The organism is Algiphilus aromaticivorans DG1253, from assembly GCF_000733765.1.
Lineage (GTDB): Bacteria > Pseudomonadota > Gammaproteobacteria > Nevskiales > Nevskiaceae > Algiphilus > Algiphilus aromaticivorans.
In genome coordinates, this window is the sequence record NZ_JPOG01000001.1 from 111231 (window position 1) to 563451 (window position 452221).

Genomic DNA, 452221 nt, shown 5'->3' on the forward strand with positions numbered 1-452221 from the left:
GAGCCGGAGGCGGCCCCAAATCTGCTGCGCGTCGGTTGGCGCGAGTGGGTGACGTTGCCCGATCTGCTGCGCAAGCCGGTGCGCGCGAAGATGGATACGGGGGCGCGCAGCTCGGCGCTGGCAGCCACACACATCCGCCTGCGCAACGATGAGGTGCGCTTTCGTGCGGTGGGTGCGACCCAGGAGCATCGGGTGCCGCTGCTCGACGAGCGCTGGATCACGGACGCCGGCGGTCACCGTGAGCTGCGCCCGATCATTCTGACGACGCTGCAGCTCGGCGACTATTGCACCGAGATCCAGATCAGCCTCACCGCGCGTCGCGGTTTACGCTATCGCATGCTCGTCGGGCGCGCGGCCCTGGCCGGGCACTGTCTCGTCGACCCCCAATCCAGTTATCTGCTCAAGCGCCCATGAAAATCGGCATTCTCTCCCGCAACCGTCGCCTCTATTCGACCAGCCGCCTCGTCGAGGCCGCCGAAGCGCGTGGTCATCAGGTCGAGGTCATCGACGCGTTGCGCTGCTACATGAACATCGTTCCGCACAAGCCGGAGATCCACTACAAGGGCAAGCGCCTGGAGGGCTTCGAGGCGATCATCCCGCGCATCGGTTCCTCCATTACCTTCTACGGCACGGCTGTGGTGCGCCAGTTCGAGATGATGGGGGTCTACTGCCAGAACGAGTCGGTGGCCATTTCGCGGTCGCGCGACAAGCTGCGCAGCCTGCAGTTGCTGGCGCGCAAGGGCATCGGCCTGCCCATCACCGGCTTCGCGCACTCGCCGGACGACACTCAGGACCTGATGAATCTGGTCGGCGGCGCGCCCATGGTCATCAAGCTGATCGAGGGCACCCAGGGCAAGGGCGTGGTGCTGGCCGAGACCAAGCAGGCGGCGGAGAGTGTCATCGACGCCTTCCGCGGGCTGGACGCGCACTTCCTGACGCAGGAATACATCGCCGAGGCCAAGGGCGCGGATATCCGCTGCTTCGTGATCGGCGGCAAGGTGGTGGCCACCATGCAGCGCCAGGCCAAGGAGGGCGAATTCCGTTCGAATATCCACCGCGGCGGTCAGGCGCGCTCGGTGCGCATCACGCCCGAGGAGCGCTCGACGGCCGTGCGCGCGGCGGCTTCGATGGGACTGAATGTGTGCGGTGTTGACCTCATCCGTTCCAATCACGGGCCGGTGGTGCTGGAAGTGAACTCTTCACCGGGGCTGGAAGGCATCGAGCGCACGACCGGTCGCGATATCGCCGGCCAGGTCATCGGGCACCTGGAGACGCACGCGCGTCCCGGCCGCACCCGCACGCGCGGTCGCGGCTGAGACAGACGACGGTGGCTGGCAAGCGCGCCGACGACTTCCTGATCGAGGACCAGCGCGTTCCGGCGGGAACCCGTCGGCAGGTGGCGCTGCAACTCGGCACCCTCTACACCAGCGCGCCGGTCACGCTGCCGGTGCACGTCGTGCACGGGCGCCGTCCGGGGCCGGTGCTCTTCGTTTCGGCCGCGCTGCACGGCGACGAGATCAATGGCATCGAAATCATCCGCCGCGTGCTGGAGCTGCCGGCGCTGAAGCAGATGGCCGGTACGCTGCTGGCGGTGCCGGTGGTCAACGTGCTCGGTTTCCTGCAGCGCACGCGCTATCTGCCGGACCGGCGCGACCTCAACCGCAGCTTCCCGGGTTCGGCCTCCGGCTCGCTGGCCGCGCGCATGGCGAACCGCTTCATCACCGAGGTCGTCGACCGCGCCGATGCCGGCATCGATCTGCATACCGGCGCGCTGCAGCGCCCGAACCTGCCGCAGATCCGCGCCGATCTATCCAACGAGCGCACCGCGACCCTGGCCAAGGCCTTCGGTGCGCCGCTGCTGCTGGATTCGGCACCGGCGGCGGGCACGCTGCGCGAGTACACCACCGCCCAGCACAAGCCGGTGTTGCTCTACGAGGCCGGCGAGGCGCTGCGCTTCGACGAGGTGGCCATCCGCCTCGGCGTGCGCGGCGTCATGAACGTGCTGCGCGAGATGCGCATGCTGCGCGCGCACGCCCGGCGGGCTTTGCCCGTGCAGCCCGTGGTGGCGCACAGCAGCAGCTGGGTGCGCGCGCCGGTATCGGGGGTGCTGCGCGCGCAGACCGATCTGGGCCGGGCCGTGGCCGAGGGCGAGCGCATCGGCTGGATCGGCGACCCGGTCGGTGGCGTCGATACGCCTGTGCTGGCGCACTCGGACGGCATCGTCATCGGTCGCGTCAGTCTGCCGCTCTGCTACGAGGGGGACGCGCTCTTCCACATTGCACGGCTGGAGTACCCCAAGGCAGCCGAATCGGCGGTGACGCTGGCACGCCGGCTGGCCGCTGCCATGCCGGGCGCTCGGGCGCGTTTCGACTGATCCGGCTGATCACGCTCGCGACGCGCTGGAAGCCGAAGGCGCGCAACCGTTAAACTACTGCGGTTTCGCTAACCCGAATTGAGCAGGCGGGGAACCCCCAGCGTGGAAAAGCATCGCGTCAAACTGAAGAAGGGTCTGGACTTGCAGCTGGCCGGCAAGCCCGAGCAGCGCATCGACAAGGCGCCGCGGGTGTCGTCGGTGGCCGTGATCGGGCCCGATTACGTCGGTCTGAAGCCGAGCATGTCGGTCGAGGAGGGCGATCGGGTCAAGCTCGGCCAGCCACTCTTCGAGGACAAGAAGAATCCCGGCGTGGTCGTCACGGCCCCGGCCAGCGGCACGGTGCGCGCGGTCAATCGCGGCGCCCGGCGCGTGCTGCAGTCGGTGGTCATCGATATCGATGGCGACGACGCCGTTACCTTCGACGCCATCGATGCGGGGCGTCTGGACAGCGCCGACCCGCAGGCGCTGCGCGACACGTTGGTGGCTTCCGGCCAGTGGACGGCGCTGCGCACGCGACCCTTCGGCAAGATCCCGGCCGTCGACGCCGAGGCCTCTGCGATTTTCGTCAACGCCATCGACACGAATCCGCTGTCGGCGGATCCGCAGGTGGTCATCGGCGACCAGCCGGAGCTGTTCAAGGCCGGCCTGAAGGCGCTGCTGCGCCTGACCGAGGGGCCGGTCTACGTCTGCGTAGCGCCCGGCGCCGATATCCCGGTGCCGGAATCGGATCGCATCCGCGTGGCGGAGTTCGCCGGCCCGCATCCGGCAGGCCTGCCCAGCACGCACATGCACTTCCTGCACCCGGTGACCGTCGAGAAGCCGAACTGGCATATCGGTCCGCAGGACGTGATCGCCGTTGGCGCGCTGCTCACGACGGGCCGCATCCGCACCGAGCGCGTCGTGGCGCTGGGCGGTTCGGTGGTGTCGAAGCCGCGCCTGCTGCGCACGCGCCTGGGTGCGTCCATCGATGACCTCATGCGCGGCGAGTTGCGCGATATGGATGCGCGCGCCATCTCGGGCTCGGTCTGGAACGGCCGGCGCGCGGCCGGTTGGGCAGCCTTTCTCGGTCGCTACAATACGCAGGTGAGCGTGTTGCCGGAAGGGCACCAGCGCCGGCTCTTCGGCTGGCTGAACCCCTTCGGCGAGCGCTATTCGGTGACGCGCGCCTATGTCTCGGCGATCACCGCGCGCAATCGCGATTTCGACCTGAATACCTCCACCAACGGCTCGCCGCGCGCCATGGTGCCCATCGGCAACTACGAAAAGGTTATGCCGCTGGACATCGTGGCAACGCCGCTGTTGCGCTCACTGATCGTGCGGGACACTGATACGGCCCAGGGCCTCGGTGCCCTGGAACTGATCGAGGAGGACGTCTCGCTGATGTCCTTCGTCTGCGTCGGCAAGTACGACTTCGGCCCGCATCTGCGCGCCAGTCTCGACCTCATCGAAAGGGACGGCTAGGACCATGGCACAGAAGGGACTCCGCGGCTTTCTGGATCGCATGCACCCGCTTTTCGCCAAGGGCGGAAAGTTCGAGAAGTATTACGCCCTCTACGAGATGGTGGATACCTTCTTCTATTCGCCCGGGGATGTGACCCGCGGCGCGCCGCACGTGCGCGACGGCATCGACCTCAAGCGCACGATGATCTACGTGTGGCTGGCGACCTTCCCGGTCATTCTCATGGGCTCGTGGAATGTCGGCTTCCAGGCCAATCAGGCGCTGGCGGCGATGGGCGTCGATCAGGTCGACAGCTGGCGTCACCTCTTCATCGCGCCCTTCGGCTACGACGCTTCGAGCCACCTGGCCAATGTCATCCACGGCCTGACGTATTGGTTACCGATCTACATGGTGACCTTCATCGTCGGCGGCATGTGGGAGGTGATTTTCGCCGGGGTGCGCAATCACGAGGTCAACGAGGGCTTCTTCGTTACCTCGATCCTGTTCTCGCTGATCCTGGCGCCGACCACGCCGCTCTGGCAGGTGGCATTGGGTATCAGCTTCGGCGTCGTTATTGGCAAGGAAATCTTCGGCGGCACCGGCAAGAACTTCCTGAATCCGGCGCTGGTTGGCCGTGCCTTTCTCTATTTCGCCTATCCGGCGCAGCAGTCCGGTGACGCGGTATGGGTGGCTGCGGACGGCTATACCCAGGCCACTGCGCTGTCCATGGCTTCAGAGAACGGCGTCGCTGGCATCACCGATGGCGGCATCAGCTGGATGCAGACCTTCGTCGGCAGCATTCCGGGCTCGGTGGGTGAGGTTTCCACCATCGCCATCCTTATCGGCGGTGCCTTCCTGGTGTACACGGGAATCGCCAACTACCGGATCATCTTCGGCATGTTCGCTGGCATGATCGCTACGACGTTGCTCTTCAATGTGATCGGTGGCGGTGCCTATATGGAGGTGCCCTGGTACTGGCACTTCACGATGGGCGGCTTCGCCTTCGGCGCGGTCTTCATGGCGACCGACCCGGTATCCTCGTCCCATACCAATGTAGGTCGCTGGATCTTCGGCGCGCTCTGCGGCTTCATGACCGTGCTGATCCGAGTGGTCAACCCGGCCTTCCCCGAAGGTGTGATGCTGGCCATCCTCTTCGGCAATATCTTTGCCCCGCTCATCGATCACTTCGTCATCAAGGCGAACATGAAGCGGCGTGAACGGCGCACCCTGGCGGCTGCCTGAACGATGGCTATGAATAAGGATTCCACGAGCTACATCTTCATTATGGCCATCGTGCTGTGCATGACCTGCGCGATCGTCGTTGCAGGGGCAGCGGTGTCGCTGCGCCCGGCACAGGAAAAGAACCGGCTGCTCGATCAGCGCGCGAATGTGTTGCAGGTGGTCGATCTCTACGAACGGGGCATGGACGTTAATGCGGTCTTCGAGGAGCGCATTGAGACGCTAGTGATCGATCTGCAGACCGGTGAGGAAGTCGGTGGCGTCGATCCGGCGAAGTACGACATGTTTGCTGCCGCCAAGGAGTCCGGCTCGAATGTCGCGCTATCCGGCGCCGAGGACATCGCAGGCATCGGCGCAATCCCGAAGAAGGCCATCGTCTATGTCGTGCGCGACGAGAACGGTGATGTGCGCAACTACGTCTTCCCGGCGAACGGCTACGGGCTGTGGTCCACCATGTACGCCTACGTGGCGCTGGAGCCCGATGCCAACACCATCGCCGGCGTCACCTTCTACGACCACGGCGAGACGCCGGGGCTCGGCGGCGAGGTGGACAACGCCAAGTGGCGCGAACAATGGGAAGGCAAGAAGGTCTATGACGACGGCGAGCCGGCATTCCGTCTCGTCAAGGGCGGAATCGACCCGCAGCGTCCGGGCTCGGAGCACAAGGTGGATGCGCTATCGGGCGCTACGTTGACCTCCAATGGGGTCAGCAACCTCATGCGCTTCTGGTTCTCCGAGCGCGGCTACAAACCCTTCATCGAGCGCGAAGCGCGGAGCTGATTCATGGCAGGGAATCTCAAGGAACTGGTCAAGGAACCGGTCTTCGACAACAACCCGATCATCCTGCAGGTGCTGGGCATCTGCTCGGCACTGGCGGTGACCTCGAAGCTGGAGACCTCGTTGACGATGGCGGCTGCCTTCACGGCCGTCTGCTGCCTGTCGAGCTTCTTCATCAGCTTCGTCCGCAACATCACACCGAACAACATCCGCATCATCGTGCAGATGACCATCATTTCCTCGCTGGTGGTCGTCGCCGACCAGGTGCTCAAGGCCTATCTCTACGACATCGCACGACAGTTGTCGGTCTTCGTCGGCCTGATCATCACGAACTGCATCATCCTCGGCCGTGCCGAGGGTTTCGCGATGAAGAACCCGCCGATTCCCAGCTTCCTCGACGCGTTGGGCAACTCGCTCGGCTACAGCTTCATCCTGGTGGCGGTTGGCGTCGTTCGCGAGCTCTTCGGCTCGGGCTCTCTGATGGGCGTGCAGATCTTCACGCTGGCCAGTGAAGGGGGCTGGTATGTCAGCAATGGCCTGCTGCTTCTGCCGCCCTCGGCCTTCTTCCTGATCGGTTTCCTGATCTGGGGTGTACGCACCTGGAAGCCCGAGCAGGTCGAGAAGCCGGATTACCAGATCCATCAGGTGCACCGCACCGAAGTGCTTTAGGGCCCGCTCGCTATGGAACTCGTCAATCTCGCCATTCGCTCGATCTTCGTCGAGAATCTCGCCCTTGCCTTCTTCCTGGGCATGTGCACCTTCCTCGCCATCTCGAAGAAGATCGAGACGGCGCTGGGCCTCGGCATCGCGGTGATCGCCGTGCAGGCCATCACCGTGCCGGCGAACAACCTCGTCTATCAGTACCTGCTCAAGGACGGCGCTTTGGCCTGGGCCGGCCTGCCGGAAGTCGATCTGTCATTCCTCGGGCTGATCTCCTACATCGGGATCATCGCCGCGATGGTGCAGCTGCTCGAGATGTTCCTCGACAAGTATGTGCCTGCCCTCTACAACGCCCTCGGCGTCTTCCTGCCATTGATTACAGTGAATTGCGCGATCCTTGGCGGCACGCTGTTCATGGTGGAGCGGGACTACAACCTCGCCGAAGCGACGGTCTACGGAGCCGCGTCGGGTGCCGGCTGGGCACTCGCTATCGTCGCGCTCGCCGGCGTGCGCGAGAAGCTGAAGTATTCGGATGTCCCCGATGGCCTGCAGGGCCTGGGCATCACATTCATGACGGTAGGCCTGTTGTCGCTCGGCTTCATGGCCTTCTCCGGCATCCAGATCTAGGAGGCATTGCGCCATGTTGGAAGTCGTTCTCGGCGTGGGATTCTTCACCGGTATCGTGCTGGTGCTGGTGAGCGTGATCCTGCTCGCCCGCTCCAAGCTGGTGCCACAGGGCAACGTCACCATCGATATCAACGGCGAGAAGCAACTGTCGGTGCCCACCGGCGGCAAGCTGCTCGGCACGCTGGCCGAGAATGGCCTCTTCGTGCCCTCGGCCTGCGGCGGTGGCGGCACCTGCGCGCAGTGCCGCGTCAAGATCTTCGAGGGCGGCGGCGCCATCCTTCCCACCGAGGAAGGGCACATCAACAAGCGCGAGGCCCGCGATGGGGATCGTCTCTCCTGTCAGGTGACCGTCAAGCAGGACATGAAGATTCAGGTGCCGGAAGAAGTCTTCGGCGTCCGCAAGTGGGAGTGCACGGTCAAGTCGAACCACAACGTCGCCACCTTCATCAAGGAGCTCGTGCTGGAGCTGCCCGAGGGCGAGAACGTCGATTTCCGCGCCGGCGGCTACATCCAGATCGAGGCGCCGCCGCACGAGGTGCATTTCAAGAACTTCGAGATCGAGGAGCGCTTCCAGCCTGACTGGGACAAGTTCAACGTCTGGCAGCACATTTCCAAGGTCCACGAGCCAGTGATGCGCGCCTATTCGATGGCGAATTATCCGGAAGAGCGCGGACTCATCATGCTCAACGTCCGCATCGCGCTGCCGCCGCCGCGCCAGCCCGATTTGCCGCCTGGCGCGATGTCGAGCTATATCTTCGGCCTGAAGCCGGGCGACAACGTCACCATTTCGGGCCCCTTCGGCGAATTCTTCGCGCGAGAGACGGACAAGGAGATGATCTTCGTCGGTGGTGGCGCCGGCATGGCGCCCATGCGCAGTCACATCTTCGACCAGCTCCGCCGCATCAAGACCGACCGCAAGATGAGTTTCTGGTACGGCGCGCGCTCGAAGAACGAGATGTTCTACGTCGAGGATTTCAACATGCTCGCCGAAGAGAACGACAACTTCGATTGGCATGTCGCGCTCTCGGAGCCGCTGCCCGAGGACAACTGGGACGGACCCACCGGCTTCATCCATGAGGTGCTCTACGAGAACTACCTCAAGGACCACAAGGCGCCGGAGGACTGCGAGTTCTATCTGTGCGGCCCGCCCATGATGAATGCGGCGATGATCAAGATGCTGCTGGATCTCGGTGTCGAGCGCGAGGACATCATGCTCGACGACTTCGGCGGCTGAGAACCTCTCGGCCGTGGCGCTGTCTTTAAGGGCAGGAGCACAATCATGAGCGATATCGTCCTCTTCCTCGTCACTTTTGCGGTTCTGGCTGTCACCTTCGGCGGACTGGCACTGGGGCTGGTGCAGAACAAGCCCCTCAAGGGCAGCTGCGGCGGCCTGTCGAATGTCACGGGTGAGCGCTGCGGCTTCTGCGGCGCCGATAGCGCCGACCGTTGCGAGGCTCCGGCCGACGCCGAGCGCTGAAGCGCGGCGCAAGGCCTGCGCGCTGCGGCATACTGCGCTTACGACATCCACAAAATCGGGGCGTACCGTGCGGACATCGCTCGACAAGATCCGCGTTCAGGACTACATGAGCGCGAGCCTGCTGACCTTCACACCGGAAACCGACGTGTTGGCCGCCATCAACTCGTTGATTGAGAAAGGCGTATCCGGCGCGCCAGTGCTCGACAAGCTCGGCAATCTCGTCGGCATGCTCTCCGAGAAGGATTGCATGCGGCTGGCGTTGAATGCCGGCTACCACGGCGATCTTGGCGGCCGCGTTGGCGACTTCATGTCCCCAAAGGTGATTACGGTCGACGCCGATACCAGCATTCTCGAAGTTGCGCGCATGTTTCAGGAGGCGCCCTTCAAGCGCTACCCGGTGGTTTCCGATAACCGCCTGGTCGGCAGCATCAGCCGCTCGGACGTGCTGCGCGCCATCGACGCGCTGCGTGGCAACTTCCCCGTCTGATTTCGTCACCGCGGTCTTCGCCCGCGTTAGCCGCAAAGGTTTCTGCCCTTGAGCGACAGTGCTTTGGAGCGCCCAACGGTACTCGTGACCGGCGCCGCGGGCTCGCTGGCACGGCGCGTTATCGCGCGCCTCCACGGCAGCTGCCGGTTGATCGCCGCCGACTTCCGCCACCGCGTCGATACTGACTCCGGCATTGCCAGCTACAAGGTGGACGTGCAATCGGGCGGCTTCGAGGGCATTTTTCGCCGCCACAGCATCGACGCAGTGCTGCACCTGGGCCGCATCTTCCCGCATCAGTCGACGCGCCTGCATCGCTACAACGCCAACGTTCTGGGTACTCGGCGGTTGCTGGAGCTATGCCTGAAGTACGACCTGTCGCAGGTGCTGATCCATTCGACCTACTACGTCTATGGTGCCAGCCCCTACAACCCGGCGCTGCTGACGGAGGACTCGCCACTGAAGGCGAGCGAGATCACCCAGGACCTCATAGATGCGGTCGAGCTGGAAAACCTCGCTCAGATCTGGCTGTGGAAGCACCCGGAGATTCGCCTGGGCATCCTGCGCCCATGCAATATTCTCGGCCCCGGTGTACGCAACAGCATGTCCCTGCTCATGGCACGGCGCATTGCTCCGACCGTTGCCGGGCATTCTCCGATGATGCAGTTCCTGCATGTCGACGACATGGCGAAAGCCGTTGTCCGTGCTTACGAAGGCGGTGCCCACGGTGTCTTCAATGTGGCGCCGGATCGCTACCTGCCCTATCAGCGGGCCTTGCAGCTGGCCGGCTGCCGTCGGCTCCTGGTACCTCCCGTGCCGCCGCAGGCCGCGGGCCTGCTAAGCCGGGCCTTGAACTGGGGGGCTTTCTTTCCGCCCTATCTCGTCAACTATTTCAAGTATCCAGTCCTGCTCGACGGCAGCCTCTTCGCCCAACGCTTCGGTTGGCGGCCGGAGCAGCCCGCCAAGGATGTCCTCGCCTACTATCGCTTGCGCAAGCAGCGCGGTAGCTGAGCCCCCTGGCGGCGATTGAAGGGCGCTATTAGCGCGTGGCTGCACGACAATTGGCGAAAGCGCCGCGAGCGGGCTAGGCTCAAGGCATCTCATCCAAGGAGGCAACAAGAATATGGATATCGATATCGGCATCAGCGAGGAAAAGCGGAAGACCATCGCCGGTGGTCTGTGCCGCCTGCTCGCCGACGAGTACACCCTTTATCTGAAGACACACAACTTCCACTGGAACGTGACGGGGCCGATGTTCACGACCCTTCACCAGATGTTCGAGCAGCACTACACCGAGGCCGCGACTGCGGTCGACGAGGTCGCGGAGCGCATTCGCACCCTCGGCGAGCGCGCGCCCGGCAGCTACAAGGAGTTCGACGAGCTGGCCACGGTCCGCGAGGAAACCAAGCAGGTTGACGCCATGGAGATGGTGCGCCAGCTCGTCAAGGACCACGAAACCGTCGCCAAGACCGCGCGCTCCGTCTTCAAGGAGGCCGAGGAAGTGAGTGACGAGCCCTCCGCCGATCTGCTGACGCAGCGCATGCAGCTGCACGAAAAGACCGCGTGGATGCTGCGCAGCCTGCTCGACTAGACGGCGCGCCCGTCATGGCGGTGCGCAAGCTGCGCGCCGTCTACGGCCGTGATCTGGTCGCCGTCGACGACGTCAGCCTGGACATCCGTCCGGGCGAGATCGTCGGCCTCGTCGGCGAATCCGGTTGCGGCAAGTCGAGCCTCGCGCGCTGCCTGGCGGGTCTGCGTGCGCCGGACCGCGGTGCGGTCATTCTCAATGGCGAGCAGCTCGGCCGCCGCGGCATGCGCCGGAACCAGCGCCGCGCCGTGCAGATGGTCTTCCAGGATCCGACGGCCAGCCTGGATCCGCGCATGCGGGTTAACAAGTTGCTGGCCGAGCCGCTGCGCGCGCTCTGCCCGGAACTGGACCGTCACCAGCGTCGTGAGCGCATTGCGGCAACGCTGGAGGCCGTCGGGCTCGATCCGGCGCACGGCCAGCGCTTCGCGCACAGCTTTTCCGGCGGTCAGGCGCAGCGCATCGCGATCGCGCGGGCACTGGTTGTAGAGCCCGACCTGCTGATCTGCGATGAGCCATTGTCGGCGCTGGACGTCTCCGTACAGGCGCAGATTCTGAACCTGCTGCGCGACCTCCGCGCCCGGCGGGGCATGGCCATGCTTTTTATCAGCCATGATCTCGCCGTCGTCCGGCAGCTATGCGACCGCCTGCTCGTGATGTATCTGGGCCGCCTCGTCGAGCAGGGCGCCACGGCCGATCTGATCGACCGACCGGCACATCCCTATACGCGCGCCCTGCTGTCCTGCGTGCCGCGTGTCGTCGCCGCCGCCGAGCCGCAGATCCTGCTCGAAGGGGAGCTGCCCGATCCCCGGGCGCGGCCTTCGGGCTGCGTCTTTCGCACGCGCTGCCCCATGGCCGACGGCATCTGTGCTGAGCGAGAACCCGATTGGCACCGACAGGAGCACGGTGGTTATTCGGCCTGCCATTTCGCCGCCCGTCACGCCAGTCCGATGACCGCGCGGGCGATGCGCTGAAGCGCTAGACCCCGGACGGGCGCTGGCAGTTCGGTCGCCGCCCTTCGCGCCGCGCCTGCTCATAGAGTGGCTGTGCGTCCCCGAGCTGGGCGCGGAGGTCGCGGATGCGCGTGTCGTGGGAGGGATGCGTCGACATGAATTCCGGAGGCGCCTGGCCGCCGGAAGCCTCTGCCATATTCACCCAGAGCGCCGGGGCGGCGCTCGGGTCGAATCCGGCGCGCGCCATGTAGCGCAGCCCCAGCTCGTCGGCTTCGCTCTCATCGGCGCGGCCGTAGGGCATCAGCAGGAGCACCTGCGCACCCATGCCGATGAGTTCCGGATTCATGCCGGTGGCGCCGGCGAGCACCGAAGCACCCAGCTGCGCGGCCAGCTGGTTCGAAACCCGGGCGGCGGAATGGTTGGCGAGCACGTGGGCGATCTCGTGGCCGATGACCGCCGCGAGTTGGTCCTGGTTCTCCGCAACCTTGATCAGGCCGGTGTAGACGCCGATCTTGCCGCCCGGCAGCGCGAAGGCGTTCACCGAGTCCTGCTCAAAGGTTTGGACTTCCCACTCCTGCTCGGGTGCGATCACCCTTACCAGCGCATCGCTGATGCACTGGACATAGCGCGCTGCCGGAGTGTTGCGAGCCACAGGGGTTTCTTCCTGCATCTGCGCGAAGGCCTCGGCGCCCATGGCGCGCATCTGCTCGCCGGATACCAGCATGAGCTGGCTGCGGCCCGTGGGCGTTGTCGCACAAGCGGCCAGAGCCGTCGCAATGGCGACGCCCGAGATGAATGCCAGAGATCGTTGCGCCATGAGCCAAGCCGTTATCAAGAGTATTCGTGCCAATATAAACCGCAACCGGCTGTCGGCCGGATGAATGTCCGTATCGGATCCAGTGTGTCGTCCAGAAAATTCAGCCTGAACCCGAGCTACCGGGGCACTGCAGCGGCTATGGCCGCTGAGGGAAATGTCTCCGCGCCGCGCGACCGGAGCTCCTTGCGCCGCGACGTGTTGCGCGTGCTCGCTGCCAATGTATTGCTGCTGCTCGCTTTTGCGCTCTGGCAGTCTTATGCCCTGCAGCAGCTGGAGACGCTGAATACGCAGAAGCAGACGCTGCAGCAGCTGCGCGCCGGGCTCGCCAGCGGCGAAGGTTCCGGCACTCCGGCCGAGGTCGGAGCCGTCCCCGCTCCGGAGAAACTGATCGCACGCATGAATGCTGCTCAGGCGGAAGGACTTGAGGATCCCCGGCAACAGGGCGCGCTGCGGGCGGAGGCCGACCGGGCAGTCACCGCTCTCGATATGCGTATCGAGAGCCTGTCGCGGCACATGCGGGTCGCTGTCGGTCTACTCATCCTCGCCATGCTGCTTCTGCAGGCAGGGGCGCTGTGGGGTTTCCGGCGACAGGTCGTGCAGCCGCTGGTCGCACTGGCCGGCCGCGCCGAGCGCGTTGCGGCCGGCTTGACCGACGACATGACGCCGCTGCAGTCGACGCGGCGGGAGTTCCGCCTTATCGCCCAGGCCCTTGATGGCGTCGGAGAACGCGAAGCGCGCCTTGCGGAATTGGTGCATCGCGACGAGACCACCGGTTTGGCCAATCGTCGCGCCGCGCGCCAGAGCCTCGGCCGCTGGGTGGAGGAGGGCGCCAGTGGCGCCGTCATCATGTTGCGTGTGGTCAACCTGGGCAGTGTGCGTGCCGTCTACGGCGAGACCGAGGCCAACGCCCTGCTGAACCGCTACGCGCGCAGCGCGGAGGGCGTTGTCGGACAGTGGTGCGACACCATCGCCGCCTACGCCGAGGATGTCCTGATACTGCTGGTGCGCAGCGGTGCCGAGGTCGCGCTGGCCGATATCGTGACGGCCTTGATGGCGGCGGGCAGCGACGCCGAGGTGCAGCGCGGTACGCGCGCCGAACTGGTGGCTTCCATCGCGCTCTTCCCCGTGCACGGCGATACCGTCGACGCCGTTATCGGCCAGGCCAGCGCGGCGCTCGATAACGCCACTGCGCGTGGTGCCGGCGCCGTCGAGCGCGCCCGGGAGACGGGGGCAGGCAGCCTGCGCAAGCATCTGGTGCATCACGAGGCCATGCGGCGTGCCGTCGAAAGCGACCGTCTGGAGCTGTGGTACATGCCTATCGTCGACGTGCATCAGCTGCCGGGGCGCATCTGTCACGCCGAGGCGCTGATGCGCATGCGCGACGCCGACGGCCAGGTGCATCCGGTGCCGATGGAGATGATGGAGCGCCTGCTGGCGACCCCGGACCTGCTGCTGCCAGCCTCGGAGCGCTGCTTTCGCCAGGCCTGCGAGACCTTGAAGCGGCTGCACGCCGACGGCCACGACATCGCCGTAGCCTTCAATCTCGCCGCACCGGAGCTGCGCGATGAGCACCTGGAACGGCTGATTGAGATCTTCGTCGCCAGCGGGCTGCCGCCAGCCTCGCTGATGCTGGAGATCACCGAGCGCGTGGCGCTGCGGGGCATGGAGAAGGTCGTGCCCAGGCTGCAGGCGGCGCGCGAGCAGGGTGTGCGCGTAGTGCTCGACGATTTCGGCACCGGCTTCTCCTCGCTGTCGCATCTGGTCGAGCTGCCCATCGACGGCATCAAGATCGATCGCGTCTTCATCAAGGACCTGGAAACCGACTCGCGCTCGCGCGCGATCGTCTCGGCGACCAATGCGCTGGCGCAGGTACTGAAGCTCGAGGTGGTCGGCGAGGGGATCGAGACCGAAGCCCAGCGCGACCTGCTGCGCGAGCTGGGCTGCTGTGTGCACCAGGGGTATCTCTACGCCAAGGCCATGCCGGCTGATCAGCTGCGTCTGCGGCTGACGGCCGGGGTCTAGCGCGAGCGAAGCTTCAGGGCTCCAGCCGCAGGATGCGCCAGCCGCTGTTGGCCTGCTCGTAGAGCAGCCGGTCGTGAGCACGGCCGTGCCGGCCCTGCCAGAACTCCACGCGCGCCGGCAGCAGCCGATAGCCGCCCCATTGCTCGGGGCATGGAATCGCGCCGTCGCCGATCCGCTCGGCCGCCTCGTCCATGCGCGCGTCCAGCTCCGTCCGCGAAGCCACCGGGCGCGACTGGCGCGACACGGCGGCCGACAGCTGCGACTCGCGCGGTCGGCTCGCGAAATAGGCCTCGCTGATCTCCCGCGGCAGCTTCTCGACACGCCCCTCGATCCGCACCTGACGCTCCATCTGGTCCCACCAGAAGACCAGCGCGGCGTGCGGGTTCTCGCTCAGCATGCGGCCCTTGCGTGAGGCGTAGTTGGTATAGAAGGTCGGACAGTTCTCGTGCAGCCCCTTGAAGAGCACGATGCGCGCTGCCGGTATGCCGTCGGCGCCGGCGGTGGCCAGCGTCATGGCCGTGGGCTCGAGCATGCCGGCTTCGCGGGCGGCGTCGATCCAGCGCTCCAGCTCGCGCATGGGGTCGGGATCGAGGGACTCGGCGTCCAGTGGTGGATTGCGCGTGTACTGATTCATGACCTGCATTCTAGCGGCTGGTACTGCCGCTACACTGGCACGCACCCCCGCGTCGAGATCGCTGCATGCAAAAGCACGCCCGCCCCGAGGATTGCGTCGAGGCGATCATCGCCCGGCTCGGCAAGCGCATTGTCCTGGGCACGCCGCTGGGCATCGGCAAGCCCAACGCGCTGCTCGACGCGCTCTACGCGCGCGCCGTCGAGGATCCGGGCATCGAGCTGGACATCATCACGGCGCTTTCGCTGAACCCGCCAGCGCCGGGGAGTGATCTGGAGGCGCGCGTGCTGGCGCCCATCGCGCAACGTGTCTGGGGCGATTATCCAGCCATGCGTTGGCTGGCCGATTTCCAGTCCGGTCGTACGCCGAGCAATGTCCGCGTCATCGAGTTCTATGTGCAATCCGGCGCGCGCCTCGGTCATGCCCGCGCCCAGCAGGACTACATCAGCAGCAACTACACGCATGTGGCGCGCGACATGCTCTCACGCGGGGTGAATCTGCTGGCGCAGGCCGTGGCCGTGCGCGATACCGACGATGGGCTCGTCTACAGTCTGGCCTCGAATCCCGACGTGACGCTGGAGCTGCTACCGATGATGCGTGCTGTCGAGCGCCCGTGGATGGCGGTGGGCCAGGTCCAGCGCGGCCTGCCCTGGATGGGCAATGACGCCGTCGTCGACGCCACGGAATTCGACGCCCTCCTCGACGACGGCAGCCCGGGCCACGCGCCCTTTGCCGTGCCGCACGAGCCGGTGGACGACGCGGCCTGGGCCATCGGCCTGCGCGCGGCCAGCCTCGTGCGCGACGGCGGCACGCTGCAGGTCGGCATCGGCAGCCTCGGCGACGCCTGCTGCCATGCGCTGCGCCTGCGCGATACCGACAACGCCGGCTTCAATGCCGCCCTCGACGCCATCGCCGGCCGCGACGCCGCCGAGGCCATCGGCGGTACGAAGAGCTTCGAAGCCGGGCTGTACGTGGCCAGCGAGCTGATCTCGAATCCGCTGTTCAGCCTCTTCGAGGCCGGCATCGTGCGGCGCGAAGTTTTCGACGACATCGATATCCAGCAGTGGGCCGCCGACGGTCTGCTCGACGGTCACGGCCCGCTCTTCGAGCGTCTGCATCGGCAGACCGGCTTGCCGCGCATCAGCCGCGGCCTCCTCGCGGCCATGCAGCGCTACGGGCTGGTGCACGAGGAGCTGGCGCGCGATGGCCAGTCGCTGCGGCTGCCCGATGGCGAGAGCCTGGCCAACGACCTTGCCGATCCGCAGGTGCGCGCCGCCCTGGATGCGGGCGCGGCCGGTCCGGGGCTGCGTGGCGGCATCAGCATGCACGGCGCTTTCTTCATTGGCCCCGGCGACCTCTACGAGCGGCTGCAAGCCCTCGACGAGGTGCGGCGGGCGCGCATCGGAATGACCTCGGTGGCCGAGGTCAACCGCATCTACACCGACTACCGCCTGGAGCGGCTGCAGCGCCGGCATCCGCGTTTTATCAACATCACGATGAAGGCCACACTGCTGGGCGCGGCGGTTTCCGACCAGCTCGACAATGGCCGCGTGGTATCGGGCGTGGGCGGTCAGTTCGACTTCGTAGCGATGGCGCATCAGCTGCCCGAGGGCCGATCCGTGCTCTGTCTGCGCGCCGCGCGCGGCGGTGGTGAGGCGCCGGAGTCGAACATCGTCTGGGAATACGCCCACAACACCGTGCCGCGCCACATGCGCGACATCGTCGTCACCGAGTACGGCGTCGCCGACCTACGCGGCAAGACCGACCGCGAGTGCATCGAGGCCATGCTGGCCATCGCCGACAGCCGCTGCCAGCCGGCGCTCATCGAAGCCGCCCAGGCTGCGGGCAAGCTGCCGGCCGACTACACGCTGCCGGAAAGCGCTCGCAACAACACGCCCGCCGGGGTGCGCGAGGCGCTGGCGCCCTTCCGCAAGGACGGCCGGTTGCCGGATCTGCCTTTCGGCTCCGATCTCAGGCCCGAGGAGATCGCGCTGATCGGGCGACTCAAGGGGCTGCAGAAGGCCAGAAAGAGCTGGAGCGGTCGCCTGCGTCTGGTGCGTGCTCTGCTGCGTCCCGCGCCCAGCGACGACGAGAGGGTCGCTTTCGCGCTGCGCCACATGGAGCTCGACGGTCCCGATGCGCCGCGTCTGCAGCGGCGACTGGTGCGGGCGGCGCACGCGCTGTGACCGCGGCCTGATCCACAGATGGCACAGATGGACGGAATCGAACCGCAGATTGGCACAGATTGGCGCAGATTGTCCCCTGTAAGCCGGCGATGTCGCGAAGCGACGAGCCGTATTAAATGTGCCCTTTGAGGGTGGCCGGCTCGGATGGCGCGCGCAGGGGGCGCGAGACAGGACGTCGAGCGAGGGCGATCAGGCCATGGATGGCCTGTTCGCCCGTGCCCCGAGCACGGTATCCGAGACGGGGACCTGTCGCGGCGTAGCCGCGGCAGGCCACCCGGCGGGCACCATGGTTTTGGTGACTTTTGCCGAAACAAAAGTCACCTGCGCCTGGGAAGGCGGCTACTACGAAAGCGGATTGGTTGTCAGGCGCGGAATCCAGAGCAAGACGTTGCTATGAATGCTCCTATTCTCAGTTCCGCTCAGGGTTCCGCGCCCGGAAACCCCGCCGCTTCCGAACTTGTCTCCGAGAGTGGCGCGGCTTACTTTTCTATTACGCGATAGAAAAGTAAGCAAAAGACCGCGCCCCGACACCTGCGCCGGCCCTGACGGGCCGGTTCCCTCCGCGCCGGGTGTGCTCGGGGTCGCATTGAGCGGCATCCCTGCCGCGCAATGCTCGGCCGGCCATCCATGGCCGGCCGCCCCCTGCGCTCACCCGGCGCTCCGGCGCTGGTGTAGGGGTAACTTAGACGGCTCGTCGCTTCGCGACATCGCCGGCTTACCAACGACAATCTGCGCGAATCTGCGATATCTGCGGTTCAAGCCTTCGCTCAAGGCAGGCGCTATCGCTAGAAGATGTCGGCATCCAGCCCTGCGGCCATGTAGGTCCCCAGCTCCTCGCACTGCTGCAGGAATTCCTCGCGGAACTCGCCGCGGCAGACCAGCGGATCCTGCACGGCTTTCCAGCGCAGGCCGGTGACGATGGTGTCCACGGCGCGGCAGGTGCCGGTGCCGTCGTTGCCGGCGCGCACCCAGAGCGCGTAGGGCCGGCCCTGCGTGTGCTCCAGGCAGGGGTAGTAGCAGCGGTCGAAGAAGTCCTTGAGCGCGCCGCTCATGTAGCCGAGATTCTCGGTGGTGCCCAGCAGGATGCCGTCGGCGGCGAGCACGTCGTCGGGCACGGCCTCCAGCGGCGGCACGTGGCGGGCGCGCACGTTCTCGATGTCCTCGTGCGCCGCGCCGCGCAGCACGGCCTCCAGCAGGCGCTGGGTATTCGGGGAGGGGGCGTGCGCCACCACCAGCAGGGTCTTGGCTTCGCTCATGCCGTCAGCGTTGGGGCTGGTCGCGCGACTGTCAATCCGCCGGCAAGGGGAAGAGCGTCGGCAGCGCCTCGGCTGCGGGCTGGCGCAGCTGCGTGCTGAAGGCCACGGAGGCCTCGCTGGGCTCGGGGTTGATCTCGATCATGCGCGCGCCGCTGCGCGCGGCCAGCTCGATGAAGCCCGCCGCTGGCCAGACCACGCCGGAAGTGCCGACGGCGACGAAGAGGTCGGCCGCTTCCACGCGCCGGCCGGCCTCCTCGAAGGCTGTGGTGTCGACCATGTCCCCGAACCAGGTGATATCCGGCCGCAGCCGCGCGCCGCACTCCGGGCAATCCCGGCGCTGATAAGGGCCGTCGCTGCGGTCTTTGAGGACGCCGTGCCTTGCGCAGCGCGTGCGCCAGAGGCTGCCGTGCAGCTCGACGACGTCGCTCGAGCCGGCCGTCTCATGCAGCCCGTCGGTGTTCTGGGTGATGACCGAGACACCGGAATGATCCGCTTGCCAGGCCGCGATGTGGCGATGCGCCGCATTGGGCGCGCAGGCCGCCACCAGCGCGCGGCGCTGCTCGTGGAAGGCCAGCACGGTTTCCGGGTCGCGCTCGAAGGCGGCCTGACTGGCGACTTTCTCGGGGTCGTACTCGGCCCAGATGCCGGCGCGGCCGCGATAGGTCGGCACCCCGGATTCGGCCGAGATGCCGGCGCCGGTGAAGAAGACCGCGCGCTCGAAGTCGGAGAGATCCAAGGGCTGCGTCATGGCTGCTCCGTCTGCTGCTGGACGCCGATGCCGTGGTGGTAGACATTCTCGCCACCCAGCCAGCCGGTGACGACCGCGCTGGCGGCGGCTAGGGCGAGGGTCAGCAGCAGCAGCGCGCCGACGCGGCGCAGACTGGTGATCAGGGCAAGCGACAGCGAATACAGCACGGCCGTAGCCCAGCCCCAGTACTGATGCAGCGCGATGGCCTGCCGGGCCGCGCCCTCGGCATCGGCCAGCAGGGTGGCCCACATGCCGCTGCCCACCGCCAGCCAGAGGAAGACCACGCCCAGCCCAAGGCACCAGTGCGCCGCCGGACGCGCCGTCGGCAGCGCGAAGGAGAGCGGATAGAGCACGCTGGCCACCAGCGGCAGGGCGAGCGCGAAGTGCACGAAGATCGGGTGCCAGTCACTGGGCATGGTCGGTACGATTCAGCAGCTGGCGACGCGGTTACCGCGCGCGCGGTCCAAATCTTCGCCAGGCAGCGCCGCCATCGTCAGGCGTCTGCCAGCGCATCCAGCAGCGCTTCGCCGTACCGCGCGATCTTGGCGGGGCCGAGTCCCGGAACCGCCTCCATGGCCGCCAGGCTGTCCGGCCGCAGCCGGGCGATCTCGCGCAGCGTGCGGTCGTGCGCCACGACGTAGGCTGGCACGCCCTCGCGCTGGGCGATGTCCAGGCGCGCCGCGCGCAGCGCGTCGAAGGCTGATTGCGCGGCTGCGTCCAGCGCCGGATCGTCGGCCGAAGGCGTGGCGCGGCGCCGGCTGCCACTGGCCGATCGGCTTGGCGCACCGGCTTCGCCCGGCGGCAGCCAGCGCGCGGACTGGCGGCCGCGCATCACCGCGTCGCCGTCGGGGCTGAGGCGCAGCACCGGATGCTGATCACCGGAGAAGACGATCCAGCCGGCGGTGACGCAGCGGCCGAGGGCGCGCGTGATCCAGGCCTCGCTGCGCTCGGCGAGCAAGCCGAAGGTGGAGACGCGCGTCAGACCCTGCCGTTCCAGGCGCTCCTCCTGCTCGCCACGCAGCAGCTTGACCGCCATCTTCATCCCGAAGCGGCCGTGGATGCGCGCCACACCGGAGAGCAGCTTGCGCGCCAGCAGCGTGGCGTCCTCGTCGGAGCCGCCGGCGTCGATGGTGGTGCAGACATCGCAGCGGCCGCAGCCGGCCAGCGTCTCAGCCTCGTCGCCGAAGTAGCGCAGGATGGCGTCGTGCCGGCAGGCGCCGCCTTCCGCCCAGCGGATGAGCTCCAGGAAGAGGTTCCACTTGTGCGCGACGATCTCCGAGTCCGCCTCGCCGTCGCGCTCGAGCAGGCGCCGGCGCTGCGGCAGGTCGGACTGCGCCCAGCACAGTAGGCCGATGGCCGGGTCGCCGTCGCGGCCGGCGCGGCCGACCTCTTGGTAGTAGGCCTCGATGGAGCCGGGCGGACCGAAGTGCACCACGGCGCGCACATCGCTGCGGTCGATGCCCATGCCGAAGGCGTTGGTGGCGCAGACGGCGTCCAGCCGGCCGGCCATGAAGTCCTCCTGCGCGATCTGCCGGTCTTCGGCGGGCAGGCCGGCGTGATAGGCGCGCGTGCGCCAGCCCTGGCCGGCGAGTCGCCCCGCCTCGGTCTCGGCCAGCTTGCGCGTCGGCGTGTAGACGATGGCCACGCCGCGGCCGTCGCCCGGCCGACCCAGCGCCTCGGCCAGCGCGGCGTCCACCTGCTGCTGGCGGTCGCGCTGGCCGCCGACCTCGGCGGCGCGCAGCGCCAGATTCGGCCGCGCGAAGCCGTGTACCAGCTGTGCGGTCTCCGGGCCCATGTCCAGGCGGTGCACGATCTCGTCGCGCACCACGGGGGTGGCGGTGGCCGTGCAGGCCAGCACGTGCGGCGGCGCCAGCTCGCGCACGATCTCGCCGATCTGCATGTATTCGGGCCGGAAGTCGTGGCCCCATTCGCTGATGCAGTGCGCCTCGTCGACCGCTATCAGCGGGCAGTCCAGCTGCTTGATGCGTTCGCGGAAGCCGGCTGCTGCCAGCCGCTCCGGGGCGACGTAGACGATGCGGTACTCGCCGCGCCAGAGGGCGGCCAGGCGCTGCTGCATGGTCTCGGCCGGCAGCGTGGCGGCCAGATAGGTCGCCGCCACGCCGCGCTGCTGCAGGGCGGCGACCTGGTCGGCCATCAGCGCCACCAGCGGCGAGATGACGATGGTGGTGCCCGGCAGCATCAGCGCCGGCACTTGGTAGCACAGCGACTTGCCGCCGCCGGTAGGGGCGACCAGCAGCGCGCGACCGCTCTCGAGCAGGGTTTCGATGGCCTCGCGCTGGCCAGCGCGGAAGGCGTCGAAACCGAGGGCGTGAAGGGCGTCGTCCGCGGCGCTGGGGCTCATGCGCGCATTGTAGGGCCGTGGCCGCTGACGCGACGGCGGCGGCCGTTATAGGCTGGCGCCATGCTGCAGGAGATGCCCGAACTGACACGGGACGCGAGCCGTGGGGAATCCCCTCCCGAGCGGCTGTGCGCCGATCCGCGCATCGCCCGCCATGCGGCGATGTTCTCGCGCGCGGAAGCCGATCATCTGATCGACTGCGCGCGCGACCGATTGAGCGAGGCGGCGGTGAGCCTCAATGGTGGGGTCGGCAAGAGCAGCGGACGCGTCGCGCAGAACGCCTGGATTCCGCACGACCACGACGCCACCGTGCGTGGCCTCTGCGAACGCCTTGCCGAGGCCGCTGGTCACCCGCTGGCGCACGCCGAATCGCTGCAGGTCGTCCACTACGCGCCGGGTGGCGAGTACCGCCCGCATTTCGACGCCTACGACATGAACACGCCGCGCGGCCGCGAATACACCCGTCGCGGCGGCCAGCGCCTGTGCACGGCCATCCTCTATCTCAACGACGTCGACGCCGGCGGGCAGACCCGTTTCCCGCGTCTGGATCTCACCATCCAGCCGCGTTGCGGCGATGCGCTGATCTTCGACAGTTGCCGTGTCGGAACGGTGGAAGTTCACCCCAAGGCCTTGCACGCCTCGGCGCCACTGGACGCCGGCGAGAAGTGGATCGCCAACCTCTGGTTCCGGCAGCGCCCCTACCGCTGAGACCGCCCGCGGCGGCGTTTTTCCCTAGACTGGGGCGCATGAGCCAGCAGCCCGTCGCAACCGAATCCGTCATAGACCCCGAAACCGAGCGCGCCAGCGACACCGCCACTGCGGAGGCCATCGTCGGGCGCATGCTCGACGCTGCCACGCACGCCGGCGCCGACGCCGCCGAGGCCGGCGCCAGCCTTTCGCGCGCGCTCACTGTGGCGGTGCGCAACGCCGAGGTGGAGTCGCTGGAGTTCCAGCGCGACCGCGACCTCGCGCTGACCGTCTATTGCGGCCAACGCGTCGGCGGCGCCAGCACCTCCGACTGGTCCGATGCCGGTTTGCGCGCGGCGGCCGAAGCGGCCGTGGCCATTGCCCGCGCCAGCGGCGAGGACGCCTGCAACGGTCTGCCGGAGCGCAAGGATCTGGCCACGGACTTCCCGGAGCTCGATCTCTTCCATCCCTGGATGAGTGACGCCGACGCCGCCATCGACCATGCCCGCGCCTGCGAGGCGGCGGCGCTGGCGGTGGATGCGCGCATTCAGCAGAGCGAGGGCGCCACGCTGGAGACCGGCCGCGGCGTTTCGGTGCTGGGCAATACGCACGGCTTTCGGGGCGTGCGCTCCGGCACGCGCCATGGCCTGTCCTGCGCGGTGATCGCGCGCGTCGAGGACGATATGCAGCGCGACTACTGGTACACCGCCGGCCGCGTGCCGGCGGCGCTGCTGGACGCCGACGCCGTCGGCCGCCGCGCCGGTGAGCGCGCCGTCGCCCGCCTCGGCGCGCAGCGCCTGAGCACGCGCCGCTGCCCGGTGCTGTTCCCGCCCGAGCTGGCGCGCAGCCTGTGGTCGGCGCTGGCCGGGGCGGCCACCGGGGCGTCGCTTTATCGCCGCGCCAGCTTCCTGCTCGACCGTGCCGGCTCGCGCATCGCCGCCGAGGGCCTGCGCCTGGAGCAGCAGCCGCATCTGCCGCAGGCCCTGGGCAGCGCCGCCTTCGACGAGGAGGGCGTGGCTACCGTGCAGCGCGACCTCGTCGCCGACGGCGTGTTGCAGCACTATCTGCTGTCGAGCTACAGCGCGCGGCGGCTGGGGTTGGCCACCACCGGCAACGCCGGCGGTGTCTACAACCTGGTGGCGCATCCGACCACCGATGCCGGGCTGGAGCAGCTCGCCGCCGACATGGGCGAAGGCCTGCTCGTCACCGAGCTGATGGGCCAGGGTGTCAACACCGTGACGGGCGACTATTCGCGCGGCGCGGCCGGTTACGTCGTGCGCAACGGCACCATCGCCGAGCCGGTGGACGAGATCACCATCGCCGGCAACATGCTGGAGATGCTGCAGGCCGTCGAGGCCGTGGGCAGTGATATCGACACCCGCAGCGGCATCCACACCGGCAGCGTGCTGATCGGCGCGATGACCGTCGCCGGCAGCTGACCCGCGTCAGGCGCCGTTTATCGATCAGCGTCCAGCGCGCTGGACGCAATGCGCGCGAACTCGCGGAAGTCGTCGAGATGTTCGTGACAGATGCTGTGCACGATCGCCCAGTCGATCTGCTGATACTGATGCACTGCGATGTTCCGGAAGCCGACCGCCGCGCGCAGTCGATCGGCGAGCGCCATGGGGATCACGTCTTGCTCGGCAAGGCGGAGAAAGCTTTCCGCCATCGTGCCCGGGGCAGCGCCCTCGGTCTCGCTGAGAAGCTGAAGAGCGATGTCGACGCAGAGCTGCACGGCACGCGTCAGATTGACGCTGAGGATGTCCTGTAGGTCGGCGTCCTGCTCCAGCGCTTCCAGGGAGTCCGGACGGCGCTCGACGATGCGTTGCACACAGCGCCGTAGGGATTCGAGGCGCGAAGCCAGTACTAGGCGATCCATTGCCGCCGCCGCTGTTCCAGAAGTGCCTCGTACTGAGGCAGAAAGTCCGCTGCGTCGATCAAGGTGCGCGCGAGCCAGGAGGCATGGATACCCGCTTCGCTCTCGTGCACGGGCTGGCCATGAGTCAGCGCCTGCAGCGCTATTGCCACTGAGGCAGCGCGCAGGTCGACGACATCCACTGGCCGACCGGTTGTGGCAGCCAGGGCGCGCGTCAAGGCCATGCGTGCGCTGGTATCCAGTGCCTCGTTGGCGGCCACCGCAACATCGATATCACTAGCGGCGCCAGCCTGGCCAGTGCCCACCGAGCCGAAGACAACACCCAGTTGCAGCCTTGGCCGGAAGTCCTCCAGCACCGCGCGTACTCTTTTCAGCTCATCCTGCATGGAGCGATCATCGCATGTCCGCCCTGTCGTCGAAGCGCCCTTCCAGCCCGAAGCCGGTGCGGGAGAACGCGATGGCGACAAGGGGATAGCAGGCCGCCATCAGCAGCGCATAGACCCACTCGAGGGCGTTGAGCCAGGCGTCGCGGTCGTCGACGACGAACTGCAGCGGTAGCGAGGCCAGCCCCAGCCCGAGCAGCAGCGCCAGCACGGTCACGAAGGCGCGCTTCAGCCACGGCGCCAGCACACCGGCCGAGGTGGCGATGGAGATCAGCAGCATCTGCGCCAGCACGGTCATCGAGAAGTAGAGATTGATGCCGTAGCGGCGCAGCAGACGCGGAAGGTCGCCCTCCTCGCCGAGATAGGTGGCATAAAGCGTGTAAAACAGCGCCCCCACCAGGCCACAGCCGAGCAGCACCCAGCGCCGAATGCCCGCGGCCTCGTGCACGCGCGCCGCCCACACGAAGCAGCAGCTCCAGAAAGCGGCCAACAGCCAGCCGTAGGGCTGCATCGTGAAGCGGAACCAGTAGATCACCGGCTCCTGCCGTGCGGCGCGGCTGATCGAGGTGCAGCCGTCCCAGTAGGGATTGCAGGCCTCAATCAGTCCGAGCCAGGTCGAAGCCAGCCAGGCGACATGCAGCGCCACCAGCGGCAGCAGGCAGCTCACCCAGGCGATAAGGACCGGTATCCGCTGCGCGGTCATGACCGACGCTCCCAGCTACGCCCCAGACGTGCCCGGTAAGCCTGACGAGCTAGACGAGCTCGACGCCCATCGCCACAGCTTCGCCGCCGCCGATGCATAGACTGGCGATGCCGCGGTTCTCGCCACGCCGACGCATGGCGTTGAGCAGGGTGACGAGGATGCGCGCACCGGAGGCGCCGATGGGGTGGCCCAGCGCGCAGGCGCCGCCGTTGACGTTGACGCGCGCGGGATCGAGCTTGTGCTCCTCCATCGCCGCCATGGTCACGCAGGCGAAGGCCTCGTTGATCTCCCAGAGGCCGACGTCGGAGGCCTTCCAGCCGGTGGCATCCAGCAGCTTGGCAATGGCGTGCACCGGCGCCACCGTGAACTCGGCCGGCAGCCGCGCGTGGCTGGCGTGACCGGTGATGCGTGCCACCGGCTGCAGGCCGCGCTTCTCGGCTTCCGAGGCGCGCATCAGCACCAGCGCGGCGGCGCCGTCGGAGATGGAGCTCGCGTTGGCGGCGGTGACGGTGCCGTCCTTCTTGAAGGCGGGCTTGAGCTGCGGAATCTTGTCCGGGCGACCCTTGAAGGGCTGCTCATCCTTGTCGAAGGTCTGCGCGCCGCCGCGAGCCGGTACTTCCACCGGCACGATCTCGTCGTCGAAGCTGCCATCCTCGTTGGCTCGCTTGGCGCGCGCCAGCGACTCGATGGCGAAGGCGTCCTGCGCCTCGCGGGTGAAGCGGTACTTGTCGACGCAGCGCTCGGCGAATACGCCCATGGGCAGGTCGGCCTCATAGGCGTCGTTGAGCCCGTCCATGGCCATGTGGTCGTAGATGCGGTCGTGGCCATAGCGGTAACCGCTGCGCGCCTTGGACAGCATGTAGGGGGCGTTGGACATGCTCTCGAAGCCACCGGCGAGCATGACGCGGGCGCTGCCGGCGGTGAGCAGGTCGTTGGCCAGCATGACGGCCTTCAGGCCGGAACCGCACATCTTGCTGATCTGCGTGGCGCCGACGGCGTCGGGCAGGCCAGCGCCGCGCACCGCCTGGCGTGCCGGCGCCTGCCCCTGGGCGGCGATCAGGCAGCAGCCGAGGATGGCCTCGTCGATGTCGTCGCCGCTGATACCGGCGCGCTCCACGGCGGCCTTGACGGCCGCGCTGCCCAGTTGGTGGCCGGCCAGCGGCGTGAGATCGCCGAGCATGCCGCCGATGGGGGTGCGCGCGGTGGAGACGATGACGATGGGATCCTGACTGTTCATTGGGGCCTCGCGTTGGGAATGCTTGAAAGGACGGAAGTTGACTGGCGCCATTATCGCGCAGCCGCCAGCCCGGGCGCTGACCCCTACAATGCTGCAGGGTTTCACCCACCCGGATTGACCCGGAGAAAGGCTTGAGCTTCGCGATCTACGCGCACCCCGAATTCGACGCCCACGAAACCGTGCTCTTCGGCTATGACGCGGCCACCGGCCTACGCGCGATTGTCGCCGTACACAGCACGCATCTAGGTCCCTCGCTGGGCGGTTGCCGTATGTACCCCTACGCCGACGAAGCCGAGGCGCTGACCGACGTGCTGCGCCTGTCGCGCGGCATGAGCTACAAGGCGGCTCTGGCCGAGCTGCCGCAGGGCGGTGGCAAGAGTGTGATCATCGGTGATCCGCGCGCGGACAAGACGCCGGCGCTGATGCACGCCATGGGCCGGCTGGTGGGGCGCGCGGCGGGCAGCTACATCGTCGCCGAGGATTCGGGCATCGGCGTGGCCGATATCCGGGCCATGGCCGAAGAGACCGCGCACGTCAGCGGCCTGGCGGCCGAAGGCGCGCCTGGCGACGGGGATCCCTCGCCGGCGACGGCGCTGGGCACCTTTCTCGCCATGCAGGTCGCCGCCGAGCGCGCGCTGGGTAGTCGCGATCTCGCCGGCGTCGGCGTGGCCATTCAGGGCGCAGGTCGGGTCGGCACGGCGCTGGCGCAGCATCTGCGTGACGCCGGCGCGCGCCTCTGGGTGAGCGATACGCATGCCCTCAGCGCCAAAGCCTGCGCGCAGGCCACCGGCGCCGAAGTGGTGGCCCCCGAGGCGATCTATGACGTGCCGGTCGATATCTTCGCGCCCTGCGCGCTGGGCGCGGTGCTCAGCGCGGCGACCATTCCGCGGCTGCGCGCCCGTGCCGTGGTGGGTGCAGCCAACAACCAGCTGGCAACGGTGGCCGACGACGCGCGTCTGCTTGAGGCCGGCGTGCTCTACGCACCGGACTACGTCGTCAACGCCGGCGGCATCATCGACATTCACTATCACCGGCAAGGTCCCTACGACGCAGCTTCGGCACGGCGGCATCTCGACGCGATTCCGCGCACGCTGGGGCAGGTGCTGGACGCGGCGCAGGCCGAGGGGCGTCCGGCGGGAGCGGTGGCGGACGCTCTGGCGCGGGCGCGCATCGGGCGCGGCTGAAGCCGCCACAGGACAGGGAGACGTGCATGAGTGAGGCCGGGGCGGGGAAGGCGGAGCAGGCGCCACGCTGCGTCGCAGACGCGGTGCTTCTCTACCAGTCGGAAGGCGCCGAAGAGGCCGTTGAAGCCGCTCGCGAGCAGGCCCGCGCCTTCGCCGCCGAACATGGCATTCAGCTGTACGAATGCTCGGCCAAGCGCTTCCTGGACGGGGAACGGCCTGATGAATGCGAAGGCGCGCGGCACTGGGTCGTGGTGGGTGAAGACCGCATGATCCGACGCGCCATGGACGCTGCCGAAAGCGAAGGTGTCGGCCTCGGGCTGCTGCCGGTGGGCAAGCTGACGCAGACGCGGGATTTCTACGACCTACCGGCCGACGCCGCGGAGCGGCTGGCACTGGCCCTGCGCGAGCCGGAGGTCGCCCTCGATGTGCTGCGCTGCAACGGCGACATCGTGCTCGGTCAGGCGACCATCGGTGACGTGCCCTTCCTGGACCGCCGCGGGCAGGCGCTGGTGCGGTTGCAGAAGCAGTTCTGGCGGCGCTGGGCGATGGCGTTGAGCCTGTTCTGGACAGCGCTGAAACGCCTCTTTGTCATCCACCCGGCGCTGATCCGCCTGCAGCTCGGCAAAGAGGAGAAGGCGCGACAGACGGCAGTGACCGGCATCGTGCTGCTGGAGAACGACGTCGGCTTCGTCGCCGGGCGCATGCTGGGCGAGACCTTGTCCGCACGCGACGGGCGTGTGGCGGCGCTGTTGCTGGCGCCGACCTCGATCGTGCGCTACCTGGGCTTTCTGCTGCGCGCCGCCTTCGGCGGCACCGCCACCGGCGCCCGCATGCCGCGCGCGCTGAGTTATGTCCGCACCGAACGCCTCGTCATCGAATCCGATACCGAGCTGGATTACCGCATCGACGGCCTGCGCCACAGCGACAAGCGCATCGAGGTGACAGTGCACGCGCAGTCGCTGTCGATGAATGTCGGTGCACGCTTCGCCGACATGGCGGGCATCGACGACAAGGGCAAGGACACGCTGCGCCTGGCGAATCTGCCGGAGAACGAGTCGCGGCTGGCCATGATCCGCAAGCGGCTGCCGCTGTTCACGCACGCGCTGGAGGAGGACTTCAAGGATCTCTTCCTGCTGCTGAAGGAGAGCGCCCGCATCGGACCGGACTACATCACCCTCAGCCTGCTCGCCGCGCTCATCGGCACGCTTGGCCTGCTGCTGGACTCGGCGGCGGTGATCATCGGTGCCATGGTGCTGGCGCCGCTGATGGCCCCCATCATCTGTCTGTCGATGGCGGCGTTGCGCCGCGATCTCGCGCTGCTGAAGCAGTCGAGCGTGGCGATCGCGGCCGGTATCGGTCTGTCCCTGCTGGTATCGGCGGCGCTGGCCTTCCTGCTGCCCGTGCGCATGATGACGCCGGAGATCGCCGCAAGGCTGGCGCCCAGCCTGCTCGATCTCGGTGTGGCGGTCTTCTCCGGTGTCGCCGGCGCCTACGCCTACGCGCGCGAGAGCGTCATGAAGAGCCTGCCGGGCGTGGCTATCGCCGTTGCGCTGGTGCCGCCGCTGGCCGTACTCGGCATCGGCCTGGGCTGGGGGGATCTGGCCATCATCGGCGGTGCCGGTCTGCTCTTCGCCACCAACCTTGCCGGTATCGCCCTGGCCGGCGCGGCCACCTTCATGGTGCTGGGCTACGGGCCCGTCAAGCGCACCAGCCGCGGCCTGCTCTGGCCGGCGGTCGTCGTGCTGCTGATCGCGATCCCGCTGGGCGCCTCCTTCCTGCGCATGCAGTTCGCCTGGAAGGCCGAGCGCCACATTGCCGAGCGCGTCTTCCAGATCGGCGATCAGGCCATTCGGATGGCGCGCCCCGAGATCAGCGTCACGCCCGACGGCGTGCGCATCAAGGCCGATATCTACGCCGCCGAAGACGTGTCGACCGCCCAGCTGCGCGCACTGCGAGATCGGCTGGCCGAGGAGCTGGAGCGCGAAGTGGTACTGGATGTCTCCCGGCGTAGTCTCTTTCGCTGAGCGTCTACTGCCTAAGCCCTCGCCTTATCCCGAGGAAAGGCGGTAACCGCAGATTTCGCAGATTGCCGCAGATTCGGGGAAGAGAACAACCACAGATTCCACAGATTTACATAGAAGATGTGGTGTCCGGTCCGTGATTCTAGTGCGATGCCGCGCAGCGGCGAGCCAGTATGATCCGCACCCGTCGCGGGTCGTGTCCCACGACGTGGTGTAAGTGATTGGGTGTCACCGGTGGCAACTGGTTTAGGTTTGGATTGCGACGACCAACCTTCACCGAGGAACCACCGATGACCGATGAGATGATGAACCTGCGAGCGCTGCTGGAGAAGAGCCCGGACGCTGATTTGCTGCGTGAGATGATTGGTTTTGCCAGTCAGCGCCTGATGGAGCTGGAGATTGGCGCCCGCACGGGTGCGGGTTACGGCGAGAAGAGCGCCGAGCGTCTGGTGCAGCGCAATGGCTACCGCGAGCGTGACTGGCAGACGCGGGCCGGGACCGTGGAGCTGCGCATTCCCAAGCTGCGCAAGGGCAGCTACTTCCCGGGCTTTCTGGAGCCCCGACGGATGTCGGAGAAGGCACTGACGGCGGTGATTCAGGAGGCCTACATCCAGGGGATCTCGACCCGCTCGGTCGATGATCTGGTGCAGGCCATGGGCGGCACCGGCGTCTCGAAGAGCCAGGTCTCGCGGCTGTGCGAGGAGATCGACGAGCGCGTCCACGCGTTTCTGGAGCGACCGATCGAGGGGGACTGGCCCTACCTGTGGATCGATGCCACCTACGTCAAAGTCCGACAAGCCGGCCGGATCATCTCGGTGGCGGTGATTGTCGCGGTCGGCGTCAACGACGATGGCCGCCGCGAGGTGCTTGGCATGGATATCGGCCCGTCGGAGGCCGAGACCTTCTGGAAGGACTTTCTGCGCAAGCTCGCGCGGCGAGGACTGCGGGGCGTCAAGCTGGTGATCTCCGATAGCCACGAAGGCATCAAGGCGGCTGTCTCCAAGGTCTTCACCGCCACCTGGCAGCGCTGCCGTGTCCATTTCATGCGCAACGCTCTGGCACATGCCGGCAAGAGTGGCCGGCGCGTGGTCTCCGCCTTCATCGCCACCGCCTTCGCCCAGAATGACGCCGAGGCAGCGCGCCAGCAGTGGCGCCACGTCGCCGACCAACTCCGCAGCAGCGTGCCCAAGCTCGCCACGCTCATGGACGACGCCGAAACCGACGTACTGGCCTACATGGACTTCCCCGCCGCCCACCGCGTGAAGCTGCACAGCACCAACCCGCTGGAACGTCTCAACGGCGAGATCAAGCGACGCACCGAGGTTGTCGGCATCTTCCCCAACGAAGCGGCAATCCGGCGCCTCGTCGGCGCCATCCTCCTGGAACAGAACGACGAGTGGGCCGTGCAACGTGCCCGCTACATGACCCGGGAAACCATCACCGAGGTCATCCATCCACCCGCCATGCAACTGCCGGCTGTGGCAGCCTAAGCAACGCAGCCAGCCGAACCGGTAGCCACCGTCATACCCAAGGAGCTACACCACGGCTAGGGACACGACCCCCGTCGCGTGGCGGCCTCCGATAGCGCTATGGCTACAGGGCGCGGAACCCGCAGAGCAACAACGGCTCCTATTCCCTTCCGACATTCTCACTTCGAGCTATCTTCTAGCTCGAATCTCGCCATAAATGACTCTAGAGCATCGAAAGCGCTGCCATAAATGCGGCAAGCTGGTGGAGCCTTCGAAAACGCCCGCCGCTCAGGCCCGCAGGCAGTCGCGCAGGATTGCCGGCAGATGCGGTGCCAGTACCGCACCGTGGTCCCGCCAGTTACGGCAGCCAGCGCGTACGGCTTCGGGGCGCCGGGCGCGTTGGGCGATACGGTCGATTGCCGTCTCGACGCCCTCCGGGGCGCGCGCTCCCATCAGTGTCGCCTTCAGGCGCGCGGGCTCGGGTGGCGCCAGCGACAATGCGGCGAAGGCGTCTCGGCGCGCGGCGACGGCAGTCGCCATGCGGGCGCAGAAGTCGGGCAGGGGCTCGTCGTGCCATTCATGCCAGCGCTTCGCCAGCCAGTGGTCGGCGTAGAGGTCAAGGGTCAGCCGGCCCCAGCGGCGCTCGCCTGCGGGGAGATCGCTCAGTGTCGTCCGTGTGCCGGCGTGGGCGTCGAAGACGGCGTCTACCCGGCGGTGCAGCCGAATGGAGGCGGCGACATCATGGGGCAGATGGGTCAGCGCGTTGCCGCGCACGGCATCACCGAGCAGGGCACCGGCCGGTTCAGCTTCCTGCCGCTCGGCAATCAGCAGGTGCGCCAGGAAGTTCACTGCCCGGAAGGCGGGTCGCCGTCGTGCGGCGGTGCCTCTTGGGGGCGCGACATGCCGGCCGTCACAACGAAACGCATGCCTTCTTCGAGCTTCATGTCGACCGGTTTCAGATACTGCCTTGGAATCAGCGCCATGTAGCCACCGATCTGATAGCTCAGTGGCAGATAGACGGCGACCTCGTCGCCTTCTGCCTCGATGCCCAGCGCGGAGAAGTCCTCCAGCGTGATGAAGCCGAAAAGACGCATCGGAACCCCGGGCCAGGTGACCAGAACCATCTTCGAGAAGCGCGATGACTTGTCCTGGTTGGAAAGTAGCCCCATCAGATCGCGCACGGCGCCGTAGAGCGTCTTGACCAGTGGGATGCGATTGAGCTGGCGTTCCGCCGTATCGACCATCGATTGGAAAAGGATGAGGCGTGTCGCCATCCCGACGGCGAAGATGAGCCCGATCCCCACGATCAGCCCCATGCCCGCGATATAGGCCCCTTCGGGCAGCAGGAAAGCCAGAGCGCCGCCCATGACCGACTCCGCGACCACGACCAGCCAGACCAGAACGGCGAGGGTGACGATGATGGGAAGCGATACGACGAGGCCGCTCAGGAAGGTTGTCAGCAGCTTGCGCAGGCTCAATGCTCGGCGTTCCTGCAAGGGTGGAATTTTTACCTTACTACGGTGACCTGTGCCTCACCTGAATTCACTGGCGCTTGCCGGTGATCTCAGCGTGAACAGTGACGGTCCTAACGAAAAGGGCCAGGCAGATGCCGGGCCCTTTTCGTCATGCGTGCCGCGAGGGTCCTGACTCAGATGCGCGCTTCGATGCCGAATTCTGCGAATCCCTTCTTCTGGAAGTTGTCGCGGAACATGTCGCGCAGCTTGATGGCTGCGGCATCGTAGGCTTCCTTGTCGGCCCAAGTCTGGCGCGGATTGAGCATCTCGCTGGGCACGCCGTGGCACTCGGTGGGCATGCGCAGTTTGAGGATCTCGTGTGTCTCGGTGGGTACATTGTCCAGCTTGCCTTCCAGCGCGGCATTGAGCAGCGCGCGCGTCAGCTTGATGGAGATGCGCTCACCGGTGCCGTAGGGACCGCCGGTCCAGCCGGTGTTGAGCAGGATGCAGCGCGCCTTGTGCTTCTTCATCTTGTCGGCCAGCAGTCCGGCGTAGACGTTCGGCTTCTGCGCCATGAAGGGGCCGCCGAAGCAGGCCGAGAAGGTCGGCTGCGGCTCGGTGACACCGACCTCGGTACCGGCCACGCGCGAGGTGAAGCCGGAAACGAAGTGGTACATCACATCCTCGGGCTCGAGGATCGAGATGGGCGGCAGCACGCCGAAGGCATCCGCCGTCAGCAGCACGATGGTCTGCGGATGCGGGCCCTGGCCGTTGGGCATGACGTTCGGGTTCGCCGACAGCGGGTAGGAGAAGCGCGTGTTCTCGGCGATCGTGCGGTCGGTGAGATCCAGCTCGTCCGGATGGCACTCTTCCATCGTCTTGCCGGGCAGTGGCGGCACGTTCTCGATGAGCGTGCCGGGCTTGGACAGCGCCGCGGCGATGACCGGCTCGGCTTCCTTGTCGAGGTCGATCAGCTTGGCGTAGCAGCCGTCCTCGAGATTGCACAGACCGTTGTCGGACCAGATCGTCTCGTCGTCGCCGATCAGGCGCCGCTCCGGATCAGCTGACAGCGTCGTCTTGCCGGTGCCAGACAGGCCGAAGAGGATGGCGGCGTCGTCCTTGGGGCCGACGTTGGCCGAGCAGTGCATCGACAGGCGGCCCTGCTTGGGCAGCAGGTAGTTGCCGACCGTGAAGATGGTCTTCTTGTTGACGCCGCAGTAGTCGGCGCGCCCGGCGACCAGGCAGATGCGGTTGCGCGTGTCGATGATGACGGCGGCCTCCGAGCGGCTGCCGTCGCGCTCCGGTACGCACTCGAAGCTGGGCACATTGATCATGGTCCAGCGGCGGCCCTCGACGTCGGCGACGTCGAGATCCTTCGGGAACATGTTATGCACGAACATGGCGTGCGTGGCGTACTCGCCAACGAAGCGGTAGGGCACCGCGAAGTCGGAATCCGAGCCCATGAATACGTTCTTGACGTAGAGCGTGGCCTGTTTGTCGTTCAGGTGCTGCACGACACGCTTGAGCAGGCCCTCGTAGTCCTCGGGCTTGTAGCGATTCAAGTCCGCCTTGAACCAGATCTCGTCGTCGACCTCGGGCCAGGCCACCGCGTAGGTGTCCTTGGTACGCCGGCCCGTGCAGTCAGGATCTGTGTAGTAGACCAGCGGCCCGTTGACGCCGAGGCTGGTGGGGTAGGCCTTCTGTGCATCCGAGGGGCCACCGTGGGCCACGCGGCCGCGATCGTTGGCAATTGCCTCGTGAAACAGCTCTTCCTTGGAAAGATCAACCTTGTAGCTGACGCTGTCCAGGCCGAGAAGGGTATTGAGATCAGCCACAAGACTCATCAAGACAATACTCCGGTCCGGTTGCAAATGAGCCGTGCATTATACCCGCTTGACCCCGCGGACCCCCGGCGGGGCCCGCGCTCAGTCCTGCCGCGGATCGGCGTCGCTTTCCTCGGCGTTGCTCGTCTCGGGAATCGTGAAGCCTGCGACCGATTCGCGCAGCGTCGAACTGAGCTGGGTCAGCTTGCCGACATCCTGCGCCGTCTGGCGCGAAGAGGCGGCCGTCTGCACGGCGATCTCGCGGATGCGCTGCATGGTGCCGGCCACTTCCGTGCCCTCGCCGGCGCGGGCGCGTACCGAGGCGGCGATCTCGTCGATGAGCGCCGCCAGTTCGGTGGAGGCGCGCTCGATCTGCGTCAGCGTCTGGCCGGCTTCCTCTGCCGTGCTGGCACCGGTGACCACGTTCGAGGTCGAGCGCTCCATCGAGACGATGGCCTCGTTGGTGTCGGCCTGAATGGTCTTGACCAGATTCTCGATCTGGCGCGTGGCATTGGTGGCGCGCTCGGCCAGACGCTGGACCTCATCGGCGACCACAGCGAAGCCGCGACCCGCTTCGCCGGCCATGGCGGCCTGGATGGAGGCGTTGAGCGCCAGCGTGTTGGTCTGCTCGGCGATGTCGTTGATGAGCTCGGTGATGTTGCCGATCTCCTGCGAGGATTCGCCCAGGCGCTTCATGCGTTTTGAGGTGTCCTGAATCTGCTCGCGCAGTGTGTTCATGCCCTCGATGGTGCGGTCCACCGTCTCGGCGCCGGTATGCGCAACGCGCACGGACTCCTGCGCCTGATTGGACGCCTCGGTGGCGCGACCGGCGGTTTCCTCCAGGGACTGCGATACACGCGTGATGGTCTGCGTGGCCTCGTCGGTCTCGCGCGCCTGGTCCTCGGAGCGGCGGCTCATCTGCTCGACCGAGGTCTGCGTCTGCTCGGCGGCTTCGGCGATCTGCTGCGAGGCGGCGTTGATCTGGCCGACCAGCCCCCGCATGTTCTCCACCGTGAAGTTGATGGAGTCGGCGATGGCACCGGTGAAGTCCTCGGTCACCGTCACGCCGACGGTAAGGTCGCCGTCGGCGAGATTCGTGATCTCGTCGAGCAGTGTCAGAATCGCGTCCTGCTGGCGGCGGTCGCGTTCGGTAGCGACGCTTGCCTCGCGCCGCAGCTGGTAGACGAAGAGACCGATGAAAAGGATAATGGCGATTACTGCAGCGGCGCCCATTGCGTAGCTGGGCTGTGCCGAGGGCTGCTCGCCTTGCAGGTCACGCAGCAGGACGTTCTCGATCTCGCCGGCGGCGGTCTCGATACTGGTGGCCCGGCTGTAGAAATCGATGTTGGCGTCGTTGAAGCGATCCAGCGTCGGTGCTGACTCGACCAGCGCGTTCGCGTTCGAGCGCAGGTTGTCGAGCGCCTCGCCAATGGCGGCGTGCTCCTCCTGCAGCCCGCCCGGCACGTTATTGGCTAGGTCGGCGTGCAGCGCCGCGATGTCCGCCATCGTGGCATCGATCCGCGGAGCCAGGTTCCCGGCGACGGTGTTGATCTGGATGATGCTGGTGGCGAGGCTGCGCAGCTCCTCGAGCCGTGCGCGCAACAGTGCTGCATTGCGACCGGTGTTGCCGCTGGTGGCCTCCAGCAGCGCATCCGCAGGGTCGCGCAGATCGTCGACCGTCGCGGCGATGGTCGCAGCATTGATCTTGGTGCGCTGCGCGGTGGGCAGGCCGGTGATGATCGCCTCAACGATCGGGGAAACACGCTCCCAAGCATTCTGCAGATTCGGGACCAGATCCTGGTAGCGCGCGGGCAGCGGCGGTACGCCGCGGGCCTGGTCGCCTTCCTCGAGCAGATAGATCAGATCTTCGTAGTTGTCCTGCATGGCGAAGAGCGCCGAGCGGTCCGGCTCGAGGCCTTGCGAGGAGTCGCGCGCCGACTGCGAAACGTTTTCGTAGAAGTTGCGCACGTCGAAGGCCAGCGTGTCCAGGCCGGCGTTGCGCTCCAGCTGCTGCTGGACGTAGAGGAAATTGACGACGGCGCCGGAAATGAGCAGCGCCGCGGCGACGAGCAGTATAACTTGCAGGCGCGGCAGCAGGCGCGCGGGGGCGTTATCGGTTCTGGCCATGATCGATCCTCAGCCGGCGATGACGCCGCGCACCTTGGCGAGCAGGTCCTGCTGCTTGATCGGCTTGACGATGTATTCCTTCGCGCCCTGGCGCATGGCCCAGAGACGGTCCGTGTCCTGGCTCTTGCTGCTGATGACGATGACCGGGATGGCCGCGGTCTCGGGTGCGCGCGACAGCGCGCGGGTTGCCTGGAAGCCGTTCATGCCCGGCATGACGACGTCCATCAATACGCAATCCGGCTTATCGGCTTTCACGCGTTCGACGGCTTCGGCGCCTTCGGTGCACTCGCTGACCTCGTGCCCGTCGGATTCCAGCATCTTGCGCAGCGCCGCCAGATCGGTTGGTGAGTCGTCCACCACCAGAATGCGAGCCATCGTGCTCCCCTGCTCCCTTTTTGATCCAGCGAGACTAACGGCGCCGGCTGGGATCGTCCAGCGCCTCGTGAATGATGTGCCCGCTCGCCATGCTGAGCACGACGCCGCCGCCCGTCGGATGCGCGGCCAGCGGCGTGTTGCGTCCGCGGCTGGTGAAGTGCGCCGGATCGACGGGTGCCTTCCGGGACGGGTCGATCAGAACGAGGTCGGCGGAGGCGCCTTCGACCAGGCCGCCGGCCGGTTGGCCGAGTATCGCCAGCGGCACGTCGTGTACCGCGGCCACCAGACGCGGAAGATCGAGCACGCCCTGCTCGACCAGCCACAGCGCGAGGCACCAGGCACTGTCCAGCCCGGAGGCGCCCGCCGCCGCGCCATCGAAGGCTTCGTTCTTGGCGTCGGCCTCGTGCGGTTGATGATCGCAGCAGAGCGCGCCGATGTCGCCCGCTGCCAGCGCCGCGCGCAGAGCGTCCCGGTCGGTGGTCTCGCGTAGCGGTGGCTGCAGGTGTGCGCGCGTGTCGAAGCCGGCCAGCGCGCTGTCGTCGAGCAACAGGTGTGTCAGCGCCACGTCAGCGCTCACCGGCAGGCCGTCGGCACGGGCGCGGGCGATCATGCGCGCGCCGCGCGCACTCGAGATGCGGCCGAAGTGCAGACGTGCGCCGGTGTCCTCGATCAGCGCCAGCCACTGGCCGATGGCGCAGGTCTCGGCGGCCACCGGAATGGGGGGCAGGCCCAGGCGCGTGGCCATGGCACCTTCGTGCGCGCAACCGTCGTCGGCCAGTGCTGCGTCCTGCGGCTGCACGTGCAGGGTCAGCCCGAAGCCGGCGGCGTACTCCAGCACGCGCCGCATCATCGCCGTGTCGCGCAGCGGTGCGCCGTATTGCGCGACGCCGGAGCAGCCGGCGGCAGCCAGGGCGTGCATCTCGGCCAGCTCGGTACCGGCCAGTTCGACGGTGGCCGCACCCAGCAGATACACGGCGACGGCCGAGCCCGAGGCGCTCACGCGACCGCGGATCCAGTCGACCACGGCCGGCCGATCGATCACCGGCTGCGTGTCGGGTGGCATGCACAGCGCCGTGATTCCGCCGGCGGCCGCGGCGGCCAGTTCCGAGGCGATGTCGGCCTTGCGTGTGGCGCCCGGCTCGCGCAGGCGCGCCGCCAGCTCGACCCAGCCGGGCAGAAGCAGCAGGCCCTCGGCGTTGATGTCGCGATCCCATTCGCCTTCGGGGGGCTCGGGCGCCGCGTGCACGATGCGGCCATCGCGGATGCCCACGCAGAGCCGCTCGTGCTCCCCGCGGCTATCGGCGGCGCGGGCATTGAGAATGCGGATGGCCTCGCTCACGCGCCCTCCGTGCGGCCGATGATCATGGCCATCACCGCCATGCGGATGGCGATGCCGTGCTCGACCTGCTGCAGGATCAGCGACTGCGGCGAATAGGCCAGCTCGCCGGCGAGCTCGACGCCGCGATTGATGGGCCCGGGATGCATGACCAGCGCATCGGGCCCGAGGGCGGCCAGGCGCTTCTCGGTCAGCCCGAAGGCGCGGTGGAACTCGCCGGGTGAGGCCAGCAGGCTGCCGCGCATGCGCTCGCGCTGCAGGCGCAGCAGCATGACGACGTCGACGCCGGCCAGGCCCGCATCCATGTCGGTGTAGGGCGTCACGCCCAGCGTCTCGATGCCCGAGGGCATCAGCGTGCTGGGTGCGATGACGCGGATCTCGCCGGCGCCCAGCGTACGCAGGGCGTGGATGTCGGAGCGCGCCACCCGCGAGTGCAGGATGTCGCCGACGATGGCTACGCGGAGCTGGCGGAAGTCCGGCCGGTGCGCGCGCAGCGTGTACATATCGAGCAGCGCCTGCGTGGGGTGCGCGTGGCGGCCGTCGCCGGCGTTGAGCACGGCCACGCCGGGGGCGGCGTGGCCGGCGATGAAGTGCGCCGCGCCGCTGGAGCCGTGACGCACGACGAACATGTCGACCTGCATGGCCTCCAGCGTGCGCTGCATGTCGAAGAGCGTCTCGCCCTTGGAGGTGCTGGAGGTCTGGGCGTCGATATTGAGCACGTCCGCCGACAGCCGCTTGGCGGCCAGCTCGAAGGTCGTGCGCGTGCGCGTCGAGGCCTCGAAGAAGAGGTTGAGCACGGTGCGTCCGCGCAGCAGCGGTACTTTCTTGACCGGCGCGCCGGCGACCGGTGCGAATTGCGCGGCGGTATCGAGGATCTCGACGAGCAGCTCGCGCGGCAGCCCCTCGGTGGTGAGCAAATGCCGCAGGCGGCCGCGCTCGTCGAGCTGAAGCTCGGCCGGCGTCAAGCCGCGGTCTCCCGGCATTCGATGCGCAGCGGCTCTTCGAGCACGGTGACGTGTGCCGCGGGGTCGACTTCCAGCGCCACGCCCAGCACATCGGCCTGGATGGGCAGCTGGCGGCCAGGGCGGGCGGCCAGCGCGGCGAGGATGATGCGCGCCGGGCGGCCACGCTCGAAGAGCACTTCCATCGCCGCGCGTGCGGTACGGCCGGTGTGCAGCACGTCGTCGACCAGCACGACGGTGGCGTCCTCCAGAGACAGTGGAAGCTGCGACGGGCGGGCGGTGCGCAGGCCGCGGCGGGCGTAATCGTCGCGGTGGAAGCTGACATCCACCGAGCCCGCCTCGAGATGCGTCGGTAGATGCGGCGCCAGCGCCTGCGCGACGGCGACGCCGCCGCGCTCGATGCCGACCAGAGCGCAGGGCGCGCCCTTGTCCGGCAGCAGCGCAGTGAGGCGCTGCGCCATGTCGGCGATCAGCGCGTCGGTGGCGTCTGCGTCGCGGTCGTGTCTGCCTGACTCAGCCATTGTTCGAGGATGATGCGCGCGGCCTCGGCGTCGTTGCCTGCGGGGCGCGGGCCGTCGCGCGCTGCAAGAGCGCTGTTGGCGGCCAGCGAGGAATACCGTTCGTCGCAAGTGTATACGGGCAGGCGGCTGCGCTGCGCGATGGCGCGTGCGTAGCGCCGAGCACGGGCGGTGATCGCTTGCTCGCTGCCGTCTTCGTCGAGTGGCAGGCCGACCACCAGCGCTGTCGGCGACCACTCCGCGATCAGCGCATCCAGGCGTTCCCACTCGCGCGGGCCGATGGTAGCCAGCGCACGCGCGCCGCCGGTGATGCTCTCGCCCACCGCCACGCCGACGTGAAGGGTGCCGAAATCGAAGCCGAGATAGGTGGCCAAGCGCGCTCAGGCGTGGCCGTGGCCGGTGCCGATCTGCGTGAAGTCCACACCCAGCAGTCGGGTCGCGGCCTGCCAGCGCTCCGTGCTCGGCGTATCGAAGAGGATTTGCTGGTCTACCGGGGTGTTCAACCAGGCGTTGCCGAGGATCTCGTCCTCCAGCTGGCCGGCATCCCAGCCGGCATAGCCGAGTAGCACGATGTAGTTCCGGGGGCCCTTGCCGGCGGCCAGCGCGTCGAGGATGTCGCGTGAGGTCGTGACGTGCAGACGCTCGCCGATGGCCAGTGTGGCGTCCCAGTCGCCCGGCTCGGCGTGGAGGACGAAGCCGCGTTCGGGCTGCACCGGGCCGCCCCAGAAGACGGGCGGGCTGGTGTCGCCGTAGTGCGAGGCGTCCAGGCCGAGATGGTCGAGCATCTCGGCGAGCTTGAGGTCGGTCGGGCGGTTGACGACGAGGCCCAGCGCGCCCTCGTTGTTGTGCTCGCAGAGCAGGGTCACGGTCTGCCCGAACTGCTCATCATCAAGGCTGGGCATGGCCACCAGGAACTGGTTGCGCAGATAGCCCGCTCCGCCGGCACTCGTCTCCGCTGCATCCATGGCTCGCTCCGGTCGCGATTCCTCCTGCATCAGTATCCGCCCGAGCCACCCTGTGGCTCAAGCCGCTGCATGGCCGCCAGCACGCGCAGCGCGATGAATCCGGAAGCCAGTCCGAAGACCAGGGCCGCCCCCAGCAGCAGCGGCAGCAACATCAGCAGACCGTCGTGCGGCAGGAAGAGTTTCCAGGCGGCGACGAACTGGCCGCTCATGTGCGCTACCGACGCCACTACTGACAGCCCCAGCGCGGAAAGCCGCAGCGGCGGCAGCGCACGGCCCAGCAGCCAGGCCGCGGCCAGCGTGGCGAAGGCGCAGACCGCGCCGGTGGCCGACAGCCAGAAGCTGGGCGTCAGGAAACTGCCCACCAGCAGTGATCCCACCAGTACGCGCAACCCTGCCACCCAGGCCGCGCAGGCGACGCCGTGGCGCAGCAACGCGATCAGCGTCACGACATTGGCCAGCCCCGGCTTGATGCCGGGCACCGGGCTGGGGAAGCCGGCCTCCAGCACGTGGATGGCGATGGCGACGGCGGCCAGCCCGGCAATGCGCCGGTCCAGCGCGTCCGTTCCGACTGTGGGCTCAGCCGGCGATGCCATCGAAGCCCCTGTCGCCGCCGATGAGCTGGATCGACAGTCCGTTGGGCACGCAGGCGGCGACCGCACCGCCGTGCGATTGCCAGCCCATGTGCACGCAGACCTGGCGCTGGCACGGGCTGCGATGGAAGCGCGCGCGGCCGTCGCGGATGTGGATGTGGGCCGTGCCGATGCGGCCCTCGACGCGCAGCTCGCGGTCGGTGTCGAGCGGGTGCACGGCGATGCGCTCGCCGCCGCGATGGATGGCCACCGCTGTGGCTGGCGTGCGCGCCACCCACTGCTGCATGCCGATCCAGCCGATCAGCGCGGCGAGCAGCAAAATGACCAGCGCGTCCGCGCGCGTCACGGCGCTTCGCGGACGGGGGCGTCGGCCAGCATGCGAAAGCGTGCGCGCGCGGTCTCGGTCATGCCCAGGCTGCCGTCGTCGTGCATGACCAGAACGGTATCCATGCCCAGTCGCTCGGCCATGGCGCGCCAGTCCTCGCCGGCGACGAAGATGGCCGTGCTCACCGCGTCGGCAGCGGTAGCGTCCTCGGTCACCACGGTTACCGAGCGCAGCCCGCGTGCGGGCTGACCGTCCCGGGGGTCGACAATGTGGTGGTAGCGCCGGCCCTCGTGCTCGAAGAAGCGTTCGTAGTCGCCGCTGGTGAACACGGCCTCGTCGCCGACCTCGATGGCTGCGAGCAGCGTCTGCGCCATGCCGGGCCGCGGGTGGCGCACGGCCACGCGCCAGGAACGCTCGCCGCGCTCGCCGCGCACGACGAGATCGCCGCCGGCGTTGACGATGTGATGCGCAAAGCCGACCTCGTGGAGCGCGGCGCTGGCCTGTGCCACGGCCTCGCCCTTGGCGATGGCGCCGAAGTTCCAGCGCACGTTCTCTTCGGGTCCGTACTCCGGCCCCTCGTAGCCTGGCGCTTCGGCGAGTTGCGCCACCAGTGCCTCGCGCTGGGTGTCGTCCGGTGGCGCCTCGGCGAAGTCCTCCTCGTTGTCGAAGCCCCAGAGCGAGACCAGCGCGCCGGTACGTGCATCGAAGGCACCATTGCTGCGCTGCCGCCAGTCCTCGGCGGCGCGGAACAGCGGCCGCATGGGCTGAGGCACGGTCATGCGCTCGCCGGCGGCGAGTTCTTCGTTCAAGCGGGCGAGTGCGCCGTCGCCATCCGGGCTCCAGCGCTCGGAATAGGCGTGCAGCCCCGCCTCGACGTCGTCGATGGCGGCCTTGGCGGCGTCGCGCTGCTCGGGATCCTCCAGCCAGACGGAAACGCTGAACCAGGTGCCCATGGCCGCGAACTGCTGCTCGACGAGTCGGGACTCCTCGCCGCCCGGTGTCGGTGGGCGTAGCAGCAGGTAAAGCAGAAGCGCGAGCGCGATGCCGCCGAAGAGGAAACGGCGCAGCAGCATCTAGCGGCCTCCCGCCATCGCCGCGAAGGCCGCTCCGGCGATGTCGGCGCCGGTTTCGCGCTGGATCTCGCGCAGGCAGGTCGGGCTGGTGATGTTGATTTCGGTGAGCCGGTCACCGATGACATCGAGGCCGGCGAAGACGATGCCGCGTTCGCGCAGGCTCGGTCCGACGGCCTCGGCGATGGCGCGGTCGCTCGCGGTCAGCGGCTGTACGACGCCGCGACCGCCGGCGGCGAGGTTGCCGCGCGTCTCGCCCTCGGCGGGGATGCGGGCCAGCACGTGATCGACCGGCACGCCGTCGATCATGAGGATGCGCTTGTCGCCGTCGCGGATGCCGGGCAGATAGCGCTGCGCCATGATCGTGCGCCGGCCGTTGTCGGTGAGCGCGTCGATGACGGCGTTGAGGTTGCGGCCGTCGGCGGCGATCACGAAGACGCCGTTGCCGCCCATGCCGTCCAGCGGCTTCAGCACGGTCTCACCCTGCTCGGCCTGGAAGGCGCGCAGGGCCTTCTTGTCGCGCGAGATCAGCGTGGGTGCGATCAGCGCCGGGAAGCGCATGATGAAGCCCTTCTCGTTGCAGTCGCGCAGGGCCTGCGGGCGGTTGACGACGCGGCTGCCTGCGGCTTCGGCCAGTTCCAGCCAGTAGGTGGCGTAGACGTATTCCTGGTCGAAGGGCGGGTCCTTGCGCATCAGGATCAGCGCATAATCGGCCAGCGTCTGGTCGTCCGCCTCGCCCAGCGTGTACCAGTTGCGCTCGTCATCGCGCACGGTCAGCGGCCGGGCGCGCACGCGCGGCACGCCGTCGCGCACCGACAGCGCCTCGGTGTCGGCACAGTGGATGTGCCATTCCGCCTGCTGGGCGGCCAGCAGCAGGGCCAGCGTGGTGTCCTTGACGGGCTTGATGCCGGCGATGGGGTCCATGATCACCAGCAGCGTGCGGCTGCCGGGAGGCTGGCTCATGCCGCGGCCTCGTGGACGCTGCTGCGGATCTCGCGCGCGGCGGCGAGCATGGCCAGACGCGCGACCACGCCGTAGGCGTAGAAGCGGTTGGGGGTGTCGTCGGGGCTGCAGCTTGCGTCCGGCGCGATGCCGGGATCGGCGAAGGCGAGCTGGTGGAAGCGAGCGCCCGGCGCGTTGAGGTTCTCATCGGTGCCGCGGCCTTCATGCACCCGATAGAAGCCGCCGACGACGTGGTGGTCGATCATGTAGACCACGGGCTCGGCCACCGCCGGTGGCTCGCCGATGGTCTCGAAGGTATAGACGCCTTCCTGGATGATGGCGCCGGTGACTTCGCCGCCGCCCTTGGCCGATGCCATCTTCTTGCGCATGTTGCGATTGAGCGTGCGCAGCTCGTCCGGATGCTTGGCGGTCATAACGCCCATGCCGTAGGTGCCGGCGTCGGCCTTGATGACGACGAAGGGATCCTTGTCGATGCCGTACTCGTCGTACTTGGCCTGGATCTCCGCGAGCAGTGTCTCGACGTTGTCCGCCAGGCACTCCTCGCCCTCGCGCTTGAGAAAGTTGATGTTGCCGCAGTTGCGGAAAGCCGGCGTCATCAGCCAGGGATCGATGTCGATGATCTCGGCGAATTCGCGCGTGACCTCGCGGTAGTGCGCGAAGTGCTGCGACTTCAGGCGCTGTGCCCAGCTCACCTCCGCCGGCGGCAGCAGCGGCTGGGCGACGCCGCGCAGTATCTCGGGCACGCCGCCGGAAAGATCGTTGTTCAGCACCACCGCGCAGGGGAAGTAGCCGTCGATGTGCAGGTGGTCGGCGTTGCGCTGCAGTGGCTCCAGCGTCAGCTGCGCGCCGGAGTCGAGATCCAGGGTGGTGGGCTCGGTGATCTCCGGTGAGATGGAGCCGACGCGGACCTCGAAGCCGGCGCGCTGCAGCAGTCCCTTGAGGCGTGCCACCGACTCCATGTAGAAGCGGTTGCGCGTGTGATTCTCGGGTACCAGAACCAGCTTCGCGGCGGTTGGGCAGGTGCGTTCCACGGCAACCTGCAGCGCCTGCAGGCAGAGGCTGTCGAAGTTGGGGCTGAGATTGTTGAAGCCCGCCGGGAAGAGATTGGTGTCCACGGGGGCCAGCTTGAAGCCGGCGTTGCGCAGATCGACGGAGCAGTAGAAGGGCGCGGTGGTGACCGCCCACTGCCGACGAAGCCAGGCTTCGATGGCGGGCTGGGCTTCCAGGAGCCGGGACTCGAGTTCGAGTACCGGGCCCGCCGCCACGGTGAGGTTGGGGACAGCCTGCGACATGAACGACCCACGCTGGAGGGAGGGGGCCGCATGGTAGCGCAGCGCGGTATGCGGCCGCGGCTGATTGTGCTAAAACCGGGGTTCATAGCGACGTCGAAGAACGATCTCGGGGGAGAGCCGGTGGCAGGAAAAATCATGGTGATCGACGACAGCCAGACGATTCGGCGCACTGCCGAAACCTTGCTGTCGCGGGCCGGCTATACGGTTGTCACCGCCAAGGACGGTTTCGAGGCGCTGGCGAAGATCGCGGATCATTCCCCCGACCTGATCTTCATCGACATCATGATGCCGCGCCTCGATGGCTACCAGGCCTGCGCGCTGATCAAGGGCAATCCGGGCTTCGCGCACACTCCGGTGGTCATGCTGTCCTCCAAGGACGGGCTCTTCGACCGGGCGCGGGGCCGCATCGTCGGCTCCGATCAGTACCTGACCAAACCCTTTACCAAGGATGAGCTGATGGCCGCGGTCAACGCCCATCTCGCCAGTGAGGCGGCGTCGTGAGCGAGGCGCCCTTGCGCGAGCTGCGTGAGCAGCCCTTCGCGCTGCTGGCCGAGCTGGACCAGCGACTGCGTGCTGCGCGTTTCGAGGCCGGCGAAGAGCAGTTCTGGACAGGTCTGGCCTTTCGGCTCGGCGAAGAGGGCTACGTGGTGCCGGGCGACGAGGTGCGCGAGGTGCTCACACCGCCTCCGCTGACGCGCGTGCCGGGTGCCGCCGACTGGTTGCTGGGTGTGGCGAATGTGCGCGGCGAGTTGATGCCGATCTGCGACCTGCGGCGTCTGGCGGGCTATCCCGCACCGGCTCCGGGCCGCGATTCGCGCGTCGTGGTCTTTCAGCATCCGCAAGCGCCGATGGGCTTTCTTGTGGACGGCATCTACGGTCACCGCCAATTCGTGCCCGGCGACCAGAAGCATGCGCTGGTCGACGCGGTTGCGGCACCGCTGGGCGACTGGCTGCTCGGCGCCTTCGTGCGCGACGGTGCCTCCTGGCGCGTATTGAGCCTGCACCGCCTCAGCGCGGCCGGGCTCCTCAACCAGGCGGCTGCCTGACCATGGTGTACGCGCGTCCGAATCTTGCGGCGGGCATGCACTGGCTCCGGCCGGAGTTCACGCGCGGCTTGACGCGTGCGCGGGCGCTGGTCGAGCAGTACGTCGAGGAGCAGATCAGCGCCGTGGCGCTGCGCGAGGCCGTCACGACGGTGGAGGAGATCAGCAGCTCGGCGCGCGTTGTGCAGTGCGCCGGTGTCTCGATCGCCGCGGGCGAGATCAGCGAGGCGCTGGATGCGTTGGCGCGCGAGGAAGTCGAGGACGTGCCGGCGCTGGCGACTGCCGTCATGAGTGCGCTGATGCAGCTCGACGATTACGCCGACGCCGTTGTCGGTGGGCTGCCCGATCACGTGCTGGTGCTGCATCCGGCGCTCAACGATTTGCGCATCGCGCAGGGCTTGCCGCTGCTCAGCGAGTCCGAGCTTTTCGCCCGACAGCTGAGCCAGTCCGGATTTGAGACGGAGTACCGGGGCCCGGAAGCGGGTGCCCCCTCGGCGCAACAGATTGCGCGCAAGTACGAATCGGTCTACCAGCAGGCGTTGGCGCAGTGGCTGCGCGGCGAGACGCGCGAGAGCATCGCTCGTGTCGGCAAGCTTTCGGAGGCCTTCGCACGCGGCGCCGATAACGGTGCCATGCATCTGCTCTGGCGCTGCATGGCTGCCACCGCCGAGTGCGCACTGGCCGGCGGCATCGATGCTTCGCTGGATCTGCGTCGCTTGCTCGGCCGTAGCCTGCCCGCCGTGCGCGCGCTGGCCGCCGGCGAGCCTTTCACCGAGGCCGAGGCGCTGGCCGGCGCGCTGCTCTGGCATCTGGGGCGCGCGCAGGCCGTTGGTTCGCGCACGCGGCGCTTGCGCGACGAGCTGGCGCTGGAGCGCCATCTGCCCGACGAGAACGTTCTCGCCCGCATGCGTGCCCGCCTGCGCGGCACCAACAGCGCGCTGATTGCGCAGTTGTCGCAGGAGTTGCGCAGCGACCTCGGCAAGGTGAAGGACCACATCGACCTGCGTGTGCGGGCCGGCGCCGGCGACATGGATGAGGCGCACCAGCTGCTCGACCAGATGGCGCACACGCTGTCCATGCTCGGCCTGCCTGCGCTGGCGCGGGTGGCGCGCAACCAGATGTCGCTGCTGTCGACGCTGCTCTCCGAGGCGGCCGACGCCACCCACGAGGGCTGGATCGACATCGCCAGCGCGCTGCTGCGTATCGACATCAGCCTGGACGAGGCGCTCTACCGCCAGCTCAGCTCGACGGTGGCCGGCGACGACAGCCAGCCGCTGGGGGAGGAGATTCCCAACGCTGCCGACTTGCAGGGCGGTGAGCAGGCGCTGGTGCGCGAATCGCAGGTCAATATCTCGCGCGTCAAGACCGCCGTCGACGGCTGGCTGCGCTCGGGAAGCACGGAAGGCCTTTTCGAGGGGCCCGCGCAGTTGCAGGAGGTCAGCTCGGCGCTGGATGTCATCTCGCACCGGCGTTTCGCGGGCCTTGTCGCTTCGCTGGCGGAGACGTCTGCCGAGCACGGCCTGCAAGCCATCTGCGACGAACCCGCGCGCGCCGAGCGCTTCGCCGACGCCATCGCGGTGGTGGATTTCTATCTGGAGAGCCTGCTCCAGCGCAACACGCCGGGGGCGCATCTCGTCGAGACGCTTTCCGGGCTGCTCGACGGGTTGGTACCGCCGGCGGTCGCCGAAGAAGAGGAGAAGGAGCGCGCGTCCGCGCGGGCGGCCGAGCCGCCCGTTGCCGAGGTTGAAGCGCCCGCTGATGATGAAGTCGACCCGGATATCCGTGCGGTCTTTCTTGAGGAAGCCGCCGAGGTTCAGGAAGCCATCGAAGCGGCCTACGCGCGCTGGCAGCGCAACCCCGACGATACCGAGGCCATGCTGGAGGTCCGACGCGGCTTCCACACGCTAAAGGGCAGCGGCCGCATGGTGGGTGCCAGCGCCCTCGGCGAGTTCGCCTGGGCCTGCGAGTCCCTGCTCAATGCCTGCCGCGATGGCGGGATGGCCGTGACGCCGGCCATCGTCAGCTTCACTGGCGACGCCGTCGCCTTCGTTCCGGACATGGTGCGTGCCTTCGCCGAAAGCGGCGATATCGCCGATGCGCAGCGATTGGCGGAGCTCAGCGAGCGCGCTGAGCGCCTGCGTCAGGGCGGCGCCACCGACGCCGAGCGCGACGAGTTGCTCGCCACTTTCTACGAAGACGCGGCCTCCCAGCTCGGTCTGGCGGCGCGCTGGCTGCAGCAAGCCTCCGGCAAGAAGGTCGAGGACGATGTCCTGCGCGCCTTCCACACCCTGCGCGGCTCCTCGGCCGCGGTCGGCTTCGAGGGCTTCAGCGCCATTACCGGCGACATCGAGCACTATTTCAACACGCTGCGGCGCGGCGATCGACGCCTGGAAGGCGAGGCGGGCGAGGGGCTGGCCGCCATCGTAAGCACATTGCGCGAGCGGGTGAACGCCCGCACCGCCGAGCCGGAAGCCGAGCAGCTCGATCGGTGGCGCGAGATGCTGCGCGAGCTGCACGCAGCGCTGCCCGAGGCCGAGCGCGACGACGCCGAGAGCCACGCCATCAGTGACGCCTTCGCCATGGAGGCGCTGGACTGGCTCAAGGCCGTCGAGGAGCAGTTGCTGGCCTGGCGGGATGATCCCCCGGGGCAGCATTACGCGCCGGTGATGCGCGACCAGTTGCGCAATCTGGCCGGCACCGCAGCGAGTTCCGGCTGCGCGGCACTGGCCGAGCCGTCCGGTGCCTATGTCGAGCGCCTGGAGGCTGCCATCGCTGCGGGCGAGGCGCCTTCACCGGCAGCATTCGAAGCCGCTCAGGCGCATCTGGAGTCGCTGTTTCAGCAACTCGACGCCTTCCGAGAAGCCAGCGCCACCGACGATCCCGCGGCCCTGGCCGCCCGCATCGCGACGCTCGACTGGCAGGCGGCGAGGGCCGACGCTACCGGGACTTTGGAGGCCACCGAAGCCACCGTCCCGCCCGATATAACGCGACCCGCCGAAACAGCCGCCTCGCAGGTGTCGGCGCCCGAAGCCGCGCCGGTGCCGGTCGACGAGGCGACTTACGACAGTGATGCCGACGCCGCCGAGCTGCGCGAGCTCTTTGTCGGCGAGGCCGGCGAGTTGCTTGAGGCCATCGACAGCGATCTTGACCGCCTCGAGCGTGGCGCGCAGCGCGGCGAAGCATTGCGCGAGCTGGCGCGCTCGCTGCACACCTTCAAGGGCAGCGCCCGCATGGCGGGCTTCGACGATATGGGCGAGGTCGCGCACCGCTGCGAGACGTTGGCTTCGCGTATTGAGGAAGGCTCAGCCAGCGCCGATACCGTCACGCTGTCGCGCCTGCACAACGCCGCCGACGGCCTGTATCGCGCCGTCGAGCAGTTGCGGGCCGGCGGCACGCCGGATGTCAGCGCCCTGCTCGCTGACAGCGAGGAACTCGTCGGCCAGACGGCCGCGGTCGAGCCGCCCGCATTTTCCGATGCTGGCGGCGCGGATCTTTCGGCGCCGGAGCCGGCGGAACCCGCCTGGGCACCGCATGTCATCGACGCCGAAGGCGGCCTGGACGAGCTCGCCGGCGAGCTGCCGCAGCATCCGGTGATGGACGGGCAGGATTTGCCTGCCGAGGACGACCCGGAAGAGGACACCACCGGCGACGGTGCGACGGATGTGCCCGTCTGGCATCCGTCGGCCGAAGAGGCTGAGGGCAGCCTGCCCTGGGGTGAGCCGGAGGAGGAAGCGGCCGCCGGCCCGACGGTTGCTGCCGAGGTGCCGCCGGAAATGCCGGCACCGGAGACCGTCGCCTCGGAGCCGCTTTCGAAGGACACCGAACTCCTCGCGGGTTTCCGCGAAGAGGCCGGTGAGCTGCTGGAAACCGTCCAGTCGACGCTGGAACGCTGGCAGCAGGATTCCGAGCAGGGCGTGCCCGTCGACGAGGCCGGCTCGGTCATCGATCTGCGCCGGGCGCTGCATACGCTGAAGGGCAGCGCCCGCATGGTGGATGCCGTCAGCATGGCGGCAGTGGCCCACGAGATGGAGTCGCTGGTCGAGGATCTGGTCACCGGGCAGATGGAGCCGGACAGCGCCACCTTCATGCAGCTGCAGACGCGTCTCGAGCAGCTGCAGTATCTGCACGTCGGCAGCTCCGCACCGGGCGGCGGCGAGTCCACGGGGCAGCAGGCGGAAAGCGACGACAGCGCCTATTTCGACAACAGCTATATCGACGAGCTGACGGCCGCCGCGCCGGAGCCGGCGGCGGCGCAATCTGCCGCCGAAGCCAGCGCCGAAGCGGCTGTGGAACCGGCCGCGGAGCGGGCGCCGCCGCGCCCGGCGGGCACCGAGACGCAGTGGGACCCGCGCGTGCTCTGGAAGCCGCCGGCCGAGGACGACAGCGTGCTCGGCCTTCGGCGCGAGTTCGCGCGCGTGCCGGTGCCCGATCTCGAATCGCTGCTCAATCAGGCCGGCGAGATCTCGGTGCTGCGCGCGCGCCTCGACGAGCAGAATGCCGGCATGGGCGGTCAGCTTGAGGAGCTCGGCGAGACCGTCAATCGTCTGCGCGATCAGCTGCGCCAGCTCAACGCCGAGACCGAGGCGCAGATCGAGGCGCGCGGGCTCGCCCCCGACGGTGGTGAGGCGCAGCCGGATCGCTACGCCGGCGATTTCGACCCGCTGGAGATGGACCGCTACTCGCGCATGCAGGAGCTGTCGCGCGCGCTGGCGGAGACCGTCGGCGACATCAATGTGCTGCAGGACGCCATGCGCGCCGGCTCCAGCGAGTCCGAGGCGCTGCTGCTGCAGCAGCAGCGCATCAACAGCGATCTGCAGCAGGGTCTGATGGGCACGCTGATGGTGCCCTTCGCGCGCCAGACGCAGCGCCTGCAGCGCGTCGTTCGTCAGACTGCGCAGGAGACCGGCAAGCGGGTCGAAGCACGCTTTGTCGGCGAGGTCATCGAGGTCGACCGCAACGTGCTGGAGCGCATGACTGCGCCCCTGGAGCACGCCCTGCGCAACGCCGTCATCCACGGCATCGAGGATGTCGATACGCGCAGCGCCCGCGGCAAGGCAGAAGCCGGCGCCCTCGCCGTTAGCCTGGAGCGCGACGGTCAGCAGCTGCGGCTGACGGTGGCCGACGATGGTGGTGGTCTGGACTTCGAGGCCATCCGCCGCGGCGCCGTCGAGCGCGGGTTGATGCACGAGCAGGCCGAGCTGTCGCAGGCGCAGCTGGCGCTGTTCATCCTTGAGCCTGGCTTTTCGACCGCGCGCGAGCTGACGCAGAGCGCCGGCCGTGGCGTCGGCATGGATGTGCTGGCCGCCGAGGTGCGTCAGCTTGGCGGCTCGCTGGAGATCGACTCGAAGCCCGGGGAAGGCACGCGCTTCGTTATCCATCTGCCCATCACGCTGGGCCTGACCCAGGCGCTGATGTTCGTCGCCGGCGAGGAACGTTTCGCCGTGCCGCTGACCGCCATCGAGGGCATTGCCCGCGTGCCACGCGCGCAGGCGACACCGGCCGACGGCAGCGAGGGTCGCTTGCAGTATGGCGACCGCGACTATCGCATCGCCTTCGCGGCGGACTACCTCGGCCTGCCGCGGGCACCGGCCACCGACGCGCGTGCGCTGCCGGCCATCCTGCTGCGACTGCCCGAGGGCGTCGACGAGGGCAGCCGTGAGCTGGCACTGGTCGTCGACCAGGTCGTCGGCAACCGCGAGGTGGTGTCCAAGACCATCGGGCCGGTACTTGCTGCTGTGCCGGGCATGACCGGCGCCACGATTCTTCCCGACGGTCGCATCGTGCTGCTGCTCGACCTGCCTTCGCTCATCCAGGACCGCATTCGGCGCCAGCGCATCCGCGAGGCGCCCGAGCGCACGGTGAGCACGCGAGCGCAGAAGCCGAGTGTCATGGTGGTCGACGACTCCATCACCATGCGGCGCGTCGCCGAGCGCCTGCTGGAGCGCAATGGCTACGAGGTGCAGCTCGCCCGCGACGGTGTCGACGCCATGGGCCAGCTCGCCACCGCGCAGCCGGACGTGGTGCTGCTCGATATCGAGATGCCACGCGCCGACGGCTTCGAGGTGGCGAGCTACATGCGCAACACCACGCACCTGGAGGCCACGCCCATCATCATGATCACCTCCCGCTCGGGCGACAAGCACCGCGAGCGCGCCGCCGAGCTGGGCGTGCAGCGCTATCTCATCAAGCCTTATCAGGAGAACGAGCTGCTCGCCGAGATCAATAGCGTGCGCGCGGAGGCTGCCGCATGAGTCGCCAGCAGAGTGTCTTCGGCGTGCTGCTGGCACAGGAAGGCGGCGATCACCTGCTGCTGCCCAACGTCGCGGTGCTGGAGGTGGGTAACGTCTTTCAGCCGCCGCCGGGCAGCGACTCGGCGCCCTGGTGGCGCGGGCAGCGCAGCTTCGAGAGCGGCGAGGTGCCGGTGGTGGACTTCGAGCGGCTCAACGGTGGCGGCGGCGCGGAAGCCGGCGCCAGCCGCACTCGCGCCATCTTCGTGCAGACCTTCGGCCACATGCTGCAGAACCCGGTGGTGGCGCTGCTCTGCCGTGGGCATCCGCACCTCGTCGACGTCGAGCCGGAATCACTGCAGCCGGCGCCGCTGGCAGAGGGCGATCGCGACGATCTGGTGCTCTGCCGGGCGCGCTTGGGTAACACGCTCGTTGCGGTGCCCGATCTCGATACACTGGAAGCCGAGCTGGCCCAGGCCGGCGTTGCCTCCCGCTAGAACCGGTTGAAACCATGAGCCATGCCCGTATCCGGGAGCTGATGCAGCAGCTCCGAGAAGCCCTCGAGCAGCAGGACGAGGAAGAGGTCGATGAAGCCACGCTCGCCGAGCTGCGCGCGCTGGACGCCGATATCGAGGCGCTGCTCGAAGAGCAGGAGGATGCGCCCGATAGCGACTCCATCATCGAGCGCGCCGCCGAGGCGGAGGCCGGTTTCGCCGCACGCCACCCGGTGGCCGGCGGCTTCCTGCGCCAGCTGATCGACACGCTGTCGCGTATGGGTATCTGAGGCGGTGCAGCTTTCGGTCGGATTTCAGTCCGGCCTCAGGAAGATGCAGGCATCATCGCTTCGTGAAATCCCCGGTTTCTGCGAGCTATCAATGAAATTCATCTTCGAAGTCCAGGTTCGTCCCGGCACGACAATCGAGGACTACGCGGAGGTATGGCAGGAAGCCAGCCGGATCATCCAGCAGGCACCCGGTGCGCGCGGCACCTATCTGCACCGCAAGATCGGCCATCCCGATAAGGCGCTCGCCATCGCGCACTGGGATTCCAAGGTCGCACGGGATGCCATGGAGCAGCATGTCGACGCCGACCGTATGCAGCAGCTCATCGACAGTTTCAGCGACCGCTGCGACATCCGCCTCATCGGCGAGTTCGAGGAGCCCGGATGGGAGGTGGAGCCCTCCAACTAGCGTCATCGCTCTGTAAGCCGACGTCGCTACAAAGCAACTTTGACCGCTACGCGTGACTATCCGCGATGTCTCAGTTGCCTCATTACCCTGCGCCCCCGCGCGGTCTGGACGCGGCGCGAACCCGTGCCGCGGTGCAGATCTTTCGCCTGGGAGCAGGCGGCATGCTGCCCGCGCGCTGCTATGGGCCGGCGCCGCCGGCGCTGGCACCGGCGGCGGCGCCCGAGCACATCGAGATCGTCAGCCATTGCTGGGGCTACAGCCGTCTGCTGGCCTGCCAGCTCGCGGCGCTGATAGCGCACCCGCCTGCCTCGGTGACGGTGACGATGACGGTCTTCCACGCCCAGGAGGACACGGCCACCGTGGATTTGCTTGCGCGCATCGGCGCGATCAGGGTGCCCCGCGTGCGCTGGCAGTGGCGCAGCTTGCCGCCACCGCAGCTCTTTCGGCGCAGCATCGGGCGTAATCTCGCGGCGCGAGCGACCACCGCGGACTGGATCTGGTTCACCGACTGCGATGTCGTGTTCGGTCAAGGTGCCCTCGATGGGCTTGCCGTTGCCGTCAGTGGCAGCCGGAGCCCGCTGGTGTACCCCGAGATCGAGCTGGCGACGGCAGTGCTGGACGCCGCGAGCGTCGCGCAGGCCGAGCCCGAGACTCTGCTGAGCCACGCCGACCCGGCACGCTGCACGGCGCGCCGATTGACGCGCGCCACCGGGCCCATGCAGATCACCCGCGGTGATACGGCGCGGGCGCTCGGATACTGCGCCGCGGTCGAGGCCTTCCAGCAGCCGGCACGCCGGTGGTGCAAGGCGCACGAGGATCGTGTCTTCCGGCGTCAGCTGCGCACGGCAGGGACGCCGCTGCCGGTGCCCGCCGTCTACCGCCTGCGCCATGCTGAAAAGGGTCGCGACGCGGGGCGCGAGCGCCCCCTGCGCCGGCATCTTCGTCGCCTGCGCAGCGCCTGGCAGGACCGGCGTCGGCGCTGAGGCGCGCGTAACGCACCGGTCACTGCTGTGTTATCAGCACGCAATGCCGGCAAGCCACGCTATGCGGCATGCGGATCCAGCTTTTCTACAATTCGCCGAAGGCGCGCCGTTACTTTCGCGCGATCCAGTCTGGCCTGGCAGAAGAGACCGTCGGTCTGGCGCCCATCGGCTTGGCTGGTGGCAGCGCGCTCGACAATCACGATGTGAGCTGGATTGCTGCGTACAGCATCGAGCGCAAGCGGGCACGGCCGCATCTTTCGGACGACCGGCTGGCGCGAGATACACGTGTTCTGCATCGCGTCGCGCGTTGGCACTACGCGGCCGCATGGCAGCGTATGGCGCGCTGGCGTCCCGACGTCGTCGGCGTCTGGGGCGGCCAGAGCGTCGACGCCCGGGCGGTGCGCGCCGCAGCGGCGGCGCTCGATATTCCCTGTGTGCTGTTCGAGACCGGCTTGCTGCCCGACAGCACCACGGCCGATGCACGCGGCGTCAATGCCGAAGCTTCCGTGCCGGCCGATCCGCGCTTCTACGAGGCCTACCGTTGCAATGCGGAGTTACCGGAGCGTTGTACGCCGCGAAAGCTCCCCGAGGGGACGCCGGAGCCGTTGCCGAGTCGCTACGTTTTCGTCCCCTTTCAAGTGGCGCTGGACAGCCAGGTGCTGCTGTACTCGCCGTGGATCCGGGGCATGAGCCAGCTCTACTGGCTGCTCGAAGGCTTGATGCGTGACGTGCCGGAGCCGCTGCACCTGGTGTGCAAGCCACATCCGAGCTGCTCCGAGCCTTATCGGCAGCTGCGCCGGCACGCGGCCGGGCATCCGCGCCTGCACATCGTCGAGCAACACACATCAGAAGCTCTGATAAGGGGAGCCGAGGGCGTGCTTACCCTCAACTCCAGCGTTGGTATCGAGGGCCTTCTGCTGGGCCGCCCGGTGCTGTGTCTGGGTGAAGCCTGCTACGCCATCCCCGGGGTTGCCGAGCGTGCGCGCTCGCCGGAGGCGGTGCGGGCTTGGCTATCCGCGCGTGCCAATGGCATTGCCGTCGAGGCGCCGCTGCGCCGGCCCTTCCTCAACTGGCTGGCCAACGAGTACGTCATTCCAGGTAGCTTCCGCGCACCGAGTGTGATGCACTTCGAAAGTCTGCGCGCCCGTCTTGGTGAAGCCGCCCGCATCCGAGGCGCGCAGTCGGTCGAAGCAGTGGCTGCGGCATAGAGGAGTGCGCTGCGCGTCTCCCGCCCCGGGCTCTACTCGGCGGCCGCGAGTTTGAGCCGGCCGTCGGTTTCGCGCGGAGCGTGCGGTCAGGAACTTCGGTAGTCGAACTCCGTTCAGCGCGCTGATGGCCGGCGATTTCTTGGCCCACTCCTCCAATGGCGCCGCTCGGGAAGCGGCAACGTGCGTGATGGAAGGGGCACTGGCTTCGTGTGGCGTAGATGTCATCAGAGTGGCGGAAGGTCGGCCATTCGGCACCGCGACCGCCACTGCACGGCTGCAGCCCTCGCAATCTCGTCGCTACGGGAAATCGCATCGGCCACTTACGCTTCTGCGCGCATCTCAACGGCGCCCTGCGCCGCCGGGTAACGTTCACTAGGCGATCCGCTGCACCGATTGCCGCTGCGTTTAAGCTGTTGTATCGGAATCGCAGGGGGGAAGATGATGTGAGAGGTGTTTCTGGCGGCGCGCGCCAGTCTGCGGCGCCTGCTTTTCGATCACGACAGTATCGCCGGCCGACGCTTCGATATCGCGCTGCAGGTCGTTATTTTTGTCTCGCTGGCGGGTTTGACGATCGAATCGCTCGACGGGCTCCCGACGCTGGCCTACCGCCTGCTGCTGATTATCGAGGTGGCCTCGATCGCGTTGTTCACGCTGGAGTACCTCCTGCGCGTTTTCGCCGCGCCCAGCGCGCTGCGCTACATCTTCAGTTTCTGGGGCATGCTGGTCTCAAGAATCAAGTGCAACGCTTTCGTGAAATTTCGCCATTTCGTGGGCCATGACTTCTTCAGGCGTTTGCCAGTCCAGGGTTTTGCGTGGTCGCCCGTTGAGCAGGCGGGCGATGTCGTTGAGCTGGGTCTGGCTGACCGAGGAAAGGTCGGCGCCCTTGGGCAGGAATTGGCGCAGCAGGCCGTTGATGTTTTCGTTGCTGCCACGCTGCCAAGGCGCGTACGGGTCGGCGAACCAGATGTCGAGCTTCAGGCGTCGGGCGAGCTCGTCATGACGCGCCATCTCGCTGCCCCGGTCGTAGGTGAAGCTCTCGCGCATGAAGGCGGGGACCTTCTTCATCTGACGGGTAAAGCTCTCCAGCGCCGCATCGGCGCTGCAGTCGGCCATCTTGCAGAGCACGACGAAGCGCGTCTTGCGTTCGACCACGGTGCCGACAGCCGAGCGGTTGTAGGCGCCCTTGATGAAATCGCCTTCCCAATGGCCCGGCAGTTTGCGCTGCGTCACATCCTCGGGGCGATGAACGATGCGCAGATCGTCCGGCACCACCATGCCGCCTTTGCCGGCGGCGGTACGCCGTTTCTGGCCGCGCTGCGGCTTGTGCTGGCGCAGCGCCTCGACCATGGCCTTCTTCAGCGCCCCCTTGGGGTGCGCGTAGATGGCCGCGTAAATGGTCTCGTGGCTGATCTGCCAGTCAGATTCGTCGGGAAACATGCGTTCCAGTCTGCAGGCGATCTGCTCCGGCGACCAGGCGAAATAGATCAGGCGGTCGTGGACGTACTGCCACAGCGGCATGCCGGGTTGCAGCTTCCGATGCCGCCCGCAACGATGTCGTCGCTGCCGGTAGGCCGCACTCGCTGCCGTGGCGTCGTACGCCTTGCCGGCCAACGCATTGCGCCGACACTCGCGCGATATCGTCGACGGCGAGCGCCCCAACCGCCGGCTGATCTCTCGCGTCGTAACCTTCTGCTCAGCCAAGAGCATGATCGCCGCCCGTTCCTCCGCCGAGAGATGGCGGTAGCTTCTTCTTGTCATCGCAACACCGTATCTGCATCAGAGGTGGGTGTTGCACTTGGTTATTGAGTCTAAGCATCGTCGATTTCCTGGCGGTATTCCCTTACTACTTCTTCAACGACTCGCAGTGGGTGCGCGCGCTGCGCTTTCTGCGCATCTTTCGGCTGCTGCGGCGCAGCCGCGCACTGGCCCGCTTCACCGAGGCTTTCATGGAGGCCCGGAGCGAGCTGATGGTCTTCGGTACGACGGCCTTCATCATGCTCTTCGTCGCCGCCGCCGGTATCTATCAGTTCGAGCACAAGGCGCAGCCCGAAGTGTTCTCCTCCATTCCGGAGTCGCTGTGGTGGGCCGTCGTCACGCTGACGACCGTTGGCTACGGCGACGTCTACCCGATCACACCGCTCGGGCGGCTGTTCACCGGGCTGGTGATGATCATCGGCCTCGGCGTGGTCGCCGGCCTGACCGGCGTCATCGCCAGCGCGCTGACCCATGTTCGCGAGGAAGAGGACGACAGCGAGGAAGAGGGCAAGGACAAGGATTGAGCGCGGCTTCATCCACGGTTCACGCTGTGCTCCGCACGCTTGAAACCCTATCCGTCGAAGGAGTTCACCGCCATGCACAAGACCCTGACATCCGCCTTGCTTACCACTGCCATGCTGGTGGGTGTGGCGCCGGTCTACGCCGAGGAATCCGCCGACAACGAGAAGCAAGATTCGATGTTCGAGCGCGTCGCTGAAAGTACCGGGGAGTACGTTGCCGGTGCGGCGCTGACCGCGCGCGTCAAGACGCAGCTGGCCACCGAATCGGCGTTGAGTCCCTTCAAGGTCGGCGTCGAGTCGACTCGCGGTGTCGTGACGCTCAGCGGCGATGTCACTAGCGAGGCCGAGCGCCGGCTTGCCGAGCGTATCGCCGAAGACGTCGAAGGCGTCGTGGCCGTGCACAACGCGCTGCGCGTGAGCGCGGAAGCCAGCAAGCAATAGTGGCCGGGGCGCTTGCATCGCGTCGATAGCTAGAAACAGGAATCTTTCAAGGCTTCGGCCAACTAGGCTTGCAATGCCGCGGCGTTGCTTCGTCGCGTCCATTCCGTTCTGAGCTGAGCCATGACTGACGCCCCGACACTGCTCACGCGCAGTCCCTGCACCGGGGTCTGCAGCTACAACAAGCGCGACGTCTGCAAGGGCTGCCGGCGCAGCCGTACCGAGGTCAAGCAGTGGAAGCGCCTTGGTGCGATGGTGCGCCACGAGATCAATCTGCGCGCGCTCGCCAATGGCGGCAAGAAGGTGCGCCGCAAGCTGCTCAAGCCCTTCCGCGACTGAAGCCGCGTAAGCGGCTTGTCAATGGCATCCTTTGGGATCCTGTCCCGGACGTCCTTTGATGCCCGCCCCCGTGCAGTTCCTGACCCCCACTTGGTCCGGAGACCTGCCGCATTTCCGGCTGCTGCGGGCATCAATAGCGCGCTCTCCCCTGGCCGGGTTGTCGCATCGGGTCGTGGTGCAGGAGAGGGTATGGGCCTCTTCGAGGCGGAAGCAGCGGGCGCTGAACTCTGTTCCAGCGCCGTCGTGTTGCCGCCGGCCGTGGAGGCAGGCCGGCGCCGTGCGCGACGCATGCAGCAGCGCCTGGGACGGCACGGTACCCGCCTGGCGGGCACAGCCTATGCGCACGTTGGGGCTGGCCGGCGTGGGTGCGCTACACGGGCTGGCACACGCAGCAGATCAGCAAGCTGGCCGCCGCCGCCGAAAGTGTCGTCGACACGGTGGTGGTGATGGATTCGGACCTCGTGGTGCTGCAGGAGGCATCGCCTTCGGATTTCCTCGACGCCGACGGCCGCGTCGTCTGCTTCCAGCGCTCGGCGCCGGCGGCGGAGGTTGGCGGTAAGGCCGTCAAGTGGAATCACTAGGCCCACGCCCTCTACGGGCAGACGCTGGACGAGGCCGCGCCGCGCGATGTCTGCTTCGATACGCCCTTCGTGCTGCACGCGCCGACGCTGCGCGCCATGCTGGCCGAGCTTGAACGGCGCTACGACAAGCCCTGGTGGCAGGTGCTGCTCGAGCAGCCACCGCGGCACTGGTCGGAGTTCGCCAGCTACCGACTCTATCTGCGCGACTTCCTGCCGCCGGAGACCGTGGCCTGGCGCGACGACAGCCTGCTAGATTGCGGTTCCAGTCATTCCGATAGGAGACCCGACCATGGATCCCATGCAGTACGGCCTGAAGGCCGTGGACTTCGGCAGGCCGTGCACGGCCACGACCGGTCTCGACCGGCGCGGCTTTCTCGGTGCCTCGCTGGCCGGCGGCTTTGCGCTGGCGGCTGGCCCGGCTGCGGCCAGCACCATCATCACGGACACCGAGGGACTGACCGCGGGCGAGATCACCATCCGTACCGACGACGGCGAGATCCCGGCCTACCGCGCCATGCCGGAGACGGGCAAGGATCTGCCGCTGCTGCTGGTGATCCAGGAGATCTTCGGCGTGCATGAGCATATCCGCGACGTCTGCCGCCGCTACGCCAAGCAGGGCTACTACGCGGTGGCGCCGGCGATGTTCCACCGTCAGGGCGATGTCTCCGGCATGAGCGACGTCAACACGATCCTGACCGAGGTCGTCGCCAAGGTGCCGGATGCCCAGGTCATGGCCGACCTCGACGCCACTGTGGCGCAGGCCGCCGCCACCGGCCGGGTGGATGCCGAGCGCCTGGGCGTCATTGGCTTCTGCTGGGGTGGCCGCACCGTCTGGCTCTACGCACATCACAATCCGGAAGTGGCCGCCGGCGTCGCCTATTACGGGCTCGTCGATGGCATGCAGGGCGAGATCAAGCCGCATGATCCGGTCGATATCGCGGCCGAGTTGAAGGTGCCGGTGCTGGGTCTCTACGCCGGCGCCGATGAATACATCCAGCGCGACGCCCTGCGCCGGATGCGCACCGAGCTGCTTAAGTCCGACTCCGGCTCCGAAATCGTGGTCTTCCCGGGAGTCGACCACGGCTTCAACGCGGACTACCGGCCGACCTACGATGCGGCCGCCGCCGACTACGCGCGTCGGCTGGCGCGCGACTGGCTGACGCGGCACGGGGTCTGATCCGTCGGGGCGCGCTTGAAGAGCACGCCCGGCGCCCGCAGTATCGAGGGACACGCCAGCACGAGGAGCGCGGCCATGGCATGGCGCATTGGCAATGCGGCGATCGAGAGTCTGCAGGGCGACATCACGCGACAGTCCGATATCGACGCGGTGGTCAATGCCGCCAATGCCGAGTTGCGCGCCGGCGGCGGCGTCGCCGGTGCCATTCACCGCGCCGCCGGGCCGGGGCTGGACGACGAATGCCGGGCTTATGCCCCGATCTCGCCGGGCGAAGCCGTGATCACTGGCGCCCACGAGCTGCCCAATCGGCACGTCATTCATTGCCTGGGCCCCGTCTATGGCCATGATCGCCCGGAGGCGCAGCTGTTGGCCGATTGCTACCGCAACGCGCTCGATCGTGCCGCGGAAACCGGGCTGAGCTCGGTCGCATTTCCGGCGATCTCCACCGGCGCCTTCGGCTACCCCTTCGCTGATGCCGCCGAGGTCGCCCTCGATGCGGTCGGTGAATGGCTGCGCGCGCATCCCGGCCGCAGCCTGCGGCTGCTGCGCTTCGTGCTCTACTCGGCGGACGACCAGGAGCGCTTCGCCGAGCAACTCGCCCGCCGCGCCGCAGCGCCGTAACGCTTCCAAGCAGAGGAGTCCCGTGGCACAGAGTCCCCACAGCGATGCAGCGCGCGCGCCGCACGGCGACGCGCTCTTCACCGACCTCTACGAGCTGAGCATGCTGCAGGCCTACTGGGTCGAGGGCATGAAGGACGAGGCGGTCTTCAGCCTGTCGGTACGCGAGTTGCCGACCACGCGCAATCTGCTCGTGGCCTGCGGGCTGGAAGCCGTACTCGAGCAGCTGGAGACGCTGCGCTTCGAGGAAGCCGATATCGCCTGGCTGGACAGCCTGGGCCGCTTCCGCACGGATTTCCTCGACTGGCTGCGCGACTTCCGCTTTACCGGCAGCGTGCGCGCGGTGGCCGAGGGCACCCCGGTCTTCGCCGAGGCGCCCATCCTCGAGATCACCGCGCCCTTGCCGGAGGCGCAGCTGGTGGAGACGCTGGTCATGAACCAGATCCATCTGCCGACAGTGCTCGCCAGCAAGGCGCAGCGCGTGGTCGCCGCCGCCGACGGTCGTCGGGTGCTGGACTTTGGTGCGCGGCGCATGCACGGCATAGACGCTGCCGTGACCGGCGCGCGCGCCTTCTACATCGGCGGGGTCGATGGCACTTCGAACTGCCGCGCCGGCGCGCGCTACGGCATCCCGGTGGCCGGCACCATGGCGCACAGCTACATCCAGGCGCACGATGATGAGCGGGAGGCCTTTCGTGCCTTTGTCGATCTCTATCCCGAGACGGTGCTGCTGGTCGACACTTACGACACGCTGGCGGCGGTGCGCAGCATTGTCGCCATGGCCGAGGAGATGGGCGAGGCTTTCCGCGTGCGCGCGGTGCGGCTGGATTCCGGCGATCTCGTGGCGCTGTCGCGCGAGGTGCGCGCCATGCTCGATAGCGCAGGCCTGGAGTCCGTGCAGATCCTTGCCAGCGGCGGCCTCGATGAGCACGAGATCGCACGCCTGCTGGATGCCGGTGCGGCGCTGGACGGCTTCGGTGTCGGCACGGACATGGCCGTGGCGCGCGACGCGCCCAGCGTCGATCTCGTCTACAAGCTTGCGGACTACGGCGGCGAAGGCCGCATGAAACTCTCCAGCGGCAAGGCCTCGCTGCCGGGTGCCAAGCAGGTCTTCCGCCGCTTCGACGGCGATACGGCCTGCGGCGATGTCATCGCGCGCGCCGCGGAGACGCTGGAGGGTGAGCCGCTACTGGCGCCGGTCATGCGCGAAGGTCGGCGCTTGGCGCCGGCCCCGGAGCTGGAGGCCGTGCGCGCGCATGCCGCTGCCGAGTTGGTGCGGCTGCCGGCAACTTTGCGCGGGCTGGCCCCTGCGAGCTATTCCGTGACGGTCAGCGATGCGTTGGCAAGCTATCGCGACGCGGTAGCCGGAAACATCCGGGCCGCCTGAGCGTTCGAATATCCAAAAGCCCATGGCGCCAGGAGGGTAGTTATGACGGCTATTGCAGACAGGCTCCGTGACGGCGATGCCCTCGTCGTCGTCGACGTCCAGAACGATTTCTGCCCCGGTGGCGCCCTGCCCATCGAGGGCGGCGACGCCGTCGTGCCGGTGCTCAACGAATGGATGGCTGCCGCGAAAGCCGGCGGCGTGCCGGTCTTCGCCTCGCGCTGCTGGCATCCCGCCGGCCACATCAGCTTCGCCGAGCGCGGCGGGCCCTGGCCGCCGCACTGCCTGCAGGACAGCGACGGCGCAGCCTTTCATCCCGACCTGAAGCTGCCGGAAGACGCCGTGCTCGTCACCAAGGGCAATCGCTTCGACCAGGATCAGAACTCGGCATTCGACCAGACCGGTCTCGCCGAAGAGCTGCGCGCCCGCCGCGTGCAACGCATCTGGGTGGGCGGCCTGGCCGAGGATGTCTGCGTGCGCGCCACCGTGCTCGACGGCCGCCGGGAAGGCTTCGCGGTGTTCTGCATCGGCGATGCGACCCGGCCGGTGACCGCGGAGGGTGGCGAGAAAGCGCGCGCCGAGATGGCCGAAGCCGGCGCCGAGCGTCTGGACTGATGGGTCGGGCAGGGCACGCCTGCTGAATTCTCGCCCGGGGCGGACGAGTAGCGAGGCGCTAGCATGGCGGCACTACAACAAGGACGAGGAGACACCCATGCTGCGCGCTGCCCTTTTGCTGGCCGCGCTGTCGCCGACATTCGTGGGCGCACAGAGCGATGAAGAACCCGAGTTCCCGTCGACTGCCTGGACCGAGCGCGAGGCCCGCAACTACGCGCGCACGCTGGAAGCGCCTGCCGAGTTGGTGGTGCAGCCGGCCTTTGTCACGCGCTTGTCGCAGCAGAGCCTGGCCAATGTCGCGGACTTCACGGCGCGGGCTGTGGCCGACCCGAGTTGGCTGCTGGCTTCCAGCCAGCCGGTGCGCGATCTGATCGACAATCTCAATGCGCCGGCTTTGGTGCTGGCCGAGTTGGAAGCGCTGGTGACGACGCTGATGGAAGACCCGGCTGCGGCCGCGCAGTTCTCGCTGAACACACCGTTGACGCCGCTGTGCGCCAGCCACGCGCTGCAGTGCGCGGGCGACCCCTTCCGCTATCCAGCCGTCGATAACTTCTACGGCAGCGAGGGGGTGCGCGAGTCGGTCACCTACTATGACCGCGACTGCGCGCGCATCACCGGCCACGTCTGGAAGCCGGCGAATGTGCAGGGCGCGCTGCCCACCGTGGTCATCGAAAACGGTTCCATTCAGGCGCCGGAGTCACTCTATTGGTGGTTCGCCCAGGACCTGGTGCGCGCCGGCTACACGGTGATGACCTTCGATCCGCGCGGCCAGGGCCGCTCGGACCAGCAGACCCCGGATTTCGAGCAGGGCAGCAACGCCAACAGCGCGGTCTTCTGGGAAGGACTGGTCGACGCCATCGACTTCTTTCGCTCCACGTCCGAGCAGCCCTATCCGCACAACACGAGCTGCGCCGGCACCTATCCGACGCAGGTCAGCCCGCACAATCCCTTCTTCGCCGTGCAGGATCGCGAACGGCTGGGCCTGGCCGGCCATTCTCTCGGCGCGACGGGCGTGGCCGTTGTGCAGTCCTACGGCGCGCCGGGAGCTGAGCCCTGGCCCGGGTTGATCGATGACGTCAATCCGGTGGATGTCGTCGTGGCCTGGGACAGTCTGCGCGCACCCGGTGCCGCCGGCGAGACGACGCCGGCGGTGGTGCCGCGCGTGCCGGCGATGGGGCAGACCAGCGAGTACGGCATCCTCGGTGCGCCGCATACCGAGCCGCCCGACCCGGAGGCTCACAAGAACGGCTTCCGCGGCTGGGTAGAGGCTGATCAACCGGTCTTCCAGTTCACCATCCGCGGCAGCACGCACTTCGAGTGGTCGAATATCCCGACCTTCCCGGCCACATCCTGGTGCCCGGACGCGGCATCGGGTCGCTGTGCGGAGGGTTGGGGGCTGCCCATGGCGCAGCACTACTCGCTGGCCTGGATGGATCGCTGGCTGAAGCGGCCTGGCGAGTCCGGCTACGACGATGCCGATGCACGCCTGCTGGCCGAGGCCGATTGGCACGAGCGCCTCAGCTTCTACTACGCCTCGGCGCGCGACTTCCCCACGCGCGGCGGCGGGATGCAGCGCTGTGAGGATTTGCGAGCGGGCTGCGCGCAAAGCGGTGATGGCTCGGGCTCCGGCGCTGGCGCAGCCTGGCTTTTCCTGCTGCTCGCCGGCGTCTTCGCCCGGCGGCTGCGCCATAATGGTGCGCTACGGGCGCGCTGACGCACGTCCGACCTCCATCCTGCCCGTCGCGCGCTGCGCGGCCTTTCTGGAGCTGTGCGCATGCGCGTGCTGATGTACACCCTGGCCTGGCTGCCCTTGCCGCTGTTGCAGGGCTTCGGAGCGCTCGCCGCGTGGCTGATGCGCGTGACGAATGCCTCGCGCTGGCGGGTGGCGCTCTTCAACCTGCAGCACTGCATGCCGGAGCGCGATACGGCCGAGCGCAAGCGTATCGCCAAGGCCTCGCTGCGCCACGAGCTGACCACCTACATCGAGACCGCGCGCTACTGGTTGGGGCCGGGCTTTGCGGTGAAGCGGGCGGTGCGCGAGTGGCGCAACATCGAGGTGCTGGATGAGGCCTTCGCGCAGGGCCGCGGTGTCATCCTGCTTACGCTGCACATGGGCGCCTTCGAGGCGGTGGCCATCCCGATGTCGGCGCGCTATCCCTTCTACGGGCTCTACAAGCCGCAGAAGGGCGTCTTCAACGCGCTGTCGCTGAAGGGGCGCTGCCGTTTCGGCGGGCGCATGCAGAAGGCCGAGGCCGGTGTGCGGCGTGCGGCGCTGCCGCTGCTGGAAGAAGGCTTCGGCGTCTACTACATGCCCGACCATGACCCGCCCGAGGGGCGAGGCGTCTTCGTGCCCTTCATGGGGCAGCTGGCGCACACGCCGACGCTGATCGCGCGCATGGTGGCCGAGAGCGGTGCGCCGGTGGTCTTCATGTGGGGTGAGCGTCTGAGCCGGGCGCGCGGCTATATCGCGCACTATCTGCCGGCGCCGGAGGGCGTCTACAGCAGCGACATCACGGAGTCGACCGCCGCGATGAACGCCGGCCTGGAAGCCTGCGTGCGCCAGCGCCCCGAGCAGTACTGGTGGAGCTACAAGCGCTTTCGTCGCCAGCCCGAAGGCAGTCCCACTTTTTACGAGGCGCTGCGGCGTCGCTAAGCTGGTGCCCCAAGCGGCAGGGAGCAGAGATGGCCAAGAACAAGGGCGCTTCACAGCGCAAGCAGGCCCCGGTGCAGCGCGCGCGTGAGCGCGCCGCCAAGCACAACCGCTTGCACAAGCCGCAGCCGGACTGGCCGCTCACCGCGCTGGCGCTTGCCGGCATGGTGCTCACGGCCTATCTCAGTGCGCTTGCCGGTAGCGGGAGCCAGGCGGCTTTCTGCGGGCCGGAGTCCGGATGTGCGCTGGTGCAAGAAAGCCGCTGGTCGACGCTCTTCGGCCTGCCGCTGGCCCTCTGGGGTTTCGGGCTCTACTCGCTGATCGCCTTCGTGGCTGCCCTCGGCGCGCCCGGCGCGGTGCGCTGGAAACGGGTGTGGGTGCTTTCCGGGCTGGGGCTGGCCATCAGTCTGTACCTGACGGTGCTCGGCGCCATTGCGCTGCAGGCCTTCTGCGGCTGGTGCCTGCTGTCGCTGCTGATCATCGCCACCATCTTCGGCGTCAATGCTTGGCGTCGTCCAGGCACCGCACCGGGCATGCCCTGGCCGCGCTGGGCGCTCAACAGCGGTGCGGTGGCGGTCTTCGCGATCGCGGTCATGCAGCTCTACTACAGCGGCATCTTCCAGCCTCCCGAGGATCCGCGGCTGCGCGCGCTGGCGGAGCATCTGGAGGCCGAGGAAGCGATTTTCTATGGTGCCTTCTGGTGCTCGAGCTGTCAGCGCCAGCGCCAGCTCTTCGGGGCCTCCGCCGAGCGGCTGCCCTATGTCGAATGCACCCCCGATGGCCGCAATGGACCGACGGCCTGGGCCTGCATGGAGGCCGGTGTCGACAACTATCCGACCTGGATCATCGACGGGCAGCGCCAGACCGGCGTCATGCAGCCGCGCGAGCTCGCCCGCGAGAGCGGCTTCGACTGGTCCGGCTTCGGGGCCACCGGGAACGACCCCGGGTGAGCCTCGACCGCCGCCGCTTCCTGCGGAACGCGGGTGCGATGGCGGCTGCCGCCGCGCTGCCCGTGCGGGAAGCCTCCGCGGGCGCGAAGGCGCCTCCCCGGCGCTTCGAGACACCCGCCGATCTCGCACGGTACACGCGCCTGTCGCGCCTCGCGCAGCCGCTCGTGATGGCGCACCGCGGCGGCTACAAGCCGCATGTCCCGGGTTATCCGGAGAACAGTCTCGTCTCGGCCCGCCGGGTTTTGGCGACGGGGCCCGCGATGATAGAGGTCGACATCCGTCGGACCCGCGACGGCGTCATGGTTCCGCTGCACGATGCCACCCTGGACCGCGAGACCACCGGTAGCGGACCGGTCGATGCCATCCGCTTCGCCAATTTCCGCAAGCTGCAACGGCGCGATGCCACCGGCGCGGCGACCGAGGTTCCCACCGAGAGCCTTGCCGATTTCCTCGACTGGTCGGCCGATGGCGCGCTGCTCTGGCTGGACACCAAGGATGTCGATCCGGTCGAACTGGTCGCGCTCATCCGTGATCGTCGCGCCGAGGCGCGGGTCATCGTGTCGGCCTACGGTCGCGCCGCGCTGGAGGCCTATCAGGCCGAAACCGAGGCGCTGGTGCATTTCGTGCCGCTGATCCCGGCGCAGGGCCTCGCCACCCTCGCCGACGTCAACGCGGCGGGCCTCGACGACGCGCGCATGATCGGCTTCGCCGGCTATTACGTGCCTGATGTCGCTGCGACCCAAGCCATGCGCGAGCGCGACATTCCGGCGCTGCTCGGGCTCGATCGCGGCGATGGTCGCCTGCGCGCCGATCAGCTCGATCCCTTACTGTATCGGCGCGCGGTCGAGACGGGCTTTCCCATGCTCAATACCGACCACTACGCCGAGGTGCTCGCCATCCTCGGAATCAGCGGCTGGGCGTAGCCGTGCGCGCCGGCAGAAACCATACGCTGTTCGGGTCGCCGTGGCGCGCGCGCCGCCGGGTGGCGCGCGCCAGCAGCGCGAAGGCGACCGCGCCGGCCAGAGCCGTCAGGTCGATGGCGGCCACCGACCAGTTGCCCTGCAAAGCGGCTGTCCAGGGGAGGTCTCCGGTGATGAGCCAGTTGCTGGGGGCGATCACTGCGGTCAGCACTGCCGTGACAGTCAGCAGCTCGACGGCGGCGCGCGGCGGCGGGCGCAGCAGCGCCCAGACCACGCTGCCGACGAAGAGCAGGTAGTAGACGCGTAGTTCCCATTCCGCACGCGCCGGCAGGCCCTCCGGCAGCAGCTTGTTGGCCAGGAAGAGGCCGGAGATTCCCAGGCAGCTGCCTATGCAGACGCCCACCGTCAGTCCGGCCATCAAGCGGTGCGTCGTCGGCTGCTCCGACTGGCGTCGCCGGCGGCGCGACTCGATCCAGAGCAGATTGCCCGAGTAGAAAAGGAATGCGCCGGCGATGCCGAGCAGGAAGTAGAGCCAGGCCAGCAACGGCCCACCGAAATTGCCGAAGTGCAGCGAGGTGACAACGCTGGAGGCGGCCGTCGCCGTCGGCCGCTCGCCGGGGGCGTGCATTGCCGCGACGGCGAGATCTTCGTGGCGCAGCGCCACCGCCACGCGATTGGCGAGCCGGCCATCGACGACACCATGAACTTCGGTGATGCCTTCGGCATCAGTGGTGGCGTGATGCTGCAGCATGAAAGGGGTCATGCCGGGTAGCGCCTTCTCGGCGTGCGCCAATAGCGTGGCGCTGTCAGGGGCGGCCAGGGGCGCGCCGGCCGGCTCGGGTGTTTCTATCAGCTCGAAGGCATCTTGGAAGGCGCCGGCGACGCGCTCGTCCATGGCGATGAAGCTCAGGCCGGCAACGAAGAGCGCGAGGATGCACAGCAGCGCGCCGGTGAAGGCGAAGACGATATGGAAGGGCAGCGACAGCACGCCGATGACGTTATGCGCGTCCTGCCAGAAGCGCTTCAGATTGCGCCCGGTACGCAGCGCGAAAAGGCTGCTGACCAGCGTCGGCAGATGGATGATCAGCCCCGACACCAGCGCCAGCCCGTAGGCGAGGCAGACGAAACCCATCAGCCACACGCCCGCTGCCTGGGGCAGGCCGAGGGTGAAATGGATGTGGTTGATGTGCTCGGCCAGCGCCGAATCGAGCGGCGCACCGGCAGCGAGACGGCCCTCGCTGTCGAGGCTGGCGCTCTGCCGCTCACTGGCTTCGTCCTGCCAGAAGGCGACCGCGCGCGGGCCGTCGAAGCCGGGCAGCAGCACCGTCAACGCCTCGCGCGCCGCCGGATGCGCTTCCGTCACGGCGGCGCGCAGCGCGTCCATATGCGCCGGAGTCTGCCTGGCCTCACCGCGCAGCGCCGGCTGCTCCCAGTCGTGCAGTGCGCCGTGGAAGACCGTGATGGCGCCGGCATAGAAGGCGATGAAGAGCGCGAAGCCGGCGACCAGGCCGGTCCAGGTGTGCAGGGTCGTGAAGGCGCGCAGCGTGGCGCTGGTCATGCGCCGCTCCCCGTCGCCAGACCGATCAGCCGCAGGCCCCATAGCAGCGCGAAGGCCGCCGCATTGGCGATGGCGAGTCCCAGCCAGGCGTGTCGGCCGCTGGCGCTGCCGACGGCCGCAGACGCCGTGCCCACCCACAGCAACGGCATGAGCAGCACGGCCCAGGTGGCGCTGTCGGCGACGCTGCCCGGGGTGAGTGCGATGATCAGGCCGCCGACGGCGCAGGCCAGCGGGAAGCCGAGCAGCACGCCGGCGCTGAGACGGCCGGCGATCATGTGCCGGTGCGCAGCCAGGTGGCTGCGTAGGGCAGCAGCACGGCGGTGAGCATGGCGGCGACCAGCCAGGCCGCAATGCCCGGACCGGCGCCACCCATGGCGCTGATCCATCGCCAGGCGCCGATCAGCAGCAGCAGGCCGCCCGCGAGTTGCCACACACCGGCGGCGCCCGGCCGTGCCGGCCACAGGTGCTGATGCGGCGACGCCAGATAGCAGGCCACCACGCCGAGCAGGGTCGGCAGCAGCGCCAGCAGTTGCGCACGCAGCGGCACATCCATCATTGCCACTGCCACTCCAGACGCGCGCCTACCAGTCGCGACTCGCCGTATCGGCGGGCGGGACGGCCGTCCGAGACGAACTGCGCCTGCAGATTCGTGTCATCGGTGAGATTGCGGCCGTAAAGCGTCAGAAGCAGGCCGCGCGGAAGATCGAAGTCCACGCTGGCGTTGAGCAGCGTGCGCGCGTCGATGGCGGTATCGGCGTCGTTGCTCGGGTCGCTGAAATAGCCGTCGACGTAGCGCAGCCCGATGCGCGCGCGCAGCCAGGACAGCGGTGCCGCGCGCAGGCCGAGGCTGGCGCTGACATCGGGCGAGAAGGGGAACTCGTTGCCGGCGAAGTCCTCGCCCTCGTTGACGAAGTCCTCGAACTCGCTGTGTAGCAGGCCCAGCGAGGCACTCGCCTCGAGTGTCCAGGGCAGCCGCGCCAGCGTCTCGACCTCGGCGCCGTAGAGCTCGGAGCGGCCGGCATTGGCCGTGGTGGTGTAGAAGCTGGTGGGGTCGCCGACGGTGACCTGCTGGTCGCGCCAGCGCGTGTAGAAGACGTTGGCGTTGACCGACAGGCGCCGCTGCAGCCAGCGCGAGCGCGCGGCCAGCTCCAGCGTGCGCGTGGTCTCCGGGTCGAACTCGCTGACCTCGCCGCCGAAGAAGGAGATGCTGGTGCCGCCCGAGCGGTAGCCCTCGCTGTAGGTGAGCGAAAGGTTGCGATCCGGGTGCGGGCGCCAGCTCAGTCCCAGCTTCGGCAGCAGATCCGTGAAGCGACGCTCGCCGGATTCTTCGTAGTCGGGCGGGACGAGGTCGGGGAAGGCCTCGGCCAGCAGATCGGAGGCGGCATCGGGCAGTGGTACGCCAATGGGAAGATCCAGCCCCGGCACCGGTGCGGTGAGGGTGAGATCGAGTTCGCTGGCGGCGCGGTGACGGTTTTTCTCGTGGTTCAGGCGCAGGCCGGCGGTCAGCCGCCAGTGCGCGGCGAAGTCCCAGTCCGCCTCGGCGAAGAGCGCCGCCGTGCGCGTTTCGCGCAGCGAGTCGACGGTGCCGGAGATCATGGCGACGCCGCCGCCGGCGGGGATGTTCTCGCCGCTGTTGCGATCGAAGCGCTCGTCGTCGGCAACGTAGGCGCCGACCACGGCGCGCACGCTTTCGCCGTCGAAATGCAGGCGCAGCTCCTGGCTGAGCAGCTGTTCCTCGATGTCGAAGCGCGAGATGCCGCCCTCCTCCTCGCTGCGGTCGAAATCCGAGAAGCGATCGTTGTCGCCGGAGAAGGCGCCGGTGACCGCTTCCAGCCGCCAGGCGCCGGCCAGCGGCAGGCGCTGGCGCAGGCTGTAGATGCGGCTGAGGTAGCGCTCGTCGTAGCGCTCGTTGGCGGTGGCGGTGCGTTCGCCCTGACTGGCGTCGTGCAGGTTGTCGCCGAATTCGTTGTCCGCCAGCGTTACGCCCAGGCTGGCCTCGTAGCCGGGCAGGGACGCGGGCAGGAAGCTCAGCTTGAAGCGGGCGTTGCGACTGCCGCGGCGGCCGGCATCATCCTCGTTGCGGGTGACGTTGTAGATATCGCCGCGATCGTAGCGATCCTGAGCGGCGATCCGGAAGCGCAGCGCGTCGCCCAAAGGCCCGCCACCGGCGACGGCGTAGTCGTGACCGTCAAGGTTGTCGCGCGCAGCGCGGGCGCGCAGGTCCCAGTAGGGCGTGGGTTCGCGCGTGCGCAGCAACACCGAGCCGGCGAGGCTGTTGCGCCCGCGGTTGGTGGACTGCGCGCCACGCAGCACCTCGACCTGATCCAGATCCCAGGTGGAATAGGGGCCGGCGAAGCTGGCCGCGCGCGGCGGCAGCGCCACGCCATCGAGATAGACGCTGATGGTATCGCCTTCGCCACCGATGCCGTCCTGCGGCACGCCGCGGATGGCGATGGGCCGGTTGTCGCCGCCGCCGACGACATTGCCGAAGCCGGTCAGCAGATCGCGCGCGTCATAGGCCGACGAACGCGCGATGGCCTCGCGGTCGACCACCCCGACGCTGGCCGTGGTGTCGGCCAGGCTGCGCTGCAGGCGCTGGCCGGTGACGACGATCTCGTCGAGCGGCGCGGCTTCGGCCGGCGGCGCCGGGAAATCGGGAGCCTCCGCCTCGTTCCGGACGGGGATCATCTCGACGTCGTCGGAATCCCGGGAAGCCTCCTCGGCCGCCGCGGGCAGCGCGAGCAGGAACAAAGCGCCCACGACGACAGCGCCGCGATGCAATCTGCGAATCACCCAAACCCCCTGTGCCGTTCACCGCGAGGCGCCGGCTAGCTAATCAGTCGAGCAACGATAATGATTCGCATTATAGGGCACAAAGGGGCGCCGGGGGCGGCACGCCCCCGGGGCTACTGGCTGATTCGATAATCGCGGATGGCCTTGGCCTCGATCTCGCTGCGCCGGAAGGCGAAGCGGTGCCATGCGCGCTCGGAATAGGCTTCCGTGAAGTCGCTGTAATGCGGGCTGGCCGGATCCGTGGATTGCGAGTAGGTGACGAAGCCCTCGGCGCGCACCTGGCCGTCCTCCCAGGTCACGGCGTGGATGTAGCTGTTGCCGAAGGTCACCGGGTAGCCGGCCTCGGAAAGCGTTTCGCTGCCGGCGATGGTGAAGGCGCCCTCGAACTGCTCGCCGCCCGGAACCGGGATCGGGCTGCCGTCGGCATCGTTGACGCCCGAGATCTGCAGTTCGCGCAGCGGTGCGTCCAGCGCGATCCCGAGACCCTCGATGCGATCGACCGCATTGCCCAGCGCCTGTCTCACGGCCAGGGCATTGGTGTTGAGATCGCGCGGCGTATTGACCGGGTCCTCGGTGCTGAAGGGAGTCTGCCAGAGGGTGTTGGCGCTGCTGGCCTCGCGCCAGAACTCGCGCCAGAGATGCGCACCTTCGGAATCCGGGCTGCCGGTGCCGTCCCATGCGGTGAGCGCGTTGCAGGCGGCATCCTGGCCGTCGCACAGCTCGCCGAGCACGGTGTCGCGCGCCAGCCGCTCGCTGTAGATCTGCGCAGAGACGGTGACGTCCTTGAGCTGCTCGAAGCTGAAGCGATTGCCCTCGCGCCCGTCGGTGCCGGCAAGCCGGTCCTGGATCTGCAGGATGCAGAGGCGCGTGCGCAGCGTGCGCTCCGCTTCCTCGTCGCCGATGATGCGGTCGAAGCCGGTCAGCGGCTCGTCGGGGTGCGTCAACCAGTAGCTGTCGTTGCAGTTGTGCACCCAGTCGGCGCGCTCCAGCTTCGGCAGATTGGCCGGCCCGAAAATACCCGGCGCCGGGGCGTCGTCGTCGGACTGCCATTCGCAGTCGGCGCTGTTGCCGCGCAGCACGGGCAGACCGGGCATGAGCATGTCCACCAGTCCTCCGATGATGGGCGCCTGACAGTCGGCCTTCTGCTCGTCGGTGACGTTGGGCACTACGGTGATGTCACCGTAATAGGCCTCGCCGCCCGGGCCGGTGGCGATGGTGTTGACCCAGGGCACACCCAGGATCCCGCCGTGAAGGCGCTTGAACTCGTCCAGCGAGTCGGCCCGGTTCCAGGCGAAGAACTGGTCGAGCAGGCGGTCATTCTCGGCGTTGGCGTCGCGCAGCGTGTAGGCGCGCGTGTTGTCCCAGCCCAGCACCGGCAGGCCGGCGGCCTCGATCTCCAGCATCGGGCCGTAGTGCGAGCGATGCAGTGTGCGCGTCTCAGTAGTGATGCTGCCGTCGTCCTCCAGCACTTCGATCTCCAGCGGCACTTCCTCAATGTCGCGCAGTTCGCCATCGTAGAGGTACTGCTTGGCGTCCAGCAGATTGATGGCGAGCTGGTAGAAGGTGAAGCGGTGCGCGGTGGAGACGGTGTGGCTCCAGGCGAAATTGTCGTTGAAGCCGATGAGGATGGCCGGAATGCCGTAGAGCGTCGACCCCATGATGTCGGCCTCGCCGGGAATGGTCAGATGCGCGGCGTAGAGGCGCTCGGTGCCCGACCAGGGGAAATGCGGATTGCCGAAGAGCATGGACTCGCCGGTCGTCGTGGCTTCGCCCGACAGCCCGTACATGTTGCTGCCGATGGGTAGGGGCTCGCCGAAGGGCACATCTTCTGATGTGATCTCGCCGGTTTCGATGGCGCGTCGCAACTGCTGCGGGTCGGTACCGGATCTCGCGGCCACTTCCTGTTCGCTACCGGTGGGCAGGCTGAGCAGGGGCGGTGTTGCCGTGGCGATCTCGGTGGCAATGGCGCTGGCGCCGGCGAGGATTCCGAGCCGGTAGTAGCGCCGATACATGTCGTCGGTGCTGATCTCGGCCAGCCACTCGGCGTCGCGGCAGGCTTCGTGCCGGCCGGGATGCTCGTCGGCCTGCAGCTCGCGGATGTAGCGGTTGAGCCCGGCGGCGTAGCCAGCGGTGGCGTCGCGCACCTGCGCGGAGGCGCTGTCGTGAAGCCTCTGGACTGCTTCGTCGGTGGCGACCAGCTTCCAGAAGAAATCGCTGTCGATGTTGCCGGTGGTCGCGCCGTTGGCGCGGATGGTGTAGCTGCCGTCGCGGCCGAAGTAGCGCGCGCGCTCGCCGCGGATGGTCACCAGATCCTCAAGCAGCACGCAGATGTTGTCCTCGGCGAAGGCGTAGCCGAAGCCGTAGCCGAGGCTGCCGTAGTCGTCGGCGACGATGTGCGGAATGCCGAAGTCGGTGCGTGTAATGCGCGCGTCGAACTCGCCGTCGGTGCCGGTACCACTGCCGGGCGCATTGGCTGGCGGCTCACTGCCACTGCAGGCGGCAAGGCTGGCCATCGCCACGGCGACGGCAACTGGGGATAGAAAGCGCATTGTGTCTCCTCCGCTAGGGACGGTATTCGGCTTGATCGCACCGTCCTGTGTAATGACTGGAGTGTGCCATCATTGATGAAAATTGCGCGCGAGCCCCCGACGTCATGAGTGCCCAGGAAGCAAGTAATGCCGGCAAGCCCAACCCACTGGCGCAGCTGCACGGCTGTGGCCAGAGCTTCTGGCTGGATTACATCCGGCGGCGCATGCTGCAGGACGGGGAGCTGGAGCGGCTGATCCGCGACGACGGGCTGCGCGGCATGACCTCGAACCCGGCGATCTTCGAGAAGGCCATTGCCGGCTCGGATGACTACAACGAGCAGATCAAGGGGCTCGCCGCGCAGGGTGCGGACCGCGACGCGGCCTATGAAGCGCTGGTGCTGGCCGACATTGCTGACGCCGCCGACCACTTGCGGCCGGTCTGGGACAATAGTGACGAAGGCGACGGCTGCGTGAGCATCGAGGTGTCGCCGCATCTGGCGCGCGACACCGAGGGCACGCTGGCCGAGGCACGCCGGCTGTGGTCGGCGCTGGCGCGGCCCAACATCATGATCAAGGTGCCGGCGACGCTCGAGGGTTTGCCGGCCATCGAACAGCTCATCGCCGAGGGCGTCAACGTCAACGTCACGCTGCTCTTCTCTGTCTCTCGCTACGAGCAGGTGCTGGACGCTTTCCTGAAGGGGATGGAGCGTCGCCAGAGCGCCGGCGAACCGCTGGCGGGGCTGCATTCGGTAGCCAGTTTCTTCCTGTCGCGCATCGACAGCCACGTCGACGCGCGGCTGGACCGCTACGGTACCGAGCCCGCGCAGGCGCTGCGCGGCACCGCGGCCGTCGCCAGCGCGCAGCTTGCCTATGCGCATTTCCGCGCGCAGACACAGAGCGCGCGCTGGCAGCAGCTGGCCGCCGCCGGTGCGTCCCCGCAGCGTCTGCTCTGGGCATCAACCAGCGCCAAGGATCCGGCTTATGACGATCTGAAGTACGTCACGCCGCTGATCGGCCCGCAGACCGTGACGACACTGCCCCCCGAGACGGTGACGGCCTTCGGCGATCATGGCGTCTGCGCCGTGGCGATGGAGGGCGCACCGCGCGGCGCGCGGCGCGCCGTGGAGGGGCTGGCGGAGCTCGACATCGATCTCGATGCGGTGGCCGACCAGCTGGAGGCCGAGGGCATCGACAAGTTCGTGCAGCCTTTCGACGCCCTGCTGGCCACCATCGACGAGCGGCTGCGCGCCGCGCGCTAGACGACACGCGCTGCGCGACAGCGCTCAAGGAAGCGAGACGACGTGGACCTGCTCCAGCTCATTCTCCTGGCCCTGGTGCAGGGCATCACCGAATTCCTGCCGATCAGCTCCTCGGCGCACCTGATCCTCTTTCCGCTGGTTTTTGGCAGTGCCGATCAAGGGCTGGGTATCGACGTCGCCCTGCATGCCGGCACGCTGATCGCGGTGATGGCCTATTTCCGCGAGGACACGGGCCAGCTCCTGCGCGGTGGGGTCCAGCTTTTGCGACCGGGTGCGCGCAGCGAAGCGCGCACGCTGGCGTTGCAGGTGGCGGTTGCGACGCTGCCGGTGGTCATCGTCGGCCTGCTGGCGCGCGATCTGGTGGCGAACGAACTGCGCTCGGTGGCGGTGATCGCGACCACGACGGTGCTCTTCGGCCTGCTGCTGGGCGTGGCCGACTGGCGGCAGCGCCATGTCACCGACAGCGCTGCCATGACGCTGGGCATTGCCTTTGCCATCGGCCTGGCGCAGGTGCTGGCGCTGGTGCCGGGCACCTCGCGCTCGGGCATCACCATCACGGCTGCGCTGCTTTTCGGCCTGGCGCGCCCGGAGGCCGCGCGCTTTGCGCTGCTGCTGGCGATTCCCACCACCGCGGCGGCGACGCTGCTGGGAGGCTGGGAAATCGCACAGGGCAGCGAAGGCTTCGCTGCCGACCCCCTGGATGCGCTCATCGCCGCGGCGCTGGCCATGATCTCCGCCTACGCCGCCATCGCCTGGCTGATGCGCTTCGTGCGTCGCGCCAGCTTCATGCCCTTCGTCTACTACCGTCTGGTACTGGGCGCCGCCCTCTTCGCCTGGATGGCCAGCGGCACGCTCTAGCGAAGTCGGGCGGCGCTGCGTCCCCGCCCGCCGTCAGCTCTGTTCTCCTGGCCGATGGTGCTAGCCTTTTGCGCCGGACACCCGACGATTCGAGGACGCATGCGCGCTGCCCGCTACCAGAAGCTATCCGATCATCTGTGGTGCATCGACACCGAGCAGGTGCGCGACGCGCTCGCCTGCTGCTATCTCCTCGGTGATGGCGAGCATTACGCCTTCATCGAATGCGGCACCAACGAGGGCGTGCCACGTCTGCTGGCACTGCTCGACGAGCTCGGCATTGCGCGCAGCCAGGTCAGTCACGTCGTTCCCACGCATATCCACCTCGACCATGCCGGCGGCGCCGGCTTGCTGATGCGTGAGCTGCCCGAGGCGCAGCTGGTGGTGCACCCGCGCGGCGCGCGCCACATGATCGACCCCACTGCGCTGGCCAAGGGGGTGGCGGCGGTCTACGGCGAGGAACGCGCCGCCGAGATGTACGGCGAGCTGCTTCCAATTCCCGAGGCGCGCGTGCGCGCCGCCGAGAGCGGCGAGAGCATCGCCGTGGGCGAGCGGGTGCTGGAGGTCATGGATTCGCCGGGCCACGCCAAGCATCACTTCAGCCTCTGGGACGAAGCCACGCGCAGCTGGTTCACGGGGGATACCTTCGGCCTGTCCTATCGCGAGCTGGATCGCGACGGCGCGGCGATGGTGATGCCGACGACGACGCCGGTGCATTTCGATCCGGATGCCTGGAAGGCGACGATCGACGCCTATATGGCGCGCGAGCCGGCCTGCATGCATCTGACGCACTACTGCCGCGTCGACGAGATCGCGCGCCTGGCTGATGACCTGCGCCAGGGTCTGGATGACTACGTTGCCATCGCGCGCTCGCTCAAGGACAGTCCTAGTCGTCACGAAGCCCTCGTCGACGCCCTGGCAGCGCACGCGGTAGGAGCCGCACAGCGCCACGGTGCACCGCTCGCAGAGCAGGCCGTGCGCGATCTGCTCGCCCACGATATCGAGCTCAACGCACAGGGCCTTGGCGTGTGGCTGGACCGCGAGGCGGCCTGAAGCGCCTGCTTCTGACGGCGCTTCTGGCGCTGCCGCTGGGCGGCTGCCAGCTCGGCTACTTCGGTCATCTCGCAGCCGGCCAGATTGAGGTGCTGCGCGCGCGTCAGCCCATCGATGCCTTGGTCGCCGCTTCCGATACCGATCCGGCGCTGCGTGCGCGGCTGGAAGCCGTGCGCGACGCGCGCGCCTTCGCCGTAGAGGCGCTGGCGCTGCCCGATGGCGGCAGTTTCGGTAGCTTCGTGCAGCTCGACCGCGCCTATGTGTTGTGGAACGTCTTCGCCGCACCCGAGCTGTCGCTGCGGCCGAAGCAGTGGTGCTATCTCTTCCAGGGCTGCCTCGCATACCGCGGCTACTACGACCAGACACGTGCCCACACCGAGGCTGATCGGCTGGCCGACGAGGGCTTCGATACCTACATCTCCGGCGTGCCGGCCTACTCGACGCTGGGCTGGTTCGACGATCCGCTGCTCTGGTCGATGCTCTATTGGGATGACGCCACGCTGATCGAGACGGTCTTCCACGAACTGGCGCACGAGCGGTTCTATGTCGCTGACGCCACTGCCTTCAATGAGTCCTACGCCACCTTCGTCGGCCGCGAGGGCCTGCGTCAGTGGCGCGCCGCGCGCACCGATGCGCCGCCGGCCAACATCGCTCAGCGCTGCCGGCGCGCTGATTTCGTCGCGCTGGTCAGCGAGACGCGCGAGACGCTTCAGGCCGTCTATGCAATGGACGCGCCCGATGCGGTAAAGCGCGCGGCCAAGGAGGCGGCCATCGATGATCTGCGCGCGCGCTACCGCGACATGCGCGACACGCGCTGGGATGGCTTTGACGGCTACGACGCTTGGTTCGAGGCGCCCATCAACAACGCCAAGCTGCTGCCGGTAGGTCTCTATCACCGCTGGGTGCCGGTCTTCGCCGCCCTATTCGCTGAGGTTGGGCGCGACTGGACCGGCTTTCACGAGCGCGTCGAGGCGCTCGCCGGGCAGGAGCCGGAAGCGCGCCGGCGGCGGCTCGAAGCGTTGGAGCAGGGGTACGGCAGTGCGCGGGAGGAGCCCTCCCGCGCGCCGTCCACGGACTGCTAGAGCGGCAGCGAGAAGCCGATGCGCACGCCGGCGTTGCGCGGTGCCGAGGAGCCGTCGACCTTGGTCGAATCCAGCGCGTAGAGTGCGTCAATGTTCAGCACGCGGAAGAGCGTGATGCCGGCGGTCAGCGAGGTGATCTTGCTGCCAGCGAGATTCTGCTTGAGCCCGGCACGCATATTCGGCGCCCACCACGGTCCCTCGTAGCTCAGCCCCGCGCTGAGGAACTGATAGTCGTCGCCGGCGATGTTCTCGACGCTGTTCGTCTCCAGGCTGCCGAAGACGCGCAGGCCGGTCTCGCCGACGGCATACATCGCCTCGATCATGCCCTGGGTTTCCTGCCGGAAGCTGCGGTTCAGATCCAGCAGTCCCTGCGCGCCGAGCTCGGCTTCCAGTTCGCAGTCGGCCCGGTCACCGCCGGAGAGCGAGCCGCAGTCCACGCCCAATGGACCGAAGTCGAACTCCGGCGGCAGCAGGTTGCGCAGTGTCAGGCCCAGGTGGAACTGATCCGCGACGAAGGCCACGCCAGCGTCCAGCGCCACGCCGGTGCTGGACTCCTCGTTGCGATCGTAGTTGTCCTCGATGCGGTCGAAGGCATCCTCCTCGTCGTCGCTGTCGATGGCGCCCACGACCTGACTCAGATCGCCGCGGATCAGCGATATGCGGCCACCGGCCTGCAGCTCGCCGATGAAGGAACCGAGCCGCCAGCCCATCAGCGAGCGCCCGTAGCCGACGCCGACACGCTGGAAGATGCCACTCCGCAGCAGCGCGGCGCTATCGGTCTCCACGTCGAAACTGCCGTTGTCCTCGACGATCTGGAAACCGGCATCGATCACCGAGGCGTTGACGGAGGCAGCGACGTCGGCGTGCAGGGAGATGACACCGCCGAAGGCGCGAAAGACTACCGGAAGCGCCGGTACCGGCATGAAGAGATCAATGGTGGCGTAGCCGTCGCGCGCGATGTCCGCGAATACCGCTTCGGCGTCGTCGCGTAGCTGCTCTGCCTCTTGCTGATTGCTCACGCCGGCGTCGATGCGATCCTCGATGTCCTCGAAGCGCTCGGCGAAGTTGTCGGATTCGCCGATCTCCACGGCAAGGCTGGGCAGGTCCAGGATGTTGGTGCGGATGTTCTGATCGCTGCGCAGGCTCTGCGGTAGCAGGCCCGGATTGCCCTGGGCGAGCGGCAGCATGAAGCCGGCAGTGACGTGGCCGCTGCTGAACTGGCCGCCGTCGGCAAGATTGCCGGGTGCGGCGAGCGCACTGCTGCTGGCGCAGGCGGCGAGCGCTGCGAAGAGATGCTTTCTCATTGATTCCCCGATGATGCGTCCGCGGGTGCGGACTTTACCGGCTGATATGCCGGCCCCCGAGAGCATGCTGCCGGCTGCGGCGCAGTCCGCGCAAGCGCGTCGTGGTCAACGGGTGCGCGACAGGCGCTGAGTCGCCCCCAGCGGCACGGTTCGGAACTCCTCCTGCGGGATGCTGGCAGCAGCGACCGCAGCGCGCAGGCGTTCAGGGGGCTCGTCCATGGGCTCTGGAGTCAGCCGGAAGGTGCCCCAATGCATGCCGATGGAGGCGCGCGCGCCGACGTCCTGATGGATGCGCACCGCTTCCTCCGGGGTGACGTGCACCGGCTTCATGAAGTCGCGTGGCTCGTAGGCGCCGATGGGGATCAGGGCGAGATCCACGGGCGCGAAGCGCGCGCCGATGTCGGCGAAATCGCGCGAGTAGCCGGTGTCGCCGGCGAAGAAGACGCGAAGATTGTCGGCTTCCAGCACATAGCCCGCCCAGAGCCGTTGGTTGCGGTCGAAGAGACCGCGCCCTGAGAAGTGCTGCACCGGCACGGCGTGGATGCGCAGCGCACCGGCGTCGTGCTGCCGCCACCAGTCCAGCTCGGCGACATTCTCGAAGCCCTGATCGCGCAGCCAGGCGCCGAGGCCGAGCGGGGCGACCAGCAGCGGATTGTCGCGACTGCGCAGATTCTCCAACGTGGGCAGGTCGAGATGGTCGTAATGGTCGTGCGAGATCACGACGACGTCGATGCCGGGAAGCTCGGCGATGGCAATGCCGGGCGGCTGCAACCGCGCCGGCCCGGCGAAGGAGAATGGTGAGGCGCGCTCGCTCAGCGCGGGGTCGGTCAGGATGTTCTTGCCGCCAAGCTGCAGCAGGAAGCTGGCGTGCCCCAGCCAGGTGGCGGTGGGCTGATCGCGGTTGGCTTGCAGGAAGGCCAGTTCCGGCTCGGCGCGTGCCAGCTCGGGCGGTTCCCAGTCGCCGGTCTGCAGCTCCCAAAGAAAAGCCAGGAAGTCCAGCCCCAAGCCTTTGGCTTCATGCCCGTAGTTGTTGCGGAAGCCGTCGTCGGCGTGGTGGGACGGTCGATCGCTCTTGCTCATGTTGTCACCGGCGCAGGCTGTGGCCGCGGCCGCGAGGACGGTCGCGCCTAGCAGCCGGCGGGGGATGGATGTCGCATTCACGCATAGAGCTTATCGTCGCCCGGCCTTTCGTGGTCGTCGTGCAATGACAAGGTAGACTTTTGCGCCCGCGCGCAGCCCGTAACCGACACATGCAACTGCACAACACCTTCAGTGGCCGCAAGGAAGACTTCGTTCCCGGTGACCCAGAACGGGTGACGATGTATGTCTGTGGACCGACGGTGTATTCCTATGCGCACATCGGCAACGCGCGTCCCGCCGTGGTCTTCGATGTGTTGGCCCGTGTGCTGCGCCGGCGCTTTGCCCGCGTCGAGTACGTGCGCAACATCACGGACATCGACGACAAGATCAACAAGGCCGCCGCCGAGCAGGGCGTGGGTATCGAGGTCATCACGCAGCGCTTCGCGGCCGCCTATCACGAGGACCTGGAAGCACTCGGCGTGGCGCCGCCGGATGTCGAGCCGCGCGTGACCGAGCACCTGCCCGACATCATCGCGATGATCGAGCGTCTGGTCGCCAAGGGGCACGCCTACGAAGCCGAAGGCCACGTGCTCTTCAACGTCACCAGCTTCGAGGACTACGGCAAGCTCTCCAAGCGCGATCGCCGCGAGATGGTGGCCGGCGCGCGCGTCGAAGTGGCGCCCTACAAGAAGGACCCGGCCGACTTCGTGCTCTGGAAACCCTCCAGCGAAGAGCAGCCCGGCTGGGACTCGCCCTGGGGGCGTGGCCGCCCGGGCTGGCACATCGAGTGCTCGGCGATGAGTGCGGCGCTGCTCGGCGAGACCATCGACATCCACGGTGGCGGCCACGACCTGGTCTTCCCGCATCACGAGAACGAGCGCGCGCAGAGCTGCTGCGCGCACGGCGCGCAGTACGTGCGCTACTGGGTGCACAACGGCTTTCTCAACGTCAACAGCGAGAAGATGAGCAAGTCGCTGGGCAATGTGCTGCTCGTGCGCGACCTGCTGGCGCAGGCGCCGGGTGAGGTCGTGCGTCTGGCACTGCTCACCGGTCACTACCGACACCCGCTGGACTGGAACGACGACACTCTGCCGCGTACACGCAAGCAGCTGGACAGACTCTACGGCGCGCTGCGCGACGTCGCGGACGTCGAGGCCGAGGACATCGAGCCGCCGGAGGCCTTCGTCGCGGCGCTGGAGGACGACCTCAACACCCCGGCCGCGCTGGCCGAACTCTTCGAGCTGGCGCGGGCGCTGAACAAGGCCGGCGACGACGCCGAACGCGCCCGACTGAAGGGGCAGCTGCTGGCTGCCAGCAAGCTGCTCGGTTTCCTCGGCCAGTCGCCGGAAAGCTGGTTCGCCGGCGACACCAGTGATCTCGGCGCCGAGCAGATCGAGAACCTGATCGCCGCGCGTGACGCCGCGCGCAAGGCCAAGGACTTCGCCGAAGCTGACCGTCTGCGCGACGAGATCACGGCGCTGGGTGTCACCATCGAGGATTCCCCCCAAGGCACCCGCTGGCGGATGGAGTGAGCCGCGACCGAAGCGCCGGTGGCGCTTCGCAGCGCGGCGAACGCCGGGGGCAGGAAGCCCCCGGCCAGGTCACTTGGTGAGACAGGAAGTCGAGCTTAGTGACCGCGGCGGTCCTCGCAAAAAAGGTGGCTTGCCTGGGGGCGTGGAAGACTCAGGCCATGGTGCAAGCCGCGACCGAAGCGCTGGTGGCGCTTCGCGGCCGTGGTATCCGCCCGCGACGGCGGCGATACTGCGCCCGCTTCGGTTGAGCGCAGGGAGACAGAAAGAAATGACGAGCGAATTTCATGATGTACAGGGCGCCAAGGTGCATGTCTGGCGGCAGGGCGAGGGACGGCCATTGCTGCTGCTGCATGGCAACCCGGACAGCCATCGCAGCTGGCTGCCGCTGATCGAGCGCCTGCCTGCGGGCATCGAGGCCATCGCGCCGGATCTGCCGGGCTTCGGCGAATCGGCGATTCCGCGCGATCAGGACATCAGCCTGGACGGCCAGGCGCGCTGGCTGGACGCGCTGCTCGACGCGCTTGCGCTGGAGCAGCCGATCGATCTGATGGTGCACGACATTGGCGGTGTTCTCGGCCTCGCCTGGCTGCTGCGCCATCCCGAGCGCGTGCGGCGTGTCATCGTCAGCAACACCATCTTTCACAGCGACTATCGCTGGCACTTCTGGGCGCGCGTCTGGCGCCGCCCGCTGCTCGGCGAATTGAGCATGGCCATGCTGGGCTTGCCTCTGGTCGGGCGACGCCTTTTGGACCCGACCTTGCGCCTCGGCGGTCCGGGGCTGTCCAAGGCCCAGCGCGACGTCATCTACAGCGACTATCACGCTCGGGCGCGGGCGCAGGTGCTGCGACTCTATCGCGGTACCAACCCCGAGAAGTTCGCGGCGGAGGAGGCTGTGCTGCAGGCGCAACTGGCACGGATGCCAGTGCGTGTCATATGGGGGCGGCGCGATGTCTTCATTCCGGCCGAGTTCGCGCAGCGCTTCGCGACAGTCGATGTCCACATGATCGATGATGTCGGCCACTGGGTGGCTGCCGAGGCCCCGGAGCGTGTCGCCGCGCTGGTAGCCGAGCATCTGCAGGCCGGCGGCTGAGTTCGCGCGCTCAGCGCGCCTGAAGTGCGCCGTCGAGCTGTAGCGGTGGCAAGCCCTGGCGGGCGCGCAGCCAGTTCAGCGTGCGTAGCACGCTGGGTCGGCTGACCAGCCAGCGCTCGGCGCGGTACTTGCCCGGGAAGTTGAGCAGACTGACGCCCAGCAGAATGGTCAGCACGCCCTGACCGGGTGTCACCAGCATGATCAGCCCCATGCACAGCAATACCAGTCCCGCGATATTCTTCAGTGCCAGCAGCAGCAGACGCGTGGCCGGGTGCATCGTCGACGGGATCACGGGCTGGCGATGCGCGTGCGCGAAGTAGTCGACCGGAATGCGCGCGGCCAGCCAGGGCACGACGGCAAGGCTGGCGACGAACATCAGCGCCGAGGCGGCGCCCAGCCACCACAGCAGCGCCTCCCGAGCCTCAAGCCATTCAAGCATGATCGGAAAGGCGAAGGCTGTACGTCAGGCAACCATCCTTCATGCCCATAGTCGGCGTCCCGACGCGGGCGCGGCTTCTCGCGACCAAGTGAATGCCACGGCGGGTGGGCGCCTTAGCGTTCCGGCCGCGTGGAGATGATGGAGTGGCCGGGCTCGGGCGGCGGCGAGGGCCTCTGGCGGTGGCGGCATGGTCTCAGTATGCCGCGAGGGTGGGGTTCAACGCCACGCCCGTACGCAGCAGAAACCGGCCAGCAGAGGGCATGATGAGACGCCTAGGGCGCCGCGCGCCCGCGCCGAGGAGAAGTCATGACGCGGGATGTCACCGCCTGGGATCGCAGCTTTCGCCATGCGCTACTGCTGGCGACGGCCGTTTTCGCCGCGCTCGACTACTGGCTGGGTGCGCAATACGGGTGGCCGCGCTCCGGCTTCGTGATCTGCGTGGCTGGTTGCGTCGGCTACTTCACCAATTATCTGGCCATCAAGATGCTGTTTCAGCCCAAGCGCGGGCGGGTGTTCGGTTGGCGCGGACTGGTACCCAAGAACCAGCCACAGATCGCGCGCAGCCTCGGTGAGAGTGTGCAGGAGCAGCTGCTGTCGCCGGACATACTGCTTGCCTATATCTCCGAGAAGCGGCTCATCGATGTGGGCACGCAGGGATTGGCTGATTGGGTGGACATCAATCTGCAGAAGCCGGAGGTCCGGCGCGAGATCGCGGCCCTGCTCGTGCGCCTGCTCAACGAGCGTGGCCCGGAGTTGCTGACCGCGACCTTCGATCTGGGTGAGGAAGCGGCCAAGGGTCTGGCGCGCAACCCGCAGGCCATCGAGACCTATTGGCAGCGCGTGCGCGCCGCCCTGAGCGCCTTCTCGGAGGACCCGGACAATCGCGAGATGGTCGCGCGCACGATCCGCCAGCTGCTGCGCCAGCGGGTGCCAGAGGTCGCCGCCTGGGTGGACGACGCCATCGAGCGATACCTGCAGAGTCACCGCGGCGTGGGGCGGATCGGTATGGGGCTGAAAAGCCTGCTATCCCTTGATGAAGCCGCCATCGAAAATATGCTGGTGCGCTTCAGCGAGGATAGCGGCCTGGCTGAGGAGGGCCTGCGCTTGCTCGATGCCATCATGGCCTCGGTGCAAGCCGATCTTGCTTCGGAGAAGAAGCAGGCGCAGCTGCAGCAAGAGCTCGAGAGCTGGATCGAGACCGTCAGCGGCCTATCGCGCGAGCATCTGCTGCCGGCGATGGTCGATCAGATCGGCGATTACCTGAACAGTGGCGAGAACTGGGCGCAGATCGAGAGCGCCTTGATTCGGCTGCTGCAATGGCTGAAGGCGCGCACCCTGACGCTGCTGGAGGCGCCCACCGGGCAGGATTACGTGCGCGCGGCCATCGAGCGGGCGGTGCAGCAGCTCAATGTCACCGAGTTGGTCGAGCAACAGGTGATGCAGCTGGATACCGACGAGCTGGAAAAGATGGTGCTGGACAATACTGGTGGCAATCTCACGATCATCCAGGTGCTCGGTGGTTGCCTGGGGCTAGTGGCCGGCACGGTGCAGGTCCACTTGCTGTTCGCGGTGCCCATCGCCGTGGGCGTGGGCGCCGTGTGGGTGGCCTATCGCTTCAACGAGTACCGCCTGCGTCGGCAGGATGCTCGCGGCGCCTAGATGTGATCTCTCAGTAGGTTGTTCATCCGGGGTTGTCTCCCCGAAGCTTCAGGTGCGACCCAATCCACTTGAGGGAGGCCCCGGATGAACAGCCATAAACATGCCCGTTTAACGGCCCATGGTCGAGCCCTTCTGGTTCGCCGGATGCTGGAAGAAGGGCTTCGGGCGGAGGAAGCGGCCCAGGCGATGGGCGTCAGCGTGCGCACCGCCTACAAGTGGCGCCGCCGCTACATCGAAGAAGGTGAAGCCGGGTTGCGGGATCGCGGTTCGCGCCCAGCACACTGCCCGCATCAGACGGCACCGTCCCAGTGCGAGCGGATCATCACGCTGCGCCGCAAGCGGCGCACCTACCGCGAGATCCATGAGTGCACCGGGGTCTCGATGGCGACGATTGGCCGCGTCCTGCAGCGTGCGGGGCTCAATCGGCTGTCCGTGCTGGATCCACCTCGGCCGATCCGGCGCTATACCTGCGATCGGCCTGGCCAGCTGCTGCACCTGGATGTGAAGAAGCTCGGGCGCTTCCATCGGCCGGGCCATCGTGTGACAGACAGCCGCCGCATGACCTCGCGCGGGGCGGGCTGGGATTACGTCCACGTCGCCGTCGATGACGCTTCCCGCCTGGCGTTGAGCACGGTGCATGCTGATGAGACCGGGCGCAGCGCGTGCCGGGCGCTGATCCAGGCCATCCGCTACTACCGGGGCTTCGGCATCACCATCGAGCGGGTCATGACGGACAACGGCGCCTGCTACAAGTCCCAATGCTTCGCCCGGCTGCTCCGCCGGCTGGGTATCCGCCACATCCGCACCAAGCCCTACACGCCGCGCACCAACGGCAAGGCCGAGCGCTTCATCCAAACAGCCCTGCGCGAATGGGCCTACGCCCGCAGCTACGACAACGCCGACCAGCGCACCGAGCATCTCCCCGCTTGGCTCCACCAGTACAACTGGCACCGACCACACGCCAGCCTGAACTACCAACCACCCGTCAGCGCACTCGGCTTATCCGTGAACAACCTGGTGGGTTTACACACCTAGACGCCGGCTCGGTCAGCAGAAGCTGACGATGACGGAGGTTCAGGCCCCCGGCGCCCGGGTGATCTCGGCGTGCCGGAAGCAGCCCGTGAGATGGTCGTTCACCAGTCCCGTGGCCTGCAGATAGGCGTATACGATGGTGCTGCCCACGAAGCGGAAACCGCGCTGCTTGAGCGCTTTGCTGATCTGGTCGGACAGCGCCGTGCTGGCGGGCACATCCTGCATGCGGCGCCAGTGGTTGACGATGGGCTCGCCGTCGACGAAATCCCAGAGGAAGGGGGCGAGGCCGCCGCACGCTTCGCGCAATGCCAGATAGGCGCGAGCATTGCCGATGGCGGCGTCGATCTTGAGCCGGTTGCGCACGATGCCGGCGTCGTGGAGCAGCCGCGTGCGATCGGTCTCGTCGAAGCGCGCCATCGCTTCCGGGGCGAAGTTCGCGAAGGCGGCGCGGAAGTTGTCGCGCTTGGCGAGGATCGTGCGCCAGGACAGCCCGGCCTGCGCGCCTTCCAGGATCAGGAATTCGAAGAGCGTGGCTTCGTCATGCTTGGGCACGCCCCATTCGGCGTCGTGGTAGGCGCGTTCGATGTCGCTGTTCTCTGCCCAGTCGCAGCGCAGCGGCTCGCTCATGGCCGCGCGAACTGCAGACGCTGGCCGACCGGGCGATCGGATACCGTCCGGCCATCCCAGACCGGCACGCCGTTGACGTAGGTGGTGTCGACATGGTGCCGAAAGCTGGTGCCCTCGAAGGGTGACCAGGCGCACTTGTAGAGCAGGCTCTCCGGCGTGACGTCGGTGTGATGCTCGGGGTTGATCAGCACCAGGTCGGCGAACTGGCCCTCGGCGATGCGGCCGCGATCGACGACGCCGAAGCGTTCGGCCGGGGCGTGGCTCATGCGCTCGACGGCGGTGGGTAGGTCGAAGACGCCGTCGCGCACCAGCTCCAGCACGACGAGCATGGCGTGCTGCACCAGCGGCAGGCCGGCCGCCGCGCGCTTGTAGGCGTGGTTCTTCTCTTCCAGCGTGTGCGGGGCGTGGTCGGTGGCGATGATATTGAGCCGGCCGTCGGCCACCGCCGCGCGCAGTGCGGCGCGATCCTCGGCTTTTTTTATAGCCGGATTGCACTTGATGCGCGCGCCCAACGCCTCGTAGTCGGCGTCGGAGAACCAGAGGTGATGCACGCAGGCCTCGGCGGTGATCTGCTTGCCGGTGACCGGACCGGGTTCGAAGAAATCCAGCTCGCGCGCGGTCGTCATGTGCAGCACGTGCAGGCGACTGCCGTGCTTGCGCGCCAGGCCCACGGCCAGTTCGGTGGACTTGTAGCAGGCCTCGGCCGATCGGATCAGCGGGTGCGCGGACATCGGGATGTCCTCACCAAAGCGCTTGGTGAAGTGTTCCTCGTGGGCGACGATGGTGGGCGTGTCTTCGCAGTGCGTGGCGATGATGCCCTCGAAGCTGCCGAAGATGGCGTCCAGGGTGTCCGGATCGTCAACCAGCATGTTGCCGGTGGAGGCCCCCATGAAGATCTTCAGCCCGCAGGCCTCGCCGGGCGGCAGCGCGCGGATTTCCTCCAGGTTGTCGTTGGCGGCGCCGAAGTAGAAGGCGTAGTTGCCGTGGGCACGGCCCTCGGCCAGGCCGTACTTCTCGCGCAGGCGCTCGCGGGTCACGGTGTTGGGCAGGGTGTTGGGCATCTCCATGAAGCTGGTGATGCCGCCGGCTACGGCCGCGGCGGATTCGGTGGCGAGATTGCCCTTGTGCGTCAGCCCCGGATCGCGGAAGTGCACCTGGTCGTCGATCATTCCGGGCAGCAGCCAGCGACCCTTCGCATCGACGACCCGGTTCACGTCATCGGCAGAAATCTGGCTGTCGACGCGCGCGATGCGCTCGCCGTCGATGAGCACGTCGCCCTCCCGAATCCGGCCGTCCGTGACGACGCGGGCGTTGCTGATCAGCGTTTTCATCCAGGCGCTCGTCGCTGGGCTGGGGCAGCCATCATAGCGAGAGCAGGCGGCCTCAGGGCGCGAGCCACATCCCGCGCCAGCCTTCGCTTTGCTGCCAGCGTGCGCGCCGATGGCCCTCGGCAGCCAGGTGCAGCCATTCCAGGCGTTCGGCCTGCAGCAGCAACGCGCGGAACTGTGTGCGGCCGGGGTCCGGCGCGTCCGTCTCAGGCTCGGGATGCCGGTAGCCGTCCGGCGTCGCGATCACGCTACCCGGCCCCGGTTCGATGCGGTAGCAGGTGCGGCTCATCGGCTGCGCGGCCTGCCAGGCGGCTTCGGCCGTGGCGTCGTCGCCGTGCAGGCTGATGCGGCCGCGGACACGCAGCTGCAGCTTGCTGCGGGTGTCGTAGACCAGCAGTGCGGCGCGATTATCGGCGGCGAGCTGTGCGCACTTGGCGGAGCGCGTATCCGTGTGCATGCGCAAAGTCGTCGCATCGGCGTCGGCTGCGCGCAGAATCACCGCGCGCAGATCGGGCGCGCCCTCGGTATCCACGCTGGCGAGCTGGGCGAGATGGAAGCCGTGGTGCCGGTCCGCGCAGCCGCGCGCGAGTTCCTGCCAGGCGTGCTGCCAGGCGGCGTCGAGATCGTTGTAGTAAGCGCTTGGCACGAAGGGCTAGAGGCGGGTGGTCGTTGACTGCTTACACATTCTGCCCCGCCCCGAGAAGCGCCCGGGCTGTGTGCGGCCCCGGCTCAGTCCGTCCCTGCGGGCAGGAAGCGGATGGCGCCGTACCAGGCTTCGGCGGTCTGCCCGGCGTTGTCGCAGTCGGTCATGATGGCCACCACGTTGATGCTGTCCAGCTCGCGGTCGTGGAAGCGCTGGAAGTCCTCGCGCAGATTGCGGCGCTGGCTGTGCCAGCCCTTGTCTTCCGGCACGCCCGAGGCCACGGCCAGCATGTGCGCGCGGTCGGTGAAGGGGTTGGCCCAGTCGCTGCCCTCGGGCTGGGTATTGGCCCAGACGTAGTTGATGGCGCGCGTGCGCCAGCGCAGTACGCTGTGGCGGTCGACGACGTAGATCCGCGCCGGATAGTCGTCGCCTTCCTTGCTGTGCGGGTCGAGTCCTTCGTAGACGGCGTCGACGCGCCAGCGCCATTCCATGATCGGCGTTTCGTCCAGGTCGATTTTCTTTTGCAGCACGTGGCCGGAACCGGTGCTGTCATTGCAGCGTGCGTGCACGGCGTGTTCACCGTCGCGCTCGGCACGGGTGTATTCGGTTTCGCCGTTGAAGCTGTGCGTCTGCCAGTCAAGGATGTCCGCTGGAGCGAAGTGCAGGCTCTGGGCGGCAGCCGCAGCGCCGGGCAGCATCAGAACGAGCAGCAGCTGCGGGGCGATTCCTTTGAGCATGCGCGGTAGCACCTCGATAAAGCGGAGTGGTACCGCTCCCAGCCTACGCCTAGTCGCGCAGATTCTCGAACTGCAGAGGCAGATCGGCATCGGTCTTGCGCAGCAATGCCATGGCGGCCTGCAGGTCGTCGCGCTTCTTGCCCGTGACGCGTAGCTTTTCGCCGTTGATCTGGGCGTCGACCTTGAGCTTGGCGTCCTTCAACGCCTTGATCAGCTGCTTGGCCTCGGTCTTCTCGATGCCCTGCTTCATCGCCACCGCCTGCCGCGCGCGGCCCAGGCTGATTTCCGGCTCCTTCTCGTCGATGGCCTTCAGGTCGATCTTCCGGGCGGCGAGCTTGCCGCGCAGGATGTCCATCATCTGCTTGAGCTGGAAATCGCTGGGGGCTTCCAGGTTGATGATCGAGTCTTCCAGCGAGAAGCTGGCCTCGACGCCTCGGAAATCGAAGCGGTTCTCCAGCTCACGGCTGGCCTGGTCGACGGCATTCGTGAGCTCGTGCTTGTCGACTTCGGAGACGACATCGAAGGAGGGCATGGCGGTTGCGGATTCAGGGTGGGCGCACAGCGTACTGCGCGCGCCGTGCCGGCGGTAGTCACCGCCGGAGCGGCTTCTGCCGTGACACACATGTCCGCGCGAACGGTGGCCAGCGCGCGGCGAGGACGCGCGGTCGTCTTGATCGCGGGGGATAGCCTTCGTCTAGGGCAGTGGCGTGCGTGTGGCGCACCAGACGCTGACTCTCGTCGCCCCGGCCTTGCGCAGTGTTGCCACCAGTGCGCGGGCGCTGGCGCCGGTCGTCATGACATCGTCGATCACTGCCACGTGCCTGCCGGCCAGCCGCGCGCCGTCGGCGCGGAAGGCGTCGCGCAGATTGCGCCGGCGTTCGCCGGCATTCAGGTGCGTCTGGTCGGCGGTTTCCCGCCAGCGCCACGCCAGCGTCGAGGCCATTGGCACCGCCAGCGCCCGCCCCATCCAGCGCGCGATCTCCTGCGCCTGGTTGTAGCCGCGCTCACGCAGCCGCTTCGGATGCAGCGGCATGGGCAGGATCAGCTCGGGCAGCGGAACGCCTTCGTTGCGGATGGCCTGGGCGAGCAGTCGCCCCATGCGCCGCCCGGCAGCCAGCTCGGCTTCGTACTTCAGCGCGTGCACCCATCGGTCCGCTGGCGGTGCATAACGCAGCGGACAGAGCACGGAATCCGCCACCGGTCCCAGCGCCCGGCACTGCTGGCAACTCGACGTCGGACTGGCCAGCGGCAGCGCGCAGCGCGGGCAGGCCGGCGCATTCCAGGGCAGGGCGTCGATGCAGGGCGCGCACAGGCCGGCCTCGAAGGCCGGCGCGTGGCACAGCGCGCAGCGCTCGCCGCCCAGCGCCCAGTCGAGCACGCTGTCAACCATACCCGCACCTGGAGGTTGACAGGCCCACGTGGTCGCCCGACACTCCGCGCCAGCAGCGGCGCCTTCGGCGCGCGCCCCGGACACAGCGCTTCGCGCGATCAGCAGGAGACAGAATCATGCAGCCAGGCCCTATCCGTCATGACTGGAGCCGAGACGAGATCGTCGCGCTCTTCGAGCGTCCTTTCAACGACCTGCTCTTCATGGCGCAGACCGCCCATCGTGCCCACTTCGATGCCAACAGCGTGCAGCTGTCGACGCTGTTGTCGATCAAGACCGGTGCCTGCCCCGAGGACTGCAAGTACTGCCCGCAGTCCATCCGCTACGACACCGGCCTGGAGCGCGAGGCGCTGATGGAGGTCGAGGATGTTCTCGCCGCAGCCAGGGCCGCCAAGGATGACGGCGCCACCCGCTTCTGCATGGGCGCGGCCTGGCGCTCGCCCAAGGACCGCGACATCCCCAAGCTGCAGGCCATGATTCAGGGTGTGCGCGAGCTGGGCCTGGAAAGCTGCCTGACCGCGGGCATGCTCAGCGACAAGCAGGCCAGTGCCCTGGCCGACAGCGGCCTCGACTACTACAACCACAACCTCGATTCCTCGCCCGAGTTCTACGGCGAAGTCATCACGACCCGCACCTACGAGGACCGGCTGGAGACGCTGGCGGCCGTGCGCGAGGCCGGCATGAAGGTCTGCTGCGGCGGCATCGTCGGCATGGGCGAGACGCGCTCGGATCGCGCCGGCCTGCTCGAGGAGCTGGCCAAGCTGCAGCCGCACCCGGAGTCGGTGCCGATCAACAACCTGGTGCAGGTGCCGGGCACGCCGGTGGACGGCCTGCCGCCCATCGACCCGCTGGAATTCGTGCGCACTATCGCCGTCGCGCGCATCGTCATGCCGGCCTCGATGGTGCGGCTGTCGGCCGGTCGCGAGGAGATGAGCGACGAGCTGCAGGCGCTGTGCTTTGCCGCCGGCGCCAACTCGGTCTTCTACGGCGAGCGGCTGCTGACCACCGAGAATCCGCAGAACGCTCACGACCGCGAGCTCTTCGCACGGCTCGGCATCACGCCGGAGGCGGGCGAGCCGGGTGCCGTGCACGCCGGTCACGCGGCGCAGCAGCCCAGCGCTGCCGAGACAGCTGCGGCCTGAGGCAGTGAGCGCCGCGGCCGCGCTGGACGCGCGACTGCGCGGGCAACTCGAGGCGCTGGCGGCGCGCGATCTGCACCGCCAGCGCCGCATCGTCGACGGCGCCCACGGCGTGTCGATTCGCGTCGATGGGCGCGACTGCCTGTGCTTCTGCGCGAACGACTATCTCGGCCTCGCGGCTGACCCACGTCTGGCCGAGGCCGCGGCGCGCGCCTTGCGCGCCAGCGGCACCGGCAGCGGCGCCGCCGCGCTGGTCTCCGGCCACAATCGCGAGCACCGCGCGCTGGAAGAGGAGATCGCCGGTTTCCTCGGCTGCGAAGCGGCGCTGCTCTTCGCCAACGGCTGGGCGGCCAATCTCGGCGCGCTGCCGGCGCTGGCCGGCCGCGGCGACACGATCTGCTCGGATGCTCTCAACCACGCCTCGCTGATCGACGGCGCGCGGCTGTCGCGCGCGGCCATCACGCGCGTGCCGCACGCCGACGCGGCGGCTTTCGATGCCGCGCTGGCCGAGGCCGGCGACGGCGCGCTGGCGGTCAGCGACGGCGTCTTCTCGATGGATGGTGATGCCGCGCCGTTGCCGGCGCTGGCGGCGAGCTGCGCGCAGCGCGGCGCCACCCTCTATGTCGACGACGCGCACGGCTTCGGCGCACGCGGGCCGGGCGGCCGCGGCAGCCTGGCAGCGGCGGGGCTGACGCACAGTGAGGTGCCGGTCTATGTCGCCACGCTGGGCAAGGCCGTGGGCGCCGCCGGTGCCTTCGTCGCGGGCTCGCACACCCTCATCGACTGGCTGGTGCAGCGCGCGCGCACCTGGGTGTTCTCGACGGCGCCACCGCCTTCGGTGGCCGCGGCGGCGCGCGCCGGGCTCGCCATCATCCGCGCCGAACCCGAGCGCCAGGAGCGGCTTGCCGCCAACATCCGGCATTTCCGCACCGGGGCGGCCGAGCGTGGCCTCGCGGTGGGCGCCTCCGAGACCGCCATCCAGCCGCTGGTGCTGGGCGATGCCGCGCGCACCATGCGCGTCTCGCGCGCGCTCTGGGAGCGCGGTTTCTGGGTGGCCGGCATCCGGCCGCCGACCGTGCCGGAGGGCACCAGCCGCCTGCGCATCGCGCTGTCGGCGGCGCACGGCACTGCGCAGATCGAGGCGCTGCTCGACGCGCTGGCAGCGGTGCTCGCCGCCGAGACCGAGGGCGCACACGCGTGAGCGCCAGCGTCATCGGCGTCACCGGCACCGATACCGGCGTCGGCAAGACGCGCGTGGCCTGCGCGCTGCTGGCAGCGGCGCAGCGCGCCGGGCTGCACGCGGCCGGCTACAAGCCGGTGGCCAGCGGCTGTCGCGAAACGGCCGACGGCCTGCGCAACGGGGACGCCGAGGCCCTGCTCGCGTATGGCATGCCCGGGCTGACCTATGAGGCGGTCAACCCCGTCGCCTTTGCGCCCGCCATCGCGCCGCATCTCGCCGCCGAGCGCGCCGGCGCGCCTATCGACACGGGCGTGCTAGACGCCGGCCTGGCCGCGCTGCGCGCGCGCGCCGAACTGGTCGTGGTGGAGGGGGCCGGCGGCTGGCGCGTGCCGCTGGGCGCGGACACGGACTTCTCGGACTGGATGGCCGGGCACGGTATGCCGGTGCTGCTGGTGGTGGGCTTGAAGCTGGGCGCGATCAATCACGCCCTGCTGACCGTCGACGCCCTGCGGCGTGCCGGCTGCTGGTGCGGCTGGGTGGCGAACCATCTTCCCGAGGACGACACCGGCACGGCCGAGGGCATGCGCGCGACGCTGGCCGCGCGCCTCGGTACGCCGCTGCTGGAGGTGGCGCGCGACGAGCCGCCCGAGCAGGCTGCGCTGCGCCTGGACGAGGGCTGGCTGCGTCAGCCGCGCGGCTGAGGTGCCGCCGCCAGCAGCGTCTGTACCCACTCCGCGCCGTGATGCGCGAGATTGCCGCCGAGGGCTGTGGAAGCCAGCAGTAGCACGCCGAAGAGCAGAAGGATTAGGGGGCTCAGTCCCGGCGCCGGCTGCGGTGGGTGCAGTAAATCGCCTACGCGCGCGCTCAGCGCGCCGCCGCCGGACGGCGTCTCAGCTGAGCTCGGGCGTGGCCGCGCACGTAGCAGCGTGGCAGCGATCAGCAGTGGGTCGCGCAGGCGGCGGGCGGCTTCGGCGTCGCAGCGCGCCTCCAGCGCGCACCGCAGCGCGCGCATCAGCCCGGATGCCGGTCCGGCGAGCGCTGCCGGTGCCATCCCCGCCAGAAAGGCGAGCCGCAGATTGTCGCGGTGCGCCACGTGGCTGGCCTCGTGCGCCAGCAGCGAGCGCATCTGCAGCGCATCCAGGCGCGTGCGCATGCCCTCGGAGACATAGACCTCCGGTCGCAGCAGCCCTGCAGTCACGGCGAAGACCTCCTCGCTGTCGATCAGTCCGAAGCCATCCGGCTGGCGGCGTGCCAGTTGGCGGAGTTGGCGCTGGCGGCGGCGGTGCGCCGTGAAGAGGCGGGCGGCGCGCCAGCCGGCAGCCAGCAGCAGGCTTCCCGCGACCGCTGTCAGAAGCGGACCGCTGCCCTCGGCGATGGCGGCGGGGTGGTGCGGTGCGCAGCCGATGCCGGGATGGCAATGCCTCGTGATCCATAGACCACCCAGCGCTGGGAGTTGTAGCAGCAAGGCGCTGGCGGTTCCGGCCAGCAGAGGCAGTAGCGCCAGTGCGCTTAGCAGCCGCAGCCGCACCGGCGCGGCGAGGCGGCCCAGGGGCCCTTCGAGCAGGCTCGGCACCGGGCGCAGTAGCTGACCGGAGAGCCACCAGACCACAGCGCCCCCGAGAATGGCGACCGCCAGCGCCGTCATGGCTCGCCTCCGCCTTCGCGCGCTCGGCGGGTGGCCGCTACCCAGACTTCGAGCTGCGTCAGGGTGGCCTCGTCGACATCCTCGGAGAGCTCGACCAGCCCCAGCGCCGCGCTCTCCGACGGGTTGCCGAGATCGCTGACCAGCTCCGCGACCATGCGCGCGAGCAGCATCTGCCGCGACAGCGCCGGCGTATAGGAATAGGCGCGACCCCGTTTCTCGCGTGTCAGCAGTTCCTTGCGCACCAACCGTTCCAGCGTGCTCTGCACGGTGCTGAGGCGAATCGGATGCTCGTCGACGAGTTGCGCATGCAGCTGCTGGGCGCTGCTGGCGCCGTGCGTCCAGAGCAGCTCAAGCATCTGTCGTTCGAGGTCGCCCAGAGGCGGTGTGCGCTTGCGGTAGAGGCCGAAGACCATGGCGGCAATGTAGCGCAACGCGGCTTGAGCGGGAAAACCGATCGCTTCTCGGTTTTAGCTGGCGCCCATACCATCGTTATTGCATACATCATTGAGAACAATCGGATGGCGCATCAGGGGCGCGGGTTTCGGGAAGCGGGCTGCTTGGCGAGTCTGTTGGCCGGATGGGCGATGACAGCAGTCGGTTTCGCGCAGCAGACCGACGGGCAGTCGGTCACCGAGTTGGACGAAGTGGTGGTCACGGTCGGTCGCCAGACGCAGATGCAGAGCGAGGCCAGCGCTCCGGTCAGCGTCGTCGATCGTGAGGAAATCACGCGCCGGCAGGCGCGCAGCATCGATGATCTGCTGCGCGATGCCCCCGGCGTCACCATTTCCGGCGGGCCGCGCCGCGATGCGCTGATGCCGACGATTCGCGGCCTGAGCGATGGTCGCGTCGTGGTGCGACTGGACGGCGCGCGCCAGAATCTGCAGATCCGTCATCGCGGCCAGACTTTCCTCGACCCGACGCTGCTGCAGCGCGTCGAGGTGCTGCGCGGCCCGGCCTCCACGCTCTTCGGCAGCGGTGCCATCGGCGGTGTCGTCGACTTCCGTACGCTGGACGCCCAGCAGTTCCTGGCGCCCGGCGAGGTTCTCGGTGGCCGGCTGCTGGCGGGCTATCAGAGCAATGCCGACGAGGGGGTGGGCGGGCTGACGTTGGCCGGGCAGCGCGGCGATCTGGGCCTGCTTGGCGCGCTGACGCGCAGCCAGTCCGACAATTTCGTCGACGGTGATGGCGTCGAGGAGCCCTTCTCGGCCAGCGACACGCTTTCGGGTTTGCTGAAGGCGAGCTGGCGTCCTGCGGGCCCGCACCGCCTGTCCGCGAGTTATCTCGACTACGCCGACGACAGCCCCAGCCGCACTACGGCCGACCGGCCGCGTGGCGATGCCGTGCGCCGGCTGACGCGGCAGCGCACGGCCGCGCTCAACTACGGCTTCCAGCCCGTCGAGGGCAACCTCTGGGATCTGGAGGCCACGCTCTATCGCACGGAGCTTTCACTCGATGAGCGGCAGCTGGAGGTCCCTGGCCGCAGCCAGGCCGAGCTGGCGACCAGCGGTCTGGATGTCTTCAACATCAGCCGCCTGTCGCTGCTGGGTATCGAGCATCAGCTCACCTATGGCATTGAGCTCTATCGCGACGACCAGACGGGCCTGGAGGACGGGCAGCCCGATCCGGGCTTCGCCAGCTCCCGACAGGAAACGCTGGGTGCCTTCCTCCAGGACCGCATCGTGCTGGGCACACGCACGGCACTCACGCTGGGCCTGCGGCACGACCGCATCAGCCAGCGCGCCGAGCGGGCCGGGGAAGCGGAGAGTCGCTTCCGCGAGTGGTCGCCGCAGGCGACACTGTCCTATCGATTGTTCGATGGGCTGCGCGCCTTCGCCAGCTATGCGGAGGCCTTCCGGGCACCGAATCTGCGCGAGCTCTTCGTCGCCGGCGAGCATTTTCCCGGCAATACCTATCTGCCCAATCCTGACCTGCAGCCCGAGCGGGCGCACAACAAGGAGCTGGGCCTGAGCTATCTGCGCTCCGGCCTATGGGGCGACGGTGACCGGCTGCGTGGCCAGCTCAGCCTCTTCCGGAACGATATCGAGGACTTCATCGAGCAGATCGTGCGCGGCGACAGCGGTGATCCGCCCAACACGACGCGCTTCGAGAATGTTGAGGACGCGCGCCTGCGCGGCGTCGAGCTGTCGCTGGACTATGAGCACCCCGCATATCGCCTGGGGCTTTCGGGCAGTCTGCTGCGCGGCGACGATGAGGGTGACGACACGCCGCTGGAAGGCATTCCAGCCGACCGCGTCACGCTCAGCGGTGCTTGGAAGCTGCCCGGGCGGGCCATGGAAGCCGGTGCCCGGATCAGCTTTGTCGCTCGGCAGGACCGCTTGCCGCCCACCACCGATCCCGACGCGGCCGGGCCGGCGCCCGGCCACGTCGTCACCGATGTCTTCATCAATGCGGCGCTAAGTTCGGCGCTGGATATGCAGTTGCGCATGGACAACGTTCTGGATCGGAGCTATCGCCGAGCCACCAATCTGGTCAACAGTCCTGGACGCAACCTGCGCGTCCAGCTCGCCTACCGTTTCTGAGCCGATTCGAGCTCCTGGAGTCACCCCATGCCAAGTATTTCCCGCCTTTGTCTCGTTGTCTTGCTGTTGCCGCTGAGTGCGTCCGCTCACTTTCCGTGGATCGCAGCCGAGACGCTGGCGCCCGCGCCGGGCGAGGCGCTGGCGCTGCAGATCGCATTCGGCGACCGCCCGGACGACTTCCGCGCGCTCGTCACCGACCGGCTGCAGCCGCTGCAGTTGCACACCGCGGGCGGGGATGTGGTCGACGCCCGCCCCGAGGGTAACGACGCGCTGCGCCTGCACGATGTTGGCAGCGCCGGCGTCGCGCTTGTCGGTGGTCGGCAGCAACGCAGCTTCTGGACGCGCACGCCGGAGGGCGGCAAGCGTGCCTCTCGTGCCGAGTTGTCGGATGCGACGCACTGCAGCCACGCGAACAACGCCTTCAAGGCGCTGCTCGCGGTGGGCGAGGGCGCGGCAGGCGAAGCTAGCAAGGTGCTCGGGCACCCGCTGGAGCTGGTGCTTCAGGCCGACCCGCATGGCCTAGCGCCGGGGGAGCCGCTGCCGCTGCGCGTGCTCTTCGAGGGCGAAGCCTTGCATGGCGCCACTGTGGAAGCCTGGCCACTCACGGGCGAGGCGAAGGCGACCGAGGCGGTCAGCACATCCGGCGGCGAGCTGGAGCTGACGCTCGGCGCTGGAACCTGGCTGCTGCATACCGCGCATGCCACGCCCTACGCTGATCCGGCCGTTTGCGACGAGAACAGCCACCATGCCACCCTGGTGCTGCGCCGCGATTGAGACGCGGGTCGGGCTGTCGCAGCGACATCTCGGCGCTGTCGCAATCCGCGTTGAGTGGCCTAGCGAGGCTGCCTACACTCAACGGTATGGATGAAGTCCAAACAAGCCATCCGCCCGCGCGCACGACCATCGTCGTGCAGCCTAATGCCAGTCTGAGCGTGCGGCAGGCGCTGTGGTTCATGGCCAGCATCAGCACGGTATCGCTCGGCTTGGCGATCTATCTGGCACTGCTGGGTTTCTGGCCGGTTCTGCCCTTCGCCGGCATCGAGCTGGCGGCGCTGGCGCTGGCGCTGTGGGTCAGCATGCGCGACAACGCCTATCGCGAGGTCATCCGCGTCGAGAGCGATCGCGTGCATCTGGAGTTCGGTATGGTGGGCGAGGGCGCGCGCTCGCGGGTGGATCTGCCGCGCGCCATGGTTCGGGTGCGCAGCGAGCACGGTCTGGCCGGCGACATTCGTCTGCTGCTGCTCTGCGGCGAGCAGCGCTTCGAGCTTGGCCGCTGTCTCGGACCGCAGGATCGCGCCTCGCTTGTCGAGCGGCTCCGAGAAGTTTTCCGCCCGGGATGGCAGAATACGTCGGCTTTGCCGGCGGCTGGTGCCGCCTCCCTGGAATCTGGAGATTAGAGGCGTGAAGGCAATGAGGAACTGGCTCGCAGCACCGCTGCTGTGGTTGATGGCGTTTTCCGCGGGCGCGGAATCCGAGCGTTCGATCTGGAACATGCCGGTGGGCGTGACCGAGATCAGCCGCGAGGTCTATGGCCTCCATATGCTGATTTTCTGGGCCGTCGTCATCATCGGCGTACTGGTCTTCGCGGCTTTCTTCTATTCGATCTGGGCGCATCGCCGTAGCCGCAATCCGAAGCCGGCGACCTTCCACGAATCGACCACGGTCGAGATCGTCTGGACCATTATTCCCTTCATCATCCTCATCGGCATGGCGATTCCGGCCACCGGTACGCTGATCAAGATCGAGGACACTGGCGATGCCGAGATGAGCATCAAGGTGACCGGCTACCAGTGGATGTGGGGCTATGAATACGTCGGCGAGGACGTCAGCTTCATCAGCCGCCTCGACCGCGAGTCCGATCTGGCCCGGCAGGTCGGTTCGGGCATCGACCCGAGCACGGTGGATAACTATCTGCTGGAGGTGGACAACCGCCTCATCGTTCCCGTCGACACCAAGATTCGCTTCCTGCTGACTGCCAACGACGTCATTCACAGCTGGTGGGTGCCGGATCTCGGCATGAAGCGCGACGCCATCCCGGGATTCATCAACGAGATGTGGGCGAAGATCGACGAGCCCGGCATCTACCGCGGCCAGTGCGCCGAGCTCTGCGGCCGCGACCACGGCTTCATGCCGGTGGTCGTGGAGGCGCTACCCAAGGACGAGTACGAGTCCTGGCTGGCCGAGCAGAAGGGCGACGACGGCACCCAGTCGGCCGAGGCAGAAGGTCAGCAGATGGCCAGCGCCGATGACGCCGGCACAGTCAGTGATGCCGCTGACGCTGGTGACGCCGAGGCTGCTGCCGAGGACGAACCCGCCGAGGAAATGGAGCTGTCCGCGCTCATGGAAACCGGCGAGAAGGTTTACCGGGGCCAGTGCGTTGCCTGCCACCAGGCTTCCGGCGAGGGTATGCCGCCGGCCTTCCCGTCGCTGCACGGCTCTGCGGTCGTCACCGGTGATTCGGCCGAGCAGATCTCGCAGATCCTCAAGGGCAAGAACGCGATGCCGCCCTTCGGGCATCTCTCCGACGAGGAGGTCGCGGCGGTCGTCACCTTTACCCGCAATTCCTGGGACAACGACTCGGGCGTGGTCCAGCCGGCCGATGTGGCCGAACTGCGCCAGTAAGATACGGAGCAAGCAGAAATGGCTGAAGCACACGCACACGATCACGCGCACGACGATCATCACCACGGCCCGGTCAAGCTCTCCGACGGCTTCGGCAAGTGGGTGATGCGCTGGGTGGGTACGACCAATCACAAGGATTTGGGCACCCTCTACCTAGTCTTCGCATTCTCGATGCTCTTCGTCGGCGGCCTCATGTCGCTGGTGATCCGTGCCGAGCTGTTCTCTCCGGGTCTGCAGTTCGTCGATCCCGAGTTCTTCAACCAGATGACGACGATGCACGCGCTGGTGATGATCTTCGGCGGCGTCATGCCGGCCTTCACCGGCCTGGCCAACTGGATGGTGCCGCTGCAGATCGGCTGCTCCGACCTGGCGCTGCCGCGCGTCAACAACTGGGGCTTCTGGATCCTGCCCTTCGCCTTCGGCCTGCTGTTGTCGACGCTCTTCATGGGGGGCGGTGCCCCGGCCTCCGGCTGGACGATGTATCCGCCGCTGGTGCTGCAGACGGGCGAGGCCTTCCCCTTCCTGATCTTCGCCATCCATCTGATGGGCATCAGCTCCATCACCGGCGCGATCAACGTCGTGGTGACCATCCTCAACATGCGCGCCCCGGGCATGACGCTGCTGAAGATGCCGCTCTTCGTCTGGACCTGGCTGATCACGGCCTATCTGCTGATCGCCGTCATGCCGGTGCTGGCCGGTGCCGTCACCATGCTGCTGACCGACCGCTACTTCGGTACCAGCTTCTTCTCGGCGGCCGGTGGTGGTGACCCGGTCATGTTCCAGCACATCTTCTGGTTCTTCGGGCACCCCGAGGTCTACATCCTCATCCTGCCGGCCTTCGGCATCGTCAGCACCATCATCCCGGCCTTCGCGCGCAAGCCGCTCTTCGGCTACGCCTCGATGGTCTACGCCACGGCCTCCATCGCCTTCCTGAGCTTCATTGTCTGGGCGCACCACATGTTCACGGTGGGCATGCCGCTGGCCGGTGAGCTGTTCTTCATGTTCAGCACGATGCTGATCGCGGTGCCGACGGGCGTGAAGGTCTTCAACTGGATCGCGACCATGTGGCGCGGGTCCATGACCTTCGAGACGCCCATGCTCTTCGCACTGGGCTTCGTCTTCCTGTTCACCATCGGCGGCTTCTCCGGCCTGATGCTGGCCATCGCCCCGGCCGACTTCCAGTACCACGACACCTATTTCGTGGTGGCGCATTTCCACTACGTGCTGGTGCCGGGAGCGGTCTTCGCCATCCTGGGCGCGATCTATTACTGGATCCCGAAGTGGACCGGGCGCATGTACAACGAGAAGCTGGGCCAGTTCCACTTCTGGTGGTCGGCGATCTGGATCAATGTGCTCTTCTTCCCGCAGCACTTCCTGGGCCTGGCCGGCATGCCGCGTCGAATCCCGGACTACGCCGTGCAGTTCGCGGACTTCAACGTCATCTCCTCGATCGGCGCCTTCGCCTTCTTCATCGGCCAGTTCGTCTTCATCTACAACATGATGCGCTGCATGAGCGGTCGTGGTGAGCCGGCGCCGGCGCGTGCCTGGGAAGGGGCACACGGCCTTGAATGGACGGTGCCGAGCCCGGCGCCCTACCACACCTTCGAGGAGCCGCCGGTGGTCGACGACAAGGAAGTCCCGGCCCACGGCTGATGCGCGCCAGTAGCTCACAGCGTCGACGCAATATCCGCACAGCCTTGCTGCTGCTGGTGCTCGTGCTCGGCATCTATGGCGCCTTCTTCGTATCCATGTCGCTGCGCTGACCATGACCGAAGCGAGAAAAAAGCCGCGTAATCGCTTCCACGTGCTGCGTCTGGTCGGCACGGTGGCGGCGATGTTCGTCTTCGGCTTTGCGCTGGTGCCGCTCTACGATGTGCTGTGCGACATCACCGGCCTCAACGGGCGCAGCTCGAACGGCTTTGCCGCCGCCGAGTCGTCCGAACCGAGGCAGGTCGATACCTCGCGCACGATAACCGTGGAGATCGTCACGACGGTCAACTCGGGCGCGCCCTGGGACTTCGAGGCCGTCACCGAGCGGCTGGAGCTGCACCCCGGCGAGTTCGTGACGGCGCGCGTCACGGCGTCGAATCGCGAGCAGCGCGCCAAGACCGTGCAGGCCGTGCCCTCGGTACTGCCCTATAAGGCGGCGCGTTACGTGCACAAGACGGCCTGCTTCTGCTTCGATCAGCAGCCCTTCGAGGCGGGGCAGACCCGCGAGATGCCGGTGGTATTCACCGTCGATCCCGAGCTGCCCGCCGAGGTCGACACCGTCACGATGTCCTACACCCTTTTCGAATTGACCGATACGGCCGCCAAGGGCCGGTAACACTCCGGGGGAATCCTTCGATGTCCAGTCACGCCGCCACCCATCACGATCACTACTTCGTGCCGTCTCCCAGCCCGCTGCCTTTCGCGCTGACGGCCTCGCTGACGCTCTTCGTTATCGGGCTCATCCAGATGATCGAGTACGGCCAGTCCATGCCGGTGCTCTTCTTCGTCGGTGTCGGGCTGTCGCTGATCTGCATCTACGCTTGGTTCTGGAAGATCGTCACCGAAGCCGAAGGCGGTAAGTACAACGCCCAGGTCGACATGACCTATCGCTGGGGCATGGGCTGGTTCATCTTCTCGGAGGTGATGTTCTTCGGCGCTTTCTTCGGCGCGCTCTATTACGCGCGCGCGCTGTCGCTGCCCTGGCTGTCGGGCGAGGGCAACAATCTGTCGACGCATCTGGTGCTCTGGCCCGGCTTCGAGAACACTTGGCCGAGCAACGGGCCGGGCGATATCGGCGGCAGCTTCCAGACCATCCCGGCCTGGGACATTCCCTTCATCAACACCCTGATCCTGCTGACCTCCGGCGTCACGCTCACCATCGCGCACCACGCGCTGAAGGAGAGCCAGCGCCTGAAGTGCATCCTCGCCATGTGGGCGACGGTCGCCCTGGGTGCGATCTTCCTCTTCTATCAGGTCGAGGAGTACATCCACGCCTATCAGGATCTGAACCTGACGCTGGGCTCGGGCATCTACGGTTCCACCTTCTTCATGCTGACGGGCTTTCACGGCGCGCACGTCACGCTCGGCACGCTGATGCTGATCGTCATCACGCTGCGGCTGATGAAGGGGCACTTCACGCCCGACAGCCACTTCGGCTTCGAGGGTGTGGCCTGGTACTGGCACTTCGTCGACGTCGTCTGGCTCGGGCTCTTCGTCTTCGTCTACGTCGTCTGACTCGGCGCAGCCTCGAAGCGGACAGGGGGCGGAGCGCCGCAGGCGTTCCGCCCCTTTTCATGTGCGGCTAAAGCGCGTTGGGCTGCAGCCACCCCATGCTCACGGACACGATGAAGACGACGATAAGCGCAATCGACAGCGCGACGCGCAGCTTCAGCGCCCCCAATGTGCGGCGGCGCGAGCTGTTGTCGCGCACGAGGAAGACCATGCTCGCGCCCAGCGTGAGCACGATGGCAGCCATGAGAACGATGATGACGATGCGCGAGTCCATAGTCGGCCCTGTCCGATGAAAGCGTGCAGTCTATGATCGATAGCCCGAAGCTGCGCGCTCGAGCCCGCTTCCGTCCACCCTTGTGGGCGACACTACTGACGGCCGCGTTGCTTGCCGCCATGGTCGCGCTTGGCTTCTGGCAGCTCGGCCGCGCCGAGCAGAAGCAGCAGATGCTGGCCGACTTCGAGGCGGCGGTTGAGCGCGCGCCCGAGGGTCTCGACGAACCGGCGCCACCGGCAGATTCCGCCCCGGCGCATGTGCGGGTGGAGGGCCGCTATCTCGGGGGCGGGCAGCTGCTGCTCGACAACCAGATCCGCGACGGTCTGCCGGGGGTGCGGGTCTGGACACCTCTGCGCCGCGACAGCGGAGAGATTATCCTTGTCGACCGTGGATGGGTTGCGGCCCCGAGCCGCGAACGCCTTCCCGACAATCTCGCCGTCGGCTCCGAGCAGCGCCGTGTCAGCGGGCTCTGGCGCCCGCTTCCGGAGGCCGGGCTCTCGCTGGGGAACAGCCTCTGCCAGCAGCCGGAGGCACCGCAGCGGGTCCAGTATCCGACGGTCGAGGAGATCGCCTGTCGCTTCGACGGTCCGCTGGCCGATGGCCTGCTGCTGCTCGACCCGGAGGCATCCGACGGATTCCAGCGCCAGTGGCGCCCGGATCATCTCGATCCCAAGGTGCACTGGGGCTACGCCCTGCAGTGGTTCGGCTTTGCCGTGGCGCTGCTCGTCATTTTTTTTGTGGTCAACCGAAAAGCCGAATGAACGCTCCCCCTGATCCCGTTGCTGCGCAGCGCCGCGGCCGCCGCATCTTCCTGCTCATCGCGCTGGTCTTCGCGCTGCCGGTGGCGTCGGCCTGGCTGATCTACTTCGCCGCCCCCGAGCTCATTCCGCAGGATCGCACCAACCGTGGTCAGCTCGTCCAGCCGGCGCAGCCGGTCGAGGACCTCGCGCTGCTCGACGACGCGGGGAAGCCGGTGCCCCTGGACGAGCGCTGGAGCCTGATCGTCTTCGACGACGGTGACTGCGGTGCCGAGTGCGCCAACGCGCTGCTGATGACGCGCCAGATGCGGCTGTCGCTGAACAATCGCATGAAGCGGCTCAGTCGCGTGCTGGTGGTGCCTGCCGACAGCGATCTGGCGGCGCTGCACGAGTTGCTCGACGCGGCGCACCCGGACCTCACCATCGTCCGCGACATCGACGGCAGCGCCCGCGAACTCTTCGGGGCGGGGTCCGCGGCTGCCGGTGAGTCAGCGCCCGGTCTGCATTTGGTCGACCCGCACGCCAACTACATGATGCGCTATCCGGCCGGCATCGAGCCCAAGCCGCTGCGCAAGGACATCGTGCGCCTGCTGCGCGCCTCCCAGATCGGGTGAGCTCATGAACCATCCCCTCCTCTTCCGGCGCCTGGCCGGGCTGGGCGCGGTGCTGGCCCTCTGCGTGATCGTCTTCGGCGCTTTCGTGCGCCTGTCGGATGCCGGTCTGGGCTGCCCGGACTGGCCGGGTTGCTACGGCCAGCTGGGCGCGCCCAGTTCGCCCGATCGCATTGCCGCCGCCGAAGCGGCCTTCCCGGAAATGCCGGTGGACACGGCCAAGGCCTGGATCGAGATGGGCCATCGCTACGCCGCGAGCCTGCTCGGGTTGCTGGTCATCGCCCTGGCCCTGATCGCTTGGCGCGGTCGCCGCGATGGCCTGCCCTGGAAGACCAGCCTGACACTGCTCGGACTCGTCGTCTTCCAGGGAATGCTCGGCATGTGGACCGTCACGCTGCTGCTGAAGCCGGCCGTGGTGACCGCGCATCTGCTCGGCGGCATGACGACGCTGGCCCTGCTGTTCGGACTGTGGTTGTCGCAGCGGTCGCCACCCGCGGTCGCCACGAATGGCGCGCTGCGTGCGCTGGCAGTGGCAGCCATCGCGGCGGTGGGCACCCAGATCGCGCTCGGCGGGTGGGTATCCACCAACTACGCAGCCCTGGCCTGTACCGAGTTCCCGACCTGCCACGACGGCCAGTGGCTTCCGGCAATGGATCTGACCGAAGGCTTCGTGCTCTGGCGCGGGATCGGGCAAAATTACGAATATGGCGTTCTCGAGCATCCGGCCCGCACGGCCATCCACATCGTTCACCGTATCGGAGCCGTCGGCGTGACCGCGATTGTCGGCGTCTTCGCGCTGCTGCTGATGGCGGCCGGTGTCGCGCGGCGCGGGCTGGGGCTCGCCCTGCTCGGCGCGCTGGCGCTGCAGATCGCGATCGGCATCGGCATCGTCGTTCAGCACCTGCCGCTCGGCCTGGCGACGGCGCACAATGCCGGCGCCGCGCTGCTGCTGCTGACCTGCCTGACTGCTGCCATGAGCGTGTTGCGCGCGCCGGAGATGTCATGAGAGGCGCTGCCGTGACCCAGAACCTGCCGGCGCAGGCGCGCGCGCGTCTCGCGGACTACTACGCGCTGTGCAAGCCGCGCGTGGTGATGCTCATCACCTTCACGGCCATCGTCGGCATGCTGCTGGCCGTGCCCGGCATGGTGCCGCCCGGCGTACTGATCTGGGGCTCCGTCGGGATCACCCTGATGGCCGCCTCGGCCGCTGCCCTGAACCAGATCCTCGACCGCCAGGTCGATGCCCGCATGGCCCGCACCAAGCAGCGGCCGCTGGTGACCGGGCAGCTCGGCATGCTCGAATCCGGTCTCTTCGCCGCGCTGATCGGCGCCCTCGGCTTCGCGCTGCTCTACGCGCTGATCAATCCGCTGACGGCCTGGCTGACACTCTTCACGCTGGTCGGCTACGCCGGTGTCTACACGCTCTATCTCAAGCGCGCGACGCCGCAGAACATCGTCATCGGCGGCGCGGCCGGCGCTGCACCGCCCGTGCTCGGCTGGGTGGCAGTCACCGGCGAGGTGCATGCGCATGCGCTGCTGTTGTTCCTGATCATCTTCGTCTGGACGCCGCCGCACTTCTGGGCGCTGGCCATCGAGCGCCGCGACGAATACGCCCAGGTCGACATCCCGATGCTGCCCGTCACCCACGGCATCGCCTACACGCGCACGCAGGTGCTGCTCTACACGCTGCTGCTGGTGGCCGTGACCCTGCTGCCCTTTGCGACGGGAATGTCCGGGCTGCCCTATCTCTTCGCCGCACTGGCCCTCGGCGGCGGCTTCCTCTGGTACGCCCTGCGGCTGCGCTTCGCACCCGTGCCGGGGCTGGCCATGCGTACCTTCGGCTACTCCATCGTCTATCTGATGGCGCTGTTCACGGCCCTGCTGGCCGACCACTATTTCGCTGTCTGGCATGGCGGCGGCTGAGCTCCGGGTCGAAACGCTACTGGGCTCGGCCGCGCGCCCGCGCCTGGAGGCCATCGCCGCGCTGCGCATGCAGATTTTCGCCGAGTGGCCCTATCTCTACGCCGGCAGTCTCGACTACGAGAAGGACTACCTCGAACAGTATCTCGCCTGCCCGGACAGCCTGATAGGGCTGGCATGGGACGGCGACAGGGCCGTGGGCGCGACCACCGCGATTCCCATGGAAGCCGCGGAAGCAGAGATGCAGGCGCCCTGGCGGGCGCGTGGCGAGCGCTTGGCGGACTGGCTCTACTTCGGCGAATCGGTGGTGCAGCCCGAATACCGCGGCTTCGGGCTGGGTCGGCGCTTTTTCGAGATCCGCGAGGCCCACGCCCGCATGCTCGGGCGCAAGCGCTGTTGCTTCTGCAGCGTGCAGCGCCCCACGGACCATCCCATGAAGCCGGAAGGCTATGTCCCCAATGACGCCTTCTGGCAGCGCCTGGGCTATGAGCGGCTCGACGACATGGTCTGCCATTTTCCCTGGACCGACATCGGTGCGGCTCGGGAAAGCGAGAAGCCGCTGGTGTTCTGGCGCAAGAAGCTGGATTGACGCACGCCGGCGCCCCGGTGGCGCCAGGCTTGAAGGCCCGCTGTCGGGCCCTGACAATCAGGCCGTGGAAAGCTTCCTGACCATCGGCCAGCTCGCCAAGCGCAGTGGCGTCGCCGCCTCGGCGCTGCGCTTCTACGAGGCGCGCGGCCTCATCCGGGCGGATCGGGCCAGCTCGGGTCACCGCCGCTATCCGCGCTCGATGCTGCGCCGTGTCGCCTTCATCGTCTTCGCAAGGCGCATCGGTATGAGCCTCGACGAGATCCGCGCCGAGCTCGACAAGCTGCCGAGCGATCAGGTGCCCAGCGGCGAGGACTGGGCGAAGCTTTCCGGTCCCTGGACGGCGCGCATCGACGCGCGCATCGCCGAGCTGCAGCGGATCAAGGCCGGGCTCAGCGAGTGCATCGGCTGCGGCTGCCTGTCGCTGCGCAGCTGTGAGCTGCTCAATCCCTCCGACGAGGCCGCAGATGGCGGTGCCGGGCCACGCTACTGGGTAGGCGAGGGGGATGCCGCGGCGGAGCCATCCGAAGTGTCTTGACTTCAACTGGACTTGAAGTTTTATAAGAAGCACTCCTTCCATCCGATAGACGACAGGAGTGCGCCATGCGACAGATCTTTCCTGATCTCTGGCAGACCCGGCTGGAGCAGCCGATTCCGGATGTTCCCGAGCTGAAGACCCACGCCTACCTGCTGCGACTCGCCGACGGCGAGCAGATCCTCTTCTACAGCAGCGGCCACGCCGACGAGCATCGCCATATCGCCGAGCTAGGCGGCATCCGCCAGCAATATCTTTCGCACGCCGACGAGGCCGGCCCGGCCCTGAGGGCCATTGGCGATCGCTTCGGTGCCGAGCTCTGGTGCCACCATCTGGAGGCTGAGGCGGTGCGCGAGCGCAGTGGCCGGGCGCCCGACGGCACCTTCGGCGAGCGCGAGACCCGCTTCGGCGCACTGGAGATCATCCCGACGCCCGGCCACACGCCGGGCAGCACCTGCTTTGTCTATACCTCGCCGCACGGCGGGCGCTATCTCTTCACCGGCGACACCATCGGCATGGATGAAGCCGATGTCTGGCGCAATGGCTACATACAGGGCATGAGCGACAAGGCGGCGCTGGCGACGAGCCTGCAGATGCTGGCCACGCTGCGTCCGGATGTCGTGATTTCCAGCGCCTTCGGCGGCCCGCAGGCCTGCCGGGCGGTCAGCCCGGAGGAATGGCGCGCGGCCGTCGATGAGGCGCTGGCGCCGCTGTGGCAGTCGGCGCCCGGCGTCCCGGCCGACGACCCCGCGGCGGCGTGACCCGGGCGTCCAGCCTGTCGCGCAAAGAAAGGGCCGCGCCCTGGCAGGGCGCGGCCCGGTCATCTCACCATCGTCGCCGAGTGGTGCCTACTCGGCGATGGCCCCGCGCAGCTTCTTCATGGCCGCGACCTCGATCTGGCGGATGCGCTCGGCCGAGACGCCGTACTTGTCGGCCAGCTTCTGCAGCCCCTGCTTGGCGTCATCGCCGTGCAGCCAGCGGCTCTGGATAATGTCGCGCGAGCGCTCGTCCAGCTTGGCGATGGCGCCCTGCAGACGGTTCTCCTGCCGCGACTGCCATTCCTCGTCAGCCAGCTCCGAAACCGGGTCGGCGGTGTGGTCGGTCAGCCACTGCTCGGGGGCGTAGGCGCCGTCCTCGTCGCTGCCCTGGATATCGAAGGCGACGTCGTGACCGGACAGTCGCGACTCCATCGACATGACATCGGCCGGCTTCACGCCCAGGTCCTCGGCCACGTTGCGCACTTCCTCGGCATTCATCCAGCCCAGCCGCTTCTTGGCGCGGCGGAGATTGAAGAAGAGCTTGCGCTGCGCCTTGGTGGTCGCGATCTTGACGATGCGCCAGTTGCGCAGGATGAATTCGTGAATCTCGGCCTTGATCCAGTGCACGGCGAAGGAGATCAGCCGCACGCCGACGGCCGGATCGAAGCGCTTGACGGCCTTCATGAGGCCGACGTTGCCTTCCTGGATCAGGTCGGCCATGGGCAGGCCGTAGCCGAGATAGCCGCGCGCGATGTGCACGACGTGGCGCAGATTGGACAGCACCAGCGCCTGCGCGGCCTGCAGGTCGCTGCGGTCCTGCAACTGGCGCGCGAGCTCTTTCTCTTCCTCGGCCTCGAGGACCGGGATGTCGCGCACGGCGGCGATGTAGGCGTCCAGGCTGCCGGTCTGCAGCGCCGGTAACCGGTTGCCGTAGAGTGTCAGCGCATTAGCAGTGGACATGGTCTTCGAACCCCTTGTAATCCTGTACATCGTAGCAGTCGCGCTATGAGACTGCTAATTTCACCTCAAGTTCCACATTATCAACGGTGTGTGGAAGCCTTGTTGCACAGGTTCAGACCGCCTCGATGCCGCGCAGCTGGCGCGTCACTGCGGCCAGGGCACCCAGCCAGCCGAGCAGGCAGCCACCACCCAGCACGCCGAGGACGGCGCCGCCGTCCGGCCCCTGCAGGCGGAAGTCGCTGGCGTAGGTGCCGGCCAGCTGCGCCACCGCGCCGTCCAGGCTCATCAGTGCAATGCCCACCATCAGCAGCGCGACCAGGCCGCCGATGAGCCCGTACCAGAGTCCGCTGTAGAGAAAGGGCCGGCGGATGAAGCCCTCCGGCGCGCCGATCAGCTTCATGACCTCGATCTCCTCGCGGCGCGCGGCCACCTCCAGCCCGATGGTGTTGCCGACGATGACCAGCACCGCCGCGGCCAGCGCGCCGGCGAAGAGCAGCACGCCCTGCTCGATGAGCTGCAGCAGCGCCGCCAGCCGTTGCAGCCACTGCGCGTCGAGCACGACCTCATCGACGCCCTCCAGCGCGCCGAGCTCGACGTGCAGCGCCTCCAGCGCCGCCACCTCGGCCGGCTCCGGGACGACGATCAGCGTAGCGGGCAGCGGATTCTCCGGCAGCAGCGCCGCCGCCTCGCCCAGGCCCGAGTGCGCCTCGAACTCGGCCAGGGCTTCTTCGGCGGTCAGCGCGCGCACCGAGGCGATATCGCCTCGGTCGCGCAGCTCGCCGGCCAACTCGTCCAGCCGACGCTCCCCGGCGTCGGCTTCCAGCAGCAGGCTCATGCGCGCGCCCTGCTCCCAGCCGGCGCCCAGCGCCTGCAGGTTGGCGACCAGCGTGTGCAGCGCTGCGGGCAGCGCCAGCGTGATGCCGAGCACAGCGATGGACAGCAGGCTGGCCAGCGGGCGGCGCCACAGCCGTCCGAGGCTGTCGAAGGCCGCCTGCGCGTGCGCCGCGGCCCAGCGGCGCACGGCGGGCGGACGCGGCGCGCTGCCCCGGCTCACGCCGCCTCCCGCAGGCGACCGTCTTCCAGCGCCAGCTCGCGGCAGGGCAGGCTGCGCACTAGATCGAGGGCGTGCGAGGCGATGAGCACGCTCACGCCCACCTCGTTGAAGCGCCGAAACAGCGTCATGATTTCTGCCGACAGCGCCGGATCCAGGTTGCCGGTGGGCTCGTCGGCCAGCAGCAGCTCGGGCTTGGCGACAATGGCGCGGGCGATGGCGACGCGCTGCTGCTCGCCGCCCGACAGCGTCAGCGGCCAGGCGCGCTCGCGATTGAGCAGGTCGACGGCGTCCAGTGCCGCACGCACGCGGCGGCCGATCTCGCGCGGCGCCATGCCGCGGATGATCAGCGGCAGCGCGACGTTGTCGTAGACGCGCCGGTCGCTGAGCAGCCGGTACTGCTGGAAGACGATGCCGACGCGCTGGCGGAAGCCCGCCACGCGCCGCCGCGGCAGCCGCGGCAGGTTGATGCCGCCCACCATCAGCTGGCCGCCGGCCGGCCGCTCCAGGCCGGCGATGAGCTTGAGCAGCGTCGACTTGCCGGCGCCCGAGGCGCCGGTGAGGAAGGCCATCTCGCCGCGCGCCAGTTCGAAGTCGAGGCCGCCCAGGATCTCGCCGCTGCCCGGGTAGCTGTGGCGCAGGCCGGTGGCCTGGATCATGGCGTCGGAGGCGTTCGGCATGGGCTCAGCGCTGGGGCTCCAGGGCCTCGGCGCCGTCGACCAGCGCACGCGCGAAGGCCGCCGCGTCGAAGGGAATGAGATCGTCGATGCCCTCGCCGATGCCGATGTAGCGCACCGGCAGTGCCAGCCGCTTGGCCAGCGCCAGCAGGATGCCGCCGCGCGCGGTGCCGTCGAGCTTGGTTACCGCCACGCCGGTCAGGCCCAGTGCCTCGTGGAATTGCACGGCCTGCGCCAGGCCGTTTCCGCCCTGCGTGCCGTCCAGCACCAGCAGGCTCTCGTGCGGGGCGTAGGGGTCGTGCTTCTGGATGACGCGCTTGACCTTGCGCAGCTCCTCCATCAGATGCGATTGCGTGTGCAGGCGGCCGGCGGTGTCGGCGATGATCAGATCGACGCCGCGGCTGTCGGCGGAGGTGATGGCGTCGAAGATGACGCTGGCCGGATCGGCGCCTTCGCGCTGCGCGACGATGGGCACGTCGACGCGCTGCGCCCACTCCTTGAGTTGTTCGGTGGCCGCGGCGCGGAAGGTGTCGCCGGCGGCGATCATGACCTTGCGACCCTGTGCCTTGTAGCGCGCGGCCAGCTTGCCGATGGTGGTGGTCTTGCCGGCGCCGTTGATGCCGACGACGAAGAGGATGTAGGGCCGAATGAAGTCCGGAATCTCCAGCGGCTCCTCCACCGGTTGCAGCCATTCGGTGATCAGTGCGCACAGCCGCTCGCGCAGTTCCTCGGCGTTGCGCACCCGGCTGGCCTGCACATCCGCGCGCAGCTTGTCGATCAGCCATTCGGTGGCCTCGACGCCGGCATCGGCGCCGAGCAGACGCATCTCGATCTCTTCGAGCGCGTCTTCGCCCAGTTTCTCGCTGGTAAAGAGGCGGTTGATGTCGTAAGTCAGCCAGGAGTCGCCCCGGTTGAGCTTGGCGCGCATGCGCCGGATCAGGCTTTCGTCGCTCATGGCCTCGATGCGTCGGGTGTCTGCAGCAGCAGCAGGCCGGGGTCCGGCCCCCTGCTGTCTCGGGGAATGCGCTCTGCCGCGATCCAGCGCCTGCGCGTGTCCGGGATTCCGGCCAGCCAGTCGTCGGGCGGCAGCGCCACCGCCTCAGTGTAGGGCAGTCGCAGCAGCCCCAGCACGCGCCGCTCGCCGAGGCGACTCAGGCTGCCCAACCACAGTGGAGTGCCGTCCACCGTGGCCGGCGCCCGCCACAGCCGCAGAATGATGCGCGTACCGGGGGTGCGCGCCGGATGCTGGAACATTGCCTGCGGCGCCTGCAGACCGAGCGGCTGCGGCGGCACGGGCAGGACTCCGGTGGGCGTGCTGGCGGCGAGTGTACGCAGCGCGCTATCGGGCGCGAACGCCGGTGCGGTCGACCAGCCCGCGGCGCGCAGCGCGGCGTCGCGCACCTCGGCCTCGGCGCGCCATTGCAGCACCAGCGGCTCGCCGCTGCCGCGACCTTCCTGTCGCGCCAGCGGCAGCCGTTGCCACGCCTCGGCCCACCATTGCTCGGTAGTCAGCGGCTCGGATACTTTCCTGTCGGGGAGCGGCAGCGGTGCCGGTTCCAGAACCACCACGGCGACGACAAAGCTCATCGCTATCGGTGGCAGGAAGCGGCGCGCCGGAACCGGCTGGATGCGATGTCGTCGGTAACCGATGCCAAGCGTCAGCATCCAGAGCACGCCGAGGCCCAGCGCGCCGGCGGCGATGGAGAGCCACTGCTGTCCCAGATAGAGCTGTGCGGCTACGATCAGGCCGGGAACGGTAACGGCCATCCGGTAGTAGATGAGGTTGCGGTCGGCACCGTGCGGGCGTGCCAGCAGCAGCGGAAGCAGCCCGTAGACCACGCAGGTCAGCACCAGATCCGCGCCGCCGTAACTGCGTGCGGTCACGCCGGTGTAGTAGTCGACCGGTGTGCCGACGCGCAAGCCCTGCGCCAGCCCCAGCGCGATGACCCCGCCGAAGGCCAGCGCTGCCAGGGCATGGGCCGCAGCGCGGCCGCGGCGGAGGGCGAGCAGTGTGATGATGGCGGCCGTGGCGCTGGCGAGCATCACCGGCGTGTCCCCCAGGTGCGCGATCCAGCGCGCGATCTCCAGGCCCCAGGGTGTATGCAGCGCTGTCATCTGTCGGTGCGCCAGCATGTCCATGGCCAGCGGCATGTCGCGTGCTACGCCCCAGCTCGCCAGCAGGCCGAGCCACCCCAGTGCCAGCAGCAGCAGCGCGATCAGCAGCAGCGCCGGGGTTTCCGGATAACGCGGATCGGCCAGCCAGCGCGGCAGCCAGCCCAGCCGCCGGTGACGCGCCGACCAGGCCAGCAGGCCGTGCAGCCAGCGCTCGGCGTGGAAGCCGCAGAGGCGGACCACGACGTTGGCCAGCCAGAACAGCCCGGTGGCCAGCACGATCGTGCCCAGCAGCAGCAGCACCAGCCGGGTGCCGACCTCGGCAGCCAGCTGCAGGGAGGCACCGATGGCCACGCCGGGCAGGATGTAGAGCGCCGCCCACAGCGGGCAGGAGACGGCCAGCACCAGGCCGAAGCGCAGCAGCGGCATGTTGGCGGCGCCGGCGATCATCGGCCCGATGGGGCGCGTCGGCCCGACGATACGGGCGACGAGAAGCGCCAACACGCCGCGGCGCCGAAAGAAGGCGCGCGTGCGCGCCACGCTGTCGGCGAAGCGCGTCATGCGCGGATGCGCCACCCAGCGGTCCAGATAGCGCCGGCCCAGCCAGAAGTTCAGAGCGTCGCCGGCCGCTGCTCCGAGCGTGGCCGCGATCAGCGTTGGCCACAACGGCAGCGCATCGATGGAGATCAGCGCCCCGATACCCAGAAGCAGCAGATAGCTTGGTACCAGAAAGCCGAGCAGCAGTAGTGCGTCGAAGAAGCTCGCGAAGGCGATGAAGGCGATCGCCCATCCCGGATAGCGGGCGATCGCCTCCAGCAGCGGCTCCAGCGTTTCCACGCGCGCGGGCCGCCTGTCGCCTCAGCCTAGCTGCGCGAAGACCCGGTCGGCAGCTTCCAGGGTCTGATCGAGCTCGGCCTGGCCGTGGGCGGCCGAGGCGAATCCGGCTTCGAAGGCCGAGGGCGCGAAGTAGACGCCGCGCTCCAGCATGCCGTGGAAGAAGCGCGCAAAGCGTTGTCCGTCGCAGGCCACCATGTCCTGGTAGCCCGAGATGGACGCGGCATTGGTGAAATAGAGGCCGAACATCGCACCCAGATTCTGCGCCAGGAAGGGCACCTTGTGACGCCTGGCGGCAGCCTGCAGCCCCTCGCAGAGCCGACGCGCGTGCTCGGATGCGCAGGCGTGCACGCCGTCGTCGATGGCGCGCAGCGTTGCCAGGCCGGCGGCAGTCGCCAGCGGGCTGCCCGACAGCGTGCCGGCCTGATAGACCGGACCTTCCGGGCTGAGCATGTCCATCACGGCGGCGCGCCCGCCGAAGGCGCCCACCGGCATGCCGCCGCCGACGATCTTGCCCAGCGCGGTGAGATCCGGGGTGACGCCGTAGAGCGCCTGGGCGCCGCCGGGATGCACGCGGAATCCGGTCATGACCTCGTCGAAGATCAGCAGCGCGCCCTGCTCGTCGCAGATGCTGCGCAGCCCCTCCAGGAAGCCCGGCGCCGGCGGCACCATGTTCATGTTGCCGGCCACCGGCTCGACGATGACGCAGCCGATGGCGCCGGGGTTCTGGGCGAAGGCCTCGCGCACGCTGTCCAGATCGTTGTAGGTCGCCGTGCGCGTGTGCTTGGCAATGTCGGCCGGGATGCCGGGCGAGGAAGGCTCGCCGAAGGTCAGCGCGCCGGAGCCAGCCTTGACCAGCAGGCTGTCGGAATGCCCGTGATAGCAGCCCTCGAACTTCAGCACGCCGTCGCGCCCGCTGGCCGCGCGCGCCAGGCGTACCGCCGACATCGTTGCCTCGGTGCCCGAGCTGTTCAGGCGCAGCTTCTCCATGCTCGGCACCCGTTCGCGGATCAGCTCGGCCATCTCCACCTCGGCCTCGGTGGGGGCGCCGAAGCTGATGCCGCGGCCGGCCTGCGCCTGCACGGCCTGTACCACGTCGGGGTGGCCGTGGCCGAGCAGCATCGGCCCCCAGGAGCCGATGTAGTCGATGTAGCGGTTGCCGTCGACATCGGTCATCCAGGCGCCTTCGGCGGTCTCGATGAAGCGTGGCGTGCCGCCAACGGCACGGAAGGCGCGTACCGGCGAGTTGACGCCGCCGGGGATGGTGGCGCGGGCGCGCTCGAAAAGGCTCTCGGAACGACTCATGCGGGAGATCCTTTCTGATTCGGGAAATGGAATGCGGCAGTGTATGCGGCTGCCGCGGCGCCGACATCCTCGGCGTCGAAGACGCCGGCCACCGCCGCGATCAGATCGGCGCCGGCGGCCACCACCGCGGGCGCGTTCCCGGGCGTGATGCCGCCGATGGCGCAGAGCGGCAGGCGCGTGGCCGCGCGCGCCGCGCGCAGATCGGCCAGCGTTGCGCCCGGGGCGTCGGGCTTGGTGGTGGAGGCGAAGAGCCGGCCCACCGCCACGTAATCGGCACCGGCCGCCGCGCCGGCGCGCACGCGCGCCACATCCGGACCGCAGGACACCCCGATGATCGCGCCCGCGCCCAGCAGCTCGCGCGCGGCATCGACGCCGGCGTCGGAGCGACCCAGATGCACGCCGTCGGCGCCCACCGCCGCCGCAAGCTCCGGCGCGTCGTTGACGATGAAGCGCGCGCCGGCGGCGCGACACAGCCGAGCCAGCATTTCGGCACGCGTCTGGCGCTGCGGCGCGCTCGCCTGCTTGTCGCGGTACTGGATCATGACCGCGCCGCCCTGCAGCGCCGCTGTCACGGCCGCACGCAGGCGCGCCTCGTCGGCGCAGACGGCGGCCGAGGTGATGGCATAGAGGCCGCGCGGCACGCTCATGGCGTCAAGCGTGTGCGCGCCGGACTCGGCCGGCCACCGCCGATGACCTTGGGCGCGGCCAGCCATTCGTGCACCTGGGCGGTGGCCGTGTCGATGGCCGTGGCCGGCTCGCGGCCCTGGGCCAGCAGCGCGGCGATGCTGGAAGCCAGCGTGCAGCCGGCGCCGTGGTAATCCTGCGCCAGCCGTGGCCGGTGCAGGCTGCGCAGCGCGCCGGCGTGCCAGTGCCAGTCCACGGCCTCGGCGGCATCGCGCTCGTCGCCGCCGGTCACGAGTACATGCGCGCAGCCGGTCTCGCCAAGGCGGGTGGCTGCAGCTTCCAGGCTTTGCTCGCCGGAGAGCAGGCGCGCCTCGGCGGCGTTGGGCGTCATCACCGTCGCCAGCGGCGCCAGCCGGGCCAGCAACGCCTGCGCCACCGGCTGGGCGGCCAGCTCGGCGCCGCCGCCGGCGCGCAGCACCGTATCCAGTACCACAGGCACCGCCAGCCGCTCGATCCAGTCCGCGATGACGGTCACCTGCTCGACGCTGCCGATGACGCCCAGCTTGATGGCATCGATGCGGCAGTCCGCGGCCAGATGCTGGATCTGGGCGTTCAGCCAGTCGGCCTCCAGGGCCTGTGCGCCGTGGACATTGTCGGTGTCCTGCAGGGTCAGCACGGTGAGCGCCCCCAGAGCGTGTGCGCCGAAGGCGCTGCAGGCCTCGATGTCGGCGTGAATACCCGCGCCGCCGCTGGGATCATGGCCCGCGATGCAGAGCACCGTGGCGGGATGTTGCGGTGCAATATTCATGGCCGCCTTATGCACAAGCTCGGGGCAGGCGGTACGCGTCTTTTCCCGAAGGCCACGATTGCCGTCGGAATGTCAATAGCTGCAGCATAAGTTGCTGATTCATAATGATTGTGTCGCTTTGGTTATGTTTTAGCCGCTGAGGGAGCAGAGCCCGCATTGCGGCGCTTTCGACCATTTGAACAGACCTTTTTCACAGTTTTATCCACAGATGCTGTGAGAAAATCGGCTTTTCGCTTTAGTGGCGGTGGCTTAGCGCGCTTTTGCAGACTCAGCTTGCAAGCTGCCCGCTATCTTGCAGGATGTCGTGCTTCCCGCCGCGAAGCCGTTTCGGGGGCATTGTGCAGCAGGCGGGCGCCCCGCTACGGGGCGTGCAATGGTGATTCTGGTAGTGTATTCTCATTCGCAACAAGGGCCGGGCAGCGGTCCCGTCATCTACCGGCCGGCACCCGGCCGCATCCCGTGCAGGTGGTCATGCCAACAGCACTACTCCGGCGCGCCGGCGTTCTCACGGCGGCCGTGCTCTTTTTTCACGGCACGCTCTTCGCCCAGCAGCAGGATGTCGAGCGCAGCCTTGAGACGCAGTCCGCCGCCGAGGCGGCCGCGGCCGCCTCGCAGCAACGCATCGATGCCCTCGACGACGAAACGCGTCAGCTGTTGCAGCGTTACCGCGACACCTTGCGCGAGGCCGAGACGCTGGAGCGCTATAACGAGCGCGTCGCCAGGCTGGTCGACTCACAGGCATCCGAGATCACCGACAAGCGCGAGCAGCTCGCCGGTCTGGAGGAGACGCGCCGCAGCATCTACCCGCACATCGAGGATCTGCTCGCCACGCTGGAGCGCTTCGTGCGCCTGGACATGCCCTTCCTCCCTGACGAGCGCCGCAAGCGCCTCGACGAGTTGTCCGCGCTGATGGACCGCGCCAACGTCAGTGTCGCCGAGAAGTACCGCCGTCTGCTGGAGGCCTACCAGATTGAGTTGGAATACGGCCGCACCATCGAGGCCTACGAAGGCAGCCTCGCCAGCGACAATGGCGAGCGCAGCGTCACCTTCCTGCGCGTCGGCCGCGTGGCGCTGCTCTACCAGACCCGCGACGGCGCCGAGACCGGCTACTGGGACGCCGAGGCCGAGACCTTCGTGCGCGACGACGCCTACGCCGACGCCGTGCGCCGCGGCCTGCGCGTGGCGCGCAATCAGGCTGCACCGGAGCTGTTGCACGCCCCCGTGCGCCTTCCGGAGGCCAGCCAATGAAGCGCCTGCCTCTTCTGCCGCTGATCCTGGCCGGCCTCGTCGCGCTGCCCGCCGCCGCCCAGGAGCCGCCACCCGCCGATACCCTCGAAGCGCTGCTGGAGGACACCCGCGACGCCCGCGAGCGCGAGCGCGCGTTGCATCGTGAACGCGAGGCCGAGTTCCTCGACGAGAAGCAGCAGCAGCAGCAGCGCGTGCAGGAAGCCGAGGCACGTCTGGCCGAAGCCGAGGCCCGTTCGGAGGAATTGTCGGAGACCTTCGACGCCAACGAGCAAACGCTGAGCGAGCTGGAGACCCAGCTGCAGGCCGAATCCGGCGAGGTCGGCGAGCTCTTCGGTGTCTTCCGCCAGGTCGCCGGCGACGTCGGCGGCGTGCTCAACGACTCGATGATCGGCGGCCAGCACCGCGAGCGCGGCGCCTTCCTGGACAAAGCCGCCGAGAGCGAGGCGCTACCCTCCATCGAAACCCTGGAGAAGCTGCACTACGAAATCCTGCGCGAGATGACCGCCAGCGGCCGGGTCGCGCGCTTCGATGCACCGGTGGTTGCCGCCGACGGCGAGGTCGCCAGCAGCGAGGTGCTGCGCGTCGGCCCCTTCACGGCCCTCGGCGAGCAGGGCTTCCTCGGCTATCTGCCCGAATCGAATCGCTACTTCGTGCTCTCGCGCCAGCCCGGCGGCGATGCGCGCGGCATCGGCCGCAAGCTCTACGCGGCCGAAGGCGGCGGCATGCAGGAGGCGATCATCGACCCGACGCGCGGCTCGCTGCTGGCCACACTGGTGCAGCGTCCGACGCTGGGCGAGTACGTCGACTCCGGCGGCCTGGTCGGCCGCATCATCATAGGCTTGGCGCTGATCGGCCTGGGCATCGCCGCCTGGCGCGCCGTGGCGCTGCTGCGGCTGTCCGGCGCCGTGCGCCGTCAGCGCGGCGCCCTCGACCAGCCGCGCGACGACAACCCGCTGGGCCGCGTGCTGGCCGCCTACCGCGGCGATACCGACACCGAGACCATCGAGCTGCAGCTCGACGACGCCGTGCTGCGCGAGGTACCGGCCATCGAGCGCGGGCTGGGCTCCATCAAGGTGCTGGCCGCCGTCGGTCCGCTGCTGGGCCTGCTGGGCACCGTCACCGGCATGATCCTGACCTTCCAGCAGATCACCCTCTTCGGTACCGGCGATCCCAAGCTGATGGCCGACGGCATCTCGCAGGCGCTGGTCACCACCGTGCTCGGCCTGATCATGGCCATCCCGCTGGTGCTGCTGCACAGCGCCCTGCGCGCGCGCGCCGACGCGCTCATCCAGGTGCTGGAGGAGCAGAGCGCCGGCATGGTCGCCGAGCTGGCCGAGCAGCGGCGCACGTCATGACGCTGCTGGCCGACGCGCTGTCGCTGGAGGGCATCCGCCGCTTCATCGAAGCCGGCGGCCCCGTCGTGGCGGCACTTGTGCTGGTTGGTCTGCTGCTCTGGGCGCTGATCTTCGAGCGCGCCTTCTTCCATCTGCGCGCGCGGCGGCAGCTGCTCGCGGCCGTGCAGCAGCAGTGGGACGCGCGCAGCGATCAGGCGTCCTGGTACGCCCAGCGCACGCGCGAGCGCCTGATCTCCGAAGCGCGCCTGCGCATCCGCGGCAGCCTGCCGGTGATCAAGGCGCTGGTGGCGGCCTGCCCGATGATCGGATTGCTGGGTACCGTCACGGGCATGATCCAGGTCTTCGAGGTCATGGCCGCCCAGGGCACCGGCGACGCGCGCGCCATGGCCGGGGGTGTCTCGGCGGCGACGCTACCGACGCTTTCCGGCATGGTGCTGGCGCTGTCCGGCATCTATCCCGTCTCGCGCTTCGAGTATCTGCTCGAGCGCAGCACCCGCGCGCTGCGCGACCATATGCATCCGAACCCCGCATGAGCCGAAAGCGCCACCGCAGCCGCGAAGAGGATGCCGGCATCGACCTGACGCCGATGCTGGACATCGTCTTCATCATGCTCATCTTCTTCATCGTCACGACCTCCTTCGTCAAGGAGTCCGGCGTTGATGTCACGCGTCCGCAGGCCGAGACCAGCGAGCGCCAGGAACGCGGCAATATCCTGGTCGCCATCCGCGAGAATGGCGATATCTGGATCGACCGCCGGCAGGTGGATCTGCGCGCGGTGCGCGCCAACATCGAGCGCATGCACGCCGAGAATCCGGAAGGCGCGGTCGTCATCCAGGCCGACACCGACTCGCGCACCGGTCTGCTGGTGCGCGTCATGGATCAGGTGCGGCTGGCCGGCGTGTCGAATATCTCCATCGCCGCCGACGAGGCCGGTAGCGGCGGTTCCTGATGCGCGCGCTGGCTTCGCTGCTCGCTGCCGCCTTCGCCGTGTTGGGACTCTTCTGGGTCATGCAGTACCTGGTGCTGTCGGGCGATGACGCGGACGTCGACACCGAGCGCTACCAGGCCGTGGACTTCGTGCGCGTCGAGCGCGAGGAGCGCACGCAGCGCCGCGACCGCAGCAAGCCCGAGCCGCCGGAGCCCCCCGAGCGCCCGCCCGAGCCACCGCAGCCGCAGATGGACCGCCAGCCCGCCCCGGAGGCCGACGTCAGCCGCGTGCAGGCGCCGCGCCTGGCGCTGGGTGCCGATGTCGCCGGCGGGCCCTTCATCGGCAGCTATTCGCCCGGCGAAGGGGCGGGGCGGGGCGACTCGCAGCTGGTGCCGCTGGTGCGGCTGTCGCCGCGCTACCCGCGCAACGCTGCCCGCGACGGTGTCGAGGGCAAGGTGCGGTTGGAGGTCACCGTGCGTCCGGACGGCACCGTCAAGGAGGCGCGCGTGCTGGAGGCCGAGCCGCGCGGCTACTTCGAGGCCGCCGCCGTGGCCGCCGCGCGCCGCGGCCGTTTCAAGCCGCGCACGGTGGACGGCGAGCCGGTAGAGTCCACCGGTCAGTACACGATGATCTTCCGTCTCGAATGATCGTGCGTTGCCTTCCCCTCATCGCGCTGCTCGGTGGCCTGGCCTTCGGCATGCCGGTCGCCGCGCAGGACTGCGCCGGCGGTGATGACCCGCCGGGCCTGAGCGAGTCGGTATATCGCCAGCTCGAAAGCGCTTCCGAGGCCATCGAGGCCGGCGCGTCGGGCAAGGCCGTGGCGACGCTGGACAAGCTCGTCGACCGCGTCGACGGTTATGCGCGCGCCATTGCTTTGCAGACACGCGGCTACGCCCACGCTGAAGCGGGCAGCGACGCCAGGGCGCTGTCCGATTTCCGAGAAGCGCTGGCGATGGAAGCGCTGCCGCGCGAGCCGCAGCAGCAGCTGCGCTACAACACCGGCCAGCTGCAGATCGCCAGCGGCGAACTGGAAGGCGGCATCAGGACCATGCAGGAATACTTCGCCGCCGCCTGCGAGCCGCCGCCACCGCGTGCGCACATGCTGCTGGCCTCGGCCTATGCCGAGCAGGAGCGCTACCGGGATGCGCTCGATCAGGTCGAGCAGGCCGTCGCGCGCAGCGAGGGCGAGGTCGCCGAGAACTGGCTGCGCTTCAAGCTCGGCCTGCATTTCGAGCTCGCCGAGTACGGTGCCGCCGCCGAGGTGCTGAAGATTCTCATCGCCCGCGCACCGCGCGAGTCGCGCTACTGGCGCCAGCTCGTCGGGGCCTACTTCGAGGACGGCCAGCGGCGCCGCGCGCTGGCCGCGCAGGCGCTGAGCGAGCGTCTCGGCCTGCTCACCGAGCCGCGCGAGCTGCGCAATCTGGCTTCGCTGTATGAGGCGCTGGAGATCCCCTGGAAGGCGGCGCGCCTGCTGCGCGAGGCCCTCGACGACGGGCGGCTGCCGGGAAACGCCGAGGATCTGGAGCGGCTGGCCAACGCCTGGGTGGCGGCGCGCGAGTGGGCCGAAGCCGATTCCGCGCTGCTGGCCGCCGCCGAGGCTGCGCCGGACGCCAAGCTCTATCTGCGCCTGGGCCAGGTGCGCATGGAGCGCGGCCGCTGGGCGGAAGCCGTCAGCGCCTTCGAGCAGGCCGTCGCGCGCGGGCCGGAAGACGCCGGGCGCGTGCACTACCAGCTGGGCATCGCCGCCTGGCGCGCCGGCGACATCGCGCGTGCACGCAGCGCGCTCGAACGCGCCGCCGAGGACACCGCCCAGCGCGAGGCCGCGCGCCAGTGGCTGGACTACATCGCCCGCAGCGAGTCCGCCTGATGCGGCGCCGCCTGGCGGGGGTCGCGCTGCTGCTGGCAGGGCTGATCGCTACGCCGCTGGCGGCGCAGCAAGGCAACACCCTGCATCGCGGCAACGGCGCCGAACCCGAGACGCTGGACCCGCACCGTGCCACCAGCGTGGCCAGCAGCCATATCCTGCGCGATCTCTACGAGGGCCTGGTCACCCACGCCGCCGACGGTAGCCTGATCCCGGGTGCGGCCGAATCCTGGACGGTCAGCGATGGCGGCCTGCGCTGGGTCTTCGAGCTGCGCGCCGACGGCCGCTGGTCCAATGGCGAGCCGGTCACCGCGCAGGACTTCGTCGCCGGCCTGCGCCGCAGCATCGCGCCCGCCACCGGCTCCTACTACGCGCAGATGCTGGAGATCATCGAGAACGGCCCGGCGATTCTCGAAGGCAAAGCGGAGCCGCAGACGCTGGGCGTGCGCGCGCTGGACACGCATCGGCTGGAGATCCGGCTGGAAACGCCCGCGCCCTATCTGCCCGGCATGCTGACGCATCCGGCCACCTTCGCCGTCTACCAGCCGGCCATCGACGAATACGGCAAGGCCTTCGACCGGCCGGGCAGGCTGGTCAGCAACGGCGCCTACCAATTGGCGGAGCGCCGCCTGCAGTCGCACGTCACGCTGGCGCGCAATCCGCACTTCCACGACGCCGACAACGTGGCGCTGGAACGCGTCGTCTATCACAGCACCGAGGACGTCGATTCCGAGCTGTCGCGCTACCGCGCCGGCGAGCTGGACTGGACGGCCGACGTGCCGGTGACGCGCATGGAGTGGGTGCGCAACAACATCCCCGAGCAGTTCCACGCTCACCCCTATTTCGGCACCTACTACTACGGCTTCAACCTGGAGCGCCCGCCCTTCGAGGACGCGCCGGGCCTGCGCCGGGCGCTGGCCATGGTCATCGACCGCAGCCGCATCGCCGGGCGCATCGTCGGCACCGGCGAGCAGCCGGCCTTCGGCTTCGTGCCGCCCGGGCTGGAGGGTTACGAGGGTCAGCAGCCCGACTGGGCGGAGTGGTCGCTGGAGCGCCGCCGCGAGGAAGCCCGCCGGCTCTACCGCGAGGCGGGCTACTCCGAGGACGAGCCACTGGAGGTGGAGCTGCGCTACAACACGCAGGAGAACCACCGCCGCATCGCCATCGCCATCGCCTGGATGTGGCGCGAGCATCTGGGCGTGCGCACGCGGCTGATCAACGAGGAGTTCAAGGTCTTCCTGACCACGCGCCGCCTGAAGCAGGACACGCAGGTGTTCCGCGCCGGCTGGATCGGCGATTATCAGGACGCCTTCACCTTCCTGGAGATCCTGCATTCCAGCCACGGCCTCAACGACACCGGCTACGCCAGCGACGCCTTTGATGCGCATCTGCAGGCGGCCGCCGCGGAGGCCGACGCCGACGCGCGCGCCGAGCACCTGCAGGCCGCCGAGGCGCAGCTGCTGGAAGACCTGCCCGTGCTGCCCATCTACTTCTACACCAGCCGCCGCCTGGTCAAGCCGCATGTCGCCGGCTGGGAAGGCAACCTGATGGATGTGCACCCCACGCGCTTCATGCGCCTGACGCCGATCGTGACGCCATGATCGGGGTGGCTTTCCGTCGGCTCGCCGCGGCCGTGCCGACGTTGCTGGTGCTGGTCACCGCCGCCTTCTTCCTGATGCGCGCGGCCCCCGGCGGGCCCTTCGACGACGAGCGCGTCATGCCCGAGGAAATCCGCGCGCAGATCGAGGCCGCCTATCACCTCGACGAGCCGCTCTGGCGCCAGTACCTCATCTACATGGGCAATCTGGCGCAGGGCGATCTCGGGCCCTCCTTCCGCTACGAAGGGCGCACGGTCAACGAGCTGATCGGCGAGGGCCTGCCGGTGTCGCTGACCATCGGCGGCCTGGCACTGGCTCTGGCGCTGACGCTGGGCATCCTCGCCGGCACCACGGCAGCGCTGCGGCGAGGACGCGCCACCGACCATATCGTGATGGGCCTGTCGATGACCGGCATCTCCATCCCCAACTTCGTCATCGCGCCGCTGTTGATCCTGGGCTTTGCCGTGTATCTCGGCTGGCTTCCCGCCGGCGGCTGGGAAGGGGCGAGCTGGCGGCATCTGGTATTGCCGGTGATCGCGCTGGGGCTGCCGCAGGTGGCCTATGTCGCGCGCCTGCTCAGAGGCAGCCTGATCGAAGTCTTGTCCAGCGACTACATCCGCACCGCCCGCGCCAAGGGTCTTCCCGGACGCACCATCGTGCTGCGCCACGCGCTGCGTCCGGCGCTGCTGCCGGTGCTGTCCTATCTGGGGCCGGCCGCGGCGGCGCTGATCACCGGCTCGGTGGTCATGGAGCAGATCTTCGGCATCCCGGGGCTGGGCCGCCACTTCGTGCAGGGCGCGCTGAACCGCGACTACACGCTGGTGCTGGGGCTGGTGCTCTTCTACGGCGCGCTCATCATCGCCTTCAACTTCGTGGTCGACGTGCTCTACGGCGTGCTCGACCCGCGCGTGGGGCGGCCGACATGAGCGGCGCGACGATGGCCCCCGCGCTGCCGGTGCGCGCCGGACTGGGCAGGCTGGCGCGCCGGCATCCGGCGGCGCTGGTGGCGGCGGTTCTGCTGCTGCTCATTGCCGCGGCCTGCGTCGTCGGCCCCTGGTTGTTGCCGCACGAGCCCGCGGCGCTGGACTGGGACCACTTCAGCACACCGCCCGGCGTCGACCACGGCCACTATCTGGGCACCGACGCCATCGGCCGCGACATCCTTGCGCGCACGCTCTCCGGCGGGCGTCTGAGCCTGGCCGTGGGCCTGGCCGCGACGCTGGTGTCGCTGCTCATCGGCGTCACCTGGGGCGCGACGGCGGGCTATCTGGGCGGGCGCGTCGACGCGCTGATGATGCGCTTCGTCGATGTGCTCTACGCGCTGCCCTTCATGTTCTTCGTCATCCTGCTCATGGTCTTCTTCGGCCGGCATCTGCTGCTGATCTTCGTGGCCATCGGCGCCATCAACTGGCTGGACATGGCGCGCATCGTGCGCGGCCAGACCATCGCGCTGAAGAACCAGCCCTTCATCGACGCTGCGCGCGTCGGCGGCTCCAGCAGCGCGCGCATCATCATTCGCCACATCGTGCCCAACCTGCTGGGCGTGGTCGCCGTCTACGTCACGCTGACCATTCCGCAGGTCATCCTCTTCGAATCCTTCCTCAGCTTCCTCGGCCTGGGCGTGCAGGAGCCGCAGGCCAGCTGGGGCAGCCTCGTCAACGATGGCGCGCGCGAGATGGCGCAGGCGCCCTGGGCGTTGCTGGCGCCGGCCGGCATGCTGGCGCTGACCCTGTTCTGCTTCAATTTCCTGGGTGACGGCCTGCGCGATGCCCTCGACCCCAAGGACGACGATGGCCGATAGCGCGCCGCTGCTGGCCGTGCGCGATCTGCGCGTCACCCTCGGCAGCCGCGCCGAGCCGGTCTACGCGCTCGACGGCGTCGACCTGCAGCTGGCCGCCGGCGACAGCCTGGGCATTGTCGGTGAATCCGGCGCCGGCAAGTCGCAGCTGGCGCTGGCGCTGATGGGGCTGTCGGAGCGCCATGCCCGCGTGGAAGGGCAGATCCGCGTCGCCGGGCACGATCTGCTGGCCATGCCGGTCGCCCAGCGCCGTCACCTGCGCGGGCCAGTGATGGCGATGATCTTCCAGGACCCGATGCGCGCGCTGAATCCCTATCTGCGCGTCGGCACCCAGCTCACCGAGGCCATGGCCGCGCACGGCATCGCCCGCGGCAAGGCCGCGCGCGCCGAGGCCCTGCGGCTGCTGGAGCGCGTGCGCATCCCGCAGGCCGCCGAGCGCCTGCGCCAGTACCCGCACGAGCTCTCCGGCGGCATGCGCCAGCGCGTGATGATCGCCATGGCGCTGTCCTGCAAGCCGCAGCTGCTCATCGCCGACGAGGCCACCACGGCGCTGGATGTCACCGTGCAGGCCGGCATCCTGGCGCTGCTGGAGGAGCTGCGCCGCGAGGACGGGCTGGCACTGCTGATGATCTCGCACGACCTGGGCGTCATCGCGCAGAGCTGCGCACACACCCTGGTGCTCTACGCCGGTCGCGTCGCCGAGACCGGCCCCACGCAGGCCCTCATCGCGCACCCACACCACCCCTACAGCGACGGTCTGCTGCGCGCGCGCCCCAGTCTGGAGGCCCGGGCCGAGGCCGCGCTGCCCGCCATCCCCGGTGTGCCGCCGGACCCGCGCCAGCTGACCGAAGGCTGTGCCTTCGCGCCGCGCTGCCCGCGCGCGGACGCGAGCTGCCGGCGCCAGCCCCCGCTCACGGCAATGGGGGCGACGGCAGCGGCCTGCCATCATCCGCTCTAGCGCTTACGGCGGGGCTATTCCGCTGGAACCCATGCGGCTTTGCGCTGGTCCGAGAGACGATATTTCGCGGACGGACGATGGGTGATGCGCCCGGCATTGGTTGCGGCGCAGGCGGGCTCATTGCATTTCACGGGAGCGGTGTTGCCTCGCAGTTGCTTCTACATCCTGGTGGCATGCGTGCTGCTCACGGCTGGCTGTGCCAGCACTTCCGAGCGCGACGCCGACGGAAGCCTGACCGCGGACACAGCCCGCGGCCCCTATCTGCTGCGCAGTCGTGCGGAGCTGGAAGCGCGCGTGGTCGGCCCGGTCGCGCTGAACCTGGACAGCGCCCTGCCCGTGGTGCAGTCGCGCGAGGCCAGCCTGCTCGCCGGTGGCCTTGCGCTCGGTGAGGCGGACGGGCCGCTGAGCTACAGCGCCAGCTACGCACTGAGCCCTGGCGACATCGTTCACGCCGGACAATCGCCATTTGCGGCCCCGCCCAGCGGGCTCGGCGAACAGCGCATCAATCAGCAAGCCATGCTGAAGCTGCCGGAGCTGGCGGGCGCACCGCTGGCGCTGGGCTACTCGCGGTCCAGCGCCGACCGCTGGACCACCGACGACGCCTACGAGCAGCATCGGCAGGTCGCCAGCCTGCGCTGGGCGCCGGAGTTTGCGGAGTTCGATCTGCGCTGGGCCGGGCCGGGAAGCGGCTTCAGCGATCCCGATCTCGCCCTGGACTGCGACATCACCGGCGACCTGCAGCTGCCCCTGGCCGCGGTTGATCGCAGCGGTAACAGCTATCTGCAGCTGAGCGGGCGCGGCTGCGATGTCACCGGATCCGGAGCGCGCTTTTCGGATCTGGATGCCCAGACCTACGGGTTGGCGTATGGCTGGCAGCGGTCCGGTCGCGAAAGCCGCCTGGAGCTGGCCGCCATCGATCCGGTATGGGGTGGCGGGCAGACGCGCCAGCATGCCGACCCGAGCTATGAGCTGGGCCTGACCCAAACGCTTCGCCGCGAAGCGTGGTCGACCTCCTTCAAGGCCGCACGGCGCCAGCTTGCGTCGAGCGCCGGGGCGACGCGCCCGAAGCCCGTGCGCAGTGGATGACAAGCGCGAAGCTGACCCGCGAGCTGTCCGACTTTTCGGTATCGGCCAGCTGGGCGCATGGTCACGATCCGCAGTGGTTCGCGCCCGAGTCCGGTGCGCCCAGCGATCGTCTCGGCCTCGCCATGAACTTCTCGCGCTGGGCGCAGACGGTGGCCCCGCACTGGAACCCGAATCTTTCGCTTAGCTGGCGCTGGGAGCGCGACCGCGCGGCCGAGACTGCCCCCGGCGTCGAGCAGGCGCTGCGACTGGATCTATCGGCCTACTGGTGAGCTGGCGACGGGGCTGCTTGTCGCTGTAGCACAGTCGTGCTACAAATACGCCATGGCCAGTGAGACGAAGACCACAACCCTGCGCATCCGCCCCGAGCTGCGCGCGCGCATCAACGAGCTGGCAGCGGCCGAGGGCATCAGCCCGCACAGCTTCATGCTCGGCGCCATCGAGCAGTGTGCGCAGAGCGCCGAGCACCGGCAGCGCATGCACGCCGAAGCTGAGCAGCGGATGCGCCGGATCGCCCAGACCGGGGATGTCCTCGACTGGGCCGAGATGAAGGAGTATCTGGAATCGCGGGCCGAAGGCCGCGAGGCGACTCCGCCGCAGAGCCGGAAGCTGTCCAGCGACTGAGATGTCCCGGATCGTCCTCGCTCCGGAGATCGCGGAGGATTTCGACCGCATCCTCGACCACCTGTTGGCCAAGGAGGCGGAAGACCCGCGTGCGCGGATTCGCGCCATTGTTCGCGGAATCGACGTTCTTGCCGACAACCCTCTCATTGGCAGACCCACGAGTGGCGTCTCCCGCGAACTGATCATCGGGCGCGGCAATCAGGGATACATCGCCCTCTACAGCTATGACGAGATCCTGGACATCGTCTTCGTGACCGCCATCCGCAGCCAGCGCGAAGCCGGTTATCGCTCCGACAGCTGAGCCCGCGTCAGCGCCCGGCCAGGGTGGGCCGCAGAGCAGCCTCTGCTGCACCACGAAACCGGGACATGACTTCGGCAGATACCTCCGGTAGCCTCGACAGAAGCCGACAGGGTGCACGGGGGTAGGGCATGAGCGCGAAGGGACAGCCCATCGTTCTGGCGACGGATTTCTCCGAGCCCGCGCGGAACGCGCTGGACCACGCCGCCGTGCTGGCGCGCGAGGCCGGCGCCGACATCCACGCCCTGCACATCAACCTCGTTACCGCCGCTCTCGCTGGCGAAGAGGACCTGCCCGGCCAGCAGGAGTTCGCCGAAGCCCTGGGCAAGGCCGCCGGCAAATCCCTGGACGAGCTGCCCTGGCCGGACGATATCCGCGTGCAGAACATCGTGCGCGACGACTTCTCGCCGGCGCACGGCATCCTCAGCTACGCCGAGGAGCTGAACGCCGCCATGATCGTGCTCGGCACGCACGGCCGCACCGGCCTGTCCGCCCTGATGGGCAGCGTCGCCTCGCAGGTCACCCGCGGCGCGCACATTCCGGTGCTGGTCACCGGTGACGAGGAAGGGCACCACGCCCACCCCGAAGGCATCCGCCAGGTGCTCACCGCCACCGACCTGTCCGAGGAATCCGTACCCGGCGTGCGCCACGCCGCGCGCTTCGCCCGCGAGCACGGCGCCCGGCTGCTCGTCGTCCATGCCATGGAGCCGCAGTACCGGCCGCCCTATGCCAGCGCCGTCACGCAGAGCACCACCGACCTGGAGCTTGCCCAGAACGCGCTGGCCGAATTCCTGGACGCGATCGGCCTGCCGCTGGAGGACGTGCAGCAGGAAGTCGACATCGGTCCGCCCGACGAAGTCATCGCGACGGTTGCCAAGCGCGAGACGACCGACCTCATAGTCATCTCGCCGCACACGCGCTCCGCCATCACCCACTTCTTCCTGGGCAGCACATCGGACCGCGTGCTGCGCACCGCCCCGTGCCCGGTGCTCATCTACCGCGAGCCATCCGACCACCGCTAGCGGTGCCCAGCCCGAATCGCAACCGGCGTACCCATGCGAGCAAAGCCACCCACCACCGCGCAGGAGCCGCCGAAGTGCAACCAAGAATCAGCATGCTTACCCTCGGCGTCCGCGACCTGGAGCGCTCCGTGCGCTTCTACGAGCAGGGCCTCGGCTTCCCGCGCATGGAATCCCCGCCGGAAGTCGCCTTCTTCCCCCTCAACGGCAGCTGGCTCGCCCTCTTCGGCCGCGAATCCCTGGCCGAGGATGCCGGCATCTCCGCAGAAGGCAGCGGCTTCGCCGGCATCACCATCGCCCACAACGTCGAATCCGAAGTCGCCGTCGACGCCGTCATCGACCAGGCCGTTACCGCCGGCGCCCGTCTGGTCAAGCCCGCCCAGAAAGTCTTCTGGGGCGGCTACTCCGGCTACTTCGCCGACCCCGACGACTACCTAGTCGTCCCTGAAGATTCCCTCATGAGGCCGCGTCCGGCGTCATAGCCGTGCGGTTCGGCAGGGTGAGCGGCAGTAACGCGGCCAGGATTTGGGCCCAAAAAGCGATGATCCAGCGCATCAGCCACCGTAGGTTGTAGCCGGCAGCGGCCAGCACCGGGTTCATGGCATCGCCGAGCGCGCCCTTGAGGTGGCAGCGTCGCATGCGGTTCTCTTCCTTGAGGTGCCCGATGGTGGGTTCTACGGCCTGTCGGCGTTTGAGCAGGCGTTTCTGGCTGGGTGTCAGGGTCTTGGGCTTGCCGCGATGGATGACGGCGACGCCTTCAGGTTGGCGACCGCGATAGCCGAGGTCGACGATGGCGGTGGTTGGTGGGATGCCGGTGAGGATTTCGGTCTGTTCCAGATGCTCGGCCAGGGTGTCGCCGTCATAGGGATTGCCGGGGAAGCTGCGGGCGCCGACGATGAGGCCTTGCTTCGCGGTGATGGCGATGCCGGCCTTGACGCCGAACTCGTAGGGCTGGCGGGCCTTGCCCTTGCCAATGCACTCGACTTCCGGGGCGTGCAGGGCGTAGAGCTTGTGCTTGTCTTTCTTCTGCTGGCTGCGGATGCGCTCGGCGCGCGTCAGCAGGGTGGCGAGCTTCTGCTGTTGCTCGGTGGTGGCCTTGCGCTGGATATCGCGGATCAGCCGGCCAACGAGGGTGCGCTGCTTGCCCAACACGCGCCGCAGGCGCTTGTACTGCTTGGCATGCGCGTAGCCGCCGGCGCGGCGGCGCAGGCTGGGGCCGATGCGGGCGTAGCTTTGCCGCAGGCCGATGCCTTCTGCCTGGGCGGCTTGGACGAGCTTGCCTCGGGCAATCTCCAGCAGGCGGCTGTCGGTGGGATAAGCCACGGCCTTCTCCTGCACGGTGCTGTCGATGACCACGCGTTCCAGATCCCGAGGCCGGATGGCCTTCATGGCCTTGGCGGCTTCGATGGTCTGGGCCAGCAGCTCTTCGACACCGGCTTCGCCGAGGCGCTGGCGGAAGCGGGTCAATGAGGAGGGGTCGCAGGGCAAGGTGGTCTGAAAGTAGACCTCGCCGCAGAAGTGCTGCCAGTAGGGATTCTCCAGCCAGCGGGCACAGACCTGTTCGTCGGACAGGTTGTAGGCGTGCTTGAGATACAGCAGGCCGACAACCAGGCGCATGGGCAGCGCCGGGCGGCCCGCACCGGCCGGCTCCGGTGGCAGCACGCCGGAGAGCCGCTCGGCGATGGCCTCCCACGGCATCTTCTCGGCCAGCTTCACCAGCGGGTGCTCATTCCCGATCATCTGATCGAGCCGCGCCCGAAACAGATCGTCGCTTCGTCCTTCGGGGCCTTCGCAGGCCGCAGGCTTGTGGCGCATCAGCAGGCGTCCAAGTTTTGCAAGGTTTCGAGGCCCATTATCGCCGTTGCTGGCGATTTCGGAAAGCAGAAATCTCTGATTTCTCGCGCCTGGTCAATGGGTTGCGGATTGTTCAGGGCCGACTACCTATGGGAAGTCGCGCACAACCCGCTGTTCTGGGTGGGGCCGAAGGATGATGACCGTGAAGCCTGAAACGGCACACGCTAAAGCGCATTGCGTGCGCGGAACGATGCCCGTTCGCGATGACCGAGTTCAGCCCGAAGCGGGCGTATACGCATGCCTGATCCGTTCCGCTTGCACCGGGGTCTACCCAGTCTTTGGCTCGTATAAGACTTATGCGAGCCTGCGTCCAGATAAGTGCGCGATGAAACGTGCAGGTGGCGAACCTCATCAAGGCCGGCGAGGCCACAGAGTCCTGATAAGTAAGAAATTCATTGCGTCGGGTGCAGCTTGGAACCTCGGGAGAAAGCACAACCTCTTGAGCGTTATACGGCCTACGGTTAGGTTTACATGCAGTCTCCGTCCAGATAATAACTGTTAGGCGTTTTATGAACATTCCGATCCACGCGAGACTGGGCGCGGTATTCACCGTTTCAATACTCTCCGTGTGGCTGCTTCCTGCGGCCGAGTGGGTTAAGGGCATGCTTGCTGTGCCAGGAGTCGGTGCGCTCGTTGGTGCATTGCTACAAATATCTAGGGACGCGGCGGCATTTGAGCGTCAGAAGTATCTGCAACGAGATCAGCAGATATTTACGCTCGGCGCGGGCTCGCACATGTCGACGGTCGCCTTTGACAAGCACGTGGCCTTTTGCGAGGCGTACATGAAAGAGGTCCACGAGACTATTGGCACATTGTTTCGAGAGGGCCCAACCGACAAAGGCATGCACTGTGCACAGAAGCTATTTGAATTGAAGCGAGACTATGCGGCGTGGGTGACGAAGGCAATGGCGCTTAAGCTTGAGCCATTCGAAAACGCTATTCATCAGATCGGAGTGCAGACGCATCTAGTGAACGCATTAAGAGGCGAAGACCAACAGGCTCGGTCAAAAGCCATTGATGAGTCGTATGCGCTCTTCAGAAATATTCTAGGCTTGGGAAAGATGAAAGAGACCGATCCGGACCATAAGCAAGAACTCGCGATTGAAAACGTTAAGGAGCAAGTCCGGGCAATACTTGGTATCAATGAGCTGGTCGATATCCGGACATTCATCATCCAGCGGTCCGCGGCCTATGCGCGAGAGAACGCCTAACCACGCGTTGCAGCCGGACGGGCCTCGTTCCGCTCGGCCCGCCGCTGAACGCGGGCGTTCTGTGAATGAGGCTGATTGCTCTAAATGAAGCAGGTCTACAAAATCACGTACCCTACCGGGAAGATTTATATCGGCAAGGATAGTATCGGGAGCCATCGATACTTCGGGAGTCCGGATATGAACCTGGTGAACGAAGATTTCGAAAGTCTTTCTGAGGAAGAGAGGAAGGACTATACGGTCCGGAAAGAAATACTCTGGGAGTCAGATGATTGCTCAGAATCGGAGCTTGCTGCGAAGGAAGTCGAGTTTATTCGCAAATTCAATTCAAATGACCCCGCCATTGGCTACAACCGATGGCCAAAACCAACCGCCGATCACATAATAAAGCCTTCAACCGGACGCGGGGAAAGCTCCGGGCCGGCAAAGCCGGGCAAGCTCGGTGGCCGCACCAGTTAAGGCAAACGTTGCGCGTATTAACGAAAATCCATGGTCGGAATATCCAACAACAACTGGAAAGCCATTGCTGGACTGGTCTCGGAGTTAAAGCGCTGCGAGGAATGCGGTGTTACGACCGCATCCATAGCAATGGCGTACATTTGTATCGATACCCTTGCCAACCTCGCGCGCCCGGCGGACAAGGAGAAGGTCACTCGTGCAGATTTCACGGAATGGGTCGAGAAGTACCTTAAAGCCCATAACGATCAGCCGTACCACTATCGCGGCAAAGACGTCTACGCCGCGCGATGCGCGTTTTTACACACGTACGGTTCAGATGCGCAGTTACATGATGAGGATCCGGACACAATGAAATTCGGATACCATGATGGCGGAAAGCATGAGTGCAAGCCCGACACTGATCTGTGTTTAGTTCTGATCGGAACGAAATCGTTTGTGAATGATGTCGTTATTGGGACGGAATCATTTCTTCACGAGTGCCAGAAAGATCAAGCGCTCCGAGAACGGGTTGAGGCCAGACTTCCGAAAGTACTGCAAACACTGCCATATCCAGCAGAATGAAAAATACGCATAATAACGCCACCATCTCGGACGGTCTTGGTCAACGCGCCTATGGCGCGCCGCCCAAGACCGCCGGTTATGGCGAGCGTTGTGTACCACTAGAGGCGGCTCACGAATGGTGAGCAGAAAGGCATTCGTCGAGAGCCACGGCGCCACCTGCAGCAATTGGACTTGGAGTTGGTCGTTCGTAAATCACGAGGAGCGTTTCGTGATCTTCGGCGCGTGGGATACGGAAGACGACGGCAGCAAGGTCATGATTCTCGATGAAGAGTGGGCAACGCTCCGAGACCGGAGGCAGCCTGGGTATCCGCAGTCGAGAGAACACATTCGGCTCGTCGAGGAGGAAGGCTATCGGCTCCTCACCTTCCCCATGCAACAGTCTCGAACCGAGCCCGGAAATGACGAAAGCGCTGCGAAGATTGCCGGGTTCACTCCTAAACTATCGGAGCGCGAGCTCATCCGGGTAGGTACTGGCTGGTACGCGGTTACTGACGGGCTTATGCCCATGCCGGAGGAGGTGCGAGTAGCGGAGCTGCTCACGGAGGGGGCTGCACGCACCGTTCAGGTCAACAGCTACGAGCGAAACCCTGAGGCGCGTAGGCGCTGCCTTGAGCACTATGGTCATCGCTGCATTGTCTGCGATTTCAGCTTTGAAGATAGATACGGCTCAATCGGGAGGTGCTACATCCACGTTCATCACTTGGTCCCGCTCTCCGAGATCGGGGAAGAATATGAGGTGGATCCCTTGCGGGATCTCGTACCCGTTTGCCCGAATTGTCACGCGATGATCCACGCTGTTCGTCCGATGCTATCCATTGAGCAATTGCACGATGCCCTCCGCGATGATTGAGGTAGCACACAGCAAGCGCTTCGTTCGGACTGCGCTGGGCGCAGCCGAACAAGCTTGGCGTTACGCACTATCTCGCGGGTAGGGCAATGACGGACCAAGGGAGTTTGGAAGTCTCGAAGCTAGAAGCCGCGAGTCGGCAGTTGGAGCGAGCCTTGGAACTCTTCCTGAATGAAGACGACTTCATCTGCAGCATTACCTTGGCCGGTGCCGCTGAAGAGATTCTAGGCAAGCTCTTGGAAGAAAAAGGGCAGAAGAGCACGCATGCAGAGTTCGTCGAAGGCTGCGTGGAGGTGGGAAAGCGGGTATTCGGAGAAGAATGGCCCGCAAAGCATTTCTCGGATATGGCCAGTTATTTCCGAAATGGTCTAAAGCACTACCGGCAAGGTGAGTATCTGACTGTGCCGCGAGAAGCGAGCGTAGAGATCATAGACCGCGCAATCGAGAACTATTGGAAGCTGCTCGCAGACGAAACGTTCCTGATGCGCCGATTCATGGAAGAAGTTCATGGTCTTTAAGTGAATAACACGGCGCTTGAAGGTATGCGCGCGAGGCTCGCGCCCGTCAGCTCTGCTTTATGAGGATGTCCGCTGTTGGCACAAGACGGAAGTGAACCGTGGTGTGTCCTCGAGTCGCGCCGGACGGAATAGGGCATCTCACCGAGCGGCGACCCGGCCATTGACAGGCTTCCGGGAAAGGCTGACTATCCAGCTATGCAGCAAGTAACCAGTCCGCAGCCGCCGCGCCCACGCGCGGCGCATCTCATCTCCGGCTCCTAGGCCCCGGGCTGCGGCATCGCGCCCCGGTCCGGGGCGCCTGATCTTGTGACTTCCTCCTGGCGGTGAACCGCTGCCGCGCTCTCGCGCGCGCGGTCGCCGCCGAGCTCTCTTTTCAGGGCCTCGACCCGTCGGGCGCGCCCTTCCCCGCAGGAGCACGTGATGCACCACCGTCAGTCCACCATCCAGGAAAATCCGCCGCTGATCATCGACGAGGCGGTCTACGACTACCTCTATCGCCTGGCCGAACAGGCCACCCAAACCGCACCCGATGTAGGCGAATACCTGCTCGAAGAAGTGTCGCGTGCGCGGCCGGTTCCTAGCGATCGGATGCCGGCGGATGTGGTGCGCTTCGGATCCTGGGTGACTTACCGAGAAGTCGACAGCGGCGCCGTGCGCCGCGTCCAGCTCGTCTATCCCTGTCAGGCCGACGTCGCGGCTGGACGGATTTCGGTAGTCAGCCCGCTGGGCGCTGCACTCATCGGGCTGTCCGTTGGCCAGACGATGCGCTGGCATATCGAACAGCGCGCCGATCGCAGCCTTCAGGTGGTGGGTGTCGAGCCCGGGACGCTTCCGGGCTGAGCGCGGCGGACTTACTACCCGCAGGTCAGACGGTGGATGCAACAGATGGGACTGCGACTGGAGAACAGACCACGATCTGTGTCGACTGACGGCTTTTGGCACAACCGTGCCTATAGGCTCAATGCAGTCGCGTGCTGAGCGTGGGCGTTAAGGTACAGCCCGAAGCGGACGTTGATCACGCATCGCTGAAGGTCGCCTCCTCCCCGCGCCGCTGTCGCGCCCAAGCGCGATACGCAGTCGGCGTCATGCCGGTGTGCCGCTGGAAAGCGCGGCGGAAGCTGCCTTCGTCGCGCCATCCGCAATGCTGCGCCACAGCCTTTACCGCCGCACTATCGGTCTCCAGCAGGGTGCGGGCGGATTCAAGCTGCACGCGGCTGATGAATGCCTTGGACGACTCCTCACCGAGTTTCTTCAGACGCCGAAGCAGGGTGCGCTCGCTGGTGGCGAGCTGCGCGGCCAGTGCGCTGGGCGTGAGCGGCTCCTCGGCACGGTGACCACGCACGGCGATTTCGGCCGCAACCAGAAAAGGATCGCGCGCCTGCACATGGCCCGGCGGCACGTAGACGCTCTGTGCCAGCGGTGCGGTGTCAATCACGGCGAAGTCGGCGGTGGTGCGCGCCGCTTTGGGTCCCACCAGTACGCGGATGGTGTAGAGCGCAAGGTCGATCCACGACAGGGGCCCGCCCGCCGTCACCACGCGGCCATCCTCGATCAGCGCACTGCCCCAGGCCGCGTCGCAACGGGGAAAGCGGTGTTTGAGCTCGTCATTCAGCCACCAGGTGGTGGTGCAGCGGCGGCCATTGAGCAGACCCGCCTCGCCGAGCACGAACACGCCGGAGCAGCTACCCAAGACCCAAGCGCCGTGCGCGTGCTGGTGACGGAGCCAGGTAGCGGCCTTGGCGGTCTGGGCGTTACGTGGCGGCAGGCCATCGCCCGCGGGCATGAGGCCTGGCACGAGCACGGCGTCGGCGCGGGGGATGTCGTCGAGCGCAGCGTCCACCTGCAAGGGGCGACCCCGACCGTCCGTCACGGCTCGGCCATCGGGACTGGCAAGGATCACCTCGCAGGGCCAGTGCGGAGCGTCGGGCTGGAGCGCGCTGGCCTTGCCAGCGAGCCAGAACACATCGGCGAGGCCTACGAGGCCGGAGGGCAGCTTCCCATCGAGAGCGAGCAACACGATGTTCATGGGTTTCTCCGACCTGCGATTGGTTTGGCGGATTTTGCCGGATCATTGTCTTGTACGCCACATGTTATGAGGCGCTGTACGGGACCACACTGCGCCACATCGTCGCTGCCACCGGCTGCCGATGACGCTCGCGGCACGCTTCAAACACTCGTCATTAACCGTTTCGCAATAGGAGTTCAATCATGGTCACAACCGCACTGTGGGTTCGTATGGAAGCCAAGCCTGGCAAGGAACAAGAAGTCGAGGAATTTCTGCTCGGGGGCCGTCCCCTCGTGATGGAAGAGCCCGCGACCATCGCCTGGTTCGGCGTGAAGCTCGGACCTTCGAGCTACGCCATCTTCGATGCATTTCCGGACGACGCCGGCCGTCAGGCGCATCTGTCCGGGAAAGTCGCTGCGGCGCTGATGGCGCAGGCGGCCGAGCTGTTCTCGCAGCCGCCTAGCATCGAGAAGATCGACGTGCTCGCATCAAAGCTGCCCGGCTGAATCCCACGACCACATCACACGGAGCCTCATCTCATGGAAAACTCGCTGGTCACCCTGAAGGACGCCAGGACCATCCTGGCGGCCGCCGAAAACCGCGCCGTGGAAATCGGCGAGCCGATGAACATTGCCGTCGCCGATTCTGGCGAAGCAGCAATTTGACGGGGTGGCCAGCGAGGATCATGGGCCGATGTCCTTGGGACGGGAGGGGTGACGACGTCACTTACGGTCTCGTGTGGGCACGCGGCGCGCGCGAGCACAATCTGCGCGATGTTGACGTGAACATCCTGCGGAACGCGCTCGTGTTGTTTTCCGGCGTCTCGGGTTCGGGAAGATCCTCGCTGGCCTTCTCGACGATCTACGCGGAAGCCCAGCGCCGCTACTTCGACTCGGTCGCGCTGCAGCAGCAGTGCGGAACGCTAAGCCGCGCTCCCTGGTTGGCTATCTGACGCCCACGAGCTATGCGAAGCAACTGGCCGCGAGGGCGTACCATCAACCTCGGATTCCAAAACTACCGCGAGTAATAGGTGACAGACCACGATTTCTGAGGGATGACGACTATTGGCACATAGCGGTCTTCTGTGAATCCTAGTGCCGGGCGGCTTCTAACTGCTCCTTGGGCAGGGCGCTCCCTCCGCGCAACGCACACGGGTCGTCAATATCTTTGCGGTTTCGGCCTCACCAGCCGAACTTGGCCCACTCCATCTTCACCATCAGGACCAGGAAGTTCCACACGGTTGTGACCTGATCCCAGGCCGAGGTCTCGTGGCGTGCGCGCTCACGGATGTAGTGGCGCAGCGCTTCCAGCTCCTCGGGCGTTAGCTCGGGGTAGTTGGGCATGCCGCGGTCGAGCAGTGCGCCGTTCTGGACGATGGCATCGAAGGCCGAGGCGGACATCGGCACCGAGGAGGCACGCAGATCGGGCGCGTAGCCGCCGGCGATGGCGGCGGTGCCATGGCAGATCACGCAGAACCTGCCGTAGATCTTCTTGCCCTGTTCGGCCTTGGCTGCGTCAACCACGAAATCGGCACCCTCAATCGGCTCCGGCCGTGACGGCGGTGGTGCATCGGGAAGCTCGGCGTCGCCATCCAGGGCGAAGACCAGCAGCCGCCGCGGGTGCTCGCGGCCGATCCAGCCGTGCTGCGCGCCCAGGGACCCCAGCAGCATCTGGCTGCCGCCCCATCCCGCCAGGATGGCGACGTACTGGCGGTCGCCGACGCTGAAGGTCATGGGCGCGGCCTGCGTACCCACGCCCATGTCGAAGGACCACAGCTCGGCGCCTGACGCCGCGTCGTGGGCTTTTAACTGGCCATCGGCGCGTCCCTGAAAGACGAGATCACCGGCGGTGGCGATGACGCCGCCGTTGGCAACGCCGGGCGTTTCGACTTCCCAGGCGCGGCTCTGGGTCACCGGGTTCCAGGCTTCCAGCGCGCTGCTGCCGGCGTTGGCGGGGATGTCGTCGTAGAAGCCCTTCAGGCCCATCGGGTCTTCGCTGGTCAGATTCCAGTTTCTGGGCTCGCGCCCTTCGTCGTTGTAGTAGCCGGCCATCTCGCGGGTGGGAATGTAGGTCAGGCCGGTATCCGGGCTGAAGGCCATCGGGTGCCAGTTGTGGACGCCGCCGGAGCCGGGCCAGATCAGCGCTTCGCCACTTTCGTAGCGGGCGCCGGGGACTTCGATGGGGCGGCCCGTTTCCGGATCGATGCCTTCGGCCCAGGTCACCTTGCCGAGCTTCTCGGCGGAGATCAGCGCGCCGTCCTCGCGGTCGAGCACATAGAAGAAGCCGTTCTTCGGCGCGTGCAGCATGGCCTTGCGCGGCTCGCCGTCGATGGTGAGATCGGCGAGCACCATGTCCATGGCGGAATTGAAGTCCCAGCTCTCGCCGGGCGTGGTCTGGTAGTGCCAGACGTATTCACCGGTGTCGGCATCCAGCGCCACCACCGAGCACAGGAAGAGATTGTCGCCGCCGTCCGGCGAGCGCAGCTTGTGGTTCCAGGGCGAGCCGTTGCCAGTGCCGATATAGATGCGGTTGAACTCGGGGTCGTAGGTCATGGCGTTCCAGGCCGTCCCGCCGCCACCGAATTTCCACCATTCCCCGGTCCAGGTCTCGGCGGCCATCTCCATCGCCGCGTTCTCGAAGCCGTCCGCGGGGTTGCCGGGCACGGTGTGCCAGCGCCAGCGCTGTTCGCCGGTTTCGGTGTCGTAGGCGGTGACATAGCCGCGGACGTAGCCGAAGTCGGCACCGCCGTGGCCGATGAGGACCGTGTCGTTGAAGACCCTTGGTGCGCCGGTGATGTAGCGGTTGTCACCGGGTTTTGTGGTCAGCACCGACCACTCCGGCTTGCCGCTCTCGGCGTCGATGGCAATCAGCCGGCCATCCTGGACACCGACATAGACGCGGCCCTTCCAGAAGGCCAGCCCGCGGATGCCCCAGGCCATGCGCATCTTCTTCGGGTCGACCTCGGGATCGTAGCGCCAGAGCAGCTCGCCGCTGACCGCATCGATGGCGTAGACCTCGCTGTAGCCCACGGCCATGTAGATGACGCCGTCCACGGCCAGCGGCTGGGAGGACACGCTCCAGACATCGTCCAGCTCGTAGCTCCAGGCCAGGCCGAGCCGGTCGACCGAGTCGCGGTTGATCTGATCGAGCGGGCTGAAACGCTGCTCGTCGAAGTTGCGCCCCCACGCGGCCCAGTTCGTGCCATCGGCGGGGTCCGCCAAGGTCGTCTGGTCCACGCCCGCCTGCGCTGCGCCACAGAACAACAAGGCAGCGCACACCCCGAGTCGAATCCCCATCGTTGTCTCCCCTGGTCTTATCGGTACCAATCTAGCCGCGCCGGGGGACGACCGGCCTCCCGCAAAAGCGGTAGCCCGCTAGCCGGCGCTGGCCAGCTCCAGCACGTGCCGATAGCCGGGTTGCGGTTGCACCAGTCCGCGTGCGCGCAGCTTGTCGTGCAGATCCTTCAGGCGGTAATACGGCACCGACGCCATCAGGTGATGTTCGACGTGGTAGTTGACGCGGAAGGGCGCCACCGTCAGGCGAGCCAGCCAGTTGGCGTGGGTGGTGCGGGTGTTGTTCAGGACCTCCGGGCCGCCTTCGGTGCAGGCGTGCTCGGCGATGGAACGGATGCGCACGTACAGGCTGAAGGTGGTGAGGTAGGCGACCACCCAGGCGCTGTACACCCACAGCGCGCCAAGCGCGGCCAGCACCGCTGCCAGCACGCCATTGGCGATGAGCACCGGCCCCATGTTGCGCAGGCTGGCGCGCAGATAATCCCGCCACGTCCGGCCCTCCTGCGGCAGGCGCTCGACATCGGCGGCCACGGTGTACTTGAGGATGCCGAGATCCATGCCGATCAGGCCGATCACGCGGCGCAGGCCGGAGCGGCCGCTGAGGTCGCGCAGCAGTTTGCGCCGCAGCGAGGCTCGGCTTCCCGGAAACGGCCGCACCAGGCTCATGTCCGGATCGTCCTCCGTGCCGGTATGGGCGTGGTGGCCCATGTGGTGCTGCCGGTAGCGCTTGACGTCGGTCCAGATCGGGCGTGCGACCAGCCAGTCGGTCACGACCTCGTTCATCCAGCGCGTCTTGAACAGGGTGTAGTGCGCTGCCTCGTGGGTGAGCACGGCGCAGGCCAGTTGCTGCCCGCCCAGGATGAAGACTGCCAGCAGGAAGGTCAGCGGGGTCGGGTAGGCCGCGAGCAGCGCGAAGGTTGCGGCAATGCACAGCCACACCTGCAGGATGGCCCAGGCGCCGCGCAGATCGGACTTGCGGCAGAGCGCTGCCATTTCCTCGCGGCTCAGCACGTCACGGATGGCGATACTCATTGCAGTACCCCTGTGGTGGCTTGTTCTTCGCTCATGGAAGGCATTGCCGATACGGATCTGATCAAGCTGCTGACACAGCGCCTTGCTCGTCTCGTCAGAACGTTTCTCGGTTTCCAGGTAGGCGTGGCGGGTATCGTTGTCGATCATCGGCGCCCGGGGGCGAAGACCTGTGAGCGTACCGTCTTGGCAAGCGCGCGGACACCCACCGTCCCAACTGGCGCCCCGAGTCCCGGCAAAGCGCAGCGTGGACTGACTCGCGCCTGCGGCACCGTCAGGGTGCGGCCGGCCCATCCCCTGTTCCGGCTGCCGGCCCCGCGAAGGCCGTGCCCAGTTCCCGCACGACATCGGCGGCGGGGCGGATGTCGGCGATCTGCGCCACGCATTCGCCGGCGTACAGCGGAGCCACGTCGCCACGCCCGGCCGGCATCTGCCGCGAGAAGGGGAAGGGTCCGAACAGTGGCAGGCCGGGTTGCTCCCAGCGAATCAGCGACGCGGCGGCACTCAGCGGCAACAGCCGGCTCGGCCCCTCGAACAGCGTATTCAGCCCGGCGAGCCAGCGCGGCGCCCGGGCGTCGGCGCGGCACCAGCGCCGGGTCGCCGCATTGGGCGCCACCCGGTGCGGGGCGTTCCAGCCCAGCCCGAAGAGGTCGGTCAGCAGGGTTTCGCTTGCGTCGAGCAGGGCCTGCTTGTAGTCGTCGTGGGCGTGGCTTTCCGGCGTGAGCAGGAAGCGCGTGCCCGCGGCGACGCCGTCGGCGCCCAGTTCGCGCGCCCGGCGTGCGGAGGCCGCGTCGAAGATGCCGCCCGCGGCCAGCACCGGAACGTTGCTGTGCCGGCGGCGGATGCGCGGCAGCAGATTCGCCAGGCGCTGTGTCGAGCGCACGTGGCCGCCGGCCTCGCAGCCCTGCACGATCAGCGCGTCGGCGCCGTCACCCAGCACGCGGTCGGCTTCGGCCTCGTCGCCGACCTGGTAGATGACGTAGCAGCCGGCGTCCTTGAGCTGCCGCACCATCGCCGGGTCGTGGCCGAAGAAGACCGACACCACCGGTACCCGGTGCTCGACGCAGGCGCGTACATGCCCGCGGCGCAGTAGCGGCATCAGCAGGTTGGCTGCGAAGGGCTTTCCGTCCAGCTCCCTGCTGGCGCGCGCGATCTCGGCGGCGAACTCGGTCTCCGGCATCAGGCCGATGGTGCCCAGGCCGCCGGCGGCGGACACCGCGATCGCCAGATCGGCGGTGGATATGCCGCCGCCCAGCGCCGCCTGCGCCACGGGCCAGCGCAGGCCCAACGTCTCCTGCCATGTTGTGTGCATAAGGTGTCTCTCCGCGAAAAGACCGGGGGACGGTCCCGGAAACGCCGTACTAGCACAACTCACGGCCGCGTCTACCTACCCGCCCCGGGTAGTGGCTGCGGCCGGATCGCGCGGCTAGGGTGCGGGGACGACGATAAACCCCGAGGAGGAGACGCCATGACCACTTCCAATGACCCGACCGAGGTCAGGACTTCGAGCGGCACGCCGCTGCCCGTTCTGTCGCAGCCGCAGGGCGAGCTGCTGACGGTGAATATCGACAACATCCCGCTGCTGAAGAACGCCATCGTCGAGGGTGCCCACTTCCAGCCGCTGTGCCTGGATATGGAGAACAACCTCTGGGTCGTGCTGGCGAACTTCGATCCGGGCGTGGTGCTGCCGATCCACTACCACACCGGCCCGGCGCAGGTGTACACGCTGCAGGGCTGCTGGAAGTACAAGGAGTACCCCGACCAGCCGCAGACGGCGGGCTCCTACCTCTATGAGCCGGGCGGCTCGGTGCATACCTTCTACACCCCGGAGGAGAACACCGAGCAGACCATCTTCCTGGTCATCGTCTCGGGCGCGAACGTGAACTTCACCGAGGACGGCAAGTTCCATTCGATCCTGGATGCGCTGCATCTGACGCAGCTCACCGACCAGGCTGCGAAGAAGCAGGGGCTCTCGGATCTGCCCTACATCCGCGGTGGTGAGATGCATCTGACGGGCAAACGGCGGTAGGGACGACTGCCGCGCTGGCCGTGGCCGGTCGCGATTGAAGAGGCGCCAGGCTCGCGGGGCGGCGCCGTGACCGGATGCGGCCAGTTGTTCGTCGCCTTCTTTCCGCGCGGTGCATGGGCGCATCGCGCGTTGATCCGTGGCGAAGCGCGAGCCGGGACGCCTGGGCAACGTGATCGTCGGGCTCGCTCTGGCGCGTGGCTCGGCTGTGTGGCCGTACAGGCCTGCGCCTGCAAGTAGGGCACGCGCTGTAACAGTCGCGGACGGGCGGAGCTGTTCATCGCCTTGATGCCCGACGTATATTCCTTGGGAGACCTGGGGCGTTCCTCTGCTTCGTGGAGGGGCGTTCTCCGCTGATGGGCGTGGGGCTGCTTGGCCTAATCCTTCTGCCGAACAAGTTTCCAGCCCTCGCCATACGTGCGGAGGCGTACCGACGCGCGAGGAGCCGGCCACTAGGGTGTTCGGCAGGACGGTACTCAAGACATGGGGGTCGTCCATGCACCACGGTCGGAACACGACCAGCCCCCGCAACCACATAAGGTGATTCACATGAATATCGAATGCAGGGGGCTCTGGGCCCCGCTACTTTTCGCCACACTCTTCGTCTTTGGCCAGCCCGCCATCGCGGATGAGAACGAAGCCAAATTGAAGGCCGATACCAAGACCGAGGCCGAGGCCGCGACGACGGCCGATCTGGAACGTGACGCGAAGCAGGCGCTACAAAGCCTTGTGGGCAAGAATTCTGTGGCTGCCGAGATCGCCGGGCATGCCGAGGCGGTTCTGGTGTTCCCGAATCTCATCAAGGCCGGGCTGGTCTTCGGTGGCGCCTACGGCGAAGGCGTGCTGCTCGACGACGGCGAGGTGGCCGGGTATTTCAACTCCGTAACCGCATCCTGGGGCCTGCAGGCCGGGGCGCAGTCCTATAGCTACGTCGTCTTCCTGATGACAGAGAAGGCCATCAGTTATCTCGACAGATCCAGTGGCTGGGAGCTGGGCGTCGGCCCGACGCTCGTCGTCGTCAATGAAGGTGTTGCGAGGAATCTGTCCACTTCCACGCTGAAAGAGGACTCCTACGCCTTCATCTTTAACCAGCAGGGTGTGATGGGCAGCCTCAGCATCGAAGGCACCAAGATCACGCGTATCGAGCGCTGATCCAGTAGCCGCGAGGGGGGGGCAAGGACACCGCTCCCACTCAACGAAAACGCCCGGGCTCTGACCCGGGCGTTTTCGTTATATCGGCCGCTGAAAACCGCTTGGCCGCGTGACCGCTGATTGCTTCGATTTCAGCCGGCGTTGAGCTTTTGCGAGGCGATGCCTCGACAGGCGTTCACGGAAGCGCCTGCGTGCTGCCTATTGTCTACCGCGCCATTCTGATCGCCTCCCGGACATTGCGTGCGGTGCAATCACTGATGCAAAGCATTCGTGTTCGCATGTATGATGGTGCGCGTAGCCGCCACGCGGCTCTGCGGCCGGGGAATGCAATGAGTCGATGCAGCAGACACGCCTTTTCGCGGTACCCCGCGAGCGCCGGGAGGGTGGCCGGTCGCCGCTGTGCAGCGCTTGCCTTCGTGCTGGGGGCGATGCCGCTCTCGCTGCCGGCGCAGCAGTCTCCGGAGACGGTCGAGACCATTCCGGTCGAGCCGGTTGAGGATCACGATCGTGGGCCCGCTGCATTCGATGATGTTGTCGTCTACGGCTCGGCGCTGGCGGAGCCGCGCTACAGCCAGGACAGCGCCCAGGCCGCGACCAAGACCGAAACACCCATCATCGAGACGCCGCAGTCGGTGTCGGTGATCTCGGCAGCGCGGCTGGAGGATCTGGGCGCGCTGACGCTGCAGGAGGCACTGCGCTATTCGGCCGGTGTCCGCGCCGGCGCCTATGGCTTCGATACGCGCGGGGACTTCGCGATGATTCGCGGCACCGAGTTCGCCCAGTACCAGGACGGCCTGCGCATGCTCTTCGGCTCGTACAACAACGTGCGGCCGGACGTCTACACGCTGGAGGGTGTCACCATCGTGCGGGGGCCGTCGTCGGTGCTCTACGGCCAGGGGCCGAGCGGCGGCATGGTCAATCTCACCAGCAAGCGGCCCAGGGTTGTGCCGCAGCACGAGTTGCGTGCCGAGTACGGCAGCTACGAGCGCCGCCAAATCGCTCTCGACAGCACGGGGCCGCTCACCGAAAGTGGCAGCCTCGCTTACCGGATGGTGGCGTTGGCCCGCCAGTCCGATACCCAGGTCGATTTCGTCGAGAACGATCGCTGGCTCGCGGCACCGTCCTTGCGCTGGGTGCCTTTCGGCTGGCTGCGCTGGACCGTGCTCGGCCACTTCCAGAAGGACGAGAGCGGTTCGTCGACCGCCTTTCTTCCCTGGGAAGGCACCGTGCAGCCCAACCGCAACGGGCAGGTGCCTACCAACCGCTTCGTCAGCGAGCCGGATTTCGACCGTTACGACACCGAGCAACAGGCCGTCACCTCGCTGCTGGAGATCGACCTCGGCGCGCGCTGGCGCTTTCATCAGAATCTGCGCTACTCGGACAGCAGCTCGGTGTACCGCTCGATGTTCCCGAACATCTATACCGGCGATCCCTATCTGCTGAATCCGCTGCGCCGCGATTCGGTGCTGCGCGTGACCTATGTCCGGGACTCGGATGTTCAGGCGTTGACCGCTGACCAGCGCGTCACCGGTCGCTGGCAGTGGGGTCCGGTGGCGAACCTGCTGTTGGCCGGTGTCGACATCACGCACGTTCGTGCCAACGAGGTGATGGGGCAGCTCGACCCGCTACGCATCATCGCCCAGGGGCAGTTCAATCTCTACGAGCCCGAATACGGCAGTTTCATCGTGCCCGAGGCGACCCCGCAGCCGGAGCTCACCACGCGTCAGACGGGCTACTACCTGCAGAATCAATTGGGCATCGGCGAGCATCTGGTCGTGCTGGCCGGCGCGCGCTTCGATACCACTTCCTCGGAAGAGGAAGGCGCTCCCAAGATCGAGGACGAGCAAACCTCGCTGCGTGGCGGTCTGCTCTATCGCTTCGACGCCGGCTTCGCGCCCTACGTGAGCTACGCCGAATCCTTCGAGCCGGTGGCCGACTACGACGCCGAGGGCAATCCCTTCGAGCCCGTCATCGGCCGCCAGATGGAAGCCGGCGTCAAGTACCAGCCACCCGGTGCGCAGACGCTGCTTACTGCCGCCTGGTTCGATATCGAGGAGGAGAATCGTCTGGCACCGGGCCCGACACCGGCGGAGCAGATCCAGCTCGGCGAAGCGCGCGTCCGCGGTTTCGAGTTCGAGGCTACCAGCACCTGGCGCGAGCGCCTCGATCTCATCGCGACCTACACGCGCCTGGTCGACGCCTACAGCGACGAAGGCCCGAATGCCGACGGCCAGCGCATCAAGAAGCTGCCCGCCATTGCCGACGAGCAGGCGTCGCTGTTCGGGCGTCTGCGCTTTGGTCTCTTTGGCATGCCGGGATTTTCGGTCGGCGCCGGCGTGCGCTACACCGGCGCCATTCCCGACGAGAGCCAGACGGTGGAAGTGCCGTCCACAACGCTGTTCGACGCCATGGCGGCCTTCGAGTCGGAGCACTGGCGGGTCGCGGTCAACGGCACCAATCTGGAGGATGAAGTCGTGCTATCCGCGTGCCTGGAGCGCGGGGACTGCTTCTACGGTGCGCGCCGAAGCGTTGTGGGCAGCGTGGCGTATCGTTTCTAGCCGCACCCGCAAGAAGCCGGCGCGTGGCGGCCGAGGGCGTCTCGCCGGTATCGGGCGACGAGACACGAGAGCAGCGCCCGTGTTTCGGCCCGGGCACGGCCAGCGCAAGCGGAGCCCGTCGCCGGGCTCAGGAGACGTTGAACTCCTCCCACTGCGGCCGCTGCATCTCGCGCTGGAAGCGCTCGAAGCTCCAGGGCCACATCGTCACATTGCCGTTGGCGTCGAGATACCAGCTGTTGCAGCCGCCGGTGCGCCAGATGGTGCCGGCCGCGCCTTCGTCCATGTCGCGCACGAAGCTCTGTAGCGCGTCCTCTTTGGCTTCGACCTGCTGCAGCTCGCCGCGCTTGAAGCGCTCGATGAAGGCCATGATGTAGTCGACCTGGATCTCGGAAGTGGAGATCAGGGGATAGTTGCCGACCGGCGTGTAGGGGCCGGCGACCATGAAGTAGTTGGGAAAGCCCGGCACCGCCACCGAGCGCAGGGCTTTGGCGCCGTCCGCCCAGGCGTCGTCCAGGGTCCTGCCCTGGGCGTTGATCAGCTGCATGGGGCGCACATAGCGCTGGGCGTGGAAGCCGGTGGCCATCACCAGCACGTCCAGCTGGTGCAGAGCGCCGTCGGCGGTGCGGATGCCGCCGGCCTCGACACGCTCGATGGGCGAGGTAACCAGTTCGGCGTTGTCGCGCTGGATCTTGTCGTAGAAGTCCGGCGAGATGATCAGGCGCTTGCAGAAGGGTTCGTAGTCAGGCTGCAGGCGCTCGCGCAGATCGGGATCGCGCACGCTCTTTTCGAGATTGCGGCGGGCGATGGCGGAGAGGATGCGGTGCGGCAGGTTGTGGCCCAGTACGGCGCGCGAGAAGCTCCACTGAAAGCTCAGCCGTGTCAGGTGGTACCAGAGCTTGCCGATGCCCGGCAGGTGTCGGAAGCACCATTTGGCGAAGCCGGAGTGCTCCGGATTGGGCAGCGGGAAGATCCACTGCGCCGTGCGCTGGAAGAGGCTGAAGCGCGCCACCTTCGGGGTCAGCGCGCTGGTGATCTGCGCGGCTGTGGAGCCGGTGCCGACCACGCCCACGCGCCGGCCTTCCAGCGGCACGGAGTGATCCCATTGCGCGCTGTGGAAGCAGGCGCCCTCGAAATCCTCCAGGCCCGGAATCTCGGGGCTGTGCGGGTGATGCAGCACACCGGTGGCGGCGACGAGGATGTCGGCGCTGTATGTGCTGCCGTCCTTGCATCGGATATGCCACTGCTTGCCGTCGTGACGGGCTTCCGCACCCTCGGTGTTGTAGCGGATGCGCTCGGGCAGGCCGTAGTCGGCGGCGACGCGCTCGAAGTAGGCCTGGATCTCCTCGCCGGGCGCGAACCAGTGGCTCCAGCCGGGGTTGGGCGCGAAGGAATAGCTGTAGAAGTGCGAGGGAATGTCGCAGGCAATCCCCGGATAGGTGTTCTCGCGCCAGGTGCCGCCGAGCTTGTGGGATTTCTCCAGGATCTCGACGTCGGTGATGCCGGCCTGCTGCAGGCGGATGCCCATCAGCAGACCGGACATGCCGGCGCCGATGATGATGACGCGCGGTCCTCCGGTGGCCGTGTCTTGTGCGACGGCTGCTTGTGTCATAGGTCGTCTCCTCCGGCTTGTGTCGAGCCGTCTGGCGTGCCAGCTTGCCACGGAGTGGTGTGCCACCTGATTGGGAAGGGGCTATGCGGGCCCCCATATTGTCGGCGGGGCTCAGCGCGAGCCGGTGCGGCCGAAGTCTTGAGCAGACGTATCGCTGGCGGCCTCCGTGCTTTCGATGCCGCGCAGCAGGGTCGTGATCATGGCGGCAACCAGATCGTCCACCGAGCGGCCCATGACGAACTGTCCGGCCACGTCCAGCGCTACCAGTCCATGCGCGCCGGCCCAGAACAAGTGGCTCGCCGTCAGCGGGTCGACCGACAGCTGCAGCTCGCCGGCGGCATCGGCGGCGGCCACGGTGCGGGTGCAGACGTCCAGAGCGTCGCGCTTGGCGGCCTTGAGCTCCAGCGAAGCCGGGCCGTCTTCCGGCTCCGGCAGTCGGAAGAACATCAGGGCGTAGCGCTGCGGGCAGCGGATGCCGGCACGGATGAAGGCCTCCGCCAGTCGCTGCAGCTGCGTCATCGGCCGGTTCGAGGCGCGGATGACCTTCAGCATCTCGGCCTCCATCCACCGGAAGGCCTGCGCGCGCATGGCGGTGATCAGGCTGTCCTTGCTGGGGAAATAGCGGTAGAGCGCGGTATAGCTGCAGCCCATGGCGGCGGCGACCTTGCGCAGGCTGACGCCGTCCAGGCCATCGCGCTCGAAGAGCGTCATGGCTGTCTCCAGGATATCGGAGCGGCGCTGCTGCACCTTGTTTTCGCTGAACGGTTGTCGGGCCATGCTCATAAGTTGACAGTATTAAATTAATGGTGTCAACTTTTGTGAGACGCGGATCGCGCGCGAAGAACGGAGACATGCCATGAAGTTGTCGGTGTTGGGCGGAGCAATGCTCCGGGGCCTTTTCCGCGCGCCCCGTCGCCTGATGCGCGCGCGTCGTTTCCTCGACGCCTGGAATGCGCACGACGCCGACGCGGTCGTCGCGCTGCTCGCCGGCGGGCGCTATCGCGACCCGCTGAGCGATGGCTTTCTGGAGGGCGACGCGCTGGCGACGCACATCCGGGCGCTGTTCCGTGCCTTCCCCGATCTGAGCCTGACGCCGGATGAGCGCGCCCTGATGGTCGGCGGACGAACCGTCGCGGCGCGCTATCGGTTGCAGGGTGTGCAGTCGGGTCCCCTGCCGGGCGGGCTCGGCATCGCCGAGGTGGCGCCCACCGACCGCGCCATCGCGCTGGATGCCACCCTGGTCATCGATTGCGCGCAATCGGCGTGGATCGTCGACAACCACTTCGATCTGCAGGAACTCGCCCAGCAGCTCGATTTCCTGGCCTTGCTAATGCCGCGCCGGCAGGGCGACTACGAGTTCGGCGCCTTTTACCGGCTGCACCGCGGCAACCCGGTGCCTCCCGAGGCCATCGGCATCACCTGGCTGCAGGTGCGTGGCGGCAAGGCGGCCCTGGAAGAGGCCGCAACCGTAACCAACGGCGTGCTGGAAAGCTTTGCCGGCAAGCCCGGTTTCGTCACCGGCATCATCGGCGCACAGCCGGCGGACGAAGCCGGGCACGGCTACGGATTCACGCTGTCTGCCTGGGAAAACCGCGAGGCGCTGGAGGCCAACCTGCTGCCCAACCCGGAGCACCGCGCCGTGGTCGAGCGCTTCATGAAGCAGGGTTTCTCCTATGCCACGCACTCGCGCGTCTACGAGCTGGTGCGCGCCAAGCCGATGATGATCGCCTGCACGGCGTGCGGGAAGAAGAACAATGCGCACAAGGCCAAGCCGGTCTGCTCGGCCTGCGGTGGGGCGCTGGAGGCTGCACCGGCTTATATCTGACGTTGTCGGGAAGGTGTCTGTTTGTGAGGCCGGCCTGCAGTCCCACAGCTTGATCCAGCATGTCGGATTGAAGCCCGGCCCACGGGCATCTTGTGGGTCGGCCTCCAGGCCGACAAGCCGATAGCGCGTGGTGACGATATCGGATTGCACCGCCTCCAACGGCTGCCGGCCCTGAGCCGAAAAAAAGCGCCCGGGCGTGTGACCCGGGCGTTCTGTTGCTCCGGGCATCGAGGCCCGGCCTGTGTTGTGCCGCGGCTACTGCAGATCGAAGCGGTCGGCGTTCATGACCTTGGCCCAGGCGGCCACAAAGTCCTTGACGAACTTCTGCTCGTTGTCGTCCTGGGCGTAGACCTCGGCGTAGGCGCGCAGGATCGAGTTCGAGCCGAAGACGAGGTCCGCGCGGGTGGCGGTCCACTTCTTCTGGTCCGTCTTGCGGTCGCGGATTTCGTAGAGATTGCTGCCCGTGGGCTTCCAGCTGTTGGCCATGTCGGTCAGGTTGACGAAGAAGTCGTTCGTCAGCTGGCCCTCGCGTTCGGTGAGCACGCCGTGCTTGCTGCCGCCATGGTTGGTGCCCAGCACGCGCATGCCGCCGACAAGCGCCGTCATCTCGGGGGCGGTCAGCCCCAGGAGCTGGGCGCGATCGAGCAGCAGCTCTTCCGGCTTCACGGCGTAGTCCTTCTTCTGCCAGTTGCGGAAGCCGTCGGCGACCGGCTCCAGCGGCTCGAAGGAGTCGGCGTCGGTCTGCGCGTCGGTGGCGTCGCCGCGGCCGGGCGCGAAGGGCACGTGGATGTCGTGGCCGGCAGCCTTCGCGGCCTGCTCGATGCCGACGCTGCCGCCGAGCACGATGATGTCCGCGAGGCTGGCGCTGGTGTCGGCGCTGATCTTGTCGTAGACCTTCAGCACCTTGGCCAGGCGATCCGGCTCGTTGCCTTCCCAGTCCTTCTGCGGCGCCAGGCGGATACGCGCGCCGTTGGCGCCGCCGCGCATGTCGGAGCCGCGGAAGGTGCGGGCGCTGTCCCAGGCGGTGCTGACCATCTCGGCGATGGACAGGTCGGTCTCGGCAATCTTCTTCTTGACGAGCTCGACGCTGTAGGCCGTGCTGCCTTCGGGCACGGGGTCCTGCCAGATGAGCTCTTCATCGGGCACTTCCGGGCCGATGTAGCGCGGCTTCGGGCCCATGTCGCGGTGCGTGAGCTTGAACCAGGCGCGGGCGAAGGTGTCCTGGAAGTAGGCGGGGTCGGCGCGGAACTTGTCGAGGCAGGCCCGGTAGCTGGGGTCGACCTTCATCGCCATGTCGGCGTCGGTCATGATCGGGTTGTGGCGGATGGAGGGATCGCTGGCGTCGACCGGCTTGTCCTCCTCCTTCATGTCCACGGGCTCCCACTGATTGGCGCCGGCGGGGCTCTTCTGCAGCGCCCACTCGTGGTCGAGCAGCGCGTCGAAGTAGCCCATGTCGAACTTCGTCGGGTGCTTGGTCCAGGCGCCCTCGATGCCGGAGGTCACGGCCTTGGAAGCCTTGCCCCCCTGGTTCGGGTTGCTCCAGCCGAAGCCCTGCTCCTCGACATCGGCCGCCTCGGGCGCCGGGCCGAGGGCGGCGGCGTCGCCGTTGCCGTGGCACTTGCCGACGGTGTGGCCGCCGACGGTGAGCGCGGCGGTTTCCTCGTCGTTCATCGCCATGCGCGCGAAGGTCACGCGTACCTGTTCGGCGGTCTTGAGCGGGTCGGGATTGCCGTTGACGCCTTCCGGGTTAACGTAGATCAGACCCATCTGCACGGCGGCCAGCGGGTTCTCCATCGTCTCGGGCTTGTCGACGTCCTCGTAACGCGCGTCGGAGGGCGCGAGCCATTCCTTCTCCGCACCCCAGTAGATGTCCTTTTCGGGGTGCCAGATATCCTCGCGACCGAAGGCGAAGCCGAAGGTCCTCAGGCCCATGGACTCGTAGGCCACGTTGCCGGCGAGAATGATCAGGTCGGCCCAGCTGATCTTGTTGCCGTACTTCTTCTTGATCGGCCACAGCAGGCGGCGCGCCTTGTCGAGGCTGGCGTTGTCCGGCCAGGAACTGATTGGCGCGAAGCGCTGGTTGCCGGTGCCGCCGCCACCGCGACCGTCGGCGATGCGGTAGGTGCCCGCCGCGTGCCAGGCCATGCGGATGAAGAGGCCGCCGTAGTGGCCCCAGTCCGCCGGCCACCAGTCCTGACTGTCGGTCATCAGGGCGTGCAGATCCTTCTTCAACGCGTCGAAGTCGAGCTTGCGGACTTCCTCGCGATAGTCGAAGTCCTCGCCCATCGGGTTGGTCTTGCGGTCGTGCTGGTGAAGGATGTCGAAGTTCAGCGACTCCGGCCACCAGTCCATGTTGTCGCTGCCGACCGCGGTATTGCCGCCGTGCATGACCGGGCATTTGCCGGCGTTGTTCTGATTGTCCATCTTCGTCTCCCGTTGAAACGGAATAGGGGCTGCCACCCCTTGTTCGGGATGACACGGTTTGGGGATGAGGCACCTCCCGAGAATCGCTGGTAGGCGATTCGTCGGGAATTCGCTTCAACCCGATGATCTTCAAGCTACCCCTAGTGCTGCACGAGGACAATGCCGCTCTCTCGACGGGAGCCATAGCCCCTCTTTATCGGTGGCCGCGGTTGGCGTCGTTTCGGTCGTCGGCCAGATGATCGGGTGGCTGGCCTTATGCTGTGCGCATACGGATACAACGGAAGGGAAGAGTCATGGCCAACAAGGCACGCGAATTCGATCTGGTGGTGTACGGCGCGGCGAGTTTCGTCGGCCGACTGCTGACGCGCTATCTGGTCGAGCGCATCGGTACCGGTGGCGAGATCAAGTGGGCGCTGGCGGGGCGCAACGCGGACAAGCTGCGCGCGGTGGCACAGGAATTCGGCGTCGAGGCGCTGCCCACCATCATCGCGGATGCTGGCGACCGCTCGGCGCTGGATGCCATGGCGGCGCGCACGCAGGTGGTCGTGACCACCGTGGGCCCCTACGCGCTCTACGGCTCCGAGCTGGTCGCGGCCTGCGCCGCACAGGGCACCGACTACTGCGACCTCACCGGCGAGCCGCAATGGATGCAGCGCATGATCGACGTGCACCAGGACACCGCCCGCGCCAGCGGTGCGCGCATCGTGCACAACTGCGGCTTCGACTCCATTCCCTCGGACATGGGCGTGGACTTCCTGCAGGAGCAGGCGCAGGCCGAGTTCGGCGCGCCCTGCACGCAGATTCGCATGGCGGTGAAGGCGGCAAAGGGCGGCTTCAGCGGCGGCACGGTGGCCAGCCTTATCAATGTCATGAACGAGATCAAGGCCGACCCCGGCCTGCGCAAGATCATGCAGAGCCCCTATGCGGTCTGCCCGCAGGGCCAGCGCGAGGGCGTGCGGCAGCCGAATGTCACCGGGCCGACGCACGATCCGGATATCGGCGTCTGGCTGGCGCCCTTCGTCATGGCGGCCATCAACACCAAGGTGGTGCATCGCAGCCACGCGCTGCTCGGCCGGCCCTGGGGCGAGGATTTCCGCTATGACGAGTCGATGATGACCGGCCGCGGCGCTGCCGGTGCCACCAAGGCCGCCATGGTGTCCGGTGGCATGGGCGGCTTCATGGCGCTGGCCGCCATCGGCCCGACGCGCAAGCTGCTGGAACGAACCGTGCTGCCCAAGCCCGGCGAGGGGCCGAGCCCGGAGCAGCAGAAGGCGGGTTTCTTCGATCTGCGCTTCTACGGCAAGACCGCCGCGGGCGAGCAACTGGTCGGCAAGGTCACCGGGCAGGGGGATCCCGGCTACGCCGCCACTGCCGGCATGCTGGGCGAAGCCGCGCTCTGCCTGGCGCAGGATCGCGACAAGACGCGCGGCGAGGGCGGCTTCTGGACGCCGAGCACGGCCATGAACGGCGCCCTGCGCGAGCGGCTCATGCAGCACGCCGGGCTGACTTTCGAGCGGCTGAGCTGACGGGCGTATCCCCGTGGGGAAGCTGCCAATGATCGAGGCTGTTTCCGATCGCAATCTGGAAGAAGTACTTCCGCTCATCAGGGCCTACCAGGCCTTCTACGCCGTTGCGGACATCGATGACGAGCGCAATCGGCGCTTCTTCTCCCGTTTCGGTGAGGGCAGCGACGAGGGTTGTCTCTTCCTCTACCGTGCTGTTGAAGGCAATGCCGTGGCCTTTGCTACGGTCTACTTCAGCTATGTCTCCAGCGTTCCGGCCCGGGTCGGTGTCATGAACGACCTCTACACGGACCCTGCTTATCGAGGCCGTGGTATCGGCCGGCAGCTGGTGGACCATTGTCGGGACTTCGCCCTGAGCAAGGGGGCGGCACGATTGCAATGGCTGACGGCAATAGATAACGAGCGCGCCCAGAAGCTGTACGACGCAATGAACACGAAGAAGAGCACCTGGCACGTCTACACCTACACGGCCTGATTCCGGAGGAGCGAGTCCAAGTCGCGCATCGTGACCGTCGTCGAGCTCGACAAGCGGGCGAGGAACGCTTGCCCGGATCAGTGCGCGGCGGCGAGGGTCTCGCGGACGAAATCCAGTCGGTCCTGGCCCCAGAACATCTCCTCACCAACGAAGATCGTCGGCACGCCGAAGAGGCCGCGCTGCACTGCGGCTTCCGTGACTTGCTTGAGCTGTGCCTTCACCGCGTCGTCCCCGGCCAGGCGCAGTGCCTCGTCGGCGTCGAATCCCGCCTGCGCCAGTGTCTGCCGCAGGATGGTGTCGTCGCCGAGGTTGCGGCCGTCCACCCACATGGCCGTGTATAGCGCTTCCACCAGCGCCGGGAAGCGCTCCGGCTGATGCTGTTGCACGCCGGTCGCGATGCGCATGAGCGTCAGCGTGTTGATCGGGAAGTGCGGATTGAAGGCCAGCGGCACGTCATAGTGGCGGGCGAAGCGCTTCAGGTCGCGCACCATGTAGGCGCCCTTGGCGGCATTCGTCATCGGCGAGGCATTGCCGGTGGCCTGGAAAATTCCGCCCAGCAGGACGGGGTGGTAGACGAGTTCGGCGCCGGTATCCCGGGCGATGCCCGGCAACTGCGTCCAGGCGAGATAGGCGGTGGGGCTGCCGACGTCGAAGTAGAAATCGATGCGTTGCGTCATGGGGGTCACCAGGTTTCCATGTAGGGGCGCAGATCCATCTCGAAGGTCCAGGCGTCGCGCGGCTGGCAGTGGATGCGCCAGTAGTTCTCGGCGATGTGCTCGGGCTTGAGCACGCCATCCTTCGGCATGCGCTCGGCGTAGAGATCCGGCATGTTCTCGCGGATGAAGTCGGTGTCGACCGCGCCGTCGATAACGATGTGGGCGATATGGATGTTCTTCGGGCCCAGCTCGCGCGCCATGCTCTGCGCCAGCGCGCGCAGTGCCGCCTTGGCGCCGGAGAAGGCGGCGAAGCCGGGCGCCCCGCGCAGGCTCGCCGTCGCCCCGGTGAACAGGATCGTTCCTCGCCCGCGGTCGACCATGCGCCTCGCGACCTCACGGGCATTTAGGAAGCCGGCAAAGGTGGCCATCTCCCAGATCTTGAAGTACTTGCGCGCGGTTTCCTCCAGGATCGAGCTGGGGACGTTGGCGCCGATGTTGAAGACCAGCACCTCGATCGGGCCGATCTCGGCTTCGATCCGCTCGACGAGCGCGACGACTTCTTCTTCCCTGCGGGCGTCGGTGCCGAAGGCGACGGCGCGGCCGCCTTCGGATGTGATCTGCGCCACCAGCCCGTCGAGCTTGTCGGCGTCGCGACGCGTCACGCAGGCCACATAGCCTTCGCTGGCGAAGCGTCGGGCGATGGCGGCGCCGTTGCCGTCGCCGGCGCCGACGATGAGGGCGGCGCCCTTGGGGGCGGGATCGGTGGGCATGGCTATCTCCGGTTGGGCAGCCGCGGCGGGCATCGGCGATGGCCGCGCGTGGCGTATCGGTAACGATCGTTATTAGTAACGAACGTTATGCTAGCCTTGCCAACGTGTCAACGACGGCTGATTGCCATGCGCTACTCTGCGGAACAGAAGGCCAAGAACCGTGAACGCATCCTTGATGCCGCCGGCGCGCTCATCAAGGAGCGGGGCTTTGCCGCCACTGGGGTCGATGCGCTGATGGCTGCCTCCGGACTGACTGCCGGCGCCTTCTACACGAACTTCCGCTCGAAGGCCGAGTTTCTGGGTGCGCTCGTCGAGCGCGAAATGGCCGGCTCGGTATCGCGATTCAAGCCGGCATCGGCGGCCGATACCAAGGCCTGCTTCGCGTCCTATCTCAGCCGCACCCACGTCGAGCAGCCGGAGCGCGGCTGCATACTCCCGGCGCTGAGCGCGGAGGTGGCCCGCTCGGACGAGACCGTGCGCGAAGCCTTCGAGGGGCGGCTGCTCGAAGCGCAGGCCGGAGTTGCCGGGCAGACCGGCGACGATGCGCTGGCCTGGTCGCTGCTCGCCCAGGCCGTCGGCGGCGTCATGCTGGCGCGGGCCGTGCAATCTCCGGAAACGCGCCAAATCATTCTGAAGAGCCTGCGTGAGCGCATCGACGCAGCGATCGATCGAGCCGAAAGCCAGACTGACAAGGCGGAGTAACGGTACCCCGCCAACGCATCATCGAAAGAGGAGACCTGCATGTCGCATATCGAAACCACCGTCGAGGGCCACGTCCTCGCCATCAAGGTCAACCGCCCCGACAAGCTCAACGCGCTGTCGCCGGAGATGTACAACGACCTCGCGCTGGCGCTGGGCCGGCTCGACCGCGAGCCCGAGCTGCGCGTCGGCCTGATCCACGCCGAAGGCAAGCATTTTTCCGCCGGCGTGGAGCTGGACAAGTGGGCGCCGATCTTCGCCAAGGGCGACGGCTTTCCCTGTCCGGAGGGCGGCATCGATCCCTTCGCGCTCTCCGGGCCGCGCTGCAGCAAGCCGGTGGTCATGGCTGTGCAGGGCTACTGCTACACCTGGGGCGTGGAGATCATGCTCAACACTGATGTGCGCGTGGCGGCCGACGACACCCGCTTCGCCATGCTGGAGGTCAAGCGTGGCATCTATCCCTGCGGCGGCGCGACGCTGCGCCTGCCCGCACAGATGGGCTGGGCCAACGCCCAGCGCTATCTGCTCACCGGCGACGCCTGGAGCGCGGCCGAGGCGCAGCGGACCGGGCTGGTGCAGGAGGTAGTCAGCCCTGGCGAACAGCTGCGCACAGCGCGCGCCATCGCCGAGCGCATGGCCGCTGCCGCGCCTCTTGGCGTGCAGGCGGTGCTTCGCTCTTCGCGCCTTGCCTATCAGGAGGGAGACGCGGCCGCGGCGGCGCGCATCTTCGAGGACATGCCGGCCGTCATGGCCAGCGAGGACGCCAAGGAGGGGGTGCAATCCTTCTTGGAGCGCCGGGACGCTGTCTTCACGGGCAATTAGCGTCCGCAATCAGTTCTGGCAGCGCTAGCGGCTGTCGTATGTGGGGGAATCTCGGGACAGTGTGCGGGCGGCATGGTGCGTAGGCTTGATGCGTCCCGGCAACGAGCCCCGAACATGCGATTGCTCAAGCGCTTCGTGCCCTCCCGGTTTTCCGTGGTGTTCGTCATCAATGCGATGGGTCTGGCGCTGCTGCCGAGCGCGCAGGCAGCCGGCGAGCGCTATCCCGACGGTCACGGCGGTGAGGTCTTCTTCCCGATGGGTGCGGTGTCCTTCGCCGATGAGGTGGTGCGCTTCGACGCCGGTGATCCGGCAGCCGAGGACGCGCAGTACTCCGAGGCTGAGCGTGTGCTCGGCGCGCCGCGCTACACGCAGGATGAGGACGACTTTCTCACCCTGGGCTGCGCAGGTGAGTTGGTGCTGCGCTTTGGCGACAATCAGCTGATCGACGTGCCGGGGCCGGATCTCTATGTCTTCGAGATCGGTCCGGATACCGAGCCCACGGCGCTGGCGGTCTCCGAGGATGGCAACGACTGGACGCGCGTCGGCACCATCGCCGGCGGCAAGGCTGAAATCGACCTAGAGCCTTACGTGGGAGTCGGCGACAGCTTTCGGCTGGTGAAGTTGGTGGACCTCAAGCGGGCCTGCAACAGCGGCACACCGGGCGCGGATGTCGATGCTGTCGGCGCCATCGGCTCGGCTACCAGCATCGCTCTGGACAGTGCGGTGCTCTTCGATTCCGGCGCGCATCAGCTCAAGCCCGGCGCCTTCGAGGCGCTCGACGAGATCATCGCGCGGATTGCCGACCCGGCATCCAGTGAGGTGGAAGTCGCAGGCCATACCGACAGTGTCGGCGAAGCGCAGGACAACCTCGTACTGTCGCGCAAGCGTGCGCAGGCGGTGGCCCGCCATCTGCGGGACAACGGCGATTTCGCCGCGGAGGCGGTGACGACCCGGGCCTTCGGGCAGACGCGACCGGTGGCCGACAATGACACTGCCGAGGGCCGCGCCCGGAACCGACGCGTGGAACTGACGGTGCGCACCACGCGAACGGCCGAAGCCGGCCCGGCGGAGGTCGATATTCTCGGCGTCTGGGGTGGTACGAGCGGCCGCAGTGCAGACCGCATCCTGGAGCTGCGCCGCGAGGGCGACACCGTTCGCGGCGATTACGACTTCGACGGCAGCCGTATGCTCGGCGAACTCATCGACGCGACGACCTTCGAGGGCTTCTGGATCAAGAAGCACTCCGGGCGCAAATGCGATACCGAGAAGGACGGTAGCCGCTATTGGGGGCATCTGCGCCTGGAGTTTGAATCGCCCGAGCGCGATCGCCTCGACGGTTTCTGGCGCTACTGCGGCAGCGGCGAGGAGGACTGGAGCCCGAAGGGCTGGCAGGGCATCGAACGTATGCTCTGATCCGCGCCGCGTCGCTCCGCAGCGACGCGGCAGGGCCGATCGTCGGCGAGCCAGCGCCGTCAAGCGCGCGGGCCCCGTCCTTGATGCGGGCACTGACTAGCGTGTGCGCATGGTCTCCGAATTGCCCCAGCTTGCGGTCCAGGGAGCGGCAGCTTTGGCGCCGCTGACCTGGCCGCTGGTTCAAGCGCCGGCGCCTCCGCCAGGGCGGCAGGCTGCGGGGTCGTCGACGGAGCAGCGGCCGGACGGCTGCCTGATCATTGATGCCGAGTGCGGCGTGATTCTGGATGCGGATCAGCACGCTGCGGCCTTGCTCGCTTATGCGCCCGAGGCGCTGGAAGGGCGAGCTATATCCGAATTGATCAACGAGGGTGATCGCGACGCTTTTGCCGGCGCCTTGCGGATGTTGGTGGCCGAGGGAGGCGTGCGGCGGGAAACGCTGCGCTTGCTTGCAAGCGACGGTACTGAGCGCCCCGTCGAGCTGGTCTGCGGTCTGGGCCGTAACGCGGACGAGGTCGAGTGCTGGCTCAGGGACCTGCGTAAGCGGTGGCGCGACGAGAAGGAGCTGCGTGAGCGCGTGAAGGAGCTGCGCTGCATTATGCGCATTTCCGGCATTCTGCATCGCATCGATGCGCCGCTGGATGGCTTGCTGGACGAGGTCGTCGCCTGCCTGCCGGAGGCGTTGCAATTCCCGGCCGTCACGACCGCGCGCATTACGCTGGACGGGCACGAGTACGCGACACCCGATTTCCGCCGCACGGCGCATTGCCTGGCTGAACCCATCGTCGAGTACGGTCGAAGCACCGGCCTGATCGAGATCTGCCTGCGGCATTTGCCGGAGACAACCGACGGTGAGGTGTTTCTCGATGAGGAATACGCCCTGGTCGCGCTCGTCGCGCTGGAGATCGCGCAGATAAGCGCGCAGCGCCGGCAGGCGGACCACTTCCGCAACCTGATCGAAAGCGCACCGGATGCCATGGTGATTGTCGACGGCAGCGGTTGCATCATGATGGTCAACGCTGGCTTGGAGCAGCTCTTCGGCTATCAGCGTGACGAGCTCGTCGGTCAACCGATGGAGATTCTCGTCCCGAAGCGCCTTGCAGCGCAGCATCGCGAGCATCGTGCCGCCTTCGCGCGTACGCCGGAGGCGCGGCCAATGGGGAGCAGTAGCCAACTGGTGGGGCGTCGCTGTGACGGCAGCGAGATGCCGGTTGAGGTCAGCCTCGGCCCCTTGGAGACGGTCGACGGCGCACTGGTGGCGGCGACCATCCGGGATGTCTCGGAACGCCGTCGCGCCGAGGCGGTGCTGCAACGGCTGCATCGGGTGCGCGTGATGATGTCTGCGGTCAACGCCATGATCGTGCGCGCCAATGATCGAGACGAGCTGCTGAGTGATGTCTGCCGCATTGTTGTCGAGGATGGCGGTTTCCTGATGGCCTGGGCCGCCTTCGTTGAGGGCAACGATATCCGGCCGGCTGCCAGCTATGGTGAGGATCGCGGCTACGTGGCGAAGACCGAGGTCCGCCTCGATACCGGGCATCCGCGCGGACAGGGGCCTGTCGGCCGCGCAGTGCGCGAGGCGCGGAGCCATGTGGTCAACGACATTAGCAGCGATGCCAGCATGGCTCCCTGGCGCGAGGCTGCGCTTGAGCGCGGTTACCGTGCTATCGCAGCCGTGCCGATGGTGCGCGAGGGGCGGGTCTTCGGCACCTTGAATTTCTATTCTGCCGAGGGTGGTGTCTTCGACGACGATGAAGTCGGCTTGCTCGAGGAACTGGCCGGCGATGTCGCCTTTGCCATCGACGCGATCGAGCAGCGGCAGCGCGTCGATTATCTGGCCCTGCATGATCCGCTCACGCAGCTCGCCAACCGCGCACTCTTTGCCGAGCGGCTGAGCCGGGTCCTGGAAACCGCCAAGGAGGAAGCCCACCAAGTCGCACTTCTGGTGCTTGATATGGAGCGCTTCAAAGCCATCAACGACGCGCTGGGGATGGTGGCTGGCGACGCGGTGCTACGCGAAGTGGCTCAGCGTCTTAGCGCTTTGGCCGGAGCCCACGACCGCGTCGCACGCCTCGAAGGTGACCGTTTCGCGATGCTGATACCACGCATCCGCGGCGCTTCGGATCTGTCGGCGCTGGTAGAGGAGGAGATCTGGGAAAAGCTGGGTGCGCCGATGACGCAGAACGAGGTCGAGCTTCGGCCCGCCGTGCGCAGCGGCATCGCGCTCTACCCGGATGATGGAGTTGATTCCGAAGCGCTTTTCCGCAACGCCGAGGCCGCGCTGAAGGAAGCCAAGTCGAGCAACGAGCACTACGCCTTCTACGCGCAGTCGATGAATCGCGCGGTGCATCAACGCCTGGCGCTGGAAGCACGCTTGCGTCAAGCCGTGGATGCCGAGCAGTTGACGATTCATTATCAACCCAAGCTGGCGCTGAGCGATGGCCGTATTTGCGGGGCCGAGGCGCTGCTGCGCTGGCCGGAGCTCGAGCAGGAGCTTGGTATCGGCGAGATCATCCAGCTTATCGAGGATGTAGGCGCCATCCATGACGTCGGCCATTGGGCGGTTCGGCGCGCCATCGCCGATCGGCGGCGCTGGCAGCAAGCCGGGCTCGTGGCGCCTCCGGTTGCGGTCAATGTCTCGGGGCTGCAGCTGCAACATCCGCGCTTTGTCGAAGGCATGGCCGCGCTGTCGCCCGGTCCTGGTCATTTCAAGGACGCCGGCATCGAGCTCGAGCTGACCGAGTCGACGCTGTTGCGTGATGTCGCGGCAACACAGGACAAGCTGCAGCAGCTGGCGGTGCTGGGGCTGCAGGTCGCGATCGACGACTTCGGTACTGGATATTCGTCGCTCAGCTATCTGTCCCGGCTGCCCCTGCACGCGCTCAAGATCGACCGCTCCTTCATCACTGAGCTGGGTGTTTCGACGACTGCAGGCAACATCGTGCAGGCCATCATCTCGCTGGCGCACTCGATGCGACTGCGAGTCATCGCCGAAGGTGTCGAGACGCCTGAGCAGTATCAGCTACTGCGGCAGCTCGGTTGCGACGAGATCCAGGGCTGGCTTTTCAGCAAGGCAGTGCCTCCGGATGCTTTCGCCGATCTGCTGCGCTCTCGAATGTCGCTGAGTCCACAGGGTGTGGTCCAGCGCGTCGAGTAGGCTTTCGGAAGAAAGGCCTCAGCTCGCTTGCTCGGGTCGCTGCGCGTGCTGTTGGCGAAAGCGCGCCGGGCTCGCGCCGGTGGCGCGCCGGAAAGCGCGCGTAAAGTTGGCGGCGTCGCTATAGCCGAGTTCCAGAGCGATGCGCGTGATGCTCAGATCGCTTTCTCTTAGCAGGCGGATCGCGTTCTCGCGTCGGACTTCGTTGGACAGGCCGCGGAAACGGAAGCCCTCGGCCTTCAGGTGCCGGTCCAGGGTGCGTGGCGTGACGTTCAGGATCTGCGCCAGCTCGGCGAGAGTGGGCACGCCGCCGCTGGCTTCGCGCAGCATCATGACAATCCAATCCGAGACATGGCCGGCAGCCGCGGCGTTGCGCAACAGCGTCTGGCAGCGCGCTTCGGCCATGCTGCGTGCGTTGGGGTCGGCCATGGCCATGGGGTGGCGGTCGATGGCGGCCGGGAAGCGCAGGCGCACGCCGGGGGTGGGCCCGGCGTCGAAGTGACAGCTGGCCTCGGTCAACTCGGCGTAGCGCGCCGCATGCGGCGGGGCAGCCATCGACAGCTGCAGCCGATAGTCCGGCATCCGCCCCTCGCTCAGGTCGCGGACTTCGTAGTGCGCGGCAACGGCGATGGCCTCCAGATGGAAGTCGAGGCACTGGTGCCCCATGGCGACCTCGGGCGTGAAGCTCAATTCGGCAACGCGCGCGTCCAGCTGGTAGCGCGCCCGGAAGCTGGGCATGACCAGACCGAAATAGCGCGCGACGAAGCGCAGGGCGTCGCCCAGCACCGCGCTACTGAGCATGCCGTAGCCGACGATGTGGTGAGCGCTGACCTTCAGTGAACGGCCCAAGTCGAATGCGAGATCCGAGCGCCCGCCGCGCTCCGCTATCAATGCAATCAGCTGCTCAACCTGCGGCAGGCCCAGCATGGCGTCCGGCGGTGCCCAGGCATCGGGATCGATGCTCGCGTCGCGCAACAGCGCTGCGGTGTCGAAGCCGTTCTGCACCAACAGCTCGCCAAGCCGCGTGTAGTACCGCGCTGGCACCTTCGGATTCGCTTGTCGCATGGCGCGCCTCCCGTATACGGGGCAGTGTCAGAAAATGACAAGTCAATGTCAATAAATGACAGGCTGGATAGGGTGTCGGCGCGCAGCATGAATCCTGCAGGCGGGCAAGCGCCGGAAGGGCGCACCGCCGTTGCAGGATTCCATCGGAGGAGGACACCCATGACTACATCCACTATGCATCACGAAACCACGACCTGGCGCGACGGCAAGCGCTGGCTCTGGCTGCTGAGCCCGCTGCTGCCGCTGGCCGGGCTGACCACGATCGCGCTCGCCGCCATCCATGGCATCGGCGCGCTTTACTGGGCGCTGCCCGTTATCTTCTACGGCCTGGTGCCGCTGCTCGACTATCTGATCGGCGTCGACCGTGTGAACCCGCCGGAGTCGGCCGTCGCGCAGCTCAGCGAGGATCGCTTCTACCGCGGCATCGTCTACGCCTATATCCCGACGCAGTACGCAGCGACCATTCTCGGCGCCTTTCTGGCGGTGCAGGGTGGGCTGGTCTGGTGGGAGATGCTGGGCCTGGTCATCGCTGTCGGCATGGTCAACGGCATCGGCATCAATACCGCCCACGAGCTCGGCCACAAGACCAACAGCCTGGAGCGATGGCTGGCCAAGCTGACGCTGGCGCCGGTGGCCTATGGGCATTTCTTCATCGAGCACAACAAGGGCCACCACAAGAATGTCGCCACGCCGGAGGACCCGGCCAGCTCGCGCATGGGCGAGAGCTTCTGGGGCTTCTTGCCGCGCACGATGATCGGTAGCCTGCGCTCGGCCTGGAATATCGAGAAGGCGCGCCTGCAGCGGCTCGGCAAGGGTCCGTGGACGCTGGAGAACGAGAATCTGCAGGCCTGGGCCATGACCGTGGTCTTCTTCGGCGGCTTGACGGTCTGGCTCGGCTGGCCGGCGCTGGCCTTCCTGGCGGCGCAGGCCTTCTACGGCGCGAGCCTGCTGGAGGTCATCAACTACATCGAGCACTACGGCCTGCTGCGCCAGAAGCTGCCGAGCGGACGCTACGAGCGCTGCAACCCCAGTCATTCCTGGAACAGCAATCACGTCGTGACCAATCTGTTCCTCTACCAGCTGCAGCGCCACGCCGATCATCACGCCAACCCGACGCGGCGCTTCCAGGCGCTGCGCCACTTCGACGACAGCCCGCAGCTGCCTTCCGGCTACGCCTCGATGCTGCTGCTGGCCTATTTCCCGCCGCTGTGGTTCCGGCAGATCGACCGGCTGGTCTTCGCGCACTACGACGGCGATCTGACGAAGGCCAATGTCCTGCCTGCCAAGCGCGCCAAGCTCATCGCGAAGTGGCACGGAACGCCACTGGATGACGGTCATCCGGACCCCTTCCCCGGCGAGCACGACAATGCCGCCGCCACGGTTCCCTCCGAAGGCCAAGGTCTGCGCTACCAGTGCACTGACTGCGGCTTCGTCTACGACGAGCGCGAGGGGTGCCCGCACGAGGGCTTCCCGCCCGGCACCCGCTGGGTTGAAGTTCCGGACGACTGGGCCTGCCCGCAGTGCGCGGTGCGCGACAAGGTCGACTTCCGGCAGCTGGCCGCCTGAAGTCGCGCTTGCTGCCGGCCCCGCCGCGCTCTGCGCGGCGGGGCCTTCCCGTGCCGGGCCACCTACCGACTTTAGTGTGTTTATCATCACTAAAACGCGTATAGTGTGCATATATGCACACTTCGGATCGCGTCATGGAAGCGGCCCACAAGCTCCCGCTGAGCGATGACAACGCACTGATCAGGAAGGCGGCAAAGAATGCCGCCGAGGCGCTGGGCCTGAGCCTGGCCGCGCTCGGTAACATCGTCGGTACGCGGCGCGAGAACTTCTCGCGCGCCAGCGCGCGGCTGGATCCGAAGCAGGCCGAGCTGGCGCTACTGGTCGTCCGGGTGGCGCGCGATCTCTCGGCGCTGAGCAGTGGCGACCGCGCCAACATGCGGCACTGGGTCGCCACCCCCAACCGGCATCTTGAGGCGGCACCCGCGGAGCTGATGACCTCGGTGGAAGGACTGGTGCGCGTCGTGCACTACCTGGATGCGATGCGCGGGAAGCTCTAGGCGTGGTCGCACCGGAAGGGGCCGAGGGGCTTTCCTTAGAGGCGTTCGACCGCCGGGCCTTGCGCTATGTCGAGAAGCAGAGCCGTATCGCCACCAGCGAGCTGGTGGATAACCAGGCCGAGCAGCAACGTCTGGAGGAGCTGCTTGAAGCCAGCAAGCCGGCGGTGCCGCCGAAGGCGCAGGGGCTGGACTGGCTGCTGCGCTCGGCTTTCCGCTATCCACCCCTGCGCTACGGCAGCCGCTTCGGCAGCGCCACCGAGCGCGGCATCCTCTATCTCAGCGAGACGCGGCGTGCCCTGGAAGCGGAGCTGGCCTTTTACGCCTTCAAGTTCTTCGAGGGCATGAGCGAGCCGCCGCCACGCCCGCTGCGCCGCGAGCTGACGGTGATCACGCTGCGCGTTCGCTCACAGACCGGCTTCGATCTGGGCCGGCTGGAGGATCCCGCATTGCGCCCGCTGGTGGATCCCGAAAGCTGGCAGGCAAGCCAGCGTTTCGGCCGCAGCGCGCGCGAGGCCGGGGCGGCAGTGATCCGTTATCCCAGCGCCCGCGTCGCCTGGCCGGCGGCGCGGGCGAACCGCAATCTGGCCGTGCTGGCTCCCGAAGCGGTGGCCGGCAACGGCCATCCGCGCGCCAGCGGCTCCTACGTGGTGCTGACCGACGCCGAAGGCGTGCGCCTGCAGGGCGATCTGAAGCCCACGCGCTATGTGCCCGCCGAGCAGCTCAGGGGCGGCCCATTCTGAGCGGGGAGTGACTCAGAAACGCATGCTCAGGCCGGCACTGGCCTCGATCTGCGTGAAGGCGCCGCCCCGGTAGCCGAAGACGCAGCCCGACTGCTCACCGGAAACCACGCAGAAGACGCCGCTGTCGTCGCCGGTAAAGGTGGCGTGGCCGCGGCCCTCCAGGCGCAGATGCAAGGGGCCCACGAGCGGAATCTCCAGACCCAGCGCCAGCGACAGCGAGGGGCTCAGATCCGAGCCGCTGCCGTTGCCGCGAGCTTCCAGACGCGTTGCGCCGATGCCGCCGGCCAGGAAGTGCGAGAAGCCCGGATGCTGCCAGCGCAGCAAGCCGCCGATCTGCAGATAGTCGACCCGCAGCCGGACATCGCTGCCGCGGATCCGCGTGTCCTGACGGCTGTAGTAGAGCTCGTAGAGCCGGTCCGGTTCCTGCTGCAGATTGAGGATGACGCCGGTGGCGCGCTTGGCATCGGCGCTCCGACCATCGGCGGTGTCGCGTTCCTCCAGGCGTCCGCCGCCGCGGTAGCTGATGGTCGGCGTCACCGTGTACAGCGCGTCGTCGGCGGCCGTCGCTGCGCCGGGCCAGCCGGCAAGCGCGGTGACGGCAGCGGCGAGCAAGCAGGCGCAGCGTGCGATGGGGAGGAGCTTGGCAGTATCGGTGTGCATGGTGCGCCCGCGACGGAGTACGGACGCCGATGGTAGTGCGCGCGTCGCGCGTTGCGGAAGCTCGCCCTTCAGCGACGAATTGCGGCGAAGACGCTGCGATTCGCGATCAGGCTGACTAGTGCACCCAGCACGCCGATGGCGCAGGCGGCGGCGCCGTTGAAGTCCACGCCGGCGCCGGAGATGACCAGGCCGCCCAGTACAGCGCCGGTGCCCTGTCCGAGGAAGATGGCCGAGGCGTGCAGCGCCACGGCCACCGGCATGTGCGGCCCGGCGAGCACGGCCAGGCGCGCCTGCTGCAGCGGCACGAAGGCGAATCCGGGCAGCGAGGCCACCGCCATCAGCGCCACGGCCGCACTCTGGCGGATGGCGCCTTCAGGCAACAGCACAAGCAGCGAGAAGCCGCCCTGCACGATGCCGATCAGCAGCAGGCAGAGGGTGATGACCGGCCCCAGCCGCAGTCGGTCCGCGAGGATGCCCCCGATGGTCGTACCAGCCAGCGCGGTGACGCCGAAGAGCAGCAGCGCCAGGCTGATGGTGGCCGGCGCCATGCCCGCCGCCTGGCCGAGGACCGGGCCGATGTAGGCGAAGACGCTGAAGGCCGAGGCGAAGGAGAAGGCTGTCAGCAGCAGCGTGACGACGATGCGCGGGTCGCGCAGCACGACGAAGGCCGCGCGCCCGGGCGGGGCGTCGCTCCAGACGCGTGGCACCATCGCGCGCACCGCGCCGGCGGCAATCAGCGCAGCAAAGGCCAGCCCGAAGAAGACCGGCCGCCAGCCGATCGTGCTGCCGAGGTAGGTGCCCAGCGGCACGCCGAAGGCGAAGGCGACCGTGATGCCGCCCATGATCAGCGCCATGATGCGGCCGCGGTGGCTTTCCGGCGACAGTTGCGCGCCGGTGGCCACGGCCACGGGCGTGATCAGCCCGGCTGCCAGCGCGGCCAGCACGCGCGAGACCATCAGCCAGCCGAAGCTGGGCGCCAGCGCCGCCACGACATTGGCGGCGCCGAAGGCGATCAGCGCCATCACGATCAGGCGCCGGCGCTCGATGTGCGAGGCCATGGCCGTGAGTACCGGCGCGGTCAGCGCGTAGGCCACTGCGAAGGCCGAGGTCAGCTGGCCGGCGGCGCCCAGCGAGACGCCGAAGTCGCGCGCGATGGGCTCCAGCACACCCGCGACGAAATAGGTCGCGGTGCCGACGACGAAGGCGGCTGCGGCGAGCACGAAGGCAATGCGCAGCGGCGGTTGGCTGAAGGGCGCGGACATGAGGGCGCGCAGCTTAGCCGAGCCCGTCCGTCGTTGCTCGGCTTGGCCGGCTTCCGGTGGGCCGTATCGGAGGCGCCGAAAGCGGGCTAGACTTTTTGCCCAAAACAGGGGGAAGACAGCCATGGACAGGCGTGACGCGGCGCCGGCCGTGCGAATCGCTCCGACGGTGCTCCGGGCGCTGCTCAGCGCCGGTGCCGGCGCAGCCGCGGGCGGTCTGCTGGGTGCCATCTATCTGGGTACAGCGGGTGCGCTGCTGGCACTGCTTGGTGGGCTGGGTGCCTTCGCCTGGTACCTGCTGCATGTGCTGAATGGCGCCCTGGCCGAGAGCGAGCGGCGCATTCTGCAGCAGCTGGGAAGGCCTGCGGCAGAGGATGAGACGCCGGGCGCCGAGGCCCGCGAACCCGACCCCACGCCCGAGCCCCAAGCACCGGCGCGGCCGAGCGCCGCGACCTCGGCACCCTCGGCACCCTCGGCACCCGCCGCGGACGGGCCACAAGGCGAGGTCACAACGCCGCCGAACGCATCGTCGGCGACAGCTGGCTCGGCAGCGCGCTCTGACGACATCCTGCGTCGCGGTCTGCGCTACGCGCGCGCCTGGCTGCAGCGCGGCAATCCCATCGCGCGTGTTGGCGTGGTCATTCTCTTCATCGGTGGCGCCTTCCTGGTCAAGTACGCGGCCGATAACGCCCTGCTGCCGCTGGAGCTGCGGCTGGCCGCCGTGGCGGCCGGCGCCATCGTGCTGCTCGGCTTCGGTTGGCGGCTGCGGCACCGCCAGCCGCTCTACGCCTTGACCTTGCAGGGTGGTGGCGTCGCAGCGCTGTATCTGACGGTCTACGCCACGTTGCGTCTCTACGCGCTGATCCCGCCGGGCGTGGCGCTGGCCATGATGACGGCCGTGTCGCTGGCCGCAGCCGTGCTGGCGGTGGCGCAGCGCGCGCCGGCGCTGGCGGTGATCGGCTTCGCCGGCGGCTTCGCGGCGCCGCTGCTGGCCTCCAGCGGCTCGGGCGATCACATCGCGCTGTTCAGCTACTACGCGGTGCTCAACCTGGGCGTCTTCGCGGTGGCCTGGTTCCGCGCCTGGAAGCTGCTGAATCTGGTCGGCTTCGTCTTCACCTTCGGCGTCAGCGCCCTGTGGCGCGGCAGCGGTTACGGGCCCGAGCAGCTGCTCAGCACGGACGCCTTCCTGCTGCTCTTCTTCGCGATGTACGTGGCGGTGTCGATTCTCTTCGCGCTGCGCCAGCCGCCGAATCTGAAGGGGGCGGTGTCGGGCACGCTGGTCTTCGGCCTGCCGGTGGTGGTCTTCGGGCTGCACGGCTCGCTGGTGGCGGACATCGAATATGCGCTGGCCTGGAGCGCCTTCGGCTTCGGGCTGTTCTACATGGCGCTGGCCTGGGCACTATTCCTCGCCGGGCGGGCGAGCCTGCGCCTGCTGGCCGAGGCCTTCGCAGCGCTGGGCGTCATCTTCGCCAGCCTGGCCATCCCGCTGGCCTTCGACGAGAAGACCACGGCTGCCATCTGGGCGGTGGAGGGCGCCGGCCTGCTCTGGCTGGGCATTCGCCAGGACCGCCGACTGGCGCGTGCCTTCGGCGCCCTGCTGCAGCTGGCTGCGGCCGGGCATTACGCAACCGGGCTGCTCGCGGCCGGCAGCGCGCAGACGCCGTTGCTCAACGCGGGTTTCCTGGGCGGCGCCGGCCTGGCCGTGGCCGGTTTCCTGAGCGGCTGGTGGCTGTATCAAGCGCGCGAGCGACTGCGGCCTTACGAGCGCTATGCCTTCTGGGGACTGCTGCTGTGGGCGGTGTTCTGGTGGCTGGTGGCCGGCATCAACGAGGTCGAGCGCTTCCTGCCCTGGCGCTGGCAGATAGGCGCGGGACTGACCTTCCTTGTCGGAAGCGCGCTGCTGCTGGATGGCCTCGGCCGCGGCGTACGCTGGCCGGCGGCCTTCGGCACGGCGCCGCTGCTCGGAGCGCTGCTGCTGGTGCTGGGCAGCCTCGGTGCGCTGGAGGCGGTGCATCCTTTCGCCCGGGGCGCCTGGCTTGGCTGGCCATTGCTGTGGCTGGGCTACTACACGCTGCTCCACCGGCGCGACAGCGACGACGCACGGCTGTTCCCCATGGCCAATCGCTGGCTGCATGCGCTGGGCTTCTGGACCCTGGCCGCAGTGGTTGCGATGGAGCTGCAATGGCGTATTGGCCAGCATGTGGGCGGTGTATGGCCGGTGCTGGCCTGGGGGCTGGTGCCGGCCGCGCTGCTATGGCTGGGCGCGAACGCGCCGGTCTGGCCGCTGGCAGCGCAGCGCACGGCCTATCGCTTTGTTGCTGCGCTGCCGCTGGCCACGGTCGCAGCCTTGTGGATGATAGTGACCAGCCTCTACAGTGCAGGCGACCCGGTGGTGCTGCCTTATGTGCCGCTGCTGAATCCGCTCGATATCGCGACGATGGTGGTGCTGTTGGCGCTGGCTGGTTGGTGGCAGGCGCTGCCGGCGGCCGAGCGCGCGCCGCTGCGCGCTGGCCATCCGGTGTTGCTCCCAGGGGCAGTTGCGGCGCTGGTCTTCCTGTGGCTGAACGCAGCGCTGATCCGCGCCATGCATCATCTCGGCGGCACGCCGTTGCTCTTCGACGGCGTCATGACGTCGACGCCGGTGCAGGCCGCGCTGTCGATCTTCTGGGGGCTGCTCGGTTTCGTCGCGATGATAGTCGCCACTAGGCGCGCCCTGCGCGCGGTATGGCTGTGCGGGGCGGGCCTGATGGCGGTGGTGGTGGCCAAGCTCTTCCTGATCGATCTGGCGGCCACCGACACGCTGGCGCGCATTGTCTCTTTCCTGAGCGTGGGTGCGCTGCTGCTGATCACCGGTTACTTCTCACCGTTGCCACCCAAGGGCAAGGATATCGCGGAGGAAAGCGAATGAAGTGGGTTCTGGCAGGGCTGTTGCTGGTGCCGGCCACGGTGCTGGCTGCGCCGGTTACGCAGGATTTTGCGCGGGGCCTGCCGCTGGAAGCCGATGAGCCGGCGGCGGCCTACGGCCTGCCACTTCCGGATGCGGTCTATCGCGGCGTAACGCGCCGCGACCTGGGTGATCTCCGCGTCTTCGACGCCAACGGTCGCGTCGTGCAGCACGCGCTTTGCCCACCCGAGGCGCCGGAGAAGCAGAGCGAACGGCACGCGGCCGCGATCTGGGGGCTGCCCGCAGGCAGCGCACCGCGGCGCCGTCAGGGCACGCGCATGGAGATCGAGACCGCTGACGGCACGCGGCTGGCACTGAACGAGGGCGCGGCCGAGGTCACGGCGCCTGGTGGCGCCTTCGAGTATCTGCTCGATGTGCGCGAGCTTGAGGTGCCGATAACCGCGCTGGCCCTGGACTGGGCTTGGCGCACGCCCGAGGGCCGTGCCGAGTTGGCCGTGCGCGTTGCCGCGAGCGATGATCTCGACAATTGGCGCACCCTCCTGCCGCAGGGCACGCTGCTGCGCGCCGAGGGCGAGGGCGGCAAGCTGGAACGCTCGCAGCTGTCCTTGCCCGAGCGGCGCTACGCCTTCCTGCGCCTGACGCCGCTGGACGGTCGCGCGCGCGACTGGCTGCGCGGCGCGACGCTGGTGTCGGTGGCCCCCGAATCGGTGCCCGATCTGCGCTGGTTCGACGCCGAAGCCATGCCGGTCGAAACCCCGGATATGCGCGAGTACCGCAGCGACCGACGGGCGCCGGTGCAGCGGCTGCGGCTTGACGCCGGCGACCTGCGCCTGGGAGTGCGCGTCAGCTCGCGCGATGCACTGGACGCGCGCTGGTGGCGCCGCGCCACCACGCCGGCGCCGGCTACGGGCGACGATGACACCGCCGCCGGGATCACGGTTGTGCCGCCGGTCGCCGAGCGTTTCTGGCGCGTGGAAGTCATGCAGGGGGCTGAGGCGCTGGGTAGTCGGGCGCTGGGCCTGCGCATGGGCTATGCACCGGAGCGGCTGCGTTTCTTCGCGCAGGGCGAGGGGCCCTGGCTGCTTGCCTACGGCAGCGCTCAGGCGATGCCGGCCGAGCCGTTGGCTTGTGCGCGTTTCGAGCAGGTCTCGACGGCGGTCGGCATCGGCGTCGAGCGCAGTCTGGGCGGCGACAGCCGTCTGTCGCCGGAAACCGGCTGGCCGCTGCGCCGCATCGTGCTGTGGGTCATGCTGGGCGCCGGCGCGTTGTTGGTCGTGGCGATGGCGCTGAGCCTGCTGCGACGGCTCGGCCGCGGCGACGGTTGAGGCCCGGCGCTCAGGCGCGCAGCGCGGCGGTGGCTTCGATCTCGAAGAGCATGCCGTCCAGCGCCAGGCGCGGCACCGGAATGAGGGTGCAGGCCGGCTTCATCGCATCGCCCCAGGCGCGTTCCAGCTCCTCGCCGAAGATATGCAGGCGCTCCTCGCTGTGATCGACGACCAGCACGGTGGTGCGCGCAACGTCGCCGAGCGCGGCGCCGGCGGCCTGCAGTGCGGTCTCCAGATTGCGCATGGCCTGCCGCACCTGGGCACGGAAATCAGCCGGCAGCGCGCCGTCTGCGTCCTCGCCGCCCTGGCCGGCGACCAGCAGCAGCCGGCTGCCGGGAGCGACTTCGGCAAGATGCGAATAGCCGTTGGGCGCCGGATCGTAGAGGCCGTCCGGGTTGGTGAGGCGCACGACACCGGAAGAGGAGGTGGCGGTTATTGCAGTCATGGGGTGCTCCGGGTGGGGCTCGGATCAGTCGACCGGGTGAATGGCCCGGAAGCCGATGGCGAAGCGGTTCCAGATATTGATCGTGCCGATGAGCAGGGTGAGCTTGGCCAGCTCGTCATCGGTGAAGGCGTCGCGCGCTTGCGCGAAATCCGCGTCCGGCGCGCCGGTGTCGGCGATGCGGGTCAGCGACTCGGTCCAGGCCAGAGCGGCGCACTCGCGCGGCGTGTAGAGCGGCGATTCGCGCCAGGCCGCAAGCAGGTGCAGGCGGTCCTCGCTCTCGCCGGCGGCCCGGGCGTCGCGGGTGTGCATGTGGATGCAGAAGGCGCAGCCATTGATCTGCGAGGCGCGCGTCTTCACCAGTTCGATGAGGCTGTGCTCCAGCCCGCTTTCGCGAACCTGCTGCTCCAGCGCGAGCAGTCCTTTCATGGTGTTCGGCGAAGCGCTTTGATAGTCCAGTCGGCTTTGCATGGGTTCTCCGGATAGGGGGTGCAGGGCGATGGCGCCCGTCTGCATAGACGAGGCGGCGCAATGGAATGTGACAACGCGGCCGCCCGCAGCAGCGGACGGCCGCGTCGATGGGCCGCCTCAGGCGTCGACGAGCGCCATCATCGGCTCCGGATAGCGCGTGCCTGCGGTGCTGCCGGGCGCGAAGATGCGATCCAGCGGCGCCAGTTCGTCTTCCGACAGCGTGATGGTCGCCGCGACTGCGTTCTCCGCCACGCGCGCTGGCTTGGTTGTGCCGGGGATGGGCACGATATCGTCGCCGCGGTGCAGGACCCAGGCAAGCGCGATCTGTGCCGGCGTGACGCCCTTCTCCTCGGCGAGGGCGTGGACGACGTCCAGCCGCTCGCGGTTGCGCCTCAGGTTCTCGCCCTGGAAGCGCGGGTTGGCGCGGCGCCAGTCGTTCTCGTCGAGGTCCTCCGGCCGCGTGATGCCGCCGCCGAGGAAGCCGCGGCCGAGCGGGCTGTAGGCGACGAAGCCGATGCCCAGCTCGCGCATGGTGGGAAGGATCGCGGCCTCCACGTCGCGCGTCCAAAGCGAGTACTCGGTCTGCACGGCGCTCAGCGGATGCACGGCGTGGGCGCGCCGGATGGTCTCCGCCCCGGCTTCGGATATGCCGATGTAGCGTACCTTACCGGCTTCCACGAGCCGCGACATGGCGCCGATGGTGTCTTCGATCGGAACCTGTGGATCGATGCGGTGCAGGTAGTAGAGGTCGATGTGGTCAACGCCGAGACGTGACAGTGAGCGATCACAGGCCTGTGGCACATAGCCGGGATGGCCGTTGATCATGCGCGCGCCGTCGGTGACACGTCCGCTCGGGTCGTCGTAGACGATGCCGAACTTGGTGGCCAGCACTACAGCATCGCGACGGTCGGCGATGGCGCGGCCGACGAGTCGCTCGTTGGTCTCGGGGCCGTACATGTCGGCCGTATCGATGAAGTTGATGCCGAGATCGAGAGCGCGATGGATGGTGGCGATGCCCTGCTCCTCCGGCACCGCGCCGTAGGCGAAGGACATGCCCATGCAGCCGAGGCCGAGCCGCGAGATCTGCGGGCCATTGCGGCCGAGGGTGACTTTGCGGATTTCAGTCATGTGGGGCTCCTGCGAGGATTGGCTTAGGGTGTGACGGGACGTCGTGCCGCGGTGCATGCGGCTGCAGTCGACACAGGGATGCTAGGTGCTGCGGCGGCCGCTGCGTCAGACGGGTTCCTGCTCGGTTTTTGCCTGATCCTGCACGCGGCGCGCGTCGCGATGGCAGGGATAGGGCCCGATTGCCATACTCGCCATCGTCATGACCATGGAATCTTCAGCGCAATCGATTGCGGCCGGCAGCATGCTGGCGGAGTGCATCGCGCCCTTCGCCACGGCACCGGGCATCAACGAAACACCCTGGCCGGGCGTCGAGGTGCTGCGTGCCGATGCGCCCGGCCCACGCCGGCCGGTCGTCTACGAGCCGACGGTCTGCGTGGTAGCCCAGGGGCGCAAGCGCGTCTACCTCGGCGACGACAGCTTCGTCTACGACGCGTGGCACTACCTGGTGCTGTCGGTGCCGCTCCCGATGGACGGCGAGATCCTCGAGGCTAGCCCGGAGCACCCCTTCCTGGCGCTGCGCCTGCATCTCAACGCCACCGCGCTGGGCGAGATCATGCTGCAGGCCGGCGTGGCGGGCGATGTGCCGAGCAACCCGGCGGCCTGCCGCGGCGTCTGCGCGTCGCGCTTCGACGCGGCTCTGCACGACGCCGTGTGTCGGTTGGCCGCTGCCGTCGGCGATCCCCGCGAGCGGCCGGTACTGGCGCCGCTGGCCGAGCGTGAGGTGCTGTACCGGTTGGTGACCGGCGAGCGCGGCCAGCTGCTGCGCGAGTTCGCGCTACGCGACAGCCGTTCCTATCGCATCTCGCGCGTGTTGCAGCACATCCGCAATCACTTCGACCAGCCGCTGGATGTCCCTAGCCTGGCGCGGATCGCGAATATGAGTCCCTCGGCGCTGCATCATGGTTTCCGCGCGGTGACGTCGTCCTCGCCGATGCAGTACCTCAAGAAGATCCGCCTGCATCAGGCGCGTACGCTGATGCTGCACGACGGCGTCGGCGCGGGCATCGCCGCGCGGCGCGTCGGATACAACAGCGAGTTCCAGTTCAGCCGCGAGTACCGGCGCTTGTTCGGGCAGCCGCCGATGCGCGATGTAGCGGCGCTGCGCGCGGAGAGTGGTGCCGTCGGGGCACGCTGAGCGCGCACAAAAAAGCCCGCGCCGGAGCGCGGGCTCAGTCATACCCCCCTGTGGCAGACGCTTCTTCTAGAACTGGTAGCGGACGAAGAATCCGAGGTTGTCGCGGTCGCGCAGCACGTGATTTTCGCCACCGCCGGTGAAGAGCTGATAGGAGACGTTGAAGGACAGCGCCGTCTTGTAGCGGAACTGGAAGGTCGAGTTCAGCGTCTTGCGGCCTTCGACGAAGTTCGGTCCCGGTCCTGGCGCATTGCCATTGATGTCGTGGCCCCAGATCAGCGTCGGCTCGATGGACAGTCCCGGCAGCACCGAGTCGTAGCGGATGATCGAGACGATGCGATAGCCCCAGGAGAAGCGGTGCGCGAACTCGTCGCGCCGCGCCTGCGTGGGGTTGAAGCGCAGACCGTCGACACCTACCGAGCAGGCCGGATTGGTGGAGCAGGCCAGGCGCGAGCCGTCGGCACCGGTGCCGTCGGCGCCGGCGGTGGCGTGCGTGGTCTGGCGGTCCGGCCCCTGAATCTGCAGTTGGTCGAAGTCCGGGAAGCCCAGCACGTGGGTGGCGCCGACTTCGTAGATCATGATGATCTGGTCGGCGCCCAGGATCGCGTCCGACTGGCCGTAGACGCGCGTGGCGCCCAGGTTGTACTGCAGCACGTCGAAGGGCTCCCAGCCCCGGATGAAGCTGCCGGCCGGATTGCTGCCGATGTCCTGACCGCGGTAGGGCAGGACGAAATTCGGGAAGGCGCGTGCTACGCCGGGTAGCGCGCCCACCGCCAGATTGATGGTGTCCGGATAGGGGTTATTGCCGTCGGCGTCGACGAAGTTGTTCTGCTCGTAGATGACCCGATCGCCTTCGGCGTCGAAGCCTTCCGCGGCGCTGGCCCCGGCGCAGTCGGCGTCCTCCTTGTGGCATTCGGAGAGTGACGGCCCGAGCGCGGCAAAAGCCACGTCGGTGAAGGAAACCTGCAGCGGCAGGTTGGGGCGGTAGGCCACCTCGCCCTGCATCGAATAGTTGGCGCCGGCCGGCGTGTTGAAGCTGAGGCCGAACATCTTGCGGTCTTCCGGGTAATCGAGCTGGAAGGTGATGTCGTCGAAGCTGACGATGCTGTCCACCGGCTCGTTCGGGTTGCCAATCAACAGGTTGGCGATGCCGCCGATAGCGCCGATATTGGCGACGCCGATCTCGGAAAGCACGCCCGGGCGCTGGGTGGCCAGGCTCACCAGATCCAGGGCGAGCTGCGTTGTGCCGCGCGTGTTGAAGGCCAGCGGGAGGTTGTCGCAGGCCTGCAGGAACTCGGTGGTGGTGGTCGGCGAGATGCCAGCCGGGTTGCCTTCGGGGCGCGCGCAGCTCGCGCTGCTCGAGTAGGCGTTCAGGTACGGCAGCTTGGAGTGGTAATTCATGAAGTAGAAGCCGAACTCCGTGCCGTAGTTCAGATCCGGCAGGAACCACTTCAGGCCGACGCCGTACTGGCCCTGGTCGTCGGGCTTGTTGTCAGCGATGCGTGGGATGCTCGCGGTGGTCGGCGTCAGCACGGACAGCGCGTTGTCGAGGTGCCCGCCCAGGAAGAAGGGGTCCTCGGCGGCGCCGCCGAAGCTGGCATTGAATGAGCCGATCACGGCCTCGTCGGTGTTGGTCGAGAAGCGGGGTGTCTCACCGTCGCGCACGCTTGGCGCCAGACGGTCCGACTGCGGATTCTGGCCGACGTTGGGCGTGCCGAAGTCGAGGAAGCTGAAGTAGCTGCCCTGCGGCGGGATCTCGACGGAATCCCATTCGTACTGGTAATAGGCTTCGATCGAGACATTGTTCGACAGGTTGATGCTGCCGAAGGCCATGCCCACCGGCGTGAAGACCTCGTCGAGCGTGAAGCCCGTGCGGTAGAGGTTGTTGACGTTGGCCGGGTTGGCCTGGTTGACGCTGTTGACGACGAGCACGGTCGACTCGCCCCAGTTCACGGTTTGCCGGCCGATGCGGAAGACGAAGTCGCGCTCGCCGAAGTAGGGCAGGTCCAGCGGGAAACGGCCGTAAAAGTTCAGATCCAGCAGCTGGAAGTCGGTGCCGACCTGCGAGAGCGTACGACCCTGGCGCCGTTCGCTTTCCACGGCACCGCCGGCGGAGAAGACCTGATCCAGATAGCGGTTGGAGATCTCGAAGTCGTCTTCGACCACCACATCGTCCAGATTCCCGGGCGTGATGCGGTTGGGCGAGCGCTCGGTGAAGCTGTTGTTCTCGAAGTCGTAGAACCAGAGCCAGCGGCCGAAGAAACCGAAATCACCGAAGGAAAGATTGAAGTCCTGGTTGATGCGGAAGGGCGCCTGGACGATGTCACCCTGGTCGTAGTTCAGGTTGCCGTCGTCGCCGTTGACGGTGGGCGCGCCGGGGGCATTGGCCAGCCGTTCGGCGGGGTAGCTCTGTTCGCGGGAAAGTCCCTGGCAGGACTGGAACTGGCGTGCACAGACGTTGGGGTCGAGATTCGACTTGCCGACCAGATCCGTGCTGCGGCCGTTGAGGCGCCACGCTGCACCGGCCACGATGTTGGTGTTGATCTGGAGGTCGATCTCGTCGGTCACGCGGAAGTCAGCGGACCAGGCGGGCACGGCCGCCAACAGGCCTGCTGCCGCCAGAGTCAATGAGAACGGGCGCAACCCGGTCAGCACGCGGAATCGCTTCATGTCTCCCCCTGTAGGAACTGCGCCACCCCGGGGTGGGTGGCGCTGGTGGTGCTTCTATCCCTGACGGGCAATGTGCCCGACCACTTTTGTAGTCATTTCTCCCGACGCACGGCTGGGGGCCGAACAGTCGGTCGATAAAGGACCTCGCAATGCTTACACAAGGCTCGCGGCCTGTGAAGCCCTGAAGCTACCTTTGTGGGGATTTTCTTATCCTGCGGGGGAGCGCAGGACATTCAGAGCACTTGTGCCCTCAGAACTGGTAGCGGATGAAGAAGCCCAGGTTGTCGCGGTCGCGCTGGATGTGGTTGGAACTGCCGCCAGTGAACATCTGATAGGAAATATTGAAAGAGGTCGCCGTCCGATAGCGGAACTGGAAGGTGGCGTTGAGCGTCTTGCGCCCCTCGATGAAGTTCGCACCCGGGCCGGGTGCGTTGCCGTGCACGTCGTGCCCCCAGATCAGCGTCGGCTCGATGCTGATGCCGGGCAGCACCGAGTCGTAGCGCAGGATGGAGACGATGCGGTAGCCCCAGGAGAAGCGGTGCGCGAACTGGTCGCGGTCAGCCTGGTAGGGATTGAAGCGCAGGCCGTCCGGCCCGACCGTACAGCTGGGATTCGTCGAGCAGGCCTGTCGTGATCCATCGGCTCCGCTGCCGTCGGCGCCGGCGGAAGCGTGCGTGGTGCCGGAAAGCGGGCCCTCGATCTGCAGTTCATCGAAGTCGGGGAAACCGGGCACGTGGGTGGCGCCGAGCTCGTAGATCATGATGATCTGATCCGCGCCCAGGATGGCTTCCGATGAGCCGTAGACGCGGGTGGCGCCCAGGTTGTACTGCAGCACCTGGAAGGGCTCCCAGCCGCGGATACGACCGTTGGGCGCGTTCTCGCCGATCTCCTGGCCGCGGTAGGGCAGCACGAAGTTCGGGAAGGAGCGCGCCGAGCCGGGCGCCGAGCCCACGATCAGATTGACGGTGTCCGGGTAGGGGTTGTTGCCGTCGGCGTTTACGAAGTCGCTGTCGCCGACGATATCCCGGTTGCCGTTCTCGTCGAAGTCCACACCCGCGGTGGAGCCGTTGCAGCCCAGCTCTTCACGATGACAGGCGGTGAGCGAGGGACCGAAGGCTGCAAAGGCCAGATCCGCGACAGAGACCTGCAGCGGCAAATTCGGTCGGTAGGCGATTTCGCCTTGCAGCGAATAATCCGCGCCGGCCGGCGTGTTGAAGCTGATGCCGAGCATCTTGCGATCCTCGGGGTATTCGAGCTGGATGCGCGCAGTGTCGAAGCCCACCGTGTCCGAAACCGGCTCGTCCGGGTTGAAGCTCAGCAGGCTGCCCAGCGCCGGCAGCAGGGCACCGAGGTTGCCGATGCCGAAGTCAGCCAGCACGCCGGGTCGTTGCGCCGCCAAAGCCAGCAGATCCGCGGTCAACGGCCCCGGTGCCTGGCCCACCGGCAGGTTCGGGCAGGCTTGCAGGAACTCGAGCGTATTGGTGGCATCCATGCCCATCGGGTTGCCGCCGGCGCGCGCGCAGCTGGCGTCGACGGCGTCGAAGCTGGCGTAGGGCAGCTTCGAGTGGTAGTTCATGAAGTAGAAGCCGAACTCCGTGCCGTAGTTCAGATCCGGCAGGAACCACTTCAGCGCCACACCGTACTGCCCCTGATCGCGCGCCTTGTCGTCGGGGCGGCGCGGGATGGTCGCGGTGGTGGGCGTTATCAGCGCCAGCGGGCTGTTCAGCGGCGTGCCGATGGCCTCGGGATCCTCCGCGGCGCCGCCGAAGCTGGCATTCACCGAGCCGCCGATATTGGGCGTGCCCAGGTCGAGGAAGGAGAAGAAGCCGCCCTGCGGAGGGATCTCCACGGAGTCCCACTCGTACTGGTAGTAGGCCTCCAGCGACACGCGGTTGGTGAGATTGACGCTGGCCGTCGCCATGCCCACCGGCGTGAAGACCTCATCCAGCGTGAAGCCGGTGCGGAAGAGGTTGTTGGTGTTGGCCGGGTTCGCCTGGTTGACGCTGTTGATGACCAGCACCGTCGACTCGCCCCAGTTGATGGTCTGGCGGCCGATGCGGAACTCCAGATCGCGGTCGACCAGCGGCAGCGGCACGCGACCGAAGAAGTTGAAGTCCAGCAGCTGCAGGTCGGTGCCGAGCTGCTCCAGCGTGCGGCCGTTGCGGCGCTTGCTGCGCACGACGCCGCCCTGGCCGAAGACCTGGTCGAAGTAGCGGTTGGCAGCCGGGTCGCCGCGCTGGCCGACGTCGTCGACGTTCTCCGGCGTGATGCGATTGGGCGAGAACTCGGTGAAGCTGTTGTTGGCGAAATCGTAGAAGGTCAGCCAGCGCGCGAAGAAACCGAAGTTGCCGCGCTCGATCTTGATGTCCTGGTTGATGCGGAAGGGCGCCTGCACGACGTCGCCCTGGCCGTAGTTCAGATTGCCGTCGTCGAAATTCAGGCTGGGCATGCCCGGCGCGTCGCGCAGCCGCTCGGCCGGTGCGGTCTCGCTGCGGAACAGGCCCTGGCAGGACTGGAAGTGGCCGCTGCAGAGCGTCGGGTTCAGATTCGATTTGCCGATCAGATCGCTGCTCGGGCCGTTCAGCCGCCAGGCGGCGCCGGCGACGATGTTGGTGTTGAGCACCACCGTCGTGTCGCCGTTGCGGAATTCGAGGGCCTGGACGGCGGGGGCGGAGAGGGCGGCAACACACAGCAGGGCTGTGGTCGCGGCCGCGCGCAGGGCAGGCGACATGAGGATCCTCGTAGGGGTTGGGGGTCTGCTCGCGGTCGGCCGCCCGCGGATCTCATGCCGCAGTGCAACGGACCACTCGTTTAATTATCGCGCCTCCGGATACCGGAGGCAATCCGACCACTGGTTCAGGCGCTCTTGCGCATACCCAGCATTTCCGCCAGATAGCGGCCGGTGTGCGAACGTTCCACCGTGGCTACCGCCTCGGGGTTGCCCGAGGCGATGATCTCGCCGCCGCCGTCGCCGCCTTCCGGCCCCATGTCGATGAGCCAGTCGGCGCGCTTGATGACGTCGAGGTTGTGCTCGATGACGACCACCGTGTTGCCGGCGTCGCGCAGCGTCTCGATGACCTTGAGCAGCTGTGCGACGTCGTGGAAGTGCAGGCCGGTGGTGGGTTCGTCGAGGATGTAGAGCGTCTGGCCGGTGCTGCGCTTGGCCAGCTCTCGTGCCAGCTTTACCCGCTGCGCTTCGCCGCCGGATAGCGTGGTGGCGCGCTGGCCGAGGGTGACGTAGGACAGGCCCACCTCCATGAGCGTATCCAGTTTCCGCTTGAGTGCAGGCACCGGCGCGAAGAACTCGGTGGCTTCCTCCACCGTCATCTCCAGTACCTCGTTGATGGCTTTGCCCTTGTAGCGGATCTCCAGCGTCTCGCGGTTGTAGCGCCGGCCCTCGCAAACGTCGCAGGTGACATAGACATCCGGCAGGAAATGCATCTCCACCTTGATGACGCCGTCGCCCTGGCAGGCCTCGCAGCGGCCGCCCTTGACGTTGAAGGAGAAGCGCCCCGGCGTGTAGCCGCGCGAGCGCGCCTCCGGCACGTTGGCGAAGAGTTCGCGGATGGGCGTGAACAGCCCGGTGTAGGTCGCCGGGTTGCTGCGCGGCGTACGCCCGATGGGCGCCTGGTCGATGTCGATGACCTTGTCCAGATGCTGCAGGCCCTCGATGCCCTTCATGGCTGCCGGCCGCGTGGCCGCGCCGTTGAGTTCGCGCGCGGTGGCGGCGTAGAGCGTGTCGTTGATCAGGGTCGACTTGCCCGAGCCGGAGACACCGGTGATGCCGATGAACAGCCCCAGCGGTAGCTCGGCCGTGACGTTCTTGAGGTTGTTGCCGCGGCAGCCGGACAGCGTCAGCCATTTCTTGGCCTTGGGCTTGTGCCGGCGCTGCGGAACGGCGATGGATTCGGTGCCGGCCAGGTAGCGGCCGGTCCAGGATTCGGGCTCCTGCGCGATAGCGTCGGGCTTGCCCTGGGCGACGATGTGGCCGCCGTGCACGCCGGCACCGGGGCCGATATCCAGCACGTGATCGGCGCTGCGGATGGCCTCCTCGTCGTGCTCCACCACCAGCACGGTGTTCCCGAGATCGCGCAGCCGGAAGAGGGTGTCGAGCAGGCGTTGGTTGTCACGCTGGTGCAGGCCGATGCTGGGCTCGTCGAGCACGTACATCACGCCCACCAGTCCGGCGCCGATCTGGCTGGCCAGGCGGATGCGCTGCGCTTCGCCGCCCGACAGCGTGTCGGCGCTGCGCGCCAGATTCAGATAATCCAGACCGACATTGTTGAGGAAGCCCAGTCGGTCGATGATCTCCTTGAGGATCTTGGACGCGATTTCGCCGCGATGACCGGGCAAGTCCAGCTCGCGGAACCAGCTCTCCGCGTCGCGGATGGAGCGCCGCGTCAGTTCGGGCAGATTGCGGCCGCCGACGAAGACGTTGCGCGCGGCCTCGTTCAGACGATCGCCGCCGCAGGCCGGGCAGGGCTTGTCGGAGAGAAAGCGCGCCAGCTCCTCGCGCACGGCTTCGGACTCGGTTTCGCGGTAGCGGCGCTGCAGATTGGCCAGCACACCCTCGAAGGCGTGCGTGCGCGTTGTGGCGCGGCCGCGGATGCCCGGATAGCGGAAGCGGATCTTCTCCTCGCCGCTGCCGTAGAGCAGCAGGTCCTGGTGCGCCTTCGGCAGATCCTCGAAGGGCGTTTCCAGATCGATGCCGGCGTGTTCGGCCAGTGACTTCAGCAGCGCCCAGTAGTAGGGGTTGCGGCGGTCCCAGCCGCGGATGGCGCCGGCGGCCAGCGACAGCTCCGGGCTGGCGATGACGCGCTCCGGGTCGAAGACCTGCTGATGGCCCAGGCCGTCGCAGGTCTGGCAGGCGCCGTGCGGTGAGTTGAAGGAGAATAGCCGTGGTTCCAGCTCGGGCAGCGCGTAGCCGCAGTGCGTGCAGGCCATGCGTGCAGAGAAGGTCAGTTCGTCGCCCTCCTGGCGGTAGGGCACGACATGCGCCAGCCCGTCGGAGACGCGCAGCGCGGTCTCGAAGGACTCCGCCAGCCGCTGGCGCAGGTCCTCGCGCACCTTGAAGCGGTCGACGACGATGTCGATGTCGTGCTTGGTGCGGCGGTTGAGCACCGGCACTTCGTCCAGCTCGTAGACGATGCCGTCGACCCGGGCGCGCACGAAGCCCTGCGCGCGCATACCGTTGAATATCTCCAGATGCTCGCCCTTGCGCCCGCGCACCACCGGGGCGCAGAGCAGCCAGGCCGAGCCGGCCTCCAGCGCCAGCACGCTGTCGACCATCTGCGAGACCTCCATGGCCTCCAGTGCGGTGCCGTGCTCCGGGCAGCGCGGCGTGCCGACGCGCGCAAACAGCAGGCGCAGATAGTCATGGATCTCGGTCACCGTGCCCACCGTCGAGCGTGGGTTGTGGGAGGTGGACTTCTGTTCGATGGAGATTGCCGGCGACAGCCCCTCGATGGAATCGACGTCGGGCTTCTGCATCATCGACAGGAACTGCCGCGCGTAGGCGGACAGCGATTCGACGTAGCGGCGCTGACCCTCGGCGTAGAGCGTGTCGAAGGCAAGGCTGGACTTGCCGGAGCCCGACAGGCCGGTGATGACGGTCAGCTGGTCGCGCGGAATATCGACGTTGACGTCGCGGAGGTTGTGCGTGCGCGCGCCGCGGATGCGGATGACGTCCATGGCGTTTGGAGGGTCGTTCAAGGGCAATCCTCTAATATACGTTGCTGAGCAAGTCGCGGCGAAGCCGTAGACCCCGCGCCCCACTTTTCAGCCGACCCTGCCGATGACCTCCACCGAGTGGCGCACAACCCTCGGCCTCTCCGCCGTTTACGCGCTGCGCATGTTTGGCCTCTTCATGGTGCTGCCGGCCTTCGCGCCCTTCGCTGCGCGCATGGAAGGCGGTGAGCTGGCCCTGCTCGTCGGGTTAGCGCTGGGCGTCTACGGCCTGACGCAGGCCGTCTGCCAGATTCCCTTCGGCATGGCCTCGGACCGCTTCGGACGCAAGCCGGTGATCGTTGCCGGCATGCTGATTTTCGCGGCGGGTTCCTGGCTGGCGGGCAGCAGCGAGACCATCGCCGGGCTTATCGCCGGTCGCGCGCTGCAGGGCGCCGGCGCCATCTCCGCGGCGGTGTCGGCGCTGGTGGCCGACAGCACGCGGCCGCAGGTACGCACCATGGCCATGGCGATTCTGGGCGCCGGCATGGGGGCTTCCTTCGTTGTCGCGCTGGTGGCCGGTCCGCCGGTGGCGGGCTGGATCGGCGTCGACGGCATTCTCACCGCTGCCGGCTGGCTGAGCCTGGTGGCGGTGGCGGTGGTGATCTGGGTGGTGCCGCCCGCCCCGCAAGTAGAGACGGCCTCGGCCCGTCTCGGGCCCGTGCTGCGCAATACCGAGCTGTGGCAGCTCAACGCCGGCATCTTCCTGTTGCACGCGTTGCTGACGGCCAGCTTCATGCTCTTTCCCGAGCGCTTCGAGCGCCTGCTGGCGCTGGATCTCGCCGGGCAGTGGAAGCTCTACCTGCCGGTGATGTTGCTGTCGCTGGTTGTGGTGCTGCCGGCGATCCGCTGGGCGGATTTGAACAACCGCGTGCGCGAGCTGCTGGTGGTGGCTGTGTTCGGGCTGCTGGGCGCCAGCATCCTCCTGGCCCTGGGCGAGTCCGCTGCGCCGCTGCTGCTCGCCGGCGTGCTGCTCTATTTCATGGCCTTCAATTATCTGGAGGGGGCGCTACCCTCGCTGGTGTCCAGGCGCGCGCCGGAGGCCAGCCGCGGCGCGGCGATGGGGCTCTATGCCACGTCGCAGTTCCTTGGCGCCTTCTGTGGCGGGCTGCTCGGTGGTTTGGCCAGCGGTGCTGACGCCCCGGGCTTCTGGCTGCTCGCGGCGCTGCCCTTACTGTGGTGTACTTTCGCTTATCGGCTGCCGCGCGAGCGGTCGCCAGCAACGATCTAGGGAGTCTTCGATATGGCACGCGGCATCAACAAAGTGATCCTCATCGGCAACCTCGGCCAGGATCCGGAAGTCCGCTATACAGCCAGCGGCACGGCGGTGGCGAATCTGCGCATTGCCACCAGCGAGAGCTGGCGCGACAAGCAGACCGGCGAGCAGAAGGAGAACACGGAGTGGCACACCGTGGTGCTCTTCGGCAAGACCGCCGAGATCGCCAGCCAGTACCTCAAGAAGGGCCGGCAGGTCTACATCGAGGGCCGCCTGCAGACGCGCAAGTGGCAGGACAAGTCCGGCAATGATCGCTTCTCCACCGAGGTCGTCGGCAACGACATGCAGATGATCGGCGGCGGCGCCGGTGGCGGTGGTGGCGGCGGCGGTTACGACGACGGCGGTGGCTCTATGGGCGGCAGCCGTGGCGGTAGCGGCGGCCAGCAGTCCGCGCCGCCGCAGCGCGAACCGGCCGGTGCGCCGGACTTCGAGGACGACGACATACCCTTCTGAGCCGGCTTCAGCCGGTCTCGCCCAGGTCAGCGAGCAGCGCGGTCATGCGCGCGACCGTCGGGCTGGGGTCGTCGCGGCGGTGGATCAGCACCATCGCCGCGCGCGGCGCCTCGCCGGCGATGGGGCGGTAGGTCACGCCCTCCGAATGCACCTGCTGCATGGAAGCGGGTACCAGCGACACCCCCAGCCCGGCGGCGACGAGGTTGACGATGGACGTCACCTGCGAGGTTTCCTGGCTGATGCGCGGGGAAAAGCCCGCGCGGCGACAGCTGGCGATGATCTCGTCGTAGAGGCCGGCGCCCACCGTGCGCGGAAAGAGCACGAAGCGCTCGCCGGCCAGCGCCCACAGCGACAGGCTCTCGAAGCGCGCCAGCGGGTGGCCGTTGGGCAGTGCCACCAGCACATCCTCGTCGAAGAGCGCGACGGCGGCGATGTCGGCGGCGTGCCCCAGCGGCGGTCGGACGAAGGCGATGTCGCACTGCTCGCTGCGCACATCCTCGACCAGCGCCGGCGTGCTGTTCTCATCCAGCGACAGGCGCACCTCCGGGTAACGATGGCCGAACTCGCGGATGGCGCGCGGTACGAAGGGGTGGAAGGGCGCGGAGTTGATCATGCCGATGCGCAGTCGTCCGACATCGCCGGCTGCGACGCGCTGGGCGCGCTCGACCGCGCGCTCGGCCGCGCTGACGATGTGACGCGCGTCCTCGGCAAAGGCGCGACCGGCTTCGGTCAGCTGGACGCCGCGCGAATGGCGCAGGAAGAGCGGTGTGCCCAGCTCGGTCTCCAGCGCCCGGATCTGCTGTGACAGCGGCGGCTGGCCGATGCCCAGCCGCGCCGCCGCGCGCGTGAAATGCTGCGCCTCGGCAACGGCCAAGAAATAGCGCAGGTGGCGCAGCTCCATATTTATAACCAATCAATTATTGCAGTTTCATATATTGGACATATCGGATTGCTGCCGTCTACAGTCATCGCATCAGCAGCGCGAGGAGACAGCGGTGGCGGAGCATGAGGATGTGGACCCGGTAGAAACCGGGGAGTGGATCGAGTCGCTGGATGCGGTGCTTCAGCGCGAGGGCCCGGATCGGGCGCACTACCTGCTGGAGACGCTGATCGAGCGTGCCCGGCGCTCGGGTGCCTTCATCCCCTTCTCGCCGAATACGGCCTATCTGAACACCATCCCGCCGGATGCCGAGGCGCGGCCGGAGGATGCTGATCACACGATGGAGTGGAAGATCCGCTCGATCCTGCGCTGGAACGCGATGGCGATGGTGGTCAACGCCAACCGCGAGCACGCCGGTGTCGGCGGCCACATCGCCAGCTATGCCTCGGCGGCGACGCTCTACGAGGTCGGCTTCAATCACTTCTTCAAGGGGCCCGAGCACCCCGACGGCGCCGATCTGCTCTACATCCAGGGGCACGTTACCCCGGGCATCTACGCGCGCGCTTATCTGGAGGGGCGGCTCACCGAGGAGCAGATCTTCAACTTCCGCTACGAGTCCGAAGGCAAGGGCGTGTCCTCCTATCCGCACCCCTGGCTGATGCGGGACTTCTGGCAGTTCGCGACCGTGTCGATGGGCCTGGGGCCCATCACGTCGATCTACCAGGCGCGATTCATGAAGTACCTGGAGAACCGCGGCCTGGCCACCACGAACGGCCGCAAGGTGTGGTGCTTCTGCGGCGACGGCGAGATGGACGAGCCGGAATCGCTGGGTGCCATCGACATCGCCGCGCGCGAGAAGCTCGACAACCTGATCTTCGTCGTCAACTGCAATCTGCAGCGACTGGACGGGCCGGTGCGCGGCAACGGCAAGATCATCCAGGAGCTGGAAGGCGTCTTCCGCGGTGCCGGCTGGAATGTCATCAAGGTGATCTGGGGCTCGGCCTGGGACGGCCTGCTGGCCAGGGACGCCAGCGGCAAGCTCATGGAGCTGATGAACGAGACCGTCGACGGCGAGTACCAGTCCTGCAAGGCGCGCGGCGGCAAGTACACGCGCGAGAACTTCTTCGGCAAGTATCCGGAGACCGCGAAGCTGGTCGAGGCCATGTCCGACGACGACATCGCCAAGCTCAATCGCGGCGGCCACGACCCGCACAAGCTCTTCGCCGCCTATCACCGCGCCATCCACAACGCCGACGGCCGACCGACCGTGATTCTCGCCAAGACCGTCAAGGGCTACGGCATGGGTGAGGCCGGCGAGGGCCAGAACATCACCCATCAGCAGAAGAAGATGGGTGAGGACGCCCTCAAGGCTTTCCGAGACCGTTTCAAGATCCCGATCAGCGACGCGCAGATCAAGGACACGCCCTTCTATCACCCCGGCGAGGACTCCGAGGAGATCAAGTATCTGAAGGCCCGGCGCGAGGCCCTCGGCGGCTACCTGCCGCAGCGCAATGTCACGGCGCCGGCGCTGGAGATTCCGAAGCTGGACGCCTTCTCTCGCCAGCTCGAAGGCAGCGGCGAGCGCGAGGTCTCCACGACCATGGGCTTCGTGCAGTTCCTGCAGACCCTGCTGCGCGACAAGAAGGTCGGCAAGCGCGTCGTGCCGATCATTCCCGACGAGGCGCGCACCTTCGGCATGGAGGGCATGTTCCGCAGCCTGGGCATCTACTCGGTGGTTGGGCAGAAGTATCGTCCCGAGGACGCCGACTCGCTGGCCTTCTACAAGGAGGACATCAAGGGCCAGATCCTGGAGGAAGGCATCACCGAGGCCGGTTCCATGAGCTCCTGGATCGCCGCGGCCACCAGCTACGCCAATCACGGCGAACCGATGCTGCCCTTCTACATCTTCTATTCGATGTTCGGATTCCAGCGCATCGGCGATCTCTGCTGGGCGGCCGGCGACATGCGCGCCCGCGGCTTCCTGTTGGGGGCGACCGCCGGACGCACCACGCTCAACGGCGAGGGCCTGCAGCACGAGGACGGGCATAGTCACGTGCTCTTCGGTGTGGTGCCCAACTGCCGCAGCTACGACCCGGCCTATGTCTACGAGCTGGCCGTCATCCTGCAGCGCGGCATGCAGGAGATGTACGGCGAGGGGCGCGATGTCTACTACTACATCACCCTCTACAACGAGAATTACCCGCACCCGCCCATGCCGGAGGGGGTTGAGGACGGGATCATGCGCGGCATATACCGCCTGCGTGGCCCGCAGAAGAAGCCCGGCAAGCAGCACGTCCAGCTCATGGGCAGCGGGACGATCCTGCGCGAGGTCGAGGCCGCCGCCGAACTGCTCTACGAGGAGTTCGGCGTCACCAGCGAGGTCTGGAGCGTGACCAGCTTCACCGAGCTGGCGAGAGACGGCCAGGACACCGACCGCGACAATCTTCTGCACCCCGATCGCAAACCCAAGACCTGCTATCTGCAGCAGGCGCTGGACGGCCATCCCGGGCCGGTGGTCGCGGCCACCGATCACGTGCGCAACCACGTCGAACAGATCCGGCCCTTCCTGGAGCGCAATCTCTCGGCGCTGGGCACCGACGGCTTCGGTCGCTCCGACACGCGCAACCGCCTGCGCGACTTCTTCGAGGTCGACCGGCGCTGGATCACGATCCGCGCGCTCAAGGCGCTGGCCGACGAGGGCCACATACCCAAGACCAAGGTCGGCCAGGCGATGCGCATCTTCGGCATCAAGGCCACCAAGGCCAATCCGAGGCTTTCCTGATGGCCAGCGCAAAGCCCGTCAAGATTCCGGATATCGGCGGCTTCAGTGATGTGCCGGTCATCGAGGTGCTGGTCAGCCCCGGTGACACGGTGGAGGCCGAGCAGCCGCTTATCGTTCTGGAGTCCGACAAGTCGACGATGGAGATCCCGGCGCCGGAGGCCGGCACCATCGAGTCCGTGGCGCTGAAGGTGGACGACAAGGTTTCCGAGGGCGACACCATCTGCCAGATCGTGCCGGCTGAAGCCGCGTCCCCCGCGCCTGCGCCGGAGCCCGAAGCGGCGCCCGCTGCCGAGCCCGAGCCCGAGCCGTCGCCCGAGGCGGCCGCGCAGCCGGAGCCGGAGCCGGAGCCGGCGCCGGCCGCCGAGGCCAGCGTGGAAACCGTGCGCGTCCCCGACATCGGCGACTTCACGGACGTCCCGGTCATCGAGGTGCTGGTCAGCGCTGGCGATAGCGTCGAGGCCGATCAGCCGCTGATCGTGCTGGAGTCCGAGAAATCGACGATGGAAGTGCCGTCGCCGAAGGCCGGCACGGTCGAAAGTGTCAGCGTCAAGGTCGACGACAAGCTCAAGGAAGGCGACGCCATCTGCGAGCTGCGCGTGGCCGGCAAGGCTGAGGCCGCGCCCGCTCCGCAAGCTGCTGCGCCCGAGCCTGCGCCCGCGGCGAAGAAAGAAGCCTCGCCGGCTCCCAAGAGTGAGGACAAGGCGGATTCCCAGGCGGAAGAGGAAGAATCCGCCGCGCAGGGTCCGCGCATGCGCCCGGAAGGCGACGGCCAGCTCATTCCGCACGCCAGCCCCGCCGTGCGCCGCTTCGCGCGCGAGCTGGGTGTCGATCTCGCGCAGGTCAGCGGCAGCGGTGCCAAGGGCCGCATCCTGCGCGAGGACGTCCAGCAGCATGTGAAGTCGGCCATGAAGGCCGCGCCGCAGGCTGCGGCCGCAACGGCCGGTGGCGGCGGCGGTCTGCCGCAGCAGCCGGAGGTCGACTTCAGCCGTTTCGGGCCGGTGGAGGCGGTGGATCTTGCCCGCATCCGCCGCATCTCGGCGCAGAACCTGCACCGCAACTGGCTGCTGGTGCCGCACGTCACGCAGACCGACAGCGCCGACATCACCGATCTGGAAGCCTTCCGCAAGGCCGAGTCGATGCCCGAGCAGAAGCTGACGCTGCTGCCCTTCCTGATCAAGGCCGTGGCGCAGTGCCTGCGCGACTTCCCGGACTTCAACGCCTCGCTGTCCGCCGACGGCCAGCAGCTGATCCGCAAGCAGTACTGCCATATCGGCTTCGCGGCCGATACGCCGAACGGTCTGCTCGTGCCGGTGATCCGCGACGTCTGGAGCAAGTCGGTCACTGAGCTGGCCGCCGAGAGCGGCGCGCTGGCGGCGAAGGCGCGCGACGGCAAGCTCAAGCCTGACGAAATGCAGGGCGGCTGCTTCTCGATCTCCAGCCTGGGCGGCATCGGCGGCAGCCATTTCTCGCCCATCGTCAACGCCCCCGAGGTCGCGATCCTCGGCGTGTCCAAGGCGTCGATGCAGCCAGTCTGGGATGGCGAAGCCTTCCAGCCGCGCCTGATGTGCCCGCTGTCGTTGTCCTACGACCACCGCGTGATTGATGGTGCGGCCGCGGCGCGCTTCATCGTGCAGCTGAAGACACTGCTGGAGGACCTGCGTCGGCTGCTGCTCTGATCAGCGCTCAAGGAAGGGGTTGACGATGCGCAGTTGCTCGATCTGCTGGCCGTGCTGCATGTCTTCCGAGAGCAGGTGTTGGCAGCCCGCCTCGAGGGCTGCCGCGATGATCAGGCTGTCGTAGAAGCCGTAGCCGTAGCGGGTCTGAATCTCCAGCGCGCGACGGTACAGCGCGTGACTCGGCATCACCCGGCACAAGGGCTGCAGGACCGAGTCCAGGAAGCGCCGCGCCTGGTCCAGATCGGCCGGGACGGGGATTTTCCGCGTGATGACCGCCAGGCTTTCCTGGACCACCTGATAACTGATCAGGGCGGAGCCGCTGCGGAGCGCGAATTCGATCAGCTCGGCCGCGCGTCGCGACTTGTCGGGCGCGCGCTCGTCGAAGAGATAGACGAGGAGGTTGGAGTCGATGAAATCAACGCTCATTCATTTCTTCGCGCGTGAACTTGCGCCCACCCGTGCGCAGTTTGCCGCGCAGTTCCTCGACGACCGCCATGGCCTGGTCGGCTTGCTGCTGCCGGCGTGTGTAATCCTCAAGCCAGCGCCGGAACTCCTCGTTCAGAGTGGTGTTGCGCGCCCTCGCCTGGGCGCGGGCGGTCTCGATGAGGTGCTCATCGGCGCTGAAGGTGATGTTGCGCATGGCTGTAGCCCCGTAGCTCGTGTAGGCAGTGTACACGACACTCGTGTGATTCCTTGGTTCCAGGAATCAGGTTTCTTCGAGTTGCGCGAAGGCCTCGGCCAGATGGTCGAGCAGCGCGCGCACGGCCGGTAATTGACCGCGCTTGGAGGGGTAGACGGCATGGATCAGGTGCGGCTTCGGGCCCCAGCCGTGCACGGGACGCAGCAGCGCGCCGCTGCGCACTTCGTCCAGGACGATGATGGTTGGTAGCTGCACGACGCCGATGCCGGCCACCGCGGCCGTGCGCAGCGCCACCATGTCGTCGGTGACCAGCCGCGGCTGATGCCGGATGCGTGCCTGCTCTCCTTCCGGCCCGTAGAGATCCCAGCGATGATCCGGCCGGGGCGGACCGAGATCGAGGCTGGGTAGCTCGCCTAGCTGCGCGGGGTGGGATACCGGCCCGCAGCGCGCGAGCAGCTCCGGGCTGGCCACCAGGCACTGGCTGCGCTGGGCGAGCACCTTGAGGAAGAGATCGCTGTCGTCGAGTGGCGGGTAGCGGACACGGATAGCGAGGTCGAAACCTTCGGCGATGACATCGACACGACGATTGGTCGCCTCCAGATGCAGCGTCACTTTCGGGCAGGTGGCCTGGAAGTCCGCCAGCATCGTGCCAACTTGAGCGTGCAGCAACGCGATGGGGCAGCTGATGCGCACCACGCCGCGGGGCTCGGTACGCGTCAGCGCGATGGCTTCCTGCGCCGCTTCGGCCTCCACCAGCATCGCCTTGCAGTGCGCGTAGTACGTCTGCCCCAACTCCGTGACCGAGAAGTGTCGCGTTGAGCGCTGAATCAGGCGCACGCCCAGACGCTCTTCCAGCGCCGCGACGCGACGGCTGAGCTTGGACTTCGGCAGCCCGAGCGCTCGGCCGGCCGACGCGAAGCCGCCGTGCTCGACGACGCGGGCGAAGTAGTAGAGGTCGTTCAGGTTTTCCACGGCGATATTGTTCCAAAAATAAGACGCACTATCTGAATATTGCCGTCTACCGGGGGGATTGTCGCGCCTATATCTTCTTTCTCCGAAACAACGGTCGCAATGCGGCCTTAGCGGAGAAAGGATATGAAAGCGATTCTCGGCGTTTACAGCACCCCTGAAAGGCACTGGGTCGGCGACGGTTTTCCGGTGCGCACCCTTTTCGCGCCGGATACCCACGGCCAGCAGCTCAGCCCCTTCCTGATGCTCGATCACGCCGGGCCGCGCGACTTCGTGCCGGGCATCCGACCACGCGGCGTCGGGGAGCATCCGCATCGCGGCTTCGAAACGGTGACCATCGTCTACGAAGGCGAGGTCTCGCATCGCGACTCCACGGGCGCGGGCGGCGACATCGGCCCCGGCGATGTGCAGTGGATGACCGCCGGCGCCGGCATTCTGCACGAGGAGTTCCACTCGCAGGCCTTCACGCGTCGCGGCGGCAGGCTGGAAATGGCGCAGCTATGGGTCAACCTGCCCGCGAAGGACAAGATGACCGTGCCGGGCTACCAGACGCTGCTTGCGGCCGATATTCCCGAGGTCGCGTTGCCGGATGCGGCTGGCCATCTGCGGGTCATCGCTGGCGTTTATGAGGGCAATGCCGGCCCGGCGCGTACCTTCAGCCCGATGGATGTCTGGGATCTGCGTCTGCAGCCCGGCGGACTGACGCGGCTGCCGGTGGCCGATGGCCGCACGCTGGCGGTGGTCGTGCTGCACGGCACCGTCGAGATCAACGGCGTGGAGCTTGCGCGCGAGGGTCAGCTCGTTGTGCTGGCGCGCGACGGTGCCGATGTCCAGATTGAAGCCAACGACGTGGCCACCCTGCTGCTGCTATCCGGGGAGCCCCTCGACGAGCCGATCGCCGCCTACGGGCCCTTCGTCATGAACAGCGACGACGAGATCCGTCAAGCGATCACCGACTTCCGCAGCGGCGACTTCGGGCGTATTGCGCCTTCGCCGGCCTGATGATCGTCAGCATGATGGTGGTACCGGCGGGCTCGGGGCCCGCCGGACGTCGATGGCCCGCCGTGCGTGCGACCGGCATGATGCGGAGCATTCGCCGCAGTCGTGATCTTCGTTTCGCCACGCAATAGGAGAAGAAATCATGAGCAGTGTGATGGAGCAGGACCAGCTGTCCGTCTCGACGGATTGCCCGGAGTGTCCTGGTCGCCCGGTGGCCGAGCGTATCGCCTCGCGGGAGAGCCAGCTCGGCGAGGGGCTGCTGATTCGCCGTGCGCTGCCTTCGAAGCAGCGGCGAATGGTGGGCGCCTGGTGTTTTCTCGACCACGCCGGGCCGATGGAATACGGCCCTGGCGAAGGCATCGCGGTGGGCCCGCACCCGCACATCGGGCTGCAGACCTTTAGCTGGATGATGGAGGGCGAAATTCTGCATCGCGACAGCCTGGGCGTAGAACAGATCATTCGCCCCGGGCAGGTGAATCTGATGACCGCCGGTCGCGGCATCGTGCACAGCGAGGACGCGGTCAGCGATGCGCCGGGCCGCATCCATCTCGCCCAGCTCTGGATTGCTCTGCCCGATGCCGAGCGTCATTGCGAGCCGGCTTTCGAGCATTATCCAGAGCTTCCCGTCGTTGATTCCAACGGATTCCGAACGACGGTGCTGGCCGGTTCGGCACTGGGCCGGACCTCCCCGGCCAGGGTCTACACGCCATTAATTGGTCTCGATCTGGAAAGCGCCGGTGCGACGCGCACGGCGCTGCCGCTGGAGCCCGCCTTCGAGCACGCCGCGCTCGTGCTGCGCGGGGCTGCAACAGTCGCAGGCGAGACGCTGGAGCCAGGATCGCTACTTTATCTCGGCACGGGCCGCCAGACGCTGGATGTTTCCTGCGACGAGGCCGCGCAGATTCTCATTGTCGGCGGCGTACCTTTCGAGGAGGAAATCCTCCTTTGGTGGAACTTCGTCGCGCGCGAGCCCGCGGAGATCGAGGAAGCCGTCGCCGACTGGAACGCGGGCCGGCGCTTTGCCCGCGATGTGGGGAGCCCCTCGAAGCCGCTGCGTGCTCCAGATCCGGCCGGCATCCGACTGAAGGCAGGCAGATCATGAAGACCATCGCCTCGCTCACCACGCGCAGTAGCGGCGCGCCCTGGCGTGCCGACATGCAAACCGGCGCCCACGCCCTCGTCGCCGACGAGCCCGCGACAGCCGGCGGGCAGGATGCCGGCCCGTCGCCCTACGGCTACATCCTCGCCGGTCTCGGCGCATGCACGGCCATGACGCTGCGCATGTACGCCCAGCGCAAGGGCTGGGAGCTGGGCGAGGTGGCGGTCGCGCTGACGTTGCGCAAGGACGATGAAGGCGCCACCCATATCGCCCGAGAGCTGACCTGCAGCGCTCCCCTCGACGAGGAACAATGGCAGCGCCTGCTCGACATCGCCGGCAAGACGCCCGTGACCCGGACCCTGATGGCGGGCAGCGCCATCACCACGCGGCGCGCGGCCCCGTGAAGGCGTTGCGCTTTGCGGCTACCGGTAGCCTTGAGGAACTGCGGTTGGAGAATGCGGCGGAGCCCGAGGTAGGGCCCGGGGAGGCATTGGTGGTCGTGAAGGCGGCGGGACTGCATCCCAGCGATGTGAAGAATGTACTTGGCCGCTTCCCCGACACGAGCTTGCCGCGTATACCGGGACGCGATGGCGCCGGTGTGGTGCTGCGCGGGCCGAAGGCCTGGGTCGGTCGAGAAGTCTGGTTCAGTGGCAGCGAGCTGGGTTTCCGCCGCGACGGGAGTCATGCGCAGCGTATTGTGCTTCCGGTGGCAGCGCTCTCGGCCAAGCCGGAGTTGCTCTCCTTCGAGCAGGCGGCGCGTTGCGGCGTGCCGCTGACCACGGCGCGGGACGCCCTTGAGCGCACCGGGGTGCGGCGAGGTACTCGGCTGCTCGTGATTGGTGCGGCGGGCGCGGTGGGTCGCGTCGCGCTGCAGCTCGGCCGGGCGCGCGGAGCCCAGGTGCTGGCTGCGGCACGCCGGCCCGAGCAATTGACGGCTTTGGCGGGCGCCGGTTTCGATACCGTCTCGTTGGTCGAGGGCGCGCCTCCGCTCGCTGATCAGGCGCAGAGACGCTTCGGTGACGGTGCCGATGTCGTCTTCGACACGACCGGATTCTGCTTGCCGGCGGCCATCGCGGCGCTATCGATCGGCGGCCGCGTCGCGGTCATCGCGGCGCCCGACGGGGGGCTCGTCGAGGTGCCGGTGCTCGACCTCTATCGGCGCGCCGGCAGCATTGTCGGTGTCAATTCCCTGTTGCACGACAGCGCGGCCTGCGCGCGCATGCTGGACCGCTTTTCCGCCGCGATCGATGGCGGGCAACTCGTCCTCGACCCGCAGCCCGCGACATGCACCCTCGGGGATGGGGTGGCGGCCTACGCATCGCTTGCCCACGGCGAAGCGAACGAGCTTGTCCTGCGGATGGCGTAACGGCGCGTACCCGCTGCCGAGGTTAGGATCAGACGGTGACGACCACCTTGCCGAATTGGGCGTTGGACTCCATGTAGCGGTGGGCCTCGACGATGTCGTCGAGGCTGAAGCGCTTGTCGTCGACGGTCGGCTTGAGATGGCCGCTCTCCAGGCCTTCGGTGACGAAGCTCTTGCCGCGCGCGAAGCGCTCGGGGTCGGCGATGACCTCGAAGAGGGTATAGCCGCGAAGAACCAGCCCCTTCTGCAGCGCCGGCATCAGCGGGAAGGGCGTGGGCGCGCCGGCGAGGCCGCCGTAGAGGAAGATCATTCCACCCGGGCCGGTGGCCTTGGCCAGTGATTCGACCTGTGGCCCGGCAACCGGGTCGAAGACGACGCGTGCACCTAGCCCGCGGGTGATGCGGTCGACCTCTGCCGCCAGATCCTGGTCACCGGTGACGACGTGCGTGGCGCCGGCGGCCTTCAGCGCGTCGACCTTCTCGGGCCCGCGCGTCGTGGCGATCGGTATCGCCCCCTGCTGCAGCGCGATCTGGATGGCAGCCAGGCCGACGCTGCTGGAGGCCGCCGGGATGATGACCGCCTCGTCCTGCCGGATCTGGGCGATGTCGATCAGCGCGCCGAAGGCTGTCAGGTAGGGCATCCAGATCGCCGCCGACTGCACGGCATCAAGGCCTTCCGGCCGATGCGTGCAGGCGTAGGCTGGCACGATGGCTTCCTCGCCGTAGACGCTGTAGTCGTTCATGGAAAAGGCCGGGATGATGCAGATGGCGTCGCCGGGGGCGTAATCCGTGACGCCTTCCCCGGTGGCTACGACGGTTCCGGAGGCTTCGTAGCCGACGCCCGATGGGAGATTCGGTGCTTCCAGGTAAGCGCCGTAGCGAAACATGATCTCGGCGCGATTCAGTCCGATGGCCTCGATTCTGGCGCGGAGTTCGCCGGCGCCGGGCTGGCCGATGTCGGCGTCCTCGATCTTCAGGACTTCGGGGCCACCGGTCTCGTGAAAGCGGACGACCTTGCTCATGGTTTCTCTCCTTCGGTTTCGGCTGGATTCGGTCAGGTTTGTTCAGGCCGCTGCGCTATCGGCCAGTGCCGGGTAGTCGGTGTAGCCGTGCTCATCACCACCGTAAAAGCTTTGTGGATCCGGTGTGTTGAGCGCCGCGCCGGCAGCGAGGCGTTCGGGCAGATCCGGATTGGCGATGTAGGCGCGGCCGAAGGCCACTGCGTCGGCGTCACCGGCAGCGATGGCGGTCTCGGCGCTGGCCGCGTCGTAGTCGGCGTTGACTACCAGTCGGCCCCTGTAGAGCGGCCGGAAATGCCGCGTCGGAATGGCGTGTCCGCCGTGGCGGATATCGGCTTCCACGGGTTCCAGCAAGTGGAGATAGGCCAGATCGTAGTCGTTCAGCTTCTTCACGAAGCTGTCGAAAGTGGTCTCGGGGTCCGAGTCGCGCATGTCGTTGAAGGTGCCGCTCGGTGACAGCCGGATGCCGACGCGACTGGCGGGCCAGACCGACAGCACGGCTTCCAGAACGGCCAGTGGCAGCCGCATGCGTTTCTCAAGGCTGCCGCCCCAGTCGTCGTGACGCTGATTCGTGCCGTCGCGCAGGAATTGATCCAGCAGATAGCCGTTCGCGTTGTGGATCTCGACACCGTCGAAGCCGGCGCTTCGCGCATTCTCGGCAGCCTGCCGATATTGCTCGATGATGCCGGGAATCTCCTCGGCTTCAAGGGCGCGTGGCGTTACGAAGTCCTGCGGTCCGTCGTAGGTCAATGCCTTTCCCGCGGGGCGAACCGCGCTCGGGGCGACCGGTAGCTCGCCCTTCGGTTGCAGCGAGGGGTGCGATATGCGGCCGACGTGCCAGAGTTGCATGAAGATGCGCCCGCCGGCTGCGTGTACCGCGTCGGTAACGCGCTGCCAGCCCGCGATCTGCGCTTCGCTGTGGATGCCCGGCGTGTTCGGGTAGCCGATCCCTTCCGGAGCGATCTGGGTAGCTTCGCTGATGATGAGCCCCGCCGATGCGCGCTGTTCGTAATAGCGTATGTTCATCGCTTGCGGCACGTTGCCGGTGCCGGCGCGGTTGCGCGTCAGTGGTGCCATCAGCACCCGGTTGGGCATGGCGATGTCGCCCAGTTGCAGGGGCTCGAAGAGGTACGGGTGGGGGGTGCTCATGTATGGACTCCTGTTTCTTCTGAATCCGAGTAGACCGGTCGGTTTAGGCCGGGGCAAATAAAAATCAGGCCCGCGCAAGCACGCGTTCGAAGAAGGTGTCGCGGAAGGCCTGCATTGGTTGCGGGTCGCGGGTGACCTTGGCGCGCAGCACCGCGCCCTCCCAGCCGACGAGGAGGAACTCGGCGAGTTGCTCCGGCTCGCTGTCCGGGGCGAGATCACCGCGCCGGCGCGCCGTCGCAAGGCATTCGGCGAAGCGTGCTGTCCAGCCCGAGAAGACTTCCTGCAGGCGCTCGCGGAATGCAGCGTTCTGCCCGGCGAGTTCCTGCGCGAGATTGCCCATCAGGCAGCCTCGCGCGAAATCGCCGGCGCCCATCTCCGTGATGCCAGCCTCCAGAAAGTTGCGCAGCCGCTCAAGCGGTGCGACGGCATCGTCGTCGAGGATGCGGTCGAGCTTGTCCTGATAGTGGGCGTCGAAATGCTCGATGACGGCGAGCCCGAAATCTTCCTTGCTGGCGAAGTAGTAATAGAAGGAGCCCTTGGGGACGCCTGCGGCGTCGAGGATCGCCTTGATGCCGGTGTTGTTGTAGCCCTGCGTACTGATCAGCTCCGCGCCCACCTGCAGAAGCTGGCTGCGCGTATCGGCGCGCCCGACTCGCGCTGGGCAGGAGCTGTTGGCTGTATCAGCGTTCATGCACGCCAGAATAGACCGGTCGTCTATATGTCGCAAGTGACGGGGCAGCGTGCTTCTTTTGAGGGTGAAGACCGGCGCTGGTCCGGCGGCGGCCGTTCCCTGGTCAGGGCCACGAGCCACAGGTCGCGCGCCGGGTGTCTGCGGTGTGTGGCCCGAAGCCTCGACATCGGCTGCATCCACATCCGGCACTGCCACGTAACTGAGTGTTGGAGGAGGTCGTTTCAGATCGGCTTGTGCCGCGTCGGCTTTCCTCCTTCGCAGTGCACCGAACCGAATGATGAGGAGTTGCAAGATGGCCAGATCGAAACTATCGACATCCGCCACCGGGGGTCTCCGGGCAGCGGTCGCTGCTGCAGCCTTGCTGGCTGCAGGCAATACATGGGCGACGGACTTCGTCGTGACCTCGCTCGCGGACAACACCGCCAGCGATGGTGACGTCACTCTGCGCGAGGCGTTGATCGCCGCGAGCACCAACGCGAGCGCTGGCGATGCGCCCGCTGGTGAAGTGGACGGCGACAGCATCACCTTCGCGCCGGGGCTGCTGGAACTCGCCGAGCCGACTATCACCCTTAACAGCAATCTAGGCGCGCTGAGTATCGACGACGATGTTGTTATCGACGGCAGCATCGGCCTGACAGGGCTGGTTTCGCTCACCGTCGATGCTGGCGGTATGCAGCGCGCCTTCAGCATCGACGCGAGCGGCGGCGCTGGCAGCATGCAGTCCGTGACGATCAGCAGCATCAACATCACCAACGGCGCCAGCGACAGCAGTGGCGGTGCGATGCAGATTGTCGCGGGCAGCGAGGTCGCGCTCGAAGACGTCAGCATTTCCGGGAGTGTCGCCAACGGCACGAATGCCGATCAGGGCGGCGGCGCCATCTTCAATGCCGGCACCCTCAGCATCAGCGGTGGCAGCTTCAACGGCAACAGCGCGCCCATGGGATCGGGCAGCGGCGGTGCGATTTTCAACGCCGGTAGCCTGAGCATCACCGATGCCACCCTCAGCGGCAACAGCTCGCAGCGCGCGGGTGGCGCCATTGAAGCCGTGGCTGGTTCCACCACAAGCCTTGACGGCGTCACGCTCAGCGAGAACCAGACCGGCCCGATGCCCGGCAACGGCGGTGGTCTGCACATCACCGGCGCCGGCGATGCCACCATCACCGGCGGCAGCGTCAGCGACAACAGCGCAGCCAACGAGGGCGGCGGCCTGTGGAACGGCTTCGGCAGCATGACCGTCAGCGGTACAACCGTGAGCGGCAACACGGCCAGCGGCGACGGCGCCGCCAACGGCGGCGGCGGCCTCTTCAACAACGCGGGCGCGCTGAATGTCAGCGGTGCGACCATCAGCGGCAACACTGCGGATGGCGAGTCCGGAAGCGGAGGTGGCATCCTCAACAAGGGCTCCGACGAGCGCAGCGGCACGCTGAGCGTGACCGACAGCGCTATCACCGGCAACAGCTCGAACCGCGCTGGTGGCGGCATCGAGGCCACCGACTTCACCGAGACCAGCCTCGACAACGTCACGCTGGCCGACAACACGACGGGCGCGAACCCGGGCAACGGCGGTGGCATGCACATCTCCGGCGCGGGCAACGCCAGCATCACCGGCGGCACGGTGTCGGGCAACACGGCTGCTCGCGAAGGCGGCGGTCTGTGGAACAGTGCCGGGCTGATGACCGTAGATGGCACGACCGTGAGCGAGAACGCGGCGAACGGCGATGCTGCCGACGACGGCGGTGGCGGCCTCTTTAACAGCACCGGTCGCATGGAGCTGTCCGACGTCACCGTGATCGGCAACACAGCTACCGGCATGGCTGGCAGCGGCGGCGGCGTCTTCAACCTCGGCCCGGATTCTGTAATGCCAGACCGCGGTGTGCTGATCGTCAGCGGCGGCGAGATCTCGGGCAATGCATCGTCGCGTGCCGGCGGCGGCATCGAGGCCACGCCAAACACCGAGACCACGCTGCAGGATGGGCTGATGCTCTCCGGGAACACGACCGGCGACAGCCCCGGCAACGGCGGTGGCATGCACATCACCGGCGCCGGCGACGCCACCATCTCGGGCATCACCGTTTCCGGCAACACCGCCGGCCGCGAGGGCGGTGGCCTCTGGAACGGCGCCGGCTTGATGACGCTGAGCAACAGCACGATCGCCGACAACACTGCAGAGGGTGACGCTGCCAATCAGGGCGGCGGTGGTCTGTTCAACCTCGCCGGCACGCTTGAGGTGACCGACACGATCATCACTGCCAACGACGCCAGTGGCGACGCGGGCAGCGGTGGCGGCATCCTCAACCTCGGCAACACGTTGACGGTGACCGGTGGCCGCATCGCCGGGAATACCGCGGTGCGCGCCGGCGGCGGCATCGAGGACAACAACACCGCTACTGAGGGTGTGGGTACGGCGATGGCCGACATCACCTTGCGCAATCTCACCATCGACGGCAACAGCACCGGCCCGTCGCCGGGTAACGGCGGAGCCTTTCACGTCACGGGCGGCAACGCCGTCATCGTGGTGGACCGCGTGACGACCTCGAACAACAGTGCGGCGAACGAAGGCGGAGGCTTCTGGAACTTCAACGAAGCCGACATGACCCTCGTCAACAGCACCGTCTCCGGCAACGACGCCGGTGCCGGCGGCGGTGGCGGCATCTTCAACCGGCCGCTTGGCAATCTCGGCATCGTCAATGTGACGGTGGCCGACAACACCACGACAGGCATGGGCGCCGGCCTGCTGAACAGCGACACCGGTGTCGTCACGGCTGCGAACAGTCTGTTCGTGGGCAACGGTGTTGCTGGCGCGACGATCGACGGCAGCGGTAGCAATCTGGTCGGCGCCCTTGCCGCCAACGGCGGCGATACGCAGACGCACGCCTTGATGGCCGGAAGCCCGGCCATCGACGCCGGCGACGATGCGGTCTGCCAGGGTATGCCGGTTAACGGTATCGATCAGCGCGGCGTGTCGCGCGACAACCCCGGCTGCGACATTGGCGCCTACGAGCTGGTCGACGGACCGGTGGCGGCGACCGCCAACAATTCGCCCGAGCAGGTCACAGCCGTGCCAGGCGATACCGGGGTGGTAGCGGTTGCCTTCAGCATCTCGCAACCGGCCAGCGCGGACGAGAATCTGCTCGTCGGCGGCTTCAGCGGGTCGCTGAGCAGCATGGGTGACATCGCTGGCCGGCTTGTCAACGCGCGTGTGGTTATCGACGCTAACGCTGACGGCATGCTCGACGGCGGTGATCAGCTTCTGGGCAACACCGATGCCACGGTTTCCGTGGATACGGCCGGTAATGCCTTCTCAGTGGCCTTCGCCAATGAGCGGGTACTGGCGCCCGGTAGCGACGAGAGCTACCTGCTGGTCGTCGACATCGCCCAGAGCAGCGCTGCGGCAAGCGGCGACTGGAAGCTGATGCTGGCCACCGGCGGTGCCGGCCTTCCGCTGTTGGCCGTGGGGCTGCTCGGGCTGCCGCGTCGTCGCGGCGCGATGGCGGCGCTGTTGCTCGTCGGCGGGCTCGGCCTGACGGCTTGTGATGGCACCTCGTCGCGCGTCAGCGAGGACGGGGTGTTGGCCGAGGCGCGCTTCAGCGTCGAGCAGGTCGACGCTACCGGCGCCATGAGCGGCATGCCCGCGCAGGGACTGACGCTGCCTCTCAAGGGGCCAAGCATCGTTATCGAGGAGTGATCTGAAGGCCTGATTCCCGCGTCAGCGGGCTGCGGCGCTGCCGGTCTCCGGCAGCGCCGTTTTTTATGCGCCGTGCCTTTTAGTCGACGAGCTGCTCACGCAGCCACTTGCCGCTGTCGGTCAACTCGCGGGCCGCACCTTCGAAGAGGCCGGCAAAGTTCATGAAGCCGTGGATGGTGTCGGCGTGCTCGACGAGGGTGACCGGGCTGCCGGCGGTCTTCAGCGCCTCGGCGTAAGCAATCCCCTCGTCGCGCAGTGGGTCGAAGCCGGCGACGACGACGCGCGAGGGTGGCAGGTTATCGTGGCGCTCGGCCTGCAAGGGTGCCAGGCGGGCCATGTCGATGGTGGAAGCATCCGGCAGATAGTGGCCGAAGAACCAGGCCATATCGTTGCGCGTCAGCAGGTAGCCCTCGGCGTTGTCGATCATCGACTGGGTCGGCTCCTCCGCGACGCGGGTGGCCGGGTAGTAGAGCAGCTGCGCGCGCAGCGCCGGGCCGCCCTCGTCGCGGATGCGCTGCGCGACAATGGCAGCGAGATTGCCGCCGGCGCTGTCACCGCCCACCGCCATGCGGCTGGCATCGAGGCCCAGCGACTGCGCCTTGCGCGCGATCCAGAGAGTGGCTGCCATGCAGTCGTCCGGCGCAGCCGGGAAGGGGTGCTCCGGCGCCAGCCGGTAATCGACTGCCAGCACCGCGCAGCCGCTGGCCGCGCACAACCCGCGGCAGAGTGGGTCGTGGGTTTCCAGGTCACCGATGACGAAGCCGCCGCCGTGGAAGTAGACCAGAACGGGCATGGCGCTTTCGGGTGACTCCGGCCAGTACAGTCGACCCTTGATGCTGCCCTCGGCGCCGTCGAGCTCCAGGTCGCGCGTGCCGCCGATGGTGGCTTCCGGCGGTGGAACCATGCTGACCAGTTGCTGATAGGCCTCACGCGCCTGCACGGGCTCCAGCTCGTGAAAGGCCGGGGCATTGGCCGCCTTCAGCTGCTCGAGGAATTGCTTTACCTGGGGATGCAGGGCCATCGGGGTCTCCTCATAGTGGGGATTTGTTTCGCCGCCAGAGCATGCCGCAAGCCGGCCTGGCGTGCGCGGCGCGAAGCGCGGCGGACAAATTGTTTAGACTGACGCCGCCAAAGATCCTCCGCGAGCGCCCCAGGCGCCAGCGCGAGGCATGAACTAGGGAGCATCCATGATCGAATCCGCAGGCGCGCGCTTCCGCGCAGCGTTGGCCGCAGAAACCCCGTTGCAGGTCATCGGCGCCATCAACGCCAATCACGCCCTGCTGGCCCAGCAGGCCGGCTTCCGGGCCATCTACCTTTCGGGTGGCGGTGTCGCCGCAGGCAGCCTCGGCTTGCCCGACCTGGGGATCTCCGGCCTCGACGACGTGCTGGTCGACGTCCGCCGCATCACCGACGTCTGCGACACCCCGCTTCTGGTCGACGTCGATACCGGCTTCGGTTCCAGCTTCTTCAATGTCGCGCGCACCACGAAGGCCATGATCAAGGCCGGCGCTGGTGCCATGCACATCGAGGATCAGGTCGGCGCCAAGCGCTGCGGCCACCGGCCGGGCAAGGAGATCGTCTCCAAGCAGGAGATGGTCGACCGCATCAAGGCTGCCGTCGACGCACGCACCGATCCCGACTTCGTGATCATGGCGCGCACCGACGCGCTGGCCGTGGAGGGCCTCGAAGCGGCCATCGACCGCGCCACGGCCTGCGTCGAGGCCGGTGCGGACATGATCTTCCCGGAGGCCATGACCGAACTCGCCATGTACAAGCGCTTCGCCGAAGCAGTGGGCGTGCCGGTGCTGGCCAACATCACCGAATTCGGCTCCACACCGCTGTTCACGGTCGACGAGCTGGCCTCGGCCGACGTTAGCCTGGTGCTCTATCCACTGTCGGCCTTCCGCGCCATGAACAAGGCCGCGCAGAACGTCTACGAGGCGGTGCGTCGCGACGGCACGCAGAAGAATGTCGTCGACACCATGCAGACGCGTGCCGAACTCTACGAAGCCATCAATTACCACGACTACGAGCGCAAGCTCGACGCCCTTTTTTCCTCTAAGCAGTGAGGCCTAGGCCGCGCTGCGACAGCCCTGATCTGTAACGGAGACAACCCCATGAGCGAAACCGAGAACAAGGCCGGCCCGAAGCCGAAGAAGTCCGTCGCGCTGTCCGGTGTCACCGCCGGCAACACCGCGTTGTGTACGGTCGGCCGTAGCGGCAACGATCTGCACTACCGCGGCTACGACATTCTCGATCTGGCCGAGTACTGCGAGTTCGAGGAGATTGCCTATCTGCTCGTGCACGAGAAGTTGCCCACCGAAGCCGAGTTGACCGCCTACAAGGCGAAGCTCCGGCGTCTGCGCGGCCTGCCCGTGGCCGTGACGGAAGCGCTGGAGGCGCTGCCCGCCTCCTCGCATCCGATGGATGTCATGCGCACCGGTGTTTCCGTGCTGGGCTGCGCGCTGCCGGAAAAGGATGACCACAGCACCGCCGGCGCACGCGAGATCGCCGACCGCCTGCTGGCCAGCCTCAGCTCCATGCTGCTGTACTGGTACCACTTCAGCCACAACAGCAAGCGCATCGACACCGAGACCGATGACGACTCCATCGGCGGGCACTTCCTGCACCTGTTGCACGGCACGCCGCCCAGCGACAACTGGGAGCGCGCCATGCACACCAGCCTGATCCTATACGCGGAGCACGAGTTCAACGCGTCGACCTTCACTTCGCGCGTGGTCACCGGCACCGGCGCCGACTTCCATTCCGCCATCTGCGGCGGCATTGGCGCGCTGCGCGGGCCCAAGCACGGCGGCGCCAACGAGGTCGCCTTCGACATCCAGCAGCGTTACGACAACGCCGATGAGGCAGAGGCGGACATCCGCGAGCGCGTATCCAAGAAGGAAGTCGTCATCGGCTTCGGCCACCCCGTCTACACCGTGGCCGACCCGCGCAACAAGGTCATCAAGGAAATCGCTCGCAAGCTCTCCGAGGAGCAGGGAAACAAGAAGATGTATGACATCGCCGAGCGCATCGAGTCGGTGATGTGGGACGCCAAGAAGATGTTCCCGAACCTCGACTGGTTCAGCGCGGTGAGCTACTACATGATGGGTGTGCCCACGGCCATGTTTACGCCGCTCTTTGTGCTGGCGCGTACAGCCGGCTGGAGCGCGCACATCATCGAGCAGCGCCTCGACGGAAAGATCATTCGTCCCTCGGCCAATTACATCGGGCCCGAGGACCAGAAGTTCGTCCCCATCAAGAAGCGCAAGTAGCCGCTTCGCATTTCTGACGGCTGCCGCCCGGCATCGCGCCGGCGCGGCCGATTGATCTAGCGCATGGAAGCTTTCGTCGCGGCGGTGGCTCTCATCGCTGCTGCCGAGATCGGCGACAAGTCGCAGCTGCTGGCGCTGGCGCTGGCCGCGCGTTTCCGGCGGCCCTGGTCAGTGGCTGGCGGTATTGCTGTCGCGGCGCTTGCCAGCCACGGCCTGGCCGGCCTGCTGGGTGCCTGGGTGGCTGCGCATGTTCCCGAGACGCTGCAGGCGAACCTGGTTGGGGTCGGGTTCCTGCTGATGGCGCTGTGGGTGTTGCTGCCCGACGGCCACGACGACGATGCCGCCAGCATCCCGCAGCGCAGCGTGCGCAGCGCGCTGCTGGCCACGGCGCTGCTTTTCTTCGTCGCCGAGCTGGGGGACAAGACCCAGGTCGCGACGCTGGCGCTGGCCGCGCGTTTCGAGACGCCGCTCCCCGTCATCATTGGCGCGGCTGTCGGCATGACGGCCATCAATCTGCCCGTGGTCTGGCTCGGCCACCGTTTTGCGGCGCGACTGCCGGTGCGCCCCATGCGCTTCATCGGCGCCGCCCTATTCGCGCTGCTCGGCATGGCCACCCTGATCTGGGGCTGAGCGTCCTGCAGGCATGGCACCGGCTCGCTACAGTGCGCGCGCGGCACGGGGCCGCGCAGGGAGCAGCTTCATGATTACACCGGCCGAGTGGCGCGCCGCTGGCGATGTCTTTGACTTCGGCAGCCATCGCATTTTCTATCGGCTGCATCGTCGCGACGCCGAGCGGCCGCGCGCGCTGATCTGCATCCACGGCTTTCCGACCGCCTCCTGGGATTGGCAGGCGGTCTGGGAACGATTGACCGCGGCCTTCGATGTGGTGGTCGCGCCGGATATGCTGGGCTTCGGCTTTTCGGCGAAGCCGCCCGGTCATCGCTACAGCATTGCCGAGCAGTGCAGCCTGCACGAGGTATTGGCTGAGCGTCTCGGTATCGACGAGGCCGTGCTGCTCGCCCACGACTATGGCGACACCGTGGCGCAGGAATGGCTGGCACGTGCCATCGACGGCAGCGCCCGCGTCCGGCCGCGGGCTGTGGCCTTTCTCAACGGCGGCCTCTTTCCGGAGACGCATCGCGCACGCTTCGTGCAGAAGGCGCTGGCATCGAAAGTCGGCCCGCTTCTGGCGCAGGCCATGGGGCGTCGCGGCTTCGACCGAACATTCCGCGGCATCTTCGGCGCCAATAGTCAGCCCTCCGAGGCCGAGCTGGACGCCTTCTGGGAGCTGGCCACGCGCGATGGCGGCAAGGCGGCGATGGCCCGGCTCATCGGCTACATGGCCGAACGTCGCGCATATCGGGAACGCTGGGTGGGCGCGCTGACGGCCAGCCCGGTGCCGCTGCGCGTCATCGACGGTCTCGACGACCCGGTGTCGGGCGCGCACATGGTCGCGCGCTACCGCGAGCTGGTGGCGCATCCGGATGTGGTGGAGCTGCCGGGCGTCGGCCACTATCCCCAGGTCGAGGCGCCCGGTGCCGTGGCCGATGCCTTTCTGAGCTGGTCGGAGTTGCCGGCATGAGGCCGGTGCGCGAGTTGCTCGTCTTCCACGGCCTCTACGGGCTGGCGGCTTTGCTCCTGCTGGGCTTCGCGCCGGCCGGGTACTACGGGTTGACGGTCTCCGGCCTGGTAGTCGGTTACCACGTGGCACTGGTCGGCACCGCGCTGGCCGGCGGCCGCAGCGAGTGGCTACGACTGTGGGCATTCCTGCTGCCGCTGTCGCTGCTGCAGGTCGTGCCGGACTGGATCCTGGCCGAGCTGATCGGCAGCCTGCGTTTCCATGATCACGGTGTGCCTCGCATCGGCGCGGTGCCGGTCTATATGGCGGGCATGTGGATGATCCCGCTCTTCCTCTGCGTGCGGCTCGCCGACGCGCTGGGCACGGGACCGGTGCGCCCCATGCTGGCCGCCGGCTTGGCGCTGGTTCTCTTCGGCAGCTCGGAGTGGTACGCCGCACCGCTGGGGCTGTGGCAGGCCGTGGGCGTGCAGCAGGAGTGGCTGGGCATTGCCTTCTATGTGCTTCCGGCCGAAGTGCTGCTGGGCCTTGCGGCCTGGTGGGGCTATCAGCGCACCGGCGGCAATCCGCTGGAATCCATCCTGGTGGCGGCGGGCATCAGCGTCCTCTATACCGGCGCGTTGATCACGAGCTGGTTCTTCATCGAAATGGGAACGCGACCATGAGCGACCGACTGGCCGCTGTACGTGCCCTGCAGCTGCACCGCGATCTGGGCGTGACCGGCATCGAGGCCGCCGACGGCGCGGCGACGCTGTGCTTCACGGTGAACCCTTACGCGGTCAATCCGGCCGGTGCGCTGCACGGCGGCGTGCTATACACGCTTTGTGATGTGGCGGCCTATTCGGCGCTGCTGTCGCAGCTGCCGATGGATCGCGAGGCGGTGACCCATGATCTGCACGTCTCGGTAATGCGCGCGGCAAGCGAAGGCGAGAAGGTGGCAATTGAAGCCCATGTGCGTCGCCTGGGACGAAGCATCGCCTTCATCGACGTCGAGGCTCGCGCCGGCGAGCGGCTGTTGGCCACGGCGCGCGTGACCAAGAGCCTCGTCAATTGCTAAGGATCTGCGTTCGCTGCGGACGATGCCTGTTCATGTCCCTGGTGGGGGTGTAGCTTTAACGCGTGTCGGCGGCGAATCAGCACTCCAGCCTCTGGCGAGCCTTCTCGTGGGCGAGGCGGATGGTGGACGCCTGAAGGAAGGCGCGTCCGGGCGCCAGACCCAGTTTGCCGAGGGCATGCACCGGCACCGTAGGCGCTGACTCGCCGGCGGCCAATGCGCATCCATAGCGGGCGGTCAGCACCAGATCGGCATAGTCGGAGGGGCCCGTATGCTGGTAGTCGGGCATTACGGCCAGCTCCGGAATTTCCTGCAGCAGGCGCGGAAAGGACCAGTGCGCCAGCAGATCCCGACCGATGCTGGGCCCGACTGCGGTCGCGACGGGCTCAAGTTGCGTTTCATCGTCCAATAACTCGGGCTCGTCGTCGAAAAGCCGGATCAGCGGCAGCAGGCCCACCCGATGCAGCAGGCCGGCCGTCATGGCCGTCTCGGGGGCCAAGTCGCTGCACTCGCGCGCCAGGGCTTCGCTGAGCGCGGCAACGTCCAGGCTGACCCGCCAGCACTCCTGCGCCAAGCGTTGCAGATCGTATGAGCGCGCCAGGAACATCTGCTCGAGGGCGACGCGATGTACCAGCGCGCGGCTATAGGCGAGTCCGAGACGGGTGACGGCGGCCTGTGTGCTCTGCACCCGCACGCGACTGGCGGCGTAGGCGCTGTTGGCAGCCTGGATCAGGCGCGCAGCGGTGGCCGGGTCCTGGCTGATGGCTGTGGCGACATCGGCTGCGCCGACAGCTTCGGCCCCGACGATGGCGTCGATGCGCAGCGCCAGGTCGGGCAGGGTGGGCAGCGGCAGCTGCCCTGCCGCGAGGCGCTCCTGCACGAGCTGAATGAGCGCGCTCTGGCTGCCGGTGGGTGTTGCGAGATTGGCTCCGTCCATGTGCCGAGTATCGGCACACGCACCCCGCCGGCGTCCGAATGGACGATGGCCGGCGGCTGTGCGGCGACGAGTCGCGCCGGTGGGTCGCGGCCCTGTCGCTGAGGCGTCGCGAATACCGGCCGGGCGCGGGGCCCAGCCGGCTTAGCCCAACGGGCTATTCGACCATGATGGTGATGCGCTCGCTGGAGACGACGGGGTCGTGCGGCTGGTGCTTCCAGTCGCCCAACACCAACTGCAGCGTGTGCTCGCCCGGTTCCAGTTCCAGCTCGGTCTGCGTCTGTCCGCCGCCGAAGTGGATGTGCTGCTCGTCGGCCGGCAGCGGTCGGTCGGTCGGGAAATCCTCGACGTCGACCAGCAGGTGATGATGGCCAGTGCCTTCCTTGTGCATTCCGGCCGGCGCCACGCCGGCGCCCTCCAGGCCGAAGCGCAGCGTGACCGGGCTGCTCACCGTGTCGCCGTCCTCAAGGCCGATGAAATAGACGCGCGCGTCGCCCGGCGCCGCCAGACGGCCCTGCGGCAGCGAAGATTTCGCTTCGGGCTGCTTGTCGCTTGTGCTGTTGGCGCCACTGCTGCCTTCAGCATCGCCGGTGTTCTGGCCGCCGCAGGCGCCGAGCGCCAGGGTGGCTGTGATGGCGGCGATGCCGAGCGGACGAAGTATCGAATTGCGCATGTTGCTACCTCCCTCGTGGACCATCGGATGTCAGCTGCCCGCGCGACGCGTATCAACGCCGTCGGCGCTGCCGACAATGAGCAGATCGGCGCCGCGGCGGGCGAAGAGCCCGACGGTGACGATGCCCGGAAACTGATTCAGTTCGGCTTCGACCTTGATGGGGTCTGTCAGCTCAAGGCCGGTCACATCGAGAATGACGTTGCCGTTGTCGGTGGTGCAACCCTCGCGCAGCTTCGGCTGACCGCCCATGGCGACGAGCTTGCGCGCGACCATGGAGCGCGCCATCGGGATCACCTCGATGGGCAGCGGGAACTCGCCGAGGCGCTTGACGCACTTGCTCTCGTCGACGATGCAGACGAAGCGCCGGCTGGCCTCGGCGACGATCTTCTCGCGCGTGAGCGCGCCGCCACCGCCCTTGATGAGCCGCAGGTGCGGATCGGCCTCGTCGGCGCCGTCGATGTAGAGATCCAGCGTGCCGGCGCTGTTGAGATCGACCACCTTGTAGCCGTGGCGTTCCAGACGCTCGCTGGAGGCGTCCGAGGAGGAAACTGTCGCCTCCAGGCGGATGCGCTTCTCGGCGAGCAGGTCGATGAAGATGTTGACCGTCGAGCCGGTTCCGACGCCCAGCACATCACCGCCGTTGACGTGCTCTATGGCGGCCTCGGCCGCGCGGCGCTTGGCGTTGTCCTGGGACATGGGGGTGTTCCTGTCGGATGGTGCCCCGCAGCATAGCGAATGCGCGCGGCGGCTGTCCGTGTACAGCCTCAGGTGCGCGCGCCGAAGAGGCTGCTACCGACGCGCACCATGGTGGCGCCACAGGCTATGGCGGTCTCGAAGTCCGCGCTCATGCCCATGGACAGCGTATCCAGCGGCCAGCCGGCCGCGCGCAGGCGGTCGAAGAGCGCGCGCATCCGCTCGAAGTCTGCCTGTGGCGGCTGTCCGTCGGCGGGCGGCGCGGGGATGGCCATCAGCCCCCGCAGCTGCAGACCGGGTTGTTCCGCTACAAGCGCGCAAAGCGCTTCGGTCGCATCGGGTGCGACGCCGGACTTGCTGGCTTCGCCCGAGATGTTGACCTGCACGCAGGCCTGCAGCGGTGGCTGCGCCTCGCCACGGGCCGCGCCGAGCCGGCGCGCGATCTTCTCTCGATCCACGCCCTGGGCCCAGTCGAAGTGCGCGGCGATGTCAGCGCACTTGTTCGACTGGATCGGCCCGATGTGGTGCCAGAGCAGATCGTCACGATCGAGTTCGCGCCGCTTGGCTATACCCTCCTGCGCATAGTTTTCGCCGAAGACGCGCTGACCGGCGTCGGCTGCCGCACGTACGGCCGCTGCCGGCTGTTTCTTGGAGACCGCGATCAGGGTTATGGGCGCGTCGCTTCCGGCGCGCCGCTGCGCCGCCGCGATCCGTTCATGGATCGAATGAAGCCGTTCGGCGACTGCAGGGCTGTGGTCAGTCATCGTCGAGAACTATAGTCTTGCCGGAAACAAGCCTTCACCAGGCGTTACAACGCCGAGCACGAAAGGGGACCTCGCGGCATGGATATCACGCAGCTGCTGACCTTCGCCGTCAAGCAGAACGCATCGGACCTGCATCTTTCGGCCGGTGTCGAGCCGATGATTCGCGTCGACGGTGACGTCAAGCGCATCAACCTGCCTGCGCTGGAGCACAAGCAGGTGCACGCCATGATCTACGACATCATGAACGACAAGCAGCGCAAGGACTTCGACGAGAACTTCGAGACGGACTTCTCCTTCGAGATCTCCGGTCTGGCGCGTTTCCGCGTCAACGCCTTCAACCAGGGGCGCGGCGCCGGCGCCGTTTTCCGGACCATCCCCTCGAAGATCCTGTCGCTGGAGGATCTCGGCGCGCCCGAGATCTTCAAGCAGATCTGCGACGTGCCGCGCGGCATCGTGCTGGTCACCGGCCCGACCGGCTCGGGCAAGTCGACCACGCTGGCGGCGATGATCGACCACATCAACAAGAATGAGTACGGCCACATCCTCACCATCGAGGACCCCATCGAGTTCGTGCACAACTCGAACAAGTGCCTCATCAACCAGCGCGAGGTGCACCGAGACACCCTCGGCTTCAACGAGGCGCTGCGCTCGGCGCTGCGCGAGGATCCGGACGTCATCCTTGTCGGCGAGCTGCGCGATCTGGAAACCATCCGCCTGGCGCTGACCGCTGCCGAAACCGGTCACCTTGTCTTCGGCACCCTGCACACCAGCTCGGCCGCCAAGACCATCGACCGCATCGTCGACGTCTTCCCGGCCTCGGAGAAGGACATGGTGCGCGCCATGCTGTCGGAGTCGCTGCGCTCGGTGATCTCGCAGTCGCTGCTCAAGAAGGTCGGCGGCGGCCGTGTCGCTGCGCACGAGATCATGATCGGCAATGCCGCCATCCGGAACCTGATCCGGGAGAACAAGATCGCGCAGATGTACTCGGCGATCCAGACAGGTGGCCGCGAAGGCATGCAGACCCTCGACCAGAATCTCAAGGAGTTGGTGCGCGCCGGCAAGGTGACGAGCAGCGAAGCCCGCATGTACGCCAATTCCAAGGCCGATTTCCACTAAGCCGGAGCCTTTCATGGATCGCGACGCCGCCGTCAAGCTCGTCACCCAGCTGTTGCGCCTGGTCAAGGAAAAGGGGGCCTCGGACCTCTTCATCACGGCCGGCTTTCCACCTGCCATGAAGATCGACGGTCAGATGACCGCTGTCATGGACAAGCCGCTGTCGGCGCCGAATGCCGCGCTCATCGTGCGCGCCATCATGAACGACCGACAGCTCAAGGAGTTCGAGGCCACCAACGAATGCAACTTCGCGATCGCGCCGCAGGACATCGGCCGCTTTCGCGTCAACGCTTTCGTGCAGCAGAACTATTCCGGCGCGGTGCTGCGCCCCATCGAGACCCAGATCCCCACGCTCACCCAGCTCGATCTGCCGAAGGCGCTCGGCGACATCACGATGTCCAAGCGCGGCATGGTGCTGATGGTGGGCGCGACCGGCTCCGGCAAGTCGACCTCGCTGGCGGCCATGCTGGGGCATCGCAATAGCGAGTCGCGCGGGCACATCGTCACCATCGAGGATCCCATCGAGTTCGTGCATCCGCACAAGGGCTGCGTCATCACGCAGCGCGAGGTGGGCGTCGACACGCACAGCTGGGACAATGCGCTGAAGAACACGCTGCGCCAGGCGCCCGACGTGATCCTGATCGGCGAGATCCGCACGCGCGAGACGATGGAATACGCCATCAACTTCGCCGAGACGGGCCATCTCGTGCTGTCGACGCTGCACGCCAACTCCTCGAATCAGGCGCTGGACCGCATCATCAACTTCTTCCCGGAGGACAAGCGCGAGCAGGTGCTGATGGACCTGTCGCTGAATCTGCGCGCCATCATCAGTCAGCGCCTGGTGCGCAAGGAGAACGGCGGGCGCAAGGCGGCCGTGGAGATCCTGCTCAACACGCCGCTGATCTCGGACCTCATCTTCAAGGGCGAAGTCTCGGGCATTAAGGAAGTCATGACGCGCTCGCGCGAGCAGGGCATGCAGACCTTCGATCAGCATCTCTTCGATCTCTTCGAGGCCGGCGACATCACCTACGAGGAGGCCCTGCGCAACGCCGATTCGCAGAACGAGCTGCGTCTGCGCATCAAGCTGGAATCGAATCGCGCCGCTACCGATCTGAACAACGACCCTGACGTGCAGAAGCTCTCCATGCACGAGGACGACGACGAGGAGGCCCGCTGGCGATGAGCAACGCCACCGCACCGATGGAGGGTTTCCGCAAGCTCCAGCCCTATCTGCGGCTGGCGGCCGAGAAGCGGGCATCCGACCTCTACTTCAGTTCGGGAGCGCCGGCGATGATCCGCATCGAAGGCGAGATGCATCCGGTCGGGCGGGAGTCGCTCAGCGGTCGCGAGATCGCTGCCATGGCCGATGCCGTGCTCAGCGATAGCCAGCGCCGCGAGCTGCACGAGCGCCGCGCGGTGGACCTCGCCACGCAGGCGGGGGGACTCGGCCGTTTTCGCATCAACGTCTTCTATCAGCGCGGCGAGATCGCCATGGTGGCGCGCTTCGTCGGCGCCGACGTCCCCACCATCCAGGGGCTGGGCCTGCCCGAGGTGCTTGCCGATCTGGCGATGCAGCGGCGCGGTCTGATTCTGGTGGTGGGCGCCACCGGCAGCGGCAAGTCGACGACGCTGGCCGCGATGCTCGACGAGCGCAATCGCAGGCAGCAGGGGCACCTGCTGACCATCGAGGATCCCATCGAGTACGTGCACGCGCACAAGCGCGGCATCGTCAATCAGCGCGAGGTGGGTATCGACGTGCCCGACTACGAGAGCGCGCTGGTCTCCGCCATGCGCGAGGCGCCCGACGTCGTGCTCGCCGGCGAGATTCGCGTGCGCGCCACCATGCAGGCCTGCCTGCACATGGCGAACACCGGGCATCTGGCGATGTCGACGCTGCACGCCAACAATTCCTATCAGGCGCTGCAGCGCATCATCAATTTCTACCCCGCCGACCTGCGGCCGCAGCTGAACATGGATCTGGGCATGATGCTGCGCGCGATCATCGCGCAGCGTCTCGTCCGCGGCGTCGACGGCCGCCGCGTGGCCGCCTGCGAAGTGCTGCTCAATACCCCCTTCGTCAGCGAACTGATCACCTCCGGCCGCATCGGCGAGGTGCACGATGCGCTGGAGTCTTCGCGCGACCGCGGCATGCAGAGCTTCGACCACGCCCTGGCCACGCTCTATCGCGAGGGCCGCATCACGCAGCAGGAAGCCCTCGACAATGCCGACTCGCGCGCCAATCTGGAGGCCAAGCTGCACTTCGGCAGCTGAGCGAGGCATGCGGGCTTGATGCGCGGCGCCTGCGTCGCCAGAGTGGGGTTCTACGCGACCACCCCCGGTGCCCATGTCGAATCTCCTGCCTCCCGTAAAAGCCGCCGGTGCCACCATCCCGGCGCTCGGTTTCGGTACCTTCGAGCTCGCGCCGGAGGAAGCCGGCCCGGCAGTTCATGCCGCACTGGAGGCGGGCTACCGGCACATCGATACCGCCCAGATCTACCGCAACGAGGCCGCCGTCGGCGAGGCTGTAGCCGCAAGTCCGGTGCCGCGCGCGGACATCTTCCTGACCACCAAGGTGTGGATCGATCACTTCCGCGACGGCGATCTGCAGGCATCCGTGGCCGACAGTCTGCAGCGCCTGCGCGTCGATGCCGTGGATCTGCTGCTGCTGCACTGGCCGAATCCCGAAGTGCCGCTGTCGGAAACCCTGGGCGCGCTGCTCGATGCCCAGGCACGCGGCCTGACACGACACATCGGCATCAGCAACTTCCCCTCGCCGCTGATGCGCGAGGCCGCCGCTGTCGCGCCGGGTCGCATCGCCACCAATCAGGTCGAATACCACCCCTTCCTGTCGCAGCGTGCCGTGCTGGCCACGGCCCGGGAGCTGGGCATGAGCGTTACCGCCTACAGCCCGCTGGCGCGCGGCCAGGTCTTCGGCGATCCCGTGCTCAAGCGCATCGGCGACGCGCACGGCAAGAACGAGGGGCAGGTCGCGATCCGCTGGCTGCTCGATCAGGGCGTGGCCGTGCTGCCGCGCAGCAAGTCCGCGGCGCACATCCGCGACAATCTCGCCGTCGATGACTGCGTACTCACCGAGACCGAGCACGCCGCCATCGCCGAGCAGCTTGCCAAGGATCGGCGGCTGATCAACCCGCGCTTCGCGCCGGACTGGGACAGCGACTGAATCGGGCTTTCAACCCGGCGCGACCGGAATCAGGCGGCGGTCGCTTGAGGCGGGGCAAAGGCTGTCCGGATGCACGAGCAAGCCGCGCCGCTTCAGGCGCGCGACGAAGCGCAGCGGCGTCGTGGCCACCGTGCGTACAGCCGGGCACGCGTCGCCGCGTCCACGCCGGGCAGCCGTGTTTTGCGGTGCGCCGGATAGCCGGCATGTCGATGCGCCGGCTATCGCCGCTGGCGGAGGGATGCTGCTTCGTCTCATTGGCGTGCGGAACGTTGCGGGGCGATGCGAAACAGCGTGTAACGCCGGCTGCTGTCGATGGCGTCTCCATGGTTCTGCAGGGCTTGCATCATCGAGGTGTCGCGTTTGCGCACCGCGACCAGTATCGGTTCGCTGCGTTCTTCCCTTTCGATTCGCGTCATCAGGGACTCGCGTTTGATGACGCGCACTTGGTCGCGACTGTAGAAGCGGGCCGAGAACGGCACTCCGTCGAGGTAGCTCAGGTCGCTGACCGCCATGGCTGGCGATGCCGCTACGCGGGTGATCAGTTCCCTTTCCGTCTTCAATGCGCCCGGGTGCCATGCATACCAGGTTCCCGCGACGACCGCGATCACGGGGATCAATGCGGCGGTGGACAAGCGCCATGCTGGATGGGGCCGTTCGTTGCTAGCCGCGATCGCTCCCGCGGTGAGGATCGCCAGAAAGGGCAGCCCCGGCAGGAGATAGGTGTGCAGGATATTGCCGGAAAAGGTGAAGAAGACGGCGGGGGACAGAGCCGCGGCGAGCAGCAAGCTGACCGTCCCGGGACAGCGCGGCTGCCACGGATGCGCCACGGCATTGCCGCTCCAGCGCCCTCTTACCCAGACGGCCAGGGCGATCAGCCCCCAGGGAAAGCTGGCAGCCAGGAGAAAGAGCCAGATGGTGCCGCGAGGAAAGTCGTGCGCCGAGCCGTACAGATCGCCCGACCAGTCGCTGACGAGAAAGCGCTTGAAGTGCTCGCCGACGATGAAGTAATCGAGAAAGCCGGGTGTCTTCAGTTCGGCAAGGATGTACCAGGGCACGGCGAGGGCGAGCATCATCAGCGTGCCCTGCAGCCAGGGTAGGGTGCGAAAGAGCGTGCGCCATTGGCCCGTGACAAGGACCCAGAAGGCTGTCGGCAAGCCGGTGAGCACCAGGGCGAGCGGGCCCTTGGCCAGCAGGCCGATGGCGAGGCCGACAAAGAAGGCATAGCCCCAGTACCAGGCCCCACCCTGCAAGCGGATGATCAGGCTGGCGATGGTGAGGGTCGTTCCGAGCGCCAGAAAGGAATCCGTCATGACGGTTCCGGCGCTGATGAAGGCCAGCGCGGTGGTGCTGTAGATCAGGGCGGCCCAGAGCCCGGCCTGTGCCGACGATGATCCCCCGGGGTGCGGGTGCAGCGAGCGCGCGGTGCGGTAGGTCAGGTAGACGATGCCGAGATTGGCCAGCCACGAGGGCAGGCGTCCGGCGAATTCGGATACCCCGAGGGCCCGGAAGGACAGCGCCTGCAACCAGAAGGCGAGTGGCGGCTTGCCCCAGAAGGGCACCCCCGCATCGAACCAGGGTGTGATCCAGTCGCCGGACTCGGCCATGATTCTGGCGATCTCGGCGTAACGAGGCTCGGTGGTATCGGCGTAGGGCAGCAGCGCCATGAAGATCAGCCGTGCGACAAGCACGCCCCCGAGGCACCAAAGCAGCGTTCTAGTGCTGGTTCGGATCATGGCTCACCAAATGCAGTGGCGGTTGTTCGTCGCGGAAGCTGGCACGACTGTCCTCGGCGATGATGAAGAGCGGCCTTTGCTTGGTTTCCAGGTAGATGCGGCCGACGTATTCCCCGAGCAGCCCGACGCACAGCAGTTGGACGCCGGAGAGGAAGGTGATCACCGCGATCAACGAGGCATAGCCCGGCGTTGAAATGCCCAGAAAGAGGGCTTTCAGGACTTCCCACACGCCGAACAATGCGCCGCTGCCCGCAGCCAGGAAGCCGAGTGCCAGCGCGATGCGCAGCGGTCGAATCGAGAAGGATGTGATGCCCTCCATCGCAAGCTGGAGAAGCTTCGCGTAGTTCCATTTGCTTTGCCCCACCGCGCGCGGATCCCGGTCGAATTCCAGGGTGGTCGTCGGCATGCCGACCCAGGCGAACATCCCCTTGAGGTAGCGGTTGCGCTCGGGGAGTTGATTCAGGGCTTCCACGGTGCGGCGGCTCATCAGGCGGAAGTCACCCGTGTCCACCGGGATCGATGCATCGCTGATGTGGTTGATCAGGCGGTAGTACGCCGCCGCGGTCAGGCGTTTGAGCCAGCCTTCACCCGCCCGGGAGCGCCGCTTCATGAGCACGACATCCGCCCCCTTGCGCCACTCGGCCACCATGTCGGGTATCCGTTCCGGCGGGTCCTGAAGGTCGGCGTCCATCAGGACGATGGCCTCGCCACGGGCATTCTGCAGGCCGGCCGATACGGCGGCCTCCTTGCCAAAATTCCTCGAAAGCTGCAGCACGCGGATTTCCGGGTACTGATGCCGCAGCTGCAGGAGCTGGGCGACCGAGTTATCCCTGCTGCCATCATCGACGAAGAGCAGTTCCAGCGGAATATCCAGCGGCCTGCAGACAAGCGCGAGGCGCTTGATGAGGGTCGGAATGACATCGGCCTCGTCGTGGACCGGGACGATGACGCTCAGAACAGGGGAACTAGCCTTCATTGCCGGTTGCTCCTCGGAAGACGAAGCGCTCGGCCAGGGCATAGTTGGCGAGCGTGACGGCGGCCGTCGCGACGCCTTGTGCAAGCACTGCGTTGGCGCTGCCGGCGTACAGCGCGGAAAAGGCCGCCAGATTCAGGATCCAGGCAACCCCGGCGCTTGTCAGATAGCGCGGGAAGGTCAGGCGGTGGGGCATGCTGCTCCGGAAAGCGAAGCGGTACTGGCCGGCGTAGTTGAGGAGCAGGCCGACGGTGGCGCCGATGGCCGTGGCCAATCGGGCATCCGTGCCGGTCGCGATCAGTCCGTACATGCACAGCCAGTGCACGAGGGTGGCCAGGCCACCACTTGCCAGGAAGCGGAGGACACGGGGCCAGCGCGCGACGGCAGCGGATGGCGACTGCACGGGGCCTCATGCTCCGCCGGCGGTCGGACGTCGCCGACCGCCGCGGCTGAGCACCGGCAGACGATGATGTGGCGTCATGACAGGCATCGGCTTAGTGGCCTTCAAGCGCTTCCAGGGCGGCGCGGGCCTCTTCGCGCCTTCCCTGGTCAGCGATCCCGCGACCGGGCCGCTCTGGTGCGTTGATCGCGGCCCTGTATTGGGCGCCTGCCTGTGCAGTCCGTCCCTGCTCGGCAAGGAGTTCGCCGTAGAAGAAATGCGCATCGATACTGTCCGGGTTGAGGGCCAGCGCTTCTTGCAGGTGCTGCTCGGCCTTGTCCTCGTCGCCGTACGAGAGGGGCCAGCCGGGCACGTTGGCGTACAGGCTGCCGAGGGAGGCCGGAATCGCACCGTTCATGGTCCCCGGGTCGATGGCGTGAGCGCTTTCCAGCAGCGCGCGCGCCTCGCGGACCTTGCCCAGTGCGGACAATCCGCCCGAGATGCTGGCGTCGGTGGCGAGAATGATGGCGCGCCAGACCAGCGCTTCCGCGCGTTCCGGGTGTCTGTTCACCACCTCGGCACTGCGTGCATTGAGTGCCTCGAAAGCATCCTCGCGCTCGTTCTCCGGTATCACGTAGTAGGCGTTGGCCCAGTCTTTCTGCAGCTCGGCGACGTCGGGCGGGAACTCGGCGCTGGCGACCGATGTGGCGGAGAAGAAAGCCAGCACGGTGGGGATGATCAGTTGGCGCATGGCGATGGGAATCTCCTGGATCAATGGACGGGGGGCAGGGCGTCGCGCACGACAGCGCGGAGCTGGCGTGTCTGTCCGCGCAGGGCGCGATCGACCAGCCACGGCAGGAGGGCGTTGAGCTTCATGAAGAAGCGCTCGGCCCAGCCGAGGCTGTAGCGGTCGCGATCGCGTTCGAGCGCGGCGACGATCTTTCTCGCCACGGCCGTCGGGGTGTCGCGAGCGATCTTCAGTGCCGCGGCGGCACGCTCGGGGCCGCCTTGGTTGAGGGCGGTTTCGGTGTAGCGCGGTGCCACGTAGGTGACGCCGATGCCGCTGCCGTCTAGTTCGCGGCGCAGCGCCTCCGAAAACCCGCGCAAGGCGAATTTGCTGGCCGAGTAAAGCGCATACATCGGGAAGGCGAGACTGCCGAACACCGAGCCAACGAAGACGAAGCGGCCGCTGCCTCGCACGTGCATGGCCGGAAGCAGTGCGCGCGTGAGCTGCAGCACAGCCAGTGTGTTGATCTGCCAGAGCGTAGCGATGGCCTCCGGGCTGCTCGTCTCGAACTCGCCGAACTGCATGGCGCCGGCGCAGTGAATGACCGCGTCGGGCGTGCGGTGCCCGAGGCAGTCAGCACCCAGGCGGGTGCCCGCGTCCGGGCTGGACAGGTCGGCGGGCATGACCGTGGCAAGCGCCCCCAGTGCGCCAAGCTCTTCTGCCAAGCTGTGCAGTGCCTCGGTATCACGCGCGCTGAGCAGCAGGTTCGCGCCACGTTCCGCCAGCTGGGTCGCCAGTTCGCGCCCTATGCCGCCTGTGGCGCCCGTCAAGAGGATGTTGCTTCCTTCGAGCTTCATGCCGCGGCCCTCTGTCCTTCGAGGGGAATCGAACGGAACACATCGCTGAACAGGTCCTGGAAGCGCATCGCGGCATGCAGGATGGCGTCCTGGTCCGCGCGTTCGTCCACGCGGTTGACGAGGTCAGCGAAGAAGCGGATGTGCTCCTGGTCCACGGCGCCATGACTGCGCAGATAGCGTACGGCGGAGGCGGGCAGCTTGAGCGCCTTCTGGATGCCGTCGGCGGCACCGAGCGCGAGCGCGGTACTGGTGCCTTCCAGAACGTAGACCATGCCGAAGAAATGCATGGGGTTGTGGCGCTGGATGCCATCGTAGGCGTAGGCGACCATGAGTTCCGTTTGCGCGTTGGGGCCCGTCGCCGTCAACGCGTCGGCATCGGCACCGCAGGCGCGGATGTCGTCCAGGATCCAGTGTTCGTGGCCCGTTTCCTCGGTGATGTATTCGGCCAGCAGGGGCTGGACCCAGCTGCGTTGCGCGCCCAGGTGCGCCCCGCAGCTCATCATCAGGGGAACGGTGTGCCGTACATGGTGGTAGGCCTGCGTCAGATAGGCGATGTAAGCATCGCGCGTGATGCTGCCGTCGAGGGCGGCGCGAATGAGCGGGATGTCGCGCATGGCGTCGCGTTGGGCTTGGCTCTGCTGTTGCAGTCTTTCGTAGAGGGTCATGGGGACAAGGACTCCGGTTGGGGCTGGGTAAGGACGTCATGGCCGGCGTATCGCGCTTCGATGGCATCACCGAAGCGTGCAGCGATGGCGGTACGAAGCGGCTTGCCGGTGGCCGTCATCAAGCCATTGGCCGCGCTCATGGCCTCCGGCGCGGCGATCCAGTCGCCGATGCGGGCGTAGTCGGGGAGCTGGGCGTTGACCCGGGCGACGGCGGCTCGCAGGGCGGCAGCGCCGGCTTGTGTCTCGGGGACGAGCACTGCGATGTTCCAGGGGCGGTTCTCGCCAAAGACCACGGCCTGGCTGATGGCTGGCTCCTGTTGCAGGGTCGACTCCACCCATTCCGGGCTGACATTGCGTCCGTAGCTGGTGACGAAGAGGTGCTTGCGTCGGCCATGAACGAAGACATACCCGTCGGCGTCGCGATGACCGAGGTCACCGGTGGCGACCCAGTCCCCTGCGAAATTCGTGTCGCCCAGGTAGCCGAGAAAGGGGCTCCCGGCGGCTTCGATCTCGCCGGCGTCGGTGATCCGCAGCGAGACATGGGCCAAGGGGCGGCCGACGCTGCCCGCGCGATCGTGCTGCGGCGTATTGAGACAGAGCACGGAGCAGCATTCGGAAAGGCCGTAGCCCACATAGATCGGCCAACCCGCGGCGCGGGCGGCATCCACGCAGGCATTCGGCACGGGGGCGCCGCCGACGGCGACAAACTCGAGCGTGCGCAGGCACTGCTCTTGGTCCGCCGTGCTGGCCATCAGCGCCTGAAGCATGGCCGGCACAAGGATCAACCGGGTCGCGCCGGAGTCGGCGATGGTGCGCATGCATGTGCCGGCGTCGAAGCCGCTGCTGCCGGTGAGGCCGGCGGCTGCGCAGGACTTCAACAGAACGCGCGCGCCGCTGAGCAGCGGGGCGTATACGCCAGCGATGTTTTCCAGCAGCGTGGCCAGTGGCAGCGTGCAGAGATGACGACTGCGGGGCGTGCACGAGGACGCCTCCGCCAGCGAGGCCGCAACATCCATCATCGCCTGGGCAGACAGGCAGACACCTTTGGGCTGGCCGGTGCTGCCCGAGGTGAAAGTGATCTTGGCCGTGCCTTCGGGCAGCGCTACCGCGCCTGCCTGAGCCATGTGCAGCGCGGTCCACTTCTCACCGGCGATATGGAGCGTTTGTCGGCGAACCTCGTGCCCGAGGATGCGGTCCAGGCGCTCCGATGAGCGGCACACGATGAGCGCGCAGCCGCTTGCGGTCAGCGCATGGCTGAGCTGTGCCTCACTGAAGAAATCGGGCAGGGGAAGGCTGCAGCATCCGGTGGCGAGCAATGCCAGATCGACCAGCGCCCAGGCCGGGGTGTTGTCGCCCATGACGGCCACGGCCCTGCCGCGGTACGGGACGAAGAGACTGGCGAGGGCGTCGAGCGCAGCGCCCACGGCGGCGTGGTCGTAGACCGCACCATCGGGGCCTTCGAGAAGGATGCCGTCTACGCTCGCTTGGCGATGTGCGGCCAGTAGATGATCCGTCGCGGTCATGCCGGCAGTACCGGAGCGGTGCGGTCCGAGGGCGTCGGGCCCTTGTCGGGCTGGTTGCGCAGGGTGGCCGCAACATCGATGAGCATGACCATCGGGTTGTGCCGGTAGTACGTGCCCCAGTGCTCGGCCTCTTGGCTTCCCAGCGCATCTGCGTGCGCCGGTGCCAGCGCGTGCATGACCGTGCCGGCGCGCCGGAGGCCGTTCCGAAGCTGGTGGGTGGCGGTGCAGGCCAGCCAGCGCTTGCCGGCATTGAGCAGTGCCGGTGTGAGTAGCGCGACGAGCAGCCGCAATGCGCCGGGTCGCTCTCCGACCAGGTTGCCCAGCTCGACGAGTTCGCCTTTCGCGATGCCGTCCACGGCGTTGATGCGGCTCGCCATCTCCAGCAATGGATGGGGGAGATAGCGTTCGAGATACAGCGCTTCGTCGTCGCCGCGCAGCCCGAAGACGGCCGACAAGGTGCCGCTTTCTTCGCGAACCCCGAACAGGCGGGGCATGATGTGCGCGCGCACGTCGGCTCCGTAGCTGCGCGCGTAGCCGCGGCATATGTGGCGCGAAGCTTCGCCATGGGGGAGAACGCATAGCGAAGCGCGGCTCGGGTCGAGTTGCGCGGCCCACCGCCTGCGGACGGTTCGGGCTGCGCTGACCGAGTGGCTGCTGGGAGCAATTGCGGCTTGTGACATGGCTTATCTCTTGCGTTTGGACCGGACCCGTTGCCGGTGCCCATGCCCTGTTTGCGCAAGTCGCGTACCAAGTCGGAAAAATCGCTATTGCTCTGATTTATAAGTAGTTATTGGGTTTTCCTTCACGGATTTCAGAGTGCAGGATGTTGCATGACTGCAGCTTTTTGCAGTCAAGCCTTGCAGGCAGCTCGGGGTGGGGCCTCAGTCGCGCGCCGTTGGGCACGGTCTGCGCTGGGTGTTGCTCCCCACGTACAGGAGGACGCGTACGCGCGCATCGACGTCGCAGGCATCGACGTAGCCCAGTGCACCCTTGGTCTGGGCGACGATCCGAATCATGGCCTCGGTCGAGTGCACGACAAAGGGGGGCTCGATGCCGAGGAAGTAGCGTTCGCGCCAGTAGTCCTCTAGCGCCTTCGGCGAACTCCCCAGAACGATTTGCGAGAAGCGCTGACGCAGCGGATGGGCGACCGGCAGATTGATCGGATGAATGCGGCGGCCATCCAACCAGAAGCGCAGCTTGCGGCGATAGATCAGGCTGAGCCGCGTCGGGTTCAGGTGGACATCCTGGTCGGCCGTGCTGGCAATGACCGCTATCGCGGGCTTGTCCTGCTCCGGCACCTGCGCCGTGACGAGTGTCGCGTGCATGAAGAGCAGGATGGCGGTCCAGCCCGTGCGCGGCATCATCAGAAGAACAGGGCGACGGAGCCAAGCAGGCCTTCCGCGACCGTGCCGGGGTTCTCTGTGGTGTGCCGATATTCCGCCTTGAGCACCAACTGCCGGGACCAGCGCATGGTCAGTCCGGCAATGTAGAGATGCAGATCGTCCGCCGCATCGGCGCCCGCGAAGCTCTCGATGCGGGCGACCGCAAAGAAGGGGCCACCGATGGGGGCGACACCCTGCAGATAGAGGCCGGTCTCATCCTCATTGCGCGTTGTTCGCGAGCGCTGGCGCACCGCGAATTCGCCACTCAGTTCAAAGCCGCTGCGGGCATACAGAAAATCCATGCTGAAGAGGGTCTTCCTTTCCCGGTCCCGGCTTTCCTTGAAATCCGATACCGATAGGCCCACCTGCAGATGCGGACCCAGATCCTGCGCGAGCCGGAGCCCGAAGGCTTCCTCGAAGCGGCTGGCCCCGCTTTCGGGAAAGAGCTCCTCGCCGGGGCTGGCGAAGAGCGACCATTCCAGCGCCTGGCCGAGAACGGGTACGACGCCGCGCAGCATGCCGCCGGTGGTATTGAGCGGGAAGGTGTCCTCGGTGATCAACGGGCGCGATGTCGTCCACGTCAATGGCGCGGCGTGCAGTTGATTCCAGCGCCCTATCGGCGTCAGGAACTTGCCAAGACGCAGCTGCAGCGCATTCGATTGCGCGAAATCGATGTAGGCACGCTCGAGCACGGGCCTGGCATCGTCGACCCCGCTGTCTGCGGGGCGCAGCACGAGCAGCTGCTTGCCCTCGACCTCGATCAGGCCGCTCCAGCGCCCGGGTGACGCCCAGCTGCCGATGACACTCAAACGCTGCAGTGCCAGCTGAGGGCGCGCGCGCTGCGTATCGCTGGCCATGATTTCGCCATAGCCGCCTACATGAAAGCGGTGGCTACCGAATTCCGGTGCCGCTTGGGCCCCCACGCTCGGGCAGACGATCATCAGCAGGATGCCGACCGCAAGCCAGCAGCGGCATATGATGGGCAGACGCATCGACGAATGCTCCGTCACCGTTTGCAAAGCCGATCAGCCATATTGCCGGTAAGTCATTCCTTGTTCCGCCTGAGCCCCTGTGTTCGGAACCCATAAGCCCGTGAGTCTACGCCGCCTGCTCCTCGCGGCGTTCTCGGTGGTCGCCCTGCCGCCGGCCGCGCTGATGATGCTGCTGGCCTTCTGGCAGACGCGCAGCATCGTGTACCACGAGATCGAAGCCAACCTGACTGCGCAGGCCGAAAGCGTATCCGCAAAGTTTCGTCAGACCCTCTTCGAGCGGGTACAGAACGCGGTGACCTGGAGCGAGCTGAATGTCATGCAGGACATTGCGATCGGAGACGTCGATCGCCGACTGAGCGCCTTTCTGGAAGACGCACAAAGTCGTTATGACGCGACCTACATCGCCCTGCACGCGCTGGGGGCCGACGGCCTCGTCGTAGCGAGCAGCGAGGCCCGCCGCATCGGTGACAGGCTCGCCGCAGGGCAACGATGCGTGCGGCCGACGCAACCGATGGCCCTGTGCACGCCGACCGAGGGGGCGAAGGCCGCCGTGCTCAGCGTCGCGATCCGCTCCCGCTTCGACCGGCAACCGATCGGCCGCCTCGTGCTGCTGATTGATTGGGGGCGGATTCGGGAATTCCTGAACACCGCCGCCGGGGAGCGCCGCGCGCTCGCCCTCTTCGATGCCGGCGGCGCGCGTATCGCGGCCAGTGATCGATGGCAAGCCATGGCGGGTGGGGAGTCGGCCTTTCTTTCCGCGTCTGCGTATGCGGAAGGCATTCAGGGAATCGCCGGCGATCCATGGCGAACGGTAGTGCAGCAGAGCCGCGCCAGTGCGCTGGCGCCGATCCGCAGCATGGCGGGGGCATTTCTGCTGCTCTTGCTGATGGCCGGGGGCTTGATCCTCATGGCGGCGACCTTCGTTTCCGAGCGGGTGGCACGCCCTGTCGTGCGTTTGAGCGAATATGCGCGCGGTCTCGGAGGCGGGTCGGTCAGAACGCCGCCAGCGATCCGGGGCGCGCCGAAGGAAGTTACGGGGCTGAGTCAGGCGCTGGAGCGCATGGCCGCCGATCTCGACGCGCAGCAAAAGAAGCTGGTGACGGCGGCGAAGCTCGCCGCGGTGGGCGAGTTCGCGGCCGTGATGGCGCACGAGATCCGCACGCCGCTGGGTATTCTCAGGTCGTCGGCACAGACCATCGATGTCGAGGCGCTGGACCCTCAGAATCGGGAGCTGGTCGGCTATATCCTGTCGGAGACCGAGCGTCTTCGCCGCCTCGTCAATGCGCTTCTCGACAGTTCGCGCACACGGGAACCGCAGCGCCAGCGTCAGGATGTGGCAATGCTCGTCGAGCGCGGGGTAGCCATGGTGCAGCCGCAGGCACGCGACAAGGGCGTCACGCTGCGCCTCGGAGGCGGGGCCAAGGATCCGCTTGCCGAGATCGATGAGGAGCAAGTGCTGCAACTGCTGCTCAACCTGTTGCTCAACGCGATCCAGATTCTGCCCGCCGGCGGTTCGATTGCGGTATCGACCGATGGCGACGCGGAAAACGTCTACGTGCGCGTGCACGACGACGGTCCGGGGATTCCGAAGGCAGACCGCGAACAAGTCTTCGAGCCTTTCATTCACCGGCGCGAAGGCGGGCTGGGCATCGGCCTCGCCGTCGTGCGTGAACTCGCGCGAGCCCACGGAGGCGATGTGCGCGTGCTCGCCACCGACGTCGGCGCTTGCTTCGAAGTACGACTGCCGCGAAGGGCGGCGGAGGTGGCATGAGTTCAGCGATGCGTATCCTGACCGTCGATGACGAGCCGAGCATGCTGCGCGTGCTGCAGATCATGCTCGAGCGCATGGGGCACGAGTGTGCCGGCGCCGGCAACGGGCTTGAAGCGATGGAGATGCTGCGCAACGACGAGTTCGATCTCGTCATCAGCGATCTGCGCATGCCGGAGCTGGATGGCGTCGGACTGCTGCGAACGATGCGTGAAGAGGCCATCCATCTGCCCCTCATCATGATCTCGGCGCACGGCAGTATCGACGCTGCTGTCGGGGCCATGAAGCTGGGTGCAATCGATTTCCTGCAGCGCCCCTTCGACCGGGAAACGCTGGAACTCGCCATTGAACGGGTCGTCCAGCAAGGCTGGATGCTGCGCGCCAATCGTTTCCTGCGCGATCAGGTTACGCACAGCGGGCACGGACTTGTTGGCGCCAGCGCCGGTATCCAGGCAGTCCGCCGGGCGATCGATCAGGTAGGGCCAACCCAAGCCAGTGTCCTCATCACGGGGGAGACGGGTACCGGCAAGGAGGTTGTCGCGCGCGCCATACACGCCGCCTCGGAGCGTAGCGAGAATCTCTTTGTGCCGATCAATTGCGCGGCAATTCCGGCCGACATGCTGGAAAGCGAGCTTTTCGGCCATGAAAGGGGGGCGTTCACGGGGGCGGTTTCCGAGCGCGTGGGGCGCTTCGAGCTGGCCAGCGGCGGCACCTTGTTTCTCGATGAATTGACCGAGATGCCGATGGCGCTGCAGGCGAAGCTGTTACGGGTCCTGCAGGAGCAGACGGTCGAGCGTCTTGGCTCCAATCGCAGCCGCCAGCTGGATCTCCGCGTCCTGGCAGCCACCAATCGTGATCCGGCCGAGGCCGTTTCCGCGGGCCTGCTGCGCACGGATCTTCTGTATCGCCTGGATGTCTTCCGGATCGCATTGCCGCCCCTGCGCGAGCGCCCGGACGATATCGTGCCGCTGACACTGCATCTCATCGAGCAAAGCCGCGGCGCGCGCCCGGTACCGCGCATCGGCGAAGCGTTGGCGGCGCACCTTCGCGCCTATGACTGGCCTGGCAATGTGCGTGAGCTGCGCAACGTGGTGGAAAGAGCGTTGATCCTCGCCGGGGATGCGGAACTGCTCGACCTTCCCCATTTTCCCCTGAAGAAAGAGCACGCGCAGGACGCGCCGGAAACTGATGCCGATGCGATCACCAGCTTCGATCTGGCCGCTGCGACGGATGCTCTCGAAGTCCGCTACTTGCGGGCGGCACTGGCCGCGGCGGAAGAAAACAAGACACGCGCCGCCTCCCTGCTCGGCATCAGTGAACGTACCCTTTGGTACAAATTGAAGAAGCACGCTCTGCGCCGCAGTGATGATGGTGCGGCTGGCATCAGCCAATGATGTGGAGTCGCCGCCCCTGAGGTAGCAAGGGCAGATAGAGCGCCAGTCGCACGGCCCGGCCTTCATCGGCGAAGAGCTGCGCGTAGGCTTCGAGTTGACCGCGGTAGCGCGCGATCTCGCTGTCGACGAAGGCGTCGAGATCGCCGCCCTCGTGACTGCCGGTCTTGTAGTCCACGATCCAGCGCGTGCCCTCGGCATCGACGAAACTGCGGTCGATGCGCAGGCGTCGGAAGACGCCGTCGACCATCGTGTCCATGGCGAGTTCGCAGTCGGCGCCCCCGGGATGTGCGCGCAGCAGCCAGCGGCCGTCCGCGTCGGTGAGGGTGATCGCGGCGGCTTCCAGCACCCGTTCCGCGACCGCGGCCGCCTCGTCGTCACCCATGCCGGCGGCGCGTGCCTGCGCCAGCAGCCAGGCGCGCTGTCCCGGCAGGGCGCCGTCCCAGCGTTCCGGCCCGTCACGGGCGATGCACTCGACCAACTGGTGATAGAGCGTGCCCAGCACACGCGCGCGCTCGCCGGCCCAGTCGAAGGGCGGCAGTGACTCCAGCTTCACGGCCGGCGCGCTGGCCGCGGGCAGGCCGGCGGGTTCGGGCGGAGGCCCCCAGTCCTGCGGCAGGCGGATCAGCTCCTGCGGGCCACGGTCGGCCTGCGTGGGCGGCGGGCTGCCGGTAGCCGGCGCTTCGGCTTCGGCCTCGTCGAGGGCGCGCGCGACGTCACCGCCGACGGCGGGCCACAGGTGCGCCAGCAGGCCGCTTCCGGTCTTGATGCCGCCGTCGCTCTTGCGTTCGACGTCGGCGAAAAGATGCAGGCGCTGTACGGCGCGGGTTGCCGCCACGTAGAGCAGCCGATCGGCTTCGGCGGCATCGCGCGCGCCTTCGAGCTGCCCGTGCAGCAGCCGGAAGAGCGGGTCCTTGTCGTCGTCCCTGCGCGGCAGCGGTGCCAGCAGCGGATGCTCGTGCTCGTCGACGAGCACGCTGGACTGCACCACTGCCGGGCGCTGGCGTGGCGGCGGCTTGCGGTGCAGCCCCGGCAGGACGACGTGATCGAACTGCAGGCCCTTGGCCTTGTGCATGGTCATGATCTGCACGCGGGGGTCGCTGTCGCCGCCGGGGCTGGCGTAGAGGCCGTCGAGGGCATGCCGCAGCGTCTGGGCGTCGATGTCCGGACCGCCGTCGCTGGCCGTGGCCAGGGCTTCCAGCATGGCGTGGGCATGATCCAGCGCGGTGTCCTCCGCCAGGCAGGCGGGGCCGCCGAGGGCGCGCCAGCAACGCTCGACGCGTACCGCCAGGGGCTGTCGGCCGCGCTGACGCATGGCGGCGCGCAGCGCCGGCAGGACGCGCTCCAGTCGGTCGCGCGCCGGGGTGTCCAGCTGGGCGCGCACCGCCTCGTCGTCCAGCAAGGGCCACAAGGGCTCGCCCGCGCCGGCCGCGGCGCACAGCGTCTGCAATGCCGGCAGCGGCAGGCCGCAGCAGGGGCCGCGCAGCACGGCCAGCCAGGCGATGCGGTCGGCGGGATCATTGATCGCGCGCGTGATGGCGAGCAGGTCCTCGACCACCGGCTTCTCGGATAGCGGCTCGATGTCGACCGCCTGCGGGCGCACGCCGGCTGCGGCCAGCGCCGGCAGGATGGCCCGCAGATGGCTGCGACCGCGCACGAGCACGGCCAGCGTCTCGTCCTCAGCGACCTGCTGGGCCAGCTCGGCGATGCGGCGGGCCTCTTCAGCTTCGTCGCAGAGATGCCACTGCACGGCTGCGCCGGGCTGAGCGGCATGCGTGGGGCTCGCCGTCTCGTAGGCCACGGCGCCGCGCTGGAAGTCGTCGGCGCCGAGGATGTGCGGGAAGGCGTCGTTGACCCAGTCGACGATACCTGCCTGCGAGCGGAAGTTGCGCGACAGCCGCAGGGCTTCCAGTGGCAAGTCGCCGACGCCCTGATCGCGCGCCTGCAGAAAGAGGCCCACGTTGGCGCTGCGGAAGCGGTAGATGCTCTGCATCGGATCGCCCACGAGGAAGAGGCTGCGCCCGTCGCCAGGCGCCCATCCGGCGGTGAGCCGTTCCAGAAGCCGCATCTGCAGGTCCGAGGTGTCCTGGAACTCGTCGATCAGCAGATGCCGGATGCGGTTGTCCATGCGCAGCAGCAACGCGCTCGGCTGCTCGGGGTCGCCCAGGGCGTCGAGCGCGCGCAGCGCGATCTCGGTGTGATCCACTGCGCCCTGCTCGGCGAAGCAGAGCGTGAGCTCCCCCAGTGCCTGGCGGAAGACGGCGAGCAGGTCGGCCAGCGCGCGCCACTGGGTGTCGTCGTAGTGCGGTGCCACCAGGCCGGCGAGCGCGCCGATGGCGGCCTCGGCGCCGGGGGTGGCCTGCAGCGACTGCAGCAGCGCCTTGTGCGCTTCCAGCGCCTCGCGGTCGGTGGTGGGGAAGCCGTCGTTCTTCGTCACCTTCTGGCGGATGCCGCCGTCCTGCTTGAGCAGCAGCGCGCACAGCCGCGGCCAGTGACCGCATTCCGCCGCTTCGCACGGCAGATGGCCGAGGCGGACGGCGGCCTGGAGGGCTTCGTCGTTGGCCAGCGCGCGCGCCGCCGCGCGGACCGACTCCCACCACGCGGCCCACTGCGCTTCGCCCAGTGTGGCGCGCGCGCGCTGCAGGGCCTCGTCGCAGAGCGCGGCCAGGGCGGATTCCAGTGCGGTGCGCATGGCTCCGGTGTCGGCCGACAGCATGCCCCGCCAGGCGTCGCGCCGGCCCAGCAATTCGGCCAGCATCGTCGCCAGCCGGTTGGCGTCGCCGTCGAGGCGGTCCAGGGCGTGGCGCAGGGCTTCGCCGAGCGGTCCCTCGGCGTCGCGGTGCGCAATGGCGCGGCGCGCGGCCTCGGTGTAGAGGGGGCGCGCGTCGTCGAGCAACTCGGGCATGCCGCCGGCCGCGGAGAGCCAGGGCGCGCGTCGTACCAGCAGGCCGCAGAAGCCGTCGATGGTGAGGATGCGCAGGCGCGAACTGGCGGCTTCCAGCTGCCAGCCGCACTCGGCGTTGCGCGCACGCGCCGCCATGGCCAGAGAGCGCGTGCGGCGTTCGTGCTCGGCGCTGCAGTCCTCGGGGCGTCGGTCGCTGGCCAGTTCACCCTGGATGCGCCGGCGCATCTCGGCTGCGGCCGCGCGCGTGAAGGTCATGGCCACGATCTGCTCGGGGGCGTCCACTTCGCCCAGCAGCGCCAGCACCCGCTGGGTGAGCAGCTCGGTCTTGCCCGAGCCGGCGGGCGCCTGGACGATGAAGCTGCCGGCGGTGTCGAGCGCGCGCTCGCGGTGTGCGCCGTCGCGTGCGGCGAGGTCGGCGTTGCTCATGCCTCGCCCTCGGCGCTGGCCAGCGCATCGGACTCGTGGATGCGGCACAGCGGTTGCAGGTCGCAGCGCGCACAGACGCCGGGCAGCGGCGCCACGGTGGCATCGCCGGCCCGGATGCCGGTGGCGGTGGCGGCGAGCTGCGCGTCCCACAGCCGGCGGACGGCCTCCCAATCGGCTGCGTCCAGTACATCGCGCGCCGCGCGCTGTAGCTTGTCCACCGGCGTCAGCGCCGGCAATGCCTCGCGGCTGTCGTTGTCGACGAGGCCGACGTAGCCCGCGTCGCCGGCACGCAGAACCGCGTAGGCCACGCCCACGCAATCGGCGACCAGCTCCGCGTAGACGGCGAGCTGGGGTGCGGTCAGCGTATGCGCGACCGGTGTGGCGGCCCGACCGGTCTTGTAGTCGATGACGATGCGTCCGTAGCCGGGCACGAAGTCGACGCGGTCGGGCCGTACGCGCAGCGTCAGGCCGTGCAGCGCGAGTTCGTGATCCTGCCGGCCTTCGGCGCCGTCGGGGGGCGCACCCTCCAGCCATTCCACCGAGAAGGGGGCGCGTTGCCGGTCGGCATCCAGCAGCGCCTCGGCATGGCGCTGCAGGCGTCGCGTCTCCACCGCGGCGACACCGGCGCTGAAGCGGTGCGGCGCGCGTTCCTGCCGGCGCGCCACGGCGCCCGCCACACAGCTGGCGACCAGTGCCTGCTGGGAGCTGCTGTCGAGCGCGTGCAGCGCTTCGCTGTCACCCAGGCGGCGCCAGATCATGGCCATGACCTCGTGCGCCAGGATGCCGCGCTCGCGGGCATCCGGGGCCGGTTCGGGCTCGGTCGGTGCGTCGGCGGCCAGGCCGAAGTGCGCCAGGGCGCGGAAGGGGCATTCGGCGTGTTCGCCCAGCCGCCGCTCGCCGCCCGGCAGGGCTTGCGTGGCGTCCGGAGGGTCGGCGCGCTCGTCGCGCCAGCGTTCGCCGGCCGCGGCCGCGCGCAGTGTCTGCCAGGCGGGCGGATGCGCTGCGGAGGCGGTGTCGGGTGCGGCGTCGGGAGAGGGCCACAAGGGCGACAGCCGGCTTGGCTGCTGGTCGACGGTGGCCGCCCAGCTCAGGGTGACGGCCGGGGCGGTACCGAGCAGGGCCTCGCCGATGCCGCGGGCCCGAAGGAGCTGGCCATCGGCGGTTGCCTGCGGGATGCCGGCACGGCGTTGCAGCGCCTCCGGCAGCAGCGGTACGGGGCGCGCTTCGGGTGGCCAGGCCGTCTCGTCCATACCGAGAACGAAGAGATGGTCGAAGGCCAGTCCGGCTGCCTCCAGCAGGCCCAGGACCTGGATGCGGGCGGCGCCGCCCTGAGGCTGGAAGGGCTGCTGGCCGAGCAATTCGCGCAGCCGCGACAGGGCCGCGTGCGGGCTCAGCGCGCCGCAGAGCGCATCCGTGCGTGCGAAGGCGGCCAGTGCCTCGTTCCAGGCGCGATGGGCCTGATACTCCGCGCTGTCCAGCCGGCCCGGCCAGCCCAGCTGCTGCAGCGTGGCCGCGAAGCGCTGCGCCCAGCCCGAAGGCGGGGCGCGGTCGCGGCCGGGATCGACGGCGGCGAGTGCCTCGGCGGCTCCGGTGGCGCCGAAGCGTCCGAGCGCGCGCGCGGTGGCGCCAAGCTTCAGGGTTTCGTAGCCGTGGTCGCGCAGCGCGCGCTCGGCACGGGCGATGGCGCCTGTTTCCCCGGCACCCAGCCAATAGGGCGTGTGCAGGCAGCGCACCGCCGCCGATAAGGGACGGCCAGCGGGCGTCGTCGCCCAGTCCAGCCAGTCGAGCGCGGCGGCGATCACGGGCTGTCCCGCCAGGGTGTCACCCTGGCTGACGGCGTAGGGCCGCTGTGCCGGATCGTCGCCGGGGGATAGCCAGGGGCAGAGGACGGCGTCGAAGCGGCGGCGCAAGGGTTCGAGGCGCTGCGCGAGGTCGGGCACGACCACCCCGATGCGCGCCTCCGGCTCGTGCTGGGCGAGATCGCGCACTGCGCGCGCGGTGACATCGAGCTCGGCGTGTGCGTCCGCACAAGCCTGGTGGTGGATCGTCGCGGGTGCGGTGACTGCGGGCTCCAGGTGCAGCAGTTCGCTGCCGGCGTCCTGCAGCGCCGCGAGCAGCCGCTGCTGCGCCGGCGTCGGCCGCTCCAGTGCGGCGAGCACCAGTCGCGGCGGCGCCGGCAGCCGGCCCGCCTCCAGGGCGTGTGCCAGCAGTGCGGGCAGTTCGGCGCCGCTGAGGGCGTGCAGTCGCTGCAGACGCTCGTGGAAGCTCTGCGCCCAGCCGTCGAAGGCGCTGGCGTCCTCGTCGTCGGGCGCAGCCAGTGGCAGCGCGATGGTGTAGTCGTGGGCCAGCTGCCACGCTTCGGCGGCGAGGCGGCTCATCGCCGCTGTCTGCAGCAGGGGGCGCTCGGCGCTGGCGCTTTCCACCACACCGCGCCACAGCACGAGGGCCTCGGCATCGGCGAGCAGGCGCGGCGGCATCCTGCCGGCGGTCGCCTCGGCCTGGGCATGGCGCTGGAAGCGGTCGGCCAGCCAGGCGCGCCAGTGCAGGCAGTCCGGCGCGCGCCAGGCCGTTGCACCCGCGGCGCTGCGCTGGCGCGCGTAGTCGTGGGCCAGCGCATCGGCCAGCCGCCGCGTCGCGCAGAGCACGGGCGGGTCGCCGGCATCGGCCTGCCAGGCGCTGAAGAGGTCTTGGCGCGAGATGCTCTGCATGGCGCGAGGGTAGGCCAATTCGGGCAGGTGCTGCGTACGGCCGTATGATGGCGCCATGCACTATCGTCACGCCTATCACGCCGGCAACTTTGCCGACGTCTGGAAGCACTGCGTGCTGGTCGCGGTGCTGGCGGCGATGAACCGCAAGACCACGCCGTGGTCCTTCGTCGATGCCCACGCCGGTGCCGGGCTCTATGCGCTGGACGATGCCGAGGCGGGGCGCACCGGCGAATGGCGCGACGGCATCGGCCGTCTGCTGGCGGCAGAGGATGCCCCCGCGTCGGTCGAGGCCTTCCTCGGGCTGGTGCGTGCTGCCGGTGCGCACCGCTACCCCGGATCGCCCTGGCTGGCGCTGCGCATGGCGCGGCCGGGCGACGAGCTGATCGCGCTCGAGTCGCAGTCCGACATCGTCGCCGACCTGCAGCGGCATCTCGGCAACGGCGTGGTGGTGCAGCAGCGCGACGGTTACCGCGTCGACGCGCTGTTGCCGCCACGCCATCGACGCGGCCTCGTCCTGCTGGACCCGCCCTTCGAGCGCCCCGACGAGTTGCGCGCGGTCGGCGATCTGCTCGGTCGCTGCGCGGCGCGTTTCGGTCACGGCGTGCACATGCTCTGGTACGCGCGCAAGAACGCCGTGGAGTGCGATCGCATGCTGCGGCGGGTGGCGCGCTTTTTCGGCAAGCCCGTCTGGCACGCCATGCTCGATCACGGCGATGTCGGGGGCGGGCGCATGCACGCCTGCGGCGTGGCCGTGGTCAACCCCCCTTATGGCCTGGACAGCCAGCTCGTGGAGCCGCTGGGCTGGATGGCCGGCAAGCTCGCGCGCGGTCCGCGGGCCACCCACCGACTGGAATGGATCGAAGGATGAGCGGAGCGATCGAAACGCTGTACCGGGGAAGATTTCTCGCCCTGCGCCGTGACGGGCGCTGGGAGTATGCCGAGCGAACCATCGGTGGTGGCGGTGCCGCCGTGGTGGCGCTGACGGCGGCGGGTGAGATCGTTCTGGTCGAGCAGCTTCGCCACCCGGTGGGCGGGCGCACGATCGAGCTGCCGGCCGGTATCGTCGGCGACGATGCCTTCGGCGAGGCGCCCGAAACGACGGCGCTGCGCGAGCTGGAGGAGGAGACCGGTTTCCGCGCGGATACGGCCGAGTTGCTGATGAGCGGACCGACGGCGCCGGGGCTGACCTCCGAGCGCACCTACATGGTGCTGGCACGCGGGCTGAAGCGGGTCGGCAGCGGGGGCGGGGTCGACGGCGAGGACATCGTCACGCACCTGGTGCCGCTGCACGCGGCGCCGGACTGGCTGGCCGCGCGCGCGGCCGAGGGGCTGGCGGTGGAGCCGAAGGTCTATGCCGGCCTGTTCTTCGCCGGGCGCGGTATGCCGAGCGCCGATCCGGATTCCGGCCGATAATTCGCAGGCTTTCACCGAAACCTTTCACCTCAAGGATTTCTGCATGTCCCTTCCCGAAGCGCTGCAGGGCCGCCTGCGACTGCCCGTCATCGGCTCACCCATGTTCATCGTGTCGAATCCGGAACTGGTCATTGCCCAGTGCCGGGCCGGCGTCGTCGGGTCCTTCCCGGCACTGAACGCCCGGCCGGAATCGATGCTCGACGAATGGCTGGCGCGCATCAGCAGCGAGCTGGATGCCGCACGCGCTGCCGACCCGACCGCGCCCATCGCGCCCTTCGCCGTCAATCAGATCGTCCACGCCTCGAACAAGCGGCTGGAGCACGACATCGGCCTCTGCGAGCGCTACAAGGTGCCGATCCAGATCACATCGCTGCGCGCGCCCGACGAGGTCGTGGCCTCGGCGCACAGCTACGGCGGCCTGGTCTTTCACGACGTGACCAACATCAAGCACGCCGAGCGCGCGCTGAAGGCGGGCGTGGACGGCCTCATCCTCGTCTGTCACGGAGCCGGCGGTCATGCCGGGCGGTTGTCGCCCTTCGCGCTGATTCCGGAGGTGCGCTCCTTCTACGACGGCACGATCATCGCCTCCGGCGCGATCGCCCAGGGCGGCAGCGTGCTGGGTGCGCTGGCCATGGGGGCCGATCTGGCCTACATCGGTACGCGCTTCATCGCCAGCCAGGAGGCCAACGCCGTCGATGCCTACAAGCAGGCGGTGGTGGATTCGAGCGGCGAGGACATCGTCTACACCGATCTCTTCACCGGAGTGCACGGCAACTATCTGCGCTCGAGCATCGTTGCCGCGGGCATGGACCCCGACAACCTGCCCGCCGGCGACAAGAGCACCATGGATTTCGGTTCGGGTGGCGGCAGCGAGTCGAAGGCCTGGCGCGACATCTGGGGTGCGGGGCAGGGTGTCGGCCAGGTCGGCGAGGTGCTGCCTACGGCGGAGATCGTCGAACAGCTGGCGCAGGAGTACGAGGCGGCGCGCACCCGGCTTCTGGGCGCCTGAGCGGGCCCCGCCGCGACGCCCGGTGGTCGTGCGTCAGTTGCGCACGACCACCGAGTCGCCGTGGATCGCGACCTTCTGGCCTTCGCGCAGATGGCCGGCGTCGACCATCTCGAAGCGCCGCGTCTGTCCGTTGTCCATCCGGATAGCGACTTCGTAGACGGTCTTGCTGCGGATGCGCTCCTCGGCCTTGTGACCGGCGTAGCCGCCGGCGATGGCCCCCACGACCGTGGCGATCTTCTTGCCGCTGCCGCCGCCGATCTGATGGCCGATGACGCCGCCGGCGGCCGCGCCGCCTATGGCACCGGCACCGGTGCCCTCGCCCTTGCGCTCGATCGGCGTGATGCTGGCCACGGTGCCGCAGTTGTCGCATCGAGGGGCGGCGGGCCGCGCGCTTGCGGCAGCCGTCGGCTGGCTCTGGGTGCTCGGCGCGGACGCCTGCTCGGCTGCCTCCTCGGCCGCATCCACGGGCTGGGATTCCAGCGCCTCGCCCGTGCAGCCGACGAGCAGTGCGCCGAAGACGAGGCCGAGGCCGAGGCGAAGCGGGGCGATGCGTGATGCGGTGATGGTCATGGCGCAGACCTCCGAGTGTTCCTGCAGGTATGATGCGCGCCCTGGCTGAACGCGGCATGAGCCGCCGGCCCGGGCGGCGGCTTGCATGCTGGCGGCTCAGCCTCTATCATCTCGCGCCTTTTCCGGGCTCCCCAAAGCCGCCCCGCCAGCGGCTGTCGACGGATATCAACGCATGAAGACCTTCTTTGCCAATGCCCAGAACGCCAAGCGCGACTGGGTGGTCATCGACGCCGAGGGCCAGACGCTTGGCCGCCTGGCCAGTGAAATCGCGCGCCGCCTGCGCGGCAAGCACAAGCCGGAGTTCACGCCGCACGCGGATGTGGGCGACTACGTCGTCGTCATCAACGCCGAGAAAGTGCGCGTGACCGGCAAGAAGATGCAGGACAAGATCTACTGGCGCCACACCGGTTTTCCGGGCGGCATCAAGTCGACGAACCTGAACGATCTGCTCGCCAAGCACCCCGAGCGCGTGGTCGAGAAGGCCGTCAAGGGCATGCTGCCGCGCGGCCCGCTGGGCTATGCGCAGTACGGCAAGCTCAAGGTCTACGCCGGCGCCGAGCATCCGCACACCGCGCAGCAGCCCGCTGCCGTCACTCTCTAAAGAGCACGCATTCCCATGAGCGCTACGCAGAACTACGGTACGGGCCGCCGCAAGACCGCCGCCGCCCGCGTTTTCCTCCGTCCCGGATCGGGCAGCATCACGGTCAACGGCAAGTCGCTGGAGGATTACTTCGGCGGTCGTGAGACCTCGCGCATGATCGTGCGCCAGCCGCTGGAGACGGTGGAGTCGCTGGACCGTTTCGATTTCTACATCACCGTCGCCGGTGGCGGTCCCAGCGGCCAGGCCGGTGCCATTCGCCACGGCATCGCCCGTGCGCTGGCCGACTACGACCCCGAGCTGAAGTCGCCGCTGCGTCAGGCCGGTTTCATCACGCGCGACCCGCGTGCCGTGGAGCGTAAGAAGGTCGGTAAGCGCAAGGCGCGTCGCAGCGTCCAGTTCAGCAAGCGCTGATTTCCGGGGTCTCGGCGCCGCACTTTGCAGCGGCGCCGGGCTCTGGTAGCTTTTGCGTCCCTGCTGGGGGATCGTCTAACGGTAGGACAGCGGTTTCTGATACCGCCAGTCTAGGTTCGAATCCTAGTCCCCCAGCCATTTCCGACAGGCCCGCCGTGTGCGGGCCTTGTCATTTGCGGGGGCTGTCTCCCGCATCGCCTGAGGTCGTTGCCGTCTACGATGTGGTTCAAGAATCTCCAGATCTTCGTCAGCGGTAATCGCTGGCAGCTTGCCCCCGCCGATTTCGAGGAAGCCCTCGCCGCCAGCACCTTGCAGCCGGTGAGCGGGTTGCAATGGCGCTCCGAGGGCTGGGTGTCGCCGCGGGGTGACGCGCAGCTCGTCTTCTCGCAGGACCGCCAGATGCTCTTCGCCTACGCGGAGGAGAAGAAGGTGCTGCCGGCCACGGTCATTCGTGACGAGACCGCCGCGCGCGCGCAGAGCTTCGAGCAGGTCAAGGGCTTCGCGCCCTCCAAGCGGCACGTGCGCGAACTCAAGGAGCAGGTGACCAATGAACTGCTGCCGCGTGCCTTCGGCCAGCGGCGGGTGACGCGCGCATGGCTGGATCCGGATCGCGGGTTGTTGGTGGTTGATGCCGCCAGCGCGGCTGCGGCGGAGTCGCTGGTGGCGCTGCTTGGGCAGAGCGTGGAGGGCAATGGCTTCGCACCGCCGTCGTGCGAGCCTTCCCCCGGTGCGCAGCTGACGCAGTGGCTGGCGCGTGGCGAGGCGCCGTCTCCCTTCGTGCTGGAGGACGAGTGCGAGCTGGTCAGCCCGCAGGCGGAGCGTCCGGCCGTGCGCTACGCGCGCCACAGCCTGGATCTGCCCGAGATCCGCCAGCATCTTTCGGCCGGCAAGTTCGTCCAGCGCCTGCGTGTGAGCTGGCGCGACCAGATCCGCTTCACCATCGACGATCAGATGCAGATCAAGCGGTTGCAGATTGCCGAGAGCGAATCGGACAACGACGCCGAATCCGACCCGAACGCGGCCTTCGCCGCGGACTTCATGCTGATGTGCCACACGCTGGGCGGCATGGTCGACGACCTGCTGCAGACACTGAGCGGCAGCGAGGACGCTGCCTGACGCTGCCCGAAGGTGCCGCCAGTGGCTACTCCTGGCGTTCGCGCCAGTCGGCCGGCCGCTCGAAGATGCCCTGCCAAAGGCCGCGAGCATTCTCGGCGGCCTCGCGCTCGGCGGCGACGTAGGGGGACTCGGGGCCGGTCGCTACAGCGTAGCCCTGGCGCACCATCCATTCGTTGAGATTCGTGCCGTAGTGGCGGCAGTAGCCGAAGGCGCGGTTCTCGGCGCCCTCGATGGGGGCGATGTCGCAGACCACCCGGTCGCGCTGCAGGCGCTGCTCGAGCAGCGCCGCCATATCCTCGCCGCAGCGGTAAGGTAGGCCCGATGCGCGGCGGCAAAGCTGCTCCGGTTCCGGGGCATCGATGCCGGCGAGATAAACGAGCGTGTCGTCGACCCGCACCGTGTCCCCGTTCAACACCTGTACACGCCCACCGATAGTCTCGGTCGGCTCGGGTGGCGCTTCGCTGCGCTCCAGGAACCAGAAGGAGCGCTCGGGCGGTCCGGAGCTGCGCGCCGGTGTTGGGCGGTCTTCGCCGAAGAGAGCGCAGCCGCCGAGAAGGCCGGCGAGCAGCAGGGCAATGGCGGGGCGGGGGCTGTTTCGCGTCATCACGTACCGATGATAGCCCGCCACGGCATAGAACGCCGCATTCTTGCGCCGTCTATCGCTTGCGCCGCGCCGTTCGTCCCGCCCATCCCCGCAGGTGAACCATCCGTCGCCCTGAGGCCCCTATACGCCGATCGCGAGCGTAGTTTAGAGACTCTCCCTGTGGCCGGTAGCAGCGCTTCTCCCGATTCAAGCTTGCCGGCCAACTGGCCCCGATCCTCGATCGGGGCCTTTTTTATTCGCGCTTCGACGTGTGCGGGTGCTCGCCACGATAGCGTTATGCTTTCCGCATGAGCGTGCAAGCCGCCGAGGACAGCGGGCGATGAGTGGGCGGTCGCGCCGTCTGTTCTGGGCTGGCGCGCGCACGATGGGGCGCTCGCTGGGTGCGCGCGTGCGCGGCATGCGCGATCCGGAGGCGCGCGGGCGCTTCTGGGCTGCTACTGGCGCCGATTGGCTACAGATGCTCGGCGAGATGAAGGGCGCGGCCATGAAGCTCGGCCAGCTCGCTTCGCAGTACGAGGATCTGCTCCCCAAGGAATTGGCCGACGCGCTGCGTCAGTTGCAGCGCGATGCGCCGCCGCGTTCTCTGGCCGAGATGGAGCCGGTGATGGCGGCGGCCTGGACGCCCGATCAGCGCGTGCGCCTCGCTCACATCGCCGAACCGGCCGCGGCCGCGGCCTCCATCGGTCAGGTGCATCGCGCCTGGCTTGATGACGGCACACCTGTGGCGCTGAAGCTGCGCTACCCGGAAGTGCGCGCAGCCATCGACGAGGATGTGGCGGCTTTGGGTCGGCTGTTCCGCATGGCCCGCGTCATGCCGGTGGACGGCGCGGCCCTGGATGCGGTGCTGGACGAAGTGCGCGCCCGCTTCGTCGAGGAAACCGACTATCGCTGCGAACTGGCCAGCCTGCAGCGCATGCGCGCCGGCCGCAAGCACGCCTTCGTCCGGATGCCGGAACCGGTCGAGGCGCTGTGTACCGAGGCGACGCTGGTGACGAGCTGGGAGGAATCCACCAGCCTTCAGCAGGCGCGGCAATGGCCGCAGGCCGAGCGTGATCGCCTCGGCGACAATATGGCGCGCTGGGTGGTCGCCCAGATCTTCGACGACGGCTTCCTGCACGCCGACCCGCACCCTGGGAACTTCGGCTTCCATCAGGACGGCGCCATCAGCGTCTACGACTTCGGCTGCGCTGTAGCTGTGCGGCCGGAGACGCGCAGCCACATGCTGGCGGCCTTGGCCGGTGCCCTCGACGACGATTGGCCGCGCGTACACGAGGCGCTGGCGGCCCTTGGCGCTGTCGAGCCAGAGACGGCGCCCAGTGCCGCGGAGATTGCCATGTACCGCGATGTGCGTGATGTCGTTGCGGGACCGCTCACCGCAGCGCCGCGTTTCGACTTCAGCGACGGTCACATCATCGAGGATGCCCGGCGCGTGGCGCGCAAGCATTTCCGCACCGCCTTCACGCACCGGCCGGTGCCCGAGCTGGTCTTCGTCATGCGCACGCTATCGGGCATGTACTGGATGCAGCGTCATCTCGGCGCACGCGTGCGCATGCGCGCCGTGCTGCACGCGGTGGCGCGCAAGGCGCGCTGAGTTCAGCCCGTGGCGAGTCGCCGCAGGAAGAAGTCCCTCTGCGTACTGCTGGCCTGGTCGAAGCCCTCGCCGACGTAGACGTCGAAGTGCCCCATGTCCAGCTCGAGTAGCTCGGCATCGGGCGCGAGTTTGGCGGCCTGGCGCACAGGCTCGGGCGGCGTGATGACGTCCTGCTTGCAGCCGATGAAAAGCGCCGGGCAGCGCAGGCGGCGGACCGAGCGTACCGGCCGATAGTTGGCGAAGCCCAGCATGACCCGCGCGCAGAAGCGGTTGACCCATTCCGGCGGCGTGATCGCGGTGTAGCCGGGCAGGGCGTCCGGTGTGCTCATGGCCGCCACTTCGCCAGGTGCGCCGACAATGGGCAAGGTCACCGGTCCGGCGCCTACCATGGCAGCCGCCCGATCACGCAGCGCCGCGACACTGACACGCGCCACCAGCCCCATGCCGGCATTGCGAATCAGCGAGCGCAGCGTGGCCATGCCGTCGAGCATCGGCGCCTGTGAGCTGATGGCAGCGATCTCGGGATCGGTCGCCGCCACGGCGACGACGTGGGCACCGGAGAAGGAGGTGCCCCAGAGGCCGATGCGCGCACCGTCCACTCCTTCCAGCTCGCGCGCGTGGGCGATGGCGGCGTGCCAGTCCGCCTGCTGGCCGCTGATGGAGATCAGCTGGCGCGGCTCACCCTCGCTGGCGCCGAAGTGGCGGTAATCGAAGAGCAGCACGTGCAACCCAGCCTCGGCGAAGCATTCGGCGAAGGGCTCCAGCCCGGCGTCGCGTGTGCCGCCAAAGCCGTGCGCCATGACAATGCAGGGGCTGCCCGCAGCGCTGGCCAGGGCTGGCTGCGAGGGGCGGTAGTGCCAGGCTGCACAGCTGGCAGTGCAGCTGCCGAATACCGTGTTGCTTCTCTCGAATCTCTTGCCGTTGTCGGCCATCCGGGTCTCCCGCCAGATGCTCGCTATGGAAGTTCAAGCTAGCACAGCGCGGCCGCCATCAGCGGCGGGCTATCGGCCGGCGCAGACGGCGCAGACGGCGCAGCAAGGCGGCCAGTGCCAGCAGCGGTGCCCAGAAGCTGCCGCCGCCTGAACCGACGTCGGGCTCCGGCTCCGATCCCGGATCGGGCCAGAGGCCCGGTGGTGCGCCGAAGGGATCGCGGCCGCCGAGGCTCAGATCGCCAGTGCCATCGAGTTGGTCCTGCGGGTCCAGGTAGTCGCGCATCCGGGTCTGCGGCGTACCGTCGCCTTCCCAGGCCACATCGAGACGGCCATAGAAATCCTCGCCGTTCGGCCGAGAACAGCTCGCGTTGCCACCGAAGAGCACGCCCACCAGCTTCTGCTCTGCATTCCACAAGCCGCCACCACTGGAACCGGCCTCTGTGGTTCCCTGATCCCAAGTGATGTTCCAGGTGTCAACGGTCTGCCCGTCGATGGTTTCGACATCCTTGGTCGCGGGGTTGTTGAAGAGACTGATCTTCTTCAGGTCCGCTTGGGGGTGGTGGATCGTGACGCCGTTATCGACCGCGGCATCGGCGTTGGCGTCCCAGCCGGTGTAGAAGACCCCGAAGGCCTCGTCCGGTACCTCATCCAGTCGCAGCAGTGTGTGATCGGAGGCTTCGTGCGTGGCGACGAACTCGGCGCCGTTCTGGCTCTGATCGAAAGCCGCGTTGCTGCCGTTGCAGCGATCGGCCTGGAAGTTCCAGTAGGCGACCAGCGAGCCGGCATTATTGGCGCGAAAGTCGCAGTGATGGCCGGTGACAACGAGCGGATCGCCGTCCTGCGCGCTGTTGTTGACGAGGTTGCCAGTGCAGAAGCCTGTGCCATCCACGACGAGGCCGGCGACCGAGCGCGCCTGGTCGCGCCAAGGATCACCCTGCGCGCAAGCGACGTTGATGTTGCAGCTGCCGGAGGCCCCCGGGCTCAACTGCTTGCGCAGATCGCGGAAGCCGTGGTGCGCCCCTCCGATACGCAACTGCAGCGCCTCGCGCTGCGTGGCTGGTAGCAACAGGTCGACCACTATCGTCTCGTCGAAGACCATGGCGGTCCACAGCCTTCCCTCGTCATCGACGTCGCCGATGTCGTAAGGCCCCTGCGTCATGCCCGTTTCCGCGCTGCGCAGCCAGAGTTGCGCATCAGGGGCACCAGAGAACTCGTCGAGGCGAAGGCTGAGGCTGCGCGCGTCCGGCGAGCTGATGCGGGTGCGCCAGCGTAGCGTGCTGTCGTCCAACGTTTCCCAGACACCGTCATCGACGCCAAGGTTGATCGGCGTGGCGACGGCGAAGCGCAGCGGTCCGTGCTCGTGGCCCTGCTGGGCGCGCGCGACCGCGACCTGCTCGGGGGTGGCCGTATGCAGAGGCAGGGCATCCACATCCGCGGTGGCCTGCAATGGCAGAAGGGCTACCATCAGCAGTGCCGTGCCGAGGCCTCGACCTCCAGCATTCATGATGCCGCTGCGCATAATCGTCTCCCGCGTTGTTTGCGGCAGTCTACCGCCGGTGTGTCGGCTGCGGGGAGACCTTGCCTGTGTCGCGCATGGCGCTCAGAGCCCACATCGCTGGCGTGCCACGTTCAGGGCTTCTTCGAAGCCGGTAGTGGGGATGGCGATGGTGGTTATGGGGCTGTCGTCCTGCGTGATGATGAAGGTGCTGTAGCGCTGCATGTGACGCAGCACCTGGTCGCGACCGCTCACCACATCGAGAGTGCCGTGCTCCGGGTCGGCCTGCAGGCCGGCGTCGGCGTATTCGCGACGTGTGTCCTTGCCGAAGGTGAAGAGCGCGTCGAAGCGCTGTGCGTCCTTCATGTTCGCGAAGCCGGGGTTGAGCAGCAGCAGCGATTCCTCTGGCCCCTCCAGGTGCTGCGTGCAGCTGTAGATGACGCTGATGCCGCGCACGGGTTGGCGGGTCTCGACGACCTCGATGGCAGGTTCGCTGCCCTCGGCCGGCACGGTGTAGTGCAGCCACTCGCCGAAGCGGTGTGCGCCATCGCCCTGAGCGCTGGCCAGAAGCGGAACGGCGAGTAGCAAGAAGAGGCTGGTGATGCGCATGGGAACCCTCGCAGAGCGGTCCACCAAGCCTAGCGCCTCGTGGCACTAGAGTCGAAGCGCCACCCCCGCGTAGAAGTGTCGACCCGGCGCCGGCTCGAAGAAGCCGCGCTGATCGAGAGGCCGGCCTTCGTTGGCGTTGACGCGCAGATTGGCGATGTAGTCGCGGTCGAGCAGATTGTTGACGCCAGCAAAGAGCTCGACGGTGACGGTCTCCGTTAGGCGGTGCTCGATGCCCGCGCGGGCGTTGACGAGGGTGTAGCCGGCGACGTGCAGGGCGTTGGCGTTCTCGGCATAGCGGCTGCCGGTGAACTGTGCGTCGATGGCGGCGAAGCCCTTGCCGGGCACGCGCCAGGCGGCCTCGACGAAGGCGTTCTGGCGTGGAATGCCGGGTAGATCGTTGCCGGAGAAATCGTTGCCTTCGGTGTCTTCGAAGCGGTCGAAGCGCAAGCGTGCGTAGGTATAGCTGGCGGTCAGGTCCAACTGCTCCATAGGTCGCCAGATGGCCATCGCCTCTACGCCATCGCGGTCGGTCTGCCCGGCGTTGCGGAAAAAGCTGCGGCCCTCGCGCTGGAAGGGCGTGATCTCGTCATCTACGCGCACCGAGAACAGCGTGAGGTCGTAGTGCAAAGTGCCGCCGAAGCCGTTGCGCAGGCCGATCTCGCGGTTGAGGCTTTCCTGCGGCTGGATGGCAGGATTGAAGCCGGCCTCGCCGTCGGGGCGGGCGAATTCGGTGAAGCTCGGGGATTCGAAGGCGGTGGCGACGCTGGCGTAGGCGCGGTGGTCACCGGTCAGCCGCCAGACCAGGCCGCCGCTGTAGCTGGCTTCGGTGAACTCGCGCCGGCCGCTGTCGTCGCCGTCGTCCAGCAGGCGGTCGTCGATGGTAAGGCGCAGACGGTCCCAGCGTACGCCCAGGCTGGCGGTGAGCTGCGGCAGCAGAGCGATATCGAGCTGGCCGAAGCCGGCGACGACGGTGGCCTGTTCTTGCTGTCGCTCCGACAGCGCGGTGCGCTGGCCGTCGGCGTCTATGCCCTGGCGGCGGCGGTCGTCGCGCTGGCGCTGCGCCTCGATGCCCACCGTGTAGCGGCTCTGCAGGCCGGCAATGGCGAGGTCGTCGCGGTACTCGCTCGACCCGCCGAAGAAGTCGCGCTGGTAGGCGACGACGTTGTTATCCACGCCCGGAAAGCCGAAGGGCAGGATCTGCTCGAAATCGCGGCGTGTGAAGAAGCCGCGCGTGACCAGCTCGCCGCCGCCGGTGCCGAGGCGATGCGTTAGCCCGAGACGCCGTTGTGCCACATCCTGGCCGGCATCCAGGTTCTTCGCGGTGTCCGTGGCCTGGCGGCGATCGGCGGCGACTTGGTTCAGGTTAAGACCGCCCGGGTCTTCGGCCTGCGGTAGCTCGAGTACGGTCACGACCGCCTCCAGGCGTTGGTTCTCGGCCGGTTCCCAGCCGAGCTTGGCGTTGAACAGCGTCTTGCGCACCCGGCTCTGCTCGCGCCAACCGTCAAAGTCGAGATGGCTGACACCGGCGTGGTAGTCGAGCGAACCCTGGCTTCCGCCGCTGCGCGCGGCGATCTTTCGGAAGCCGTCGCCGCCGGCCTGGGCGCGGATGCTGGTGCCGGAATGGCTGCGGCCGTCGGCGGTCTCCACCGACACCACGCCGCCGCCGGCGTTGCCGTAAAGCACCGAGGACGGCCCGCGCAGTACTTCAGCGCGCGTGGCCGTATCGAGATCCACCGAATCGATCTGCGACTGGCCGTCGGGCAGTGTTTCCGGAAAGCCGTCGACGCGGATGCGGATGCCGCGCACGCCGAAGGGGGCGCGCGCGCCGAAGCCGCGCAGCGACAGTCGCTGGCCCTGCGCGAAGTTGTAGCGGTTCTGCAGGAAGAGCCCCGGCACGCGTGCCAGCGCCTCATCCAGCTGCAGGCCCTGCCGGCCCTCGCGCAGGGTCGTTTCGTCCACGACCGTCACGCCGGCCGGCGTGTCCGGCAGGGCGCGCTCGATGCGTGTGCCGGTAACAACGATTGGGTCGAAGCCAGGCTGCTCGCCGCCCCATGCGGGTAGCGGGAGCGTTAGCGCCAGCGCGAGTCCGATAGACAGAGCACGATGCGATCGATGGTAAAGCGGCATTAAGAAGGCCCCTTCGAAGCGAAATAGGTTTTGGTGCGCTGGGCGGTCAAGCTGTGACGAATAGGTCTTGCAGGGTCTACAAGCCTGCGTCCTAAAGGTCGGTAATGGCAGCTTCGGCCTCGGCGTCGGAGACGCCCTTGGCCGAAAGGTGGTCTGCTCGCTGCCCAATGCTTTTGGCGCCCGCTCATGGCGTTTGAGACCGAATGCATCTCCACGCAATCGGAAATCGGTAGCGGGCTGCAGAGTATGCGGTACTGGTGGTTTCGCGCACGGTCTTCGCGACAGATCAGGGTCTCGGCGCTGGAGGCACCCCCGTTCAGCCTCAGCAGCCGCGGGGTGCTGGTCGTGGTCGCTGCGATGCTGTTATGCGTATCGATAGCGCCAGGATGGCAGCGTCCGGGTGCGTGGAAGCATCTGACCGAAGCCCTAACCGCCGTTGGCGATGCCTCCAGCTTGCAGCTGCGCTCAACCGTGATTGCGCCGCTCATGCCGCACCTAACGTGGTCCGTGCTCGCGGAGCAATGGCCCGTGTAGCGCCTTCTTTCCTTTCGCTCTTCATCGCCGTCTCCTCCTTTGACATCGCGTATGCCGCGCATCTATGTGCGCTGTGGGTGCTCGAAACAGCAAAAAAGGTGCCATCCGCGCGCCCTTGCAACGGTGGCTTTCTCCGCCAAGACCGTGACCGGGCCGTCCCAGTGCAGTGACACTGTGTCGCAGCATTGCCGCATCCATCGTCCTCGTTCCTGCGGCCAGATCCGGCGTGTGTTTCGCATGCCACCGAGCTTCGGAGCGCGCGTTTCGCCTTGGCCTGTTTTTTGCTCACGCCCACTGCGCAAAACCCTGCCCACGCGAGGAGAGAAGTCCGATGAACAGCTACGTCACCGACACGCTAAGCAGCGGAGAGCGGCAACTTAAGCCGGAAGCGCTCACAGCGGATCAGAGTGAAGCCCATGAAGTCCTGGCGCAGTCGGAGAACGTGGTCACAGCGATGATCGATCTGGGGGAGATGGTCTCAGAGCAGATCATGGCACTGACCACGCAGCAGATGGAGATCAACCAGGAGTTCTCGGAACACTGTGCCCGGCATCTCCAAACCCTTTGTCACTACGCTGATTCGCCGGAGCGCTTGGATGAGCAGCGCGCGCTCGTCGATGACCTGCGCACGCGCGTCGACCGGCACGCGGAAGCCCTCTATCGAATCTGGTCCGGCGGGCACGGGGCACTGGCAGGAATCTTCGAGCGGACTGAATCCGCTGAGTAGTTGAAGCTGCCGCGACAGTTTAAGGAGCGCTCAGCGTCCCTTTACCGGGCAGCCGGTCCGTATTCGATGCCGTGCTGGCGCATCTTCCGATAGAGCGTGTTTCGGCTGACGCCGAGCGCGCGTGCCGCACGGCTCATATTGAAGCGATGCTTCTCTATGGTTTCTCTCAATGCGCTGCATTCGGCTTGTTCCAGAGGGTTGCCAGCCTCCTTCTCCTGCGTCTCCAACTCTGCGTGTGTATCTGCAGTGGAGAGGGATGCCGAGATCGCTGCGCCGGATCGCGAAGCCGCTTTCTGCCGGCCATTGTCGGCGATGCTGAGGTCGGCGGGGGTGATACAGGCGTCTTCGCACATGGCGACGGCGGTGCGCAGAACGTTGCGCAGTTCGCGGATGTTGCCCGGCCACTCGTGCTGCAAGAGGATATCCATGGCCGCATCGCTCATCGTGATCGGATCGTCAAAATCGGCGGCTTCAACGTCGAACACTTGACGAATGATTGCCTCCAGGTCGCTGCGCTCTCGAAGCGGCGGCAACGTGAGGGTGATGCCGTTGAGGCGGTAATAGAGATCCTCGCGGAATTGCCCCTCCGCGACCATGTCGTTCAGATTGCGCAGCGAGGCGCTCATCAGGCGAATATCGATTGGAATCGGGCGTTCGCTGCCCAGCGGGGTCACGGTCCGCTCCTCAAGTACGCGTAGCAGGCGCGTTTGCAGATCCAGCGGCATGTCCCCGATCTCGTCGAGAAATAATGTGCCACCGTCGGCTTGCAGGATACGCCCTCGGGCCCCTTCCTTGCGGGCACCGGTGAAGGCGCCGCCCTTGTACCCGAATAGCTCAGCCTCGATCAGCGACTCGGGTATCGCAGCGCAATTGACGGCCACGAAAGGTTTGTCCGCGCGGTCGCCGGCGTTGTGCACCGCGCGAGCGAAGACATCCTTGCCCGAACCGGTCGGCCCTTGCAGAAGGATCGACACCTGGGATGTGGCCAGACGCCGCGCGCAGCGTGCGTTGCGCTGCATGACGGGATCGCTGCCGGCGACAGTATCGATGTCGATCTCGGCGCTGACGCCCTGCTGCGCGACCGGCAAGGCCTTTCGACCGCTGCCGGCGTCGCGTAGACGCCCGCCGCGCTGTGTTTCTCCCGGTGCGGGCTGGCAGGTCAGGAAGAAGCGGCGTCCATGCTGGTGGTCGCGCACCGGCATCAACGCAGTCTGGCTGCGGCGGTAGACCGGGTCCGAGATATGCGCGGGCAGGTCCAGGATTTCTGAAATATTGCGCCCCTGCAGCGTCCAGTCGCCGGCTTCGCCCAGCAGGTGCATCGCAGCTTGGTCCGCGCCGGCGATGCGCCCGTCCTCGTCGAGTGCCAGAGCTGCGTCGTGCAGAAGATTCACGAATTCCGCACGACTGTGGAAGCGCAGGATGCAGTGATCCCGGTAGCGGCGCAGGAAGAGACATTTCTCGATCAGACGCGCCGACATGCTCACCATCGCCTTGGTGTGCATCTGGCTGGCACGCGAGCAGTTGGCGTTGACGCAGGATGCGTCGAGCACGGCCGTCAATGCGCCATCGGCGTTGAGAATCGGTGCTCCGGTGCACGACAGATTGATATGCCGCGCCCGGAAGTGGTCGTTGCGGTGGACGGTGACCGCCCTGCGTTCGGCGATGCAGGTACCGATACCGTTGGTACCTTCTGCGGATTCGCTCCAGTTGGCGCCATGGATCAGTCCCGCGCTCCGAAAGCTCTTGGAGAGGGTGGGGTCGACCTTGTCGTAGAGGATGACGCCCTGCTCGTCAGTGAGTAGCAGCGCGTAGCCCGAGCCGGCGATCTGTTCGTAGAGCGAGTCCATTTCGAGTCGGGCGATGCTGATCAGCGTTTCGTGCTGATCTTCGAGCTCATTGATGCGCGTTACGTCTTCCACGCGAGGCGCCTGACGACGCGATGGATCGAGGCCGTGCGCATTGATGCAACGCGACCAGGACGCCGAGATCGCGTTCTCGATGCCGTCGTCCGAGCGCTTGCCATCAACCGCGTCGATGACGCGCTCAGCGTGCTGAAAGGTGGTGTCGTTCATCGGGTGTCTCCTGCCTCGTAGGGCCGCGTCTAGTCCTTAATGGAGCGCGTTCTGATTGCCAGACTGCTGCGGCCACGGCGACCCCGTCAAGTTGCTGGGGCTACGGCGCTCCAACTGCCTAGCCTTTCGTCTGGATGCGAGTGTCATCTTCGAGGGAGCGCCCGAGGAGCCTGTGTGCCGCGCCCAGTATGTCACCGGATTCGCACAGGCTGTGCAACCGGAGGAGGTGCCTGGAATGCGCGCCGGACACGGCATGCGCGCCTATAAGCCTAAGAAAACAAACCAATTGCTGCGCTTTTGACCCTCATTGTCAGGGGTTGGCATCGGCGTTGCTGCTGGCTCGCCGTCGCATGCGCAGGAGGCTCCGGCAAAGGTGGAGTTCTTGCGGTGCGCATAGCCGACGCCGTCCCCGGACGGCGGATAACGACACCTAATCGAGGGGATGACGCAATGATTACGCAACGAATAGCCGCATTAGCCGCTGGTATTGGCGCCATGTGCGGTACCGCTTCCGTCCAGGCCGTCGAGCTTAGTGCGGGGGATTGGACTTTCTCGGCCAACGGCAACGTCAACGTTCACTACATCTACGCCGCTTGCGAGGATGCACCGGCGGATATCCTGACTATCGGTGGGGCCTGCACCCAGGATGCCGACGGCAACGATGTCAGCTCGACCGTGAGCAACGGTCTGTTACCAGCCGCCCTCGTTCTGGGGGCCGGCACGACACAGAAGGGCTACGACCTGAGCGTCACCTTCGGGCTGTATCCCGGTATCAGCAGCAATGATGGGGGCAGCCCGAATCTGCAGCAGGACGCGGGAGCGCTTGGCACCAATGTCGCGCTGGCGACCACGGGTCTCGATGTGCGTCAGGTCTTCATGACGGTCGCGCGCGAGGGCATGGGCAGCTTCAAGCTGGGGCGCGACTTCGGCCTGTTCGGCTTCGACGCGATCATCAACGACATGACGATCCCGGGCGTTGGCGTGGCTGGCGCGATGGCGACCGGCGCGCCGGCCAATACCTCGCTGGGCAGTATCGGATTCGGTTACATCTACACCGACACGTTGGCGCAGATGAACTACACCACGCCCTCCTTCGGCGGCGCCAATCTCACAGTGGGCATCTACGATCCGCTCAATCCGGTGCTTGCCGGCGGAGCGAGCAACAAGAGCGCACCGGGTGTCCACGGCAAGCTCGCGTGGGCCGGTGATCTTGGTGGGCTGGGATTCTACTTGTCGAGCGCCTTTATCACGCAGCAACAGCGCGCGGTCGGTGGCCCCGGCAACGACTTCACCAGCACCGGCTTCGACGTCTACGCGCGGGCCGAGCTGGGTGGTCTCAAGGCTTCCGCGTACTACTACAGTGGCCAGGGCATGGGGACCACCGGCCTCTTCGTGCTATCGGATGACGGTGCCGGTAACGAGCGCGATTCCGACGGCTATCTGTTGCAGCTGACCTATCCGCTCGGAGATACCACGCTGGGCGCGAACTACGGCGTCAGCAGCCTCGACAAGGCGAATGACGGCGATGCCCCGAACCTGCTCGACGAGAACAGCAAGCTGACCTTCGGTGCCTATCACGCGCTGACACCCAATCTCACCCTGCTGTTCGAGGTCAGCGATGTGGAGACCAAGGCACACAACGGGGCCTCCAACAATGGAAGCAGTGCAAACGCTGGCGCCTTCCTTTCGTTCTGACCGCAAGGCCTGTCTCGCGTGGACGCAGTGTGTGTCTCCACCACGGCGAAAACCCGTGGTCTTCGGGCCGGGGCGGTGGTGGCCCCGGCCTCCTTTTGCGCGCACCGAGCGTGGGGCGTACGCATGTTCGTGCCTCCGTTCGCGCCACCCCCGGAGCTACGCAGGGTGTCTCGCCAGCGTGACAGTGAGGCTACGCAGAAGCCTCGCGGAAACCAAATAACTTCATGAAAAACAATGGGATATGTATGGCATGAGTTTTGCGGAAGAGTCTTCGACGGTTGCAGCCTTAACGTCCAACATCAATAGAGGAGATCATGCAATGAATAGTGAAATCCGGCGCCTTGGGCGCCGACTGATACCGGCCGCGCTGGCTCTGGCGCTGGGCGCTCCGGGCGCCGCGCAGGCGGTCAAAGACGTGACGTGGGAGGACATCGCCAACGACGATCGCACGACCTCCGATGTGCTGTCGTACGGCCTCGGCACGCACGCCCAGAGATTCAGCCCGCTCGAAAAGGTCAACACCAAGAACGTGTCGGAGCTTGTACCGGCTTGGTCCTTTTCCTTCGGCGACGAGAAGCAGCGTGGTCAGGAGTCGCAGGCGATTGTTCATGGCGGGGTGATTTACATCACCGGCTCGTACTCGCGCATGTATGCGCTAGACGCCAAGACCGGCAAGCGGCTCTGGGCCTACAAGCATCGGCTGCCCGACGATATCCGGCCCTGTTGCGACGTCGTCAATCGTGGCGCCGCGATCTACAAGGACAAGGTCTATTTCGGCACGCTCGACGCTTCGATCGTTGCATTGAATCGGGAAAACGGTCGTGTGGTCTGGTCCAAGAAGTTCGGCGACCACAAGGTTGGCTACACCATGACCGGTGCCCCGACCCTCATCAAGGATCAGAAGACGGGGCGGGTGATGCTGATCCATGGCTCTTCGGGTGACGAGTTCGGCGTGGTCGGAAAGTTGTATGCGCGGGATCCGGAGACCGGCGAAGAGATATGGATGCGCCCCATGGTGCAGGGGCACATGGGGCGCCTGAATGGCAAGGAAAGCACCCCAACGGGCGGCTTGCCCTCCGCACCTTCCTGGCCGGATGATGCCAGCACGGAAAGCGGCAAAACCGAGGCTTGGAGCCATGGCGGCGGAGCACCCTGGCAGTCGGCCAGCTTCGATGCCGAAACCAATACCATCATTGTTGGAACCGGCAATCCGGCGCCCTGGAACACTTGGGCACGCACACCCGAGGGCGAGGACCCCACCGACTGGCCGAGCCTCTATACCTCCGGCCAAGCCTATGTCGACGCCAGCACCGGCGAACTGAAGGGCTTCTACGCGCATACCCCCAACGACGCGTGGGATTTCTCCGGCAACAACGAGATCATTCTTTTCGACTACGAGAAGAACGGCAAGACGATCCGAGCCGGAGCGCACGCCGACCGCAACGGGCACTTCTACGTGACGGATCTCGATCGTCTGGCGGCCGAGAGCGAGACGGTGTGGAAGCAGGCCGAGGGCTTCATCGGCGCCTATCCCTTCGTTGATGGCGTGACCTGGACCGATGGCTATAACGCAGAGACTGGCATGCCCAACTGGGTTGATGGCCAGCGTCCGCGGCCACCCAAGAAGGGCAAGGAACGCGGCGAGTCGGTCGAGGTGTCGCCCCCCTTCCTGGGTGGCAAGAACTGGAACCCGATGTCCTACAGCCCCGAGACCGGTCTCTTCTACATCCCGGCGAATCACTGGAAAATGGACTACTGGGCCCAGAACGTCACCTACAACCCGGGTGCGGCCTATCTAGGCATGGGCTTCCGTATCCGCAAGTTGTTCGACGACCACGTTGGTGTGCTTCGCGCCCTTGATCCGGCCAGCGGCGAGATCGTCTGGGAACACAAGGAGGATATGCCCCTCTGGGCAGGTACGCTGACCACGGCTGGGAATCTCGTCTTTACGGGCACCAGCGACGGCTTCGTGAAGGCCTTCGACGCCCGCACTGGTGATGAGCTCTGGCGTTTCCAGACCGGGTCCGGCGTGGTCTCCATCCCGGTTACCTGGGAGATGGATGGCGAGCAATACATCGGCATCGCTTCCGGATACGGCGGCGCCGTGCCGCTATGGGGCGGCGACCTGGCCGAGATGACGCGCAAGGTCTCCCAGGGTGGCTCGTTCTGGGTCTTCAAGATCGACCGCTAGGCATCGGCTGAATCGGCCAACGCCCGGTGGCGCGGAAGCGCCGCCGGGCGTCGTTTCCACCTCGACACAGGAACCGCTTCATGACAAGGAAACGGAACACTTTCACAAGTATTCGATGCACGGCACTTCTGATCAGCGTCGCACTGCTGCCGGGGACGCTCTGGGCCCTGGACGAAGATGCCGCGGTCGGGCGCACAGTGGGCCCGGAGGAGTCGCTCAAAGCGATGACGACAGCCATCGGCGATTGTGCGATCGAGCCTGGCACAAGCTGCACAGGTGCTGATCTGCGCCACGCGGATTTGGTCGACCATGATCTCAGCGGTGCCAAGCTGCGCAATGCCAATCTGGCGCGCGCTGATCTGCGTCACGCCAACTTGCGCGGGGCGGATCTGCGCGGTGCGAATTTGGAGGGCGCTGATCTAAGCACTGCCTTCCTGCAGGGCGCCAGGCTCGACAAGGCGGTGTTGCGCGGTGCCAATCTCTCCTTCGCCCGCATGAGCGGCGGTAGTCTGGTCGAAGCCGACCTGCGCGCCGCCAATCTCGAGATGGCATGGCTAACCAAGGTGAACCTGCGTGGCGCGACACTGGTCAATGCCAATCTGCAGGAAGCGAAGCTGAGCGCCTCTGACCTGAGCGAGGCGAATCTGGAGGGCGCTTTCATCCGCTTCGCAATCTTCCAAGACACCTACATGGCCGACTGTCGCGGCTGTCCCCACGATTGGTAGATGCAGTCGGATCGGGTGCGCTTCCCCAAGTCGAGATGCCACGGCATGCGCTGCCCGCTAGCGGTACTGTGCCTAGTGCTTGGTCTCGGCGGGGTTGTGGGTCCCGCTGTTGGGGCGGTACACGATGCTGAGCTTGCCGCGAGCGCACATTACTGCGCGAGCTGTCATGGCCCCTACCATCCGAATCCTGCCATGCGGATTTGCGGGACTTCTGCGCGGGTGATCGCCCGCGCGCTGCGCCGGTACGCTGGTGACGAACGCTACGCGATGGGGCGCCTCCTGGGCGCGCTATCGGCGCGCCGGCTCGACGTGCTGGTGCGCGATGCTGCTGTCCTGTTCCGCGACAACGGGCCGTTGTGCGGGGCGTCCGAAGAATGAGCCGGCGCCGCTTTCTCCGCGGGCTGGCGGGCATCGCCTTAAGCGGCCTCGTCCCCTGCATTGTCCGCGCCTCACGCGGAGCGCACGTCGTCATCATCGGGGGTGGATTCGCGGGGGGTGCATGCGCAACCTGGCTGAAGCGTCTCGATCCGCAGCTCCGGGTCACGCTGATCGAGCGCAACCGCTCGTTTCCTACGGGCTTCTTCTGCAATACCGCCGTGGCCGGATTGCGACCCTTCACCTCCATTCGCAGCGGTCCTGCGGGCCTAGCCGCGCGCGGTGTATCGGTCCGCATAGCCTCTGTGGTGGACATTGACCCGGTGGCAAGGCGCATCCGATTGGCGGATGGCACAGTGCTTTCCGCCGACGCGCTGGTGGTCGCCCCGGGCATCGATATGCGGCTTGAGGCCATTCCCGGTTTTGGCCCGGAGGAAGCGGCTCGGAACCCGCCAGCGTGGCCCGGCTCTGAATCAGCGCTTGCCATGGTACGAGCCCGCCTTCGTGCGCTTCCCGAGGGCGGCACGATTGCGGTCGTGGCACCGCCCGCGCCCTATCGGTGTCCGCCGGGTCCCTATGAGCGGGTCAGTTTGTTCGCCCACCATCTGAGACGGTGCAACCCGCGCGCAAAGATCCTCATTCTCGACGCCAAGGATGCATTCTCCAAGCAGGCTCTGTTCCAGGAGGCGTGGGGTCAGCTCTATGCCGGGATGATCGAGTGGCACGGCCGGCAGGACGGTGCAACGGCACGCGAGATCGATCAGGGGGCCGGTACCGTACTGACGGCGAGCGGTGAGCGGGTGCATGCCGACTGGGTGCACGTCATTCCTGCCCAGCGTGCCGGGCGCCTGGCGCAGCACGCCGGGCTGTGCGCTCCCTCAGGCTGGATCGACGTGCATGCATCGGATCTCTCGATTGATGGTCTTGAGCACGTCTATGCGCTCGGTGATGCCGTGCAGCTTCAGCCCATGCCGAAGTCAGCCTTCGCTGCATACAACCAGGCCGTGCAGTGCGCACGCGCCATCGTGGCGTCCTTCGCAGGCGCGGCGCATGCGCCGTCGGCGATGGCGAACACCTGCTACAGCCTCGTCGGACGGCACTACGCCTTCAGTGTCAGTAGTCGGTACGAGGTATCGGCACAGGAAGGGCTCGCCGTCGCCAATGCCGCGACGCAGCTGTCGCCGCTGGCGGCCGGTCAGGACGTGCGGCAGCGGGAGGCGCGCGAGGCCGAGCAGCTGTATCGCCATCTTCGTCGCGAATGTTTCAACGCCGAGTAGCGACCGCAACAGGGTGTCATCCCTACGGGACACCTGCTTGTCCATGGATGCTTAGGTACCACATGGACGCACAGTAAAGTTCAGGAAAAACATGGGGTTGGAATGTCCGCTGTAAAGCACTGCGGTCGTTGTGGATGGCATGGAGCTTGCTGTCTGCGGGGCGGGATCGCGAAGCGCCGTAGGCCGCGGGCATCCGGTGCTGCGCGTTCGCTTGCTATCGCGGGCGCCCCTCGGGGCGCACAAATCTATAACGAGCCGGTGCTACTACCAAGAGGAGACTGGCCGCTTCAACGGGACCACACCATGAAATATTCCCTGATTGCTTCCACCATATGCGCATCGCTATTGGTAGCCGGGGCGGCGCACGCCCACGGCAATGTCACACCTCAGCCCGTCGACGTCGAGGGGCTGCCCGATGTGGAGGGTTGGAGCGACTCCAATCCTTACCGCCAACTCGAAGGAAAAAAGCGGCAGAAAGTCATCGAGAAGGGCGACTACGCCTTTCATCAGACCTGTGCGGGTTGCCACGGTCTCGAAGCTAAAGCCGGTGGTATCGCCCCCGACCTGCGCATGCTGACGCCGAAGGCTGATGACGCCTACTTCGTTGGCCGTGTGCAGAGCGGTGGGCGTGGCATGCCCGCCTTCGGCGAAGTCCTGGAGCCCGAGGCGGTGTGGGCGATCCGAACCTGGCTCGAGACCAAGCATGACGAGGCGATGGAAGAGCGGTATGGCAGTCCCTGACCGCCTACCCGGCTTCGTTGCCGCACTCGTCTTCGCGTGCATTCTCTGCGAAGCCGATGCAGCGGCGTCCGATCCGCTCGATTCACCGGGGTGGCGCATCGTCGCCGAGCAGGTTCTGGCGGGAGCGCCTTATCGCTTCGACGACCGCGTCAGCGTGCATGTACCGGCGGTCGCCGAGGATGCCACCCGGGTGCCTTTGCACGTCCAGGTCACGGACATGCCTGGTATCCAGCGCATTGTCGTGGCAGCCGATCTCAACCCGATCACTCGGGCTGTCACCTTGCTTCCGGAGCATCCTCTCGACCGGGTGAGCTTCGGTACGCAGATCAAAGTCCAGCAGGCCACACCCATTCGCGCGGCCGTGCTCGATGTCGACGGCCTTTGGCATGTCGGAGGCGCTTGGGTGAGCGCGGCCGGTGGCGGATGCAGTGCCCCGAGCCTTGCCAGTGTCGATCCAAGCTGGTCGGAGCGGCTCGGGGAAGCGGGCGGTCGGATCTTCCGCGGCTCGAAGGGGGCGCCCGATCGACTGAAGTTCAGTGTCGTTCACCCCATGGACGCGGGCTTCGTGTCCGGTGTGCCTCGCCTCTACATTCAAGAGACCAGCATCCACGCAATACCTGATGGTAAGCGCGTGATGCGCATGTTGACAACAGCAGCTGTCTCGGAGAATCCGGTATTCGCGTTCGACTTCACCGGTATCGAAGGGGTTGCCATCCAGGGGCGAGACAACAACGGCAATCGCTTCGCTCTGCGCGTGGCGGCAACGGAGACCGTGCCGTGAGGCACGCGTACCGGCGGGGAGTGGCTTCGACGCTGGCGCTGCTGCTCATGACCTTTGCGGAGGTGACGGCGGCGGCAGATTATGAGCTGCTTGCTGAGGAGGTGGCGGAAGGGGTCTGGGTTGTTCCGGGCACGACCGAAGGCTTTAGTCGCGACAACGGCGGGCACATGCTGAACACCGGATTCGTTGTGACCGATGAAGGCGCGGTCATCGTGGATCCGGGTCCGACGCTGCGCTACGGCGAGCAACTACGTGCGCTTGCCGAATCGAAGGCGGGTGGCGCCATCGCGCGTGTCTACCTCACGCATCACCATCCCGATCACGCGCTTGGTGCGCTCGCATTCGGCGATGTGCCGGTGCACGCGCTACCGGCCACGATCGCCGTGCTGGAGCGCGATGGACATAAGCTGTTGGACAACTTCTATCGCCTGCTGGGGGACTGGATGCGGGGCACCCGCGTGCATCTGCCGACGCAATCCGCCGAGCCCGGGCAGGTCGACATCGGGGGGCGCCGCCTGCAGGTGCTGGCGCTTTCCGGGCACAGCGGTGCCGGCGCCGATCTAGCCATCCTCGACGTTGACAGCCGCGTACTCTTCGCCGGTGACATCGTGTTCAACGCGCGTGCGCCAGCCACGGCGGACGCCGACATCGGCCGGTGGCTGACGTCGCTCGAAGCCGTCGCGGCGTTGGCGCCGGAGCAAATCGTGCCCGGCCACGGCCCGCTCGCCGCCGGCCTTGACGCACTGAAGGCCACTCGCGACTGGCTTGACTGGCTCGACAACACCATGCGTGACGGAGCCTCGCGCGGTCGCAGCATGGGCGAGATGCTCAACGCGCCGATTCCGAAGCGCTTCGCCTCCTGGGGGCAGGCTCGACGCGAGCTGCAGCGCTCGGTGAACCATCTCTATTCGTCGTATAGCACCGCCGCGCTTGACTGGAACTAAGGTTCGGAACAGCCGCGTTTGTATCGGAGGCGTGCCGGACGCGTATCACGGCGTCCCGGTGTTGTTTGAAGGGTCTGCATCGAGTCGCGCGTCCCAACGACCGGTCGCCGATATCGACACGATGTAGCTTCCGGACTCGGAAATGCGCGTTCGCAGCGTGCCCGGTCCGGCGAGATGGAGGTTTCGCAGCAGCTCTCCGTCCGGTGCGTTGAGCGAGCCGACAAGGACCGCGTCATCGTGGCGAATGCGCAGTGACGCCGGCCCATCAACCGCGATGGGGAAGGTCTCGGAACCGTTAGCGCCCGACCAGGAGGCCGTGGGCGCATCGAGCGCGATGGCGTCATAGCAAGACAGGCGGGCCTCGTCGGTCGTGACGGCGCGGCATGCGCTCAGCGCTTCGCTGAGCTCCGCGACCGCGACGCTGGACGAGAGCGTGGCGATGACTGCCGGTAGCAGCCGGGTGGTCGCATGCTTCCAACCGCTGCCCGTTCGATGGTCGCAAGCGCGCCGGCCTCGCGTATTGTCCGGCTCAGGCATAGCGTTCGGGTGACTGTTCGACAAGCGCGGCGTACTCCGCATCGGTGAACAGCCGGGAGCGCACGTGGAAGCGCTGTCCACTGCCATTGTCGAGCGAGAACATGCCGCCCTGTCCGGATACGACATCGATAGTCAGCTGTGTGTGCTTCCAGTACGAGAATTGTGGCGCGCTGATGTAGAAGGGGGCGGCGTGAATCTCTCCGAGCAGGATGTCCTGATCACCGACCAGGAAGTCGTCCTTGGGATAGCACATCGGCGAAGAGCCATCGCAGCAGCCGCCGGATTGATGAAAGAGCACGGGGCCGTGCTTGGCGCGCAGCTCATCTATGAAGGCGGCCGCAGCGTCCGTGACAGTGACCCGCTTGGGCGGGAGTTCCTTGAACATGATGCCCTCCGGCTGATTCAGCAGAAAGGCCCGCCCGGGAGAATCCCGCACGGGCCGTGATGGCGCACCCGTCCTCATCGAGGCGGGCGTGCCCGGGTCCGGGGACTCGGATCAGAAGAAGCCGAGCTTGTTCTCGTCGTAGCTGACCAGCATGTTCTTGGTCTGCTGATAGTGGTCGAGCATCATCTTGTGGTTCTCGCGGCCGATGCCGGACTGCTTGTAGCCCCCGAAGGCCGCGTGCGCCGGGTAGGCGTGGTAGCAGTTCGTCCAGACGCGGCCGGCTTGGATGCCGCGGCCCATGCGGTAGCAGATATTGGCATCGCGCGACCAGACGCCGGCGCCGAGCCCGTAGAGGGTGTCGTTGGCGATTTCCAGTGCCTCGGCCTCGTCCTTGAAGGTCGTTACCGACACGACCGGACCGAAGATCTCCTCCTGGAAGACGCGCATCTTGTTGTGGCCGCGAAAGACGGTCGGCTTGATGTAGTAGCCGTTTGCCAGCTCGCCATCGAGCTGCGCGCGCCCGCCGCCGGTGAGCACTTCGGCGCCTTCCTGCTTGCCGATGTCGAAGTAGCTGAGGATCTTCTCCATCTGCTCGCTGGAGGCCTGGGCGCCCATCATAGTGTCCATGGATAGCGGGTCGCCCATTTGGATGGCCTCGACGCGCTTCAGTGCCCGCTCCATGAAGCGGTCGAAGATGGACTCCTGGATCAGCGCGCGGCTCGGGCAGGTGCAGACTTCGCCCTGGTTCAGCGCGAAGAGCACGAAGCCTTCGATAGCCTTGTCGAAGTAGGCGTCATCCTCGCGCATGACGTCCTCGAAGAAGACATTGGGGGACTTGCCGCCTAGCTCCAGCGTGACCGGGATCAGGTTCTGCGCGGCGTACTGCATGATCATGCGCCCTGTGGTCGTCTCGCCGGTGAAAGCTGCCTTGGCGATGCGCGGGCTGGAGGCCAGCGGCTTGCCCGCTTCCAGGCCGAAGCCATTGACGATGTTGATGACGCCCGGCGGCAGCAGGTCAGCGATCATCTCCATCCAGTGCAGGATCGAGGCCGGGGTCTGCTCGGCCGGCTTGATGACTACACAGTTGCCGGCAGCCAGCGCCGGCGCCAGCTTCCAAACGGCCATCAGCAGCGGGAAGTTCCAGGGGATGATCTGTCCCACCACGCCAAGAGGTTCGTGGAAGTGATAGGCCACGGTCTGCTCGTCGATCATGCTGATGCTGCCTTCCTGGGCGCGGATGGCGCCGGCGAAGTAGCGGAAGTGGTCGATAGCCAGTGGCACGTCAGCCACGGTCGACTCGCGAACGGCCTTGCCGTTGTCCCAGGTCTCGGCCTGGGCTAGTGCCTCCAGGTTGTCCTCCATGCGCTGGGCGATGGCATTGAGGATGTTGGAACGCTCGGTGGTGCTGGTGTTCGCCCACCTGGCGCGGGCGGCGTGGGCGGCATCGAGGGCCTTCTCTACGTCGGCGGCTTCCGAGCGAGCTATCTCGCAGATCTTGCCGCCTGTCACCGGCGAGACGTTATCGAAATACTTGCCGCTCTCAGGGGCGACCCAGTCGCCGCCGATGAAGTTGTCGTAGCGGCTCTTGAAGGGTGTCTTCGCCGGTGTGGTCACGGTCTGGGGCTGATTCATCGGTAGGTCTCCTTGGGGCACGTTTCGGGAATATCGGACCCCCTCGGAGCATCGAGCGTGCCAGCGCTCCGCGATTCCGGCGCCGACGCTTGGCGTGACCATCAAGTCATTGTTTTCTCGCAATTGATGCCGTGATTATCCGGACGCATCGTCGCGCGCAAAATGGTCCGCACTCGGCGGAGGGGTGCGTGGTGCGGTACAGACTGTGCGATCAATGAGACACCCGATCGGGCGCAACAACGTCGTCGCCGATGCTCAGCCAGTACCCATCGCGTTGTTGGCTAGCGCAAGCACGTCGATGGTAGCGGCCTCGGTGAGTTTCGGATCCTCCAGCCTGCGGTTGACCTGGCGCACGATATTGTCGGCGACGGCGATGGCCAGCGGATTGGCGCGATCGAGCAGCTTGGTGGGTAGCGCGCGCAGTTCCTTGGGCATCTGCGTGGTTACGCGCACATTGCGATTGCGCAGCTTCTGCGGCTCCAGCTTGATGGTCAGCGGGGCGAAGGTGCGCACATCGATCTCGATGCGGATGTCGACATCCATCGGCAGGCTGACCGGCACACCCATCACCTTCACGCTCAGTGTCAGCAGCCCGCCGAGGTGCAGCGTGAAGCCGACTTCGGCCTCCTCGCTGACGCGCTGTTCGATCTCCATCTCGTTGGGAGCGAAGCGATAACTGGCCACGAGCAAGTCGTTGGGCAGCGCGTCGGCCGAGCCTTCCACCGTCGCCTGCAGGGCATCCTCGATCTCGCCCCTGAGTCGCGGCACCGTCACCAGGTACCGGATGAAGTGCTCGCCGAAGGTCTGATAGGAGATCTCTTCGCCCGCGGCTGGCTCGTCTAGGCCCTCGGTGTCCAGATGGTCTTCGTCGTCGTGACTCATGCGCGCTTCTCCCGGCTACGCGAATTCTTTTCGGGAAGCCCGGCGATGGCTTCGCTGCGTTCCCACAGCCACTCGCCGAGGGCGGCGTTGCGCGAGGCCGGCGAGCTGCGCGCTACGCCTCGGCGCACGAAGTAGTCGCCGTTGTGCCGGCCGCCGGCTTCGTCAAGCGCCAGCCAGCTGCCGGTGTCGGCGCCTTTCTCGGGCGTGGTCATCACGCGGTCGACGACGCGCCGCGCCGCACCGGGCAGCTCGCGCCAGATGCCCGTGGCCACCGCGCCTGGGTGGAAGGCGTTGATGCGCAGGCCTGTGTCGGCGTAGCGGCGGGCCAGTGCGCGCGCGTAGAGCAGATTGGCCAGCTTGGCTTGGCCGTAGCCCTGTGCGGCGTGCAGGTGGCGAGAGGGGTCGAAGAAGCTGTCTTCGCGGATGCGCCCCAGCCAGTGCATCACCGACGAGGTCACGACCACACGCGCAGTCTCGGCCTTCTCAAGCCGTGGCAGCAGGTGCTGCATCAGCCGGAAATGGCCGAAGTGCATGCTGCCGATCATGGCTTCGAGGCCGTTGTCGAGCAGCCGCAGTTGTCGGGTGAAAGATCCGGCGTTGAGCAGCACGACGGAGAGCTCGGGCAGTGCCTTGTGGATCTCGGGCGCCGCCGCGTCGATGGCATCAAAGTCCGCGAGGTCGAGGGCGATGACGTTGATGCGGGCACCGGCGATGTCCTCGCGCAGCACGTCGGCGGCGGCCTCGGCCTTGCCGGTGTCGCGGCCGGTGATGGCGATCTCGTGGCCGCGGCGCAGCGTCTGGCGCGCCATCTCCAGACCGATGCCGCTGCTGCCGCCGGTGATCAGGATCTGCGCCATGTCGTCTCCTCCCGCGAGTGCTTTTCGATAACACGGTAGCAAAGCGCGTGGGAGACCGTGCGGACTGCGGCGCGCAGATATCGCAGCGGTGGCGAATCGGGCAACATGCTCGCTCTGGGGGACTCCGAGTCGCACGCATGCTGGCAACCGCCTGGGCCGAATTTCAGGCCAATCTCTGGTTCTATCTGTCGATGCCCCTCGTGGCTGGCGGCATCGGTTACGTCACCAATGTGCTTGCCATCAAGATGATGTTCTACCCGGTGGAGTTTGTCGGGGTCTGGAAGCCGTGGCTGGGCTGGCAGGGGATTGTGCCCCGCAAGTGCGCCAAGATGGCGCGCATTGCCTGCGACACCATGGTGCCGCGGCTGATCAACGAGAAGGAGATCTTCCAGCGCCTCGACGCCTCGGAGGTCGCGAAGATTCTCGGTGCCCCGGATGCACAGCAGCTGCGCGCGCTCGTCGACGAGATCATGGCCGAGCACAACCCCGAGCTGTGGGCCGTGCTCCCCGAGCGCATCAAGGAGATGGCGGTGCGGCGTGTGCGCGTCGACAACGAGACGGTGGTGCGTCGTGTTCTCGACGGCATGGTCGACGAGATCGACAAGGTCTTCGACCTCAAGGAGATGGTCATCGAGGCCCTGATGCGGGACAAGGAACTGGTCAACCGCATCTTCCTGGAGACCGGGCGCAAGGAGTTCCGCTTCATCGGCCATTGCGGCTTCTATTTCGGCTTCCTCTTCGGCATCTTCCAGATGGTGGGCTGGGTCTTCTTCAAGGCGGACTGGCAGCTGCCCACCTTTGGCCTGCTGGTGGGCTATCTCACTAACTTCCTGGCGTTGCGGATGATCTTCCGGCCCCAGCAGCCGGTGAAGGTCGGTCCGGTCACTTTCCAGGGGCTTTTCCACAAGCGACAGAAAGAAGTCGCACGCGATTACTCGCAGCTCATCGCCGACGAGGTGGTCAATCCCTCCAATATCACCGAGGCCGTGCTCAGAGGGCCGCGGCGCGATTACGCCGCGGAGATCGTTGCGCGCTTCCTGCGCGACGAGGTCGACGAGCAGCTGGGCCGGATGAAGCCGGCAGTGCAGGCCGCGATGGGGCGCGACCGCTTCGAGGCCGCGCAGCAGGCCGCTGCCGGCTACACGGTGTCACGCCTGCCGGAGCTGGTGCGCCCCATGGACGACTATGCCAAGGAGGCGATGAACCTCAGTGAGACGCTGTCCAGCCGCCTTGCCGTGCTGCCGCCGGATGAGTTCGAGGGCATGCTGCGTCCGGCCTTCAAGGAGGATGAGTGGATGCTCATTGCCGTGGGTGCGGCGTTGGGTTTCGCGGTGGGTGTGCTGCAGCTGCTGGCCTTCAACATCGTCGCCGTCTAGCGTGTCGACTCGTCCTCCGGCGGCTCGCTGCCGATGTGATGGCCGTCCAGGTGTCGGCGTGCCTTCGCGTCCTCGGCCGTGTCGCGCTCCTTCTCGGCCTTGCTACGCCCGCTGCGCGCCCGTGCGGTCTCGGCCTGGCGGCGCTTTTCCTCGCGCGCCGCGCGCTTGCGGTGCTGACGCAGGTTGACGATCTTGCTCATGGGCTCGCCTCACGCTTTCCGATCACCTAATGTAGAGCAGATGTCCGATATCGCGAAGCCCATCACCCGCGCCTTCACGGCGGCCCTTCTGCTGGGCCTGACGGTGCCGGCACTTGCGGACAGCATTCGCATCGGCAACCGGCTGATCCAGCCGGGTGACAGTGAGGCGCACGTGTTGCGCGTGGCCGGTGAGCCGGATCGCATCGTCGTGCTCGAGACCGCCAGCGGCGGTGCCACAGGCGAGCGCTGGACCTGGTACGAGGTCGAGGATCCCTACCACGACCGCTCGCTGGTGATTCGCATGCGGCGCGGCACGGTCAGCACCATCCAGAGCGAAGTTCACCGCTAGCCCGTGACCGTCTTCGAGCACCTCATCGCCGGCGATATTCCGGCTAGCTTCGTGCATCGGGACGCCGATTGCGTTGCCTTCATGGATATCCGGCCGATCAGCGCCGGACATGTCCTGGTCGTGCCGCATTCGCCCGTGGCAACGCTTGCCGAGCTGGATGAGGCGAACAATGCGCATCTCTGGCGCATTGCGCAGCGTGTGGCGCTGGCGCAGCAGCAGGCGCTGGGCAGCCGCGCGCAGCATTTTCTGGTCAATGACGGCGCTGCCGCCAGCCAGAGCGTGCCGCATGTGCACATCCATGTGATTCCGCGCTACGGGCGCGACAGCGCCCGCTCGATGGCGCGGCTGGCCTGGCATCTCACCACGCTGATGCTGCCGTATCGCGACACCCCCGCGAAGCGGGCGCGACTCGATGCGCTGGCCGCGGCGATTGCCGGCGCGATAGGCCCCTAGGCGGGGATCTCGATGGCCCCGCGCAGGAACGTCACAGCGTGGCCGCCGAGATGCACGCGATCACCGGCATGGCGGCATTCGACGGTGCCGCCCCGGGCCGAGGCCTGGTAGCCGCGCAGGTGCTGCCGGCCGAGGCGTTCGCTCCAGTAGGGCGCCAGCGTGCAGTGCGCCGAGCCCGTCACCGGATCCTCGTCGATGCCGCATTTCGGCGCGAAGAAACGACTGAGGAAGTCGTGCTCGCCGTCGCCCGGCGCTGAGACGATCACACCCGGAAGATCGATCTCGGCGAGGCGGCGCATGTCGGGCGACAGTCCGCGAAGCGCTGCGATGCTGTCGACGATCACCAGCCAGTAGTCGGCCGCCAGAACGGCTTGCGGCTGGACGCCGAGCCCGGTGACCAGCGCCTCCGGTGGCGCGCGCTCGACGGCGGGGCGTGCCGGGAAGTCCATCCACATCTGGGCGCCGTCGCGCGTCAGAAGCAGTTCGCCGCTGCGGGTGCGGAAGCGCAGCGTCGGTGCCGCCTCTCCCAGCTCCTGCCAGAGCGCGTGGCCCGCCGCCAGCGTGGCATGGCCACAGAGATCGACCTCGGTGGAGGGCGTGAACCAGCGCAGCGCATAGCTGCCTTCGCCCTGATCAGGGACGACGAAGGCTGTCTCTGAAAGCTGGTTCTCTGCGGCAATGGCCTGCATGCACGCTTCCGGCAGCCAGCCGGTCAGCGGCACGATGGCGGCTGGGTTGCCACCAAAGACACGGTTGCTGAAGGCGTCGATCTGGAACTGCTGAAGGCGCATGGCGGGTCTCTCCGGGTAGCGTGCTGGACGCGGCTTGCAAGTCGCGCGGGCTCATCGGACGATTCCAGCATGAAAGCGACTCGCAGGATATGTCTGCGTTGTGGGCAGGCGCTGATATTCGTCCTCGTCCTGTCGGCCTGTAGCGAGCCCTGGCAGACAATGACGGTGCGCGCGTCTGCTTATAACGCCACCGAAGCCCAGACCAAAAGGGGAAATACCGGGCTCACAGCCTGGGGCCATCGGCTTCAGGTCGATGACAAGGCCATCGCCGTATCGCGCGATCTGATCGCCGAGGGCCTAGGCAACGGCGCACGCGTGAAGATCGAGGGCCTTGAAGGCATCTGGATCGTGCGTGACAAGATGCATCGTCGCTGGCAGCGAAAAATTGACATCTTTATGGGCGAAGACATTGAAGCGGCGCGCGCCTGGGGCGTGCGCGAAGTCACCATCCAGTGGCAGCCGGCTCCGGGTTAGGGATTTGTGACAGTTTGATTACAATGCGGCGATGCTCAGAAGCGTCGTCGCCGATATCTTTGGCGGTTCCCCGATCCGCCCCCTGCAGAAGCAGATGCGCAGCGTGCACGAGTGCACGAAGCTGCTTCCAGAATTCATCGATGCCGTGCTTGTCGAGGACTGGCAGGCAGCCGAAAAGCTGCAGCAGCGCATTGCTGAGCTTGAGCACGAGGCCGATCGGCTGAAGAAGTCGCTGCGCCGCAAGCTGCCCAGCTCACTCTTCATGGCCGTCGACCGCGGCGATCTACTCGACATCCTCGCCATGCAGGACAAGGTGGCGAACAAGGCGCGCGATATCGCCGGTTTGATGCTGGGGCGCCGCATGACGATTCCGCCGCCCATAGCCGATGACTTCCGCCGCTTCGTGCAGCGCAGCGTCGACACCAGCGGCCAGGCACTGAAGGCCATTCAGGAGCTGGACGAGCTGTTGGATGCTGGCTTCCGCGGTCGCGCCGTCAAGCTGCTGGAGTCGCTACTCGATGAGTTGGACGCCATCGAGGCCGATACCGACCGCCTGCAGGTGGCGATTCGTTCGCAGATCCGGCCGCTCGAGGCCGAGCTCCCACCGGTGGACGTGATCTTCCTCTATCAGATCATCGACTGGATCGGCGATCTGGCGGACCGGGCGCAGCGGGTGGGCAGCCGCCTGCAGTTGCTGGTCGCCCGCTAGCTGCTCCACCCGTATGGAATACGTCTACGTCTATATCACGCTGGCCTGTGTCTTCGGGCTCTTCATGGCCTGGGGCATCGGCGCCAACGATGTCGCCAATGCCATGTCCACCTCGGTGGGCTCACGCGCGCTGACCATCGGTCAGGCCATCCTCATTGCCGCGGTGTTCGAATTCGCCGGCGCCTATCTGGCCGGCGGCGAGGTCACCGACACTATCCGCAAGGGGATGATCAACACCGATCTGCTGGAGGGTCGCGGCGACATGCTTGCCAACGGCATGCTGGCGGCACTACTCGCCGCCGGCACCTGGCTGCTGGTGGCCTCCTGGTTCGGCTGGCCGGTTTCAACCACGCACAGCATCGTCGGCGCCATCGTCGGCTTCGCTGTCTATGCGCTGGGCATGGAGGCCGTCTACTGGCCGAAGGTCGGTAGCATCGCCGCCTCCTGGGTGGTCTCGCCGATGCTGGCCGGAACGGTATCGCTGGCGCTCTTCTTCAGCGTGCAGAAGCTGGTGCTGGATACTGCCGACCCCTTCCGCGCCGCCATCCGCTGGGTGCCGGTCTACATCGCGCTGACCGGTTTCATCATCGCCCTGGTTACCCTGCTCAAGGGGCTCAAGCACGTTGGTCTCGAGCTGAGCGCCGTCGAGAGCTACGGGGTGGCAGGTGCCTTCGGTGCGCTGCTGGGTATCGGCGGCGGGGTGGCCGTGCGGCGTATCCGCTTCGACCCGGGGCTGGACAAGGATTTCCATTACGCCAACGTCGAGCGCGTCTTCGGCGTGCTGATGATCATCACTGCCTGCGCCATGGCCTTCGCACACGGTTCCAACGATGTCGCCAATGCGGTCGGGCCGGTGGCGGCCGTGGTGTCGGTCATTCAGAGCGGCGGTGGTATCGATGAGACGGCCCTGGTGCCGGCCTGGGTGCTGCTGCTGGGCGCAGTGGGCATCGTCATCGGTCTGTTGACCATGGGCCGTCGCGTTATCGCCACGGTGGGTTCGCGCATCACCGATCTGACGCCGTCGCGTGGCTTCGCCGCCACGCTTGCCGCGGCGGCTGTGGTCGTGGTTGCTTCCGGCACCGGCCTGCCGATTTCCACCACCCACACACTGGTGGGCGCTGTGCTCGGTGTCGGCCTGGCGCGCGGCATCGCCGCGCTGAACTTGTCGGTGGTGCGCACGATCTTCCTGTCCTGGATCGTGACCCTGCCGGCCGGCGCGCTGCTGACCGTCGTCTTCTACACCGTTCTCGACGCGCTGCTCTGACCGCTAGCCCGCTCAGGGCGTGCGGATCACGAGGTTACGGATCTCGGTCATGTCCTCGATGGCAAAGCGCACGCCTTCGCGGCCCAGGCCGCTGTCCTTGACGCCGCCGTAGGGCATGTTGTCGGCGCGCCAGGACGGCACGTCGCCGATGACAACACCGCCGACCTCCAGCCGGTCCCAGGCGCGCAGCATGCGGTAGAGATCCCGCGTGAAGACGCCGGCCTGCAGGCCGTAGCGGCTGTCGTTGACACGATCGAGCGCCTGCTCGAAGTCGTCGAAGCGCGACAGCACCGCCACCGGTCCGAAGGCTTCCTCGGCGCACAGGGGCTGTGAGGCTGGTACGTCCTCGAGCAGCGATGCCTGCAGGATCGCGCCCTCCCGCTTACCGCCGCAGAGCAGCTTGCCGCCGGCGTCGACGGCCTTGTCGATCCAGCCCTCCAGCCGCTTGGCTTCGTTCTCGGAGATGAGCGGGCCGACGAAGGTGTTCTCGTCGCTGGGGTCGCCGCTGACCAGCTTCCCGGTCGCCGCAACCAGCTTGTCACGGAAAGTCTCGTAGACATCGGCGTGCACGAGGATGCGCTGCACCCCGATGCAGCTCTGCCCGGACTGGTAGAAGGCGCCGAAGACAATGCGCGCCACGGCGTCGTCGATGTCCGCATCGTTGTCGACGATAACGGCAGCGTTGCCGCCCAGTTCCAGCACGACCTTCTTCTTGCCGGCGCGTGCCTTGAGATCCCAGCCGACATCCGGCGAGCCGGTGAAGGAGAGCAGCTTGAGGCGCGCGTCGGTGGTGAAGAGCTCGGCGCCGTCGCGGCGGCAGGGCAGGATGGAAAAAGCGCCTGCGGGCAGCTCGGTCTCGGCAAGGATCTCGCCGATCAGCAGCGCGCCGATGGGCGTCAGGCTGGCCGGCTTCAGCACGAAGGGGCAGCCGGCTGCGATGGCTGGCGCCACCTTGTGCGCGGCCAGGTTCAGCGGAAAGTTGAAGGGCGAGATGAAGGAGCAGGGGCCGATGGGTACGCGCTTGTACATGCCGCGGTAGCCCTTGCTGCGCGCGCCAGTCTCCAGGTTCTGGATGTGGCCCTCGTTGCGCACGGCTTCCTCGGCGGCCATGCGAAAGGTGTCGATCAGGCGCGTGACCTCGCCGCGGCTGTCCTTGATCGGCTTGCCGGCCTCGACGCAGAGCGCCTGCGCCAGTTCCTCGGCGCGTTCGGTGAAACGCGTCACGCAGTGGTTGAGCACCTTCTGGCGCTCGAAGGGCGCCATCGCGGCCATGTCATCCGCGGCAGCCTCGGCGGCGCCGATGGCGCGCTCGATGGCTGCCGTGTCAGCCAGCGCTACGCGCGTGGCGACCGTGCCGCGATACTTGTCGCGTACCTCGAGATCGGCGTTGGGCTGCTCGGGACGGTTGGCGAGATAGTAGGGATACTTTTCGGCAAGCATGCGTGGCTCCTTGCGGATGGCGCGGGCGCTCAGGGTACGAGCGCGCGGCTGGTTTCGGGGATCTCGTGGAAGAGCAGGCGCACGTTGTCGCTGTAGTCCACCGGCACGTCAAGCAGGTGCACGCCGCCCGCCGCCAGGCAGGATGCCAGCAGCCCCTCGAAGGCCTCGGCGCTTTCCAGCCGGTGGCCGGTGGCGCCGTAGCTGTTGGCATAGGCGACGAAATCCGGATTGCCAAAGCTCAACCCGAAGTCGCGCAGCCCCATGTGCTGCTGCTTCCACTGGATCATGCCGTAGGCGCTGTCGTTGAGCACGATCACCACCAGATCCATGCCCAGGCGCACGGCGGTCTCCAGTTCCTGCGAGTTCATCATGAAGCCGCCGTCGCCGCAGACCGCCACCACCGGCTTGTCCGGGTGCACCAGCTTGGCCGCCATCGCCGAGGGCAGGCCGGCGCCCATCGTCGCCAGCGCGTTGTCCAGCAGCACGCTGTTCGGGCAGCTGGCGTTGTAATTGCGCGCGAACCAGATCTTGTAGACGCCGTTGTCCAGCGCGATGACGCCGTCGGCGGGCAGCGTGCGGCGCAGGTCGGCCACCAGCCGTTGCGGCTTGAGCGGAAAGCCCGCGTCCGATTCACCCTCGTGGCGGTGTGCGCGCATGGCCGCGCAGATGCGCTCCATGTAGCTGAAGTCCCAGTCCGGCGACGGCTCCAGATCGCCGTTGATCTGCCAGATGGCGTTGGCGATGTCGCCGATGACTTCGACCTGCGGGAAGTAGACCGGGTCGACCTCGGCCGGGTTGTAATTGACGTGAATGACCTTGCGTGTGCCGGTCCGCATGATGAAGGGCGGCTTTTCGACGACGTCGTGGCCGACATTGAGGATGCAGTCCGACTGCGCGATCGCGCGGTGCGGGAAGTCGCCGTCGGAGACCGCGGCGTTGCCCAGGAAGAGCGGGTGGTTCTCGTCGACCACGCCCTTGCCCATCTGGGTGGTGATGAAGGGGATGCCCTGCCGGTCGATGAGGGCGCTCAGCTGCCGCGCGCAGCGCTTGCGATTGGCGCCGGCGCCGACGATCAGCAGCGGATGGCGTGCCTGACTCAGCAGCTCGACGGCGCGTGCTACGGCCTTGTGCTCGGCGATGGGTCGGCGCAGCTCGCTGGCGGGGATGGGAGTGGCATCAGTGTCGTCGGCGGCGATGTCCTCGGGCAGCTCCAGATGCGTGGCGCCGGGGCGTTCCTCCTCGGCCATGCGGAAGGCCTCGCGCACCCGCGAAGGTATGCTGCCGGCGCTGACGATCTGACGCGTGAACTTGGTGATGGGCGTCATCATGTCGACGACGTCGATGATCTGGAACTGGCCCTGCTTGCTGGTCTTGATCGGCTTCTGGCCGGTGATCATTACCATCGGCATGGCGCCGAGCTGGGCGTAGGCGGCGGCCGTGACCAGGTTGGTCGCACCCGGCCCCAGCGTCGACAGGCAGACGCCGGGCTTGCCGGTAAGTCGCCCGTAGGTTGCGGCCATGAAGCCGGCGGCCTGCTCGTGGCGTGTCAGAACCAGCTCGATGCGCGATCCGGCCAGCGCGTCGAGCAAATCCAGATTCTCTTCGCCGGGGATACCGAAGACGTATTCCACGCCCTCGGCCTCCAGACACTTCACCATCAGCTCTGCTGCCTTCATGTTCCTGCTCCGCTCGCGCCAGCCTGTATCCTGACCGATGTCGCGCCCGCTTGCGCGGCCCAGCGCAGCCTGTGGTGTTCGAAGCCCTCGACCAGGGTCGGCTTGATCACCTCGAAGTAGGGCGAGATGTCGAAGTCGCGCGGCGTGAACAGGCTGTGATGCCGAATGTGCAGTAGCTCGGCGTAGCATTGCGGGCTGCTGCAGGCCGGCTCGCCGTCGAGATCGACATAGGGCAGGATCGGGTAGCCGACGGACTGGAAGGCCTGTGCGATCAACGACGAGCAGATGGCCCGTGTCGGGTCGCCGCTCCCCAGCGCCACCATGCGCCGCTTTACGCCGCGCGGTACCGGCGGATGACTGATCAGGTAGCGCGCCAGATCGATAATGTTGCGCAGGTCGTACTGCAGGCCCAGGCGCTCCACCGCGTAGGCAATGACCGCGTTCCGCTCCGTCGGCTGCAGGCCGACCGGTCGACAGATGCGCAGATGCTCGCCTTCGTAGACGGTTAGCGGCACTGCGCGCACGCCGTCGTTGAGATCGGCCTCCAGCAGCACGCGTGGCGCAGTCGCCTCGGAACGATCCAGCGCGTGGCCGATGCATAGCGCGGCATGCGACCAGGTTGACTGCGTCAGATACTTGATGCCCTCGCTGATGCGGCTCGTTCCTTCCACCAGCACGACATCGCCGGGCTGCAGGGTCTGCGCAAGCCGGTCCAGCGGCGGGGCCGGTGTGCGCGCGGCGCTGCCGCGCGGCCGCGACAGCCAGCGCGCCAGTGCGCTTCCGATGCGGCGCAGGCCGAAGTCCATGATCGACTCTCCCAATGCGTTCAGCCTGCATCCTAGGCCGAGCCCCACCCCAAGGGCAGCGCGTGTGGTCCGGCGCACGGGTCGCGCCGTCCGGATGCAACCGTCGGTCGGGTGGCTGTGCTGTCGGCAGTCGGCGGCACTAGACTGATGCCATGACGCGTTTGCTGCCCGCCGCCGGATGTCTGCTGCGCGCGACGCTGGCCGTTGCGTTGCTGGCACTGTGCCTGCAGGACGGGCCCGCAGCACGCGCCGTGGCCGAGTTGAACGCGCTTCCTGACTACGATCACGCGCGCGTAGCCAGCCGGCTGGCGGCCGACGCCCGCCTCGACGAGGCACTGCTCGTGCTGGACGCCGGGCTCGCGGCTGCCCCCGGCCCGCAGCGCGCCGCAGCCTTGCGTGCGCAGCAGCAGCATTTGACTGCCGAACGCGACAGCTGGTCCTATCGCGGCCGCGAGCTCGCCGCCGGCGCCTGGCGCGGTGGCGGTGACAGTACGCCGGCACTGGTCGGTGCGGTGACGGCGGATCTGCTGGTCTTCGGCGACGTCCGCGATCTCGCCATCCAGTCGGTGCGCGGTCTACGCGGGCAGGAGGTCGATCCCGTGATCACGACACTGTCCGCCGCCGGCATCCTGCTGACGGCCTGGCCGGCCGCCGACGGTGGCACGGCCATTCTGAAAGCCGCGCGGCGCGGCGGGGCGCTGTCGGCGCGGCTGGCCGGGGACGCGCTGGCTGCCGGCAGGCGGGCGCTGGCACGCGTCGACGCGACACCGCTGCGCCGTATCGCCGCCGACGCCGGAAGTCTGCAGCGGCAGGCGGGCGCGGCGCCGTCGATTCGCATCCTGCGTAACGTTGGTGGCCGTGGCGACCTCGCGCGCGCGGCGCGCTTCGCCGAGCGGCCCGGCGGTGCTTTCGCGCTCTGGGTCGGTGGCGGCGACGCCCTGCAGCTGCTGCGCGCCGGCGGGGCTCTGGGCGGTGCCTGGCTGTTGCGTGCGGCGCGCAAGGGACCGGAGGGTGTCGCCGTGGCTGCGCGTTCGGCACGCGTTTTGGCCAAGCCGCATCCGCTGATCGGCGCGACCAAGGGGATCTACAAGGGCAACGCCGGCGCGCTGCTGTCGAACGCTCTGCGCGACTACGCAGCGCCCTTGGTCGGTCTGCTAGCCGGCTGGCTGCTCTTCGAGCTGGGCCTGCTTGGACTGCGTTTGCGCAGGGCGGGAAGGGCCGCCGGATCGGGTGCCGGCCACCGCCCGTCCGCTGTGCCGATGCAGGCCTGAACGGCACCGCTAGGCTGGTCGAATTCTTCGGGGGAGCCTTCTTGATGCAGATCGTCATAGCCCCTGGCGCGCTTGCCGGCCCGGGATCCGGAGGCCGCCCGTGACGCCTCGTGAGACCCGACTGATCCGTGAAAGCTGGCGCAACATCGCGCGCGATCGTGACGCTATCGTCGTCACCTTCTACGACCTCCTGTTCCGCTGGAAGCCGGAGTTGCGTGGGTACTTCAGCGAGGACATGAGCGAGCAGCGGCGCATGATGGCGGTGACCCTGAATCTGGCTGTCTCGCATATCGACCGCATCGAGACGATTCGCGAATCCGTGCGCGACCTTGGTCGCCGCCATGCACGTTACGGCGCGCGCGCGTCCTACTACGATCTGGTAGTCGAGGCGCTGGTGCGTGCCATTTCCCAGCACGCGGGGCCTGCTATCTTCGGCCCGCGGGTGGAAGCCGCCTGGCGCCGGGCATTCGCGCTGATTGCCGAGGAAATGCTGGCGGGTGCCGAGGGGCGCGAGCCGCGGACAAAGGCAACGTAGCGCGTCGCCACACGGCGTGTCCGGCTAGACTCGGGAGCCCGTTCAATCGAGTTGCGTGATGAGCCATCTGATCAACCGCCGTGACCTCGACTTCCTGCTCTACGAGCTGCTCGACACCACATCCCTGTGCGAGCGGGAGCGCTTCGCGAGCCACGACCGTGCGACTTTCGATGCCGTCATCGACGCCGCCGAGACGTTGGCTGTCGAGGCCTTCGCCGATCACGCCGCCAAGCTCGATGCCAACGAGCCCGAGTTCGACGGTGAGCGCGTGCACATCATCCCGGAGGTCAAGAAGGCGCTGGAGGCCTACATCGAAGGCGGCTTCCTGGGTACGGCCTTCGATGAATCCGACGGCGGTTTGCAGCTGCCCTATACGGTCAGCCAGTCCGTGGCCGCGTTGTTCTCGGCCGCCAATATCGGCACGGCCGGCTATCCCTTCCTGACCGGCGCGGCGGCGAATCTGCTGAAGGTGGTGGGTTCCGAGGCGCAGCAGCAGCGCTACATGCGCCCCATGATAGCCGGGCGCTTCTTCGGCACGATGTGCCTCTCCGAGCCGCAGGCGGGCTCCTCGCTGGGTGATATCCGCACGCGCGCGGTGCCGGACGGCGAGGGCGGCTATCGGCTCAAAGGCAACAAGATGTGGATTTCCTGCGGTGAGCACGATCTGTCCGAGAATATCGTGCATCTGGTGCTCGCCCGCGTTGAAGGCGATCCGCCCGGCACCAAGGGCATCTCGCTTTTCGTCGTGCCCAAGTTCCGCATCAACGACGACGGCAGCCTTGGGCCGCGCAACGACGTGCGCCTGGTCGGGCTCAACCACAAGATGGGCTACCGCGGTACGGTGAATACCGTGCTCAGTTTCGGCGACAACGACGATTGCCGCGCCGAGCTGGTCGGCGAGCAGGGCAAGGGCCTGGCCGGTATGTTCCACATGATGAACGAGGCGCGTATCGGCGTCGGCATGGGGGCTTCGGTGCTGGGCTATTCGGGCTATCTGCATTCGCTGACCTATGCACGCGAGCGCCCGCAGGGCCGCTCGCCGGCGGCCCCGGATCCCGCCAAGCCGCCGGTGCCGATCATCCGTCACGCCGACGTGCGCCGCATGCTGCTGGCGCAGAAGGCCTACGCCGAGGGCGGGCTGGCGCTCTGCCTGTACTGTGCCTCGCTGGTGGATCGTCAGGCGACGACGACCGGGGACGACGCCGAGCGCGACCGCCTGGGCCTGCTGCTCGACATCCTCACGCCCGTTGCCAAGTCCTGGCCCTCCGAGTACGGCCTGGAGGCGAACAAGCTCGCCATCCAGGTGCTGGGCGGTTACGGCTACACGCGCGAGTATCCGGTCGAGCGGCTGTATCGCGACAATCGGCTGAACCCGATCCACGAGGGCACCTACGGCATCCAGGCCATCGACCTGCTCGGCCGCAAGGTGACGATGCGCGAGGGAGCGGCGTTGAAGCTGCTGCTGCGGCAGATCGGCGAGACCGCCCAGGCCGTATCGGAGGATCCCGAGCTGCAGGGCTTCGCCGCCCAGCTTGCCGACGGTATCGACCTCGTCGCGGAAACCACCCGCGCGGTGGCCGATCGCTCAACGGATGCCGAAACCTATCTTGCCAATGCCAGCGCCTATCTCGACATGCTCGGCCATCTGGTGCTGGCCTGGATCTGGTTGCGCCAGGCGCAGCTCGCGCGTGCCGCCGAACCGGCGAGCACTGCAGACGCCGATTTCTACGCCGGAAAGCTGCAAGCCACGCGCTTCTTCTTCAACCGCGAGCTGCCGAAGATCCGGCACTGGGCCGATATCGTTGCGCGCGGCGAGGACAGCGCGCTGAGCATGCGCGAGACCTGGTTCTAGTGACTCGCTGCGGCGTGTGCTCCCTTAGCGGAGTCCGGCAGCCTTGATGGACTGGTCGCTGCTCGGCGCCACTCTCGGCGGCATCGGCCTGCTGCTGCTGGGCATGCACATCATGACCGACGGCCTGCGCGAGGCCGCCGGCGATGCCCTTCGCGGCCTGCTCGTGCGGGCGACCGGGCGCCCCCTGCGCGCCGTGGCCAGCGGTGTGCTGATCACCGGCATCGTGCAGTCCTCAAGTGCGGTGACAGTGGCGACGATCGGCTTCGTCAATGCCGGTCTGCTCAATCTGACGCAGGCGATTCCCGTCATCTACGGCAGCAATGTCGGCACCACGGCCACCGCCTGGCTGGTCGCGCTCGTCGGCTTCCATATCGACGTACGCCTGCTGGCCCTTCCCATGATCGGCGTCGGCATGCTGCTGCGCGTCTTCGCCGGCCCGCGTCGCATCGGTGCCGTCGGCATGGCACTGGTGGGCTTCGGCATCTTCTTTACCGGCATCGACACCCTGCGCGTGGCCTTTGCCGATATCGGCAGTCAGATGCCGATCGCGCAGTTGGTCAGCGGGGGTTGGCTCGGACTGTTCGTCGCCCTCGGCCTCGGTTTCGCGCTGACGCTGCTCATGCAGTCGTCGAGCGCGGCGTTGACCATCATTCTTACCGTGGCGGCCGGCGGAATGGTGGCTCTGCCCAGCGCCGCGGTCATGGTCATCGGCGCCAATCTGGGCACTACCTCCACGGCGTTGATCGCGGTGATCGGCGCCACGCCCAACGCCCGGCGTGCGGCAGCCGCGCATTTTGCCTTCAATCTCGGCACCGGCGTTGTGGCGCTGCTGCTGTTGCCGCTGTTGCTATGGCTGTTGTCGCTGGTGGCGGAGAGTACCGGCGAGGGCGCCAGCGCGGCAGCGGTGCTGGCGCTGTTCCATACCGCCTTCAATGTGCTTGGAGTGCTGATCTTCCTGCCGCTGACGCCACGGTTGGTCGCTTTCGTTTCAGCCCGCTTCCGGACCGCGGAGGAGGATCTGGCTCGTCCGCAGCATCTTGACGGTACGCTGCTGCACACGCCATCGCTGGCCCTGGACGCGCTGGCGCGCGAGCTTGAGAGAGCGGCAGCGCTCAGTCGGGGGTGTCTCATCGACGCGCTGCAGCCCGATCACGCTGCCGAGCGGCTGGCAGCGCGCGAGGCGACGGTGACGCGTCTGGTAGACAGCATCGGCGACTACTGCCAGCAGTTGCAGCAAACCAGCATGAGCGCCGACTCAGCGATGGCCATGGCGGAGGCGCTGCAGGCGCTGCGCCACATCGGTGAAACGGCGGCGTCGGCGCGTACGCTGAGCGAGAGTGCTGCTTCGCTGAGCGAGCTGCCCGCAGAAGCGCGCGAGGCTGTCAGCGAATTCGCGATCTACGCCAGAGCGCAGATGCAGGCGCCCGAGGACAGCGAGAGCGATCGCGAGGCGCGCTATCAGGCGAGCAAGGCGGAACTGCTGCGTGCAGACAGCCGCGTGCCGGTGCGCACGGCGGTGCGTCATCTCGAACGGCTGGGCGTCATCCGGGACGGGCTGCGCTCGGCGCTGCGCGCGCGACAGCATCTGGAAGCGCTGCCGCGCCAGGCGATCGGCGCAGAACTGTCGAACTGACAGGGTTCTTGCGCTGCGCTCCAGTGGCCCCTCCCTGCGGAGCAGCCGGCGGGGCAGTGCCCCTTCGGTCAGTCAGTTTCTTGCGCCCCGCTCACGACAGCCTTACGATTTACATGTAAATCGGAACTGGCGGCCCCATGACCCGCATGATCAATTTCCGCGCTGACGAGGCTCTCGACGAGCGTCTCTCGCGCCTGGCTGAGCTGACCGGCCGCACCAAGACCTTCTATGTGCGCGAGGCGGTGGAGCGGCACATCGAGGATCTGGAGGACGCATATCTGGCGGATCGGGTCATGGCGCGCGTCGAGCGCGGCGAGGAAGGCGTGAAGTCGCTGGAAGCGCTGGAGCGCGAGCTTGGGTTGGCGGATTGAGTTCACCGCCAGCGCCGAGCGTGCGCTAAGAAAGCTCGATCCCCGGGTCACACGCCGCATCTTCGCCTTCCTGCGCGAGCGCGCCACTGCCGATCCACGCAGCCATGGCAAGGCGCTGCAGGGAGATCGGGTCGGCTACTGGCGCTATCGCATCGGCGACTATCGCGTGATCTGCCACCTGGAAGACCAGCGTCTGCGCGTGCTCGTGGTACGGGTGGCGCACCGGCGCGAGATCTACCGCAAGTAGCGCCCTACCAGGGCAGCTCGCTGCCATCGCTGTGGAAGAAGCGGCCGCTGCGCGCGGCATTCAGCTCGTCCATCAGCCCGATCAGCCGCTTGGCTGCCTCGTCCGGGTTGATGTGGCCGTTGTGACCGGTCATGGCCGTGCGCACGAAGCCGGGATGCAGGATCGCGACGTGGATGCCGCGCGGTGCGAGATCGACGGCCAGCGACTTGCCGGCGGCGTTGAGCGCGGCCTTGCTCATGCGGTAGCCGTACTTGCCGCCCGAGTCGTTGTCGGCGATCGAGCCCATGCGCGAGGTCATCAACCCGATCTTTCCGCCCTCGGAGAGCCTGGGTAGCAGCGCCTCGACGGCGCGCAGTGGGCCGAGACTGTTGATCTCCAGCTGCTCGCGGATGCTGTCGAAGGCCATGTCACCGAGCCGCTCGCCGTTCATGACTCCGGCGTTGCAGTAGAGCAGGTCGATGCGCGTGTCTTCGAGGGCTGCGCGCAGCTTGTCGATGGCCGCGTCGCTGGCGATGTCGATGTCCTCGACGATGCGCAAGTCGAGCGCGCGCAACGCTTCGCTGGGCTCGCGCACCGCGGCAATGACGGTGTCTCCGCGCGCCTGCCACTGGCGCGCCATTTCCAGGCCGATGCCGCCGTTGGCGCCAATGAGCACGATGGTCTGCGACATGTCCGGGACTCCTGCCGAGTGGGAGGCACACGCTAGGCGCTGTAATCGGAGCGCGCAAGGCGTTCCGGGGTTTTCAGGAGGCGGGCTGCGGGTCGCGGATGAAGCCGAGCGCAGCCGGGGCGTCGGTCTGGTCGAGGCGTCCCAGCGGCAGCGTCTGGCCGCCCAGGCGCAGCGACAGCGCTGTGGCCTCGCCGCTGGAAATTGCGAGGGCGGCCTCCAGCGCCTCGCTATCCGGGCTGGCGGTGCCGGCTTTCAGATGCGCGAGTAGCCACTCCGCCTCGGTGTCGTCGAGCTGGGCCGGACCGTGCTCGGTGGCCATCAGCAGATTGCCGTGCTCGTCGAGCCAGGTGCTGCTCGGCGTCGTCACGGCCGCGCCGGTATGCGTGCACAGATCCTCGCTGTCGGCGCGCAGAATCAGCGGAGCGGCCTCGAGCTGCACGTAGCCACGCTGCGGGCCGTTCTGGAAGTACCAGGCACCGTGCTCGTCGGCGAGATAATTCGCGCTGATGGTGTCGATGATCTGCGCGCGCGTGATGATCTCGCCCTGGATGCGCCAGCGGCCGCGCCGGTCCAGCGACAGCCAGCCGTAGAGGGCGGGCACGTTGGGCCAGCGCGCCAGCGCGCGCTGCATGCGGTCTTCCATCAGATCTTCCTCACTCGTTCTATGTGCATCTTCAGCAGGCGGGACCAGCCCGGGCAAGCCTGTCCGGGCGATAATCGCGCATGTCCCAAGTTCAGGCTCATCGTGTCGCGCGTCGCGGCTATCTTCTCGGTCTCGCGCTGGCCATCGTCGGGGCGGTGTTCTTTTCCGGCAAGGCCATCATCGGCAAGCTGCTCTACGTCGAGGGTATCGACGCGTTGGAGCTGGTGGCGCTGCGCATGCTGTTGTCGGCGCCCTTCTTCGCGCTGGTTGGCCTGTGGGCCTGGTCGCAGCGACCGCGGCCGACGGCCGCTGACGCGCTGCGAATCGCGGTGCTCGGCCTGCTGGGCTACTACGCGGCCAGTCTGCTCGATTTCATGGGGCTGCAGTACATCACGGCCGGGCTGGAGCGGCTGATCCTCTTCCTGACGCCCAGCATCGTGCTGCTGCTGGGTATGACCTTCTTCGGTCGGCGCGTGAGCGGGCTGCAGTGGCTGTCGATGGCCTTCGCCTACGCCGGCATCGCGCTGGTCGTCCAGCACGACCTGAGCATCGGCGGCGATGGCGTCGCGCTGGGAGCCGGCCTGGTCTTCGGCGCGGCCGTCAGCTACGGGCTCTATCTGCTGCTGTCCGGCGAGATCGTGCAGCGCGTCGGCACGCTGCGGCTGGTGTCGCTGGCGATGATCGCCTGCGCCGTCGCAACCATCACGCACTATGCGCTGGCGCGGCCCTTGCCGGGGCTGTTCGAGCAGAGTGCGGCGGTCTGGCAGCTGTCCGTGATCAACGCCGTGCTGTGCACGGTGCTGCCGGTCTTCCTGATCATGTCCGCCATCGCGCGCATCGGCGCCGGCGTCACGGCGCAGGCCGGCATGATGGGGCCGGTGTCGACGCTGGCGCTGGCCTGGTGGATTCTCGACGAGCCGGTCAGTGGCGTGCAGCTCGCAGGTACGGCGCTGGTGCTGGCCGGCATCCTGCTGCTGTCGGCGCAGCGCGCAAGCTAGACCTCGACCTGCAGCTGGGTACGTGCCAGCAACTGACCGTCCGCGGTGAGCAGCGCGATCTCCCAGCGCCCCTCGGGATTGGCCGGGAAATTCCGCTTGCGCGTGAAGGTACGGTACCCGGCCTCCCGCCCTCCGGCGATATCGGTGCCGATGCGCTCGACCACGTGGCCGTCGTGGCGCCACTCGAAGATCAGCTGCTGGTGCAGCCCGAGCGGCGCGCGGATGGCGGCGAAGGCCGTCAGGCCTTGCTCACGCAGCACGGTTGCGTCGATGTGCGTCAGCGCGGGGCCGGGTTCCAGGGTGGCATCCAGCGTGCTGGTTGCGCGCAGCTCGTGCGCCTCCAGGCCGACGGCAGGAACGTGTGCGCGCAAGCCCCAGCCCGCCGCGAGCAGCAGCAGGCAGGCGAGCGCGCCGCGCGGCCAGATGCGCGCGGGCACGTCACGCAGCCAGCGCAGGGCGCCCGGCAGCAGCCCCAGCAGCATCAGCGCGGCCGCTGTGTCCAGCGCGCTGGTGGTGTCGCGATGCAGCGCCAGCGGCACGACGACCAGCGCCGCGACGAAGGCGCAGAAGGCCTGGAAGAGCATCAGCCTGCCCGGGTGCGCGCAGATGCGGTCGATGTAGATGCGGTCCAGCGCAGTGGCCAGCGCAGCCAGCGCCACCAGAGCGAGGAATAACGGCTGCGCGCTCTGCCAGACCGTGGCCGCTGCGACGAAGGGCAGGGCGAAGAACAGCGTTTCCTGATGCAGTGACTGCGTCACCAGCGGTAGCAGCCGCGGCGAGATGCGCCCGCGACTGACGCGCTGCAGGATTCGGCCGAGCAGCGGCTCGGCGAGGATCCACAGCCAGCCGGCGAGCACCATGACGGCTATGCCCTGCGCCATGGCGGCACTGCGCTCGACGAGGAAGTAGCTCGCGCAACCGGCCACGAAACTGACCAGCGGCATCAGCACATGGCGTCGGCGCAAGGTCCAGCGCAGCGCGCGACCGAGCCGGTCGCGGCGGCGCCAGATAGCGCCCGGTCGGGAGTGCAGTGTCATCGGCGCGGATCAATGGTCATCGACCGCCATTGTCGTCGTGGCGGCTGATTCGCCGATGAATCGCGCTAGTGGGCGCGCATCTGCAGCGGCAGCCCGTCGCGAGGCTTGGCAATGGGCGCGAGCTGGTAGGGCATGGCATAGCCTTCAGGCACCTGCCATTCGAGGCGCTGCAGCATGGCGTGTAGCACGGCCTTGACCTGCATTTCGGCGAAATGCAGGCCCAGGCAGGTATGCGCGCCGCCGCCGAAGGGCACCTAGGCGAAGGGGTGGTTGCGGTGCTCGGCGCGTGCGTTGTCGAAACGCTCCGGGTCGAATCGATCGGGTTCGGACCAGTGCGCCGGGTCGCGCTGCGTGAAGATCGGGAAGATCGACACCGAGGCGCCCGCCGGCAGGTGGTAGCCCTGGAACTCGACGTCGCGCGTGGCCTGGCGGACGATGGTTCCAAGCGGCGGATAGAGGCGCAGCGCTTCCCGCAGCACCCGGCCGGTGAGCTCGGCCTCGTCCAGTGCCTCGTGCGGTAGCGTCGTGCCGCCGATGCGTGCAGCATCGGCGCGCAGGTGTTGCTGCCATTCGGCGTGTGCGGCCAGCGCGTAGACGATCGTGGTCAGCGCACTGGTGGTGGTGTCGTGCGCGGCCATCATCAGGAAGATGACGTGGTTGACGATGTCCTCGTCGCTGTAGCTTCGGCCCTGCTCATCGCGGGCGTGGCAGAGCTGGCTGAAGAGATCGTCGCCGTCGCCCTCTCGCCGTTCCGGGATGCGCGTGCGGATGAAGTGCTCCAGATGGCGCCGGCCCTGCAGCCCGCGTGTGTACTTGCGGCCGATCAGCGGTGCGCGCACCACCGCCGTGGACGCTTCCACGACATCGGTGAAGGCCTTGTTGACCGCGTCGATCTCGCGCTGCAGGGACAGGCCCAGAAAGCAGTCGGCGGCGATGGCGAGCGTCAGACGCTTGACCTCTGGATAGAAGCGCAGGTCTGGCTGCTTGCTCCAGGCCGACACGGCCGTTTCGATATGGCTCTGCATGCGCCGCTGGTAGCCGGCCAGCGCCTCGGCGCGGAAGGCCGGCTGCATCAGGCGCCGGTGCAGGCGGTGGTCGGCGCCGTCCCGCAGCATCAACCCCCACGGAAAAAGATCCCCAAGGATGGGGGTCCAGCCGTGGTGCGCCGAGAAAAGGCCGTCACGATCGCGTAGCACCAGCTCGTTGGCTTCGGCGCTGAGCAGGCAGGCGCGGTCGGCGAACAGAAAATTGACACGTGATACCGGACCGAAATGCTCGTGCTGCCGGCGTGTGAAGGCCAGCGGATCGTGCAGGTAGCGCAGCGTCTGGCCGAGCAGCGGGAGGCCGCTTTCGCCGGGCAGATGTTTCAGCGACGCGGGGCGCCCGGTATCCGGGGCGTAGTCTGTGGTTGTTGTAGGCATGCGGGTCTCCTGAGCCGACTCGCTGGCGACTGTACGCTTAACCGGACGGTCGTTCAATTAGCGCGACCGGCTCGCGATGCGAAGTTACAGCGGGCGGTTTTCCTCGCTGCGAACGGGTGCTGCCGGTGGCAGTTGCAGGTCGGTTGGAAGCTCCAGATGCTGTGTTTCTCCGCCCTGCTGGTAGCGCAGGCGCAACTGTTCGCCATCGGATTTCCGGATCAGGCGCAGGAAGTGCTGCGGCGATTCGGGCGGCGTGTCGTCGATGGCGGTGATCAGCACGCCAGCCGTCATGCCGGCGTCGGCGGCGGGGCCGCGCACGTGGCTGACGAGCACGCCCTCGGCATCACCCAGCTCCATCGCCTCGCGCAACTCCGGCGTGGCGACGACCACCGTGATGCCGAGCGCGCTGGCGATGTCCTCCTCGCCCAGGCTCTGCCAGTCCGTCTGCCCTGCCGCAGCCAGTACCTCCGGGGCGATGCGCACGCGCGCGCCGCTTCGCGCCGCCAGCGCGATGGCATCGCTGGGGCGGGCGTCGATGATGTGCTGCGCACCGTCGGCGTCGCGGAGTAGCAGCGCACCGTGGAAGACCTTGTCGTGCAGTGCGTCGACGACGACGCCGGACAGCTCGGCGTCGAGCCCGCTCAGCGTCGCAGCCAGCAGATCATGCGTCATCGGTCGCGGGGTCGCTTCGCCGCGCAGCGCGCGCAGGATGGCGCGCGCCTCATTCGGACCGATGAAGATCGGCACGACGGTTCCATCCTCGGGATCGCGCAGCAGCACAACCGGCGCGCCGGCGCCGCGCACGATGCCGACAGAGGCTACTTCCACCGACACCAGCGAATCCTCGTCCACGGCGAGTTCGCGTGCCTCGACGGCGGTGGCGAGCAGGCCGGCCGCTAGCCATGCGACAGGGGGTTTCCAGTCCATCATGTGCCTCCGCGGCTTTCTGGCGGCAGTGTGCCCGCCAGGTAGAGCCAATGCACCTAGAGAGTGTTTACAAAGCACCTCTGGTCGTGATTCGGCTCAACGCACCGGATGCCATTGGCTGCGTTTCGCCCGTGGTTCGGCGCCCCAGAACCGCATCGCTATTGAATGATGCCGCGGACCGGCGTGCATCCTTCTCGAAGGGCACGGGCCGTTCTGGCTCACCGCTACGCGGTATCGCCGGGGCCTTCCTAAGCTCCCCGTTATGTAGAACGTTTCCTAGGTGCTGCCGAAAAGCAGGCTGCCGGCGAGGGCGGCAAGTAGCACTACGGCCCAGGCCGGGGTGCGCCCTTGCAGTAGCAGCGCCAAGCTGACTGCGGCGATGCCGGCGCTGGCTGGGTCGCGCACGCCCTCGACGAGCACGGGGTCCCAGAGCACGGCGGCGAGGAGGCCGACGACACCGGCGTTGACGCCGCCCACCGCACGACGGACTGTGGCGACAGCGCGCAGCTGTTCCCAGAAGGGCAGGACCCCGCCGATCAGGAGCATCGACGGGAGAAATATGCCGACTAGCGCCAGCGCTGCCGCCGTCACGCCGCCTCCCTGCATGACACCGCCGAGATAGGCCGAGAAGGCGAACAAGGGGCCGGGTACGGCCTGCGCGGCGGCGTAGCCGGCGAGAAAGTCGTCGTCGCTGACCCAGCCGGTGGAGACGACCTCACCGTGCAGCAGCGGCAGCACGACGTGGCCCCCGCCGAAGACGAGAGCGCCGGCGCGGTAGAAGCGGTCGACGATGGCTAGTGCCGGGACGTCGAGCAGTTGGGCGGCGGCTGGCAGACCGGCCAGCAACAGGGCGAATGCCAGCAGGCAGGCGACGGCGGCGCGCGTTCGGCGCGGGGCCTGCCACGCTGTAGGGGCCGTAGCGGCAGTCGGCTCGCGCAGCAGCAGTAGCCCGATCAGGGCGGAGCCGCCAATGACGCCGAGCTGGGCTGGTACGCCGCCCAGTAGCAGCATGAGCAGTGCGGCAGTCGCGGCGATCAGCCAGTGCACCCGCAGTTGCAGCAGACTGCGCGCCATGCCGATCAGGGCGTGCGCGACCACGGCGGCCACCGCCGCCTTGATGCCCGTCAGCCAGCCGCCGCCAGTGCCCGCCAGATCCTGCTGCACCAGCCAGGCGAAGCCGAAAAGGAGCAGTGCCGATGGCAGTGTGAAGGCGGTCCATGCCGCGATCAGCCCCGGCCAGCCGGCGCGCAGCATGCCGATGGCCATGCCGGCCTGGCTCGATGCCGGCCCCGGCAGGAACTGCGAAAGCGCAACGATCTCCGCGAAGCGCGCCTCGTCCAGCCACTGGCGCCGCACGACGAAGGCCTCGCGGAAATAGGCGAGATGCGCCACCGGCCCGCCGAAGGAAGTCAGCCCCAGGCGCAGGAATACCAGGAAGGTCTCGATGACGGCGGCCATGGCGGCATTCTGCCGCCCCGGGCGTGCGTTCGCCTCGTCCGGTGTTCACGCACACCGCCGCGAATCGAACTGTCCCGAGGATGCGGCACGCGCGCGCCGACGCGCTCGACTAGATTGCGGACTTGGATCGGAAGCGGGAGCGGGGCATGGGGAAGTTTCTCGGCGGTTGCTTGATCGTCTGTCTGGTGCTGGTGGTCGGTGGCGGCGCGGTGGGCTATTACGTTTTCGTCAAGCCCTACACGGATATGGCCGGGGAGGCGGTGGCCTTCGCGCAGGAACTGGAGACGCTGGATAGCGAGATCGCGACGCGCGGGCCGTACCAACCGCCAAAGGACGGTGCTGTCTCCCCCGATGCGATGCAGCGCTATCTGGCAGTGCAGCGGGGCATGCGCACGGACCTGGAAGGCGATATGCAGACGCTGCAGGCGCGCTACGAGGCCCTCGACAACGAGCTGGAATCGGAGCAGCGTGATGCCAGCATCGCCGAGATCATGACGGCTTACCGGGATCTGGCGGGACTCTACCTGGAAGCCAAGCGCGCGCAGGTTGCTGCGCTCAACGAGCAGCGCATGTCGATCGACGAATATCACTGGATCCGCGGGCAGATCTATGCTGCGCTGGGACAGCCCGTCGCGGTGGCCTCGCCGGACGGCTCGGCGCCGGCAGCGGCGGTGTCGAGCGTTCCGCCCGAGACGCGCGCTCTGGTGGAGGAGCACCGCGAAATGTTGACCGACAACTACGCCCTTGTCTGGTTCGGTCTCTGAAGGTTTTCCATCGCGTAGTCCCGCCCAGCCACTTGTCCTACCAGCGCTCGCCGTAGGGGCGCAGATCGATCTCGAAGCTGCGCGCCGACGGCGGTTGCTGCGCGAGCTGGTAGACGGACTCCGCGATGTCCGAGGCTTTCAGGAAGAAGTTGTCCGTCCTGTCGGGGAGCATTTCCCGGGTGCGCGGCGTGTCGATGACGCCATCGATGACGACGTAGCTGACGTGGATGTTCTCCGGCGCCAGCTTGCGCGCCAGTGACTGCGCCAGGCCGTACTGGGCGTGTTTGGCGCTGGCGAAGGCCGTGAACTCGGCGCCGCCGCGCTTGGCGGCAGTGGCGCCGATGACGATGATGCGACCGCCGCCGGCCGCGCGCATCCCGGGTAGCACTGCCTGCACCCAGGCCAGCAGCCCGGCCGCGTTGGTGCGCCAAGCCTCTTCGAAGGCCTCGGCATCGACGTCATCCACCGAGCCGAAGACACCCGAGCCGGCGTTGTAGACCAGCACCTGCGGGCAGCCGTGATCGGCTTCGAGCCGGTGCGCGGCATTGCGTACGTCGTCGCGGCGCGTGACGTCGCAGCCGTGCAGCAGCGCGTCCGGGATGTCGGCAGCCAGTTCGCGCAGGCGCTCCGGCTGCCGTGCCAGCAGTGCGATGCGATAGCCGCCATCGGCGAAACGCCTGGCAAAGGCCCGGCCGTTGCCGGGGCCGGCGCCGACGATGGCGCAGAGGGGTAGCGAGTTAGTCATGGCTTACTCAGTGACGGTTCATTAATGCTGGTTGGGGTGGGGCTTGGGAGTACAGAGAATGTCATGGCTCAGAGGTTGCGCGATGCCGCGAAGCGGCGAGCCAGTGCGATCCGTGCCCTTTGAGGGTGGCCGAGGCGGGCGTCGCGCGCAGGGGTCGCGAGGCATGGATGCCGAGCGAGCGCGACCAGGCCAGGGATGGCCTGTTCGCGCGTGCCCCAAGCACGTCGCCCGCCTCGGGAACCTGCCGCGGCTTAGCCGCGGCAGGCCACCCGGCGGGCACCATGGCTTTGGTGACCTTGGCCGAAACCAAAGTCACCCGCGCCGGCCGCGCGGCACCGTTCGGTAGCTCAGCGGTTTCCGGCGCGGAATCCCAGAGCACGACGGAGCCGAGAGGGCCTTTGAGTAAGGGCCGGCCCTGCCGGTAGAGCGTAAGGCGTATGGGTTCACGGCAAGCGCCCGAACCACTCCGAAAGCGCGCGCCCGATCTCCTGCGGCGAATCCTCCTGGATGAAATGGCTGCCGTTCACGGTCACTTCCTCCTGGTTGGGCCAGCCGCGGCAGAATTCGCGCATGTCGCCGACGAGGATGGCGCCGGGGTCAGCGTTGATGAAAAGCTTGGGGATGGGGCTGTGCGAAGCCCATTTGCCATAGCTGTCGACGATGTCGATGACGTCTTCCGGCTCGCCGTCGATGGGCAGCTCGCGCGGCCAGCTCAGCGTCGGGCGACGGTCTTCGCCGGGTTCGGAGAAGGGGCGCCGGTACTCGCCCATCTCTTCTTCGTCCAGGTCGCGCAGGATGGCGTTGGGCAGAATCTGCTCGATGAAGGCATTGCGCCGCAGCACCAGATCCTCGCCCTTGGTCGAACGCATGCCCTGGAAGATGCCGCGGAAGCCTTCCGGCCACTGCAGCCAGCTCATCGGCTGCACGATGGCTTCCATGTAGGCGATGCCGCGCACGCGCTCGGCATGGCGCCGCGCCCAGTCGAAGCCCAGCCCCGAGCCCCAGTCGTGCAGCACCAGCGTGACGCGGTCACCCAGATCGAGCTGGCGCAGCAGTTCGTCGAGATAGTGCCGGTGTTCGACGAAGCGGTAGCTCTCATGATCGGAATGTGGCAGCTTCTCCGAATCGCCCATGCCGATGAGGTCCGGCGCCAGGCAGCGCGCCTGCAGGCTGAGATGCGGAATGATGTTGCGCCACAGATAGGAGGAGGTCGGATTGCCGTGCAGGAAGAGCACGGGGTCGCCGCTGCCTTCCTCGGCGCAGGCCATGCGCCGACCATGCACCCGGTAGAACTGCTTGTCAGGAAGCTTGTGGTTCTTCATCACCTAGACCTGATGGAAGAACCCGCAGCATGCGGCAGGCACGCCGGCGCGCTCAAGTCTGGCGTCATTCGCCGATGAGCTTGACCAGCACGCGCTTGTCGCGGCGGCCGTCGAACTCGCCGTAGAAGATCTGTTCCCAGGGCCCGAAGTCGAGACGGCCTTCGCTGATCGCGACCACTACCTCGCGGCCGAAGATCTGACGCTTGATATGGCTGTCGGCGTTGTCCTCTCCGGTGTCGTTGTGGCGCCAGCGCTCAATGGGTCCGTAGGGCACCAGCTCCTCCAGCCAGCGCTCGAAGTCGGCGTGCAGGCCGCGCTCGTCGTCATTGATGAAGACAGACGCCGAGATGTGCATGGCGTTGACCAGGCACAGTCCCTCCCGGATGCCGCTTTCAGCCAGAGCTGTCTCTACGCGTGGCGTGATATTGATGAAGGCGGTGCGCTCCTCGGTGTTCAGCCACAGCTCCTGACGGTGATGTCGCATGCGCTACGCTCCCATTCGTGCCGGTAGAACCTCTCATGGTCGCATTGACCGCGCACCCGAATGGGGTAGGGTGATGGCCTATTCAGCCCGCAGCGGGGGTTCGCAGGCTTGAGCACGAAGCTGGCAGTCGAGAACGTCTACAAGATATTCGGTGGCAACCCCAAGGAGGCGATGCAGCGTGTCGCCCGGGGAGAAGACAAGGACAGCATCTTCGAGCACACGGGACTGACGATCGGGGTTGCCGACGCCAGTTTCGAGGTCGCCGAAGGCGAGGTCTTTGTCGTCATGGGCCTGTCCGGCTCCGGCAAGTCGACCCTGGTGCGCATGCTGAACCGGCTGATCGAGCCCTCCAGCGGCAGTATCAAGCTCAATGGCCGCGACATCACTCAGGCGTCGCGCCGGGAGCTGATCGAGATCCGGCGGCGCTCCATCAGCATGGTCTTCCAGTCCTTCGCGCTGATGCCGCACCAGACCGTGCTGCAGAACGCCGCTTTCGGTCTCAACGTGGCGGGCATGAAGAAAGAGGAACGCGAAGCCAAGGCGATGGAAGCCCTTGATGCCGTTGGTCTCAAGTCCAATGCCAACAGTTATCCGGATGAGCTTTCCGGCGGCATGAAGCAGCGCGTTGGTCTGGCGCGGGCGCTGGCTACTGACCCCGAGGTGTTGCTGATGGACGAAGCCTTCTCGGCACTGGATCCGCTGATCCGTACCGAGATGCAGGACGAGCTGCTGCGCCTGCAGTCGGAGCAGGCGCGTACGGTGGTCTTCATCACTCACGATCTCGACGAGGCCATGCGCGTGGGGGATCGCATCGCGATCATGCAGGGTGGCTGGATCGTGCAGATCGGTACGCCCGAGGAGATCGTGCGCGCGCCGGCCAACGAGTACGTGCGCTCCTTCTTTCGCGGCGTCGATGTCTCGCAAGTCTTTACCGCAGGCGACATCGCGCGCCGCGACCAGCTCACCGTCATCGAGCGCGCCGGCGTCAGCCTGCGCGCGGCGCTGTCGCGCCTGGAGCATCACGACCGGCAGGTCGCTGTGGTCAACGACCGCAACGGCAAATTCCTGGGGGTGGTGACGGCCGATTCGCTGCTGGCGCGCCTCGACGACGTTGCGGGCGATGACGACTGTGCCATCGAGAGCGCCTTCATTGCGGGTGACGACGCCGTCAACGCAAGCACACCGCTGACGGAGGTCATGACCCGGGTTGCCGAAGCACCCTGGCCGGTGCCAGTGGTAGACGACGACGGCCGTTACCGCGGCACCATCTCGCGGGCGACGCTGCTGCTGACTCTCGACCGCTCCGGCGAGGAGCCGGCCCCGGCGACTGAAGAGAAGGAGGAGGCCTGATGGCTGTCGAACTGCCGATCGGCGATTACGTCAGCGATGGCGTCGACTACATGCTGGACAATTTCCAGGGGCTCTTCGACGGGATTTCCTTCGGTATCGAAGTCGTCTCCGGCACGATCACCGACCTGCTGCAGGCCACACCGGTCTGGGCGGTCTTCGCGGTGCTCGGGGGGCTGGCGATGTGGCGCGTCGGCTGGCGCTTCACGCTCTTTACCTTGGCCGCCCTCTACGTTGTGCTGGGCATGCAGCTCTGGGAGCAGACCATGGACACCCTCGGCCTGGTGCTGTCGGCCACCATCGTGGCGCTTGGCATCGGCCTGCCGTCGGGCGTGGCCATGGCCAAGAGCGATTGGGTGGCCGCGGTGCTACGCCCCGTGCTCGACTTCATGCAGACGCTGCCGGCCTTCGTATACCTGATTCCGGCTGCGATGTTCTTCGGCCTGGGCGAGGTTCCCGGTACCATCGCCACCGTCATCTTCTCGATGCCTCCAGCCGTGCGCCTGATGAATCTCGGTGTGCGGCATGTGCCGGCCGAGAATGTCGAGGCCGGTCGCGCTTTCGGCTGCAACGGGCCGCAACTGTTCTTCAAGGTGGAGTTGCCGCTGGCAATGCCGTCGATCATGGCCGGCATCAACCAGACCATCATGCTGGGTCTCTCGATGGTCGTCATTGCCTCCATGATTGGCGCCGGCGGGCTTGGCAACACCGTGCTGACCGGTATCCAGCGTCTCGATGTCGGGCTCGGTTTCGAGGGCGGACTGGGCGTGGTCATCCTGGCCATCATTCTCGACCGCCTGACGCAGAGTTTCGGCGGTCAGGGCCGTGATCAACGCAAGGGTCTCATCGCCCGCCTGCGCGGGCTCTTCGGGCGCGAAGCCAGGGAGTCGAATGGCGCATGAGATGTATATTTCTATGGGGTATCCGCTTAGCTCCACAATTTCGAGCACTGTACATAACCCCAGTAGTGGTACTGTACACAAATGCCCGAAGCAAGCAAGGACTATCCCGGCAACTGGCGCGAATTCCATGCGTGGTTCGCGACAGAGCAGGCCTGTATCGAGTACCTGGAGAAGGTCCGCTGGCCAGAGGGCTTCGTCTGCCCGAGCTGTCAGGAGCATGCCGAGCCCTATCGCGTCAGCCGGTCTCGGCTCGTGTGCAGGGCTTGCCGCTATCAATGCACCGTCACGGCCGGCACGATCTTCGAGAAAACGCGCACGCCACTACAGGTCTGGTTGGCAGCTGCGTGGTACATCACGAATCAGAAGCAAGGCGTCAGCGCCTTGGGGCTGCAGCGCGTGCTGGGTCTAGGCAGTTATCAGACCGCATGGACGATGCTGCATCGATTCCGACGCGCCATGGTGCGTAGTGGCCGTGACAAGCTTCAGGGAACGGTCGAGGTCGATGAGACCTACGTGGCAATCACGGACCGAACGGTAGGTCGTTCAATTAAAGGCAAAAAGAGCCGGACCGGCCATGCATTCGTTGCCGTAGCGGTGGAGATCATCGAGCCGAAAGGCTTTGGTCGCATTCGGCTACAAAGGCTGGAGAGAGACTCTGCCGAGCACGTTGAGCCGTTCATCAAAGGCGCCGTAGCGCCTGGCTCGATCGTCAAGACCGACGGGTCTGCCGCCTACCGGTCACTTGCCAGTCTTGGTTATGACCATCGTCGGTCTGTGATGCTCGGCGCTGATGTGCCAGCGCACGTCTCGCTCGCCGGCGTTCACCGCGTGGCGGCACTGCTCCAGCGCTGGTTGATGGGAACTCATCATGGCGCTGTGCAACCTCGCCACCTTGACGCCTACCTCGACGAATTCGCCTTTCGGTTCAATCGCCGAAAGTCAGGTTCACGAGGAATGCTCTTCTATCGCTTGATGCAGCAAGCGCTGGAAACCGCTCCATTGACCTATGAAAGCGTCGTTTCGACTCAGTCGAAAACAGCTCAAGCGTAGGTGGAGCTAAGTGGATACCCCTTATATTTCTACAGCTTCGGCGTGAAAGCGAGGCCGATGTCTTTTATGGTGGAGACACACACGACAAGGAGAGAACCATGCGAAACAGCATGAAGCGCGTAATCGGGGGCTCGATTCTTGCGGCCTCGCTGGCCTTCGGTGCCGGCACCGCACAGGCGGATGACCACAAGACCGTCGAGTTCGGCTGGACGGCCTGGTCCGACGCCGAGTTCGTCACCAAGCTGGCCAAAAAGGTCATCGAAGAGAACTACGATTACGAGGTCAAGCTGACGCTGGCGGACATCGGCCTGCAGTACCAGGGCGTCGCCAAAGGCGATCTCGATGGCATGCTGATGGCCTGGCTGCCGTCGACGCACGGTGACTACATGGATCGCGTCGGCGACGATGTCGTCAACCTCGGCCCGCTCTATGAGGGTGCGCGTCTGGGCTGGATCGTTCCGGCCTATGTCGACGAGGCCGCGCTCTCCAGCATCGAGGATCTCAAGAAGCAGGGCAATGTCGAAAAACTTGGCGGCAAGATCCAGGGCATCGATCCCGGTGCCGGCCTGATGCAGCTCTCCGAAAAGACCATCGAAGAGTACGGCCTTGATGACTACGATCTCAGTTCCGCCAGTGGCGCGGCCATGACGGCGGCGCTCAAGCGGGCCATTGATCGTGGCGAGTGGATCGTCGTCACGGGCTGGACACCGCACTGGAAGTTCGGCAGCTTCGATCTGCGCTTCCTGGAGGATCCCAAGGGCACCCTCGGCGAGACTGAGCACATCGACGCCATCGTGCGCGAGGGTTTCAAGGAGGACCACCCCGAGATCGCGGCTTTCCTCGAGAACATGTATATCCCGCTCGAGGATCTGCAGGCAGCGATGAGCGAGGCTCAGGACAGCTCCTACGAAGAAGCCATCGACAATTACGCCGCCAACAACGGTGACCGCATCCAGGGCTGGATCGACGGCTGATCCGCGACTGGCAACTGGCGTGAAAAAGCCCGGCTCTCGCCGGGCTTTTTCTTTGTTGGCCGGTTAACTAGTGGCTGGCGCGCGGCCGAACCACAGTCCCAGCACCGCCGCAGCCGCCACCGCGGCGGCTGTCGCACCCATCGGCGACAGCCCGTAGGCCGCGGCCGTGGCCAATGTGCCACCGACGATGGCGGCAACAAGCAGGCGAGCGCTGCCGCGTTCCACGGCCACCAGCGGAGCGGCCAGAACGGTCATGAGCGCAAGTGCGCCGCCAACGGCCAGCGGGCTGCTGCCCACCACGATGGCGGATGCGACGGCGAGCAGCAGCATGCTGAGCGCACCGTAGTTGCGGCTAGGTCGGGTGGTGACCTCGAAGCGCGCATCGTTCGCCGCTTCCGGCAGATAGACCAGGCTTTCTCCCTCGCGCTCGGTGAGCTCGGCGAGCAGCTGCTGGTAAAGGTCTTCGTGACGCTGTGCGGGGTGAGTCATGGCTTGCTCCTGTCATCGGCGATGCCGAGGCGCCATGTTCGCCTGCCCGCAAGTCTGCGCGAAGTGGCATTTTAGACTATATTAAAGCCGATAACGCCAAATATAAGGTGTGAGTTATCACAAGTGTGGCGATATTCGCATTTGATGACGTAATGGCAACCGGCGTCACCGGGCCGCTGGAGATGTTCAACATCGCCAATGTGCAGGCCGAGCTAGCCGGTTTACCGCCCGAGCAGCGCTTCAGTTGGTGCGTGGTTTCGGTGGATGGCAAGCCCGTGCGCAGCTCGGCGGGCTTCATGCTCCCGGTGGACGCCAACGCCAGCTGCGCCAGTGCCGCGGAGGTTATCCTGATTCCGGGTGTGAACCACCGCAGTGGTCGCGATGTTGTCGATCACGTTGCCAACCTGCCGGATGCCTACCTGGGATGGCTGAAGGCCCGTCACGCCGAGGGTCGGATCCTCTGCGGCGTCTGCAGCGGTACCTTCGTGCTGGCCGAGGCCCACCTGCTCGATGGCCGCCGCGCCACGACCAGCTGGTGGCTGACCAAGGCCTTCAGGCGACGCTATCCCATGGTGGACCTGCACCCGCGCGAGGTTCTCACCGAGGATGGGCCCATGGTCTGTGGCGGCTCGGCAGGCTCATGGAGCCACGTCAGCCTGCGCATCATCCGCAAGTTCATGGGGGCGCAGGTGGCCAATGCGTGTGCGCGCATCATGCTCATTGATCCGAACCCGGCCAGCCAAGCCATGCATTTGGCTGCAGAGCATCTGAGTTCCGGCCGCGACGAGACCATCGACCGCGTCATTGCCTATATGCGCGAGCATCTCGACCGCGAGCTGCCGGTCAGCGAGCTGGCCGCGTTGGCGCTGATGAGCGAGCGCACCTTCCTGCGGCGCTTCCGCGAGATCGCGGGCATGCCGCCCGGGCATTACCTGCAGCGGATGCGCGTCGATCGCGCCAAGCAGCTATTCGAGCAGGGCACGGATTCGCTGGAGGCGATCGTCGAGCAGGTTGGCTACCAGGACCTGAGTTCCTTCCGCCGCCTCTTCCGCAAGGAGACGGGGCTATCGCCGCGTGCGTATCGCGAGCGCTTCGCGATGCCGGTCGCGCCGGCTGCCTGAGCGCAGCGGCACCTCATGGGTGCCGCCGCGGCTGGAGACCTCAGTCTTCGCCGAGGCCGAATCCCAGCAGGTGCAGCAGGCTGGTAAAGAGGTTGTAGATGGCCACGTAGAGTCCGATGGTGGCGAGGATGTAGTTGGTCTCGCCGCCGTTGAGGATCTCGCTCGTCTGATAGAGGATCAGTCCGCACATCAGAACGGCGAAGACCGCCGAGATGGCCAGCGCCAGCGGCTGGAAGTAGACGCCGAAGAGTGAGGCTACGAGCATGCCCATGGCCGCGATGAAGGCGACCAGAATGCCGACCATCAGCGCCTGGCGCATAAAACTGAAGTCGCGCCCGCTCTTGACGGCATAGGCGGAGAGGCCAATGAAGGTGCCGCCGGTGGTGCCCAGCGCCATCATGACGATCTGCCCGCCGTTGGCGAAACCGGTCAGATAGGCGTTGATGACGGGACCCAGCCCGAAACCGAGCAGGCCGGTGACCGCGAAGACGGCGTAGAGGCCCTTGGAGGAATCGGCTGTGCGCGGCACGACGAACCAGAGCAGGCCGAGCGCGGCCAGCGAGCAGATCAGTCCCATGCCGTAGGGCGCGTTGATCGCCATCGCGACGCCCGCCATCAGCGCGCTGAAGATCAGCGTCAGCGACAGCAGAAGATAGGTGTTGCGCAGAACCTGATTGGTCGCCAGTGCGGAAACGCTCTGGCCGGATACGGTTTTGGTGTGACTCTGCTGCATGGTGGCGGAATCTTGGTTGAGGATTACCCGTCAACAATACGCTATTGCGGCTACGGCTTCAGCGATTTCGAGCTTGCTGCCGATCCGCGCCTTTGCATTGCCGTTCGTCGGCCCGTGAGTGCCAGCTGCCTCGTCGGGCGTTAGCGTGAATGCCTTTCGTGCGGGCGAGTCGCCGGCGCCATTCTTCGGAGTCGCTCTATGAAAGTGACAGTGACCGAAACCCTCCGCTCCCGCGCTCTGGCGCAGGTGCTACTTGCTTTCCAGATGCGTGTCGGTGGACGCGTCTTCTACCGGGATATAGCCGAGGCTTGGCGTAGCGAGACCGGTCTGCGCCACGGCGACTTGCGCGACAGTCTCGACGAGCTGGAAGCCCGCGGTGGCCTGCGCTTCCACGATGGTGAGCACGGCTTGCTCGTGGAGTTGACGCCAGAGGGCGGCCGTGCGCTGGATGCGCCTATGGCTACCCCCAGCGAGCTCTTCCGACACTTGCATGCCGGCTGGGTGCTGACGCGCACGCGGCGACGCTATCGCCGTGCCATCACCAGCTCAGCGAGCACCGGCGCGTCCGCACGGCGTGCCGCCGACCAGGGCCTGCGCGCCTGATGTCCCTCAGGCCGCGGCGCGCCGGCGTGCCGCGGCCGGCGCACGGCGGTGGCCGAAGTGCATCGCTTCGTCACGCACGCGGCCCCAGCGCAAGGTGAGCAGGTCCAGCACGTAGTTCTGGTAGAGCTTCCAGGGCGCGCGCGAGCCCTGCTTGGGGAACTGGTCGAGGGCGCGCAGCACGTAGCCGGCGGCCAGATCGATGATCGGCTCCTCCTCCAGCGTCGGATCCTGATTGCGCGGCATGCAGTAGTCGTAGCCGTGCTTGTCCATGTGCTGCAGCAGGCGGCAGACGTACATGGAGGTCAGATCCGCCTTCAGCGTCCAGGAGGCATTGGTGTAGCCCAGCGCGATCGCCATGTTGGGCAGTTCGCTGATCATCATGCCCTTGTAGCTGAGCTGCTCGGGTAGCTGCACGGCCTCACCGTCGACGGAGAATTCGATGCCGCCCATGGCCAGCATCTTCAGGCCCGTGGCCGTGACGATGATGTCAGCCTCCAGCGTTTCGCCGGACTGCAGACGGATGCCCTCGGGCACGAAGCGCTCGATGTGGTCGGTCGCAATGGAGGCCGTGCCGGCACGCAGCGCCTTGAAGAGATCGCCGTTGGGCACGAAGCACAGCCGCTGGTCCCATGGGTTGTAACTGGGCCGGAAATGCGTGTCGACGTCGATGTGCTCTGGCAGCTGGGCGGCGACCTGCTTGCGCAGCATCTTCCGCGCACGCTCCGGGAAGCGCCGGCAGAACTGGAAGAAGGCCATCGACAGCATGACATGCTTCCAGCGCGCGGCACCGAAGGCCGCCTTGCGCGGGATAAAGCGCGATAGCGTCTCGGCGGTGTGGTCCTCGTCGGGCAGCGAAAGCACGTAGCTGGGCGAGCGCTGCAGCATGGTGACGTGGCCGGCCTTCTCGGCCATCGAGGGCACCAGCGTCACGGCGGTGGCGCCGCTGCCGATGACCACGACGCGCTTGCCGCTGTAGTCCAGATCCTCCGGCCAGTGCTGCGGGTGGATGATGTCGCCGGCAAAGTCATCGCGACCCTCGAAGTGCGGCGTGTAGCCCTCGTCGTAGTCGTAGTAGCCGCTGCACAGATAGAAGAAACGGCAGCGGATCTGCTTCGTCTCGCCGTTGCTTTCGGTCTCCACCGTCCAGCGCGCGCTTTCCGAATCCCAGCTCGCCGAGAGCACGCGATGATTGAAGCGGATCTTCTGGGTGATGCCGTAGCGCTCGGCGGTGTCACGCACGTACTGGCGGATGGACTCGCCGTCGGCGATGGTCTTGCCGTCCTGCCACGGACGGAAGGCGTAGCCCAGCGTGAACATGTCCGAGTCCGAGCGGATGCCGGGATAGCGGAAGAGATCCCAGGTGCCGCCGATGGCGTCGCGTGCCTCCAGGATGGCCCAGGACTTGTCCGGGCAGCGTTGCTGCAGGTGATAGCCGGCGCCGATACCGGAAAGACCGGCGCCGACGATCAGAACGTCGAGTTCTTCGTGAGTCATGGCTTGCTCCGTATTCAAGAGGTAGTCGCGGCTTCGCCAAGATGCTCGGCGAGCAGCGTGTTCAGGGCCTCGCCCTGGGTGAGAGGAATCCAGTGCCCGCCGGGCAGGCGCTCGTAGCGCCAGTCGCCGCGGACGAAGTTGGTGGAGGCGCGCATCTGCGCCTCGACCAGGTAGCGGTCGCCCTCGCTCCAGACGCCGAGGGTGTCGGCGGCCACCGGTGGCTGCGAGCCCGTCAGCAGCGCCCAGAGGTTGGCGCGGTAGATGCGCAGCGCCGCCGTCAGGCGACCCGGTGCGGCCAGGCGATGGCGGACCTCGGCGGTGTCGGGGTGGTCGGGCAGCACGCGCTCCAGGCTGAAGCGGCCGCGGCCGAGCAGGACGCGCTCGGCCACGCCGCCGAGCGCGAACAGCCCCATGTACCAGCTAGCGCGCTTCTGCGCCCAGCCCCCGGCCGCAATGGCCTCGACGTGGCCCACCGACAGCGCCACGAAGTGCTTCACGCGATCCGGGAAGTGACCGGCCAGCTGCCAGGCGAGCACCGCCCCCCAGTCGTGGCCGACGACATCGGCCGTCTCGGCCCCGATATGTTCGAGCAGGGCGACGAAGTCGGCCGTGATCACCGGCAACGCGTAGTCGCGCACGCGCGCTGCCATCGCCGAGTCGCCACAGCCGCGCGTATCCGGCGCCACGGCGCGGAAGCCGCGCGCATGCAGGGCCGCCATCTGCTGCGCCCACATGCTGCTGCTGTCCGGAAAGCCGTGCAGCAGCAGCACGACGGGCCGCGCGCTGTCTCCGGGCGCAGAGTCCCGATAGGCCAGCTGCAGGCCGTCGTGAGTGAAGTACTGGACGGTGGCGAGCGTCATCGTTTCAGGACTTGCCGCTGCGCTTCATCAGGATGGGCGTCAGGCGCTGGTAGAGCGTCGGCATCAGCCGCTGCATCTTGTCGAGCAGGACCGCGTCCGGACCGACCAGCACGCGTCGGCTGTTGCGCTGCACCGCACGCAGGATGATGCGCGCGGCCTTGTCGGCCGTGGTGATGAAGTGCTTCTCGAAGTCCTTGCTGGCGGTGGTCTCGTCCAGGCCCAGCGCGCGGATGCTGGCGTCCTGGCGGGCGCTGCGCGCGATGGCGGTCTTGATGCCTCCCGGGTGCACGGTGGTGGCCGAGACGCCGCAGTCGGTCATGTCCAGTTCCTGGCGCAGCGACTCGGTGAAGCCGCGCACCGCGTACTTGGCGGCGTTGTAGGCGCTCTGCGAGGGCACCGCCAGCAGACCGAATAGGCTGGAGATATTGACGATGTGTCCTTCGCCGCTGGCCTTCAGGTGCGGCAGGAAGGCCTGCGTGCCGTGCACCACGCCCCAGAAGTTGATGTTCATCAGCCACTCGAAGTCGCCGATGGCCATGCCTTCCACCGTCGCACCCAGGGCCACGCCGGCGTTGTTGAATATCAGGTTCACCTGGCCGTGATCGGCCACGACGCGCTCGGCCCAGGCGAAGACCGCCTCGCGGTCGGCAACATCCAGCTTCTGGGTGGTGACGCGCGCATCACCCGCGCGCTCGGCCAGTTCCTTGGTCTCGGCCAGACCGGCCTCATTGATGTCGGACAGCGCCAGATGACAGCCGGCGGAGGCCAGCTGAATGGCGATCTCGCGGCCGATGCCCGAGCCGGCGCCGGTGATGGCGGCGACCTTGTTCTGAAATTGCTTCACGCCTGTCTCCGAGGGAATGGTGATCAAGGGCGGCAAGCTTTCCACTGTCCAGCCCCGGCGGCTTGACTTTGCGGGACAATCCTTTGACCCTGTGGCCATGGACGCAATGATCCGTTCGGGCGCATTGCGCGGCTTCGCACCGCTGGTCGAGCGGCTGGGCGGCGCGCCCGGTCCGCTGCTGCGCGCGCACGGCATCACGGCGGAGGCCTTGGCCGATGAGGATGCGCTCGTCTCGCTGCGCGCCACCGGTGAGCTGCTGGAAGCCGCGGCCCAGCGCCTGGACTGCCCGGACTTCGGCCTGCAGCTCGCCGGCACGCAGGACATCAGCATCCTCGGCCCGCTGGCCGTGGCCATGCAGCATTCGGCGACGGTGGCCGACGCGCTGCGCTGCGCGACGCGCTATCTCTTCGTCCACAGCCCGGCCATCGCGCTGACGCCGCTGATCGACAGCCCGCGCGAGCCGGGGATGTCCGAGCTGCGCATCAGCTATCTCGTCGAGGGCATGCCGGAGGCGCGGCAGGGCATCGAACTGAGCCTGGGCGTCATGCACCGCATCCTGCAGTTCCTCGGCCGCAGCCATTACCGGCTGCAACTGGTGACGCTGCCGCACACGCCGCTGGCGCCGATGGTGCGCTACGCGCGCTTCTTCGGAGCGGAGGTGCGCGCGGCGGATCCCTTCGCCGCACTTTTCATCCGGCCCATCGATCTCGATACGCCGCTGGCCGAGGTCAACGACGCGCTGCGCCAGCTCGCCGCGCATCATCTGGAGAGCCACTACGCGCGGCCGGGCGAGAGCACATCGGCGCGCGTGCGCCTGGCGATCAGCCACAGCCTGTCCACCGGCGGCGCCAGCCGCGACCGCGTCGCCGCCATGCTGGCCCTGCATCCGCGCACGCTGCGCCGGCGCCTGGCCGATGAAGGCAGCTCCTTCGAGGACATCCGCGACGCAGTGGCGCGCGAAACGGCGCTGCGCTATCTCACCACCACCGATCTGCCGATGTCTCAGATCGCCGATCTCGTCGGGCTGTCCGAGCAGTCGGCGCTGACGCGCGCCTGCCGGCGCTGGTTCGGCGCCGCGCCCAGCGCTATCCGCCGCGACGGCGCGCCGTCTCAGGCGGCAGCGCGCGCGGCCGCCGGCGAGCCGTCCAGATAGGCCAGCGCCTCTTCGGTGGAAGCCTCCTGCACCGGGTCGTAGTCCGGTCGGAAGAAGGGTAGCTCCTGCCTTATCAGCCACGGCAGCGAGGGCAGGTGACCGGTCCTCGACTGGCGCTGCCATTCCAGCCAGATCCAGGGCCGGAAGGCGCTGGGCTTCATGTCGGCAAAGCGCGGATCCTGGCGCATGATGTGCGCTGCACCGTGCGCCCAAAGCCCGAAGATCACCGGCATGGCGATGCTGGCGAGGTAGTAGCGCGAGACGTAGCCGCCGCCCAGATGGCAGTAGAGGTCGAAGGCCACGCTGCGGTGTTCGATCTCCTCGGCGCCGTGCCAGCGCAGCAGATCGAGCAGCGTCGGATCGGCGCCGGCCTCGTCCCAGACCGTGTTGTGCAGTGCGTACTTGCCGAGCACGCAGGTCATGTGCTCGATGGCCGCGATCAGGCCAAGGCGGAAGAGCAGCCAGCGCCGTTGCAGCGCCTTGGGCAGCGGAAAGCCGAGGGGGCGATCGGCGAGAAGAGCCTCGAAGAGCCAGTCCTCCTGGCGGGTGTTGGACTCGGTCTCGATGCCGTGGGCGTTGAGGTACTCGGCGATGGCGCCGCCGTGGGCGCGCGCGTGCATGGCCTCCTGCCGGATGAAGTTCTGCACGTCGGCGCGCAGCTTCTCGTCGGTGACCAGCGGCAGCGCCTGGTTGTAGAGCCGGCAGAACCAGAACTCGCCGGCAGGCAGCAGCAGATTGATCTCGTTGATGAAATGGCTGGCGAATGGCCGGCCGGGGATCCATTCCAGCGGCGTGTCGGACCAGTCGAAGGCGACCTTGCGTGGTACCAGTGCGCCCTCGGTGCGGCTGGCGGAAGCGTCGTCGTTACGGCTCTTTCGAAGAAAAGCGAGCATGGCGGCCTCCTAGTTGAGTTCGATGCGCGCCAGCCGGCGCGCGAGTCCGGGGGCGAGGCGCGACAGCCAGCGCAGGCCCTGCACCTCGATACCGACCAGCGCCTCCGGCCGGCGCTGCTCCACCGCCGCGACGATGGCGTCCGCGACGGCTTCCGGCTTCAGGTTGCGGCGCTCGTAGAGTTTCTGGATGCGCGCGCGCGACGCCGATTCGGTCTCGGCGTCCTGACCGGTGAAGCGCGTGCGCGTGACGATGCCGGTGTTGACCACGCCCGGATAGATCGCGGCGACATGGATACGGCTGTCGGCGAGCTCGGCGCGCAGACAGTCGCTCAGCATCCGGACGGCGGCCTTGGTCGTTGCGTAGGCGGGCGTGCTGCGCGAGGGCAGGAAGGCCAGCCCGGAAGAGACATTGACGATATGGCCGGCACGGCCCTGCGCGAGCATCTGCTGGCCGAACAGCCGTGAGCCGTGGATGACGCCGCCCAGATTGATATCCAGGATGCGCTCCCAGTCCTCGGCGGATGTCTCCAGCACGCTGCCAGCCATGCCGATGCCGGCGTTGTTGACGACGATGTCCGGTGCGTCGAAGTGCTCGCCCACCCAGCCGGCGAGTGTCTCCATGGCCGCGACGCTGCCGACATCCACTGAGCGCGACCAGGCAGCCACCTCGAGCAGTTCGCAGAGCTCGGCCGTGCGTTCGGCGGCTTCGGCGTCGACGTCCACAGCGATGATGTCCGCCCCGGCGTCGGCCAGTGCCAGTGCGGTGGCGCGGCCGATGCCGGAACCGGCGCCGGTGATCAGCGCCAGCCGGCCCGATTGGCTGCCGCCGCGCCGCGCCGCCCGCATGCGTGCGCGCCGCAGGGGCGGCGTCTCCTCGGCCCCTTCGATGTGATCGACAAAGCCGGCAATGCGCGCGGCGACCAGCTCGGGATGGCTGACCTGCAGCCAGTGACCGGCGTCGACGTCGAAACGCCACAGATTCGGCGCCCAGCGCGGCAGGTCATCCCAGATCTCCGGCACCATGAAGTGGTCGCGCTTTGGGAAGATGAGTTGCACCGGGATGTCGGTGCGCCGCTCGGACGGCTGCGACAGCCGCTTCAGGAAGTTGGCGCGGTAGAGCTTGATGCCGTGCTCGCCGTCGGCGGCTTGCGTCGGGCTGGGTGCCGCCTCGCGGATGCCCTCGACGCGCTCGAGCAGCGCCGGCCACAGGCGCTCGCCGCCGCGCTGCCAGAAGGCCGGCGCCACGGCCGGCAGGTGGAACATGCCGATGTACCAGGAGTGCGCCAGCTGGCGCGCCACGGTCGCCAGCCCCTCCGGTGCGCCGGCGCGCAGGCGCTCCATGGCCCAGTAGCCGGCGTGATCGAGGCTCGGGCCGGAGATCGTCGTGAACGAGGCGATGTGCCCGGCAAGGCGCTCGGTGGTCACGGCCTCCCAGGACTGGATCGAGCCCCAGTCATGACCGACCAGATGCACGGGGCGCTCCGGGCCCACCGTGTCGACCACCGCGGCCAGATCCTTTACCAGGTGCGACAGCTCGTAGGCGCGCGTGTGGTCGGGACGCGTCGAGGCGCCGGCACCGCGCACGTCGTAGGCCACGACGTGGAAGCGCTCGGCCAGTTGTTCGGCCGTGGCGCGCCAGACGCTGGCGGTATCCGGATAGCCGTGCACCAGCACGACGGTGGGCCGGTCGTCCGGCTCCCCCCATTCGTAGACGGCGATTTCGACATCGCCGCTGTTAACGGTTTGTGCGGGCGTCATGTCAGGCCGCCTGCCGTGCGGTCGGCCACAGCCCGCGCGCCTGCCAGCGGCGGACGTGCGGCACGCCCTCGTCGAGCCAGTAGGCGTCGTCCTCGGTGACCACCAGCAGCTCTTCGAACTTGGCGCCGACATCGCGGAAGCCCAGGTGCGGTTCGACCGCCCATAGCCCCGGCGTCGGCGGGTGCTCCGACGCCGCCGAGCTGTTCCATATGGGATTCCAGCCTTCGCGGGCGCCGCGCGCGCGATCGCGGATCAGCTCGCGGATATTTCGCAGGCCGAAGCGGCCCAGCGTCCAGTGCGTCGTGTCCGCTTCGTCGGGCAGCACTTCGACGCGGTGCGCCAGCGTTTCGAAGGGGTAGGCCTTGTGCCGCGGCTCGTAGCCGTGGCGCTGGCAGAGCGCGTCGACGGCGCGGCTGATCTCGGCCAGCGGGCGCCGCGCGCGCACCTGCTCCAGGATCAGCTGGCGGTATTCGGCGAGGTCATCCATCAGCTTGTCGAGGATGCGGTTGGTGCCGATTACACCGCAGTAGCCGATATCGGCGGTGTAGCCGTGCACCGTGGGCGCGCAGTCCAGGATGAAGGGCATGTCCGCCTCCAGCCGGCGGTTGCCCGGATAGAAGGCCGGGTTGAAGCCGCCCAGCTGTGAGACGCCGATCAGTCCGCGAAAGGCGGTGCGATCGCCGAACCAGGCGAAGGGACGATGGAAGCAGTCCTCTGCGCCGTTATCGTCCAGATAGTCCTGCATGCGTGCGGCGACATCGCGCTCGCGCATGCCCGGCGTCATCTCGGCTGCGATGGTCTCGGCGCAGTCGTAGGCCAGGCGCTGGGCCCGGCGGAAGCCTTCCAGGGTCTCGGGGTCGAGGTGGTCGCTGGCGTGCATGGCCGTTGCCCCCGCATCGTCGGTCCAAATGACAGGCTAGCGCGAACATTGTCATTAATCAATGTCACTATACGTGACTGCCGCGGCAAGGTTATGTTCGGCACGGACGCCCGCCGCTAATCTTCCGACGCGCGTGCGACGATGCGATAGCGGATACCGATGGGGTCCTGCAGCCCGAGCAGTCCGCCCAGCACGGACATGGGCGTGATGCCGAAGTCGGTTTGGCGAATGACCAGGCTGCCCTCGGCGCTTAGCCGCTCGTCGTCGCGGCGTACCTCCAGCAGGCTGTCGTAGACCTGCGTGCTGCCGTGCAGCGCCACCTCGACGCGCGCCACCAGCATCGGCCAGTCGCCGCCGATTTCCACCGAGCGCAGCACGATCTCGGGATGGGTCTCGGCGTCGAGCACCGAGTCGCCCAGCATGTTGTCGCGCGTGCCCTCGATCTGCTCTTCGCTCAGCGGCTTGGCGAAGCTGCCGCCGATGGCCGCACGCAGCGCCGGGTCGTCCAGTGCCATGGCCTCGGCGCTGAAGCCCAGCATGAAACTGGCATCGGTGGGCAGCTCCGAGCGCAGCGCCACGAAGCCCTGCAGCTCCGGCGTCGTCAGCACGTGATTCTTGCCCCGGGTGGGCGCCTTGCCGCCGCGGAAGACGAAGATGCGCACCTCGGAAGCCGCCGCGTCGATGCGATAGAGGCGGGTCGCCTCTCCCGCGGCGGCCCGCCGTGCCGCGGCGACATCGGCCAGCTGCGGCACGGTCGTCTCCGCGGCCGGTGGGGGTGGCGGTTCCTTGGCAGGCAGCAGAGCGCAGCCGGCGAGCGGCAGGAAAAAGGCCAGGGCGAGCAGGCGCATGACGGTCCCTTCTGGGTGCGAAGGGGATCAGCCTAGCGCTGCAGCGGCCGGAAAGGGGGCTGTTCAGTCCGTCGGCGTGTAGGCCGGCGGCGGATGCCGGTGATGCGTGGCCTGCTCGAAGGCGTAGGCGATCTCGAACAGCGACGCCTCGTCCCACTTGCGGCCGAATATCTCCAGGCCCACCGGCAGCGGTGTGGCGCCCTCCGTGAAGCCTGCCGGTACAACGATCGAGGGCAGCCCCGTCGAGGCGCTGAAGCCGCAGTTGCTGCCCTGGGTCAGGGCATCGATGTTGCTGGCGAGAGCGGCGCTGTCGCCGTCCAGCAAAGCAGCCAGCAGAGCCTCCGCGTCGGCGTCGACCAGGGTGGCGAAGGGCGGGTCCAGCACCGGCGGGTAGACCAGCGCATCCAGTCCCAGCCGGTCCATCTCGGCCTCGACATAGGCGCGCATGACCGGGCGCTGCCCCTTCGTCGCGAAATAGCGCTCCGAACTCGTGTCGGATAGCGTCTTGGCTGCGACCAGGATCGCTTCGATGAAGGGATGTACCTGGCCACTCAGGATGATGGCGTCCAGCGAGCCCCGAACGGGCTCCGGAATGCTCTGCAGGTATTCGTTGATGTGCGTCTCGAACTCCTGCACCAGCACGGAGACCGACGCGAAGTCGGGCAGCGTGACCGGATCGATCACTTCCGCCCCGGCCGCTTCGATGTCGCCAATCGCCGCCGTCATGATGCGCTGGATCGCGGGGTCGCTGCCGAAGGCGTCGGTGCCGCCGTAGCTGCGCAGTACGCCGATCCGTTTTCCGGCCAGTCCGTCCGCGTTCAGCGCCGCAGTGTAGCTGGCGGGCTGATAGCGCTCCGGGTCGAGCGTGCGTGCATCGGCAGGGTCGACCGCGGCCATGACATCCAGCACCCGTGCGGCATCGGCGACCGTGCGGGTGATCGGCCCGCCGACGTCGTGAAAGTGCGACAGCGGCACGATCCCGTCCTGCGACACCAGCCCCATCGAGGCACGTACGCCCACCAGCGATGCATTCGACGGGGGCAGCCGAATGGATGCGCAGGTATCGGATCCGGTTCCGGCCAGCGCCAGATTCGCCGCCACCGCCGAGGCGGTGCCGCCGCTCGAGCCGCCGGCGTCGGCGCGCGTGTCGTAGGCGGCGCCGACCCGTCCCGTGAAGCTGTTGTGACTCTGCGTGAAGAAGGCGTACTCGGTCATCGTCGTCTTGCCGAGGATGACCGCTCCGGCTCCGCGCAGCCTCTGCACGGTGAAGGCATCGTCAGCGGGCTGCGAGCCGGCGATGGCGCGGGACGCCGCCGTGGTCGGCATGTCGACCGTGTCGAAGTTGTCCTTGAGCAGCATCGGCACGCAATGCAGCGGGCCCTTCAGCGTGCCGTACTCGGCAAGGTGGGCATCCAGCGCGCGCGCCTGCGCCATGGCTTCGGGATGGGCGGCGAGCACGCTGTTCAGCGCCGGGCCGGTGCTGTCGTCGCGATCCAGCGTCTCGATGCGTTCCAGATAGGCGGCAACCAGGCCGGCGCAGCCGATCGTGCCGGCCTTCAGGGCGTTCTGTGTCGTCTCGATCGACGCTTCGATCAGCTGGAAGCCCGCTTCGTCGGCAACGCCGCTGGTGGCGCCGGAACCGCCGCAGGCTGAAAGCAGCAGACCCAGCGACAGCAGCAGGGGGCGACGAAGGCGTGACGACATGGAAGGACTCGATGGCTTGGGCCTCTAGCGCAAGCAATCGATGTGCCAAAGCGGGCCGGCACTGCCCGCCGCGCTTCTGCTCGGGATTACTGCTGTCGCCGCAGGTGGTAGCGCCCGCCGTCGAAGCGGTCGAAGAACTGGCCGAGTGACGGATGCTCGATCTGCTGGCTGCTGTCGCCCGGTTCGAGATGTCGCTCGGCGACATAGGTGCTCTGCATGGAGCCGTCAACCAGAACGTGATACCAGGGCGCGCCCTTCGGCGGCCGGCTCTGCGCCACCTGCTCATACCACGCCTCGCTGCCGCTGTACTCGGGGTCGACGTCGACGATGACGCCGCGGTAGTCGAAGCGATTGTGGTGGACGATGTCGCCGATGCTGAATTTCGGCTGCGTCATGAGTGGGTGCGATCCGTCTGGGTTTTGGGGGAGCTGCTTGCACCAGCCTGCCACGCCTGCGCCTTGAGCACAGCCCGCCCCTGCCTCGGAGATGCGTTGCTTCCGCTGCGAGCGTGCCGGCATAGCGGTCATGCGGCGCGCACGTGGTCGTCCTTGCCATCTTCCCTTGCCTGCGGATCGGCGTCGAAGCGATGCACGGCGATGCCGCGGACCGCGGCCGCCAGGCAGACCGCCTTGTCGATCACCGGGTCACCCGTATCGGCGAAGGCCATTGCCATGCCGCGCAGCTGTGCTGGTGAAAAGGTGGTCGCGTGATGCGCGATCGCGCCCTCGCTCAGCCGGGCGCGCAGCTCGGGATGCAGCCGCGGCGCGACCGTCGTGACACGCGCGCCGTGCGCAAGCGCATGGCGCACGGTTCTCAGCGCGCGGCGCCCACCGCCAACTACGAGGCAGTCGCGGCCGGCCATATCCAGCGATGCAATCAGCGGTGCCGTCACAGCAAGCGGTAGCGGTAGCGCAGCTGGATGTTGCGCGGCATGCCGAGGTTGTCCACGCGATAGGGCGTGTCATCGACGTCGCGCTCGGCGCTCGTGATACCGCTGGCGTAGGTGGCGTCCAGCGCGTTCTCCAGCCGCAGCTGGAAGCGGTGCGGGCTACCTGCTGTGGGCTGCCAGTAGGTGCTGAGGTCGACGATCTCGTGGTTGCCGTAGCGCTGCCGGCCGAGGCCGTCGGGTAGCGTGTCGTTGGTGCGGCCGACATGCACCGCCGCCAGCGTCCAGCCCCAGCGGCCGCCGGCATGGTCGCGACCGAGGCTGGCCTTGGCGAAGAAGCGCGGAATGCCGTCGATCTGCTCGCTGCTGCCGCGTTCGCGGGCGCGTGCCACCGTCGCGCCCAGATGGCCGCGCCAACCGCTGCCGGTGCTCCAGCGGCCGACGATGTCCGCGCCCTGGCTGCGTACGCGCTCGTCGGTGTTGACGAAGGTGGAGCGGCCGCTCTCGTCCGGTACCGAGGCGATCAGATCCTCGATGCGCCGATGGAAGGCCATCAGCTCCCAGCTCAGGTAGGCGCCGGCCAGAGCGGCGCTGCCGCCGTAGCCGAGCTCGAAGTTCAGGCTCTGCTCGCCGTCGAGGTTCTCGTTGCCGCGGGTATGGTCCGGGTCGCGGGCGTAGAGCTGGTAGGCGTCCGGCAGGCGGAAGGCGCTGCCGGCCTTGGCGCGCAGATAGTGGCCGCCGCCAAGCGCGTGACGCGCGGTGGCGTCCCAGATGGTGTTGCTGCCGCCGAGGTCCGCACGGCTATGGCGCGCGCCGACGGCCAGCGCGGTATGCGGCAGCAGCGCCAGCCGTGGCCGGAACTGCAGGAAGGCGGCGTAGACGGTCTCGCTCTGGGTGCTGATGTTGACCACCGCGTCCTGGCCGGAATAGCGCTGGCCGTCGACGCCGAAGACCCACTCGCTGCCGCCGTTGAAGCGGTAGCGCCCCATGACGTTGAGACCGTAGTCATCGAAGCCCCAGGGGTCGCGGTCGTTGACGACTTCCAGGCGGTCGGGATCCTCGGTGGTATACAGCCGCGTGTACTCGGTGTCCCAGCGGTGCCAGTAGGCCTTGAGGAAATAGCTGAAGCCGTTGTCGAAGCGGTGATCCCAGTTCAGCGTGGCGAGTTGCTGGTCGCGGTCGTTGATGGTGCTGAAATTGTCCGTCGGGCGCGCGAAATCCAGCGCGGCTTCGGTGCGCACATAGCTGCCCGTCAGCCGCGCGTTATCGCCGAAACTGCGCTGGGCGCGGCCGGCCAGGCTGGTGACTTCGTAGCCGCGCTCGCGGCCGCGCTCGGCGCTGGACTCCAGATGCGCGTCACGATAGGGCTGGTAGCCGTCGCCGCGGGCGTGACTGCCGGAAAGCACGAAGCGGCTGTTGCCGGCGGCATCGGCCACCCAGCCCTCGAGCTGCTGCTCGCCGAGATCGCCGGCGCCCAGCGCCAGCTCGCCCTCGGCGGCTTCGGCGAATTCGCGTGTGACGATATTGACCACGCCGGCCACTGCCTGCGTGCCGTAGAACAGGCTCTGCCCGCCCTTCAGGATCTCGATGCGCTCGACCATGTTGGTGCTGAGCGTGTCGAGCGGCGAGGTGCCGGCGAAGAGCCGGTTGTTGACGCGCACGCCGTCGATCAGGAAAAGCACATCGGCGTTGCGCGAGCCCTGCAGCGAGATGTCGGCGTAATCGAAGCGCCCGTGCTTGGGCGCCAGATGCAGGCCCGGCGCCAGCATCTGCAGCGCCTGCGCGATGTCGACCGCGCCGGAGGCGCTGATGCGCTCGCGCTCGACGATTTCGACGCGGTTGCCGTAGTCGGCGAGCTCCTCGGAGAGCTGTCGTTCGGCCGGCTCGCCGCGCACTTCCACGGCCTCCAGCTGCTCGACGTGGTCGGCGGCCCAGGTTGCGGTTGCGAAAGCGCCCAGTAGCGCGCCCGCTGCCACGGCGCGCATTCCCTTGCGGTACTGCATGTCGGTCCCCTTCGCCGTGCTCACCCGCACGGCGCTGTGCTGAATGACACGCGTGCGGGGACAGGGACGGGACCGGCGCCGTCGCGGACGACGATGGCCGGAACCGGCCCGTCGTCGCCCACCGCGACGCGTGGCTCGATGCACCGGGCCGGTCTACGGGCTGATGCGTGACGATGCTTGTCGAGCATCGTCTCGGCGGACCGCCTTCCCATGCCGCGAGGGCACAGTGGCGTAGTGGTCCGCCGAAGCAGGGGCCGCGAAGAACGCGGAACCTGCTGCGCAATCACCGTTGCGGGGGCAGCGTCGGCATGCGGCGCCAGATGGCGCCGGGCACCGACTTCCCGTTTAACCCGCCGCGCGAGCGATCGCGCGGCGGGCACCTGGTGCAAGGCGACGGAGGCTAGCAGCGAGGGATGCGCGCGGCAACTGCGCTACCATCCTGCTTCGCGCTAGGTGCCTGCCGCTGCATGCGGCAGGTGAAACGGGAAGCCGGTTGAATTCCGGCGCTGCCCCCGCAACGGTGATGGAGCGCGGAGCAAGCTCGAAGCCACTGTGCCCTCGCGGCATGGGAAGGCGCTTGCTCCCTGAAGAGATTCGACCCTCTTCCGCTCCCGAGCCCGGAGACCGGCCTGGCGTCCGCCGGCGTCGCGCAATGCGCGGCGCCATCCGCTTTTCGCTTAGCCATGCGGGCGGCGTGGCACAAGGAGCAGGCCATGGGCATACCGCCCCGGGCGTCGGCGTGCGCCATCGTCGCCGTGCATGCGGTGCCGGAACGCCGGCCGCTACGCGCATCTCTGGATGCAACGCTTCGAGCGCAGTGCAGGAGCAGGCCATGAGCCCCAAGCGCCTGCTCTTCCTGGGCCATCGCTGGCTCGGCGTGCTGCTCAGCCTATTCTTCGTGCTCTGGTTCTTCTCGGGCATGGTGATGCTCTACGTCGGCTATCCGTCCACCGAGCACGACCGACGGATTGCCGGGCAGCCGCCGCTGCAGGCAGCGCACTGCTGTGACGCCGCGTTGCCCGCCATCACTCCCGACGAGCGTCCGCGCCTGCGCATGCTGGACGGCCGGTTGTGGATCGGCCGCGACGGGCAGTGGCGGGGTGCCGCCACCGGCGAGACGATGGCGTCTCTGGATGCCGAGGCCGTGCGCGCGATGCTGGGGCGGCGTAGCGACGTCGCTGCCGGGGCGATCCACCGCCTGCAGCGAATCGACGACGATCAATGGACCGTCTCCGGCCGCTACGACCCGCACCGGCCGCTGTATCGGGTCGCGCTGGAGGGTGGGCGCTGGCTGCATGTCTCCGGCACCACCGGCGAGCTGCTGCTGGACACCACCCGCGCCGAGCGTGCCTGGAACTGGGTGGGGGCGGTGAGTCACTGGCTCTATTTCACGGCGCTGCGGCGCCATCCCGGCGCCTGGAGCGAACTCGTCATCTGGCTGTCAGTGGCCGGTTGTGCGATGGCACTGGCTGGCCTCTGGGGCGGGTTGAAGCAGTGGCGCTGGCGGCGTCGCAAGCGGGGCAAATCGCCCATTCCCTATCGCGGTGCCGCCTTCTGGCATCACGCCGGCGGGCTCGTCTTCGGCGGGCTGATCTTCAGCTTCATTCTCAGCGGGCTCTTCTCGATGAATCCCTGGGGACTCTTCGATTTGCACGGCGTCAGCGCGCAGGAGCACGCTGCACTCGTCGGCGACGCGCCGCCACTACCCCCGGAGATCCTCGCCGACGGTCTGCGTGACACGTTGCTTCGCACCGGCGGCTTCCAGCCGCGTGAGGCCGAGGCCTTCGCCTTCGGTGGTCGCTGGTGGTTGCGCCTGCGCGATGGCGAAGAAACGCGTCTGGCACCCGTTGCCGGTGGGCCGCTGCGCGAGACGCTGCCGCGCGACGAAGTTGCGGCCGCGGCCGATCGCCTGGCGATGTCGGCGCCCGAGCGCGACCGCGCCTGGCTGCGGCAGGCCGATCGCTACTACTACAGCAGCCGGGGCGAGCGCGTCTTCCCGGTGCTGCGGCTGCGTCTCGACGACGCCGAGCAGCGCTGGTTCTACCTCGATCCGGGCAGCGGGCGCATCGCGCTGAAGGCGGACCGCGCGCGTCGTGCCTATCGCTGGTGGTTCAACGGGCTGCATTCCCTGGATTTTCCCTGGCTGATCCACAACCGTCCGCTCTGGGATGTTGTCGTCATCGGGGTCAGTCTCGGCGGGCTGCTGGTGGCGGCCACCGGCGTGCTGGTGGGCTGGCGCCGCCTGCGCACGGCACTGTTGCGGCCGCGGCAGCGCTCCTAGGCTCGCTCCGCTCAGGGCTGTTGTTGGTGGCGCTGCCACTTTCCGGATGCGTCGCGGCGGTAGTCGACACGCGCGCGCAGTCGGTGCCATCCACTTGGCCAGAATCCGATGCGGTCCGGCTCGAGGCGGTAGGCGCGCCAAGCATCGGGGCGCGGCACGCGCTGCTGGTCGAACTCCTGCTTGTAGCCGCGCAGCCGCTCCTTGACGGCCTCGCCTTCAGCTTTGGAGTTGCCCTTCTCGGACATCCAGGCGCCGAGCTGCGCTTCGCGCGGTCGCTTCGCCCAGTAGCGGTCCGATGCCTCGGTATCGAGCAGCACGACCTTGCCCTCGACCACGGCCTGTTCCTGCATGCCGGGCCAGTAGAAGCAGAGTGCGGCGCGCGGATTGGCCTGCATCTGTTGGCCCTTGCCGCTGCTGCTGCTCGCGAAGAAGAGCAGGCCGCTTTCCTCGGTGCGGGCCACCGCGATGATGCGCACCGAGGGCCGCGCCTGGGCGTCCGCGGTGGCCAGCGAAGCGGCGGTGGGATCGCGCTCGCCCATGCTGTAGGCCTGGTCGATAAGGTGCCGCAGATGCGCTATGGCTTCGCGGTAGTGGTGGTCGCTGGCGGTCATGGTGGTTCGGGGCGCGGGCGGAGTACGGGGAGCCCATTGATTATGATGCTTGGTCGTTTGCGCACAAGGGCAGCAGCCCGTGTTCCTTCCGCGGTTTGCCGCGACTTTGCTTTGGTGGCGTCGATTCAGCGCCGCATGTACTCGCTCATCACGGCTTTCTCCGGACCGACCCGCCGGCGCTCGCCGTGGTGCGCGACCGCTGCCGCTTCATGGCAGTCGATCCGGCGCGTCGGGAGATGCATCGATGCCGCGCAGCCAATCCGTGATGCCCTCGATGGCGGCGACGCGAAGGTAGCGCTTGTCGTTGGCCGGAATCGTCAGCCAGGGCGCCTGCGGGCAGTGCGTCCGTTGCAACATTTCCCGGATAGCGGGTCGGTAGGCATCTCGCCGGGCGTGATTGCGCCAGTCTGCCTCGCTGAGCTTGTACTGCTTACGCGGGTCGGTGGCGCGGGCCTGTAGCCGCGCCAACTGCTCGTCGGCGTCGATCTCCAGCCAGAGCTTGATGAGATCGATGCCGCTCTCCACCAGCTCGGCCTCGAAGCCGCGGATCTCGCGGTAGGCGCGTTGCCAGGCAGGCGCTGGCAGCAGATCCTCGGCGCGCTCGACCAGGACCCGCCCGTACCAGGAGCGATCGAGTACCAGTAGCTGGCCCGGAGGCGGCAGCTCGCGCCAGAAGCGCCATAGCCAGTGCTGGTGCGCCTCGGTGGCATCCGGTTCTCCGATCGGAACGATGCGGCGATCCCGGGCATCGACGCCGTGCACGAGTCGCCGGATTGTGCCGCCCTTGCCGCCGGCATCCCAGCCCTCGAAGACGATGATGGTGGGGCGCCCGGCGCGGGCGCGCTCCTGCATGTGGTGCGCGAAGGCTTCCTGCGCCGCGTGCAGGCGTTGCTTGTAGTCGGTTCTGCGCAGCCGCAGCGGTGCACTCCCGCTCAGCTCTGGTCGTGCCCCGCGGGGCTTGGCCAGCCGCGCTGTCGGTGGCCGGTGAGGCTGCGGCAGGCGCCGGGTGAGCGCGTTGGCCAGGGCCTCGGCGACGATGATGCTGCGTGCTCCGGCAGCACTGCCGTCCAGCACCTGCCAGCGCGCACGGGGGGTGTCGGTGACGGCGAGCAGGCGCTCGGAATGGGCGACAAAGTCGTCGTATTCGGCCAGGTTGCGCCACTGGTCGGGGCTCGCGCGCCAGGCTGAGAGCGGGTCTGCACGCAGCGCATCGAGTCGCTGGCGCTGGGTGTCTGCATCCAGATGCAGCCAGAATTTCAGGACAAGGGCGCCGTCATCGACCAGCCGACGCTCGAAGCGGCGGATCCGGGCCAGCCGGTGCCGGAAGCGCACGTCGTCGTCGCTGCCGTGCACGCGCGCCAGCAGCGGCGCCGAATACCAGCCCGAGCGCACCAGACCGATGCGTCCGCGTGGCGGCAGATCGCGCCAGTAGCGCGCCATCGCCGGGCCGCTATCCGGCTCGTTCTCGGCGTAGGCGAGGATGTCCAGATGACGCGGGTCCATCCAGTGGCCGAGGTGATTGATGCTCTCGTGTTTGCCACCACCGTCGACGCCGGCGAGCACCAACAGCACCGGGAATGCCCCGCGCGCGGCGAGTAGGCGTTGCAGCCGCGGCAGGGATTCGCGCAGCGCGTTGCGCCGTTGGTGGTAGACCGTGTCGGCCAGCTCGGGCAGTGCCGGCGGCGGCAGGTAGGGGCGTTGATGGGGGCCGGAAGCAGCGTGTGCCATGGCCGCAGCCTAACGCAGGCTGCTTGCTCCTCCGCGGGCACGCGACTTTCCGTATGTCGGTTCGCTGCTGCCGGCCGTTCCGGAGGTCTCCCCCACGTCGCGTCGAAAGGATTCTCCTGCACGTCTTACTCGCCGCCGAGACGACCGTGCTCCCACTATCATCGCGTCCGACCGAGGCTGCGGCCCCGGCACCCATCGATCTGCTCGACTCGGCAGTGGCGCTGACTCGGGAGAAGGAGCGGGCGGCGCTGCGTTCCAGCCTGTTGCGCACGCTCTCGGAGATGCTGCCCATCAGCGAGTTGCGGATGCAGGATGTTGCTGCGGCGACACAGGAGGAAGCCGGCGAAGGTTGGTACATGCTGCCGCTGGCGGGGGTGGAACGCGAAGGACGCGTGCTGGCCGTACAACTCGCCGAGCCGCGCGATGGTGACGAGCGCATCCTGCAGAGCTTCTTGCGGCTCTACGAGAATTTTCTCGCTGTCATCGACGAATCCGAGCGCGACCAGCTCACCGGAATGCTCAACCGCCGCGCCTTCGACCTGCGGCTGGGTGCCGTCACATCGGGTCTGTCCGGCCCTCTGCCTTCCGGGCAGGCTTGGCTGGCGCTGCTCGATATTGATCATTTCAAGCGCATCAACGACGGCTACGGCCATCTCTTCGGCGACGAGGTGTTGGTGTTGCTGGCGCGCTTGCTGCGAGCCCATTTCGGCGTGCGCGAGGGTGTATACCGCTACGGTGGCGAGGAGTTCGCACTCGTGCTCGCTGGCGAGACGGCGGAGGCCGTGCAGCGGCGCCTGGACGGCTTCCGGGCGGTGGTTGCCGAACAGCGTTTCCCCGGTGTGGGGAATGTCACCCTCAGTGCGGGCTTCTGCGCGATCGCGCGCGGCGTGGCGCCGCCGCTGTTGGTGGAGTATGCCGACCGCGCGCTCTACGCCGCCAAAGACGGTGGGCGCGATCGCGTGGTTGCCTATGAGAGCCTGCCCGAAGCGCGCCAACGGCGCTCTGGCGATATCGAATTGTTCTGAGAGCGCAGAGCACCTGCGGGGGCGAAGTGACTGCGGGCGCGTGCCTCAGGTATGCACTGAACGCCTCGCGAGCCAGCAGCCAATGCCCGCCAACAGCGGCGGAGGCTAGGCGAGCAGCGTTGCGCCCGCGCCCGCGGCCAGCAGTTCGCGCCGGCGCTAGGAACGTTTCAGCGGGGAAGCGGAAGACCAGTGGCGCATGTCCAGTGACCGCGAAGGCCGGTGCGATCTCGCGCCACGTCAGTCCTGCCGCGGCGTGTCTTCGGTGTCGGCTTCGGTTCCTGGCTCGGCGTTGTCGGGGCCGCCTTCGCCGCCCTCAGTCTGCCGTGCTTCCTTCTTCTGCCGCTTTTCTTCCTTCTTGCGGTTCTTCTTCAGCTCGCGCTGGCGTTTCTCGAACGAGTAGTTTGGCCGTGCCATGGTGGCTCCGTTGCTTGAGACGCCCAGTGTAGTGGGGATGTCGCTTCGCTGCCGGCGGCGGAGGGCCTTACTGGCTTAGGCTTGTCGCCCTTGCCTCTGAGCCTGTCATGGACCTGCTGCTACCGCTGATGCTGTCGATTGCCGCGGCCTTCTGCTGGCTGCTCGCTGTGGGCGAGGGTCGCGACGGAGCCGATGGCGGCCTGCGGCTGCGCGGCGGCGGGCGCCGCTATCGCTACTCCCCGCTGCGCGCCGTGACGCCGGCGCTGCTCGGCGCCGCGGCCCTGAGCTTCGGCTTCGAGGCCGCGCGCGCCAGCGGCGCATTGCTGGTTGCCGCTCTGGCCACCGTCGTCGGTCTGGCCGCGTTCGGCGTGGCGCTGGCGCGCTACCGCGCCAGCGTCGACTATCTGCCGGGGCAGGGCCTGCGCATCAGCGGCTGGTCCGGCCGGCGCGAGATCGCCTTTGACGCCATCCATTCCGCCGCCTTCATTCCCGGCGGCGGCTGGCGGCCGGACAACTACCGGGCGCGCCTGCGTCTGCAGCTCGATGGCGGGCGCGTAATCACGCTGAACGAACAGCTGCGCGGTTTCACCGATCTGGTCCAGCGTGTCGCTGATGAGTCTCCCGAGGGAATTCTGGAGACGCGAGCGCGTTGAGCCTGATCACTCGGCGGGCAGTCGTCGCAGCCGGATGGAGTTGCCGATCACCGACAGCGAGCTGGCAGTCATGGCGACGACGCCGATCATCGGGTGCAGCAGGCCCAGAGCGGCGATGGGAATGGCCGCCAGGTTGTAGCCCGAGGCCCACCACAGGTTCTGCACGATCTTGTCGAAGGTTGCGCGCGACAGCTTGATGGCCTCGACGACCTTGCCCAGCTCGCCGCGCACCAGCGTGACGTCGGCGGCCTCGATTGCCACATCCGCGCCGGCACCGATAGCGATGCCGATATTCGCCTGCTTCAATGCCGGCGCGTCGTTGATGCCGTCGCCCACCATGGCAACGCGCTGACCGAAGCGCTCCTGCAGTGCGCGGATGGCGGCAACCTTGCCTTCCGGCAGCACGCCGGCCTGGACCTCGTCGATGCCGACCTCGGCGGCCACGGCCTTTGCTGCGCGCTCGTTGTCGCCGGTGATCATCACCACGCGCAGGCCCATGGCATGCATGGCCTTGATGGCGTCGGCCGAGTCCGGCTTGAGGCTGTCGGCGCAGGCGACGATGCCGATGGCCTTGCCGTCGGCGGCCACCAGCACGGCCGTGCGGCCGGCTTCTTCCAGCCGCTTCAGCTCGGATTCCAGAGCGCCGGTATCGATCCCGGACTCGCCCAGTAGTCGGGCGTTGCCGATGAGGATGTCCCGGTTGTCGACGCGGCCGCGCACGCCGCGGGCGGTTACCGACGCGAAGTCGCCGACCTCGGCGATCTCCAGATCGCGTCCGCGCGCGCCATCGACCACTGCGCGTGCCAGCGGATGCTCGGAGGCATTCTCCACGGCCGCGGCCAGGCGCAGCACCTCGTTCTCTTCAAAGCCCTCGGCAGCCACGACATCGGTGAGCACCGGCTGGCCGCGCGTGATGGTGCCGGTCTTGTCGAGCACCACCACGGCGATGTCCTTCATGGTCTGGATAGCCTCGCCGGAGCGGATGAGCACGCCGCGCTCGGCCCCCATGCCGGAGCCCACCATCAGCGCGGTGGGCGTAGCCAGGCCCAGCGCGCAAGGGCAGGCGATGACCAGCACCGCCACCGCCGCGAGAATGGCCGCCACCGGCGTGGCCACGCCCGGGTCCACCCACGGCAGGAAGGTCGCGCCCCATTCGAGCACCGGCCGCAGATTGTCAGCAAACAGCAGCCAGAGCAGAAAGCTGGCTGCGGCAATGGCGATGACGATCGGCACGAAGCGCGCCGTGACGCGGTCGGCGAACTCCTGGATGGGCACCTTCGAGCCCTGCGCTTCGTCGACCAGGCGGATGATCTGCGACAGGAAAGTGTCGGCGCCGACGCGCGTGGCGCGAACGCGCAGGCGACCCTCGCTGTTGACGGTCGCGCCCAGCACTTCGTCGCCGGGGCCTTTCTCGACCGGAACGGATTCGCCGGTGGCGATGGACTCGTCGACGTGGCTGCCGCCGTCGATCACTTCGCCGTCGGTGGGAATCTTCTCGCCCGGGCGGATGACCATGACATCGCCTACCGCCAGCTCATTGATCGGTACCTCGACTTCGGCGCCGTCGCGCTCGACGCGCGCCGTCTTGGCGCCCAGGGTGAGCAGCCGCTTGATGGCCTGCGAGGCATTGCCCTTGACGCGCGCCTCCAGATAGCGACCGAGCAGGTGGAAGGTCATGATCGTGGATGCCATCTCGATGAAGGAGGTCATCGGATAGACGAAGCCGACCAGGCCGATCAGATAGGGCGGCAGGCTGCCCAGCGAGATCAGTACATCCATGTTGAAGCCGCCGCTGGCCATCGATCGGAATGCCGAGCGGTGCGTCGCCCAGCCCCCAAAGAGAAAGACCACCGGCAGGGCCAGCAGCGCGACGATGGCCAGATAGCCCGGGATCGGAGCCCAGAACATATGCGGCATCATCAGGCTCATGATGAGCGCGGTGGGCACGCCGGCGATCCACAGCCGCTTCTTCGCCTGCGCCAGATAGGCTTCCTCGATTTCGGCGCGCGCATCCTCGCGGCCTTCGCCCTGGCGCGTCTCGGCCACGTCGTAGCCGGCGGCCTCGACGGCTGAACGCAGCGCCTCGGCGCTCGCGCGGCCCTTCACCGTGGCGGTGTGGCTGGCGACGTTGGTATCGACCGCCGTCACGCCGTCGACGCGCCGCAGCGCCGTGGCGACGATGCCGGCGCAGTGGTCCGAGCCCATGCCGGGCACGACCAGCTTCACCGCGGCGTCGCCGCCGTCATCGACGGCGGCGACATCGTAGCCGGCGCCTTCGACGATGCCGCGCAGCTTGCCGGCGTCGAGTTGAGCGCCGTCGTAGCGCACCTCGACGCGGTGCGCCGCCGTGTTGGTCTGCACACTGGCCACGCCGGTGGCGCGTTCCAGTGCGCTGCGCACGATGCCGGCGCAATGGTCCGAGCCCATGCCCGGGACGGTGAGCGTGGCGGTCTGCTGCGAGTCGGCGGTCATGGTGAAGCTCCTGTTGCGCTGCCGGTCTGCCGGCTGAGTCACCAGCCTAAGCCCTGTAGCCTGCTACAGAGTCAAGTCTTGCTGTCCGTGACGGATTGATCGGCCAGCCAGCGAGCGAAATCCTCAGGCGCCACGCCCGGCAGCAGCAGGAAGCCCTGCATGGCGTCGCAGCCGAGTTCGCGCAGGCTGTCGCGCTGCGCCTCGTTCTCGACACCTTCGGCGATAGTCTGCAGATCCAGGATGCGCGCCAGCGCGATGATGGCGCGCACGATCTCCAGCGATGCCTCGTCCTCGGGCAGGCGCGCAACGAAGTCGCGGTCGAGCTTGAGGAAGTCGAGCGGCAGGCGCTGCAGCTGGGTCAGCGAGGAATAGCCGGTGCCGAAATCGTCCAGCGACAAGGTGATTCCAGTCGCGCGCAGTTTCTCCAGCGCGGGTATCGCAATGTCCGGGTGCTGCATCACGGCCGATTCGGTCAGCTCCAGGCAGAGACGCGAAGCCGGCATGCCGCTGCGCGTGATCGCATCGCAAACGAAATCGGGCAGGCTCTCGTCCACCTGCAGCGCCGAAAGGTTGACGCTGACGCGGAAGCCTTCGGGTAGAGGCCTCTCCGCCTGCAGCCGTCGGATCGCATCCGCTGCCTTGCGCAGCATGGCCTCGGCGAGCGCGCCGGCCATGCCGCGTGCTTCGGCCATGGGCGCGAAGGCCGCCGGGGAGATCCACTGCCCGTCGTGGCGCCAGCGGGCCAGAGCCTCGGCGCCCAGTACGCGCCCGTCGTCGAGCGCGACGATCGGCTGCAGAAAGCAGTCGATATCGTCGTCCTCCAACGCCGTGCGCAGCGCCTCCTCCAGCGCCAGCTCCTGTGCGCTGACCCGGCTATAGGCTGCCTTGTAACGGATGCAGCAGGCGCCGCCGGTCGTGCGCGCGCGTGTCAGCGCCGTTTCGGCATGCGCCTGCAACTCGGCAGTGTCCTCGCCATCCTCGGGCCAGACGGCCGCACCGGCACTGAAGGTGAGGCGCAGGTTGCGCGCCTGCACGCTGATCGGTTGCGCCAACGCGCGTTCGACCTGCTGCAGCCAGGAGGTAACAGCGGTGTCGTCGGGTAGCGGCGGGCTCAGGATGGCGAAGCTGTCTCCGTAGGCGCGGCTGGCGGCGCCGCCCGTGGAGCAGAGTCGTTGCAGACGCGCGCCGCATTCGGCGAGCACCATGTCGCCGGCGCTGGTGCCGAAAGTCTCGTTGATGGGCTGGAAGCGGTCCAGGTCCAGGGCCATCAGCACACGCTGCAGGCCGGGCGCGGTGGCCAGCTCGGCATCGGCAAGGTCCCGGAAATGCGCGGCGTTGGGCAGCCCGGTGACGGGGTCGAAATGGGTCAGGAGTCGCAGGCGTTCGCGTGTGTCGGCTTCGCTGCTGACGTCGTTGAGGATGATCAGGAAGCCGGCGTGGCTGCCCGCGCTGCTGTGCACGACCGATACGCGCAGCGACCACAGGCAGCGCGCGCCGTCGGCGTCGCGGCCGCGGAAGTCACCGGCCCAGTAGCTGCGGTGGCGCGCCGCCCGCAGCGCCTCGTCCAGCAGCCGCTCCTCCCCGAGCCCGAGCAGCGTTCCGTCGAAGCGCCGTCCCTCGATCTGCTCGCTGCTGGCTTGAAGTAGCCGCGCTGCGGTGCTGTTGGCGCGCAGGATGCGGCCGCTGTTGGTGAGTACGAGGATGCCCTCGCGCGCATTGTCGAACAGCGAGGTCAGCAGGCTGCCGAGCTCGGTGCTGCGGTGCTCGGCGGTGACATCCCAGACGATTCCCAGCCAGTAGTTGCGGCCATCCGCGTCCTGCTCGCGCCGTGCGCGCGTGCGCAGCCAGCGCCAGTCGCCGTCGCGGTGGCGGACGCGGAAGCCGAGCTCGATTTCGCTCAGCTGATCGCTGCGGGCTTTGCCCGACAGCTGCTCCATGCGCAGGCGATCGTCGGGGTGTACCAGGGCGATCCAGCCCTTGAGATCGTGCGGGGCTTCGTCGGCTTGGCGGCCCGCCAGGGCCTTGAGCTCGGGGGACGGCTGCATGCGGCCCTGCTCGAGCGCCTGCTCGCGGCCGCTCGCCTCGTAGATCCAGGTGGCGGCGCCGGTGCCCTGCAGCGCCATGCGCAGGCGCTCGGTGCTGGCTTCCGCGTCCTTGCGCAGCCGCGCCTCGCGCCGCAGCGTGCTCCGCAATAGAAAGTAGAGCGCCAGGCTGGTAATTGCGACGAATAGCAGCCCCTTGAGGCTGTGTTGCCACCAAGACGTGGCGGGTGCAAACAGATATTCGGAGAGCAGGAAGTCACCCGCGCTGATCCACGCCAGTGCCAGCAGCACGTAGACCCCGCTGGCTCGTACAGCCTGTCTCTCGGGGCTTGGCGGCTGCGATGCCTCGCCCGGTGCGCTAAGGCGACGGATCAGCGGACGCGGGCTCTGCATGCAGCGATCTCCTCCTGTCGTGCTCCGAGGATGCGCGGTGTACCGCTGCTGCGCAACGCTTGCCATGTCGGCGCGAGGGACGGCAGTGTTGTCGCGACAGGAGGTGGCTCGGCTTGCACTCGGCGCCCGGTGGGTCCAGATTCTCGATATCAAGCGTGCGCACAACGAGGAGGAGCGCAGCATGTCGCAGCATTACGACGTACTAATCATTGGCGCCGGCCTTTCGGGCATCGGCGCCGCCTGCCACCTGGCCATGGAGTGCCCGGACAAGCAGGTGGGCATTCTGGAGCGCCGCAAGGCCATCGGCGGCACCTGGGATCTTTTCCGTTATCCCGGCATCCGTTCGGATTCCGACATGTTCAGCTTCGGCTTCAAGTTCCGTCCCTGGAACGAGCTGAAAGTACTGGCCGACGGGCCGTCGATTCGTAACTACGTGGGCGATACCGCGCGCGAGTACGGCGTCGAGGAGAAGATCCGCTTCGGCGTCAAGACGACGTCGGCGGAGTGGTCCAGCAGCCAGAGGCGCTGGGTGGTGATCGCCACCGACGAGGACAGCGGCGAGGAGCAGCGCTTTACCTCCGATTTCCTGATCGGCGCCACCGGCTACTACAACTACGATCAGGGCTATCTGCCCGAATTCCCCGGTGCTGAGCGTTTCCAGGGTCAGCAGATCCACCCGCAGCACTGGCCGGAGGATCTGGACTACAGCGGCAAGCGCGTGGTGGTCATCGGCAGCGGCGCCACTGCCGTGACGCTGGTGCCGGCCATGATCGACAAGGCCGCGCACGTCACCATGCTGCAGCGCTCGCCGAGCTACATCTTCTCGGTGCCGGCCTACGACAAGCTCTCCGAGCTGCTCGGCCACGTGCTGCCGGAATCCTGGGTCTATTCGCTGGCGCGCAAGCGCAATGTCGTGCTGCAGCGCTGGATCTACAAGGCCTCCAAACGCTGGCCCAAGGCCATGCGTCGCTTCTTCCTGAGGAATGTTGAGCGTCAGCTCGGCGATCAGGTCGACATGCGCCACTTCAAGCCGGACTACAACCCCTGGGACGAGCGCCTCTGCGCCGTGCCGGACGGCGATCTTTTCACCGCCATCAAGGAAGGCAAGGCCTCGATCGTCACCGATCACATCGAGACCTTCACCGAGAGCGGTATCCGCCTGAAATCCGGCGAGGAGCTGGAGGCGGACATCATCGTGACGGCTACCGGCCTGCAGATGCAGGTTCTGGGTGGCATGGAGCTGCGCGTCGACGGTCAGCAGATGCCGGTCAATCAGGGCATGAGCTACAAGGGGGTGCTGATGCAGGACATCCCCAACATGGCCTGGATCTTCGGCTATATCAATGCGCCGTGGACGCTGAAAGCCGATATCGCCTCGCGCTACATCTGCCGCCTGCTCAATCACATGGATGCCAAGGGGCATGCCGTCGTGACGCCGCGCGCACCTGCCGGCGAGAAGATCGAGGATGAAACCATCATGGATGCCCTGCAGTCAGGGTACGTGCAGCGCGGCCGCTCGCATCTGCCGCGGCAGGGCCGCGATTATCCCTGGCGCGTCGAGCATCACTACGAGCGTGACCTCAAGGAACTGCTTGAGGGGGCCATCGACGACGGGCATCTCGTCTTCGAGTCCACGGCGCAGAAGGCTTCGTCGCAGGCGCGGCCGGTCGCTGCCGCCTAGCGCGGCACGGTACTCGAAGCCGGGCAATCTTCGGCGTGGCGAGGGTCTCGTCCTCGCCGCGCCGATGGGCCGGATTCCCGGATTTATCGCGTATACCGCTGATCCTGCAAGGATCTTTTGCGTCTTCCGGCGCGGTGGAAAGGCGCACCCTCTTACGGCAAGGGAACCGACTGCATGACCATTCCCGACATCAATTGGTGGCTCATCGTCAATCATCTGACGCATATGCTCATCGCCTATGGGCTGGCACTGCCCATCGGCTGGGACAGCGAGCGCGAGGCACGCGGCGTCGGCCTGCGCACCTTCCCGCTGGTGGCGATGGCCTGCTGCGGCTACATCCTGATCGGCAACGAGGTCCTGTCCGGCGATGCCGCCCAGGCGCGCATCCTCTACGGGCTGATGTCCGGCATCGGTTTTATTGGCGGCGGTGCCATCCTGAAATCAGAGGGGAGTGTCTCCGGAACCTCCACCGCCGCGGCTATCTGGAGTACCGGCGCCATCGGTGCCGCCGTGGGCTGGAACCGCTACGAGATCGCTGTGGTGCTCGCCGTCATGACCCTGTTCACGCTGCGCGTCTTCCGGCAGGTTAAGCCGCGCCCCTCATCTGACTAGTGATGCTCTACCATTTGCGCTCCCGTACCGGGAAATCACACCGGCCAAGGCCGGAGGAAGCTTTGCATGAGCAAGTCCCTGGACAGCAAGAAGAACGTCAAGAAGAAGCCCTTGATGACCCTGCGCGAGAAGCGCGCCGCCAAGGCTGAGAAGGCAAGCAAGAAATAGTGTTCCTGCTCTCTCTCCGCATAGTCGGCGCTTCCCTGCGGGGCACGCCGTGAAGACACCCCGCGGCCTACAGCCGCTGCTGGACGATGGCGTCATCGACGAGGTGCTGCATCGCCTTCAGTCCGGCAAGGAAGCCGAGATCTTCGTCATCCGCCGCGGTGACACGGTCTGCTGCGCGAAGGTCTACAAGGATGTGGACCATCGCGGCTTTCATCGCCTGGCTGAATACCAAGAGGGGCGCCGCGCCCGCGGCAGCCGTGATGCGCGCGCCATGAACCGGCGCAGCAAGCGCGGCAGCAAGGTGCAGGAAAGCCAGTGGAAGAATGCCGAGGTCAGCGCGCTTTATCGCTTGGCCGAGGCCGGCGTGCGCGTGCCCGAGCCGATGGGTGTCTTCGACGGCGTGCTGCTGATGGAGCGCATCGTCGACGCCGAAGGCGACACCGCACCGCAACTCGGTCAGGTGGCGATGACGGCGGAACAGGCGCGCGAATGGCACGCCTTCCTGATTGGCGAGATCGTGCGCATGCTCTGCGCGGGCGTCATCCACGGCGATCTTTCCGAATACAACGTGCTGGTCGATGCCAACGGGCCGGTCATCATCGATCTGCCGCAGGCGGTGGACGCCGCCGGCAACAACAACGCCTTCCGCATGCTGGCGCGCGACGTCAACAATCTGCGCAGCACCTTCGGGCGCTTCGCGCCGGAGCTTCTCGCCAGCGAATACGCGCGCGAGATCTGGGCGCTCTACGAGGCCGGGGAGTTGACGCCGGAGGCGGTATTGACCGGCCGTTTCACGGTCGAGGAGCACGATGCCGATGTTGACGCCGTGCTTGATCAGATCGAGGAAGCCCGCCGCGAGGCCGAAGCGCGTCAGCGTGGGCGCGAGGAAGCCGAAGGCGAGGACTGAAGACTGTTCAGGCAGCATCCTGCAGCGGTTCGGGCCAGCCCAGGTGATAGCCCTGGCCGTAGAGCACACCGAGTTCGGCCAGAGCTTCGGCCTGCGTCTCCTCCTCGATGCCTTCGGCGATGCAATCCACGCCCAGGTCGCGCGCCAGTAGCGTGATCGTGCGCAGGATCTTCCGGCTGCCGCCGTCGACCAGCATCGTGCCGACGAAGCTTCGATCGATCTTCAGCGCGGTCAGTGGCAGGCGGTGTAGATAGGCGAGCGAGCTGTAGCCAGTGCCGAAATCGTCGAGCATTACGCCCATGCCCAGCGCGCGTGCGGTGTCGAGCCAGGCTATGGCAGCCTCCCAGTCGCCGAGCAGCTGCGTTTCGGTGATCTCCAGCCGCAGCGCCGACGCCGGCATGCCCAACTCGTCCAATTGGCTGGCCATGCTTTCGAGCAGCGTCGCGTCGCCGAACTGGTGCGTGGAGATATTGATGGAGATGTAGCCATCGGCGGCGCTCGCCGCCGCCAGCCGGGGCAGGCTGGCGCAGGCGGTTGCGGCCACCCAGCGGCCGAAGCGTGTCGCGAGCTGCGAGCGTTCCGTGACCGGGATGAACTCGCCGGGCGGGATCAGCGTTCCGTCGTGCCGCCACCGCGCCAGCGCCTCGTGCCCGACCGGCTGGCGGTCGGACAGGCGTAGAATCGGTTGGAAGTGCAGCTCGAACTCGCCGGCGTCCAGACCGTTGATGATGGCGTGCTCGCGCTGCAGCGCACGCAGCGCCTGCCGGGCATGCTGATCACGCCGCGCTTTTGGTGTCGGCGTGGCGGCCCGGTCGGTGGTTGCGCGCAGGCGCTCCATGACGCTGGAGAGCACGTGGCGCAGGAGCGGGTCAGTCACCTCCAGCCGCTCCTCGATATGCGAGCGGCTGATGGCGCGCAGCTGCGTCGGCTCCACCGCTGTCGCCCCTGCCATGCGCGGCGCGCGGCTGAACAGCGCCATCTCGCCGAAGATCTCGCCGGTGCCCAGTTGCGCTATTTCTTCGCCCGAGTCGCTGGCGATGCACACGCGTCCGCTCTCCACCACGAAGGCCTCGTCACCGGTTTCCCCCTGCCGGAAGATGGCTTCGCCGGGCGCGTAGGCGCGCACGAAAGTGCTTGATGCCATGGATGGAGCCGGGCAGGGTGCGCTCAGCGCACCAGCGTCCAGGCGAGGATGGCGGTAGTGACAGCAAGAAGCAGCAATCCCGCCATCAAACGCAGCTGCCGCCCGCCTGAAGCCGCGGGTAGCTGCTGCTCGGGTGCCTCGAAGACGAAGTCGATACGCCCGATGCGGAGATGATCGCCGTGTTGCAGCACGGCGCGCGTGGCGCGCTTGTCATTGACGAAAGTGCCGTTGGTGGACAGCAGATTGGCGAGATGCCAGCCGTCTGCCTCGCGTGTCAGCCGGGCGTGCTCGGCGGAGATGCTTGGCTCGTTGATGACGATGTCGCAGTGCTTGGCGCGGCCGATGAGCATCCGTTCCTTCTCCAACGGCACGACGCGGCCCGCTACCGATTCCGATGCGCCGCGCAGCGAGACCGGTGCGCGCGCGCCGGCGTCAGTGACCGACTCGGCGATCAATCGGTCGAGTTCGTCCTGCGAGAAGATCTGCGTGCCTTGAGGCCCCTTGCGTTCCGCAGCTTCGGACTTCGTTTCACCCATGCTCAGCGACCCCCCGGCGCAAGCTAGTTCGGCAGCATACACCGGCGGCGCAGACTTCGGGAGGTCCTTCTCAGAGCTTCTCGAGTACCGATTCGGCGGAGCTGACGGTGATCTCGCCTTTGGGCTCGACGGCCGCATGCGTGACCACACCGTCATCGACGATCATTGCGAAGCGCTGGCAGCGTGTTCCCAGGCCGAAGCCGCTGCCGTCCATCTCAAGGCCCATGGCCTTGGTGAATTCGGCGTTTCCGTCACCAACCATGAGCAGATTCTCGGCGTTCTGTGTCTTGCCCCAGGCATCCATGACGAAGGCGTCGTTGACGGCCATGCAGACGATGGTGTCGACGCCCTTGGCCTTGATGTCGTCGGCCTTGACGACGTAGCCGGGCAGATGCGCCTGTGAACAGCCGGGCGTGAAGGCGCCGGGCACGCCGAAGAGCACGACCTTCTTGCCCGCGAAGATATCGCTGGTCTGAATGGGCTTCGGACCCTCTGAACCCATCGTGAAGACCTTCGCTTCGGGAATCTTGTCGCCGGTGTTGATGGCCATTGTTGGCTCCTGCTCGCGTGACTGGTTCGTCACTATGCCAGCCCGCAGGGGGCTATCGTTATCCCGTCGAGGTCACTTGCAATGGACCGACGGCTACCTGCACCCGGCTCAGCTTCTCCGGCCGGCCACCCAGTGAGCCAGCCCCGACTATTGAAGAGATTCCAGAAGCGCACTGTCCGGCCGCGGTCGTTAGTTTCCGGCAGCGAGCAGCCACGCTTTCCAAAGCCCTTGTCATGACCTCGTCAACATGTTCGGTTCTTCTGTCAACGGTGCAACGGCGCGTTCCTGCATTCCTACGATTGACGGCGGCAAAGCGATAGCGCGGACTATGGAGCTTGCACGCGGTTGTGGGGTGACGTGTTTTCTGAGGGCCGGCAAGAGGCCGTGCCGGCGCGCAGCGACAGGCAGCGCGACCAAGGAGCCCGTAGCTATTGCCGTCAAAGGCGGGGAGAGGGGATATCGATGGGCAAGCTTGATCCAAAGCGGCTATGGCGTCGAAACAGGGCAGCGCTTGGTGTGTCGCGACGCGGCTTTCTCGGCGCTGCCGCCGCTGCCAGCGCACTGCCGCTACTGAGCGGCTGCGACGACAGTGGAGGTCGCCAGGCGTCAGCACTGCAGTTCGACGGTATGGTGGAATTCCGGCACGGCGTTGCCTCCGGCGATCCGGAGCCGGATTCGGTCGTGCTCTGGACGCGAGTGACGCCTGGCGAGGATATGCCCGTGCCGGTGCGCTGGGAGATTGCCGAGGACGAGGCGATGGAGGAGGTCGTCGCCCACGGCACGGTCGTCACTGACGCCAGTCGTGACTACACCGTCAAGGTGGTTCCGCGTGGCTTGGAGCCGCACCGCCATTATTGGTATCGCTTCTCCGTCGGAGAAGCCCGGTCGATGTCCGGCCGTACGAAGACCGCGCCGGCCCCCGGCGCGGCGGTAGAGCGCGTGCGCTTCGCGATCACCTCGTGCGCGCTGTATTCCTTCGGCTATTTCAACGCCTATGGCGGAGTCGCGCGCCAGCCGGATCTGGATGTCGTCTTCAGTCTGGGCGACTACATCTACGAATACGGTGCCGATGATCTGGAAGGCACCAATTTGCTGCCGGAGCGGCACATGCCGCCGAGCCACGCTGCGGTCAGCCTGGATGACTATCGCACGCGGCACGCTGTCTACAAGACCGATCCGGATCTGCAGGCCGCTCACGCCGCGCATCCCTGGATCTGCACCTGGGACGACCACGAAACCGCGAACAACAGCTACGACGACGGTGCCGGTAATCACGACGAGGCGGTTGATGGCCCATGGCAGGACCGCAAGCGTGCCGGCATCCAGGCCTATTTCGAATGGCTGCCGGTGCGCGAGGAATACAACCCCAATCACGGCGCGGATTTCTATCGGCGCACGCGCTACGGCGACCTCGTCGAGTTCTTCGTGCTCGACACGCGCTTCGACGGCCGCTCCCCCCCGCCAGAGAACGCCGAGGAGGCGGTCGACCCGGATCGCATGATGATGAGTGCAGCGCAGGAGCGCTGGCTGATCGACGGCATGCGCCGCTCCGGTGCGCGCTGGAAGGTGGTCGCCCAGCAGACCATGCTCGCGCCCCTGGAATTGCTGCCTGGCGAGCCCTTTCTTGCCGATTCCTGGAGCGGCTACATCGCGCAGCGCAACCGGCTTTTCGAAGCCTTCGGCGGCAGCGACGGCGGTCCCGCCATCGACAATGTCGTGGTGGTCTCCGGCGATATTCACTCGACCTTCTGCAACGAACTGACGCCCGACTCGCGCGACCGCGAGAGCTACGTGCCCGGTGAACGCGGATCGGTGGGTGTCGAATTCGTCTGCCCTTCGGTGACTACGCCGCTGGCCATTCCCATCGGCGTAGGTGCCTACTTCCGGCTGTTGCATCCGCATATCCGGCACTCCGAGGGCACCAGTGACGGAGGGCACGGTTATGCCGTGCTCGATATCGACGCCCGGCGCTGCGAAGCAGCCTATTTCTATCCGCTCAGCGTCCTGCTCCCCAGCCAGCAGGAGCGCAGCGGGCGGGTGTTGCAGCTTCGCGAGGGCGAGACGGTGCTGCGGCTGATGCCGCTGCTCGCTGGTGATCCATGACGCCGAATCAGCGGTGCCCCTTGTTCTATCACGGGCACTGGGCAGCGTTTAGCGCCGTCGCGCGAACTGCGGTATCGCAGCGGCCCGAGAGTCTGCATTCTCAAGGGGCGTCCTGACCGCGCGAGTATGGCGGGAAGAGTCCAACGCTGGCTGGGAGAGCCGGAATGAGGTCCGATCCGCCGGCCGGGCCGTTGCGCCAGCTGTTGGTCGGCTCCGGGCCACCGCGTGTCGCCTTGGTGCTTCGCCGAGCCGATGTGTGCGTTCAGTGTGTGGAGGTCCCCATTTCGGGAGCCTGCCATGTACAACAATACCCGCAATTTCATCTGCGCTCTGGCGCTCCTGCTGGCTCCGTCGTTGCTCGCTGCAGCAACGCCGTTACCAGCGGTTTCCAGCGCGCATCCGCTGGCCACTCAGGCCGGATCGGAAGTGCTCGAAGCAGGTGGTAACGCCTTCGATGCGGCGGTCGCCATGGCGGCCGTGCTCGCGGTCGTCGAGCCGCAGGAATCCGGGTTGGGCGGTGGCGGCTTCTTCCTTATGCACCGCGCGGCCGGCGGAAAGGATCTCGTCGTGGACGCGCGTGGAACAGCCCCCGACGCGGCCACCGGTGACATGTATCTGGATGCCGACGGAAGGCCTGTGCCGCACTTCTCCCGGGACAGTCCGCTGGGCTCGGCCATTCCGGGCACGCCGGCTGCGCTGGCGCACATCAGCGAGCGGATGGGCAGCCGCAGCCTTGCCGACAATCTTGCGCCCGCGATCGAACTCGCCCGCAAGGGCTTCGCCGTGGATGCCAAGCTGGTCGGCGCCATCCGCGCCACCGCCGGCCGGCTGTCACCGGCGGCACGCGCGGTCTTCATGCCGGGCGGCCGTGTCCTGAAGCCGGGCGAGAGGCTGGTGCAGCGCGATCTGGCGCGAACGCTGCAAGCGCTGGCCGCCCACGGCGCCCAGGGTTTCTATGACGGTGAGGTCGCTGCGAGGCTGCGTCAGGGCGTCTTCAACGACGGTGGCATCTGGCGGCGGGACGACCTGCGCCGCTACCGCGTCGCCGAGCGCGAGCCGGCTCGTATTGCCTACCGTGGGCATCGCGTGACCACGGTGCCCTTGCCGGGCGCAGGTGGTGTGACCCTCGCGCAGATGTTGGGTGCGCTGGAGGCACGCGACTGGCCGCCATCCGACGATGCCACCGCCTGGCACGAGCTGATCGAGATCATGCGCTTGGCGCATCGCGACATGGCGGTGCATCTGGGCGACCCGGGCTTCGTCGACGTGCCGGCCGACCGCCTGACGAGCCCTTCCTATGTCGCGCAGATGGCCGACAGCGTCGGCCGTATGGCGGGGACAGTTCCGCGCACGGATGTGGCCCTGTTGCAGCAGCGCGAGAAGGGTCGCAACACGACACACTTCTCCATCATCGATGCGGCCGGTAATCGCGTGTCGGCGACGCTGTCGATCAACAGTCTCTTCGGGTCCGGCTACATGCCGCCGGGCACCGGCGTGGTGCTGAACAATCAGATGGACGACTTCGCGACCGCGCCGCTGGCACGCGACGTTTCGGGCCGTTTGCACGCCCGTGCCAATCACGTCCAGCCGCACAAGCGGCCACTGTCGACGATGACCCCCATCTTCGTTGAAGGTCCGCGCGGCGTTTTCATCACGGGCACACCGGGTGGTAGTCGCACCCTCAACATGACCCTGCTGGCGGTGCTGCTGCACGTCAATGGCCTCGACGTCGACCAGATCGTCGCGGCGCCGCGCCTGCATCATCAGTATCTGCCCAATGTGGTGGAAATTGAGGCCAACACCCTGAGCGGCCGTCAGATGCAATCTCTCAAGCAGCGCGGGCACATGCTGCGCCCGCAGCGGGAGGCCTTCGGCGACATGCAGGCGATTCACTGGGACACCGAGCGCGGCGTCGTCGAGGCGGCATCGGATCCGCGTGGTCAGGGCGCGGCACGGGTACTGAGCGCGCACTAGCCAGCGCTGCCGGGCGCCCGCTGTGGCGGCGCCCGGCGCGCTGCAGAAGCCTCCTCGGCGGCACCGCTGGTCGCCCGCTGGCGCGGGACAGCGCAGAATAGGGGCTGTGTACGCCGCCATTCGACGAGGGGGAGCGCCCGTGCTGTTCCAGATTCAGACTCTGTTTTTCCGTTTCCTGCAGTTCCTGCTCAAGGTCGGGACTTTCATCTTGCCGATCCGTGTTCCCGAGACTTTCCGCGGCGCGGGGGCTGCGATGCAGCTCTGCGACGCCATCGCCGCCACGGGCGCGAAGAAGGTGCTGCTGGTGACCGACGCCATGCTGGTCGAGCTTGGCCTGGTCAAGCCCATTCAGGAGAAGCTGGAATCGCTGGGTGTGGGCGTCGTCACCTATGACGGCGTCAAGCCCGATCCGACTATCGAGCAGATCGAGACCGGCGTCGACATCTACAAGGGGCAGGGCTGCGAGGCGATCATCGCCGTCGGTGGCGGCTCCTCCATCGATGCCGCCAAGGTCATCGCCGCGCGCGCCCGTAATCCGCATGGTGTGCGCTGGATGGCCGGTCTGTTCCGGCTGCTGCGCAGCCCGGCGCCGCTCTACGCCGTGCCCACCACCGCCGGCACCGGCTCCGAGGTCACCATCGCCGCGGTGGTTTCCGATCCGGAGAAGGTGCGCAAGTTCGCGATCATGGATTTCCGCCTCGTGCCGCGCATGGCCGCGCTCGACGGCAGCCTGATGACGGGCGTGCCGGCGGCGATTACTGCTGCCACCGGCATGGACGCGCTGACGCACGCCGTCGAGGCCTTCATCTCGCGCAATGCCACCAAGGAAACCGACGCCGAGGCACGCGAGGCCGTGGCACTGATCATGGAGCACCTGCCGCGCGTCATGGCTGACGGCAAGGATCTGGAATCCCGCTCGCAGATGGCGGTGGCCTCCTACAAGGCCGGTCTGGCCTTCACCAAGGCCGGTGTCGGCTATGTGCACGCCTTTGCGCATAACTTCGGTGCTCGATACCACATCCCTCACGGCAAGGCGAACGCCATCCTGTTGCCCTACGTGCTGGAGTATTCCAAGCACGCCAGTCGCTCTCGGCTGGCCGAGTTGGCGCGCATCGCCGGTGTCGGTGAGCAGAGTGCTTCCGAGGCAGCGCTGGCCGACGCTTTCATCGCGCACATCCGCGACCTCAATCAGCGCTTCGGCATCCCCGCGCGCGTCGACGAACTCGACGCTGCGGATATTCCGACCATCGCGACCAACGCGCGCTCGGAGGCCAACTGGTTCTACGCCGTGCCCCTCTACATGGATCGCGACACCAGCGAGCGCTTCCTGAAGCAGCTGCTACCAGCCTGACGCTGGCGGCTTCCGGGCGGCGGGTTCAGTCCCCGCCGCTGACCTCGGCGTGGAAGTCGCCGTCGAGCTGCGCGGCGTCGTTGCCCATCATCTTCGGGTAGGCGGCGCGATAGGCGGCCATGACTTCCTCGTAGGGCAGGTCCCAGCGCCAGCCGTGGTCGGCGACGTATTCCATGTGGCGGTTGCCGCTGGCGTCGAAGGCGTGGAAGACCGAATCCTCGCGGCCGTCGAACTCCAGCGGCAGCGTGCCGGCCTTCTCGCAGAGTTCGCGGTTGAAGGCCGGCGTCGCCTTGATCCAGCGTCCGTCCAGAAAGACCTCGGTGTAGCCGTGATAGCGGAAGAGGTCGGTGCCCATGGCCGCGCGCAGCCGCGGCGAGCTCATGTGGTTGCGCACATCCGCGAAGCCAATGCGTGCGCCGATGCCGACCGCACGCAGCACTGCCGCGTAGAGTACGGCCTTGGTTACGCAGAAGCCGCGCCCGGCTTCCAGCACGGCGCTGGCACGCATGCCCTCCGGCGCCATATCGATGCGATAGGGGTCGTAGCGCAGGCCGTCGCGCACAGCGTAGTACAGCGCCACGGCGCGGGCGCGCGGCGCTGGATCATCGCCGCCGTTGCCCTCCGCGAAGGCGAGAATGCGCGGGTGGTCTGCGTCGATGTAGCGGCCGGGTGTCAGCGCTTCCTGTGGCGATGCGGGCCGGGTGTTTGTCTCGGAAATCATCCCCGCATCCTACCCGCACGCGCTCGGGCGCTACGTCGATGTCGGTTTGGCGGGCAGACTCCAGCCAGTAGTAGGGACTACTCGGACCGTGTCTCGCTTGATTCCCGAGCTAGCAGGACGCGCTTGCGCTCCACTCCCCAGCGATAGCCGGAGAGACTGGCATCCTGCCTAATCACCCGATGGCAGGGAATGGCCACCGCGAGCGGATTGCGGGCGCAGGCGCGGGCCACGGCCCGTGCCGCTTTGGGTGCACCGATGCGTTGTGCGATCTCCGCATAGGTTGCCGTCTCGCCGGATGGGATCTCGCGCAGGGCCTGCCAAACGCGCTGCTGGAAGGCGGTGCCGCGAAGATCCAGTGGCAGGTCCAGGCCGATTCGCGGCGCTTCGACGAAGCCCACCACCTGCGCGACCAGAGCCTCGAATGCCTCGTCGCCGCCTACCAGAGCGGCATTGGGAAACTGGTCCTGCAGATCGCGGGCGAGGGTATCGGGGTCGTCACCAAGGAAAATGGCGCATACACCGCGCGCGCTCCGGGCGACAAGGATGGACCCGAGAGAGCATTCGCCCACGGCGAAGTGGATGGTCGCACTGGCCCCGCCGTTGCGGTAATGCGCGGGGGGCATTCCGAGCAAGTCGTCGGCGTGTTCATAGAAGCGGCTGACGGTGCTGAAGCCCGCTTCGAATATGGCGTCCGTGACGTTCTTCGCGCGACGTAGCTCCTCCCGTAGCCGGCGGCCGCGGTGGGCGGCGCCGTACTGCCGCGGCGTCACGCCGGTTATCTCGCGAAAAACGCGGTGGAAATGGGAACTGCTCATGCCGGCCTTCTGCGCGAGAGAGCTGACGCTCGGCATCGTCTCCGAAGCCTCAATGCTTCGGCAGGCCGCGGCGATTGCTGCCGTGCGCCGCTCCGCGAGCGAAGCTCCGTCCGGACGGCAGCGTCGGCAGGGACGAAATCCCGCGCGCTCGGCGCTTTCCCGATTGGGATGGAAGCGTACGTTCTCGCGGCGCGCGAGCCGGGTAGGGCACGAAGGTCTGCAGTACACGCCGGTGGTGACAACCGCGTAGTAGAAGTGTCCGTCTGCGGCGGGGTCGCGTTCCACTACCGCCGCCCAGCGCGGATCATCGGTGGTGATATCGGTCTGGGGGCGAGTCTTCGATGCGGTATCCATGACGCACGTTCTCCACCATTCGGTGTCTTGAACGGAGCGTAGCAACGGCCCAGGGGCGCCACACTCCGGATTCTGCTTTCGGGTTCGCCGGTTCCGGCGATGGCGGTGCGAGCGGCCACCGGGAAACCCGGAGGCCGCTCGCTCAGTTGCGGCTGATGGATACACCGCCGTCGACGCGATGGGCCTCTCCCGTCACAAAGCTCGAAGCGTCCGAGGCGAGGTACAGCACGGATTGCGCGATCTCTTCGGGCGACGCTATTCGCTTGACGGCATGAAGCCCGTTGACGAATTCCTGCACTTCCGGCCCGGCGTCGGGCGCATTCGCCATGTTCATCGGTGTGTCGACGCCGCCCGGGAGAATGGCGTTTGCGCGGATGCCCCGGTCACCCAGCTCGGCGGCAAGTACCTGCATGAGGCCGACGATGCCGGCCTTGCTTGCCGCATAGGCGCCTGCGCCGGGTAGGCCGATGCCGCAACCCACGAATGATGACGTAAAGATTATCGAGCCACCGCCCCTCTGGAGCATGACCGGGATCTGGTGCTTGGCGCCGAGGAAGGCGCTGGTGAGGTTGGTGGCGAGAACGTCCTGCCAGTCCTCGATGGACCTATCCAAGGTCGGCGTCAGCTCTCCGAACACGCCGGCATTGTTGAACGCGACATCGAGGCCGCCGAAGCGCTCCACCGCCGTCCCCGCCAAACGTTTTGCGAATGCCTCATCGCGTACATCTCCGGCAAGGGCGACAGCTTCCGCGCCGGTGGCGGTGACCTCCGAAACCAGCGTGTCCAGTTCGTGCTGACGGCGCGCCGCGACCACTACCCGGGCCCCCTGCTCGGCGAACAGCCTGGCCGTAGCGCGGCCGATGCCGGAACTGGCACCGGTGACGATGGCAACTTTCCCTGCGAGTGCGAGCATCTCCAACTCCTGTCTTCATGATGAGAGGGGAGAAATCTGCCCGTGGCCAGGGTGCTTCGCTATCCGGTTCCTGCTCTCGAATTGCCGGGGCTGAGCGAACGGAATTCGAGCGGGGTCGGTGCGTGATCGACGGCGCTGCTACGGAGCTTGTCGCCGTGCTGTGCGCGGCTTGGGTGAGCTTCGTCGTAAGCACGCGGTGCCTCCGGGGGGGGGGGGCTGACGTGCGCACGCAAAAGTGCCAGTCGGCAATTATCCTGCGTTCATGTGGTATCAGACCGAAACCCGCCTGCGGCCGCGTTCGCGCGGCTTCCATCTGATCACCGACGAGATCGTCTCGGCGCTGCCCGAGCTGGCCTCGGTGCAGGTCGGGTTGCTGCATCTCTTCCTGCAGCACACTTCGGCGGCGCTCAGCATCAACGAGAACGCCGATCCCACGGTCCGGGGCGACTTCGAGCGCTGGGTCAATCAGGCCGTGCCCGAGGACGCACCCTACTTTGAGCACACCCTCGAGGGCAGCGAGGACATGCCGGCGCACATCAAGTCCAGCCTGCTGGGGTGCGAACTGACGATCCCCGTGCACCGCGGTGGGCTGCGGCTGGGCACATGGCAAGGGATCTATCTCTGCGAGCACCGTAACGATGGCGGTGCGCGCCGCGTCATCGCCACGGTCCAGGGCGAGTGAGCGGCACTGCAAGCTCTGGAGCGCTCGGCCGGACAGATCGAAACCACCGATGGCGGGTGTGACCGGGCCGTCCACCGCCCATCCACTGCCCAACGATGGGTGTGGCCCCCGTTGCCGTGCCGGTCGCGGGCTGAGGCGTGGAACAATGGCCGTCTGTCCTGACCCGCCCGGTGACCGCTAGTGCTGGATCTGTCGACGGTGGTGCTGATGATCGGCATCACTGCCATCTTTGCCATGGTGGCCATGCTCTATGTCTGGCGCGTGCACCATCGTGAGGTGGCGGTTCGGTACTGGGCGCTGGCCTTCCTTGGCCTGGGGCTCGGGGTCATTCTTGTCGGCCTGCGCGCGCGACTTCCGGATTTGATCACGATTGTCGTCGGCAATGGCCTGATCATCAGTGGCTTGATGCTGATGTATGCCGCGACGGCGATATTCGTTGGACGCAGAATTTCATGGACAGTCGTCGTCGTGGTGCCGCTGGCAGCCAGTGCAGGATTCGCCTACTGGAGCATGGTGGCGCCTTCCTTCGCCGCGCGCGTGGTCTTGTTCAGTCTTGTGGCATGTGTGCCCTGGATGCTGATGATGCGAGCGCTGCTCGCGGATTCTCACGCTGGGCAGCGTTTTGTCTATCGCTTCGTTGCCGCGGTTTGCGGAGTCTGCATCCTGGTCGCCGTCACACGGGCAGTGGCCACGGTTCTGAATCCCGACATCGCGCGTCTGTTCGACGGTGGGCGTATCGAAGCAATCTGGTTTGTCACTGCGCACGCGATCGTATTCTTCATGCCCTTCGGCTTCCTGCTCATGACCAGCCAGCGACTCGAACTCCGACTTGAGCGGCTGGCGAGTGAAGACCTGCTCACCGGGACGCTGAATCGTCGTGCTTTTCTGTCCCGCGCGTGGGAGGCAAATCCGGGGTGGGAGCGGGGCGAGCCGGCAGCGGTTCTCGTCCTCGATATCGACGATTTCAAGTTATTCAACGACCAGCATGGCCACGATGCCGGAGACGCGGTGCTGCAGCGCTTTGCGCAGACCGTGAAGCCGCATCTGCGCAACGATGATCTGTTTGCGCGCGCCGGCGGCGAGGAGTTCTGGCTGCTGCTGCCCGGAGTCGGCCTGGGCGCGGCGAAGGAGATCGGCGAACGGCTGCGTGCGGCGGTAGAGGCCGCCGAGGTGGTGTACGACGGCAAGCCGATGCGCGTGACCGTTAGCGTCGGCGTGGCCGGCTTGATGCACGGCAATATGTCCGGTGCCATCACGCACGCGGACCGAGCCCTCTATGTCGCAAAAGCGCAGGGCCGCAACCGGGTTGTGGTGTCAGACGAGCGCGTCGCAGCCGCAGCAGCGCCCGTTGATGGCGACGGTCTTCACGGCTGAGGCCACCGAGCGTGCGGCACGATTCGCCGCCCTCCGCCGCTCCTGAAGCGGGACGCGCTACAGCGCCCGCGCCAGTGGTGCGTCAACCCGCACGGAAAAGGGCATCGTGATCTCGTAGATGACGCCGCCGCGGCCGAAGCTGGTCGGTGTGCCGTCGCGCATGGCGCGCTGGCTCGCCACGTAGAGGCGGCGTCCGTCCGGCGAGAATGCTGGGCCGGTGACCTCGGAGGGCAACGCTGCATCGGCCGGGCCGGGCAGACGCAGCAGCGGGATGGTGCGGCCATCGGGCAGCAGCACCATCGCGCGCATGTCGCCGCCGTCCTCGACGACGATCATCTCGCCGTCCAGCGTCATGGCCAGGTTGTCGACGCCGGTCAGCGGTGGCTCGTCCGGGTCCACCGGTGATCCGACGGGGCCGTCTTTCGGGTTGTAGATGCTTTCGATGGTGCCGCCGACGGTGTCGATGGCCCAGACGTTGTTGTCGCCCTTGGTGGAGAAGAAGACGAAGCCCTTAAGGAACCACAGGCCTTCGTTTCCGGCGAAGACGGTGGTCTCGTTCTGATAGACCTGCGGCTGTGGCGTGCCGTCGTCGATGGCATCCACCCAGCGGATCGGCACCGGGCCCTGGCGCGCGGCGTCAAGGCCGTCGTCCACCGCCAGCACCTGCAGCACGCCCCGCTCGAAGTCCGGCGCGCCGCCGGCCGGCCAGGCGTCGGTCGGGAAGACCGTGCGGTAGAAGCGGTCGTCTCCGGTGATGTCCTCGGTGTGATAGATCGCGCGTGCGGCCTCGTCCACCGCCACTTGCTCGTGCGCCTTGCGGCCGAAGCGGTCCAGGCGCCGGGGCGTGCCTCCGTCGCGCAACGGGCTGGCCTCGAACATGAAGCCGTCCAGGATTTCCTCGCCGTTGATCCAGGTTCCCCAGGGCGTGGCGCCGCCTGAGCAGTTGGTGGAGGTGTTGCGCTGGATCGGATAGGCGTCGACCAGATTTCCATCGGCGTCGAAGCGCAGCGCGCTGACGCCGCCGGAGAAGGGCAGCACCAGCGGCACCGATCCCTTGAGCAGCCCGGTGATGGCGCCAATGCCCCCTTCGACGGCCTCCAGCGTATCGCGCGACAGCAGGTCCGAGAGCAGTGGCGTATCCGGAAGTGCCGAGAACAGCGTCGTGGCGTCGCGTGCCTCCGAGTTGGAGACGTAGATCCAGCCGCCGTCCTCTGTGCGGAAGACGCCGCCGCCGTCCGGGTCCGAATGCCAGACGAAGTCAGGCTGTTCGGGAATCGGCGCTTCGTTGACTACCGCCACGACGCGCGAGCTGAAGCCGGCGGGCAGCTGTACGCCGTTGCCGTCGGCTGCCTGCAGTGGCCCCATGTCGGCGAAGGCGCTGCGAAAGCCCGGATCGCGCGCGGCATTCCCGCCGGTACCGGAGCCGGAGCCGCCGCAGGCGGTGAGCCAGCTGGCGACCGGCACGCTGCCGGCGGCGAAGAGCAGGTTGCGCAGAAAGACACGTCGCGGAAGGCCGCGCTGCTGGATATCGCTGAGGATCGGGTGCGTGGCCCTTTGGGTCATGGCTTCGTCGCGCGAGTTAGGAAGAGGGTAATTAAAGCAACCGCGCCAATATTATGACCAGCGCGTTGCGTTTCGGTGTCAATCAGTCGCACCGTGGTCGAGTACAGCGCATGCTTTCGGGCTGCACATTGGCTGCATTCCCGCCGGTCGGATGCTTTCAGGCGCTTGTCGGAAGGCGGGGTATTCACCGTCGACAAGCACCAGTGCTGCGCCCAATATCGCTTCCTGCCTTCCGCTGCGAGGCGCAAGCCGATGCCGACGTCCAGAAGCGATGCGGGGTTACATACGGCCGCTGCCGGCGCCCTCGCTGCAGCGCCGGCTGATCGCTCGAGCGGTGCAGTAAGTTTGTGGGTCACGCTGCGCACGGTGCTCTCCCCCGGCCGCCCGCTGTGGCCATTCGTGGCCCTGCTGCTGATCGTCTTCCTGCTGCTTGCGATGATGTACGGCGCTTTGGCATTGAACCAGGGCATTCGCGGCTTCTCGGCCGGGGAAAGCGAGTGGTCGAAGGGCCGCAAGGAAGCGGTACACCAGTTGGAACGCTATCTCCACACTGGTGACGAGCAAGCCTGGGCGCGCTTCACCGACGGCCTGAAGGTGCCCCTGGCCTATCACCGCGCGCGTCTGGAAATGGATGAACCTGATTTCCGCATGCCAGTGGCGGTCTCGCATATTGTCGCGGGAGGCTCGCACTCTGAGGACGCGCCCCTGATGGTGCGGCTGTACCGCTGGTTTGGCTGGCAGAGTGAGTTCGCCCACGCCATCGACGCCTGGCGGGAGGCAGATACCCATATCGTCGCGCTGGAAGCGTTGGCACTGCAGATCCGAAGCGCGCGACGCAACGACGCGATGACACCCGCGGCTTCCGAGCGGCTGCTCGCCCAGCTGGACCGCATCGACCTGGAGCTGCTACCGCTGGAAAGGGCCTTCTCCGAGCGTCTTGGCGAGGCGGCGCGATCGATGCAGGCTGTGCTTGCCGTTGTGTTGTTGTCTTCGGCCGTACTGCTGTTGGCCATGGGGGCCTGTGTCGTGCGCAAGGTCACTGCTCGCATCTTCATCGCGCGCACCTATGAGGCCGAGGAGCGCTTCCGCAAGACCTTCGATGTGGCGCCGGTGGGGATCGCCCACATTGCCCTCGACGGTCGCTGGACGCACGTGAATGACAGCCTGTGCCGCATGCTCGGTTATCCGCGCGAGCGCCTGATCGGCGCGCGCGAGGTGGATTTCCTCGCGCTCGACGCCGGCGCTCGCGCCCAGCGCCCGGCTACACTGCCGGTTCCGGGGTTGGCGGATACCTCGCTGGGCGAACGGCGCTACCAGCGGGCCGACGGCCATGCCGTCGTCGCGCAGCTGAACGTGACGCTGGTGCGCGACATCAACGGCCAGCCCTTGAACTACGTCGCTATCGCGCACGACGTCACCGAATCGCGGCGTCTGGCGCAGGAGCTGTCTTTCCGCGCCAAGCATGATCTGCTCACAGGCTTGCTCAACCGTTACGAGTTCGAGCGCCGGTTGAAGCAGGCTGTCGATCGGGTGGCGCCGGATGGCGCGCCCTCTATGTTGTTCTACCTCGACCTTGATCAGTTCAAGGTCGTCAACGACACCTGCGGGCATATGGCTGGTGACGCCATGCTCACCGAGCTGGCGGCGCTCATCCGTGGCTGCCTGCGCGCCGGCGATACGCTGGCACGCTTGGGAGGCGACGAGTTCGGCATCCTGCTGCAGGAATGCCCGGTCGGCACCGCCGAGTGCATCGCCGAGAAGATCCGCTCCGAGATTGCCGCTTTCCGCTTCAGCTGGGGTACGCGCAGTTTCAGCCTGGGCGTGAGCATCGGTATCGTGCCCTTCTCGGCCGGTGAGTACGACGTAGCGCGGCTGCTCAGTGTGGCCGACCACGCCTGCTATGCCGCCAAGGAGGCTGGCCGCAACCAACTGTACGTATCGCATCCGGACGATGACAGCATTACGCGCCATCACGAGGAGATGGACTGGCTCGGCCGCCTGCAGGATGCGCACGACGAGGATCGCTTCCACCTCGTCTGGCAGCCCATCCTGCCTCTGGATCTCGCCCGTGACAGCCCGCCACGTCGCTTCGAAGTCCTGCTGCGTATGCGCGACCCCGACGGTAGCGTGATTCTGCCCGGCTCCTTCCTCGCTGCGGCCGAGCGCTACGGCAAGATCATCGAGCTGGATTCCTGGGTCGTTACTACGGTGCTGGACTGGCTGAACGATAACGTCGACTGCGCCGAGCGCATTGACCAGATCAACGTCAACGTCAGCGGCGCGGCCATGAGCGACCCGCGCTACATTGATCTCGTCACTGCCCGCATCGCCCGGTCAGCCTTTCCAGCAGACCGCCTCTGCTTCGAGGTCACCGAGACCATGGCGATCTCGAATATCGACGCGGCCATCGCCTTCATGAATCGCCTCAGCGGTTACGGCTGCAGCTTCGCCCTCGACGATTTCGGCATCGGCAGCTCATCCTTTGCCTATCTCAACGCCTTGCCCGTCGACCACGTGAAGATCGACGGCGCCTTCGTGCACGACCTCGACAGCGACCCGGTGCACGAGGCCATCACCCGCTGCATCATCGAGGTCGCGCACTCCATGGGCAAGGGCACCATCGCCGAGTTCGTCGAAACCGAGGGCGTTCGCCGCCGGCTCAAGCAACTCGGCTGCGATCAGGTCCAGGGCTTCGCCATCGGCGCCCCCACCGGTCTGGGCGACTTCACGCTCCGCCCGGCGCGAGTGGGGCGGCCGGTGCTCATCGACGTGACGGAGCGCATGGCCGTATAGCCTGCGCGAGGTTCCGACGGTCGATGCTTTTCAGGCTGCCTGAAAGCGCATTCCGAGGAACGGCCGGCCTTCCGCACAGCGGGCAGCGGGCGCTAGTTCCCGCCTTCTTCCTTTTTCCTCTGCTCCCGCATGTCGTCCTGGTCATCGGTTGTGGTCGTCGAGCCAGGCGGATCGCTGGCCGGAAAGGTCTCGTCTAGGGATTCGTCGACGATCTCCTCCGTGTGCTTCTCGTCCCCGGTCTTTTCGCTCTCGCGATCCTGCTTCCGGTCCTTGGTGCTCATTCAGCGTCTCCCACAATTGGATGGACGTACCCAGCATGGGGCCGCGGCGGGCGGTGGGCAATAGCCTCCATCAATGCATGCCTTAAGCGCAGCCCGCGCCGGCCGGTAGATGCCCGGAGTCGCGTCCGTGCCGCGCGTCCAGATGCTGCAGCTTGTCAGGGTTGCGCACGATGAAGATGCCGCAGATGCAGCCGGCTTTGTCCGCCTCCAGGGCCACTGTCTGGATAGGCGTGCCGTCGGGGTAGTGCACCAGATAGCCGGGCAGCCCGTTGACAGTGCCGGGCGTGAAGCGCGCGTCGACCGGCGGCGGATACTTGCGCGCCAGGCCGTGCAGTACGCGCGCAACGCGATCGCGGCCGTGCACGGGGATGCCGATCGCGACGACGCGGCCGCCACCGTCGGAGACCAGGCGCGCGTCCTCGGCCAGCATCGCTTTCAGCGCGTCGAGCTCGCCGCTGCGCAGCGCCTGCAGAAAGGCCTCGGCCAGCCGTTGACCGGACTCCCCGGAAACCCGGTAGCGCGGCCGTGCTTCGCGCACCCGCGCCCGCGCCCGCGCGGCAAGCTGGCGACAGGCCGCCGGTGAGCGCTCCAGGGCCCGCGCGACCTCCTCGAAATCGGTTTCGAAGACATCGTGCAGCAGAAAGGCCGCGCGCTCGGCCGGGGACAGGCGTTCCAGTGTAAGCATGAAGGCGTAGGAGATATCGTCGGCGAGTTCACCCACGGCCGCAGGGTCCTGCTGCTGCTCATCTCCATCCAGCACCGGCTCCGGTCGCCACGGCCCGACATAGACCTCGCGCCGTGCTTGCGCGGACTTCAGGCGGTCCAGGCTGAGGTGCGCCACGATCCGGCGCAGGAATGCACCCGGCTGCATTACGGAATCATGGTCGGCCTCGCGCCAGCGCAGCCAGGCCTCCTGAACGATGTCTTCGGCCTCTGCGTGGGAGCCGAGCATGCGGTAGGCCAGCCCGTGCAGATGCCGACGCTGGGCCTCGAAGGCGCTGGCCGCGGCGGGCTTCATGCCGGGCTGGTTGCGCCCGTCAGCGTCGGTCGCGCCGGTGCGGCTTCCGCGTCGCCGATGCGCAGCCGCGTGCATGTCCGGCCGTGTCCGAGGGCGTACTTCAGTGTTGGGAAGACGCGCGCGCTGGCGATAGCCAGCGCTAGCGAAGCGACGGCGCGATCGCCCCAGCGTTGCCGGATCGTGTCGCGCAGTGCGTCGGCCTCCGGATCGTGCGCCAGCACGGCCGTCGCAAAGCGCCATCCCAGGGCGGTGCTCTCGTCCATGCCGTCAGCATCGCCGGCCACCACGGCGCGCAGCAACTCGGGGGCAACCCCGTCGCGTTCGGCCATGGTGACCACCAGCTGGGCGCAGGGGCCGCAGTCCTCGGTCAGCGTTGCGGCAAGTCGTGCGGCGTGCCAGGCCGGCGCTGGCAGGTTCTCGCGGTAGCGCGCCATGCCCATGAATCGGGAAAAGCGCATAAAGGCGTCGCGACTGATCTCCAGCAGCTCATGGGCGTAGCCCATGTCGTAATCGAAATCCGCCTCGAAGCGGCGCAGGCGTCGGTGCAGCAAGCGCTTGAGCATCGTCACTTCTCCTTATCGTTGGGTAGGGGAGCGGGGCCACGCCAGCGCCAGTACCAGCGCCGGTACCAGGATCACGAGCGCGAAGTCCTGCGCCAGATGCGCCAATGAGGCGCGGCCGGCGGCGGCGTCCCAAAGGTGCACGAGGGCGTGCAGGGCGAGGAAGGCGCCACCTGCCAGCGCAGCCGGACGTCCGCCAGCGCGACCCAGCGCGAGCCAGATCAGCGCGCCGCCGGCCACCAGATAAGCCGCGCCGATGTCGCGCACGAAGTGCGCGTTGAAGGGCCCGGTGGCCCGCACGGTGGGCAGCGTGTGGTACCAGCTCTCCGGCCCGAGCAGCATGAACAGGCCGTTGCCGGCCAGCCCCAGCGCCAGCATCCACAGTGTTATCAATCGCATTCTCGTCATCGAAGGCAGCTCCTTGCCCTAATGACGAGATGGCCGCGCGCCGTGTGACATGCCCTTCCGGCTGAGTGCTCGCACGCCCGGTGGCGGTACGGTCAGTCCGTGCTGTCGAGCTCCGCGACGTAATCCGGCAGCTTCTCCGCGAATTCCGGAAAGTAGGTCGGAATCACGCTCAGATCGAAGCGCTTCAGAATTGATTGCCGCGGCTCGCGGTCCAGAAGGAAAGCGAAGGCTGCCTCGACGCAGCGCGCCGGTGGACAGTTCTGGCCGACGTAGCGCGCCATATCGGCCTGGCGCATCGTCACCTCGAAGCGGGCTTCGCCTGCGTCGTCACGCAGGGTGACCCGAAAGCGCTTCGGGTCGTCGTCGGAAAGCTGCTCGACTTCAATCATCGCTGTCGCCTCGGCATTTGTCCTGGGGCGTGGCTCAGCTTGCCGGATCCACTGCCAGAGTGCGTGCTCCTGCTCCGCGCGCAGCAGGGGCCGGTCTATGTCGCGAACATGCGTCGGCCGCGTGGTTCGGCTAGCGCGCGTGGCTTGACCGACCCAAGGGCCGGCGAGATACTGCGGTACAGCTGGTCGGATACCCTTAGTTGAATTCTTCCGCCGAAACGCGCCATGCCGCTACTCTCGAGGAGCATCTGAAGCGCGAGAATCCGCTGCTGCTCGAGCCGCTGGCGGAGTTCCGAAAACTGGACCGCGTGGCTCGCGGCCTCGGCCTGCTGGCCCCTGACGACAGCTTCACACGGCGCGTGCCCTGGTGGCCGGTGATCTCTCTGTTGGGCACTTTCTCGGCGGGCAAGTCCACCTTCATCAACGGCTATCTGGGGCTGGAGCTACAACGCACCGGCAATCAGGCTGTGGACGATCGCTTCACGGTGATCTGTTACGGCGAGGAGGAAGAGCCGCGCACTCTACCGGGCTCGGCGCTGGATGCTGATCCGCGCTTTCCCTTCTACCGGATCAGCGGAGACATCGACGAGGTCGCGGCCGGCGAGGGTCGGCGGATCAATACCTACCTGCAATTGCGCGCCTGCAATTCCGAGGCCGTTCGCGGCAAGATTCTGCTGGACTCGCCGGGTTTCGACGCGGACAGCCAGCGCACCGCCACGCTGCGCATCACTGATCGCATCATCGACCTTTCCGACCTGGTGCTGGTGTTCTTCGACGCGCGCCATCCCGAGCCGGGCTCGATGCGTGACACCCTCCAGCACCTGGTGGCCGGCACCATCGCCCGCGATGACGCCTCCAAGTTTGTGTTCGTCCTCAACCAGATCGACGCGGCCGCGGCCGAGGACAACCCGGAAGACTTGGTTGGCGCCTGGCAGCGGGCGCTGGCCTCTGCCGGCCTCACTGCGGGGCATTTCCTGCGTATCTACGACGAGCAGGCCGCCGCGCCGATTGCGGACGAGACTCTGGCAACGCGCTTCAAGGCCAAGAAGGATGAGGACATGGCCGAGATTCACCGGCGTATTCGCGCGGTGGAGGTGGACCGCACCTACCGTGTCGTGGAGTTGCTGCAAAGCGCCGCCGAGACGCTGCGCGGCGTCGGGGGCGCGCAGGATTTGCGCGAATACCGCCGGCAATGGCGCAGCCGCACCCTGCTGTATGACGGGCTGGCGCTGGTGCCCGTGGTGTTGGCGCTGCTGGCCGGATTGTTCTGGGCCAATGACGGCACCCGCAGCCTGTTGAGCACCCTGTTTTCCGGCACGATCATGGGCTGGATCCTCGTCGTAGGCGTTGCCGCCGTGGCGGTGGCCGCACACCTGAGCCTGCGCGAGTTCGCCGCCAAGGGAATCGCCAAGAAGATTCCGCCCGCTTGGCAGCAGCCCTTCCGGCTGGACATGCGTCGGGCCTTCAACAAGGGCAAGCCATGGTGGCGCAGCATGCTGCTGGCCAACCCCCCGGGCTGGAATCCGCTGGCGCGGCGCCGAGTGAATAAAGTCGTCGCCAACCGCGAAACCATGGTGCAGCGGCTCAATGACCGCTTCACCATGCCCTCGGGGTAGCGTCGCTACGGCGGCCTGTTGGGAGCCCGGGGCGCGCGGTTCCCGGTGCCCTCCGGCTACAGCAGTCCGTTGCTCTGCGGAGCCGGCCCCTCGCAGGCAGGCAGCGGCTCGTTCCCGGGCATCAGCCAGATCGGGCTGGAGAATGCGATCGGCCGTCCCGTCTCCGCGTCCTTGATGCGCAGGAAGACGTAGCGCTCGGCGTCGGGCACGGTCACGTCCACTGCGAGATTGGCCGTTTCGCTCTGCATCATCGTGGTGTTGCCAGCGGTCACCAGCTCGATCACCGCTGGAAGGGCTGTGCCGCCGCGTTCCACCCAGGCTTCGAGCGCGAGCTCGCTGCCTGCCGGACGACGCAGGCGTGCACCCATGGGTGCACCGTCGATGGTGAACCCGATGCGCAGATCGTCGTAGCGCTGGGCGACGGCGTACATGCGGCGGGCCAGCATGGCTTCGCGCAAGTCGTCGGCGGCCACCGAGCGGGCGATGAGGACCGTCTTGGGCAGGTTGGAGGCCCCCCAGTCAGTGCCGTGGTGGTCCTCTGAGCTGACTGCACCCACGTGCCAGCCCTTGTCCAGCGCATACGCCAGCCAGCTGCCGCCGGGGCCGCCGGAGTCGTACTCCGAGCCCTTGCCGAAGACTTCCAGACCCACGGTCCGGTAGTCGGCGCCCGGCACGAAGCGGAAGTCGTTGAAGGTGTAGGCCGGGTCACCGCCGATGGGGTCGAGGATGCCCTCGATGTCGTCCTCGCGGCCGGGGTGATTGAAGCTGATCAGCCCGTCGGCGCCGCCGCCGAACTGCGCCGGGTACAGCAGCCACTGCCAGAACTCGGTCATGGATACGGCGTAGCCCGAGGTGGTCTTGGCGTTGATGACATTGCGCGAGAACAGCACGTTGATGTGGCCGAAGCGGTCGGAGGTCCACTCGAAGCCGCGCAGGGCGGTGAAGGCATCCGTGGTCGCTGCTGCCGCCTGTTCCGCCGTGGCTTGCCACTTGAAGAAGGAGTCCACGGGGTTGTCGTCATCGGCGATCACGCACTCCAGCAGCTGCGCTGAGGCGCAGTCGCCGGTGACCGTCAGCGGCAGGCGCGTGTTGTCGGAATGCTCGGTGCTGAAGGCGAAGTCGTAGCCGCGCTCCGCCACCTTGGCGAAGACGTCTGCGGGACGGGTGTTGATCGTGCCGTCCGAGTAGCCGGTGTGTTCGTGCACCGCGCCGATGTAGGGCTCGAAGCTGGCGGCGTCGTACAACGGTGTGCAGGTGTTGGCGGGCGCATCCGGCGGAATCCGCTCCAGCAGATAACTGGGATCGGTCAGGCTGGTGAGCAGCCCGATGCATCCGTCGGGGTCGAGATCGGTCAAGCAGGCCAGCAGTTGCGGGTCGGCGATGATGAGTTCGGAGAAGGGGCAGCCCGGCGTGAGAGGCCCGGCCGCGCACAGGGCGAAGGCGGCCGGGTCCAGCAGGTCGGCCGCCGGTGCCAGCGGGCAGCCGGGCTGCAGCGGATTGAATAGGCAGGAGAGCGGATTCGGCTCGGCTTCCTCGCGGGCGGTGGCCTGTAGCGTGACCGTGCGGCTGGCGCTGTCGATGCCGTCGGAGGCGGTGATATCGAACTGGAAAGCCGTCTGCTCGTCCAATTTCGGCAGCGTGATGCCGGCATCCGCGGTGTTGGCGTCGCGAATGGCCACGCGCGGCGCGGCGTCCTCGACTTGGTTCCAGCTCAGGGCGATGGGGTCGGCGTCGGCGTCGCTGGCCTGCGCACGCAGCGCAGCGTTGTCTCCGGAAAAAGCGGTGGCCGGATCGGCCAGGGCTGAGTCGATGCTGGGCGGAGTGTTGGCGATCGGCAGCACGGTGACCACCGTCATGTCTTCGGCACGGCCGCCTTCGTTGTCGATGGCCACCAGGGCGAAGTTCAGCTCGGTCTGTTCAGAGAAATTGGGTGCGGTGAACACAGCTTCCAGGGTGTCGACGCCCAGCAGCTCGATGGCCGGATCGGTGAAACGCGGCTCCCAGCGCAGCTCGGCAATACTGCCGTCCGGATCGCCGGCGGTGCCGCGCAGCGTGACTTCGTCACCCGCAGTCACCGTTTGCCCGCTGCCGGCGTCGACAATCGGCAGGGCGTTCGCCACCACATCGAGCACGGTGACGCGCACGGTGTCCGTGCCCTGGACACCGGCCGAGTCGGTGGCCGTCAGACGGAAGCTCAGCGGCGTGTCCTCGGCCACCTGCGGCAGAGTCAGCCGCAGGATGTTCTGGTCGGTGGCGCCGTCGACCTCTGCGGTCGGGCCGCTCAGCTGTGCCCATTCCAGCTCGCGAATGGAGCGTCCACCCTTGGCGGTGGCGGTACCGACCAGCTCCAGCGTGCTCGCTTCCTCGACCGAGCGGTCGGCGCCGGCGGAGACTTCCGGTGCTTCGGCCGGGTCGTCGTTGTCGAGCACGGTGACGTTGTAGACGGCAGAGGCGCTGGCGCCGGCATCGTCGACCACCGTGGCCGTCAGCTCGATGGTCTCGGGCTGGGATACGTCCGGGGCCCTAAAGCGGTACTCGTGCCTCGTGCTGGAGGGAGACTGCGGGGCAACGGTGCCGCTGCTGACGGTCCAATCGAAGCGGGTGATCGTGCCATCGGGGTCATCGGCGCTGGCCGAAACAAGCACGTCGTCGCCTTCCACGACCTGAGAGGGGCCCGAGAGTTCGACTGTGGGGGCGATGTTGGCTGAGTCGGTCGGGCTGCTGGTGCTGCGGTCGTCCCCGCCGCCGCACGCGGTAACAAGCCAGGCCGACGCACAGATGGCGTGAAGCGCGAGTGAGCGTTGCAAGATCATTATCCGGTCAAGAATCTGTCACACGGTATCGGTTCTGCGTGACAGCCTTGTTGCCCCGCCGGTCGCTCCGGATGGACGGCGCATTGCCACGGCCAGAAGGAATTCGCCCGCGGAGGGCGCGTTCGCGAGCTTCCCTTATTGATCCATCAGTCGATGCGCTCGCCCAATAGCAGCACGATCAATGCCACCGTCAGCGCCACCGCACCGACAATGGCGGGGATGAAGGCTAGGGCGCCAGCGAGGCTGGGATCGCCTAGCGGCGACTCGTGCAGGGAAAGCCCATGGTTTTGGGCGAACATGCCGAAGAGATAGAACATGCCATTGCCCCACACGGCGATGATGACGCCCCAGCTGACGAGTGCGGCGCCGGTGGCCGTGACGGTGACAGCGCGCAGGGCGAAGGCCAGTGCGATGGCCATGATGCCGTTCATCAGCATGCCGATATGAAAGATGCGCCAGCCGCGTGTACTGCCGGGGATCTCGACATCCAGAAAGACTGGTATGGGGGAGAGGGAAACGCCCTGCAGCATGGAGAAGGCGAGGGCGAAGCCGCCAACCAGGGCGACGAGCATCGCCGCCACCCCGTGCTTAATCATTCGGTTCGCGTGCAGGCCATTCATGAGGTGTCTCCCTTGCGTTGTACTGAGTAATGGCGCGATAGTAGTCGTTGAACGATCGTACGGGTAGTGTTCCCGCCGGTCCTGTATCGCGGAATGCGAGTCGCGGAAGCCCCGCCAGAGAAGGGAAATAACCTTCGGCAGGGACGATCACCCGCTTCGGGTGAGGAGGAGACAAATGGATGCTGCGCCGATTCACCCCATGTCGGACTTTCCGGTCCGACAACTGAAGTTCAGTGTTGAGGCCCTGTCGCCCGACGAACTGGTGTGGAGCCGGAGCTCTCCGATCTTCTCCGTATTCCTGAATGCCTTCGGGGTGCATGTGCCGTACTTCGAGCGCTATCTGGTGCATTCCATGCGCCAGGCGCGGCCCCATATTCGGGACCCGAAGCTACAGCGCGACGTCACGGCCATCATCGGGCAGGAAGCGCATCACGCGCGCAACTTCGTTGCGTTAAATGAAATGTTCGCCAAGCGCTACCCGAAGATCGCCGACTGCGATGCCCGAGCGCGTGATTACTTTGCCGAGCGCGCCCAGAAGGACGATCTGCGCCGACTCGTGGGCTTCACGGCCGGCTACGAGACCTTCACCTTCCTCGCCGGGGCGATCGTCCTGCAGAATCACCCGCGCTGGCTGGCGGATTCGCACCCGGTCATTAATGCCATGTGGGTGTGGCACCAGGTGGAGGAGGTCGAGCACGGCGCAGTGGCGATCGACGTCTACCGGCACCTCTACGGCGAGCACGAGTGGTATCGCAAGTGGATGGTGCTGGTGGCGCTGCGGCACATCGTTGAGGAAACGGTGCGGGCCTATGTGCACATGTGCCGTGTCGAAGGCTGGATGCGCGGGCCGCTCAAGGCGGCACGCAGTCTCGGCTTTCTGGTGCGCATCCTCGCGCAGCTTCTGCGCAACGCCGCACCGGCCATGCGCCGCTCATATGATCCACGTCGGCATCCCATCGTGACCAATCGGCAAAGCCCGATCCAGATTGCCTGGCGGCGCTACGAGAAGAGCGGTGGCGATGTCCTGGAGATCGACCGGGAGAAGATGGCGCGCATTCTGCGCATGCCGGCGCCGTCCGCGCAGGCATCCTAAGCCGCATCGCCCGATCGCCCGCAACCAACGAGCAGACGTGCCCCAGCACGCGGACTTTCACCAGCAGTGCCAATGCCAGTGCGGTGCGGCGGCCTTCAGCGTGCAGCGCCCCCCGCTGATGCGCTTTATCTGTCACTGCACGGTCTGCCAGCGTTTCAACGACGCGCCCCTTGCCGATATGGTGGTGCTGTTGACCAAGGGTGTCGTACCGCCTCCGGAAGGCACCGTGCATTTCGACACCTACCGGCCACCGCCAGCGGTGCAGCGGGGTAAATGTGCTTCCTGTGACAAGCCGGCCGTCGAGTTCATGCGCCTGCCGCTCTATCCGGGCCTGACCTTCGTGCCGACTGCGAACTTCGCGGGTGATGCGCTACTGCCCGAACCGTGCATGCATGTGTTCTATGAAAAGCGCATGGTCGACGTCGACGATGCCTTGCCCAAGTACCAGGGCTACCTGAAGAGCCAGCTCGCCTTCGCGCGCGCCATATATCCCGCATGGTGGCGGAATCGGGGCGTCGCTTAGCGGCATTGCTGACTTCGGCACGGGGCTACGATCGGCGTGCCGCGTGCACTGAACTCATGGCAGGAAAAGATGATGCGCGCCCTGCACGATGGCGACCAGTCCCAGCGCCCACAGGCTGCAGGCCATCACATCGAACATCGTGTAACGCGCGCGCTCGAATTCGGTGATGCCCATCATCGCGGGCACCAGGCTGCGGATGGCGGGGATGAAGCGGCCGATGAAGATGGCCCAGGGACCGAAGCGGCGCACCATGGCCTCGGTGCGCTCCCAGCGCTGCTGATTGCGGCGGATGATGCGCCAGCCATGCACCCGGTGGCCGATCGCCCGACCGGCGTAATAACCGACATGGTCACCCAGTGACGAGCCCACCATCGCCATGCCTGCCATCAGCCAGAGATTGGCCCAGTCGTTGGCGTAGAACACCGAAGTAACCACCACCAGCATCAGGCTGGGCACGAAGAGGCCGATGCCCACGCAGGTCTCCATGAAGGCGAGTAGTGGAACCAGCCACAGCGCCTGGTCGCGGTGCTCGCTGGCCCAGGCGAGGATGGATTCGATCATGGCTTAGAGACGTTCTGATTCATGTCGCGAGCGAAGGCATCTTGGCCGCCGCCGGAGCGTGGGAAGCGCAGTGTATGGGGTAATACATGAGCATTTCGAGCACCGCCGGCGGCCAAGATGTCGAGCGCAGCAAGAAATCTGAGCTTTCCTAGTGCCGCGGTGGGCGCGGAAACAGCACCGGTGTGCTGGCCTTGTACGCCTCGTACTCTGGATCGCCGCCCCAGCTCTTGTCGGCACGCTTCTCCAGCATCGGGATGCCGCTGACCTTGTTCAGCAGCCAGAAGACGAACAGCGGCGAGGCCCATCCCAGCCACTGCCAACCGGCCATTGCCGGCGTTGCCATGATGGCGATGCCCGTCCACAGCAAGATCTCGCCAAAGTAATTCGGATGCCGCGACCAAGCCCAGAGACCGTGCCGGATGAAGTGTCCGCGGTTGGCTGGTTCTGCCCGGAAGGCCGACTTCTGGCGATCCGCAATCGCCTCGATCGCGAAGCCCGCGACCCAGACCGCCAGGCCCAGCGTCGCCCACACGTCCCAGTTTGATGCGGCCGGGCTGGTGACCGCGATCAGTGCAGCCAGCAGCGTCATGAAGACCCAGAGCCCCTGGAAAGTCCACGCCATGAAGAAGCGGCCCCAGTGCGGCTTGATGTCATCGAAGCGACCGTCCTTGCCACTGCGCTTGACGCGGCGGAACAGGAAGCTGCCCAGCCGACCGCACCACATCAGCACCAGCGCTGCGATCACCCCGCCGCGCGCATCCGGCGCGCCGAGGCCCGCTGCCAGCAGGATCACGCTGGCGTAGGTGAGCGAGCCGGCCAGATCGTAGTAGTGCTCGGTCTGGCGCAGGAAGGAGGGGATGAAGACCAGCCACTGCACCGCAAAGGCGAACAGTGCGAGCGCGGCCAGCAAGGGCAGCCCGGCGAGGTGCTGCGCACCATCGTCGAGTAACACGGCCAGCCCCAGCGCGAGCAGGGTTACGAGCAGGCTGATGACAAAGGCAACGCTGTTGCGCAAAGGAAACTCCGGGGCGACGGCGCCGAGCGCCGGGCAGTGGTTAGTCAGAGTGTGACCTATGCCGGCGCTGCAACAAAGCCTGTCGCAGCACACGTCACAAAGAAGCTGCGCGCCGGGGCGCATATTCCTGCAAGAATGGCTGCCCGCCGTCATCTATAAGCACTGAGACCCCATCATGGGCCTACGCCTGCTCAACCGCGTCATCTATCGCATCGTTCGGCTGATGCAGACGAGTTATCGCTTTCGCTTTGACGGTCAAGCTGCCGTGTCCGCGCCGCCGGACGCAAGCCACTGCATCCTGGCGATCTGGCATCAGAACCTGTTCGCCGGCATCCTCGCGCAGACCGGCCGGCGTCACGTGGTCATCATCTCGCGTTCGCGTGATGGCGACCCCGTGACGAAAGTGTGCGAGGGCCTCGGGCACATGGTCTGTCGCGGCAGTTCCAGAAAGGGTGACGCCGACAAGGGTGGCAAGGCGGCCAAGGATGAAATGATTGCCGAACTCAATGGCGGCCTATCAGGCGCGGTGACAGTCGACGGGCCGAAGGGCCCCGCGTTCGAGGTCAAGCCCGGGATTATCGAGATGGCGCGCCAGACCGGCATTCCCATCGTCCCCTATTTGCCATTGCCAAGACGCTTCTGGTCCTGTCGCAGTTGGGATGCCTTCCGCATTCCCAAGCCATTTACCCGGATCGACGTGTATTACGGGGCGCCGATCCGTGTTGCGAATGACACGCCCTTCGCGGACTTTCCTCTATTCCAGGAGCAAATTGCCCGCAGCCTGGTGCAGATGGAAGAACGCTTCGGCAGATAACCACAACCACCGGAGGAGACCATGTCCCTGCAAAGCGCCCGCCGTTTGCTGGTCAATAAACACGATCTGACAAAGAGCCGCGTCGAGGAGCAGGCGCCGCCTGCAGAGCCGGCCGCGGGCGAGGCGCTGCTCGCGCCCGACCTCTTCTCGCTGACCACCAACAACGTCACCTACGCGGCCTACGGTGAGGCCATGCGCTACTGGGAGTTCTTTCCCACCGGCGAGGACGAGTGGGGCCAGGTGCCGGTCTGGGGCTTCGCCAATGTGGTCGCCTCGAAGGTCGAGGGCCTCAGCGCAGGCGACCGCTTCTACGGCTATTTCCCGCCGGCCAGCGTGCTGCGCGTGCAGCCGGTGAAGGTCGGCGATCACGGCTTCCGCGACGGCACCGCCCACCGGCAGCCGCTGCCCCCGGCCTACAACCAGTACTTCCGCTGCCAGCACGACCCGCTGTACACCCCGGACAGCGAGGCCTTCCAGGCCATCTACCGACCGCTGTTCATCACCTCCTTCACGCTGGCCGATTTCCTGGCCGACAACGACTGGTTCGGCGCCGAGCGCGTCCTGCTATCCAGCGCCTCCAGCAAGACCGCCTATGGCACGGCCTTCTGCATTGGCGATGCGGTGGAGACGATCGGGCTGACCTCCGCGCCCAATCGCGAATTCGTCACGGGCTCCGGCTGCTACCAGCGCACCCTGATCTATCCCGAGCTGGAGAGCCTGGACGCGAAGATTCCTACGCTCTACGTGGATTTCTCCGGCGACCGCGAACTGCGCAGCCGCATTCACCATCACTGCAGCCAGCTCAAGCACAGCTGCGTGGTGGGCTCCGCCCAGACCGTCGAGCTGCCGCAGAAGCAGGAACTGCCCGGCCCGCCGCCGAAGTTCTTCTTCGCGCCGGACCAGATCGGCAAGCGTATCGGCGAGTGGGGCCCGCAGGGATTCGGGGAACAGCTCGGCGGCGCCTGGTCGCGCTTCCACGCCCACGTCGATGACGCACAACGCGATCTGCTTGAGGTGGTCGAAGGCCAGGGGCTCGAGGATGCCCGGCAAGTCTTCGAGCAGTTGCTGGCCGGTCGCGTGCCACCACGCGACGGCCATGTGATTCGTCTGGATCGATAGGCTGCACGCGGCGACGGTTAGCGCCGGATTGCCGTAGTGCCAGCACCGTGCTCAGTCGCCGATGGCTAGCGTGACGACTCAGCGCTTGTAGGCGTGCGGCGTGGCCTGGGAGAAGTTCCGGGACGGGTCGCCGAAATCCCGGAGCTTGAACACGAAGCCGGTCGCCGCGCGCCGCGTTGTCAGACCAGCCTCCGGGGCGATGCGGTAGCGGAGCCAGCCGTTAGATGCGCCGCCGCCGAGTGCGCCGGTATCGATGAATAAGGGCACTGCGGAGCGCAGGGCAGATTCGGCCGTTCCACTGCCGATGCTGATGACGTTGGCGGCATAGGGTGGAATCGCCGCCGAGCCCGGGGCGGGCTCGATCCACGGGCTGTGACCGGTCTCCCGGTCAAGGATGCGGTAAGCCACCGAATAGATCTCAGCCCTGCCGTCGTTATCCTGCTGGAAAGGGATGTGTCCGAGCCTGGGGCAGAGATGCTCGCGCAGTCCGGTGACCTCGAACCTGGAGAGAACCTCTCGCGGCGAATCCGGATCGTCTTCCGGCCATCCATCGAAGACTTCACCGGCCACAGCGTCCGGCCCTCCGTCCCTGGAACCCTTGTGGCGCCAGGCGCTGCAGCCCGCCGCGACATTGGCGACGTGCTCGTCGCTCTGATAGCGCTTGGTGGGGAAGGTGAGCACCCAGTCGGACGATGCACCGGTGGCCGGGTTGCGCGTCCATTCGTTGCCGACCTCAACAGCTTTGAGCGCTTCGTCGACCGCGCCCAGTCCACCGGTGCTCCATAGACCTTCATGTGCGGCCAGAGTGGGTTCCAGGCGCCACGGGTAAGCCGTGGCCGTGACGAGGTTCTGCCCCAGGCCCCAGCCAGCAAGATGCGTTGACGGGATGCCGGCGGCGAAGCCCCCCGCCTTGTTGACGAGCGAGACGTTGACCCGCAAGGGCTGCGCGCTCTGCAGGGCGCGATAGTTGCCTTCCTCGCGCGCTACCGGGTCCCCGGAGCCGGCCTCTCCTGGAATAGCGCTGATGCCGCCTTCCCAGCTATCGGTTTGATTGCCGAAGGCGGCCTCGACGCGCGCGCAGTCGCGCGGCTCGCCGTCCACGGGGCTGGCGTACCACGGGATGGTCTCCTCCGCGCCGTGGCGCTGCGCTTCGCCCATCGTCACGATCTCGATGTAGCCCTCGGACATGCGCGAAGGATCGCCGTTGGTGGCGGTGTGATCGGTGAAGCGCCCCGGTTCGCCCGGCGGCAGCAGCTGGTTCAGGCTCGTGGAATAGGCCAGCTCGTCGGCGGTCAGGGCGTCGTCGCGCAGCTGCAGCGGCACGGTGCAGCTGCGGTCGTTGGTGCGGACCACCGGGCGGCCCATCGCGTCGGCTGTCAGCCATCCGGCCCATACGTCGGTGGGCGCGAGCAGCACGGTGAAGTTCAGAACATCGCGCCCATTCCGGGCTTCGAGCAGGCGCAGCTTCACGGCGAGGCTGTTGCGCGACGTGTTGGTGAGGTTGATCAGCGTCGACCAGCCGTCATTCACCGTGTAGTACGGCACGACGACGGCGCTGCCGCCCTCGCTCGTCGATGCCGTGATGGCTGCCTGGCTGATGGCCGGCGCGGAATGCAGCAGGGCAAGACCCAGCCACACGAGGCATAACCCCGCTCCCCTTCGGTGGTTCCACATCTCCGCCCCCTACGCTCCCATGCAGGAGCTTTCTGTTTGCGGGCAGCATACTACCGCGGTGACCGGGTGGCTATCCGCGCGGCTGTCGGGCTTGTCCCCACGATCCGGTATACGCGCTTCGCCAACCCGGGTCGCTTGGGCGGCTGCGTCCCTGGCTGCCAGGGCCTACCCGCTTAGGCAGGGCGCTGCAGGCGGCCTTGCGCGCACAATCCGACGAAGTTGCAAGAAAAACGGAGGAGACACCTTTGAAACTCGAAAAACTGTTGACCTATCACGCCGAGCTCAGAGCCCCGCAACCCGTGGGCGAGGGGCCATTCGGCAATCGCATGATCGTGGAAGTCACCGGCGGCTGGTTCGAAGGCCCCAAGCTGAAGGGCAAGCTCCTGAGCTGCGGCGGCGACTGGCTGCTGGCCCATCCCGACGGCTACGGCCGGATCGACGTGCGCGGCACGCTACTCACCGACGACGGCGCGCATATCTACATGCAGTACCAGGGCGTGCTGCAGCTCACCGAAGGGGTCATGGCCATTCTCGGCGGCGGCGACACGCCCACCCAGTACGGCGACCAGAATTTCTTCACCGCCCCGCGCTTCGAGACCGGCGACGAGCGCTACCAATGGCTCAACCAGCTCCAGTGCGTCAGCGAAGGCCGCGCGGTGCCGGGTCCCGGGGTGGAGTACAACGTCTATCAGTGCGTCAACGACTGATTTCAGGCTGCCCCAGCCTTATCCGACCCCGCGGCGTGCGCAGCCACCGAGCAGGCCGCACGGCAGGCAGGGCTGGGGCAACACCTATATTGCTGGGCCGGAAAGAATCCGCGCCCGATTCCTTGGTTGGACCAGCTGGCCCGCGACACTACGCGAAGGTTAGTGTACAGTTGTGCACTTCGTCCTCCGCACGCCGTGGGGAGCAGCTATGCGTATTGCACAAAGCGTACAGGGCGCCGCCCGCCTGGGCTTCGATACCGTCGACGGCGTCACGAATATCGTCGAAGGGATGTACCGCAACATCTCGGCCTTCCCGCTGCCCTTCGGCCGCGCGCCGGAAGGCGGTGCCCGGGGCATCGCCGGCCTGGTGCACGAGGCCGTGCGGCAGGTCAACGGCGCGGTGCGCCAGGGCGTGGACGCCACGCTGACGCAGGTGGCCGAGCACCTGGAGTATGAGGCGCCGGATTCCCCCGCCGCGCTCGCCCTCGTCTCCGCCCTCAACGGCGTGGTCGGTGATCACCTGGAAGCCACGGACAATCCGCTGGCCATTCCCATGGAACTGGTCAGCGAGCCCGCCGACGCCGGCCCGGACATTCTGGTCATGGTCCACGGCCTGGCGATGCATCACAGCTTCTTCACCTGGAAGGGGCACAACCATGGCGAAGCCGTGGCACGCAGCCATGGCTACAGCCCGGTCTGGGCGCACTACAACTCGGGCCGGCATATCGCCGTCAACGGCCACGAGCTGGCCGACAAGCTGGAACAGCTCGTCGACGACTGGCCCGTGCCGGTGCGTTCCATCCGTTTCATCGGTTTCAGCATGGGGGGGGGCTGGTCACCCGCAGCGCCCTGCATGCCGCCGGCAAGCGCGGCCACCGCTGGCCGGCGCTGACCCGGCAGGCCGTCTACCTCGCCTCGCCGCATCACGGCTCCGCCGTCGAGCGCGGCGGCAACTGGTTCCAGGCCGCCTTCCAGATCAGTCCCTATTCCGCGCCCCTGGCCGCACTGGGCATGATCCGAAGCGCCGGTATCACGGACCTGCGTCACGGCAACGTCGTCGACGAAGACTGCCATCCGGAGCGCTTCGCGTATCACGACGACCGCCGGCAGATCACGCCGCTGGCGCCGAACATCGAGCACTTCGCGGTCGCCGCGTCATTGGCAACGGATCGCAACGACCACTTGCGCCGGCCCCTGGGCGACGGCCTGGTCGCGCCACGCAGTGCCCTGGGCGATCACCGCGACCCCGCGCGCTCCCTGGGTATTCCAGCGGCCAACCGCCTGCTCGTCACGGGCGTCGGCCACCTGCAGCTGCTCGCCCACCCCGAGGTCCACGCCTGCCTGGACCGCTGGCTGGCGCCTGACCGTACTTAGATCGCGGCCAGTCGCTTCACGGTGTCGGGATACTTCTCGACCAAACGAATCAGGAGCGCTGCCTGCTGGTTCGGTTTTGCGCGTCCCTGCTCCCAATTCTCCAGGGTGCGCTCCTTCGTTCGAAGATAGTCCGCGAACACCGGGCGGGACAGATTGAGCTGTGTCCGCAATGCGATCAGCTCTTCCGGGGTGATGTCTTGAGCAGGCCGTGCTTTCCGTGTGTGGGTGCGCAGCGTGCGTTTGCCGGTGCGCTGCTTCTCAAGCGCATCCAGGCCCTCGTTGATTTCGTCGAACAGATTTCGCTTCGTCATCTTCGCTTGCTCCGCGCGGTGACCTCCGCCTTGACCCGCCTTCCGATGGCTTTCCTCTGGTCTGCGGTCAGATCGCTCGCTTCATTCTTGTCATAGAGCGTAAACAGCCAGAACTCTGGGCCGCCGCTCCACCAGTAATAGATCACCCGCAGCCCACCGCGCTTCCCTTTACCTCGACGGGGATCTGCGTACCGCAGCTTTCGGACACCGCCAGCACCTGGAACGAGATCTCCAGCCTCTGGGTCATCCATAAGCATGCTCTGCAATTCAGAGAACTGCCCCTCAGTCATGTAGTCGGCGCGTCGACTCTCGAAAGCTGGCAGTTCAATGAACACGGCCTTCATGCGAGCAAAAAGGTACGCAATCTGCGTACCTTTGTCAATGCCGCCCTATGACCGGATCGCGCTCACAGCAGTTAGCCAGGGACCTTGGTAGGCGCCTCTGTCTTCAGCCACCAGAATGGACACGGCCGTGATCATTACGCTTCGGCCAATGGCCCGCCGTTGCTAAGCTGATGGGATGGTGGCATCGACGGTAACCGTATTCGGGGGCACCGGCTTTCTCGGCCGCAGGATCGTGTCGACGCTGCTTGAGGCCGGCCATGCGGTGCGCGTAGCCACCAGAAACCCGGAGCGGGGTAACCCCGCATGGGCGGACCGCGTAGAGCCCATCACCGCCGACGTGCGCGACCCCGCAGCGGTTGCCCGAGCCGTGGAAGGCGCGGACGCCGTGGTGAACGCCGTCGCCCTCTACGTCGAAGCGCCGGGGCTGGACTTCGAGAGCGTGCATGTCGAAGGCGCCCGGAACGTAGCTGAGGCTGCCCAGGTACAGGACGAGCGAAAGCTGATCCATATCTCCGGCATCGGCGCCAGCGAATCCTCCCCCTCGGCCTATGTCCGTGCCCGTGCCCGTGGAGAGCACGCCGTGCGCGAGGCATGCGGCAACGCCGTCATCCTGCAGCCCGGCGTGCTCTTCGGGCCGAATGATTCCTTCGTAAGCACGCTAACGGCCGTTACCCGTCTGCCGCTGGTGCCGCTGTTCGGGTGGGGCGAAACCCGCCTGCATCCCGTGCATGTGGATGACGTCGCCAGTGCAGTGCGGCGTGCAATTGAATATCCGGCGACCGCCGGCCGTACCTTCGAGCTGGGTGGTGCGGGCACCTACCGCTATCGCGAGATCCTGGTTCAGGTGCTCGCCGCAACTGGCCGCCGGCGGTTGCTGGTGCCGGTGCCTTTCGCTGTCTGGCATCTGCTCGCAGCGATGGCTGCATGTTTGCCTAGCCCGCCGCTGACCCGTGACCAGGTGCTGCTGATGCGTCAGGACAATGTGGTCGGTCTTGGCGCCGCCGGATTCGCGGAATTGGGCATCACGCCGCGGGACTTCGCAGCCACGCTGTCCGAGTGCCTGCGCTGAGGCGTGAGTGCATAGTCACTGAACTTGCGAGCCTATGAGTCTCTTTTCGGGCGTGCACTGCGGCGGTCTGCCGAGGGAGTGCGTTGTCTGCTTCGTGCTGCGGACTCAACCGAAACCGTGGTCTACGCGTACATAGGGAAGATCGAGCGTGGTCTCTCTAACTCCTGAGTCTCTAAAAGATCTCCAAGTGACAAAATTTGCTCGCAAGCAATTAAAGGGCTATAGTGCATGAACGATCCTAAGAGGAGACGTGCGATGTACAGCATTGATGTTGACTTTGACGTTTATAAGCAGCTCACGGTGCGGAGAACGACAGAGGACGTTAGTTACAACGACGTCATCCGTGATTTGCTTGGTCTTGGCGCAGCTTCTGAGAGCAAGGAGCGAGATGCTGAACGAACAGCTTCGGGCGGTTGGATAGCTAAAGGCGTGCGATTCCCAAAAGGCACGGAGTTCAGAAGTTCCTATAAAGGGATAGTTCATACCGGTCACGTCGAGGATGGAGGGCTTATCGTTAATGGCAAGCGCTATACGTCGCCTTCTTCAGCGGCAGTCGCCATCACTGGAAGCGCTGTAAACGGGTGGCGCTTCTGGGAATGCCGGTTCCCGGGAAAGGTGGGCTGGCAATCTATCGAAGCGCTACGTTGAGTGGCCGTTCACGGGCGAACTCGCCACGCTTGCGTCCATGTCCAGGCATCGCGAGGCTCGCCTCGACGGCGGTAAACTAACTCGATGACGCGCGACGGCAGATTTACCGCTATCAGCTTGTACACCGGGGCCGGCGGGCTAGATCTCGGCTTCGAGGCGGCGGGCTTCGATACGCGCGTGGCGGTGGAGATGGATAGCCCGTGCGTCGAGACCCTTCGCGCCAACCGTGAATGGCCGGTCATCGACCGCTCCATTCACGCTGTTTCCTCGGACGAGCTGCTGAGAACGGCTGGCCTGGAAGTGGGCGAGGCCGATGTTCTTATCGGCGGTCCACCTTGCCAGCCCTTTTCTAAGGCCGGTTACTGGGCTTCCGGCGATGCGCGTCGACTGGATGATCCGCGCGCGGACACAGTCGCCGCCTTCCTGCGCGTGGTTCGGGACACGCAGCCGCGCGCTTTCCTCATGGAGAACGTCGCCGGTCTCGCCTATCGCGGCAAAGACGAAGGCTTTCGCCTGATTCAGAGCACGCTCGAGTCCATCAACCAAGCCTGCGGTACAAACTATAAGGCTGATTTGCTTGTGCTGAACGCGGCGGACTATGGGGTTCCCCAGATCCGTGAGCGTGCTCTGCTGATAGCCAGCCGCGACGGCGTTTCGATTGGGAGCTTTCCCGCCACGTACGCGCCAGCGAGCCTAGAAGCGCAGCGCGCCTTACCGTTGGACACACGGCTGCCGCCGTATCGCACCGCCTGGGACGCGCTGTGGGATCTGCAGGACGACGACAGCCCCGAGCTGGCAATGCGCGGGAAGTGGGGTGATCTACTGCCCTCCATTCCCGAGGGAGCGAACTACCTCCACCACACCGAGCGTGGCGAGGGTATGCCGCTATTCGGTTGGCGTCGGCGCTTCTGGAACTTCCTGCTCAAGCTCGCCAAGGATCAACCATCCTGGACGCTGACTGCCCAGCCCGGGCCAGCGACGGGGCCCTTTCATTGGAAGAGCCGGCGGTTATCGGGTCGTGAGCTATGCCGGTTGCAGACCATGCCCGACAGCTTCGAGGTGATTGGCTCCCTCGGCGCGGTCCAGAAACAGGTTGGCAACGCCGTGCCCTCCGCTCTGGCGGAGATGCTCGCGTTGGGTATTCGGCAGCGACTTCTCGGCGATGGCACGGTCGATGCGGTGGCGCCTACCCTGATCCCGGAGCGGCGTGATGATGTGCCGCCACCGGAGCCGGTGCAGCCCGTGGCGGAGAAGTATCTTCACCTCGTCGGCGAGCACCAGGCGCACCCGGGAACCGGTAAGGGATATCGCGCCGTGGCCCGTAGCGCCGTGTAGTTATGGAGTACCACCGTTACGGCGTTAGTCGTGCGCAGAAGGCGCCATTGCTTGCCTACATGCGCGAGGCGCTCGAGACGTGCGGCTGCCGCATCCTTCGTTGCTCCGCTTCCGGTGAGGCGCCATTTCGCATCAGCTTCGAAGCACCTGACGGCGAGCGAATGGGCATCATTGCCTACGCCTTCTTCGCCAACAGCCAACGTACGCGGAATCGGCCGGACGACGAGCACCGATTCCAGGTCAAATACGGTCAGGACAACAAGCAGGAGCACGAGCTGTGGCAGGACCCATACGAGGTCTACACAACGCTCTTTCTCGGTATTGATCCGGAGCGCGGCGTTTTCGTAGGCGCCGACCCAGTGCTGCACAGTCCGACCCGTTTCTTCATCTCCGTCGAGTACAAGGAGGAACACGTCCGGCAGATTCAGGAGGACGGCTGGGCAGCGTGGGAGCGGATACGGCGCGGCCAGCGCGGCGAGCAGCCCATCGAGATACTGGTCGGTGGCGTGCGCGAGAGCTTTCTACGCTACGTCCGCTTCGAGCGCGCGGCCAAGGGCATGGACCCCGGTCATCGACAGCTTCTGGCTGAGAAGATTGCGGACCTTGGCGCACTGGAGCGCTCCGGATTCGCGGTCGCGCAGGCAGTGCCCAATCCGGACAAGCTTCACCAGCTCTCCGAAGAGCTGCAGCTGACGCATAGCGAGATCCTCGACCTCATAGAGAGTGCGCCGCGGCTCAAGATGGCGGTGCGGGGCTGGGTGGCGGAAGTGCATCTCGAACGCGAACTACAGCACGCGATGGCCGGTATTGCCGAGTGCTATCGCGTCGAGGAAGAAGGCCGCCCGGATATCGAAGTACGTTTCCCCGGGGCGCCGCGTCCGATATACATCGAGTGCAAGAACGTCCTGCGCAAGACGATGGCCGATGGCACGCCGCGGCTGGATTTCCAGCGCACCCGTGCGTCAAAGGGGGATCCCTGCTCACGCTACTATCGGCCCGAGGATTTCGACGTCGTAGCCGCGTGCCTGCACCCGATAACCGAAGACTGGTCATTCCAGTACGTTGTCACTAGCCAACTTGATGCGCACAAGAACTGCGTGGGCCGGCTGAACAACAACGTGCGCATCGACCAGCGCTGGTCGAGCCAGGCGAGGGAGATTCTTAGCCGTGTCGCGTCAGCCTAGGGCAAAGCCGTAAGGAGGGCTACTGCTCCAAGCCTCAAGGGGCGCCCACTAACATCGCAGGCGGCCTCTAAGGTCGCGCGCTGGGCGGGGTGGCTCTGGAAGAGCGTGAGTTGTTCCCGATAAGTAGTTCTTGTGCTAAGAACGCCAGTGAATCCATCCGGTGGAAAGCGCATGGCGCGGCGACGCAAAAGAAAATCCGAGCTTGAGGACTGGATCAGCGTTCTCGCGAAACTGCCGTGGCAGTTTTGCGTCGCCTTGATCCCGGTGGCCTATATCGGTTTCGCTGCTCTGGCTCGCATTTCCGTGCCGAAGGCCGACGCTCTCGATGGCTTGGGAGTGGTTTTTGCCAGTCAGATCGCGCAAACGGCGGGTATGTTTCTTCAATATCTGGTGCCCGCGGTTCTGGCGATCGCGGCACTGGTGTCTTGGTTGGCCAAGCGGCGTCGCCGGAAGCTGCTTTCAGAGGCGGAATCCCGCGCCGGTGCTGCCGGGCTGCTGGATATCAGCTGGAAGGAGTTCGAGCAACTCGTTCGCGCCGGTTTCGAACGCGATGGGTACGCAGTCAGGCCAACTGCCGATGGCGCGGATGGCGGTGTCGATCTTGTCCTGAGCCGCAACGGCGAAAGCTTTCTCGTGCAGTGCAAGCAGTGGCGCGCGAGCAAGATCGGTGTCGGAGTGGTCCGCGAGTTGTTCGGTGTTATGGCCGCGCGTGGCGCGGTCGGCGGCTTCGTCGTGGGTGTGGGCGAGTTCACTCGCGCGGCGCATGAATTCGCCGAGGGCCGCAACATCACGCTCTTGAACGCGCGCGACATGCTGGAGCGCGCCCCGGAGCAGCCGCGAAGTGAGCCGGCCGTGTCTGCCGAAGGGAGGCCCCAGCCCGACTGTCCTCGTTGTGGCGCAGCGATGATTCTGCGCACGGCGAAGCGTGGCGCCAACGCGGGCCGCACCTTCTACGGGTGCAGCAAATACCCTGCTTGCAAGCAGACCGTGGAGGCCGCCCAGTCATGAGCATTTGCGAGAATCGTGTAGACGCGCGCACGCAGGCCAAGGTTTTGGTGCGTCGTTAAGCGATGGCGGAAGTGACGCCATGGAGCCGTGAGGAAGTCGAGGCGATCGTCGCCGACTATCTCCATATGCTGACGCTGGAGTACTCGGGTCAACATTATGTGAAAGCTCAGCACCGAAAGCGCCTGAAAGGCCTGCTCCAGGGTCGCTCGGACGCCTCTATCGAGCGCAAGCACCAGAACATCAGCGCAATCATGCTTGAACTGGGGTGCCACGCGGTGCCGGGTTACAAGCCGCTATCGAATTACCAGAGACTGCTGTTCGACGTGCTCACCGAGCGCATGGCGGTGTCCCGCGAATTGGATGCTTCGGCCGAAGCTGCCGCTAAGCAACCCGCTGTCAAGCCGCTGGAACCGGACTTCGAGACTTTGCTGGCTGATGCGCCGGAAGCCACGGGGGTGGGCGTACGCGAGCAGCCGCCGGAATATGCGGGACGTAGGCTGGCGGTGAAGCGGGACTACCTTGCACTGGAAGCGAGCAATCGATCGCTTGGCAAAGCCGGTGAGGAGTTAGTGGTTAGCTATGAGCATGATCGGCTGCACCGTGCGGGCAAGCGGCGCCTGAGCGAACGGGTAGAGCATGTCGCGGTGACGCGAGGCGACGGCCTCGGCTATGACGTGCTCTCCTTCGATCTCGATGGGCGGGAGCGGCTTATCGAGGTCAAGACCACCGCCTTCGCCAAGGAGACGCCATTCTTCCTCAGCCGTAATGAGCTGGCCCTATCCCGACAGGAGGCGGAAGCCTTCCACTTGTACCGGGTCTTCGCGTTTCGCAGGCGCCCGCAGCTATTCGATTTGCCGGGACGCCTGGAATGTCAGGTCCCGGATGATTGCGAACAGCTTTTTTGAATATCTCCGGCTTATGGGCTTGCCAATCCTTCATGGTTTGGATGGGCGTGCGATGACTGATCGCTTTCTGGGGCAGGTGCTGGTTGTAGAGCCAGACATAGCGCTTGAGTGTGGCTTCCAGGTCGTCTCTGCTTCGGAAGTGATGCGTGCGCAGGACCTCGGCAATGCGGCCGTTGAAGCGCTCGACCATGCCGTTGGTTTGGGGCCGACCCGGTGGGATGAGGCGATGTTCGATACCCAGCTCGTCACAGCGCTGATCAAAGCCGTGCGCCCCGGTCGGCTGACGCTGGCCGTTGGCGGTGAAGCGGTCGGTGAATTCCTTGGCGTTGTCGGTCAGGATCGTGTGGATCTTGAACGGAGCCGCCTCGTGCAGCGCCTTGAGAAAACGCTCAGCCGAGCGTGTGCTCTTGTCGGCCATCAGCTGCACGTAGACCCAGCGCGTGGCGCGGTCGATGGCCACGAAGGCGTAGCGTCGCTTGTCCTCGTCGCGCATCTGCGGCAGGTACTTGATATCGATGTGCACGAAGCCGGGCTCGTAGGTCTTGAAGGGCTTGCTGTTGCGCACCTCGGCATCGGCTTCCTTCGGCAGCTTCGACACGCCGTGGCGCCGCAGCATCCGGTCCAGCGCCGAGCGGCTCATCTGCGGGGCAATGAACTCCCGCGTTACCGCCAACAGATCGTCCAGAGGCAGACGCAGCGTGGTGCGCAAATACAGCACCAGCGCTTCCTGCCCGTCGTTCAGCGTTTTACGCAGCCGATGCGGCGTATGACTGCGATCCGCCGTCGACTCTCGGCGGCGCCACTTCATGATGGTGTCCCGCGACTGACCGAAGCGCACCGCCAACTCGTCAACGGTGCCTTCGGCTTCCCGAATCGCTTGGCGCATCGCCGGCGTGGTGGTCGCGTTCTTATGCAAGCTCAGGAGCATTCCGGATCCTTCTCCCATCGTGCCAAAACACCCGCCAGGGCCTCACGGCCCATCAGCAGCGGACACCTATTGTGAAGAAGGTGATCATCCGGGACCTGACATTTAGTTCTGCAGTTAAGGAATGTCTGATCAAAGTCGGATGAGTGACCGCGAAGACATTGCAGGCTGCACACCGGGTGAAATGAAGGCTGTTTCGGGGGCTTCAGCCTCTGCAGAAGCCCGATTTCGTTGTCATTGGACGCACCTATCCTGCCGCCAGCAGCTGTCTTCGGGCCGCCACGAGGTTGGCCATGGCAAACAGGCTGTGCAGGTGCGCGGTGTTCTTGGTCAGGCCGCGATAGCGGACCTTGGTGTAGCCGAACTGGCATTTGACAATCCGAAACGGATGCTCGACCCGGGCTCTCAGAGACGCCAGACGTCGGTTGGCGGCGCGCTGCCATTCCAGCAGCGCCTTGCCGGCACTGCGCACGTAAGGCGTGACGATGCGCGGTCCACTATCGGGCGCCGGGGCATCCAGGCTGCGGCCCGTGCGTCGATAGCCGGCATCGCCCAGCACGATGCGTTCTTCGCCGTGCAGCAGGGCTTCGGTCTGGGTGATGTCGGCGACTTTGGCCGTTGTGCCGATAACGGTGTGCACGAGGCCACTGTGGGCATCGGCGCCGATATGCGCCTTGCAGCCGAAGTACCACTGGTTGCCCTTGCGCGTCTGACTCATGTCGGGATCCCGCGTACCGCTCTGGTTCTTCGTCGAGCTGGGCGCGTGGATCAGCGTGGCGTCCACCAGCGTGCCTTCGCGCAGCATCAGGCCCCGCTCGCGCAGGTGGGCATTGACCTCGGCAAAGATCTGCTCGGCCAGCCCGTGCCGCTCCAACAGCCGCCGGAACTGCAGGATCGTGCTCTCGTCAGGCACCGCCTCATCCGTCAGCGTGATGCCGGCAAAGCGGCGCATGGCATCGGAGTCGTAAAGCGCCTCTTCGGCGCCTGGATCCGACAGCCCGTAGAACTGCTGCAGGCAGTAGATGCGCAGCTTGGTGGCCAGCGACAGCGGCCGGCGCCCCGGCTTGCCCGCCTTGGGCTTCGGGTAGTGCGGCGCAATCAACGCCTCCAGGCGCGACCACGGAATAACCGCATCCATCTCCGCCAGAAACTTCTCGCGGCGCGTCACCTTCTTCTTGTGCGCCTGCTCAAGATCCGCGAACGTCCGCTGCTTCATCGACTGGCTCACCATCGTCTCCGTGCCCCGGCATCATCCCAGATCGGGGCGATTGATCAGAGTTTCCTTAAGCGCGGCAGCCCTTCAACTGAATCTCGATAAGTGGATAAACTGTGGAGCGATTCGTCGAGGTTATCAAATAGCTGGTCCAAGCTCCCCGATAGTTCATTTAGGGTGCTCTTGTCATCTGCCCCAAACTCCTCATAAACTGTAAGCGCCATACTGAGCGACTGCAGTGCTTCCTGGCGCGACTTGTTCATGGGCTGTATTTGTCGCTCTATAGTTTCAGCATAGCTATTCATGTCGCCGGCAGTCTTCGTTATGACGCGTTTTGCGGATGCAGCATCAGGCTGCTCTTTGGTGACGGATCTTATTTCATCCGCCCTTTGATTTAATTTGCCTGCGATGCTTGATGTGGCTTCTTCAATTGTTTTCACGACCGAGGTTAGCTCCGCCATCTTCAACTCGTAAAAGTCGATGTAGTCAAAAAAGCCAAGTTCTCCGTCATCGTTCGATTCGGGTTGACGTTTCGCTATGAAATCGCCGCTCTTTTGAGCGGTTTTGTCTTTTTGGTCCGCAGAGAACTTTTGTGCAAGTGCTGCTAAGTGGGATCTCAGAGAACTCTGAAAGCCTGCCCCATCTTCGAAGGTTCCGTAAAGCCCGCCTTTCTCTGGAAGCGATGCCTTAAAGTCTTGCACTAATTGGAGCTGGGCTGGGTTGATTGTGCTTGGTGGCAAGGGGCTTCTTTGAAGTAGAACATTACTTCAGGCGCTCCTGTTTCTCGGAACCTCTGATATGCGTTGTGAAACTCTTCCTGGGTTCCGGACTGCGCGCGGGGCGTCTTTGTCCCAAAACGCCCCCAAAGTATTCCTATAAAAACGTCGAAGCTATCCCCAATTTGAGAGGTTATGACATTTTGCGGGTCCGTCCCGAATGCGGGCCTTGTGTCGTTTTCCCATCTTTTTAGTTCGAACGTTATACCGAGTTGCGCGCTCCAAGTTGCGTTATGCTCGTCTACTATTGATTCTAGTAGGTCGCGTTCGTGCTGAACGTCAGATGGGGATGAAACGAAAACTTGAATAATTGTGGTGTTTCTTGGCATAAATGAAATTTACTTCTCTCTTCTAGAGGTGTGGCGCCCGGAGCGGCGGCCCTCTTCAAACAATAAGGGCCGCAGTGTTTGCGGCCCTTTTCGCAGTAGCTTGTGCGTAGTTTTTGTTTAATCCCAGCTCAACGCTCCACCCGTCTGATACTCGGTCACACGGGTCTCGAAGAAGTTTTTCTCCTTCTTGAGATCCATGGCCTCGCTCATCCAGGGGAAGGGGTTGGTGGCGCCGGGGTAGAGCTGCTTGATGCCGATCTGGCTGCAGCGACGGTTGCAGATGTACTTGAGGTACTCGTTGAACTGGCTGGCATTCAGGCCGAGCACGCCTCTTGGCATGGTGTCGTGGGCGTACTTGATTTCCAGCTCGGTCGCCTCACGCAGCATCTGGGCGATTTCTTCCTGGAACTTCTCGGTCCAGAGGTGCGGGTTCTCGTACTTGATCTGGTTGATGACGTCGATGCCGAAGTTCATGTGCATCGACTCGTCGCGCATGATGTACTGGATCTGTTCGGCGGTGCCCACCATCTTGTTGCGGCGGCCGAAGCTCAGCAGCTGCACGAAGCCGACGTAGAAGAAGATGCCTTCGAAGACGACGTAGAAGGCGATCATGTCGCGCAGGAAGCGCTGGTCGTCCTCGGGGGTGCCGGTCTTGAAGCTGGAATCGGCCAGCGACTGCGTGTAGGGCAGGGACCAGGCGGCCTTGTCGTGGATGCTCGGGATCTCCCGGTACATGTTGAAGACTTCGGCCTCGTCCAGGCCCAGGCTTTCGATGCAGTACTGGTAGGCGTGCGTGTGCAGCGCTTCCTCGAAGGCCTGGCGCAGCAGGTACTGGCGGCACTCGGGGTTGGTCAGGTGCTTGTAGACGGCCAGCACCAGGTTGTTGGCCACCAGGGAGTCAGCCGTGGAGAAGAAGCCGAGGCTGCGCTTGATGATGGTGCGCTCGTCCTCGGTCAGGCCGTTGGGGTCCGCCCACAGCGCGATGTCCGCGGCCATGGAGATTTCCTGCGGCATCCAGTGGTTGTTGCAGGCGGACAGGTACTTCTCCCAGGCCCAGGTGTACTTGAAGGGCACCAGCTGGTTGAGGTCAGCCTTGCAGTTGATGATCTTCTTGTCGTCGACCTGGATGCGCGATGCGCCCATCTCCAAGTCTTCGAGGCCGGTGGCGCCGGCTTCTTCAGCCTGCGGCGCGCCGGCGCCGGGGTGCACCGGCGGGTGCGTGACGTTGTCCGGCTTGACGGTCTGCAGGCCGGGCTGCGGCTGCGGCGTGGAAGGGGTGTCCCATTCAAGCATTGCGGTACTCCTGAAATTGGTGTCGCTTAAGTCGGCTTAGGTGCTGCGGGCCTGTGCTTACTGGCAGGCCTCGCAGTCGGGATCGAGGATCGAGCAGGCGGCCGGCATCTGGCCGCCGTTGGCTTCGGCGGAGGCGTCGGCGTCCGGGGTGACGGGCGGGCGGCTGGATTCGCCCGCGCCGGTGACGCCGGTGGTGGTGACGCCGCCGCCGCCATTGCCGCCGGAGCCGGCCACCTTGTTGAGGCGGCTGTCGCTGATGGTGGTCTTCTCGGCGTGGGTGGCGCCCATCGTGCGCAGGTAGTAGGTCGTCTTCAGGCCCGAGGTCCAGGCGTGCTTGTAGAGCTCGTCCAGCTTCCGGCCGTTCGGCTCGGACATGTAGAGGTTCAGGCTCTGCGACTGGTCGATCCACTTCTGGCGGCGGCTGCCGGCGTCGACCAGGCGCTTGGGGTCGACCTCGAAGGCGCATTTGTAGATGGCCTTGATCTCCTCCGGCACGCGGTCGATGGCCTGCACGGAGCCGTCGAAGTACTTCAGGTCGTGGACCATGACCTCGTCCCACAGGTCGAGCTTCTTGAGGTCGTCGACGAGATAGGTGTTGACCACCGTGAAGTCGCCCGAGAGGTTCGACTTGACGAAGAGGTTCTGGTAGGTCGGCTCGATGGACTGGGACACGCCGGTGATGTTGGCGATGGTCGCGGTCGGGGCGATGGCCATGGTGTTGGAGTTGCGCATGCCGATGGTCTTGACGCGCTCGCGCAGGGTCTCCCAGTCGTACTCGCCGGAGGCGCTCTCGTCCTGCTCCAGGTAGCCGCCGCGCTCTTCACGCAGCAGGCGGATGGAGTCGATGGGCAGGATGCCCTGGCTCCACAGCGAGCCCTCGAAGCTCTGGTACTTGCCGCGCTCTTCGGCCAGATCGGTGCTGGCCTGGATGGCGTGGTAGCTGACGGCCTCCATGGACTCATCGGCGAAGCGGATGGCTTCCTCGCTGTCGTAGGGCAGGCGCAGCTTGTAGAGGGCGTCCTGGAAGCCCATCACGCCCATGCCCACCGGACGGTGGCGCAGGTTGGAATTGCGCGCGGTGGTCACCGAGTAGTAGTTGTACTCGATGACGTTGTCGAGCATGCGCATGGCCGTGTTGACGGTCTTGGCCAGCTTGACGCGGTCGAGCTTGCCGTCCTCGGTGATGTGCGCCGGCAGGTTGACGCTGCCCAGGTTGCAGACGGCGATCTCGTGACCCGGCTTGGTGTTGAGCGTGATCTCGGTGCAGAGGTTGGAGCTGTGCACGACGCCGGCGTGCTGCTGCGGGCTGCGCAGGTTGCAGGGGTCCTTGAAGGTCACCCAGGGGTGGCCCGTCTCGAAGAGCATCGACAGCATCTTGCGCCACAGCTGCACGGCCGGGATGCGCTTGTGGTTGGGGATGCGGCCTTCGTCGGCCTCGCGCTCGTAGGCGAGGTAGCGCTGCTCGAAGGCGGCACCGGTCAGGTCGTGCAGGTCCGGCGCGTCCTCGGGGGAGAACAGCGTCCACTGGCCCTCTTCCATGACGCGCTTCATGAACAGGTCCGGCACCCAGTTGGCGGTGTTCATGTCGTGCGTGCGGCGGCGGTCGTCGCCGGTGTTCTTGCGCAGGTCGACGAATTCCTCGATGTCGCGGTGCCAGGTCTCCAGATAGGCGCAGACCGCGCCCTTGCGCTTGCCGCCCTGGTTGACCGCCACGGCGGTGTCGTTGGCCACCTTGAGGAAGGGCACGACGCCGTTGGACTTGCCGTTGGTGCCCTTGATGTAGGCGCCCATGCCGCGCACCGGCGTCCAGTCGTTGCCCAGGCCGCCGGCAAACTTGGAGAGCAGGGCGTTGTCCTTGATGGCGCCGAAGATGCCGTCGAGGTCATCCGGCACGGTGGTCAGGTAGCAGCTGGACAGCTGCGGGCGCAGCGTGCCGCTGTTGAACAGCGTCGGCGTGCTGCTCATGAAGTCGAAGGAGGACAGCAGCTGGTAGAACTCGATGGCGCGCGCCTCGCGCTCCACCTCGTTGATCGCCAGGCCCATAGCCACGCGCATGAAGAAGGCCTGCGGTAGCTCGAAGCGCGTCTTGTTGCTGTGGATGAAGTAGCGGTCGTAGAGGGTCTGCAGGCCCAGGTAGTCGAACTTCATGTCGCGCTCGGGCAGCAGGGCCTTGCCCAGCTGATCGAGATCGAAGAGGCAGAGCTTGGGGTCGACCAGCTCCAGTTCCGCGGCGCGGTGGATGTAGCTGCGGAAGTAGTCGCCGTAGAGCGCGGTCATCTGCTCGTGGGTGGGGCGCGTTTCCGGGGCATCGAGGAAGCTCAGCGCCTCGTGGCGCAGCGCGTCCATCAGCAGGCGTGCGGAGACGTAGCTGTAGTTCGGCTCGTCCTCGATGCGGGTGCGCGCGGCCATGACCAGCGCCTGTGCCAGCTGCGACTCGGGGATCTCGTCGTAGATGTCGCGCATGGCCGACTCCAGAACGGAGTTCGGGTCGACGCCGGTGAGGCCGGTGCAGGCCTCGGTGACCAGCGTGCGCATGCGCTCGGTGTCCACCGGCACCAGGGAGCCGTCGTCGCGCGTCATGCGCAGCTCGGTGGCTGGCGCGGCCGGCTGGCTGGCGGCTTCCTCGGCGCGCTCGCGGGCACGCTGCTCGCGGTACAGCACGTAGGAGCGGGCGACCTTGTGCTCGTCGGCGCGCATCAGCGCCAGCTCGACCTGATCCTGGATGTCCTCGATGTGGATGGTGCCGCCGCCGTGCTGGTTGCGGGTCACGGCGGCCACCACCTGGTCGGTGACGCCGGCCACGCGCTCGCGGATGCGCGAGCTGGCGGCGGCCGAACCGCCCTCGACGGCGAGGAAGGCCTTGGTGATGGCGATGCTGATCTTCTCGGGCTCGAAGCCGGTCACCTTGCCGTTGCGGCGGATGACGCGCATGCCGCCCGGGGCGGTGCTCTGGACCTCGGCGGCGCTGTAGCTTTCGGAGGGCGGAATCGTGACGGCTTCGGCGCTTGTGGTTTGTGTCTGCATTGGGTGATTGCCTCCCCGGCGGTGTCGAAATCTGGGCTGGTGCAGGGCCCCGGCGCGGGCCTCGCGGCCAACATTGCACCAGATGTAGTGTTCTGTCGAGGGGGTGAACGCAAGATGCTGTGTGCATGATCGGGTGCACAAACCTGGGAGAAGCTGTGTATAAGTGCCCGCGCGATGCGCGTGATCGGCGCCAAATCAGCAACTTGCGGACCCCGACCCGGCCGCCGCGACCGCCGCGCGATGTGCAGTGCAGCAATGGGCGTCGGTCACAAAAAAATATTGATAATCAGAAGCTTGGTTCCCGTACGCGCGGCTTGCTGTCGAAGGCCGTCGGCGGTGGGGGCGCAGGCCTGTGGCAAACTGCCGCTTTGCCTTCGATGAAGCCCGTGCGCAACGAGCGTCCCAACAGCCTCATTCCCTTTCAGGGCGGGCATTTGCCGACCTGGCCGGAGGATGCGGCCATCGATCTTTTCAACACCAAGCCGACCATTGGTGCGATCGGCTTCAGCGACAGCGCGCGCTACCTTGAGCCGCTGCGCGAACTGCTGGAGGAAGCCGCGGCCGATCGCGGGCGTACGCAGCCCATCGCCGGCGGCGCCTTCGCGGTGGAGGACATCCTGAGCTGGGACAGCGACGCGCTGGAGGTGGCGGACGCGCGCGCCTGGAAGCTGGTGACCTCCATGCTGGGCAGCAATGTCCGCACCGAGGCGGCCCAGGCCATTCTGGTGCCGCCGCAGCGCGAACTGCCGCTGCGCCCGCACGCGGTGGGCACGGCCTCGGTCGTCATGCTGGTGGCCGGCGATGGCCTCGAGCTGCGCCACCACAATCTGCAGATGGATCCCGTCCGGCCGCCGCTACGCTTCGCCGCCGGCGGCATGCTGGCGCACCCCTCGACGATGCGCCCCTGCGTGACCGACAACACCAGCGGCGAGCCGGTCTGGCTGCTGTGCTGGGATTACCGGCCGCGGGGCGGTGGCTGAGATGGCCGACAGCGGCAGTATCGGCGACTACCGCGAGCTCGCGGCCTGGCAGTGGACGGACAGCGACGGCATCACCATCCGCGGCCGCCGTCGCGAGGCCGCCGACGGTGCGGCGACGCTGCACTGGCTGTCCGGCAATGGCTTCTGCGGCGGTGTCTACTGGCCCTTTCTGCGCCAGCTGGATGCGCGCTTCGGGCTGATCACGCACGACATGGGCGGCCACGGCGAGTCGGATCCCGTGGAGCAGTTCGTCGGCGTATCGCGGACGGTGGAGCGCGTGCAGGCCGGTTTCGGGCAGCTGGCGCCGTCCAAGCCGCGCGTGGCCATCGGTCACAGCTTCGGCGCCGCGCTGTCGCTGCGCAGCGTGGCGCGTGGCCTCATCGACTGCGATGCGCTGGTGCTGCTGGATCCCATCATCCTGCCGACGCGCTACTGGCTGGCCACCAAGGCCAGCGGCAAGCTCCGTCGCAACCCCATGGCGCAGGCCGCGCGCCGGCGCCGGGCCGTCTGGGAGAGCGCCGACGCGGCGCGCGAGCGTCTGCGCGGCCGCGGCATCTACAAGGGCTGGCGCGACGAGGCGCTGGATGCCTTCATCAGCCACGCCACCTGCGATACGGCGGAGGGGCGCGCGCTGGTCTGCGCCCCCGAGCTGGAGGCGCAGATCTTCGAGAATCCGCTCTATCTCTGGCGCGACATTCCGAAGCTGGATGTGCCCACGCTCTATGTCTACGGCGAGAAGAGCTACTTCTTCCTGGCGCCCTCGGCGCGGCGGGTTCGGAAGCGGCATGCGCAGACCACGGTCCAAGCCCTGCCCGGTGGGCACTGCTTCATGCTGGAGGATCCGGAGAGCAGCGCGCAGTTCGTGAGCGACTGGCTGGGCGAGGTGCTGCCCTCGGGCTAAAGCCCGGTCCGCGGTCCCCGGCGGCTCGAACATCGGGCCGGTCTTCTCCCTGTCCACCGCGTCGCGCCGCTTGCTGAATTTCTCCGAGTGACGGGCCGTCACGAGGCTGTCATCTTGGGCGGCAAGAATCCCGCGCCGCCCGTTGCCAGAGCTATCCATGACCGTACGCCAAGCCATTCCCCTCAGTCGCCGCCGCCTGCTACAGGGCGCCGCGGCCAGCGCCTCCGTCGCCGCCTTCGCCCAGGCGCTGTCCGGTTGTAGTAGCGACGGCGGAATCGATACCGGAACGGGTGGCGGGGACGGCCCGTCGCTGGCGCGCCTTGGTCCGCTGCAGGAAGCGGACGAGAACGGCTTGATGCTGCCGGAGGGCTTCACCGCCACGGCCATCGCCACTGCCAACCGGCTGGTGCCGGGTACGAATCTGCTGTGGCATACCGATCCCGACGGCGGCGCCACCTACGCCACTGACGACGGTGGCTGGATCTACGTCTGCAACCGCGAGTTCCTGCCCGGCGGCGTCAACGCGCTGCGTTTCAACGCCGAGGGCGAGGTGGTCGACGGCTACAACATCCTCTCGGGTTTACGCAGCCGCATCAATTGCGCCGGCGGCAAGACGCCCTGGAACACCTGGCTGTCGGGTGAGGAATACGGCCTTGGCAATCTCTGGGAGTGCGATCCCTTCGGTGAGGAAGGCGCCACGCGCCTGCGTGCGCTGGGCACCTTCAAGCACGAGGCCGCGGCGGTCGACCCCGCCACCAATATCGTCTACGAGACCGAGGACGAGTCCGACGGTCGCTTCTATCGCTTCATTCCGGACAGCCCCAATGTCGGTGGGCGGCCGGATTTGTCGAGCGGGCGGCTGCAGGTCATGCGCGTGCTGATCGACGTCGACACCCTCGGTTCGCCGGAGCGCGACGTGACCTCGAAGCCTTTCGCCGTGGACTGGCTGGATGTGCCGAACCCGAATCCGGTGCTTGGCGGCGTGCTCGTCGGCGCGCCGACGCGCGAACAGGTGCCGGAATCGACGCGCTTCCGTGGCGGCGAGGGCATCTGGTATCACAACGGCCAGATCTTTTTCACGACCAAGAGCGACCGCCGCGTCTGGGCGCACGATATTGCCTCGGAAAGCGTCCGCGTCATCTACGACGACGACTGGTTCGAAGACCCCATTCTCGACTCCGTGGACAACATCGTTGTCACGCCGGGCGGCGACGTCGTGGTGGCCGAGGACAAGACGGGCGAGCAGGACATGGTCGCCATTCGCCCGAATGGCGAGCTCGTGCACATGCTGCGGCTGACGGGTCATGACGCCAGCGAGCTCACCGGCCCGGCCTTTTCACCGGACGGTCGACACTTCTTCTTCAACTCGCAGCGCGGCACCAGCGCCAGCGGGCCGGGGCAGGGGGGTATCACCTATCGCGTATCCGGCCTCTGGTTCGGCTGAGCCTCGGCCCTCTCCCCGGCCCCTCTCCCTGGGGGAGAGGGGGTCTCTCTAGGGCGATTGCGCCCCGTCCCCCTCTCCCGCTTGCGGCAGAGCGGTCCGGTCCGGGGCAGGGGGGCAGACCTTCCGAGTCAGTCGACCGTGGTTCGGCTGAGCCTCTGCCCTCTCCCTTGCCCCTCTTCCTGAGGGAGAGGGGTTCTCTCTACGGTGATTGCGCCACGTTCCCCTCTCCCGCTTGCGGGAGAGGGGTTAGGGGAGAGGGCAGAGGGCGAGGGGCGCCGCAGCGCCGCCTTCAGGCCTTCAGCCCCCGGCAGCGCGCCGGAACAGCCGCCGCAGCCTGCCCGGCCCGTAGCCGTGCACGCGCTTGAAGGCCTTCCGGAAGGCGGCTTCGGTCTGGTAGCCGACTTCCTCCATGACGCCGGCAACGCTGGCGCGCGGGTCGCGCAGCATGCGCTCGGCCTGGACCATGCGCCAGCGCGTCAGATAGTCGATGGGGGTGCTGCCGACGACCTCGTTGAAGCGCTGCGCGAAGACGCTGCGTGACATCGCGGCCTCGCTCGCCAGACGCTCCAGGGTCCAGCTCTCTGCCGGTCGCTGATGCATGGCGTCCAGCGCTTTGCGCAGCCTGGGATCTGCCAGTGCCGCGATCAGCCCACGCTGCTCGGCGCCGGAGAAGTAGACGTGGTGGCGCACGACCATGACAAAGAGCGTGTCGGCCAGCCGGTCGAGCACGGGCGCGTGGCCCGGGTCGTGGGTTTCCACTTCGATGAGCATCAGTCGCGCCAGATGCTTGAGTCGGTCGCCGGCGTCTGCGGCGCGGATCACTACCGTCTCCGGCAGTGCATCCAGGATGGGGTTGCGGCGCCCGGAATCAAAGTCAAAGTGCCCGCAGAGCAGCGAAGTGAACACGCCATCGCCGTCCTGCGTCTGGCGCATGCCGCGGTCGTCCGGTGGCTCGTCGTTCGGCCGCAGCACGTGCCAGCTGTCGTGCGGCAGAACGATCAGGTCACCCGCATGCAGCTGTATCGGCTCACCCTGCGTCAGGTGCACCCAGCAGCTGCCGCTGCCGAGGAGGTGGAAGCCTGCGTTTCCATCACCGGCGGTGCCGAATTGATAGTCGCCGCAGACCGAGGGGTGCTCGTAAATGCCCGCGCGCAGGTTATAAGCGCGCAGGATCGTCGAGAGAAGATCCTCTGCCGGGCGATGCGCAACAGCCGCTTGGGTGTCGTCAGCCATGGCGGGATATTGCCTCATCTACTGCGCGCCGAGGGCATGCGGCATGGCGCTGAGTGTCAGGGACGGACGCGCGGACATGGATGCGAGTCGCCAGCCACTGTGCAAGGCCCGCTCGCGGCACTAAATTGCTGTGCATGCCCACAGCAAAAGCGTGCCAATGACGTTACTCCGGAAGCTGCAGTCCCTGCCGGATGCCACGCGCGGTCTCGATTTTCTCGCGCCGCTGGCGCTGCGTCTCTATCTGGCGCCGGTGTTCTGGATGGCGGGTACCAACAAGCTCGACGGCTTGTTGCCCAACGAGAATGCCGTGGCCTGGTTCGGCAACCCGGATTGGGGGCTGGGGCTTCCGGCGCCCTTCCTGATGGCCTTTCTGGCCGCCTGGACGGAGGTGCTCGGCGCGCTCGCCCTGCTCGTTGGTCTGGCGGTGCGCTGGTTCGCCATGCCGCTGATGGCGGTGATGCTGGTGGCGGCCTTCGCCGTGCACTGGGAGAACGGCTGGCAGGCCGTGGCCGATCCCGCGCTGTGTCTATTCAACTGCGAGGCCGCGCAGGAAGCGGTCACGCGTCTCGACGCAGCCAAGAGCATCCTGCGCGAGCACGGCAATTACAGCTGGCTCACTGGGCAAGGGAATTTCGTCATCAGCAATAACGGCATAGAGTGGGCGGCAACCTACTTTGCGATGCTGCTGAGTCTCTTCTTCATGGGTGCCGGCCGCTATCTGAGTGTCGATTACTACATCCGCAAGTCCGTGGGGCACGTATCTGAGTATTAGAAGCTGCTCCAGCAGACGTTTTATCGAGGCAGACCCTCGTTTCACCATCAACAGGAGCAACATCATGAGCAACAAGACGCATTCCCGCCTTTCGAGCTTCGCCGCCACCGTCGGCGGTGCCGCATTCCTGGCCAGCACGGCAGCATCCGCCGGCGTGAGCTTCCAGTCCACCGAGCTCGGCAGCGGCTATCAGAACGGCAGCGCGCCCATCGAACTCGCGGATGCCCACGGCAAGTCCGGCGAGGGCAAGTGCGGTGAAGGCAAATGCGGCGAGTCCAAGGGCCACGACAAGGGTGCCGAAGGCAAGTGCGGTGAAGGTAAGTGTGGCGAATCCAAGGGCGCCGACAAGAAGAGCGGTGAAGGCAAGTGCGGCGAGGGCAAGTGCGGCAGCTGATGCCTAAGTCGTTACATCACGCCTCCGTGCAGGGCACGGGGGTAGGTCTGCGGCGGGCCCTTATGGGCCCGCTGGCAGACGCTACAACCGATGCGCCGGCCTTTCTCGAGACCGCGCCGGAAAACTGGATGGGCATCGGTGGCGCGCTGGGACGCAAGTTCCGCAGCTTTACCGAGCGCTATCCCTTCGTCACGCACGGGCTGTCGCTGGATATCGGCGGGCCGCGCGCGCTGGACGAGGGCCACGTTCGTGGCATCCGGGATTTCCTGGATACGCACGGTATCGCTGACTACAGCGAGCATCTTTCCTATACCGGCGATCACGGTCACCTCTACGACCTGATGCCAATCCCCTTTACCGAGGAGGCCGTGGACTACGTCGCCGCACGCGTGCGGCGGGTCCAGGAGCTTCTCGACCGGCGCATCGCGCTGGAGAACGTTTCCTACTACGCCGCACCGGGCGCCGACATGGCCGAGCACGAGTTCATCACGGCCGTGCTGGAGCGCGCGGACTGCGATCTGCTGCTCGACGTCAACAATGTTTTCGTCAACAGCATCAACGCCGGCTACGACCCGGTCGCCTTCCTGGACCGCCTGCCGCTGGAGCGGGTGCGCTATCTGCACGTCGCCGGGCACTGGACGGAGGACGACAACCTGCGCATCGACACACACGGCGCGCCAGTCTGCGACGAGGTCTTCGCCCTTCTGGACGCGGTCTACGCCCGTCTCGGGCCGGTGCCGACGCTGCTGGAGCGCGACTTCAACATCCCGCCCTGGCCGGAGCTGCATGCGGAGATGATGGCCATCGAGGCCCGCCGTCGCGCGGTGCTTCCCGAAGCTGAAAAACTGGCCCGCTAGACGCTGCCAGCGGCTTGCATTGTGCGCTGCACCACGGTACGGTGTCATCATCTGATGTCACTATCGTGTGGAGCCCATCATGGCCACCAATATCATGCCCGAGCGGCGCGATCTCGATTTCTCCCTGCCGGCCGAGCGCATCTCGGACTGGAACGGCGGCAGCGTCCATCTCTCCCAGTTCATGAACACCTTGTCGCTCTTCTTCCCGGAAGGCGAGCGCATGTTCATCGAGGCCGTCCGCGCTCAGCGCGACCGCATCACCGATCCCGAGCTGCGCAAGGCCGTGACGGCCTTCATCGGCCAGGAAGCCATGCACGGGCGCGAGCACGAGGCCTACAACGAGGCGATCTTTGCCGCCGTGCCCGCAGCCCATGGCATGGAGCGTTTCGTGAGCCGCTTCCTGATGCGGCTGCGAGGCCGGGCGTCGAACACCCATCTGCTCTCGGTCACCATCGCGCTGGAGCACTTCACCGCCATCATGGCGCATGGTCTGCTGAGCGAGCCGCGCATTCTGGAGAATGCCGAGCCGCACTTTGCGGCGATCTGGAACTGGCACGCGCTGGAGGAAACCGAGCACAAGGCGGTGGCCTTCGATGTCTGGGACAGCGTCATGGGTCGCGGCCCGCGCGCCTATCTGCATCGCGCCGCCGGCATGCTGCTGGCGTCGATCCTGTTCTGGGCGCTGGTGACGGTGTTCTATGCCCGCATTCTGCGCGCCGAGGGCAAGCTGACGGACCTGCGCGGCTGGGGCCGCATGTGGCAGGTGCATTTCGGCCGCATCGGTTTCATGCGCAAGATGATCCTGCCCTGGGCCGACTACTTCCGGCCCGGCTTCCACCCCTGGGATCACGACAACAGCCACTTCCTCGAGCAGATGGAAGAATTCGTCGTCGAAGTCGAGCGGCGCAGCGAGACCGCCGCCGCCTGAGGCAAGCATCGGCCGGCGGTTCCCGCCGCCGGTCCTTCGGGGTAGGCTGAGCGGATGATGGAGAGGGAGTTCCAGCATCTGCAGCATGCCTTTGCGGCGCATATCCGCGCGCCCGGCGAGCATGCGCGGCCGGAGCAGGTCGAAGAGCGCCGCATGCGCGTCTACCGCGAACTCGTGCACAGCACCGTATCCGGGCTGGTGGAGAATGCCTTCCCGGTGCTGCGAAGCATCCTGGGCGAAGAACGGTGGGAGGCGCTGATGCGTGCCTTCGTCGCGCAGCACGTGTGCAGCACCCCGCTCTTCCACGAGGTGCCCGGCGAGCTCGTCGCCTTCCTGGAGGCCGGCGAGGGCCTGCCCGCAGGCCTGCCCGATTTCACCACGGAACTGGCCCACTACGAGTGGGTGGAGCTGGCGCTGGCCGTCGATCCCGCCGAGGCCGAGCCGGCATTGGCGGATCCCAACGGCGATCTGCTTGCCGGTGTGCCGGTGCTGTCGCCGCTGGCCTGGCCGCTGGCCTACCGCTATCCCGTGCATCGCATCGCGCTCGACTTCCAGCCGGAAGCCCCGCCCGAGCAGCCGAGCTGGCTGCTGGCCCATCGCACGCGGGGCGACGAGGTGCGCTTCAATGTGCTCAACGCCGTGTCGGCGCGCCTGATCGCGCTGATCGCGACCGCCCCGGCGCCGGGGCGGTCGCTGCTGGAAGGAATCGCCACCGAGGCGGGACAGGCCGACAGCGCCCCCATTGTCGCGGAGGGCGCGAAGCAACTGCGCGCCTGGCGCGAGGCCGACATCCTGCTCGGTACGCGCCACGCCGAGCCCGAGCAGAAGATCCCCGGAGAAGATTCATGAAGGCGAATCGCGAGACACGTATCGGCATTCCGGGCATCGTCGCCACGGTGCTTGCCCTCGGCGTGGTTCCCGCCGCTGCATTGACGCCCTGCGGCGTGGAGGAGATCAGTTGGACCGCCCACGGCCAGAACTTCGATCCCAGCCAGACCCACGCCCCGGGCGGGCCATCACGCCCTGTTTCGGAAGATCGCGTGGCCGTGCGCTGGTGGCCCGACAGGGGGCAGGCCGAACTGCGATGGCAGCTTGGCACGCACTATCCCTTCGCCGCGGATTTCGAGTACCTGGAGCAGCTCAGCCTCGAGGACAGCGTGGTGACCGGTGTCGACGGCTTCCGCGCCCGCGAGGACAGTCTGCCGCCGGCGCGCCGTGCGGCGCGCTTCGCCGATCTGTGGCTGCGCGCGCCGCTGCTCTGGACCGGCGAGGAAGGCGGTCGCAGTCGCGAGATCAGCCTGGCCGGCACGCGCTGGACGCTGTCGGTGGCGCGCGATGCCGCCATGGGCGGCGACAGCGTGCCGCTGGTGGCGCGCGCCCGGGTGAGGAATCCGCCGGGCGGCACCGTGGAGCAGCGCGTGGCCTACGCCGACTGGCGCGACGTCGAGGGCCTGAGCATGCCGACGCGCGTGGAGGTCCGCCTCGACGGCAAGCTGCTGCGCCGCGAGCGGCTCGGCGACATTCGCGTGCGCCGCGCAGAGGTGGTGTCCGAGGATTGCGAACCGCCGCTGCGCCCGGAGTCGGCCGAGGCGCCTGTGTGGGTGCGCGGCCTGACGCACTGGGTGACGCGCCGGTTGGCCATGGGCGCCGGCGCCGAGGCGGATCAGACCGATAATGTCGCGTTGGAGCCGCTCGGTGAAGGAATCTTTCATGTAGTCGGCGGTAGCCACCACGCGCTGCTGATTGTCGACGAAGCGCAGCTGAGCCTGGTAGGTGCGCCGCTGCACCCGGGGCGCAGCGAGAAGCTGCTGCGCGAGCTCGGCGAGCGCTGGCCGGATCGGCCGTTGACGCGCGTCGTCGTCACGCACCATCACAACGACCACAGCGCGGGTCTGCGACCGCTGCTGGGTGAAGGCGTCACCCTCTATGTCGGCGCCGAGGCCGAAGCTTTCTTCGCCGAGGCGCTCGCTGACTTTCCCGACGATGCGGGCTTCAGCATGCAGGCGGTGGGGGCGCGTGAGCGCCTGGACGAGACGGAACGCAGCCTCACCCTGATCAACATCCCCAACGATCACGCCGCCGGTATGCTGGCCGTCCGCGTGGACGACGCCGGCCTGACCTATGTTTCGGATCTGTACTCGCCGGGGCGCGATGTGCAGAATCCGCTGCTGGCGCGACAGTTCCTGCGCGCGCTGGAGTGGCACGGACTGGCCAGCGGCACGCTGGTGGGCGCCCACGGCAGCGGCACCGAGCCCGTATCGGCGCTGGTGGAGTGGGTGAGGGCGCAGCAGGAGAGCGCCGACTAGGCCTTCGGCTCGGACGATTGGGCACGCGCGGCGGCCGAATGCAACTGGGCGGGGCACGCGGGACGTAATAGGCTCGCCTTCATCATTCAGAGGATCCCGCCGATGGCCGATTCCCAGCCGATTCACGACGCCGTGCGCGACTACTACAGCCGCGTGCTGTCCTCCTCCGCCGATCTGAAGACCAGCGCCTGCTGCACGGCCGACGCCATGCCGGGGTATCTGCGCGCGCTGCTGGCCAATGTCCACGACGAGGTCAAGGATCGTTACTACGGCTGTGGCACACCGGTGCCGCCGGCGCTGGCTGGTGCCACCGTGCTCGATCTCGGCTGCGGCACGGGGCGCGACGTCTACATGCTCGCCCAGCTTGTCGGGCCGGAAGGGCGCGTCATCGGTGTCGACATGACCGAGGAGCAGCTGGCCGTCGCGCGCCGCCATCAGGCCTGGCATGCGGACGCGCTGGGCTACGACAGTGTCGCATTCCACTACGGCACCATCGAGGATCTGGCCGCGGCCGGCATCAAGGACGCCTAGGTGGACCTGATTGTCAGCAACTGCGTGGTGAATCTCTCACCGGACAAGCCGCGCGTGCTGGCCGAGGCCTTCCGCGTGCTCAAGCCCGGTGGCGAGCTGTATTTCTCCGATGTGTTCGCTGATCGCCGCGTGCCGGAGCATCTCGCGGCTGATCCGGTGCTGCTCGGAGAATGCCTGGGCGGGGCGCTCTACGGCGAGGACTTCCGCCGCATCATGGCCGGCATCGGCTGTGCTGACGTGCGCACCGTGTCGAGCACGCCCATCGAGCTGCACGACGAGGCCATTCACCACAAGATCGGTCACGTCGGCCTCAGCTCGCGCACCATTCGCGCCTTCAAGCTGGATCTCGAGGACCGCTGCGAGGACTACGGCCAGGTGGCCACCTACAAGGGCACCATCAGCGAAGCCCCGCACGCCTTCGTCCTCGACGACCATCACCGCCTGGAGGCGGGGCGGCCCATGCTCGTCTGCGGCAACACCGCCGACATGCTGGCCAGGACCCGCTACGCCCCGCACTTCGAGGTAACCGGCGACAAGTCCGTGCATTTCGGGCTCTTCGACTGCGCCAGCCCGGCACCGACAACGGCCAGCAGCGGCGCCGCCTGCTGCTAGGGCGTCATCAGCGCGCCAGTTCGGGGAAGTTCTCCGGGCGATTGAGGCGCCAGTCGTATTCGATGAAGTCGATGGCGCTGGTGCTGCGGATCTTCTCGGCGGTGGGGGCATCGGCAAAGCGCAGCAGCCAGTCGCGGATAGCGTCGGCCTCGGCGCGATAGTCCGCCGCGTACCACTCGAAGAGCTGCGTCAGCAGCAGCGTGTCGCCGTCGCGCTGCAGGTGATAGGGCGTGCTCAGCGCGCGGCGGGTGTTCTCGTCCAGCAGGGCATCGACGTTGTCGGCCGTGTAGATTCCGCTTCGCAGCGGCGGGCAGCCGACCGAAGCGCAGTTGACGGCGAAGTGCACGCGCGCGTCCTTCCAGCCGCGCTCGGCATAGTCGTCGCCGAGCAGGACCCCCTTCTCGATGTTGTCGAGGCTGTAGTTTCGCCCGCCGACGGCGAACAGTTTGCGGCTGAAGACCTTGTAGGGATTGAAGAAGCTGCCGTATTCCTTGACGCTATCTACCGGGGCGCCGTTGATCGGATTCTCCAGAATGTGCTGGAGCATGAAGAAGTTGTAGGCGTTGATCCAGAAGGCGGTGGCGGCCAGGCGGTCTTCCAGCTGCTCGGGATCAAATTCAGCCAGCGCTTCCTTTTGCTTCCCGAGCCGCTCGTCGGTAGCCGGGTCGGCCATCGCCGCGTCGTAGTCGAAGGCAGAGACCAGTCCGCCACCGTCCAACTTCTTTTCGATGAGATGGGCATCGAGGATCTGTTGGTAGGGCGCGTACAAGCCTTCGAGATCGGGGGCGTCGGCGGCCGGAAGTGTTGTCGGCAGAAGCAGGGCCGTCGTCAAGCCGGTGGAGCGAAGAAAAGCGCGCATAGATATCTTCCCTTTGGAACCACCTTGCAGTGTGTGCTCGCCCGGGCGACTTCACCAGCGGTGACGATCCGTGTTTCATGCGCGTATGGCTGTTCGCCTACGGCATTGGCATCCGGAAAGCATGTGCAATCGTCTGGACTGGTGGCGACACGCGGATCGGGGCCCCAAGCTTTCCGGCCTATCAAGAAAAGGGGATCATCGAATGCAGGCACGAATGCAGGATATCTGGAAGAGTTATCGCAGCCTCCCGACGTGGGTGCAGATCTGGGTGGCGCTGATCCTGGTGCCGGTCAACGCCGCCGCCTTCTTCCTGCTCGATACCTGGCTCGGCGTGGCCACAGCGATTGCCGCGATCTTCGTCGTGCTGACGAACGCGCCCATCATGTGGGTCTGTCGCGGCATGAGCCGGCTGATGTCGGTGCCGCACCTCTTTGCCTGGATTCCGCTGCAGATCCTCATCCCCATTCGCCTGGCCGAGATGGTGGGCAGCCGACCCGTCTCCGATGCGGAATGGGCCTTCGGCATCGCTCTTTTCGTGATCAACGGCATCTCGCTGGTCTTCGATGTGATCGATTCCTTCCGTTGGCTGCGTGGTGAGCGTGAGGTGCCAGGCCTGGAGTGACGGGCGATTCGGCAGTGGGCTGCCCAGCGCTCATTGATCGCGCGACAGCAGCCCGAGGTTGGCGACCACGAAGGGTGTGACGATGTTCATCGCCACCTGCAGCCAGGTCAGCCCGCCGAAACTGCCCGACACTAGCGCCGGACCCTGGTTGACGGCGGTCAACCAGGTACCGACGGCCAGTGCGATCGCGCCCGTACGCCGCAGATGCGGCGGGTGCAGCATCCGCCCAATGGTGCGCCGCGCGCTCACCCCGCGGACTTGCGACCGTCCCAGGCCAGCAGTGTGTCGTGCTTACGCAGCCAGAAAAGCGCGATGCAGGCTGCCAGCATCGGCCAGGCGGCGAAGAAGAGCAGGTTGTTGAAGGCGTCGAAGTACTGAGCGTAGCTCGACAGCGTCGATACGGCGTGCATCGCCAGCACGAGGCCGTAGGTCACGGTCCGGAAGGCTCCGGCCAGGAAAGCCAGCACGACCACGAGCTGTAGCAGGCCGATCATCATGAGCGCCGCAGCGCCGGCGCCTTCGATGCCGTAGAAATTCGCAAATACCGCACCGGCGTGGTCCGGGTTGATCAGCTTGTCGATGGTCCACATGACCATCACGATGAATATGCCGAGGCGCAGCAGCAGCAGGCTGCCGCGCAGCGCGGTGGCATCGACTTCGATCTTCAAAGTTTGTCCTCGCGGCGGTTTTCTGGCTTTGTACTGCGAAACCCAGGCTGGCCCCTCTGCGCCCGGCTGACCAGTGCTGAGCGTACGACCCGTATGCGCCGGCGTCCCGGGAAATCGTCGGGGGGCGCGCGGGGACTTCGGACGCGTGGGCAGCTTCGACGGACGCCCGGCAGTGGGTTTGCCGGCAGCCGCCGGGTAGCATGCTGGCAATTGCACGCCAACAAGGAGCCCTCGGCATGAACCGGGCCCGCTGGATTCTCGTTCTCGTCATTCTCGCCGCCATCGCGAGCTACTTCTTCCTCGATCTCGGCCGCTTCCTCAGCTTCGAGCGTCTGCAGGACGCGCGCGGCGATATCGTGGCCGCGCGTGACGCCGCGCCCATTCTCTTCTCGGCCGGCTATTTCCTGATCTACGTGGTGGTTACGGCGCTTTCGCTGCCGGGCGCAGCGATCATGACGCTGGCGGGCGGTGCGGTCTTCGGTCTCGGCTGGGGTCTGCTGCTGGTGAGCTTTGCCTCTTCCATCGGCGCGACGCTGGCCTTCCTGGTGGCGCGCTTCCTGGCGCGCGACGCCGTGCAGAAGCGCTATCGCCAGCGGCTGGCGGCCATCAACAAGGGTGTGGAGCGCGAGGGGGCCTTCTATCTCTTCACGCTGCGGCTGGTCCCGGTCTTTCCCTTCTTCCTCATCAATATCGTCATGGCCCTGACGCCGATGAAGACCTGGACCTTCTACTGGGTATCGCAGCTCGGCATGCTGGCCGGCACGGCGGTCTATGTGAACGCCGGCACGCAGATCGGACAGCTGGAAGGGCTCGGCGGGATCCTGTCGCCGGGGCTGATCGGCTCCTTCGTGCTGCTCGGCATTTTCCCGCTCCTTGCCAAGAAGATCATCGACGCGGTCAAGGCGCGCCGGGTCTACCGCAACTACAGCAAGCCGAAGCATTTCGACCGCAACCTCATCGTCATCGGTGGTGGCAGCGCCGGCCTGGTTTCGGCCTACATCGCTGCCGCGGTCAAGGCCGAGGTGACGCTGGTGGAGAAGGGCAAGATGGGGGGCGATTGCCTGAACACCGGCTGCGTGCCCTCGAAGTCGCTGATCCGCACGGCGCGGCTGCTCACCGATGCCCGGCGCAGCGCCGAGCTGGGCGTGCGTCAGCTTCAGGCCGATTTCCATTTCCCGGATGCGATGGATCGCGTGCAGCGCGTCATCAAGGCCATCGAGCCGCACGACTCGGTGGAGCGTTACACCGATCTCGGTGTCGACGTCGTGCAGGGCGAGGCCAGGCTGGTCGATCCCTGGACCGTGGATATCACCCGCCATGACGGCCAGAGGCAGCGGCTGACCGCGCGCCACATCATCCTCGCCACCGGCGCCGAGCCGGCGCTGCCGCCGATTCCGGGGCTGGATCAGGTCGAGGCGCTGACCTCGGACAATCTCTGGGAGCTGCGCGAACTGCCGAAGCGTCTGGTGGTGCTCGGCGGTGGCCCGATCGGCTGCGAGATGGCGCAGACCTTTCAGCGCCTGGGCAGCCAGGTGACGCAGGTCGAGATGGGCCCGCGCCTGATGCCGCGCGAGGACGTCGAATTCGGTGAGATGGTCGCGACCCGCTTCGCCGAGGAAGGCATGGACCTGCGGCTACAGACCCAGGCCAAGGAAATCGTCGTCAGCGATGGTCAGCCCGAGCTGCTTGTCGAGAACGCCGACGGCTCGGAGGCACGTATCGCCTTCGACCGCATCCTCGTGGCGGTGGGACGCGCCGCGCGGCTGAAGGGCTACGGCCTGGAAGAGCTGGGAATCACGGCCAACAAGACCATCGAGGTCGATGACTACCTGCGCACCAGCGTGCCCAACATCTTCGCGGTGGGTGATGTCGCCGGCCCGTACCAGTTCACGCACACCGCCGCGCACATGGCGTGGTTCGCCACCGTCAACGCGCTCTTCGGCAGCTTCAAGAAGTTCCGCGTCGACTATTCGGTGATCCCATGGGCTACCTTCACCGACCCGGAGGTCGCGCGCGTCGGGTTGTCCGAGACCGAGGCTGCCGAGCAGGGCCATGACTTCGAGGTGACCACCTACGGCATCGACGATCTCGACCGTGCCATCGCCGACAGCGACGCCTACGGGCAGGTGAAGGTCGTGACGCTCAAGGGCAGCGACAAGATCCTGGGTGTGACCATCGCCGGCCCGCACGCCGGCGACCTCATCGCCGAGTACGTACTCGCCATGAAGCACGGCATCGGCCTCAACAAGATCCTGGGCACCATTCACATCTATCCCACGCTCTCCGAGGCCAACAAGTTCGCGGCTGGGCAGTGGAAGCAGGCGCACAAGCCCGAAAAGCTGCTCGAGTGGGTGGGCCGCTTCCATCGCTGGATGCGAGGCTGAGCCGCTAGGTGCCACGCGCCTCCCAGCGGCGGATGGTTGCCAGCGCGGTGTCGAGGGAACTGCAGTAGCCGAGCCGCCCCGGTTGTTTGCGGATGCCGGCACGGCGCAGCTTGGCGATGATGCGCGTCGGCAGGCCGACGAAGATCAGCGCCACGCCGTGCTGCTGCATCTCGTCGATGATGCTGCGCAGCGTCACGATGGCAGTGGCATCCATGCTGGGCACATCGTGCATGTCCACGATCGCGGTGCGCACTTCCGGGTCGACCATGCGCAGGGTGCTCAGCGCCTTCTCGGCCGCTGCGAAGAAGAGTGGGCCGTTGACGTCGTAGAGGGCGACCGAATCCGGCACGCGTGTCGTTGTGGCCGCCCCTTCCTGCCGCACGCGGTCGGCGCTGGTCAGCAGCGCCATCCGCCGGATGAACAGAGCAGCGGCCAATCCGATACCCACCGCCACGGCCAGCACCATGTCGAAAAGCACCGTCAGCCCGAAGCAGGTAACGAGAACCAGGACATCGCCCGGCGGCGCCGAGCGCAGCGTGTGCAGGAAGTGCCGCGCCTCGCTCATGTTCCAGGCAACGACGAAGAGCAGTGCGGCCAGCGCGCTCATCGGTACCAGGCCGAGCAGGGGCGCCAGCAGCAGCATGGCAAGCAGCACGACCAGCGAATGCACTATCGCGGCGATGGGCGACTGCGCGCCGCTTCGGATACCGGTTGCCGTGCGCGCGATGGCGGCGGTGGCGGTGATGCCGCCGAAGAAGGGCGCGGCGAGATTGCTCAGGCCCTGGCCGATGAGTTCGCCATTGGAGTCGTGACGTGTGCGCGTCATCCCGTCGGCGACTACCGAGCACAGTAGCGACTCGATGGCCGCCAGCATGGCGATGGCAAAGGCGGGGCCCGCCAAGTCCCGGATCAGCGCGAAGTCCACCACCAGCGGCGCGCCGTCGGCACCGGGAAGGCGCCAGGGCAGGACGAAGCCTGGCGCAAGCGGTGGGATGCCGGAGCCGCTGCGTCCCTCGGCCGTCCACTCGAATTGGGAGGCGATGGTTGCCACGGGCGCATCGCCGGCCTGCATCGCGTTGAAGAACCAGGCCGCGACAGCTCCCACTGCCAGACCGGCCAGGGGGGCCGGCACGGGCAGCTGCAGTCTCGGCCACAGCAACAGTGTGGCCAGCGTGATCACTCCTGTAGCCAGGGTCAGTGGCTCCAGCTCGGGCAGGCTGCGACCGATGCTGGCGAGGCCGGAGAGAAAGTGCCCCGCACCTTCGCCGTCAGCAATGCCCAGGAATTGCGGCACCTGCAGCACCGCGATGACCAGGGCGATGCCCGCCGTGAAGCCGAGCACGACCGGGTAGGGAATGAACTGCACAAGGCGTCCCATGCCGCTGGCGCCCAGTGCGACGAGGATGAGCCCCGCCATCAGCGTAGCCACCAGCAGGCCGCCGATGCCGTACTCGGCGACGATGGGGAAGAGGATGACGACGAAGGCGGCGGTCGGGCCGGTGACGTTGAAGCGCGCGCCCCCGGTCAGCGCGGCGACCGCGCCGGCGACGATGGCCGTGTACAGCCCGTGCTGCGGCGGCACACCGGTGGCGATGGCCAGCGCCATGGATAAAGGGATGGCAACGGTGCCTACCGTGATGCCTGCCAGCACATCGCGGCGCAGCGTGGCGATGCCGTATCCGGCCTTCAGGCTGGCGCGCAGCGCCGTGAATAGCGGTGGAAAAGACATGGCGACCCCGTCAAGCCTATTGTCCCCGCCGTTCTGGTGCTCTAAGTCGTAGCGACGGGGCGCGAAGCATAACGCTCAGCCTTCTTCGATAGCGCTGGGGCGCGCCTCGTCCCGCGGCCATCATCGCACCGGTTCAGTCCGAGCCGGCGGCCTCGTGGATGAGGTCATAGATAAAACTCAGCTTGCGTTTGACCGGGGTCGAGAGCACGAAGGGGTAGAAATCCGGCTGGCCGAGAGAGCGGTTGAGGCAGTTGAGGGCGACGGTCAACGGCACCCAGTCAGCCAGCAGATCAGCGATCGTGCCGTGCTTATAGGGATTCGCTTCGATCTGATGCTCCGACGCCCCCGGCCCATGACCACGCACGGTCATGCCGAAGGCATGGGCGGTCTCCAGCGCGTCGATCATGTGCACGTAGTGCGCCCAGGTTTCAGCGAAGTCCTCCCACGGGTGGGCGGCCGCATAGGCCGAAATATAGCTCTTGCGCCAGCCGGTAGGCGGCCCCTGCGAGTAGTGCGCCTGCAGGGCGGCGTCGTAACGCGCCCGCTCATCGCCGAAGACGGCGCGGAAGGCCTCCAGCTTCCCGGCGTCGCGAACCAGAATCTCCCAGTAGAAATGCCCCACCTCGTGCCGCATGTGGCCGATCAGTGTCCGGTAGGGCTCACCGAGTTTGCTGCGCCGCGCCTCGCGCTCGGCGTCGTCGGCCTCTGCGATGTTGACGGTGATCAGACCGCCCGCGTGGCCCGTTAGAACGGGCGCGTCCGGACCCGCCTCGGCGAGGAAGTCGAAGGCCAGCCCATTCGGGGATTCCGCTTGCGTTGGCCGCGGCAGCCGCCATTTCAGAAGCGAATAGAACAGGTAACGCTTGGCGAGCTCGATGTTGCGCCATCGGGCCGCGTTCACGGGCGCCTGCAGATCGGGGACCGTCCGATTGTGGCGGCAGGCGAGGCAGAACGCCCCCGCGCCCGGCGCCACCAGCCAGTTGCATCGGGCCGACTCGCGGTTGGCGCAGGGCACGTGCGCGTCGGACTCGCCCGGCGCCGGCAGCGGCAGAAAGACCTCCCGCTCGGGTGCGTAGCCAACCTGCGTGCCGCAGGACAGGCAGGCGAAGTTGTCGAAATGCAGCTCGACTGGGCAGACGGGACAGTCGAAGCGCTGCATAGAGGGTCTCTCCGATTCCTGCGATGGGCGAGGGTATGGCGCAGCCGACGGCGCGCGCCCGGCAGCGGCAAGTCTGCCACTGCGGAGCTCCCGCGGATGAACAATGCGTCTTCTTCAATCAGCGCGTCACAGAATACGACGTCGTGTCTCGGCCTGATGTTCTCGAGGCTACTTAAGTGCAAGTGCAGTGCCGGTAATCCACCTAGCGATGCTGGAAACCGAACGGTAGGTGCCAGCTCATCCAGCTTTGCTGGGCCGGCTGGCCGCATCTCCGTGTCGGGGGTCTGTCGCCGCGTGCGATCGATGCGTTGCGTATCCTTCTCCCATGTCAGACGCCCTCACAAGCGAGCAAAAAGAGACCCTCAAGGTGGCGCTTTCCGATCTCGAGGCGCAGCTGCGCGCGGCGCTGACTGACAGCGAGGCAGGCGCCAGCACGGTAGAGCTGGACCAGACCCGTGTCGGCCGCGTTTCGCGCGGCGACGCCTTGCAGCAGCAAGCCATGGCTCAGGCCGGCCAGCGCGTTCTGCAGGAGCGGCTGAGGGCCGTACGCATAGCGCGTCAGCGCATGGAAAGCGGCGACTACGGCTACTGCCTGGAGTGCGACGAGCCCATCGCCTACGGTCGTCTGCAGCGCCAGCCCGAGGTCGCCTATTGCGTGAGCTGCCAGAGCGCGCGCGAGGCTTAGCGCCAAAGCTGTCACGAAATCGTCATGTAAATGTCATCTTGGCGTCGCCGAGCCTTCCTAGGCTGCGCGCATGAGCGAGAAGACCGGCAAGCGTTACCGCACGATCTGGATCTCCGATCTGCATCTGGGCACGCCCGGTTGCAAGGCCGAGCACCTGGTGGATTTCCTCAAGGCGCATGAGTGCGAGACGCTGTATCTGGTCGGCGACATTATCGACGGCTGGCAGCTCTCCGGCGGCTGGTACTGGCCGCAGGAGCACAGCAACGTCATTCGCAAGCTGCTGACCAAGGCCAAGCGCGGCACGCAGATCTACTACGTTACCGGCAACCACGACGAGTTTCTGCGCCGCTTCGTCGGCTTCGGGCTGTCGATGGGCAACATCGAAGTGGTCGACGAGCACATCCACAAGACGGCCGACGGGTGCCAGCTGCTGATCGTGCACGGTGACGCCTTCGATGTCATCACGCGTTACCACAAGTGGATCGCCATGGCGGGCGACACCCTCTACGTCAACGCCATGCGCATCAACCACCACGTCAATCGCGTGCGCCGACGACTGGGCATGCCCTACTGGTCGCTCTCGGCCTACGCCAAGGAGCGTGTGAAGTCGGCGGTCAACATCGTTTCCGACTTCGAGGAATCAGTCGCCCACGAATGCCGGCGCCGCGGTCTCGACGGCGTCGTCTGCGGCCACATCCACCACGCCGAGCAGCGCGACATCGAGGGCGTGACCTACATGAACTGCGGCGACTGGGTCGAGTCCTGCACGGCGCTGGCCGAGAACTTCGACGGCAGCGTCGAGATTCTGCGCTGGGTGGATTTCAATACGCTCAATCTGGCGCCGGCGCGGGATGGGGTGGTGGAGCCGTTGCGGGAGACGGCTTCGGCTTAGCCGCTGGAGCTTTGGCCGCTGTGTCTTGCGGTTCCGCGTCGTGGACTGGCAGTGTGAGAGGCTCGACGGCTCCCTGTTGATAGCAGGGTGCTCCGGGGTTCCGCGCCTCGGAAGCTCGGCGCTACCGCTTATAGCCCCGCGACTGGCGCGGGTTCCTTTCTCTGCTTGTCCAGAGAAAGGAACGGTGGATTCCAAGCCCAAGTGCAACACCGCTGGTTATCAATGTTGTGTTGTTGCATAGGCGGCCTCGAAGAAGACCTCAGCCGGTGTCCGAAAGCCCAGCGATTTGCGCGGTCGGTTGTTGAGCTGCCAGGCAATGGCGTCGAGTTCGCGCTGGGTGTAGTTCGACAGGACCTGGCCCTTGGGCAGGTACTGGCGGAGCAAGCCGTTGGTGTTTTCGTTGATGCCCCGCTGCCAGGGACTGTTCGGATCGGCGAAGTAGATGCTGAGGCCGGTGCGCTCAGCCAGCTCGCTGTGGCGCGCCATTTCCTTGCCCTGGTCATAGGTCAGGGTGCGCCGCTGCGCCTCAGGCAGGGCATTGAAGGTCGTGCTGAATCCCTCCAAGGCGGCCTCGGCGGTGCAGCCCTCCATCTTGGCGAGCATCACGAACAAGGAGTGGCGGTCCACCAGCGTGCCAATCGCCGATTGATTGCGGCGCCCGACGATGAAGTCGCCTTCCCAATGCCCCGGCACCAGCCGGTCTTCAGCTTCCGGCGGGCGCACATGGATGCTGACCATATCCGCGAGCCGGCCGCGCCGATCCCGACCTTGGCGGCGCTTGCGCCCGGTGCGATGCCCTTGTCGCAGCAGCGACGTCAGCTCGCGCCGAAGCTGGCCACGCGGTGTGGCGTAGATCGCGGTGTAGATCGTTTCGTGCGACACCCCACCCAGTCTGCCGGCGATCTGTTCCGGGGACCAACCGCGATGCAGACGCTCCACTACCTGTGGCCAGAGCGCGCCTGTTCGGGCCAGCTTGCGTTCGACGCGCGGCTTGCGGCGCAACCGGCGGGCGCGCCGGCCTGCGCTCGACGCGTCGTACCGGGGGATCTTGCGCGGCCGCCCCTTGAGCGGCTCCGATGCCTGCAGATAGCCGTTGCGCCGAAGCTCCCGCTGGACTGTGCTCGGCGACCGGCCAATAGCTTCAGCGACCCGACGCATGCTCGATCCGCCCAGGATCATCGCCATGATCGTGCCTCGTTCCTCTGCGCCCAAGTGTCGATAGTGAATCCCCACAGCACACCTCCTTGGCTGGAAGTGTTGCACTTGCGGCTTGAATCCAAGAACCAAAGAGAGGACACCTCGACACCAGCGCCGGCCCTGTCGGGCCGGTTCCCTCCACGCCGGGCGTGCTCGGGGTCGCATTGAGCGGCATCCTTGCCGCGCAATGCTCGGCCGGCCATCCCTGGCCGGCCGCCGCCTGCGCTCGCTCGACGCTCCGGCGCTGGTGTAGGGGGCATCGAAGCGACGAGCCAGAGCAAAATGTGCCCTTTGAGGGTGGCCGGCTCGAATGGCGCGCGCAGGGGTCGCGAGACAGGAAGTCGAGCGAGGGCGACCAGGCCATGGATGGCCTGTTCGCCCGTGCCCCGAGCACGGCATCCGAGACGGGAACCTGTCGCGGCGAAGCCGCGGCAGGCCACCCGGCGGGCACCATGGCTTTGGTTCCTTTGGCCGTAACCAAAGGAACCCGCGCCGGTCGCGTGGCGACATTCGATAGCGCCGACGTTATGAAGCGCGGAACCCGCGAGCACGCTGCTCTGATAGGAGATTCGGAATATCCCCGGCGTCTGTTGGCCAGCGCGGCGCTATCAGGGCGCGGAACCTTGGGCGGAAAGGGTTCGAAGAGACCCGCTTGTCCACGTCCCAGGAACGCAGCCGCTACTGCGCCTCCAACTCCGCCAACCGACTCTTCTGCTCCGTCAGATCAGTAGCATCCAACGCCCGCTGCATCCGCTCGCGCAGCGCACCGATGTCGGCGTCCATGACCAGCCGCTTGACCTCCAGCATGCTGGAAGGATGCATCGAGAACTCGGTCAGCCCGAGGCCGAGCAGCAGGCGCGTGAAGCGGACCTCGCCGGCCATCTCGCCGCACATAGCCACCGGGATGCCGGCGGCGTCGCCGGCGGCGATGGTCTGGCGGATCAGGCTGAGTACGGCCGGGTGCAGCGGGTCGTAGAGATAGTTGACCTCGTCATCGACGCGGTCGATGGCCAGGGTGTACTGGATCAGGTCGTTGGTGCCGATGCTGAAGAAGTCGCAGGCGCGCGCCAGCCAGGGCGCCGAGATGGCGGCGGCCGGCACCTCGATCATGACGCCGATGGGGATGTCCTCGGCCACTGCCACCCCCTCGGCGAGCAACTCGGTGCGGCAGCTGGCGATGATGCGCTGCGCCTGCCGCAGCTCGATAGTGTTGGAGATCATCGGCAGCATGATCTGCATCTGGCCGTGCATGGAGGCGCGCAGTAGCGCCCGAATCTGCGTGCGGAAGAGTTCCGGTTCGCGCAGGCACAGCCGGATGGCGCGCAGGCCGAGGGCAGGGTTGTTTGGCGTCGGACCGGCGCGGGCGCCGGAGTCGACCTGCTTGTCGGCGCCGAGGTCCAGGGTGCGGATGGTAATGGGGCCGGTCACGGCCTCGACGACGCGTGAATAGGCTTCGTACTGCTCCTGCTCGGTCGGTAGCTCGCGCCGGTTCATGAAGAGGAACTCGGTGCGGTAGAGGCCGACACCGTCGGCGCCGACGCGCGCTGCCTCGGCGGCGTCCTCAGAGAGCTCGATGTTGGCAAGCATGCGGATGCGCACGCCGTCGCGCGATACCGGCGGCTCGTCCTTCAGCCGCTCCAGTCGGCGTTGGTAGCGATGGTCGCGCGCAATGCGATGGCGAAAGCGCGTCAGCGCGGCTTCGTCGGGGCTGGCGTAGAGATGCCCGGCCGCACCGTCGACGACGATCTGCTCGCCTTCGCGCAGCAGCCGGCGCGCGTTGTGCACGCCGACGATCGCGGGCAGGTGCAGGCTGCGCGCGAGAATGGCGGTGTGCGACAGCGGGCCGCCGAACTCGGTCACGAAGGCGGCGGTCTTCTGCTGGGCGAGCAGGATGATGTCGGCGGGGGTGACGTCGTCGGCGACGACGATGCGCGCTTCCTCGCCCTCGGCGCTGGCCGGCTGCTCGTGCAGCGCGCGCTCGGACTGCAGCAGATTGCGCAGCACGCGCGCGACGACGTGCTCGACGTCATTCTGGCGCGTGCGCAGATAGGGGTCGTCCATCTGCTCGAAGACCGCCATCAACGTGTCTCGCGCGCGGCGCAGCGCGCCCTCGGCATTGCACTGCTCGTCCTTGATGCGGCCGATGACCGCCTCGCTCAGCGAGCTGTCGTCGAGCATCAGAAGATGCGTGTCGATGAAGGCGGCGATGTCCTGCGGTGTGCCGGCCGGGATCTGCGCGCGCACCTCGCGCAGCTGGCCCTTGGCGCGCTCGTGGGCGGTCTGGTAGCGCGCGATCTCGGCATCGATCTCGTCGGCCTCGATGTTGTACTCGCGGATCTCCAGATCCGTGCCCGAGATCTTCGCGACACGGCCGATGGCAATGCCGCGCGCAACCCCGATGCCCTGCAGCCACAGACTCACGTCGCCTCCACGGACGCGGACGCGTGCCTGGAATGCGTTGCGATGGGCGACGGGCCTGGGCTCATGATTCCTCCCCGAAGCGATCGGCGACGAGGTCGGCCAGACAGGCCAGCGCGTGCTCGGCATCGTCGCCCTCGGCGATGAGTGTGATCTGGCTGCCCTTGGCGGCGGCCAGCATCATCACGCCCATGATCGATTTGCCGCTGACCTCGCGGCCGTCCTTGCGCACGCGGACATCGGCGCCATGCCGACTGGCTTCGGTGACCAGCTTGGCCGCAGCGCGGGCGTGCAGGCCGAGGCGATTGACGATGGTAACGGTCTGCTCAGGCACGCGAGGAATCCTCCGCACAGAAAACGATGCCGCGCCGGCCGCCCTCGACGGCTGCCTCGGCCAGCTGGTCGAGTGGCAGCTTGGGATAGTTGAAGACGCGTACCAGCATGGGCAGGTTGAGGCCGGCCAGCACGCGGGTGCGACCGGGCTCGAAGAGGTGGGCGGCGATATTGCTGGGTGTCGAGCCGAAGGCGTCGGTCACTACCAGCACGCCGCTGCCGGCATCCAGGCGCTCGATCATGCGCTGGCCGTCGCGTGTCAGCAGCTCGGTGTCCTGCACGCGGCGGACTTCCAGCACCTCCACGGGCAGGCTGAGCTCGCCCAGCATGTCGCCCAGCGTGTCCAGGAAGAAGCGACCCAACCGGCCGTGGGTGACCAGCAGCACGCCCACCGGTGCGGCTGCACTCATGCCGCCAGCTCCCGGTGGCGCAGTTGCAGCTCCGGATAGATGCGCCGCAGGCGCTCGGCCAGCACTTCGGAGATGTAGACGCTGCGGTGCTGGCCACCGGTGCAGCCGATGCCGATGCTGACGTAGGAGCGGTCCTGCCCGGAGAAGGCGGGCAGCCAGCGCTGCAGGAAGGTGTCGATGTCGTCGAGCATGGCGGTGACGTCCTCGTGTGCGCAGAGCCAGTCGATGACGGGTTGGTCGCGCCCGGTATGTGCGCGCAGGCTGGACTCCCAGTGCGGATTGGGCAGACAGCGGACGTCGAAGACGAAATCCAGCCCCTCGGGGACGCCATTCTTGTAGCCGAAGGATTCCAGCGCCACCAGCATGGGCGCCTCATTGCTGCGCGCGCTGAGCTGGATGCGCTCGCGCAGCTCGTGCAGATTCATGCGGCTGGTGTCGATGACCTCGTCGGCGTAACCGGCAATGGGTTCGAGCAGGCGGCGTTCGGCGGCGATGGCTTCGCCCAGCGGCCGGTCGGAGCCCGATAATGGGTGCTTGCGGCGTGTTTCGGCGTAGCGCCGCAGCAGGATGTCGTTGTCGGCGGTCAGGAAGAGCACGCGCGCGTCCAGTCCGCGCTTGCGCAGGCGTTCCATGTAGTCGGGCAGGCCGCGGATGGCTTCATCGCTTTCGCGCGCGTCGATGCCCAACGCGATGCGCGAGAAGCGGCCCTCGGCGATGCGCCAGGCACGCTTGGCGAGCGGACCGAGCAGCTCCAGCGGCATGTTGTCGATGCAGTAGAAACCGAGGTCCTCAAGCTGGCGCAGCGCTACCGATTTCCCGGCGCCGGAGAGCCCGCTGACGATGATCAGTTCCATGCCCGCTCCCTTAGTCCTGCTGGCCCGGCTGTGCGTCGATGGCGCGCTGCTGGCGTTCCGCGAAGGCGTCGTCGGCGCGGTAGCCCTGCAGGCGCAACCACTGGTCGCGACAGGCAGCCTCGACCAATGTCGCCAGATTATGCCCGACCCGGATGGGTAGGCAGATGGTGGGCAGCGCCAGATCCAGAATCGTCTCCTCACCGCGCAGACCGGCGAGGCGCGCGCGGTAGTCGGTGGGGGCGTCTCGCACGGGCAGCAACTCCATCATGAAGTCGACGCGGCGGCGTGGTACCAGTGCCTCCTGGCCGAACATGCGGGCCACATCGAGTACGCCCAGGCCGCGGACTTCCAGGAAGTCCTGCAGCAGCGAAGGGGCGTTGCCGACGAGCAGGTCGCCGGGCAGGCGGTGCACCTCCACGACGTCGTCGGCGACCAGATGATGGCCGCGCGCCAGTAGTTCCAGCGCCAGCTCGCTCTTGCCGACACCGGCTGGTCCGACGATCAGCACGCCCAGCTCGAAAACTTCCGCGAGCACGGCGTAGACGGTCTGTACGGGTGCCTGCAGCGAGCTCAGCGCCTCGCGCAACGCGAAGACCGCTCCGGCCGGTTCGGCGTCGATGATACCCAGCGCGATGGGCAGCTCGCCGAGGCGCGCATCGATCTCGGGGGCATCTTCGGGGCCGGCGAGCAGGGTGTGGAGGCCGCCTGCCTTCGCCGTGGCCAGCGCGTTATCGGGCGCCTGGCGAAGCCACGCGCTTGCCGCGCTGCCAGCCACGGCCAGATCGGGAGGATGCTCGGGCTGCAGCCAGCCGGCGCGGGCCACAGTGGAGCTGCCCGGCGCGCGCAGCCATCGCGGTTGCAGGTCCGCGGCCGCGCACAGCGCGTCGACCGCGGGCGTGTCCGCCGCGGCCCCGCGGTCGATGATGTAACTGGCTTCGGCCGGCGTCTGCGCCGACACGGGTCAGGCGGTGAGCAGCTCGACGGCGGCTTCCGGGGATTCCGCCGCGCGCAGCTGCTTGCAGAAGTCCTCCTCGGAGAACTTCTCGGCCACTGCGGCGAGCAGCTTGAGGTGGTCTTCGGTGGCGCTCTGCGGAACGATGAGACCGAAGACGAGATCGACGGCTTGGCCATCGTGGGCGTCGTAGTCGACGCCGTGGGTGAGGCGGATGAGCGCTGCCGTGGTGCTGCGCGTTTCGCTCATGCGGCCGTGCGGGATGGCCACGCCGTGGCCCAGTCCCGTGGAGCCGAGCTTCTCGCGCGCCATGAGCGCATTGAAGATGTCTGCCTCGGCCAGGCCGTCGCGTCCGGAGAGGAGCTTGCTGATCTCCTCCAGCGCACGCTTCTTGCTGGATAGCGACTGGTCGATGCTGACGCGGCTGGCGTCGAGTACCTCGGCGAGCTTCATGAAAAGTCTTCCTCCCTGTGATGAGGACGAGGAGCCGGCTAGCGCCGGCCCCTCGTCGGAGCTACTTGTCGAGCGCGGCGGCGAGATCCGCTTTCTGGGCCTCGCGCGCATGGTGATTGCGAATCTGTTCCTTGTGTTTCTTGGTCTGCCGGTCGAGACGGTCGGCGAGCTGGTCGATGGCCGCGTACATGTCCTCGTGTACGGCCGAGGCGTGCAGCTCGGCGCCGCTGGCGCGAAGCACTGCTTCGGCTTTCTTTTCGAGCTTCTCCACCGTCAGGATGACATGGGCGTCGATGAGGTGATCGAAATGGCGTTCCACGCGCTGGAGCTTCTCGGTGACATAATCGCGCAGGGCGTCGGTGAGGTCGATGTGATGACCGGTGATATCAAGATTCATGCGGTACTCCCGAACAGATGCGGTAACGATCTCAGGCCGAGCGGCGGCGCTCATGTGCAGCCGGAATACCCATACCCTCGCGGTACTTCGCAACGGTGCGGCGGGCCACTTCCATGCCTTCGTCGTGCAGCAGCGCAGCGAGTCGGGCGTCGGAAAGCGGCTTGCCGGCGGGCTCCGCCTGGATGAGGCGCTTGAGCTTGGCCTGGATGGCGGTAGCGGACGCGGAGCCTCCTTTGGTGGTTCGGATGGAACTGGAAAAGAAATACTTCAACTCGAAGACGCCCAGTGGCGTCAGCATGTACTTGTTGGCCGTGGCGCGCGACACCGTCGACTCGTGGATGCCCAGCTTGTCGGCGATTTCCCGGAGGACCAGCGGTTGCATGTACTCCACGCCATGTTCCATGAAAGCGGTCTGCTGTTCAACGATGGCGTGCGCGACCCGCAACAGCGTGTCGTGGCGGGCGCGCAGTGCCGACACGAGCTGCTTGGCTTCCTGCAGATGCCGCCGTAGCGTCTGCTGCTCGTCGCTGCGCTCGGCGCGTCGGACCAGGGAGGCATACTGGCGGTTGATGCGCACGCGCGGTACGGCTTCCGGGTTCAGGTGCACCTGCCAGATGCCGTTGCGCTTGGCGACGAGTACGTCGGGCACGACGTAGTCCGGCGCGCCCTCCGAATAGGCGCGGCCGGGGTGGGGCGACAGGCTGCGAATGCAGGCAATGGCCGCGGCGATCGTTTCCTCGTCACTACCCAGCAGCTTGGCGATGCGCGCGTGTTCATGACGCGCGAGCAGGTCCAGATGCTCGCTGACGATGCTGCGGGCGCTGGCCAGCACCGCGTCTTCCGCCGCGTTGTCGGCGCTGCGCAGCTGCAGCAGCAGGCATTCGGCGACATCGCGCGCGCCGACGCCGGCGGGGTCCAGGCTCTGCAGCGTGGTGAGCGCACGCTCCAGCGCATCGCCGCTGGCGCGCAGTCGGTCGGAAATGCCCTCCCAGTCCTCCAGATAGCCGTCGTCGTTGACGGCGTCGACGAGATGGGCGAGGCATTCGCGCGCCGGCTCGTCCAGCGCGCAGAGATTGGCCTGCCAGGCGAGGTGCTCGTGCAGGTCGCCTGCCTCGTGCAGATTGGCCTGCTGGTACTCGTAGCGCTCGGTGTCGCCGCTGCTGTCGCGCCAGCCGCTGTCCTCCACGTTCCAGTCGTCGGCCGTGCTGACCGGTGCGTCCAGCTCGGGGGCCTCGGCGCTGGCGGGCTGCTCGGCGTCGGGGCCTCGCTCGGCGGGGGTGAGCAGCACTTCGCTGTCGCTGCCAGCGCGATCCTCCTCGGTCTCGCTCGTCTCCAGCATGAAGTTCTGGTCGAGCATCTCGCTGAGCTCGGTCTGCAACTCAAGGCTGGACAGCTGCAGCAGACGGATCGCCTGCTGCAGGGCCGGAGTCATGGCCAGGCTTTGGCCGAGTCGGAGCGAGAGCGACTGCTTCATCGCAAGGGCTTGCACGAAACTTGCATGCCCTGATTGTAGCGCTCGACAGTCGCAGATGTTTCGCAGCGTGGCTACGCTGCGCGGGCGGCGGCCGCCGTGCGTCGGCGCGCGGGCGAAGCTTCAGTCGGCGTAGCCGGGGTTCTCGCGATCCAGCCGCCGCAGCAGGCCGGGCCAGACCAGCGCCGCACCTTGCGAATGGGTGACTTGCTGCTGCATGCGCTGAGCGCCGGCCAGGATTTCCTGCGGGATGTGGATCGTCTCGCCGCCACCGGAAAGGGCGCGGATCTGCACCGTGCAGGCTGCCTCGAAGAGATACATCGCCAGGAAGGCGTCGGCCACTGTCGGGCCGATTGTGAGCAGGCCGTGGTTGCGTAGCATGAAGAAGTTGGCATCACCTACGTCGGCGATCAGGCGCGCGCGCTCGCCTTCCTCCAGCGCCACGCCCTCGTAGTCGTGATAGGCGAGGCTGGACAGCACGAAGAGCGACTGCTGCGACAGCGGCAGCAGCCCCTGCTTCTGCGCCGAGACGGCGACGCCGTTGAGCGAATGCGTGTGCATGACGCAGCCGGCGTCTTCCCGCGCGCCATGAATCGTGCTGTGGATAAGGAAACCCGCCGGGTTCACCGGCCAGGGGCTGTCTTCGACCTTGTTGCCTTCGGCGTCGATCTTGACCAGCGAAGAGGCCGTGATCTCCTCGAAGGTCATGCCGTAAGGATTGATCAGGAAGTGATGCTCCGGCCCCGGAACCTTGGCCGTCAGATGCGTGAAGACCAGATCATCCCAGCCGAAAAGGGCGACCAGACGATAGGCCGCGGCCAGATCATGGCGAATGGCGGCCTCGTCGAGAGCGGGGCTGTCGGTTTGGGCGTCGTCGGCCATGCATCTGTCTCCCGGTTGTTGTGCGCCCAAGCTACGCCGGCGCTGCGCTTTGAGCAAGCAGCGCGTATGGCTTCTTGAGGATGCCTGGGGCTGCGGCAATGGTCTCGGCAGGGCATCACGATCCCGGGCTGATTCGCCAGGCGCCGGGACGGCCGTGGTCACGCTTCTGCCACGCAGCCGCAACGGCGTTGTCACGCTGACACCCTAGCGTAGCCGGCTGATTTCATTGAGCCCTGAGCCGCCATGCGCACCCGTCATCGCTTCGCCCTGCTGATGCCCGTGATCGGGCTCGGCCTTCTCTCCTCCGCTTGCGACGGCACGACCTCGCGCGTCGATCCCGATCCGCAGACTCCGCAGAACCCGGGCGGCGACGAGATCGCCTTTGAACTGCAGCTGTTGCATTTCGCGGATGTCGACGGCGGCGGTACGGCGGCCCTGAGCAACGTCGACGCCTTCTCGGCGCTGGTCGACGCTTTCCGCGCGCAGCGTCCGGCGACGACCCTGCTGCTGTCTTCGGGTGACAACTACATCCCCGGGCCGATTTACCAGGCCAGTGCCGAGGATGCCCTGGCCGACGCTGTCGGCGTGCCGGATGTCGGCCGCGGTGAGATTGCCATCCTGAACGCGCTCGGCGTTCAGGCGTCGGCGGTGGGCAACCACGATCTCGACGGTGGCCCCGGCGAGTTCGCCGGCATCATCAGCGCCGAGGACAGCTGGCCCGGCGCGGCCTTCCCCTATCTGTCGACCAATCTGGACTTCGGCGCCGATGACGCCACGGCGCCGCTGGCCGAATCGGGTGGCCAGGATGTTGGTGACCTGTCCGGCCGGCTGGCGCCCAGTGCCGTGGTCGACGTCGACGGCGAGCGCGTCGGAGTCGTTGCGGCCGTGACGCCGACACTTTCCTCAATCACGAGCACCGGAAACATTGCTGTGCTGCCGGTCGGCGTCAATGAAGCGCTGGCCGAGATCGATGCCCTGGCGGCGGCGATTCAGCCCAGTGTTGACGCCCTGGTCGCTGATGGCATCGACAAGATCATCCTGCTCGCGCACATGCAGCAGATCGCCATCGAGCAGGCGCTGGCCACTCGCCTGGCGGGTGTCGACATCATCGTGGCGGGCGGTTCCAATACGCTGCTCGCCGACAGCAATGACATGCTGCGCCCCGGTGACACCGCGGCGGATGATTATCCGCTGAGCTATCAATCCTCGGACGGCGAACCCGTGCTGCTGGTGAATGTCGACGGCGACTTCAAGTATCTCGGCCGACTCATCGTTGGCTTCGACGAAGATGGCGTTGTCGTCCCCGACAGTCTCGACACGGGTGACAATGGTGCCTGGGCCGCCACTGATAGCCTCGTTGCCAGTGTGCAGGGCACTCCTATTGCCGACGTGGTCACGGTGGCCGAAGTCCTGCGCGGCGTGCTTGGTGACAAGGACGGCGCCGCCGCGGGCATCAGCGAGGTCTTCCTGGAAGGCCGCCGCGGCGGCGTGCGCACCGAGGAGACCAATCTCGGCAATCTGACCGCCGACGCCAACCTCTGGTACGCCCGCCGTGCCGACGAGGCCGTCGTGATCTCGCTGAAGAATGGTGGGGGCATCCGCGCAGCCATAGGCACCATCGAGCAGCCCGCGGGCAGCAACGACCCCGCCGATGTCGTGCTGGGGCCACCGGCGGCCAACGATTTCGGCAAACCCGAGGGCGGTGTGTCGCAGCTCGACATCGAGACCGCGCTGGCCTTCAACAATGGCGTGGCGATGGTGACGCTGACCGCAGCTGAGCTGTGGGACGTCATGGAGCACGCTGTGGCGGCTTTCGCACCTGGCGCCACCGCCGGCCAGTTTCCGCAGATCGGCGGCATGGCCTTCGCCTTCGACCCGGACGCCACTGCGCGTAGCGGCGGTGACGACAACCAGGGCGCGGCCACCACCGGTGAGCGCATCCGCACCCTGGTCGTGGAGCTTCCTGATGGCAGCACCGATATTGTGGTCGCTGACGGTCAACTGCAGGGGGATGCCACGCGCGGTTTCCGCATGGCGGTGCTGAACTTCCTGGTCGGCTGCGTGCCGGACAGCGGCGGCGCGGTCAGCGACAGCTGCGGCGACGGCTATCCCTTCAAGGGGCTGAGCAATCCGCAGCGCGCCGATCTGGCCACCGACTTCGACGCCGGCGACTACGACCTCGGTGCCTTCGATTTCTCGCCCTCTGGCGGCGAGCAGGACGCGCTGGCCGAGTATCTGGCCAACTTCCACGGCGATGCGGCCAGCGCCTTCGACGCGGCCGAGCAGCCGCCGGCCCAGGACGAGCGCATCCAGAACCTGAGCGCGCGCGACAACGGCCTGGCCGGCAACTGAAGCCGGTGGTGCCCCGGCGCTATGCCGGGGCACCGTGGTTTTCACTGCGCCCAGAAGTGCTGCGCTAGCCCGCGGCGCTGCCGCCAGAGCGCACTCTTGGCGACGAAGCCGGCCACACCGGCACCCTGGTCGGCGTCGGCCACCTGCCACCAGCCGTTGACGGCAGCGGTCAGCGCGCCGGACAGGGCCTCGAAGCCCTGGGCGGTCTCAAGATCGCATTCGACGCCGCGGTCGATGATGTACTTCAGCTGGCGGACGGCCTGGTGATTCTTGGCGCGCATAACCTCCAGCAGGGCGTTGACGGAATCGTCCAGCTCGCCGGTCGGCACAGTGCGGTTCCATAGGCCGGCCTCGACAGCGCGGCGGGCGCCGTGCAGCGCACCGATCAGGTTGACCTCCTTGGTCAGACGACGGCCGATGAGCCGCGCCATGCGGGTGGTGCCGCCCCAGCCCGGCGTGATACCCACGTCCACTTCCGGCATGCCCCAGCGCGCCCGCTCGGTGGCGATGACGAAGTCGCTGGCCATGGTCAGCTCCAGCCCGCCGCCGACGGCCATGCCGTCGACCGCGGCGATGGTGATCTTGTCCAGTTCCTGCAGCACATTGGTCATGTGCTGATAGCGCCGCACGCGCCGCATGACCTGGTTGGCGTTGCCCCACTGCGGCATTTCGCTGATGTCGTCGCCGGCGCAGAAATGCTCGCCGGCGCCGCGCAGCACCACGTAATGCAGATCCTCGCGGTCGCGGGCATCTTCCAGCGCGGCGATCAGCGCCTCGGACAACGCCATCGACAGGGCGTTGCGTTTATGCGGACGGTTCAGCGTCAGCCAAAGCGCGTCGCCGTGTTGCTCGGTGATGAGTTCGCTCATGGTCATTCCTCCATTAATGACTTGCGAAATGCAAGTGAAATAAGCCTGCCTGTATCGCTTGTTAAATGCAAGTTAAATGGGCATGCTGGGCTCATGGCCACCAAGCAACCTTCCGTCGCCGAGGATTCGGTGGCGCGCACCCTCGACATCGTCGGCGACCGCTGGAGTTTCCTGATCCTGCGCGAAGCCTTCTTCGGCGTGAAGCGCTTCGAGGCGCTGCAGGCGAATCTCGGCATCGCCACCAACGTACTGTCGCAGCGTTTGCGCAAGCTGACCGCGGCCGGGGTCTTCCATCGTGCCCCGGACCCCGAGGACGGTCGTAAACGGATCTATCGCCTTACCGAACAGGGCCGCGATCTCTACGGCGTATGCCTCAGCCTGATGGCCTGGGGCGATCGCTGGCTGGCTGATGCGGAAGGGCCACCGTTGGTGTTGACCCACCGCAACTGCGGGGCGCCAATGCAGCCGGTAGTGGTCTGCAGCGAATGCGGCGAGCCGCTGCAAGCCCGCGAGGTGCGCTACCGGCTTCGGGACGCCAAAGCGCGTTGACGGGGGAGCGCGCGCTGTCAGCGCCGGAAGTCGTGACCCAGGTAGACCTCGCGCACCTGCTGGTTCTGTTCGATGGCCTCGGGTGTGCCCTCGGCGATGACGCGGCCCTCGGCGAGGATATAGGCGCGCGAGCAGATGCCGAGCATCTCGCGCACGTTGTGATCGGTGACCAGAACGCCGATGTCGCGCGCGCGCAGGTGCTGGACGATGGCCTGGATGTCCTTGACCGCGATGGGGTCGACGCCGGCGAAGGGCTCGTCGAGCAGCACGAAGCGCGGGTTGGCGGCCAGTGCGCGCGCGATCTCGACGCGGCGCCGTTCGCCGCCGGACAGTGCCATGCCGAGGTTGTCGCGCACGCGCGTGATGTGGAACTCCTCGAGCAGGCGCTCCATCTCCTCGCGGCGCTGGGCGCGGGAAAGATCGCTGCGTGTCTCCAGGATGGCGAGCAGGTTCTCGGCGGTCGTCAGCTTGCGGAAGACGCTGGCCTCCTGCGGCAGATAGCCGACGCCGCGGCGGGCGCGCACGTGCATCGGTACCTTGGTGACGTCGTGCCCGTCGAGGGTGATCGTGCCGCCGTCGGCCGCGATGAGGCCGACCATCATGTAGAAGGATGTGGTCTTGCCGGCGCCGTTGGGGCCGAGCAAGCCGACGACCTCGCCCGCACGCACGGCCATGGAGACATCGTGCACGACGGTGGTCTTCTTGAAGCGCTTGTGCAGCCCGTTGGCGGCGAATACGCCGGGGCCGCTGGCCGGGGCGCTTGCAGGGGATTCGGTCACTGCTCGAACCCCTCCAGGGTCTCCGGGTCGATGGTGATGCGCACGCGGCCGCCGCTATCGCCGCCGCTGGCGGTGATGCGCTGCTCGACGATCTCGTAGCGCAGCTCCTCGCCACTGATCCGGTCCCCTGCGCGCTGGACGGCGACCGCCCCGCGCAGCTGCACCACGCCGGTGGCGCGATCGAAATCGATGCTTTGCGCGCTCGCATCCACCGGCTGCATGTCCTTGCCCTCCGGGCGGTGCTCGAGTTCGGCTGGGTCGCCGCTGATGCGTACGCGGACCTGGCCTTCGCCGTCGCGCGACAGCTGCAGCGTGTCGCCGCGTGCTTCCAGCGTGGCGCTGGTGAAGACGACGTTGCCGGAGTAGCGCATGTCGCCGTTGCGCGTGATCTCGGCTTCGTCCGCCGAAATTTCCAGCGGTGCGCTGCGCAGCGCTTCCAGGCTCTGCGCGGCGATGGGCGGCGCCGGCAGTGTCAGCGCCAGCAGCAGCATCAGGCGCCTAGCGCGGATCATCGTATTGCACTCTTACCCTGTCGAGCAGCCGCAGGCGTTCGCCGTCGATGTCGGCCAGCATGCCGATGCCCTGCATGCGCCGACCGTCGCCGCGCAGGGTCACGGCCTCCTCGCTGCGCAGCTCGCGCTCCTTCAGCGCCACGATGAGTTCCCGGGTCTCGCCTTCGAGTGCGGCCCCGTCGGGCCAGCTGCCCTCGATGCGGACGCCGTCGCTCAGCCGCAAGGTGCGGCTATCCGCGGGGACCTCGCCGATGGGGGCGGACAGCGACCAGCTGTCGTTCTCGCCCAGGCCGCGCACGCGCGGCGCCTCGATGGCGACGCGCTCGCTGGCGTGCATGGTCAGGCGTTCGGCGCGTACGCGGAAGCTTGGTGCGCCCTCGGCATCCGTGCGCGTCCAGTCGGCGCCCAGAACCTCGTAGCGCGCCGGATCGGCCGTGGTGATGGTCTCGCTGCGTTGCTGCTCGCCCTGGCCGATGAGGCTGCCGAGCCATACGACGACCGCGCCGCCCAGCAGCAGGGCCAGCAGCCATTCGCGGCGTCCGCGCTTCACTTGGCCAGCCCCTGCGCGCCCAGGAGGAGGTCGGCGGCCTCGCGGACGGCGCCGAAGCCGCCGGCGTGCTGGCTGGCCCAGTGCGCGGCGGCGCGGGCGCGCGGATGCGCGTCGGCCACGGTCAGCGCCAGGCCGGTGCGCTGCATCAGCGGCAGGTCGGGGGTGTCGTCGCCCATGGCCGCGCAGGCCGTGTCGTCGAGACCCAGCGCGTCGCGGATGCGCTCGTAGGCGGGCAGCTTGTCGGGGGTGTCGAGCACGATATGTCGCACGCCGAGCTTGCTGAAGCGATGGTGCATGGCGTCGGACGGGCGGCCCGAGATGATCGCTACCTCGATGCCGGCCTCGAGCAGCAACTTGATGCCGAGGCCGTCGCGCACGTGCACGGTCTTCAGCTCGGTGCCGTCCGGCGCCAGCCACAGCCGGCAGTCGGTGAGTACACCGTCGATGTCCAGGAACAGGCAGCGCACGCGTGCGGCGCGCTCGGCGATGGTGGGCACGGTCGCGCTCATGCCGCGCCCGCGCGCAGCAGGTCGTGCAGATGCACGACGCCGATGACCCGCTCGGCTTCGTCGGTGACGAGCAGGCTGGTGATGGCGTGTTCTTCCATGCGATGCACGGCTTCGGCCGCCAGCGCGTCGCTGCCGATGCGACGACCGCCGCCGGTCATGACCTCGCCGATCGGTACGCGATGGATATCGGCGTCGCTTTCGAGCACGCGGCGCAGGTCGCCGTCGGTGAATATGCCGAGGGTCGCGCCGGATTCGTCGGTGACGATGGTCATGCCCATGCGCTTGCGCGTGATTTCCAGCAGAGCATCGGCCAGCGGCGTGCTGCTGGCCACGCGTGGCACTTCCTCGCCGGTATGCATCAGATCCGAGACCTTGAGCAACAGCCGGCGCCCGAGCGCGCCGCCGGGGTGGCTGCGCGCAAAATCCTCCTGCGAGAAGCCGCGCGCCTCCAGCAGCGCCACGGCCAGCGCGTCACCCAGCACCAATGTCACGGTGGTGCTGGCCGTGGGCGCCAGGTTCAGCGGGCAGGCCTCCTGCGCCACCGAGATATCGAGATGCACGTCGGCCATCTTCGCCATGGTCGATTCAGCCTTGCCGGTCATGCTGATCAGCGGCACGCCCTGGCGCTTGATCAGCGGCAGGATGGTGACGACCTCGCTGGTCTCGCCGGAACTTGAGATGGCCAGCACGACGTCGTCGCGGGTAATCATGCCGAGGTCGCCGTGGCTTGCTTCGCCGGGATGCACGAAGAAGGCGGGCGTGCCGGTGGAGGCCAGCGTCGCCGCGATCTTGCTGCCGATATGTCCGGATTTGCCCATGCCGGTGACTACAACGCGACCGCGACAGCCGAGCAGGATCTCGCAAGCGCGGGAGAAACTGTCATCGATGCGCGCGCGCAACGCGTCCAGCGCGTCGCGCTCGATCTCGATGACCCGGCTTCCGAGCGATTTGAGGGCGTCTTTATCCATTGAAAGGCGTTCAAGCGGTGGTGGACCGCAGCGCGCAGTGTAACCGTAGGTGCCGGGCCGCTTCGCTTGAGAGGGCTGTAGGGGAGCCTCAGCCTTTACAGGTGGGCGCTGCTTCTTTCCTGGCTCGGTGAACCAGATGTCGATAGTCGATTGGATTGTTCCCGCTCGGGGGTTCCGCGCCTCGTAACCTTTGCGCTAACGAATGGTGCCACGCGACCGGCGCGGGTTCCTTTGGTTACGGCCAAAGTACCCAAAGCCATCGTGCCCGCTCGGCATCCATGCCGAGCGACCCCTGCGCGCGACGCCCGCCTCGGCCACCCTCAAAGGGCACGGATCGCCCGGGCGCGCCGCTTCGCGACATCGCTGACGAGCTCCCCGTGGCAGAAGAGTCCCTCGGTGGTTATTCGTGGGAGTTGTATCTTCCCGCGTTCTTCAAGCCTTGATCCGCTCGTAAGCTTCCAGCGCCCGGGCGCGCGAGGCCTTGAGATCGACGATGGCTTCGGGGTAGTCGCGGCCGATTTGCACGCCGGCCTGGGCAAGCACTTCGGGCTTGGCTTCCCAGGGTGCGTGCAGGGCCGTGTCGGACAGCCTGCTCAGTTCCGGCACCCAGCGGCGCACGTAAGTGCCCTCGGTGTCGAACTTCTGTGCCTGCAGGACCGGATTGAAGATGCGGAAGTAGGGCGCGGCGTCGGCGCCGCTGCCGGCAGCCCACTGCCAGCCCAGGGTGTTGGAGGCGAGATCGGCATCGACCAGCGTGTCCCAGAACCAGCGCGCGCCTTCCTGCCAGGGGATCAGCAGATTCTTGGTCAGGAAGGAGCCGACGATCATGCGCACCCGGTTGTGCATCCAGCCGGTATGCCAGAGCTGGCGCATGCCGGCATCGACGATGGGCACACCGGTATTGCCCGCCTGCCAGGCCTTCAGGTCCTCGGCGTAGTCGGCCGGGACGCGCCATGGAAAATCCGCGAAGCGGGGGTTGAGCGGTGTGTCGGTGGTGTGGGGGAAATGATAGATCAGGTGATAGGCGAATTCGCGCCAGATCAGCTCGCGCTGGAAATGGTCGATGCCTTCGCTGGCGCCCTGCGCCTTGGCGGTCTCGGCGGCGGCCCAGCACTGGCGCGGTGACAGTTCGCCGAAATGCAGGTGTGGCGACAGTGCCGAGGTGCCGTCGATGCCGGGCAGTTCGCGCAGGCGTTTGTAGTCGCCGGCGGTTCCGGCCATGAAGCTGTCCAGACGCGCATGCGCGCCGTCCACGCCGGGTCGCCAGCACTCGTAGAAGCCGGCGTCCCAGCCGATGCGCGGCAGCAGTTCGAGCGCGGCAATGGCGCTTTCTCCCTGTCGCTGGTGTCCGGCTTCGCTCGGCCACGGAATCGTCGTGGGTGTCTCGGTCATGCGCGACGGTTGCCAGTGCGCATTGAAGCGTCGGGCGAAGGGCGAGAAAACGCGGTAGGGGTCGCCGTTGCCGGTGGCCAGCATCCAGGGCTCCATCATCAGCGCGCTGTTGTGGCTTTCGACGCGCGCACCGGCTTCGCGCAGCGCCGCCTTGAGCGTTTTATCGCGGGCGATGGCGGCTGGCTCGTAGCAGCGGTTCCAGTGCACGGCATCGGCGCTGGTGGCGTCGATGAGCGCGCGCAGCTCGGAATGTGTGTTGCCGGCGCGCACGATCAGCGCCGACCCCCGCTCGCGCAGGGTCGCGTCCAGCGCCAGCAGGCTGTGGTGCAGCCACCAGTTGGAGGCAGCACCGGGCTTCCAGTCGACTTCGGGATCGTGGATATAGACCGGAAGCACGGCATCGGCGCTGTCCAGCGCCGCCTGCAGGGCAGGGTTATCGGCAAGGCGGAGATCGCGCCGGAAGAGCAGCAGGGCGGTGGACATCGCGGGGGCCTCGGGGCGCGACGGTTTACAATTTGTGCATGCTAGTTCTCCTGAAGACGCGACGGTCGCGCCGTACCAACGCTCGTCGAAGGCGGCGCCGCGCATGATCGAAACGCCGGCCATCGATGTGCGCGGCGTGTCGAAGCGCTTCGGCAGCCTGACCGCGCTGGACAACGTCGACCTGCAGGTCCAGCGCGGCGAGTTCTTCGGGCTGCTCGGCCCCAACGGCGCCGGCAAGTCGACATTGATCGGCATCATCGCAGGGCTGGTGCACGCCACCGGCGGCAGCGTCTCGGTGCTGGGCCAGGACACGGTGCGCGATTTCCGCAGCGCGCGGCGCAGCCTGGGCGTGGTTCCGCAGGAGCTGGTCTTCGACCCCTTCTTCAAGGTCATCGACACGCTGCGTCTGCAGGCCGGCTACTATGGTTGCGGCCGCGAGGCCTGGCCCTGGATCGACGAGCTGCTGGAGCGGCTGGAGCTGACCGACAAGCGCCACGCCACCATGCGCGGGCTTTCCGGTGGCATGAAGCGGCGCGTGCTCATCGCGCAGGCGCTGGTGCATCGGCCGCCGGTGGTCGTTCTCGACGAGCCCACCGCCGGAGTCGATGTCGAGCTGCGCCGCACGCTCTGGACCTTCGCGCGCGAGCTGCACGCCGCCGGCCACACCATCGTGCTGACGACGCACTATCTGGAGGAAGCCGAGGACCTCTGCTCGCGCGTGGCCATCGTCGATCACGGCCGGGTCAAGGTCGTATCCACGACGCGCGAGCTGCTTTCGCGTCACCCCTTCCGCTTCCTGCGCGTCAGCCTGTCCGGCGCGCCGCTGCCCGAGCGTTTCCACAGCCAGGCCGAGGCCTGCGGCGACAACGAGTGGGAGCTGAAGCTGGACCGCACTACGCAGCCGCTGGGCCGCGTGCTGGAGGAGCTGCGCGAGGCCGGCTGCCGCATCGAGGACATCGCCACGCGCGAGCCGAGCCTCGAGGACGTCTTCGTCGAGTTGACCGAGGAGGCCGTCGATGTCGCCTGACCTCATGAGTCTGCGCGCCATCGTCGCCAAGGAAGTGCGCCGCTTCTGGAGCGTGCTCGGCCAGACCGTGACGGCGCCGGTGATCACGGCACTGCTGTTCCTGCTCGTTTTCTCGCATGTGCTGGAAGGACGCGACTCCGGCTATCCGGGCGTGGCCTACACGCAGTTCCTGGTGCCGGGGCTGATGATGATGCAGGTGCTGCAGAATGCCTTCGCCAACACCTCATCGTCGCTGGCGCAGAGCAAGATCATGGGCAACATCGTCTTCCTGCTGATGGCGCCGCTGTCGGCGCGCGATCTCTTCATCGGCTATATCAGTGCGGCGCTTCTGCGCTCGACGCTGGTGGCGCTGGCCATCTTCGTCGTTACCTGGCCCTTCGTGCAGCTGCCCGTGGCGCATCCCTTCGCGCTGCTCGCCATCATGCTGCTGGCGGCCGGCAGCATGGGCTCGCTGGGCATCATCGCCGGCGTGATCGCTACCAAGTTCGATCACATAGCGGCCTTCCAGAACTTCCTGATCATGCCGCTGACTTTCCTGTCCGGCGTTTTCTATTCGGTGCACGGCCTGCCGGATCTCTGGTTTCAGGTCAGTCTCTTCAATCCCTTCTTCTACATGATCGACGGCTTCCGCTACGGTTTCTTCGGTACCGCGGATGTTTCGATCTGGCGCAGCCTGGGCTGGAGTCTTGGCTTTTTCGCCGCTACCAGCAGTGCGGCCATGGTCTGGCTAGCAAGCGGCTATCGCCTGCGCAGCTAGCCACCGAGACGCCGGCGGCCGGCGATTCGCCGTGGTAATGCCCAGGCGAGCACTGACGCACCCGTCACGTTCGTGCGCTTAGACGATACCGCCGGTCCGGAACGCGTACGCGGCGCGCTTGAGGGTGGTTAGCGTCGAATCCTGGCCCGATGGGGGCTCGAATCTGGCGCCTCGGGTTGGACTGATCCAAGCCGGCAACGCCACGCAGGAGGTGCGCTATGAAACGTCTACTCATTGGCAGCGGTGCCCTGCTATTCGCCGGCTCGGTCGCATGGGCCGCGACCGAAACGGATACCTTTGAAGTGACTGCCACGGTGGTCAGTGCCTGCACGGTCACGGCCAGCGACCTGAATTTCGGCAACTACGATCCGCTGGCTGCGCTGCCTACGGATGCGACGACGACGGTGAGCGTCACCTGTTCGCTGTTGGCCCCGTATGACATCGGTCTGAATGCCGGGCTGCACGGCGGCGCTGTTACATCGCGCGAGATGCAGATCTCGGGCGATACCGACAGGCTCGACTACCTTCTCTCGCAGGATCTCGCCCATACGACCAATTGGGGCAACACGGTGGATACCGACACGGTCGCGGGCGTAGGCACCGGCCTTTCGGTGCCGACCACGATCTATGGTCGGATACCCGCAGCCCAGAACGTACCGGTGGGCAGCTACGCCGATACCATCACTGTCACCGTGACCTTCTGATGGCCAGCGGCGGCGGGCGGCTGAGGCTGTCGCTGCTGCTCGCGCTCGCCGTTGCCGGCCCAGCCGGCGCCGCCGGTGGGCTTGCCCTGCACCCGCTGCGCGTCGATCTCACGCCGGAGCAGCGTGGTGCGGCAGTCATGCTTCGCAACGAAGGCGAGATGCGCAAGACCATCGAAGTCGAAGTCATGGCCTGGGCGCAGCCGCATGGCGGTGAAGAATATGCGCCGACGCGTGCGCTGTTGGCCAGTCCGCCCCTCTTCTTCCTGGAGCCGGGCGCCAGTCAGACTGTGCGCATCGGGCGTCCGATGAGCGCCGGACCGGTCGGCGACGCCGAGCAGGCTTTCCGCGTGTTCTTTCGGGAAGTGCCGCCGGCTGCGCCGGCCGGTGGCGGCGCGCTGCGGGTGGCGGTGCGCCTGGGCATTCCCGTCTTCGTGGCGGCGCGCGACGCGCAGCCGGCCCTGCAGTGGCAGGTGGCGCGGGGCGCGGACGGGGCGGTGACTCTGACACTGATCAATCGGGGCACGCGCCACGCGCGCGCGGCCGAAGTGCGATTGCTGGCCGCCGACAGTGACGTGGTCGTGGCGCGGGCCGAGGGCTTTCGCTACGTGCTTGCCGGTGCGCGACAGTCGTGGCAACTGGAGCCGAACGCGCCATTGAAGCCAGGCGCCTATCGCGTCGTCGCCCAGTTCGAGGACGGCGTCCGTGAGCACGCCACTACTCTGGTTCGGCCCTAGGGAAACTCTGATCAATCGCCCCGATCTGGGATGATGCCGGGGCACGGAGACGATGGTGAGCCAGTCGATGAAGCAGCGGACGTTCGCGGATCTTGAGCAGGCGCACAAGAAGAAGGTGACGCGCCGCGAGAAGTTTCTGGCGGAGATGGATGCGGTTATTCCGTGGTCGCGCCTGGAGGCGTTGATTGCGCCGCACTACCCGAAGCCCAAGGCGGGCAAGCCGGGGCGCCGGCCGCTGTCGCTGGCCACCAAGCTGCGCATCTACTGCCTGCAGCAGTTCTACGGGCTGTCGGATCCAGGCGCCGAAGAGGCGCTTTACGACTCCGATGCCATGCGCCGCTTTGCCGGCATCACGCTGACGGATGAGGCGGTGCCTGACGAGAGCACGATCCTGCAGTTCCGGCGGCTGTTGGAGCGGCACGGGCTGGCCGAGCAGATCTTTGCCGAGGTCAATGCCCACCTGCGCGAGCGGGGCCTGATGCTGCGCGAAGGCACGCTGGTGGACGCCACGCTGATCCACGCGCCCAGCTCGACGAAGAACCAGAGCGGTACGCGGGATCCCGACATGAGTCAGACGCGCAAGGGCAACCAGTGGTACTTCGGCTGCAAGGCGCATATCGGCGCCGATGCCCACAGTGGCCTCGTGCACACCGTTATCGGCACAACGGCCAAAGTCGCCGACATCACCCAGACCGAAGCCCTGCTGCACGGCGAAGAACGCATCGTGCTGGGCGATGCCGGCTATCGACGCACGGGCCGCAGCCTGGATGCCCCGGCGCCCGATAGTGGACCGCGCATCGTCACGCCTTACGTGCGCAGTGCCGGCAAGGCGCTGCTGGAATGGCAGCGCGCCGCCAACCGACGTCTGGCGTCTCTGAGAGCCCGGGTCGAGCATCCGTTTCGGATTGTCAAATGCCAGTTCGGCTACACCAAGGTCCGCTATCGCGGCCTGACCAAGAACACCGCGCACCTGCACAGCCTGTTTGCCATGGCCAACCTCGTGGCGGCCCGAAGACAGCTGCTGGCGGCAGGATAGGTGCGTCCAATGACAACGAAATCGGGCTTCTGCAGAGGCTGAAGCCCCCGAAACAGCCTTCATTTCACCCGGTGTGCAGCCTGCAATGTCTTCGCGGTCACTCATCCGACTTTGATCAGACATTCCCTAGGCGTGTCGTCTTCACGATACTGGCGCTGGCGCTCACTCCGATCGATGCGCGCGACTGTGCCAGCGTGGTGGCCCCCGGGGATGACACCGTCACTGAATGGTTGCTGGTGGTCGATGCCGGCGAGGCGGATGCGCAGCTGCGGCATGTTCTGCGCAGCAGCGATGGGCGGCTCTGGCTGGATCGGGGCGCGCTCTCCCGGTGGCGGCTCAGCGATATCCCCTCGGCATCGCTGCCCTACGCCGGGCAGCATTGGCACGCGCTCGACGATATCGCGGGGCTGCGCTACCGGCACGACGCGTGCACGCAGAGCTTGCACGTCGATCTCACGGCAACCGGTCGGAGTGCGGTGAGCCACTCGCTCATGCGGCGCGGTGAAGCGGCCCCCTTGTCGGAGGTCGCGCCGGGTGGCTATTTCAATGCCGATCTGCTGTACAGCGGCGGCGACGGCGCGGATCGCGCCGCGAGCTTCTTCGAGCTGGGCGTCTTCGGCCGCGGCGGGCGCGGCCTGCAGACCGCGGTGGCCGATGATGACGGAGGTTTCATCCGGTTGGACAGCACCTGGCTGATCGAATCGCCCGAATCGCTGGCTACCTTGGCTCTCGGAGACAGCACCAGCAGTGCCGGAAGCTGGGGGCGCACCGTGCGCTATGTCGGCCTGCGCTGGGCTACCGATTTCAGCCTGCAGCCCTATTTCGTGCCCTTTCCGCAGCCTGTGCTCGCCGGTCAGGCGGCCTTGCCGTCGACCCTCGACGTCTTCATCAACGACAGTCTGCGCGCGCGGCAACCAGTGGATGGCGGTCCCTTCGAGTTGCAGGATGTGCCGGCGATCAGTGGCGGCGGTGAGGCAGTGATCGTGGTGCGCGACGCGCTCGGCCGGGAGACGCGCCTCACGCAGCCCTTCTACGTCAGTCCGCAATTGCTGCACCCAGGGCTCGCCGACTACGCGCTCGATGTCGGCTTTCTGCGTCGCGACTACGGGCTGGCATCGGCCGCCTACGGCGATGCCTTCGGAACACTGACCTATCGTTACGGCCTGCATCCGACACTCACCGCTGAGCTGCGCGGCGAGTGGCAGGCCGGCGGTGGGGCGCTGGGCGCGAGCGCGCTTTACCGCGTCGGTCATCTCGGGCTTGTCTCGGCGACGACGGCCTATGGCGGCAGCGACGGAACGGGTGGAGGCTTCGGCGCCTTCGGCCTGGAACGGGATATTGCCGGCCGATACGGGCTGAGCCTGCGTCGCGAGTGGGCGCAGGCAGAATTTCGCCGCGTCGGGGACGCGCCGGACCAATCGGCACCGCGCTATCGCGATTTCGCGCGCATCAACGCCGTGCTGCCGCCGCGCGCTTCACTGTCGCTGACCTATTCCAAGGAGGCCGCTCGCGGTGGTCGTGACCTGCAGTTGCTCAATCTCGGGGGCAGCCTGCAGATAGCCCAGGGTCTTCAGGTCGGTCTGCAGCTTGGCGAGGTGCGGGCGGAGGGCACGCGTGACCGGCGCGCCATTGCGACGCTGAGCTATGCCTTCGCCGGCGGTGTCAGTGCCGCCCTGCAGCATCAGCAGGTCGCGGCGCAGCCTTCGCGCACCCGTGCAAGCGTGCAGCGCACACCCGCTGGGGCGCTTGGCTGGGGCTATCGCGGCGAGATAGAGGGTGGCCCGGTGCAACGTGGCAGCGCGGCGCTGGATTACGGCGGTAATGTCGGAACGCTGTCCTTCGCCGCCAGTCAGCGCGACGGAGCGACCGGCCTGCGCGCCGGGGCGCGCACTGGCCTTGCCTGGCTCGGCGGGGACGTGTTCTGGACGCGGCCGGTGCGGGGGAGCTTCGCGGTGGTCGATCTCGGCGCCCTCGACGATATGGGGGTGTATCTCGACAATCGCCTGATCGCGCGATCCAATGCCGAAGGTGTGGCACTGCTGCCGGATCTGCGCCCTTACGAGCGCAATCGCATCGGCATCCGCGCCGAGAATCTCCCGATCGAGCAGCCTGTCGCCACGTTGGCGCAGACCGTGGTGCCGCGTGGCCGCAGCGGTGTGCGCGTCGATTTCACGCACGATCGTCGTGTGGGCATCGAAGTTGTGCTGCGCGACGAGAACGAAGAGCCGATTCCGGCGGGTAGCGCGCTGCGTGACCGCGCCAGCGGCACGCCGCATCCGGTCGGGCACGGCGGCCGAGCCTGGCTTCGACTCGAGCCCGGCGCGCACACGCTGCGCGCTGGCAGCGGAGCGACGACCTGCGAGGCGAGCTTGCAGGTCCCGGCGCAGCCGGACCTCGGGACGCCGATCGAACTCGTCTGCCGGGCCATCGCGCGATGAGTCTCCGATTGCCGATCCGTGTCCTGGGGCTGCTCCTGCTGTCGATGGCGGCATGGCCTGCTGCTGCTCAGACCTGCAGCGTGTCGGCGTCGCCGGTCGCCTTCGGTACCTACAATCCACAGGCGGGCGCGCCGAATGACAGCAGCGGGCAGGTCAGCGTCACCTGCCAAGCCTTCCTGTCCTTGCTGCTGTCCTATGAGATTCGCCTTTCGGCCGGCAACAGCGGCAATTTCGGCGCCCGGCAGATGAGCGCGGCCGGCGCGACGCTGCAGTACAACCTGTACAGCAATGTGTCCCGCAGCACGGTCTGGGGTAACGGTAGCGGTGGTTTCGGCAGCGTTTCCGGCAGCATCCTGCTTTCGGCGCTGAACCTCCCGGCCACGGTCAATCGCACGGTCTATGCGCGCGTGCCGGCCCTGCAGAGCGTAGCGCCAGGCAGCTACAGCGATTTCATTACCGTCACGGTGCTCTACTGAGCTTCGTGGTTGCTGCTTTCTTGGCCGGGTGCCGTCCGGGGCGATGCGTCGAGTGTGGCGACGAAGTCGTGCAGCGCTGAACGGTAGCGCTGGCGGCTCAGCGCGATGGCCTCGTTGTGGCCACCGCTGAGCGCAACCAGCTCGGTGTTGGCAGCCTCGGCCAGGCGCTGGCCGTGATGGAAGCCGATGATGTCGTCGTCGCGCGAATGTAGCACCAGCGTCGGGGCATCGATCTGCGGGACGCGTGAGAGGGTGTCGTAGTCGATGCGCGCCAGCCGCCGCGTCGGCAGCCAGGGGTAGATCTCGGCTGCGATGGCCGGTACCGAGGTGAAGGTGGAATCGAGAATCAGCCCGGCCGGCGCGACCTCGGTGGCCAGCCAGGCCGCCACCGCGCCGCCCAGCGACTGGCCGTGCAACAGGATGCGCTCGGGATGGATGCCGCGCTCGTCCACCAGATGGCGCCAGGCGGCCATGGCGTCGCGGTAGGTGCCTTCTTCGGAGGGCCTGCCGGTGGATTGGCCGTAGCCGCGATAATCGACGATGAGCGTCGCCAGCCCCAGTTCGTGGAAGAGCTGCAGCAGATCGATGCGATCCCCGATGTTGCCGGCGTTGCCGTGGAAATGCAGCAGCACCGGCGCCGCATCGTCCTCGGCCGGCACGAACCAGCCGCGCAGCCGCTCGCCATCGGTGGTCGTGATCGCGACATCCTCATAGGCCAGCCCGGCGTCCGCCGGTGTGGCGCGCAGGTCGCAGCCGGGCGTTCCCGGCAGGAAGATCAGGCGTTCCTGGAAGGCGTAGAGCAGGCTGCCGAGAATCACGAAGCCGATCGCTCCGGCGACGAGCAGCAGCCCCAGCATGCGCAGGCCGGCCACGCGCTCAGGTGCCGCAGAAGGTCTGCGTGACGCGCTCTTCCGGTTGCGGCGGCGTCGCGTAGGCCTCGGCGGCCTCGCGCTCTGTGAAGGGATCGGCCATGGTCTCGACCATGGCGTGGAAGGGAGCGAAGTCGTCCCGTTCGACGGCCGCGGTGATCACCGCCTCGACCTGATGGTTGCGCGGGATGTAGCGCGGATTAACCGCGCGCAGCCGCTGCGCGGTCTCGGCGGAGTCGGCGTCCTCGCGCGCCAGCCGGGTGCGCCATTGCGCCAGCCAGGGGGCCAGTGCCCCGGCTTCGGCGAAGACGCTGGTCAGTGCCGGGACCTCCATCGGTTCGCGCGCCTCCAGCGCGTCGGCCAGCGCGCGGAAGGCGAGCGTGAAGTCGGCTTCCTGCGCCTGCATGTGCCCCAGCAGTTGCTGAATGAGCTGGCGGTCGTCGTCCTCGTCGCGCTGCAGGCCGAGCTTGGTGCGCAGCACTGCCAGCCATTCCGACTCCATCCGGTTTGCCGCTTCCTGCAGGACTTCGGTGGCGCGCGCCACGGCCGCGTCCTTGTCCGCATCGATCAGCGGCAGCAGGCATTCGGCGAAGCGCGCCATGTTCCATTGGGCTATGCGCGGTTGCTGGGCGTAGGCGTAGCGGCCGGCCTGGTCGATCGAGCTGAAGACCGTGTCGGGGTGATAGCTGTCCATGAAGGCGCAGGGGCCGTAGTCGAGCGTCTCGCCGGCGATGGAGACGTTGTCGGTGTTCATGACGCCGTGGATGAAGCCCACGCTCATCCACTGCGCGACCAGCGCCATCTGGCGCGCGCTCACGGCTTCCAGCAGCGCGAGGTAGGGCGTGGCGTGCCCCTGCAGCTCCGGATAGTGGCGCGCGATGACGTAGTCGGCCAGCTGGCGCGTGCTGTCGACATCGCCGCGCGCGGCGAAGAACTGGAAAGTGCCAACGCGCACATGGCTGGCCGCCACGCGCGTGATGACGCCGCCCGGCAGGAAGGCCTCGCGCATGACCTGCTCACCGGTGGTAACCGCGGCCAGCGCGCGCGTCGTGGGCACGCCGAGGGCGTGCATGGCCTCCGAGACGATGTACTCGCGCAGTACGGGGCCGAGGGCGGCGAGGCCGTCGCCGCCGCGCGAGAAGTAGGTGCGGCCGGCGCCCTTCAACTGGATGTCGCGGCGCCGGCCGGCCGTGTCGACGACCTCGCCCAGCAGCTGGGCGCGGCCGTCACCCAGCTGTGGCACGAAGTGCCCGAACTGGTGCCCCGCGTAGGCCATGGCCAGCGGCTCGGCGCCGGGCAGGGGGGCATTGCCGGCAAATATCGCGCCCCATTCGGCATCCGTGCGGCTGGCCGGATCGAAGCCCAGCTCGGCAGCGAGCGGCCGGTTCAGGCGCAGCAATTGCGGCGCCTTCGCCGCGCGCGGCGGCTGCCGCGCGTAGAAGCTTTCCGGCAGCCGCGCGTAGCTGTTGTCGAAGCTCGGAAGGCCTTCGACCGCCGGGCTCTGCTCGCCGGCGGGCAGGTTCATCCGTCCAGCAGCGTGCGCAGCTCGCCCGAGCCGTACATCTCGCGCACGATGTCGCAGCCGCCGACGAACTCGCCGCGGACATAGAGCTGCGGGATTGTCTGCCACTTCGCGTAGGCCTTGACGCCCTCCCGGACGGCGTCGTCCTCGAGCACATTGACGGCGGTGAAGGGCTGCTCCAGCAGCGACAGCGCCTTGACGACGGTGGCCGAGAAGCCGCACTGAGGTGCTTCCGGCGTGCCCTTCATGAAGAGCACGACGTCGTTGCTGCGGACCAGCTCGTCGATGCGGTCGTGGATGGAGGTGTCGGTGCTTGCTTCGGTCATGATGAACTCCGTTTGCGGGTGCGCCGTGGCGCACCGGTAGGGGTGGGACAGCGCCCATGGCCCTCAGTATCCCATTCGTGCCCGCGGTCCTGCCTTTTCCGTGCCCGGTTGATCAAGTGATACCGAGCTCGGCGCACAGTGCCGCCAGCTCGCGGGCGTGGAAATCGGCCGCTGCGTCGCCCTCTTCGGGGCCGTCGTAGCGGCCGAGGCTGCGCGCATGGGCGAAGAAGCCGGGGCGGGGCAGCGCCGGGCCGTGGCCGCTGACGATCACCGCCGCGCGCAGCGCACGGCCGGCGGCTGCATCTTCGGTCATGCTCTCCTCCAGCGCCTGCGTCAGCTTCTGCATGCTGCGCGGCGGCGGGATATTGAGCGCCGTCAGTGCCTCGCGATAGCTCGCTGTGCCCGGAGGCTGGCGCGCGACCGCCTCCAGATACTGGCGTAGCGCGGTCTGGAAATCGGCGGCAGAGCCTGTCTGTGTGGGAGGGTTCATGCGCGCAGGGTAGGGGGAGCGTTGCCGGTTGCCCAGCTGCGAGCCTGCCACCTTCGATTCGCGCACCCGCCTGCTAGTACAATTCGCGCCTCTCCAGCAGCAAGCAGCCGACCCATGCAGGCGCAAGACATCCAGCAGCTCATCGAGCAGGGCCTTCCCGGCGCGCAGGTCACCGTGCGCGGCGACGACGGTCAGCACTTCGAAGCCGAGATCGTCTACGAGGGCTTTGCCGGCCATTCCGTGCTGGCGCAGCACCGCATGGTCTACGAGACCCTGGGCGAGCGGATGGGCGGCGAGATTCACGCGCTGGCGCTGCGCACGCGCGCAGCCTGACGCCGTGGACAAGCTGCTGATCGAGGGTGGCGCGCGGCTGAACGGCACCATTTGCGCATCGGGCGCGAAGAATGCCGCGCTGCCCATCCTGTGCAGCGCGCTGCTGTCCGCGGAGCCCCTGCGGTTGACGAATCTTCCGCAGCTGCAGGATGTGCGCACCACGCAGCGCCTGCTGCGCGAGCTGGGCGCCGAAGTGGAAGCTGACGCCGAGACGGGCACGGCCACGATCACCGCGGCCACCTTGACAACGCACACGGCGCCCTACGAGCTGGTCAAGACCATGCGTGCCTCCATCCTCGTGCTCGGGCCACTGTTGGCGCGCTCCGGCGAGGCGCGCGTGTCGCTGCCCGGTGGCTGCGCCATCGGGGCGCGGCCGGTGGATATCCACCTGGAAGGCCTGCGTGCGATGGGGGCCGAGGTGATCGTCGAGGGCGGCTTCATCCACGCCCGCGCGTCGCGCTTGAAGGGCACGCGTTTCTTCATGGATACGGTGACCGTCACCGGCACCGAGAATCTGATGATGGCCGCGACGCTGGCCGAGGGCACCACGGTGCTGGAAAACGCCGCGCGCGAGCCGGAGATCGCCGACCTGGCCGCCTGCCTCAACGCCATGGGCGCGCGCATTTCCGGCGCCGGCACCGCCACCATCACCGTCGAGGGCGTCGACGCCCTGCACGGCGCCGATCACCGCGTGCTGCCCGACCGCATCGAGATCGGCACCTTCCTCGTTGCCGGCGCCATGACGCGCGGACAGGTCACCGTGCGCGGTGCCGGCTCCGGGCTGCTCGACGCGGTGCTGCGCAAGCTGGAGCAGGCCGGCGCGACCGTCATGGTCGACGACGATGCGATCAGCCTGGACATGGCCGGTCGGCGGCCGCAGGCGGTGGATGTGCATACCGCGCCGTTCCCGGGTTTCCCCACCGACATGCAGGCGCAGTTCATGGCCATGAACTGCATCGCCGAAGGTGTCGGCACCGTTGTCGAGACGGTCTTCGAGAATCGCTTCATGCACGCGCTTGAGCTGCAGCGACTGGGCGCGGACATCCGCGTCGAGGGCAATACCGCCATCGTGCGCGGGCGCGAGCAGCTGCAGGGCGCGCCGGTGATGGCGACCGACCTGCGTGCTTCGGCCGGGTTGGTGCTGGCCGGCCTGGTCGCCGACCGGCATACCCTGGTCGACCGCATCTACCATCTCGACCGCGGCTACGAGCGCCTGGAAGAGAAGTTCCGCGATCTGGGCGCGCATGTGCAGCGCGTCACCCGTGCCCCACAGGAGGCGGCATGAGCCAAGCCAACGCCATCACGCTGGCCCTCTCCAAGGGCCGCATCTTCGAGGAAAGCGAATCCCTGCTCGGCCCGCTCGGTCTGCTGCCGCGCGCCGACCTGGACGAGCGCCTGCTGCGCCTGCCGGCGCAGACACCCGGGGTCGAGCTGCTGGTCATCCGGCCCACCGACGTGCCGCCCTATGTCGAACACGGTGCCGCCGATATCGGCATCGTCGGCAAGGATGTGCTGATGGAGCACGGCGGCAGCGGCCTATTCGAGCCGCTGGACCTGCAGATCGCGCTCTGCCGCATGGTGGTGGCCGGCCTTCCCGGCGCCGGTCTCGACGGGCTGCGCCGCCGGCCGCGCATCGCCACCAAGTATCCCGCCATCGCGCGCCAGCACTTCGGTCGCATGGGGCGGCAAGTGGAGATCATCAAGCTCTACGGCTCCATGGAGCTGGCGCCGCTGGTGGGGCTGGCCGACGCCATCGTCGACCTTGTCGCCACCGGCAGCACGCTGAAGGCCAACGGCCTGATCGAGTACGAGACCATCGCGCCGATCAGCTCGCGGCTGGTCGTCAACAAGGCGGCGATGAAGACCAAGCACGCCGCGGTCAGCCACTGGGTCGACCGTTTCCGGGAGGTCGTGGCCGCTGCCACGGAGGCGGCATGAGCGGTGATCTGATGCGTCGCCTCGACGCCGGCGCGGCCGGCTTCGACGGCGCACTGTCCGCGCTGCTCGACCGCCTGCCCGAGCGCGACGAGGAGGTGCGCGCCATCGTCGCCGGCATCATCAGCGAAGTCCGCCGCGACGGCGACGCTGCCGTGGTCGCGCAGACGCGTCGTCTCGACCGCATGGAATGCGCCGACGGCCGCGTGCCCGAAATTCCGCAGGCCGAGCTGCGCGCGGCGCTGGACCGGCTGGATCCGAAGCTTCGCGATGCTCTGATCACGGCCCGCGATCGCATTTACGACCATGCCGAAGCGCAGGCGCTGCACGGCTTCGAGCAGGAGGACGATCACGGCAATCGTCTCGGCATGCGCGTCACCCCCATCGACCGCGCCGGCATCTACGTGCCGGGCGGGCGCGCGGCCTATCCCAGCTCGGTGCTGATGAATGCTGTGCCGGCGCGCGCCGCCGGCGTTGCAGAGATCGTCATGTGCGTGCCGACACCGGACGGCTTGCGTAACGACACCGTGCTGGCGGCTGCGGCGCTGGCCGGTGTCGACCGCGTCTTCGCCATCGGCGGCGCCCAGGCCGTGGCGGCGATGGCCTACGGCACCGAGACCGTGCCGGCGGTGGACAAGATCGTCGGCCCGGGCAATGCCTATGTCGCCGAGGCCAAGCGCCAGGTCTTCGGCCGTGTCGGCATCGACTCGGTGGCCGGGCCCAGCGAGGTCTGCATCATTGCGGACGGCAGCGCGCCGGTGGAATGGATGATCCAGGACATCTTCGCCCAGGCCGAGCACGACGAAGAGGCGCAGTCCATCCTGATCTGCCCGGATGCGGCCTATCTGGACGCCATCACCGCGGCGCTGCCGGCGGCGCTCGAAGCCACCGGCCGGCCCGACATCGTGCGCACAGCGCTGGCCGATCGCGGCGCGCTGATCCAGGTGGCCGATCTCAATCGGGCCGTGGCCGTGGCCAATGTCATCGCGCCGGAGCATCTGGAACTGGCCGTGCGCGAGCCCGAGGCGCTGATGGCGGATATTCGCCACGCTGGCGCCATCTTCGTCGGCGCGCATACGCCCGAGGCACTGGGCGACTATTGCGCCGGGCCGAATCACGTGCTGCCGACTTCGCGCGCGGCGCGCTACGCCAGCCCGCTGGGCACCTATGAGTTCCAGAAGCGTTCCAGCATTGTTGCCTGCAGTCCGCGCGGAGCCGCCAAGCTGGCGCCGGTGGCCGCGGCTATCGCCGACGCCGAGGGGCTGGCTGCGCATGCGACTAGTGCGCGGTTGCGGATGGGGAAGTGACGCTGGTTCGCGGGAAGGGTGTGGGTTCGGCACCAAGTTTCTTTTAGACCTTCGTGCTCGCTGGTTCTTGGCATGACGGAATCCTGTTGGGAACCGATCTGCTCGCGGATTCCGCGCCGCATAGCAATAGCGCTGCCGTAGGTTGCCACGCGACCGGCGCGGGTCACTTTTTGTCTTGGCAAAAAGTAACCAAAAACCGTGTGCCCGCCGGGTGGCCTGCCGCGGCTTCGCGGCGACAGGTTCCCGGCTCGAATGCCGTGCTCGGGGGCGAGCAGCGACCGAAGTGCCAGTGGCACTTCGCAGCGCTGGGAGCGCCCGGACATGGATGTCCGGGCCGGGGCAGCATTCGAGCGAAAAGGTAGCGCCAGGGATGGCAGGCGATCACAGCCCATGCCTCGCGCAAAGATCGCCGCGGTCACTAGGCTCGGTCGTCCGGACCTCGCCAAGTGACCCTGGCTGGGCCTTCCATGGCCCAGCCGTGATGCGCGCTGCGACTTGCCACTGGCAAGTCGGTCGCGCATCACCCCTCAAAGGGCACGTTCTGGACGGCTCGCCGCTTTGCGGCATCGCGGCATGCGAGTCGCGCCCCTTTGCAGCGACGTCGCGAAGCGACGAGCCGTTCCGGATTCCCCCTACACCAGCGCCGAAGCGACGGGCGCGCGCAGGGGATGGTGCGCCATGGACGGCGCGCCAAGGCTCGTCACGACAGGGATGTCGTGTCGAGCCGATGCCGAGCACGCCCGTCGCTTCGGGGACCGGCCCGTCAGGGCCGGCGCTGGTGTCTGGGCGCGGTCTTTTGCTTGCTTTTCTATCGCGTAATAGAAAAGTAAGCCGCGCCGGTAGCGCGGGTACAACCGATAGCGCCGAGGTTTCAGAGCGCGGAATCCGCGAGCGTCAACGGTGCCAACGAGGGCTCTCATCAGCGGCAAGATTTGCAAGATCGGTGCATCAAAGGTCGCTCAGATGCCTAAGCCGGATCCCGCACTGCGTCCACCAGCGCCGCAATCCGCCGATACCCCTCCACCAACCGCGGCCCCGGCCGCCCCAGATGCGCCTCGGTGATGGGATGCACCCGTCGCTCGCGCACGGCCGGCACCTCCCCCCAACCCTCGCGCTCGAGCACGTGGCGGGCGCGGTAGTTGGCCTCGGCGACGCCGCACCAGCTCATGACGACGATCTCTGGTGCCATGGTCCGGGCTTCTTCCGGCTCCACGGTGCAGCTCTTGTCGGTGCGCTCGGCCCAGGGATTGCGGCCGCCGGCACGGGCAACGAGATCCGTGATCCAGCTGGCGCCGGCGGCGACGATCACCGGCTTCGGCCACCATTCCACGGCGATGCGCGGTCCGGCAGGGTCGGCGCGCTCGGGCATGGCGGTCTGCATGTCCGCCACTAGCTGCTCGCCGCGTTCCGGCACTTCCAGCAGTTCAGCGATGGCGCGGATATCGGCGAAGACGTCGTCCAGGCTGACCGGGTCGGCGACGTAGACGGGCAGGCCGGCGGCGCGCAGGCTCTCGACGACCTTTTCGTGGCCGGGTACGGTCAGCGAGCTGAGCACGACGTCAGGCTCCAGATTGCGCACAGCCTGCGTGTCGAAATCGAGATCGCGGCCTAGCTTGGCCAGTGGGGCGACGGTCTCGGGCGGATGGTCGGAGTCGGCGTCGACACCGACCAGCGCGTGGCCCATGTCCAGTGCGCAGACGATCTCGGTGTTGGAGGCGGTGTGGGAAACGATACGCATGGTTGCATGCTGCCAGCCCCCGCGGGGTGCGGCCAGCCGTCGCCGCACGGCCTTGATGATGCAACCCGGCTATAATTCGCCGCTGTCGTGCCCGAAGTATGCCGACCCCCCGCGGAGCGCCCCGGGGTTCGCATCAGCGGCGCGATCGAAAGGGCGTGCAGTGGCCGTGTCCGCGGTCCCGCGCCGTCAGCGATGACAACAGGATCGAGGCGAATGAGTAACGAAGGTGTGAACACCAATAGGCGTCGCTTCCTGACGCTTGCCACTTCGGTGGTCGGCGCGGGCGGTGCGGCGGCGGCAGCAGTCCCCTTCCTGGCATCAATGGCGCCCAGCGAGCGCGCCAAGGCGCTAGGGGCTCCGGTATCCCTCAACATCGAGAATCTCGAGCCCGGGCAGATGGTCACCACGGCCTGGCGCGGCAAACCGGTGTGGGTGGTCAACCGCACTCCGGAGATGCTCGACACGCTCGACAAGGTCACAGACCGTCTGCGCGATCCGGAGTCGGAGCAGCCGCAGCAGCCGCCCTATGCGCAGAATCAACAGCGCTCGATCAAACCCGGGATTCTTGTCATGGTGGGTATTTGCACGCACCTAGGCTGCTCTCCCAAGTTTCGGCCCGAGAAGGCACCGGCGGATCTGGGTGAGAATTGGCTGGGCGGTTTCTTCTGCCCCTGCCACGGCTCGAAATTCGATCTGGCCGGTCGCGTTTACGGAGGCGTGCCGGCGGTATTGAATATGGTGATACCGCCGCATCACTACGTCTCCGAAACAGAGATCCTGATCGGCGAGGACAAGGAAACCGCGTAATGGCCATCACCCCGAACCCGCATAACACCACCGGCTTCCTCGGCTGGATCGACGACCGCTTCCCGCTGACCAAGATGTGGAAGGACCACGTCGGTGAGTATTACGCGCCGAAGAACTTCAACTTCTGGTACTACTTCGGCTCGCTGGCGATGTTGGTGCTGGTCAATCAGCTGTTGACCGGCATTTTCCTGACCATGCACTACAAGCCGAGTGCGGCGGAAGCCTTCGCCAGCGTCGAGTACATCATGCGCGATGTGCCTTGGGGCAACATCATCCGCTACCTGCATTCGACCGGCGCGTCGGCCTTCTTCATCGTCGTCTATCTACACATGTTTCGCGCGCTGCTCTACGGCTCCCACCGCAAGCCGCGCGAGCTGTTGTGGATCTTCGGCTGCTTGATCTACCTGGCGTTGATGGCCGAGGCCTTCGCCGGCTATGTGCTGCCTTGGGGGCAGATGAGCTTTTGGGGCGCGCAGGTGATCATCTCCCTGTTCGGTGCCATCCCGGTGATCGGGCCCGATCTCGTGGTCTGGATTCAGGGCGACTACATCCCCTCGGATGCCACGCTCAACCGCATGTTCTCGCTGCACGTCGTCGCGCTGCCCTTCGTGCTGGTGGGCCTGGTGGTCGCGCACATCATGGCGCTGCACGAAGTGGGCTCGAACAATCCCGACGGCATCGAGATCAAGAAAAACAAGGACGCCTCCGGCAAGCCCGTGGACGGCATCCCCTTCCACCCCTATTACACGGTCAAGGACATTGCCGGTACGGCCTTCTTCCTGATCATCTTCTTGGGCGTGGTGTTCTTCGCGCCGGAGGGCGGCGGCAACTTCCTCGAGGCACCCAACTTCGAGCCGGCGGATCCGCTGCAGACGCCCGCGCACATCGTGCCCGTGTGGTACTTCGGCGCCTTCTACGCCATGCTGCGAGCGGTGCCCGACAAGCTGGCCGGGGTCACCGTCATGTTCTCGGCGGTGTTGATCATGTTTGTGCTGCCGTGGCTGGATCGCTCGCCGGTGAAATCGATCCGCTACAAGGGGTTGCTGTCGAAGGTGATTCTCATGCTCTTCGCCGTGAGCTTCCTCGTGCTGACCTACCTCGGCACGCGAGCTTCCACCGACCTGGGCACCATCATCGCGCGTATCTGCACGGTGTACTACTTCGCCTTCTTCCTGCTCATGCCCTGGTATTCGAAGCTGGATCGCACCAAGCCGGTCCCGGACCGCGTCACCGAATGAGCCGAGCCGTCATGATGAAACGCCTTATTTGTCTTCTCTCCCTACCGGTGGCGCTCGCCAGCGCCCCCGCCTTCGCCGCCGGCGGCGGCGCCGTGCTGAGCTATTCGCCGGACATTAGCAACGAGGCCTCGCTGCAGCGCGGCGCGCGCAACTTCATGAACTACTGCTCGGGATGTCACGGGCTGAAGTTCCTGCGCTACAACCGCATGGCCGAGGATCTCGGGATTCCCGAGGAGGTGGTGGAGGAACAGCTCATGTTCACCACCGATGACATCAACGAGCACATCGAGGTGGCGATGCCGGAGGCCTCGGCCGACTGGTTCGGCAAACAGCCGCCCGATCTGAGCCTGACGGCGCGCTCGCGCGGGCCGGACTGGATCTACAGCTTCCTCAATACTTTTTACGTCGATCCCGGTAGCCCGACCACCGGATACAACAATCTGCAGCTGCCGAACCCCGCTATGCCGCACGTGCTGGCCGAGCTGCAGGGGGTGGTTGTGCATCACGAGAACGCCGAGGGTGGAGATGGCCACGGCGGCGGGCATGGTGGTAACCATGGCCTGGAGGTCGTCGAGGCCGGGGCGTTGTCGCCCGAAGAGTACAAGGCCTTCACCGCCGATCTGACGAACTTCCTCGCCTACGCCGCCGAGCCCGGCAAGGCAGATCGCATATCGCTGGGCTGGAAGGTGATGTTCTATCTGCTGATATTCTTCGGCGTGGCCTACCTTCTGAAGCGGGAATACTGGAAGGACGTCCACTAATATGGCGGTACGCAACCCCGCAGGTGTCACCGGCGCAACGCCGGCCAGCGCGCTGGCCGCTCGGCGTGCCGGGCTGTTGCTCTTTTCCGCCGAGGACCATCTGGGCAGCCACTGGGCGCGCCTGATCCTCTGCGAGAAGGATGTCGACGGCGTGGCCATCGAGTGGATCAAGCCGGACACGGTCAACGAGGATTGGGCGACGCTGTCGCCACGCGGCGAACTGCCGACGCTGGCCGACCGCGAGGTCGTGCTTTATCCGGCGCGGCTGGTGGTGGAGTATCTCGACGAGCGTTATCCGCACCCGCCGCTGCTGCCGGTGGAGCCCGCCGGACGAGCGCGCGCGCGCATGATCCAGCATCACATCTCCTCGCACCTTTACGGTTTGGCCGAAGCCGGCCTGGCCACCGGCGCCGCTGCGCAGAAGGCGCGCAAGGCGCTGCAGGAGGAGTTGCTCGGTCTGGCACGCATGTTCCCGGCGCGCGGCTTCTTCATGGGCAACGATATGACCGTGGTCGACACGGCTTGGGCACCGCTGATGTGGCGGCTGCCCTCGCTCGGCATTCCGCTGGATTCGGTGGACGGCATGCGCACCTATGCTGACCGGCTCTTCGCCCGCGGCGCTTTCCAGCGCAGCCTCTCGGCCGTCGAACGCAACCTCGCCGGCTGATTCCGTCGTGTCCCGTTCCCGCCGCCCGTATCTCGTGCGTGCCATCTATGACTGGGCCTGCGACGACGGCCAGACGCCGCATCTGCTGGTCGCCGCAGACTTCCCGGGTTGCGAGATTCCCGTCGAACACGTCGAGGAAGGGCGCATTACGCTGAACGTCGGCCCGCGCGCGGTCTCCGCGCTGGATATGGACGGCGAAGCCATCACCTTCTCCGCGCGCTTCGGCGGCCGTCCCTTCGGCTGCCGCGTGCCCTGGGGCGCGGTGCTCGCCATCTTCGGTCGCGAGAGCGGCGAGGGCATCGTCTTCGGCGAGGTCGAGGAAAGCGATGTTCCCGACGATCCGCCGCCCGAGCCCGAGCCCGAGCCACCCAAGAAATCGCACCTGCGCGTCGTGAAGTAGGTCCCGGAAGGGGCCACAGGTTTCACAGATGACCACTGATTGGTCAGGGTGAAGGTGACCCCGGTTCGCACCGGGCGTTCGAGGTATGTGTCGGCGCCGGGGCCTGGAATCGAGCCATCTGCGCAAGGCTGATTTCGCTTCGCTGGTCCAAGCGGTGTCGGATCACGCTCGAATGCCCTGACTAACAGCCTTCAGTCGCGATCACCGTGCCTCCGGGCGCGGCGGGCAGGGTCTTGCCGGGATTCAGGATGCCGTCGGGATCGAAGAGGCGCTTGATATCGCGCATGCGTGCCAGCGTCGTGGCGTCGATCTCTCGTGCAACGAAGTCGCGCTTGGCCACACCCACACCGTGCTCGCCGGATAGCGTGCCGCCCAGCGATAGTACGAGCGTGAACACGGCGTCCAGACAGGCGTCGACGGTCGCCATCTGTGACGGGTCGTCCGGGTCCGCGAGGATGTTGACGTGGATATTGCCGTTTCCGGCGTGGCCGAAGTTGACGATCTGCAGACCGTGGCGTGCCGATTGTTCACGCAAGCCGGCAAGCAGTTCCGCCAGCCGGCTCACGGGCACGGCCACATCCTCGTTGATCTTCTTTGGTGCCAGGCTGCGCAGCGCCGGAGACAGCGCCTTGCGCGCCCCCCAAACAGACGCTGCATCAGCTTCGTCGGCTGCGGCGCGCCATTCGAGCAGCCCGTCGCCCTCGGCCGCGCGTGCGATCGCAGCGATCTCGTTGGCGATGCTGGCTTCGTCACCGTCGGCGCTCAGCAGCAGTAGCGCGCCGGTGCCGGCAGGCAGATCGAGCGGGGTGTGGGCTTGCGCCAGCGCCACGCACTGCTCGTCCATCAGCTCCAGTGCGCAGGGGATGGCGGCCTGGCCCATGATGCGTGCCACCGCCGCGGCGGCGCTATTCACATCGCTAAAGGCCGCGCGCATGTCGCGCCGTGCGCTGGGGCGCGGCAGCAAGCGCAGCGTGGCCTCGGTGACGATGGCCAGCGTCCCTTCGCTGCCGACGAGAAGCCGCGTTAAGTCGTAGCCGACCACACCCTTGCTGGTGCGGCAGCCGCAGATCAGCGTCTCGCCGTGGCCGTCCACGGCGCGCAATCCGAGCAGCGCCTCGCGGGTGGTGCCGTACTTCACCGCGCGTGGGCCACCGGCGCCGCATGCGATGTTGCCGCCCACTGTCGAATAGCCGGTGCTAGTGGGGTCCGGCGCCCAGAACAGACCGTCGGCGGCTGCCTGTTCCTGTACGGCGCCGTTGAGCGTGCCGGCTTCGCAGACCAGCAAGCGGTCGGCCGGCCGATAGTCGAGGATGCGCTGCATGCCTTCCAGACTGAGCACGATGCCGCCTTCGGTCGGCACGCTGGCGCCGGTGGTGTTGGTGCCGCGACCGCGTACGACCAGCGGTGTTCTCGCCTCCCGGCAGGTGCGCACGACCTTGACCACCTCATCGTGGCTATGCGCGAAGACCACTGCCTCGGGCAGAGCCTGCATGCGGCTGTTGTCGTAGCTGTAGGCGATCCGCTCGGCGATGTCGTCGCGCACTGCCTCGACACCGAGCGCCTGGCGCAGGCTGGCGATGGGCGCAGATGCGCTCAAGCCGATGCCTCGATGGCGTTCCGCAGCCAGTGTCCGGCCTCTTCGCCCTCAAAGGCGAGGATATCGAAGCGCATCGGCTGTCCGGCCTCATGGGGGTGCAGCGCCAGCCAGCTCTGTGCGGCGCGGACCATGCGTTGCTGCTTGCGGCCATCGATGGAAGCGAGCGCGCCGCCGTGGCTGCGACTGCGTCGGCTGCGTACCTCGACGAAGACCAGTGTTCCGCCGTCGCGCATGATCAGGTCGATCTCGCCGCCTCTGCTGCGCGCGTTGCGTGCAACCAGGCGCAGGCCGGCGGCCTGCAGCTGCTGCAGCGCGGCGTCCTCGGCCTTGCGGCCGCGGCGATGCCCCTCAGTCGTCACGGCTCCGGAAATCGTCGCGCCACCGCTCGTCCCCGGAATCGTCGTCGATACTGCGGGGAAGCCCCTCTCGCATTTCCAGCGGAGCGCTTTCCTGACTCGTGATCGGCGGCAGCGGTATCGCGCCCTCGGCCTGCAGCGTGGCGCAGCCCAGCTCGCGGCGGACGTGGCCCTCGCGCGTGAGCTGCAGATAACCGGTCGCCCCCGGGAAGGCCTCACCGGGCGCCCAACCTTGCTGGAACTGCAGCGCCATAAGCAGCGCGTCGTGGCCAAGCGCGAAGAGGCGGGGGAATCGTTCGAAGCGCCGCTCGGCATCTTCGGCAAGCGCTTCGCGCAACGGCATCCACCTAGCGTCGGGATTCTGCATCATCCATGGCATGTCGCAGATGCGCAGGCCGCGGATTTCCTCCGGTACCGGGGTGACGCCTTCCCAGGCCAGGGCGGTTGTGTAGACGGGCAGGTCGCCGGCGCGGAAGTATGCGAAGCGCGGTGCAATCTGCTGGGCTTCGCGTTGTCGCGCGATGAAGAAGATGGACTGTGCGTCGGCGCGCGCGCTGGCGTCGAACTCAGGGCGCAGGCCCAGAGCGCGCGTAACGGCGCGATGCCGTGCCTCGGAGGCATCGACGTTGAGCATGGCTTTCACTGGCGCGGAGAGGTCGCCGCCCTCGGCCAGGAACTGAACCTCCAGCAGCTGGCCGCCGAGCTCGTCGACGGCGCGCTCAAGGCTGCCGAGGATGCGGTCGGTCCACTCCGCCTGCATGAGCAGCGCGAGCATGCGTCCGCTGCCTTCAGCCGTGGCCCGTCGTACGGCCGCGCGAGCCTCATCCTCCGGCGCCAGGCCGTACTGGATGATGTTGCGCGGCGGCAGCAACTCGGGATCCATCTGGTTGAAAGTGAGGATCGGCACCGGCGGGGCGCCGTAGCGTGCAAGGGCGTTGACGTGTGTCTTGCGCAGCGGCCCCAGGATCAGCGTGGCGCCGTCGTCGAGGGCGCGGTCGACGGCCCTCAGCACATCCTCGGGCGCTTCGCCGCTATCGTAGAAGCGCAGCTTCGGGCGCGGTTCCGGCCGCTCCTGCCATGCGGTGACGAGGCCGTCGCGCACGGAGCCGCCGATGGCGGCAAAGCGGCCCTGTTCGGGTAGCAGCACGGCGATGTCGCCGCCGCTCTCGGTCTTGATCCAGTCCTCGCCGACGCGGCGCGCGCGGAAGTTCATCGCGCGCCCCGCCGAAGCCGGGTGGTTGGGGAAGCGACTGCGCCAGCGCTCGAGCAGCTCGACTCGCTCGCCGGGGACAGCGCCGCGGGCGATCAGTGCCAACTCGAACCACCCGCGCGTGACGCGGTCGGCGCCGGAAAAGCGCGACTGGGCGCCGGCGTCCAGCGGCTGATTGGCAAGCAGTTCCCAGATGCGGTCGGCATTCGTCGCGTGCGTAGCCGGGTCGTCGAGCAGCTCGCCGCGGGTGACCAGCGCACTGACGGCGCCGGCGACATCGCCGATGGCGAGTAGCGTTTCGGCGCGCACTGCCTCGGTGCGCGCGGCCAGCTCGCGATCCGGTGTGGCGCGCGGCGCGGGCAGATCGCGCAGCGCGGAGAGCGGCTGCTGCGCGGCCAACGACAGCTCGGCGCGCAACACGCGCAGACGATGCCGATCGCGCGCGCTCAGCGTGCTGGAATCGATCTCGGCCAGCGTGGCTTCGGCCTCGTAGAGCCGGTTCGCATCGAGCAGGCGTTCGGCGCGTGTCAGGGGCGGCTCGTCCCGTTGTTGCACCGTGCCGCGGTCCGGCGCCCGCTCGCGCGGCGCGCTGACGCATCCGGTGGTGACGAGCAGGATTGCAGCTGCGCCAGCCAGCGCAGTCCATCGGCACGCGAGATTCATGCGTAAAGTATGGCATGCGCATAGCGAAGAGGCGGCCTTGAACGAGCCGAGCCCGACGCCGGCGGCAGTTGCCGGAACCCTCTACATCGTACCCACCCCGATCGGCAATCTTTCCGATCTGTCGCCGCGCGCGTTGAAGATTCTCGACAGCGTCGATCTGATCGCCGCCGAGGACACGCGCACTACAGGCAGCATGCTCGGGCATTTCGGCCTGCGTACGCGCATGACTGCGCTGCACGAGCACAACGAGGAGCAGGTTGCGGGCACGCTGCTCGCGCGGCTTGCGGAGGGCCAGAGCCTGGCCCTGGTCTGTGACGCTGGCACGCCGCTGGTCTCCGATCCGGGCTATCGGCTGGTGGCGGCGGTGCGCGAGGCCGGGCTTCCGGTCATCGCGCTGCCCGGCCCCTGCGCGGCTGTGACCGCGTTGTCTGCGGCGGGGTTGCCCTCCGACGCCTTCAGCTTCTTCGGCTTTCCGCCACCCAAGCCGGCTGCGCGTCGGCAATGGCTGAGCGAGCACGCGTACTGGCCGCACACCATCGTTCTCTATGAGTCGAGCCACCGCATCCAGGGCTTGGCCGACGATTTGGCTCAGGCACTGGGTGCTGACCGTCTGGTGGCAGTGGCGCGTGAGATCTCGAAGCGCTTCGAGCAGCACTGGCGCGGTTCCGCCGGGGAACTGCCGGAATGGCTTGCCGGGGATGCGGATCGGCTGCGTGGCGAGTTCGTCGTCATGATCGGCCCGGGACCAGCGCGCGACACGCAGGCGCATATCGACGCGCTGCTGCGTCCACTGCTGCGTGACATGGAGCCGTCGCGCGCCGCGCGCGTGGCAGCGGAGGCGCTTGGCGAACGGCGGAACGCCGTCTACCGCCGCGCCCTGGCGTTGGCAGAGGCGGGCGACTCGCAGGCGCCGGAGGCGTAGAATAGTTAGCGGAGTCGGCTGAACAGCCACCGCCGCGCAAGCGGGGGAGGAAAGTCCGGGCTCCGCAGGGCAGGACGCCAGGTAACGCCTGGGCGGCGCGAGCCGACGGAAAGTGCAGCAGAGAGCAGACCGCCGATGGCCCGATCCTCGGATCGCGGCACAGGTAAGGGTGAAAGGGTGCGGTAAGAGCGCACCGCGCGGCCGGTAACGGTTCGTGGCACGGCAAACCCCGTCCGGAGCAAGGCCAAATAGGGAAGCAGGGCGGCATGACCGCCAGCGCGTGGCCCGCGCGCGGCTTCCGGGTAGGCTGCTTGAGGCGCACGGTGACGTGCGTCCTAGAGGAATGGCTGTTCTTGACAGAACCCGGCTTACAGGCCGGCTCCTTTTTTATTCATGGGCGGTCGTGGTGCAGCGATCGCCGCTGTCACTAAGCTCGGTCTTCCCGACCTCGCTAAGTGACCCTGCCGCGGCCATCCATGGCCGCGGCGCTCGCCGAGCTGCGGCTTGCCACTGGCAAGCCGGTCCCGGCTCGCCCCGGCTTACAGGCCGGCTCCTTTTTATTCCTGGGCGGTTGTGGTGCGAGCAACGCGACCGGTCGAGGGTTCTGGCGCGACGGTGGCGTGGCCATCCGTGGCGTTGCCGCCGTGCCCGAACCACCCCCGGCCCGGACATCCTTGTCCGGGCGTTCGCCCGCATGCGAAGCGCCACCGGCGCTTCGGTCGGGCTCACCCGCGGCCACTAAGCTCGGTCATCCGGGCCTCGCTAAGTGGCCCGGCCCGAGCCATCCATGGCTCGGGCGCTCGCCGGGCTGCGGCTTGTCGCTGGCAAGCCGTTCCGGGCTCGCCCACCAGCAAGCCGCTCCGGGTTTGTTCGCGGAGTGGGTCGAGCATCGCCCGACAATGCGCTTCTCGAAGCCGGCTTGCGTGCGCTTCGTCGCGGAGGTGCCCCCGCGCGGCATCTTCGGCGACCATGATTGGCTACCCTGTGCCTTTGACATCGCCAATTGACGGGGCCAAACAGCGACGGCGCCCGAAGAGGCCGCCCATCGCCATCACGAGGACGATTCATGAGCCACGGACCGATCACGATCTATCACAACCCACGCTGCTCGAAGAGCCGCGAGACCCTCAAACTGCTGCAGGATGAGGGCATGAACCCCAGCATTGTCGAGTACCTGAAGACGCCACTGGAACTCGGCGAGCTGGACATGCTGTGCACCGCGCTTGGCGGCGACCCAACCCAGATGCTGCGCTTCAACGAGCCGGAGGCGAAGGCGCTCAAGCTCAAGCCAGACGACACGCGGCTGCGCGCCGACTGGCTGCAGATCCTTGCCGACAATCCGAAGCTGCTGCAGCGTCCCATCGTGCTGCGCGGCGAGACGGCGGTCATCGGACGGCCGCCGGAGAATGTGCGCGAGCTGCTGTGAGCGGCTCGACGGCTGACAAGCCCTTCGCGCCGGCGGCTGCACGCAACGCCGAGCCTATCCTCGGCGTGCTGCGCGAAGCCTTCGCCGATCACCAGCGTCTGCTCGAGATCGGCAGTGGCACCGGCCAGCATGCCGCGCATTGCGCTGCAGCCATGCCCTGGCTGGAATGGCAATGCAGCGATGTGCCGGCGCATCTGCCGGGCGTTCGCGCCTGGCTGGGGGAGGCCGCGTTGCCCAACACGCCGCCGCCGATCGCGCTGGACGTCAACGGCGACTGGCCGGACGGCTGCTTCGACGCGGTCTTCTCGGCGAATACCCTACACATCCTGTCCTGGGCGGAGGTCGAACGGCTCTTCCGTGGCCTCGGCGGGCTGCTCGCCGAGGCGGCAACGCTGGTGATCTACGGGCCCTTCAAGCGCGACGGTGTTCACACCGCCCAGAGCAATGCCAGCTTCGACGCCCAGCTGCGCGCGCAGGATCCCGAGCGCGGCATCCGCGACATGGCCGATGTCGATGCCCTGGCCGAGAGCATCGGCCTGCGGCGCGTGGCCACCCAGGCGATGCCGGCGAACAACTACTGTCTGGTCTGGACCCGCTGACCCTTTAGCCACTCTCCAGCAGCTGCGCCATCGCGGCGGCGACGCCGGCCAGGCTCTCGCCGGCCACCAGCCCGGCGGCCGTGGCCAGCAGCGCGCGTGCCGCCCGGTGCGGCGCGAGCCGCTCCAGCAGGCGCGCGGCCAGCGCACCCAGGCAGAGCCCGAAGGCGATCCAGGCCGGGATGACGAAGGCCAGTCCGGCGGCGCTGGCGCTGGGGGCCCAAGCTGCCAGTCGCGCCGGTGCACGATGCTGCCAGCAGGCCAGCAGCAGCCCGGCCAGTGCGCCCAGCACTGCGGCGGTAACGCTCAGCGGCGGCAGCGCCGCCAGACCGCCGGCCATGACTTCCGCCACGGCCTTCCAGGTGGCCACCGCCGGCGCCGGCCACTCCGGGGTCAGCAGCTGGGCAGCGGGGTCCGGAATCAGCAGCAGATAGCTCGCCGTACCGGCGATGCTGCCCACGGCCACGCCCAGCAGCTGCGCGGCAAACAGCGGCGCCGGTGCGGCGTTCAGCAGAGCGCCCGCCTTCAGATCGTTGAGCAGATCGGCAGTCTGGCCGGCCGCGCCGCCCGTGACGTTGGCACCCATCAGATTGGCTGCCGGCAGGCCCGGCGCGAGGCTGCCGGTGCCCAGCTGCGCGATCTTGCCCAGGGCACCGATGGGCGGGATGCCGGTCTCACCGACCACGCGCGCGGCCACCATCGCCAGTATCCCGGCGAGTAGCACGGCGACCAAAGCCGTCAGCAGCGGGGTATCGAAGAGCGCCAGCTGCAGCCCGACAACCAGCGCCACCGCCAGCACTGCACCCGCGGCGAGTACGGGTTTAGGTAGCGGCAGGCCCGGCGGCGGCGCCGCTCCGGCTTCCTTTTGCCGCTGTCGTCCCAGCCACAGGCTCGCCAGCGCGCCGGTGGTCATCATGGCAACGCCGGGCCAGATCAGCCACTCCACCAGCACACCGAACCAGACCGTGCCCGGCTCGCCGGGGGCGACGACGCCGCTGGCCAGCAGCCAGGGCGCAAGCCCAAGCCAGGCGACGAGCGCGCCCAGCGCCAGCGACAGCCCCGCGCGCAGGCCGATGATGGCGCCGAAGCCGATCATCAGCAGTGAGCCGTCGATGCCGATGCCGAGCTGGCGCAAGCCCACCGACGGCAGCGCGCCGTCCAGCGGCAGGCTGCCCGGCAGGGTCGCGCGCAGCGTCGCGCCCGTGGTCTCGGCTACGAGCTTGAGCGCCGCCGATACCCCGGCCGCCCCCGCCAGCCAGCGCAGGCGGTTGCGCGCCTCCGCGCCGTCGCCGTGGATATCGCGCAGTGTCTCGGCGGCGGCCGTGCCGGCCGGGAAGGGCAGATTGCCGGCTGCGACGAAGCGGCCGTGCAGCAGCGCGGCGATGCCCAGCCCGAGCACGCTGACCGCGAAGACCCAGAGCATCAACAGCGCGCCTTCGGGCACCGGCCCGCCGAGCAGCGCCAGCGCCGGGATCGGCGCGACCAGCCCGCCCGAGACGATGGAGGCCGCCGACGAGGCCGTGGTCTGGTTGACGAGATTCTCGGGCAGTCCCCAGGCGCGCGCACCGAGCAGCTGCCCGGCCAGCCGCCAGAAGGCCAGCCCCAGCAAAGCGCCGGCGATCGACATGTTGAAGGACCAGCCGATCTTCAGCCCGCTGTAGACATTGCAGGGCACCAGCAGCGCCCCCAGCACCGCCCCGGTGAGCAGCGCGCGCGCCGTCAGCGCGCTCGCGGTTTCGGCTTTCGCCTGCATGGTGGCAGTTTAAGCGCAGCGCGAAGCGTTGCACGACGCTGCGGGCCGCGTAGATCAACTTCGATGCCGATGTGGCGCCTGGAATGGGTAGTGGCGAGCCAACCCGGTCGATGGTGGCGGCGCGTCCTGGAAGCGAGAAGGCGCCCTAGTTCGTCGCGGGTATCGCGCCGGCGCCCCTGCCCCGGTGGGTTTTATAAAAAACGTTGTAGATCAGTTAGTTATGTTGTAACGAGGGGGGGGTAAGCCGTGCGGCTTGCTATTCGGCGCACGCGCGAGCACGCTCAGGATTCGGACTCGGGTAGCGCACACGGAGCCCGAGCGTTTCAGCGGCTGGATGTCGGGGCCGACAAGCAGCGTCTGTCGCATACGGTCATGCGAGAAGGCGCCGACAGATACAGGGGGAGGGGAACATGAACCGTACCAAGACAATCATCGGTACTGCCCGCGTGCTTGCTGCCGTGGCCATTGCGCTGTTCGTTGCACAGCCATCTGGCGCACAGACGCTTTCGGCATCGCTGGACGGCAAGGGCAGCGCCGTCGTCGTGCCTTACTACACGGTCAACGACGACTGGCGCACGCTGCTGAACATCACGAACACGACGGCGAATTCGCTGGCGGTCAAGGTGCGCTTTCTCGAGGCCCGCAATGGTCGCGACATCCTGAATTTCACCATCGCACTCGCGCCCGGCGATGCCTGGGCTGGTTGGCTGAGCCGGGAAGATCGCGAGGGCGCGCCGCCGGTCATGAAGACTGCTGACCGCTCCTGCACGGCCCCTTCAAGGCTTCGGAGCGAAGGTCTATCCGGGGACTTTACCGGCTACTCGGAAAACCTCATTCTCGCGCCAGCAGGAGAATCCCAGGATTCAGACTACACGGGGACAATTGGATCAGTAGCCAGGATGACGGAAGGCTATATCGAGGTGCTGGTCATGGGCGAGGCCGTCCATGATGGTCGTGTTCTCGATGTGCCCTGGGACGCCGAGCACGAGAATGGCGAGCCTCGTGATTGCGGGGCGGTTGCCAGCGCCTTCGGCAATACGACTGATCAATGGGGTGAGTCCAGCGGGGCCATTCACGGCGTTGAAGGTTCCGGGGACCCCGAGGCTCGTGGGGGGGCGAACTATGGTCCGCTCGTCAGTGCCGCACCGCTGAAGGTCAGCGTCGGCCTGGTCAACCAGGCCACCGGAACGGGGGCCGCCGTTCCGGCCCAGCACATCGCCGGCTGGGGGCTGGGGCAGAATCTGATGACGGCGCAATACCCTCCCTGGATGTTCGAGCCGACACTGGCCTCGCACGAGGGGCTGTGGAGTACCTCCGGACTCGAGGCGGTGACGGAGGCGCTTGCAGTGGTCTCGATGGAGAACGAGTGGTCGAGCAATCCGGCGACCGGAGCGGCAACGGACTGGGTGCTCACTTTTCCGACCAAGCGCTTCGACGCCGACGACAACGCACTGAATGTACGCGCTGGCTGCAGCAAGTGGCGCAACTCCCGCACCAGCGGTGGTGTACCGGTTGGCGAGGGTGGGGAAAAATATGAGGGCCGGGACCGCGCTCGTGCTCCAAGGCCCGTGGTAGCTGACGCCGACGCCGCTGAGCCGGAGCGTCTCTGCCCGGATCTTGGCTTCCCCGAAGTCTTTCAGGACGGGGACAACGGGCGTGCCGAGGTTGCACCGGTTCGCTACCGCTTCTACGACCGCGCCACGGAGTCCGGGGAGCGCACCGCGGCGGATAGCGCGTCATCCGGCGCGTTGTATTACGCGGCCAATGTGTTGTCGATAGGTAGCGGTGGCCTGGCTTCTGCACTCAACTCGCCAATAGCGCTGCCCACCGATAGCGACGTGTTTGCCGATGCGCCGAGCAGCGGCTGGCTTCGGCTGGATTTTCCGACGGGGCAGGCGGTGACGCCTTATCCCATGGCCGGCTTTGCGTTCAAGCTCCGGGATTTCGGCAATCCCGCCCTGAATTTTTCCCAGGCCGTCCCGCATAGCCCTGAGCGGCCCTAAGCGCGAGAGCGATTAATCGGTCGTGGTTGCGCGGATGTGGCCTTCGTAGAGCTGCAAGGAACGGTCGGCGCGCGGCAGCACGGCGGCGTCGTGGCCGAGGAAGATGGCGCTGCGGCCGGCCAGCCAGGCGTCGAGGCGGCTGAAGACGGTGGCGCGCGTGGCGGCGTCGAGGCCGGTGGCCGGCTCGTCGAGCAGCACGATGGGGGCGTCGCGCAGCAGCACGCGTGCCAGCGCCAGCCGCCGCGTCTGGCCGCCGGACAGGCGCGCGCCGGCCTCGCCGACCCAGGTGTCCAGGCCCTCGGGCAATGCGGCGACGACCTCGTCGAGGGCGGCGATGTGCAGCGCGCGCCAGAGCGCGGCCTCGTTGGCCTCGGGCGCGGCCAGGCGCAGGTTGTCGGCCACACTCGCTGCGAAGATCTCGCTGTGCTGGGTGAGCACGCTCATACGGTCTCGCAATTGAGCCGGGTGTAGCGTCTCGCTGGGTCTGCCCAGCACGTGCATGCGGCCTTCGTCGGCTGTCTGCAGCCCGGCGATGACCTGTAGCAGGCTCGACTTGCCGCTGCCCGAGGCGCCGGTGATGGCCAGCCGCTCGCCGCGCGCGAGCGTCAGTGATACCTCGGCCAGCGCCGGCGTTGGGCGGCCCGCGTGCCAGAGGCCGATGCCTTCCAGCTGCAGCGCTGGCGCTTCGGCGGCTTCCTGCATCGACTCGGCGGGGGCAGGGGCCTCGCCGGGGCCTTTCAGCAGCTGGTTCAGGCGTGCGGCGGCGGTTTGTGTCTCTCCCAGCTGATACAGCGCTTGCGGCAGGCCGGGCAGCAGCTCGTTGAGACCGAGCAGGGCCAGCGCCGCCAGCACGGCCGCTGCCGCACCCATCGGCGTGGCGTCGAGCAGTAGCAGGCCGAGAAGCAGAGCAGTCGCGGCGCTGAGCTGCACGGCCGTGGTCATTGCCGCGTCCAGCGCGCCCAGCCGCTGCGCGCGCCGGCGCTGCGCCTGCGCCAGCCGTGCGTCGAGCTGCCGGCTGCGCGCGGCGTGGGCATTTAGGCTGCCGGCGTGGTGCAGCTCGGCGAGGCCGGTCAGCGACTCCAGGAGTCGCGCGTGCAAGGCTTCGGAGCGCGCGCGCAGGCGCCGGCCCGGCCGCATGCCGCTGCGCAGCGCCAGCAGGCCGAGACCCAGCGTCAGCGCGCTAAGGGCTCCCAGCGGCAGTAGCATCCAGGGCGTGGCGAGCCAGGCGAGCAGGATGGCGACGGTCGGCACGAGCAGCGCGGTCGTGGCCAGCGGTGCGGCCACCCGCAGCGGAAGGTTGTCGATGGCGTCGACGTCGCTGGTCAGCCGGTCGAGCAGCGCGGCGTCGCGCAGGCGGGCCAGCACCGCCGCCGGTTGCGCGGCCAGGCGAGCGAATACGGCGGTGCGCAGCGCGGCAAGCAGGTCCAGCGTCAGCGCGTGCTGCCACAGCCGCTCGAAGTAGCGCGCGACGGTGCGCGACAGCGCAAAGAAGCGGATGCCGGCGCCGGGCAGAAAGATGTCGAAGACCACGCGGCTGCCGGCGGCCCAGGCCAGCGCCGTGACGCCGGTGGCGGTGATGAACCAGCCGGAGAGCCCGAGCAGCCCCACCGCCGAGGCTACGGTGGCGGCGAGCAGCAGCACGCCGATCAGGGCCGTGCCGCGGCGGCGGCGCAGCAGGGCGAGGTAGGGCAGTAGCGCGCGCAGGGGGCGCATCAGCCAGTGTCCGCCATGTCGACGACGCGATCCGCCAGTTCGCGCAATTGAGGGTCGTGCGAAGCGACTATGAGCGCGCGGCCCTCGGCGCGCAGCGTCTGCATGGCGGCGAGCACGGGCGCGGCGGCATCGGCGTCGAGTCCGGCGGTGGGTTCGTCCAGCAGCAACAGTGGTGCCCGCGACAGCCAGGCGCGCGCCAGCGCCAGCCGTTGCGCCTGGCCGCCCGACAGTCCCAGGCCACGCTCGCCGAGACGGGTGTTCAGACCCTCGGGCAGCGCCGCGGCGTAATCCATGACGCCGCAGAGGCGGGCGGCCTGCTCGATGGCGGCGGCGTCGGCCTCGGGGTGGCCGAGGCCGATGTTGCGGCGCAGGCTGCCGCGCGCGAGAAATGGGCGCTGGCCCAGCCAGGCTGTCGCGCCGGGGCGACCGGGCGCGCCGCCGGCGACGGTGACGAAACCCGCGTCAGGCGTCAGATGACCGGCGAGCACATGCAATGCGCTGCTCTTGCCACAGCCGCTGGGGCCCCAGAGGAGCAGCAGCTCGCCGGCGGCCAGCTCCAGCGATAGCCCGCTGAGCACCTGACCGTGATTCCGCGTCAGCGCGACGCCCTCGAGCTTGGCGACGGGCCCTGGCACGGTCTCTGCTGGCTCCGTCTCCTTCTTGCGCATCGGCGGCAACGCGAACAGCGGCGCCAGTTGCTCGGCAGCGCCCAGCGCACTGGCGCGGTCGTGGTAATGCGTGGCCAGCTCGCGAAGCGGAACGAAGAACTCGGGGGCGAGCAGCAGCACGGTGAGGCCGCTGTAGAGCGTCAACTCCGGCGCCGGCCCGAAGTCGATGTAGCCGAGCAGGCCCATGCCGACGTAGATGGCCACGGCCGCCACGGCGACGGCGGCAAAGAACTCCAGTACCGCCGAGGACAGGAAGGCAACGCGCAGCACGCGCAGACTGTCGTCGCGCAAGCGCTCGGCGAAGTCGCGCACGCGCGCGGTGCCCTGATTCTCCGCGTTGAACAGGCGCAGGCTGAGTAGGCCGCGGCAGTGATCGGCGAAGACGGCCGCGGCTTGGGCGCGGCGGGACTCGAAGCGCGCCGACAGTGCCGCCGCACCCCAGCCGATGAGCGCCATGAAGAGCGGAATCAGTGGCGCGGTCAGCAGCAGTAGCAGGCCGGCCAGCCAGTCGTGCAGCGCGGCGACCGCGCCGATGATCAACGGCAGCAGCACGGCAAGCTGGCGGCTGGGCAGATAGTTGGCGATGTAGGGGTCGACGGCGTCGACGGCGTGCAGCGCACGGCTGGCCAGATCGGCGCTGTGCCAGTCCTCCAGCCGCGCCGGTCCGGCGGCGTGCAGATGCTGCATCAGCGCGCCGCGGATACGGTGGCGTTGGCGCAGCGCCTCCCTGGCGGCCAGATGCCGGCGCAGATAGGCTAGTGCACCGCGCAGCAGGATGACGCCGATCAGAGCCGCTGCGGTGGGCGCCAGCACCTTCGGGCTAGCACCTTCGGTGACGGCGCGGTCCACCAGCCAGGCGATGAGCATGGCCTGGGCGACGATGCACAGACCCGCCCCGCAGCCTGCCGCCACTGCTGCACGCAGTGCGGGCGAGCGGCTTCCGGTCTCGCGTTTCAGCCAGTCGGCGGCCTGCTCCGCGCCCGCGGCGGCGCCGGTTTCAGTGATAGCCGTGACTGGCGCCTACCTTGCCCCGGAAGACCCAGTAGTTCCAGGCCGTGTAGGCCAGGATCACCGGAATAAGGAAGAGGACGCCGATGAGCAGGAAGAGCTGCGAGGCCGGCGATGATGCCGCGTCGTAGATGGTGTGGTCCGGCGGCACGATGTACGGCCACTTGCTCGCCAGCAGGCCAAGATAGGTGAACGCGAAGACACCCATGGTGGCGATGAAGGGCATGTACTCGCGGCCTTTGCGGACCGTTGCCCAGATGCGCCAGGCGAAGAAGAGGGTGATCAGCGGTAGCAGCCAGATCAGGCTGGCCTGGCCGAACCAGCGCTCGCGTACGAAATCCGAGGTCAGTGGGGTCCAGATGCTGACGATGAGGAAGACGGCCATCAGTAGCGCCAGCAGGAGCGGTGTGACGCGATAGGCCCAGGCCTGCAGTTCGCCGGTGGTCTTCATGATCGTCCAGGTGCTGCCCAGTAGCGCGTAGCCGATGACCAATCCGACGCCGGTGAGTACCGTGAAGGGCGTCAGCCAGTCGAAGGCCCCGCCGACGTAGCGCATGTTCTCGACCTCGAAGCCCTGGATATAGCTGCCCACGACGGCGCCCTGCGCAAAGGCGGCGACGGTGGAGCCGCCGGCGAAGGCGATATTCCACCAGTGGCGATTGCGGCTGGACTTGAAGCGGAACTCGAAGGCGATGCCGCGGAAGATCAGGCCGGCCAGCATCAGGAAGACGCCGATGTAGAGTGCCGGCAGGAAGACCGCGTAGACCAGTGGGAAAGCGCCGAGCAGGCCTGCGCCGCCGAGGATGAGCCAGGTCTCGTTGCCGTCCCATACGGGAGCCACCGAGTTCATCATCGTGTCACGCGCGCCGTCGTCCGGGGCGAAGAGGAAGAGGATGCCGACGCCGAGGTCAAAGCCATCCATCAACACATACATGATGATGCCGACGGCGATGATGACGGCCCAGATAAGCGTGAGGTCGATGAGTTCCATGGCGCCTGCCCCTTAGCCGCCCTGCGGCCGGAAATCGAGTTGATCGTCGAGCCCGGTCTCGGCGGCCGAGAAGGGCCGCTTGGCTTGCTGCCATTCGGGGTGGTGCTGCGAGCTTTCCATCTCGTCCATACCCGCGCTTGCCAGGCGCGTGATGTAGAAGATGCCGAGGCAGAAAACCACCGCGTAGACCAGGAAGTAACCGATGAGCGTGAACAGCGCCATCCAGCCAGTGAGCGAGGGCGTGAGCCCTTCCGCCTGCGTCATCACACCCTGGATCACCCAGGGCGCGCGGCCGATCTCGGTGGTGAACCAGCCGGCGGTTACGGCAACGAAGGGCAACGGCACCATCAGCCGCAGGCCCTGCAGGAAGGGGCGGGACTCGAACAGCCGGCCGCGAATGCGCAGCCAGAGCCCGGCCAGCGCGGCGACGATCATCAGCATGCCGATGCCGACCATGATGCGGAAGCTCCAGAAGACCCAGGCCACCGGCGGGCGCTCGTCGGCCGGGACTTCCTTCAGCCCCGGCACGACACCGTCGGCAGAGTGCTTGAGGATGATGCTGGCGGCGTTCGGGATGCCGACCGCCAAGCGGTTGGTCTCGGCTTCCTGGTCCGGCCAGGCGAAGAGCAACAGCGGCACGTGGCTGGCGCGTTCCCAGTTGCCCTCCATGGCCGCAACCTTGGTTGGCTGGTGCTCCATCGTGTTCAAGCCGTGCAGGTCACCAACGAATAGCTGCAGCGGCGCGATGATCAGCAGTAGCCACATGGTCATCGAAAGTGCGCGCCGATTGGCCTCCACGGCGTGATTGCGGATGAGATTCCAGGCGCTGACGCCGGCGACGACGAAGCCGCCGGTCAGGAAGGCGGCCAGGCCCATGTGCGCGAAGCGGTACCAGAAGGAGGGGTTGAAGATGGCCTCGCTCCAGGAGGTCAGATGCACAATGCCCTCGCGCATCTCAAAGCCCGCCGGCGTCTGCATCCAGCTGTTCGCGGACAGGATCCAGAAGGAGGAAATGAAGGTGCCCGCCGAAACCATCACCGCGGAGAAGAAGTGCGCCGCTGGCGGTACCTTGTCGCGGCCGAAGAGCAGCACGCCGAGGAAGGTGGCCTCCATGAAGAAGGCCGTGACGACCTCGTAGCTGAGTACCGGCCCGAGGAAGTTGGCGGCGGCGAAGGAGAAATTGCTCCAGTTCGTGCCGAACTGGAAGGCCATGACCAGACCACTGACCACGCCCAGTCCGAAGACCACCGCGAAGACTCTCGTCCAGAAGGTGCTGAGCTGCTTCCAGACCGGGTTGCCCGTCTTCAGCAGCAGACCTTCCAATACTGCGATGTAGGCGGCCAGCCCGATGGTGAAAACCGGGAAGATGGCGTGGAAAGAAACCACGAAGGCGAACTGGAGGCGGGACAGCAGCAGCGGATCGAGTTCCATGGTTTCTCCTTCGCCGATACGGGGGTATCGCGGCCCTTCTGGCATTGTAGAGAGCCGCTGCTCACGAGGCGAATCGGGCTCAATATAAATAATAGTATATGAATAATCCTAAAAAGAATATAACGCTTGCTCTTTGTCTGCTCGCTGTCGCGGCATGCAGCCGCGCGCCGGGGGAGCCGGCCGTCGAGGGCAGTGCGCGATGGGAGGCGCCCATCACGGCACCGGTGACGCTGACTGTCGAGCTGGTGCCGGTCAGCAACGCTGCCGGGCGGCCCGTCTTCTCGGTGACGCAGGCACTGGAGCCCGACGCGCGCAGCGCCGAGTTTCGCCTGCCTTATGAGCCGCTGCTGCTGGACAGCGAGTACCGGCTGAGCGCCCGGCTGGACCACGCCGAGGGGCTGCTTCTGAGTGAGGAAGAAGAGCGCCTGACGCTGCGCGGCGAGGGCTTCCGCCGGAGGCTGCGTCTGACGCCGCCCTGAGGGCGAACGAACCCATCGCGTAGCGGGCCGGGCCTGCGCTAAGCTGGGGTCACGCCGGGGGTGCCCGACCATGTCGGGCTGAGAGAGTCCCCTCGTACCTGAACCGGATCATGCCGGCGGAGGGAAGGCGTTCGGTGGTGCCGTGCGCGCCATCGCGCGTCGTCTCTTCGCCCGCCAAGAGGATCGAAGCGATGGCTGACGACGCAACCCGCACACCCAACAACGCCCTGCAGCTGCAGCCCGAGCTGTGCCAGCCCTTTGCCGCCAGCCGGCGCATCTTCGTCGAAGGTGGGCAGGGCGTACGCGTCCCAATGCGCGAGATCGCCTGCTCGCCGACGCGCAGCGAAGCCGGGCTGGTCGACAATCCACCTATTACCGTCTACGACACGGCCGGGCCCTATACCGACCCGGAAGCTGAAATCGATCTGGCGCGTGGTCTGGCGCCGCTGCGCGCTGACTGGATCGCTGCGCGCGGCGACAGCGAGCAGCTGACCGGCCCCAGCTCCCTCTTCGGTCGTATCCGCGCCGGAGACCCCGCCACCTCCGGCCTGCGCTTTCCGGAGCCACGAGCTCCGCGGCGCGCGAAGGAAGGCGCCAATGTCAGCCAGATGCATTACGCCCGGCGCGGCGTCGTCACCCCGGAGATGGAATTCGTCGCCGTGCGCGAGAACGCGCGTTTGAATGAACTGCGCGCAACCTACGAACAGGCTGGCTACCTGCGGCGCATGCACGCCGGTGAGACCTTCGGCGCGCAGTTGCCGGCTGAGGTCACGCCCGAGTTCGTGCGCGCCGAGGTCGCGGCGGGCCGCGCCATCATCCCCAACAATCTCAACCATCCGGAATCCGAGCCGATGATCATCGGCCGCAATTTCCGCGTGAAGATCAACGCCAACATCGGCAACTCCGCGGTGACCAGCTCCATCGCCGAAGAGGTCGAGAAGATGGTGCGCGCCATCCGCTGGGGCGGCGATACTGTCATGGACCTGTCCACCGGCAAGCACATCCACGAGACGCGCGAGTGGATCATCCGCAACTCGCCCGTGCCCATCGGCACCGTGCCGATCTATCAGGCGCTGGAGAAGGTCGACGGCAAGGCCGAGGATCTGACATGGGAGATCTTCCGCGACACGCTGATCGAGCAGGCCGAGCAGGGCGTGGACTACTTCACGATCCACGCCGGCGTGCGCCTGCCCTTCATCCCGATGACGGCCGACCGGTTGACCGGCATCGTCTCCAGAGGTGGCTCGATCATGGCCAAGTGGTGCCTGGCGCACCACACCGAGTCCTTCCTCTACACCCGCTTCGAGGAGATCTGCGAGATCATGAAGGCTTACGACGTGGCCTTCTCGCTGGGCGACGGCCTGCGCCCGGGCTGCATCTCGGATGCCAACGATGAGGCGCAGTTCGCCGAGCTGCGCACCCTCGGCGAGCTGACACAGATTGCCTGGAAGCACGACGTGCAGGTCATGATCGAGGGGCCGGGCCACGTGCCCATGCAGCGGATCCGCGAGAACATGACCGAGCAGCTGGAGGCCTGTGCCGAGGCCCCCTTCTACACGCTCGGCCCGCTGACCACCGACATCGCGCCCGGCTACGACCACATCACCAGCGCCATCGGAGCCGCCAACATCGGCTGGTACGGCACGGCCATGCTCTGCTACGTCACGCCCAAGGAGCATCTCGGCCTGCCCGATGCCGACGACGTGCGCGAAGGCATCGTCACCTACAAGCTCGCCGCGCACGCGGCCGATCTGGCCAAGGGGCATCCCGGCGCCCAGGTGCGCGACAACGCCCTAAGCAAGGCGCGCTTCGAGTTCCGCTGGGAGGATCAGTTCAACCTCAGCCTCGATCCGGACAAGGCACGCGAATTCCACGACCAGACACTGCCGCAGGAGGGCGCCAAGACCGCGCACTTCTGCTCCATGTGCGGCCCGCACTTCTGCTCCATGCAGATCACCCAGGAAGTGCGCGACTACGCCCGCGCCAAGGGGCTCGACGAAAAGGCCGCGCTGGAGCAGGGCATGGCCGAGCAGGCGGAGGCCTTCCGGGAATCCGGGGCGGAGATTTACAAGCCGGATTGATTTTGCGGAAGGTGGCGCTGGTGGCGTGTTGGTTTTAGTTGGCTCCGCTGTGCTCGTGGTTCCGCGCCCCAAGACCTTGTCGCTGTCGAATAAGCGCTTCTGCGAGGCGCGGGCTACTTTCTCTGCTTGCCCAGAGAAAGTAGCCAAAGAGAGGGCACCCTACGGAGGCGCTCCGGCCCGCTTTTGGGCGGGCCGAAGTCCCGGCGGCTGGTGGCGTGCTCGGGGTCGCCGTGAAGGGACATCCTGTCCCGTCACGGCTAGATCGGCCATCCGGGCCGATCTCCCCCTGCGCGCGCCACCAGCCGCCGCGCCTCCTGACGGGGACTCTTGAACGGCTCGTCGCTGCGCGACATCGCGACAGAGCGCAGTCGCCGTTTGCCGCGATGCCGCGAAGCGGCGAGCCGTTTAGGAACGTGCCCTTTGAGGGTGATGCGCGACCGACTTGCCGGTGGCAAGTCGCAGCGCGCATCACGGCTGGGCCATGGAAGGGCCAGCCCGGGTCACTTGGCGAGGTCCGGACGACCGAGCCTAGTGACCGCGGCGATTTTCGCGCGACACTCGATCAGCAGATGCTCGCCTTCCATGGCGCTACGGCATCGTCCGAACCACCCCCGGCCCGGACATCCCTGTCCGGGCGTTCGCTCGCTGCGAAGCACCACTGGCGCTTCGGTCGATCTCACCCGCGGCAGGCCACCCGGCGGGCACCATGGCTTTGGTTCCTTTGGCCGTAACCAAAGGAACCCGCGCGTGCGCAAGGGCTGCTACGCAAGCGGACTCGTTCCAAGCGCGGAACCAGGAGCGAGACGGTGCCAGGGCGCGGAACCAGCGAGCACTACCGCCGCATTCCGAATCCAGCTCAGCCACATGTAATGAATGAACGCACGCCAGCAACGCGATCCCCGTACTCCGGCAAGGGAGCCCCTTTTTGCCGGATCGTGCAGCCCGTCATAACATGCGCGACCCGCAAAGCAATCACGAGACCCAAACCATGGCCGAAGAAGAACAGCAGCTGCCCGACATCCGTCTCGACGGCGAGCAGCTCTATCGCGAGGACAATTTCACGGACCGCCGGGTCGGTACGCTGCGCCGGCTGACGCCGGTTACCAGCGACGGTTCGGACGATCCTTCCCGGAGCGTCGTCTTCGAGGGCCAGGCCAGCCTGATGACGCCGGGCGGCGCGCTACCGCTGCACTTCGAGATCGAGGCGACGAGCATCGAGGAGGCGCTGGCCAAGTATCCGGAGGTCGCACAGCAGGCGCTGTTGGAGACCCTCGAGGAAATGCAGCGCATGCGCCGCGAGCAGCAGGGCAGCGGCATCATCGCGCCCGGCCAGGGCGGCGGTGGCGGCATGGGCGGCGGCATGCCGGGTCAGGGCGGCGGCATGCCCGGCGGCGGCAATATCCAGCTCTGAGGCCACCGACGATTCCCGCCATCGGCGCGCGTCGGCGCGCATGCCGCGCGTCGGTCGTCCGCTCGCGTGATTCGCGGTGAGTCCGCCCGCTTCCTACGGTGAAGCGGAAAACGCCTCGCTGCTGACGCGCAGCCTGGGTGTCTTCCGCTACACGCGACGTGCACTGGAGCTGGTCTGGAGTACGTCGGCGCCGCTGGGCATCGCCCTCGGTCTGCTGACGCTGGTGGCCGGTGTGCTGCCGGCCACCGCGGCCTGGGTCGGGCAGCTCATCGTCGACTCGGTGGTGGCGGCCATCGAGGCGCGCGAGGCCGGCGAGGCCGTCGACTTCCGCACGCCGCTGCAGTGGGTGGCACTGGAAGGGCTGATCATGGTGGGCATCGCCGGCGCCCAGCGCGGCATCGCGGCCTGCCAGTCGCTGCTGCGCGCGCTGCTGGGTCAGCGCGTCAACGAGATGATTCTCGACAAGGCCGGGCAGCTGTCGCTGGCCCAGTTCGAGGATTCCGAGCTCTACGACAAGCTCACGCGCGCCCGGCGCGAGGCCTCCCAGCGGCCGCTGGGGCTGGTCAACAAGACCTTCGGCCTGATCCAGAACGGCATCTCGCTGATCAGCTTTGCCG

At 67.2% G+C, this 452221-nt stretch carries 426 protein-coding genes, 1 tRNA gene, 1 other RNA gene, 5 pseudogenes and 3 riboswitches (2 of these 436 only partly in view); of the genes and pseudogenes, 234 read left to right on the forward strand and 199 right to left on the reverse strand.

Annotated features, from left to right (window positions below; genetic code table 11):
* The 14 genes from U743_RS00550 to U743_RS00615 all read left to right on the forward strand — a co-directional run.
* A protein-coding gene (locus U743_RS00550) for an ATP-dependent zinc protease family protein (RefSeq protein WP_052367355.1) crosses the window boundary here: on the forward strand, positions 1-414 show its 3' portion. Its footprint begins 18 nt before the window's first position; only the last 414 of its 432 coding nucleotides appear in the window; its start codon lies beyond the left edge, outside the window; the stop codon is at positions 412-414.
* Positions 411-1316: a 30S ribosomal protein S6--L-glutamate ligase gene (rimK, locus tag U743_RS00555; RefSeq protein WP_043764701.1), complete on the forward strand. Its 906-nt coding sequence runs from the start codon at positions 411-413 to the stop codon at positions 1314-1316. The genes U743_RS00550 and rimK overlap by 4 nt, the downstream gene beginning before the upstream one ends.
* Positions 1317-1327: 11 nt before the next feature.
* Entirely contained in the window at positions 1328-2374 is a 1047-nt protein-coding gene (locus tag U743_RS00560) for a succinylglutamate desuccinylase/aspartoacylase family protein (protein ID WP_052367356.1), read from the forward strand.
* A gap of 102 nt (positions 2375-2476) precedes the next feature.
* Positions 2477-3835, forward strand: a complete 1359-nt coding sequence (locus U743_RS00565) for a Na(+)-translocating NADH-quinone reductase subunit A (RefSeq protein ID WP_043764703.1) — start codon at positions 2477-2479, stop codon at positions 3833-3835.
* 4 nt (positions 3836-3839) lie between these two features.
* Entirely contained in the window at positions 3840-5054 is a 1215-nt protein-coding gene (locus U743_RS00570; protein WP_043764705.1) for an NADH:ubiquinone reductase (Na(+)-transporting) subunit B, read from the forward strand.
* Between the two features lie 9 nt (positions 5055-5063).
* A complete protein-coding gene (locus U743_RS00575; protein WP_198021869.1) occupies positions 5064-5831 on the forward strand; it encodes a Na(+)-translocating NADH-quinone reductase subunit C in 768 nt (255 codons plus the stop codon).
* A 3-nt stretch (positions 5832-5834) separates the two neighbouring features.
* Positions 5835-6497 carry an NADH:ubiquinone reductase (Na(+)-transporting) subunit D gene (locus tag U743_RS00580; RefSeq protein ID WP_043764709.1) on the forward strand — a complete coding sequence of 221 codons (663 nt, stop codon included), beginning with the start codon at positions 5835-5837 and terminating at the stop codon, positions 6495-6497.
* Positions 6498-6509: 12 nt separating this feature from the next.
* Positions 6510-7115 carry an NADH:ubiquinone reductase (Na(+)-transporting) subunit E gene (gene nqrE, locus U743_RS00585; protein ID WP_043764711.1) on the forward strand — a complete coding sequence of 202 codons (606 nt, stop codon included), beginning with the start codon at positions 6510-6512 and terminating at the stop codon, positions 7113-7115.
* Between the two features lie 13 nt (positions 7116-7128).
* Positions 7129-8349 (forward strand): NADH:ubiquinone reductase (Na(+)-transporting) subunit F, encoded by a 1221-nt coding sequence (gene nqrF, locus U743_RS00590; protein ID WP_043764713.1) that lies wholly within the window; start codon positions 7129-7131, stop codon positions 8347-8349.
* Between the two features lie 45 nt (positions 8350-8394).
* The gene (gene nqrM, locus U743_RS00595) at positions 8395-8592 is read left to right on the forward strand and encodes a (Na+)-NQR maturation NqrM (protein WP_043764714.1); all 198 of its coding nucleotides are present in this window, start codon (positions 8395-8397) and stop codon (positions 8590-8592) included.
* 67 nt (positions 8593-8659) lie between these two features.
* On the forward strand, positions 8660-9079 hold the full coding sequence (locus U743_RS00600; RefSeq protein ID WP_232226685.1) for a CBS domain-containing protein: 420 nt from the start codon (positions 8660-8662) through the stop codon (positions 9077-9079).
* A gap of 48 nt (positions 9080-9127) precedes the next feature.
* Positions 9128-10087, forward strand: a complete 960-nt coding sequence (locus U743_RS00605) for an NAD-dependent epimerase/dehydratase family protein (protein ID WP_043764715.1) — start codon at positions 9128-9130, stop codon at positions 10085-10087.
* Positions 10088-10199: 112 nt separating this feature from the next.
* On the forward strand, positions 10200-10667 hold the full coding sequence (locus U743_RS00610; protein WP_084191252.1) for a Dps family protein: 468 nt from the start codon (positions 10200-10202) through the stop codon (positions 10665-10667).
* Between the two features lie 14 nt (positions 10668-10681).
* A complete protein-coding gene (locus tag U743_RS00615; RefSeq protein ID WP_043764717.1) occupies positions 10682-11635 on the forward strand; it encodes an oligopeptide/dipeptide ABC transporter ATP-binding protein in 954 nt (317 codons plus the stop codon).
* A 4-nt stretch (positions 11636-11639) separates the two neighbouring features.
* Here U743_RS00615 and U743_RS00620 read toward each other — a convergent pair whose 3' ends face one another.
* On the reverse strand, positions 11640-12431 hold the full coding sequence (locus U743_RS00620) for a M48 family metallopeptidase (RefSeq protein ID WP_043764719.1): 792 nt from the start codon (positions 12429-12431) through the stop codon (positions 11640-11642).
* Positions 12432-12569: 138 nt separating this feature from the next.
* Between U743_RS00620 and U743_RS17820 the strand changes: the two genes are divergently transcribed.
* Complete coding sequence (locus U743_RS17820) at positions 12570-14453, forward strand: bifunctional diguanylate cyclase/phosphodiesterase (RefSeq protein WP_052367357.1); 1884 nt, start codon at positions 12570-12572, stop codon at positions 14451-14453.
* A 13-nt stretch (positions 14454-14466) separates the two neighbouring features.
* Here U743_RS17820 and pdxH read toward each other — a convergent pair whose 3' ends face one another.
* Positions 14467-15087 carry a pyridoxamine 5'-phosphate oxidase gene (gene pdxH, locus U743_RS00630; RefSeq protein ID WP_156966284.1) on the reverse strand — a complete coding sequence of 207 codons (621 nt, stop codon included), beginning with the start codon at positions 15085-15087 and terminating at the stop codon, positions 14467-14469.
* A gap of 65 nt (positions 15088-15152) precedes the next feature.
* On the opposite strand from pdxH, the gene U743_RS00635 reads away from it, so the two are divergent.
* Both U743_RS00635 and U743_RS00640 read left to right on the forward strand, forming a co-directional pair.
* The gene (locus U743_RS00635) at positions 15153-17270 is read left to right on the forward strand and encodes an acetyl-CoA hydrolase/transferase C-terminal domain-containing protein (protein ID WP_043764723.1); all 2118 of its coding nucleotides are present in this window, start codon (positions 15153-15155) and stop codon (positions 17268-17270) included.
* A gap of 196 nt (positions 17271-17466) precedes the next feature.
* Positions 17467-17667: a hypothetical protein gene (locus U743_RS00640; protein ID WP_156966285.1), complete on the forward strand. Its 201-nt coding sequence runs from the start codon at positions 17467-17469 to the stop codon at positions 17665-17667.
* Between the two features lie 388 nt (positions 17668-18055).
* Here the strand turns inward: U743_RS00640 and U743_RS00645 are convergent, their stop codons facing one another.
* From U743_RS00645 to U743_RS00660, 4 genes are all read right to left on the reverse strand, one after another.
* Positions 18056-18526: a flavodoxin family protein gene (locus U743_RS00645; RefSeq protein ID WP_052367358.1), complete on the reverse strand. Its 471-nt coding sequence runs from the start codon at positions 18524-18526 to the stop codon at positions 18056-18058.
* Between the two features lie 31 nt (positions 18527-18557).
* Positions 18558-19274, reverse strand: coding sequence for an SIR2 family NAD-dependent protein deacylase (locus tag U743_RS00650; protein WP_043764729.1), 717 nt, complete (start codon positions 19272-19274; stop codon positions 18558-18560).
* Entirely contained in the window at positions 19271-19690 is a 420-nt protein-coding gene (locus U743_RS00655; RefSeq protein WP_043764732.1) for a DUF2231 domain-containing protein, read from the reverse strand. Before U743_RS00655 ends, U743_RS00650 begins: the two co-directional genes overlap by 4 nt.
* Positions 19691-19767: 77 nt before the next feature.
* Positions 19768-21636, reverse strand: a complete 1869-nt coding sequence (locus U743_RS00660; protein ID WP_043764734.1) for a RecQ family ATP-dependent DNA helicase — start codon at positions 21634-21636, stop codon at positions 19768-19770.
* 60 nt (positions 21637-21696) lie between these two features.
* Between U743_RS00660 and U743_RS00665 the strand changes: the two genes are divergently transcribed.
* Entirely contained in the window at positions 21697-22341 is a 645-nt protein-coding gene (locus U743_RS00665; protein WP_052367359.1) for a prolyl hydroxylase family protein, read from the forward strand.
* 38 nt (positions 22342-22379) lie between these two features.
* Positions 22380-23759 carry a metalloprotease PmbA gene (pmbA, locus tag U743_RS00670; RefSeq protein WP_084191254.1) on the forward strand — a complete coding sequence of 460 codons (1380 nt, stop codon included), beginning with the start codon at positions 22380-22382 and terminating at the stop codon, positions 23757-23759.
* Between the two features lie 17 nt (positions 23760-23776).
* On the opposite strand, the gene hepT is transcribed toward pmbA, so the two are convergent.
* From hepT to U743_RS00690, 4 genes are read right to left on the reverse strand one after another with little or no spacing between them, the layout of a single operon-like run.
* Positions 23777-24199, reverse strand: coding sequence for a type VII toxin-antitoxin system HepT family RNase toxin (hepT, locus tag U743_RS00675; protein ID WP_043764736.1), 423 nt, complete (start codon positions 24197-24199; stop codon positions 23777-23779).
* Positions 24187-24582, reverse strand: a complete 396-nt coding sequence (gene mntA / locus U743_RS00680) for a type VII toxin-antitoxin system MntA family adenylyltransferase antitoxin (protein WP_043764738.1) — start codon at positions 24580-24582, stop codon at positions 24187-24189. The genes hepT and mntA overlap by 13 nt, the downstream gene beginning before the upstream one ends.
* Before the next feature lie 7 nt (positions 24583-24589).
* Positions 24590-25282, reverse strand: a complete 693-nt coding sequence (locus tag U743_RS00685; RefSeq protein WP_052367360.1) for a hypothetical protein — start codon at positions 25280-25282, stop codon at positions 24590-24592.
* 49 nt (positions 25283-25331) lie between these two features.
* On the reverse strand, positions 25332-26519 hold the full coding sequence (locus tag U743_RS00690; RefSeq protein ID WP_043764741.1) for an acetyl-CoA C-acyltransferase: 1188 nt from the start codon (positions 26517-26519) through the stop codon (positions 25332-25334).
* A gap of 131 nt (positions 26520-26650) precedes the next feature.
* Here U743_RS00690 and U743_RS00695 point away from each other — a divergent pair, with 131 nt between their 5' ends.
* The 3 genes from U743_RS00695 (at position 26651) to U743_RS00705 (ending at position 31214) form a co-directional block, all read left to right on the forward strand.
* A complete protein-coding gene (locus U743_RS00695) occupies positions 26651-27703 on the forward strand; it encodes a Glu/Leu/Phe/Val family dehydrogenase (RefSeq protein WP_043764742.1) in 1053 nt (350 codons plus the stop codon).
* Between the two features lie 26 nt (positions 27704-27729).
* Positions 27730-29727: a DUF389 domain-containing protein gene (locus U743_RS00700; RefSeq protein ID WP_043764744.1), complete on the forward strand. Its 1998-nt coding sequence runs from the start codon at positions 27730-27732 to the stop codon at positions 29725-29727.
* A gap of 287 nt (positions 29728-30014) precedes the next feature.
* Positions 30015-31214 carry an IS256 family transposase gene (locus U743_RS00705; RefSeq protein WP_043764746.1) on the forward strand — a complete coding sequence of 400 codons (1200 nt, stop codon included), beginning with the start codon at positions 30015-30017 and terminating at the stop codon, positions 31212-31214.
* A 267-nt stretch (positions 31215-31481) separates the two neighbouring features.
* On the opposite strand, the gene U743_RS17825 is transcribed toward U743_RS00705, so the two are convergent.
* The 15 genes from U743_RS17825 to gshA form a co-directional block, all read right to left on the reverse strand.
* The gene (locus U743_RS17825; RefSeq protein WP_052367361.1) at positions 31482-32042 is read right to left on the reverse strand and encodes an ACP phosphodiesterase; all 561 of its coding nucleotides are present in this window, start codon (positions 32040-32042) and stop codon (positions 31482-31484) included.
* On the reverse strand, positions 32039-32671 hold the full coding sequence (locus U743_RS00715; protein WP_232226686.1) for a DUF502 domain-containing protein: 633 nt from the start codon (positions 32669-32671) through the stop codon (positions 32039-32041). Before U743_RS00715 ends, U743_RS17825 begins: the two co-directional genes overlap by 4 nt.
* 170 nt (positions 32672-32841) lie before the next feature.
* Positions 32842-34491, reverse strand: a complete 1650-nt coding sequence (locus tag U743_RS00720) for a phosphoenolpyruvate carboxykinase (ATP) (RefSeq protein WP_043764748.1) — start codon at positions 34489-34491, stop codon at positions 32842-32844.
* Positions 34492-34572: 81 nt separating this feature from the next.
* Positions 34573-36597, reverse strand: coding sequence for a methyl-accepting chemotaxis protein (locus U743_RS00725; RefSeq protein WP_052367363.1), 2025 nt, complete (start codon positions 36595-36597; stop codon positions 34573-34575).
* 9 nt (positions 36598-36606) lie between these two features.
* Entirely contained in the window at positions 36607-36972 is a 366-nt protein-coding gene (locus U743_RS00730; RefSeq protein ID WP_043764751.1) for a response regulator, read from the reverse strand.
* 34 nt (positions 36973-37006) lie between these two features.
* The gene (locus U743_RS00735) at positions 37007-38311 is read right to left on the reverse strand and encodes an amidohydrolase family protein (RefSeq protein ID WP_052367364.1); all 1305 of its coding nucleotides are present in this window, start codon (positions 38309-38311) and stop codon (positions 37007-37009) included.
* Positions 38308-39291, reverse strand: a complete 984-nt coding sequence (locus U743_RS00740) for an aspartate carbamoyltransferase catalytic subunit (RefSeq protein ID WP_043764753.1) — start codon at positions 39289-39291, stop codon at positions 38308-38310. Before U743_RS00740 ends, U743_RS00735 begins: the two co-directional genes overlap by 4 nt.
* Positions 39270-39791, reverse strand: a complete 522-nt coding sequence (gene pyrR, locus U743_RS00745; RefSeq protein WP_043764754.1) for a bifunctional pyr operon transcriptional regulator/uracil phosphoribosyltransferase PyrR — start codon at positions 39789-39791, stop codon at positions 39270-39272. The genes U743_RS00740 and pyrR overlap by 22 nt, the downstream gene beginning before the upstream one ends.
* Positions 39740-40162, reverse strand: a complete 423-nt coding sequence (ruvX, locus tag U743_RS00750) for a Holliday junction resolvase RuvX (protein ID WP_043764756.1) — start codon at positions 40160-40162, stop codon at positions 39740-39742. The genes pyrR and ruvX overlap by 52 nt, the downstream gene beginning before the upstream one ends.
* Positions 40163-40168: 6 nt before the next feature.
* Entirely contained in the window at positions 40169-40753 is a 585-nt protein-coding gene (locus U743_RS00755; RefSeq protein WP_052368367.1) for a YqgE/AlgH family protein, read from the reverse strand.
* A gap of 29 nt (positions 40754-40782) precedes the next feature.
* A complete protein-coding gene (locus U743_RS00760) occupies positions 40783-41346 on the reverse strand; it encodes a Gx transporter family protein (protein WP_043764758.1) in 564 nt (187 codons plus the stop codon).
* Positions 41330-41689 (reverse strand): NusG domain II-containing protein, encoded by a 360-nt coding sequence (locus U743_RS00765; RefSeq protein ID WP_043764760.1) that lies wholly within the window; start codon positions 41687-41689, stop codon positions 41330-41332. Before U743_RS00765 ends, U743_RS00760 begins: the two co-directional genes overlap by 17 nt.
* On the reverse strand, positions 41686-42741 hold the full coding sequence (locus U743_RS00770) for an FAD:protein FMN transferase (protein WP_052367365.1): 1056 nt from the start codon (positions 42739-42741) through the stop codon (positions 41686-41688). The genes U743_RS00765 and U743_RS00770 overlap by 4 nt, the downstream gene beginning before the upstream one ends.
* The gene (gene gshB, locus U743_RS00775) at positions 42742-43701 is read right to left on the reverse strand and encodes a glutathione synthase (RefSeq protein ID WP_043764762.1); all 960 of its coding nucleotides are present in this window, start codon (positions 43699-43701) and stop codon (positions 42742-42744) included. It abuts the gene before it with no gap.
* On the reverse strand, positions 43698-44993 hold the full coding sequence (gene gshA, locus U743_RS00780) for a glutamate--cysteine ligase (RefSeq protein WP_043764764.1): 1296 nt from the start codon (positions 44991-44993) through the stop codon (positions 43698-43700). The genes gshB and gshA overlap by 4 nt, the downstream gene beginning before the upstream one ends.
* Before the next feature lie 135 nt (positions 44994-45128).
* On the opposite strand from gshA, the gene pilG reads away from it, so the two are divergent.
* From pilG to U743_RS00820, 8 genes are all read left to right on the forward strand, one after another.
* The gene (gene pilG, locus U743_RS00785; protein WP_052367366.1) at positions 45129-45494 is read left to right on the forward strand and encodes a twitching motility response regulator PilG; all 366 of its coding nucleotides are present in this window, start codon (positions 45129-45131) and stop codon (positions 45492-45494) included.
* Positions 45491-46039, forward strand: a complete 549-nt coding sequence (locus U743_RS00790) for a chemotaxis protein CheW (protein ID WP_052367367.1) — start codon at positions 45491-45493, stop codon at positions 46037-46039. The genes pilG and U743_RS00790 overlap by 4 nt, the downstream gene beginning before the upstream one ends.
* A 2-nt stretch (positions 46040-46041) precedes the next feature.
* The gene (locus tag U743_RS00795; protein WP_043764766.1) at positions 46042-52287 is read left to right on the forward strand and encodes an Hpt domain-containing protein; all 6246 of its coding nucleotides are present in this window, start codon (positions 46042-46044) and stop codon (positions 52285-52287) included.
* Positions 52284-52760, forward strand: a complete 477-nt coding sequence (locus tag U743_RS00800) for a chemotaxis protein CheW (RefSeq protein ID WP_043764768.1) — start codon at positions 52284-52286, stop codon at positions 52758-52760. Before U743_RS00795 ends, U743_RS00800 begins: the two co-directional genes overlap by 4 nt.
* 14 nt (positions 52761-52774) lie before the next feature.
* Positions 52775-53047, forward strand: coding sequence for a DUF4404 family protein (locus tag U743_RS00805; protein WP_084191255.1), 273 nt, complete (start codon positions 52775-52777; stop codon positions 53045-53047).
* 91 nt (positions 53048-53138) lie between these two features.
* The gene (locus tag U743_RS00810) at positions 53139-53453 is read left to right on the forward strand and encodes an antibiotic biosynthesis monooxygenase family protein (protein WP_043764772.1); all 315 of its coding nucleotides are present in this window, start codon (positions 53139-53141) and stop codon (positions 53451-53453) included.
* Between the two features lie 161 nt (positions 53454-53614).
* On the forward strand, positions 53615-54436 hold the full coding sequence (locus U743_RS00815; protein ID WP_052367368.1) for a glycosyltransferase family 2 protein: 822 nt from the start codon (positions 53615-53617) through the stop codon (positions 54434-54436).
* A gap of 68 nt (positions 54437-54504) precedes the next feature.
* Positions 54505-55644: a capsular polysaccharide export protein, LipB/KpsS family gene (locus tag U743_RS00820; RefSeq protein WP_043764774.1), complete on the forward strand. Its 1140-nt coding sequence runs from the start codon at positions 54505-54507 to the stop codon at positions 55642-55644.
* Between the two features lie 726 nt (positions 55645-56370).
* Here the strand turns inward: U743_RS00820 and U743_RS00825 are convergent.
* A complete protein-coding gene (locus tag U743_RS00825) occupies positions 56371-57402 on the reverse strand; it encodes an IS30 family transposase (RefSeq protein ID WP_084191256.1) in 1032 nt (343 codons plus the stop codon).
* A gap of 44 nt (positions 57403-57446) precedes the next feature.
* Between U743_RS00825 and U743_RS00830 the strand changes: the two genes are divergently transcribed.
* The 12 genes from U743_RS00830 to U743_RS17835 all read left to right on the forward strand — a co-directional run bounded on the left by U743_RS00830 (position 57447) and on the right by U743_RS17835 (position 67595).
* The gene (locus U743_RS00830; protein WP_052367369.1) at positions 57447-57923 is read left to right on the forward strand and encodes an ion transporter; all 477 of its coding nucleotides are present in this window, start codon (positions 57447-57449) and stop codon (positions 57921-57923) included.
* Positions 57924-57995: 72 nt separating this feature from the next.
* Positions 57996-58361, forward strand: a complete 366-nt coding sequence (locus U743_RS17830; RefSeq protein ID WP_052367370.1) for a BON domain-containing protein — start codon at positions 57996-57998, stop codon at positions 58359-58361.
* A 120-nt stretch (positions 58362-58481) separates the two neighbouring features.
* A complete protein-coding gene (locus tag U743_RS00840; protein ID WP_043764780.1) occupies positions 58482-58697 on the forward strand; it encodes a DUF1289 domain-containing protein in 216 nt (71 codons plus the stop codon).
* 365 nt (positions 58698-59062) lie between these two features.
* Entirely contained in the window at positions 59063-59278 is a 216-nt protein-coding gene (locus tag U743_RS00845; RefSeq protein WP_043764782.1) for a DUF6492 family protein, read from the forward strand.
* A 298-nt stretch (positions 59279-59576) separates the two neighbouring features.
* Complete coding sequence (locus tag U743_RS00850; protein ID WP_052368368.1) at positions 59577-60455, forward strand: dienelactone hydrolase family protein; 879 nt, start codon at positions 59577-59579, stop codon at positions 60453-60455.
* A gap of 75 nt (positions 60456-60530) precedes the next feature.
* Positions 60531-61076, forward strand: a complete 546-nt coding sequence (locus tag U743_RS00855; protein WP_043764784.1) for a macro domain-containing protein — start codon at positions 60531-60533, stop codon at positions 61074-61076.
* 22 nt (positions 61077-61098) lie between these two features.
* On the forward strand, positions 61099-62460 hold the full coding sequence (locus U743_RS00860; protein ID WP_043764786.1) for a nicotinate phosphoribosyltransferase: 1362 nt from the start codon (positions 61099-61101) through the stop codon (positions 62458-62460).
* A 42-nt stretch (positions 62461-62502) separates the two neighbouring features.
* Positions 62503-63072, forward strand: coding sequence for a nicotinamidase (locus tag U743_RS00865; RefSeq protein WP_043764788.1), 570 nt, complete (start codon positions 62503-62505; stop codon positions 63070-63072).
* Between the two features lie 97 nt (positions 63073-63169).
* Positions 63170-64786 carry an alpha/beta hydrolase family protein gene (locus U743_RS00870; RefSeq protein WP_043764789.1) on the forward strand — a complete coding sequence of 539 codons (1617 nt, stop codon included), beginning with the start codon at positions 63170-63172 and terminating at the stop codon, positions 64784-64786.
* 60 nt (positions 64787-64846) lie between these two features.
* On the forward strand, positions 64847-65725 hold the full coding sequence (locus U743_RS00875) for a lysophospholipid acyltransferase family protein (RefSeq protein ID WP_043764791.1): 879 nt from the start codon (positions 64847-64849) through the stop codon (positions 65723-65725).
* Positions 65726-65754: 29 nt separating this feature from the next.
* Positions 65755-66672, forward strand: a complete 918-nt coding sequence (locus U743_RS00880; RefSeq protein WP_043764794.1) for a vitamin K epoxide reductase family protein — start codon at positions 65755-65757, stop codon at positions 66670-66672.
* Between the two features lie 38 nt (positions 66673-66710).
* Entirely contained in the window at positions 66711-67595 is an 885-nt protein-coding gene (locus U743_RS17835; protein WP_156966286.1) for a glycerophosphodiester phosphodiesterase family protein, read from the forward strand.
* Here U743_RS17835 and U743_RS00890 read toward each other — a convergent pair.
* The 5 genes from U743_RS00890 to U743_RS00910 form a co-directional block, all read right to left on the reverse strand.
* Entirely contained in the window at positions 67579-69150 is a 1572-nt protein-coding gene (locus tag U743_RS00890) for a PepSY-associated TM helix domain-containing protein (protein WP_043764796.1), read from the reverse strand. The genes U743_RS17835 and U743_RS00890 overlap by 17 nt on opposite strands.
* On the reverse strand, positions 69147-69425 hold the full coding sequence (locus tag U743_RS00895; RefSeq protein ID WP_043764798.1) for a hypothetical protein: 279 nt from the start codon (positions 69423-69425) through the stop codon (positions 69147-69149). Before U743_RS00895 ends, U743_RS00890 begins: the two co-directional genes overlap by 4 nt.
* The gene (locus U743_RS00900; RefSeq protein ID WP_156966287.1) at positions 69422-69712 is read right to left on the reverse strand and encodes a hypothetical protein; all 291 of its coding nucleotides are present in this window, start codon (positions 69710-69712) and stop codon (positions 69422-69424) included. Before U743_RS00900 ends, U743_RS00895 begins: the two co-directional genes overlap by 4 nt.
* On the reverse strand, positions 69703-71943 hold the full coding sequence (locus U743_RS00905) for a TonB-dependent receptor (protein WP_156966288.1): 2241 nt from the start codon (positions 71941-71943) through the stop codon (positions 69703-69705). Before U743_RS00905 ends, U743_RS00900 begins: the two co-directional genes overlap by 10 nt.
* A gap of 113 nt (positions 71944-72056) precedes the next feature.
* Complete coding sequence (locus tag U743_RS00910) at positions 72057-74492, reverse strand: penicillin acylase family protein (protein ID WP_043764804.1); 2436 nt, start codon at positions 74490-74492, stop codon at positions 72057-72059.
* A 104-nt stretch (positions 74493-74596) separates the two neighbouring features.
* On the opposite strand from U743_RS00910, the gene tal reads away from it, so the two are divergent.
* From tal to U743_RS00930, 4 genes are all read left to right on the forward strand, one after another.
* Positions 74597-75730 carry a transaldolase gene (tal, locus tag U743_RS00915; RefSeq protein WP_052367372.1) on the forward strand — a complete coding sequence of 378 codons (1134 nt, stop codon included), beginning with the start codon at positions 74597-74599 and terminating at the stop codon, positions 75728-75730.
* Positions 75731-75772: 42 nt separating this feature from the next.
* A complete protein-coding gene (locus U743_RS00920; RefSeq protein ID WP_043764806.1) occupies positions 75773-76588 on the forward strand; it encodes an undecaprenyl-diphosphate phosphatase in 816 nt (271 codons plus the stop codon).
* Positions 76589-76687: 99 nt separating this feature from the next.
* Complete coding sequence (locus U743_RS00925; RefSeq protein ID WP_043764808.1) at positions 76688-77638, forward strand: MBL fold metallo-hydrolase; 951 nt, start codon at positions 76688-76690, stop codon at positions 77636-77638.
* The gene (locus U743_RS00930) at positions 77614-78720 is read left to right on the forward strand and encodes an aminopeptidase (RefSeq protein ID WP_052367373.1); all 1107 of its coding nucleotides are present in this window, start codon (positions 77614-77616) and stop codon (positions 78718-78720) included. The genes U743_RS00925 and U743_RS00930 overlap by 25 nt, the downstream gene beginning before the upstream one ends.
* Here U743_RS00930 and traF read toward each other — a convergent pair.
* Both traF and U743_RS00940 read right to left on the reverse strand, forming a co-directional pair.
* A complete protein-coding gene (traF, locus tag U743_RS00935) occupies positions 78717-80024 on the reverse strand; it encodes a conjugal transfer protein TraF (RefSeq protein ID WP_043764810.1) in 1308 nt (435 codons plus the stop codon). The two genes, U743_RS00930 and traF, sit on opposite strands and share 4 nt — an antisense overlap.
* A 105-nt stretch (positions 80025-80129) precedes the next feature.
* The gene (locus tag U743_RS00940; protein ID WP_052368370.1) at positions 80130-81104 is read right to left on the reverse strand and encodes an MBL fold metallo-hydrolase; all 975 of its coding nucleotides are present in this window, start codon (positions 81102-81104) and stop codon (positions 80130-80132) included.
* Between the two features lie 170 nt (positions 81105-81274).
* Here U743_RS00940 and cysS point away from each other — a divergent pair, with 170 nt between their 5' ends.
* Positions 81275-82636: a cysteine--tRNA ligase gene (cysS, locus tag U743_RS00945; protein WP_043764813.1), complete on the forward strand. Its 1362-nt coding sequence runs from the start codon at positions 81275-81277 to the stop codon at positions 82634-82636.
* 268 nt (positions 82637-82904) lie between these two features.
* Complete coding sequence (locus U743_RS00950; RefSeq protein WP_043764815.1) at positions 82905-83726, forward strand: alpha/beta fold hydrolase; 822 nt, start codon at positions 82905-82907, stop codon at positions 83724-83726.
* A gap of 10 nt (positions 83727-83736) precedes the next feature.
* Here U743_RS00950 and U743_RS00955 read toward each other — a convergent pair whose 3' ends face one another.
* The gene (locus tag U743_RS00955) at positions 83737-84165 is read right to left on the reverse strand and encodes a PGPGW domain-containing protein (RefSeq protein WP_043764817.1); all 429 of its coding nucleotides are present in this window, start codon (positions 84163-84165) and stop codon (positions 83737-83739) included.
* Between the two features lie 306 nt (positions 84166-84471).
* On the opposite strand from U743_RS00955, the gene U743_RS00960 reads away from it, so the two are divergent.
* Both U743_RS00960 and U743_RS00965 read left to right on the forward strand, forming a co-directional pair.
* Positions 84472-85824, forward strand: coding sequence for a DUF445 family protein (locus tag U743_RS00960; RefSeq protein ID WP_052367374.1), 1353 nt, complete (start codon positions 84472-84474; stop codon positions 85822-85824).
* An 84-nt stretch (positions 85825-85908) separates the two neighbouring features.
* Positions 85909-86859 (forward strand): IS481 family transposase, encoded by a 951-nt coding sequence (locus U743_RS00965; RefSeq protein ID WP_043764819.1) that lies wholly within the window; start codon positions 85909-85911, stop codon positions 86857-86859.
* Positions 86860-86898: 39 nt separating this feature from the next.
* Here U743_RS00965 and U743_RS00970 read toward each other — a convergent pair whose 3' ends face one another.
* From U743_RS00970 to U743_RS00995, 6 genes are all read right to left on the reverse strand, one after another.
* The gene (locus U743_RS00970) at positions 86899-87483 is read right to left on the reverse strand and encodes a DNA-3-methyladenine glycosylase I (RefSeq protein WP_043764821.1); all 585 of its coding nucleotides are present in this window, start codon (positions 87481-87483) and stop codon (positions 86899-86901) included.
* Positions 87480-88814, reverse strand: a complete 1335-nt coding sequence (locus U743_RS00975) for a dihydroorotase (RefSeq protein WP_043764823.1) — start codon at positions 88812-88814, stop codon at positions 87480-87482. The genes U743_RS00970 and U743_RS00975 overlap by 4 nt, the downstream gene beginning before the upstream one ends.
* Positions 88815-88866: 52 nt before the next feature.
* Positions 88867-89457 (reverse strand): pyridoxamine 5'-phosphate oxidase family protein, encoded by a 591-nt coding sequence (locus U743_RS00980; RefSeq protein WP_043764826.1) that lies wholly within the window; start codon positions 89455-89457, stop codon positions 88867-88869.
* 83 nt (positions 89458-89540) lie between these two features.
* Complete coding sequence (locus tag U743_RS00985) at positions 89541-90191, reverse strand: DUF3047 domain-containing protein (RefSeq protein WP_052367375.1); 651 nt, start codon at positions 90189-90191, stop codon at positions 89541-89543.
* A gap of 49 nt (positions 90192-90240) precedes the next feature.
* A complete protein-coding gene (locus tag U743_RS00990; protein ID WP_043764828.1) occupies positions 90241-90723 on the reverse strand; it encodes a YajQ family cyclic di-GMP-binding protein in 483 nt (160 codons plus the stop codon).
* A 162-nt stretch (positions 90724-90885) separates the two neighbouring features.
* Positions 90886-91581, reverse strand: coding sequence for a ComF family protein (locus U743_RS00995; protein ID WP_052367376.1), 696 nt, complete (start codon positions 91579-91581; stop codon positions 90886-90888).
* Positions 91582-91697: 116 nt separating this feature from the next.
* Here U743_RS00995 and bioB point away from each other — a divergent pair, with 116 nt between their 5' ends.
* Genes bioB through bioD form a run of 3 tightly spaced genes read left to right on the forward strand, consistent with a single transcriptional unit; the run spans position 91698 to position 94598 of the window.
* Entirely contained in the window at positions 91698-92720 is a 1023-nt protein-coding gene (gene bioB, locus U743_RS01000) for a biotin synthase BioB (RefSeq protein WP_084191262.1), read from the forward strand.
* Positions 92721-92724: 4 nt separating this feature from the next.
* On the forward strand, positions 92725-93918 hold the full coding sequence (gene bioF, locus U743_RS01005; RefSeq protein WP_232226688.1) for an 8-amino-7-oxononanoate synthase: 1194 nt from the start codon (positions 92725-92727) through the stop codon (positions 93916-93918).
* Positions 93915-94598, forward strand: a complete 684-nt coding sequence (bioD, locus tag U743_RS01010) for a dethiobiotin synthase (protein WP_156966289.1) — start codon at positions 93915-93917, stop codon at positions 94596-94598. The genes bioF and bioD overlap by 4 nt, the downstream gene beginning before the upstream one ends.
* Here bioD and U743_RS01015 read toward each other — a convergent pair.
* Positions 94583-95542, reverse strand: coding sequence for a M48 family metalloprotease (locus U743_RS01015; protein WP_043764830.1), 960 nt, complete (start codon positions 95540-95542; stop codon positions 94583-94585). The two genes, bioD and U743_RS01015, sit on opposite strands and share 16 nt — an antisense overlap.
* The gene (locus tag U743_RS01020) at positions 95539-95973 is read right to left on the reverse strand and encodes a BlaI/MecI/CopY family transcriptional regulator (protein ID WP_052367377.1); all 435 of its coding nucleotides are present in this window, start codon (positions 95971-95973) and stop codon (positions 95539-95541) included. The genes U743_RS01015 and U743_RS01020 overlap by 4 nt, the downstream gene beginning before the upstream one ends.
* A gap of 153 nt (positions 95974-96126) precedes the next feature.
* Here U743_RS01020 and U743_RS01025 point away from each other — a divergent pair, with 153 nt between their 5' ends.
* From U743_RS01025 to U743_RS01055, 7 genes are all read left to right on the forward strand, one after another.
* Complete coding sequence (locus U743_RS01025) at positions 96127-98082, forward strand: TonB-dependent hemoglobin/transferrin/lactoferrin family receptor (protein ID WP_052367378.1); 1956 nt, start codon at positions 96127-96129, stop codon at positions 98080-98082.
* A 27-nt stretch (positions 98083-98109) separates the two neighbouring features.
* Positions 98110-98856, forward strand: coding sequence for a DUF4198 domain-containing protein (locus tag U743_RS01030; protein ID WP_043764832.1), 747 nt, complete (start codon positions 98110-98112; stop codon positions 98854-98856).
* An 86-nt stretch (positions 98857-98942) separates the two neighbouring features.
* A complete protein-coding gene (locus U743_RS17840; RefSeq protein ID WP_052367379.1) occupies positions 98943-99479 on the forward strand; it encodes a DUF2244 domain-containing protein in 537 nt (178 codons plus the stop codon).
* Positions 99480-99492: 13 nt separating this feature from the next.
* Positions 99493-100704, forward strand: a complete 1212-nt coding sequence (gene coxB / locus U743_RS01040) for a cytochrome c oxidase subunit II (RefSeq protein ID WP_084191264.1) — start codon at positions 99493-99495, stop codon at positions 100702-100704.
* A gap of 18 nt (positions 100705-100722) precedes the next feature.
* Positions 100723-102357 carry a cytochrome c oxidase subunit I gene (gene ctaD / locus U743_RS01045; protein ID WP_043764834.1) on the forward strand — a complete coding sequence of 545 codons (1635 nt, stop codon included), beginning with the start codon at positions 100723-100725 and terminating at the stop codon, positions 102355-102357.
* A gap of 112 nt (positions 102358-102469) precedes the next feature.
* Positions 102470-103030 (forward strand): cytochrome c oxidase assembly protein, encoded by a 561-nt coding sequence (locus U743_RS01050; RefSeq protein WP_043764836.1) that lies wholly within the window; start codon positions 102470-102472, stop codon positions 103028-103030.
* A 20-nt stretch (positions 103031-103050) separates the two neighbouring features.
* Positions 103051-103929 carry a cytochrome c oxidase subunit 3 gene (locus tag U743_RS01055; protein WP_043764838.1) on the forward strand — a complete coding sequence of 293 codons (879 nt, stop codon included), beginning with the start codon at positions 103051-103053 and terminating at the stop codon, positions 103927-103929.
* Positions 103930-103996: 67 nt separating this feature from the next.
* On the opposite strand, the gene U743_RS01060 is transcribed toward U743_RS01055, so the two are convergent.
* Complete coding sequence (locus U743_RS01060) at positions 103997-104200, reverse strand: DUF2909 domain-containing protein (protein WP_043764840.1); 204 nt, start codon at positions 104198-104200, stop codon at positions 103997-103999.
* A 32-nt stretch (positions 104201-104232) separates the two neighbouring features.
* Here U743_RS01060 and U743_RS01065 point away from each other — a divergent pair, with 32 nt between their 5' ends.
* The 7 genes from U743_RS01065 (at position 104233) to U743_RS01095 (ending at position 109371) form a co-directional block, all read left to right on the forward strand.
* Positions 104233-104961 carry an SURF1 family protein gene (locus U743_RS01065; protein WP_084191265.1) on the forward strand — a complete coding sequence of 243 codons (729 nt, stop codon included), beginning with the start codon at positions 104233-104235 and terminating at the stop codon, positions 104959-104961.
* Positions 104958-105572 carry a hypothetical protein gene (locus U743_RS01070; protein ID WP_043764842.1) on the forward strand — a complete coding sequence of 205 codons (615 nt, stop codon included), beginning with the start codon at positions 104958-104960 and terminating at the stop codon, positions 105570-105572. Before U743_RS01065 ends, U743_RS01070 begins: the two co-directional genes overlap by 4 nt.
* A 4-nt stretch (positions 105573-105576) precedes the next feature.
* Positions 105577-106575 (forward strand): COX15/CtaA family protein, encoded by a 999-nt coding sequence (locus U743_RS01075; protein WP_043764844.1) that lies wholly within the window; start codon positions 105577-105579, stop codon positions 106573-106575.
* Positions 106572-107492 carry a heme o synthase gene (gene cyoE, locus U743_RS01080; RefSeq protein ID WP_052367381.1) on the forward strand — a complete coding sequence of 307 codons (921 nt, stop codon included), beginning with the start codon at positions 106572-106574 and terminating at the stop codon, positions 107490-107492. Before U743_RS01075 ends, cyoE begins: the two co-directional genes overlap by 4 nt.
* Positions 107479-108078, forward strand: coding sequence for a GNAT family N-acetyltransferase (locus U743_RS01085; RefSeq protein ID WP_043764846.1), 600 nt, complete (start codon positions 107479-107481; stop codon positions 108076-108078). Before cyoE ends, U743_RS01085 begins: the two co-directional genes overlap by 14 nt.
* Before the next feature lie 64 nt (positions 108079-108142).
* Positions 108143-108613: a redox-sensitive transcriptional activator SoxR gene (gene soxR / locus U743_RS01090; RefSeq protein WP_043764848.1), complete on the forward strand. Its 471-nt coding sequence runs from the start codon at positions 108143-108145 to the stop codon at positions 108611-108613.
* Positions 108614-108678: 65 nt separating this feature from the next.
* Positions 108679-109371 carry an MBL fold metallo-hydrolase gene (locus U743_RS01095; RefSeq protein ID WP_084191267.1) on the forward strand — a complete coding sequence of 231 codons (693 nt, stop codon included), beginning with the start codon at positions 108679-108681 and terminating at the stop codon, positions 109369-109371.
* 87 nt (positions 109372-109458) lie between these two features.
* Here the strand turns inward: U743_RS01095 and rpoH are convergent, their stop codons facing one another.
* From rpoH to thiD, 8 genes are all read right to left on the reverse strand, one after another.
* Entirely contained in the window at positions 109459-110328 is an 870-nt protein-coding gene (gene rpoH / locus U743_RS01100; RefSeq protein ID WP_043764849.1) for an RNA polymerase sigma factor RpoH, read from the reverse strand.
* 112 nt (positions 110329-110440) lie between these two features.
* Complete coding sequence (gene ftsX, locus U743_RS01105) at positions 110441-111382, reverse strand: permease-like cell division protein FtsX (RefSeq protein ID WP_043764851.1); 942 nt, start codon at positions 111380-111382, stop codon at positions 110441-110443.
* Positions 111379-112059 (reverse strand): cell division ATP-binding protein FtsE, encoded by a 681-nt coding sequence (locus tag U743_RS01110; protein WP_232226689.1) that lies wholly within the window; start codon positions 112057-112059, stop codon positions 111379-111381. Before U743_RS01110 ends, ftsX begins: the two co-directional genes overlap by 4 nt.
* Before the next feature lie 4 nt (positions 112060-112063).
* A complete protein-coding gene (ftsY, locus tag U743_RS01115; protein WP_043764853.1) occupies positions 112064-113011 on the reverse strand; it encodes a signal recognition particle-docking protein FtsY in 948 nt (315 codons plus the stop codon).
* Positions 113008-115005, reverse strand: coding sequence for a VTT domain-containing protein (locus tag U743_RS01120; protein ID WP_043764855.1), 1998 nt, complete (start codon positions 115003-115005; stop codon positions 113008-113010). Before U743_RS01120 ends, ftsY begins: the two co-directional genes overlap by 4 nt.
* A gap of 21 nt (positions 115006-115026) precedes the next feature.
* Positions 115027-116307: a glutamate-1-semialdehyde 2,1-aminomutase gene (hemL, locus tag U743_RS01125; protein WP_043764857.1), complete on the reverse strand. Its 1281-nt coding sequence runs from the start codon at positions 116305-116307 to the stop codon at positions 115027-115029.
* Positions 116304-116954, reverse strand: a complete 651-nt coding sequence (thiE, locus tag U743_RS01130; RefSeq protein ID WP_043764861.1) for a thiamine phosphate synthase — start codon at positions 116952-116954, stop codon at positions 116304-116306. The genes hemL and thiE overlap by 4 nt, the downstream gene beginning before the upstream one ends.
* Entirely contained in the window at positions 116951-117739 is a 789-nt protein-coding gene (gene thiD / locus U743_RS01135; RefSeq protein WP_043764863.1) for a bifunctional hydroxymethylpyrimidine kinase/phosphomethylpyrimidine kinase, read from the reverse strand. The genes thiE and thiD overlap by 4 nt, the downstream gene beginning before the upstream one ends.
* A gap of 471 nt (positions 117740-118210) precedes the next feature.
* Between thiD and U743_RS01140 the strand changes: the two genes are divergently transcribed.
* From U743_RS01140 to U743_RS01215, 16 genes are all read left to right on the forward strand, one after another.
* On the forward strand, positions 118211-118987 hold the full coding sequence (locus U743_RS01140; protein ID WP_043770579.1) for a DUF3450 domain-containing protein: 777 nt from the start codon (positions 118211-118213) through the stop codon (positions 118985-118987).
* Positions 118984-120342: a MotA/TolQ/ExbB proton channel family protein gene (locus tag U743_RS01145; RefSeq protein ID WP_043764865.1), complete on the forward strand. Its 1359-nt coding sequence runs from the start codon at positions 118984-118986 to the stop codon at positions 120340-120342. Before U743_RS01140 ends, U743_RS01145 begins: the two co-directional genes overlap by 4 nt.
* Entirely contained in the window at positions 120339-120875 is a 537-nt protein-coding gene (locus U743_RS01150) for a MotA/TolQ/ExbB proton channel family protein (protein WP_043764867.1), read from the forward strand. The genes U743_RS01145 and U743_RS01150 overlap by 4 nt, the downstream gene beginning before the upstream one ends.
* Complete coding sequence (locus tag U743_RS01155) at positions 120872-121291, forward strand: ExbD/TolR family protein (RefSeq protein ID WP_043764869.1); 420 nt, start codon at positions 120872-120874, stop codon at positions 121289-121291. Before U743_RS01150 ends, U743_RS01155 begins: the two co-directional genes overlap by 4 nt.
* Complete coding sequence (locus tag U743_RS01160) at positions 121291-121917, forward strand: energy transducer TonB (protein WP_052367383.1); 627 nt, start codon at positions 121291-121293, stop codon at positions 121915-121917. The genes U743_RS01155 and U743_RS01160 overlap by 1 nt, the downstream gene beginning before the upstream one ends.
* A 2-nt stretch (positions 121918-121919) precedes the next feature.
* Positions 121920-123137 carry a tetratricopeptide repeat protein gene (locus tag U743_RS01165; protein ID WP_198021870.1) on the forward strand — a complete coding sequence of 406 codons (1218 nt, stop codon included), beginning with the start codon at positions 121920-121922 and terminating at the stop codon, positions 123135-123137.
* The gene (locus U743_RS01170; protein WP_043764876.1) at positions 123137-124735 is read left to right on the forward strand and encodes a peptide ABC transporter substrate-binding protein; all 1599 of its coding nucleotides are present in this window, start codon (positions 123137-123139) and stop codon (positions 124733-124735) included. The genes U743_RS01165 and U743_RS01170 overlap by 1 nt, the downstream gene beginning before the upstream one ends.
* Positions 124732-125658, forward strand: a complete 927-nt coding sequence (oppB, locus tag U743_RS01175) for an oligopeptide ABC transporter permease OppB (RefSeq protein WP_043764878.1) — start codon at positions 124732-124734, stop codon at positions 125656-125658. Before U743_RS01170 ends, oppB begins: the two co-directional genes overlap by 4 nt.
* Positions 125655-126533, forward strand: a complete 879-nt coding sequence (locus U743_RS01180; RefSeq protein WP_232226690.1) for an ABC transporter permease subunit — start codon at positions 125655-125657, stop codon at positions 126531-126533. Before oppB ends, U743_RS01180 begins: the two co-directional genes overlap by 4 nt.
* Positions 126523-127488 carry an ABC transporter ATP-binding protein gene (locus U743_RS01185; RefSeq protein WP_198021871.1) on the forward strand — a complete coding sequence of 322 codons (966 nt, stop codon included), beginning with the start codon at positions 126523-126525 and terminating at the stop codon, positions 127486-127488. The genes U743_RS01180 and U743_RS01185 overlap by 11 nt, the downstream gene beginning before the upstream one ends.
* Before the next feature lie 84 nt (positions 127489-127572).
* Entirely contained in the window at positions 127573-128574 is a 1002-nt protein-coding gene (locus tag U743_RS01190; RefSeq protein ID WP_156966291.1) for a hypothetical protein, read from the forward strand.
* Complete coding sequence (locus U743_RS01195) at positions 128571-128843, forward strand: hypothetical protein (RefSeq protein ID WP_043764881.1); 273 nt, start codon at positions 128571-128573, stop codon at positions 128841-128843. Before U743_RS01190 ends, U743_RS01195 begins: the two co-directional genes overlap by 4 nt.
* Before the next feature lie 52 nt (positions 128844-128895).
* Positions 128896-129195 (forward strand): CopG family ribbon-helix-helix protein, encoded by a 300-nt coding sequence (locus tag U743_RS01200; protein WP_043764882.1) that lies wholly within the window; start codon positions 128896-128898, stop codon positions 129193-129195.
* Position 129196: 1 nt separating this feature from the next.
* Complete coding sequence (locus U743_RS01205) at positions 129197-129496, forward strand: type II toxin-antitoxin system RelE/ParE family toxin (RefSeq protein WP_043764884.1); 300 nt, start codon at positions 129197-129199, stop codon at positions 129494-129496.
* A 128-nt stretch (positions 129497-129624) separates the two neighbouring features.
* Positions 129625-130515, forward strand: coding sequence for a universal stress protein (locus U743_RS01210; RefSeq protein WP_043764886.1), 891 nt, complete (start codon positions 129625-129627; stop codon positions 130513-130515).
* 74 nt (positions 130516-130589) lie between these two features.
* Positions 130590-130994: a VOC family protein gene (locus tag U743_RS01215; protein ID WP_052367385.1), complete on the forward strand. Its 405-nt coding sequence runs from the start codon at positions 130590-130592 to the stop codon at positions 130992-130994.
* On the opposite strand, the gene U743_RS01220 is transcribed toward U743_RS01215, so the two are convergent.
* On the reverse strand, positions 130969-132327 hold the full coding sequence (locus tag U743_RS01220) for an IS5 family transposase (protein ID WP_052367386.1): 1359 nt from the start codon (positions 132325-132327) through the stop codon (positions 130969-130971). The two genes, U743_RS01215 and U743_RS01220, sit on opposite strands and share 26 nt — an antisense overlap.
* 548 nt (positions 132328-132875) lie before the next feature.
* Between U743_RS01220 and U743_RS01225 the strand changes: the two genes are divergently transcribed.
* The 6 genes from U743_RS01225 (at position 132876) to rnk (ending at position 136799) form a co-directional block, all read left to right on the forward strand.
* Positions 132876-133577: a hypothetical protein gene (locus tag U743_RS01225; protein ID WP_043764888.1), complete on the forward strand. Its 702-nt coding sequence runs from the start codon at positions 132876-132878 to the stop codon at positions 133575-133577.
* An 84-nt stretch (positions 133578-133661) separates the two neighbouring features.
* A complete protein-coding gene (locus U743_RS18505; RefSeq protein WP_198021872.1) occupies positions 133662-134033 on the forward strand; it encodes a GIY-YIG nuclease family protein in 372 nt (123 codons plus the stop codon).
* A gap of 30 nt (positions 134034-134063) precedes the next feature.
* Positions 134064-134594 (forward strand): hypothetical protein, encoded by a 531-nt coding sequence (locus U743_RS18510; RefSeq protein WP_084191269.1) that lies wholly within the window; start codon positions 134064-134066, stop codon positions 134592-134594.
* 118 nt (positions 134595-134712) lie between these two features.
* Complete coding sequence (locus U743_RS01230) at positions 134713-135444, forward strand: HNH endonuclease (protein ID WP_043770594.1); 732 nt, start codon at positions 134713-134715, stop codon at positions 135442-135444.
* A 152-nt stretch (positions 135445-135596) separates the two neighbouring features.
* Positions 135597-135959, forward strand: a complete 363-nt coding sequence (locus U743_RS01235) for a hypothetical protein (RefSeq protein WP_156966292.1) — start codon at positions 135597-135599, stop codon at positions 135957-135959.
* 420 nt (positions 135960-136379) lie between these two features.
* Complete coding sequence (gene rnk / locus U743_RS01240) at positions 136380-136799, forward strand: nucleoside diphosphate kinase regulator (protein ID WP_043764892.1); 420 nt, start codon at positions 136380-136382, stop codon at positions 136797-136799.
* A 175-nt stretch (positions 136800-136974) separates the two neighbouring features.
* On the opposite strand, the gene U743_RS01245 is transcribed toward rnk, so the two are convergent.
* A complete protein-coding gene (locus U743_RS01245) occupies positions 136975-137985 on the reverse strand; it encodes a GlxA family transcriptional regulator (RefSeq protein WP_043764894.1) in 1011 nt (336 codons plus the stop codon).
* A 182-nt stretch (positions 137986-138167) separates the two neighbouring features.
* Here U743_RS01245 and U743_RS01250 point away from each other — a divergent pair, with 182 nt between their 5' ends.
* The 3 genes and pseudogenes from U743_RS01250 to U743_RS19705 all read left to right on the forward strand — a co-directional run.
* Complete coding sequence (locus U743_RS01250; RefSeq protein WP_043764896.1) at positions 138168-138470, forward strand: putative quinol monooxygenase; 303 nt, start codon at positions 138168-138170, stop codon at positions 138468-138470.
* 45 nt (positions 138471-138515) lie between these two features.
* Positions 138516-138614 (forward strand): annotated as a pseudogene (locus tag U743_RS18515) (heme-binding protein); the annotation flags it as partial.
* Between the two features lie 35 nt (positions 138615-138649).
* A pseudogene (locus U743_RS19705) lies at positions 138650-138865 on the forward strand (hypothetical protein); the annotation flags it as partial.
* A 280-nt stretch (positions 138866-139145) separates the two neighbouring features.
* On the opposite strand, the gene U743_RS01260 reads toward U743_RS19705, so the two are convergent.
* From U743_RS01260 to U743_RS01270, 3 genes are all read right to left on the reverse strand, one after another.
* Positions 139146-141260, reverse strand: coding sequence for a PQQ-dependent dehydrogenase, methanol/ethanol family (locus U743_RS01260; protein ID WP_043764901.1), 2115 nt, complete (start codon positions 141258-141260; stop codon positions 139146-139148).
* Positions 141261-141338: 78 nt separating this feature from the next.
* On the reverse strand, positions 141339-142289 hold the full coding sequence (locus tag U743_RS01265; protein WP_043770596.1) for a fatty acid desaturase family protein: 951 nt from the start codon (positions 142287-142289) through the stop codon (positions 141339-141341).
* 271 nt (positions 142290-142560) lie between these two features.
* A complete protein-coding gene (locus tag U743_RS01270; RefSeq protein ID WP_084191270.1) occupies positions 142561-143598 on the reverse strand; it encodes an NAD(P)H-dependent flavin oxidoreductase in 1038 nt (345 codons plus the stop codon).
* A gap of 156 nt (positions 143599-143754) precedes the next feature.
* On the opposite strand from U743_RS01270, the gene U743_RS01275 reads away from it, so the two are divergent.
* The 3 genes from U743_RS01275 (at position 143755) to U743_RS01285 (ending at position 148022) form a co-directional block, all read left to right on the forward strand.
* Entirely contained in the window at positions 143755-144315 is a 561-nt protein-coding gene (locus tag U743_RS01275) for a 2,4'-dihydroxyacetophenone dioxygenase family protein (RefSeq protein ID WP_043764903.1), read from the forward strand.
* 546 nt (positions 144316-144861) lie between these two features.
* Positions 144862-145464: a lipid-binding SYLF domain-containing protein gene (locus U743_RS01280; RefSeq protein WP_052367388.1), complete on the forward strand. Its 603-nt coding sequence runs from the start codon at positions 144862-144864 to the stop codon at positions 145462-145464.
* 383 nt (positions 145465-145847) lie between these two features.
* Positions 145848-148022: a TonB-dependent siderophore receptor gene (locus tag U743_RS01285; RefSeq protein ID WP_198021875.1), complete on the forward strand. Its 2175-nt coding sequence runs from the start codon at positions 145848-145850 to the stop codon at positions 148020-148022.
* A gap of 127 nt (positions 148023-148149) precedes the next feature.
* Here the strand turns inward: U743_RS01285 and U743_RS01290 are convergent, their stop codons facing one another.
* Positions 148150-149631, reverse strand: a complete 1482-nt coding sequence (locus tag U743_RS01290; RefSeq protein WP_052367390.1) for a flavin-containing monooxygenase — start codon at positions 149629-149631, stop codon at positions 148150-148152.
* A 111-nt stretch (positions 149632-149742) separates the two neighbouring features.
* On the reverse strand, positions 149743-150408 hold the full coding sequence (locus U743_RS01295) for a TetR/AcrR family transcriptional regulator (RefSeq protein ID WP_198021876.1): 666 nt from the start codon (positions 150406-150408) through the stop codon (positions 149743-149745).
* Positions 150409-150514: 106 nt separating this feature from the next.
* On the opposite strand from U743_RS01295, the gene U743_RS01300 reads away from it, so the two are divergent.
* Positions 150515-151456, forward strand: coding sequence for an ester cyclase (locus U743_RS01300; RefSeq protein WP_043764907.1), 942 nt, complete (start codon positions 150515-150517; stop codon positions 151454-151456).
* A gap of 255 nt (positions 151457-151711) precedes the next feature.
* Here the strand turns inward: U743_RS01300 and katG are convergent, their stop codons facing one another.
* Complete coding sequence (gene katG / locus U743_RS01305; protein ID WP_043764909.1) at positions 151712-153880, reverse strand: catalase/peroxidase HPI; 2169 nt, start codon at positions 153878-153880, stop codon at positions 151712-151714.
* Between the two features lie 293 nt (positions 153881-154173).
* On the opposite strand from katG, the gene U743_RS01310 reads away from it, so the two are divergent.
* Together U743_RS01310 and U743_RS01315 are read left to right on the forward strand one after the other, a co-directional pair.
* Complete coding sequence (locus U743_RS01310; protein ID WP_043764911.1) at positions 154174-155406, forward strand: saccharopine dehydrogenase family protein; 1233 nt, start codon at positions 154174-154176, stop codon at positions 155404-155406.
* Between the two features lie 28 nt (positions 155407-155434).
* Entirely contained in the window at positions 155435-155878 is a 444-nt protein-coding gene (locus U743_RS01315) for a GNAT family N-acetyltransferase (protein WP_043764914.1), read from the forward strand.
* A gap of 77 nt (positions 155879-155955) precedes the next feature.
* On the opposite strand, the gene U743_RS01320 is transcribed toward U743_RS01315, so the two are convergent.
* Both U743_RS01320 and U743_RS01325 read right to left on the reverse strand, forming a co-directional pair.
* A complete protein-coding gene (locus U743_RS01320) occupies positions 155956-156555 on the reverse strand; it encodes a 2-hydroxychromene-2-carboxylate isomerase (RefSeq protein WP_043764917.1) in 600 nt (199 codons plus the stop codon).
* 5 nt (positions 156556-156560) lie between these two features.
* Positions 156561-157304, reverse strand: a complete 744-nt coding sequence (locus tag U743_RS01325; protein WP_043764919.1) for an SDR family oxidoreductase — start codon at positions 157302-157304, stop codon at positions 156561-156563.
* Between the two features lie 126 nt (positions 157305-157430).
* Between U743_RS01325 and U743_RS01330 the strand changes: the two genes are divergently transcribed.
* The 4 genes from U743_RS01330 (at position 157431) to U743_RS01345 (ending at position 163392) form a co-directional block, all read left to right on the forward strand.
* The gene (locus U743_RS01330) at positions 157431-158006 is read left to right on the forward strand and encodes a TetR/AcrR family transcriptional regulator (RefSeq protein ID WP_043764921.1); all 576 of its coding nucleotides are present in this window, start codon (positions 157431-157433) and stop codon (positions 158004-158006) included.
* Between the two features lie 39 nt (positions 158007-158045).
* On the forward strand, positions 158046-158825 hold the full coding sequence (locus U743_RS01335) for a crotonase/enoyl-CoA hydratase family protein (protein ID WP_043764923.1): 780 nt from the start codon (positions 158046-158048) through the stop codon (positions 158823-158825).
* Positions 158826-158939: 114 nt separating this feature from the next.
* Positions 158940-160238: an OmpA family protein gene (locus U743_RS17845; RefSeq protein ID WP_052367391.1), complete on the forward strand. Its 1299-nt coding sequence runs from the start codon at positions 158940-158942 to the stop codon at positions 160236-160238.
* 154 nt (positions 160239-160392) lie between these two features.
* A complete protein-coding gene (locus tag U743_RS01345; RefSeq protein ID WP_052367392.1) occupies positions 160393-163392 on the forward strand; it encodes an EAL domain-containing protein in 3000 nt (999 codons plus the stop codon).
* An 18-nt stretch (positions 163393-163410) separates the two neighbouring features.
* Here U743_RS01345 and U743_RS01350 read toward each other — a convergent pair whose 3' ends face one another.
* The gene (locus U743_RS01350) at positions 163411-164454 is read right to left on the reverse strand and encodes an AraC family transcriptional regulator (RefSeq protein WP_043764925.1); all 1044 of its coding nucleotides are present in this window, start codon (positions 164452-164454) and stop codon (positions 163411-163413) included.
* A gap of 159 nt (positions 164455-164613) precedes the next feature.
* On the opposite strand from U743_RS01350, the gene U743_RS19710 reads away from it, so the two are divergent.
* The 3 genes from U743_RS19710 (at position 164614) to U743_RS01365 (ending at position 167257) form a co-directional block, all read left to right on the forward strand.
* Positions 164614-166020 (forward strand): fatty acid desaturase, encoded by a 1407-nt coding sequence (locus U743_RS19710; RefSeq protein WP_043764927.1) that lies wholly within the window; start codon positions 164614-164616, stop codon positions 166018-166020.
* A gap of 134 nt (positions 166021-166154) precedes the next feature.
* On the forward strand, positions 166155-166517 hold the full coding sequence (locus U743_RS01360; RefSeq protein ID WP_043764929.1) for an MbcA/ParS/Xre antitoxin family protein: 363 nt from the start codon (positions 166155-166157) through the stop codon (positions 166515-166517).
* Positions 166518-166519: 2 nt separating this feature from the next.
* Entirely contained in the window at positions 166520-167257 is a 738-nt protein-coding gene (locus U743_RS01365; RefSeq protein WP_052367393.1) for an RES family NAD+ phosphorylase, read from the forward strand.
* Positions 167258-167269: 12 nt separating this feature from the next.
* On the opposite strand, the gene U743_RS17850 is transcribed toward U743_RS01365, so the two are convergent.
* Positions 167270-167917, reverse strand: coding sequence for a hypothetical protein (locus U743_RS17850; protein WP_052367394.1), 648 nt, complete (start codon positions 167915-167917; stop codon positions 167270-167272).
* 68 nt (positions 167918-167985) lie between these two features.
* Positions 167986-169179 carry an MFS transporter gene (locus U743_RS01375; protein WP_043764932.1) on the reverse strand — a complete coding sequence of 398 codons (1194 nt, stop codon included), beginning with the start codon at positions 169177-169179 and terminating at the stop codon, positions 167986-167988.
* Positions 169180-169300: 121 nt separating this feature from the next.
* Here U743_RS01375 and U743_RS01380 point away from each other — a divergent pair, with 121 nt between their 5' ends.
* Entirely contained in the window at positions 169301-172084 is a 2784-nt protein-coding gene (locus U743_RS01380) for a DUF2339 domain-containing protein (RefSeq protein ID WP_052367395.1), read from the forward strand.
* Positions 172081-173406, forward strand: coding sequence for a DUF3999 family protein (locus U743_RS01385; RefSeq protein ID WP_043764933.1), 1326 nt, complete (start codon positions 172081-172083; stop codon positions 173404-173406). The genes U743_RS01380 and U743_RS01385 overlap by 4 nt, the downstream gene beginning before the upstream one ends.
* 10 nt (positions 173407-173416) lie before the next feature.
* Here U743_RS01385 and U743_RS01390 read toward each other — a convergent pair whose 3' ends face one another.
* The 3 genes from U743_RS01390 to U743_RS01400 all read right to left on the reverse strand — a co-directional run bounded on the left by U743_RS01390 (position 173417) and on the right by U743_RS01400 (position 175447).
* Positions 173417-173851, reverse strand: coding sequence for a RidA family protein (locus U743_RS01390; protein ID WP_043764935.1), 435 nt, complete (start codon positions 173849-173851; stop codon positions 173417-173419).
* A gap of 24 nt (positions 173852-173875) precedes the next feature.
* The gene (locus tag U743_RS01395; RefSeq protein WP_043764938.1) at positions 173876-174319 is read right to left on the reverse strand and encodes a carboxymuconolactone decarboxylase family protein; all 444 of its coding nucleotides are present in this window, start codon (positions 174317-174319) and stop codon (positions 173876-173878) included.
* A 117-nt stretch (positions 174320-174436) separates the two neighbouring features.
* Positions 174437-175447, reverse strand: coding sequence for an aldo/keto reductase (locus tag U743_RS01400; RefSeq protein WP_043764940.1), 1011 nt, complete (start codon positions 175445-175447; stop codon positions 174437-174439).
* A 205-nt stretch (positions 175448-175652) separates the two neighbouring features.
* Between U743_RS01400 and U743_RS01405 the strand changes: the two genes are divergently transcribed.
* On the forward strand, positions 175653-176582 hold the full coding sequence (locus U743_RS01405; protein WP_232226693.1) for an AraC family transcriptional regulator: 930 nt from the start codon (positions 175653-175655) through the stop codon (positions 176580-176582).
* A 66-nt stretch (positions 176583-176648) separates the two neighbouring features.
* Here the strand turns inward: U743_RS01405 and U743_RS01410 are convergent, their stop codons facing one another.
* The 3 genes from U743_RS01410 to uvrA all read right to left on the reverse strand — a co-directional run bounded on the left by U743_RS01410 (position 176649) and on the right by uvrA (position 184940).
* On the reverse strand, positions 176649-179249 hold the full coding sequence (locus U743_RS01410) for a DUF1302 domain-containing protein (RefSeq protein ID WP_156966294.1): 2601 nt from the start codon (positions 179247-179249) through the stop codon (positions 176649-176651).
* 250 nt (positions 179250-179499) lie between these two features.
* A complete protein-coding gene (locus U743_RS01415) occupies positions 179500-181980 on the reverse strand; it encodes a DUF1302 domain-containing protein (protein ID WP_043764942.1) in 2481 nt (826 codons plus the stop codon).
* 125 nt (positions 181981-182105) lie between these two features.
* Positions 182106-184940 carry an excinuclease ABC subunit UvrA gene (gene uvrA / locus U743_RS01420; RefSeq protein WP_043764944.1) on the reverse strand — a complete coding sequence of 945 codons (2835 nt, stop codon included), beginning with the start codon at positions 184938-184940 and terminating at the stop codon, positions 182106-182108.
* A 103-nt stretch (positions 184941-185043) separates the two neighbouring features.
* Here uvrA and U743_RS01425 point away from each other — a divergent pair, with 103 nt between their 5' ends.
* Together U743_RS01425 and ssb are read left to right on the forward strand one after the other, a co-directional pair.
* Positions 185044-186204 (forward strand): MFS transporter, encoded by a 1161-nt coding sequence (locus U743_RS01425; RefSeq protein WP_052367397.1) that lies wholly within the window; start codon positions 185044-185046, stop codon positions 186202-186204.
* 12 nt (positions 186205-186216) lie between these two features.
* Positions 186217-186702 carry a single-stranded DNA-binding protein gene (gene ssb / locus U743_RS01430; protein ID WP_043764946.1) on the forward strand — a complete coding sequence of 162 codons (486 nt, stop codon included), beginning with the start codon at positions 186217-186219 and terminating at the stop codon, positions 186700-186702.
* Between the two features lie 7 nt (positions 186703-186709).
* Here ssb and U743_RS01435 read toward each other — a convergent pair whose 3' ends face one another.
* A complete protein-coding gene (locus U743_RS01435; RefSeq protein ID WP_043764947.1) occupies positions 186710-187603 on the reverse strand; it encodes a LysR family transcriptional regulator in 894 nt (297 codons plus the stop codon).
* A gap of 94 nt (positions 187604-187697) precedes the next feature.
* Here U743_RS01435 and aceE point away from each other — a divergent pair, with 94 nt between their 5' ends.
* Together aceE and aceF are read left to right on the forward strand one after the other, a co-directional pair.
* Positions 187698-190364: a pyruvate dehydrogenase (acetyl-transferring), homodimeric type gene (gene aceE, locus U743_RS01440; RefSeq protein ID WP_043764949.1), complete on the forward strand. Its 2667-nt coding sequence runs from the start codon at positions 187698-187700 to the stop codon at positions 190362-190364.
* The gene (aceF, locus tag U743_RS01445) at positions 190364-192040 is read left to right on the forward strand and encodes a dihydrolipoyllysine-residue acetyltransferase (protein ID WP_043764951.1); all 1677 of its coding nucleotides are present in this window, start codon (positions 190364-190366) and stop codon (positions 192038-192040) included. The genes aceE and aceF overlap by 1 nt, the downstream gene beginning before the upstream one ends.
* Here the strand turns inward: aceF and U743_RS01450 are convergent, their stop codons facing one another.
* The 3 genes from U743_RS01450 to U743_RS01460 all read right to left on the reverse strand — a co-directional run bounded on the left by U743_RS01450 (position 192041) and on the right by U743_RS01460 (position 193652).
* The gene (locus tag U743_RS01450) at positions 192041-192466 is read right to left on the reverse strand and encodes a PIN domain-containing protein (protein ID WP_043764953.1); all 426 of its coding nucleotides are present in this window, start codon (positions 192464-192466) and stop codon (positions 192041-192043) included. It lies immediately after the preceding gene.
* Complete coding sequence (locus U743_RS01455) at positions 192456-192680, reverse strand: hypothetical protein (RefSeq protein ID WP_043764955.1); 225 nt, start codon at positions 192678-192680, stop codon at positions 192456-192458. The genes U743_RS01450 and U743_RS01455 overlap by 11 nt, the downstream gene beginning before the upstream one ends.
* A 66-nt stretch (positions 192681-192746) precedes the next feature.
* Entirely contained in the window at positions 192747-193652 is a 906-nt protein-coding gene (locus U743_RS01460; RefSeq protein WP_043764957.1) for a LysR family transcriptional regulator, read from the reverse strand.
* A gap of 123 nt (positions 193653-193775) precedes the next feature.
* Here U743_RS01460 and U743_RS01465 point away from each other — a divergent pair, with 123 nt between their 5' ends.
* The 4 genes from U743_RS01465 (at position 193776) to U743_RS01480 (ending at position 197113) form a co-directional block, all read left to right on the forward strand.
* Positions 193776-194651: a pirin family protein gene (locus U743_RS01465; protein WP_043764959.1), complete on the forward strand. Its 876-nt coding sequence runs from the start codon at positions 193776-193778 to the stop codon at positions 194649-194651.
* A gap of 139 nt (positions 194652-194790) precedes the next feature.
* A complete protein-coding gene (locus U743_RS01470) occupies positions 194791-195750 on the forward strand; it encodes a pirin family protein (protein WP_043764961.1) in 960 nt (319 codons plus the stop codon).
* Positions 195747-196151, forward strand: a complete 405-nt coding sequence (locus U743_RS01475) for an OsmC family protein (protein ID WP_043764963.1) — start codon at positions 195747-195749, stop codon at positions 196149-196151. The genes U743_RS01470 and U743_RS01475 overlap by 4 nt, the downstream gene beginning before the upstream one ends.
* Positions 196148-197113, forward strand: a complete 966-nt coding sequence (locus tag U743_RS01480; protein WP_043764965.1) for a quinone oxidoreductase family protein — start codon at positions 196148-196150, stop codon at positions 197111-197113. The genes U743_RS01475 and U743_RS01480 overlap by 4 nt, the downstream gene beginning before the upstream one ends.
* A 28-nt stretch (positions 197114-197141) precedes the next feature.
* Here U743_RS01480 and U743_RS01485 read toward each other — a convergent pair whose 3' ends face one another.
* The 3 genes from U743_RS01485 to U743_RS01495 form a co-directional block, all read right to left on the reverse strand.
* Positions 197142-198131, reverse strand: a complete 990-nt coding sequence (locus U743_RS01485; protein ID WP_043764968.1) for a zinc-dependent alcohol dehydrogenase family protein — start codon at positions 198129-198131, stop codon at positions 197142-197144.
* Positions 198132-198173: 42 nt separating this feature from the next.
* Positions 198174-199277, reverse strand: a complete 1104-nt coding sequence (locus tag U743_RS01490; RefSeq protein ID WP_043764970.1) for an alkene reductase — start codon at positions 199275-199277, stop codon at positions 198174-198176.
* A 64-nt stretch (positions 199278-199341) separates the two neighbouring features.
* On the reverse strand, positions 199342-199968 hold the full coding sequence (locus U743_RS01495) for a TetR/AcrR family transcriptional regulator (protein ID WP_052367398.1): 627 nt from the start codon (positions 199966-199968) through the stop codon (positions 199342-199344).
* Positions 199969-200365: 397 nt separating this feature from the next.
* On the opposite strand from U743_RS01495, the gene U743_RS01500 reads away from it, so the two are divergent.
* On the forward strand, positions 200366-203653 hold the full coding sequence (locus tag U743_RS01500) for a beta strand repeat-containing protein (RefSeq protein WP_156966295.1): 3288 nt from the start codon (positions 200366-200368) through the stop codon (positions 203651-203653).
* 79 nt (positions 203654-203732) lie between these two features.
* Here the strand turns inward: U743_RS01500 and U743_RS01505 are convergent, their stop codons facing one another.
* Positions 203733-204674: an alpha/beta hydrolase gene (locus tag U743_RS01505; RefSeq protein WP_043764972.1), complete on the reverse strand. Its 942-nt coding sequence runs from the start codon at positions 204672-204674 to the stop codon at positions 203733-203735.
* 166 nt (positions 204675-204840) lie between these two features.
* Between U743_RS01505 and prpB the strand changes: the two genes are divergently transcribed.
* The 6 genes from prpB to U743_RS01535 all read left to right on the forward strand — a co-directional run bounded on the left by prpB (position 204841) and on the right by U743_RS01535 (position 209561).
* Positions 204841-205722, forward strand: coding sequence for a methylisocitrate lyase (gene prpB, locus U743_RS01510; protein WP_043764975.1), 882 nt, complete (start codon positions 204841-204843; stop codon positions 205720-205722).
* Positions 205723-205770: 48 nt separating this feature from the next.
* On the forward strand, positions 205771-206928 hold the full coding sequence (gene prpC / locus U743_RS01515) for a bifunctional 2-methylcitrate synthase/citrate synthase (RefSeq protein ID WP_043764976.1): 1158 nt from the start codon (positions 205771-205773) through the stop codon (positions 206926-206928).
* 63 nt (positions 206929-206991) lie between these two features.
* Positions 206992-207558 carry a TMEM165/GDT1 family protein gene (locus U743_RS01520; protein ID WP_043764978.1) on the forward strand — a complete coding sequence of 189 codons (567 nt, stop codon included), beginning with the start codon at positions 206992-206994 and terminating at the stop codon, positions 207556-207558.
* 70 nt (positions 207559-207628) lie between these two features.
* Entirely contained in the window at positions 207629-208510 is an 882-nt protein-coding gene (locus U743_RS01525) for an alpha/beta fold hydrolase (RefSeq protein WP_043764980.1), read from the forward strand.
* Complete coding sequence (locus U743_RS17855) at positions 208507-209169, forward strand: DUF6989 domain-containing protein (protein ID WP_052367400.1); 663 nt, start codon at positions 208507-208509, stop codon at positions 209167-209169. The genes U743_RS01525 and U743_RS17855 overlap by 4 nt, the downstream gene beginning before the upstream one ends.
* Complete coding sequence (locus U743_RS01535; protein ID WP_043764982.1) at positions 209166-209561, forward strand: PaaI family thioesterase; 396 nt, start codon at positions 209166-209168, stop codon at positions 209559-209561. Before U743_RS17855 ends, U743_RS01535 begins: the two co-directional genes overlap by 4 nt.
* Positions 209562-209637: 76 nt before the next feature.
* Here the strand turns inward: U743_RS01535 and U743_RS01540 are convergent, their stop codons facing one another.
* The 4 genes from U743_RS01540 to U743_RS01555 form a co-directional block, all read right to left on the reverse strand.
* Complete coding sequence (locus U743_RS01540; RefSeq protein WP_052367401.1) at positions 209638-210495, reverse strand: HDOD domain-containing protein; 858 nt, start codon at positions 210493-210495, stop codon at positions 209638-209640.
* A 154-nt stretch (positions 210496-210649) separates the two neighbouring features.
* Positions 210650-211165, reverse strand: a complete 516-nt coding sequence (locus tag U743_RS01545; protein ID WP_043764984.1) for a DUF4399 domain-containing protein — start codon at positions 211163-211165, stop codon at positions 210650-210652.
* 30 nt (positions 211166-211195) lie between these two features.
* Positions 211196-211861 (reverse strand): ribose-5-phosphate isomerase RpiA, encoded by a 666-nt coding sequence (rpiA, locus tag U743_RS01550; protein WP_043764987.1) that lies wholly within the window; start codon positions 211859-211861, stop codon positions 211196-211198.
* A 68-nt stretch (positions 211862-211929) separates the two neighbouring features.
* The gene (locus tag U743_RS01555; RefSeq protein ID WP_043764989.1) at positions 211930-212622 is read right to left on the reverse strand and encodes a YggS family pyridoxal phosphate-dependent enzyme; all 693 of its coding nucleotides are present in this window, start codon (positions 212620-212622) and stop codon (positions 211930-211932) included.
* A gap of 78 nt (positions 212623-212700) precedes the next feature.
* Between U743_RS01555 and U743_RS01560 the strand changes: the two genes are divergently transcribed.
* The 4 genes from U743_RS01560 to U743_RS01575 all read left to right on the forward strand — a co-directional run bounded on the left by U743_RS01560 (position 212701) and on the right by U743_RS01575 (position 216916).
* A complete protein-coding gene (locus U743_RS01560) occupies positions 212701-213738 on the forward strand; it encodes a type IV pilus twitching motility protein PilT (RefSeq protein ID WP_043764992.1) in 1038 nt (345 codons plus the stop codon).
* A 13-nt stretch (positions 213739-213751) separates the two neighbouring features.
* Complete coding sequence (locus U743_RS01565; protein ID WP_043764994.1) at positions 213752-214918, forward strand: PilT/PilU family type 4a pilus ATPase; 1167 nt, start codon at positions 213752-213754, stop codon at positions 214916-214918.
* Positions 214915-216006, forward strand: coding sequence for a PilT/PilU family type 4a pilus ATPase (locus U743_RS01570; RefSeq protein WP_232226694.1), 1092 nt, complete (start codon positions 214915-214917; stop codon positions 216004-216006). The genes U743_RS01565 and U743_RS01570 overlap by 4 nt, the downstream gene beginning before the upstream one ends.
* A 73-nt stretch (positions 216007-216079) precedes the next feature.
* A complete protein-coding gene (locus tag U743_RS01575) occupies positions 216080-216916 on the forward strand; it encodes an aldo/keto reductase (RefSeq protein WP_043764996.1) in 837 nt (278 codons plus the stop codon).
* A gap of 251 nt (positions 216917-217167) precedes the next feature.
* Here the strand turns inward: U743_RS01575 and U743_RS01580 are convergent, their stop codons facing one another.
* The 10 genes from U743_RS01580 to U743_RS01625 all read right to left on the reverse strand — a co-directional run bounded on the left by U743_RS01580 (position 217168) and on the right by U743_RS01625 (position 226147).
* Positions 217168-218580, reverse strand: a complete 1413-nt coding sequence (locus U743_RS01580) for an ArnT family glycosyltransferase (protein WP_198021877.1) — start codon at positions 218578-218580, stop codon at positions 217168-217170.
* 49 nt (positions 218581-218629) lie between these two features.
* On the reverse strand, positions 218630-219625 hold the full coding sequence (locus U743_RS01585) for a glycosyltransferase family 2 protein (protein ID WP_043765000.1): 996 nt from the start codon (positions 219623-219625) through the stop codon (positions 218630-218632).
* Positions 219615-220025, reverse strand: a complete 411-nt coding sequence (locus U743_RS01590) for a GtrA family protein (protein ID WP_043765001.1) — start codon at positions 220023-220025, stop codon at positions 219615-219617. The genes U743_RS01585 and U743_RS01590 overlap by 11 nt, the downstream gene beginning before the upstream one ends.
* A gap of 91 nt (positions 220026-220116) precedes the next feature.
* A complete protein-coding gene (locus U743_RS01595) occupies positions 220117-220752 on the reverse strand; it encodes a tetratricopeptide repeat protein (protein WP_043770644.1) in 636 nt (211 codons plus the stop codon).
* A gap of 20 nt (positions 220753-220772) precedes the next feature.
* The gene (locus U743_RS01600; RefSeq protein ID WP_043765003.1) at positions 220773-221585 is read right to left on the reverse strand and encodes an SDR family oxidoreductase; all 813 of its coding nucleotides are present in this window, start codon (positions 221583-221585) and stop codon (positions 220773-220775) included.
* Positions 221582-222250, reverse strand: a complete 669-nt coding sequence (locus tag U743_RS01605) for a TenA family transcriptional regulator (protein WP_043765006.1) — start codon at positions 222248-222250, stop codon at positions 221582-221584. Before U743_RS01605 ends, U743_RS01600 begins: the two co-directional genes overlap by 4 nt.
* The gene (locus U743_RS01610) at positions 222247-223773 is read right to left on the reverse strand and encodes an AMP-binding protein (protein ID WP_052367403.1); all 1527 of its coding nucleotides are present in this window, start codon (positions 223771-223773) and stop codon (positions 222247-222249) included. Before U743_RS01610 ends, U743_RS01605 begins: the two co-directional genes overlap by 4 nt.
* A complete protein-coding gene (locus U743_RS01615; protein WP_084191281.1) occupies positions 223770-224453 on the reverse strand; it encodes a thermostable hemolysin in 684 nt (227 codons plus the stop codon). The genes U743_RS01610 and U743_RS01615 overlap by 4 nt, the downstream gene beginning before the upstream one ends.
* Before the next feature lie 201 nt (positions 224454-224654).
* The gene (locus tag U743_RS01620; RefSeq protein WP_052367405.1) at positions 224655-225137 is read right to left on the reverse strand and encodes a type 2 periplasmic-binding domain-containing protein; all 483 of its coding nucleotides are present in this window, start codon (positions 225135-225137) and stop codon (positions 224655-224657) included.
* The gene (locus tag U743_RS01625; RefSeq protein ID WP_043765008.1) at positions 225137-226147 is read right to left on the reverse strand and encodes a hypothetical protein; all 1011 of its coding nucleotides are present in this window, start codon (positions 226145-226147) and stop codon (positions 225137-225139) included. The genes U743_RS01620 and U743_RS01625 overlap by 1 nt, the downstream gene beginning before the upstream one ends.
* A 100-nt stretch (positions 226148-226247) precedes the next feature.
* Here U743_RS01625 and U743_RS01630 point away from each other — a divergent pair, with 100 nt between their 5' ends.
* A complete protein-coding gene (locus tag U743_RS01630; protein ID WP_052367406.1) occupies positions 226248-227918 on the forward strand; it encodes a sensor histidine kinase in 1671 nt (556 codons plus the stop codon).
* 8 nt (positions 227919-227926) lie between these two features.
* Positions 227927-229309, forward strand: a complete 1383-nt coding sequence (locus U743_RS01635; protein WP_269530711.1) for a sigma-54-dependent transcriptional regulator — start codon at positions 227927-227929, stop codon at positions 229307-229309.
* Here the strand turns inward: U743_RS01635 and U743_RS01640 are convergent.
* The gene (locus U743_RS01640) at positions 229299-232637 is read right to left on the reverse strand and encodes a UvrD-helicase domain-containing protein (RefSeq protein ID WP_043765011.1); all 3339 of its coding nucleotides are present in this window, start codon (positions 232635-232637) and stop codon (positions 229299-229301) included. The two genes, U743_RS01635 and U743_RS01640, sit on opposite strands and share 11 nt — an antisense overlap.
* Entirely contained in the window at positions 232634-235402 is a 2769-nt protein-coding gene (locus U743_RS01645) for a PD-(D/E)XK nuclease family protein (protein ID WP_084191282.1), read from the reverse strand. Before U743_RS01645 ends, U743_RS01640 begins: the two co-directional genes overlap by 4 nt.
* Here U743_RS01645 and U743_RS01650 point away from each other — a divergent pair.
* Genes U743_RS01650 through U743_RS01660 form a run of 3 tightly spaced genes read left to right on the forward strand, consistent with a single transcriptional unit; the run spans position 235401 to position 237767 of the window.
* Positions 235401-236213 carry a 23S rRNA (adenine(2030)-N(6))-methyltransferase RlmJ gene (locus U743_RS01650; RefSeq protein ID WP_043765015.1) on the forward strand — a complete coding sequence of 271 codons (813 nt, stop codon included), beginning with the start codon at positions 235401-235403 and terminating at the stop codon, positions 236211-236213. The genes U743_RS01645 and U743_RS01650 overlap by 2 nt on opposite strands.
* Positions 236210-236758: an NUDIX hydrolase gene (locus tag U743_RS01655; RefSeq protein ID WP_052367407.1), complete on the forward strand. Its 549-nt coding sequence runs from the start codon at positions 236210-236212 to the stop codon at positions 236756-236758. The genes U743_RS01650 and U743_RS01655 overlap by 4 nt, the downstream gene beginning before the upstream one ends.
* Positions 236759-236801: 43 nt before the next feature.
* Positions 236802-237767: an NAD(P)H-dependent flavin oxidoreductase gene (locus U743_RS01660; RefSeq protein ID WP_043770673.1), complete on the forward strand. Its 966-nt coding sequence runs from the start codon at positions 236802-236804 to the stop codon at positions 237765-237767.
* A 33-nt stretch (positions 237768-237800) separates the two neighbouring features.
* On the opposite strand, the gene U743_RS01665 is transcribed toward U743_RS01660, so the two are convergent.
* Positions 237801-238337, reverse strand: a complete 537-nt coding sequence (locus U743_RS01665) for an outer membrane lipoprotein (protein ID WP_052367408.1) — start codon at positions 238335-238337, stop codon at positions 237801-237803.
* Positions 238338-238509: 172 nt separating this feature from the next.
* On the opposite strand from U743_RS01665, the gene rplM reads away from it, so the two are divergent.
* From rplM to U743_RS01685, 4 genes are all read left to right on the forward strand, one after another.
* Positions 238510-238938 carry a 50S ribosomal protein L13 gene (rplM, locus tag U743_RS01670; protein WP_043765019.1) on the forward strand — a complete coding sequence of 143 codons (429 nt, stop codon included), beginning with the start codon at positions 238510-238512 and terminating at the stop codon, positions 238936-238938.
* A 15-nt stretch (positions 238939-238953) separates the two neighbouring features.
* Entirely contained in the window at positions 238954-239349 is a 396-nt protein-coding gene (gene rpsI / locus U743_RS01675) for a 30S ribosomal protein S9 (RefSeq protein WP_043765024.1), read from the forward strand.
* A 64-nt stretch (positions 239350-239413) separates the two neighbouring features.
* A tRNA-Gln gene (locus U743_RS01680) sits at positions 239414-239487 on the forward strand.
* 81 nt (positions 239488-239568) lie between these two features.
* A complete protein-coding gene (locus tag U743_RS01685) occupies positions 239569-240465 on the forward strand; it encodes a recombination-associated protein RdgC (RefSeq protein ID WP_043765025.1) in 897 nt (298 codons plus the stop codon).
* 25 nt (positions 240466-240490) lie between these two features.
* Here U743_RS01685 and U743_RS17860 read toward each other — a convergent pair whose 3' ends face one another.
* Positions 240491-241069, reverse strand: coding sequence for a thermonuclease family protein (locus tag U743_RS17860; protein ID WP_156966296.1), 579 nt, complete (start codon positions 241067-241069; stop codon positions 240491-240493).
* A 319-nt stretch (positions 241070-241388) separates the two neighbouring features.
* On the opposite strand from U743_RS17860, the gene U743_RS01695 reads away from it, so the two are divergent.
* The gene (locus tag U743_RS01695; RefSeq protein WP_043765028.1) at positions 241389-242660 is read left to right on the forward strand and encodes an ABC1 kinase family protein; all 1272 of its coding nucleotides are present in this window, start codon (positions 241389-241391) and stop codon (positions 242658-242660) included.
* A 2-nt stretch (positions 242661-242662) separates the two neighbouring features.
* Here the strand turns inward: U743_RS01695 and U743_RS01700 are convergent, their stop codons facing one another.
* The 4 genes from U743_RS01700 to U743_RS01715 form a co-directional block, all read right to left on the reverse strand.
* A complete protein-coding gene (locus U743_RS01700) occupies positions 242663-243592 on the reverse strand; it encodes an alpha/beta hydrolase (protein WP_043765030.1) in 930 nt (309 codons plus the stop codon).
* Between the two features lie 58 nt (positions 243593-243650).
* Positions 243651-245111: a trypsin-like serine peptidase gene (locus U743_RS01705; protein ID WP_043765032.1), complete on the reverse strand. Its 1461-nt coding sequence runs from the start codon at positions 245109-245111 to the stop codon at positions 243651-243653.
* Positions 245112-245192: 81 nt separating this feature from the next.
* Complete coding sequence (locus tag U743_RS01710; RefSeq protein ID WP_043765034.1) at positions 245193-245696, reverse strand: hypothetical protein; 504 nt, start codon at positions 245694-245696, stop codon at positions 245193-245195.
* Between the two features lie 45 nt (positions 245697-245741).
* The gene (locus tag U743_RS01715) at positions 245742-247823 is read right to left on the reverse strand and encodes a TonB-dependent receptor family protein (RefSeq protein ID WP_084191284.1); all 2082 of its coding nucleotides are present in this window, start codon (positions 247821-247823) and stop codon (positions 245742-245744) included.
* Positions 247824-248688: 865 nt separating this feature from the next.
* Between U743_RS01715 and U743_RS01725 the strand changes: the two genes are divergently transcribed.
* Entirely contained in the window at positions 248689-249084 is a 396-nt protein-coding gene (locus U743_RS01725; protein WP_043765040.1) for a hypothetical protein, read from the forward strand.
* A 41-nt stretch (positions 249085-249125) separates the two neighbouring features.
* On the opposite strand, the gene U743_RS01730 is transcribed toward U743_RS01725, so the two are convergent.
* Positions 249126-251156, reverse strand: coding sequence for a sigma-54-dependent Fis family transcriptional regulator (locus tag U743_RS01730; RefSeq protein WP_043765047.1), 2031 nt, complete (start codon positions 251154-251156; stop codon positions 249126-249128).
* Positions 251157-251606: 450 nt separating this feature from the next.
* Between U743_RS01730 and U743_RS01735 the strand changes: the two genes are divergently transcribed.
* The 8 genes from U743_RS01735 (at position 251607) to U743_RS01770 (ending at position 259885) form a co-directional block, all read left to right on the forward strand.
* Entirely contained in the window at positions 251607-252851 is a 1245-nt protein-coding gene (locus U743_RS01735) for a porin (RefSeq protein WP_043765051.1), read from the forward strand.
* A gap of 319 nt (positions 252852-253170) precedes the next feature.
* On the forward strand, positions 253171-255042 hold the full coding sequence (locus U743_RS01740; RefSeq protein ID WP_052367410.1) for a methanol/ethanol family PQQ-dependent dehydrogenase: 1872 nt from the start codon (positions 253171-253173) through the stop codon (positions 255040-255042).
* Positions 255043-255239: 197 nt separating this feature from the next.
* Positions 255240-255767: a pentapeptide repeat-containing protein gene (locus U743_RS01745; protein ID WP_198021879.1), complete on the forward strand. Its 528-nt coding sequence runs from the start codon at positions 255240-255242 to the stop codon at positions 255765-255767.
* A gap of 219 nt (positions 255768-255986) precedes the next feature.
* Positions 255987-256145 carry a hypothetical protein gene (locus tag U743_RS01750; RefSeq protein ID WP_156966298.1) on the forward strand — a complete coding sequence of 53 codons (159 nt, stop codon included), beginning with the start codon at positions 255987-255989 and terminating at the stop codon, positions 256143-256145.
* Positions 256142-257419, forward strand: a complete 1278-nt coding sequence (locus tag U743_RS01755) for an FAD-dependent oxidoreductase (RefSeq protein WP_052367411.1) — start codon at positions 256142-256144, stop codon at positions 257417-257419. The genes U743_RS01750 and U743_RS01755 overlap by 4 nt, the downstream gene beginning before the upstream one ends.
* 303 nt (positions 257420-257722) lie before the next feature.
* Entirely contained in the window at positions 257723-258160 is a 438-nt protein-coding gene (gene pedF, locus U743_RS01760; RefSeq protein WP_043765061.1) for a cytochrome c-550 PedF, read from the forward strand.
* The gene (locus U743_RS01765) at positions 258147-258941 is read left to right on the forward strand and encodes a quinoprotein dehydrogenase-associated SoxYZ-like carrier (protein ID WP_043765063.1); all 795 of its coding nucleotides are present in this window, start codon (positions 258147-258149) and stop codon (positions 258939-258941) included. Before pedF ends, U743_RS01765 begins: the two co-directional genes overlap by 14 nt.
* Positions 258938-259885 (forward strand): quinoprotein relay system zinc metallohydrolase 1, encoded by a 948-nt coding sequence (locus U743_RS01770; protein ID WP_198021880.1) that lies wholly within the window; start codon positions 258938-258940, stop codon positions 259883-259885. The genes U743_RS01765 and U743_RS01770 overlap by 4 nt, the downstream gene beginning before the upstream one ends.
* Positions 259886-259930: 45 nt before the next feature.
* Here the strand turns inward: U743_RS01770 and U743_RS01775 are convergent, their stop codons facing one another.
* From U743_RS01775 to U743_RS01795, 5 genes are all read right to left on the reverse strand, one after another.
* Positions 259931-260422, reverse strand: a complete 492-nt coding sequence (locus U743_RS01775) for a hypothetical protein (protein ID WP_043765066.1) — start codon at positions 260420-260422, stop codon at positions 259931-259933.
* The gene (locus U743_RS01780; protein WP_043765069.1) at positions 260415-260807 is read right to left on the reverse strand and encodes a DUF779 domain-containing protein; all 393 of its coding nucleotides are present in this window, start codon (positions 260805-260807) and stop codon (positions 260415-260417) included. The genes U743_RS01775 and U743_RS01780 overlap by 8 nt, the downstream gene beginning before the upstream one ends.
* Positions 260808-260918: 111 nt before the next feature.
* Positions 260919-262439: an aldehyde dehydrogenase gene (gene adh / locus U743_RS01785; protein WP_043765072.1), complete on the reverse strand. Its 1521-nt coding sequence runs from the start codon at positions 262437-262439 to the stop codon at positions 260919-260921.
* 255 nt (positions 262440-262694) lie between these two features.
* The gene (locus tag U743_RS01790; protein ID WP_043765076.1) at positions 262695-263321 is read right to left on the reverse strand and encodes a hypothetical protein; all 627 of its coding nucleotides are present in this window, start codon (positions 263319-263321) and stop codon (positions 262695-262697) included.
* Positions 263318-264178, reverse strand: a complete 861-nt coding sequence (locus tag U743_RS01795; RefSeq protein WP_043765078.1) for an SDR family NAD(P)-dependent oxidoreductase — start codon at positions 264176-264178, stop codon at positions 263318-263320. The genes U743_RS01790 and U743_RS01795 overlap by 4 nt, the downstream gene beginning before the upstream one ends.
* A 137-nt stretch (positions 264179-264315) precedes the next feature.
* On the opposite strand from U743_RS01795, the gene U743_RS18995 reads away from it, so the two are divergent.
* Positions 264316-265554 (forward strand): DUF445 family protein, encoded by a 1239-nt coding sequence (locus tag U743_RS18995; protein ID WP_043765081.1) that lies wholly within the window; start codon positions 264316-264318, stop codon positions 265552-265554.
* Here U743_RS18995 and U743_RS19000 read toward each other — a convergent pair.
* Positions 265551-265754 carry a DUF4169 family protein gene (locus U743_RS19000; RefSeq protein ID WP_052367412.1) on the reverse strand — a complete coding sequence of 68 codons (204 nt, stop codon included), beginning with the start codon at positions 265752-265754 and terminating at the stop codon, positions 265551-265553. The two genes, U743_RS18995 and U743_RS19000, sit on opposite strands and share 4 nt — an antisense overlap.
* Before the next feature lie 40 nt (positions 265755-265794).
* On the opposite strand from U743_RS19000, the gene U743_RS01810 reads away from it, so the two are divergent.
* The gene (locus tag U743_RS01810) at positions 265795-266103 is read left to right on the forward strand and encodes a hypothetical protein (protein ID WP_043765084.1); all 309 of its coding nucleotides are present in this window, start codon (positions 265795-265797) and stop codon (positions 266101-266103) included.
* A gap of 3 nt (positions 266104-266106) precedes the next feature.
* Entirely contained in the window at positions 266107-266556 is a 450-nt protein-coding gene (locus U743_RS01815) for an HIT family protein (RefSeq protein WP_043765087.1), read from the forward strand.
* Here U743_RS01815 and U743_RS01820 read toward each other — a convergent pair.
* Entirely contained in the window at positions 266553-267347 is a 795-nt protein-coding gene (locus U743_RS01820; RefSeq protein WP_043765090.1) for a PhzF family phenazine biosynthesis protein, read from the reverse strand. The two genes, U743_RS01815 and U743_RS01820, sit on opposite strands and share 4 nt — an antisense overlap.
* Before the next feature lie 69 nt (positions 267348-267416).
* Between U743_RS01820 and U743_RS01825 the strand changes: the two genes are divergently transcribed.
* Genes U743_RS01825 through U743_RS01835 form a run of 3 tightly spaced genes read left to right on the forward strand, consistent with a single transcriptional unit; the run spans position 267417 to position 269794 of the window.
* Positions 267417-267821, forward strand: a complete 405-nt coding sequence (locus U743_RS01825) for a 3D domain-containing protein (protein ID WP_052367413.1) — start codon at positions 267417-267419, stop codon at positions 267819-267821.
* Positions 267822-267852: 31 nt separating this feature from the next.
* Positions 267853-268530 carry a TIGR00153 family protein gene (locus tag U743_RS01830; protein WP_043765093.1) on the forward strand — a complete coding sequence of 226 codons (678 nt, stop codon included), beginning with the start codon at positions 267853-267855 and terminating at the stop codon, positions 268528-268530.
* Positions 268531-268543: 13 nt separating this feature from the next.
* Positions 268544-269794 carry an inorganic phosphate transporter gene (locus U743_RS01835; RefSeq protein ID WP_043765095.1) on the forward strand — a complete coding sequence of 417 codons (1251 nt, stop codon included), beginning with the start codon at positions 268544-268546 and terminating at the stop codon, positions 269792-269794.
* Positions 269795-269806: 12 nt separating this feature from the next.
* Here U743_RS01835 and U743_RS01840 read toward each other — a convergent pair whose 3' ends face one another.
* The 3 genes from U743_RS01840 to U743_RS01850 are packed head-to-tail and all read right to left on the reverse strand — an operon-like array spanning position 269807 to position 273716.
* Positions 269807-271234: an aldehyde dehydrogenase family protein gene (locus U743_RS01840; RefSeq protein ID WP_043765097.1), complete on the reverse strand. Its 1428-nt coding sequence runs from the start codon at positions 271232-271234 to the stop codon at positions 269807-269809.
* A gap of 29 nt (positions 271235-271263) precedes the next feature.
* Positions 271264-272910 (reverse strand): acetolactate synthase large subunit, encoded by a 1647-nt coding sequence (locus U743_RS01845; protein WP_043765099.1) that lies wholly within the window; start codon positions 272908-272910, stop codon positions 271264-271266.
* Positions 272907-273716, reverse strand: coding sequence for a YiiX/YebB-like N1pC/P60 family cysteine hydrolase (locus U743_RS01850; RefSeq protein ID WP_043765101.1), 810 nt, complete (start codon positions 273714-273716; stop codon positions 272907-272909). Before U743_RS01850 ends, U743_RS01845 begins: the two co-directional genes overlap by 4 nt.
* Before the next feature lie 152 nt (positions 273717-273868).
* Between U743_RS01850 and U743_RS01855 the strand changes: the two genes are divergently transcribed.
* From U743_RS01855 to U743_RS01880, 6 genes are all read left to right on the forward strand, one after another.
* Positions 273869-274987 (forward strand): hypothetical protein, encoded by a 1119-nt coding sequence (locus U743_RS01855; protein ID WP_043765103.1) that lies wholly within the window; start codon positions 273869-273871, stop codon positions 274985-274987.
* A gap of 100 nt (positions 274988-275087) precedes the next feature.
* The gene (locus U743_RS01860; RefSeq protein WP_043765104.1) at positions 275088-275522 is read left to right on the forward strand and encodes a globin domain-containing protein; all 435 of its coding nucleotides are present in this window, start codon (positions 275088-275090) and stop codon (positions 275520-275522) included.
* Between the two features lie 58 nt (positions 275523-275580).
* On the forward strand, positions 275581-277374 hold the full coding sequence (locus U743_RS01865) for an acyl-CoA dehydrogenase (protein ID WP_052367414.1): 1794 nt from the start codon (positions 275581-275583) through the stop codon (positions 277372-277374).
* 46 nt (positions 277375-277420) lie between these two features.
* Entirely contained in the window at positions 277421-279007 is a 1587-nt protein-coding gene (locus tag U743_RS01870) for a Na/Pi cotransporter family protein (protein ID WP_043765107.1), read from the forward strand.
* Between the two features lie 137 nt (positions 279008-279144).
* The gene (relB, locus tag U743_RS01875; protein ID WP_232226697.1) at positions 279145-279378 is read left to right on the forward strand and encodes a type II toxin-antitoxin system RelB family antitoxin; all 234 of its coding nucleotides are present in this window, start codon (positions 279145-279147) and stop codon (positions 279376-279378) included.
* On the forward strand, positions 279362-279625 hold the full coding sequence (locus U743_RS01880; RefSeq protein ID WP_043765109.1) for a type II toxin-antitoxin system RelE family toxin: 264 nt from the start codon (positions 279362-279364) through the stop codon (positions 279623-279625). The genes relB and U743_RS01880 overlap by 17 nt, the downstream gene beginning before the upstream one ends.
* Positions 279626-279629: 4 nt before the next feature.
* Here U743_RS01880 and U743_RS01885 read toward each other — a convergent pair whose 3' ends face one another.
* Both U743_RS01885 and U743_RS01890 read right to left on the reverse strand, forming a co-directional pair.
* On the reverse strand, positions 279630-280295 hold the full coding sequence (locus U743_RS01885) for an SDR family oxidoreductase (protein WP_043765111.1): 666 nt from the start codon (positions 280293-280295) through the stop codon (positions 279630-279632).
* Between the two features lie 73 nt (positions 280296-280368).
* Positions 280369-280938: a DUF2946 family protein gene (locus U743_RS01890; RefSeq protein ID WP_043765113.1), complete on the reverse strand. Its 570-nt coding sequence runs from the start codon at positions 280936-280938 to the stop codon at positions 280369-280371.
* Positions 280939-281018: 80 nt separating this feature from the next.
* Here U743_RS01890 and U743_RS01895 point away from each other — a divergent pair, with 80 nt between their 5' ends.
* Complete coding sequence (locus U743_RS01895; RefSeq protein ID WP_043765115.1) at positions 281019-281936, forward strand: DMT family transporter; 918 nt, start codon at positions 281019-281021, stop codon at positions 281934-281936.
* Here U743_RS01895 and U743_RS01900 read toward each other — a convergent pair.
* The 4 genes and pseudogenes from U743_RS01900 to chrA all read right to left on the reverse strand — a co-directional run bounded on the left by U743_RS01900 (position 281933) and on the right by chrA (position 286779).
* The gene (locus U743_RS01900; RefSeq protein ID WP_043765117.1) at positions 281933-282973 is read right to left on the reverse strand and encodes a DUF5924 family protein; all 1041 of its coding nucleotides are present in this window, start codon (positions 282971-282973) and stop codon (positions 281933-281935) included. The two genes, U743_RS01895 and U743_RS01900, sit on opposite strands and share 4 nt — an antisense overlap.
* Before the next feature lie 65 nt (positions 282974-283038).
* Positions 283039-284394: pseudogene (locus U743_RS01905) on the reverse strand (cytochrome P450).
* A gap of 84 nt (positions 284395-284478) precedes the next feature.
* A complete protein-coding gene (locus U743_RS01910; protein ID WP_198021881.1) occupies positions 284479-285324 on the reverse strand; it encodes a bifunctional nuclease domain-containing protein in 846 nt (281 codons plus the stop codon).
* Between the two features lie 273 nt (positions 285325-285597).
* Positions 285598-286779, reverse strand: coding sequence for a chromate efflux transporter (gene chrA / locus U743_RS01915; RefSeq protein ID WP_043765121.1), 1182 nt, complete (start codon positions 286777-286779; stop codon positions 285598-285600).
* A gap of 146 nt (positions 286780-286925) precedes the next feature.
* Here chrA and U743_RS17870 point away from each other — a divergent pair, with 146 nt between their 5' ends.
* Positions 286926-287543, forward strand: coding sequence for a hypothetical protein (locus tag U743_RS17870; protein ID WP_052367417.1), 618 nt, complete (start codon positions 286926-286928; stop codon positions 287541-287543).
* A 37-nt stretch (positions 287544-287580) separates the two neighbouring features.
* Here the strand turns inward: U743_RS17870 and U743_RS01925 are convergent, their stop codons facing one another.
* The 3 genes from U743_RS01925 to U743_RS01935 all read right to left on the reverse strand — a co-directional run bounded on the left by U743_RS01925 (position 287581) and on the right by U743_RS01935 (position 290094).
* Positions 287581-288288: an SDR family NAD(P)-dependent oxidoreductase gene (locus U743_RS01925; RefSeq protein WP_043765123.1), complete on the reverse strand. Its 708-nt coding sequence runs from the start codon at positions 288286-288288 to the stop codon at positions 287581-287583.
* 443 nt (positions 288289-288731) lie between these two features.
* Positions 288732-289610 (reverse strand): haloalkane dehalogenase, encoded by an 879-nt coding sequence (locus U743_RS01930; protein ID WP_043765124.1) that lies wholly within the window; start codon positions 289608-289610, stop codon positions 288732-288734.
* Between the two features lie 64 nt (positions 289611-289674).
* A complete protein-coding gene (locus tag U743_RS01935) occupies positions 289675-290094 on the reverse strand; it encodes a secondary thiamine-phosphate synthase enzyme YjbQ (protein ID WP_043765126.1) in 420 nt (139 codons plus the stop codon).
* 108 nt (positions 290095-290202) lie between these two features.
* On the opposite strand from U743_RS01935, the gene proV reads away from it, so the two are divergent.
* From proV to U743_RS01955, 4 genes are all read left to right on the forward strand, one after another.
* The gene (gene proV / locus U743_RS01940; protein ID WP_052367418.1) at positions 290203-291444 is read left to right on the forward strand and encodes a glycine betaine/L-proline ABC transporter ATP-binding protein ProV; all 1242 of its coding nucleotides are present in this window, start codon (positions 290203-290205) and stop codon (positions 291442-291444) included.
* Positions 291444-292343, forward strand: a complete 900-nt coding sequence (locus tag U743_RS01945) for an ABC transporter permease (RefSeq protein WP_043765127.1) — start codon at positions 291444-291446, stop codon at positions 292341-292343. The genes proV and U743_RS01945 overlap by 1 nt, the downstream gene beginning before the upstream one ends.
* Positions 292344-292424: 81 nt before the next feature.
* Positions 292425-293393 carry an IS1595 family transposase gene (locus U743_RS01950; RefSeq protein WP_043765129.1) on the forward strand — a complete coding sequence of 323 codons (969 nt, stop codon included), beginning with the start codon at positions 292425-292427 and terminating at the stop codon, positions 293391-293393.
* Positions 293394-293491: 98 nt separating this feature from the next.
* Entirely contained in the window at positions 293492-294367 is an 876-nt protein-coding gene (locus U743_RS01955) for a glycine betaine ABC transporter substrate-binding protein (protein ID WP_043765130.1), read from the forward strand.
* A gap of 63 nt (positions 294368-294430) precedes the next feature.
* Here U743_RS01955 and U743_RS01960 read toward each other — a convergent pair whose 3' ends face one another.
* Complete coding sequence (locus U743_RS01960) at positions 294431-294856, reverse strand: hypothetical protein (RefSeq protein WP_043765132.1); 426 nt, start codon at positions 294854-294856, stop codon at positions 294431-294433.
* 125 nt (positions 294857-294981) lie between these two features.
* Between U743_RS01960 and U743_RS01965 the strand changes: the two genes are divergently transcribed.
* On the forward strand, positions 294982-295977 hold the full coding sequence (locus U743_RS01965; protein WP_269530520.1) for a GlxA family transcriptional regulator: 996 nt from the start codon (positions 294982-294984) through the stop codon (positions 295975-295977).
* Between the two features lie 40 nt (positions 295978-296017).
* Here U743_RS01965 and U743_RS01970 read toward each other — a convergent pair whose 3' ends face one another.
* Complete coding sequence (locus U743_RS01970) at positions 296018-296710, reverse strand: Bax inhibitor-1 family protein (protein WP_043765136.1); 693 nt, start codon at positions 296708-296710, stop codon at positions 296018-296020.
* A 198-nt stretch (positions 296711-296908) separates the two neighbouring features.
* Here U743_RS01970 and U743_RS01975 point away from each other — a divergent pair, with 198 nt between their 5' ends.
* On the forward strand, positions 296909-297313 hold the full coding sequence (locus tag U743_RS01975) for a hypothetical protein (protein ID WP_043765137.1): 405 nt from the start codon (positions 296909-296911) through the stop codon (positions 297311-297313).
* Between the two features lie 6 nt (positions 297314-297319).
* On the opposite strand, the gene U743_RS01980 is transcribed toward U743_RS01975, so the two are convergent.
* Genes U743_RS01980 through U743_RS01990 form a run of 3 tightly spaced genes read right to left on the reverse strand, consistent with a single transcriptional unit; the run spans position 297320 to position 300511 of the window.
* Positions 297320-298807: a flavin-containing monooxygenase gene (locus tag U743_RS01980; protein WP_043765139.1), complete on the reverse strand. Its 1488-nt coding sequence runs from the start codon at positions 298805-298807 to the stop codon at positions 297320-297322.
* Positions 298808-298821: 14 nt separating this feature from the next.
* The gene (locus U743_RS01985; RefSeq protein WP_043765141.1) at positions 298822-299667 is read right to left on the reverse strand and encodes an alpha/beta fold hydrolase; all 846 of its coding nucleotides are present in this window, start codon (positions 299665-299667) and stop codon (positions 298822-298824) included.
* Positions 299668-299671: 4 nt separating this feature from the next.
* The gene (locus U743_RS01990; protein WP_043765142.1) at positions 299672-300511 is read right to left on the reverse strand and encodes an SDR family NAD(P)-dependent oxidoreductase; all 840 of its coding nucleotides are present in this window, start codon (positions 300509-300511) and stop codon (positions 299672-299674) included.
* A 97-nt stretch (positions 300512-300608) separates the two neighbouring features.
* Between U743_RS01990 and U743_RS01995 the strand changes: the two genes are divergently transcribed.
* A complete protein-coding gene (locus U743_RS01995; RefSeq protein WP_043770708.1) occupies positions 300609-301664 on the forward strand; it encodes an AraC family transcriptional regulator in 1056 nt (351 codons plus the stop codon).
* Here the strand turns inward: U743_RS01995 and U743_RS02000 are convergent.
* The 8 genes from U743_RS02000 to U743_RS02035 form a co-directional block, all read right to left on the reverse strand.
* Positions 301622-302557, reverse strand: coding sequence for a metal-dependent hydrolase (locus U743_RS02000; RefSeq protein ID WP_043765144.1), 936 nt, complete (start codon positions 302555-302557; stop codon positions 301622-301624). The genes U743_RS01995 and U743_RS02000 overlap by 43 nt on opposite strands.
* 9 nt (positions 302558-302566) lie before the next feature.
* Positions 302567-304315 (reverse strand): SDR family oxidoreductase, encoded by a 1749-nt coding sequence (locus U743_RS02005; RefSeq protein ID WP_043765146.1) that lies wholly within the window; start codon positions 304313-304315, stop codon positions 302567-302569.
* 1 nt (position 304316) lies between these two features.
* The gene (locus U743_RS02010) at positions 304317-305195 is read right to left on the reverse strand and encodes a M24 family metallopeptidase (RefSeq protein WP_043765148.1); all 879 of its coding nucleotides are present in this window, start codon (positions 305193-305195) and stop codon (positions 304317-304319) included.
* A gap of 116 nt (positions 305196-305311) precedes the next feature.
* Entirely contained in the window at positions 305312-306043 is a 732-nt protein-coding gene (locus U743_RS02015) for a YceI family protein (protein ID WP_043765150.1), read from the reverse strand.
* 63 nt (positions 306044-306106) lie between these two features.
* Positions 306107-307747, reverse strand: coding sequence for an amidase (locus U743_RS02020; RefSeq protein ID WP_052367421.1), 1641 nt, complete (start codon positions 307745-307747; stop codon positions 306107-306109).
* Positions 307748-307833: 86 nt separating this feature from the next.
* Positions 307834-308142, reverse strand: a complete 309-nt coding sequence (hspQ, locus tag U743_RS02025; protein WP_043765151.1) for a heat shock protein HspQ — start codon at positions 308140-308142, stop codon at positions 307834-307836.
* Positions 308143-308270: 128 nt separating this feature from the next.
* On the reverse strand, positions 308271-308609 hold the full coding sequence (locus U743_RS02030; RefSeq protein ID WP_156966300.1) for a precorrin-2 dehydrogenase/sirohydrochlorin ferrochelatase family protein: 339 nt from the start codon (positions 308607-308609) through the stop codon (positions 308271-308273).
* 26 nt (positions 308610-308635) lie between these two features.
* On the reverse strand, positions 308636-310636 hold the full coding sequence (locus tag U743_RS02035; RefSeq protein WP_052367423.1) for a TonB-dependent receptor plug domain-containing protein: 2001 nt from the start codon (positions 310634-310636) through the stop codon (positions 308636-308638).
* 129 nt (positions 310637-310765) lie between these two features.
* Positions 310766-311035: riboswitch (cobalamin riboswitch) on the reverse strand.
* Positions 311036-311070: 35 nt separating this feature from the next.
* Positions 311071-311283: riboswitch (cobalamin riboswitch) on the forward strand.
* A gap of 185 nt (positions 311284-311468) precedes the next feature.
* Here U743_RS02035 and U743_RS02040 point away from each other — a divergent pair.
* A complete protein-coding gene (locus U743_RS02040) occupies positions 311469-312917 on the forward strand; it encodes a PepSY domain-containing protein (protein ID WP_043765153.1) in 1449 nt (482 codons plus the stop codon).
* Between the two features lie 11 nt (positions 312918-312928).
* On the opposite strand, the gene U743_RS02045 is transcribed toward U743_RS02040, so the two are convergent.
* Positions 312929-313528 (reverse strand): pyridoxine/pyridoxamine 5'-phosphate oxidase, encoded by a 600-nt coding sequence (locus U743_RS02045; RefSeq protein WP_043765155.1) that lies wholly within the window; start codon positions 313526-313528, stop codon positions 312929-312931.
* A 207-nt stretch (positions 313529-313735) separates the two neighbouring features.
* Positions 313736-315256, reverse strand: a complete 1521-nt coding sequence (locus U743_RS02050; RefSeq protein ID WP_052367424.1) for a hypothetical protein — start codon at positions 315254-315256, stop codon at positions 313736-313738.
* Between the two features lie 146 nt (positions 315257-315402).
* On the opposite strand from U743_RS02050, the gene U743_RS02055 reads away from it, so the two are divergent.
* Positions 315403-316281: a GGDEF domain-containing protein gene (locus tag U743_RS02055; RefSeq protein WP_052367425.1), complete on the forward strand. Its 879-nt coding sequence runs from the start codon at positions 315403-315405 to the stop codon at positions 316279-316281.
* A gap of 237 nt (positions 316282-316518) precedes the next feature.
* On the opposite strand, the gene U743_RS19220 is transcribed toward U743_RS02055, so the two are convergent.
* The gene (locus U743_RS19220; protein ID WP_198021883.1) at positions 316519-316695 is read right to left on the reverse strand and encodes a hypothetical protein; all 177 of its coding nucleotides are present in this window, start codon (positions 316693-316695) and stop codon (positions 316519-316521) included.
* Between the two features lie 107 nt (positions 316696-316802).
* Here U743_RS19220 and U743_RS02060 point away from each other — a divergent pair, with 107 nt between their 5' ends.
* The gene (locus U743_RS02060) at positions 316803-317348 is read left to right on the forward strand and encodes a hypothetical protein (RefSeq protein ID WP_043765157.1); all 546 of its coding nucleotides are present in this window, start codon (positions 316803-316805) and stop codon (positions 317346-317348) included.
* Between the two features lie 6 nt (positions 317349-317354).
* Here the strand turns inward: U743_RS02060 and U743_RS02065 are convergent, their stop codons facing one another.
* Both U743_RS02065 and U743_RS02070 read right to left on the reverse strand, forming a co-directional pair.
* Positions 317355-319820, reverse strand: coding sequence for a heavy metal translocating P-type ATPase (locus tag U743_RS02065; protein WP_043765159.1), 2466 nt, complete (start codon positions 319818-319820; stop codon positions 317355-317357).
* Between the two features lie 71 nt (positions 319821-319891).
* Complete coding sequence (locus U743_RS02070; protein ID WP_043765161.1) at positions 319892-322255, reverse strand: putative bifunctional diguanylate cyclase/phosphodiesterase; 2364 nt, start codon at positions 322253-322255, stop codon at positions 319892-319894.
* Positions 322256-322436: 181 nt separating this feature from the next.
* On the opposite strand from U743_RS02070, the gene U743_RS02075 reads away from it, so the two are divergent.
* The 3 genes from U743_RS02075 to U743_RS02085 all read left to right on the forward strand — a co-directional run bounded on the left by U743_RS02075 (position 322437) and on the right by U743_RS02085 (position 325623).
* On the forward strand, positions 322437-323936 hold the full coding sequence (locus U743_RS02075) for a flavin-containing monooxygenase (RefSeq protein ID WP_043770727.1): 1500 nt from the start codon (positions 322437-322439) through the stop codon (positions 323934-323936).
* A 174-nt stretch (positions 323937-324110) separates the two neighbouring features.
* The gene (locus U743_RS02080; protein ID WP_043765163.1) at positions 324111-324548 is read left to right on the forward strand and encodes an MgtC/SapB family protein; all 438 of its coding nucleotides are present in this window, start codon (positions 324111-324113) and stop codon (positions 324546-324548) included.
* 217 nt (positions 324549-324765) lie between these two features.
* A complete protein-coding gene (locus tag U743_RS02085; protein WP_043765165.1) occupies positions 324766-325623 on the forward strand; it encodes a PA4780 family RIO1-like protein kinase in 858 nt (285 codons plus the stop codon).
* A gap of 7 nt (positions 325624-325630) precedes the next feature.
* Here the strand turns inward: U743_RS02085 and U743_RS02090 are convergent, their stop codons facing one another.
* The 3 genes from U743_RS02090 to U743_RS02100 all read right to left on the reverse strand — a co-directional run bounded on the left by U743_RS02090 (position 325631) and on the right by U743_RS02100 (position 327853).
* On the reverse strand, positions 325631-326767 hold the full coding sequence (locus U743_RS02090) for an EAL domain-containing protein (RefSeq protein ID WP_043765167.1): 1137 nt from the start codon (positions 326765-326767) through the stop codon (positions 325631-325633).
* A 23-nt stretch (positions 326768-326790) separates the two neighbouring features.
* Positions 326791-327303 (reverse strand): FHA domain-containing protein, encoded by a 513-nt coding sequence (locus U743_RS02095; RefSeq protein WP_043765168.1) that lies wholly within the window; start codon positions 327301-327303, stop codon positions 326791-326793.
* Positions 327304-327373: 70 nt separating this feature from the next.
* The gene (locus tag U743_RS02100; RefSeq protein WP_043765170.1) at positions 327374-327853 is read right to left on the reverse strand and encodes a peroxiredoxin; all 480 of its coding nucleotides are present in this window, start codon (positions 327851-327853) and stop codon (positions 327374-327376) included.
* Positions 327854-328369: 516 nt separating this feature from the next.
* Here U743_RS02100 and U743_RS02105 point away from each other — a divergent pair.
* The 3 genes from U743_RS02105 (at position 328370) to U743_RS02115 (ending at position 333281) form a co-directional block, all read left to right on the forward strand.
* A complete protein-coding gene (locus U743_RS02105; RefSeq protein WP_052367426.1) occupies positions 328370-329956 on the forward strand; it encodes an alkaline phosphatase D family protein in 1587 nt (528 codons plus the stop codon).
* Between the two features lie 297 nt (positions 329957-330253).
* Complete coding sequence (gene ggt, locus U743_RS02110; RefSeq protein ID WP_052367427.1) at positions 330254-331930, forward strand: gamma-glutamyltransferase; 1677 nt, start codon at positions 330254-330256, stop codon at positions 331928-331930.
* A 139-nt stretch (positions 331931-332069) separates the two neighbouring features.
* Complete coding sequence (locus U743_RS02115; protein WP_084191292.1) at positions 332070-333281, forward strand: iron-containing alcohol dehydrogenase; 1212 nt, start codon at positions 332070-332072, stop codon at positions 333279-333281.
* Between the two features lie 25 nt (positions 333282-333306).
* Here U743_RS02115 and U743_RS02120 read toward each other — a convergent pair whose 3' ends face one another.
* The 3 genes from U743_RS02120 to U743_RS02130 form a co-directional block, all read right to left on the reverse strand.
* Positions 333307-334002, reverse strand: coding sequence for a transglutaminase-like domain-containing protein (locus U743_RS02120; RefSeq protein ID WP_052367428.1), 696 nt, complete (start codon positions 334000-334002; stop codon positions 333307-333309).
* Between the two features lie 77 nt (positions 334003-334079).
* The gene (gene ada, locus U743_RS02125) at positions 334080-335171 is read right to left on the reverse strand and encodes a bifunctional DNA-binding transcriptional regulator/O6-methylguanine-DNA methyltransferase Ada (protein ID WP_043765172.1); all 1092 of its coding nucleotides are present in this window, start codon (positions 335169-335171) and stop codon (positions 334080-334082) included.
* A 142-nt stretch (positions 335172-335313) separates the two neighbouring features.
* Complete coding sequence (locus U743_RS02130) at positions 335314-336084, reverse strand: SDR family oxidoreductase (protein WP_043770744.1); 771 nt, start codon at positions 336082-336084, stop codon at positions 335314-335316.
* Between the two features lie 262 nt (positions 336085-336346).
* On the opposite strand from U743_RS02130, the gene U743_RS02135 reads away from it, so the two are divergent.
* Entirely contained in the window at positions 336347-336766 is a 420-nt protein-coding gene (locus U743_RS02135; RefSeq protein ID WP_043765174.1) for a secondary thiamine-phosphate synthase enzyme YjbQ, read from the forward strand.
* Positions 336767-336946: 180 nt separating this feature from the next.
* On the forward strand, positions 336947-338140 hold the full coding sequence (locus tag U743_RS17875; RefSeq protein ID WP_052367429.1) for a GGDEF domain-containing protein: 1194 nt from the start codon (positions 336947-336949) through the stop codon (positions 338138-338140).
* Positions 338141-338197: 57 nt separating this feature from the next.
* On the opposite strand, the gene U743_RS02145 is transcribed toward U743_RS17875, so the two are convergent.
* Positions 338198-339703, reverse strand: a complete 1506-nt coding sequence (locus tag U743_RS02145) for an alkaline phosphatase PhoX (RefSeq protein WP_052367430.1) — start codon at positions 339701-339703, stop codon at positions 338198-338200.
* A 399-nt stretch (positions 339704-340102) separates the two neighbouring features.
* Between U743_RS02145 and U743_RS02150 the strand changes: the two genes are divergently transcribed.
* The gene (locus U743_RS02150; RefSeq protein WP_198021884.1) at positions 340103-342496 is read left to right on the forward strand and encodes a putative bifunctional diguanylate cyclase/phosphodiesterase; all 2394 of its coding nucleotides are present in this window, start codon (positions 340103-340105) and stop codon (positions 342494-342496) included.
* A 92-nt stretch (positions 342497-342588) separates the two neighbouring features.
* Here the strand turns inward: U743_RS02150 and U743_RS02155 are convergent, their stop codons facing one another.
* From U743_RS02155 to U743_RS02175, 5 genes are all read right to left on the reverse strand, one after another.
* A complete protein-coding gene (locus U743_RS02155) occupies positions 342589-342777 on the reverse strand; it encodes a hypothetical protein (protein ID WP_043765177.1) in 189 nt (62 codons plus the stop codon).
* 82 nt (positions 342778-342859) lie between these two features.
* Positions 342860-343795, reverse strand: a complete 936-nt coding sequence (gene sigJ / locus U743_RS02160; RefSeq protein ID WP_052368373.1) for an RNA polymerase sigma factor SigJ — start codon at positions 343793-343795, stop codon at positions 342860-342862.
* Positions 343792-344358 carry a hypothetical protein gene (locus tag U743_RS02165; RefSeq protein ID WP_052367431.1) on the reverse strand — a complete coding sequence of 189 codons (567 nt, stop codon included), beginning with the start codon at positions 344356-344358 and terminating at the stop codon, positions 343792-343794. Before U743_RS02165 ends, sigJ begins: the two co-directional genes overlap by 4 nt.
* A 12-nt stretch (positions 344359-344370) precedes the next feature.
* Positions 344371-344763 (reverse strand): hypothetical protein, encoded by a 393-nt coding sequence (locus U743_RS02170; protein WP_043765180.1) that lies wholly within the window; start codon positions 344761-344763, stop codon positions 344371-344373.
* A gap of 92 nt (positions 344764-344855) precedes the next feature.
* Positions 344856-345152 (reverse strand): hypothetical protein, encoded by a 297-nt coding sequence (locus tag U743_RS02175; RefSeq protein ID WP_043765182.1) that lies wholly within the window; start codon positions 345150-345152, stop codon positions 344856-344858.
* A 200-nt stretch (positions 345153-345352) separates the two neighbouring features.
* Here U743_RS02175 and U743_RS02180 point away from each other — a divergent pair, with 200 nt between their 5' ends.
* Positions 345353-346768 (forward strand): dynamin family protein, encoded by a 1416-nt coding sequence (locus U743_RS02180; protein ID WP_043765185.1) that lies wholly within the window; start codon positions 345353-345355, stop codon positions 346766-346768.
* Between the two features lie 56 nt (positions 346769-346824).
* On the opposite strand, the gene U743_RS17880 is transcribed toward U743_RS02180, so the two are convergent.
* Positions 346825-349575, reverse strand: a complete 2751-nt coding sequence (locus U743_RS17880) for a PKD domain-containing protein (protein ID WP_156966301.1) — start codon at positions 349573-349575, stop codon at positions 346825-346827.
* A 152-nt stretch (positions 349576-349727) separates the two neighbouring features.
* Entirely contained in the window at positions 349728-350177 is a 450-nt protein-coding gene (locus tag U743_RS02190) for a hypothetical protein (protein ID WP_156966302.1), read from the reverse strand.
* 199 nt (positions 350178-350376) lie between these two features.
* Between U743_RS02190 and U743_RS02195 the strand changes: the two genes are divergently transcribed.
* Together U743_RS02195 and U743_RS02200 are read left to right on the forward strand one after the other, a co-directional pair.
* Positions 350377-351294: a metal-dependent hydrolase gene (locus tag U743_RS02195; RefSeq protein WP_043765188.1), complete on the forward strand. Its 918-nt coding sequence runs from the start codon at positions 350377-350379 to the stop codon at positions 351292-351294.
* Positions 351295-351331: 37 nt separating this feature from the next.
* A complete protein-coding gene (locus U743_RS02200; RefSeq protein ID WP_052367434.1) occupies positions 351332-351817 on the forward strand; it encodes a GFA family protein in 486 nt (161 codons plus the stop codon).
* Between the two features lie 54 nt (positions 351818-351871).
* On the opposite strand, the gene U743_RS02205 is transcribed toward U743_RS02200, so the two are convergent.
* Together U743_RS02205 and U743_RS02210 are read right to left on the reverse strand one after the other, a co-directional pair.
* On the reverse strand, positions 351872-352378 hold the full coding sequence (locus tag U743_RS02205) for a DedA family protein (RefSeq protein WP_052367435.1): 507 nt from the start codon (positions 352376-352378) through the stop codon (positions 351872-351874).
* Between the two features lie 148 nt (positions 352379-352526).
* Positions 352527-353393, reverse strand: a complete 867-nt coding sequence (locus tag U743_RS02210) for a DUF1295 domain-containing protein (protein WP_043765191.1) — start codon at positions 353391-353393, stop codon at positions 352527-352529.
* 175 nt (positions 353394-353568) lie between these two features.
* Between U743_RS02210 and U743_RS02215 the strand changes: the two genes are divergently transcribed.
* On the forward strand, positions 353569-354207 hold the full coding sequence (locus U743_RS02215; protein WP_052367436.1) for a lysophospholipid acyltransferase family protein: 639 nt from the start codon (positions 353569-353571) through the stop codon (positions 354205-354207).
* 21 nt (positions 354208-354228) lie between these two features.
* Complete coding sequence (locus tag U743_RS02220; protein WP_043765193.1) at positions 354229-355326, forward strand: DUF2855 family protein; 1098 nt, start codon at positions 354229-354231, stop codon at positions 355324-355326.
* Between the two features lie 78 nt (positions 355327-355404).
* On the opposite strand, the gene U743_RS02225 is transcribed toward U743_RS02220, so the two are convergent.
* On the reverse strand, positions 355405-356964 hold the full coding sequence (locus U743_RS02225) for a hypothetical protein (protein WP_198021885.1): 1560 nt from the start codon (positions 356962-356964) through the stop codon (positions 355405-355407).
* 281 nt (positions 356965-357245) lie between these two features.
* Between U743_RS02225 and U743_RS02230 the strand changes: the two genes are divergently transcribed.
* The 3 genes from U743_RS02230 (at position 357246) to U743_RS17890 (ending at position 359081) form a co-directional block, all read left to right on the forward strand.
* A complete protein-coding gene (locus U743_RS02230; RefSeq protein ID WP_043765197.1) occupies positions 357246-357707 on the forward strand; it encodes a DUF3237 domain-containing protein in 462 nt (153 codons plus the stop codon).
* Between the two features lie 208 nt (positions 357708-357915).
* On the forward strand, positions 357916-358599 hold the full coding sequence (locus tag U743_RS17885) for an esterase/lipase family protein (RefSeq protein ID WP_052367438.1): 684 nt from the start codon (positions 357916-357918) through the stop codon (positions 358597-358599).
* A gap of 119 nt (positions 358600-358718) precedes the next feature.
* Entirely contained in the window at positions 358719-359081 is a 363-nt protein-coding gene (locus U743_RS17890; RefSeq protein WP_052367439.1) for a hypothetical protein, read from the forward strand.
* On the opposite strand, the gene U743_RS02240 is transcribed toward U743_RS17890, so the two are convergent.
* Together U743_RS02240 and U743_RS02245 are read right to left on the reverse strand one after the other, a co-directional pair.
* Complete coding sequence (locus U743_RS02240; protein WP_043765199.1) at positions 359078-359392, reverse strand: helix-turn-helix domain-containing protein; 315 nt, start codon at positions 359390-359392, stop codon at positions 359078-359080. The genes U743_RS17890 and U743_RS02240 overlap by 4 nt on opposite strands.
* Entirely contained in the window at positions 359389-359736 is a 348-nt protein-coding gene (locus U743_RS02245) for a toxin (RefSeq protein ID WP_043765202.1), read from the reverse strand. Before U743_RS02245 ends, U743_RS02240 begins: the two co-directional genes overlap by 4 nt.
* A 175-nt stretch (positions 359737-359911) precedes the next feature.
* On the opposite strand from U743_RS02245, the gene U743_RS02250 reads away from it, so the two are divergent.
* From U743_RS02250 to U743_RS02270, 6 genes are all read left to right on the forward strand, one after another.
* Entirely contained in the window at positions 359912-360805 is an 894-nt protein-coding gene (locus U743_RS02250; protein ID WP_043765204.1) for a complex I NDUFA9 subunit family protein, read from the forward strand.
* A 255-nt stretch (positions 360806-361060) separates the two neighbouring features.
* Entirely contained in the window at positions 361061-361453 is a 393-nt protein-coding gene (locus U743_RS18525; RefSeq protein WP_198021887.1) for a DUF2924 domain-containing protein, read from the forward strand.
* Between the two features lie 84 nt (positions 361454-361537).
* On the forward strand, positions 361538-362788 hold the full coding sequence (locus U743_RS02255) for a DNA cytosine methyltransferase (protein WP_043765206.1): 1251 nt from the start codon (positions 361538-361540) through the stop codon (positions 362786-362788).
* A gap of 161 nt (positions 362789-362949) precedes the next feature.
* Positions 362950-363972 (forward strand): hypothetical protein, encoded by a 1023-nt coding sequence (locus U743_RS02260; protein WP_156966303.1) that lies wholly within the window; start codon positions 362950-362952, stop codon positions 363970-363972.
* A gap of 171 nt (positions 363973-364143) precedes the next feature.
* Entirely contained in the window at positions 364144-364980 is an 837-nt protein-coding gene (locus U743_RS02265) for a restriction endonuclease (protein WP_043765209.1), read from the forward strand.
* Between the two features lie 62 nt (positions 364981-365042).
* Positions 365043-365885, forward strand: a complete 843-nt coding sequence (locus tag U743_RS02270) for a DUF3883 domain-containing protein (protein WP_043765211.1) — start codon at positions 365043-365045, stop codon at positions 365883-365885.
* Here U743_RS02270 and U743_RS02275 read toward each other — a convergent pair.
* The 6 genes and pseudogenes from U743_RS02275 to U743_RS02295 form a co-directional block, all read right to left on the reverse strand.
* Positions 365851-366813 (reverse strand): annotated as a pseudogene (locus U743_RS02275) (IS481 family transposase); the annotation flags it as partial. The gene U743_RS02270 and the pseudogene U743_RS02275 sit on opposite strands and share 35 nt — an antisense overlap.
* 244 nt (positions 366814-367057) lie before the next feature.
* Positions 367058-368026, reverse strand: coding sequence for an IS5 family transposase (locus U743_RS02280; RefSeq protein ID WP_043770774.1), 969 nt, complete (start codon positions 368024-368026; stop codon positions 367058-367060).
* Positions 368027-368082: 56 nt separating this feature from the next.
* Positions 368083-368763: a hypothetical protein gene (locus tag U743_RS02285; RefSeq protein ID WP_198022170.1), complete on the reverse strand. Its 681-nt coding sequence runs from the start codon at positions 368761-368763 to the stop codon at positions 368083-368085.
* Positions 368724-369128 carry a DUF4062 domain-containing protein gene (locus tag U743_RS19715; RefSeq protein ID WP_084191296.1) on the reverse strand — a complete coding sequence of 135 codons (405 nt, stop codon included), beginning with the start codon at positions 369126-369128 and terminating at the stop codon, positions 368724-368726. The genes U743_RS02285 and U743_RS19715 overlap by 40 nt, the downstream gene beginning before the upstream one ends.
* A 117-nt stretch (positions 369129-369245) precedes the next feature.
* Positions 369246-370271: a ribonucleotide-diphosphate reductase subunit beta gene (locus tag U743_RS02290; RefSeq protein WP_232226825.1), complete on the reverse strand. Its 1026-nt coding sequence runs from the start codon at positions 370269-370271 to the stop codon at positions 369246-369248.
* Positions 370272-370478: 207 nt separating this feature from the next.
* Positions 370479-373445, reverse strand: a complete 2967-nt coding sequence (locus U743_RS02295; RefSeq protein WP_043765216.1) for a ribonucleoside-diphosphate reductase subunit alpha — start codon at positions 373443-373445, stop codon at positions 370479-370481.
* 386 nt (positions 373446-373831) lie between these two features.
* On the opposite strand from U743_RS02295, the gene U743_RS02300 reads away from it, so the two are divergent.
* From U743_RS02300 to U743_RS02310, 3 genes are all read left to right on the forward strand, one after another.
* Positions 373832-374425 (forward strand): hypothetical protein, encoded by a 594-nt coding sequence (locus tag U743_RS02300; RefSeq protein WP_156966304.1) that lies wholly within the window; start codon positions 373832-373834, stop codon positions 374423-374425.
* A gap of 1 nt (position 374426) precedes the next feature.
* Positions 374427-375326, forward strand: a complete 900-nt coding sequence (locus tag U743_RS02305; protein WP_043765219.1) for an alpha/beta fold hydrolase — start codon at positions 374427-374429, stop codon at positions 375324-375326.
* A 157-nt stretch (positions 375327-375483) separates the two neighbouring features.
* Positions 375484-376770: an alkaline phosphatase PhoX gene (locus tag U743_RS02310; RefSeq protein ID WP_043765220.1), complete on the forward strand. Its 1287-nt coding sequence runs from the start codon at positions 375484-375486 to the stop codon at positions 376768-376770.
* 297 nt (positions 376771-377067) lie between these two features.
* Here the strand turns inward: U743_RS02310 and U743_RS02315 are convergent, their stop codons facing one another.
* Positions 377068-378021 (reverse strand): AraC family transcriptional regulator, encoded by a 954-nt coding sequence (locus U743_RS02315; protein ID WP_198021888.1) that lies wholly within the window; start codon positions 378019-378021, stop codon positions 377068-377070.
* Between the two features lie 139 nt (positions 378022-378160).
* Between U743_RS02315 and U743_RS02320 the strand changes: the two genes are divergently transcribed.
* The 7 genes and pseudogenes from U743_RS02320 to U743_RS19230 all read left to right on the forward strand — a co-directional run bounded on the left by U743_RS02320 (position 378161) and on the right by U743_RS19230 (position 384403).
* Positions 378161-378775 (forward strand): HvfX family Cu-binding RiPP maturation protein, encoded by a 615-nt coding sequence (locus tag U743_RS02320; protein ID WP_043765222.1) that lies wholly within the window; start codon positions 378161-378163, stop codon positions 378773-378775.
* Positions 378776-378839: 64 nt separating this feature from the next.
* Positions 378840-379169 carry an HvfA family oxazolone/thioamide-modified RiPP metallophore gene (locus U743_RS02325; protein ID WP_043765223.1) on the forward strand — a complete coding sequence of 110 codons (330 nt, stop codon included), beginning with the start codon at positions 378840-378842 and terminating at the stop codon, positions 379167-379169.
* A complete protein-coding gene (locus U743_RS02330) occupies positions 379169-380026 on the forward strand; it encodes an HvfB family MNIO-type RiPP peptide maturase (protein WP_043770779.1) in 858 nt (285 codons plus the stop codon). Before U743_RS02325 ends, U743_RS02330 begins: the two co-directional genes overlap by 1 nt.
* 79 nt (positions 380027-380105) lie before the next feature.
* Complete coding sequence (locus U743_RS02335) at positions 380106-380954, forward strand: metal-dependent hydrolase (protein ID WP_043765224.1); 849 nt, start codon at positions 380106-380108, stop codon at positions 380952-380954.
* A gap of 54 nt (positions 380955-381008) precedes the next feature.
* Entirely contained in the window at positions 381009-381803 is a 795-nt protein-coding gene (locus tag U743_RS02340) for an HvfC family RiPP maturation protein (RefSeq protein ID WP_052367441.1), read from the forward strand.
* Positions 381800-383260, forward strand: coding sequence for an MBL fold metallo-hydrolase (locus tag U743_RS02345; RefSeq protein ID WP_043765226.1), 1461 nt, complete (start codon positions 381800-381802; stop codon positions 383258-383260). The genes U743_RS02340 and U743_RS02345 overlap by 4 nt, the downstream gene beginning before the upstream one ends.
* Before the next feature lie 102 nt (positions 383261-383362).
* Positions 383363-384403, forward strand: a pseudogene (locus U743_RS19230) (methyltransferase domain-containing protein).
* A 7-nt stretch (positions 384404-384410) separates the two neighbouring features.
* Here U743_RS19230 and U743_RS02355 read toward each other — a convergent pair.
* On the reverse strand, positions 384411-385262 hold the full coding sequence (locus U743_RS02355) for a DUF547 domain-containing protein (RefSeq protein ID WP_043765227.1): 852 nt from the start codon (positions 385260-385262) through the stop codon (positions 384411-384413).
* A gap of 202 nt (positions 385263-385464) precedes the next feature.
* On the opposite strand from U743_RS02355, the gene U743_RS02360 reads away from it, so the two are divergent.
* Positions 385465-385884 (forward strand): hypothetical protein, encoded by a 420-nt coding sequence (locus tag U743_RS02360; RefSeq protein WP_052367442.1) that lies wholly within the window; start codon positions 385465-385467, stop codon positions 385882-385884.
* Between the two features lie 30 nt (positions 385885-385914).
* On the opposite strand, the gene U743_RS02365 is transcribed toward U743_RS02360, so the two are convergent.
* Complete coding sequence (locus U743_RS02365; protein ID WP_198021891.1) at positions 385915-386133, reverse strand: hypothetical protein; 219 nt, start codon at positions 386131-386133, stop codon at positions 385915-385917.
* Positions 386130-386480 (reverse strand): hypothetical protein, encoded by a 351-nt coding sequence (locus U743_RS02370; protein WP_408607393.1) that lies wholly within the window; start codon positions 386478-386480, stop codon positions 386130-386132. Before U743_RS02370 ends, U743_RS02365 begins: the two co-directional genes overlap by 4 nt.
* Before the next feature lie 308 nt (positions 386481-386788).
* On the opposite strand from U743_RS02370, the gene U743_RS02375 reads away from it, so the two are divergent.
* Positions 386789-388936 carry an FAD-dependent oxidoreductase gene (locus tag U743_RS02375; RefSeq protein ID WP_043765230.1) on the forward strand — a complete coding sequence of 716 codons (2148 nt, stop codon included), beginning with the start codon at positions 386789-386791 and terminating at the stop codon, positions 388934-388936.
* Positions 388937-388940: 4 nt separating this feature from the next.
* On the opposite strand, the gene dauA is transcribed toward U743_RS02375, so the two are convergent.
* Together dauA and U743_RS02385 are read right to left on the reverse strand one after the other, a co-directional pair.
* Entirely contained in the window at positions 388941-390665 is a 1725-nt protein-coding gene (dauA, locus tag U743_RS02380; RefSeq protein WP_043765232.1) for a C4-dicarboxylic acid transporter DauA, read from the reverse strand.
* Positions 390666-390798: 133 nt separating this feature from the next.
* Positions 390799-391824: a zinc-binding metallopeptidase family protein gene (locus U743_RS02385; protein ID WP_043765234.1), complete on the reverse strand. Its 1026-nt coding sequence runs from the start codon at positions 391822-391824 to the stop codon at positions 390799-390801.
* 367 nt (positions 391825-392191) lie between these two features.
* On the opposite strand from U743_RS02385, the gene U743_RS02390 reads away from it, so the two are divergent.
* Positions 392192-392509 carry a TraR/DksA family transcriptional regulator gene (locus U743_RS02390; protein WP_043765236.1) on the forward strand — a complete coding sequence of 106 codons (318 nt, stop codon included), beginning with the start codon at positions 392192-392194 and terminating at the stop codon, positions 392507-392509.
* Positions 392510-392579: 70 nt separating this feature from the next.
* Positions 392580-393401 carry a UDP-2,3-diacylglucosamine diphosphatase gene (locus U743_RS02395; protein WP_043765238.1) on the forward strand — a complete coding sequence of 274 codons (822 nt, stop codon included), beginning with the start codon at positions 392580-392582 and terminating at the stop codon, positions 393399-393401.
* 219 nt (positions 393402-393620) lie between these two features.
* On the opposite strand, the gene U743_RS02400 is transcribed toward U743_RS02395, so the two are convergent.
* From U743_RS02400 to U743_RS02445, 10 genes are all read right to left on the reverse strand, one after another.
* Positions 393621-394628, reverse strand: coding sequence for an IS30 family transposase (locus U743_RS02400; RefSeq protein WP_043770791.1), 1008 nt, complete (start codon positions 394626-394628; stop codon positions 393621-393623).
* A 648-nt stretch (positions 394629-395276) separates the two neighbouring features.
* Complete coding sequence (ptsP, locus tag U743_RS02405; protein WP_043765240.1) at positions 395277-397019, reverse strand: phosphoenolpyruvate--protein phosphotransferase; 1743 nt, start codon at positions 397017-397019, stop codon at positions 395277-395279.
* 61 nt (positions 397020-397080) lie between these two features.
* On the reverse strand, positions 397081-397350 hold the full coding sequence (locus tag U743_RS02410) for an HPr family phosphocarrier protein (protein WP_043765242.1): 270 nt from the start codon (positions 397348-397350) through the stop codon (positions 397081-397083).
* Positions 397343-397759 carry a PTS sugar transporter subunit IIA gene (locus U743_RS02415; RefSeq protein ID WP_043765244.1) on the reverse strand — a complete coding sequence of 139 codons (417 nt, stop codon included), beginning with the start codon at positions 397757-397759 and terminating at the stop codon, positions 397343-397345. The genes U743_RS02410 and U743_RS02415 overlap by 8 nt, the downstream gene beginning before the upstream one ends.
* The gene (gene rapZ, locus U743_RS02420; protein WP_043765245.1) at positions 397756-398613 is read right to left on the reverse strand and encodes an RNase adapter RapZ; all 858 of its coding nucleotides are present in this window, start codon (positions 398611-398613) and stop codon (positions 397756-397758) included. Before rapZ ends, U743_RS02415 begins: the two co-directional genes overlap by 4 nt.
* A gap of 10 nt (positions 398614-398623) precedes the next feature.
* Positions 398624-399571 (reverse strand): hypothetical protein, encoded by a 948-nt coding sequence (locus U743_RS19420; protein WP_232226699.1) that lies wholly within the window; start codon positions 399569-399571, stop codon positions 398624-398626.
* Between the two features lie 3 nt (positions 399572-399574).
* Positions 399575-400018 carry a PTS IIA-like nitrogen regulatory protein PtsN gene (ptsN, locus tag U743_RS02430; protein ID WP_043765247.1) on the reverse strand — a complete coding sequence of 148 codons (444 nt, stop codon included), beginning with the start codon at positions 400016-400018 and terminating at the stop codon, positions 399575-399577.
* 61 nt (positions 400019-400079) lie between these two features.
* Positions 400080-400415 carry a ribosome hibernation-promoting factor, HPF/YfiA family gene (gene hpf, locus U743_RS02435; protein WP_043765249.1) on the reverse strand — a complete coding sequence of 112 codons (336 nt, stop codon included), beginning with the start codon at positions 400413-400415 and terminating at the stop codon, positions 400080-400082.
* A 31-nt stretch (positions 400416-400446) separates the two neighbouring features.
* Positions 400447-401889, reverse strand: a complete 1443-nt coding sequence (locus tag U743_RS02440) for an RNA polymerase factor sigma-54 (protein ID WP_043765251.1) — start codon at positions 401887-401889, stop codon at positions 400447-400449.
* A gap of 120 nt (positions 401890-402009) precedes the next feature.
* Entirely contained in the window at positions 402010-402768 is a 759-nt protein-coding gene (locus U743_RS02445; RefSeq protein WP_043765253.1) for a class II aldolase/adducin family protein, read from the reverse strand.
* Between the two features lie 243 nt (positions 402769-403011).
* Here U743_RS02445 and U743_RS02450 point away from each other — a divergent pair, with 243 nt between their 5' ends.
* Positions 403012-405120: a bifunctional metallophosphatase/5'-nucleotidase gene (locus tag U743_RS02450; RefSeq protein ID WP_043765255.1), complete on the forward strand. Its 2109-nt coding sequence runs from the start codon at positions 403012-403014 to the stop codon at positions 405118-405120.
* Between the two features lie 41 nt (positions 405121-405161).
* Here U743_RS02450 and U743_RS02455 read toward each other — a convergent pair whose 3' ends face one another.
* The gene (locus U743_RS02455) at positions 405162-405989 is read right to left on the reverse strand and encodes an enoyl-CoA hydratase/isomerase family protein (RefSeq protein WP_052367445.1); all 828 of its coding nucleotides are present in this window, start codon (positions 405987-405989) and stop codon (positions 405162-405164) included.
* A gap of 93 nt (positions 405990-406082) precedes the next feature.
* Between U743_RS02455 and U743_RS02460 the strand changes: the two genes are divergently transcribed.
* A complete protein-coding gene (locus tag U743_RS02460) occupies positions 406083-406538 on the forward strand; it encodes a winged helix-turn-helix transcriptional regulator (protein WP_043765257.1) in 456 nt (151 codons plus the stop codon).
* Between the two features lie 17 nt (positions 406539-406555).
* Here U743_RS02460 and lptB read toward each other — a convergent pair whose 3' ends face one another.
* From lptB to U743_RS02490, 6 genes are all read right to left on the reverse strand, one after another.
* Positions 406556-407317: an LPS export ABC transporter ATP-binding protein gene (gene lptB, locus U743_RS02465; RefSeq protein ID WP_052367446.1), complete on the reverse strand. Its 762-nt coding sequence runs from the start codon at positions 407315-407317 to the stop codon at positions 406556-406558.
* On the reverse strand, positions 407314-407829 hold the full coding sequence (lptA, locus tag U743_RS02470) for a lipopolysaccharide transport periplasmic protein LptA (RefSeq protein ID WP_084191300.1): 516 nt from the start codon (positions 407827-407829) through the stop codon (positions 407314-407316). The genes lptB and lptA overlap by 4 nt, the downstream gene beginning before the upstream one ends.
* Entirely contained in the window at positions 407816-408379 is a 564-nt protein-coding gene (gene lptC / locus U743_RS02475) for an LPS export ABC transporter periplasmic protein LptC (protein WP_043765262.1), read from the reverse strand. Before lptC ends, lptA begins: the two co-directional genes overlap by 14 nt.
* Positions 408376-408888, reverse strand: a complete 513-nt coding sequence (locus U743_RS02480; RefSeq protein ID WP_043765264.1) for a KdsC family phosphatase — start codon at positions 408886-408888, stop codon at positions 408376-408378. The genes lptC and U743_RS02480 overlap by 4 nt, the downstream gene beginning before the upstream one ends.
* Entirely contained in the window at positions 408885-409856 is a 972-nt protein-coding gene (locus U743_RS02485) for a KpsF/GutQ family sugar-phosphate isomerase (protein ID WP_043765265.1), read from the reverse strand. The genes U743_RS02480 and U743_RS02485 overlap by 4 nt, the downstream gene beginning before the upstream one ends.
* 432 nt (positions 409857-410288) lie before the next feature.
* Positions 410289-411731, reverse strand: coding sequence for a cryptochrome/photolyase family protein (locus U743_RS02490; RefSeq protein ID WP_043765268.1), 1443 nt, complete (start codon positions 411729-411731; stop codon positions 410289-410291).
* Between the two features lie 103 nt (positions 411732-411834).
* Between U743_RS02490 and U743_RS02495 the strand changes: the two genes are divergently transcribed.
* The 7 genes from U743_RS02495 (at position 411835) to U743_RS02525 (ending at position 418903) form a co-directional block, all read left to right on the forward strand.
* Positions 411835-412758: an ABC transporter ATP-binding protein gene (locus U743_RS02495; RefSeq protein WP_043765269.1), complete on the forward strand. Its 924-nt coding sequence runs from the start codon at positions 411835-411837 to the stop codon at positions 412756-412758.
* Positions 412748-413515: an ABC transporter permease gene (locus U743_RS02500; RefSeq protein WP_043765271.1), complete on the forward strand. Its 768-nt coding sequence runs from the start codon at positions 412748-412750 to the stop codon at positions 413513-413515. Before U743_RS02495 ends, U743_RS02500 begins: the two co-directional genes overlap by 11 nt.
* A gap of 218 nt (positions 413516-413733) precedes the next feature.
* Positions 413734-414219 carry a Csu type fimbrial protein gene (locus U743_RS02505; RefSeq protein WP_043765273.1) on the forward strand — a complete coding sequence of 162 codons (486 nt, stop codon included), beginning with the start codon at positions 413734-413736 and terminating at the stop codon, positions 414217-414219.
* Complete coding sequence (locus U743_RS02510; protein ID WP_043765275.1) at positions 414219-414953, forward strand: fimbrial biogenesis chaperone; 735 nt, start codon at positions 414219-414221, stop codon at positions 414951-414953. Before U743_RS02505 ends, U743_RS02510 begins: the two co-directional genes overlap by 1 nt.
* Before the next feature lie 67 nt (positions 414954-415020).
* A complete protein-coding gene (locus U743_RS02515; protein ID WP_043770774.1) occupies positions 415021-415989 on the forward strand; it encodes an IS5 family transposase in 969 nt (322 codons plus the stop codon).
* Positions 415990-416186: 197 nt separating this feature from the next.
* Positions 416187-418427: a fimbria/pilus outer membrane usher protein gene (locus U743_RS02520; RefSeq protein ID WP_156966305.1), complete on the forward strand. Its 2241-nt coding sequence runs from the start codon at positions 416187-416189 to the stop codon at positions 418425-418427.
* 8 nt (positions 418428-418435) lie between these two features.
* Positions 418436-418903, forward strand: coding sequence for a Csu type fimbrial protein (locus U743_RS02525; protein ID WP_052367447.1), 468 nt, complete (start codon positions 418436-418438; stop codon positions 418901-418903).
* Here the strand turns inward: U743_RS02525 and U743_RS02530 are convergent.
* The 4 genes from U743_RS02530 to U743_RS02545 form a co-directional block, all read right to left on the reverse strand.
* Positions 418897-419760, reverse strand: a complete 864-nt coding sequence (locus U743_RS02530) for an alpha/beta hydrolase (RefSeq protein WP_043770806.1) — start codon at positions 419758-419760, stop codon at positions 418897-418899. The two genes, U743_RS02525 and U743_RS02530, sit on opposite strands and share 7 nt — an antisense overlap.
* Positions 419761-419779: 19 nt before the next feature.
* Positions 419780-421297 (reverse strand): protein adenylyltransferase SelO, encoded by a 1518-nt coding sequence (locus U743_RS02535; RefSeq protein ID WP_043765281.1) that lies wholly within the window; start codon positions 421295-421297, stop codon positions 419780-419782.
* Positions 421294-421620, reverse strand: coding sequence for a Grx4 family monothiol glutaredoxin (gene grxD, locus U743_RS02540; RefSeq protein WP_043765283.1), 327 nt, complete (start codon positions 421618-421620; stop codon positions 421294-421296). The genes U743_RS02535 and grxD overlap by 4 nt, the downstream gene beginning before the upstream one ends.
* Before the next feature lie 112 nt (positions 421621-421732).
* Positions 421733-422110, reverse strand: a complete 378-nt coding sequence (locus tag U743_RS02545) for a hypothetical protein (RefSeq protein ID WP_052368374.1) — start codon at positions 422108-422110, stop codon at positions 421733-421735.
* Between the two features lie 114 nt (positions 422111-422224).
* Here U743_RS02545 and U743_RS02550 point away from each other — a divergent pair, with 114 nt between their 5' ends.
* From U743_RS02550 to hisD, 4 genes are read left to right on the forward strand one after another with little or no spacing between them, the layout of a single operon-like run.
* Positions 422225-422443: a BolA family protein gene (locus tag U743_RS02550; RefSeq protein ID WP_043765285.1), complete on the forward strand. Its 219-nt coding sequence runs from the start codon at positions 422225-422227 to the stop codon at positions 422441-422443.
* 4 nt (positions 422444-422447) lie between these two features.
* Positions 422448-423728, forward strand: a complete 1281-nt coding sequence (gene murA / locus U743_RS02555; RefSeq protein ID WP_043765287.1) for a UDP-N-acetylglucosamine 1-carboxyvinyltransferase — start codon at positions 422448-422450, stop codon at positions 423726-423728.
* Positions 423725-424381: an ATP phosphoribosyltransferase gene (gene hisG / locus U743_RS02560; protein WP_043765289.1), complete on the forward strand. Its 657-nt coding sequence runs from the start codon at positions 423725-423727 to the stop codon at positions 424379-424381. The genes murA and hisG overlap by 4 nt, the downstream gene beginning before the upstream one ends.
* Complete coding sequence (gene hisD / locus U743_RS02565) at positions 424378-425685, forward strand: histidinol dehydrogenase (protein ID WP_043765291.1); 1308 nt, start codon at positions 424378-424380, stop codon at positions 425683-425685. The genes hisG and hisD overlap by 4 nt, the downstream gene beginning before the upstream one ends.
* Positions 425686-426652: 967 nt before the next feature.
* Here the strand turns inward: hisD and U743_RS02570 are convergent.
* Positions 426653-427423: an ABC transporter substrate-binding protein gene (locus U743_RS02570; RefSeq protein ID WP_043765293.1), complete on the reverse strand. Its 771-nt coding sequence runs from the start codon at positions 427421-427423 to the stop codon at positions 426653-426655.
* A 213-nt stretch (positions 427424-427636) separates the two neighbouring features.
* On the opposite strand from U743_RS02570, the gene petA reads away from it, so the two are divergent.
* The 5 genes from petA to U743_RS02595 are packed head-to-tail and all read left to right on the forward strand — an operon-like array spanning position 427637 to position 431296.
* Positions 427637-428230, forward strand: a complete 594-nt coding sequence (gene petA / locus U743_RS02575) for a ubiquinol-cytochrome c reductase iron-sulfur subunit (protein ID WP_043765295.1) — start codon at positions 427637-427639, stop codon at positions 428228-428230.
* Positions 428230-429468, forward strand: a complete 1239-nt coding sequence (locus U743_RS02580; protein ID WP_043765297.1) for a cytochrome b — start codon at positions 428230-428232, stop codon at positions 429466-429468. Before petA ends, U743_RS02580 begins: the two co-directional genes overlap by 1 nt.
* A gap of 11 nt (positions 429469-429479) precedes the next feature.
* Positions 429480-430229, forward strand: a complete 750-nt coding sequence (locus U743_RS02585) for a cytochrome c1 (protein ID WP_043765299.1) — start codon at positions 429480-429482, stop codon at positions 430227-430229.
* 1 nt (position 430230) lies between these two features.
* Positions 430231-430896, forward strand: a complete 666-nt coding sequence (locus tag U743_RS02590) for a glutathione S-transferase N-terminal domain-containing protein (RefSeq protein ID WP_052367448.1) — start codon at positions 430231-430233, stop codon at positions 430894-430896.
* A gap of 7 nt (positions 430897-430903) precedes the next feature.
* A complete protein-coding gene (locus tag U743_RS02595; RefSeq protein WP_043765301.1) occupies positions 430904-431296 on the forward strand; it encodes a ClpXP protease specificity-enhancing factor in 393 nt (130 codons plus the stop codon).
* A 181-nt stretch (positions 431297-431477) separates the two neighbouring features.
* Here the strand turns inward: U743_RS02595 and U743_RS02600 are convergent, their stop codons facing one another.
* Genes U743_RS02600 through U743_RS02610 form a run of 3 tightly spaced genes read right to left on the reverse strand, consistent with a single transcriptional unit; the run spans position 431478 to position 435014 of the window.
* The gene (locus U743_RS02600) at positions 431478-432893 is read right to left on the reverse strand and encodes an FAD-binding oxidoreductase (RefSeq protein ID WP_043765303.1); all 1416 of its coding nucleotides are present in this window, start codon (positions 432891-432893) and stop codon (positions 431478-431480) included.
* On the reverse strand, positions 432890-433252 hold the full coding sequence (locus U743_RS02605; protein WP_043765305.1) for a YraN family protein: 363 nt from the start codon (positions 433250-433252) through the stop codon (positions 432890-432892). The genes U743_RS02600 and U743_RS02605 overlap by 4 nt, the downstream gene beginning before the upstream one ends.
* On the reverse strand, positions 433242-435014 hold the full coding sequence (locus U743_RS02610) for a penicillin-binding protein activator (RefSeq protein WP_232226701.1): 1773 nt from the start codon (positions 435012-435014) through the stop codon (positions 433242-433244). The genes U743_RS02605 and U743_RS02610 overlap by 11 nt, the downstream gene beginning before the upstream one ends.
* Positions 435015-435159: 145 nt before the next feature.
* Between U743_RS02610 and rsmI the strand changes: the two genes are divergently transcribed.
* The 4 genes from rsmI (at position 435160) to U743_RS02625 (ending at position 438069) form a co-directional block, all read left to right on the forward strand.
* Entirely contained in the window at positions 435160-436044 is an 885-nt protein-coding gene (gene rsmI, locus U743_RS02615; RefSeq protein ID WP_043770814.1) for a 16S rRNA (cytidine(1402)-2'-O)-methyltransferase, read from the forward strand.
* Between the two features lie 10 nt (positions 436045-436054).
* Positions 436055-436431: RNase P RNA component class A (gene rnpB / locus U743_RS18450), an RNA gene on the forward strand.
* Positions 436432-437110: 679 nt separating this feature from the next.
* Positions 437111-437470, forward strand: a complete 360-nt coding sequence (arsC, locus tag U743_RS02620; RefSeq protein ID WP_043765309.1) for an arsenate reductase (glutaredoxin) — start codon at positions 437111-437113, stop codon at positions 437468-437470.
* Entirely contained in the window at positions 437467-438069 is a 603-nt protein-coding gene (locus U743_RS02625) for a DUF938 domain-containing protein (RefSeq protein ID WP_043765312.1), read from the forward strand. Before arsC ends, U743_RS02625 begins: the two co-directional genes overlap by 4 nt.
* 4 nt (positions 438070-438073) lie before the next feature.
* On the opposite strand, the gene U743_RS02630 is transcribed toward U743_RS02625, so the two are convergent.
* The gene (locus U743_RS02630; protein ID WP_043765313.1) at positions 438074-439819 is read right to left on the reverse strand and encodes an OPT/YSL family transporter; all 1746 of its coding nucleotides are present in this window, start codon (positions 439817-439819) and stop codon (positions 438074-438076) included.
* 410 nt (positions 439820-440229) lie between these two features.
* Here U743_RS02630 and U743_RS02635 point away from each other — a divergent pair, with 410 nt between their 5' ends.
* A complete protein-coding gene (locus U743_RS02635) occupies positions 440230-441822 on the forward strand; it encodes a hypothetical protein (RefSeq protein WP_052367449.1) in 1593 nt (530 codons plus the stop codon).
* A 12-nt stretch (positions 441823-441834) separates the two neighbouring features.
* Here the strand turns inward: U743_RS02635 and cydC are convergent, their stop codons facing one another.
* Genes cydC through U743_RS02655 form a run of 4 tightly spaced genes read right to left on the reverse strand, consistent with a single transcriptional unit; the run spans position 441835 to position 447633 of the window.
* On the reverse strand, positions 441835-443535 hold the full coding sequence (cydC, locus tag U743_RS02640) for a thiol reductant ABC exporter subunit CydC (protein WP_043765315.1): 1701 nt from the start codon (positions 443533-443535) through the stop codon (positions 441835-441837).
* Positions 443535-445160 (reverse strand): thiol reductant ABC exporter subunit CydD, encoded by a 1626-nt coding sequence (gene cydD, locus U743_RS02645; protein WP_043765317.1) that lies wholly within the window; start codon positions 445158-445160, stop codon positions 443535-443537. Before cydD ends, cydC begins: the two co-directional genes overlap by 1 nt.
* Positions 445161-445200: 40 nt before the next feature.
* Positions 445201-446202 (reverse strand): cytochrome d ubiquinol oxidase subunit II, encoded by a 1002-nt coding sequence (gene cydB / locus U743_RS02650; RefSeq protein WP_043765319.1) that lies wholly within the window; start codon positions 446200-446202, stop codon positions 445201-445203.
* A 12-nt stretch (positions 446203-446214) separates the two neighbouring features.
* Entirely contained in the window at positions 446215-447633 is a 1419-nt protein-coding gene (locus U743_RS02655) for a cytochrome ubiquinol oxidase subunit I (RefSeq protein WP_043765321.1), read from the reverse strand.
* A gap of 98 nt (positions 447634-447731) precedes the next feature.
* On the opposite strand from U743_RS02655, the gene U743_RS02660 reads away from it, so the two are divergent.
* From U743_RS02660 to U743_RS02675, 4 genes are all read left to right on the forward strand, one after another.
* Positions 447732-448112, forward strand: a complete 381-nt coding sequence (locus tag U743_RS02660; protein ID WP_156966306.1) for a YbaY family lipoprotein — start codon at positions 447732-447734, stop codon at positions 448110-448112.
* Between the two features lie 46 nt (positions 448113-448158).
* A riboswitch (TPP riboswitch) is annotated at positions 448159-448255 on the forward strand.
* A 48-nt stretch (positions 448256-448303) separates the two neighbouring features.
* Complete coding sequence (thiC, locus tag U743_RS02665) at positions 448304-450193, forward strand: phosphomethylpyrimidine synthase ThiC (protein ID WP_043765325.1); 1890 nt, start codon at positions 448304-448306, stop codon at positions 450191-450193.
* Between the two features lie 988 nt (positions 450194-451181).
* The gene (locus tag U743_RS02670; RefSeq protein ID WP_043770818.1) at positions 451182-451604 is read left to right on the forward strand and encodes a hypothetical protein; all 423 of its coding nucleotides are present in this window, start codon (positions 451182-451184) and stop codon (positions 451602-451604) included.
* A gap of 76 nt (positions 451605-451680) precedes the next feature.
* Positions 451681-452221, forward strand: partial view of an ABC transporter ATP-binding protein gene (locus U743_RS02675; RefSeq protein WP_043765327.1) — the 5' portion only. The gene runs 1307 nt beyond the window's last position; only the first 541 of its 1848 coding nucleotides appear in the window; its start codon is at positions 451681-451683; the stop codon falls past the right edge of the window.

What these genes read in the sequence shown, in the direction of transcription:
- rimK (WP_043764701.1), top strand. Translation starts at nt 411, where the DNA reads ATGAAAATCGGCATTCTCTCCCGCAACCGTCGCCTCTATTCGACCAGC.
- U743_RS00570 (WP_043764705.1), top strand. Translation starts at nt 3,840, where the DNA reads ATGGCACAGAAGGGACTCCGCGGCTTTCTGGATCGCATGCACCCGCTT.
- U743_RS00575 (WP_198021869.1), top strand. Translation starts at nt 5,064, where the DNA reads ATGAATAAGGATTCCACGAGCTACATCTTCATTATGGCCATCGTGCTG.
- U743_RS00580 (WP_043764709.1), top strand. Translation starts at nt 5,835, where the DNA reads ATGGCAGGGAATCTCAAGGAACTGGTCAAGGAACCGGTCTTCGACAAC.
- nqrE (WP_043764711.1), top strand. Translation starts at nt 6,510, where the DNA reads ATGGAACTCGTCAATCTCGCCATTCGCTCGATCTTCGTCGAGAATCTC.
- nqrF (WP_043764713.1), top strand. Translation starts at nt 7,129, where the DNA reads ATGTTGGAAGTCGTTCTCGGCGTGGGATTCTTCACCGGTATCGTGCTG.
- nqrM (WP_043764714.1), top strand. Translation starts at nt 8,395, where the DNA reads ATGAGCGATATCGTCCTCTTCCTCGTCACTTTTGCGGTTCTGGCTGTC.
- U743_RS00610 (WP_084191252.1), top strand. Translation starts at nt 10,200, where the DNA reads ATGGATATCGATATCGGCATCAGCGAGGAAAAGCGGAAGACCATCGCC.
- U743_RS00615 (WP_043764717.1), top strand. Translation starts at nt 10,682, where the DNA reads ATGGCGGTGCGCAAGCTGCGCGCCGTCTACGGCCGTGATCTGGTCGCC.
- U743_RS00620 (WP_043764719.1), bottom strand. Translation starts at nt 12,431, where the DNA reads ATGGCGCAACGATCTCTGGCATTCATCTCGGGCGTCGCCATTGCGACG.
- U743_RS17820 (WP_052367357.1), top strand. Translation starts at nt 12,570, where the DNA reads ATGGCCGCTGAGGGAAATGTCTCCGCGCCGCGCGACCGGAGCTCCTTG.
- pdxH (WP_156966284.1), bottom strand. Translation starts at nt 15,087, where the DNA reads ATGAATCAGTACACGCGCAATCCACCACTGGACGCCGAGTCCCTCGAT.
- U743_RS00635 (WP_043764723.1), top strand. Translation starts at nt 15,153, where the DNA reads ATGCAAAAGCACGCCCGCCCCGAGGATTGCGTCGAGGCGATCATCGCC.
- U743_RS00640 (WP_156966285.1), top strand. Translation starts at nt 17,467, where the DNA reads ATGGATGGCCTGTTCGCCCGTGCCCCGAGCACGGTATCCGAGACGGGG.
- U743_RS00645 (WP_052367358.1), bottom strand. Translation starts at nt 18,526, where the DNA reads ATGAGCGAAGCCAAGACCCTGCTGGTGGTGGCGCACGCCCCCTCCCCG.
- U743_RS00650 (WP_043764729.1), bottom strand. Translation starts at nt 19,274, where the DNA reads ATGACGCAGCCCTTGGATCTCTCCGACTTCGAGCGCGCGGTCTTCTTC.
- U743_RS00655 (WP_043764732.1), bottom strand. Translation starts at nt 19,690, where the DNA reads ATGCCCAGTGACTGGCACCCGATCTTCGTGCACTTCGCGCTCGCCCTG.
- U743_RS00660 (WP_043764734.1), bottom strand. Translation starts at nt 21,636, where the DNA reads ATGAGCCCCAGCGCCGCGGACGACGCCCTTCACGCCCTCGGTTTCGAC.
- U743_RS00665 (WP_052367359.1), top strand. Translation starts at nt 21,697, where the DNA reads ATGCTGCAGGAGATGCCCGAACTGACACGGGACGCGAGCCGTGGGGAA.
- pmbA (WP_084191254.1), top strand. Translation starts at nt 22,380, where the DNA reads ATGAGCCAGCAGCCCGTCGCAACCGAATCCGTCATAGACCCCGAAACC.
- hepT (WP_043764736.1), bottom strand. Translation starts at nt 24,199, where the DNA reads ATGGATCGCCTAGTACTGGCTTCGCGCCTCGAATCCCTACGGCGCTGT.
- mntA (WP_043764738.1), bottom strand. Translation starts at nt 24,582, where the DNA reads ATGCAGGATGAGCTGAAAAGAGTACGCGCGGTGCTGGAGGACTTCCGG.
- U743_RS00685 (WP_052367360.1), bottom strand. Translation starts at nt 25,282, where the DNA reads ATGACCGCGCAGCGGATACCGGTCCTTATCGCCTGGGTGAGCTGCCTG.
- U743_RS00690 (WP_043764741.1), bottom strand. Translation starts at nt 26,519, where the DNA reads ATGAACAGTCAGGATCCCATCGTCATCGTCTCCACCGCGCGCACCCCC.
- U743_RS00700 (WP_043764744.1), top strand. Translation starts at nt 27,730, where the DNA reads ATGAGTGAGGCCGGGGCGGGGAAGGCGGAGCAGGCGCCACGCTGCGTC.
- U743_RS00705 (WP_043764746.1), top strand. Translation starts at nt 30,015, where the DNA reads ATGACCGATGAGATGATGAACCTGCGAGCGCTGCTGGAGAAGAGCCCG.
- U743_RS00720 (WP_043764748.1), bottom strand. Translation starts at nt 34,491, where the DNA reads ATGAGTCTTGTGGCTGATCTCAATACCCTTCTCGGCCTGGACAGCGTC.
- U743_RS00725 (WP_052367363.1), bottom strand. Translation starts at nt 36,597, where the DNA reads ATGGCCAGAACCGATAACGCCCCCGCGCGCCTGCTGCCGCGCCTGCAA.
- U743_RS00730 (WP_043764751.1), bottom strand. Translation starts at nt 36,972, where the DNA reads ATGGCTCGCATTCTGGTGGTGGACGACTCACCAACCGATCTGGCGGCG.
- U743_RS00740 (WP_043764753.1), bottom strand. Translation starts at nt 39,291, where the DNA reads ATGCCGGGAGACCGCGGCTTGACGCCGGCCGAGCTTCAGCTCGACGAG.
- pyrR (WP_043764754.1), bottom strand. Translation starts at nt 39,791, where the DNA reads ATGGCTGAGTCAGGCAGACACGACCGCGACGCAGACGCCACCGACGCG.
- U743_RS00755 (WP_052368367.1), bottom strand. Translation starts at nt 40,753, where the DNA reads ATGGATGCAGCGGAGACGAGTGCCGGCGGAGCGGGCTATCTGCGCAAC.
- U743_RS00760 (WP_043764758.1), bottom strand. Translation starts at nt 41,346, where the DNA reads ATGGCATCGCCGGCTGAGCCCACAGTCGGAACGGACGCGCTGGACCGG.
- U743_RS00770 (WP_052367365.1), bottom strand. Translation starts at nt 42,741, where the DNA reads ATGCTGCTGCGCCGTTTCCTCTTCGGCGGCATCGCGCTCGCGCTTCTG.
- gshB (WP_043764762.1), bottom strand. Translation starts at nt 43,701, where the DNA reads ATGAGCCAGCCTCCCGGCAGCCGCACGCTGCTGGTGATCATGGACCCC.
- gshA (WP_043764764.1), bottom strand. Translation starts at nt 44,993, where the DNA reads ATGTCGCAGGCTGTCCCCAACCTCACCGTGGCGGCGGGCCCGGTACTC.
- pilG (WP_052367366.1), top strand. Translation starts at nt 45,129, where the DNA reads ATGGTGATCGACGACAGCCAGACGATTCGGCGCACTGCCGAAACCTTG.
- U743_RS00795 (WP_043764766.1), top strand. Translation starts at nt 46,042, where the DNA reads ATGGTGTACGCGCGTCCGAATCTTGCGGCGGGCATGCACTGGCTCCGG.
- U743_RS00800 (WP_043764768.1), top strand. Translation starts at nt 52,284, where the DNA reads ATGAGTCGCCAGCAGAGTGTCTTCGGCGTGCTGCTGGCACAGGAAGGC.
- U743_RS00805 (WP_084191255.1), top strand. Translation starts at nt 52,775, where the DNA reads ATGAGCCATGCCCGTATCCGGGAGCTGATGCAGCAGCTCCGAGAAGCC.
- U743_RS00810 (WP_043764772.1), top strand. Translation starts at nt 53,139, where the DNA reads ATGAAATTCATCTTCGAAGTCCAGGTTCGTCCCGGCACGACAATCGAG.
- U743_RS00815 (WP_052367368.1), top strand. Translation starts at nt 53,615, where the DNA reads ATGCTGCCCGCGCGCTGCTATGGGCCGGCGCCGCCGGCGCTGGCACCG.
- U743_RS00820 (WP_043764774.1), top strand. Translation starts at nt 54,505, where the DNA reads ATGCGGATCCAGCTTTTCTACAATTCGCCGAAGGCGCGCCGTTACTTT.
- U743_RS00825 (WP_084191256.1), bottom strand. Translation starts at nt 57,402, where the DNA reads ATGACAAGAAGAAGCTACCGCCATCTCTCGGCGGAGGAACGGGCGGCG.
- U743_RS17830 (WP_052367370.1), top strand. Translation starts at nt 57,996, where the DNA reads ATGCACAAGACCCTGACATCCGCCTTGCTTACCACTGCCATGCTGGTG.
- U743_RS00840 (WP_043764780.1), top strand. Translation starts at nt 58,482, where the DNA reads ATGACTGACGCCCCGACACTGCTCACGCGCAGTCCCTGCACCGGGGTC.
- U743_RS00850 (WP_052368368.1), top strand. Translation starts at nt 59,577, where the DNA reads ATGCAGTACGGCCTGAAGGCCGTGGACTTCGGCAGGCCGTGCACGGCC.
- U743_RS00855 (WP_043764784.1), top strand. Translation starts at nt 60,531, where the DNA reads ATGGCATGGCGCATTGGCAATGCGGCGATCGAGAGTCTGCAGGGCGAC.
- U743_RS00865 (WP_043764788.1), top strand. Translation starts at nt 62,503, where the DNA reads ATGACGGCTATTGCAGACAGGCTCCGTGACGGCGATGCCCTCGTCGTC.
- U743_RS00870 (WP_043764789.1), top strand. Translation starts at nt 63,170, where the DNA reads ATGCTGCGCGCTGCCCTTTTGCTGGCCGCGCTGTCGCCGACATTCGTG.
- U743_RS00875 (WP_043764791.1), top strand. Translation starts at nt 64,847, where the DNA reads ATGCGCGTGCTGATGTACACCCTGGCCTGGCTGCCCTTGCCGCTGTTG.
- U743_RS00880 (WP_043764794.1), top strand. Translation starts at nt 65,755, where the DNA reads ATGGCCAAGAACAAGGGCGCTTCACAGCGCAAGCAGGCCCCGGTGCAG.
- U743_RS17835 (WP_156966286.1), top strand. Translation starts at nt 66,711, where the DNA reads ATGGCGGCTGCCGCCGCGCTGCCCGTGCGGGAAGCCTCCGCGGGCGCG.
- U743_RS00890 (WP_043764796.1), bottom strand. Translation starts at nt 69,150, where the DNA reads ATGACCAGCGCCACGCTGCGCGCCTTCACGACCCTGCACACCTGGACC.
- U743_RS00895 (WP_043764798.1), bottom strand. Translation starts at nt 69,425, where the DNA reads ATGATCGCCGGCCGTCTCAGCGCCGGCGTGCTGCTCGGCTTCCCGCTG.
- U743_RS00910 (WP_043764804.1), bottom strand. Translation starts at nt 74,492, where the DNA reads ATGCGCTTTCTATCCCCAGTTGCCGTCGCCGTGGCGATGGCCAGCCTT.
- tal (WP_052367372.1), top strand. Translation starts at nt 74,597, where the DNA reads ATGAGTGCCCAGGAAGCAAGTAATGCCGGCAAGCCCAACCCACTGGCG.
- U743_RS00925 (WP_043764808.1), top strand. Translation starts at nt 76,688, where the DNA reads ATGCGCGCTGCCCGCTACCAGAAGCTATCCGATCATCTGTGGTGCATC.
- traF (WP_043764810.1), bottom strand. Translation starts at nt 80,024, where the DNA reads ATGAGAAAGCATCTCTTCGCAGCGCTCGCCGCCTGCGCCAGCAGCAGT.
- U743_RS00940 (WP_052368370.1), bottom strand. Translation starts at nt 81,104, where the DNA reads ATGAGCAAGAGCGATCGACCGTCCCACCACGCCGACGACGGCTTCCGC.
- cysS (WP_043764813.1), top strand. Translation starts at nt 81,275, where the DNA reads ATGCAACTGCACAACACCTTCAGTGGCCGCAAGGAAGACTTCGTTCCC.
- U743_RS00950 (WP_043764815.1), top strand. Translation starts at nt 82,905, where the DNA reads ATGACGAGCGAATTTCATGATGTACAGGGCGCCAAGGTGCATGTCTGG.
- U743_RS00955 (WP_043764817.1), bottom strand. Translation starts at nt 84,165, where the DNA reads ATGCTTGAATGGCTTGAGGCTCGGGAGGCGCTGCTGTGGTGGCTGGGC.
- U743_RS00960 (WP_052367374.1), top strand. Translation starts at nt 84,472, where the DNA reads ATGACGCGGGATGTCACCGCCTGGGATCGCAGCTTTCGCCATGCGCTA.
- U743_RS00965 (WP_043764819.1), top strand. Translation starts at nt 85,909, where the DNA reads ATGAACAGCCATAAACATGCCCGTTTAACGGCCCATGGTCGAGCCCTT.
- U743_RS00970 (WP_043764821.1), bottom strand. Translation starts at nt 87,483, where the DNA reads ATGAGCGAGCCGCTGCGCTGCGACTGGGCAGAGAACAGCGACATCGAA.
- U743_RS00975 (WP_043764823.1), bottom strand. Translation starts at nt 88,814, where the DNA reads ATGAAAACGCTGATCAGCAACGCCCGCGTCGTCACGGACGGCCGGATT.
- U743_RS00985 (WP_052367375.1), bottom strand. Translation starts at nt 90,191, where the DNA reads ATGCTCAAAGGAATCGCCCCGCAGCTGCTGCTCGTTCTGATGCTGCCC.
- U743_RS00990 (WP_043764828.1), bottom strand. Translation starts at nt 90,723, where the DNA reads ATGCCCTCCTTCGATGTCGTCTCCGAAGTCGACAAGCACGAGCTCACG.
- U743_RS00995 (WP_052367376.1), bottom strand. Translation starts at nt 91,581, where the DNA reads ATGGTTGACAGCGTGCTCGACTGGGCGCTGGGCGGCGAGCGCTGCGCG.
- bioB (WP_084191262.1), top strand. Translation starts at nt 91,698, where the DNA reads ATGCAGCCAGGCCCTATCCGTCATGACTGGAGCCGAGACGAGATCGTC.
- U743_RS01015 (WP_043764830.1), bottom strand. Translation starts at nt 95,542, where the DNA reads ATGACGGCGCTGGCGGTCGCCATTCTCGGGGGCGCTGTGGTCTGGTGG.
- U743_RS01025 (WP_052367378.1), top strand. Translation starts at nt 96,127, where the DNA reads ATGACAGCAGTCGGTTTCGCGCAGCAGACCGACGGGCAGTCGGTCACC.
- U743_RS01030 (WP_043764832.1), top strand. Translation starts at nt 98,110, where the DNA reads ATGCCAAGTATTTCCCGCCTTTGTCTCGTTGTCTTGCTGTTGCCGCTG.
- U743_RS17840 (WP_052367379.1), top strand. Translation starts at nt 98,943, where the DNA reads ATGGATGAAGTCCAAACAAGCCATCCGCCCGCGCGCACGACCATCGTC.
- coxB (WP_084191264.1), top strand. Translation starts at nt 99,493, where the DNA reads ATGAGGAACTGGCTCGCAGCACCGCTGCTGTGGTTGATGGCGTTTTCC.
- ctaD (WP_043764834.1), top strand. Translation starts at nt 100,723, where the DNA reads ATGGCTGAAGCACACGCACACGATCACGCGCACGACGATCATCACCAC.
- U743_RS01050 (WP_043764836.1), top strand. Translation starts at nt 102,470, where the DNA reads ATGACCGAAGCGAGAAAAAAGCCGCGTAATCGCTTCCACGTGCTGCGT.
- U743_RS01055 (WP_043764838.1), top strand. Translation starts at nt 103,051, where the DNA reads ATGTCCAGTCACGCCGCCACCCATCACGATCACTACTTCGTGCCGTCT.
- U743_RS01060 (WP_043764840.1), bottom strand. Translation starts at nt 104,200, where the DNA reads ATGGACTCGCGCATCGTCATCATCGTTCTCATGGCTGCCATCGTGCTC.
- U743_RS01065 (WP_084191265.1), top strand. Translation starts at nt 104,233, where the DNA reads ATGATCGATAGCCCGAAGCTGCGCGCTCGAGCCCGCTTCCGTCCACCC.
- U743_RS01070 (WP_043764842.1), top strand. Translation starts at nt 104,958, where the DNA reads ATGAACGCTCCCCCTGATCCCGTTGCTGCGCAGCGCCGCGGCCGCCGC.
- U743_RS01075 (WP_043764844.1), top strand. Translation starts at nt 105,577, where the DNA reads ATGAACCATCCCCTCCTCTTCCGGCGCCTGGCCGGGCTGGGCGCGGTG.
- cyoE (WP_052367381.1), top strand. Translation starts at nt 106,572, where the DNA reads ATGAGAGGCGCTGCCGTGACCCAGAACCTGCCGGCGCAGGCGCGCGCG.
- U743_RS01085 (WP_043764846.1), top strand. Translation starts at nt 107,479, where the DNA reads ATGGCGGCGGCTGAGCTCCGGGTCGAAACGCTACTGGGCTCGGCCGCG.
- U743_RS01095 (WP_084191267.1), top strand. Translation starts at nt 108,679, where the DNA reads ATGCGACAGATCTTTCCTGATCTCTGGCAGACCCGGCTGGAGCAGCCG.
- rpoH (WP_043764849.1), bottom strand. Translation starts at nt 110,328, where the DNA reads ATGTCCACTGCTAATGCGCTGACACTCTACGGCAACCGGTTACCGGCG.
- U743_RS01110 (WP_232226689.1), bottom strand. Translation starts at nt 112,059, where the DNA reads ATGCCGAACGCCTCCGACGCCATGATCCAGGCCACCGGCCTGCGCCAC.
- ftsY (WP_043764853.1), bottom strand. Translation starts at nt 113,011, where the DNA reads ATGAGCGACGAAAGCCTGATCCGGCGCATGCGCGCCAAGCTCAACCGG.
- hemL (WP_043764857.1), bottom strand. Translation starts at nt 116,307, where the DNA reads ATGAGTCGTTCCGAGAGCCTTTTCGAGCGCGCCCGCGCCACCATCCCC.
- thiE (WP_043764861.1), bottom strand. Translation starts at nt 116,954, where the DNA reads ATGAGCGTGCCGCGCGGCCTCTATGCCATCACCTCGGCCGCCGTCTGC.
- thiD (WP_043764863.1), bottom strand. Translation starts at nt 117,739, where the DNA reads ATGAATATTGCACCGCAACATCCCGCCACGGTGCTCTGCATCGCGGGC.
- U743_RS01140 (WP_043770579.1), top strand. Translation starts at nt 118,211, where the DNA reads ATGCCAACAGCACTACTCCGGCGCGCCGGCGTTCTCACGGCGGCCGTG.
- U743_RS01145 (WP_043764865.1), top strand. Translation starts at nt 118,984, where the DNA reads ATGAAGCGCCTGCCTCTTCTGCCGCTGATCCTGGCCGGCCTCGTCGCG.
- U743_RS01150 (WP_043764867.1), top strand. Translation starts at nt 120,339, where the DNA reads ATGACGCTGCTGGCCGACGCGCTGTCGCTGGAGGGCATCCGCCGCTTC.
- U743_RS01155 (WP_043764869.1), top strand. Translation starts at nt 120,872, where the DNA reads ATGAGCCGAAAGCGCCACCGCAGCCGCGAAGAGGATGCCGGCATCGAC.
- U743_RS01160 (WP_052367383.1), top strand. Translation starts at nt 121,291, where the DNA reads ATGCGCGCGCTGGCTTCGCTGCTCGCTGCCGCCTTCGCCGTGTTGGGA.
- U743_RS01170 (WP_043764876.1), top strand. Translation starts at nt 123,137, where the DNA reads ATGCGGCGCCGCCTGGCGGGGGTCGCGCTGCTGCTGGCAGGGCTGATC.
- oppB (WP_043764878.1), top strand. Translation starts at nt 124,732, where the DNA reads ATGATCGGGGTGGCTTTCCGTCGGCTCGCCGCGGCCGTGCCGACGTTG.
- U743_RS01180 (WP_232226690.1), top strand. Translation starts at nt 125,655, where the DNA reads ATGAGCGGCGCGACGATGGCCCCCGCGCTGCCGGTGCGCGCCGGACTG.
- U743_RS01185 (WP_198021871.1), top strand. Translation starts at nt 126,523, where the DNA reads ATGGCCGATAGCGCGCCGCTGCTGGCCGTGCGCGATCTGCGCGTCACC.
- U743_RS01190 (WP_156966291.1), top strand. Translation starts at nt 127,573, where the DNA reads ATGCGCCCGGCATTGGTTGCGGCGCAGGCGGGCTCATTGCATTTCACG.
- U743_RS01195 (WP_043764881.1), top strand. Translation starts at nt 128,571, where the DNA reads ATGACAAGCGCGAAGCTGACCCGCGAGCTGTCCGACTTTTCGGTATCG.
- U743_RS01200 (WP_043764882.1), top strand. Translation starts at nt 128,896, where the DNA reads ATGGCCAGTGAGACGAAGACCACAACCCTGCGCATCCGCCCCGAGCTG.
- U743_RS01205 (WP_043764884.1), top strand. Translation starts at nt 129,197, where the DNA reads ATGTCCCGGATCGTCCTCGCTCCGGAGATCGCGGAGGATTTCGACCGC.
- U743_RS01210 (WP_043764886.1), top strand. Translation starts at nt 129,625, where the DNA reads ATGAGCGCGAAGGGACAGCCCATCGTTCTGGCGACGGATTTCTCCGAG.
- U743_RS01220 (WP_052367386.1), bottom strand. Translation starts at nt 132,327, where the DNA reads ATGCGCCACAAGCCTGCGGCCTGCGAAGGCCCCGAAGGACGAAGCGAC.
- U743_RS01225 (WP_043764888.1), top strand. Translation starts at nt 132,876, where the DNA reads ATGAACATTCCGATCCACGCGAGACTGGGCGCGGTATTCACCGTTTCA.
- U743_RS18505 (WP_198021872.1), top strand. Translation starts at nt 133,662, where the DNA reads ATGAAGCAGGTCTACAAAATCACGTACCCTACCGGGAAGATTTATATC.
- U743_RS18510 (WP_084191269.1), top strand. Translation starts at nt 134,064, where the DNA reads ATGGTCGGAATATCCAACAACAACTGGAAAGCCATTGCTGGACTGGTC.
- rnk (WP_043764892.1), top strand. Translation starts at nt 136,380, where the DNA reads ATGCACCACCGTCAGTCCACCATCCAGGAAAATCCGCCGCTGATCATC.
- U743_RS01245 (WP_043764894.1), bottom strand. Translation starts at nt 137,985, where the DNA reads ATGAACATCGTGTTGCTCGCTCTCGATGGGAAGCTGCCCTCCGGCCTC.
- U743_RS01250 (WP_043764896.1), top strand. Translation starts at nt 138,168, where the DNA reads ATGGTCACAACCGCACTGTGGGTTCGTATGGAAGCCAAGCCTGGCAAG.
- U743_RS01260 (WP_043764901.1), bottom strand. Translation starts at nt 141,260, where the DNA reads ATGGGGATTCGACTCGGGGTGTGCGCTGCCTTGTTGTTCTGTGGCGCA.
- U743_RS01265 (WP_043770596.1), bottom strand. Translation starts at nt 142,289, where the DNA reads ATGAGTATCGCCATCCGTGACGTGCTGAGCCGCGAGGAAATGGCAGCG.
- U743_RS01270 (WP_084191270.1), bottom strand. Translation starts at nt 143,598, where the DNA reads ATGCACACAACATGGCAGGAGACGTTGGGCCTGCGCTGGCCCGTGGCG.
- U743_RS01275 (WP_043764903.1), top strand. Translation starts at nt 143,755, where the DNA reads ATGACCACTTCCAATGACCCGACCGAGGTCAGGACTTCGAGCGGCACG.
- U743_RS01280 (WP_052367388.1), top strand. Translation starts at nt 144,862, where the DNA reads ATGAATATCGAATGCAGGGGGCTCTGGGCCCCGCTACTTTTCGCCACA.
- U743_RS01290 (WP_052367390.1), bottom strand. Translation starts at nt 149,631, where the DNA reads ATGACACAAGCAGCCGTCGCACAAGACACGGCCACCGGAGGACCGCGC.
- U743_RS01295 (WP_198021876.1), bottom strand. Translation starts at nt 150,408, where the DNA reads ATGGCCCGACAACCGTTCAGCGAAAACAAGGTGCAGCAGCGCCGCTCC.
- U743_RS01300 (WP_043764907.1), top strand. Translation starts at nt 150,515, where the DNA reads ATGCTCCGGGGCCTTTTCCGCGCGCCCCGTCGCCTGATGCGCGCGCGT.
- katG (WP_043764909.1), bottom strand. Translation starts at nt 153,880, where the DNA reads ATGGACAATCAGAACAACGCCGGCAAATGCCCGGTCATGCACGGCGGC.
- U743_RS01310 (WP_043764911.1), top strand. Translation starts at nt 154,174, where the DNA reads ATGGCCAACAAGGCACGCGAATTCGATCTGGTGGTGTACGGCGCGGCG.
- U743_RS01315 (WP_043764914.1), top strand. Translation starts at nt 155,435, where the DNA reads ATGATCGAGGCTGTTTCCGATCGCAATCTGGAAGAAGTACTTCCGCTC.
- U743_RS01320 (WP_043764917.1), bottom strand. Translation starts at nt 156,555, where the DNA reads ATGACGCAACGCATCGATTTCTACTTCGACGTCGGCAGCCCCACCGCC.
- U743_RS01325 (WP_043764919.1), bottom strand. Translation starts at nt 157,304, where the DNA reads ATGCCCACCGATCCCGCCCCCAAGGGCGCCGCCCTCATCGTCGGCGCC.
- U743_RS01330 (WP_043764921.1), top strand. Translation starts at nt 157,431, where the DNA reads ATGCGCTACTCTGCGGAACAGAAGGCCAAGAACCGTGAACGCATCCTT.
- U743_RS01335 (WP_043764923.1), top strand. Translation starts at nt 158,046, where the DNA reads ATGTCGCATATCGAAACCACCGTCGAGGGCCACGTCCTCGCCATCAAG.
- U743_RS17845 (WP_052367391.1), top strand. Translation starts at nt 158,940, where the DNA reads ATGCGATTGCTCAAGCGCTTCGTGCCCTCCCGGTTTTCCGTGGTGTTC.
- U743_RS01350 (WP_043764925.1), bottom strand. Translation starts at nt 164,454, where the DNA reads ATGCGACAAGCGAATCCGAAGGTGCCAGCGCGGTACTACACGCGGCTT.
- U743_RS19710 (WP_043764927.1), top strand. Translation starts at nt 164,614, where the DNA reads ATGACTACATCCACTATGCATCACGAAACCACGACCTGGCGCGACGGC.
- U743_RS01360 (WP_043764929.1), top strand. Translation starts at nt 166,155, where the DNA reads ATGGAAGCGGCCCACAAGCTCCCGCTGAGCGATGACAACGCACTGATC.
- U743_RS17850 (WP_052367394.1), bottom strand. Translation starts at nt 167,917, where the DNA reads ATGCACACCGATACTGCCAAGCTCCTCCCCATCGCACGCTGCGCCTGC.
- U743_RS01375 (WP_043764932.1), bottom strand. Translation starts at nt 169,179, where the DNA reads ATGTCCGCGCCCTTCAGCCAACCGCCGCTGCGCATTGCCTTCGTGCTC.
- U743_RS01380 (WP_052367395.1), top strand. Translation starts at nt 169,301, where the DNA reads ATGGACAGGCGTGACGCGGCGCCGGCCGTGCGAATCGCTCCGACGGTG.
- U743_RS01385 (WP_043764933.1), top strand. Translation starts at nt 172,081, where the DNA reads ATGAAGTGGGTTCTGGCAGGGCTGTTGCTGGTGCCGGCCACGGTGCTG.
- U743_RS01390 (WP_043764935.1), bottom strand. Translation starts at nt 173,851, where the DNA reads ATGACTGCAATAACCGCCACCTCCTCTTCCGGTGTCGTGCGCCTCACC.
- U743_RS01395 (WP_043764938.1), bottom strand. Translation starts at nt 174,319, where the DNA reads ATGCAAAGCCGACTGGACTATCAAAGCGCTTCGCCGAACACCATGAAA.
- U743_RS01400 (WP_043764940.1), bottom strand. Translation starts at nt 175,447, where the DNA reads ATGACTGAAATCCGCAAAGTCACCCTCGGCCGCAATGGCCCGCAGATC.
- U743_RS01405 (WP_232226693.1), top strand. Translation starts at nt 175,653, where the DNA reads ATGGAATCTTCAGCGCAATCGATTGCGGCCGGCAGCATGCTGGCGGAG.
- U743_RS01410 (WP_156966294.1), bottom strand. Translation starts at nt 179,249, where the DNA reads ATGAAGCGATTCCGCGTGCTGACCGGGTTGCGCCCGTTCTCATTGACT.
- U743_RS01415 (WP_043764942.1), bottom strand. Translation starts at nt 181,980, where the DNA reads ATGTCGCCTGCCCTGCGCGCGGCCGCGACCACAGCCCTGCTGTGTGTT.
- uvrA (WP_043764944.1), bottom strand. Translation starts at nt 184,940, where the DNA reads ATGGACGTCATCCGCATCCGCGGCGCGCGCACGCACAACCTCCGCGAC.
- U743_RS01425 (WP_052367397.1), top strand. Translation starts at nt 185,044, where the DNA reads ATGACCTCCACCGAGTGGCGCACAACCCTCGGCCTCTCCGCCGTTTAC.
- ssb (WP_043764946.1), top strand. Translation starts at nt 186,217, where the DNA reads ATGGCACGCGGCATCAACAAAGTGATCCTCATCGGCAACCTCGGCCAG.
- U743_RS01435 (WP_043764947.1), bottom strand. Translation starts at nt 187,603, where the DNA reads ATGGAGCTGCGCCACCTGCGCTATTTCTTGGCCGTTGCCGAGGCGCAG.
- aceF (WP_043764951.1), top strand. Translation starts at nt 190,364, where the DNA reads ATGGCCAGCGCAAAGCCCGTCAAGATTCCGGATATCGGCGGCTTCAGT.
- U743_RS01450 (WP_043764953.1), bottom strand. Translation starts at nt 192,466, where the DNA reads ATGAGCGTTGATTTCATCGACTCCAACCTCCTCGTCTATCTCTTCGAC.
- U743_RS01455 (WP_043764955.1), bottom strand. Translation starts at nt 192,680, where the DNA reads ATGCGCAACATCACCTTCAGCGCCGATGAGCACCTCATCGAGACCGCC.
- U743_RS01465 (WP_043764959.1), top strand. Translation starts at nt 193,776, where the DNA reads ATGAAAGCGATTCTCGGCGTTTACAGCACCCCTGAAAGGCACTGGGTC.
- U743_RS01470 (WP_043764961.1), top strand. Translation starts at nt 194,791, where the DNA reads ATGAGCAGTGTGATGGAGCAGGACCAGCTGTCCGTCTCGACGGATTGC.
- U743_RS01475 (WP_043764963.1), top strand. Translation starts at nt 195,747, where the DNA reads ATGAAGACCATCGCCTCGCTCACCACGCGCAGTAGCGGCGCGCCCTGG.
- U743_RS01485 (WP_043764968.1), bottom strand. Translation starts at nt 198,131, where the DNA reads ATGAGCAAGGTCGTCCGCTTTCACGAGACCGGTGGCCCCGAAGTCCTG.
- U743_RS01490 (WP_043764970.1), bottom strand. Translation starts at nt 199,277, where the DNA reads ATGAGCACCCCCCACCCGTACCTCTTCGAGCCCCTGCAACTGGGCGAC.
- U743_RS01495 (WP_052367398.1), bottom strand. Translation starts at nt 199,968, where the DNA reads ATGAACGCTGATACAGCCAACAGCTCCTGCCCAGCGCGAGTCGGGCGC.
- U743_RS01505 (WP_043764972.1), bottom strand. Translation starts at nt 204,674, where the DNA reads ATGGCCCTGCATCCCCAGGTAAAGCAATTCCTCGAGCAGCTGAAGGCG.
- prpB (WP_043764975.1), top strand. Translation starts at nt 204,841, where the DNA reads ATGATCGAATCCGCAGGCGCGCGCTTCCGCGCAGCGTTGGCCGCAGAA.
- prpC (WP_043764976.1), top strand. Translation starts at nt 205,771, where the DNA reads ATGAGCGAAACCGAGAACAAGGCCGGCCCGAAGCCGAAGAAGTCCGTC.
- U743_RS01520 (WP_043764978.1), top strand. Translation starts at nt 206,992, where the DNA reads ATGGAAGCTTTCGTCGCGGCGGTGGCTCTCATCGCTGCTGCCGAGATC.
- U743_RS01525 (WP_043764980.1), top strand. Translation starts at nt 207,629, where the DNA reads ATGATTACACCGGCCGAGTGGCGCGCCGCTGGCGATGTCTTTGACTTC.
- U743_RS17855 (WP_052367400.1), top strand. Translation starts at nt 208,507, where the DNA reads ATGAGGCCGGTGCGCGAGTTGCTCGTCTTCCACGGCCTCTACGGGCTG.
- U743_RS01535 (WP_043764982.1), top strand. Translation starts at nt 209,166, where the DNA reads ATGAGCGACCGACTGGCCGCTGTACGTGCCCTGCAGCTGCACCGCGAT.
- U743_RS01540 (WP_052367401.1), bottom strand. Translation starts at nt 210,495, where the DNA reads ATGGACGGAGCCAATCTCGCAACACCCACCGGCAGCCAGAGCGCGCTC.
- U743_RS01545 (WP_043764984.1), bottom strand. Translation starts at nt 211,165, where the DNA reads ATGCGCAATTCGATACTTCGTCCGCTCGGCATCGCCGCCATCACAGCC.
- rpiA (WP_043764987.1), bottom strand. Translation starts at nt 211,861, where the DNA reads ATGTCCCAGGACAACGCCAAGCGCCGCGCGGCCGAGGCCGCCATAGAG.
- U743_RS01555 (WP_043764989.1), bottom strand. Translation starts at nt 212,622, where the DNA reads ATGACTGACCACAGCCCTGCAGTCGCCGAACGGCTTCATTCGATCCAT.
- U743_RS01560 (WP_043764992.1), top strand. Translation starts at nt 212,701, where the DNA reads ATGGATATCACGCAGCTGCTGACCTTCGCCGTCAAGCAGAACGCATCG.
- U743_RS01565 (WP_043764994.1), top strand. Translation starts at nt 213,752, where the DNA reads ATGGATCGCGACGCCGCCGTCAAGCTCGTCACCCAGCTGTTGCGCCTG.
- U743_RS01570 (WP_232226694.1), top strand. Translation starts at nt 214,915, where the DNA reads ATGAGCAACGCCACCGCACCGATGGAGGGTTTCCGCAAGCTCCAGCCC.
- U743_RS01575 (WP_043764996.1), top strand. Translation starts at nt 216,080, where the DNA reads ATGTCGAATCTCCTGCCTCCCGTAAAAGCCGCCGGTGCCACCATCCCG.
- U743_RS01580 (WP_198021877.1), bottom strand. Translation starts at nt 218,580, where the DNA reads ATGGCGCTGCTGCCCTACGCCGATACCACCGAGCCTCGTTACGCCGAG.
- U743_RS01585 (WP_043765000.1), bottom strand. Translation starts at nt 219,625, where the DNA reads ATGAAGGCTAGTTCCCCTGTTCTGAGCGTCATCGTCCCGGTCCACGAC.
- U743_RS01595 (WP_043770644.1), bottom strand. Translation starts at nt 220,752, where the DNA reads ATGCGCCAACTGATCATCCCCACCGTGCTGGCTTTCTTCTCCGCCACA.
- U743_RS01600 (WP_043765003.1), bottom strand. Translation starts at nt 221,585, where the DNA reads ATGAAGCTCGAAGGAAGCAACATCCTCTTGACGGGCGCCACAGGCGGC.
- U743_RS01605 (WP_043765006.1), bottom strand. Translation starts at nt 222,250, where the DNA reads ATGACCCTCTACGAAAGACTGCAACAGCAGAGCCAAGCCCAACGCGAC.
- U743_RS01610 (WP_052367403.1), bottom strand. Translation starts at nt 223,773, where the DNA reads ATGACCGCGACGGATCATCTACTGGCCGCACATCGCCAAGCGAGCGTA.
- U743_RS01615 (WP_084191281.1), bottom strand. Translation starts at nt 224,453, where the DNA reads ATGTCACAAGCCGCAATTGCTCCCAGCAGCCACTCGGTCAGCGCAGCC.
- U743_RS01620 (WP_052367405.1), bottom strand. Translation starts at nt 225,137, where the DNA reads ATGATGCCGCGCACGGGCTGGACCGCCATCCTGCTCTTCATGCACGCG.
- U743_RS01625 (WP_043765008.1), bottom strand. Translation starts at nt 226,147, where the DNA reads ATGCGTCTGCCCATCATATGCCGCTGCTGGCTTGCGGTCGGCATCCTG.
- U743_RS01635 (WP_269530711.1), top strand. Translation starts at nt 227,927, where the DNA reads ATGCGTATCCTGACCGTCGATGACGAGCCGAGCATGCTGCGCGTGCTG.
- U743_RS01640 (WP_043765011.1), bottom strand. Translation starts at nt 232,637, where the DNA reads ATGAGCAACGCCGACCTCGCCGCACGCGACGGCGCACACCGCGAGCGC.
- U743_RS01650 (WP_043765015.1), top strand. Translation starts at nt 235,401, where the DNA reads ATGCACTATCGTCACGCCTATCACGCCGGCAACTTTGCCGACGTCTGG.
- U743_RS01645 (WP_084191282.1), bottom strand. Translation starts at nt 235,402, where the DNA reads ATGGCGCCATCATACGGCCGTACGCAGCACCTGCCCGAATTGGCCTAC.
- U743_RS01655 (WP_052367407.1), top strand. Translation starts at nt 236,210, where the DNA reads ATGAGCGGAGCGATCGAAACGCTGTACCGGGGAAGATTTCTCGCCCTG.
- U743_RS01660 (WP_043770673.1), top strand. Translation starts at nt 236,802, where the DNA reads ATGTCCCTTCCCGAAGCGCTGCAGGGCCGCCTGCGACTGCCCGTCATC.
- U743_RS01665 (WP_052367408.1), bottom strand. Translation starts at nt 238,337, where the DNA reads ATGACCATCACCGCATCACGCATCGCCCCGCTTCGCCTCGGCCTCGGC.
- rplM (WP_043765019.1), top strand. Translation starts at nt 238,510, where the DNA reads ATGAAGACCTTCTTTGCCAATGCCCAGAACGCCAAGCGCGACTGGGTG.
- rpsI (WP_043765024.1), top strand. Translation starts at nt 238,954, where the DNA reads ATGAGCGCTACGCAGAACTACGGTACGGGCCGCCGCAAGACCGCCGCC.
- U743_RS01685 (WP_043765025.1), top strand. Translation starts at nt 239,569, where the DNA reads ATGTGGTTCAAGAATCTCCAGATCTTCGTCAGCGGTAATCGCTGGCAG.
- U743_RS17860 (WP_156966296.1), bottom strand. Translation starts at nt 241,069, where the DNA reads ATGACGCGAAACAGCCCCCGCCCCGCCATTGCCCTGCTGCTCGCCGGC.
- U743_RS01695 (WP_043765028.1), top strand. Translation starts at nt 241,389, where the DNA reads ATGAGTGGGCGGTCGCGCCGTCTGTTCTGGGCTGGCGCGCGCACGATG.
- U743_RS01700 (WP_043765030.1), bottom strand. Translation starts at nt 243,592, where the DNA reads ATGGCCGACAACGGCAAGAGATTCGAGAGAAGCAACACGGTATTCGGC.
- U743_RS01705 (WP_043765032.1), bottom strand. Translation starts at nt 245,111, where the DNA reads ATGCGCAGCGGCATCATGAATGCTGGAGGTCGAGGCCTCGGCACGGCA.
- U743_RS01710 (WP_043765034.1), bottom strand. Translation starts at nt 245,696, where the DNA reads ATGCGCATCACCAGCCTCTTCTTGCTACTCGCCGTTCCGCTTCTGGCC.
- U743_RS01715 (WP_084191284.1), bottom strand. Translation starts at nt 247,823, where the DNA reads ATGCCGCTTTACCATCGATCGCATCGTGCTCTGTCTATCGGACTCGCG.
- U743_RS01725 (WP_043765040.1), top strand. Translation starts at nt 248,689, where the DNA reads ATGAACAGCTACGTCACCGACACGCTAAGCAGCGGAGAGCGGCAACTT.
- U743_RS01730 (WP_043765047.1), bottom strand. Translation starts at nt 251,156, where the DNA reads ATGAACGACACCACCTTTCAGCACGCTGAGCGCGTCATCGACGCGGTT.
- U743_RS01735 (WP_043765051.1), top strand. Translation starts at nt 251,607, where the DNA reads ATGATTACGCAACGAATAGCCGCATTAGCCGCTGGTATTGGCGCCATG.
- U743_RS01740 (WP_052367410.1), top strand. Translation starts at nt 253,171, where the DNA reads ATGAATAGTGAAATCCGGCGCCTTGGGCGCCGACTGATACCGGCCGCG.
- U743_RS01755 (WP_052367411.1), top strand. Translation starts at nt 256,142, where the DNA reads ATGAGCCGGCGCCGCTTTCTCCGCGGGCTGGCGGGCATCGCCTTAAGC.
- pedF (WP_043765061.1), top strand. Translation starts at nt 257,723, where the DNA reads ATGAAATATTCCCTGATTGCTTCCACCATATGCGCATCGCTATTGGTA.
- U743_RS01765 (WP_043765063.1), top strand. Translation starts at nt 258,147, where the DNA reads ATGGCAGTCCCTGACCGCCTACCCGGCTTCGTTGCCGCACTCGTCTTC.
- U743_RS01775 (WP_043765066.1), bottom strand. Translation starts at nt 260,422, where the DNA reads ATGCCTGAGCCGGACAATACGCGAGGCCGGCGCGCTTGCGACCATCGA.
- U743_RS01780 (WP_043765069.1), bottom strand. Translation starts at nt 260,807, where the DNA reads ATGTTCAAGGAACTCCCGCCCAAGCGGGTCACTGTCACGGACGCTGCG.
- adh (WP_043765072.1), bottom strand. Translation starts at nt 262,439, where the DNA reads ATGAATCAGCCCCAGACCGTGACCACACCGGCGAAGACACCCTTCAAG.
- U743_RS01790 (WP_043765076.1), bottom strand. Translation starts at nt 263,321, where the DNA reads ATGAGTCACGACGACGAAGACCATCTGGACACCGAGGGCCTAGACGAG.
- U743_RS01795 (WP_043765078.1), bottom strand. Translation starts at nt 264,178, where the DNA reads ATGGCGCAGATCCTGATCACCGGCGGCAGCAGCGGCATCGGTCTGGAG.
- U743_RS18995 (WP_043765081.1), top strand. Translation starts at nt 264,316, where the DNA reads ATGCTGGCAACCGCCTGGGCCGAATTTCAGGCCAATCTCTGGTTCTAT.
- U743_RS19000 (WP_052367412.1), bottom strand. Translation starts at nt 265,754, where the DNA reads ATGAGCAAGATCGTCAACCTGCGTCAGCACCGCAAGCGCGCGGCGCGC.
- U743_RS01810 (WP_043765084.1), top strand. Translation starts at nt 265,795, where the DNA reads ATGTCCGATATCGCGAAGCCCATCACCCGCGCCTTCACGGCGGCCCTT.
- U743_RS01820 (WP_043765090.1), bottom strand. Translation starts at nt 267,347, where the DNA reads ATGCGCCTTCAGCAGTTCCAGATCGACGCCTTCAGCAACCGTGTCTTT.
- U743_RS01825 (WP_052367413.1), top strand. Translation starts at nt 267,417, where the DNA reads ATGAAAGCGACTCGCAGGATATGTCTGCGTTGTGGGCAGGCGCTGATA.
- U743_RS01830 (WP_043765093.1), top strand. Translation starts at nt 267,853, where the DNA reads ATGCTCAGAAGCGTCGTCGCCGATATCTTTGGCGGTTCCCCGATCCGC.
- U743_RS01835 (WP_043765095.1), top strand. Translation starts at nt 268,544, where the DNA reads ATGGAATACGTCTACGTCTATATCACGCTGGCCTGTGTCTTCGGGCTC.
- U743_RS01840 (WP_043765097.1), bottom strand. Translation starts at nt 271,234, where the DNA reads ATGCTTGCCGAAAAGTATCCCTACTATCTCGCCAACCGTCCCGAGCAG.
- U743_RS01845 (WP_043765099.1), bottom strand. Translation starts at nt 272,910, where the DNA reads ATGAAGGCAGCAGAGCTGATGGTGAAGTGTCTGGAGGCCGAGGGCGTG.
- U743_RS01850 (WP_043765101.1), bottom strand. Translation starts at nt 273,716, where the DNA reads ATGGACTTCGGCCTGCGCCGCATCGGAAGCGCACTGGCGCGCTGGCTG.
- U743_RS01855 (WP_043765103.1), top strand. Translation starts at nt 273,869, where the DNA reads ATGACGCGTTTGCTGCCCGCCGCCGGATGTCTGCTGCGCGCGACGCTG.
- U743_RS01865 (WP_052367414.1), top strand. Translation starts at nt 275,581, where the DNA reads ATGAGCCATCTGATCAACCGCCGTGACCTCGACTTCCTGCTCTACGAG.
- U743_RS01870 (WP_043765107.1), top strand. Translation starts at nt 277,421, where the DNA reads ATGGACTGGTCGCTGCTCGGCGCCACTCTCGGCGGCATCGGCCTGCTG.
- relB (WP_232226697.1), top strand. Translation starts at nt 279,145, where the DNA reads ATGACCCGCATGATCAATTTCCGCGCTGACGAGGCTCTCGACGAGCGT.
- U743_RS01885 (WP_043765111.1), bottom strand. Translation starts at nt 280,295, where the DNA reads ATGTCGCAGACCATCGTGCTCATTGGCGCCAACGGCGGCATCGGCCTG.
- U743_RS01890 (WP_043765113.1), bottom strand. Translation starts at nt 280,938, where the DNA reads ATGGAAGACCGCATGCAGCGCGCGCTGGCGCGCTGGCCCAACGTGCCC.
- U743_RS01895 (WP_043765115.1), top strand. Translation starts at nt 281,019, where the DNA reads ATGTCCCAAGTTCAGGCTCATCGTGTCGCGCGTCGCGGCTATCTTCTC.
- U743_RS01900 (WP_043765117.1), bottom strand. Translation starts at nt 282,973, where the DNA reads ATGACACTGCACTCCCGACCGGGCGCTATCTGGCGCCGCCGCGACCGG.
- U743_RS01910 (WP_198021881.1), bottom strand. Translation starts at nt 285,324, where the DNA reads ATGATGGACTGGAAACCCCCTGTCGCATGGCTAGCGGCCGGCCTGCTC.
- chrA (WP_043765121.1), bottom strand. Translation starts at nt 286,779, where the DNA reads ATGGCCGCCGTCATCGAGACCTTCCTGGTATTCCTGCGCCTGGGGCTG.
- U743_RS17870 (WP_052367417.1), top strand. Translation starts at nt 286,926, where the DNA reads ATGGGGAAGTTTCTCGGCGGTTGCTTGATCGTCTGTCTGGTGCTGGTG.
- U743_RS01925 (WP_043765123.1), bottom strand. Translation starts at nt 288,288, where the DNA reads ATGACTAACTCGCTACCCCTCTGCGCCATCGTCGGCGCCGGCCCCGGC.
- U743_RS01930 (WP_043765124.1), bottom strand. Translation starts at nt 289,610, where the DNA reads ATGAAGAACCACAAGCTTCCTGACAAGCAGTTCTACCGGGTGCATGGT.
- U743_RS01935 (WP_043765126.1), bottom strand. Translation starts at nt 290,094, where the DNA reads ATGCGACATCACCGTCAGGAGCTGTGGCTGAACACCGAGGAGCGCACC.
- U743_RS01945 (WP_043765127.1), top strand. Translation starts at nt 291,444, where the DNA reads ATGGCTGTCGAACTGCCGATCGGCGATTACGTCAGCGATGGCGTCGAC.
- U743_RS01950 (WP_043765129.1), top strand. Translation starts at nt 292,425, where the DNA reads ATGCCCGAAGCAAGCAAGGACTATCCCGGCAACTGGCGCGAATTCCAT.
- U743_RS01955 (WP_043765130.1), top strand. Translation starts at nt 293,492, where the DNA reads ATGCGAAACAGCATGAAGCGCGTAATCGGGGGCTCGATTCTTGCGGCC.
- U743_RS01960 (WP_043765132.1), bottom strand. Translation starts at nt 294,856, where the DNA reads ATGACTCACCCCGCACAGCGTCACGAAGACCTTTACCAGCAGCTGCTC.
- U743_RS01970 (WP_043765136.1), bottom strand. Translation starts at nt 296,710, where the DNA reads ATGCAGCAGAGTCACACCAAAACCGTATCCGGCCAGAGCGTTTCCGCA.
- U743_RS01975 (WP_043765137.1), top strand. Translation starts at nt 296,909, where the DNA reads ATGAAAGTGACAGTGACCGAAACCCTCCGCTCCCGCGCTCTGGCGCAG.
- U743_RS01980 (WP_043765139.1), bottom strand. Translation starts at nt 298,807, where the DNA reads ATGACTCACGAAGAACTCGACGTTCTGATCGTCGGCGCCGGTCTTTCC.
- U743_RS01985 (WP_043765141.1), bottom strand. Translation starts at nt 299,667, where the DNA reads ATGACGCTCGCCACCGTCCAGTACTTCACTCACGACGGCCTGCAGCTG.
- U743_RS01995 (WP_043770708.1), top strand. Translation starts at nt 300,609, where the DNA reads ATGGACGCAATGATCCGTTCGGGCGCATTGCGCGGCTTCGCACCGCTG.
- U743_RS02000 (WP_043765144.1), bottom strand. Translation starts at nt 302,557, where the DNA reads ATGCTCGCTTTTCTTCGAAAGAGCCGTAACGACGACGCTTCCGCCAGC.
- U743_RS02005 (WP_043765146.1), bottom strand. Translation starts at nt 304,315, where the DNA reads ATGACGCCCGCACAAACCGTTAACAGCGGCGATGTCGAAATCGCCGTC.
- U743_RS02010 (WP_043765148.1), bottom strand. Translation starts at nt 305,195, where the DNA reads ATGCACGCCAGCGACCACCTCGACCCCGAGACCCTGGAAGGCTTCCGC.
- U743_RS02015 (WP_043765150.1), bottom strand. Translation starts at nt 306,043, where the DNA reads ATGCGCCTGCTCGCCCTGGCCTTTTTCCTGCCGCTCGCCGGCTGCGCT.
- U743_RS02020 (WP_052367421.1), bottom strand. Translation starts at nt 307,747, where the DNA reads ATGTCGTCACGCCTTCGTCGCCCCCTGCTGCTGTCGCTGGGTCTGCTG.
- hspQ (WP_043765151.1), bottom strand. Translation starts at nt 308,142, where the DNA reads ATGACGCAGCCGAAATTCAGCATCGGCGACATCGTCCACCACAATCGC.
- U743_RS02030 (WP_156966300.1), bottom strand. Translation starts at nt 308,609, where the DNA reads ATGGCCGGCCGCGACTGCCTCGTAGTTGGCGGTGGGCGCCGCGCGCTG.
- U743_RS02035 (WP_052367423.1), bottom strand. Translation starts at nt 310,636, where the DNA reads ATGCAGTACCGCAAGGGAATGCGCGCCGTGGCAGCGGGCGCGCTACTG.
- U743_RS02040 (WP_043765153.1), top strand. Translation starts at nt 311,469, where the DNA reads ATGAGCCCCAAGCGCCTGCTCTTCCTGGGCCATCGCTGGCTCGGCGTG.
- U743_RS02045 (WP_043765155.1), bottom strand. Translation starts at nt 313,528, where the DNA reads ATGACCGCCAGCGACCACCACTACCGCGAAGCCATAGCGCATCTGCGG.
- U743_RS02050 (WP_052367424.1), bottom strand. Translation starts at nt 315,256, where the DNA reads ATGGCACACGCTGCTTCCGGCCCCCATCAACGCCCCTACCTGCCGCCG.
- U743_RS19220 (WP_198021883.1), bottom strand. Translation starts at nt 316,695, where the DNA reads ATGGCACGGCCAAACTACTCGTTCGAGAAACGCCAGCGCGAGCTGAAG.
- U743_RS02060 (WP_043765157.1), top strand. Translation starts at nt 316,803, where the DNA reads ATGGACCTGCTGCTACCGCTGATGCTGTCGATTGCCGCGGCCTTCTGC.
- U743_RS02065 (WP_043765159.1), bottom strand. Translation starts at nt 319,820, where the DNA reads ATGACCGCCGACTCGCAGCAGACCGCCACGCTCACCGTCCCGGGCATG.
- U743_RS02070 (WP_043765161.1), bottom strand. Translation starts at nt 322,255, where the DNA reads ATGCAGAGCCCGCGTCCGCTGATCCGTCGCCTTAGCGCACCGGGCGAG.
- U743_RS02075 (WP_043770727.1), top strand. Translation starts at nt 322,437, where the DNA reads ATGTCGCAGCATTACGACGTACTAATCATTGGCGCCGGCCTTTCGGGC.
- U743_RS02080 (WP_043765163.1), top strand. Translation starts at nt 324,111, where the DNA reads ATGACCATTCCCGACATCAATTGGTGGCTCATCGTCAATCATCTGACG.
- U743_RS02090 (WP_043765167.1), bottom strand. Translation starts at nt 326,767, where the DNA reads ATGGCATCAAGCACTTTCGTGCGCGCCTACGCGCCCGGCGAAGCCATC.
- U743_RS02095 (WP_043765168.1), bottom strand. Translation starts at nt 327,303, where the DNA reads ATGGGTGAAACGAAGTCCGAAGCTGCGGAACGCAAGGGGCCTCAAGGC.
- U743_RS02100 (WP_043765170.1), bottom strand. Translation starts at nt 327,853, where the DNA reads ATGGCCATCAACACCGGCGACAAGATTCCCGAAGCGAAGGTCTTCACG.
- ggt (WP_052367427.1), top strand. Translation starts at nt 330,254, where the DNA reads ATGTACAACAATACCCGCAATTTCATCTGCGCTCTGGCGCTCCTGCTG.
- U743_RS02120 (WP_052367428.1), bottom strand. Translation starts at nt 334,002, where the DNA reads ATGATTTCCGAGACAAACACCCGGCCCGCATCGCCACAGGAAGCGCTG.
- ada (WP_043765172.1), bottom strand. Translation starts at nt 335,171, where the DNA reads ATGGATACCGCATCGAAGACTCGCCCCCAGACCGATATCACCACCGAT.
- U743_RS02130 (WP_043770744.1), bottom strand. Translation starts at nt 336,084, where the DNA reads ATGCTCGCACTCGCAGGGAAAGTTGCCATCGTCACCGGTGCCAGTTCC.
- U743_RS02135 (WP_043765174.1), top strand. Translation starts at nt 336,347, where the DNA reads ATGTGGTATCAGACCGAAACCCGCCTGCGGCCGCGTTCGCGCGGCTTC.
- U743_RS02145 (WP_052367430.1), bottom strand. Translation starts at nt 339,703, where the DNA reads ATGACCCAAAGGGCCACGCACCCGATCCTCAGCGATATCCAGCAGCGC.
- U743_RS02155 (WP_043765177.1), bottom strand. Translation starts at nt 342,777, where the DNA reads ATGAGCACCAAGGACCGGAAGCAGGATCGCGAGAGCGAAAAGACCGGG.
- sigJ (WP_052368373.1), bottom strand. Translation starts at nt 343,795, where the DNA reads ATGAAGCCCGCCGCGGCCAGCGCCTTCGAGGCCCAGCGTCGGCATCTG.
- U743_RS02165 (WP_052367431.1), bottom strand. Translation starts at nt 344,358, where the DNA reads ATGCTCAAGCGCTTGCTGCACCGACGCCTGCGCCGCTTCGAGGCGGAT.
- U743_RS02170 (WP_043765180.1), bottom strand. Translation starts at nt 344,763, where the DNA reads ATGACGAGAATGCGATTGATAACACTGTGGATGCTGGCGCTGGGGCTG.
- U743_RS02175 (WP_043765182.1), bottom strand. Translation starts at nt 345,152, where the DNA reads ATGATTGAAGTCGAGCAGCTTTCCGACGACGACCCGAAGCGCTTTCGG.
- U743_RS02190 (WP_156966302.1), bottom strand. Translation starts at nt 350,177, where the DNA reads ATGATTAAGCACGGGGTGGCGGCGATGCTCGTCGCCCTGGTTGGCGGC.
- U743_RS02195 (WP_043765188.1), top strand. Translation starts at nt 350,377, where the DNA reads ATGGATGCTGCGCCGATTCACCCCATGTCGGACTTTCCGGTCCGACAA.
- U743_RS02205 (WP_052367435.1), bottom strand. Translation starts at nt 352,378, where the DNA reads ATGATCGAATCCATCCTCGCCTGGGCCAGCGAGCACCGCGACCAGGCG.
- U743_RS02215 (WP_052367436.1), top strand. Translation starts at nt 353,569, where the DNA reads ATGGGCCTACGCCTGCTCAACCGCGTCATCTATCGCATCGTTCGGCTG.
- U743_RS02220 (WP_043765193.1), top strand. Translation starts at nt 354,229, where the DNA reads ATGTCCCTGCAAAGCGCCCGCCGTTTGCTGGTCAATAAACACGATCTG.
- U743_RS17885 (WP_052367438.1), top strand. Translation starts at nt 357,916, where the DNA reads ATGCGTATTGCACAAAGCGTACAGGGCGCCGCCCGCCTGGGCTTCGAT.
- U743_RS17890 (WP_052367439.1), top strand. Translation starts at nt 358,719, where the DNA reads ATGATCCGAAGCGCCGGTATCACGGACCTGCGTCACGGCAACGTCGTC.
- U743_RS02240 (WP_043765199.1), bottom strand. Translation starts at nt 359,392, where the DNA reads ATGACGAAGCGAAATCTGTTCGACGAAATCAACGAGGGCCTGGATGCG.
- U743_RS02245 (WP_043765202.1), bottom strand. Translation starts at nt 359,736, where the DNA reads ATGAAGGCCGTGTTCATTGAACTGCCAGCTTTCGAGAGTCGACGCGCC.
- U743_RS02250 (WP_043765204.1), top strand. Translation starts at nt 359,912, where the DNA reads ATGGTGGCATCGACGGTAACCGTATTCGGGGGCACCGGCTTTCTCGGC.
- U743_RS18525 (WP_198021887.1), top strand. Translation starts at nt 361,061, where the DNA reads ATGTACAGCATTGATGTTGACTTTGACGTTTATAAGCAGCTCACGGTG.
- U743_RS02255 (WP_043765206.1), top strand. Translation starts at nt 361,538, where the DNA reads ATGACGCGCGACGGCAGATTTACCGCTATCAGCTTGTACACCGGGGCC.
- U743_RS02260 (WP_156966303.1), top strand. Translation starts at nt 362,950, where the DNA reads ATGGGCATCATTGCCTACGCCTTCTTCGCCAACAGCCAACGTACGCGG.
- U743_RS02265 (WP_043765209.1), top strand. Translation starts at nt 364,144, where the DNA reads ATGGCGCGGCGACGCAAAAGAAAATCCGAGCTTGAGGACTGGATCAGC.
- U743_RS02270 (WP_043765211.1), top strand. Translation starts at nt 365,043, where the DNA reads ATGGCGGAAGTGACGCCATGGAGCCGTGAGGAAGTCGAGGCGATCGTC.
- U743_RS02280 (WP_043770774.1), bottom strand. Translation starts at nt 368,026, where the DNA reads ATGAAGCAGCGGACGTTCGCGGATCTTGAGCAGGCGCACAAGAAGAAG.
- U743_RS19715 (WP_084191296.1), bottom strand. Translation starts at nt 369,128, where the DNA reads ATGCCAAGAAACACCACAATTATTCAAGTTTTCGTTTCATCCCCATCT.
- U743_RS02290 (WP_232226825.1), bottom strand. Translation starts at nt 370,271, where the DNA reads ATGGGCGCATCGCGCATCCAGGTCGACGACAAGAAGATCATCAACTGC.
- U743_RS02295 (WP_043765216.1), bottom strand. Translation starts at nt 373,445, where the DNA reads ATGCAGACACAAACCACAAGCGCCGAAGCCGTCACGATTCCGCCCTCC.
- U743_RS02305 (WP_043765219.1), top strand. Translation starts at nt 374,427, where the DNA reads ATGGCCGACAGCGGCAGTATCGGCGACTACCGCGAGCTCGCGGCCTGG.
- U743_RS02310 (WP_043765220.1), top strand. Translation starts at nt 375,484, where the DNA reads ATGACCGTACGCCAAGCCATTCCCCTCAGTCGCCGCCGCCTGCTACAG.
- U743_RS02315 (WP_198021888.1), bottom strand. Translation starts at nt 378,021, where the DNA reads ATGAGGCAATATCCCGCCATGGCTGACGACACCCAAGCGGCTGTTGCG.
- U743_RS02320 (WP_043765222.1), top strand. Translation starts at nt 378,161, where the DNA reads ATGACGTTACTCCGGAAGCTGCAGTCCCTGCCGGATGCCACGCGCGGT.
- U743_RS02325 (WP_043765223.1), top strand. Translation starts at nt 378,840, where the DNA reads ATGAGCAACAAGACGCATTCCCGCCTTTCGAGCTTCGCCGCCACCGTC.
- U743_RS02330 (WP_043770779.1), top strand. Translation starts at nt 379,169, where the DNA reads ATGCCTAAGTCGTTACATCACGCCTCCGTGCAGGGCACGGGGGTAGGT.
- U743_RS02335 (WP_043765224.1), top strand. Translation starts at nt 380,106, where the DNA reads ATGGCCACCAATATCATGCCCGAGCGGCGCGATCTCGATTTCTCCCTG.
- U743_RS02340 (WP_052367441.1), top strand. Translation starts at nt 381,009, where the DNA reads ATGATGGAGAGGGAGTTCCAGCATCTGCAGCATGCCTTTGCGGCGCAT.
- U743_RS02345 (WP_043765226.1), top strand. Translation starts at nt 381,800, where the DNA reads ATGAAGGCGAATCGCGAGACACGTATCGGCATTCCGGGCATCGTCGCC.
- U743_RS02355 (WP_043765227.1), bottom strand. Translation starts at nt 385,262, where the DNA reads ATGCGCGCTTTTCTTCGCTCCACCGGCTTGACGACGGCCCTGCTTCTG.
- U743_RS02360 (WP_052367442.1), top strand. Translation starts at nt 385,465, where the DNA reads ATGCAGGCACGAATGCAGGATATCTGGAAGAGTTATCGCAGCCTCCCG.
- U743_RS02370 (WP_408607393.1), bottom strand. Translation starts at nt 386,480, where the DNA reads ATGGTCATGTGGACCATCGACAAGCTGATCAACCCGGACCACGCCGGT.
- U743_RS02375 (WP_043765230.1), top strand. Translation starts at nt 386,789, where the DNA reads ATGAACCGGGCCCGCTGGATTCTCGTTCTCGTCATTCTCGCCGCCATC.
- dauA (WP_043765232.1), bottom strand. Translation starts at nt 390,665, where the DNA reads ATGTCTTTTCCACCGCTATTCACGGCGCTGCGCGCCAGCCTGAAGGCC.
- U743_RS02385 (WP_043765234.1), bottom strand. Translation starts at nt 391,824, where the DNA reads ATGCAGCGCTTCGACTGTCCCGTCTGCCCAGTCGAGCTGCATTTCGAC.
- U743_RS02395 (WP_043765238.1), top strand. Translation starts at nt 392,580, where the DNA reads ATGAGCGAGAAGACCGGCAAGCGTTACCGCACGATCTGGATCTCCGAT.
- U743_RS02415 (WP_043765244.1), bottom strand. Translation starts at nt 397,759, where the DNA reads ATGAGTGCAGCCGCACCGGTGGGCGTGCTGCTGGTCACCCACGGCCGG.
- rapZ (WP_043765245.1), bottom strand. Translation starts at nt 398,613, where the DNA reads ATGGAACTGATCATCGTCAGCGGGCTCTCCGGCGCCGGGAAATCGGTA.
- ptsN (WP_043765247.1), bottom strand. Translation starts at nt 400,018, where the DNA reads ATGAAGCTCGCCGAGGTACTCGACGCCAGCCGCGTCAGCATCGACCAG.
- hpf (WP_043765249.1), bottom strand. Translation starts at nt 400,415, where the DNA reads ATGAATCTTGATATCACCGGTCATCACATCGACCTCACCGACGCCCTG.
- U743_RS02440 (WP_043765251.1), bottom strand. Translation starts at nt 401,889, where the DNA reads ATGAAGCAGTCGCTCTCGCTCCGACTCGGCCAAAGCCTGGCCATGACT.
- U743_RS02445 (WP_043765253.1), bottom strand. Translation starts at nt 402,768, where the DNA reads ATGGCCGACGACGCCCAAACCGACAGCCCCGCTCTCGACGAGGCCGCC.
- U743_RS02450 (WP_043765255.1), top strand. Translation starts at nt 403,012, where the DNA reads ATGCGCACCCGTCATCGCTTCGCCCTGCTGATGCCCGTGATCGGGCTC.
- U743_RS02455 (WP_052367445.1), bottom strand. Translation starts at nt 405,989, where the DNA reads ATGAGCGAACTCATCACCGAGCAACACGGCGACGCGCTTTGGCTGACG.
- U743_RS02460 (WP_043765257.1), top strand. Translation starts at nt 406,083, where the DNA reads ATGGCCACCAAGCAACCTTCCGTCGCCGAGGATTCGGTGGCGCGCACC.
- lptA (WP_084191300.1), bottom strand. Translation starts at nt 407,829, where the DNA reads ATGATCCGCGCTAGGCGCCTGATGCTGCTGCTGGCGCTGACACTGCCG.
- U743_RS02480 (WP_043765264.1), bottom strand. Translation starts at nt 408,888, where the DNA reads ATGAGCGCGACCGTGCCCACCATCGCCGAGCGCGCCGCACGCGTGCGC.
- U743_RS02485 (WP_043765265.1), bottom strand. Translation starts at nt 409,856, where the DNA reads ATGGATAAAGACGCCCTCAAATCGCTCGGAAGCCGGGTCATCGAGATC.
- U743_RS02490 (WP_043765268.1), bottom strand. Translation starts at nt 411,731, where the DNA reads ATGTCCACCGCCCTGCTGCTCTTCCGGCGCGATCTCCGCCTTGCCGAT.
- U743_RS02495 (WP_043765269.1), top strand. Translation starts at nt 411,835, where the DNA reads ATGATCGAAACGCCGGCCATCGATGTGCGCGGCGTGTCGAAGCGCTTC.
- U743_RS02500 (WP_043765271.1), top strand. Translation starts at nt 412,748, where the DNA reads ATGTCGCCTGACCTCATGAGTCTGCGCGCCATCGTCGCCAAGGAAGTG.
- U743_RS02505 (WP_043765273.1), top strand. Translation starts at nt 413,734, where the DNA reads ATGAAACGTCTACTCATTGGCAGCGGTGCCCTGCTATTCGCCGGCTCG.
- U743_RS02510 (WP_043765275.1), top strand. Translation starts at nt 414,219, where the DNA reads ATGGCCAGCGGCGGCGGGCGGCTGAGGCTGTCGCTGCTGCTCGCGCTC.
- U743_RS02515 (WP_043770774.1), top strand. Translation starts at nt 415,021, where the DNA reads ATGAAGCAGCGGACGTTCGCGGATCTTGAGCAGGCGCACAAGAAGAAG.
- U743_RS02530 (WP_043770806.1), bottom strand. Translation starts at nt 419,760, where the DNA reads ATGCTGGGGCTGCTGCTCGTCGCCGGAGCGATCGGCTTCGTGATTCTC.
- U743_RS02535 (WP_043765281.1), bottom strand. Translation starts at nt 421,297, where the DNA reads ATGAACCTGCCCGCCGGCGAGCAGAGCCCGGCGGTCGAAGGCCTTCCG.
- grxD (WP_043765283.1), bottom strand. Translation starts at nt 421,620, where the DNA reads ATGACCGAAGCAAGCACCGACACCTCCATCCACGACCGCATCGACGAG.
- U743_RS02545 (WP_052368374.1), bottom strand. Translation starts at nt 422,110, where the DNA reads ATGAACCCTCCCACACAGACAGGCTCTGCCGCCGATTTCCAGACCGCG.
- U743_RS02550 (WP_043765285.1), top strand. Translation starts at nt 422,225, where the DNA reads ATGCAGGCGCAAGACATCCAGCAGCTCATCGAGCAGGGCCTTCCCGGC.
- hisG (WP_043765289.1), top strand. Translation starts at nt 423,725, where the DNA reads ATGAGCCAAGCCAACGCCATCACGCTGGCCCTCTCCAAGGGCCGCATC.
- hisD (WP_043765291.1), top strand. Translation starts at nt 424,378, where the DNA reads ATGAGCGGTGATCTGATGCGTCGCCTCGACGCCGGCGCGGCCGGCTTC.
- U743_RS02570 (WP_043765293.1), bottom strand. Translation starts at nt 427,423, where the DNA reads ATGCGTATCGTTTCCCACACCGCCTCCAACACCGAGATCGTCTGCGCA.
- petA (WP_043765295.1), top strand. Translation starts at nt 427,637, where the DNA reads ATGAGTAACGAAGGTGTGAACACCAATAGGCGTCGCTTCCTGACGCTT.
- U743_RS02580 (WP_043765297.1), top strand. Translation starts at nt 428,230, where the DNA reads ATGGCCATCACCCCGAACCCGCATAACACCACCGGCTTCCTCGGCTGG.
- U743_RS02585 (WP_043765299.1), top strand. Translation starts at nt 429,480, where the DNA reads ATGATGAAACGCCTTATTTGTCTTCTCTCCCTACCGGTGGCGCTCGCC.
- U743_RS02590 (WP_052367448.1), top strand. Translation starts at nt 430,231, where the DNA reads ATGGCGGTACGCAACCCCGCAGGTGTCACCGGCGCAACGCCGGCCAGC.
- arsC (WP_043765309.1), top strand. Translation starts at nt 437,111, where the DNA reads ATGAGCCACGGACCGATCACGATCTATCACAACCCACGCTGCTCGAAG.
- U743_RS02630 (WP_043765313.1), bottom strand. Translation starts at nt 439,819, where the DNA reads ATGCAGGCGAAAGCCGAAACCGCGAGCGCGCTGACGGCGCGCGCGCTG.
- U743_RS02635 (WP_052367449.1), top strand. Translation starts at nt 440,230, where the DNA reads ATGAACCGTACCAAGACAATCATCGGTACTGCCCGCGTGCTTGCTGCC.
- cydC (WP_043765315.1), bottom strand. Translation starts at nt 443,535, where the DNA reads ATGCGCCCCCTGCGCGCGCTACTGCCCTACCTCGCCCTGCTGCGCCGC.
- cydB (WP_043765319.1), bottom strand. Translation starts at nt 446,202, where the DNA reads ATGGAACTCATCGACCTCACGCTTATCTGGGCCGTCATCATCGCCGTC.
- U743_RS02655 (WP_043765321.1), bottom strand. Translation starts at nt 447,633, where the DNA reads ATGGAACTCGATCCGCTGCTGCTGTCCCGCCTCCAGTTCGCCTTCGTG.
- U743_RS02660 (WP_156966306.1), top strand. Translation starts at nt 447,732, where the DNA reads ATGAATAATCCTAAAAAGAATATAACGCTTGCTCTTTGTCTGCTCGCT.
- thiC (WP_043765325.1), top strand. Translation starts at nt 448,304, where the DNA reads ATGGCTGACGACGCAACCCGCACACCCAACAACGCCCTGCAGCTGCAG.
- U743_RS02670 (WP_043770818.1), top strand. Translation starts at nt 451,182, where the DNA reads ATGGCCGAAGAAGAACAGCAGCTGCCCGACATCCGTCTCGACGGCGAG.